The sequence below is a fragment of the Ignavibacteriales bacterium genome, assembly GCA_016709765.1.
Lineage (GTDB): Bacteria > Bacteroidota > Ignavibacteria > Ignavibacteriales > Ignavibacteriaceae > IGN3.
This window is the reverse complement of sequence record JADJMD010000013.1, coordinates 288,358-749,730: the sequence shown is the minus strand read 5'-3', so window position 1 is coordinate 749,730 and position 461,373 is coordinate 288,358. Positions and strand designations below refer to the sequence as shown.

Here is a 461,373-nt window from a genome sequence, read left to right as displayed (position 1 = left end):
AACAATTAAAATTAGAGGAATGGGTTACAATTATGAAAAAACACGGTAAGCCTGTTTAATTATTATTACATAAGTTATTGTATTTTATCTTTCACAAACATTATAGTTAGTTATGGATCCAATTAATATCATCATCGGGCTTAATATCATCGCAACATTTGGGGCAAATGTTGGTGCGGCAAAAAAGGGAGTTAAGGATAAACTTGGTGTATTTAAAGATAAACCCAAAACTTATCTTCAAACTCTACCACTTGTATTATCTACAATAACTCTTGTGGTGTTAATTGTTAGTTTATTTCAGGTTGGAACACTTGAATACAAAGCAGAGTTCCAGACAATTAGAATTATTGGGTTAGCTTTTTATTTAGTTTTTTCCTGGGTTCAAATTTGGGCAACAAAAGTTTTGGGTGATAATTTCTCGCAGGATATCGCAATTAAAAAAGATCATCAGCTTGTTACATCGGGTCCATTTAAATTCATTCGACATCCACAATATCTTTCACAATTCTTAATGGATTTTGGTGCTGCTATAGCTACATTAAGTTTTATACTTGCACCTTTGGCTCTTATACAACTTCCATTTTTATTTATGCGAGCATATTTAGAAGATAAACTTCTTGAAAAACATTTTGGTGAACTCTTTAGAAATTATAAAAAGAAAACCGGAATGTTAGTCCCCTTTTTAGGTTAACAGAATTTTTGTTATGAAATTATTTTGGATACTCTTTTTTACTATACTTTTGGCTTTCCAATCATTTGCACAAGACGGTAACAACGTTCTTGTAGTTACAAAAGATGGGATGAAGAACATTCCAGCTTATGTACGCGAAGCAACTATATATTTTTCACTTAAAGACTTTGCTGATGTTCTTGGCGTAAATTATTACTACAATGATGAAGCTCAAAAAATTGAAGTTAAGTTTGATAAATACTTTGTTAAAGCATCTGCAAGAAACCCTTTTCTAATTTTGAGTGAAAAGAATGGTGATAAACAAATAGCCATTCAACTGCCCACATCAACATATTTAATTAACAATAAAGTTTATGTGCCTCTTAAATACTCGCTTAAACCACTTGAAATGGCTTACGGAAAAGAATTAAGTTTTAATTCTCCAAATAAAATTGTTATCGGAAAAATTAAAGATGAGAGAACCGATACCTCAAGAGAAAACCCATCCGCTTTTAACATAACAGGAATGGTGCTTAACGAAAAAGCCAACGGAACTTTAATAACTCTTAAATCCAACAAGCGTATTCCATCATACTTAAGTGCATTTAAAAATAATGTACTTACGTTAACCTTTAGAAAAGTTAGCGTGGATGTTGATAAAGTTAATTACATCGGTACTGAAGGAGTGGTTAAAAAAGTAGAAAGCAAAAATGTTGGTGCTGATGCTGTAATTAATATTACAATGGGCAAAGAGTATACGACAAATGAAGTAATGAATATTGAGCAGAGTAATGATATTCAAATCACAATCCATAACAAGCTTTTTAACCGAACCGGCAATTCAAATAAATTTAAAGAAAAGTGGGAGTTTGATGTTATTGTTATTGATGCCGGACATGGCGGAAAAGATGCTGGTGCTATCGGAGTAAACGGCGTTAAAGAAAAAGATATAAATCTTGCTATCGCTCTTAAGCTTGGTAAACTGATACAAGAAAACATGAAAGACGTTAAAGTTGTTTACACTCGTAAAACAGATGTTTTTATTGATCTTTATAAGCGTGGTAAAATTGCTAATGAAAATAATGGAAAACTTTTTATATCAATTCATTGTAACTCCATACCAAAAAAAACCAAGCGATGCAAATGGTTTTGAAGTTTATCTTCTTCGCCCGGGTAGAACTAAAGAAGCAATTTCTATCGCCGAATTTGAAAACAGCGTAATACAATATGAAGAAAATTCAAACCGCTACGAAAAGCTAACTGATGAAAATTTTATTCTTGTTAGTATGGCGCACTCAACTTATATGAAATATTCAGAAAGATTTGCTGAGGATTTACATAAAGAATTCAGCAAACATCCAACACTTTCTTCCCGTGGAGTTAAGCAAGCAGGATTTTATGTGCTTGTTGGTGCTTCAATGCCAAGCGTACTGATAGAAAGTGGATTTCTTTCCAACACAAAAGATGCTAAACATTTAAGTTCAGCCTCGGGGCAGCAAAAATTTGCTGAGTATGTTTTTAATGGCATCAAAAAATACCGCGAAAGCTATGAGTTTGAAATGCAGAATGAGTAAGATTTTTTCCTCCTTTTTTTGAAAGACTGTTAAAAAATAATAAAAGGTCATTTCTGCCTTAGGCATTCCTACGGAAGAAGGAGGTTACGACTGAGAAATCTTTATTAATCTTATCAATCAGATTTCTCCCTTCGGTCGAAAAGACAAAAACTGCATTTCTATAACACAATTTAAAAGTTAAAAAAAATTTTTATGACTAAAATTCACATTAGTTTGAATTTCCCAAATTTTTTTGTAAAATTACTTTGTAATTATTTTTCTTTATGGGTTTAGGATGAAGTTTTTATTTGTTTCTCTTGCATTTGGTTTTAGTTTTCTTCTCTTTAACTCTTGCCATGAGCGCGGACCGCTATTTCCTGATCCTGCGCTTGGTTTAGGATTGAGAGATTTTTCCTGCACGGAAGCGTGGATTGAATTACAAGTTGGCAACAATGATAAAACTGCTAATATCTATATCAAAAAAAATGATAAGATAATACAAACTATAAGACTTGGACAATCAGACTCATTATTTTATTTTGATAACTTACAACCAAATACAAATTACAAGTTTGATGCTGTTACTTACGATGACGGAAAAGAAATAAAAAGCAATCCTGTTACATTTACAACTCTTGATACAACAAGCCACAACTTTACTTGGCAAACTTTTGAGTTCGGACAGCATAGCAGCAGCACATTCTATGATGTTTCAATAATAGATGAAAATAATATTTGGGCAGTTGGTGAGATTTATATGAATGATTCACTAGGCAACCCCGATCCAATCGCTTACAATGCTGTACATTGGAACGGAAATGACTGGGAATTAAAAAGAATAAATATGCTAAGCAGTTGTAATCCTGTAACATTCCCACCATTGAAGGCTATTTGGGCTTTTTCTGAAAACAATATTGTTTTTACAAGTGGAGGAAGTATTGGATGGTTTGATGGTACCAATAACAGAACCGATTGTACAATAAGACCTTTATTGACAGGTTCAATCAACAAACTCTGGGGCAGTAGCGGTGTTGATTTGTACGTAGTTGGTAATAATGGCAATATCGCTCATAACAACGGCAGCAGTTGGACTAGGATAATGAGCGGGACAACATTAAATATAAATGATATATGGGGAAGTTATAACAATGTTACGAATAAGTATGAAATCCTTGCTGTAGCTTCAGTGTCTTCAAGTTTTGAAAGAGCTATCTTAAGTATTGACCCCTCAACAAAAAAAATAACACAGTTATCCTCACAACCCATACAATATACGCTGAACGGAATATGGTTTAAAAGCGGTAAACATTATTATGCAATAGGTGACGGTATATATGAGAAAAGTAGACTAAATGATGCAAATTGGAAAAATAAACCCCGTGATTTTACAGAGTATTTTACACGAAATATAAGGGGCAATGATATAAACGATTTATTTATAGTGGGGGATTTCGGAGAGATACTTCATTTTAATGGTTCAAGCTGGTTCACATATAACGAACACTATATGCAAGGAATTTTGTTTTCTGTTGCAACGAAAAATAATATTGTGGTAACAGTTGGTTTAAATGGAAGTAAAGCAACTATTATACAAGGAACAAGAAACTAAAATATTGCTTCGTTATCAACAATTTTTACTTAACCCTAACCTCATTTGGCAGTTCATTAATATCTTCAGGCTGGATAGGGAAGTGTGCTGCAAGAATTTTACCTGCTTGTTCTATTCCGTTTACTAAACCGTTAAAATATTTTTGTTGTTTAAAATTATCACTAATGCTTTTTGCAATTTCATCCCAAACAGATTGATCAACTTTTTCGTTAATCCCTTTATCGGCAAGAATTGAAAAACCTTTTACATTAAAGATTATAAAAAATAAGATGCCGGTTGAACCTTTTGTTTTACCAATTTTAGCAGAAACAAATTCCTTTTCAGCAAGTGAATGAACAGATTTGTGCTTTTCAAGCAGATTACGTTTTTCTTTTAAGGTAATTACAAGCTCACCGGAAGTTGTTTTTTCAATCTCACCAATCTTTGCTGAAATTAATTTTAATTCTTCATCGGTTAAATATTTATAAATAAATTTCTTAGACATTTTCTTTAATTGTTTTTATTCTCAATCTCAAAATTCAAAAGAGTTGGGTTAATGTCAAACTTTATGCGGACATAAACGTGTATTGTCATTTCGAAGGAGTCCACGACTGAGAAATCTTTAGTCATCTTTTTTCCAGATTTCTTCCTTCGGTCGAAATGACAAAAGGATTATAAAAAAAAAGCGCATCAAACGATGCGCTTTCCCAGGGAGAGATCATACGAACAATTATTTTTTGTAAACGCTAATATCACCGCCTGATGTAATTGCGATTAAAGGCTTGCCTCCTTTATTAATATTCGCATCAATTTTAGACTCGCTCAATTTAGAAACATTGTTAAGTGTTAAATTGCAATCAACATCACCACCGGAAGTTTTTAATTCTGCCTTCGCATCAAAATCTGCTGGAATTTTTACATCAATATCGCCGCCGCTAGTTTTTAATTCTATCCCCTGATTGATTCCTGTATATTCAAGATCAATATCACCGCCGGAAGTACTTGCTTCAATTTTTGCATTCTTGCAGAAAAGATTAATATCTCCGCCCGAAGTTTTAGCGAAAAAATTTCCTTCAAATCTATCACCCCAAATATCACCGCCAGAAGTCTTTAAATATATACCACCATTAACTCCGCCAACTTTAATATCACCACCGGAAGTGTTTGCATTGATATTAAAATTTTCAGGAACTTTGATTTCAAACTTTAGATTGATATTAGAAAACCAGTTCCAACCGCCTTTTCTGTCCGCAGTAACTGTTATCTCATCAGAGGTAGCATCAAAAATAAAATCGTACTTATCAGCTGCGTTATCATTACCGAAAACCTTAACATAAACTTCAGATCTATTCCAAGTTGTAAAAATTATATCACCTGCATCTGCATCTACATTTATTTTTTTACCCGGAGAGATTTGAAAAGATTTCTCTTTTATTACTTTTTTATTATCAGGTTTTGATGAGGCTAAAACATAACTAACGGGTACTATAATAATTAAAGCAAGAATTATTGAACTTTTAGTAATTAATTTCATATCAGACTCCTTAAGATTTAATCAATTAGACAATCAAAACTACTTTTTAGTTACTGCAGATTAAAATCTTAGTTAGTGATCGGCAAATATTGATGATAGAAGGAATATAAATTATGAAAATGCATCTTTACTTTGCTAATTAATACATATAATTTAGATTAAAAATTTGAGACTGCTATGCCCACATTAAATCTAGTTCCATTATCAGATTATAAAGAATACACGCTTGAAGAAATGTTAGAGCGTTCACAAACGTTTTATAATGAACATATAAGACGAAGAACAGTAAGAGATTTTTCTGATAGAAAAATCTCAAAACAAATTATTAATAATTGTATTGCTGTTGGCAACTCTGCACCAAGCGGGGCAAATAAGCAACCATGGCATTTTGTTGTAGTATCAAATCCATTAATAAAAAAGAAAATTAGAGTTGCTGCTGAAGAAGAAGAGCGTGAGTTTTATTCCACCCGTGCACCACAGGAGTGGCTTGATGCGTTGGCACCATTTGGTACTGATTCGAACAAACCATTTTTAGAAACAGCGCCATATTTAATTGCAATATTTTCTAAATCGTACGATGTTTCAGCAGACGGGACTAAACAAAAAACTTATTATGCCTCAGAATCTACAGGGATTGCAACAGGCTTTTTAATATCTGCAATACATAATGCAGGATTAGTATGTTTAACACATACACCAAGTCCGATGAAATTTTTAAATGATATTTTAGGAAGACCGCAAAACGAAAAGCCTTATTTAATTTTAGTGGTTGGTTATCCTGCCGATAATGCTATGGTTCCGGATATTGTTAAAAAAGAATTAAAAGATGTTACTACTTACTTGTAATTAATTATTATTCAACTGCACCATTTAATACGTCGATCGCTGTATCAACAGAAAGATGTGTGCCATATATTACAAGTGTATCGGCAGTCAATACTTTTTCTTTTGCAGAAGGATTTGAAATTGTTTTTCCGTCTCTAACTATTGCTATTATTGTTGCCTCTGTTTTTGCGCGTAAATTTATTTCTGCTAGATTTTTATTGATGTGTGGATTATCATCATTTACATAATAGGTTTCCGTCAATCCTTGCGCAAGTATTTCATCAATATGAGTAAAATTGCTTATTTTCATCTCTTCTTTTCTTAAAAAGCTATAAGACTCTTCACGAAGAAGTGTGGTTTGTTTCATAATTACATTTAGCGGAATGTGATACCTTTCTAAAACTTTTCTAAACATTTGTAAAGCTGTTTCAAATTCCTCTGGAATAACATAATCCGCACCAATTTTCCTCAGCTCATCAACTTCATTTACATAGCGCGTTCTAACTAAGGTATAGATGTGTGGATTTAATTTTCTTACAAGTTTTAAAGACATTTTTGTAACTGCCGGATCAGAAATAGCGTAAACAATTATGTTTGCTTTAGAAATATTAACTGCATTTAAAACTTCTTCGCTGCTAATGTCACCATAAATTATTTTTTCACCTTTTGCTTTTTCTTTTCTTACTGTATCAGGATTCAGTTCCGTTACGACATATTTTATTCCGGTTTCTTTTAATACTCTTGCAAGGTTGCTTCCATTCAACCCAAAACCAGCAATAATTACATGCGCGTGCAAATTTTCTAAATAATTTTCGGGATGTTTTTTATCTTTTTCTAAAGAGGTTGTTTTGCCTGCAATTAGCGGAGAAAGTTTAATAAGCAGTGGTGTAAGAATCATAGAAAAAATAGTTGAGGCCAAAAAGCTATTGTAATAAAAATCACTAGAAAATAGATTAAAGTTTAACCCAGCCTGTGCAAGAACAAATGAAAATTCACCTATTTGTGCTAAGCCTAACCCGGTAAGAACCGCAACTCTCAATGGATATTTCATAAAATAAACTATCAATACAATTACACTCGTTTTTACTAAAAGTATTCCAAATGTCAGGCTGGTTATTACTATAATGTTTTCTAAAACAAAATTAATATTTAGTAATAACCCAATAGAAACGAAAAAAATACTATTAAAAGAATCACGCAATGGTAAAATATCAGAAACGATTTGATGATTATAATCTGATTCTGATAGAATGATTCCAGCGATGAACGCACCCAGTGCAAAAGATAAACCAAACGAATGCGTTATATAAGCAGTGCCAAGCAGCAAAAGTATTACTCCAATTGTAAAAGCTTCCCGCATTCTAATGTTTGCAATTTGAAAAACGATCAATGGCATTAAGAACCTAGCAAGCAGCAGCAAACCGGCAAGGACACCAAAAGCAATTGCAAGTTTTAAGGCAATATCGCCGCCGCTTAGCTCGCCAAATCCACTTAATAAAGGAAGTAGAAGAAACATTGGCACAATGGCGAGATCCTGAAAAATTAAAATTCCAATAGAAAATTTTCCATGTGGAGCTTCAAGTTCATTTTTATCAGAAAGAATTTTTAATACGATTGCGGTACTTGATAAACTTACTAACAGCGAGAAGAAAATCGATTGTTTGAAATCTATACCCAAAGCCGAAAAAATAATTGTACTAAAAACCGTTGTGAGTAGAAGTTGAAACCCCCCTGCGATCAGTAAAAATTTTTTAATTCGTATTAGTTGCGAAAGAGAAAATTCCAAACCAATGGTAAACATTAAAAGCATAATTCCAATTTCTGCCATAATGCTTATCTGGTTTACAGATTTTATAAGATTGAATGCGTAAGGTCCAATTAACATACCCGCAATTAAAAACCCTACAATGCTTGGAAGATTTATCTTTTTAAAAAGAAAAATAATTGGAAGCGAGACTAGAAGAATTACAACAATATCTTGTATTACTAAAAAATCATGCATAAGTAAAACTAAATTTTAGAACTAAGATTGGCTTAATATTTTTTTGTAGCAGCGTCTTCTTTTATGCTGACGTGCGTCATAAAGTTTCCACTGAGCTTGTACTTTATCATTGCTTTCAAGCTCACGGTTGGTCTCAACATACTGTATTCCGTTTTTAATACAAACTTTATTTATTTGGTCGATTAAAAGTGCATTAACACCTTTGTTCTGCAAGTCAGTTCTTACAGCAGTAAGATATAAATCCAATGCTTTACTTTTTTTCATTTCTTTTAAGATGAATAAAAACCCAAAAGGAAAAAGTTTGCCATTAATTTTTTGCAAAGCATTATTTAGTGACGGCATTGTTATACCAAAGGCAGCTAGTTTATTGTTCTCGTCAAGAACCAATGGAAGATATTCCGGGCGGATAAACGAAAAATATTGCTTAACATAAGAATCAATTTGTTTATCTGTTAACTCAACAAATCCATAAAGATCTTTATAAGTTTCATTTATCAAATAAAAAATATCTTTGGCATAAGGAAGCATATCTTTTGCTTTCTTAAACACCGGAACATGAAGCCTATTTCTTTGCAAGGCTATCTCAGCAATCCTTGCGATTTTTTCCGGTGTGGATGAGACAATTTTAACTCTAAATTCTATCCAGTCAATATCTTTTGCATAACCAAGTTTTTCAATATGATTTCGATAGTAAGGGTAGTTGTATATGCTGCCAAGCGTACTAACTTCTTCATAACCTTCAATTAGCATTCCTTCACCATCCATATCGGTAAAACCGAGCGGGCCATGAATACTTGTCATTCCTTTACTTGCAGCCCACTTTTCAACCGTTTCAAATAACAGTTTAGAAATAGCTGGATCATCTTCAAAATCTATCCATCCAAATCGTGCTTCTTTTTTATTAAACTTATCGTTGAACTTTGAATTGATTATTCCCGCTACTCGTCCAACAATTTTCTTGTCTTTGTAAACCAACCAATATTTTGATTCGCAAAAATCAAAGGCAGGATTGATCTTTTTACTCAATGATTTCTTTTCATCAAAGCGGAGCGGCGGTATAAAGTACTTGTTGTTTTTATACAAATTGTACGGTAACGAGATGAAGTTATTTAAATCTTTTTTTGATGTTACTTCTTTTAGGATTAAACTCATTTTTAACTTACTTCTTTTGGAATATTCTTAATGTTAATATAACATTTTTTGCATTCGACAGTTAGATAAATCAACTATCGTTTTAATAAAAAAATAACGATGATTAATTTTGGGGATAAAAGTTCGAATAATTAATTATTCCGATTACTCCGTGCGTAAGCAAAAAAAAGGGAATCAGTACTACAAAGATTACATCAATGGGCGGCAGTTTTGCTTGCCAGACTGGAATGAATTGGATAATTATAATAATAGAGATAATCATTATAAAAATTATTGATAAACTATTCGATAAAATTTTGTAAGAAAATTCGAGATATGATTTTTTATCTTGAATGGTTTCTTTTTCCAAAAATAATGATCGAAACGCTAAGATCGCCAGAACTGCCAAGCCTTTTGTTCCTAATAAACTGATTGAAAGTATTGTTCCAAATCCAACAAATATCTCAACCCAAAAGGCAATATATAAGTTTTTGTATCTCATTTTCCTGGTTTTAGCTCTTATTTATACCCATCCTCGAAGTTTACATGCTTCGGCAACACGAGCAACACCAACAAGCATTGCAGCTAATCTAGGATGAATCTTTTTCTCTTTAATAGCTTCCTCCACACGGTGATAAGCCATAGTCATTTTCCTATCAAGCTTTTTATGAACTTCTTCTTCTTCCCAAAAGTAAAGTGATTTGTCCTGGACCATTTCAAAATAGGAAACTACAACACCACCTGCGCTACCAAGAATATCTGGGATTACGTGAACACCTTTTTTAAAAAGAATCTGATCGGCTTCAGGTGTAGTTGGACCATTTGCAAGTTCACAAACTATTCTAGCTTTAATTTTATTTGCATTCTTTGTGTGAATGGCGTTTTCTAAAGCAGCGGGATAAAGAACTTCAACATCAAGTTCAAGAAGTTCTTCATGCGCAATCTGTTTGGAGCCTGGATAGTTTAGAACGGTGCCGGTTTTTAATTTATGCTGCACAAGCTCAATGGGATCAAAACCCTGCTTATTAAAAATTGCCCCACGAGAATCACTAACACCCACAAGTCTTCCGCCACCTAGTATTTCGGGATGCAAAAGCGCAGCACGCTGTCCTGCATTTCCAAATCCCTGTACGGCAAAATCTTTTGTTGGATCAAATCCTAAAGAATTACATGCTTCACGAACTGAAATTACGCCACCGCGTGAAGTTGCATCTCTTCTGCCTTCAGTTCCGCCAACCTGTTGTGGTTTATCTGTAAAAGCTCCAGGGCTATGTTTAAATTTAATGGTTTCATATTCATCCATCATCCAAGTCATTGTTTGCGGATTTGTATAAACGTCCGGTGCTGGAACATCAATATCAACACCGAGCAGAGGTGAAATTGCTCGTACATATTCTCTTGATAGTCTTTCTAATTCTCGATCACTCATATTTTTAGGATCACAGCAAACACCACCTTTTCCACCGCCAAGCGGCAGATCTACAACTGCTGTTTTCCAGGTCATCCAACAGGCTAAAGCACGAATTGTATCAATTGTTTCTTCAGGGTGAAATCTTATTCCTCCTTTAGCTGGTCCGCGAGAGTAATTATATTGAATTCGATAAGCCTGGAAAATCTTTACATCTCCGCTATCCATTCTCACCGGAAGAGTAAAACTTGTTTCAAGTTGTGGTGTGCTTAGCAATTCAATTGTCGCTTGATCCAGGTTAAGAAGTTTTGCTGCTTCAATAATTTGCTGTTGAGCTACACGGAATGAGTTGTATGAATCCATTATTATGCCTTATTGGTTGAGTTATTTTTCTTGTCTTGATTATTTTCTTTTTCTTCTGGATTAACTTCCAAAAGAATTCTATACCAACAATTTTTACAGACTATTGCACGATCTACTTTTAGCAGAACCTGCTGCCAGGAGCTTAGTCTATTTCCACAGTGCGGACAGGAATCAGGCACTTTTTCATTTGAAGTTTTTTCAACAGCCAAATTATACCTCCGGTTTCATAATTATTCCTTTATTCTGATGTCCATTCATTTTAATAATAATAGGTTTATCAAATCTAATTAATCTTGTAAACTCTTTTGTGTCCACGTGCGGCTGCGCCAAAAGCCAATCCCAATCAACAAACCCTGTCTCGGAAACATTATTTACAGTAAAGTATCCAATCATAAAAGATGTAATATTTTGAAAAAAGTGTGAACCTTGGGATGGTTCTACAGACATATCTTTAAAACTCGTTTCAACGATTGCACGCGCGCCAGCTATTTGTTCCCATCCTACCGGTATTCCAAGCCACGGATCAAGTGATCCCCATCTGCCAACTCCTATCAAAAGATACGGACGTTTTTGTGCAATTAATTGGCTGTTAAAGGATGCAACTTCTGCAGCAACTTCGTGGCTTTTTGCTCGATTAAATGTATGGTAATCAACGAGCACAACATCAAAAATATCTTGTATAATTCCGTTTCCTAAAACTTGATGGCTTTCGCATATCAATTTATCAGCACTGTTGTTCTCAATAATCAAATTATCATATTCATGAGAGACTACAAGTGGTCTCATTTGTAAAACACCAAATTCTTTTTTACCCGTATTTACAGGAGATAAGTTTACTGCAAATTCAATTTCAACCGGAGTTCCCATTCCCCAGGTCCCCATATCTAATAGTAATTCCAAAATGGGAGAAAGAGGAAATATTTTATTTTTTAGTATGGGACCAAAAGTAACTAATCTTGCGCCCTGCCGGGAAAGCCCATCGTAAATCATATCATTATCATGTGAGTAAGTTGCACCCACGTAATTTAGTGTATTATCTTTTTCAGCAACAGATAGATTAAAAGTTTCAACAAGAGTATCGTGTGTTGTTTCTAAAAATCGGTTAGTCTCATCTAAACGTAAAGCAAAAAATTCTCCCTGACTGTTTTCTAGTGCATCTTTTGCAGAATAGAACTGAATTAAATCAGTTGGGTATTTGGGGCAGAATCTTACAGTCAGCCCACCATCGACTACCCATTTACCAAGTCCCAAGGCTGTGGAAACAATACCATCTGTAGATTTTTGAGGTGCCAGTGGATAAAAATTATACGACTTTGCAACACCAGAAAAATGTGGATAGAATCTATTTTCATGTTTACTTCCCACCATTTTCTGTACAATTACGGCCATTTTTTCTTCTTCCAAACGGTAAGAAGTTATTTTTATATAATTTTTTGGAGCCTGATAAAATGTAGAGGCGTAAACTCTTTTTATAGTTGTAAGCAGATCATTTAATCTAACTAATGGATTCGGCTGATTATTTGGGAGCATATAAGTTTCATATACACCCGCAAACGGATGATATTGTGAATCTTCTAATAAGCTGGAAGAACGAACTGCAAGCGGAGTATGTATTATTTGAAGAAAAGCTGAAAGCTCAGCCAATATATCTTCAGGAAATCTTTCCGCTTCTAAAAATCTTTTTGTTATTTCAGCATCATCATCACAATTAAGAGCAAAACTTCTTAGGTTATTCTCATCTAAAAACTGATCGAAAACTTCTGTTGCTATTACCACCGCAGCAGGCACAGAAATAATTACATCTTCGTGAGTATCGCGAACATTATAATCGTTAATTAATGTATTGACAAAACCTAATCCTCTTGCTTTTCCTCCCAGTGATCCGCCACCGATTCTTGCAAAACTGCTTTCAGGATCAAATGACTCTTTATTAAAATCCGTTATTATTCCTCGCTGGCGCATAGCTCTATAACTTTGCAGAGATTCAATAAGATCCTTTCTTAAAGCTTCAAAGTCAGGATAATCAGATACCTTTCTCGGTCTTAGCTGATGCGCTAAGCCAAATTCTGTTCTTGCCTTTAACCAATTTGAAAAGTGGTTTTTTGAGGCATGGAATGCGATGCTTTCAATCGGCACAACTTTTAAAGAGTTTTCAAGTGTTCTAAGATTATTTGCGCGCGCAACTTCAATTCCATCTTTAGTTCTAAAAACAAAATCTCCAAAACTAAAATGTTGATTCATAAACTGTCGAAGCTCGTTAAGCAAAGTTGGTGAGTCTTTAAGAATAAAAGATGCATCTACTTGCTGTGCTTCAATTTGATTTTGTGGATTTGTAGATGCAAGTAAAACCGGAATATCCGGATGTTCTTTTTTTACAGTCTTTGCAAACCTTATTCCTGCTTTTGGGTCTTGCTTACCTTTACGAGGGAAATCTATATCTGAAATAATTCCGAGACAAAGTTCATTGTACTTCGTAAAATATTCTAACGCTTCTTCATAATTAGCACATAAAAGTATTTTTGGTCTTGCACGCATTCTCAAAAATTTATGCGTAAGATTTATTCCTTCAGAAATAAGTCGTTGAGATTGAGAAAGCATTTCAGTATAAATAATGGGGAGAAAAGAGGAATAGTATCTTATATTATCTTCAATAAAAATAACATTTTGAACACCAACCATTTTGCTATCGTGCTCAACATTCATTTTATCTTCAAGATACTTAATCATTGCGATGATAATTCTAAAATCACCTTGCCAGATAAAAACTTTATCAAACACATTTATTTCGGGATTAAGCAACAGGTACTTTAATTCCTTGTTATCATGAGCAAGAAGCATAATAGGAACATTAAGACCTGATTTTTTTGCTTGCTTTGCAAAACTTAAGGGATGCATATCTTCTATATGCAATGTTGTAATGATAAGATCAAACCTGTTTTCTTCAAGCGCAAGTGATATTGCATCTTGACCGCTGGAAACACGAGTAAGTTCTGGTGAGTGAGAAAGATTTAGTCCCTGATACTCATTTCTAACAAGCTCATACAAGCGGCCATCTTCTTCAAAAAGGTAAAGATCATATAAGCTGGATACAAGCAGTATATCTCTTACGCGAAGGCGCATAAGGTTTTGAAAACCCTGAAAACGATTTCCGTAACCGTGCTCTACAAAAAGCGTTTCTGGAGAATTTTTTAGATCGTCAGCCCTGTCCATAAATATTCACCAAAACAGGTTAAGAATAAATTACTTAACATAACTTATTAAAAATTTGAACAAAGTTCTATTTATGATTTAATAAAAAAGGCGATTCCAATGAATCGCCTTTTTTTTGCATTGTTAATTCGATACTGAGAATTATTTAAACAACTCCCTGATCCATCATTGCATCTGCAACTTTTAAGAACCCACCAATGTTTGCGCCGTTAACATAATTACCCGGTGTATTAAATCTTTCAGCAGTATCAACGCATGTTTTGTGTATGCTATGCATAATCATTTTTAAGCGATTATCAACTTCTTCACGCGTCCAGCCAAAACGCATACTGTTCTGTGCCATCTCTAATCCGGAAACGGCAACACCACCTGCATTAGCCGCTTTACCTGGTCCATAAAGAATTCCTTTGTCAAGAAAGATATTTACGCCATCAGGAGTTGTAGGCATATTAGCACCTTCACTAACAACAAAGACTCCGTTGTTAATTAAGTTTTGTGCGTCTTTAGCATTTATCTCATTTTGTGTTGCTGATGGGAAAGCACAATCAGCTTTGTGATTCCACAATGGATTAAAAGGTCCATTAGGATCAATTGGAGTGTAAATAGCTTTCTTATATTTATCTGTGTATTCCTTAATTCTACCGCGGCGTACATTTTTCATTTCCATTACAAAAGCTAGTTTTTCTTTGTTAATGCCTTCTTCATCATAAATGTATCCGTTTGAATCTGATAAGGTTAAAACTTTTCCACCAAGCTCAAGAATTTTTTCAACTGTGTACTGTGCAACATTACCACTACCAGAAACCAAGCATGCTTTTCCTTCAAGGGTATTACCTTTTGTTGCAAGCATTTCAGCCGCAAAGTAAACTGCGCCGTAACCCGTTGCTTCAGGACGAATTAGTGAACCACCCCAATTTAATCCTTTACCTGTAAGCACACCGGTAAATTCATTTCTTAATTTTTTATACATTCCAAACATATAACCAATCTCTCTTCCACCTACACCAATATCTCCGGCAGGCACATCTGTATTAGGACCGATATGACGGAAAAGTTCGCCCATAAATGCCTGGCAGAATCTCATAATCTTTAAATCACTTTTACCTTTTGGATCAAAATCAGATCCGCCTTTACCACCGCCCATAGGAAGCGTTGTTAAGCTGTTTTTAAAAACCTGTTCAAATGCAAGAAATTTTAGGATGCCAAGGTTTACAGATGGATGGAATCGCAGCCCGCCTTTGTAAGGACCAATTGCGCTGTTCATTTCAATTCTGTAACCGATATTAATATTTATTTCACCCTGATCATCAACCCAGGGAACACGAAAGATCATTATTCTTTCAGGCTCGATGATGCGTTCTAAGATTTTTGCAGATCGATATTCAGGATGACGATCAAAACAAACTGAAAGTGATTCAGCAACTTCCATTACTGCTTGATGGAATTCTGGCTCTGCTGGGTGCTTAGCTTTTACCATACCCATTAGATCTTTTACGTAATTGGACATATAAACCTCCGAGAAAATTGTAGATATAAAATATTTTGACTAAATGAGCTAAATTTTAGGATGAAATTAAAGATTGAGTATTATGGGCGAAAGGATTGAAATTGTGAAAGTAGTGTAACAGAAAGTGTTACTAGCGGTGTTTATATAAAGATGCTACAATTCAATCAACTTATTTTGAATAGCATATTGTGCTAATTCAACATTAGACTTCATGGACATTTTTTCAAGTATTCTATTTCGATATGTATAAATTGTGTTAATACTAAGTGAAAGTTCTTCTGCAATTTCTTCAGCACTTTTTCCTAGTGCAATATTGCACATTATCTGAAATTCGCGGTCTGAAAGATTATCGTGAAGTAAATTAAGTTTATCGTGTCCAAAATTTTCTGCAAGTTTTTCAGCAAGCACAGGGTTAATATATTTTCTGCCGGATACTATCTTCCTTATAGCAACAACTAATTCAGTTGTTGCACTGACTTTTTTAAGATATCCTGATGCACCTGCCTTAATTGCTCGTAATCCATATTGATCTTCACTAAACATACTTAAAATTAAAACTGGAAGATCAGGATACAGTTGTTTAATATCCTTTAGTGCCTCAAGACCACTTTTACCAGGCATATTTATATCCAAAACAACGATGCTCCATTTTTCTTTTTTTAGAAGTTCCATAAGACCCGAAGCATCTTCAGCTTCACCACAGACTTGCATATCTTTTTCCTCAGCAACAATTTGCTTAAGTCCTTCACGAACAATTGCATGATCGTCTGCAATAACTATTTTTATTTTATCATTATTCATTTATTTCCTGATCAATTGGAATTTCAACTTTAACTTTAGTCCCTTTTCCCAAAAAACTATCAAAGGTTACTTGTCCACCAAATATGAGTGCTCTTTCTTGCATGCCATGAATCCCCAAAGATTTAAAATCTTTTATTTGCTCTGTGGAAATACCTTTACCGTTATCATTAATTTCAAGATTAATATTTGATTGGTTTGTAAGTAAGGAAATGTTCACCAGATTAGCTTCAGAATGGCGTGCAATATTTGTAAGTGATTCTTGAAAAATTCTAAAAAGTGCAGTTGATTTAGCAGGGCTTAGTTTTAAATCTTCTTTTTCAAGAATCAATGAACACTTAATGTTTGTAAGTTTTTCAAATTCTTCAGTTTGCCATTCAATGGCAGCATTTAGACCTAATTCATCTAAAATAGTTGGCCTTAGCTTTGCAGAAATTTTTTGAACTGACTCGACAGATTTATCTATAAGATTTGTAAGCGAATCAATTTTTTCTTTAAGCGGAGCTTGATCGGGCTTGAGTTTGTTACTTATCAGTGAAATTTGAATTTTCAAAACTGTAAGAACTTGTCCTAATTCATCGTGAATTTCCCTTGCAATCATAGTTCTTTCTTCTTCTCTAACAGTTTGTATATGCGTGGCAAGATTTCTTAATAGTTTACTGGATTTTTTTAATTTTTCTTCTGCTTGTTTACGCTCAGTAATATCTCTGGAAATAGAAAGCACAGTGAGTTTATCGTTAAACAAAAAAAAATGTGAATTAACTTCTACTGGAAAAAGTTTTTTATCTTTTGCACGATAAATTGTATCATACAATACGTGTCCTTCTTGTAATAAGCGCCCCATGGTAATATTAAAATCATCAATGCATTTTGGGGAAACAATTCCTGAAGGGCTAAGTAACAGAAATTCTTCTTTTGAATAGCCGAGTTGTTTACATGCTACATCATTTACTTCAATAAAATCACCGTAAGATTTTTCCGGTGAAAGTTGTGTAACAAAAACAAAATCATTCGCGCTGTTAAAAAGCATCTTAAACTTATATTCACTTTCACGCAGCTCCAGCTCAGATTTTTTTCTTTTCGTTATTTCTTTAATGATACTCAGAGTAGTTTTTTTTCCATCACTTAGCGTTAAGAATGAATTTGAAAATTCCAACCAAGTTTTTCTTCCATCCCAAAGAATGTTTTCTCTTTCGAAAAAGGTTTTTAATTCATTTTTACGAATATCTTTTTGGAATGATTTTAGAGCAGATTCTTGTTCACTTTTTGTATAAACGATTGAAAACGGTTTATTGATTAATCCATCCTTTTGCATATTAAATATTTTACAAAAGGAATCATTTACCAAAAGTATATTACCGTCTTCATCAATTAAACGCATTCCATCAACAGAAATTTCCCAAAGCTGCCCAAATAGCAGATCAGCATTAAGAACATCTTCTTTGATAAAGAGATCGTTCATAGTTTAATAATTTTTATTGTAAAAGTTCTAAACAATTATTGAGAACTAAATAATTTAAATTTCTTCAATACTTACACCGGGTTTTAAAATTATACCACGATTTTCATGGCCATTTATCTTTACTCTTAGTGGTTCGTCAAATTGAAGATGCTTTGTAAATTCAAGTTCTTCTATTGCTGGCTGTGCATTCAACCAATCCCAGTCAATAAAACCAATATTATCAATTGCATTTACTGTAAAGTATCCTACTCTAAACGAAGTTAGATTCTGAAAAAAATGGGATCCTTGTGAAGGAGTAACCTGAAAATCTTTAAAACCTGATTCAACAATTGAAACAGCACCCGAAATCTGATCCCAAGTAACAGGAATCCCAAGCCATGGATCAAGTGAACCCCATCTGCCCACACCAAAAAGCAAATATGGTTTTCGTGCAGCAACAAGTTTTGAATTCAGTTTACTGACCTCCATAGCTACTTCCTGGCTTTTGCCTCTCTCAAATTTATTAATATCCACTACCACAACATCATAAATATCGTCTATGGCGCCATTGCCTAAAACTTGCGAACTTTGACAAATCATATCAGACTCATTAAAATCACCTACCATTAGTTCATCAAGTTCTCTGCTTAATACCATTGGTCGCATTTGCAGCATCGCAAATTCTTTTTTCTCAGCTGGAGGTTTATTAAGGTTCACGGCAAATTCAATTTCAACCGGAGTTCCCATTCCCCAAGATCCGATATCCAAAAGCATATCCAAAATTTCCGGCAACGGAAATATCTTATGCTTTAATACCGGGGCAAAAGTAACAACTCGGATTCCATCGCGGGAGATTCCATCATACACAGCCTCATTTTCTGGCGAGTAAGTTGAACCGACAGAATAGAGGGTACCATCTTTTTCAGAATCAGAAAGATCATATCTCTTAACCATGGGGTCTTCAATACTATCGGGATGATGATCAAGTTTTCCGTTTAAATCTAATGCATAAAAATCTTGTTGAGCGTTCCTTAAAGTTTCTTTAGTCGAAAAAAACTGCAGCATATGCTTTGGGTATCTTGGACAAAACCTAATAGTATTTCCGCCTTCAACTACTGTTTTGCCAAGTCCCAAGGCTACCAAAGCTATGCCATCTGTAGATTTTTGTGGAGGCACTGGATAGAAATTGTAAGATTTTGCAACTCCTGCAAAATCCGGATAAAATCTGTTTTCCTTTTGTGAGCCAACTAACCGTTGAACTATTACGGCCATTTTTTCTTCTTCCAAACCATAGTTAGTTACTTTAACGTAATCTTTGGCTTTTTTGTGGAAGGTGGAAGCATAAACGCTTTTAATTGATTGTAAAAGTTCATCCAATCTTACAGCAATATCTTTGTTGCTGTTTGGTATCATATAAGTTTCATAAACACCAGCAAAAGGAAGAAATTGTGAATCTTCTAATAAACTTGATGATCTTATAGCTAATGGGCAGTGAGTAATCTCCAAAAATTGTTTTAATGTAGCTAGAATATCTTCTGGAAATTTTTCTGCATCAACAAATTTCAGTGTTATTTCTAAATCATTATTTTCTGAAAAAGCATATTCTTCTAGTTGATTCTCACTTATGAATTTGTCAAAAACCTCTGTACCAAGAACAATCGCTGAGGGAACACTTATTTCTACATCTTCAAATTTTTTACTTATCCCATAGTTAGTAATCAAAGTATTTATGAAGCCTAAACCACGAGCTTTACCACCTAAGGAACCACCACCGATTCTTGCATAACTGTTTTTTGTATCAAAGGAATCTTTATTAAAATCAAGTACAACGCCGCTTTGCTGAAGTTTTCTGTACTCTTGAAGTGAAGTTGACAATTTATCTCGTAATCCCTGCACTGATTGAAAATCCGTTACCTTGTGTGGTCTTAATTTATGAGCAAGGTAAAATTCAGTTCTGGCTTTAAGCCATTTAGAAAAATGATTTCTTGAAGCATGGTAAACCAAACTTTCATCGGAAATTATTTTTAATGCTTCTTCAAGTTGTGATAAATTTGCCGCACGAAATTCTTCTTTGCTTTTATTATTCAAAAATACAAAATCACCAAAACCAAAATTTTGAAGCATAAATTCTCTAAGCTCTTGAAGCAATCTTGGAGAATTTTTGTGCATAAAAGATGCCCCTATTTGATATGCCTTATCTCTAAAACCTGCATCACTCGATTGCAGAAGAATTGAAATGTCATCGTGCTGTGAGCGTACAGTTTTTGCAAATTTAATCCCTGCTTCGGGGTCTTTTACACCATGATGTTTAAAGTTAATATCTAAAATCAAACCTAAAACATATTCCTGATATTTTTCATAATAAGACCAGGCTTCTTCATACGTTGTACAAAGTAAAATTTTGGGGCGAGCTCGCATTCTTAAAAACTTATGTGTAAGGTTAACGCCTTCACGTACTAATCGTTGAGATTGCTTAAAAACCTCAGTATAAATTATTGGAAGATATGAAGAGTAAAATTTAATATTATCTTCTACAACAATAATTGATTGAACACCTATATTTTTTGTATCGCCTTCAACATTTACACGGTCTTCAATATACTTTACAATTGCAATTAGAAGTCGATAATCTCCACTCCAGATAAATATTCTTTCAAAAATTGAGGTATCGTAGTTAGTTGTAAGCTCTTTTCTTTCACGATTATCATAAGCAAGCAAGATTATTGGAAGATTTATACCAGACTGTCTTGCCATTTGAGCAAATTTAATAACGTGCATATCTTCAATATGAAGTGTTGTAATGATTAGATCAAAAGTATGATCTTCGCTAAGCATTTCAAGCGCTTCCTCCCCTGTAGTGACATGAATTAATTCGGGAGCGAAACTTAAGTTTAGAGATTGATATTCTTCACGAATTAATTCGTAAAGCCTTCCATCCTCTTCAAAGAGGTAATTATCATAGATACTGGAAACTAAAAGTATCTCCCGTATTTTGTATCGCATTAGTTTTTGAAACTTCTTTACACGAGTACTGAATACGTTCTCTAGGGTGTGCTGTCTTACTTTTGATGATCGGTTTTCCATATATACGATGAGATTGATTAATTGATGCTTAAAATATAATAAAAATTGAAATTGAAAGTTTGGGATTGAATGTGTGTATCTGCAATAAAAAATAATTCTTGTGCAATCTATTCTAGAAATTAAAATATGGATTTGCGTGTAATTCGATTTGAGAATCTTAGCTCAAAAAATGTTAAATTCTATAGTGTTTTTCAAAAAGGAAAATAAGCTATATGCAAATCTGCATTTTTGAAGATATAAACTATTTAAACTTTGAGCCGATGCTGTTTACTCGTCCGGTTTATGATTTGTTATGCGGTAACGCTTCGCTCAAAGATAAAATCATTCGTTGTTATGGTGATGTTAAAGTATCGCTCCACTGTCGCCCATATCTAACAGAGATTGTTCAAAGAGGCAATCCAAACCTTTTAGTAAACAAGATAGAAGATACTGAGTGTTTGTTTATTAACGGAAGAATTATTGCCCCGGAAAATCTATCGCTGCTTCTTCCTTTATTGCCCGGAGAAGATAAAGTATTTGTAAATGAAGAAACTGTAATTGCAGCTTATTTATCAGGCACAAATCTGCAAAATAAAATAAACCATTTAAAAGATCTTTTTTCCGTAAATGATTTTAATGGATTATCAATAAAAATACTTGATCTTAAATGTGCAAATTATTTGTGGGATTTGATAAACATTAACGGTAAACAAATAGCATCAGATTTTAATTATCTTACAAAGCAATCCAAAAGACAAAACTTTATTGAGTCTGTTAGCGCATCTGTTCATATCATAAATAAAGAAAATATTTTTGTTGGCAAAAATGTTACCATTAAACCCGGTGTGGTTTTAGATGCTTCGGGTGGTCCAATAATTATTGATGATAATGTTTTTATTTATCCAAACGCTGTTATTGAAGGTTCTGTGTCTATTGGGGAATCATCAAAAATAAAAAGTGGTGCAACTATTTATGAAAATGTTTCAATCGGGAAAATTTGTAAGATTGGCGGCGAAGTTGAACAATCTATTTTTATGGATCACTCAAATAAACAGCACTCTGGATTTATCGGGCATTCCTACATCGGAAGCTGGGTTAATCTTGGCGCAGATACAAACAACAGCGATTTGAAAAACAATTATTCTAAAATAAAAATTAAGCTAAGCGGTAAAGAAGTTGAAAGCGGTTCGCAATTTCTTGGATTGATGATTGGTGATCACTCCAAGAGCACAATAAATACAATGTTTAATACCGGCACTGTTGTTGGATTTTCTTGTAATATATTTGCATCAGGTTTTCCTGAGAAATATGTTCCGTCTTTTACCTGGGGCGGTGATGAGTCATCAACTGTTTATGATATTAAAAAAGCAATGGAAACAGCAAAGATTGTAATGAGCCGAAGGAAAATTGATTTTGAAACAAAAGATGAATTGATGTTTAACTTAATTTTTGAACTAACAAAAAATGATAGAGAAAAAAGAGGTTATTAATTGGAAGATAGTACTGATCAAAATATAGAACAGAAAACGAATGAACAAAATGACCAGCCCGTTTTTGAAAATAAAGAAGCTCATCTGGAAGAACACAAAGTTATAGATTTATATCAAGGTGTTAGAGGTCTTGCTGTTAAAATTCTTAATCGTGTTGAAAGAACTGACGCATATCTTGATAAGCTTTTAGATAACGAATTAAAAAACGCCGAATTAAACGGACCAGATAAAGCACTGCTTTATGAAATCGTACACGGGGTTACTCGCTGGCAAGGAAGATTAGATTGGATTCTTAACGGTTTTTACAAAGGGCAATTTTCTAAAGCGATTCCAAATTTAAAAAATGGGTTACGTGTTGCGCTTTACCAGATTTTATTCTTAGATAGAATTCCGGATCACGCAGCAGTTAACGAAGCCGTTGAGTTTGTTAAAAAACTTCAAGGACAAAAACCAGCAGATCTTACAAATGCAATTCTTAGAAATATTATAAGGAGTAAAAATTCTATACGATATCCTGACCCCAACGAAGATATTGTTGGATATTTAAGCGCTTATTATTCACACCCTGCCTGGATGGTAAAACGCTATCTTGAAAGATTTGGTAGAGAAGACACGGAAAAATTGTTAAACGCTAACAATGAAAAACCATATCTTACTTTACGAGTAAATGCGATTAAAACAACCCCAGAGGAATTTAAATCACTTTTACAACAAGTTAATCTTAAGTACAAACCAGGAAAATTTCTTAATGAATTTGTTCAACTTCAAAATCTTACAAACATTACAGCATGGGATTATTATGTAAAAGGATATTTTAACATTCAGGATGAAAGTGCAGGCTTAGCGGTACGATTGTTAGATGTTGCACCTGGAATGAATGTTCTGGATATGTGTGCTGCTCCCGGTGGTAAAACAGCTTATCTTGGTTCGTTAATGAACAACCAGGGCTCAATTACTGCGTTAGATCGTTACGAAGGAAGATTAAAACTGGTTCGTAATAACAACGAAAGACTTGGATTGACTTGTGTTACTACTATTGAAAGTGATGCGTTGGAATTTGAGGCAGAACCATTTGATCGTGTGCTTGCGGATGTGCCTTGCAGCGGCTCAGGAACACTTTCCAAAAAACCGGATATTAAATGGAAAAAAGATATTTTTGATTTAAGAAAAATGAACGATATTCAACTTAAATTAATTTCAAAAGCAGCAACGTTAGTTAAACCAGGTGGGGTTTTGGTTTACAGCACTTGTTCCATTGAGCCGGAAGAAAATATTGGAGTTATCAAAAAGTTTCTTGAATCGCATCCAAATTTTAGATTAGAATCCGCTAAAGATAAAGTTGCAGATAACTTAGTTGATGAAAACGGATGCATCCAAACACTGCCGCAAAAGCATCAGATGGATGGAGCGTTTGCAGCAAAATTAATTAGAATTGAATAATAATTTTATGAGATATTATGCTTGATAAATTTGCAGATGAATTAAGACAGCAAAGGGAAAGTGCCGGGTTAACACTTCAGCAGATGGCTACTAAAACAAGAATTGATCTTAAATTTCTTGAGGCCATTGATCAGGGAAATTTTTCTTTTCTGCCTGATCTTTATGTGAAAGCGTTTGTAAAACAGTTTGCTAAAACAATTGGGCTTGATGAAAATATAACTTTAAAAAAATTTGAAGCGGCAAGAGATGGTAAAGAGTTTGATCCAAGTCCTCCTGCAACTGTGGAAGAAGCAAGGCAAGCGGAGGAGCCCAAATCCGATTTGCCTAAAATCGAAGAAACTAAAGTTGATCCACAAAAACCGAAAGTAAAATCAACTATTCCTTTGAAATCTTATGTTGATGAGCAAAAACAAAACTTAAATGAATCTAGTAGCAAAGCCAACAACCAGTTAATGATATTTGGATTAGGTGGAATTGGATTAATTATTATTGCCGCGCTTCTTTACTTTTTTATTTTTAGTAAAAGTGATAAAATAATTGTAGAAGAAACACCAATTGAAGAAGTTATCGAACAAGGAAATCAGCGATATATTGAAGAGCAACCTGTTAATCAGTTAAACGAAGGTGATAACACTATTGTTACTGTATCAGCCGATAGCCTGTATCTGACTTTTTATCCCAAAGAACAATCCTGGGTTTTTGTTGTGCTTGATAATAATCGTACGCAGGAATTCACACTCAGTCCAAATCTAAAATTCAGCGTAAGTGCCGCACGAGAATTTAAAGGAACAATTGGTAATTCCGGCGGAGTTACTTTGGAATTGAATAATAAACCTGTTGAATTTACTGGGCGATTAGGTTCTGTGAGGCATTTTAAGTTAGATAGAACCGGACTTGTTTATTTAAATGCACCTCCAAAAATTGATCAAGAGTAAATGGATTCTTTAATCGGGAAAAGAATTGAAGAGCTTCGTAACGAGATAATCAAGCACGATTATAATTATTTTGTTTTAGCTGAACCTGTTATCAGTGATGAAAACTATGATAAGCTTGTTAAAGAATTAGGAAAACTTGAAAATGAAAACCCCCATTTAATTACCCCGGATTCTCCAACTCAAAGAGTGGGGAAAGATCTAACTAAAGAATTTAATCCTGTAAAGCATAAAATCCCGATGTTGAGTCTTGCGAACACTTACGATGAGCAGGATTTATTAGATTTTGATCGAAGAGTAAAAGAAAATTTACCTGATTCAGAAAAAGTTGAATATGTTGTTGAGCTAAAGATTGATGGTGCTTCCATTAGCATAAATTATATTGATGGATTTTTACAGACAGCAGCCACTCGTGGTGATGGAACAGTTGGCGAAGAAGTTACAAACAATATTAAAACTATTCGTTCAATCCCTTTAAAGATTGATTTATCCAAAGAAAAAACATACAATCTTAAAAATTTTGAAGTGCGCGGAGAAGTTTATATGCGCATCTCTGATTTTGCTAATCTGAATAAAGAGCGTGAAGCTAATGGTGAAAAACTTTTTGCGAATCCACGCAACTCTACTGCGGGCACATTAAAATTACAGGATCCCAAAATTGTATCAGAAAGAAAGCTAAATGTTTTTCTTTATTCCATTATCAGCAGTAATGAAGAATTTGAATCGCAATTAGAAAATTTAAAGTTATTAACTAAACTTGGATTTATAGTTAATTCACAATACAAAATTTGTAAAAACATCGATGAAGTTTTAAAGGTATGCCGCAAGTTTGAAGAAATACGCGACACGCTTGAATATGAAATTGATGGCGCAGTAATAAAAGTAAATTCTATGAAGCAGCAGAAACTTTTAGGCAGTATCGCAAAATCGCCACGCTGGGCTGTTGCATTTAAATTTAAAGCAAAACAAGCTTTTACAAAACTAAATGAAATTACATGGCAGGTTGGCAGAACTGGCGCAATAACTCCAGTTGCAGAATTGGAACCTATAAAACTTGCGGGATCAACTATAAGTCGGGCTACTTTACACAATTTTGATGAGATACAACGGAAAGATATTAGGGTCGGAGATGCTGTTATAATTGAAAAAGGTGGCGATGTTATTCCAAAAGTTGTATCAGTAATTTTAAACGAACGTCTAAAAAAAAGTAAACCAACTCTTTCGCCGGAAAAATGTCCCATTTGCAATTCAAAATTATTTAAACCCGAAGGTGAAGTCGCCTTCTATTGTGAAAACCCCGAATGTTCGGCGCAAGTTAAAGGACGACTAATTCATTTTGCTTCACGTGGTGCAATGGATATTGAAGGTCTTGGCGAAGCACTGATTGATCTGTTTGTCGATAAAGGATTAATAACTCACTTTTCTGATATTTATAAGTTAAAAGATAAACGAGACAAGCTAATTGAAATAGAACGATTGGGTGAAAAAAGTATTGATAATCTTTTAAAGGCTGTCGAAGTTAGCAAGGCTCAGCCTTTTGCAAAAGTTTTGTTTGCACTTGGAATAAGATATGTTGGAACAGGAGCGGCACAAAAAATTGCAGATCATTTTAATTCAATTGATGATATTATTGCAGCAAGTGAAGAAGACATTTCCTCAATTTATGAAATTGGTCCAAGCATTAGCAAAAGTATTAAACAATTTTTTTCTTATAAAAAAAATTTACTTCTAATTGAAGATTTACATAAATCAGGGTTAACTTTTACATCAGAAAAAAAGAAAGTTGTTCAATCCGCATTAACTGGAAAAACTTTTGTGTTAACAGGAACACTTTCTGCTTTTTCAAGAGATGATGCAGGTGCAAGAATAATTTCTCTTGGAGGAAAAGTAACTTCAAGTGTAAGTAAGCATACTGATTTTGTTGTTGCTGGAGAAAAAGCAGGATCAAAATTGTCAAAGGCTGAATCACTAGGAGTTAAAGTTTTAGATGAAAATACATTTATAAAGATGCTTGAAGAAAATGAAAAACAATGATTGAAGCAATAAAAGAAAATATTTCTCGTATTTTAATCTCAAGAAAATTAAAAAACATTGTTCTAAATGAACAGGATTTTTCGGAAGCATTAAAAAGATCTGGATCATTTTTAATTTTGATGCCGGAAGATGAAATGGATTTTAGAGCTTGTTATATTGTTCTTGAGTATCTTGAACATCTAAACAAATCAATAAAAATCTTAACAAGAGATTATCGAATAAGTTTACTGCCTGCCAAGTTTAGAAATAAAGCAATGGAGTTTGGAATTTCAGATTTGAATAAGCTTGATCTTCCATCACACAAACTAGTTGAGAAATTATCTGAAATGAGATTTGATGGTGTTATGGACTTAAACCGGAAAGATGATTTGTTTTACAGTTATGCTTCTAATCTTGTTAATGCAAGAATAAGAATTGGATTTACAAAAAAGGGCGCTGATAAATATTATAACTTTCAGATTGCTAACAACGATGTTGAATCGAAAGTATCTTACAATAATTTTTTAAATTGTTTAAAAATGTTTTAAGGCAAAATTATGAATTTTGAAACAAAGCGTGTTGGCGATATTACGATTTTTAAATTGAATGAAAAGCGTCTGGATACAAGTATTTCCGGCTTGCTTAAAGGTGAGTTTACAATGATTCTAAAAGTTGAAGGAGTAAATAAACTAATTATTGATCTTAGTGCTGTTGAAAGCTGCGATAGTTCTGGCTTAAGCGCAATACTTGTTGCAAATAGAATTGTATCTGCGAACGAGGGAAAAATTAGACTTGCTGCACCATCTGAAAAAGTGCACACATTAATAAGAATTACTCAGTTAGATAGAGTTCTTCCTGTAACGGAAACTGTTGAACAGGCCTTAGCGGAATTAGGAAAATAGATCTTGCAAGTTTCTACTTTGGATTATGCAATCATTATAATTTATATGATTGCGATTACAGCATTTGGAAAAATAATCGGCGGTAAACAAAAAACAGTTAAAGATTATTTTATCGGTAAGCAAGAAGTTCCATGGTGGGTAATTAGTTTTTCGATTGTTGCTGCGGAAACAAGCACACTAACCTTTATTTCAATTCCCGGTCTCGCATATCTTACCAACTTAAATTTTCTGCAATTAACTTTTGGATATTTAATCGGTAGAATAATAGTTGCACAATTCTTTTTGCCCTCATATTATAAAGGAGATTTGACAACCGCATATTCTTATCTTCAAAACAGATTTGGAAATAAGACCCGTTCGTTAGCTTCCGTTACTTTTTTATTTACTCGCACTGCCGCGGATGGAGTTAGACTTTTTGCAACTGCAATTCCGCTTTATTTGATGTTAGATATTTCCCCAATGATTGCAATTGTTATTATCGCAATAGTTGCGCTGCTGTATACTTTTACTGGCGGATTAAAAGGCGTAATATGGGTTGATGCTATTCAATTAGTAATTTACATAGGCGGAGCCATCTTAACAGGATTTTATTTGATAAGCAATATTCCCGGCGGTGTTGGTGAAGTTTTTTCATCAAGCGAAATATCATCCAAGCTTAGCGTTTTTAATTTTGGATTTGAAAACGGATTTGCTGGGTTTTTCTCACAGCCATATACGCTTCTTAGCGGCTTAATTGGCGGTGCATTTCTCTCAATGTCATCACACGGAACGGATCAATTGATTGTCCAGAGATTACTTGCCGCGAAAAATTTAGCTGATAGTAAAAAAGCAATTGTTACAACCGGTGTTATAATAATTTTTCAGTTTGCACTATTCTTAGTTGTCGGAGTTTTACTTTATGCATATTATGGTCCACTCAATATTAAATCTGATGAAATATTTTCTAAGTTTATAATTGAAGTTTTACCATCCGGAGTTAAAGGAATAATTATTGCCGGATTATTTGCAGCTGCGCTTTCCACTCTTGCGGGATCGATAACTTCGCTTTCATCTTCTGTTATGCTGGATTTATATATTCCATTTCAAAAATCTGTTGATGAAAAAAAGAATTTATTAATCTCAAAATCACTTACAGTTTTTTGGGCAGTAATGCTGATATTTTCAGCATTTATTTTTATGGAAAGTTCTAAAGCGGTTGTTGAACTTGCATTAAGTATAGCTTCGTTTACGTATGGTGGTTTACTCGGCACATTTCTTTTGGGATTATCAAACAAAAAAATTAAGCAAAATCATGCTATTGCAGGATTTATTTCCGCAATTATTATAATGAGTTTTATTATCATATTTAAGGTTGTTGCGTGGACGTGGTTTATTTTGATTGGAGTTTGTGTAACACTTCTGGTTGGAAATTTATTTGAAATGATAACAAGAAAACGTTAAGAGTTATTAAATTAAGTTTCTTTCAAAAAATGATATGCGTGTAAATATCCTTTATTATAAGATGTTTTCAGGTCGTTCGAATATCCAACCAAATCTTCTAAATTCTTTTTCGCAAAAGCTCTTTCAAAAAATGCCTTTTCGTGATTTGGATTTAGGTCAATCACTTTATTAAAATCTTTAATAGCAAATTCCGGATTGCCGCTTTTATTGTATGCGATACCTCTGTTAAATAATGCTTCAAGAACATTTGGATGTTCTGCTAAGTAGATGTTAAAATCATCTATTGCTTCAAAGTATTTATCAAGCTCAATCTCTACCAATCCTTTATGGAAGAATGCTTCTTTATCTTCAATCCCTAAACTAACTGCTGAGTTAAAATCGTTCAATGATTTTGTGAAATTTGAAAGTCGAAAATTTGAAATTCCACGATAGTAAAAAGAGTATTTGTCAGTTGGGTTGTTATCCAGCACTTCAGAAAAATCCTCATTCGCACCTTTAAAATCAGAAATTTTGAATTTATCGAGTCCTCTTTTAAAAACTAAACCAACGTTACCCTTATCGTGTTTTAGGATAACATTAATATCTTCAATTGCACCTTTAAAATCTTTTTTCTTTTCGCTGCCTGCTGCTCTAACTTGTCTGTCGGTAAGATCATCATTGTTTAATTCTAAATCTAAGTTAGCTTGTAAAAAAACTCGCTCGTTATATGAAAGCTTTGGTCTTTTACCAGAAGTAGAATTTTTAAAAACCTTAATTAATAGAAAAGCAAAAATTGTTAGTACACCAACAGTAATTATTGTAAGCGTAGAAGTATCCATTTTCGTAACTAAACCTTATATTTATCATCGTAAAAAAACATTTCCCACACAGCAGATAAACAGATACCATACCAAAGAGGTAAATGTGGAATTAATAGATTATTTAATCGTTGTTGCGTACTTCATATTTTCTATATCAATTGCCTTAATTTATTCCAAAAGAGCTGGAAAAAGCACAAATGACTTCTTCCTTTCAGGTAGAAATTTACCCTGGTATTTAGCAGGTATATCTATGGTGGCAACTACTTTTGCTGCGGACACTCCTTTGGCTGTTACCGAACTTGTGGCTAAAAATGGCATTTCCGGAAACTGGATTTGGTGGAATTTTGCCTTCGGTGGAATGCTTACTGTTTTTTTCTTTGCAAGGTTATGGCGCCGTGCAGGAATTATGACTGAAGCAGAATTTGCGGAAATAAGGTACTCCGGAAAACCAGCAAAATTTTTGAGAGGTTTCCGCGCATTATATCTTGGATTATTTATGAACGTGATTATAATAGGCTGGGTTAACAAAGCTATGTCATCAATACTTCAAGGAATGTTTGGCATTGATGAGTCCGTTGTTATGTTATATGTTTTTGGATGTATGATTTTAGTAGCACTTTACTCAGCAATATCAGGTTTGTGGGGCGTTGTAATTACAGATGCATTTCAGTTTTTTATTGCAATGATTGGATGTATTATTCTTGCAATAATTGTAGTAAACTCACCGCAAGTCGGCGGCATTGCAGGATTAAAACAAAATTTACCTGCTTATGTTTTTGATTTCTTTCCAACAATTTCAGATGTTCCTTCAGCAGCGGGTATGTTAGCGATGTCTTTCTTTTCATTTCTTGCATATATCGGAATTATTTGGTGGGCTTCGTGGTATCCAGGAGCCGAGCCGGGCGGAGGTGGATATGTTGCACAAAGAATGATGTCTGCTAAAAATGAAAAGCACTCATTGTTTGCAACTTTATTTTTTCAGATTGCACATTACGCTATTAGACCATGGCCATGGATTTTAGTTGGATTAGCATCACTTGTACTTTATCCTGAGCTTGCTGATGCTCAAAAAGGTATGGGTTTTATTTATGCAATGCGTGATTTTCTTCCGGCGGGTTTAAAAGGCTTATTGGTTGCCGCATTTTTTGCAGCATATATGAGTACAATTGCTACACAACTTAATTGGGGAACCTCATACATTATTAATGATTTTTATAAAAGATTTGTAAACCAGAATAAAGAAGAATCGCATTATGTTTCATCTTCCAGAATAGCAACTATAATTTTAATGTTAATCTCTTTAGTTGTTACACTTTTTATAGGGAAAATATCCGGTGCATGGGCTTTTATTATTGAATGCGGTGCAGGTGTTGGTTTGGTTTTAATTTTAAGATGGTTCTGGTGGCGGATAAATGCATGGTCAGAAATATCTGCAATGATTATACCATTTATAATATTTCCGATCCTAAAAAGTTATGGAATATTATTTCCATATACTTTGTTTATAATTGTACCAGGTACAACCTTGGTTTGGGTTGTGGTTACATTTTTAACAAAACCAACCGATGAAGAAGTTTTATTTTCATTCTATAAAAAAATTCATCCCGGTGGCATAATGTGGAAAAAGATCTCTGATAAACTTCCTGATGTTGAAAGTGATTCTGGATTTTTTAGATTGTTTATTAACTGGTTAATTGGAGTTATTTTAGTTTACTCAATATTGTTTGGTACTGGAAAACTGATTATGGGTGAGTATTTTGACTCAATAATTTACTTAGGTGTAGCAGCAATTTCCGTTTCAATTATCTATGTTAATCTTTCTAAAATTGGTTGGAAGACAGTTATAAAATAATATGTTTGATTTAAAGCGGTTAAAGATAATAGAGCTTGTACTTTTTGATGTTGATGGAACATTAGTAAATGATGAAGGCGAAATTGGCGAAAGAACAAAACAATTAATAATGGATCTCAAAAAATGTGGCGTATTTTTTTCATTTGCCTCTGGACGTTTACACTCGGCTTTAGTACCATTAGCTGAAGAACTGAAGATATTTTTTCCATTAATTTCATTAGATGGTTCGTCAATTCAAAGTACAGTAGGTAAACATTATGTTTATAGATCTTTTTTAAAAGAAAGCCAGGTTAAAAAAGCAATTGAGTACTCAGAAAAATATCTTGTTAACATTGCCCTTTGCCATGCTGAAGCAATTTATTACACTAAACAAAACTCCATCATTCCAAAATTAATGGATAAATTTGGTGCAGTTTATAAAGAAGTTGATTCGTATGATGATCTAACATCTAAAACATTAGAAATTGTTTTTGCTGGGGATAACAAACGTACTGTTGAATTTATTCGTGACAAATTAAGTTTTCCGTTTACAATTGGAACTTCACTTTCGTTTTTCAGATCTCAAACTCACGAAGGAATTTATTATCTTGAAGTTAGAAGATCGGGATCATCTAAAGGAAAAGCGATGCAGCGCCTTATCAAACATTTAAAAGTTAAAGAAGAAAACACTGCTGTTTTAGGTGATTGGTACAACGATCTTAGTATGTTTCAATCTAAAGCGTTAAAAGTTACGCTGCACAATGCGATTCCCGAGATAAAAAAAGCAGCAGATTATGTTCTTAAAAAAACAAACAACGAAGAAGGTATAGCTGATTTTTTAGAAGCATTACTAAAAGCTAAAATGTCTTAACTATGGATAAAGAACAAAATATTTTTGAGCAAACAGGAATAAAAAGAAAAATAATTATAGGATTAATTACCGTAATCCTGATAGTTATGATGTTTCCAAAAGGTGAATCAATTGAATCAGAAGTTACTGAAGGTGCTATCTGGACAAACGACGATTTAATTGCACCATTCAGTTTTCCTATCATAAAAGAAAAACAAGATTATGAAAATGAAATTAAAGATGCAGAACGATCGGTATTCCCTGTGTTTGATAATATTGTTGTACGGAATAGTGATTCGCTAAAAACATTTGCTGCATACATAATCAGTGTAATAGATGAGAACATTACCAGACAGACTGACCCTGTGCTAAATCCAACATTTTTAAGCTCAAGATCATTTAATCAATTCTTCAGTTTACGTAAACTGCATAGAGAATCTAAACTAGTTAAAGATGATCGGTTGGATAATATTTTCAATTCTGGAGGTACGATTGCGGACGCAGTTAGCAAACGCGGAATTGTGAATCTAACTAGCAACTCTAATTTACGAGATAGTATAGCTGTTAGGATTGGAAATGTAGATAAGATTGAATCTACAAATAAGTTTTATTTTTTTGATCAAGCAAAGAATGAAGTTAAAAATAAAATTCAAGAGTTGAATTATTCAGAAGAATTGAAAGCTGCTATAACTGAGTTTACGCTTCACTTTATCTATCCAAATATTGTTTTTAATGAAGAAGCCACCAAAATTGAAGTGGAACAGTCTAAAAACAATGTGTCCAAATATGCAGGGATAGTAAATGAGAACGAAAGGATTATAGCAAAGCATGATCGCATTACAAAACAGGTGAAATTAAAAATTGAATCTTACAAAGAAGCAAAAGGAGAGTCGATAGGTTCAGAAGGTATTGTACTACAATTGATAGGAAAGTTTTTACACATAACTTTTTTTATAACAATTCTTGCTATCTATTTATATCTGTTCAGAAAAAAAATATTTTATGATAATACAAAAATTGTTTTAATTTCTGTCATTGTAATTTTTGTCTCATTTGTTACTTATCTTATAAATCATATAGCTGTAAAAGCACCTATCCAGTATTTGATTTTTGTTCCTGCAGCTTCAATGATTTTTACAATTGTATTTGATTCGCGAGTTGGATTTTATTTAACAGTTATATTGTCTTTGATTGTTGGTGCCCTAAGAGGGAACGATTACACATTCATGGCTATGAACTTTATTGCCGGAGGACTTTCTGTTTATACTGTACGCGATATAAAAAATCGTTCACAAATATTTCGTTCATTCATTTTTATTTTAATTGGATACACCGCTTCAATTCTTGCCTTTGGATTAGAAAGATTTGCCCCTGCAGAATCAATGTTAATTGAGTTTGCATTTGCTGCTTCCAATGCGTTAATAAGTCCTGTTCTTACTTATGGATTACTGATTTTCTTTGAAAGACTTTTTAACATTACAACTGATTTAACATTATTAGAACTTTCTAATTTTGATAGACCGCTACTGCGTGAGCTTGCAAGAAAAGCACCGGGAACATTTAATCATTCGATGACAATGGGAACAATTGCAGAAGCCGCTGCAGAAAAAATTGGAGCAAATGCGCTGCTTGCAAGAGTTGGCGCATATTATCATGATATTGGTAAAACTATTGAGCCGCAAGGATTTGTAGAAAACCAGATGAATAGTCAAAATTTACATGAGGGATTATCACCTGAAGAAAGTGTGAACTTAATACTTAAACATGTTAACGATGGAATTGAATTAGCAAGACAGCATAAATTGCCGCAGGAATTAATTGATTTTATTCCAATGCATCACGGAACAACGATAAGCAGATATTTCTATGAAAAGGCTAAAGCACTCTATGGTGAAGACAAAATAAAAATTGAGGATTATAAATATCCCGGACCGAAACCTAATTCTAAAGAAACTGCTATTGTAATGCTTGCTGATGGATGTGAATCAGCCGTAAGATCTATCTCTGATCCTGATACAACAAAGGTTGAAAACATGATAAATAATATTTTTGATTCAAGATTAAAAGAATCACAACTAGACGAAGCACCAATTACATTTAGTGATATTTCAAAAATGAAGGAATCTTTTCTTTCAATTCTAATTAGTCAGCATCACAGAAGAATAAAATATCCAAAACAAGACGACATAGAACAAGGAATCAGCACGGATAAAGACAACTAATGGAGTTGTTTCTAAAAGAATATCTTGCACACATTAAATTGGAAAAAAATCTTTCCCAAAACACAGTTGTATCTTACAAAAATGACATTAGTACTTTCATAAACTTTCTAAAAAATTTGAGAGTTGATGATTTATCAATTATTTCCGCAGATCACATCCGAGAATTTTTTAAAACAATAAAAGAACTGGGTCTTTCCGGTTCATCTAGCGCAAGATATTTTTCATCATTAAAGGGATTTTTTTTATATCTATTAAAAAATAAATACATTTTAAAAAACCCTATCGAAAAAATAACTGCCCCAAGAATTTCTAAAAAGTTACCTGAGGTATTAAATATCTCAGAAGTTGAAAAAATATTAGCTGAACCAAAAGTTGATGATAAACTTGGATTGCGAGATAAAACTATTTTGGAATTATTTTACGCTTGCGGTACACGTGTTTCAGAATTAATAAACTTAAAAGTAAATGATCTTTTTTTAGGGGAGGAAATTATTAGAGTGTTTGGCAAAGGTTCAAAGGAAAGGCTTATTCCTATTGGCTCAAGCGCAATAATGTGGATTAAAGAGTATTTAAAGAAAAGCAGACCATTATTGATGAAGAAATCTAAAAGCGAAAATAATTTATTTTTAAATTCACGCGGTTCAAAACTATCCAGAATGGGTGTTTGGAAAATTATTGAACGATATGTAAAACAATCCGGTATTGATAAAGATGTTCACCCGCATACTTTTCGACATTCTTTTGCAACCCATTTACTGGAAGGGGGGGCAGACTTAAGAGCGGTGCAGGAAATGCTTGGTCATGCGGATATTTCCACAACACAGATTTACACTCATATTGATCGTGATTACATTAAACAGGTTCATAAACAATATCATCCAAGAGGTTAAAATGGAGATAAAAAATTTTATGAAAATGTTTTTGATGACCATTTTTTTCCTGTATTCATTTCAATCTTGTTCAGATATAAAAAATAAAAATGATGACGATGAATTATTAAATAAAGAAATTAATAACGCAAAAATCTCTAACTTTGATGGTTTTTATTTTGTCGGAATAAATTCTGGCATCCCATCTATTTATTGGTATGATTTTAATAGTGGTAGATCAAAACTATTCTGGCATGATAACGATGAAAGGGTATTAGATTTATTAATATCACCAAACAATAGCTCAGCTTTTTTTATTACTAAAAGAAAACAGAGATTAAAATCATCACAGCCCGCCATAGAAAGAGGAAAACTATACAGAATTGATTTTGAAATAAAAAAAGTAGAATCAATCACACAATTAGAAGAGGGAATTCAAGTAATTCCCTTTTGGGCGGATAACGACCGCTTTAATTTAGTTGTAAATTCAATTGATAAAACAATTGCATCATATGTAAACAAGAACACACAAGTTTATAATCGTTTTGGAAAATTATTATCCGATAACACAGAAGTTTTTGATTTAACTAAAGATGGATATCCGATTACCAAATTACCTCAGTTAAATTATAAATCTCCTAATGAATTCTATAGTGTGGTGGAAAGAAATGATTCGATATTAATCAGACAAATGAAATCCAAAAAAGAAATTAATACAAATCTTGTTAATAAAAATATTCTTCAAATTGAATGGGCGGAAAACAAAATATATTTAATTATGCTTACAGCTCTTAAAATTGATGAAAAAACAAAATTAGAAAAATATCAAAAATTAGAGTTGATTATATTTAATATTCAATCTAGGCAGACTGCAAAAATATTTGATGAGACAAGCACTAAACGTTTTGTGCTAATTGGTGATTTCCTGATATTTGATACAGGATTTGGAAGAGATTCAAAGATCGAAATAATAAAAATAGATTCACTTACAAATTATAAAACCATCAACTTAAACGGCGGATGCGGTCTTCGTAATATTTAAATATTAAATGAAACAAAATTGAATTCATATTATAGAATAATAAAATATACTAAACCCTATTGGCGACACATTCTATTAACCTTTGTGTTTACCATTCTATTTGCAATACTAAATGGTCTATCTGTCTATTTAACTATACCATTACTTGATACCTTATTTCAAGAATCAGCTTCTAAGCAAACCACTGAGCAAGTTAGAAATATCGAAAAAGCATCAAGTATTTTACCTGATTGGATTATTGATATAAAAGATGGCGCTGTAAAGTCCTTTAATGATTTTGTATTGGTTGGTGATAAACCCGAGGTATTAATCAGGATCTGCTTTCTTATACTTATAGCATTTATAATGAAAAATCTTTTTGGATATCTGCAAGGATATTTTATGGCGTTTGTTGAGTATGCGTCAATGAAAGATTTGCGAGATGAAACATATAAACATTTACATAAACTCCCTATTGGTTACTTTAAATCTGAAAGAGTTGGAAATATTATTTCAAGATTTACAAATGATGTAAATATTATACAGGCAAGTATCTCCGCAACATTTTCTAATCTGATAAAGGAACCTTTAACAATTTTAGTTTTTCTCGGCATTGCGGTAAGTATAAGCTGGAAGCTTTCTCTGTTTGCGTTTGTTATTGTTCCAATTGCAAGCTTAATAATTGCATGGATTGGAACTAAACTTAAAAAACAGACTATAATTCTTCAATCAAAAATCGCTGACATTACAAGCATACTTCAGGAAACCATTTCAGGAGTTAAAATTGTAAAAGCGTTTGGTATGGAACAATTTGAAAACAAGAGATTCATGTTAGAAACTAAAAGTTATTTTAATCTTGTTCTTAAAATTGTACGAACAAGAAACTTTTCTTCTCCCATAACCGAAATACTGAGTGTAATTATTGGAGTTGTAATAATTTACTATGGCGGAATCCTTGTTCTTGTGGATGGAACATTAAATGCAAGTGAGTTCCTAGGATTTTTATTTGCAATCTTTCAAATGATGCCACCAATTAAAGAACTTGGTAGTGTTAATAACAGAATTCAGGAAGCCAGTGCCGCTGCTGATAGAGTTTTTGAAATAATTGATATTGAACCTCGGATAAAAAATAAATCTAATGCTTTAACGTTGAATAATTTTAAGGATGAAATAGTTTTTAGTAATATATCTTTTAAATATGAAGATTCTGATGTAAAGGTTCTTGACAATTTAAGCTTTAGAGTAAAACGTGGAGAAATCATTGCTCTAGTTGGTCCAAGCGGTGGCGGTAAATCTACACTTGCAGATTTAATTCCACGATTTTATGATCCAACAGATGGACAGATTCTTATAGATGGAAATAATATTAAAGACATTACTATCGAATCTTTGCGATCTAAAATGGGTATTGTAACTCAGGAAACATTTTTGTTTAATACAAACATTGCAGAAAATATTGCTTATGGTTTAACTAATTATCCGATGGAAAAAATTATTGAAGCGGCAAAAACTGCAAATGCCCATAATTTTATTAATGAAATGCCAGAAGGCTATAATACAATGATTGGTGAAAGGGGTGTAAAACTTTCTGGCGGACAAAGACAAAGACTAACAATTGCTCGAGCACTTTTGAAAAATCCTGAGATTATGATTTTTGATGAAGCCACATCAGCGTTGGATAATGAATCTGAAATTCTGGTGCAAGAAGCAATAGAAAGATTAATGCTGAACAGAACTACTATTGTAATTGCGCATCGTTTAAGTACAATAAGAAATGCTACAAATATTTTGGTTTTGGATAGAGGGCGAATAATTCAGCAAGGCACACACGATACATTAGTCACTGAAGAAAAAGGTCTCTATAAAAAACTTTATGAAATGCAGTTTAGGGATAATGATGTCTGATAGCAGATATGGAATATTAAAAATAGTTGATTCCGCTATATTTGTTTTCATTATCTTTTTTTTACTAAGCCTTAGCAACTCAATTTTTGTAAACCAGGTAGGTTATTATGGTGCATTAATTCTTATTCTGATGAAAGCATCATTACAAAAAGTAAATCAGTTTAATAGAACAGGATTAGAGTTTGCACTTCTCTGGTATATCTTAGCAGAAATATTATCAACAATATTTTCAGTAGAACCATCTGCTGCATCGCACAATTTACTAAAGAGAGTACTTTTAATTCCTATTATATACACGATTATAGCCTCCGTTAATAATTATAAGGATGCTAAAACATTTTTTAAAATATACATTGGAGGAACATTAGTTACCGTTTTAGTCTATCTATATTTTTCATTTCAATTTTATCTTAAAAATCTTTACGGAATTACTGAATCCGGTCCATCCATTTTTCAATATCCAATAACTGCAAGTGAGATACTTAGTTTTACAGTCATTTTTCTTTTTGCCTTCTTTATAAATGAAAAAACATCTATTAAAAATAAAATACTTTTATTTATTGGTTTTTCTTTTTCAGTAGTTGCCCTTTTTTCAACTTATAAAAGAACTGGCTGGATGGGTGCTGCGTTTGGTGTCTTGATTATTTTAATAATGAAAAAGCAATGGAAATTATTATTAGCAGGGGCCGGTTTAATAGTAATATTTCTATTAACTCAAAAAAACGTTAGTGAAATAAATATTTATTCTTTGGAAACAGATTCAACAGCATTGAAATTAACAAAGAGTATTTCAACTGAAGGAAAAGCTTACGATGTTTTTGAATTGAACAATAGGCTAATAGTTTCGGATTATAATAAAGGGATTGAAGTATTTTATAATGATTCATTAACGGATCAAATAAAATTACCTTCCGCGGTAATTGGTTTTTATCCGTGGAAAAATAATTATTATTTAGCCGCATTGGCAGATACTAGATATATATTACTAGAAAATAATTCAGGAATATTGACTCAAAGGGGAGAAATTTATTCTCCCGGAATGACATATGCACAAGCCTATGGGAATGGATGTTTTTACTTATTGGATGTGGACAGCGGATTAACCGTATTTGTAGCTCCAAACGACCTCGATAAAAAGTTTCGTGCAAATGAATTTTCAAAATACACAGGTGTTTTTGTCGATACATCTTTTATAATATTTTCAGAATCACAGAAAGGATTTGAAGTATTTCCATTAAAAAATGGTTTACCCTTAGGTAGTTCAATCTTTAAGGATTCATCTAAAATTTCGTTTTTCGATTATTCCTCTTCTTTTGCTTTTACAGAAAGTGATAACGGTTTAAACATTTATGATTTTCAAAATAAATCAGTCAAACTAATCCAAAATATCCCTACTGTAAAAAATATATTTAAGATTGTCGAAAATAAAAGAAAGTATTTTATCGTAAGTACAATTGGAGATTTCTATCAGTTAGAGCAAAAAAGTAATTTATTGTTTGAAGTTGCTAAAAAAATAAACCTGGGTTACACACCCAAATCAATAAGTCTTGGCGAAAAGCATTTATATATAACTCGTGTTGAAACCAAACAAAGCAGACTGCTTGGGATCTTTGATCCAAATCATCCTTCAAATGCTAACAGATTTGCTTTCTGGATTGCGGGAATAAAAATATTTAAGGACTATCCAATATTTGGTGTAGGAGATATTGATTTGCAAAATCTCTACAGAAAATATAAGAGACCGTTTGACAAAGAAATACAGGGGCATCTACACAATAATTTTTTCCATGTTCTAGCAACCCTCGGTTTATTCGGATTACTTGCCGTGCTCTATTTATTTTATAAAATTATTAAAATTGATCTTAATATTTATAGAACAATTAAAGACAAACCTTTTATATCTTCCTACGCATTAGGTGCTCTTGCAGCCTTCTGTGGATTTATAATTTCCGGTTTAACTGAGTTGAATTTTTGGGATCATGAAATAACAACATTAATCTGGTTTACATTTGGATTAAATATTGCATTATTCCAATCTTTCAAACAAACTTCAAAAATTAATTAAAGAAGTACCTTATTCCTATTCCGCCATTTACTGAAAAGTCTGTTTGTGGAATTATATCAAGCAGCGGTGCAATCTCTAGAAAAACATCAACAGGCGCATTCCTTGGAATCCAGACAAGTCCAACATCAAATCTAAAACCTAATCTTGAATCACCATTTTCTACTACTCTTAATCTAGCACCAGGTCCATAGTAAAATGAAATATTCTCAGTTGTATGAGCAAGATTCTTTACGTGGAATAAATAATCAGCGTGCAAATGCAATCTGCTGTTTTTTTTTAGCGAGTAACCTAAACCAAAATCAAAAGCCGTGCTGCTTGTAGTCCAATATTTTACACTAATTCCAGTTGGCTCACCTAAAATAATCCCAAGGCCAAATCCATTTGATTGCGCAAACGCAGCACCTGAAAATATTGTTATAAGTAAGATCATTTTTGTTAAATTATTTTTCATTACAATTCCTTTTCTTGTATTAAAATTCGAGCAAAGATAGTAAATACAGTAAAAGAATGAAATGCAAAGACTTGGAATAGGAAATGCCTTTAATTAATTTTTAATCAGTAATTTGTTTTATTAAAAAGTAAAGTAAAAAATTATTATGAGCACAAATATCAGTTCAGAAGTTTATTCTAAAGCTAAAGAGTTTTCTACAAAGCTTAATTCCTCTAATGAGGTTGCAATAATTCTAGCAGCTGGGCACGGCAAAAGAATAAAATCACAAACTTCAAAAATGCTTCATAAAATTTGGGAAATCCCTACAGTTGAACGTGTTTATAACGCTTGCAAACTCGGAATTGAAAGCATAAACACTATAACAGTTGTTGGGATAAAAGCACTTGATGTGATGGATGTTATTGGTAAACGTGAATCAAATAAATTTGCATTCCAGGAAAAACAAAACGGAACAGGGCACGCAGTTCAAATCGGGTTGAAAGAAATTGAATCCGATTTTAAAGGTGGAATTGTTTACGTATTGCCCGGTGATATGGGATTACTTGATGAATCATCAATGAAAAAGTTTAGGAGTGATTTTATTTCCTCCGGCAAAGATATGATGGTGCTTACTGGAATTTATGAAGGTGATCCAATGCAAAATTCTTACGGAAGAATAATAAGAACTAAAGATGGAAATGGAGACGGCAATGTTATACAGATTATGGAATTCAAAGATATATTAGCTTTACCAAATGATGCACAATACCATTTAACCTACAGAAATAAAACCTATTCCTACACAAAAGAAGAATTGTTAAAAACCAATGAGTTCAACTCAGGTGTATATGCTTTTAACTATAAAAAACTTTTAGAATTAATAAATAATCTTTCCAGCAACAACGCACAGAATGAAATTTATATAACAGATTTAATTTCCTTATTTAATGAAAAAAACTATTCAGTTGGAGCGGTAAGCCCGAAGGAACAATATGTTGTTATGGGTTTTAATGATAAATCCGTTCTTAAAGACATGGAAGCAATTGCCAGGCACAATATTTATGAAAAATTAAAAAATATTATTCAGATTGATGATCCGGATGATTTTTTTATTCACGATACTGTTGTTAATGATTTAATAGAGATGGATAAAAACGGAATTCCGCTCGATATTAAAATTGGTAAAGGCGCTTATATTGGTAATGGAGTAAAATTAAACTACAATGTTGAAATAGGAAGAGCAGCGCATATAAACGGAAATGTTGTCTTTGGAAAGAATATAAAAGTTTGGCGCATTGTGCATCTCTCAACTTTTCCAGATCAAACTTTAACTATTGAAGATAACGTAAAAATACTTTGGGGCGATATTATAAAAGGGAACATAGTAATTGGTGAAAATTCAACGATTGAATCAAGCGTTAACATGACTGGAAGTGATGACTTTCCTTTGCGAATCGGAAAAAATGTTTTGATTAAAGGAACGAGTTATTTGTTTGGTTCTATTGTGGAAGATAATGTTATTATCGAACATAGCGTATTGATAAAGAAAAAAATAATCGCAGTAAAAGATACTACTGGAAAAATTAAACTAGTAAGATTCTATATACCACAAACCGAGGGTAAAGAATTATTGAGTGACATTTAAAATCACTTTAAAACTAAAAAAGCTCTTCGAAGGAAGAGCTTTTTGTTAAAAATCTAAACCACTATTTCGCAACAGCGGTAACTTTATTAAAATGCTTTGTTAACTTTGATTTTTTTCTGGCTGCATTATTTTTATGTAATCTGCCTTTTGAGGTTCCCTTATCCAAAATTGCGATAGCTTCTTTATATAACACTTCAAGTTCTTCTTTTTTATCCGTAGCAAGTGTTTTCTTAACAACAGTTTTAATTTTGGAATCTGTCATTTTGTTCACTGCTTTTTTTCTTTCAGAGGAACGTATTCTCTTCTTTGCCGATTTATGATGAGCCATTTACAAAAAACCTTATATATTAGTTAAAAAATGTGAGCCAAATATAGGTAATGCCTCGTTTGATGTCAAACTTAGCTTTAGTAACTTTACTAACAATTTATTTAGAAAACGAGTAAAAAACGCACTTTTTATGCTTAAGGTAAATGAGATATATTATTCAATTCAAGGTGAAAGCACCGCAGCTGGTCTGCCTTGTGTGTTTATCCGCTTGACTTATTGCAACCTCAGATGTACATATTGTGATACGGAATATGCTTTTTATGATGGTAATGATATGGCAATTCCAGCAATAATCAACGAAGTTAAAAAATTTGAATGCAAACTTGTCGAGATAACTGGGGGCGAACCGTTAGTCCAGGTGGGAGAAAGTTTAGATTTGATGAAACAACTCGGTGATGAAGGATTTGAGGTTCTGATTGAAACCGGCGGAAGTCTACCGATAAAAGATATTGATCAAAGAGTAAAAATAATAATGGATTTAAAATGTCCATCAAGCGGTATGGAGAAGAAAAATCTTTATGAAAATATTAATTACTTAAAACCGACCGATGAGTTAAAGTTCGTTATCGGAAGCAGGGAAGATTATGATTGGACAAAAGAAATCATATCAAAATATTCTTTGGATAAAAGATGTGAGATACTTTGTTCAGTGGTCTTTGGAAAACTTGAATCGGTTCAATTAGTTAATTGGATATTAGAAGATAAATTAAATGTTAGATTTCAACTTCAGATGCATAAGTTCATCTGGCATCCTGAAACAAAAGGTGTGTAATGAAAATAGCTAAAGAATTTCGCTGGGAAATGGGACACAGACTTCCCGAACATTTTGGTTTGTGCAAAAACATTCACGGCCATTCATATAAAATGATTGTTGAGTTTGAAGGTGAGCTGGATGAAAATCAAATGGTTATTGATTATTATGATGTGGAAAAGATAATTAATCCTGTTATTGAAAAACTTGATCACTCTTTTATGGTAAACATAGACGACACGATTGTTATTGAATTTTTGGAGAAAATGAACTCAAAAAAAGTTGTTGTGGGTTTTAATTCAACCGCAGAAAATATTTGTAATTATCTTTTATCCGAAATTATAAAATGCTTACTGCCATCAAACATATCATCAATAAAAGTTAGAGTTTATGAAACTCAATTTGATTATGCAGAAGAAACAGCGAGAATAAGTTGAGAGGAAAGAAGTTTTATTCTAAGGACAAGTTTAAAAGTAAATTCGGAGGCCAATTTAAGACCAAACCTTTTGCATCAGATAAACGCAAAGTAACACATCAAAATTATTCCCGCTTTAAACTTTTTATTGAATACGAAGGCACACGATATTCCGGCTGGCAGAAACAGGAAAATGCAAAAACTATTCAAGGATCAATTTTAAAAGCCGCACAAGAAGTATTTGGTGATTCGTTCATTGATATTCAAGGGTCAGGAAGAACAGACAGCGGAGTTCACGCGCTTTGCCAGGTTGCTCATTTTGATGTTAAAACTGTTCTAGCTCCGGAAATCATTAGAGTGAAATTAAACGATATGCTTCCGCATGATATTACTATTTTAGATGTTGAAAAGACAACTCAAATCTTTCACGCACGGCACGATGCAACTTCACGAAGCTACGTTTACCAAATTTCTAGAAGAAGAACTGCATTTGGAAAAAACTTTGTCTGGTGGATAAAGGATCAACTCGATTTCAAGAAAATGGAATCAGCATCAAAACTATTTTTAGGGATGAACAATTATTCTTCTTTCTCTGATGATGACCCAACCGAAAAATCGACTAAAGTTATGATTGATGATATACAGATTAAAGAAGAAGGTGATTTAATTCTAATAAGAATTATCGGCTCACACTTTATATGGAAAATGGTTAGAAGAATCATCGGAATATTAGCAGAAGTTGGGCGTGGAAGAAAATCTGAGAAAGATATTTTGTTTTATCTGAATAGTAAAACAAATGAACCTGCAAAATTTACGGCACCTCCATCGGGATTGTTTTTAGAAAAAGTAACTTATAAAGGTGAATCAATTCCTAAAGAACTTACTTCAATCATAAAAATTTAAATTGAATTCTGCGGAATGAGAACGGAAGACTTTTTCATCCTATCATCTTTTTAAGCTTATGGATCTCATCACGCAAATTAGCTGCTTTTTCAAATTCAAGATCTTTAGCTGCATTGTGCATTTCTATAGTTAACTGTTCAACCAAGTCCTCTTTTTGCTCTTTATCCATATATTTAAGAATCGGCTCAGCAACTTTTGAAAATCCGTAACTCTCTTTTTCATCTTTCTTTCTAATATCTGCGATCGAAGTTGAGGAAAGAATCTCTTCCATTGATTTGTAAATTGTAGCTGGAACAATGCCATTCTTCTCGTTGTACTCCTGCTGAAGTATTCTTCTTCGATTTGTTTCTGCAATAGTTTTTCGCATTGATTCAGTAATCTTATCAGCATACATAATAACCCTGCCGTTAACATTACGTGCGGTTCTGCCTGCAGTTTGCATCAACGAGCGTTCGCTTCGTAAAAACCCTTCCTTATCCGCATCGATAATTGCAACGAGAGAAACTTCTGGCAAATCCAATCCTTCTCTTAACAAATTAACACCAACTAAAACATCAAACTCACCCAAACGAAGATCGCGAAGTATTTCCACTCGTTCTAATGAGTCAATATCACTGTGGATATAACGAACTTTTATTCCAATCTTATCAAGATAATCCGAAAGATCTTCTGCCATTTTTTTTGTTAAAGTTGTAACAAGAGTTCTTTCTTTTAGCAAGGTCTTATTTCTGATCTCAGCAATCAAATCATCAATCTGTCCTTTAATCGGACGGACTTCAATTTCAGGATCGAGCAAACCTGTTGGGCGAATAATTTGTTCAACAATAATTCCGTTACTCATTTCAAGTTCGTAGTCCGCTGGGGTTGCGCTAACAAATATTACCTGATTCAACATTCCCATAAACTCCTCATATTTCATTGGGCGATTATCAAGCGCAGAGGGAAGGCGAAATCCAAAATCTACCAATGTTTGCTTACGGCTTCTATCACCAAGGTACATTCCGCGAATTTGTGGAATTGTAACATGTGATTCATCAATTATCAAAAGAAAATCATCTGGGAAATAATCAAAAAGATTTGAAGGACGAGAATTAGGCTCACGCAAATCCATATGGCGTGAATAGTTTTCAATCCCCGAGCAATACCCAATTTCTTTCATCATCTCAATATCAAACTTGGTTCTTTGTTCTAGTCGTTGTGCTTCTAGATATTTTTCTTCTTTCCGCAGAACATCCAATCGTTCGGAAAGCTCTTGTTCGATATTATAAATAGCTTTTTGCATTTTGCTACGATCTGTTACAAAATATTTGGCGGGATATATTGGGACAGAATCAACTTCCCTAATTACTTTTCCTGTTACTGCATCTATTATAGAAATCTTTTCAATATCACTATCCCAAAACTCAACGCGAACGGCTTCTTCATTTTGATATGCAGGAATAATTTCTACAACATCCCCGCGTGCACGAAAAGTACCCCGATTAAACTCGACATCATTTCGTACAAAATATATATCAATTAAATCCCGCAAAAATTTTTTGCGATCAAGCTTTTCACCTTTTTTTACAAAGATTATTTGCTTCGCATACTCATCGGGTGCACCAATACCATAAATACAGCTTACGCTTGCAATTACAATTACATCACTTCTGCCTTCTATCAAAGAAGTAGTTGCTTTTAATCTTAATCGATCAATTTCTTCATTAACAGAAAAATCCTTTTCGATAAAGACATCACGGGAAACAACATATGCTTCCGGTTGATAGTAATCGTAGTAGCTTATAAAAAACTCAACAGCATTGTTTGGGAAGAATGATTTAAACTCCGAATAAAGCTGTGCAGCAAGCGTTTTGTTGTGTGATATAATTAACGTTGGCTTATTAATCTGCTGGATGACATTTGAAATTGTGAAAGTTTTCCCACTTCCAGTAACACCGAGCAGAGTTTGGAACTTATCACTACGATTTACACCTTCAACAAGCTGTTTAATTGCTTCTGGTTGATCGCCGGAAGGTTTGTATGTTGAAACAAGTTCAAAATTTTTCATTTAAGATTAATCTGCTAGAACTTCGTGAGTACAAAATCCGCTTTGATTAACATGTCCTTTTAGAATAATAGTTTCTGCATCTCTAATACCTTCTGGCAGACTTACAGAACCGAATGCATTAAGAGTTTTTCCGTTTTTATCAGCAACGGCAAAAGAAAAACTACTACCCTGAGCATCAATATTTTGATTTGGTAATATCTGAACTTTAATTTCTTTTACAGCATTGTTATTTGGATCGAAATCATCAAATGAACCTAAATCAGCACCACCTGAAAAATACAATGTGTAGATGATAATAACGATAATAACCAAAAGAGCAGGTAATATTAGTTTTTGTAAAGCTTTCATTTTTCTTCTTTGTTGTTATTAAATTGTGGGCAAAGTTAATGAAATTTGTTTTTACTATTCAATACAAATAAGGATTTGAGAGCTATGAATGATAAAAAATTATGGATTATTATTTCGGCTATTTCAGGATTTACAGCTGTAGCCATTGGCGCCTTTGGGGCGCACGGATTACGAGAAAAACTTTCCTCACAAATGCTGGAAGTTTATAAAACCGGCGTACTATATCATCTAATTCATTCAGTTGTATTACTTGCCTTATCCTTAAATACTTTGATAAAATCCAAACTACCTTCAATATTTATTTTACTCGGAATAATATTATTCTCATTTTCGCTTTATATTTACTCAACTTCTGGAATTAAAACATTTGCAATGATAACTCCCGTTGGAGGTTTTTGTTTTTTGATTGGGTGGTTGCTAATAATTTATGAAGCATTTAAAATTAAACAGTAAATCAGCAACAGTCATTTCGACCGAAAGGAGAAATTTGTACAGAAGAACTTATTTAATCGCTTTTAATCTAAAGTATACTTCCTCTGGAGAAAAAATACCCGAGAAAAATCTTTCGTACATAACTGGTTCAATATTTACAATAAAATCCATCCATTTAAGCACAGCAAAATGCGATGTTATAAATTTCTTTTCAAGCACTTCAAACTGAGCACCAGTTTCATAATTTGTTCGATGATTCAGCTTCCACTTTTCATAAAACTTAAGCTTACGATTACCAATGTATTCATAATTATCAAACGTGCGGATTGAAAAAGGAATTTTATGATCAGGATCGCCAAAATATTTTGTATTTAAAAAAAATGGAGCGTAAACTATTATAATACCATTTGGTTTTAAAATTCTGTGGAGTTCAGTAATTGTTTTATTAAAATTTTCAATATGCTCAAGAATATGTGAAGCATAAATCTCATCAAAATAATTGTCTGGAAAAGGATAAGGAAATTTATTTATATCGTGAATCTGATTTCCGCCGTAATCCACAATATCAAGATTAATATATCCAGCTTTTAAATCTTTACCGCAGCCTAAGTTTAGTTTTGTCATATCAATTTTATTTTAGTGAATGCACAAAGTTAAAACATCTTAACAAATAATCTGCTTTAAAATAAAAAAGCGGCACAAATTGCGCCGCTTGTAACAAAGCAATGTTGGTTAATCAATTATCTCAATTAATGCGCTTGCAACGGTCTTATCTCTGTCATCAAGCAAGAAAACTCTGTAAAATCCAGGATCTTCAAATTTCATATCACTTTCGGAATTCTTTTCGAAATAAACATATTTTGAATCTGGATTAAGAACATAGTCGAACTTTTTATAGAACTCGAATTTTTTAGCACGAGCGTTGTAAAGATCAAACTGAATTGAACAATCCTCTAGATCAAGGGCATAATCAGATTTTACCACTACCGTTAAATAACCGGTAGTAAATCTGTCACTAACTCCTCTTTCACCACTATTACCATATTTTTCACAGAAGTACATAACAGGCTCATTCTGAGCAAGGATATTTTGATTTACCCCAAGAACAAGAGCGAAGAGAACAGCAAAAAGTACGAACGATTTTTTCATTTATAGCTCCTTATGTGATTGATTTGGGTATAATTGCATAAATAATTATGCCATTATTTGTATTCGAAAAAATAATAATTTTAATTGTTTTAGGTAAAATCTTCACCCTGACTAACTCTTGTTAAGACAAAAATATTATTATGAATAATTTTGAGAAACTTTGTATTTCGTAATCGGACAAAACCAAAAGTTTTGTTATTAGAAAATTGTATTTTTATTAATAAAAACAAATAGGAATAAAAAAAATATTACTTATTAGTATCAAGAATTTGGATTATAAATCATAGAATATTTAAAATCCTAAATTGAACAATTAATTATTACTAAATGGAAGTGAAACAATTTGAAACTCAATACAAATCAAAAAATCAGTCACTGTTGTTTTGACCTTGATGGAACTTTAGTTGATTCCAACAAAACAATTTATGAATCGACAGTGTTTACATTAAGAAAACTTAATATTCACTTTAATATTGATAAAGAATTATTTGCGTTAAAAATAGGGCAGCATTTTGTAGATATTTTTAATGCGTTTAATATTGATGTACCGGACTTTGAAAAGTTTATTAAGATTTACAAAGAAAATTATTTTGAACAAATGAAATACTCTACAGTTTATAGCGGGGTAGAAAAAACTTTAGAATCTCTTAAAAACCAGAACATCAAAGTTTCTTTGCTAACAACTAAAGTACAGGATCAAGCTGATAAGATAATAGACCATTTTAATCTGAGAAAATATTTTGATCTTGTAATGGGAAGACGCTATGGTATTGCACACAAACCATCACCGGAACCGTTGCTAAAAATTTGTATTGATCTTAATGTAGATGTTAAAAACACACTAATGGTTGGAGATACAGAACTTGATATTCAATGTGGAAAAAATGCAGGCTCGTCTACGTGCGGAGTTTTATATGGTTATAGAACTCAAGAATTGTTAGAAATAGAAAACCCGGATTTTATTGTGGGTGGCATTAACGAGATATTAAACATTGTCTGAAACAAAAAAGGCGAATCATTTACTCGCCTTTTTTATTATAAAAATAAACTGAGTTTAAGCTATTGTTATTTCTTTTTCAGCGTAAACATCCTGAATAATATTTAATAACTGTACACCTTCACTCATTGGACGTTGGAAAGCTTTTCGACCTGAAATTAATCCCATTCCACCAGCGCGTTTATTTATAACTGCTGTTTTAGCTGCTTCAGCAAAATCGTTTTCACCGGAAGCGCCGCCGCTGTTTATCAATCCAGCACGACCCATATAATTATTAATTACCTGATAACGTGTTAAATCAATTGGATGATCTGTGGATAAATCTGTGTAAACTTTTTTATGGGTTTTGCCAAATCCTTTTATTGAATTGTATCCGCCATTATTTTCTGGAAGTTTTTGTTTGATAATATCTGCCTGAATTGTAACACCCAAATGATTTGCCTGTCCAGTTAAATCAGCAGAAACATGATAATCCTTATCCGATTTGAAAGCGTTATTTCTTAAGTAGCACCATAAAATTGTAGCCATTCCAAGTTCGTGCGCATATTGGAATGCTTCACTAACTTCGATTATTTGATTATTGCTTTCTTCGGATCCGAAATAAATTGTTGCGCCAACTGCAGCCGCACCCATATCGTGAGCCTGTTCAACACTTGCAAACATTATTTGATCATATTTGTTTGGATATGTTAATAGCTCGTTGTGGTTAATCTTTAATATATATGGAATTTTATGGGCATATTTTCTTGCAGTCATTCCAAGTACACCAAGTGTAGAAGCTACAGCATTACATCCACCTTCAATAGCGAGTTTCACAATATTTTCAGGATCAAAATAAACAGGATTTGGTGCAAAAGAGGCACCAGCGCTGTGTTCAATTCCCTGATCAACAGGAAGGATTGAAACATAACCTGTTCCCGCAAGTCTGCCTGTCTGAAAAATCCACTGAAGATTTTTTAGTACATTAATATTTCTATCTGTTTGAGCGAAAATTCTATCAACAAAATCTGGCCCAGGTAAATGTAATTGTTCTTTTGGAAATTTTGCTTTGTATGATAACAGAGAATCAGCTTCGCTGCCTAATAATTCTTTAATTTTATTTAACATTATGGCTCCGTTTATTAAATGATTTATATTATTTGTTCATATTTGCTATGCTAAAATAAGCTAAGCGGCAAAGTAATTCAATTTAAATTTAGGTTAAGAGGTAATAAACTATTTTAAAAAAGAAAAACCCGGTTATTCCGGGTTTAAAATATGGGGCTTAATTAATTGTTATCAGTTTAGCGATTGATTATCCAATCCTGCTATCTTGAGCTCCTCAACCTTAATTTTTGCAACGCCTCTTTTAACCATCCCGAGTTCAAGTGCTGCTGCTTTAGAAAGATCTAGATCTCTTCCAGTTACGTATGGACCTCTATCGTTAATCCTGATTACAACAGATTTATTATTTCTGGGGTTAGTAATCTTTAATAATGTGCCAAATTTTAATGATTTATGAGCCGCCGTAAATGACATTTGGTCGTAAACTTCTCCATTTGCGGTCAATCTTCCATGAAATCCAGGACCATACCATGAAGCTTTCATGTTTCCTTTATCCAAAAACTCAACTAAAGAACGATCAGCAGTTATTTCTGCATTATTAACCGAACTTAAATTTTCAGTTACAACTGGCTCAGTTATTTTATCTTCGTTTACTATTACAGTAAAACCAACCAGGGCAACTAAAATAAGAACAAAAAATATCTTTGCTAATGATCTCAATAAGACCTCTTTATTATGAAACATATCGGATTGCTGATACAAATTTACTCTGAGGCTTTAGACTATCCAAGAGTTTCTTTGTATCCTAGGGTTGCCAACTCTATTTCCAATCATTCGACTATAATAGTATTAAAGTCGAATATCTATACTCCTTAAGACTCTGTTTGGTTTCTCGGTGGCCAAGATCAATAAAAGTGCTCAGAAGACTTTGGCACTTTTATTATTTAAGTTTGTATAAGGCTCTAAAATCGGAGAAAAATATGAAATCGATCCAGAAACAAGGAATAATTTTCCTAACTGTAGTTTTTATTACATCTTTTTTTATAGGCGGCTCTGCTCAAATGCCCGTGGTGGATGAGAATGATAACTTCTATCTTTCAAACTACACGACATTTGCGCCGGGAGATGTTGCCAAGCTAAACCTATACTCTTATTCCCAGAGCACAAAGAAATTTACCTTCAAGCTTTTAAAGATTGAGGATCCGGTAAGGTTTTTCTCCTTGTTAGATCAAAATAACAGCCGATATGCTTTTGATATCTGGGGGAAAGACAAAGAGCTTTTGCTAAAACACACTAGATATATTAAAGAGTGGGATTTTAACCAATCCACAAAAAATAATTACAACGGTGAAGTTACTATCGGTAAGATTGAAGAACCTGGAATTTACATAGTTCAGGCAATCCGTAAAAACAAAGTTGGATACTGTGCAATTGTAGTAACTAATTATGCAATGGTTTATAAGAATAATCAAAAAGATTTATTGGCTTTTATTGCAAATGCTAAGACAGGTGAGTTTGTTAGGAATGCAAGATTCGATTTTTATCAGAACGGAAAAGTGTTTGGGACAAAAAACTCTGATAAAGACGGATTATTATTTGCCAATTTGTCAGACATTAAAGGATTGGAAAGCAGTAACATCCAGCTTTATGGTTATTCTGGAGATGAAATCATTTTAAGTGATCCTTATTTTTATTTTAACAGAGCTCAAAATGAATACCTAACCGCTTACATTTATACTCAACAACCAGTTTACAGACCTGGACAGGAAGTAAACTTTAAAGCAATCTTTAGAAACAAAAAGGGGAATGAAATACTAAATGTTCCAAATGCTAAAATTGGAATCTCAGTTAAATCACCGAAGAACAAAGAAGTTTATACTAGCGAAGCAGAAACAAATGAGTTCGGTTCACTTTCCGCAAGTTTTGTTTTAGATGCTGAATCTGATTTGGGAATATATTCAATCTATCTTACAAAAGATGGACAAAGTTATTATGGTTCATTTTCGGTTGAGGAGTACAAAAAGCCCGAGTACAAAGTAAATGTTTCAACCGATAAACCTCATTATGCAACCGGTGATAAAATTGCTGCAACAGTTTCTGCGGATTATTATTTTGGTTCTCCTGTTAAAAATGCAACTGTTCAAGTTAGCATCTACAAGCAAAATTACTGGCGCCCCTGGTGGTACTTTACTGAGTGGAGTTGGTTTTACAAAGGTTTTAGAAATGATCGTTATTATGGCGGGCAGCAGGAAATGATTCATCAGGAATCAGGTGTTCTAAATGAAGACGGCAAGTTTGAATTTAGTTACAAAGTAGAATCTGATAAAAATTACGATTATCAGTACATAATTTCTGCACAAGTTACTGATGCTTCGAGAAGGGCAGTTGATGGTTCAACCAAGACTTTTGTAACACGCGGATCTTTTACCATTTCAACTTCGCCGGATAAATGGTTTTTTCAGATTGGTAAAGATGTAAAGTTAAAAGTAAATGCCTCAGATTTTTCTGATAAACCTGTTCAAACAAATTTTAGGATAATTATTAATTATCCCGATGATCCGAAAAGTATGCGGATGAAATCACAAAGCGATACTTTGTTTGCAAAAACAAATAAAGCAGGCTCGATTGTGGTTACGTTCAAACCTAAAAATGATATAACCGGTTATTTTAATTATCAGGTAATAGCTTTTGATGAAAAGGAAAGAGAAATACTTACCTCAAGTTCTTTCTACATCGGCGATGCAAATAATTATTATTATCAAAGAACAAATGCCGGACTCGAAATATTAACGGATAAAGATTCCTATGAAAGAGGTGATTCGTTAATCGCCTATGTCTTTCTGCCGGATAATAATCAGGAATTATTGCTTACTTATGAAACAGATAGAATTCTTTCATATAAAAAACTAAAACCAGAAAACAATAATTTTGAAATCCGTGAAAAGCTAACGGATAAATTTTCACCAAGTTTTAATATCTCAATCAGCTTTTTAAAAGATAGGATGCTTTATCAAACATCAAAGCTAATTGGAGTACTTGCTATAGATAAATTTTTAAACATCTCGCTCACGACTTCAAAAGGGGCCTACAAACCCGGCGAGCTAGCTAATTATGAAATTGTGATTAAAGATTTTCTTGGTAATCCAGTGAAGAACACTGAAGTAAGTTTTGGAATTATTGATGAAAGTATTTACGCAATTAAAGAAGATGAAACTCAGCCGATAGAAACATTTTTCTATTCACCTCAATATTCATATATAGCAACTTACAATTCTTTGCAATCAGGTTATTTTAGTTCTTCCAGTCGTGATGCAACCTACATCGATAAAAACTACTTTTCTTATAAAGAAGACAATAAAAAACATAATGGTAAAATTTATGGAAAGATTACAATTGAAAAAGAAGAATTAGTTCCGAATGGTTTATTTGTGATTTTAACCGGGGAGAGGAATTACTACACATCAAAAGTAGATTCACTTGGAAACTATAAAGTTGAAAATGTTGCGGCAGGTAAATATCAATTATTTATTTCTGCAGGAATGGGTGGAATGCTATTAATTGATGATATTAAAGTTGATGGCGAAAAAAAATACAATTTCACAATTAAAGAAAATCAAAAAGAAAAACTGGAAGAAATGATTGTCCGCGGAATTGGTGGTAATCAAAGAGGTGATGTAGTATTTGAAAGCGCTGAACTTGATGCTAGTGGTATTAATAGTCGTAATATGGCAGCCCCAAATGTATTAGCAGATGGTAAGATGATGAAAAGCGAATCAAAAGATAAATCAGCTTATGTGCAGGCAGATGTTCGTACAAACTTTGTTGATGCTTTAATCTGGAAGGCCCAAGTTGTTACGGATGAAAACGGAAAAGCTAAAGTTGAGTTTAAGATTCCTGATAATTTAACAACCTGGCGAACAACAGTTCGTGGCATTACGAAGCAAACTGATGTAGGGCAAAAAGTAAACAAGTTCATCAGCAGAAAAGATTTACTTGTGCGAATGGAAACTCCGCGTTTCTTAAGACAGGATGATGAAGTTGTGATTTCTACTATCGTTCACAATTACCTTTCTACCACAAAGACAACAAAGATTGAATTTAGCGCAGATAAACTAAAGCTCATCGGTTCAAAGATTAATTCAAAAGGATTCGAAAATTCAAAATTCACATCAAAGAAAAATTATGAGATTGAAATTCCCGCAAACTCAGAATTAAGAATTGATTGGAAAGTAAAAGTTGATTATCCAAAGGGCGATGCAACTTTAAAAGCATCAGCATTAACAAACGAAGAATCCGATGCGATGGAAGTTAAAGTTCAAATTATACCCAACGGTGTTAAGATAATTGAGCCTTTGGTTGCAGATTATTCTGATAAAAATGTAAATGAATATTTAGAATTTTTAATTCCCAAAGATGTTGATTTGCGAAGTGCAAGTTTTTCATGTACACTAAATCCATCTTTAGCCGGGACAATCTTAAAATCTCTTGATGATCTTGCCGGTTATCCTTACGGTTGTGTTGAGCAGACAATGAGTAGATTTCTACCAACAATAATTGTTGCAAATACCTTTAAATCAATTAATGCTCCGTTAAAATCACAAACGATTGAAGAACTTCCCAAATATGTTGAAGCAGGACTAAAACGATTAAACGATTTTCAACATTCTGATGGTGGCTGGGGCTGGTGGACAAATGATCAAACGCATCCATACATGACAGCTTATGTTATTTATGGAATGAGTTTAGCCCGTGAAGCAGGTTACTATATAAATGAAAACATTTATTACAACGGTATTAACAATCTTAAAAATCAAATTACAAATGCCAAGCCGGATGCTGATGAGACAACTTTAGCTTATATGCTTTACTCGCTCAGCACTGCATTAAAAAATCAAAATTACGATAAGAAAAATTACTTTGAGATAATAAATATTCTGCTTCGTAAAGATTTAAATTCTTATCCGCTTTCTTTGATTGCGATAACATTAAATAACATGGGTGAAACACAAAAAGCTAAAGATGTTGCTGCAAAGTTGAAGAAACAGGTTAACGAAGAAAAATCATTTGCGTTCTGGGGTGGAGAAGAATGGCATTACAGATGGCAGAACGATAATGTGCAGGGGACAGCTTTTACAGTTAAAGCTTTGCTAAAAGTCGAGGGAAATTCTGATTTGATCTCAAAAGCAATAAACTGGTTGATGAAAAAGAAACAGGGTTATTCGTGGCGATCAACTCAGGAAACTTCTGTTGTACTGTTTGCATTAACTGATTACCTAAATATCACAAAAGAACTTGATCCAAATTATTCTGTAAAAGTATTTCTTAACGGAACCGAAGTTGCACAAAAGGATTTTGATAAATCTGATATTTATAAAGAATCACAAACATTTAAGTTTACAAACACTGATTTGAAAAAAGGGAAGAATGTAATTCGAATCGAAAAATCCGGTAATGGTAAATTATATTTTTCTGGGATCACGGAATACTTTACAGAAAATCTTTCTGACATAAAACACGATAATGGTTTTAAGATTCGCAGAGAATATTATGTTCTTGAAACCGGAGAGAAAGACGGACGCATTATCTATTACAAGAAAAAGTTTGATGGAACTGTAACAAGCGGACAGGATGTTTTTGTAAAAACATTTGTTGAATCTAAATCAGATAATCTTGATTACTTTATTCTGGAAGATATGCTGCCATCGGGTTTTGAGGTTGTAAAAGATATGGATAAATATTTTATCAATGGCGAAAATAATTATCAAACAAACTACAATTACTATTATGATTTTATGCCCTGGCGCTGGCACTATGCAGATCGTGAATACCGTGATGAAAAAGTTGCATTTTTTGTAACAAGCTGCCAGAATAAAATGGAATTTTCATATATCATTAAAGCACAAATTCCGGGTGATTATAAAATTATGCCTGCACAAGGTTACTTAATGTACTATCCGGAACTTAATGGTTTTAGCGATGTTGTAAACATTAAAGTTTCAGATACTAAATAATTAGTTAAAGACATTCTGATTTTATGTGAAATATTTTAATAAAACTTTAAATAAGCTATATTAGAAAATGATTAAATCAGAATGTCTTTAATGCTTGATATCAAACCAAAACGCCTAAAGAAAGAATTAAAGCTTCTAGACGTATATGTAATAGCAACCGGGACTACACTAAGTGCGGGTTTTTTTCTTCTGCCCGGTCTTGCTGCAGGACAAGCAGGGACTTCTCTTCCTTTAGCCTATCTATTGGCAGTAGTTCCATTAATCCCCGCAACATTTAGTATCATTGAGTTAGCAACCGCAATGCCAAGGGCGGGCGGTGTTTATTATTTCCTTGATCGTACTATGGGCCCTTTAGTGGGTACAGTTGGTGGAATGGGAACCTGGCTCGCATTAATATTTAAAGTTGCATTTGCATTAATAGGAATGGGTGCATATCTAAATCTATTCTTCCCTTCATTTGAAATTTTGCCAATTGCCATTTCACTTTCTGTAGCGTTAGGAATAATCGGTTTCTTTGGGTCAAAAAAGAGCGGGGGGCTGCAGGTTATACTTGTAATATTTTTACTGGCTTTACTTGGCTTCTTTATTTCTAGCGGGGTTCCCGAAATCCGCCTATCATCTTTTAGTAATTTGTTTGATAAAGAATTTGCATCATTGTTGTCAACTGCAGGGTTGGTATATATCAGCTACGTTGGCATCACAAATATTGCAAGTCTCTCTGAGGAAATTGAAAATCCGGAGAAGAATATTCCCCTTGGAATATTTCTTTCTCTTGGTACCGCTATGATAATTTATTTTGTTGGTACCTTGATAATGGTCAATGTAATTCCAATGAATGAACTTATCGGGAATTTAACTCCAGTGGCTACAGCAGCCAACTCTATACTGGGTAGAGTAAGTATGATTTTACTATCTATAGCTGCAATTATTTCTTTCATCTCTGTTGCTAATGCAGGAATTATGAGTGCTTCACGATATCCCTTAGCAATGGGAAGAGACCATATTCTTCCTAAAATATTCAGGAAGCTCAATCATTTTGGGGCACCAGTTATATCTCTAATATTAACAATTACTGTTATTGTTTTAATAATTTCGTTTTTGAACCCGATTAAGATTGCTAAACTTGCCAGCGCATTCCAGCTTTTAATGTTTGGACTTGTTTGCTTTGCCGTGATTATTATAAGAGAAAGCAGAATTGAATCTTATGATCCGGGATTTAAATCACCTCTATACCCTTGGATGCAAATTGCCGGAATCATTCTTCCATTAGTATTTATTGCCGAGATGGGTTGGCTTTCAATTATTTTTTCCACTGGCTTAGTGGTCGCAGGGATTATATGGTATTTCTCATACGCAAAAAAAAGAGTTGTACGAACCGGAGCCATTTATCACATCTTTGAAAGATTAGGAAGACAACGATATGCAGGGCTTGAAGGGGAAATGCGGGGTATTTTAAAAGATAAAGGTTTAAGAGATTCGGATCCCTTTGATGAAATTGTTACCAGAAGTAATGTTATAGATTTAGATGAAAAAGCAGAATTTGAGGATGTTGTTAAAACTGCTTCGACATGGGTATCCCAATTTGTTCAGCATACTGCGGAACAAATCCAAAAACAATTCTTAGAAGGAACACGAATGGGTGCAACACCCGTTACACATGGAATTGCATTACCACATTTAAGATTGCTTGGTTTGCAGCAAGCAGAAATGGTGCTTGTCCGTGCAAATAAAGGTGTGCATATGAAATTCAAAAATCCGTTAACTGATTTTGATGAAGAAGAACAAGATGTTAATGCAATCTTCTTTTTAGTTAGTCCTGAAAAAGATCCCACACAGCATCTTAGAATATTAGCGCAGATAGCCGGAAGGGTGGATGAAGAAAGTTTTGCAGAAGAATGGAAAACAGCAAAGGATGATCAGGAAATAAAAGAAGTGCTGCTGCATGAAGACAGATGCCTTTCCCTAGTTGTGGATGGAACTACACATACATCGTTGCTTTTGAATAAACAGTTAAAAGAAATAAAATTCCCCGAAGATTGCCTTGTTGCAATGGTAAGAAGAAGCGGAGAAACCATCATTCCGAAAGGAAATACTGTTTTAATAGAAGGGGACAGGCTAACAATCATTGGTAATCCCAAAGGTATGTCTGAGCTTAAAAAAGAGTATCCAAAAAGTTCGTAGAAAAATTATTTAAGTAAAATCATCTTCTTTGTCTCAACAAAATTACCAGCTTGCAAACGATAAAAGTAAATTCCAGATGCTAGATTCTTGATACTGGATGCTGAATTAAATTCCACTTCATAACTTCCTGCCGGTTTCTCTTCATTAACAAGAATTGCAACTTCTCTCCCGAGCAAATCATAAACTTTAAGAGTAACAAATTGCGTAGTGCTTATTGTATACTGAATACTGGTTCTTGGATTAAAAGGGTTTGGATAGTTTTGTTGTAGTAAAAATTCTTGTGGTTGAGTTGAGTTTTTTTCATCTTCAATAAAAGTAACACCACCGTTTGTTGTATGGAGAATAGAACCTCCCTCACCAACAATCCAGACATTATTCTCATCAATGCAATTAATTGAATGAAGAGATTTATTTGTTCTTTTTAATTGTATGTCCCAAGTTTCACCTCCGTCTGTGGACTTCAATACTAGACCTCCATTTCCTACAACCCAACCAATATTGTTATTACTAAAGTTGACCGAATAAAGAACTACTTGTGTTCCACTCACTTTAGTTACCCAATTATTTCCTCCATTAGTTGTTTTTAAAATAGTACCAGCATTTCCAACCGCCCAACCAACATTTTCATCTATAAAGTGTACCGAGAAAAGCCACTCAATTGAGTTACTAAATTGTGTAAACCAATTAATTCCACCATTTGTTGTCTTGAGAATTGTACCCGCATAACCAACTGCCCAGCCGACCTCACTATTAACAAAATATATTGATTCTAAATGTGATAATTCTCCAAATAATTGATGATTCCAGCTTATACCGCCATCAGTTGAGTGCAATATAGTACCTGAATATGGATAACCCCCTGTAGTCCAGCCTTCGTTTTTATTTATAAAAAATACAGAATTTAAGTAGCTAGTTGTTCCACTTGAATGTGTTTCCCAATTTATCCCCCCATCAGTAGTATTAAGGATTAAACCATTTTTTCCTACAGTCCAACCATATAAGCTATCGATAAAATAGATAGATTTTAGATCTTCCAAAACTCCACTTTGTCTATTATTCCAGCTATTTCCTCCATTTGTGGTTTTTAATATCGTACCATTTTGACCAGTTGCCCATCCCAGCGTAGGATTTATTAATGAAATTGAATAAAGATTATTTGTTGTTCCAAGAGATTGTTTTGACCACCCAGTCCCACCATCCGTTGTTTTAAGGATAACTCCATTTAAACCTGCTATCCAACTGCTATTTTGATTAATAATGTCAATATCAATAAGATTACCTGCCGTACCTGATGGTTGATTATCCCAAGTGCTCCCGCCATTTGTGCTTTTAAGAATTAATCCATTTTGCCCAACAATCCAGCCAATGTCATTGTCAAAGAAATGAATTGAAGAAAACCAAGCATTAGTGTCAGCAGATTGAATTGTCCAATTTTCGCCGCCATCAAATGTTTTAAGGATTGTACCATAAGAACCAACAGACCACCCAATATTTTCGTCTATAAAATATATCGACCCAAGCCAGTTGTTAATCCCTATTGGTTTAACTGACCAGTTTTGCCCACCATCATTAGTTTTTAAAATTGTTCCTTGGTTTCCAACAGACCACCCCAAATTACTATTTATAAAAAAAACATCTGAAAGTATATTAATCGTTCCACTTAATTCACTTTCCCAAGTCGTTCCACCATCTACAGTTTTTAGTATTACTCCATTGTTGCCAACAGCCCAACCTTCATAAATATTTCGGAAGTAAACTGAATTAATCCATTCAGTTGTTCCGCTTATTTGTTTTGTCCAGTTTACGCCCCCATCCGATGTATTCAAAATTGTACCATAAGCCCCTACACACCAGCCATTATTTATATCTGTAAAACAAATATCATTAATCTGGTCAGTAACATTGCTCGCTTGGTTTATCCAACTGATACCGCCATCTATAGTTTTTAGAAATGTACCGGCATTTCCAACAGCCCAACCAATATTTTCATCAATAAAACACACTGAGTATAGATCATTTCCCTGCGGCAAAGGATTTTGCCAAAACCACTGTGCATTTATTTGAAATGAAAGTGTAAGAAGGAAAGCGAAAACAATAATGATCTTTTTCATAAAAGTCCCCGAACGAAAATGATTAAAAATATCTACTTCAAAAAAGGAGAATTAATATTCAATTGTCAAGCTCAATAATTTCTTAATTCAGAGAAATGATTTTTTGATCTTGGTATTACTACACAATTGTGAAATAATATTCATTCATAAAAGCAAACATATCTGAAAATAAAGAAGGTTTATACTATGGAACATTTTTTGAACTTTGACTTTTTCAGGGAAGTGGTATATGCCTAATAAATTTAGGTGTTTATCAAATATCGTAGATACAGAAAGTCCAAATCTTTATGAATGTTGATTCAAATCGCCCGCATATAGCCATAGTTGGAAGAAGAAATGTAGGCAAATCTTTGCTTGTAAATTCTCTGCTTGAGAAAAATGTTTCCGCGGTTTCTGATGTTGCGGGCACTACCACCGACTCAGTTAGCACAAAGTACGAACTACTACCTTATGGTCCTGTTGTAATTGTAGATACTGCTGGTATTGATGACGAAGGCGAACTTGGAAGAAAGCGCATAACCGAAACCATAAAAATTTTATCGTCTTCTGATTTTGCATTGGTTGTTCTTGATGCTCGTGAAACTTTGCAAAGCAAGGAACTTGAACTTTTTGCATATCTTGATAAACTTCAGATAAATTACATCGTAGCAGTAAATAAAATTGAGTTTGGTGTAAATCCTGTTTTACTAGAAGAACTTAAGGAACTTAGGATGACACATTTTGAAGTTTCTTGTAAAGAGAAAGCGGGAATTGAAGAACTTAAACGCAGAATGATTAGACTACTTCCAGAGGATGATGAACCGCCGTTAGTAAAAGATATTGTAAAGCAAGGTGATGTTGTTGTAATGGTTATTCCTGCTGATCACACATTGCCTTACAGAAAATTAATTCTTTCTCAGGTTCATATGATAAGAGAAGCGCTTGATGAGAATGCGATAATAACTGTTTGTCGCGAGAAAGAACTTGTATCAACTTTAAATAATCTAAAATCTTATCCTGATCTAGTTATTGTTGATAGTAATTCAGTAACTCGTATTATAGAAGATATTCCTCCCCAAATTAGGCTTACTACTTTTTCACTTGTAATTGCACGCCACAGGGGCGATCTTCCTTTGTTCATCAAAGGATTAAGAAAAATTGATGGGCTTAAAAGCGGAGATAAAGTACTAATCGCTGAAGTCTGTTCTCATCATACTCTGGAAGATGATATTGGAACAGTAAAGATTCCTAAATGGCTTCGCAGTTATACAAAAAAAGAATTGCATATAGATATTGTTCACGGCAATGATCTGCCTGACAATTTATCTGAATACAAACTTGTTGTTCATTGTGGTGGATGTTTGTTAACGCACAGAGCCTTGCAGACTAGAATTAATGAAGCAAAACTTATGGATGTTCCTGTTGTAACATATGGTGTGATAACATCATTTATGAATGGAGCAATACCAAGAGCCCTCGTTCCGTTTACAGATGCTTTTGCTGAATGGGACAAGATAAAAATTAAAAAGTAGACCAATAAAAAAAGCCAGACAATTGTCTGGCTTTTTTGTCATTCTAATTTTGATGCTATTTAATAAGCATCATTTTCTTGATAGATGTAAAACTACCAGCTTCTAGTTTATAGAAGTAAACACCGCTTGATAAGTTTGAAGCATTAAAGTTTAGTTCATAAGAACCAGCCTCTACTTCTTTGTTAATCAAATCAGTAACCTTCTCTCCTAAAACATTAAAGATACTCAAATTTACCAATCCAGAAGTTGGAACTGAATACTTTATTGTGGTTGTTGGGTTAAACGGATTTGGATAATTCTGTTCAAGAGCAAATACTTTTGGAGGAACAACTTCCACTTCTATGGAACCGATATAATCAAAGGTACCATCTAAATCAATTTGCTTTAGTCTGTAAGTGTAAGTACCAGCAATTAGATCTACATCAGTATATGAATAGCTTACAGGCTCAGTTGTGGTCCCTCTACCTGGAATATTTGCAATCTGAGTGAATTGACTATTGTGGTTTGATTTTCTTTCAACTACAAAACTACTGTTATTAGTTTCAGTTGCAGTCTTCCAGTTTAAAGTTACATCATTATCTCTGACTACAGAAGTAAATGATGTTAGTTCTACCGGAATCGATCCGCCGGCGCCAACTATCCAAGATAATGAACCTAACATTATTTGACTTACATCTTCAGTAACAGGTATAACGATTTCTCTAAATTCGAATGCATGGTAGAGTACGTTATATGTAGTACCGTCAAAAGCAACACTTATAACAGTGTCGCTTGCTGCGGGAAGATCATTAAATCGATAGGCTACCACGCTGCCATTCACTACTCCAATACCATCCGGAAATGATGATGTAAGAGAATCACACAGACCTGGATTAACAGCAACACCACAAATCCTACTTTGATCTGCTGTACCATTCCCATCATCCGCGAAATATAAAGCATGGAGGTATTCACTATAAAAAACTGAATCATAAGTTGTTGAAGCTAATCTGCCATGGTAGTACCCAATATCGTCTCCTGCAATCAGAAGTGATTTTTGCATTCCAGTTGTACCGCCGTCTAGAAAATCTTCTATAGCTTGAATTTCTAGGGCAGGTATTGAACTTTCTTCACACCATATTACAGTTTGCCAATGGGTTAGTTCTGGGGTTCCGAAATCCCTGTTAAGTGTATCAAATGATGTGAAATTAAAAGTGGCTAATGCTAGCAGAACACTATCAATATTTGATCTTTCATTTGCTGTAGCTCTGCTATAACAAATAACAACAGGAAAAGTCGGTACTACTACATTGATCGTCGTAGTCAAGGTATCATCTCCAGGGTAAAGATCACCTGTAACAGATACTACAGATTGAACTGTATAAAATCCGGAGGTTGTAGGAGTGAATGTCTGTGAAAATGGCACATCAACAAATTCATTTGGTAGAACAGATGCAAAAACACCAGTACCAGTATAAACTAGACTCATACCCGGGTCAAATATTTTAACTTCAGCGTTTCCATTAGAAATCGCATTTAAGCCGGTATTAGTATACCTAGCCTCAACTGGGGAACTTCCATACAAAGTTGAAGTTGGACTTGGCTGTATAACGGCAGTTGCTTCCATATTAATAGCAGTCGGAATATTAATCTTTAGATAAGGATGCCTTACATTTGAAGAAGTTAAAGAGTTTGTAGGGATGCCTGTACCACTAATATATTTACATTGATTTGCAGCATAAGGAGGAAATGAAACGTCACTATCATATAACCAACTTATTGCTGTAGGCTGAGCAGTTGGTTGATAGTAATCAACCAATATTGCCAGATTATGTCCGTTTGTAGTATCATATGTATAAGGTGATGAGAAAAAGAACTTCTTAAATCCCTGATCACCGGCTACGTTTGCTTGAGGAGCGCCATCAAAAACTAAAGTAGCGCCGGTAATGGCAGTTGGCCAATCCAGAGCAGCCGTACCCCAATCAGGATCAGAGGTATTTTTAATATATATCTTAAATGTTTCACCACCTATATAGTCGAGTGCTTCATATTTAAAAAACTCAATGCTCCCAATATTTGCACCATGACCTAACCCTGTGAGCCCTGTAGCAGGATATATATATGCGTGCCTGTTCCAATGATCTGCCGTTGTGTTAGATCTCATAGGACCATAGGTATTTAAAGCAGTAAAATACTGACCAACGCCGACAGTTATTGATTGCGCTGTAATTTCTGCTCCCAATAAAAGTACGCCAATTAAAAAAAGGAAAATAATTTGTACATAGAACCTCCTAATGATTGATGTATGAAATTAATTTTTATTTGATATTCGCTCAATATCGTTTGTAGTAACTTGAACTTATTCAAAAACTATATAATGATCAAGTATTTTTGAATAATTTTTATATTTTAATATTTATTATCATTTCCATCATTCAATAAATCACTTCTCAAAAGCAAGAAAAGTTAATTGCTAATTATTATTTATTGATGTGAATTTTTTACTTAAAAGCGCTTTTTGTTTTAACTTATCTGGCATTTTGCATGCACAACTCAAGCGACTATACGAAACACTTGAGGAAAAAATGCACAATAAAATATTTGAAAACTACCAACCGAATGACAGAAGCACATTAATCCCCCTTCTTCAGGACGTACAAAACATCTATGGTTATTTACCCGAAAATGCTTTAAGAGATATTTCTGATTTTGTAAAAGTTCCGCTTAGCCGAGTTTATGGTGTGGCAACTTTTTATAATCAATTCCGTTTAATGCCGCTTGGCGAAAATATTATTCGTGTTTGCCGCGGAACAGCTTGCCATGTTAAAAATTCTGCAAATATACTTTTTGCGTTAGAAGCGGAATTAGGAGTTTTGGCAGGACATACAACACGCGATAAAAAATTTACTCTTGAAGTTGTTAATTGTATCGGAGCTTGTTCAATCGCTCCGGTCATTTTAGTTAATGATGATTATCACGGAAGAATAACTGTAAAAGATATACCAAAGATTTTGAAAAAATATCAGACAGCTAAAAAGACTGAGACTGCTGAGGCAACTAAATGAAAGATTTTAATCAACTTTGCTGCGAAAAATGCTGGCACACAACAGATAAGCCTTGCGAACATTTTATTCAATGCTGCACAGAAGGCCCGCTTTGTCATCACGATGATAAATGCGAACACGAAATATCATCATTACGCAAACATTTAAAATATGAAGAACATGATCTCCCAATAATAATTATTGGAATGGGAACGTGCGGTCTTGCATCAGGTGCAGCTAAAGTTAAAGAAGCAATTGAAGCAGAATTAAAAAAATTAAACATCGAAGCAACAATTGAAGGAACAGGCTGTATTGGCTACTGCGCTGTTGAACCAATTGTTGATATAAAACTTCCGGGCAAAGACAGAATATCTTACCAGGAAATTACAGTTAAGGATGTTTCAAGATTTATTAAAACTACTTTAGTTGATAAAGAAGTTTATAAAGAAAAAATTCTTGGCAGTCATGGAAAATCAAACGGTGTTATAAGCTTAAAACAAGTTCCGTTTTTTGAACATCAACAAAAAATTGTACTTGCAAACTGCGGAGTTGTTAATCCGATTTCTATAGATGCTTATTTAGCACACGGCGGCTTTAAAGCTTTTGATAAAGTTTTAAGATTAATGAAACCTGAAGAAGTTATCAAAGAAGTTTTAGATGCCGGATTAAGAGGTCGCGGTGGCGGCGGATTTCCTACAGGAAAGAAGTGGGAACTAGCACTTAAACAAGAATCAGAACAAAAATATTTAATATGTAATGCTGATGAAGGTGATCCTGGCGCATTTATGGATCGATCGCTTTTAGAAAGCGATCCTTACAGAGTTGTTGAAGGAATGGCAATAGCAGCTTATGCAATAGGTGCAAGCATAGCTTACATTTATTGCCGTGCTGAATATCCATTGGCAATTTCAAGATTGCAAAATACGATCAGCAAATGTGAAGAGTATGGAATTCTTGGTGATAACATTCTTAACAGCGGATTTTCACTTCACATAAAAATTAAAAAAGGTGCGGGCGCATTTGTTTGCGGTGAAGAAACCGCACTTATTGGTTCGATTGAAGGTAAACGCGGAATGCCAAAACCTCGTCCGCCATATCCGGCAATTGCCGGATTATTTGGCAAACCAACTGTTATTAATAATGTAGAAACTTTTGGAAATGTTCCGCCGATAATAATGATGGGTTCACAAAAGTTTTCATCGGTAGGAACTGCATCATCAAAAGGCACAAAAGTTTTTGCATTAAGCGGTAACGTAAAGAATACCGGATTAGTCGAAGTTCCGATGGGAACAACTTTACGTGATATTGTTTTTAAAATCGGCGGCGGAATACCTGACAAAAAAGAATTTAAAGCAGTTCAAATCGGCGGGCCATCAGGCGGATGCTTGCCTGAAAGCGTAATTGATACTCCGGTTGATTATGAATCACTAAAAGAAGTTGGCGCGATGATGGGATCAGGCGGATTTGTTGTGATGGATCAGGAAACCTGTATGGTTGATGTTGCAAAATATTTCTTAACATTCATTCAGGAAGAAAGCTGTGGTAAATGCGTTCCTTGTCGTGAAGGTACAAAACGAATGCTGGAAATAATAGAACGCATTCCAAAGCGTTATGGCAATGATGGAAACAAACTTGATCAGTTGCAAAGATTTAAAGGGATGATTCATCTACAAAGATTAGCTGATGTAATTAAAGATACATCGTTATGCGGATTAGGACAATCAGCGCCAAATCCTGTTTTGTCAGGATTAAGATATTTCCGTCACGAATACGAAGAGCATTTGTATGATAGAAAATGTTCTTCAGGTGTTTGCAAAGAGTTGTTAACTTTTACAATTGATAATGAAATTTGTACCGGCTGCGGATTGTGTGTTAAGAAATGCGCTGTTGATGCAATAGTTGGTGAAAAAGGACAAGCACATTATATATTGGATAACAAATGTGTTAAATGCGGAATGTGTTATGAAGTCTGTCGCTTTGAAGCGATCAACATTAATTAGTTTAATGTTCTCCTGAACTTGTTTCAGGTTCTTTGATGATAATATTTAATAGAGATTCCGAAACAAGTTCGGAATGACAAAAAGAAAATAAATTTGAATTTTCGGAGTTATTAATGGTTCAGTTAACAATAAATGGAATAAAAGTAAACGCAGAAGAAGGAATGACAATTCTTGATGCTGCTAAATCAGTAGGAATATCAATACCAACACTTTGTCATTTAAAAAATTTAGATCCAACCGGTGCTTGCAGAATTTGCGCTGTTGAAGTTGAAGGCTTCAGAGGATTAACTCCTTCGTGTGCTTATCCGGTTTCTGAAGGCTTGGTTGTTGAAACAGATTCACCAAGAGTGCGCAAAGCAAGAAAAACAATTGTGGAACTTCTTGTAGAAAATCATCCGCAGGACTGTTTAATTTGTGTGCGTAATAAAAACTGTGAGCTTCAGGATTTATCCGAACAATACGGAATTCGTGAGCATCGTTATGTTGGTGAAACAAAATGCCACGCGATTGATATTTCAAGCGCATCAATGGAACGTGATCCGGCAAAATGTATTCTTTGCGGCAGATGTGTTCGTGTTTGTCATGAAGTTCAAAAAAGTTGGCGCAATAGATTTTACTAAACGCGGATTCACTTCAATCGTAACTACACCTTATAATAAAGGTTTAAATGTAAGCGATTGTATTTTATGCGGACAGTGCATTCTTGTTTGTCCAACTGCAGCTTTGCGTGAAAAGAGTGCAGTTAAAGAAGTTGCAAATGCAATTTATAACAGAAAAAAATATTGTATAGTACAAGTTGCTCCTGCTGTACGTGCTTCACTCGGCGAAGAATATAATATGCCGCTTGGAACAGATGTAACAGGATTGCTGGTTACAGGTTTAAGAAGATTGGGATTTAAAAAAGTGTTCGATACAAACTTTGCTGCTGATCTTACAATTATGGAAGAAGCTACTGAGTTGATTAACAGAGTACAAAATGGCGGAAGTTTACCGATGTTTACAAGCTGCTGTCCTGGCTGGGTAAAATATGTTGAGATGAACAGACCGGAAGTTTTGGAGCACGTATCAAGCTGCAAATCACCGCACGAAATGGAAGGTGCAGTTTTAAAAACTTATTATGCAAAGAAAATGGGAATTGATCCAGGTGATATTTATGTTGTTTCAATTATGCCTTGCACAGTTAAAAAGTATGAATCAAATCGCGCTGAACTTTCTGAACATGCAATGGCAGATGTGGATGCTGTTTTAACAACAAGAGAGCTTGTAAGATTTTTTAAAATTGCAGGAATTGATTTCAATGATTTACCAGAAAGTGAATTTGATAATCCGCTTGGTGAATCAACTGGTGCGGCTGCAATATTTGGAACAAGCGGCGGAGTTATGGAAGCTGCTTTACGTACAGCATACTTTAAAATGACAGGAACTGAACTTGAGAATGTTGAGTTTGATGAAATCCGTGGAATGGCTGGAGTTAAAGAAGCAACAATAAAAATTGGTGATCTTAATGTTAACATTGCAGTTGTAAACGGAATTGGAAATGTTGATCCGATTCTTGATCAGGTTCAATATGGAACTTCCAAACATCATTTTATAGAAGTAATGGCTTGTCCTGGTGGATGTATAAACGGCGGTGGTCAACCGATTCATCAGAAACCTGAAAAAGTTGTGAAGCGTATAAAAGTACTTTACAAGATTGATGAAAATGCAAAGACGAGAAGATCACACGATAATGAATCTGTAAAAACTTTGTACAAAGAATTTTTTGGTGAACCAAATTCGCATAAAGCACACGAGATTCTTCATACAGAATATTTTGATAAAAAGAAGATGTTTAAGAATTAAATTATTTATTTGTCATTCCCGCAAGGGTGGGAATCTATTTATAGTTAAGAAGATTCCGGGTCAAGCCCGGAATCACAGTGATAAAAGAATTATAATGAATCACGCAATAGTTAGCACAATAAGCGATAGATGTAAAAGATGTTACTCTTGTATTAGAGAATGTCCTGCTGCGGCTATTCGTGTTATTGATGCGCAGGCAAAAGTGATTGAAGAAAGATGTATTGCGTGCGGACATTGCGTTAAAGTTTGCTCACAGGATGCAAAGAAATTTTTTCTGAGATTGACGACACATATAATCTACTTCAATCAGGGAATGCTATTGCAATAGTTGCTCCATCTTTTGCAGCTTCCTTTCCGGATGAATATAAAAAAGTTCCTGCTGCACTAAGAAAACTTGGATTTACAAAAGTTATAGAAACAGCTTTTGGTGCTGATCTTATATCAAATGATTATATGGATTTAATAAAAGCCGATAATGATAAAACAGTTATCAGTTCTGCTTGTCCTGCCGTTGTAAGTTTTATCCAGAAATATTACATCGAGCTAGTTCCCAATCTTGCACAAGTTGTTTCTCCAATGATTGCACTTGGAAGATATCTTAAAAAAGATCTTGGTGAAGATGTTAAAATAGTTTTTATTGGTCCCTGCGTTGCAAAGAAACATGAAGCTCAAGATGAAGATGTTGCAGGTGTTATAGATTCTGTCTTAACGTTCACAGAACTAAAACAAATGTTTGATGAACAGAAAATTATGGTTGATGAACTTGAGGACAGTGATTTTGATGAACCGCATGCTATGATGGGAAAAGCATATCCGCTTGCAGGCGGTTTGATTAAAACTATTGATGTTAGCGGCGATATACTTGAAAAAGATATAATTGTTGTTGAAGGAAAGAAAAAAGTATTAGAGATAATTGAAGAGATCTCAAACAATCATATCAATGCAAAGTTTACAGATATTCTTTTTTGTGAAGGTTGTATTAGCGGACCAGCAATCGATACAGAATTAAATTATTATGCAAGACGAGAGAAAGTTATAAACTACATTGATGAAAAGATTAATAATGTAGATAAACGCGTTTGGAAAAGTAATCTTTATAATGCAAGAAAATTAAATCTGCAAAGAAGTTTTAGAATTGATAATCAAAGAAGACCATATCCATCTGAAGAAAAAATTAAAGAGATTCTTGCACAAACAAAAAAATACGAAGCAAAAGATGAATTAAATTGCGGTGCATGTGGTTATCCAACATGCAGAGAATATGCAGTTGCAATAGCAAAAGATCTTGCGGAAAAAGAAATGTGCTTGCCATATGTTCTGGATGAATTAAAAATAGCTTACGACAATCTAAGCGACACCGAAGAACAGTTAAGAGTTGCTGAAAAACTTGCTTCAATCGGGCAGCTTGCTGCGGGAGTTGCGCACGAAATAAATAATCCGCTTGGAACAATTCTGCTTTATGCATCAATGCTAAAAAAAGATTTAGAAAAAATTTACAATGATGATCAGAGAACTGAAGATTTAGAGTTGATTGTTGAAGAAGCAAATAGATGCAAAAATATTGTTGCAAATCTCTTAAACTTTGCAAGACAGGGGAAATTAAATCTTAAACAATTTGATTTGATAGAAATAATAAGGGAAGTTTTAAAACCATTTACTGTTAATCCTGTTTACAGGCAGATTATTTTTAAATTTGATGTGCAAGAGAACAATTATCTGATGACAGGTGATGAAGATCAGATCAAGCAAGTGATAGTAAATATTATTAAAAATGCTTGTGATGCGATGAACGAATCTGAAAACAAAGAACTTATTGTTAATCTTACATCTGATAACCATAATATTAAAATTGAGGTAGCTGATACAGGAAATGGAATACCAAAAGAAAATCAAAGTAAAGTATTTACACCTTTCTTTACAACAAAAAGTATGGGAAAAGGAACCGGGTTAGGACTTGCAATTTCCTATGGCATAATAAAAATGCACAAAGGCAACATTACATTTACATCCGAAATTGGAAAAGGTACGACATTTAAGGTTGTGTTGCCTAAACATCAAGTATTTAAAATAATTGAAGCAAACGAAGGAACGAAAGCTTTATGAGCACAAAGAAAAAAATTCTATTAGTCGATGACGATTTAGATCTTCTTGAACAAAATAAATTATTAATTGAATCCAAAGGTTATGAAGTAATTACAGCAAACAGCGGCAAAGAAGGATTTGAGGTTTTTAAAAAAGTAAAACCAGATGCCTGCGTTGTCGATTTAATTATGGAAGAACATGATTCCGGTTTTATACTTTGTTACAGAATTAAGCGGGATGATTATGGAAAAAATATTCCTGTTTTTATTCTTACTTCAGCAACTTACGATACAGGATTCAAATTTGGTGCGTCAACTTCTGAAGAAAAGGAATGGATAAAAGCGGATGCACTCCTTAATAAACCAGTAGTTATAGAAGAATTTGTTCAGAAACTTGAAGCATTTTTTGAGTTAAGGAAATAGAAATCATTTGTCACATTCAGCAAAGTCGAAATGTGAATATCGTTAAAATATATTCAATGTCATTCCCACTTTCGCATGAATCTACAAATTGAAGCATAGATTCCAGGTTGAGCCCGGAATAACAAAACAAAATATATGAACACTTACAAACCAAAAGTTCTGATTGTTGACGATGAAAAAGGTCTTCGGATTGGTGCACAAAGATTACTTACCCGCGAAAACTATGATGTAACAACTGCAGAAAACGGAACTGATGGAATAAAACTTGGAACTGAAACCGAATTCGATCTGGCCGTTATTGATTTAAAGATGCCCGATGTTGATGGACTTGAAGTTCTTCAAAGAATACGCGATAAATATCCGAATACAGTTTGCTTTATTGCAACAGCATTTGCTAGTTATGAAACTGCAGTTGAAGCAACACGATTAGGCGCGCATAGTTACATACCAAAACCATTTACACCTGAAGAGCTTTTATCAAACCTTAAAGAAGGTTATCAAATAAGACTAGTAAATCTTGAAGCGGAAAAATGGCACAAGGAACGAGAAGAACGTTTGCTTGAAGTAGCATTTGAAAAAACAAGAATGAACACTATTGTAAACTCAATTACAGATGGTGTTCTGGTTGTTAATAAGGATGGACTTGCTGTTCTATATAATCCTGCCGCATTAAGGTTTTTAGAGTTGACAGGAATTGCCATTGAAGAATACATTTTAGATAAGCTTAAACCTGAAATACTTGCGCTGTTTAAAAAGTTTGTTAATGAAAAATCATCAGACCATAATTCTTATACCATACAGATTGAATTAAAACCCAATCGTGAATTTTTTATCGAAGCAACTGCATCCGCCGTGTTTCATCCAGGGGAAAATGTTGCAGGAGTTGTAATAGTTTTTAAAGATATAACCGAGCTTAAAAAAATTGAATTTGTAAAATCCCAGTTTGTATCGATGGTTTCTCATGAACTAAAAGCCCCAATAGCAGCGGTATATGGATTTTTAAAATTGTTTAATGATGATTCGATTAAGCTTAGTCCTGAACAAAAGAAAGAATATGAAAACCGCTCGATGATTCGTTTAGATGGTTTATTAAAAATGGTAAATGATCTTTTAGATATATCACGAATGGAAATGAAAGCAGTCCATCGTGAAATAAAACGAGTTTGTATTCACGAAGTTATAGCATCCATTCTTGAACTGTTCCAGGTTGACATCAACAAAAAAGGAATTCAGGTAATCTTTGATCATGATGAATACAAGCAATGTATAAAGGCTGATAGCGATGAGATTACAAGATTATTTACAAATCTAATAAGCAATGCTATTAAGTATAATCGTGAACAAGGAACAATTACAATAAAACTTTCTATGTCCGATGATTATCTTCTTACCACTATAAAAGACAATGGAATTGGTTTAAAACCCGAAGAAAAGAACAAATTGTTCACAGAATTTTTCCGTGCTAAAAATGAAAAAACAAAAAACATTAGCGGCACAGGTTTAGGTTTATCAATCGTGAAACGTATTATCGATTCTTACTCCGGAATGATAGAAGTTGAATCTGACTATGGCGAAGGAACAACTTTTAAAGTATTTTTACCAACAATAATGTCTAATTAATTACTCCGCTCTATTACAGGGGCTATTTTTAAACTACATACAGGAACAGAGATGAAGCGTATTTACAGTTTCTTGTTCGTTGTGTCGTTTTCATTTTCATTAATGATTACAACAATATTTGCTCAACCAGAGGGAATTTCAGTAGCCAAATCAAATAACGGCTACGTTGTTAACTTTTCTTTACAACAATATAATTTTGCTTCAATAACGGAAGCAGAAGGTGAATTTGTTGATATTCAAATTCCCGGTTACGGTGTTACACCAGATGTTGGAATGCCAGCCATACCACAAATATCTTTTAATCTTTTTATTCCCAGTGATGAACAAAAACCAACAGTTAGCATAAACTCTTTTGATCAATCAACACAGATACTGAGCAAAAAAGTTTATCCCAAACAAATGTACTGGAGCAGAGAAAGATCTTTAAGTGAAAGACCATTTGTTATCAATTCCGATTATTATAGTTCGGCAGGAATTGAAAAACCTTTGGTAAGCATTTCTGAACCATTTGTAATAGGCGGCGTAAGCGGAGTTATGGTTACTGTTTTCCCATTCTCATACAATCCGAAGGATAATAAACTTTTAATTACAAATTCAGCATCGTTTGAAATAAACATTAATTCGGAATTAGAATCTTCCGTTTATAAATCAGAAACATATAATGAGTTTTTGAAAAATGTGCTTGTTGGATACCAACCAACAGAATCTTTACTTTCAATGAGATATTTAATAATTACAGCACCAACTTTTGAAGCAGGATTAGCCTCTTTTATAACACATAAATCTGCACAAGGATTTATAGTTGATGTTTTTAATACAACAACAACTGGAACTACCACATCAGCTATCAAAGCATTTATACAAGCCAGATATGATAACGCAGAGACTAGACCTGAATTTGTATTACTTGTTGGTGATGTTCAGCATATTCCATCTTGGATTGGAACTGGAGAAGGAAATCCAAATACAGATTTAAACTATGTACAGCTTGCAGGCACGGATAAATTTGCAGATGCATTTATAGGAAGATTTTCAGTAACAACAGAACAGGAACTACAGAATGCTTTAACTAAATCCATTTATATGGAAAGCTACATTGCTACTGTTGCAAAGAAAAATGTTTTTATGGCTTCAACTGACAATTATGCTATTACTGAAGGAACACATAATTACGTTATTAACACACACTTTCAGCCAGCTGGTTGGGAGAATCTAAAACTTTATACTGTTACTCATAATGCAACAACACAGCAATTGATTGATGCTTTAAATGCTAACCAAAGATTTGCAATCTATTCCGGACACGGCGCAGAAACTTACTGGGCTGATGGTCCACAACTTACACAATCACAAGTTAGATCATTAACAAATACGGTTATGTATCCATTTGTTTATTCATTTGCATGTATTACCGGATCATATCAAATCGCAGAAAGTTTCGGCGAGACATGGATTCGTACAACAAACGGCGGATCAACGTTTTATGGTTCATCTGTAAACTCTTACTGGGATGAGGATGATATTCTTGAAAGAAGATTAATTGATGCAATGTTTCTGGAAGAGTTAACTCGTGTTACACCAATGTTTGACAAAGCAAAGTTTGATCTTGCAACACATTACGGTGGTGTTACTGCAACCGTACTTCGCTATATGGAAATGTATAATTTAATGGGCGATCCTTCAATGCCTGTAGTACGTCAGATTCCTCCAGATACTACTCCGCCTGATGCAATCACAGACTTAAGTGTTGGAGATGCTACATCAAATTCGCTAACAATAAATTGGACTGCTCCATATGATTCTACAGTGGGTGGTGTTACGTCTTATGATTTAAGGTATTCTGTAGATCCAATTACTAACGATGTTGATTTTAATAGCGCATCACAAAAATTGTTTACCGGAGTTTCTGATACTTTAGGTGCTCCAAGATCATTTGCAATTGATGGATTGGACTTTAATACAACATATTACTTTGCTGCCAAAGCATTGGATATGTGGAATAATAAATCTGTTATGTCTAATGTGCCAACAGGTGTAACCTTATTCCCACCGGTTGCAGCACTTAGTGTGGACTCAATGAATTGTTTCTCAATTCCTGATACTACATTTACTGAATCTCTTTTATTATCAAATACCTCTGCACAGAGTTCTACTCTTGATTATTCAATAGAACTTACTAACAGTACTTTCCCTGATAATGTAATGATTGTATTAACTGGAGCTAACGAAAAGTTCACTGGAAAAGGAGAAGATAAAAAGATTTTCCACGTAATGATTTAGGTTATAGTTTTAAAGGTGCCGGTGGTCCTGATGTATTTGGTTATAGATGGAAAGACAGTAATGATCCTAATGGTCCCGCATATGTTTGGACTGATATTGCAGCAAACCCAATTGCTGTACAAGTTACAACCTGGAACGGTACTCTTGACGATGGATATACAAATGCAATTCCGATTGGATTTGATTTTAAGTTTTACGGAACGAATTATTCGGATATCTATTTAACGACAAATGGATTTTTAAGTTTTAGCGCTCTAACATCTTCATATTACAGCAATGCTGCAATACCCGATGGGGCGGCACCTAATAATATCATCGCGCCTTTCTGGGATGATCTTGATGGAAGAACTCAGGGAACTGTTCATTATTTAAGAGAAACAGATAAATTTACTATTCAGTTTACTAACTGGCAAAAATACAATGGAACCGGTTCACTTACTTTTCAAGTTGTGATCAAATCAAATGATAGAATTATGTTCTATTACAATAACTTAAACGCAACTTTAACAAGTGCAACTGTTGGAATTGAAAATGGTTCAGGTACTGATGGACTTCAAATAGTTTATGATGCCGCTTATCTTGCAAATAATTTAGCCGTACAACTTGCTGCTGATCCTGAATGGTTGTCATTAAATAATTATTCTGGTACTATTTACAGCGGTAATTCTATTAATGTTGGTTTGTTGATAGATACCGAAGGGATGGAACTTGGTGAATATACTATGGATATGGAAATCACAACTAATGATCCCGCAAACACATTAATGATTGTTCCTATTACAATGACAGTTTCCAGCGAAGTGCCTGTTGAACTGGTTTCATTTAATGCAGAAATGGTTGATGGAAATGTTGTTCTTAACTGGAGTACAGCAACTGAAACGAATAACAATGGATTTCAAATTGAAAAACGTGAAAAGTCAAACGAGAAAGGTCAAACGGAATTCAGTAATGTTGGATTTGTAAGTGGTAAAGGAACTACAACTGAAAAAACATTCTACTCATATTCTGATAAGAATGAAAAACCTGGAACATACTTATACAGATTAAAGCAAATCGATTTTGATGGAACTTTTAGCTACAGCAATGAAATAGAAGTTGAAGTAACCGGACCAAAAGATTTTGCTTTATATCAGAATTATCCTAACCCATTTAACCCAAGTACAACAATTAAGTTTGCATTACCGGTTAAAACAAACTTAAGCTTAAGTGTTTACAACACACTTGGCGAAAAAGTTGCAGAAATATTTAACGGTGAACTTGAAGAAGGTTATCACGAAATGATGTTTAATGCTTCAGGACTATCATCAGGAATATATTTCTATAAGATGGAAAGTGAAAATTATTCAGCAACAAAGAAATTGATGTTGTTGAAATAATTGCTTTGTCACACTGAGTTGTCATCCCGAGCGTATTCGAGGGACGAAGTGTGAAGTAATTTTCTAAAAGGCACGAGCAATCGTGTCTTTTTTTATTGGTGATTGGCAAGCATTTAAACACAGATTTAATTTGACTTTAAATGGTTTATTCTATTCATTTAAATCATTATCTATTGAAACTATATTTAGTACATTTTGAAATCGTGGTTAAATAATGAAAACATTTACAATATTTTTATTCCTATTGCTGTTCAGTTTTTATTCCACAGAACTGCAAAGTCAACAGCAAGTTAAAATCCCCTGGCCTTCGCTGGCAGATTCACCTTGGCCTGTACTACGTGGCGATATGCAAGGAACTGGAAGATCAGAGTATATTGGTCCCAGAACAAACAATGTAATATGGAAAAAAGATATGCCACTTGGTGTTATTTATGGCCCGGTTATAGGCTATGATGATAATCTTTATATGGGTGAAAGAGCCTTATCATTAGATACTGTAAATTATTTTTATTCTCTTAATAAAAATGGAAATGATAATTGGATGTTTGAGACAGAAACTAATTTTGCTAATAATGTTGGGCCTGTACTAGGTAACGATTCGAGTATATACTTTGGAAGCAGGAACAGCAACATTTATTCATTAGATTTCTATGGAAGTGAAAAATGGAATCTTACTGATCTTCCGATAGGGGTTTTGAATTTTACAATCTCAAGAGATAAGTCAGGAAAATTCTATATACCAATTAAAGACACCATTGTTGTAATATCCTCAAACGGTAACTTAGTAAGAAAAATTCCTTGGTCTGGGATATACTTTAGAGGAATAATGTTTTCACCTTCCGGCGATACTATGTATTTCAAAGATGACTACACACAGGTTGGTTATGCTGGTTCATTAAAATCTACAGATTTGGATGGAAATGTAAATTGGAGTTTTAATCCCGGTTTGGTTAATTGGGGTTTACCACTAATTGATAACAACAATACTATTTATACTTTAGGAAGAGATACAACAATAGGAGAAAACTTTTTATTCGCGGTGTCTGCAAATGGTGATCTTAAATGGAAATATGGTATCGAAGGATTTAATATGTATACAGCGCCAACCATAGATAAAAATGGAAATATTATTTTTCATGCATTTATAAATGGGAATAGGGAATATCAAACTGCAATAATATCCCTTGATTATGATGGTAATGAAAACTGGAAAACGATTTTAGATTTTGAAAACGATACATATCAAAATTGGATTAATCATGAATTAGTTTGTGATGCAGAAGGAAAGGTATATTTTGGAACAAGTATAGCCTCATACTTTGGCTGCATTGATTTTGATGGTACAGTCTTATGGACATTGGATATGGGTGATCTTGAATATGACTCCTGTCCAGCAATTGGTAGTGATGGCACATTATATATAGGTGCACATATAAGCTCAACTTTCCCATATCACACACAAAATTTAATTGCTGTAAAAGACAGCCCTACAGTTGTAGAAAATTATGAACCTTTGCTGGATTATAATCTGGGACAAAACTTTCCAAACCCATTTAATCCAAACACAAAAATAATTTGGCAGTCGCCAGTAAGCGAATGGCAGACTATAAAAGTTTATGACGTTCTTGGAAATGAAGTAACAACTTTAGTAAACGAAGAACGTCCTGCAGGAAGATATGAAATTGAATTTGATGCATCTAAACTATCATCAGGAGTGTATTTCTATCAAATTAAAGTAGGAGATTTTGTTAGCACAAAGAAGATGATCTTGATGAAGTAACCTGGCAAGAGGTAAAAGTAAAGAAACGAGATGTTTAAGGCACGAGCAATCGTGCCTAATTATTTTTGAGTAAATAATACTAAATCATTTGAGATTTTTGCATCAAAAACTTTTTTATCCAAACCACCAAATAGTTCTAGTATTTCCAAGTGAAACAACTATATCAAACTTATTATAAAATGTTTTTGGGATTTTATTCGCACAAAAGATATGGAAATCAATTTTGCAATTATGTTTTTCAGAATTGGCTTTCGCAATGTTTATCATTTCCGATGAAGGATCATATGCTGTAACATTTAATCCAAGCAGCGCAAGAGCAATAGAATCAACTCCGGTTCCACATCCAACATCTGCAACTGATTTTATTTTTTTATCAATAAAATTTGATAAGAGTATTTTGCGTTTCTGTAATGCAGAATCAAAGTCAATCATCTTATCGTAATAAACTGAAGCTGAATTGTAAAAGTTGTTATTTGATTTCATATTTTTTATTGCTCCTTTTTATAATATCAAAATAGCTATTTAAAAATAATTTCTAATCAGCTAAAGTTTTTAATTCTTAATTATTCGCTTTTAACTCTCTTCCCGTTTATCATCTTTTCGCAATTAGCAAAAGCTAATAAACAGCATATCTTATTTGAGAAGTGAAACTTCTTATGATTAAGAAAAATCAAACAAAAAAATGTTTAACCCTCGCACTAATTGAATTAAAATAATTATTCGGTGTAAAGTAATATGGCACTTAACATGTTAATTGATGAATACTTGAAAACTCTTAATTAACTAAATATTCCATAAATTTATCTTTAGGGGATAAACAATGGCCAAAATAGCAATAATAGACGACGATCCGGATATTGTTGATGCCAGCAGTTTGGTATTAACTTCAAAAGGTTACGACGTTATCACCGCTTCCAATCCAGATGATGGATATAAAATCGTTATGGATCAAAATCCAGATTTAATCATTCTTGATGTAATGATGAATGAACCCGATGATGGATTTTTCTCGCTCAAAAGTTCCGCAAAATGAATGTGGACACACCAATTATAATGTACACATCAGTTTCAAAATCTTTAGGAATGGAATTTGGCGCAAGCGAAATGGTTCCTGTTGATGAGTTTGTTGAAAAGCCAATTTCACCCGAAACTCTTGTGGACAAAGTAGAAAAACTTTTAGCAATTCATTTTAAGGAGTAGAGCAAATGCTTGTTGTAGAAAAAAATGCTCTTTCAGAAGAGATAGAGAGCTACGTAATAAAATACGGTAAAGACAGATCAGCACTGATGCCGGTGCTTCAGGCAATACAAAAAAAACATAGTTATATAAGTGATTTCGCTCAGCAGGAAGTTGCAAGATTCCTTGATATACATCCTGTTGAAGTTTTTAGCGTTATATCCTTTTATTCTTTTCTTCACTCAAAACCGACAGGAAGAAATATTGTAAGATTGTGTCAAACAATATCATGCGATATGGCTAACAAGAATAAAGTTGTTGAAGCTATTGAAAGGGAGCTAGGAATTAAGTTTGGCGAAACAACAAAAGATAACCGCATAACTTTAGAATTTACTAACTGCGTTGGAATGTGTGATCAAGGACCAGCAATGATAGTTAACGATCGTGTTTACACAAAACTCGATCCTGAAAATGCAGTTAACATTCTTAACGAAATAAAGTAGGGATGATAAATGAAAATTGAAACAAAAATAAATAATATAAAAACGGAACGTACAGGTCCGGTTCTTTTTTCTCCTTATAAAAGAGGAGAAGGAATAAAAAAAGCTTTAAAACAGAAAAGAGAAGACATTCTTTTTGAGTTAAAAGATTCTGGTTTAAAAGGTAGAGGCGGCGCTGGATTTCCTACATCTACAAAATGGATGTTAACGGCTGCAGCAAAAGCTGACAAAAAATTTATTGTTTGCAACGCTGATGAAGGCGAGCCTGGAACATTTAAAGATAGAGTTCTTTTAATGGAATATCCCGAACTTGTTTTTGAAGGTATGGTAATCGGCGGTTACACTGTCGGGGCAAAAGTTGGTATCGTTTATTTACGTGCAGAGTATGAATACATGCTTGAGCAGTTGGAAAATTATTTATCCAATATGAGAGAAGATAATCTGCTCGGTGAAGGAATTCTTGGAACAGATTTTTCATATGATATTTCAATACGATTAGGTTCAGGTGCTTATGTATGCGGTGAAGAAACTGCATTAATAGAATCACTTGAAGGCTACAGAGGCGAACCGCGTAATCGTCCACCATTCCCTGTTAACACAGGTTATATGGGTTATCCAACTTCCGTAAATAATGTTGAAACACTTGCTGCAGTTCCTCACATCATTACAAAAGGCGGGGCTTGGTTTAAAAAATATGGTACAGATAAATCAACCGGTTCAAAATTGTTTTCTGTTTCTGGTGATTGTGAAAACCCTGGTGTTTATGAACTACCATGGGGAATTGCCGTAAATGAATTACTTGAATTGGTTGGTGCAAGAAATGCCAAAGCTGTTCAAATTGGCGGCGCATCCGGAATCTGTATTCAAAAATCGCAATTCGATCGCAAGTTTGGTTATGAAGATATTTCAACCGGCGGCTCGGTAATAATTTTTAATGAATCAAGAGACATGCTTCATGTATTAAGAAACTTTATGGAGTTTTTTGTTGAAGAATCCTGCGGGCAATGCACACCATGCAGAATCGGTAATGTAAAATTACTTGAAGGAATTGAAATGATTGAAAGTGGAAAGTTTACTTTCAAATATATTAATACACTTAAAGAACTTGGCAAATCAATGCAAGTTGCATCAAAATGCGGATTGGGTCAATCAAGTCCTAACGCATTTATTTCCATTTTGGAAAATTTCAAAGATGAAATCTTTCACACAAAAGGGAATAATAGATTTAACGGAAAGGCAGGTAAGTGATGAAAGAAAAATCAAGAACACCAATGGCTCAACAAGCTTTAACTGTTGAAAAACCAACCATTGAAGATGGAATTGGAAGTAAGGTAACTATTGAGATAAATGAAAAGAAAGTGCAAGTATTTTTTGGACAAACAATTCTTGAAGCATCTAAAGAGAATCAAATTCACGTTCCGACACTTTGTCATCATCCTGATCTTTGCATCGCAGGTACTTGTCGTGTTTGTGTTGTTGAAGTTGAAGGAATGAGAACACTTCAGACAGCTTGTTCATTTCCAATTACAGCTTCAATAAAAATTAAAACATCAAGTACAATGGTGCGCAAAGCAAGAAGACATATAATTGATTTACTGCTAAGTGAACATTATGGTGAATGTTATTCTTGTGTAAGAAATAATAATTGCGAACTTCAAACACTTGCAAAAGAATACGGTGTTGATTCTTACACTTTTGGACATGTTACAGAACCCTTATTTGAAGTTGATCTTTCATCATACTCAGTCATACGCGATATGAATAAATGTATAAACTGCAGAAGATGTGTTAGAACTTGTATCGATCTTCAGGAAGTCGGAGTTCTAGAAGCAATTGGTCGTGGCGATAAAACTCATATAGGAACATTTTTAGAAAAACCTTTAGCTGATGTTGTTTGCATTAATTGCGGACAATGTATTAATCGCTGCCCAACCGGCGCATTAAAAGCTAATGATCCTTCTGATGTAATCTGGAATGCAATTGATGATCCTACAAAACATGTTGTAATTCAAACAGCACCATCACCACGCGCGGCAATTGGTGAAGTGTTTGGATTAGAACCGGGTAAATCATTTACCGGTGAAATGAATACAGCATTACGTAGAATCGGTTTTGATGTTGTATTCGATACAAACTTTACAGCAGATCTTACCATTATAGAAGAAGGAACAGAATTAATTTTAAGACTTTATAAAGCTTTAGTTAAGAAAGAACAAGTTGCAGTTCCGCAGTTTACTTCTTGTTCACCAGGCTGGGTAAAATATCTTGAGCATTTTTATCCTGAGTATATTGATAATTTAAGTTCAGCAAAATCACCACAGCAAATGTTTGGTGCGCTCATTAAAACTTTTTATGCTCAAAAAAAAGGCATAGATCCAAAAGATATAGTATCAGTTGCAGTTATGCCATGTTCAGCTAAAAAGTTTGAATGCAACAGACCTGAAATGGATGATTCGGGTTATAAGGATGTGGATTTCGGATTAACAACCCGTGAACTTGGTCAGATGATAAAAGAGGCTGGAATCTACTTACCAGAAATGCCAAAGTCGCATTTTGATGATCCGTTTGGTGATGCTTCCGGTGCTGGATTAATTTTTGGTGCAACCGGCGGAGTTATGGAAGCAGCTTTAAGAACAGTAATTGAGTTAGTAACGGGAAAGAAAGTCGAAGATGTTTTTGCAAACGCAGATATAATTCCATTACGCGGATTTGAAGGAATAAAATATGCTGAACTTCCGATAACAGAAGTTGGTCCAGTTCCAAAATTGTTAGCACATCTTGTACCCGATTGGAACTGGTTAAAAGGCGCCACTCTAAAAGTTGCTGTTGCACACGGAACTGCAAACGCCAAAAAAATTATGGATGATATAAAAGCCGGCGGTAAATTCAGCGAATGTCATTTCATAGAGTTTATGGCTTGTCCAGGCGGTTGTCTTGGCGGAGGCGGTCAGCCAATTCCAACAAATGAAGAAATAAGAAAGATGCGAGCAAAAGCTATTTATGATGAAGATAATTCTTTACCATTAAGAAAATCTCATGAAAACAAACATGTAACTGATATTTATAATGAGTTTTTAACTGACGGACCTTGCGGGCATATTTCTCACAAACTTCTTCACACCAGCTATGTGAAGAGAGGTAAGTATATAGCTTAAAATTGTATATTTAAACCGGGCAGAAAAATATATATTAAGTTCTGCCTGGTTTTATTTTTTTAACAGAAGTAAAAATGTTTGATCTAATTCCAGCTTGGGCAAAGCATTACGAAGAATTTTGGTTAACAATACGGAATAGAAATCTTTGGTTTATAAAACTTCGTTATGCCGCAGTTGTAATGCTTCTCTTCTTTATAATCTTCCCAAAATACTTTTTAGGCATTTCGCTTTCTGATGATCAGCAAACAGCCCTATTAATAATTACTTTTTCAATTTTTGTTTACAATATTCTTTTTCATATCATGAGGAGATTATTGGAACATGATGCAGATAAATTTAATCCACTTCATCTATCTTTGCTGCAAATGATTGCCGATTTGACATCTCTAATGCTTGTGGTTTATTTTACAGGAAGTGTTGAATCACCGCTGCTTCTGTTTTTTGTCATTCACATGATTGTTGGCAGTTTAATTTTACCTGGGTTTGTTATTTATACTTTTTCCGTTTTTATAGTGCTTGCATTCTGGGGAATTACAGTTGGTGAGTATTACTCAATAATACCGCATTACCATATCATCGGGTTTCTTCCTTTCTCACTCCACCAACAATTTAATTATGTACTGGCAATTAATGTAAGCTTTGCCTTTTTGGTTTTTATGATTGTTTTAATTGCAAATAAAATGGCTAACCAACTTTACATTCGTGAACAGCAGTTACTTGAGTCAATTGATAAAATAAACGCTGCAGAAAAAGAAAAACAAAAATATATTTCCGGTATTGTACACGAAATTAAAACTCCACTTGCTGCAGTACATTCCTATCTTGATTTAATACTTCAGAAGTTTCTTGGACCTTTAGATGAAGTTGTAGAAGAAAAACTTATCCGTGCGCGTAAAAGGTCTGATGAAGCAATTGAACTGATTAACAACGTATTAAAAATTTCTAAACTTAGACTTGAAGATTCATTTATTAAAGAAGAAGTAGATATTGCCTCAATACTTGCAAGAGCAATTAAAGTTGCAAAGGTTAATGCTGAAGCTAAAGGTGTAAAGCTTTCTTTAATCAATAACTGGAAAGAAAAACATCCAATTGAAGGGGATCCATTCTTGATTCAGATTGCGTTATCAAACATAATTAGTAATGCAATTAAGTATAATAATATGGATGGCCTGGTTGAGATAACTATTGAAAAAGATAAAAATGATTTAGTGATAAAAGTTTGTGATGACGGTATGGGAATTCCTAAAGAAGAACTTGACAAAATATTTACTGATTTTTTTAGAGCCAGCAATATAAAACACATCGGAGTTGAGGGTTCTGGATTGGGTCTATCTGTCGTTAAACAAATTGTAGAAAGACATGGTGGAACAATAGATGTTCAAAGTCCATCGCATCTATCTACAAATAAATATCCCGGAACCTGCGTGAAAATTACTTTGCCTTTCAAATCTTAACATTCCATTATTTTTTGATTTATAGTTGCCCCCCAGATTAGTCATTTCGACCGATAGGTGAAATCTGTAGATTAAAAAAGTCAGATTTCTCAGGCTCCCAAAGGGATGCTTATGGCAGAGGACTCTTTCGAAATGACTTATTTGAGTTCTGCAATCGACCTCGAAACTTTTTGCACTGGATGAGAAAATGAAAATTATTTTATTTCTTTTTAGCAGAAACTTTCTTTTTCTTTTCCTTTACAACTTTCAAATCAACAAGCTTAAAGGAAACTCCTTTTATTAAAGAAACTTTTCTTGCTAACTCATCCATTTTTTTTCTTTCGCCCGCAAGTTCAAGAATAAGTAATCCTTGATCACTGCAATTTTCCATAACACCGTCGTGAATACCCAATCTTGTTTTAATCATGCATCCCCAACCGGTTAAAACTTTTTGAACTTGCACTGCAGCTTGTTTTCTTTGACCAATAAGAATTAATAATACAGATTTCATAAGTCTCCTTTGATAAATGTGATTAAATTACGATGTAAAAATATATAATTTTCGCCCATTTAGTCGTACTTAACCATCTTGGTCGAAGGCAATAATCATTTTATTTGAATTCTGTTGCCTCATAGCAATAATTTAAGTGGCATTTATATTGTACAAAATCTTTAGAGGTATATATATGAAAACAATAATAACAATCGTATTACTTTCAGCTGGTTTGATTTACAGCCAGACAGTTTCTGATTCAACGCAGACAAAGCAAAAAAATCAGGAACGCGAAAAAGTTCAAACTCAAAATCAAGAAATGAACAAAGCTCAAAATCAAATTGGCTCAAAAGAAAAAGCTCAAACTGATGTAAAAGAAAATCGCAAAAGAAAAGATGTGTTCATAGATAAAGATGGAGATGGAATTTGCGATACAAGACAAAGCGGAATGAGTTTTAATAAAATGAGAAAACGAATGGGCGCAGGTAAACAAGGTCCGGGCGGTAAGGGCAGCGGCGGAAATCAAAATGGAAATAGTCCCAACTGGGGAAATTAATTTGCATAGAAATTGAATTATGAAAAATCTTTTTGGTACTGCAACAATTTTAGCAATTCTATTTTTACAAACTGCACAAGCTCAGTTTAACTTGTACACTTATTATCAGGGCATATATGATGATAATATTTTTAATACAAGTGAAAAAGTTTCTGATTATATAAACAGTTTTGCCTTTGGTTCCGCGTATAACTTCGAATCAGATTTAAACAACGTTCAAATTTATTATGAAGGCGGATTAAATTATTTCCAAGCAACAACATCAAAATCATTTAACACACATCGCATCGGATTAGTAGAAACACATTTATTTTCTGTGGATGATAATCCATTAAACGCAGGAATAAATTATTCTTTTAGAAATAACAAAGATGAATTTAAAGTTTATGATTTCAACCAAATTTCGGCTTATGTAAATTATCGTCATTCAATTAGCGAGTCTGATTATATCTTACCCGGTTATATTTTTAACATAAACACTTATAAAAACTTTACATTGTTCTCTCACAATGAGCACCGGTTTTTTGTAAACTGGATTTCAAACTTTGAAACTCAAACGTCACTTACATTAAATGCAGAATATTTAATCAAACAATATTCTGAAAAATATGATTTTGAAGGCTACCTAAACGAGGCGGCTCAGTTAAAACTGAAAGCAAACATTGGACAATCGTTAAGTGATTTAACAGGTATTAATGGTTATATCGAATATAGAAAAAATCTTTCCGATGGAAGTCGTTATTTAATTAGTGATTCACTTGTTTATTACGAAGAAGAGATATTTAATGATATTTATGCATATGATGGAATTGAAACCGGATTGGGATTTAAACATTACTTTAATGAAAACATCGAATTAAGTCTTGATGCAAGATATCTAATAAGAAATTATTCTTCGCTACCAGCCGTTAATAGAAGCGGGGAAGAGCTAAACGTAATGCGTGAAGATAATCAGTTTGGATTTGGCGCAGGAATTGTTTTTGATTTGAGTTCAGTTGCAAAGGGTTTATCGATTTCGGCTACATGGAATTATTTTAAAAACAATTCAAATGATTATTACTACAAATATTCCAACCAAATGATTTCCGCTTCATTAGACTTTGATTTTTAGTGTCACACTGAGCCGAAGCGGAAGTGTGACATTTACTATTTATGTCATCCTTCATTTCCGCTCATGCTGATGTTTTTTCAAATCAATCAAACTTTTTAATCTCATATTTCTGCATTTTATAACGCAAGTTTCGTTCTGTTAATCCAAGCATTCTGCCAGCTTGTGATTGATTACCGTTAGCCTTGCTAAGTGCATCAAAAATCAATTTCCTTTCAAGTTCTTCCACTTGTTCTGTTAGCGTTGCATCTGCTTTAGTTAAGATTTCTTTTTCAGCTTTAAAACCACTCACTACATTTGGTAAATCACTAACTGTAATTATTTCAGTTCTGCAAAGTACAACAGCACGCTCAATAATATTTTCTAATTCCCGTACATTGCCGGGAAAATTAAATTTAATTAGTAAATCAACGGCTTCTTTGGATATGCTTAATTTCTGCCTGCCATTTTCTTTTGTATACTTATTAATAAAATATTCTATAAGCGGAAGTATATCTTCTCTGCGCTCACGTAAAGGAGGAATGTTAAGCGAAACAATATTCAATCTGTAAAATAAATCTTCTCTAAAACTTCCATCTTTAATTTTGTCTTCCAAGTTTTGATGAGTAGCTGCAATGATTCTTACATCGATATCAACACTTTCTGTAGAGCCTAATCTTTCGATTTGATGTTCCTGCAAAACACGCAATAATTTTACTTGAAGATTAATTGGAATGTCACCAATTTCATCTAAAAATATTGTACCCGAGTTGGCAAGTTCAAATCTACCTTTCTTAGCTTTTTCAGCTCCAGTAAATGCACCTTTCTCGTGTCCAAACAATTCACTTTCAAGAAGTGTTTCCGGCAAAGCTGGAATGTTAACAGCAATAAACGGATTTTCTTTTCTGGGGCTTACATAATGAATTGATTTCGCAAGAACTTCTTTTCCCGTTCCGCTTTCCCCATTGATAAGTATTGTTGCTTTGCTATCAGCAGCGCGAGAAGCTAGGCTTAATACTTCTTCCATTTTTGGAGAGTGGGAAACGAAAGAATCAATTTTAAATTTTTCTTTTAACTGGTTTTTTAATAATTGGATTTCTGATTTTAGATTTTTGTGTTCAATAATTCTTTCAATCATTAAATCAAGCTCATCCAGGTCAACCGGTTTCGAAATGTAATCAAATGCACCGAGGCGCATAGCCCTAACTGCGTTTTCAATTGTGCCATAAGCGGTTAGGATTACAAAGCTTATTTCAGGATTTATTTTTCTTACTTCTTCAAGAACTTCAAGCCCTGTTTTATCCGGCATCTTAAAATCAGATAAAATAATATCAATTAAATTGCTTTGTACCGCTTTAATTCCTTCTGTGCCTGATGATGCCGAAAATATTTTGTAACCTTTTTTTTCAAGATAGCCTTTTAAAATACTTCGCTGGGCATCTTCATCATCTACTATTAATATCGTGTAATCTTTCATTGTATGGTTATATTAATTTTAAAAGTTGTTCCTTTATTTACTTCGCTTGATACAGAAATTAACCCGTTATGCTGTGAAATTATTTTTTGTGAAATACTTAATCCCAAACCATTCCCATCTTTTTTTGATGTATAATATAAATCGAAAATTTTCTTCTGTTGCTCTGTTGTAATCCCAATTCCATTGTCCGTAATCAGAATAACAAAATCGTTTTTAGCTTGGTAATATTGTAATGTAACTTCCCCTCCTTTATTTACAGCATCAAACGCATTTTGTAAGATATTCATTAATGCTTGTTTAATTAAATCTGCATCAAATTTACAATTTTGTAATTCGTCTTTTTGTAAGATGAACTTTATCTCTTTTTGTTTCGCCTGTTCTGAAAATAAAAGAAAGATATCATCAAAGAAAGATCTCAAATCTACTTGATTTCGATTCAATTCAATGGGTTTTGCATAGCTTAAAAATTGAGTTATAATTTTGTTTATTCTATTGACTTCAGTTTTTAATAAACTGGTTATATCAGAATACTCGTTTTGATTTGATATTGGTAAGAATTCTTTGTTCAGTCTTTGGGCAATCATACCAATTGCGTTAATTGGATTTCGTATTTCATGTGCTACACCAGATGCAAGTTCACCCATTGCAGTAAGCTTTTCATTTCTCTTTGCATCATCTTCAAGTCGTTTTGTTTCAGTTATATCTTTAATAACAATTGTAAAGACTTGTTGGTCTGTATCTGGTTCCTTAAGTGATGAAATACTAAATGTTAGAAATTTATCTTCACCATTTAATTGAATCTGTTTTTCAAAATATGAATCTATTTTTGATCCTTCATTTTTCTCAAGAAAATGTAAACTAGCGTTTTGTATAGAATGGATGTGATTACCTAGAACTTGATTTGAATCAATATTAAAAAGCTTTTCCGCAGATTTATTAAACAATGTAATATTGTTTTTCTTATCAAGGACAATCACAGCTTCACTCATATTTTCCAAAACAGAAGAAGTTAAGGTTTTAAACTTTTCATATTCGGTTGAGATGGACTTTAAATTTTGTGTTGTAAAAATTATACTCAGAACAATAATTGAAATTGCCGCAAGAATCAGCGAGATAATAATTAATCTTCGCAGCATTCTGTCTTCAACATTTTTAATATCTTCAAGTGAAACACCTAATCTGTAAAGCCCAATCACTTCATCGTCAAGCAGAAATCTTTGCACAACTTCATAGACATCATGTCCAGCGTGCAATGTAGTTCTTGAAAAAAAAGAATCACTATTTAATGCTTCTTGCAAAAAAACTGAGCCTGAAATTGATTCCACAGTATCAATTTTTTCACTTGCTGCAAGCACACCAATTGAATCCTGCAAAATAACATATTCAATTCCGTGTTGCTCAGACATTTGTTGAAGTATAATTCCTATTCCAATTTTTTTTCTAAACTCTAAAAAATCTTCCGCATTCAGATTAACAACAATTGCCCCTTTATTGTTAGCCCTTGCAACAGCGACAGCAAATCTTTCTTCATCAACAAACTCGGCAGTTTTCAGTCCAATTATCAATTCAACTACTTCATTGTTTAAGATTGGCGCTAATTCTTTAGAACGATTTACATTTTCTTCACTGTGAGTATGCCCGGGTTCGGGAATTCTGTTTGATAAAACTCGATTACCATATTTATCAAAAATATTTATTCGGTAAAGATTATTGTCAGTTCCAATCTTAATAAGCTCATCTTTATTTAATGATTTATACGAATCTAACTTTTTAATCAATCGTGCGTTATCTAAAAGTCTTTGGGTTATCAAATCTTCAATTTCAAAACTTGAGTTTAATGTATTCTTGCTGCTTTGTATTATTGATTCCAGAAGTGAAGAGGAATGATCGTTAAGTAGTTGAAATATTTCTTTTTTGCTTTGATTAAGTTCGATATAAGATGAGATTATCATTACAGCTGCTATCAGCAACGTAATTGATATGATTGCTTTTGGTGAAAGTTTAAATCGTAATCTCATACTGCAAATTACTTTTTAATTTTTTAGATGAAAAGAATTAATGAATAAAAAGTTTTTATAAAATCGTTCTTCGTCCAATCAGTCGCCGCAATTCGCCGTGTTAGTCGAATATCAAAAAAAACATCGCATAGCCAATAAAAATTAAACAAATTTTGCGGCACGCACTTTGGAGAACCACTACCAAACAAAATAATTCACATTAAAACAAGGAGTGATAAAATGAAAAAGAAAAATCTTATAAGCATATTCTCAACTGTTGTGCTTATGGCAGTATTGTTCTCTTCAACTGTTCTTGCACAAGATGAACCAAAGCAAGAAAAAAATCAAATTAAAAACCAGGTGAAGAGTGAGTTAAAAGTGAAAACTCAAACTCAAAACAAAGAACACAGCAATCGTTTTGTTGATGCAAACAACGATGGCTACAATGATAACGCACCGGATATCGATGGTGATGGCATTCCAAACGGTCGCGACGAAGACTATACTGGTTCAAAGAATAGAAAAAATGGTAAAGGCTTTGTTGATTTGAACGGCGACGGACTAAACGATAATGCTTTTGATGCTGACGGTGATGGCATTCCAAACGGTCAGGATCCTGATTTTGTAAAACCACAAGACGGCTCTGGTCAGCAAAACAGACATGGAAAAAACACCCAGACTAAGTTTGGCGGCAACAAATATGGCCCAGGAAATGGAACTGGAAATAACGGTGTTGGACCAAAAGACGGTACCGGTAACGGCTCCGGTAGTGGAACTGGAACTTGTGATGGAACTGGTTCAAAAGGTAGAGGCGGAAGAAAGTAACAAGATAATTATTACTGGCGGTGCTCAAAAAGAGCACTGCTTGTTTATTGGAACAAACTATACAGAGAAAAAAATGAAAACGTTATTTGCAAGAATTTTAGGTTTACTTCTTTTTGTTTTTTTAGTAGCTGGTTGTAACACAAATACAGAAGTTGTTTCTCCGGAAAATAATTTATCAAAATCAAACTCAATTAATAATGTTATACTCGATGGCGGAAATTATTCTGTAACACAGGATGAAATAGATGGTTTAATTCATATGAGAATAGAAGAAAAACTTGCACGTGACGTTTACACAGTATTAGGTGCAGCGTATAATTCTCAAGTGTTTTTAAATATTAAAGAAAGTGAACAAGCACACATGAATGCCGTTAAAAGGATGTTAGACAAATACAGCATTCCTGATCCATTAGTTACCCATGAAGTTGGTGTATTTCCCGACCCAACATTTCAAACGCTTTATGATCAATTGATTTTACAAGGAAATCTTTCATTAAATGAAGCAGTATTAGTTGGTGTTGCAATTGAAGAACTTGATATTGCTGATCTTGATGATCAGTTAACAAATGTAGTTACAAATCCGGGGATCATTAGAATATACACGAACCTTAAATCTGGTTCGGTTAATCATCTTGATGCCTTTAACAGAAATTTGATTGGATGTATTAGAACCTTAGCTACCGAATGATTTTGCTTAGTTACGACTGAATTCTGAGTGTATTATTATTTGCAGTGGAAGACAATTAACAATAGTTGTCTTCCATTTAATAATTAATTCTGATTTTAGTTAATTTTTTTCTTAATTTTATATTGTTCATAGGGGAGCTAAAAAATGTTTACTGTTTCAATTTTGTTAAAAAATATTTCACACAAGAATTTGTGTTTATTAATAATTCACAGACACTATACCGCTATACCCAAATCACTTTCTAGAAAAACCAAACCTATTCTCAAATCTAACTATGAGGTTATTTATGAAAATTCTTAAACTATTTTTACTCCTTTCTATACTATTCAGTTTTACATCAATTAATATTTTTTCTCAAACAAAAGCCGGCGCTGAAGCACTAGGCACGAGAAAATATGATGAATATAAAACACCTCAATTCTGCGGTTCAGCATGCCATGTAGATTTTTATCAGCAATGGAAACAGGCAATGATGTCGCAGGCATATACGCATCATTGGGATGAGATTGAATATTTTGAACTTGCAGTACCACATGCAGAGAAAGATGAAAAAGTTGCTGAAGTAAAAGCAGGCTGCAACGGATGCCACGCTCCAATTTCTTTTTTAGTCGGAGATGTTCCACCGCCTAAACCTGAAATGAATTCCAGAGCAAATGAATCAGTTTCTTGCGATGTATGCCATACTGTATCAGGATTTCAAGGAGATACTCCGCATAATTTTAATTTTATTTCAAATCCAACCGATGGCAAAACAAAATATGGGCCACGTGGAACTGGAAATTCGCCTGAACATAAAATTATTCAATCCGATTTTTTAAAAAGCGGAGATTTTTGCGGAACCTGTCATAATGAAATGTCACCTTACGGTGTTTGGGTAAAATCTACTCATCTTGAATGGAAAGAAGGACCCTACTTTAAACAGGGTGTTCAATGCCAGGATTGCCACATGACAAAAGCAGAAGGTTATACTGCCGCTATGGGGAATAAATATCCGGATGCCTGGCAGCATTTATTTCATGGAGCTCACGACCCCGGAAAAGTAAAAGGAACAATTGAATTAAGAATTCATCCTGATATTCGTGAAGCAGAACCCGGTGAAGTAGTTAAATTTACTGTTGCATTGTTTAATCAAAAAACAGGACACAAATTCCCAACAGGCTCGGTTGAAGATAGAATTGTCTGGATGCACGTTGAAGCCGTTGATTCTAAAGGAGATGTATATCATTTACCCGTAAACAAAAAAGGATTTGATGGCGAAGAATATACAATAGGTGCCGATGTTTTAGCTTATCAGGATATGGGGATAGCTAAAGGTGATCCAAATTTTAAGGGTGTACAGCGTGATGGAATTCCAATTGGTGATAGAATTTTTAGAATGGCATATTTTGATCCGCAAAACAGAATGACGATACAACAATGGAATACTAAATCTCTTGGAGTGGATTACAGATTAGGGCCACGCGAAACAAAGTTAGAATATTTTACTTTTAACCTTCCTGATAATATTGCTCCCGGAGAATTAAAAGTAACTGCTGTCCTTAACTATCAAAAATTAGTTAAGCCTGTTGCAGATTTCTTAAATGTCCCGGCAGAAGAATCTGAAATTATTAAAGTAAATGAACACTCAACTTTTGTTACAGTTTTACCATAAATAACTAACTGTCATTGCGAGGAACGAAGCAATCCACCACAATTTAGATTGCTTCATCGTAAGCTCCTCGCAATGACATCGCTAAACATAGAGGATAAAATGAAAAAAATAATGTTACTATTGTTTTTAGCAATTATCATAACAGCTATAGTTGCAAGTGATGTTTTTGCTATACCAGCTTTTGCAAGAAAATACAATATGACTTGTAAAACCTGTCACTCACCATTTCCCAAGCTAAAAGCATACGGCGATGAATTTGCCGGAAACGGATTTGTACTAAAAGATCAGGATGCGCCAAGATATTTTGTTGAAACCGGCGATCCTGAACTTTCCCTTATACGTGACCTTCCGCTTGCATTAAGGTTGGAGGGTTATGTTACATATAACCAAAGCAACACAGAAAAATCGGATTTTACAACTCCGCTTTTATTTAAATTATTAACAGGTGGAGCAATTTCTAAAGATGTTTCTTATTACGTTTACTATATTTTGGAAAATGGTGAAGCTGGAAAAATTGAAGATGCTTGGTTAATGTTTAATAATGTTTTGGGAAGTGAACTTGATTTGACAATCGGGCAGTTTCAGGTTTGTGATCCTATATTTAAAAGAGAATTGCGTTTAACTCGTGATGATTATTATATATATAAAGTTAGACCAGGTGCATCACAAGTTGACTTAACTTATGATAGGGGAATAATGTTAACATACGGATTTGAAAGCGGGACCGATCTTGCATTGCAAATCGTAAACGGCAGCGGTATAGGTGAAGGGTTTTTTGACGGCAATTTTGACAACGACAAATATAAAAATTTTATGGGTAGGATTTCACAGGATGTTGGTGAGCATTTGAGGCTTGGTGCAATGGGTTATTGGGGGAGAGAAGTTCAACAATATTCGAATGAGATAGAGAGTTTTTGGTTAGATAATAAATTATGGATGATAGGTGGTGATGCTACAATTACATTCGACCCATTAGAATTAAATTTGCAATATGTTGAAAGAAATGACAATGATCCTTTATTCTATAGTTCAGCAGAAGTTGGGCATATTACAAATATTGGTACCCGTGGCGCATTCGCAGAAATGGTTTATCGCCCAAACGGAGATGATAGTAAATGGTATGCAGTGGGTTTATTTAACTGGATTGAATCAGATTTTTCAGAGCTAAATTATAAAACTCTTTCTGGACATTTTGGATATGTTTTCAGAAGAAACATCAGAATGGTTGCAGAAGTTAATTACGATTTTACACACGAGTATGCAAAGTTTGGTGTTGGATTTATAACAGCGTTTTAGTTTTAATTCACGGGTCATCCTTAGCTAAATTGAAGGATGACCTTTAATAACAACATACATAATTTCTCATCTTGCTATAAGATGAGAATTTGTTTGAAATATTTATGGAGATATTATAACAAATGAAAATATTCTCAACTCTAGTTTTAGTCCTGCTCACATATTTTTCATTGTCCGCACAAAATTGTGGTCACAAAAACAAATCTAAAGAAAATTGTAAAGGTGGAAAAGGTAATTGTATTCAGGCAATAGACTCAATTAAATACGATCTTTCATCTAGTGAAAAAGATGGATTAATATATATGCGATTAGAAGAAAAACTTGCACGTGATGTTTACTTAACTCTCGGTAAAACATACAAACAAAAAATGTTTGTTAACATTCCCGAAAGTGAACAGAGACATATGGATGCTGTAAAAGCTTTGTTGGATAAATATGAAGTTATTGATCCAGTAACTGATGATGAGATAGGTTCTTTCACTAGTACAGATTTTAAAAAGCTATATGATGATCTTGTTACTAAAGGGCAGCAATCATTTAAAGATGCAATGCTTGTTGGAAAAGAAATTGAGGAAATGGATATAAAAGATCTTGTTGAAAGAATTGAACAAACAGATAACCCTGATATAAAATCAGTTTATGAAAATCTGAAACAAGGATCAGAAAATCATTTAAAAGCTTTTACGAATCACCTGTAAAAATTGAATGTCATTGCGATCCCGACTTTAGTCGAGATAAGCAATCCGAATAGTTAGTCAGATCACATCGATTCGCTTGTTATGACGTACTCTTTCCCTGTATTCACTTAACATCTTAATAAATTTTATTGTAATTTTCATTAGTCAAAGTGTCAAATAAATAAAGGCAACTTAAAATGACTTCTGTAAAAATAGATTTTCAGTTTTCGACTGCACCTGAGCCGCACAAAGAAAGAACACGCGCAATTCTTAAAACGCATCCTGAAGTGCGAGAACACATTGGAAGAAATCCATATAGTTTTTTAATAATACTTTTTGCTATCGGGTTGCAACTTACAATTGCATACTTGCTTTCTTCCCAGCAATGGTGGCTTGCATTGCTTGCCGCATTTTTTATTGGAGCTTTTGCAAATCATGCTTGCTATGTATTAATACATGAAGCAGCACACAATCTTATCTTTAAAAATAGAGCAATGAATTATATTTCAGGAATTCTTGCAGATATTCCAAATGTGCTGCCAAGTTCTGTTTCATTCAGAAGTTATCATTTAAAACATCATTCGTTTCAGGGAGACTATTATCTTGATGCTGATCTTGCAAGTAAATGGGAAGCTAAAATAATCGGACACTCATTTTTTGGAAAAGCCTTATGGGAAATTTTATTCCCTGTTTTTCAGGCAGTGCGTACTCCGCGTTTAAAAGAGATACAATTTATGAACGCCTGGACAATTGTTAATTGGATTGTTGTCTTTGGAGTTGATGCACTTGTAATAATATTCTTTGGCTGGACTTCATTTTTTTATTTAGTTTTTTCTTTTTTCTTTTCTATAGGATTTCATCCACTTGGCGCAAGATGGATACAGGAACATTTTCTTATCGCACCACCGCAGGAAACGTACAGCTATTATGGCCCACTTAACATAGTTGCACTAAATGTTGGATATCATAATGAGCATCATGATTTTCCATCAATTCCCTGGAGTAACCTACCTAAAGTAAAAGCAGCAGCGCCGGAGTTTTACGACAATCTTGTTTATCATAAATCTTGGACGATGCTTTGGCTGAAATTTTTATTTGACCCGAAACTTTCTCTCTATTCAAGAATGACAAGAGATAATAGAGGCGGACTTACAATCGACTAAATCATTTGGAGGAATAATGCCCGATAAACTTTTATGTGATTTTTGCGGAACAGAAATATCTAATGACGCAGAATTTTGTGGTAAATGCGGAACAATTTTTATAGATAATGCAAACTGTTTTAATCATTCAGATGATGATGCAAAAGGTGTTTGCGCTATTTGTCATCAAGCATATTGTAAAAGATGCGGACTTCGAGTTAATGGTATCTTTTTATGTAACGAACATTCTAATTATGAAATTTATGAAGGAATGGCGCGCGTGTTTGGCTCATCAGATGAACCACAAATAAACCTTTATAAATCAGCCTTAGAAGAAAACGAACTTCATCCATTTATATATGAAAGAAAGGCTTCCCCTATTTCTCTTGGTGGTGGCGATTATACATTATTTCGAGCAAGTGGCGATCCAAAAGGACATTTAATCAATGAAATCAAACTAATGGTCCCGTGTTCAGAAGTTTTACAAGCAGAAAAAATTATTGATGAGTTAGAACAATCAACTAAATAACCTTTTCTAATTAGCTAATTACTTTTAAAAAACTTAAGTAACTGTTTCATACAATAATTAATAATATATGATATACAGAAATTTTGCTAATACAGACTTAAAAGTCTCCGCACTTGGATTTGGTGCTGGAGAAATAGGGGATTATGCGGTTCCAGAAAAAGATTCAGAAAAAATTCTTAACACTGTTTTGGATTTAGGAATTAATCTTATCGATACTGCTCGCGGATATTTTGCAAGTGAAGATAGAATCGGTAAATATATTTCACATAGAAGAAATGAATTTATCTTATCCACAAAAGTCGGATACGGTATTGAAGGCTATGCTGATTGGAGTTATGATATAATTCTTGCCGGAGTTGATAATGCTTTGCAATTAATGAAAACTGATTACATTGATGTTGTTCATCTGCATTCCTGCGATTTAAATACTTTACAGCGCGGAGAAGTTATCGAAGCACTGCATAAAACTATCGAGCAGGGAAAAGTTAGATTTGCAGCTTACTCGGGCGAGAACGAAGAATTAAAATTTGCCGTTGATTCTAATTCATTCGGCAGTATTCAAACATCAGTAAACATTTGTGATCAGATAGATCTTGATGATTCTATCAAACAAGCGAAAGAAAAGGAAATAGGAGTAATTGCAAAACGCCCGATTGCAAATGCACCTTGGAGATTTTCTGAAAGACCAGTTGGACATTACTGCGAAGAATACTGGCATAGATGGAAAACAATGAACTTACCAGCACAGAAAAACTGGCTGGATACTTTTTTACGATTTAGTGTTTTTGTAAACGGAGTTGATACTGCAATTGTTGGGACAACAAATATTGAACACCTAAAATCAAATATTAAAATTATTGAACAAGGTCCGCTTAATAATGAACTTAATGATGTGATTTTAGAAAGTTTTAAAACACATAATCAACACTGGCGTGGCGAAGTTTAGTTGTTATGTCATCACGAGCGTAACGAAGTGATCTGTTTGATTTCTTCATCCAGTCGGATAGGGATTCTAAGTTATCTTGAAGAATAGTATGAAAATATATTGGCTCATAATTTTATTTTTTTCTTTTAATTACACATCGGCTCAGAATGGATTTAAAATCGGGTTAAATATCTCAGATTATATAATAAATGAAACCACTTTTAATGGGTCAAATCATGAATCAATTTTTGGTCCGTATTTAGGATATTTTAATGATTGGAATTTAAACGGAAAATCAAACGGAGAATCATATTTTTCTCTTGGATATGAAATATGTATTTCTGCAAAAGGAAGCTTACTTAAAGACTTTATTACTTACTCTGAAGTAACACCATCTGAAATAACTGATACGAGTGATGTTAAGAAATTTTTTTATTATATAGAATTGCCACATCTGGTAAAATTTCATTATGCTTTGACAGACAGAGTTAAACTTGAAATGGATGTTGGCGGTGCTTTTTCACTTTTAGTACTTTATGGTACAAAAACTTTGGAACATTCAAATCCTAATTACTCACGTAATGAAACTAATTTCTTTTTTGTACCAAACTTAGGAGAAATCCCAACTTCATTTATAGACTACAGTTTGGTTGGTGGATTAGGGATTTATTATGATGATATTCTTTTCAACGTTCGATATACCACAGGATTAGTTCAGGTTTACACGAATACAACTTTATCTACACTGACATTAACAGTTGGCTACAAAATATGAAAGCTATTTTTTCTTTCTTTGGGAATCACGGTCGTACCGTGACTTAAATTGGGGTTAAGAAATTGTTGTCACGGAATGGTCCTTGACAACTGAATCATTCTAAATTCTTCAATAATTGCTTACTATCAACAATCCTTCTCACAAATAGGAATCGCCAATCTTTACTGCTTCCTAAATCTGATAATTAACCTATATTTAATTGCTTTTAAGTGCTATAACCTCGTTTATCATATGGCATTAAGATTGAGATTTTGGCTATAATTAAAAGCATTCCAATATCCGAAAGAGACAGAAATGATAAAAGGAACAGTAGTAATTGACGGCAAAATTTGTAAAGGCTGCGAGCTTTGCATTATTGCGTGTCCTCAGGAAGGTTTAGCATTATCAGAAAATTTTAACGATAAAGGATATCGTTTTGTTGAACTAATTAATGATAAATGCACAGGCTGTGTAAATTGCGCCCTTGTATGTCCGGAAGCTGCGATTACAGTTTACCGGGAACCAAAGCCTGCTAAAAAAGTTCAGGCTTAAGTTTAATTAATTACAAAAAGGTTTTTATGGAAAATAAAGAAAAAAAATCGGGTGAAGCCCGCTTGATGAAAGGTAACGAAGCGCTAGCCGAAGCTGCAATTCGTGCAGACATTGATGCTTATTTTGGTTACCCAATAACACCTCAATCTGAAGTGATTGAGTATCTTACACGTGAAGTACCTATCAGAAAAGAAATCAAAACCGTTGTCCTTCAAGCAGAAAGTGAAGTTGCTTCAATCAACATGGTTTATGGTGCTGCAGGTGCAGGTGCAAGAGTGATGACTTCATCATCATCACCAGGAATAAGTTTAATGCAAGAAGGTTTATCATATATTGCTTCAGCACAACTACCATGCTTAGTTGCAAACGTTGTTCGTGGTGGTCCGGGTCTAGGAACCATCCAACCTTCACAAGGTGATTATTTTCAGGCCACAAAGGGAGGCGGTCATGGCGATTATCACCTTATTGTTTTAGCTCCGGCTTCTGTTCAGGAAATGGCTGACTTTGTTTTTGATGGATTTAAGTTAGCTGAAAAATATCGCAACCCGGTTATGATTCTTTCTGACGGTGCGCTTGGTCAGATGATGGAAAAAGTTATTCTTCCCGAAGAAGGGTCACTTCCTAAAACTTCAGCACCTTGGGCTACAACAGGAAAAACAAAAAATAGAGAACATAATGTAATAACATCTTTGTTTATCCAGCCGGAAGAAATGGAACAAGTAAATCTTCGCTTACAAGAGAAGTATGAAGCAATTCAAAGCGAAGTGAGATACGAAGAAATACAAACTGAAGATGCTGAAATACTTCTAGTTGCTTTTGGATTGTCATCACGAATTTGTCAAAAAACAGTTGATCTTGCACGTGAAAAAGGAATTAAGGTTGGATTGTTTAGACCAATAACAGTTTATCCATATCCTTATGCACGATTAAAAGAATTATCCAATCAAGTTGAGTTTATGTTAACTGTTGAAATGAACGCAGGACAAATGGTTGAAGATGTTCGTCTTGCTGTTGAAGGAAAAGTTCCTGTTCATTTTATCGGTAGAATGGGCGGAATGATTTTATCTCCTGAAGATATTCTTCATAAGCTAGAATCAGTCCACGAATCACAAAACACAGTTAATGTATAGGAGAAATTGAAATGAATGAAAAATTATATTTAGAAGACGAAGAAAATTTAGGAACTCAGGTTGATGAAAATTATGAGCAAGTTTATTGCAGACCTGATACATTAACTGATATCCCATTTCACTACTGTCCCGGTTGTGGACACAGTGTAGTACATAGAGTTCTAATGGAAGTTATTGCAGAACTTGGAATCCAGGAGGAAACAATCGGTATTGCCCCGGTTGGATGTTCTGTATTTGCATACAACTATATGAATATTGATATGCAGGAAGCTGCACACGGAAGAGCAAGTGCAGTTGCAACCGGAGTAAAAAGAGTGTTACCAGATAAATATGTTTTCTCGTATCAAGGCGATGGTGATTTAGCCGCGATTGGTACTGCAGAAACAATTCACACTGTAAATCGTGGTGAAAATATTTTAATGCTCTTTATTAATAACGGAATCTACGGAATGACCGGCGGACAAATGGCGCCAACAAGTTTAATTGGACAGGTAACTTCAACATCTCCATACGGAAGAGATGCTGCTCAAGTTGGTAGCCCCATCAAGATTGCTGATATGCTTTGTTTGTTGCCGGGCGCATATTATGTAACAAGACAAATCGTGCATAATCCTGGCGGAGTAAGAAAACTTAAGAAAGCATTGATTAAAGCGTTTGAATATCAGAAACAGAAAAAAGGAACTTGTTTTGTTGAGGTTGTTTCTAATTGTCCTTCCGGCTGGAAGATGACACCAGTTGAAACAATAAAATACATTGAAGAACAAATGCTCCCAATGTATCCACTTGGCGATTTGAAAGTTCCTAAAAATTAAATCTGAATTAGTAAAGGATTTTTATAATGACAAAAGAACACGAAATAATTTTTGCAGGATTTGGCGGGCAGGGCGTACTTTCTATGGGAAGATTAATAGCTTACGCCGGAATGATAGAAGGTAAAGAAGTTAGCTGGATGCCATCTTACGGACCTGAAATGAGAGGCGGAACTGCAAATTGTATTACTATAGTTTCTGATTCTAGAATCAGTTCCCCTATGATCTCGAAGTTTGATACGGCAATTCTTCTCAATCAGCCGTCAATAGATAAATTTGAAAAAGCAATTAAACCGGGTGGACTTTTAATTTACGAACAATCAACCGCTGTTCATCCGCCAAAACGAACTGATATTGAAATTGTATGTATTGCCGGTAATGAAGAAGCGGATAAACTAAATGCAAAGCAAGTTGCAAATATGTTTATGGTTGGCGCGTTTTTGGAAAAGCGTCCAATTTTAAAAAATGAAACAATTATTGAGGCGCTTAAAAAAGCATTGCCTCCGCGCAGACATAATTTAATTCCTCTTAACGAACAAGCATTATTGCGCGGAAGAGAATTAGCAAAACTAGCTGAACAAGTATCAGCATAATCAATCATTATTATTTGAGGAAAAGCCATGGCTGAGTTAGATATAAAATGTCAGCACGCATGTAAAAATACTTGTGCAACTTTAAATGAAGCTTTGCGCAGAGAAACAGCAATGGTAAGGTTTTACGAAAGCGTTTTAGATGAATGTAATATGCCAGATGTCAGTTCGTATATGACAAATTTGGTGGAAGAAAAAAGAAAAGTAATTTTAAGTCTTATACAAAAATTGAATGAAATTCACGTTAGCTCACAAGCATTAGATGGGATTGCATCCAGTTTTAACAATACAGATGGTTAATTTGGATAAACTTTTCTGATTGACTATATTTGCCCACGAAATTTTGAAAAGAAAACAGCGTTTATCGCTTAAAAAATAGAAATTACATCGCGGGGTGGAGCAATTGGTAGCTCGTCGGGCTCATAACCCGAAGGTTGTAGGTTCAAGTCCTGCCCCCGCTACTAAAAAAGAATCCGGTTTTTACCGGATTTTTTTGTTTTAAAGACTTGAGAAGGTTGTAGGTTTAATCCGCGACGGCGGACTGTCCCCTCTAATAAGAAAAAACATAAAGCTTTATAACTTAATAGTTTTAAAGTTTTTTTTTTGTTTTAGGAGGACGTTAAAGAGAATAAAAGAATAATTGATATCAAATGCTTTGATTATGTTTTAGTAGTAAAAAAAATTATCGTTTGGCTAAAAACATCTTCTTATTCTTCTCCAAATCATTATTTCCCTCCGCTTGTCAAATAAACTTCAATTATAAAATATTCAAATGATAGATTTTAATAGTCATTTTCTATTTTTCAAATACAAGTTAAAGGATAATGGAATTATGAAAAATTTAATTTTGTACCTGGTTGTATTTTTAATAACCTCACAAAACTTATTTTCTCAAAACAACAATAATTGGACGGGTACTCCAGATCAAAAATTAGGAGGATTATTCACAATATGGGCCCAGACAAAATTTGGTTTCCCTCACAGGACTAAACTTGATGAAATTAACTGGGACAGTACTGCTCAAAATTTTATTCCAAAAGTAATTGAGGCTAATGACATAGAAGGTTATTATAAAATTCTGATGGAGCTTACCGCACTTTTAAGTGATTCTCATACTGAAGTTATTCCTCCTTGGGGTAGATTTATTCCTGATTATGATATTCCTCAGATTGAAATAGTTGTAATAAATGATAGGTTTTATATACTGAGAACAGGTAACACTGATGAAATTAAAAAACAAAAAATTTACCCTGGTATTGAAATTTTAGAAGTTAATGATGGAATACCTGTGATAAAATACTTTGAGGATAATGTTCTCAAATATCACTCGAGAGGATCAAAACAAGCAAACTATACAGCTTTACTCTATTATTTGTTATATGGTCCAAAAGAAGCAAAGGTAAAGCTTAAAGTTCGTGATCTGAATGGTGAAATTAAAAATATTGAATTAAGTAGAAATGCAAATGGTGGAGAAGGTGAACCATTTTTTTACACTTTTATTAAACATTTGTTTGCTAAAACTTTTGAAAGTAGAATACAAACTGATAGTATACTATATATAAACTTGCCAAATTTCGAGAGTAACAATAAAAATGTTCGCGAAGATTTTCTAAAAATGATTTATGAATTGGAAATGGCAACAATCAAAGGAATGGTTATTGACTTACGATATAACATGGGTGGTTCCCACTCAATAATGCAACCGATTGTCAGCTGTTTAATTGATGAGCCAGTAAAGGCACCAACAAATCATTATTTTCATTATACAGCTGCATATATACCGTGGCAAAATAAACCAGCTATAGACTGGGATAAAAGAGAATTGGAAATCCAACCCCGTAATGGTAAGAGATATAATGGACCCATCGTTCTAATGATAGGCCCTTATACTCATAGTTCAGGTGAAGATATGGTAATAGAGTTGAGTCAAAGGAAAAATTGTTTGACAATAGGGGAGCCAACAGCAGGCGGTGCTGGTGGTAAACTTTCTTTCCCACTGCCTGGAGGTGGTGAATTTAATATGAGTACATTTAAAGCTACTTATCCTGATGGTAGTGAATATATGACCAATGGTATTCAACCCGATATTTTAATTCAAAGAACATTAGAAGATATAATTCAAGACAATGATCTAGTACTGGATAAAGCTATAGAAGTGCTAAAAACAAGCAACTTTTAGTTTTAGGATTTAAATATTTCAATATCGCAGTTATGTTCTATTCGATTTAAATATTTTGTAGATGCAATAACCTTAGTAATGCTGTGGCGAGACTAGATTAGTCTGGGCTCTCACCAGAATTACTTATAAATAAGTTTAATCCCCAACCAGACTGTTTTAACTTAATCGGCCCCAAAAGTGGCAGGGTAAGGGAAAACAGCTCGATAAAATAATCGCTTGCAATCCAAATTATTTTATTTATCTTGTTTGCGTAGTTAATCCGATAACTTAACATTTCCTAAAATATAAAATCCTTAATTAGCCAAAGGAAAATTGGTATATGAATTTTAATAACATATTAGACTCAAGCTCCTTGCAAAAGCATCCACACCCAAGCGTCTTTATGTTTTTATTTCTTCCATTTGGTGTATTGTATGGTTATGTAAGTGTTACAATTGGATTCCTGTTGACGAAAGCAGGAGTACCATTAGAGCAGGTTGCGCCTCTTATAGCAATTTCATTATTACCAAATATATTTAAGTTCGTTTGGGCGCCTTTAGTCGATACAACTCTTACTGTTAAGAAATGGTATCTGATTTCTAATTTAGTAACAGCAATTGGCATCCTGGTCACTGGAATTATACCATTAAAAGTTGAATATCTGACATTGATGACTATAGTTGTTTTCATTACGAGCTTAGTAAATACTTTTGTTGCTATGGCTACTGAAAGCTTATTGGCTCATGATACACCTGATAATTTAAAAGGTAGAGCAGGTGGTTGGTTGCAAGCGGGTAATCTTGGTGGTTTGGGATTAGGAGGAGGTGCTGGATTGTGGTTAGCTGAAAGATTACCGGAGCACTGGATGGCTGGTGCTGTCATAGCATTCGCTTGTCTTTTCTGCGGTCTTGGTTTACTATTTCTATCTGAACCTACATCGTTTATTAGAGAAAAAAATTATTTAAAAACTATCGGAAACTTAAACAGAGATATTTGGAAAGTTATAAAATCGCGTATGGGATTTTTAGCATTGTTTTTATGTTTCCTTCCAATCGGATCTGGTGCTGCTTCAAATTTGTGGTCATCAATTTCAAATGATTGGGGTGCATCTGCTGATACTGTTGCACTTCTAGTTGGAGTAGTTGGCGGGATACTTTCAGCAATTGGTTGTTTAGCAGGTGGATGGATATGCGATCTTATGGATCGTAAAAAAGCATATATATTATTTGGAATGATTCAGGCACTTTGTGCCGTGGGAATGGCATTTAGTCCCGCCACAGAACAAATGTTTATTATTTGGACATCTCTTTATGCGTTGAGCACTGGTTTAACTTATGCCGGATTTAGTGCTTTTGTTCTTGAAGCCATTGGTAAGGGTGCCGCAGCAACTAAGTACAATGTATTTGCTTCTTTATCAAACGCGCCGATTTATTATATGATCTACCTTGATGAATGGTCACACGGGAAATGGGGTGCATTTGGTATGCTTTCTACCGAAGCAATAATGGCACTCTTCGGTATGATCTTATTCATTACAATTTTTGTCTCAGTAAACAAAATGAGACCTGCAGAGGAAATTGTTGTTTAAAAATCTAAACTATGATCAAAGATTATTTTAAAAACTAACTGGACAAAAATCTAAAGTAATTTAGAAAGCAAAGTGATTACATTCGTATAGTTACTGCAAAATCCTTTTCTCTTGAAAAGGATTGATAATTATGAGGGAATTAAAACCCTGTCTTTCCGATTAACATTCCTTATTTTTACTTACTTAATTATTTTATTCAGGAGTTTGTTGTGAAAAATTTAGTTTTTCTTTTCTTGGTTTTATCCTCTATAAATCTTTTTTCGCAAAACTGGTTAAAAGTCGATTCGGTTTTTTCAGTTTCAGGTGTAACAGTAAAAAGTTTTTCCGCTCCTGAATTTGCAGACTTAAATAATGATGGCAATCCAGATTTAATTATTGGCAATCTTGATGGGGTTACAGATTTTTTCTGGAATAATTCTCACTCATTCCCAACTACTTTTAGTAAAGATATATCAGTCCTTGCAGGTGTTTATGGTATAGGGCAGATAAATACAAACTCGGCCTATCCTACTTTTATAGATTTAGACGGTGACGATGTTCTGGATTTAGTAATCAGCGGATTTAACGGATTACGTTATTACAAAAATATTGGAACTGTTTACACACCGGATTTTGTGCCAATTGATACAATATTTACATATGTTGATTTAGAAATCGGAACGGATTCAAAACCTGCATTTGTTGATATAGATAATGATGGCGATCTTGATTTATTCGTTGGATTAGGTGAATCATTTTATGGTGGTGTGATAGCTGGAAAAACCTTGGGGTACAGAAATACAGGATCAGAAACAAAACCAGAATTTGTTTTAGACAGCACTTTAGTTGATGGCATACCTGATATCGGGTTAAATGCATATCCAACTTTTGCGGATTTAGATAATGACGGCGATTTTGATTTATTGTTTGGCAGAGATTTACAGACACTTGTTTATTATAAAAATACCGGGACTAATCAAATTCCAGTTTGGACACAAAATACAACAACTTTTTCCAGTGTTGAATCAACAACCTACTGGAAAAATCCTGATCTGGTAGATCTGGACTATGATGGAGATTATGATCTTGTTTATGGGACTGATAATGGTGTGCTTTATGTTTACAGAAATATTGGAACAGTTTCTTCCCCATCGTTTCAAAATTATCCCGATTACTTTAAAATAATAAAACTTAATGCTGGCGGTGCAACAGTATCTTTAGCAGATTTTGATGGCGATGGTGATAATGATTTGTTAAGTGGAACCTGGTTGGGTAAATTTGTTTATTTTAAGAATGAGGGTACATCAGCAAAACCCATATTTAATGAAACCACAATGAGTTTTTCCAATATCTCACTAAGTTCTTACAGCACTCCTGTTTTTGTTGATATAGACAATGATAATGATTATGATATTGTCTCAGGGGCATTAAGCGGGCAGGTGTATCTTTATTTAAATAATAATGGAAGCTTTGTTCAAAACACGACTATGTTTAGTGGTATTGATGTTGGTTGGTCAAGCATCCCTTCGTTGGTTGATCTTGATGGAGATAATGATTTGGATATACTTGTGGGTGCTGAAGATGGAATTCAAACAAGCTACTACACAAACGATGGAAACAATGTTTTTACAATAAACACATCAACCTTTTCAACGGTAACGTTTCCAAATTACAGAAGACCAACTCTAGCAGATATAGATAATGATGATGACTATGATTTAATTATCGGTAGCATTTGGGGTGATATAACTTATTATAGAAATGAAGGAAATAGAACAACTCCGGTTTGGGTAAGAGCAGATTCAATGTTTGCGGGAATTGAAGTTGATCAAAGTTCCTCCCCTGGGTTTGCCGATCTAGACGGTGATGGAAGAAAAGATATGATTATCGGTGAGTACACGGGGAACTTTACCTTTTATAAAAATTTATTTTCTCCCATTACTGATGTAGAAGATGACAATAGTAAAAATATTCCGGATGAATTTGTTCTCTACCAGAATTACCCGAATCCATTTAATCCTAGCACAATAATTAGTTTTGATTTAACAGCATCTGGAAAAGTTGATTTGAAAATTTATGATGTACTTGGGAATGAGATTGCTTCTCTTGTAAACGAAGAAAAACCTGCTGGAAGTTACAAGCTAAATTTTGATGGAGTTGGATTATCAAGCGGCGTGTATTTTTACACTTTGCGCGTAAATGGAATGCCATATTCAAAAAGTATGATTTTATTGAAGTAGATTTTGTACGCTTAACAATTTGTTAATGTTATCGTAACAGTAAGTTTAAATTTGAGATAAAATGATTACATAATTTTACCTCGTAATTAAATCATAATTAGAGGTAGAAATGAAAGCAATATTAATTTTTCTTACCCTTCAATCTTTACACGTTTTGTTAGGTATGAGTGATGGCAACATATTAAGTGTAATCGTACTGTGTTTAGCAATCTCAATATTTGTTGCAAGTTATGTGGGTGTTGTAATCAAAGATAGAAAAAATAAGAAACAACTTATTAACGCATTATCAAATGCAAATTAAAAGTCTTTGCAATTTCTGATCTTTTCTTTCAACATTCTTTCATTGGCGGTCGTTGAAACTATTGTCTTAATACCTTAATTTCGTAGTAAAATTAGTTTCACTATTTCAGAAAAGCTTATGAAAGATTTATTTAGTGTTCAGGAAGTCGCAAAACTTTTAGATATGAGTCATTCCGGGGTATTATACCATATAAAAAATGGAACATTAAAATCCACGCAAGTTGGCAAAATTTATATTATTACCAAAGAAGATTTTGCGGATTTTCTTAAAGATCAAAAAAAAGAAAAAAAATCTAAACAGAAACCTGAAGAACCGCTACTTTTCTGATTTCACAGAAGAAAATTCTAATAATTCTTTTCTATACATCTCAATTTCCTTGACACTTTTTCCGGCAAGTTCTTTAATGCAACAACAATATGCTCCTAAAACCGGAATAGTTAAATTTTCTTCCTTTTCATAAAACTTATCAATCAATTTCTCTATCGTCTGCAAATCAATCGTGGAAGATGCTTTGGCGTTTAATAAATCTTCAATTTCTGAATCACAGCCCAGTGGAAAGGAAACATCCCTCTGGATTTCAGTTTGATATTTTCTACGATTTAACATTCTAGAAAGTGATTCGCCCTTTGTGTATGCTAGCATACTGACAGTGGGCGAAGCCGTCCAGGCATAACCATTTGCTAAACCTTTAGTATAAAATTTATCCTGCGCCAGAATATTCAGAGCAAAAAGGAATAAAGCTATCGTTAAAATTATTTTCACTATCCAATACCCTGTATAATATTGTATGGCAAGTTACCAAATTGATTTGTAAAAAGGCTAAATTACATATGGAAATTATAGCAGATAGGATATTTAATGGGCTCACATCTTCTCAGCAAATCTTCTTTTATTCGCGGTGTTCAATGCGAAAAACATCTTTACTTATATAAGCATCTTTATAATGAAATGGATCAGCTTTCTGATATGCAGAAAGCAATTTTTAAACGCGGAACTGATGTTGGCAAGTTAGCGCAACAACTTTTTCCAAATGGGATTGATGCTTCACCCAAATCACAATTTGAATATGATAAGGCTGTCATAGAGACAAAAAAAATCATTAAAGAAAACCAAAAAGTTATTTATGAAGCATCATTTAATTATAGTGATGTGCTTGCTGTTGCAGATATTGTGGTTAATGAAAAATTCGGATTAAGTGTTTATGAGGTAAAAAGCTCCACATCAATTTCAGAAACATACATTCGTGATGCGGCTTTACAGTATTGGGTTATCTCTAATTGCGGGTATAAGGTTAAAGATTTTTCAATCACTTACATAAATAATCAATATGTAAGAAAAGGTGAACTGAATCTGGATGAACTCTTTATGACAGAATCAGTTTTAAAATTAATTCTGCCGTTGCAAAAATGGGTAGCGGAAAATGTAACACGATTTAAAAAAAGTTTTAGCAAGAAGATCAATACCTGTGATTGATATCGGCGAGCATTGTTACGATCCTTACACTTGCGGCTTTTATGAATATTGCAGAAAACATATTCCGGAAAACTCAATCTTCGATCTTTCAGGAATACATCTTAACAAAAAGTATGATCTTTATAGAAATGGTATCGTTAAACTGCAAGATGTTCCCGCTGATGCGGATCTATCTAAAAATGCAAAGCTCCAGCTTGAAGTTTACAATAGCAAAAAAGATCTGATTGATAAAAAAGCAATAAAAGAATTTTTATCCAATTTAAATTATCCTATTTACTTTATTGATTTTGAAACATTTCAGCCCGCAGTTCCCATGTTTGATAATTCCAGGCCGTATATGCAAATACCATTTCAGTATTCTTTGCACTACAAGAAAAGCAAGAAAAGTAATGTTGAACATTTTGAATTTTTAGCTGAGACAGGAAATGATCCGCGAGTTAAGTTTATAGAAAATCTTTTGCGTGATACTAAGAGTGAAGGCGACATTCTTACATACAATAAATCTTTTGAAGCGTTAAGACTAAAAGAAATTGCTGAGGCTTTTCCTAAATACAAAAAAGAAATTGAGGAACGAATAAATCGTGTTAAAGATTTGATGCTGCCGTTTCAGAAAAAATATTATTATACGTACAAAATGCAGGGATCGTATTCAATCAAATATGTTTTACCGGCTTTAATTCCTGAACTGAGTTATAAAGACTTAGAAATAAATGAAGGCGGACTTGCTTCTGTTGCATTTGAAAGTCTTTACTATGAAACTGATTTAATGAAGATTGCAGATACCAGAACAAATTTACTTGAGTATTGTAAACTTGATACTTTTGCAATGGTGAGGATTTTAGAAAAATTGGAGAATCTATGAAAACTCCAACCGAAATTATTGATTTTCTCGAATCTTTATTAGGTATTTATTTCTATGATATACGCCATAAACATAGATCGGTATTTATTTTATGTGATACTCTTATTGAACTAAGCTGCAAAATTAAGATTGTTGAAAGAGATGAAAATATTAATACCAAATCATTCAATTTTGATCAATCTCTTATTAAAGCTAAAGTTCCATTAAAGTTAAGACTGGGGGAGGAGGAGAGAAGGCAAAAAAAAAAAAAAAAAAAAAAAAAAAAAAAAAAAAAAAACCAAAATAAAATTAAAATAAACAATCGGATCACTTTCTTTCAGTCGTTATAAAATCTTAATATATTTGTAGTAGAAAAATTTATCAAACCATCTCATAGGGGAGATTATGAAATCAAGAATACTTTTTTTGTTCATTCTTTCAATTAGTTTTTGCTATTCACAGGATTTTTGGGAAAAGACAAATTTCCCGTCAGACAACACTTCTCTTTACAGCGTTTACTCAATGATTACCAATTCCTCAGACAACATTTTAGCAGGCACTTATGCTAAAGGGATATTTAAATCCACCGATCTGGGTTTTTCATGGAGTGAATCGGGTTTGACAAATCATTGGGTAATTTCTTTTGCAAAAGATAATTCCGGGAATATTTATACTGCCACAATCGGTTCACAATTTGGCAGTGGTGTTTATAAATCTACCGATGGAGGAATTACCTGGAATAAAGTTTGGGATGCTTTGACCGGAATGAACTGCGTTTATGTCGATCAAAACGGATATGTTTATGTTGGTTTAAATTATACTTCCACGCAAGGTGGAATTTATGGCTCTACGGATGGCGGCACTAACTGGGAACAGGTATTCGATCAAACTGATAATATTTATGCTATAACAAAATTAAGTAATGGAAGAATATTAGCTGCCAGCTATGGAAAAGTTTATTACTCTGATAATAACGGCGGTTCTTGGAATAGCACAACCAATGGTTTTGTTTCATTTACACCAAGTGCTTTTGCAGTAAATAATATGAATGAAGTATTTTTGTCAACACTTGGCTATGGCATTTATAAATCCACAGATAATGGAATTAATTGGGTAAACAAAACAGGAGCGGGACCTGATTACAGCAGTTTAATTATTAACTCAGATGGCTCAATGTACGCCGGTACACTTGGTTATTGGGTTTATACTTCAACTAATAATGGAGAAACTTGGCAACTTGTAAAATCAGGCATGGGTGAGGATAAATATGTATTGAGTTTATTAACAAACAGTACGGGGTATCTTTTTGCTGGAATGGATTATTACGGCTTATATAAAAGTGTTAATAAAGTTGTTACTGATGTAAAAGAATTAAAAGAAATACCAACAAAATTTAATTTAGGACAAAATTATCCAAACCCGTTTAATCCAAATACCCGTATTCAATTTGCAATTGGCAGCAGCCAATTTGTTACATTAAAAATATATGATGTTCTAGGAAATGAAGTTGCTAACTTAGTTGATGAGTATAGAAATGCTGATAGTTATGAAGTAGAGTTTAATGCTTCAAATCTTTCATCAGGAATTTATTTCTATATTTTGCGTTCAGTAGACTTTATTCAAACACGTAAAATGATTTTATTAAAGTAATCTCAGCGCCTCTGTGGTTAAATGTTATTCTTTACTTTAGAGACGCCAAGGAGGAGTAGCAGAGAAAAGTTATTCTTTCCAATCCGGCATTTTTCTTCCGGGCGTCCATGGAGCATCATATTTTTCCATTTCGTTTTCCAGATTTATTATATCTACTTCTTGCAGCTTTTTTAATTGTTCTAGCAAAGGTTTGAATTCCTCTTTAGCTACATTATAACCATCTGTAAGTGATTGAGTTGGGACTGAGGAGGTACTCCACATTCCCCAAACAATTTCTGATATATGATCAATAACCGCCGGATGAACAGGTTCATTTCGTTTTGTTAAAGTTTGATCATTAACCAGCAGTCTGTATATATCTCTATTTTTCTCAGCAATTATATTGGCCTGTTCAATTAAAGCAACTTGTGAGCCGGGTGATTGCTCAATAGCAGTTTTAATTAACTCAATTCTATTCGTTAAATCAGCATTGATTTCTACTGCAGCCATTACAGCTCTGTTTAGTTCTGCAACTTTTTTCTGGAAAGCGATTAATTCATTTCTATCACTTGCTGGTAGTGTTACATTATTTAATACCTTCGCTTCAAAACTTTCCGGACCTGCGACTTGATTTAATTTACCATCTACACTGATAGACATTGTAACACTATACTTGCCCGGCAGTACAGGAATACCGCTTGGATTATCACTTGATATTTTTTAATTGGATCAGTTGAAGGATATCTTAAATCCCAGGTAATTCTGTTAACTCCTGATTTAACATCTGATTTTAGATTTCTAACTACATTACCCAACTCGTCATAAACTGTAAAAAGCAAATACGGTGATTCTTCATTATCTTCTTTTCTCAACTCTTCCCAGGTTGGGTAATAAACTGGTTTATTATCTTTTATTAATTCCTTTTCTTTTTTTTGTCTTTGCTGTTTTAATGTTTTAGGTGCTTCTTTTAAATAGTAAGTAAATGTAGCCCCAAAGTCCGGATTATCAGCTTTATAAAGCGTACTACCCTGTGATCCGAAAGTAGCGTTTCTTTTAAAAACATTAAAGCATCTTTAACGGGAAATAATTTATAAGCGTTTTCATTTAAAGTACTTTCAGAAAGTTCACGCAATGGAGTGAGGTTATCAAGTATGTAAATTCCTCTCCCAAATGTTCCAATCACAAGATCATTCTCTCTTGTTTGGATGTGCATATCTCTAACCGCTTGAGTTGGAAGTCCGCCCTTGAGTTGAATCCAGTTTTTGCCTTCATTAATTGAAAAATAAATACCATACTCTGTTCCAACAAATAATAGATTCGCTTTTATGTTATCCTGAATAAGCGAATAAACGACCTGGTTTTCCTGTAAATTACCTTTGATTGATTTCCAACTTTTCCCTCTGTCTTTACTTACCAGAACGTATGGTTTAAAATCAGCCATCTTATGATTATCAAATGTTGCATATACTGTATTAGCATCGTGCTCGGAAGCAAATAAACAGGAAACATAACTCATCTCAGGTACATCCAGAAAACTTTCTATTCTTCTCCAATTTTTCCCACCATCTTCCGTAACCTGAATTAAACCATCATCAGTCCCGGCATAGATTAATCCTTCTACAATTGGTGATTCGGAAAGTGAAACAATTGTACCGTAAAACGAAGTTGAAGCGTTTTTTGCAACGGCATCAACACTCCATATCATATCCATTACTTTTAGTTTGTTGCGGTCTAGTTGTCTGGACAGATCGGGACTAATTACTTCCCAATTATCACCTCTATCATCACTTCTAAAAACTTTATTTGCTGCATAATAGAGTCTGGTGGTTTTATGTGGACTTAAAATTAAAGGCGAATCCCAATGTCTTCTATATGGTTCTCCTCCAAGCTCTTCCATAATATGTATATGGGTTATTTCTCCGCTCCTTTTATCGTATCTGTGTAATTCACCATACTGGTATTGCGTATAAATAATATTAGGATCAGTTGGATCAACTTGCGGTTCAAATCCATCACCGCCAAGAGTTGGTATCCAATCAGAATTCATAATTCCTTCTTCATTAATTGTTTGCGAAGGTGCACCAAGACTATTGTTATCTTGTGTCCCACCGTAAACCCAATAAAACGGTTCAGAATTATCTATAGCTATTCTATAAAATTGAGTTATTGGCAGATTCGATTTAAATAACCATTGTTTTCCGCCGTCAAAAGTTTCATAGATTCCGCCATCACCCCCAATCAAAAAATGATTCGCATTCTTAGGATTAATCCAAAATGCATGATCATCAAATATGTCTGCCCTTTGTACTAATGCGATCAAACGATTTTCCTCCATCTGTTGTGATAGAAGAATAAGTATCTAAAGCATAAACTTTATTTACATCAACTGGATCACAAAAGATTTCAGAGTAATACTGCGCGCTAACATTTTTATAATCACTCATCTTTTCCCAGCTCGCACCACGATTAGTGGAACGATAAAATCCGCTACCATCATTTGCAGCTTCTACAATTGCGTAAACAAAATCAGGGTTTACAGTTGAAACGGCTAGCCCAATTCTTCCTACATCACTACTTGGCAACCCGCTCGTAAGCTTATTCCAAGTTTTTCCTGCGTCTGTTGATTTATAAATTGCACCTTCAGGTCCGCCATTTATCAATGTCCAAACGTGCCTTCTGCGTTGATACGAAGCTGCATAAAGAACATCAGGATTTCGTGGATCCATTACAATATCTGTAACTCCTGTGTTAGGACTTATGTATAAAACGGAATCCCACGTTGCTCCGTAGTTTGTAGATTTATATAAACCACGATTGCCACCAGGACCCCAAAGTGGACCTTGAGCCGCAACATAAATTACTTTTGAATCACGCGGGTCAATTAAAATTTTTGCGATGTGTTCTGATTTTTTTAATCCAATATTTGTAAAACTCATTCCGCCGTCTTCACTTCTATAAATTCCATTGCCCCAAGAAACACTACGCTGAGAATTGTTTTCCCCGGTTCCAATATAAACAACATGTTGATTATTTGGATCAAGCGTTACACAGCCGATTGAGTGTGAATCATATTTATCAAAAATTGGATTCCAACTAGTTCCCGAGTTAGTAGTCCTCCAGACATTACCGCATGCAACTGCAACATAATATTCATTAAGATCATGAGGATTAACTGCAAAATCTACAACCCTGCCTGAAGTAACGGCAGGACCAATCGATCGGAATTTTAATCCGTTAAATGTTTCAGATTTGTAAGGATTATTATCTTCTTTTTGTCTTGGTCATTATCCTGGGCAAAGATTGAAAAAGAAATTAGAATTATTAATAGAGATGTAAATATTCTGAGTTTCATTGTAACTCCGGGAAAAAGAAATTAACAGATTTAATATTATTTCTACTTTAAAATTAGAGATTTGAGTTTTTTAAACCAACCAACTTATCATTTCTATTGACAGCTTATCATTTTGTTGAACAATAATCATATTTAGTTTATGTTACAGTTCCATTAAATCGATTGTTATTAATTTATCAAAATCATTTATGAACATAGCAGACGGCATCCTTTGGTACGTAATTTTTTTATTATCAACTGTATTTCACGAAGCGGCGCACGCATTTACTGCTTATAAAATGGGTGATGATACTGCTCATAAAGTAGGGCAAGTAAGTTTAAATCCTATTCCACATATAAAAAGAGAACCATTTGGTACTGTTCTAGTACCCATACTTTCTTTTATTGCAGGAGGTTGGATGATCGGTTGGGCAAGTACTCCTTACAATCCTCAATGGGCCCACGATTATCCAAAGAAGGCAGCAGCAATGGCAGCAGCAGGACCAATCTCTAATTTTATTTTATTTATGATATCAGTAATAATAATTCACGTTGGTATTGCATTTGGAATTTTCTATCAACCGGATAGTATTACAATTTCCGGAATTGTTTCTGGTGCAAGTGCAGGTTGGACAGAAATTCTTGCAAAGATAATAAGTGTTATGTTCTCGCTAAATCTTATTTTGTTTGTTTTTAATCTGCTTCCGTTTCCTCCGTTGGATGGCAGTGCTGTTCCTCCAATGTATTTGAGTGAAGAAACAGGAAGAAAGTATCTAAACTTTGTACGTAAACCTGCTTTTGCATTAGTGGGATTATTTATTGCGTGGAATTTATTTGATTTAATCTACTTTAAAATTCATTTAATTGTAATCAATCTTCTTTATCCGGGGAGTAATTATCAGTAATCATTATTCCCGATTTCTTATTAACTTTGCAATAAAAAGAGGCACAAATGAATATTAATAATTCAACATTCCTTGTTACCGGCGGTAGCGCCGGAATTGGAAAAGCAACTGCAAAACTTCTAATCGAAAAAGGCGGCAAAGTTGCAATTACGGGCAGAGATAAATTAAAGCTGGATAAAGTTGCAAAAGAAATCGGTGCGTTCGCAATCCACGCAGATGTTGCAATAGATAACGAAGTACACAATACTTATGTATTATTCTTAAAAGAATTTGGTAAGCTCGATTGTCTGATAAACAATGCTGGAATTGGAGATGCTTGGAATGAAATTACTGAACTTGATATGAAAGCATTCCATCATATTTATGATGTTAATGTATTTGGTGCAGCGCTTATGGCAAGTGAAGCAGCTAAACTTTTTAAGAAACAAAAGTCTGGAAACATCATTAATATCGCATCAACAGCAGGCACAAAAGGTTTTGCAAATGGAACTGTTTACGCTTCATCCAAATTTGCTTTACGCGGAATGACGCAGTGCTGGCAGGCAGAGTTGAGGAAATATAATGTTCGTGTTATTCTTGTTAATCCCAGTGAAGTAACAACAGCATTTGGAGATAACAATCGGAATGAAAAAGCTGAAGTGAAAAATAAATTACGTCCTTTGGAAATAGCACACACCATAGTTTCAACTTTAGAAATGGATGATAGAGGTTTTATTCCAGAAGTGACAGTGTGGGCAACAAATCCCTTTTAAACTATGGTCATTCCCGCAAAAGCGGGAATCTTTCTAATATAATAATTTAGATTCCAGCTCAAGGTCTGAATGACAAGAAAAGACTAATGAAAGAAGAACAAACACCAAAATGGCTTGCAATAGCTAGAGAGATTCAACAGCTTTCTCAAACAGGATCAGCCTTTGCTGTTACCGATTATGAAAAAGATCGTTATAAAAGATTAACTGAAATAACGGCTGAGATTATTGAACACCATACAATTCTTGAAAAAGAATCATTAGTAAAAATTTTAATGGAGCAGCCGGGTTATGCAACACCAAAGATTGATGTTCGAGCAGCTGTAGTTAAAGATGGAAAGATATTACTAGTACAGGAATCCACAGATAATTGCTGGGCAATGCCCGGTGGCTGGGCTGATGTTGGCGATGTTCCTTCTGAAGTTGCAAGCAGAGAGTGCAAAGAAGAAAGTGGATTTGATGTAAAACCAATAAAAGTAATTGGCGTTTATGATGCAAACAGAGTTGGTGGTAGATTGGAATTTTTAATGCATTCAAAATTATATTTTTATGTGAACTATTAGGTGGCAAAGCTACACCAAGTGAAGAAACATTGGATGTAAAATTCTTTGACTTCTATAAACTTCCATCATTATCTTTAAATCGTACAAATGAAAAACATATAAATGAGATTAAACTTCATCTAGAAAATCCTGAAAGAAAAACTTATTTTGATTGAATTATGAGTGGAGTAAGAGATTTAGTTTACAATGTTGCTAAAGCTGAACTTAATCAAGGTGAGCACGCAAAAGAAATTGGTAACATCGGACAAGCACGTGTTTGTGCTAGAAGAGCTTGTGGAATGGCTATCGAACATTGGTTAGAATTTCATCCAAACAGGAACTATGGTGCATCTGCGATAACAATGCTAACCAAACTTCAGGAAGATCATACAATACCCAAAGAAATTCGTGATGCTGCTGAAAGATTAACAAAAAAAGTTGATGGTAATTTTGAAACAGGGGTTACTGAGGATCCTTTAATAGATGGAGAGACAATAATAGAATATTTTCTCAATTCAGTTAATCTCAAATAGTTTTTAGTTCTTTGATGGAGATGCCTTATTCCTTTTTCCGGAATCATTATCCTCAGTTTGAACACTTCTTTTATCTTTAAATCTACTTTTCTTTTCATCGATTTCCTTGTCGTATTTGTAATTTACCTTCAACTTATCAGAATCAATATCATCTACATACCATAAGCTTAAATTATCCATGTTTGGATCGATATCGCCGATCATCCATCCGGGATAAGTTGTTTCAACAAAATAATAATTCTTTCCGTTGTTAGTTTTATGGTTGCCACGAGCATTTATTGCAACCCCAAGCATCGCATGCTTATAATGAAAACTCCAGAACATCACACAATCTACACCAGTTTTTTCTAATAAAACATAAAGCAAAAGTGCTTTAGTATCACAATCACCATATTTAGTTGCCAGTGTTCCAAGAGGCGGAAGCAAATCAAGTTGACCACCGGGCCTTTTATATTTTATATTTTGCACAAATGAGATGATAAAATAAATTTTATCAAGATCACTCAAATTTTCTTTAATAAAGATTTCATCAAAGCCGTTTAGAATGTTATCAATCTTATCAAAAGATTGCCAGTAAATTCGTTTGTAGATTTCATGCCAAACAAGTTTTGCATAATATACTTGATCGGTTCTAAAACTAGGATCAATATTTAAATCGTGTGCACTTAGTTTTGCAACTTCATCCAAATATGCCAAAGCTTTCTGGACCTCTATAGCTAAAAGTTGGAAAGATATTTTATAGTTCTTTCTTCCGAGTGATGATGAAGTAAACTTCCAATTAAAATCAGAAGTAATGATATGTTGATTGCCCAGTGTATCTATTTTAAAAGTGTAGTCACTGTTTGTTTCCTCAAATTCATCAAAATTAAAATTAAGATTTGAAATAAAATTTATAATAAGAATTGCAAATAGTAGTATTACAATTATCCCAGAACATCCAAAACTTGCAGCACACCCTTTTTTCATTAGGATTTATAACCCAATATCTTTTAAGGAAATAGAAGGAAATGGAATAAGCGCATCAAGAATGGATTTAATCCCTTGTTGCATAAGCAACGAAACTGAAATAATAACAATTCCAAGAACAATACTCACAGCTATATTGTTGTTTTTTATTTCCCCAAGTTCATCTAAGTCCTTAGTTAAATGAGTGTATAAATTTATTGCAAGATAAATCGAAATGTATGCGATAAATCCAGCAAGTATTATTTGTACTAACATTATTCCAGCCATTTGAATGAAGGAACCAAAAGTTGCATTCGGATTTCTGAGTGCCATACTAAACACAGTGATCGCTGGCTCAATAGCGTTTTTAACCATAATTACTAAAGCTAAAATTATTGAAGCATTTAGTATTGCAACAGCTATATTATTTTTCTTTAGTTCTCCAATTATGTTTATAGGCTTAATTCGTTTATGAAAGAATTTAAATCCGGCATAAATAAAAATTATACCGATAAATAGTGAAAGAAATAATTGTAAGAAGCCGGAAATTAGTAGTGATAAATCCATAAAACTCTCTTTTTGTGTTGTCCGAAATTAATAATAATTGATAAAAGAATTTATTGTATTTAGGTTAATTTGTAAATTAAAATTATTAATCAAAAAACTAATTCTTAATAAAATGATGCTACAAAGAAAATTTATTTACCCTATTATCGGATTTATTTTAATTGGATGTGCAAGCACAATCCAATTACAGGAATATGATTCTGCACTAAAGGCTTATAGCGAAGGTAAATATCAAACTGCTATTACTTTTATTAATCGTGCATTAGAAATAAAAAATAATGAACCCGATTTTTATATTTTGCGCGCTAAAGCCAATTACAAAATTGATAACAAAAATTTAGCAATGAATGATCTTACTAAATCTTTAGAACTTGAAAATAATTTTAATGCCCACTATTTAAGAGGGAAAATATTTTTAGAATTTGATGAACTTGAAAAAGCAAAACAGGATTTTCGTGAAGCTTATGACATAAATTCTGAATCTGCAGATTTGCTTTTTAATTTAGGTTACCTGGAATTTATTAATGGTGAAAATCAACTTGCATTAGAGTACTATTTAAAGGCTGCAAAGTATGATTCAAGAAATTCTAAAACTTACGTAAACATTGGCAACCTTTACGCTATGATGGGCAATAGTAAGTTAGCTGTTGATAATTACTCTAAGGCTTTAGTATTAGATACAACCGATGGAATTGCATACTACAATCGTGCTAACGAAAAATGCTGCTTGGTAATTTTATCGGTGCAATTGAGGATTATGAAAATTCTTTACTGATTGATTCGTTAAACATAAATACCCATTTTGATTTAGCTGATGCAAAAATAAAAGTTAACGATATTGCAGGGGCTCTTATTAATTATAATAAAATATTGAAAATTGATACTTCTTCAGCAAAAGCCTTATACTTACGAGGTGAAACTAACATCAAACTTGAAGAATTTGATAATGCCTGTGAGGATTTTAAGAAATCAGGTGAGCTTGGGTATTTTGATGCTTACGAAATGACTAAAAAATATTGCGATCCCAAAAAGAAAACACAAAAGAAGAAAGTTCAAAAAAAATCGAAACGTTAATAGTAATTATTGTAACAATTCTCATCTTTTTTGTAAAAAAAAAAGGAGCTTATCGCTCCCTTAAAAAAGTTTAGAAAAAAAATTATCTTCCAACTTTATCTAAATGTTCTTTCTTAGCCATTAACTGTTCTTTAGTTTCTTGATGATCCGGATCCATAATTATTGCTTCCGTTGGACAAGCCGGAATACATTGTGGTTCATCATAAAAGCCAACACATTCGGTACATTTATCTACAGCGATATATGTATGATCTGAGTTTAATGCTTCGTGTTCACCATCTAAAAGCCAAACATCTCCTGCGGCGTAAATTGCATTGTTAGGACATTCTATTTCGCAAGCGTTACAAGAAATACATTCATCAGTTATAAGAACTGCCATATATGAGCCCCTTTTCTATTTGGGTTAATTAATTTATTTGTTATTTCAAAAATAATAAAATGTTGGAATAATAAGAACATTATTTGCTTTTTACTGGTGTTTCTATGACGGGAATTCCATTAATTTCCAGAATTTTTATAATATTTCTAAACCTAGGGAGCCAGGGAAGATAAATGCCTACAACCTTAACTTTATAAGAAGTACCAGGATATATTTTATCATTTAATTCATCCGCATTCTCTTTGTTTTGATAATAGTTATTTGAATTATAGAACACTTCGTTTTCAGTAAATACAAAATATTTGCCAGGTTCATTACCAAATTGGGATTTATTAATAACCTTAATACTAATAGTATCTTCAGTCAGGAAAGGCTCAAAAAACAGATAACCGAATAATAAAATTATCAGCACGATTACAAAACCAACCATGGCTGATAATCTAAAAAATCCTTCACTTATCATCATTTTGTTAAATCTCCTTTTAAGAAAAACTGAATTCTTAGCATTATATTATCGTTAGCTTAATTATAAATTCTGTAAATAATTAATAAACACTAGCTGAAAAATGGTAAATATGAGATCAATTATCAAAAATTATGCAACAATTGTTATTATCATTTTAATAGCTTTAACGCATTATAAATGTAATACTAACAGGCAAGAATCACTAACAAGCCTAAAATTACCTTTGCAAAAAGTAACGCCAATTGATGTTCCGGAACCATCCGCTTTAACGACATCATTTGATGGAAAATCTTTTTGGTCCGTTGGCGATAGTGACAGTATGGTTTTTAAATTGGACTTAGACGGAAAGGTTATCAAATCATTTCTAGTTAATGGAGAAGATTTAGAAGGGATAACAGTTATAGATTCAACGTTGCTTGCAGTTATTCTTGAGCGAACCAGAGAAGTTGTTGTGTTAGACACTTCTGGAAAAGAAATCAGAAGAAAAAAGTTTGATTTAAAAGGGAGACTGAACGAAGGCCTAGAAGGAATTTGTTATGATGTTAACACAAAAAACTTTTATTTTGTAAATGAAAAGCGACCAGGGTTAATGATAAAGACAGACAGCAGCTTTGCAGAAATTTTTAGAAAAGAACTTAATCTCGCTAATGATTATTCAGATTTGTTTTATTCAAAAGATGACAACACTTTATGGATATTAAGTGATGAATCTAAAAAGATTATTCAAACAGATTTAAACGGCAACAAGATTTTGGAATATCTAATTGACGTTGAACAGCCGGAAGGTTTGGTAGTGGATTACAAAAACAAAAAGGTTTTTATTGTCTCTGATAAAAAAGAAGCACTATACGAGTTTAATCTACCATAGGAATCAAACGGCTTTTGTATCGCCTTTAACCATTTGCCAGATAGTCATTAAAATAATTTGAAGATCAAGATGCATCGTCCAGTTTTCAATATACCAAAGATCATACTTCATTCGTAAAATAGTCCTGCGATTATTTTCTTCTTCGTCTTCAACATCACCACGTAAACCATTTACCTGTGCCCAGCCTGTTAAACCGGGACGAACATTGTGGCGCATTTTTATTTCTTCAAATATTTTTCCGTATAAATCCTGATACGGAATTGCGTGCGGTCTGGGACCAACAACAGACATATCACCTTTTAAAACGTTAAAAAACTGAGGCAGCTCATCTATATTTGATTTTCTTAAGAAGTTTCCAATTCTTGTAACTCTTTTATCACCTAATAGCACCGGCTTAAATTTTTCAGATTCCTTTGATGATTCGGATGTTAGAGTTCTAAATTTATAACACTCAAACATTTCATTTTTTGCACCAATACGCTTTTGAATAAATAAAACATTACCCTTTGAATTTAATTTTATAAGCAGTGCAATTATTGGATAAAACCAGCTAAGTAAAAAAACAAGAACCAAAATGGAAAACACGATATCAAAAGAGCGTTTAAGAAATCTGCGATTAGCTTCTTCAAGCGGTTCTTGCCGAGCTGTAATTATTGGGAAATTGCCTATCGAACTAATTTGAAATCTGCTTGATAAAAATCTAAAGTAATCGGGAATGATATGAATTCTTACAGCGTTTATATTACAAACTCTAATAATTTCATCTAATAATTCCGGTGGTTGAGCTGAAAGAGTAATAACAACTTCATCAATTTCTAATTGCTTTAACTTTTCATCAAGTTCATTTAAAGTGCCGACAACATTATCACCCACAATTGTATCATCAAGAAATCCTTTAAAGTGGTAGCCAAAATCAGCATTACGAACTATAGTGTCTTTAAAATTTTTACCAACTACACCTGCGCCAACTATTAACAGGCTTCTTATGTTCTTACCTTTTCTCCTTAATGATATTAATACATTTTTAAGAATTGCAGTGCGCAAACTAATTGAAAGAGTTAAGAGAAATCCATATAAAACAATAAAATTCCTTGTAAAAAGATCTTCTTTTGTTAGGAAGATAAACAAAACAGTAAATCCAACTTGAAAAAAAACAAGTTTAAGAATATTAAAGAACTGAAATGAAAATGATCGCGTAAAAAAATCTAAATAAAAGCCTGAAAGATTTCCATTTATAAACCAGATAAAGTTTAGTAAAAGCAAAAGAATAAACATATAATCACGGGCTAATAATATCTCAAACGATTGTGCAACACCCGCGGAAAGAAGAAATGATAAATTAAGTATTACTAAATCAGCAATTAGCCGTGATGTGTATATGGATTTTTGATTAACGATCATTATTCTTTTTTACTTTGTTATGTTGAAAACTTTTGAATTTTTCGTTCACATAATCCTTAATGTTGCGCTCAAAAGTCTGCCTGCTAAACTTTTCTGAATGCAGTCTAATTTCTTTATAGTTCATAGAGTGAGAAATCACATCAAATCTTTTTACTGCTTCAACTATCGAATCAACAGTTTGTTCAGGAAATAAAATACCAGTGACTCCGTCAACCACAGATTCAGCTGTACCGCCGTAATTACCGGCAATTACAGGTGTTCCGCAAGCCATTGCTTCAACAACAATAATTCCAAAATCCTCCTCAGCAGCAAAGACAAATGCCTTTGCTTTTTCCATATAGCTTTTTAAACTTTCAAAATCCTGATAACCAATCACATCAATATTAGGTGTTGCTTTAGCAATGATTTTTTCTTTTTCAGGTCCACTTCCGATAACCACAAGTTTTTTATCCAGCATTTTTGCAAAAGCATCTACAATTAAATCAATTCTTTTGTACGGAACTAATCTTGAAGCTGTTATATAATAGTCTTCTTTTTGAGCGACTAGAGAAAATTTTTGGGTATCAACAGGTGGATAAATTACATCTGCATGCCGATTGTAAATTCTTTTAATTTTTTTTGCGATATGATTAGAGTTTGCAATAAAGTAATCAACATTTTTTGCGGATTTTACATCCCACTTTCTTAAATACTTTAAAGTATATTTTGCTAAAATTCCTTTAAACCCAGAATGCAGATTTGCTTCTTTCAAATAATAGTCGGCCTCATCCCAAGCATATCTCATTGGGGAATGACAATAACTAATGTGCAATTGATTTTTTCTTTTTCTTGCGCCCTTTGCAACTGCGTGCGAACTGGAGATAATAAGTTTATATTTTCTGAGGTTAAAAGATTCAATAGCTTTGGGAAATAAGGGCAAATATTTGCGATGCTGCTTTTTGGCATAAGGCAAATGTTGAACAAAAGAAGTATGTGCGTGTTTACCTTTAAGAATAATGTTTCTTAATTCATCATCTAAAAAATCAACAAGAGTAAAAACATCAGCATCCTGCCAGATATTGGTAAAAGATTCTACAACTTTTTCTGAGCCTGCGTAGTTTACAAGCCACTCATGTACTATTGCAGTTTTCAACGCTTAAGAGAATTATTTATTTCTAAATATAATTGTTTAGTGTTTAGTGCCATTTTATTGATGCTGAATTTATTCTCAACTTTTATTCTGGCTTGCTTTGAGAATTTTAGCCACAAATCTTTACTTTCAGATAATTTTATCAATTCTTCGGCAGCTTCTTCCGGTTTATTTAAATTATAAAGGATTCCATCAATATTATTTTCTATAATGTTGAAATTACCAACAACATTTGTAGCAATCACAGGTAACCCGTGTGCAAATGCTTCCAAAACACCTAATGGCATTCCCTCCCATCGTGATGTAGAAATATAACAAAATGAATTATGTAATATTCTACTTGTTTCAGTAGTTGTTCCAGCCAGGGAAACATAATCATCTAACTTCTTTACTTTAATGAGTTGCTTGACTTGATTTTTGTTAGGTCCCGAACCAAAAATTAAAAATCTAAAATCCCCGATTTGATCACACTCCTTTAATCGAAGAAGAATAGGGATAAGCAACTCTGTGTTTTTAGCAAAATCAAATCTGGTAAAAGTTAAAACAATTTTGGGATTTTGATTAAAGTTTCTTTCGGAAACAACCTCAATCGGAAGTTCAACACCATTTTCAATGACTAAAAATTTATCTTTAGATGATATTTTATATTTCAGTACTAATTCATTTTCACCCAAAGAAACGTTTATAAATTTATCTGTTACTAAAGCTAATAACCTCTCTAATATTAAATAGAAAAACTTTTGCAAAACATTATAATTACCAACGTGAATTCCGTGAAAAGTGTGAATCACTTTTACCTTTAAAAATAGTCTTATCATTCGACTATAAATACCTGCGCCTTTACCGTGCGAATGAAGTATCTCGATTTTCTCTTCCTTTACAAATTGTATTAGATTTAATAGAGTTTTTACATTAAACTTACGATGAGGTATCTCTATAATGCGTTTATTAGTTACCAAATTGCAATATTTATCATAATATGGATAATCATTTGGTGCGGCAAAATAAAAATCGAAATCTTGAATCAAATGTTTTGTTAATTTGTATATATGTTCTGGACCGCCCCCAAAATCAGCACGTGATGTGATTATTAATATTTTTGAATTTGCATTCATTCTGACTTTAGCTTTCTAGTAATGAATGTTGCAAGTACTAACACAGAATAGTTCAAAAAATGTATACTGTTCCTTGTTATCCTCATAATGATACTTTTATTTCTGCTAAACCTATAATCCGGTAAAGAGAGATTTCTTTTTATTTTTAGGTAGTTGAGTCTTGCTTTTTTAATTTCCCAACTAGCTGAGTATTGTGATGAATGTACGCGATAAAAAACATGAATTCTTGGAATATACTCGAATAAACCAAGCTTACTCATTCGCAACCAAAGATCATAGTCCTCAATTTGCATTTCAGGATCTTCATCAAAACCATTTAGCTTTATCAATACCTCTTTCTTTGCTAGAACAGACGAAAGCGGAATGGAATTCCCTTTATTTATAAGCTCCTGATGAGTTTTAGCGGCCTTCCAGAATAGCGGCAATAATTCATAATCGGAGGAAAGAAATCCAATATTTCCAATTGTTATACTTGTTGAGTAAACAAAAAAAAGTTCTGGATTCGTTTTAAACACAATCAACTGTTCTTTCAGTTTGTTACGTTCCCACAAATCATCGGAATCTAAAAAAGCAATAAATTCACCATTCGATTTATGAATTCCAAAATTTCTCGGGACGGAAGGTCTTCCAGCATGCTTTATTTTGTAGAATTTTATTTTATCGTTTATTTTTTGCCTTAGCTTAACGAGTGTCTCTGTGTTATCAGTTGATTCATCATCGACAATGATAATTTCATAATTCTGATGAGATTGCTCTTCGACAGATCTGATAGTTTCCAGAATGTATTTAGATGAATTAAAAGTCGGGATGATAACTGAAACCAGTGAGTTGCTGCTCATTTCTTTTTCATCTCAAATATTCCACACCCATACTGGCAATCGAAATTGTTAGCAACATTTTTTTTATTTAGAACAACTTCTGGAAAAAATTCATTGTTATCATTTATATATGAAAAAGAGATAATATCATATAATGGTTCAAATAAATTAAGAAGATACTGTACTGAAAAGACTCTATGTGCATCGTACTCTATCCTTTGTGGCCCGATTGGTGTTGAAAAATAAAACTTACCTCCTGCTTTTAGAAGTCCGTATATATTAGCTAAACCAATAAGATGCCCTGTAACTTTCAGTGGGTCCCCATATCTGCCAAGACCAAAATGTTCAATTGCATGAAGACAGGAAATTGAGTCACAGTAATTTTTGAGATTAAAATTCTCATCCATCAAATCAGCCTGAATAAAACTCACAGATGGAATCTTCTGATCAATTTTTCGTATGTCAAAAACTTCTAACTCTATGAACGATGCAACATGAGCAACAAATCCATCGATTCGTGAACCGATATCCACATGCTTTTGCGGATGAGTCTTATATATCTTTTGAGCAATATAAAGATCCTGATAAAAATAATGTTCTGGCATTGATCCAGCCTGATCATATCTATCGAAGAAATTCGGAAGGATTTTTTTTATCGCAAAACCGTTGTTGTTTTTTTTAAGTTCACTTTTTATACTGAAATAATTTTTTAGGAAAGGAAAAATGCCTCTAAATGAACGAATCATTTGTTTTGGATTAAAGCCAAACTGCTTGACGATATGTCTAAAAGTTGAACTCAAAGATTTCCAAACATCACTTTATCAACTAATACTTTTAAATAATTTTGAGCTGTATGATTTTTTAGTGAGCGTTCATATCCAGCAAATGCAATCTTTTCGCGAAGTTCATTATCCTCTAAAAAGTATTTTATTATTTTTGGAAGAGAAATAAGATTCTCATACACAGCAATTTCTTTATCAATTTCATAGGCAAGATTTAAACCTGGAACAAAATAGCTTAATTGAAATCCTCCGCATGCATTTATCTCATAATGTCTGCCTTTTATTTGTTCTTTATTCTTCTTTAATAAAATTAACTGCTTAAGCGCTTTAGGTGATTTGAGTGACCATGACAAAAATCTAAAATCATTATCTGTAGCATTAGATAAATTAAGATTTATTTTACTTTGATTAAAAATCAAAACCATCTCATCATGTGAAAGCCACTTTGCTTCTGAACCCCATCCGCGCCCGAATACGTTTACTTTGATTCCCTGTCTCTCAAGTTCAGTAAAAATCCATTTGCGTAGCGGACCATATCCACCAACAAAACTAACCTCATACTTTTTATCGGTTTCAGTTTTTTTATAAATGTTAACATTAAAGCCGAAAGGTGTAAAAAAAACATTCTGAACTCCTTCAAGTTTATATTTGTTGAACATGTAATAATCAGGAGTTGAGAAAGATGTAAAATGTTTGATCCATTTTTTTACAAATGACTGCCGCCATGGATCATCAAAAAAGTAAACAACAGTTCTTGTGATTTCTTTAAGTTCATCTAATACAGCAGGATCAAATTCATCTTCATATAAACAGAAAAGAGCAACGTCAGGATTTTCATTTTGTATAAAAGCTTTCAAATTTTTATTCATCATCTCTTTACCCGAGTTTCTGAATTCATTATAAAAATCAAAGTGAACAACGTTACCCTCACCAAACACATCTTTTAGCGGCAAAAGAATATTAATGTATTCGTACGAGAATCCTCTTTCACGAATACCATAATCGTATTGCATTAGAATGGCAGCTATTTTCATTTTGATTTTACTACTAATTTATTTTGAATTCTTTTATTGACAACTGAAATATAGAGAACATAAAAAATTCCAACAATTACAGATGTATAGGCCACACCCTTTATTCCCAAATGCTTAATAAAGAGAAAATTCAATCCAACTGATAAAATCCCAGTGCTAATTTTTGGCCACAAGTATTTATGCGGCAGATTGAGCGCAAGTCCTAAGGTCGTTTGAGCTTGCCCAGTAAGAAAAAGGCCGTAACCTAAACACAATAGAGGAAGAAGGTCCCAGAATATTGTATATGATCTGTCGCTTACAAGAACAATAAGCTCTTCTCCCACCAGATATGTAATGCCACACGCAAAAAATGTAATCACTGCAACAAAAATAATATTGATTTTAATATAGTTTCCGCCTTCGGTGACATTGTCTGTTTTATTTAAGTCCGCATATTGTTTGAATATCAGAGGCAGTGAAATTTCAGAAACTATATTTGATGGAATCACGATTAATGCATTCACAAGCGCCATCATTATTGCATAGATCCCTACGTCAGATGTTGTGAGATATCCATTAATTATCCACTTTTCTCCATTCAATTGAAGCCACGCACCAATTCCCCAGATTAAGAATGGCGAAATATAAACTATCAATTCTTTTTTTATTTTTTTATTTAAAGGATTTAATTCTTGAGTAGAGATTGGAATTTCATCGGGAAGATATTTATTAAACAAATTTATTTTTATTGCAGCAAATGCAGAAGTGATTAACACCATACCTATAAACACGTTAACCAACTTAAGCTCATTAATATAGACTAATAGGAGGAGTAGGCAGATAGTCACTGATTTTTCTATTCCCTGAAGGAACGCATTTTCCTTTCTTTTTCTAAGAAGATTCAGAAGTGAATTGAAAAATTCATCTATTTTAAAAGAGATTATAAATAGTCCAGCAGCAAAAATAAGTAATGAGGGTTGATTAAATTCAAATGAAAACGAGAATAAATAAAAGATTACTGCCAGCGTTAAAAAAATAATTCCCGAAACAAATAAAACTTTATAAAAGAATTTTACAAAAACCTTTGCAAGATGTTTCTCAACGTAGGAATAATAAAATCTTAGAAATCCTTGCTGAATTGGACCATAAAATAAAAGCCCGAACAGCACTGTTAATGTTATAATCAATGCATAGATGCCAAATTCTTCTTTGCCCAAGGAAGACAGAATTTTTAGAAGAATAAATCCTAAAACAACAGAGACAACTTGTCCAAAAACTACCCAACTCATTTCAGCAGCCGAATTGTGCGAAAATTTGGTACGAAGCATATAAATAATGTTCTGGATTTCCTTCATTTCCTTATAGATGAATGGGTTCTAATATGTAAATTTAGCAAAATTCTTTGCTTATTTTTGCATACGCGTTAATACTAAATGAGTTTAATTAATAATCTTAAGCCATAATAATTTTGAAATTTTTAAATCTAAAATATTCTCTTGCAGAACTTTTTAATTTTAAAGACTCTTCTCGTTCAGAAAGAGCAAAGAAGAATATTATCATACTTTTCGTCCTTCATGTTTTTAATTTCCTTTCAATAATGGCCATTATTCCGGTAGCAATAAATTATCTTGGTAAAACTGATTATGGTATTTGGCTTACGCTTGCGTCAATTCTAAGCTGGCTTATTAATTTGGATTTTGGGTTAGGTAATGGTTTAAGAAATAAACTTGCAGAAGCCTTAGCTCTTAATGATTTAAAACTAGCTAAATATTATATCAGTACTGCTTATGCTGTATTTGCAATTGGAATATTTAGTATAATGGTTATCTACATATTTGTGCACGGTTTATTTAACTGGGCGCACCTTCTTAACGCTCCGGAAAATTACCTGGCGTTATTAAACAATCTTGTTCTCTATGTAGTTGTTCTATTCCTTGTTCAATTTTTATTAAAACTTTTAACATCAATAATTAATGCGGATCAGAGACCAGCATTAAATGGGGTATTAAGTTTAATAATAAACACTTCAACTTTAGTTACCGTATATCTGCTTTCTCTTTTTTGTGAATCATCTTTAACTATCTTTGGTATAGTATCTGCGTCCATTCCCATAATAGTTTTTCTTACTGCCTCATTGTACTTGTTTAATGGTCAGTTTAAAATAATATCACCGAAGATCAGTTATATAAACTTCAAGTATTCTTCGGATTTAGTAAGACTCGGTATGCAGTTTTTTGTGATTCAAATTTCAAGCCTAATTGTTTTTACTACAGGAAATATTGTAATAACACAACTTTATGGACCCGAACCGGTTGTAACCTATAATGTAGCTTATAGATATTTTTATATTGTCCCGATGGTTTTTAATGTGGTGCTAGCACCTTTCTGGTCTGCGTTTACAGAAGCATATGTTAAAAAAGAATTTGATTGGATAAAAAATTCTATGAGAAAATTAATTTTTATCTGGTTGATATTATCTTTTTCTGCCATAATTATGCTGCTGATTTCAAATTGGGTTTATAAAATTTGGGTCGGACCCCAAATAAATGTACCATTTGCACTTTCATTTGCTGCAACGATTTTTGTAATCTTAGCTAACTGGAATAATATATTCGGGTATTTTATTTATGGAGTTGGTAAAGTTAGAGTTCAGCTTTATTATTCTATCTTTACTGCACTTTTAAACATTCCCTTATCAATCTATTTAGCAAAGTACGCCGGATTTGGAATAACCGGGATTATGGTATCAACAATAGTATGCTTGATCTTTTTTTCTATCTGGGCCCCAATTCAGTATCTTAAAATTATTAATGGAAAAGCTACAGGTATCTGGAATAAATAGATGTTTGCTTTGGTGTTTATCATAATAAAATAAAACAATTTGACTTTAATTCTCGACATTTATATTGTCAATTAATTGTAATTTATCCTTGTACAAAAACAACTTTGAGAAAAATATGCTAATAGGAATCATTGCCAATATAACCAAAGAAACAGTTTTTGAAGTTGTCTCTTCCTTTATTTCCAAACTAAAAAAGAACAAACTCGATTATATCCTCACAAAATCACTTTTGGAAGATAAAGATAAAATCAAAATTGAACTGTTTGATGATTTTGTAACAGATGATAAAGAAGTTTATGAAAAAGCTGATCTTATAATTTCAATCGGTGGTGATGGAACAATGCTCGCAACCGCATTCAATGCACAATTTTACGATAAGCCGGTGCTTGGTGTTAATCTTGGTAAGCTAGGATTTCTTGTTGAAGCAAACATTGATCAGATGGATAAGATTATTCAAGAGCTTAAAGAAGGGAAGTACAGTATTGAAGAAAGAATGGTTATCAGCGGAGAAGCATTAGGACACGAAACCGAAAAACTTTATGCAATAAACGATATTGTAATTGATAAAGGCGGCTGGCCAAAAATGATTGAGCTTACCGTTTGGGTTGATGGTGAGTATGTTACAACTTTTTCTGCAGATGGATTAATTGTTGCAACACCAACAGGCTCCACAGGTTATTCAATTTCGGTAGGAGGACCAATTGTTTCACCTAAGACTGATGTGATTACTCTTTCACCAATTTCTCCGCACAGCTTAACAGTTCGTCCTTTAGTGCTTCCTAGCTCTCAGGAAATTGTAATCAAAGCAGATTCACCGTATAAAGAAATCCAAGTTAGCTGCGATGGGCAAAGAGTTTTTGATTTCCCACCGCCTACCGAAATAAAAATTTGTAAAAGTGATCGCCCGTTAAAATTAGTTCACACATCCCTGACAACTTATTTTGAAACATTAAGAAACAAATTGCTGTGGGGAATTGATTTGAGGATTAAGAAAGATGGCAAAGAATTATGATTAAAAGTATATGTTTCTAGCAGTTTTTTTTAAAAAAATGGTGGGCCGGACAAAACAACCACCCAGAAAAAAGGAACCATTAATCCTTGGCTACTGTCCTGCAAGCGAAATGAATGATTCTGTTTTCTTCAATAACTGGACTACAGCATACAATAACTACCAACCTGATTATGAAACTCTTGATAGTCTTGAAGGCAAACTTGATGACTTAAATATCAAAATTGTCTTCCGTTCCACTTGCAGTGATAGCAGGGAACAACTGCCAAGATTATTTAAGATATTAAACGAACTTAACTTCGATTTAAACTCAATTACCTTAATTGGGGTAAACAGGGAAAAGCAAGGTTTATCAAATGAAGCAGAAGGACTTGAAATTGAATTAGTCCCGACAATTATTTTTTAAAAACGGTGAACCATTGGAAAATTGTTGAAACTCCTGCAAGTGAAAAATCTTTTTTTCAATAAATGGATAACAGAATACAACTACTACAAACCTGATTTTGAAACTCTGACAAACTTGAAGGCGGCTTAGATATTAACGTTCAAAATTATTTTTTACAAAGACGGAAGTGAAATTGGAAGAATTGTTGAAACTCCTACAGACAGTTTGGAAAAGGATTTGTTAAAGATCATAATTGAATAAAAATAAATTATTGCAACAAAAAACCCCGATTGGCATCGGGGTTTTCTTTTTAATTCTCTATCTCAGATAGTTCGGGAAGTTTTATCTTCTTCGGCTTCATATCATCTTTCTTTCCTTTGCCGTTACCATTCCCATTGCTTCCGTTCTTCCCATTTTTACTATTGCTTTTCTTGCTTCCAAACCCATCCGGATTATTCTTATCTTCATAATTCTTGTAAGTGTAGATTTTATGTTGAAAGTTTCTTAGAATTATTCTTTCCTCATCTTTATGAAGCACATAGTTTGGTAGAATTGGAATCTTACCGCCGCCGCCAGGTGCATCAATTACAAAATGTGGAATAGCAAGGCCGCTTGTATGTCCTCTTAAATTCTCAAGTATGTTTAAACCTGTTTCAATAGAAGTTCTAAAGTGATTAGCGCCCTTCGTTTCATCGGCCATATACATATAATAAGGACGAACTCTAATCTTAAGAAGTTTCTGCATCAATTCTTTAACAACTGCAGGATCATCATTAACACCTTTCATAATAACCATCTGGTTGCCCATCGGTATTCCTGCATCAGCCATCATAGTGCAGGCTTTGGAACTTTCAGGAGTAATTTCCCAGGGATGATTAAAGTGAGTGTTACAATAAATAGGATGATACTTCTTTAACATATTTACAAGCTTTGGTGTAATACGCTGCGGTAATACACAAGGCATTTTTGAACCAAGACGAATTATTTCGATATGAGGAATTGCTCTTATTCTTGCAAGAATCTTTTCTAACATTGCATCAGTTAGCATTAAAGGATCACCGCCAGAAAGAATAACATCACGTATTTCAGTATGTTCTTCAAGATATTTGAAAGCGCTTTCAAGTCCTTTCATTGATATCTTATCATGATCGCCAACTTTTCGTTTTCTTGTACAGAAGCGACAGTACAAACCGCATTGGCTGGTAACAAGAAACAGCGCACGATCAGGATAACGATGAGTAATGTTTGGCACAGGACTCATTGCATCTTCCATCAGCGGATCTTCTGCTGCATCAAAATCTTCCAGTTCTTCTTTATCCGGAACGCATTGACGCCAGATTGGATCGCCGGGCTGGCGAATTAGGCCTAAATAATATGGATTGATACGTGCCTGAAAAAATTCATCAAGTTCTTCCGCTACTTTGCGGTCGATCCCGAATTTTTCGACGAGCTGATCAACAGTGTGCACACTGTCGCGTACCATTTGCTGCCAAAGTTCCATAACGATTCCTCAGTGATTCTTATTGTTGAAATACTTTCCAAATACCAGCAGGTCGTCACCTACTGAGTAAAAATCTCTTATCTCCGAAATAATAGAGTACTTATTTCTAAGATAAAAGTTTTGCGTGGAAGCATAACTTTCTTTTGAAGAAGTTTCTGCCAGCAGCCATCTGCCGTTGTTACTTCTTACAAACTCTTCAGCATGTTCTAAAAGTTGTTTCCCGATGCCTTTGCCTGAGATTGCAGGATCGGAAGCAATCCAATAGAGATCATAAACTCCATCAGTTAATGGTCGTTTACCTGTACAATGATAACCAACAATCTTGCCATCATTTTCGTAAACGTATAAATGATAGTCCGTCTGATCAGGATTCATAACTGAAATATTTACAAGCTCCATTGCAACTTTAATTTCTTCTTCCTTAAAGTTTGGAATCCTGTTCAACATATTTTCAATCTCAATTTTGTCAGACAGCTTTATTGGTCGTATCATTTTTTTTTCGCTGTAATGCAAAACTTATTATGGTAAATAAAAGTTCACTGTAAGATTTTCCTGATGCTGCGGCCGCTCTTGCAAAACCGGAATCACTTGATACATCAGGGTTTGGATTAATTTCTATTACGTAAGGTGTTCCTTCATCAGTCAATCTTACATCAACTCTTGCATAATCCCTACAATTTAAAACAGTATAGGCATGTAATGCAGTTTCTTCTATTTTGATTCTTATATCATTTTTAATATTAGCAGGACAGACAGGTTTAGTATGATTATAATAAGTACTGTCTTCAATCCACTTCCCATCGTATGTAACTATCTTCGGTAAATTTTCCGGTAAACCGGTAAAATCTATTTCAGAAATAGGAAGTACTTTGTCTCCAAGTATTGCACAATTTAATTCTCTGCCAATAATGTATTCTTCAACAATAAGTTTCTTTTTGTAAGTCTCAGTTAAAAAAGTAAAATGCTTTTTTAATTCTTTATAATTGTTTACAACTGAGTTTTCAGATATTCCTATGCTCGCATCTTCATCAACCAATTTTAAGATAAGAGGATAATTAAGATTAACATCCTTATTTGTAAATTTTTGTTTGGGTGATAAAGTGATTGCTCTTGGAGTTTTAATTCCGTTTGAATATAAAATTTCTTTTGCGCGTTCTTTATTTAAACAATTACCAAGAGTTGATGGAATGTTCCCGGTATAATTGTATCCAAGTAATTCGTATAAACCAGCCATACAATATTCGTAGAACGTAATTCCTTCAACTGATTCTACAAAATTTAATATCGCGTCCGGGTTATAAGATGTAATCTCATCAATTGTGTAGTTAACATTCTTATCTATCGGTAAAGATTTTACATCAGTAAAAAAATTTTTTAGATAATTCTCAATCTCTACCATATTTGATGCAAATGAATGTTCCGATAAATCTTTACTCGCTGTAGATTCTTCAGAATGTTTTCCATTATAGACTGAAAATATGCTAACGGGCGAATTATAACAGATTAATATTTTAGCTGCGGTTTTCATAAAAGATTATATCTCTTAATTGCTGATGCTAAAACTGTGTTTATCATATCATTATACTCAATTCCCACAGCTCGAGCTGCTTTGGGAAAACTTGAGTTTTCATTTGGGTCAGGAATTATACCTGGTAAGGGATTTATTTCAATAATATTTGGTGTGCCATTTATATCAAGACGTAAATCAATTCTGCTCCAATCACGGCACTTTAAAACTCTGTAAGTATCTAAACAAACTTTGTTAATCTTTTCTTCAAGTTCTTTTGTGATATTTGCTGGGCAATCGAATACATCAAAATCATTTTCTTTAGTATCAAGAATCCACTTAGCTTCGTAGGAATAAAGTGGTGCAGTTCCTTCAGGATATTTATCAAATCTCATTTCGATAGCAGGTAAAATTTTTGTATCGCTATTGTTTCCCAAAACGGCTACAGTAAACTCTCTTCCGGATAAAAACTCTTCTACTAATGCGGATTGATTATACTCAGAAGTAATTCTTTTAATTTCTCTTTTCAGTTCATCGGAGTTGTGTACGAATGACGAAGCATAAATTCCTTTACCGGAACCTTCGCTAATTGGTTTAACAATCATCGGAAAGCTAAGATTATGATTTTCTGCGTCTTCAATTTTATCAGCCACAAAAAATTTGGCGGTGGGAACTTTGTAATAGCTTAAAATTTCTTTTGTACGGGCTTTGTCTAAACAAATTCCAAGTGTTAAAGCATCGGAACCTGTATAAGGAATCTGCAACATATCAAGCATTGCAGGGATTTGTGCTTCACGACTTACACCAAACGCACCTTCTGCAATATTAAAAACAATGTCAGGTTTAATTTCTCGAAATTTATTATACGCTTCCTCGTTGGCTTCAATCAAAGTAACATTATTATAACAAGCTATTGCATCTTTAACAGCATTAATAGTTTCCCAGGTATCCCACTCAGCGTAAGTATCTAATTGCGCTTGAAAATTTTCTGAATGATTATTAACAATTGGAGACACTAATGCGGAGAGAGTTTCACTTTCTGGTTTTAAATTGTATGCTAATGCAACATTCAACTTCTTGTTAAAGAAGGAAGATAAAATATTTTTCTCCTTATTAATTTTTACTGTAGCAAATATAATGTTTATAAATATTTTGTCAACAAGTTTTGAATTTGATAGAAAAAATATTTTTAAGCGTTCATCAATCTACTTTTAAAGATTTTAAAAGAATTCTAAAGAAAAATATTTTTGACAATTTAAATTGAGGTTACTTGCAATGGCTGTTTATAGTATTAAGCGTAATGTGAGCGGTTACTTTACTAAGCAATCTGAGCATAAGAAAGATTTTCTGAGTAGTATTTGATAAGATTTTCCCGAATGACGACAGAAAAATTATTTTTTAGATTCGGATCATTTTTTATTAATTCGAACGCACTTTCCTTTGCTTCGAGAATAATTTCATGATCTTCAACAATGTTTGTGTACTTTAAATCCGGAAAGCCGCTTTGCTTTGTTCCGAAAATATCTCCAGGCCCGCGCAGTTTTAAATCTATCTCTGCAATTTTAAATCCATCTAAATGTTTTACCATCGATTGTAATCTTACAGATGATTTATACTTTTCTAACTGTACAGAAGATAAATAATCTAACTCAAGTTCATTCGCAATTTGCTTAACAGCAATTTCATCTCTTGTAATTAAAATGCAATAAGCTTGTTTATTACTTCTCCCAACTCTTCCACGTAGTTGATGAAGTTGGGATAAACCAAAACGATGTGCATCGTTAATCAGAATTATATTTGCATCAGGAATATCAATTCCAACTTCAATAACGGTTGTAGAAACTAAAACATCAAACATCTTTTCTTTAAACATTAGCATCACTTCTTCTTTTTCCTGCCAGCTCATTCTGCCGTGAATCAATCCAAGTTTAAGATTTTTAAGATGGTTTTCTTTTAAATCTTCATAAAAAGTAATTGCTGCTTTTAAATCCAGTTTTTCTGATTCTTCAACAAGTGGGTAAACCAAAAAGGTTTGATAACCTTCTTTTGCTTTATCAACTATAAAATTGTAAATCTCAGGCAGTTTTTTCTCTCCGCGTAAAACTGTTTTAATTGGAATTCTGTTCTTCGGCATTTCATTTATAACGGATAAATCTAAATCTGCATATACCGTCATGGAAAGAGTTCTTGGAATTGGCGTTGCACTCATTACAAGTACATCAGGTGTTTTACCTTTGCTTTGCAGTAATCCACGCTGTTTAACACCAAAACGATGCTGTTCATCAATTACAATCAAACCAAGATTTTTAAATTTAACTTGTTCTTCAAAAATTGCATGCGTACCAATAATTATATCAGCATCCTGCAGCTCAATATCAAGAAGTTTTTGGTTTCGAACAGATTTCTTTTGTCCGCCGAGTAACAAACTAACTTTAATCTCTCTTTGTTTGTTGTTTATAGAAAGTATTCGCATCATTTCAGAAATAGTTTTTGCATGCTGATCAGCTAAAATTTCTGTGGGAGCCATTAACGAAACTTGATAGCCATTATCTATTGCTATTAGCATTGCAATTAATGCAACAATTGTTTTTCCGCTTCCAACATCGCCTTGCAGAAGCCTGTTCATCGGTTTTTCGGACAACAGATCACTTTTAATTTCGCTCAAAACATTTATCTGTGAATGCGTTAATTCAAACGGAAGGGTTTTAATAAAATCAGAAACAAGTTTAGATTTGATTTCCATTTTGTTCCCAGCAAGCTTTGTTTGATAGTTGTTTTTTCTTAGAGCAACAAGTAGTTCGATGTAAAACATTTCTTCAAACTTAAATCTGCGTTTTGCTTTTTCAAACAATTCCTTGCTTTGCGGGTAATGATAATTTTTAACTGCGGTTTTTAAATCAATTAAATTATGTTTGGTTATAATTTCATTAGGTAAAGTTTCTTCTAGCTTATCTGCGTAATCTTCAACAGCATAGTTAATAATGCGGCGTAAGCTTAAATCACCAATATTTTTTTGTTTAAGCTCTTTTGGAATTCTGTAAAACGGAATAATATTTCCGGTGTTAAGAAAACTTTGTGTTTCTTCTGCTGTTATCTTATCAAAATCAGGATGCACGATTTGAAGTTTGTTATAATTTATTTCCGGTTTACCGGAGATCGCAAAGTAATCTCCTTCATTAAACACGGAATAAAAATATTTTACTCCGTGAAACCAAACGCATTCAATAAAACCGGATGAATCTCTGAATTGAACTTTAAGAATTTCTTTTCTGCCAAGATTTCTTTTTTCTTTATCAACAACTTTAGCAATGATAGTAGCTTCGCCGTCATAACCATTTATCGCATAACCATAAGCTTTGGCTGTTGTTAAAACAGTCGTGCGATCTAAATGTCTTGATGGGAAGTAGAAAATCAAATCACGAATTGTATTTATACCGATTTTAGAAAATGATTCTGCACGTTTTGGCCCAACGGATTTTATGTATTGAACAGAAGATTCAATAATATTTTCTTTTGCAGAATTCATTGCCCGAAAAATAGATTGTTAGCAAGGCAAACTCAACATTATAGATAAATATTAAGTTAGATTTTATTTAACTTTCTGCATAAAGAATTAAAGGAATTTATTTTGGAATGGAAATTACTCTTAACAGATGACCGTCTTGGAATTGATAAAAGTCAATCAACAAAAAAAGACGGACGCAGTCAGTTTCAAAAAGATTTTGACAGAATAGTATTCTCTCCTGCTTTCAGAAGACTTCAGGATAAGACGCAGGTTTTTCCATTGCCGGAAAGTGATTTTGTCCATACAAGGTTAACGCACAGTCTGGAAGTTTCTGTTGTCGGAAGATCCGTTGGAAATCTTGTGGGCGAACAAATAATTGCTAGACATCCGAAGCTTAAAAAGGATTTTACACAATTTCATTTTGGAGAAATTGTTGCCGCGTCTTGTCTTGCTCACGATATTGGCAATCCACCGTTTGGGCATTCTGGTGAAGATGCAATTGCAGAGTATTTTAAGAATGGAAACGGTAAAAAATTTAAAGATGAAATCGCTGATGAAAAAAAATGGAATGACTTAATCCGATTTGAAGGTAATGCACAAGGGTTTAGAATAATAACTAAACTTTTAAATCGTGATGTTAATGGTGGGTTACAACTAACTTATGCTACACTATCAGCCCTAAATAAATATCCTAAAGAATCTTTGTCAGATATAGAAATTGAAAAAGCAGCAGGACACAAAAATATTTATAAGAAGTTTGGATTCTTTCAGTCTGAAAAAGATATCTTTAAGCTTGTTGCTGAAAAAACCGGATTAGACAAACCAGAAAAATCAGAAAAGTATTTATGGAGTCGTCATCCGCTTTCTTTTCTTGTTGAAGCAGCTGATGATATTTGCTACAGCATTATGGATCTTGAAGACGGTTTTCGCTTAGGGTTATTATCATTTAAAGAAACAGAAAACCTATTGATTCCTTTAATCCACAAAAGAGATTTGACTGGCTATAAAAATCGGGATGACAACGAAAAGGTTGGATACCTCCGGGCAAAAGCAATCAGTGATCTGGTAAATGATATTGCAGCAGTATTTGTTGAAAATGAAAAAGAAATTCTTCAGGCATCTTTTAATAAAGAATTAGTAACTGTAATAAAAAAAACTAGCGCTTTAAAGAAAATTGAGAGAGCATCCATTGCAAAAATTTACCGGCACAGAAGTGTTGTTGAGCGTGAAGCCGCTGGATATGAAGTGCTCGGCGGATTGCTTGATACTTTTATAACAGCTTATAACGAATATTCGGAAAATAAACTTTCTCCAAAGAATCGTGCGATTATAAATCTGATACCCAGAAGATTTTTCTATGAAGAAAAACAAAATCCGGAACTCTACCATAGATTATTAAGAATAATTGATTTCGTTTCAGGAATGACAGATTCTTATGCAGTTTCTATCTATAGAAAAATAAAAGGAATTTCTTTGCCGGGTGGACGAGTAACTGAATAAGCTTACCACGTCATTGAGAGTGAGTCACCGAACGAAGCAATTTGTTGAAGGAGTAATTATGTATTTATTTAATATGATGGATGCTAACATAGATTGCTTCGCCGACTATAGTCTGACTCGCAATGACAAAAAACAGTCAATGTCTTTCAGTTTTCATATCGCGGGTCATTAAATCTGTAGTGGCTTTAACAGGATCTTTATCTTCAAAAAGTATTTTATAAACTTCTGTTGTAATTGGTGTTTCCACATTATTTTTTTCTGCAAGTTTAGAAGCGGAGCGACTTGTCTCAACACCTTCTGCAACCATATCCATACTCTTTAAAACTTCTTTTAGTTTTTTCCCTTTGCCAATTTGTTCACCTACATAACGATTACGGCTGTGTTTACTCATACAAGTAACAATCAAATCTCCCATACCGGAAAGACCTGCAAAAGTTTCTGGTCTTGCACCCATGGCCATACCGAGTCTGGAAATTTCTGTAACCCCACGAGTCATAATTGCAGCTTTTGTATTATCGCCAAAGCCTGCGCCATCAATAATTCCCGCACCGATTGCAATTACATTTTTAAAAGCTCCGCCAAGTTCGACGCCAAGAATATCAGTAGAAGAATAAACTCTGAAATATGAATTCATGAAAGCAGCTTGTATTGATTTTGAAGTTTCGTGTTCAGTTGAAGCTGCAACAACAGCAGTTGGAATTCTTTTACTTACTTCTTCAGCGTGAGATGGGCCGGATAAAACTCCAATCTGTTCGTCGCTTAAATTCGGATGTACATCTTTTAGCATTTGAGACATCGTCATCAACCGTTTGTTCTCAATTCCTTTTGCAACGCTAACTAGAATTGAATTTTTAATATCCGAGTAATTAACATCTTCCATAACTGATCGAAGAAATTGTGATGGAACGGAAAGTATAATGAGGTTTTTTTGATGAACTGATTCTTTGAGATCGTGTGTAATTTCTATTTCTTCTGGAATTTTTACGCCAGGCAGGTAAATTGAATTAACTCTTTTCTTAATTAACTCTTTAACATAATTTTTTTTGTATTCCCAAAGAGTTACCTGGTGACCGTTGTAGTGGAGAAGAATTCCGAGTGTAGTTCCCCAGCCGCCAGCACCGAGAACTGAGATTTTCATTATTTCTTTTTCTTAAAACTTATTTTACTTTCTGTCCCGTTAATCAATCGCATAACATTTTTACGATGTGTGAAAACTACAAGTAAAGAAACTGCCGCAACAAAAGGAAGTATTGTTCCGTAACTCTGAATATGATCGTGCAAAATATTTTCTCTAAAAATAAGAGTAAATGGAATAGATAATGCAGCTAATATCGAACCGAGAGAAACATACCTTGAAACAGTGACAACTAAAATAAAAATTCCAAGTGCTACAAGCATATCAACGGTGATTATCATTATTAACATTCCAAGCGCAGTTGCAATTCCTTTCCCACCACGGAAGCCTGCAAATACGGTCCAGATATGACCAATAACTGCAGCAATACCGGCAATGATTTGTACTAAAGTAAAATCATCAAAAGGAGAAACGTTTTGAAATGGTAAACCACCATAATGTAATCTTGCAATAACAACAACCGCAAATGCACCTTTAAGAGCATCTAATAAAATTACAAGCAAACCTTTTTTCCAACCAAGCACACGCATAACATTTGTACCGCCGGCGTTTCCGCTGCCGTGTTCACGAATATCAATGCCGTGAGAAAGTTTACTTATAATTATACTCGTTGGTATTGAGCCAACTAAGTAGGCTAAAATTATTATTGTTGCGAGTAAAAACATTATTTAAACCAAAAATTTGTGATAAAACCTAATCAATAAATTCTAAATAAACAATGTCTAGAAATATTTGATATTTAGAAATTTTTAATTATTACATTTCATTAGATAATTTTTATTATCGAAGGATTCATAAAACTATTAAATAGAATTACCATTATTATGCCAAAAATCAATATATTTTTTAATAAAATCACTTTTTATTGATCTTTGCACATCATCAACATAATTAACGCTTTTCATACCCACTAATGTGGATGAAACCTGTGGTACACTATTAATTAATAGTATAGCCTTTTGGGATAAAGATAATTTTTGCTGTTCACTATTGGCAAAGTTATCTATTGCTTTATGGAAGCTTTCATTTTCAAGATTCTTTTCTTTAGCCAAATTGCTAAAAATTGAATCCAATAAAATGTTGGTTGTTACGGCATAATTACGCAAAGATCTCACTACTTTTTCATCCTCAGGGTAATTCTTTCCGATTTCGTTAATTGCAAAATTTGCTCGTGGAATTAAATACGTGCTTTTTATTTCACTAAAGTTACCAGGACTATTAAATTTATTATAGTTTGATTTTAAAATTTTAGATAATGAAATGCAATCAACAACATTTTTTTTATCACTCGCACTCAATCCAATAAAATTAATATACTTTTCAATTAATGTAGTTTCCTGTTTTTGTAAGTCGTCAATCAAACTTAAAACTTCCTCTTTGGTACGATCTTCAGTAACCGCATAATCTGCTAATCTTATAAGTTTGTTTTTACTAATTGCATTTAACGGACGATTAACTAAAACTCCCAAATTATTTTCGCCAGCAAATTGTAGAAAAGTTTTTGTTTCGTTTTGCTGATTTAAATTATTCATTCCGCCGGTTTCAAAAAGATTCATTGGGAATTGCACAACTGCAAAATGATTTTGTTCAGAAATTTCTTTAGCTATGTTTAAAACTTTTTCAAGAGAAGTAAAACTTTGTTTCGATTCTTTTTCTGCAAAAGTATTTGATGAAATTCCGTAATAAGAAATCCTTCCCAGTTTTACTTCTTCTTCCAAATAAATAAATGCATCTTTAATTCTTCGATAGTATTCTCGCTCCCTTCTTTCAGGGTCGGAAATCACAGAGTATGTTAAAAAATATTCCGGATTGTGAAGAAGATAAACATCAATCTTTTTTAAATTTAATCTCTCAAGTGATAGGGTGATTTGGTTTTCTAAAAAATCTGGACTGATGCAATGCCACAAATCCGGACTACATTTTACAACATTTTTAAAAGCTTTACCCGATTGTTCTCTTTCCATTCCAAGTTTAAGATTTGAACCTTGCAGGTATCCACCTTTGGAAATCACAACAATGTTTTCTCTATTAATTTTATTTCCTGATATTAGTTTATTTAAAACTTTTCCCACCAAAGTTTCGCTTCCGCCATCAGAATAATTTGATGAAGTGTCAATTACATTTATTCCGGATAGGATTGCTTTCTCCAAAGCTGTTTTGTGCTGTGGAATTCCATCATCAATTCTGTAGCAACCAAATCCACAAATTGAAACGTTAAATCCCGTTTTACCTAATATCTTATATTTTATTTCAGGGAAATTAGAAATGAGCTTTTTTGTTCCTTCCGTAGAAGCCATAAATCCAATAATATTAAAAATGAAAGCCAAAACTAAGAAAAAATGAAGGATTCGCAATAAAATGGGAGCCAAAAATGTATAAGAATCAAATCTTTTCTTTAAAGCTATAATGCTATATATTTACAGCCCAAATTAACGGAATAAAAATAATAGGAAAATAAGATGGCAAAAGTTCAAAGTTTCGCTGATAAAGCAAAAGGCAAGAAAAAAGTTGAAGGTGTTACTGTAAAAGTTATTAAAAGTATGAAAACCGATGCCGGCGCTTATAAGTTTAACGAAAAATTTGTAAAGCTTGCAGATATCAGCAAAGTAACAGACATAAAATAATTTTTCAGTTTGATTTTATTTAATCAAACAATTCTGGATTTAAAGCTCCTTCTAAATGAAGGAGTTTTTCTTTTATATCCAATCCGCCAGCATATCCAACAAGTTTTCCATCCGCACCAATTACTCGATGACACGGAATTATAATAGCAATTGGATTTTTACCGTTTGCTGTTCCTACAGCACGAATCGCTTTCACATGGCCAAGCTTTTCTGAAAGAGTTTTGTAACTAATTGTTTTTCCATAGGGAATTTTTTGCAGTTCTATCCAAACTCTTTTTTGAAATTCTGTTCCTTCAACATCAAGCGGAACATCAAATTTTTTCCTGGTTCCTGCAAAATATTCTTTTAATTGATTAAAGATTTCGAAAAGGTAAGGATCATCACTTCTAAGTTTGGTTGCCGTGGATAATTCTTTTATCTCTTTTTTGGGGTTAAGAAATATTTTTTTTACACCTTTTGATGAAACGAGAACAACAATATTAATTTCTGATATTATTTCTTCAGAATAATAATTTGTTTCGGACATATTCTCACTCCACAAAATAAAAAAAGGCTGCCAAGCTCAGCAGCCTCACAAAACGTATTTAAAATAATTTAAGCAGGAACTACATTTATTGCAGGATTAACATCGCGTTTTAATAAACCTTCAATCGCGGTTAATGTTCCGCTGATAGAACTCGGGCAACTTCCGCAGGCACCCTGATATCTAATCTTAACTGTGTAACCTTCAAGTCCTAAAACTTCCAAACCACCGCCATCGCCTGCAAGTGCTGGTCTAACTTTTTGATCGAGTAATACATTTATTTGTTTTAATAGTTCATTTGATTCTTCATCACTTACAGTAATTTCTTTTTCAGCAGGAATTAGATTCTTATCAAACGTTTTTAAAAAATTAATAAACGGTCTTTGAATTTGGCCCCAATTATTTTCTGCGGATTTTTCAATCGTAACAAATTTATCCATGTAAAAAACAGAAACAACGCCATCAATTTCAAAAATACCTTTTGCAAATGGGTCGCTTTCAGCAGAAATTTTATCCGGAAATTGTCTTGTTGTCTGGTTTAATAATTTTTCATTCAATATAAATTTTAACGCTTGTGGATTAGGAGTTAAATCAACATCTTCTACCATTAACATAATTACACCTTTCTTGTTTAAACTTGTGCGAAAAATAAACTTTCACAATTAACTCCGCAAGTCAGTTTGATGTTATGGGGATAAAACACATAATTTTCTTTTTAGAATTGCAGTTAAAGGCTATTTTTGTGAACAAAATTTTGAGAAATGAATGAAAAAAATATTAGTTGTATTTACCGGCGGTACATTTTCGATGATGATTGATGAAAAAACGGGCGGTGCAGTTCCAAGATATTCAGGAAATGAATTATTAGGAATGATTCCCGAAGCTAAATCTTTAGCTGAAATTGAAAGTCTTGATTTCGGAAAATATCCAGGCCCGCATGTTACACCAGAATTAATGCTAGATTTATCCCAAAAGATAAACACAAAATTAAAATCACAAAAATATGATGGCGTAATTGTTACGCACGGAACGGATACACTTGAAGAAACTGCGTACTTTTTGGACTTAACAATTAAAACAAACATTCCGATAGTTGTGATTGGTGCAATGAAAAATAGTTCTGAACCTGATTGGGATGGACCAAAAAATTTAATTGATGCATTACATATTTGTTTAAACGATAATTCTAAAAATCTAGGAGTGTTAGTTTGTTTAAATGGAGAAATAAATGCAGCAAGCGAAGTAACAAAAATTTATTCTGATTCCGTTGAGTCATTTAAAAGTTTAGATTTTGGAACACTAGGTTTTGTACAGAATGAAAGAGTGATTTTTAATCGTTTACCACAACATCTTGAAACTATCCAATCAGAAAAAATTAATACCAATGTAGATTTGTTAACCGTTTATGCCGGAATGGATGAAAAGTTTTTCAAGTTTTCTGCTGACAGTAAGGTAGATGGAATTGTTGTTGAAGCCCTCGGTGTCGGCAATGTTCCTCCGCCGGCTTTTGAAGGACTAAAATATGCGGTTGAAAAGGGGATTCCTGTGGTGCTTACTTCTCGATGTCCTGCGGGTGAAACAGATTATATTTATAGCTATCCCGGAGCTGGTAAACATTTGCATAATCTCGGTGTAATATTTTCAGATTACCTAAATGGACAAAAAGCCAGGATTAAGCTAATGATTGTTTTAAGCTTAACTAAAAATCATGATGAGATAAGAAAATACTTTGAATAAGATTTTAGTTGTCAAGCATGGAGTTCAAGTAATCTCTTAGTAAAGTAATTTCCTTTTTTGTAGATGCTTTAATTTCTGCAGGTGGGGTTTGAGTAATTGATGTGTTCAACATTTCATAAATTCTTTGTGCATGTACCGTAAAAGTATATCTAAAATGATCTCGCTTCCATTCATCATCTTTTTTCTTTTTTGCGATTAGCACAAAATCATTTTTCAAATCTTCAATTCGTAAATCTAAACGTGGTTTTAATTGGTTATTCATTTTATAACTTATGTAATTCTTCTATATCAACCTTAACAACATCGCTAATTTTCTTGCCAAGAAACAATTCTGCAACTTGCTTAAATGTTGTTGGAATATCACTTACATAAACATCTAAATTACCAAGCGCTGCTGAGTTTGTTTCTAATCCTATTCTGGCAATCTCGTTTCTAACAACTTCTGCGGTTGCAATTCCGGAATCTATTAACTTAACCTCTTTGCCAATAACTTCTTGAATTACATCAGCAAGTATTGGATAATGAGTACATCCTAAAACTAAGGTATCGATATTTTGTTCTCTTAATTCTTTTAAATATTCTTCAGCAATCTCATAAGTTGCACGATGATGAGTCCAGCCTTCTTCTGCTATTGGAACGAATAATGGACAAGCTTTTTCAAATACTTCTATTTGGCTATCAATTTCTTTAATTGCATTTGAGTAAGCATTATTATTTATGGTTGCACGAGTTCCGATTACACCAATTCTTCCATTTCGCGTTTCTTTGTAAGCCATATCTGAACCCGGTAATATTACACCAATTACTGGTACAGAAAACTTTTTTCTAAGTTCAGGAATTGCAATTGATGAGGCTGTGTTACAAGCAACCACAACGGCTTTAACATTTTTTTTAAGTAAAAAATTCGAATCCTGTATTGAGTAATCTATCACAGTGTCGTTTGATTTTGAACCATAAGGTACACGAGCTGTATCGCCAAAATAAACTATGCTTTCTTTTGGAAGAACAGAGGCTAATCTTTTTACTACAGTTAAACCACCAATACCCGAATCAAAAACTCCGATTGGCTTTTCTTTTTCCATAAAATTCAATTTGTACCTACAATATTTGTGTTATAGTTTCAGTTAATTCTGACATAATAAAATTGTAATCATTTTGTTTTACTTTGCTGCCGTTTCTATCCAACACGTAAAACGAATCCACAATGTCATCACCCTTTGTAGATATTTTTGCAAAGTAAATTATCAAACCAAGTTCATTCATTTTATTTGTTACGTGATACAAAAATCCTAATCTATCGGCTGAATGCACATCAATAATTGTGTAGCGGTCGTGTTTTTCAAAAGAGATTTTTATCTGCCCACTTCGTTTAAATAATTTATTTTCAATTCTCCACCAGCGTGACTTTAATTTTGCAACTTCTACATGCAATTGTAAAAATCCATTTATAACAGAATAAAAATCTTCTTTAATTTTAGAATACTTTGTTTCATCTACTCGTTTGTGAGTCCTAAAATCAGTTACAAGAAAGGTATCAATTACAATCCCATCTTTACGAGTAAATATATTTGCCGAGTGGATATTTGCATCATTTATTGCGAGCACGCCGCAAAGTTTAGAAAGTAATGAGGGAAAATCTTTTGTAATTACAGTAACATTTGTAAAATCAATTAGTTCTTTAAACAGTACAGAAACACTGTCGCCTTTTTCAATTTCTTCTACGTGCGATATAATTTCTTCATCTGTAAAATGATTGGCATACCTTAAATCATCGTGCAATGATTCAAAATGGTCTTGCACATGAGTTTCATTAATCTTATCGGAATATTTTGAAATATCTTTTGGGATGGAATAAATTGTTGAATAGAGAAGGTCTTCACCGGAAATTTTATCTTGAATCATTGCTCTGCTTTTTCTATAAAGCTCAGAGAGAAGTTCAGCTTTCCACGAAGTCCAAACAGCAGCATTCACAGCAGAAAGATCCGCATAAGTTATTAGATAAAGCAAATCCAATTCTTCCACCGAACCAAATCTTACAGAAAAATTATTAAGTGTTTCAGGATCGTTAAGATTTCTTCTAAAAGCAATTTGCTCCATCATCAAATGATTTTTAACTAAGAAACAAACTTTATCAATTTCATTTTCATCATATCCCAGTCTTATCATAATTGATGAAGTCATTTCTTCACCGATAATTTCGTGACCTGAAATATCAATCGGTTTTGCAATATCATGCAGAAGCAATGCAAGATTTAAAATCTCTTTGTTCTTTATAGTGTTATAAATTTTTCCGTAAGCAGTACTTTGATTGTAAAGTTTTTCTAAATTTTTAATTGTAATTAAAGTATGTTCATCTGCTGTGTAACAGTGATAAACACCATGTTGCATAAATCCGTTTAAGTCTCCAAACTCAGGCAGAAATGCACCAAGAACGCCAAGCTCATTCATCACTGATAAAGTTGCACCAACGTTGCGAGGTAATTTTAGAATCTCTCTAAAAAAAACTGATGAATCAGACTGCGCCCAATTATTTTCTAAAGAAATTTCTGTTGCATCAATTATTTGCGTTCTAAGTTTATCATCGAAACCAGCGTTGTGGAATGCTCTGTAATAAAATACTCTAAAAATATCTGAAAGAGTTAACTCATCTTTCTTTTTTAAAAAGATAACTTTGTTTTTTATATAAAAGTCAGCATCTAAATCATATGAAAGAGAATCTGGTACGGGGTTTACGTACTCAACTTTATATTTTTTTATTATAGAATGACTAAAACGAAAAATTATATTTGTTGAAGCAAAATAATTTTTCATAAAACTTTGCAAATCATTTTCAGCATATCCAAAAATAGGAGCAAGTTTTATCTGATTTGAAAATTCAAATCTATCCGTTTTAGATTTTGTTGTGATGTGAAGAAGATGACGAATAGACAAAACTAAATTATAACTTTCGATCAATCGCTTGCACTCAGCGGCAGTTGCAAGATTATTGCTTCTTATGTAGTTGACAAAAATTTCTGCTTGCGTAAGTTCGTGCTGCGATTTTAACAATTGCTTGCTGCCAACCATCATCATCCATTCAATTGATTGAAAATCACGCAGACCGCCTGCGGACATTTTAACATTTGGTTCAAGCATCTTAGCTGAATCACCGTATTTTTCATGGCGCTGTCTTACATCTTCAACAAAATCTGTCATTAACAATTTTTTTGATTTATCATCTATGTAGTTTATAAGTTCAGTATTCCATTTGTTGTAAAGTTTTAAATCGCCGCTAATAAATCTTGTTTCAAAAAATTGGGTAAACGCATGTAAATCGGAAGTTAGGAATTTTTTTATGTCGCTTAGTTCGCGCACAGTGTGCGATGCTTCAATTCCACCATCCCAAAGATTTGTAATTAGTTCTGATATTTCCGTACTGTCCTTTTCAATTGATTCAGAAATAATCATCAAATCAATATCAGAAAAAGGAGAAAGCTCGCGCCGACTAAAACTGCCAGCAGAAGCTAGTACAAAAGAAATTTTTTTATCAGCAAGAATTATTCTGATAGTATCTTCAATCAGCACGCTGTAGTTTTTGCTGAAAACAAACGCATCCGTTTTGCCGTTATAATCTGTAAATAGAGTTTCTCTATCTTTAAGAAATCCTTTTTTAATATCTAACAGGCGCTTCATTTACTTTATGTTTAGTTAAAATGATTTTCTAAATCTTCTTCATCATCAAAATCCCAATAATCTTCGTCTTCGTACTCTGCTTCAATTACAGAAGAAATTCCGCCGCGAGTATTAAACTCTGCAGTAATTTTCATATATCTTGGTTGTGTAACTTCAACAAGATCATCAAGAATTTTATTTGTAACACTTTCAAAAAATATCCCATCATTACGATAAGATTGAAGATAAAATTTGTAAGATTTTAATTCCACACAAAGATTACCCGGGATATATTCCAGTGTGATAGTTGCAAAATCCGGTTGCCCGGTTTTTGGGCAAAGAGATGTAAACTCCGGTGCAATGTGAGTGACAGTATAATCTCTGTTTGGATATTTATTTTCAAAAGTTTCTAACAGTTTAATTTTGTCGTTCATTTTTCCTCTTTGTTTTTTTAGATCCCATTTTCGTAGGAATGACTTCAGATAATATCAATACTTAGGTTTAATTTTATACTTAATCGTGTCTTCAAATCCAGCTTGTATAAAGCCGCGTAAACGCAAGGCACAGCTATCACAAACACCGCAAGCTTCATTTTCATTTTGGTAGCAACTCCAAGTTAAATGTAGCGGAGCGTCAAGTTCAATTCCTTTTTTAACAATTTCTGCTTTAGATAAGTTTATAATTGGGGTAACAATTTTAATTTTAGTTTCAGGCCTGGTTCCAAGATCCATCATTTTTTCGTAAGCGGAAAAAAAATCCGGTCTGCAATCAGGATAACCGGATGAATCCTCATAAACTGCTCCGATAAATACTGTGCTTGCTCTTAATACTTCTGCCCAGCTTACACAAGCCGAAAGTATGTTTGCATTTCTAAATGGAACATATGAAGATGGAATTTCCTGATTATTTAAATCAGCTTTTGATACTTCAATATTTTTATCTGTAAGAGATGAGCCGCCGATTTTTGAAAGATGCGTATAATCGATTATTAATCTCTTCTTAACCCTATAGTGATCGGCAATATCATTAAATGATTTTAATTCTCTATTGACAGTTCTTTGACCATAATTGATATGAGCGAAGGCAATTTCATAATCAAGATTTGCAATTGCAGCAGTAACGCAGCTATCCATTCCTCCGCTAACGGCAATAACAGCAATATTTTTTTTAGATGATTGCATAAATGATAGTTTTATGTTTGAAAATCTTTGTGTTAAAATACTAAAAAGAGAAACGATTCAGAATTCAAAAATCTAAAGTCCAAATTCAAAAACAGAAATTTTAGCTTCGCTTTTTGCGGAATTCGATTAAGATTATTATAGAAATTATTAGGCTTATAATTGCAGAGATTAGAAATGGAGTTTGTGAACCAAATTTATCCCACAAAATTCCTGTTAAAAAAGAGCCAAACATAATTGCAAAGCTGGAAAGCATTGTAAGCAAACCAATTGCGGATCCACGTTGTTCGTTTGGAATTAAATCGGAAATCCATGCTTTAGAAACCCCTTCTGTTGATGCAGCATAAATTCCATACATGGCAAATAAAACCCAGATGAAATTAATATTTGGTGCTAAAGCAAATCCAAAGTAAACTGCTGAAAAAATTATGAGACCGAATGAAAAAACTTTTTGTTTACCGAGTTTGTCTGATAATCCGCCGAATGGATATGAAGCGGCAGCGTAAATGAGGTTGTAAAAAACATATCCAAAAATCGCCAGCGAACTTGATTGGGAAATGTCTTTTGATTTTAAAATTAAAAAAACATCACTGCTGTTTACTAAAGAAAATGTTGTGATAAGTAATAATATTTTTTTGTATTCCTTCGGTGCAGATTTCCAAAACTCTAAATAATTTATTTTGCCTTTTGATTCTATGGAATTTGGTTTGTCTTTCACCAGCAGTGTAAATGCAACTGCAATTACAGATGGAACAAACGCAACTAAAAATATTAACTGAAAATTATTTGGAAAGTAATATAAAAGTATAAGTGCAATCACAGGGCCAATTGCTGCCCCAAGCGTATCCATTGCACGATGAAATCCAAAAACTGCACCGGAATTTCCATCGCTGTAACTTGCAAGCAGTGCATCACGCGGAGCTGTTCTAATTCCTTTACCAACTCTATCTGAAATTCGAGATGTTAAAACAATAGGAATGTTTTGAAAAATTCCGGGCAATGGTTTTGAGAGTGCAGAAATTCCATAACCCAAAACAACAAATATAGATCGCTTACCAACTTTATCAGAAAGGTTTCCAAAATATCCCTTTAACAATCCAGCTGTAACTTCTGCAATCCCTTCAATAACGCCTACAACAGCCATTGATGAGCCTAAAACCGCTGTTAAGAAAATAGGAGTAACAGGATAAAGCATTTCGCTTGCAACGTCTGTAAACAAACTTACCATCCCCAAAATAAAAACTTGTTTAGATATTTTAGTTTTCATTAGAGTAAAAATAGATTCAAATAAATTAAAATCAGATAGTCATTTCGACTGCAGGGAGAAATCTGGATTTTATAAGAGAAAAGATTTCTAACTAGAAGACTCGTACGGAATGACTCTCTATAAATAATAGGTTTTAAATATCACAATAGTAGATTGTATCAACTTTATTTCTTACGTAATTTTACAAAGAAATTTTATTAAACCTTAGAGGACAAAATGCGAAATACTGTTATTGCCGGCAACTGGAAAATGAACAACGATTTAAAGGAATCAGAAAAACTTATCGTTGAATTAAAAAATCTTTTGAATAATGAAAAACCAAATTGTGATGTAATTGTTTGCCCGCCTTTCACTTCTTTATCAGAAGCATCAAAACTTGTGAGTGGAAGCCAAATTAAACTCGGAGCGCAAAACATGCACTTTGAAGAAAATGGCGCGTTCACAGGGGAAATTTCTGCCTCAATGTTAAAATCAGCTGGATGTGAATATGTAATACTAGGTCACTCTGAGCGCAGACACATTTTTGGCGAAACGGATGAAGTGATTAATAGGAAAATCAAAAAAGCATTGGCTGCGGGATTGAAACCAATTTTCTGTATAGGAGAACTTCTCGAAGAAAGAGAAAACGGAACAACTAACGATGTTGTTAAACGACAAATATTAAAAGGATTAAATGGAATTTTTGCTGTTGATATGAAAAATATTATTCTTGCCTATGAACCAGTTTGGGCTATCGGCACGGGAAAAACTGCAAGTCCTGCACAAGCACAAGAAGTTCACGAATTTATTCGTGATTTGATTGAGATAGATTACAGCCTGGAGATTGCAAACGATTTAGTAATTCAATACGGCGGAAGCGTAAAACCGGACAATGCTAAAGAACTAATTTCACAAAAAGATATTGATGGTGCTTTGGTTGGTGGTGCCTGCTTAAAAGCAGATTCTTTTATAGGAATAATAAAAGGCGCATAAAATATTTATTTTCTTTTCAAAAGCCCGATTATTAGCTTAAATCGGGCTTTCCATTCATTGCAATCCCTTCGATTTGAGGTTATATTTGTAGCTTATTTTTCAGGAGTTTTTTAGCAAAGAATGATTTCCCTCAAAAGTTTACTTTACAATCTATTCGTAATCGCAATAGTTTTCTCACAGACAACTTTTTCACAGGTTATTTTTAGAGATCTTCCGAATTATAAAATAAATACATCTGATCAACTTTTTTTTGATATTACAAATACCCGTGATGTAATTTCATTAAATGGAAATTGGAAAGTTTATCCTTCTGATGATGAGAAAAAAGAAAAAGTCAACATTCACGTTCCATCAATTTTTGAAGGTAAGGGTGAGTTTATTTTTGAAAAAAAATTTTCTCTCACAAACGAACAATTAAACAATCAAAAAATTTCTATTGTCTTTTTTGGATTAAATTATTCCGCGGATATTTCTGTAAACAAAGTAATCATCTATCGTCATCCGGGCGGCGAATTTCCATTCACAGTTTTACTTCCTCGCGATATTTTAAAATCAGATAAAGACAACATAGTTTCTGTAAAACTATCCTATTCGCTCGATTCAAAAAATACAATTCCGCTTAAGCAAAGATTTTTATTTCCCAAGAACTTAGGCGGTGTTATTCGTGATGTTTATCTTCATCTAACTCCCAATGTTAGTATTTCGGATTTTACTTTTAAAACTGAACTTGATTTTAAATCAAACAAGGCTGTTATTTCTTTTCAATCTGTAATTGATAATAAAGAATTTAAAAAAGTAAATGATACTCTTGGTACACAAACAAATTTTACTTTGCGGACACAAATATTTTATCCGGATGGAAAGACAAGTTTAAGTTCTGGTTCAAGCACAAGCTCAGGATCAAACATTAGTGATAATAACTTTGTTTTAAAACAGAATAAACAAGTTGAAATAAAAAACAGTGTTACAATAGCATCACCAACGTTATGGAGTCCAGATAATCCAGCAAATTATATTGTAAGATTGGAACTATGGCGCGGCGATCAATTGATTGACAGACACGATCAAAGCATTGCATTATTTGTTCTTGAGTCATCGCAAAAAAGTTTTACGCTAAACGGTAAAAATTTTAATTTATACGGCGTAACTTATATTCCATCTTTCTATCAATACGGTAGCCTTTCATCCTACGAAAGAATGCAAAGTGATTTAGAAAAGATTAAACAAGCGGGATTTAATTCAGTTAGATTTTCAAAATCGCTTCCAATTCCATACTTATTAAGATTATGTGAACAGATCGGCTTGTTTGCTTTTGTTGAACTTCCAATTGCTAATCTTCCCGAAGGACTTGCAGGCTCACAAACTTTTGTTGTTCGCAGTAAAAATTATCTTACAAGTTTATTAAAAGCATACGAAAATTTTTCAGCAATAGGCGGAATTGGATTTGGTTCATCGTATTTATTTAAATCAGATGCTCACCGTGCATTGTTAAGTGATCTTTCAATGCAAGTAAAGAAAAGTAGAAACATCTTAACGTACGCTTCGTTTTTTGATTTTGAATATCAACAAATTGATAGTCTCGATTTATGCGGAATCGAATTTTTAAACAGCACTCCGGCGGATAAACAAAATGATATTTCCAATCTTATCCAAACAGTTGGCCAAGGAAAACTATTTATTGGGGAAGCAACTTATACTGTAAACATTGGGCAAACCGATGGTTATGTAAATAAATTTTCTTACGAAGCACAAGCTAAATTTTTTGATGATGTTTTTAATTTTAACTATAGTAATCAACTTGCCGGTTTTTTTGCAAATACAATGTTTGATATTCGTGGTGATTATCCGTCAATTATTAGCGGATATAAAGATGAAAACATTTACAACATTGGTTTAGTAAGTGAAGAAAGAAGCCAGGATAGACTTGCTTACAAAGTTCTTTCTGCACGAATGAAAAATACAGAAAAAGTAACCATACCGATCGGTAGTGATAAAGATGATGCGCCAATGATTTTTATAATTACAGGATTGATACTTGCATTATTAATGGGTGTGCTTGTAAATTCGGGAAGAAAATTTAGAGAAGATGCCTCACGTGCATTACTTCGTCCATATAACTTTTTTGCTGATGTTCGGGATCAAAGAATAATTTCTGCATATCATTCACTTTTTCTGGCCATTATAGTTGCTCTGGTAACTTCATTAATCTTTGCAAATCTGTTTTATTACATTAAAAACAATGTGCTTGTAGAAAAAATACTTTTGTCTTTTGGAAGCCCGGGCTTGATTTCAGGTATCAGTTATCTTGCTTGGAACCCAACAACATCATTAGTTTGGCTTTTTGTTTTAAGTATAATCTGGATGATACTTTTAACAATCATTATTACCGCAGCATCATTTTTTGTTAGAACAAGAGTTTATCTATCAAGCGTATTCTTTACTGTAGTTTGGGCGCTACTACCTGTGGTACTTTTAATACCTGTTGGAATAGTGCTTTACCGATTATTAAATGCCGGCGTTGGAAATGTTTATATGTACGTATTTCTTATTGCATTTATTTTTTGGATTCTTTACAGACTTCTAAAAGGTATTTCTGTAATATTTGATGTTAATCCCGGGGGAATATATTTCTACGGCTTACTATCAATATTTATAGTGAAAATTATTTTCTTGCTTTACTACGAAGTAAACAATTCTGTATTTCAATATCTAAAACTTGCACTTAAACAATTTAATATATTTGGATAGAAAAATTTGTATTTATCTAAGTTAGAAATACTCGGTTTCAAATCATTTGCGCAAAAAACTCAGATTAATTTTAATCAGGGAATAACTTCAATTGTTGGTCCTAATGGATGTGGAAAAACAAATGTTGTTGATGCACTTCGCTGGTGTTTGGGTGAACAGAAAAGTTCTACCCTTAGAAGCGACAAAATGGAAAACGTTATCTTTAACGGAACAGCACAGCGTAAGCCAATGGGAATGGCGGAAGTATCCCTAACGATTGAAAACACAAAAGGAATCCTACCCACAGAATACACTGACGTTACAATTACAAGAAGAATATTTCGTTCCGGTGAAAGCGAATATCTTTTAAATAAAAACATTTGTCGCTTAAAAGATATTACCAATCTTTTTATGGATACAGGAATAGGTGCAAACGCTTATTCTGTCATCGAATTAAAAATGGTTGAGACTATTCTTAGCAACAAAGCCGAAGAGCGCCGCACTATGTTTGAAGAAGCTGCCGGTGTAAATAAATATAAAATGCGTAGGAGGCTCGCTCTTAGAAAACTTGATGAAGTAAAATCAGATTTAACACGTGTTAATGATATTGTTTCCGAAGTTGAGAAAAAAGTTGCATCATTAGAAAGACAGGCAAAACGTGCCGATAAATACAATGTTTTAACATCCCAATTAAGAGAATTAGAAATTGATTTATCCGAACGGGAGCTAGCTTTGTTTACACTTCGAATTGATGAATCCAAATTAATTAAAGAAGAAAATTTTAAGAAGAAAATTCAATTTGAATCTGATATTGCAAAACTTGAAGATGAAATTAAAGCAGCGCGTGAACGTCTTGTTGATATTGAAAACGAGCTTAAGGATAAAAGAAACGAAATTACGCTTCAGACCGAAAGGATTTTTAATGTACAAAATTCGTTAGCGCTTAATAATGAAAGAAAAAATTCTCTTACTCGAAACAAAGAAAAATATATTGCAGAGTTAAGTGAATTAAGTCGCCAATTTGATGAGGCTAAAAATATCACTGAAACCGGCGCAGTTTCTCTTTCAGACTTTACTGAACAGATTGTTCAAAAAGAACATGAGAAGAAAACTATTGAGCACGACGTTGATACACAATTAGGATTTCTTGAACAGAAAAAAAATATACTAAAAGAACAATCCGATCTTTTACTTGAAAAGTTTAAAGAGATTACCGGAAGAGAAAATGAACTGCGAAATACAATCGCTATTCTGGAATCAAAACAAGTAAACATTAAAAAGTTGAACGATAAAATTCAATCTCTTACAAATAATATTGCAAAAACTGTTGGATTTATTGAAGAGCTTGGTATTGATAAGGATAATATTCAGAAAAAAATAGCTGAAGCCGAATCATTTTACTTAAGTAAACAAGGCGAAAAAGAAAAATTAGAGAGCGAACTTAATAAGCTAAAAACAAGTGAACTAGAACAGCGAAGTGTTATCAAATCTTCAAAGGATAAAATCACTTTCATTCAAAATTTAATTGATAATCTTGAAGGTGTTTCTAAGGGTGCAAAAGCACTTTTAGATAATAAGGCTTGGACAAAAGAAGGAAGTACAATTCTTGCGCACATCGGTGATTCAGATGAAAAATTTCGTTTTGCGGTGGAAGCTGCGTTAAAAAATAATCTTAATAATGTTATTGTTGAGTCCTTAGAAGATCTGAAACGAGGAATTGAATATTTAAATCTTAATGATATCGGTAAAGCATCATTTTACTTTCCACACTTTGAGGATTTTAACAGTAAAGGTTTGCTAAATAAGATTCAAAGTTTTATTGAAAAAAGAAGAGCAAAAAAACTTGAACAGGAAAACGGATTTGTAAGCTGGGCAAGTAATTCAATCCAAACTAAAGAAAAATGGAAACCATTCTTTGCAAAAATTCTAAAAAACATTTGTATCGTTGAAAATTTAGAAAAAGCATTCGAGCTGTATGGAAAATATAATTCATTCAGTTTTGCAACATTAAATGGTGACTTTGTTTCGAGAGATGGTGTTATAGAAGCCGGCTCAGTTCCGCGTTTGGATGATTCATTATTTGGAAGAAAACAATTGCTGGAAAATTTAAGTGTGGAATTTCCAAAACATGAAAAGAACTTAGCTGAAATTCAAAATCAAATAAATGGAAAGGAAAATCTTTTAAATGCGATTGATTTAAAAGTTTTATCCGAACAAGGCAGATTGCTTGTAAACGATCTTGCTAACGTTGATAAACAAATTGCTCAGTTTGAATTTGAGAAGAAAAAATCTGATGATGAAATTGAAAAAATTCAACACGAGATAAAAGAGCACGCAGCCGAATCAAACTTATTTGATAATAAAAAATTAAAACTTGAATCGCTGCTTAATACTGAAATTGCACTGCGTGATTCTGAAGAAAGAAAAAAACAAACTCTTGATTCTGAATTTACCGAATTTGAAAAAAACTATAATCAAATTCTAAAGCAACGAAATGAACTTAGCGTAAATATCGAAAGACTTGTTGGCGAAAAACGCAACACCGAAAATGCAATCAAACGTGCCGAGGAATCGATAGTTGTAATCAGCAATTCAATCTCAAAAAGAAAAGAGGATATTGAAGCTGCGGGAAGTGAAATAGCAAGTATTGAGGGTGATGTTGTAGCACTACAAAATAATTTAATTGAACTTGATGAAGCAAAAAATGTTTTAAATAACCAATTAGAAGAAATTGATACTCGACATAAAAATCTTAGAGAAGAAGTAAATCAAAAAGATTCTTCTTTAAGAAGTTTGCGAAACGAGCGTGAGGTTGTTTCAGATACGATTCACAAAATGGAAATGACGATCAAAGAGCTTGATATTAAAAGCTCAAATCTAGTTGATCACATAAAAGAAAACTATTCCCTTACACTTGATAAAAAAGATTTTGACGATTTGCAGTCGTTTGATTTTAATCAGCGGACAGACGAAGTACAAGATCTAAAATTAAAAGTTAAAAATCTGGGCCCTATAAATCTTGTTGCACATTCCGAATACGAAGAAGAAAGAGAGCGATTAGATTTTCTTCACAAGCAGCGCGATGATCTTGTAGAATCTGAAAGGGACGTTGTGAAAACCATTGAGGAAATTAACAATACTGCGCAAGCACAGTTTTCCGAAACGTTTGAAAAAATTAGAGAACATTTTGTAAAAATATTCAGAACACTTTTTAATCCGGGTGATGAAGCTGATTTAAAGATTGAAGAGAATGCTGATCCACTTGAAGCAAAGATAGAAATAATTGCAAAACCTAAAGGTAAACGTCCAACTTCAATTGAGCTTTTATCCGGAGGGGAAAAAACATTAACGGCTATCGCATTGTTGTTTGCAATCTATCTTGTTAAGCCAAGTCCATTTTGTATCCTTGATGAAATTGATGCACCTCTTGATGATGCAAACATCGATCGCTTTACACGAATTTTGGATGATTTTAGTAAAGACACACAATTTATTGTTGTAACCCACAACAAGCGTACGATGGAAGCAGCAAATACTTTATACGGCGTAACTATGCAGGAAGAAGGAATCTCCAAATTAGTTAGCGTTAGGTTTAATGAAGATTTGGATTTTGTAACTAATTAGTTGAAATCCCCTGGTTGTCATTCCCACAAAGGTGGGAATCTACTGTATTTTAGAACTCTTAGATCCCCGTTCTTACGGGAATGACACAATGGAAAATCTTTTGTGGCAAACACTCTTATTGATACTTATTTATTAAAGATTATTTGAAAATAAAATTACTACATATAAAACTTATAATTTTTATTGCAGCGGCAATACTATGCCTTTTTGATAATGCTAAGGCACAATGGGTAAATGATCCATCATCAAACACAAAATTAGTAATTGATCCTGTTGATCCCATAAACATTACAGCTTTTAGCGATGTAAGCGGCGGGGCATTTGTTTTTTGGGAAGATAAAAAGGGAAGTTCTAACAGTGATATTTATTTTGTTCATATTAATGAGAATGGTGATGTAAGCTTTAGGGCTGATGGCAAAGTTGTTTCAACAAGAAGTGGATTGAAAGAAAATCCTATTGCAGTTGTTGAACCCCTTGGCAACTCAATAGTTTTATGGAAAGGTTTTGATAAAAGAAGAAATCCTGAGCTGTTTATTCAAAAACTAAGCAAGAATGGATTAAGACTATGGCAGAATGAAGGTATTCAATTAACAGAAAGTAAAATTGAAAAAGTTGATTTTTCTTTACGTGTTGATAAAAGAGGTTATACTCACACAAGTCACATCACAAAAAATTTAACATCCGGAAATAAATTTTCTGTGAAATATAATGTGTTAACTGCCAATGGAAAAATATTAAGCGATTCTTTAAAAGGAAGTTTGTACTTTACTAATAATACATTAAGTGAAACGGAAATCATTCCAGATAACAAAGGCGGTTCGTTTATTTTTTGGTTAGAAAATTTAAATCAAAAAACTGTTTTGCGTTTGCAATTTGTTGATTCTACGGGTTCAAGAACGTGGGGATCTAAACCGTTAACAATTTCTAAAACCAATACTAATGTACTTAATTATTCTGTTGGCAGAATTGGTACCGGGATTTATGCTGCGGTTACTTATCAGGGTCCAAATAAAATTATTTATCAGCAATTAATATCTGATAAAGGAAATTTACTTTGGGGTGCTGATGGTAAGCTGCTTACGTATCAAAAAGGAAGTCAGAAAAATCCACAGTTTGCATTTGTTGATTCAAGTGTTGTTGTTAGCTGGACAAATGAGTTTGAAAAAATTAACGATGTTTTTATTCAAAGATTTGATGTTAAAGGAAACCGTATGTGGGGCAACAACGGAAAAAGAGTTATTAATATCAAAGGAAACCAGTTTGGGCAGCGAATAGTTTATGACAAAAAAAATGGTGTGATAATTGCCTGGATCGATAAACGTGAAAAGAACCCCGATGCCAATTTATACATCCAAAAAATTGATCTTAAAGGAAAATTTGTTTGGGATCCTGACGGTGTTATGATAGCTTCATCACAAGAAATGCAAAAAAGTTATCTCAATCTTATTCCTGATGGTGATGGCGGCGCAATTGCCATATTTAAAGGAAACATAAATAATAAAAACAATATTTATGGGCAAAAGATTTTTAGTACAGGTACTTACGCTTCTCAAATACTTGGTTTTAATGCGGAAGTTGTTAATGATTCTGTAAAGATTTCATGGTATGCTGCGAATGAAAACGAAGGAACTACTTACAGTATTTATAGATCTGGAGAGGGAAATACTGAAGAAATGGATTGGAAAATTGCCGGCTCGGTTAAGAAGAATAAAAAAACTGATACCAATTATTATGAGTTTTATGATTTGCCAGATATAAGTGGTTCAATTTTTTATCGCATTGCACAAAAGAATGATAAAACGCAGCCGCAATATTCTAATATAGAAAAAGTTGATTACTTTCGTGATGTAGAATCCATTGTGCTGGGGCAAAATTATCCAAATCCATTTTCGTCTTCAACAACAATTAGTTTCTTTTTACCTGAGTTAGAAGAAGTTACGTTTGAGTTTTTTAACAGCAATATCGAAATAATAAAAAAGATTGATGATTTTGAATATCCTGCTGGAAAAAATGAAGTAGTTTTTAATGCCGAAAATCTGCTACCGGGAATTTATTACTATCGTTTAAAAGCAGGCAATTTTGTTGATGTAAAGAAAATGATTATTTCTGAATGATGAACAAGAGAACAATAAAAATCTTTGTGGATTTTGACGGGACGATTACACTTGAAGATGTTGGCGAAGCTATTTTCCAAAAATTTGGCGAAGCAAAAAAAGTTAACCAAATAATTGAAGATCTTTTAACAGATAAAATTTCATCGCGCCAATGCTGGGATGATCTTTGTGATTCTACTAATGTAGTTAGTAAAACTGATCTTGATGCTTTTATTGATCTGATTGATATTGATCCAACGTATAATTCTTTTGCAAAGTTTTGCTCTGAAAATGAAATTGAGATGATTGTCCTTAGTGATGGTTTTGATTATTACATAGATAGACTCCTTAACAAAGCAGGTTTGGCAGGATTAAAATATTATTCAAACAAACTTTTTGTTGATGAAAAAGGAAACTTGAGTGCAAAATATCCTTACTTTGATGATGGTTCACCAACTTCAGCCAATTGTAAAAGAAATCATATCATCAATCACAGCAGTGATGATGATTTTACGATTTATATCGGTGATGGTAATTCCGATAAAGATGCAGCTCAGTATTGCGATTTTATTTTTGCAAAAAACGGCTTAGCAAAATTTTGTTCTATTGAAAAAATAAGTTTTTATCCCTTTAATGATTTTAATGATGTGAAAAATAAATTAACAGAGTTAATGAATAAGAAAAATTTAAGAAAACGACATCAAGCACAATTAAAAAGAAAATCAGCCTATATGGCGGAGTAATAATGAATAACATCGCAACAAAAATATTTAAATACAGAAGCTATACACCAATTCCTTTTTTAATACTTATGCTGATTTTTGAAAATGCCACTGTAACAAGTTTAGCTGTAGGTTTTTTAATCGCGTTAACCGGTGAATTTTTAAGGTTATGGGGCGTAAGTTGGGCGGGCAGCGAAACACGTACAACAGGTGGTGTTGGTGGAACTTTTCTTGTTATCAGCGGCCCTTTTGCTCACGTTCGTAATCCACTTTATGTTGGTAATATTTTAATGTATTTGGGGCTTGGGATCATGTCCATGTCGTTATTCCCGTATTTACAGATTGTTGCTATATTGTTTTTCATAATGCAATATCAATTTATTGTAAACGAAGAAGAAGGATTTTTAAAAACAAAATTCACTGATGACTTTCAAAAATATCTAAAAAATGTTCCAAGGTTTGGATGGAGGTTTGAGCCTTACAAAGATAGTTCAATTCCACAACCGGAGTTTATTTTATCTAAGGGATTGAAATCAGAAACAAGAACGTTGCAGGCTTTTGGTACTGCTGCTTTGTTGATAGTTTTAAAATGGTATTTAAGATCAAATAATATTTTGTGATGAATAGTAAAAACGTTTTAATGATTGCAGGTGAAGCTTCTGGCGATTTACATGGAGCCGCGTTAATACGAGAGTTGAAAAAGCTAGATGATTCTTTGAAAATATTTGGAATCGGCGGCGATAAGATGAAAGCCGAAGGAATGGAATTAATTTATCACATAGACAAAATGGCTTTTCTTGGATTTGTTGAAGTGATAAAACATTTACCATTTATTAAAAAAGTTCAACGTGATTTGATTGAAGAAGTGAAGAAAAGAAAAATAAGCGAAGTTGTTTTGATTGATTATCCCGGCTTCAATCTAAGCATCGCAAAGAAACTAAAATCTCTTGAACTAAAACCTAATCTTGAACTTATATATTACATCACACCGCAAGTTTGGGCTTGGGGAAAAGGCAGAGTAAATAAGATTAAAGAGTTATTCAAAAAAGTTTTGGTTGTATTTCCATTTGAAGAAAAGTTTTTTAAAGATAGAAATGTTAACGCTGAATTTGTCGGGCATCCTTTAATCCAGGAAATAAACGGGTATGATTTTATTTCGCGAAATCTGCTGGACAATAAATTTAATTTAGACCCTGCAAAGGAAATTTTACTAATTCTTCCCGGTAGCAGAGAGCAGGAAGTTAAAAGTATTTTTCCTGAAGCAATTAAAGCTGCTTCTAAACTGGCAGATGATCTTGATATGCAAATTGTTGTAGCGTGTTCAAGTAATATCAATGAAAAGATTTTTTATGAATTTTCAGATATTAAAAACTTTAAAGTAATTAAAAATCAAACATATGATCTTTTAAAACATGCAAAATTTGGAGTAGTAAAATCCGGCACATCAACACTTGAAGCAGGATTGATGGAATTACCAATGGTTATAGTATATAAAACAAGCTGGTTGACTTTTGCAATTGGTAAATCTTTAGCGAAAATCAAAAATATTGGAATGGCGAATATAATTTTGAATGAACAGGTTGTCCCTGAGTTAATTCAGGGCGATGCCAATGCTGACAACATTTACGATATGGCTAAAAATATTTTATCTGATGAAGATTTATTTAGCCGAATTAAGTTGAAGTTAAGTGGAATTAAAAAAATTTTAGGTGATAAAAACGCTCCTGAAAATGCAGCAAAAATTATTTATACATTATTGAATGAACACAAAGCAAGTTAAACAAGATACATTAAGGTTTTTGGGCAGTTATCTTCTAAAGCACAGCCTTGATGCATTATGCAAAACTTTGCGCGTTAGTTACACAAATAAAAAAGTTGTTGAAGAACTTAGAAAAAAAAATCAACATTATGTTTTAGCATTTTGGCATGGTACTATGTTGATGCCTTGGTTCTTACACAGAAATGATGGTTTTGCTGCCCTTACAAGTAAAAGTAAAGATGGTGATTTGCTTGCTAAGCAATTAAAACATTGGAAGTATAAAGTCGTACGCGGATCAAGCAGTAAAGGCGGCGATGTCGCACTTGGAATTATGATTGATCACGCAAAAAATGGTTACTCAATTGCTATAACACCGGATGGACCACGTGGACCTGAACATAAGTTTAAAGCTGGAGCGGTTATTACAGCAAAAAAAAGCGGAGTTCCTATTGTGTTAATCGGGATTGGAATTAAATCTAAAAAGAAATTAAAAAGCTGGGATAAATTTCAGATTCCAAATCCATTCTCAAATGTAAAAGTAATTTATTCGGATCCACTTTATATTGATTCGAAATTAAGTTATGATGAAACTTCAAATGTTATTGATGAGTGTGAAAAAAAAATAAATGAGCTTCAAAAAGAAGCTGAAAAATTTTAAGTACTGATTTGGTGAAAGTTTTAAAAATAATATTAAGCCCATTTGTTTTTCTTTATGGGTTTATAATTTCTATCAGAAATTTGTTCTTTGATAAATCTGTTTTAAAAACTGAAAAAGTAAACGCAAAAGTCATTTCCATTGGGAACATAAATGTAGGCGGATCTGGTAAAACACCGCTTGTAATTTATATTTCTAACTTATTAATAAAATCCGGCTACAAAGTTGGAGTTTTAAGCAGAGGTTACGGAAGAAAATCAAGTGGATATAAACTGGTTTCTAAAGGAAATGAAATTTTAACTCCTGTTGAAGAGTGCGGTGATGAAATTTATCATACTGCTTTAGAGTGTAAAGTTGCTGCAGCAGTTTCTGAAAATCGCGTTAAAGGTGCAAAAAGGTTAATTGATGAAACAGGAATCGATTCAATAGTTTTAGATGATGCATTTCAGCATAGATGGATTGCACGTGAAGTTGATCTTGTAGTTATTGATCAGAGCTTTGTGAATAGCAAGAATTATTTTTTACACAATCTTTTGCCGGCGGGTGATTTAAGAGAAGGATTCGATTCACTCAAAAGAGCTGACGCTATTATCCTTAACAGAAAATTTCTTGATAGAGAAGAAATTAATTCTGAAATGAAAAATCATTTTGAAGGGAAAACAATCTTCACCGCATATTATAAAGCAATAAACTTTGTTGATGTGATGAGAAAAATCGAATATAATATTGATGACTTTAAAGGACAGGAAAGTTTAGTTGTTTCTGGAATAGCTAACCCGGCATCTTTTCTAAATGTATTAAATAAAGTTCATGTTAATACACAGAATCAACTGGTTTTTAGAGATCACAAGAACTACACATTAAAAGAAGTACAGCAAATAAGAAATGCATTTTATAAAACTAATTCTCACTCAGTTGTAACCACTGAAAAAGATGCGGTAAAGCTTTCTAGATTTAAAAGAGAACTTGATGATATTGAAATATTTTATCTAAAAATAAACTTGTGTATGGATGGTGAAGAATCATTCAAACAGTATTTAATTAATAAACTAAATAATGCTTCGTAAATAATAGATTGATTTAATAGAAAATCTTAGAACGAAGGAAAGGACTATATGGCTCAAACAAAATATGTTTACTACTTTGGCGGTAAAAAAGCCGAGGGTAAATCAGAAATGAAATCGCTGCTTGGTGGTAAAGGTGCTAATCTTGCAGAGATGGTTAACATTGGACTCCCTGTACCTGCAGGATTTACAATAACCACAGAAGTATGTACGGCATACTACAAGAACAAGAAAAAATATCCTAAAGAACTTGAAAAACAAGTTAAAGATGCTCTTGCAAAAGTTGAAAAGCAAATGGGTGCTAAGTTTGGTGATTTAGAAAATCCATTGTTACTATCAATTCGTTCAGGGGCACGTGCTTCTATGCCAGGTATGATGGAAACAATTCTGAACGCAGGCCTAAATAACCAAACTCGAGAAGCACTCATTAAAAAAACAGGTAACCCAAGATTTGTTTATGATTCACATCGCCGCTTAATCCAAATGTACAGTGATGTTGTTATGGAAAAAGCTGCCGGCATCGAACCAGAAGAAGGTAAGGGCGTTAGACAGCAATTAGAAAAAGAGCTTCACAATATGAAAGAAGCTCGCGGAGCTAAAGCTGATACAGATTTAACAGCCGATGATTTAAAAGAACTAATCGAAATCTACAAAGCAAAAGTTCAGGAAGTTTTAGGAAAACCTTTTCCTGAAGATCCAATGGAACAACTTTGGGGTGCTGTTTCTGCTGTATTCCAAAGCTGGATGGGCAAACGTGCTATCTCTTACAGAAAAATAGAAGGAATTCCTGATGAATGGGGAACAGCAGTTAACGTTCAATCAATGGTATTTGGAAATATGGGTGATACTTCTGCAACCGGTGTCGCGTTTACTCGAAACCCTGCAACTGGAGAAAATTATTTTTATGGTGAATGGCTAACAAACGCACAGGGTGAAGATGTTGTTGCTGGAATCAGAACTCCAAATCCAATTAATGAAGTTGGCAAGAGTGAACATACAGAACACCTTGAATCACTTGAAACAGCAATGCCAAAAACATATATGGAGTTACACATCATCCAGAGAATGTTAGAAAGACATTATCACGATATGCTTGATGTTGAGTTTACAATACAGGATGGTACACTTTATATGTTACAGTGCCGTGTAGGAAAAAGAAATGGACCTGCAGCTGTAAAGATGGCTCTTGATATGTACAAAGAAAAAATTATCACAAAAGAAGAAGCTGTTATGCGCGTTCAACCTTCACAGCTTGATGAATTACTTCACCCAATTATTGATCCTGCTGTTGAAATTACAACAAAGGCGGTTGCAAAAGGATTACCTGCTGGGCCAGGCGGCGCATCAGGACAAGTTGTTTTTTCTGCTAATGATGCTGTTGCATGGGCAAAAGATGGTAAAAAAGTAATTCTTGTTCGTGAAGAAACAAATCCGGAAGACATTGAAGGAATGCGTTCTGCACAAGCAATTTTAACTGCTCGTGGTGGAATGACTTCGCACGCTGCACTTGTTGCTCGTGGTTGGGGCAAATGCTGTATCGTTGGTGCAGGTACTATTAAAATGAATTACAATGAAAAATATTTTACTGTAGGTGATGTTACAATTAAAGAAGGTGATTGGCTTACATTAAACGGATCTAAAGGAACTGTTTACTTAGGCGAATTGCCAATGATTAAAGCTGCTGAAGAAAATCCAGATTTCCAATTATTTATGAAGTTGTGTGATGATGTTAGAAAATTAAGAGTTAGAACAAATGCGGATACTCCTGAAGACGCAGCACGTGCAAGAGCATTCGGCGCTGAAGGTATCGGACTTTTTAGAACAGAGCATATGTTCTATGGAAAAAATTCTGAAGAACCATTATTCAAACTTCGTAAGATGATTCACTCTAACACTCTTGCTGAAAGAAAAGCAGCATTGGATGAATTATTTCCACATGTAAAGCACGACGTAAAAGGAACAATGGCTGCAATGGATGGATACCCTGTAACATTCAGAACACTTGATCCACCGCTTCATGAATTTGTTCCAACAAGAGTTGATGAAAGAGAAAAACTTGCTTCAAGTCTTGGAATATCACTTGAAGAATTAAATAAACGTGCTGATGCACTTCACGAAAATAATCCTATGATGGGACACCGTGGTGTGCGATTGGGAATTACTTATCCTGAAATTTCTGAGATGCAGATTCGTGCTATATTTGAAGCAACGGCAGAATTATTACAAGAAGGAAAGAAACCTTTTCCAGAAATAATGATTCCTGTTACTTGCCATGTAAATGAAATCAATCATCAGTATGAAATAGTAACAAGAGTTCATACCGAAGTTTGTGCAAAATTTGGATTAAAGAAAATTGCTCATTTAACAGGAACAATGATTGAAATTCCACGTGCATGTTTAACAGCTGATAAAATTGCCGAAACAGCACAGTTCTTTTCATTCGGTACAAATGATCTTACTCAAATGGGATTTGGATTTTCCCGTGATGATATAGGTGGATTTTTACCTGAATATCTTGAAAAGAAAATTTTACCAGAAGATCCTTTCCAATCAATTGATCAAGAGGCAATTGGGAAGTTGATGGAAATTGCTGTTGAAGGCGGACGCGGTACAAGACCGGATTTAAAGATCGGTATTTGTGGCGAGCATGGTGGTGAACCAAGATCAGTTGAGTTCTGTCATAAAATCGGATTGAATTATGTAAGCTGTTCACCATTCCGGGTTCCGATTGCAAGATTAGCAGCGGCACAAGCTGCTGTTAAAGATATGAAGAAAGCAAAACCTGCTAAAGCTTCATCTAAAAAAACAGTTGCAAAAAAAGCTGCACCTAAAAAGAAAGTTGTAGTAAAGAAAAAAGTATCTAAGAAGAAATAAATAATTTCATAAGTCATTCCCAAGAGCGAAGTGAAGAGGAATCTTTTGTTCAGGTAAATTTAAGCTTCGCTCTGGATGATAAAGTGAAAATTAAAATAATAAGAGAAGGTAGAGATAAATGAAGCTATCAGATTTCAAGTATAACTTGCCAAAAACTGCCATTGCAAAGTACCCGGTTAGTCCGCGTGATAAATCAAAATTATTGGTTGTTCATAAAGAAACCGGCGAGATGGAAGATAAAAAGTTTACTGATGTGATTGATTATATGGAAAAAGGTGATGTACTTGTTGTAAACGAAACAAGAGTGTTTCAGGCAAGATTGTTTGGAAAGAAAGAAAAAACTCAGGCTAAGATTGAAGTTTTTCTTTTAAGAGAACTAAATAAAGACGATTGTATCTGGGATGTAATTGTTGACCCTGCAAGAAAGGTTAGGATTGGCAACAAAATCTATTTTGATAACAACCTTTGGTGTGAGGTAATTGATAATACAACATCAAGAGGCAGGACGGTTCGATTTAATCAGCCTGGGAACGTGTTTCAGGCAGTTGAAAAAATTGGATTAACGCCACTTCCTCCTTATATAAAACGTGATCCTGAACCAAAGGATAAAGAAAACTATCAAACAGTTTATGCAAAAGTTGATGGTGCTGTTGCTGCTCCTACAGCAGGTCTGCATTTTACAACAAAGCTGCTTGAAAAAATTGAGAAGAAAGGAATTCATATTGTTCCTGTAATTCTTCATATAGGCTTAGGAACTTTTAGACCTGTTGAGGTTGAAGATTTAACCAAACATAAAATGGATTCTGAGTATTATGAAATATCTGCACATACATCAGACGTTGTGAACAAGGCAATGCACGCTAAACATAATATTATTGTAGTAGGTACAAGCGCTTGTCGTGCTTTAGAAACAAGCACAACTGCTGATGGCTTCCTAAAACCCGGACGAGGCTGGACCGATAAATTTATTTATCCACCTCACGTATTTCATATTACACAAAAGCTTATCACAAATTTTCATTCGCCGGAATCAACTTTGCTGATGCTTGCAAGTGCACTTGGTGATACTGAAGTGATAATGAAAGCATACAAGAAAGCACTAAAAGATAAGTATCGCTTTTTAAGTTACGGCGATGCTATGATGATAGTATGACAACAATAGCAATTATTCCCGCTGGTGGAAAAGGTTTACGGAGTGGCTCAGCCACTCCTAAACAATATTTAAAAGTAAATAGCAAACCAATAATTGTTTACACACTTCAAATCTTTCAAAAGAATAAGTTTATTGATACGATAATCATCTCGGCAGAACCTGAATATTTCAATCTTTTAATACGACTTATAAAGAAATTTAAAATTAGCAAAGCCACACTTATTGTCGAAGGCGGAACAACAAGACAGAATTCTGTTCACAACGCTGTTCTTTCTGCTGATGCTGAGCCAAGTGATTTGATAGTTGTACACGACGCTGCCCGAGCTTTATTACCAGATGCAGTTTTAACTAATGCGATTAAATTAGCAAAGAAAAAAGGCAATGCACTTGTGTGTATCAATGCAAAAGATACTCTTATAAAAGGGAATAAAGTTGTTGATGAATATTTAAATCGTGATGAAGTCTATTATGTGCAAACACCACAAATATTCAAATATAAAGATTTATTTAAAGCAATGACCCTTGCTGAGAAAGAAAACTATATTGGAACTGATGAATCAATACTTATAAAAAGAAGTGGTAAGAAAGTAAACATTGTTGATGGTTCAGTTTTTAATTTTAAGATTACTACTAAGGAAGATGTTGAGTTATTTAAAAAGTTGAAAAATTAGATTGCGGAATCAAATCAAATCCGCGTAAACGCCATTAGTGAATATTAATAAATCCTCAGAGCTTAATTTTATTTGCATTCCTCTTACACCCGCGCTAATACAAATTTCAGTAAACAATTGTGCGGTTTCATCTATGTACGTTGGGAATAGTTTTTTCATTCCGATTGGAGAGCAGCCGCCGCGAATGTATCCGGTTAACTGAAACAAGTCTTTAAATTTTATCATTTTAACTTTTTTATTTCCGCTTACCGCAGCAGCTTTTTTAAGTTCTAGTTCCTGAGTAACAGGAACGCAAAAAACAATATGCCCCGATTTATCTCCAATACATACAAGAGTTTTAAATACAGAATCCGGATCCGCACCAATTTTTAAAGCAACAACTTCTCCGCTTAAATCATTCTCATCAACTTGGTAAGCAATTGTTTCATACTTTACATTGTGTGATTCCACGATTCTAATTGCGTTAGTTTTGCTCATAGTTATTATGGAAGGATTGAATATCTATTTCGGTAAGATTTAGATATTGAGCACTTAGTAAAAATTTCGTGTATTCGTTTTGGGGATATTCTATCACATTTTTGGTAAATCCGCTTTCAACAATTTTTCCGTTATACATAATTAAAAGATTATCAGAAAAATGTTTTAAAATATTAAGATCATGTGAGATACAAATAATCGTAAGATTGAGTTCTTCATTAAGTTTATTTATAATATTTAAAATGCTCAATTGTGATTCAACATCCTGCGAAGCAAAAGGTTCATCTAAAATTAAAATCTCCGGTTCAGTGATAATAATTCTTGCAAGAGCAATGCGCTGCTTTTCTCCACCGCTTAATTGTGATCCTTTATGTTCTTTTAATTGCGGATTTAGATTGAATCGAGAAAAAAGTTGATCAATTTCTAAAGTGCAATTTTTCTTTCCTTTTAATTTTATTTCATAAGCTTCGTTTAAAACAGCATTCACTTTTCTAAATGGATTGATTAACTCTCCATCATTTTGAAATAATATTTGCAAAGGTTTTGGTAAAGATTTACTCCAATCATTTTTAAAATTCCTTTGAATCGAACCAGAAGTTTGTGGAAAAACCCCAGCTAATATTTTCGCTAGTGTTGATTTACCGCTGCCGGATTGACCTGAAATGCCCAACACTTTTCCTCTTTCAACTTCAAAGGAAATGTTTTTTAATATTTCAACAGACTCATACCCTGAAAAATTATTTTTTTTATTTACAGAATAAGTAATATCCTCAACGTTTAGAATTATATCATTCATTGCATCACTTTAAAGGATTTAAGAAAATCACTGTAAGACTTTTGCTCATCATCTCTAAAGAAGATTTCTGACTCGGCAAAAGCACTTAGCTTATTATCCTGCAAAAACGCTAATTTATCAGAAACTTCTTTTGCAAAATTAATATCCTGTGTAACAATTAGTGCAGAACCACCTGCATTTTTAAAATCCAGAAGTTTAAGTTTTATTAAATTAATATTTGCATAATCAATTGCTGAAGTCGGTTCATCTAAAATTAAAAGTTTTGGATTGGATAGCATTGCTAACATTAAACTTAATCGCTGAGCCATTCCGCCACTAATTTCATACGAATGAAGATCTGAAATTGTTTGATAATCAGGAAGTAAAAATTCTTTTAGTTTTGCTGTAATAGTGTGTGCATCAAGTCCTGAGTTTTCGAAATAATATTTTATTTTTTTTAGTGGATCAAAATTATTTGTTAAATTCTGCAAAACATATTTAATTTCTTTTTTACGCAGTTCAAGTAAACGAAGGTAATCCATTTTAAAAATATTTTCATCAAACCAAAAAACGCTACCAATTATTTTATAAAGCTCTGTATTGAATAAGCCTGTAAGCGATTTTATTAATGTAGATTTTCCGCTGCCATTTTTACCAAGCACGGTATAAATTTTATTTTCAGTAATCTTGAATTTTATATCGCGCAGAAGTTCTCTGCTTGTAGTATTATTGTTGTTAAGGATAATATTTTCTATATCAACATTCAGCATTATTAAATTTTTGTATTTATTAGTCAAAATAATAAATTAACCCAAGATTTATTAGCATTTAAGTTACTTATATGATAAAAGCTAAAACCACTCCTATAATTGTTACAATTGCTAGATACATATGAAAAAAGAATTTTATTTGGCAATTACAAAAAGAATTTTAAGCTCCATTCTTGTCCTTTTTTTATTAGTAACTTTTATTTTTTTACTAGTAAGATTAGCTCCTGGTGATCCGACTCAAAAATTTATTTCTCCACGATTAAGTCCGCAACTTGCTGATAATGTTACCCGATCATTTGGTTTAGATCAACCTATTTATACACAGTACTTTTCGTTTGTTAAAAATTTATTCTTGGGTGATTTTGGAATATCTTATAACTATCGGCAGCCTGCATTTACAGTAGTAAGAGACTATTTCCTTTTTACGCTGGTCTTTTCATCAATCAGTTTTGTTATACAATTGTTGCTGGGATATTTGCTTGCAAAATATTCTTATAGTAATCGAGGTAAATTTAGCGATAGATTATTTTCAAAACTTTCAATCATAGCATTCTCATTACCATCATTTGTAATTGGATTAGTTCTGGTTTATATCTTTTCAGTTATGTTAAATATTCTCCCAACTTCTGGTATAAGTTCAATATATAAGGATGATTTAAACTTTTTTGAAAAACTATATGATTATTCACTTCATATGATTTTACCAATGATTACACTTTCATACGCAGGTGTTGCCGTATTCTACAAATATTTAAGAGATAATTTAGAAACAGTAGAGAATTCCGCTTTTATAACAAGTTTAAGAGCAAATGGATTTACTGAAAAAGAAATATTTAAAAATCATTTACTGCCAAATGCAATTCAACCTTTAATTTCAATAGCAGGAATTGAGTTTGGAGTTTTACTCGGCGGTGCATTACTTACAGAAGTTATTTTTTCTTTGCCAGGAATGGGGAGATTAACAGTTAACGCAATTTTCAATCGTGATTTTCCACTTGTAACAGCGTGCAGCTTTATAGCAGGTTTTATGATGATTATTTCAAATCTATTAGCAGATCTTATAAAAATAAAAATGGATAAAAGATTTATTAAAGAGCTAATTAATTAATGATTTCAAAAATTAAAATATGGCACTTTCTTCTATTACTCATTTTGTTAATAGTAGTTTTAAGATTTAATTATCTATTAAAGTTATTCGATTTATTTTTTGCAATAATTCAATCACTTGTGAATAAAACCGAAAATGTTCTTGCTCAGCTTAATTTTTCGGTTGTCGATAGTATTCTTTCTTTATTATTAATCATATTGCTATCAATTTTACTAATTAGCTCAAAGAAAATTAAAAAACTACTTTCAAAGCAATTAAAATTATCTAGCTCTGTTCTATTGATTCTCGCGATGTGTTTTTTATTTGCTCCAATCATAACTATGCAACATCCGGATTTCCAAAAAAACATTGCAGTTACAAAACTTCTTCCTCCATTATCATCAGTTTCTTACATTGAATTAAATGAACTATCCATAAAATCAAATGATAACAAATTAAAAATTTTAATTGATGAATTAATCCCAAAATCATATAATAAAAACCAAATTTTTATAGATAGCTTTTTTGTGAATGATACTTTTAAATACTATCAATCAGGTGTTGAGTATGAGATTAAAAAAAGTGAATTAAAAAACATTTTTAATCATCCAGTTATAAAATCAAAGATGTTTTTGTTAGGATCAGATGAATACGGAAGAGATGTTTTTACAAGGATTGTTTATGGTTCAAGAATATCCTTGTTGGTCGGATTTGGAGCGGTTCTTGTCTCATTTGTTTTGGGACTGAGTTTTGCGTTTATTGCAGTAGAAAGAGGTAAATATTTAAATATATTTTTAAGCAGACTTACAGATTTGTTTCTTTCTTTTCCGACAATATTTTTGGTTGTTCTTATTATAGCTTTATTTGGAAGTAATATTTTTTCTATCATTATAGTATTAGGATTTTCCGGCTGGATGAGCTTATTTAAAATAGCAAAGAGTGAAATGCTATCAATAAAAAATAAAGAGTATTATTTATCAGCAAAGTTAATTGGATTAAAGAACAGTAAGTTGCTGATCAAAGAAATATTACCTGCTATTCTTGTTCCAATTAGTGTTAACTTAATCTTTCAACTTGGCAATGTTATATTAGCTGAATCTGCTCTAAGCTATCTAGGATTAGGAACGGGAATCAAGTATCCATCCTGGGGCTCAATGATTGAAGCAGGACAAGAATACATAATGCAATCCTGGTGGTTGATTTTTATTCCTGGTTTTGTTCTTATTCTTTCTTTGTTAAGTATCAATGAAGCGGGAAGGAATATCAACAACCATCTTAACCCCGCAGCAAAATAAAATGATTAATAAAAGATACATAGTTAGTAAAAAGTTAGGCGAAGGCAGAAGTAAAGTATTTAATGTAATTGATACTGAATTTCCGGAAAGAGAAGTTGCAGCAAAATTTCTTCCTGTTTCAGCATCAAACGAAGAGAAGGATTTTTTTCGTGAAGAATATTTTATTATGCAGAAACTGGATCATCCAAATATTATTAAATCATTTGAGTTAAGCACTATTTTAATAAAGGATGAGGATGAAGATAGTGAGTTAGAAAATTTCTCACATTTTCTAACTATGGAGTATTTTCCACCGACTGCACTTCTAAACTATTCCGGATTAAAAGAAGAGAAAAAACTAAATCAAATTATTAAACAAATTTGTTCAGTTCTTTATTACCTTCATCAGTCTAACTATGTCTATTACGATTTAAAGGCAGAAAATATTCTTGTTTGTGAAACAAACGGAAATCCAATTGTAAAAATCATTGATCTTGGATTTGCGCGACATACGCTGGCAGATTATGAAAATAATATTCAGGGCACACCATATTATTTAGCACCGGAACTTTTAAAAAATGAAAATCACGATTACAGAGTTGATTTTTATTCACTAGGAATGCTGCTATATAGAATTGTTTATGGAATATTTCCTTTTAAAAGTGAAAATGAACTTGATATATACAAAGCGCATATTGAAGATGAATTTGATTTGGGTCCAACAATCTATTCTAAAAAATTAATTAATGTTATAGCAAAACTAATTAATAAAAACCCTGAAGAACGATACAAAAATGCACTTCAAATTCTGTTAGACTTACATTTACCAATTGATTTTGAAATTGTTAAGGATTTAATTCCAGCGAAAGTTTTTAGTGATAGAAAAGATGCGTTTAATATTCTTAGTACATATTTAACAGATAAAACAAGCAACGAGGTTTTTTCTGTTACCGGGTTTGATGGTTCCGGTAAAACTACACTGATGTTAGAGATTTTTCGTAAAAATATGTTTTCAGTTTTGATCGAAAACTCAAAAATTAAAACTGGCCTAGAAGCAATTAAATATATCTTTCACAAAATAATTTTAACTGAAGTAGTTTATCGTGAAAAGGAAAACAATTATGCTGAAATTATTAATGATCTCTTTGATAAAACATCCAACAGCTTTTTAGAATCAATTAAAAGAATTTTTAACACTTTGCCATCTGATATAAGCCTTACTGTAATTTTTGATGATTATAATTTGTATGATGATTTTACCAAAGAATCACTTACTGAAATGATTAGAATATTTCAGGTTAAAGGCATTAAGGTTATTTTAACCGAATCATCAGACTTTGATCACGCATCATCATCACTAAATAATTTATGCACAATTCAGCTTAACCAGTTTACAGAGTATCAGCTTTCAGAGTTTTTGGATTTAAGTTATTATCCATTATTTCCCAAAAAGGAATTAAAAAAATACATTTTACTTTATTCAGATTTACAGCCCGGAAATATTAAACAATTCATTAAAGATTTAATTCTTCTTAAGGTTTGCAGATACGATAACGCTGAAGTTACCTTCCAATCAAGTGAAGATATAATTCTTGCCTTACAAAGTTCACACGAAGAACTTTATCGAATGCGTTTGAGTAATTTAAATAGTCTGGAATTAAAGCTTGCGCAGATAATATCTGCATTTGAAATATCTATCGAACAAACAATACTTGCAGCTTTGCTTGATGTTTCACAAGAAAAACTCAAATCAATTCTAATAGAGTTAGAGAAGAAAAACATAATTGACCCTCTTAACCTTAGCAATGCGCCTAAGATTAATTCATTTAACTTTAAAAAGTATATCTATTCAACAATAAGTAATCGTGTAAGATTCCATTTAGTACTAGCTAACTCAATTAAAAAATTATTTGCCGATTTTAATGTTATGGAATTAGCAAGACAGTTTGAACTTGCAAACGAGCATGAACAATCAGTTGAGTATTTGAAAAAAGAAATAAGACAAGCAGAAGAAATAAGCGCTTATTCTTATAAACGTATGCTTTTAGAAAGAGCATTAAGACTTAATATCCAAGAGAGGACCTTAACTAACTTAAGTTTCGAACTTGCAAAAACGCTATATAGGCTGAGTGATTATAAATTAACACTAGAAAATATTTATAAAATAAATTCAGCAAAACTATCTGAAGAGGACAAGAATCAGTTAGAGTTTATAAAAGGAAGTTCATTAGTTAACTTAAGAAAATTTGAAGAAGGCAAGTCAATACTTTTCAAATTGTATTCAAGTTTAAATAACCAACTACTAAAACAACAAACTCTTGTTGAATTAGCTTATACTGAATTAGATCTTAATAATGTTGATGAGGCTGAAGCTTATTGCAAAACTATTTTGGAAGACCCAAAGTTGAAGTTAGAAGAAAAAGGTAAATGTTATAATCTTCTTGGTTTGATAGAAATCCAAATTAGAAACAATCAGGAACAAGCTTTAAAGCAATTCATTCTTGCAGAACAAAATTATTTAAGAACAATTTTTTTAGATAAAACCGCCGGAATCAAAGTAAATATTGGAAATATTTATAGTATGATGGGAGAAAAGAGTATTGCTGAACAATATTGGCAAGAAGCAATAAAGCTAAACCAAAACATAGGTAATTTAGAACAAGAAGCGCTTCTGATTAGTAATTATGGTGTATTCTACCATGAAAATTTTAATTTAGAAAAAGCTAACGAATGTTGGATACAAGCTGAAAAAATATTTACCGCATTAGGAAATCAGAATAGAATCGGAGTAACAATAAGTAATCTTGGAGAAGTTTATCTTCAGACTTCCGATTTTCAAAACGCGTATGACAGTTTAAATAAAGCACTTGATATTTTTGATCAATTGGACAATAAAGAAGAATCGCTTAATGTACTTCACGTGTTAGGTAAATTTTGGTTCACCGTAGGTGAAATCGAAGAATTGGAAAAAACACTAAATCGATATGAATACTTATTATTAACCCAAGAAAATCATTCTGAAAAAAATGTCTTAAATTTTAATCATTTAAAGTTACTTCTTAAATTAAATAATGATAAACCATTTGATTTAAATTCTGAGATATCTGCATTTCTAGCAAAAGTAAATAATAATTCAGACATTAATTTGTATGCAGAATCTATTATTATAGCTGTTGAACAATTGATCAGTATAAAAAAATATGATGAAGCGTTGTCGTATCTTTCCGACAATGAGTTTATAAATTTTATTGGACAAAATGTTATATTCAGGGCGCAAAGAGAATATTTATTTGGAAAGATAGCTTATCATACTCAGAACCAAGATTTAAAATCGCCCATTGAGTATTTTGAAAACGCTTATAATCTTATAGAAGAAGAAAGCATAAGCGAATTAACCTGGAAAATTCTTTTTACTATTGCTGAAACTTATTGGGAAAGAGGAAATTTTCACAAAGCTAAAAAACCACGACATTATGCTTATGAATTGATCAATATGATTGGTGAGAATATTTCTAATAATAAAATAAGAACAGCTTATTTTAATCAGCCGGAACGAAAGAAAACCATTGAAAAACTAATACTAATTGGTAATCAAACTCAATTAAATGAATTTCAAAAAAGTTAATATAAAAGTTTATTCCGATAACGAGGATATTAGTGCAATCAACTCTGGTTTAAGACAGATTGAATTAGAAAGCATTCCAATAGCATTTACTAATCCAAAAGCATTTGCTGCTGAAGAAGATACAATTATAGTTTTGCAAATTGATTCCTTAGGCTCTGGTTTATTAGCTGAAGCTGCCATTGCCAAAAAAGAAATTCCTAATAAAATTATAACGGTAATAAGAAATAATAATGCTCTGCTTGTAAGCACGGTTGCAAAAATGGGTTTTTCGGAGATCTTTGTCTTTCCATATGAAATTTTAAAATTCACATCGCACATAAAAGAACTTGTTACTAATGGATTGTATAAAACTTCAACAACATCTCAAAATACTGAAGAAAATATCAGGTATAATCTTTCTAAAATAGTTGGGAGTTCGCCAAAATTCTCGCGCACGATTGATTTAGCAAAAAAAGTATCGGAACAGAGCACATCAAATATTTTACTCTTAGGTGAAACTGGTACTGGTAAGGGCTTATTTGCCAAAGCAATACACAATTATGGTAAAAATAGTAAAGACCCTTTTGTTGATATTGTTTGTACAGCAATCCCAGAAAATCTTTTGGAATCTGAATTATTTGGTTATGAAGCAGGTGCCTTTACCAGTGCAAGAACAAGAAAACTTGGTTTGTTTGAAATAGCAGAAAACGGAACATTGTTTCTTGATGAAATTGGTGATATGAGTTTAAACTTACAGGCCAAGCTATTAAGGGCTATCGAAAAAAAGGTTATTAAAAGATTAGGTGGAATTGTTGATATCCCTATAAGCGCTCGCATCATTTCAGCAACAAACAAAAATATTGAAGAAATGATTGAAGAAGGATTATTTAGAAGAGACCTATATCATAGATTGAATGTTGTTACGATTGAACTTCCGCCTTTAAGAGAAAGAAGTGAAGATATAATTAGTTTGGCAAATCATTTTATTGAAGAATTCAATATTACTTTTGATAAATCGGTAAAGAAAATAAGTAGAGAATTAAGATACTTTTTTCTTGCCTATCCTTGGCCCGGCAATGTTCGCGAGCTAAAAAATCTTATTGAAAGAGCCGTCTTATTATCTGAAGATGGTGAAATAAGAATAAGTGATTTTTCAAATCTGATTAAAGCAGTCCCAGCAACAATTGAGTTAAGTAAATTAGATACAGATATTCCCGAAAATGTTATTCGGTTGGATCTAAATTATGGTACGACTGATATTAAAAAATTGTCCAAATATTATGCAATGCAGGTCATGGATAAGGTTGGGGGTAATAAATCTTTAGCAGCAAAACTACTAGGAATTTCAAGACCTAAACTTGATACTTTAGTTTCTAAAAAAAAGTGATCTGATATTAAATAGCACTTCAATATCAATATTTTTGTGTAAATAATTTTTACAAAAAAACATAATTCCCTCCTATAATCGGTAAAAATAACCGATTATTATAATAAAACAACAAATATTCTTAATTACTAAGCATCGTAAATGGCACTTTCATTGTGTTATTTTATCACTTATTAGAGGGCTAACTCCAGTTATGCGGAGTTAAATTTAATATGATTTTAGTGTGTTAATTAACTTAAATATTTCATAATATTCTCGGTGGGAGCTATGCAAAAATCTATATTATTGTTTGTTGTGCTGTTTGCTCTTGTTGCAACTTCATTTGCTCAAGTTGAAGAAGCAGTTAGATACAGGGTTCAGGGCGATGTAACTTTTGTTGAACAGCAAATAAGTGTTTCAAATACTTGTGAAACTTCTGATAATTTGATTTTACAAAACAGATCAAATTCTCAATTAGAAGAGCTTGGCAGCAGATATATATTTGTTAGATCAGGATCACAGTTAGATGAATTGGGTTCTCGATACATCTTTGTACGTTCAAATTCACAGTTGGATGAATTAGGTAGCAGATATGGATGGACAAGATCAAATTCACAATTGGAAGAACTCGGTAGTAGATATGGATGGACAAGATCAAGTTCACAATTAGAAGAACTCGGTAGCAGATATGGATGGACAAGATCAAATTCACAATTGGAAGAACTCGGTAGCAGATATGGATGGACAAGATCAAGTTCACAATTAGAAGAACTCGGTAGCAGATATGGATGGACAAGATCAAATTCACAATTGGAAGAACTCGGTAGTAGATATGGATGGACAAGATCAAGTTCACAATTGGAAGAACTCGGTAGTAGATATGGATGGACAAGATCAAGTTCACAATTGGAAGAACTCGGTAGTAGATATGGATGGACAAGATCAAGTTCACAATTAGATGAATTAGGTAGCAGATATATCTTTGTAAGATAAAACTCAGGTCAAGATATTTCTTTTAAGCCTTCAAGGATTTGAAGGCTTTTTTTTTAAATTATCAGTAATAATAAAATCATTTTTGTAAAAGCTAATAAAGTATTGCATGAGAGTAATTCAGGTCTTTCTTTTAGTCTCAATTTTATGTTCATTTGCATTTCCACAAAGCACAACCAAGATAGCCTTGATACATGAAAATAGTTATGATTTAATAGAAGCTGAAAACCAGACTGGTATTATTTATATTTCTTTAATTGATCTTATTAACGCCTCATCAATACCGGTTATTAAGAATGATAGTAGTAACATTATTACTCTTCAATTCGAAAACTATTTAATACAATTCAGTGTAAACATCCCTTTTGTAAATATTCTAAATAGAAAAGATAGTAGTCTAAAAACAATTCAGTTATCAAGTCCCCCACACCGAAAGGAAAACAAAATTTTTGTTTCGGTTTTATCTTTAGTTGAATTAATCAATTTATATTGGGATAAAGAATTAATTCAATTAGCCCCAAACAGAATTAAAATAATTGAAAAAAATACTGTAATCCAAGCTGAACAAAATAACTCTGTTCAAATATCAAGCTTTTCTATTTCCACCGGTGAGGATAACACTATTATTAAAATTTTAACCACTAGTCCTGTTGTTAATCCTTATAATTTTTATAGAGCACAAAAACTACATTTAATACTTTGGGGAACTTCCATAAAAAAGGATTCAACTTTTTTACTGCATTCGAATGACATTATTGATAAAGTAGAAGTTATAAAATCGCAAGACTATACTGAATTTATTTTCTCTCTTTCCGAAAGTGAAACTATAACTGAGATGTATAAAGGGGAAAATGAAAGTGAATTGGGAATCCGGATTAGTATAAGGGACTTTGGCGATTGGTACACCAGGGAAAGTGAAAATTTTAAAATTATATATCGGGATTCTCATTCGTATCTTGTAAATCATCTTCTATCTTCCGCAGAAAATTCACTTATTGGTTTGAAAAAAATATTTAATTATTTACCAAAAGAAAAAATAATTATTAATACTTATGATGTAAGTGATTATGGTTTTGGTGCAACTACTACATTGCCTGAAAACTATATCAGACTTGAGATTGAGCCTTTGGAACCAGGATACGAAATGGTTCCATACTCTGAAAGATTTCAATGGCTGCTTAGTCATGAGCTGGTTCATATTGTTGTGAACGATATGGCTTCTGACTTTGAAGGCTCTTTAAGAAGCATTTTTGGAAAGGTTAGTCCAGACAAAGTACAACCATTAACAGTTTTTTATAGTTTATTAACAAATCAAAACAGATATACTCCCAGATGGTTCCAGGAATCGATTGCTGTATTTATAGAAACTTGGTTTAGCGGTGGGTATGGAAGAATACTTGGAAGCTTTGATGAAATGTATTTTCGCTCATTGGTTAATGAGCAAAAAAAATTTCCAAGTGAAGCTGAAATTGGAATTGTTACCTCACATACAAGTATTTTCTTAGAAAGTATTCTTTACCTTTACGGAACACGATTTATTGCTCATTTAGCAGAAAAATACGGTGCTAAAAAAGTTTATGATTGGTTCTCACTAAAGCAAGATGAATTTTATCCTGGTTTAAGATCAAAGTTTGAAGAGATTTTTAATACAGATTTTGTTAGTGCGTGGGAGGAGTTTGTGTCGGATGAAAAAACTTTTCAATCAAATAACCTTGAATTGCTAAATAAATATCCAATTACAGAAACAAAAGCCTTAACACAGGAACCCTTTGGTTGGGTTACTCAAACTACATTTGATAAAAAAAATAATTCCTTAATATTTGGATACCACAGAAGTGGTGAACTTGCACAAATCCAGTCATTTGATTTAAATACAAATGAATCTACAATTATAACTACACAGCCATCACCAAGCCTTATTCAAGTGGCTTCTGTTGCTTATGATGAATCCTACAATCACTTATTCTTTACCACAAATAATAATCAGTTGTACAGAGATGTTTGGATGCATGACTTAAATTCGAATAAAGAAAATTTATTATTTAGTAATGTGAGAGTTGGTGCCCTAACTATTTCACAAACAACACATGAGTTTTGGGGGATCCAACATATTAGTGGTAAAGATGTAATGGTTAGATCAAAATATCCTTACACAGAATTACAATCATTAACAGTTTTTAAAGTTGGTGATGAATTGCAGGATTTATCTATAAACCCGAAAGGTGATTTATTAGCAGGCACAATTCATCAATCAGATGGAAAACAATCTATTTTTATATCAGATATAACTGGATTAGAGAAAGGAAAACCATTTTTATTTAACACCATCACATCAAGTGGATCACCAGAAAATCCTTCCTGGTCTACTGATGGTAATTTCTTGTATTGGAACGCTTACACAAATGGTGTCTCTAATATTTATAGATCTGATATTAAAACGGGAGAAATAATTCCGATCTCAAATACTATTATCGGATTATTTAGACCTGTTGAAATATCTAAAGATTCCATCATTGCAATGGAATTTTCAACCGATGGATTTACTCCTGTTAAGTTTGCTAATAAAAAATCTGAAAAATTACCAGCTATTAACTACTTTGGGCAAAAGATATTGGATAAAACTCCAGAATTGTACAACTTAAATTTAAAGTCTGCAAGTGAGGTTATCGATTTAAAATCATTTAGTAAAGAGAAATCATTTTCATCATTGGATAATATCTCGATCAGAACATTTATTCCCATCGTATCAGGTTTTCAGTCACGTGTTGTTTTAGGATTATATACCCAGTTGAATGATGCTCTGTTAACTCATGATTTAATTATTGAAGCAGGAATTTCTCCGTTCAAAGAAACAACAAAGGATATAAAATTTCATTTGCGATTAAAATACAGTTATAAACAAAAATTTATTTTGGGAATCGAACACAATACGGCAGACTTTTTTGATCTGTTTAACAAAAGAAAAAGAGGAATGCTTGGTTCCAGATATGCAATTGGATATAATCACTATTGGGTGTTTGATAATCCGCTTAAAGTTAAACAAAGCACAGAGCTATCATTTTATAACGGTATAAAATTTATCAATGACAACTTAACAGAAATAAGCCATCCTGACTATGCAATACTAAAATCTGATCTCGATATCCAAAATCTTAGAAGATCGATCGGAAGTATTGATTGGGAATCCGGCGACAAGATTAAATTATCAGTAATGGGATATGGGTCTGATCCTAAAGCTCCAAAATTTTCTGGACAGCTAATGGGTGAGTGGGACAAATATTCAATTTTCCTAGCTAGCCATAATGTCCTTCATTTTAAAACAGCCGTTGGTTACCACATAATAAATGAAGATATACCTGAAACGATGTTTTATTTCGGAGGATTTGGTAATAGAGAAATCGAAAACGAGCCTGTGAAGCAATTTCAAAAAATGTTTCGTTTTCCGGGGGTTCCAATCTATAGTATTATATCGGATAAATTCGTAAAAATTTTGATCGAAAACTCTTTCCCGCCAATTCGCATCCCAAATATTTCTGTAGCAAGTATAGAATTAAAAAATATTAATTTCTCTATCTTTTCTCAAGGATTATTATCAGACTCACCTGACATCGATAAACTTGTTGATGCTGGTGTACAAATTAACATTATGCTTGAGCATTGGTACAACCTAGAATCCACTGTTTCTGCTGGATTTGCCAAAGCATGGTGGAAAAGCGGCAGTGATACAGAATGGTTCATTTCTTGGAAACTGCTAAGAGATTAATACTGTTTTAAGTATTAATTACAATAATCATTGTTTTATCTGATAAAATTTATCAAATTAAGCGGTACTATTATTGCATGTTTCGTTTGCTTTATAAACACTTAAGAACACTTTAATGAAATTTTCTGAATTCAAAAAAAATATTGATAGTGGAATTAAAACTAGCCTAGATTCTGATCTTACATCAGAAAAAACTAAAAATCTTGAAGTAATTTTAAATATTCTTAATAGTATAAATCGCTCGCTTATTCTTGAAGATGTTCTTGAACTTGTATTAAAAAATGCGATTAGACTAACTAGTTCTGAACGTGGATTTATTGTTTTAAAAAGTCAATCCGGTACTCTAGAATTTAAGCTTGGTTTAGATTCAAATGGAAAAGAACTTCCGGAATCTTTGTTTCAGATTAGCAACTCTGTAGTGGAAGATGTTTATTATAACGGGCAATCCAGATTTATTGAAGGAGCACAAAGTGATGTAACTTTAGAATCAAGTAAAAGTATTCTTCGGTTAGATCTTCAAACTATTCTTTGCTCTCCATTAATTACAGACGGAAACAAAATTGGTGTTATTTATGTTGATAGTAAACACCTACATAAGATTAAAGAAAAAGAAACTACAAGTACTTTTGAGATTTTAGCAGGACAGACGGCAGCTGCAATTCGTAATGCGCAGTTATATCAGAATCAACTTATGGCTAACACCGCATTGCAAGAAGCCAACTCCCAACTAATACAAGCTGAACGTAAAGCATTAAAAGCTGGTATTGATTCTGAGATTGGTCAATCCTTGCAAGGTCTGGTACATTTAGCTTTGCTGGAGAACGAAAGTTTGCTAAGGATGCTGGAGAAGTTGAAAAAGGAAACAGAAGATTCCGGTATTGGTAAAGAATCACTTTTGTACGATCGCTTAAAACTAAAATCGAAAGTAGCCATTGATAGCATAAGAAGTATACAAAAATATGCACAGGTTCTTATGGAAACCGCTATAATGAATTTAAATAAAGACAGCGGTGATTTGAATAGAACAATTCAGTCGGTTATAAAATACATTTCTCCGATGAAGAGATATCAATTTGTAACATTTAAAACACAACTTAACAACATTCCACTTTGCAATTATGATTCGGAACAGATACAACATTTACTGGTCCATTTATTTACAAACTCTGTAAATGCAAAGAAAGACGTTACAATTAATATTCAGTCTTTAGTAGATGAAAATTTTGTAAACGTAGTTATTGAGGATAATGGTCCCGGGATTCCTGAAGATGTTAGTAAAGATTTGTTTGTATCTTATACTCCGAAGAAAAATAGTTATGGATTATTTTTATGCAAAAGCATAGTTGATAGGCATAATGGAGAAATTAAGCATCTGAAATCGGAAACAGGTACTAAAATTGAAATATCATTGCCAATTGTATAAAAAATGGTGACAGTTGATTTCTTAAAATATGTAAGCCTGATGTACGACAAAGTCCGTTTTCCAGTTCAAGTAGTTGAACAGAGCGGAAAGATAGTATACATTAATGAGGCTTTTACAATCTTATGGGGTTATCATATAGATGAACTTGCGGAGTACTCAATATTAAATGATAGTGTGCTTAGAGAAAATAAAGCCATTGAAAAGATTATGGATGTACTTAATGGCAAAACGTATACTGCAATAGATTACTACGAAGATTCATTATTGCGCTCCCGAGATTATGCAATCCCAATTTTAAGAACAAATATCTTTACCATTAATGATGAAGATGAACCTTACATTGTAATGTATCATGAAGATCAAACAGAGATACTATTGACAGAAGAAGAAGTTAAAAAAGCGCGTGATGCTAGTTATGAATCGGAAAGATTAAAAAATACATTCTTAAATGTATTATCTCACGAACTTAGAACTCCGTTAAATATTATTCTTGGTTATTCATCTTTAATAAAAGAAAATTTAAACGATAAGATTGGTGCTGAGGATAAGATATATTTAGATAATCTTCACAGCGGAAGTGAAAGGTTATTTAAAAGCATCACCCAGATGTTGGAGTTTGCTCAAATAGAAGCGGGTAATTATAATTTAAATATTGAAACAACAGACTTTATAAGTATAATTCAAGGTTGCCTGCCGGATCATCAAAAACTGGCAAAAGAAAGATCACTAGAGTTAAGAACTACATTCTCTCATAAAAAAGTTTATGTTGATGTTGATGTTCAGTGTGTAGAAAACGCTCTTAATAACCTGATAAGTAATGCTATTAAATTTACACATCAAGGTTATGTGGAAGTTGAAGTTAGTATTTTGCAAGAAAAAGGTTTAGCAATCTGTAAAGTAAGAGACACAGGCATAGGTATCTCAACAAAATATTTAGACCATCTTTATCAGCCTTTTAGTCAGGAAGATTTAAATGTTGGAAGGAATTACGAAGGTAACGGACTCGGACTTGCACTAGCAAAAAGATATATCGAAAAATTAGGTGGCTCTTTGCTTGTTGATAGCATAAAAGGTGTTGGGTCAACGTTTACATTTACTCTTCCATTAAATCAATCAAAGGCTTTTTCTTCTGTAAGTGATGCGGATGAGTTGCAAGGTACCAACAAAATATTAATGATAGACAATTCCGGTGAAACATTTGAACTTGTAAAAGCATTTTTAAAGAATTCATTTACACTATCTAATTATAACATAAGAGAATTTAAACTAGAGTTTGTACAAGATAGTTCATTCAGCCATTTTATTTTTGATGTGGACAAGAATTACTGGCAGCAAGGTATTTTTATTTGTCGTGATATAAAAAGACATGATCCGTATAAAAGACCTATTATAATAATATCAAGTGAGTACATTGAAGATAAAATTAAAGAGTTTTATCAGGCCGGTGCTTCAAGGTTTTTAGTTAAACCATTCGGAAAATCAGAACTTTCAAAAATTATTACTGAAACAATTCAATCTTAATTTTTAATCATCCTTCAAACTTCCAACCAATACTCATAAAGGAATGGGGACTAACATCAAAAATAAAATATTCAAGCTTAAGCTGGTTTATTCTTCCGCAAGGGATGGAGAATTTTTCAATCACAGTTACATCGTAAGCTTCAGTTGAAAGTCATAAGCAGTGGATAATCCACCAGGACAACCTCCAATAATTATTGCTGATTTTTTATTTGTTTTACTCATATAAAAAGAAAGCCTATTTTTACAGTTACTAGTTCCGCACTTTTAATAAATAATTAAAATAAATGATTGGCGCAGGTATAATCCTTCTCAACAGCAATAATAAAGTTCTATTACTATTGCGTGATGATAAAATTGATATTCCTTTCCCAAATCAATGGGATCTTCCGGGTGGAGAAGTGGAGGAAAATGAAACTCCTGAACAGGCAGTTAGAAGAGAAATAAATGAAGAACTTGGAATTGGCGATTTAGGTGAAATAAATCTGTTTAAAATGATTAAATCTGAAAAAATTACTGATAATGTTTTTTGGAAAAGAATTGATCTAAATCCTAATGAAATTGATTTGATGGAAGGACAGAGACTACAATATTTTGATTTGCAACAAATCAGAAAAATGAAATTAGCATTCAATTACAATAATGTGATTGAAGATTTTTATACTGAAATTGTTTTTTTTTATTAGGGTTAAATAATTTAATTCATAGCTGAAAAATAAAATAAAAAATGAGGAATAATATTTATGAAAAGATTAATTATTGTTGGTTTAATTCTGTTATTGACTACTCCAACTTATACACAGGAAATAGATTTGACAGGAATTTGGACAGGCAAACTGGCTTTACCAAATTCTATGGAACTTACTGTGGTTTTTAATTTATCTAAAGATGATGTAGGGAAGTACTTGACAACTTTAGATAGCCCCGATCAGGGTGCAAATGGAATTCCAACTGAAAGTTCTACCATTACTGATGATTCAATTCTCGTTAAAATTCCACTGATACAGGTTTTTTTTTCTGGAAAGATATTTTATGATGAAATGAAAATGAATGGCAAATGGAATCAAGGTGGAATGAGTTTAGATTTGACGCTAATTAAGGTCGAAAAACTTGAGGGTCCCAACAGACCACAGGAACCTGAAGAACCATTCCCATATAATTCAGAAGAAGTTTTATTTGAAAATGAAATTGATGATGTTGTGCTTGCCGGAACATTAACCTATCCAATGGAAGGGAATAGATTTCCAGCTGTTGTATTGATAACGGGGTCTGGTGGGCAGGATAGAAATGAAGAATTACTTGGGCATAAACCTTTCTTTGTTATTTCGGATTATCTAACAAGAAATGGAATTGCTGTTTTAAGATTTGATGACAGAGGAATTGCTCAATCTACAGGTGATCATTCAAAAGCTACAAGTAAAGATTTTGTTAAAGATGTTCTTGCTGCTGTAGATTTTCTTAAAGATCGAAAAGAAATTGATAAAACAAAAATTGGATTGATTGGTCATAGTGAAGGTGGAATGATTGCTCCAATGGCAGCGGTTCAATCTAAGGATATTGCTTTTATAGTTTTGATGGCTGGTCCTGGAATTTCTGGAGATTCTTTGTTATACCTCCAAGGAGAGCTTATTCAAAGAGCTAATGGAACAAGTGAAGAAGAGATTCAAAAATCTATTAAACTTCAAAAAGAAATATTTGCAATAATTAAAAATACTAATGATGACAAAAAACTTGATAACGATTTAAGAGAAAAATTTTATACAGAATATGCAACCATGACAGAAGAAGAAAAAAGTAAGCTTGGCGACCCTGAAGTATATTTAAATATGCAGATTAGCACTATTACTAGTCCGTGGTTTAAATATTTTTTGAAATATGAACCTGTTCCAGTTTTAGAAAAAGTTACATGTCCTGTACTTGCAATAAATGGTGGAAATGATTTGCAAGTTCCACCGAAAGAAAATCTTTCTGCAATAGATTCAGCGTTAAAAAAAGGCGGCAACAAGAATTTTGAGGTCAAAGAACTTGCTGGATTAAATCATCTTTTCCAAACTTCAACTACAGGTGCTATTTCTGAGTATGGAAAGATTGAAGAAACAATTTCTCCAATTGCATTAAAAACAATGTTGGATTGGATTAAAAAATTAACAAAATAAAATATTCAATTATTTCGACCGAAGGGAGAAATCTTTTAGTGAGTTTATCAGAAATTAGAAAAGAAATATTAAAACAAAAAAATCTAACTCAATCTATTATACTGCAGAGATTTTTTAAAACCGATAAAGGTGAATATGGGGAAGGTGATGTATTTTATGGAATTAAGGTTCCGGTTCAGAGAATAATTGCTAAACGATTTAATGATTTATCGCTTGATGATTTAGGGGTATTAATTAATTCTAAAGTGCACGAAGAAAGGCTGATAGCTGCTTTTATTCTTGTTGAGAAATTTCAAAAAACTGATGAAAAGAAGCAGAAGACTATTTATAATTTTTATATTAAAAACAGAAAAGGAATCAACAACTGGGATTTAGTTGATCTATCTGCTCCCAAAATTGTAGGACAATATCTTATTGATAAAGACAAAAGCCTGCTTTACAAATTCGCACACTCAAAAGATTTGTGGGAAAAACGAATTGCAATTTTATCAACGTTTACATTTTTGCGGCAGCATTGGTTCGAAGACACTTTTAACATATCTGAAATACTGTTGAATGATAAAAATGATTTAATTCATAAAGCAGTTGGCTGGATGCTGCGCGAAGTGGGGAACCGTGATATGGAATTGGAAGAAGAATTTCTGAAGAAGCACTACAAAACAATGCCACGAACAATGCTTCGCTATGCAATTGAAAAATTTCCTGAAAAGAAGCGTAAAAGTTATTTGTTGGGGAAAATATGAATCGAAAAAATTTTTCATCATATGCAAAGTGGGAAGATATTGTTGGATACTCACGTGCAGTAAAAGTTGGGAATGTAATTGAAGTAGCAGGAACAACAGCGGTTGAAGATGGGAAAATAATTGGCGTAAATGATGCATATGTTCAAACAAAGTTTATTATCAATAAGATTGAAAAGATTTTAATTGAAGCTGGCGCTTCTTTAAATGATGTTGTTAGAACCAGAATGTTTGTTACGGATATTAAACGGTGGGAGGAAATTGGCAAAGGTCATGGTGAGTTTTTTAAGAATATTAAACCTGCATCTACAATGGTTGAAGTTAAATCGTTAGTTGATCCAGATATGCTTATAGAAATTGAAGCAACTGCAATTATTTCATCAGAATAGAGTTATTATTGTAAAATTATATTGTAAATTTCGACCCGATTTATTAACTAAAAAAGTAATGTAATTATGTACAAAAAATTTTTAATTGCTGCGCTTCTCATCACACTTAAATTAAATGCACAAGTTTCTATTAGTGCAGACTCAATTACTTTCCCTCAAATATTTACTTCAAGTGCAGATAGTTTTTATGTTTATATACATAACAATAATACCCAATTAGCGGATATTAAAATTATTAACACAAAAAGTGTTTACAGTATATCGGATACTCTTCTTTCGATTCCAGGAGATGATAGCTTAGTTGTTTGGATAAAGTATAAGCCAAATCAAAATGTTATAGATGAAGATTTAATTTTTCTTACAAGTGATGATAGTAGCGTGGGTTCCGTTGTTCGATTGTCAGGATCTGGAAAATTTGGCGATATTTATGATGCAACTACTTTTAATCTCTATGATGCTCAACTTAAAACCGTTTTAACTCAACTAGTAAGCGGTCACACCTCTCTTGGATATGACTTAGCTCGCGATAAAATGTTTATGGAATTTGATAATCAAAAAGTTAATGGGCAGGGTGCAACGCAAAATACACTTGAATGCGTTTACACAGGAAGACTTGCGGTAGGCTACACCAGCAGAACAGATGCTCAAGGAACCAATTATAACTTTAATACTGAGCACACTTGGCCGCAATCTAATTTTGGTTCAAACGAACCGATGAAATCGGATCTTTATCATTTATACCCAACTGATATTACAGCAAATTCTAAGCGAGACAATAATCCTTTCGGAAAAGTTGTTTCAAGTATTACCTGGCAAGTTGGAGGAAGTAAACTTGGGCGAAATAGTTTGAATGAAATAGTATTTGAACCGCGCGATGTTCACAAGGGTGATGTAAGTCGTTCTATGTTTTATTTTATTACCCGTTATCCAGTTAATTATGGTAATTTTTTAAACGCAACTCAAGAAAGCGTTTTTAGAGAATGGAATAAACTTGATCCGGTTGGTGTTGTTGAATCAAATCGAAATAATGCAATTGCGTTGTTGCAATCAAAAAGGAATCCATTTATAGATCACCCAGAATTTGTTGATAGGATTTATAGTTTTATTACAAATAATTCTCACCCTATTTTTGCTCAGATAGATGTTTTGCCTCTGAAAGTAATTTGTGATTCTACTTTGGTTAATCATTCTACATCAAGACAAATATATATTGCAAATAGCGGAAGCGCTCTATTAGTTGTTGATTCAATTTCGATTTCTGATCCAAGATTTACAATTGCTGCGAATAATATTTCTATCGAGCCATATTCTTATTCAAAAGTATCTTTGCAGTTTAATCCGGATAGCATAAGAAACTATAATGCACAACTTAATGTATTTTCAAATGCTGGAATGAAATCAATTGCTCTAATCGGTTTTGGAAAAGATAATGCCGTAGATGTTAAAGATGAGATATCATCACCATTAGTATTTTCTTTAGAGCAAAACTATCCAAATCCATTTAATCCATCTACTATTATAGGTTATCAGTTACCATCAAACGATAATGTAAGTTTAATTATTTATGATGTGTTAGGAAATGAAGTTGCAACTCCTGTAAATGAATATAAAACTGCAGGTAATTATGAGATTAATTTTAATGCTTCAAGTCTTTCATCAGGAATTTATTTCTACCAATTAAGATTGGGTAATTATTTAGAAACAAAGAAGATGATGTTTCTAAAATAATTTTTAGTGAATATATTTTAATGTATAAAAATGCTTTTAGAAAAATCTGAAAGCGTTTGCTTTGTAATTGCTAACTTTTCACAAACCGCAATCGAAAGTTCTTGACTCTGAAACATTTCTGCATTACGTTTCAAATAGAAAAGCAGAACTAATCCGACCATTGAGAGAAGATTTGATTTCAGACTTTTCAAACCACGCAGAATATAGCACCAAACCTTTTTTCAAATTCTTTACCGAAAAAAATAATAACTATTAATACTTTTTCTAATTAACTATTTTTTTATTTATTTAGGAGGGCAGGGAAATGCGTTTTCAAATTACATTACAACACAATAAATATAACGACAATGAAATTCTGTATAATGGAAATTCATTTGATGATGTGGATTTAACAGTAACATCTGGCGATGAACTGATTTTTAATGCTGTTGGAGCTGACTGGAGAATTCTACTTTTTGTTTCTGATGGAGATTTTGATCATTCGGAAATTATTGTAAAGCAAGGAGCATCTGAAATCATAAACGTTAATTTAGCTCCACATGAAGGAGCAATATTTGAGGCTAGTTGCCTTAGTTGTGAAGAGGTATCTGTTAATGGGGATTATAGTTTACCTGTTCCACCGCCTCCTCTTGAAGCGCCCAAAAAGATAATAGTTATTAGAGCTGGAATGACTGTGGATAGAATTCAGTCAATGATAAGCAACAAAGTAAAGAAACTGGTTATAACGAAAGATTTACTTCACGACTTTAAAATCAAGTGAAAATATTATTTCTTTTATTTTGGATATCGAATGTTGGCATTTTTGCTCAGAATACAGATCTCAATTTCCAGCACATCACTTCTGAGGAAGGACTTTCTGCGAATACAGTTACACGCATTACCCAGGACCGAAAGGGCTTTTTATGGATTGGCACCTATGAAGGATTAAATAGATACGATGGTTATAATTTTAAAGTATTTAAACATAACCCGGATAATACTACTAGCATTGGTGCCAATCCTGTTTATTCCATATTTGAAGATAGGACCGGGACACTTTGGATAGGAACTTTTGATGGAGGATTAAACAAATTTGATCGTGATAAAGAAACATTCACTCGATTTGTTAGTAAAGAAAACAACCAAAAATCATTGAGCAATAATAAAGTTTATGCAATCTGTGAGGATAAAAATAGTTATCTCTGGGTTGGCACCGCAAACGGATTAAATAAGTTTGATAAAAAAAACAATAAGTTCATACGCTACTTTCAGGATACTTCAGATCAAAACTCATTAAGTTCCAGTATCATTTCATCATTAATTTATGATGATAAAATTAATGTTCTTTGGATAGGTACTAAAAGTGGCGGACTTACCAAATTTGATATATCTCAAAATAAATTTTACCATTATCAACCTGATGAAAACAACCCTTATAGTATTAGTGAAAATTTTATTAATTGTCTATTCAAAGATGCTTCAGGTGTTTTATGGCTGGGAACATATGGTGGCGGATTAAACAAGTTTGATGAGAAAGAGAATAAATTCATAGTTTACAAAAAGAGTGGCGGGCATCACTACATTCCTACGGATTTTGTTCTATCAGTTGGTGAGGATGATTCGGGCAATTTACTATTAGGTACATACGAAAATGGTCTAATAATTTTAGACCCTAACACAAACAAATTTGTCTCTTACCATCATAATTCCGCGGATCCTGAAAGTATAGGGGATAATATGGTTCAGGATATTTACAAAGACAATAGAGGATTGATTTGGCTTGCGACCTGGACAAACGGCATTAATAAAATTATTAATGATAAAAAGTTTAAGCATTATAAACACGAACCCCAAAATCCGAACAGCTTAAGCGGTAATAGCGTTACTTCAATATGCGAAGATAGAAACGGAATTTTATGGATAGGAACAGAACTTAATGGATTGAACCGGCTTGATATGAAAAGCGGCGACTTTACAAATTACGTACATAATCCAAATAATAAATACAGCATAACTTCAGATGGTGTTTCAGATATTAAAGAAGACAGAGATGGTAATCTCTGGATTGTTACGGACGGTTATGGTTTTTGTAGATTCGATAAAAAGAGTAATGGATTTATACGCTACCATAACAACCCGTTAGATAGTAACAGTCTGCCGATAGACCAGGTATCAGTTTTAATTGAAGATAAAAATGGTGATCTGCTAATAGGAACTTTTGGTGCAGGTTTAATAAAGTATGATAAAAAGAAAAACACATTCACAAAAATCAAATACAATCCTGATGAACCCGATGACATCACATCAGCAGGCATTTATACTTTGTACGAAGATAAAAACGGAATAATATGGATTGGTACTTACAGCAATGGCTTATTTATTTATGATAGGAAATCAGGTAAATCAAAATGGTACTATAACATTCCCGGTGATATAGAAAGCATCTGTGATAATATTGTATCTTCAATTTTAATAAGCAAAGATGGTTCTATATGGATTGGTACATCAAATGGATTGAACAAGTTAGATCCTCTATCAGGAAAGTTTAAAAGAATTACAGAATCTGATGGCTTACCCAATAATACAATTTACGGAATGTTGGAAGATAATTCTGGAAACCTTTGGATAAGTACAAACAAAGGATTATCAAGGTTTAACTCTATTCAAGGTAGTTTTAGAAATTACACTAAGGCTGATGGACTTCAATCTGATGAGTTCAATCAATGGGCCTGTTATGAAGGTAAAATCGGCAACATGTATTTTGGTGGAATAAATGGATTCAATTCATTCAATCCCAGAGAGATTAAAGATTCCGATTTTAAACCGCCAATAATTCTAACAAACTTATCGCTGTTTAATAAAAATGTTCAAATTGGTTATGATACCAGATTAAAGCGCACAATTTTGACAAACGCTTTAAATCAAACTAATGAACTTCAATTAACACGCGAAGATTATGTTTTTTCAATAGAATTTGCTGCTTTGGATTTTAGTGTTCCGCAAAACATTCGTTATGCTTACAAGATGGAAGGATTTGATAAAGATTGGACTTATGTAAATTCAGATAGACGATTTGCAACGTATACTGATCTTAGTCCAGCTGTTTACATATTCAAAATTAAGAGTACAAATTCAGATGGTATTTGGAATGAACCAGGAAGAAGCCTTCTTATTAATATTCATCCACCATGGTGGAAAACTGGCTGGGCATTAACTGCTTACGGAATCATTTTAATACTTTTTTTATATTTAATTAGAACATATGATTTAAAACGACAGCGTCTTAGACACCAACTGGAATTGGAACATGAGCACGCAGAAAAACTGGAAGAAATAGACAGAATAAAATCCAGATTTTTTGCAAATATATCTCACGAGTTTAGAACACCGCTAACATTAATACTTGGACCGGTAGAACAAATTCTCTCTTCTAATTTGAGTGAAGTGATAACAAAAAATGCAAAACTTATAAAGAAGAATGCAAACAATATGCTCAACCTTATTAATCAATTATTAGATCTTTCTAAGATTGATTCTGGTAGACTTAAACTAATCACTTCAAAACAAAACATAATTCCGTTTCTAAAAGGTATGGTTATGTCATTTGAATCACTTGCCACTATGAATTCAATTAAACTTAACCTTAATTACTCTACAGATGAATTGATGATGTATTTTGAGAGAGAAAAATTGGATACGATCCTTAAAAATTTATTATCCAATGCATTCAAATTCACCCCTAACGGAAATGAGATATCCGTATCAGTTGTAAAGATTGATGAAAAAAATGTTGAAATAAAAGTTAGAGATACCGGAATTGGAATATCAGAACGTGAACTTCCTAAAGTATTTGATCGTTTTTATCAGGTTAATAGTGGCCATACTCGAGAACATGAAGGTACTGGCATCGGATTAGCGTTAGTTAAAGAACTGGTGGAACTTCACCACGGTTTTATATCTGTTGATAGTAAACTAGGTGATTGGACTGAGTTTAAAATAATACTTCCCCTTGGTAAAGAGCATCTCGATCCAAATGAGATTGTTGAACCAGAAAATAAATATGAAACTGAAAAATTAGTTATTGATAAAAGTGAGTTTATTCGATCATCGGTTGATAGCCACTTCGAAGAAAACAATCATTTTAATAAAAATATAATTCTTGTAGTTGAGGATAATGATGATGTAAGAGAATTTATTAAAGATTCACTTGGCAATGATTATCATTTTGAAGAAGCTGAAAACGGAGAAGAGGGTCTTAAAAAAGCTGTGGAAATTATTCCCGATTTAATTATTAGTGATGTGATGATGCCCATTATGGATGGTAATGATATGACGCGCAGGTTAAAATCAGATCAGAAGACAAGTCATATTCCAATTATTTTACTAACAGCAAAATCAGGACAAAAAAATAAAATTGAAGGATTAGAAACAGGAGCAGATGATTACCTTACAAAACCATTCGATGCGAAAGAACTTCATATCAGAATAAAAAATCTGATTAATCTTAGAAAAAAACTGCAGGAAACATACAGTACTGATAAAATAATGGCTGTTCCAAAATCAAAATATAAACTGAAAGGAATAGATGTTCAGTTTATGGATCGAATGTTAAAAGTAATAGAAGAACATATTTCTGAAGAAGAATTTACAATTGAGAATTTTGGTAACGAAGTTGGAATGAGCCGTTCTCAAATGTTTAGAAAAATTAAAGCTTTAACAGGTAAATCGTGCAGCGTTTATTTAAGGTCTGTAAGATTAGCAAAAGCTAAAGTTATGTTGCAAAATCGTGAGGCAAATATTTCAGAAATTGCATATTCTGTTGGATTTGGAAGTCCTTCATATTTTGCCCATTGTTTTAAAGAAGAATACGGTTATGCACCAAGCGAAATTGTGAAGTAAAAATTTCCGCCTCAAAAAATCTTTTCGCCCAACCTTTTTTTATTAAAATTTAGTCTCTTCCAGATTTTGCAACATAGTTTATATCATTTGAAACATACCTTATAGGTAGCCGCCGGCCTTTTGTTGTTTATTTGCACCAGTTCTTTTAATCAATAAATAATAAAAAAAATAAAAATTCATTGGTTATAAAACCCAATGAAAAATAAATAATCATTAAATCATTTAGGAGGTTCTATGAAGACTTTATTTGGTAAACTCGTTTTAATATTGGCGATACTTATTTTAACATCAAGTATCAGCGCACAATGGAGACTTGCTCAAGCTCCGGTAAAAGTAGATCTTAATTCTGGAGTTCAACTAACTGATACAAAGGCATTCGTGGTGGGAGATAACGGAATAATGCTTACCACCAACAACAGAGGATCCACGTGGATGAAAATCGACCTAGGTGTTCAATCCAACTTAAATTCATTGAAATTTATTGATGACTATACAGGATTTGTTGTAGGGGATAATGGGTTGATATTAAAAACAGTTTCACGTTGGAGAGACCCGGAGGTATTATCTGTTTCTTCAAACTATTATAATAAAGATGTATCATTTTCAAATGAGCTTAATGGAATTGTGGTGGGATATAAATACTTAATAACACCAGAATCTCCATTATCATACGCTACAATATTAGTTACTCACGATGGCGGATTAACCTGGACAGACAAATCACCGATGCTTACCGGTAAATTCAATTCAGTAATCAGTTTTGATAAAGATAAAGCGATTGTCGTAGGTGACGCAGGTCTTGTTGGGTTCTCAAATGATCGGGGTGAAAATTGGTATTTCCGAAAACTCACCACTTCTAATTTAAATTCAGTTAAGGTTTGTAAAACAACAGGATTAAAGATTATTGTTGGAGATAATGGAGCATTATTTATATGTAAAGAGGAGGATAGATATAGATGGATAGATTGCTCAATTAGCAGATTCTATGATATTAATAGTATTTGTCAAAAAGATAATAATGTTTTTGTGATTGCTGGTACTAAAAGATCATCTCTTGATAATAATATAATAGACCGATCAGTGATTCTTGAATCTAAAGAAATTAGTGGCCACTGGAGCGAGGTTTTTACTACATATGCTGGTAAATTAAACTCGGTACATTTTTGCAATAGGAACTCTGCACTTGCTGTAGGGCAAAAAGGTACAATAGCAATATATGAAAGAGTTTCAATTCAAGACCCAATTATTTGTAGTGATTCTCCAAAAGAAATTTTAACTCAAAATTATCCAAATCCATTTAATCCTTCTACTTTAATAAGTTTTAAACTTCCAGAGCAAACTAATGTTGAGCTTAAAATTTATGATATTCTTGGAAATGAAGTTGCAACTCTTATAAATGAATCTAAAGCTGCTGGTAATTATGAAGTAGAATGGAATGCTTCGAACTTACCCAGTGGAGTTTATGTTTATAACTTAAGGGTTGGTTCTAATGTCCAAATGAAAAAAATGCTGCTGCTCAAATAAAGCTGGTTCCTCCTACCTTTCCCCCCTTCTTTTATAGAAGGGGGGAAAGGTGTTGATAGTTGCAATAGAAGTTCAAACCCAGTTTAATTAATAGATTGGGTTTGCTTTTTATTTAAACATTTCTAGTCAAAATAAAATCATTGTTTTTTCTTTCTATCAATATTCAAAAACATTTCTATTTTGTAATAAAGGCAGTTGCAACTAAATTTGCCGCAACATTTATAGATATTTAAGTCCAAGGAGTTTGAATTAATGGCTAAAAAAGAACCAGAGACAATATTTTTTACTGATAAAGAAGATCCGGCAAGTTTTTCACTTTCAAATCAATTTGCAGAGCATCTTGAGTTTACTTTAGTTAAAGATAGAAATACTGCGACTGCAGCAGATGCATACACGGCTCTTTCACTTGCTGTGCGAGACAGAATGGTAAGAAGTTGGTTGCGCACACAAAAAACTTATCACGATAAAGATGCAAAGCGAGTTTACTATCTTTCATTAGAATACCTTATGGGAAGAGTTCTTGGAAACGCACTTATCAATTTAGATTATTACAATGAGTGCCGTGTAATTCTTGATCGTGATGGATATGATCTTGAAGAGATTACCGAAACAGAACCTGATATGGGTTTGGGAAACGGAGGTTTGGGAAGGTTAGCTGCATGTTATCTTGATTCGATGGCTACACTGCAGCTTCCGGCTTTTGGATATGGAATTAGATACGAGTACGGAATTTTCGAACAGGATATTGAAAATGGTTATCAGGTAGAACGGGCAGATAACTGGCTGCGCGATGGGAATCCATGGGATTTGTTAAGAAGATCCCTTAAATACAAAGTTCAATTTTATGGTAGAACAGATACATATGATAAAGGGAATGGTGAACTTGGATTCAAATGGGTTGATACTGAAAATGTTTTAGCAATAGCTTATGATGTTCCTGTTCCCGGTTATAAAAATCAAACGGTAAATAATTTGCGCTTGTGGCAAGCAAAGGCAGCTATCGATTTTGAGTTTTCTGACTTTAATAAAGGTAATTATGTTGAGTCAGTTGCAAATAAAAATGATTCAGAAAACATTTCTAAAGTTTTATATCCAAACGACACCTATGTTGAAGGGAAGTTTTTAAGATTAAAACAGCAATATTTTTTCGTCTCAGCAACTTTACAGGATATCATTAGAAAATATAAAATAGCTCATTCAACATTTGACAAGTTTGCTGAAAAAACCAGTATTCAATTAAATGATACTCATCCGGTTGTAGCTATACCAGAATTAATGCGAATACTTATTGATGACGAAAATCATAGCTGGGAAAACGCATGGGAGATTACTTCTAAAACATTTGCTTATACCAACCACACTGTAGTACCTGAAGCTTTAGAAGAATGGTCGGAACAAATATTTGGAGAACTTCTGCCAAGACATCTTCAAATAATTTATGAAATAAACAGAAGATTTTTAGAAGATGTTAGAGAAAAATATTCTAAAGATCAGGATGTATTAGAAAAACTTTCCATAATATCTGTTGGTAAAGATAAACGCGTAAGAATGGCAAATCTTGCTATAGTTGGAAGTTTTGCTGTTAATGGTGTTGCAGCACTTCATACTGAAATATTAAAGAAAAGAATTTTTCCTGATTTTAATAAAATCTTCCCAAAGAAATTTATTAATATTACTAATGGAATTACTCCAAGAAGATGGCTGGTTAGCGCAAATCCTCTTTTATCACAATTACTAATTGAAAGAATAGGACCAGAATGGATTAAAGATCTTCCTCAAATTAAAAAGATAGAAAAGTTTGTTGATGATAAAGATTTTATTGAGTACTGGCAGAGAATAAAATGGAATAACAAACAAGTATTAATTGAGTACATTGAAAAAGAACATCATATTAAAATTAATCCAGATTCCATTTTTGATGTTCAGATAAAAAGATTCCACGAATACAAACGACAACTGCTGAATGTTTTTCACATCATTACACTTTATAACAGAATAAAAAGTAATCCCAAAATTAAAATGGTTCCACGTACAATTATTTTTGGAGGAAAAGCTGCCCCTGCTTATCAAGCAGCAAAAATGGTAATCAAATTAATTAATTGTGTAGCGGATGTTGTAAATAATGACCCCGATGTTGGTGATAAATTAAAAGTTGTTTTCCTAAAAAATTACTCGGTTACACTTGCAGAAAAAATTATTCCTGCCGCAGATTTATCGGAGCAAGTTTCCACAGCAGGATTAGAAGCTTCCGGTACAGGTAATATGAAGTTTGCGCTCAACGGTGCTCTTACAATTGGAACAATGGATGGAGCCAATGTTGAGATTAGAGAAGAAGTTGGCGATGAAAATATTTTTATTTTTGGTTTGCTAGCTGATGAAGTGGTGAAACTTAAATCTAATGGTTATAATCCAAGAGATTACTACGAGAAAAATGTAGAATTGAAAAAAGTTATTGATATGATAGCAACAAACTTTTTTAATAAAAAAGAAATTGGAATTTTTGATGATATGATTCGCGGCTTGATGAATGTTGACTATTATTGCCTGTTTGCTGATTATCAATCCTACATTGATGCTCAGGATAAGGTTGCCGAATTGTATAAGAATAAAGAATCTTGGACGAAAAAATCTATTTATAATGTAGCACGCTCAGCAAAATTTTCAAGTGACAGATCTGTAAAGGAATACTCAGATAAGATTTGGAAAGTAAAACCTGTAAAAGTTAATCATAAATAATTATTGGAATTAAATGGAATACGAGTTAAATCCCAGAACAAGAATTGGACATACATTTAACTGTTGCTAATCTTGATAAGGCATTAGCTTTTTATAGAGACTTACTTGGTTTTCAAGTAACTGCAAGGTTTGGAAAGAATGCAGTATTTCTTTCGTCAGGTAATTATCATCATCACATTGGATTAAACACATGGGCTGGTGAAAATGCGACTCCCGCTCCTGAAGGGCATACAGGTCTTTATCATTATGCAATTTTATATCCATCGAGAGAAGATCTTGCAAGAGCATTTAAGCGAGTTTGGGAAGCTAATTATCCGCTTGAAGGTGCTTCTGATCATGGAGTTTCTGAGTCAATTTATATTAAGGACCCTGATGGAAACGGTATTGAATTGTATTGTGATAAACTAGTTGAACAATGGCCAAAAGATGAAGATGGGAATTTAGTAATGGTTACAAAACCCTTAGATATTCCCGATTTGCTAAATGAATTAAATAAAATGTGATTTTATGTTTGAGAATTTAAGAAAATATTTCTGGATAATGAATCTTCTAAAATAGAGAGCGCAAGAAGTTCAAATTCAAATTTACAAAACAGCAAAGTTGAAGTTGCAGCCTGTGCGTTATTTATTGAAATGGCAAAAGCTGACGGTGAATATAGTGATGAGGAAAGAAATTATATCATATCAGAAATGAGAACTACTTTTAGTCTAGATGATGAATCTGTTAATGACTTGATGCAGCTAGCCGAACAAAGGATTAAAGAAAGCGTTAGTTTGTACGAATTTACTGGTGTAATTAATAATACATTTAGTCAAGAAGAAAAAATTCAACTGATCGAAAGTCTTTGGAGACTAATTTATAAAGATCAAAAACTCAGTGAGTATGAAGATCATCTTATGAAGCGTATTGCTGGTACGATCAACGTAGAGCACAAACAAATCATAAACGCAAAACTCTGGGTTAAACAACAAATGGGATTAAAATAAAAATCAGAAGACATCTTTAATAAAGATGTCTTCTGATAATAAAAAGTTATCTTGCTAATTCTTTTTCAATAGCGGATGTTAATTCTTTGCTTTTGGGTTCTACTTTACTCGAATATCTTGAAACAACATTTCCATTCTTATCAATTAAAAACTTTTCAAAATTCCACTTAATATCTGATTTGCCTGTTACTTCATTATCAGTTAAAACAGAATATAGTGGTGATTTGTCTTTACCATTTACATCAATCTTATCAAACAATTTAAATGTTACATCAAATTTTGAAGAACAGAAGTTTTTAATCTCTTCATTTGTTCCGGGTTCTTGTTCGCCAAACTGATTACAGGGGAAAGCAAGAATTTCAAATCCTTTATCTTTATACTTTTTATAAATTTCTTCTAAACCGGAATATTGTTTTGTATAGCCGCAATAGCTTGCAACATTAACAATCAATAAAACTTTACCCTTATAATCAAAAAGATTAACCGATTTTCCATCAATATCTTTTACAGAAATACTGCTTATATTTTTGTTCATTTTATTACCATCCGAATTTTTAATTGCGTGTGTTTGATGGTGAAAGAGAAATACCGTAATAATAAAAACGTATATCAGATTTGTTAATAACTTTTTCATAATATTCCTTTTAAATTAGCTCAGATCAATTTTGTCTAACTATATCCATTACAAGACAGGATGTTATTGGTTCGTAACCTAAATCTTTTCTTTTTGAATAAAAATATTTTCCAGCAATCTGCCCCAAAAAAAATGCTCCAATTAAAATTGGATAGGTATATAATTCAAATCCAATATTAGAAAAAATCCTTGCCGCAATAACAAACGGTACAGGTATATGAATTGCAAGCGCCCACTGGAATCTGTATTTGGGTACATTAGCGCGCCAATATCCAAACGGAAGATTTAATAGAAAAACAAAAACTGTTACAAATAATAAATTCATTTATTGGGTTAGTTTTTTTGATGGGTGAACTTAAGAAAATATCTGTGTGTAGACAATTGAAAAAATGTGATATTAATTACCAATAGTAAGCCCAATTTCTTTTTGAAATTGGGCTTACATTAACATTTTACTTCATAAGTAACATTTTGCGAGTTTGTGAGTAGATTCCGGCATTTATGGTATAAATATAAATTCCTGAAGGTAAATGTGAAGCATTAAAACTAATTTGATAACTACCAGCCTCTTTTTCTTCATTAACAAGTTCTGCAACTTGCTGACCTATCAAATCAAACACTTTGATATTAACGTGACCGGCTTCTTTAATGCTAAAACTAATATTTGTTGATGGGTTAAATGGATTTGGAAAGTTAGCTAATGAATTTTCAAGTTCCATTTCTGCAACAGATGTTGAATCAGAAGTTTTTGGCATCAATACACCAAATACAGCAAACCAATCATTATCTGAGTATGTACCTTCAGTGGAGTAATAAGGTCTTACATCATAATACAATAAATCATTTGTATAGCTTCTTGTTAAATTGTAGTCGTAATCAACATAGCTGGTTGTTCCTCTGTTTGTTGTAGCAATTAATTGAGCAACGCCCATTACTCCGTTATGTTTCACCTGTCTCCAAATATTATACTGCGTTACATTCACATTTGGATGTTCATTCCAATACAAAACAATTGGTTGATTAACTGTAGTACCTGTATGAAGGGCTCTGTTTGTTGTTAAAGGTTTGCCGGTGTAATAAGCAGTATATGTTTGTGTGCTCCCGGGATTAAAGGTCTTGGTTACTGATGTACTATTGTCGCTCCAATGATTAAAAGTATAACCAATTTCATTAATAGCCTGGTAAACAGCCGTTCCTGTAATTGGGTTAAGTTCAACAACGTCAAATTGATTAGTTGGCGAGCTGTACTGGGTATTGTTAACTTTAATTACTCCGCCATTGCCAACACCAACAAAACTGTTTTGGAAGTTTGGTTTGCAGATTTTTTTTAAATTAGCCTTATATATAGAAAGATTATCATCTTGTGTTACCGCAAGTAGAAATGCTTGATTCGGATAGATATAGCCACCGTTTCTCTCCCATATGCTAGGATTTGTAGTTCCATTATTCCAGGTCATATTATAACCCGTATTACTGGTTTGTGGAGAAACTGCAGTAAAGGTAACGCTTTGTCCTGAATTTATTTCAAATGTATAAGGTGCCGTTGGTGTGCCACGACCGCTAACTGTAACTAAACCGTGCGTAACTCCACTTACATCCGTAAAGTTATTATCTGCAGTAATTATAGGTGGATGAACAATTTGCACTGTATTGATGGTGGAGGATTGATTAATATCAAGATATATATCAAATTTAACTTCAAAACTTTTAGCATTCACCTGTATGGTGTGAGCTCCTTGGCTCAAATAATAATTTAAAGAACTTGAGTATGTTAAACCATAATAAGTGAAAAATGCTGGCCTTTCAGGATCTCTATAATAACTTACAACATTCCCATCTACCAAAATCCAAATTTCAAAACCGGTCCACGTACCCCGCCACCAGCAAGATTCGAGATTACTTACCGAATAGTTAATGTTAATTGATTTTCCATATCCATTTAAACCACCTTCAATCACTGATCCGTTTGCCGGGGATAATGAAATTTGTGGATCTCCCTCCGCGAGAACCGGAGTCGCTATAAAAAACATTACACTAAAAATTAAACTTAAAATAAAATTCTTTCTCATTTTAATTTCCCTTTTTATTAATTTTATAAATTTTCAATTAAAAATGGACAAAAGTTGTTTTTGACGAAGATTTTCCCTCCTTTACAATTGATATTATTTTGTTAAATTTAAAAACAGAATAGCCCTGTTTTATTCAAATAAAACATAGGTAGCAAGCCTGATGGACTATTCACTTAAGAGAGATGATGCGCTAACATCATCTCTCGTTTTTAATTATAAAGCTTTGTTTTGCTTTTCCTCCATTAATTTAATTTTCCGTGATAACTTATACCAAATCCTGTTTGAGATTCATATATTAGAAAGAAAACATCTTTTTCAAAAAGTGCTGCTCCAAATATCTGAGTTCTTGGCGTTATGTTAAAATAAAACAAATATTGAATATCACTTCCGTTATAATGAGCTAAACCATCTGTCATTAAAAGAAAAATATCCTTGGAATTTTTCCCCCAAATACGCTGATAAAAATTTGGATTTTCTACTTGTAATAATGATTGGAACTGCCCATTTACTCTTTTTGCAATTTGATTTCCAAGAACAAAAATAACTTCATCACCTATAAGCCTAATCTCAGCTTGCAATCCACCTGCCCAGATACTGCTGTAAATTTTTTTAAAATTCGATTGGTCATATTCATAAATAATTGAACTATCTGGATCTATCCCACCGCCCAATTTATAGGTAAGTATATATGTTTTATTTTCTTTTACATTTTTATAAACGTTTGCAACTATTCCGTTAATTGCCCTTGTGTCTAACATTGACCATTTATTATTATAGTAGTGAGCAATTACACTGTTATTAAATGCTCCAATTATGGTATCTGGCAAACCACCGAAAACATAAAAGTCATTAGATGAAATTCCCCAAATATCGTTAAATGCGAAATTCGATTGCCCATCTTTAGATAATTCAGCAAATAATGTCCAAATATTTCCATTATACTTCCATATTTTCCCATTTTCAGCACTAACGAAAAAGTTATTCTTATCGAATCCAAATATTCCCTTTGGGTTAACTATTCCATTCACTCCATAAGCATGCCATTGGTAACCATCAAAATTAGCAATAGATTTATCCCAGTCTCCAGAACCGGTTACCCATAAATCGGTTGGGGAACTTCCCCACATTCTGTAATAGGCATTGGTATTAATCGTATCCACCGTCCAGGTATAATCACGCCTACCTGGTTTTAGTTCATCAGGTTCTGTTGTGTTGCAAGAGTAAAATAATAAGGAGATGATAAAGGAAGATGTTAAAAGTGCAACGTAGAAGAAAGTATTTTTTTTCATTTTGGTTCCCCGGCTAAGTCTTAAATTATTTTATTAAATGGTTGAGGTTGTAACTGGTGTGAAATCGCATTGGATAAAAATCCAAAAGTCTTGAATCCAACTTCATTGGAATTTTTAGAGAGAGAGAGAGCTAATAATCGTGCCAAGATAACCCATACTTGCCTCGATTTAAATTGTATCCTAATTAATACTAACCAAACGTAAATAAAGAAAATGATTCTTTCAAGTAGTTAAACAAAGATTTTTAATGACTAACGAAATCTAATCTATTTTTTATTTCCTTAGACAGCATCGGTAGCGAGACCGATGCTGCTAAAATAATTCCTATACCATCAAAACATTTATTGACGCTGTATTTACAATATCATCAACACTGCAGCCACGACTTAAATCAAAAAATGGTTTTTTCAATCCCTGAACCATTGGACCAACTGCTTCAGCGCCGCCCCAGCGTTGAGCAATTTTGTAACCAATATTTCCAGCATTCAAATCAGGAAAAGCAAGAACATTTGCAATGCCTGCAACTTTACTTTCCGGTGCTTTTTTCTTTCCGATTGATTCCACAATTGCAGCATCAAATTGAAGTTCACCATCAACATTAAGATCAGGTCTTTTTGTTTTTACAATTTCTGTTGCTTTGATTACCTTATCAGCTAGTTCGTGTTTTGCACTGCCCTTTGTTGAAAAAGATAACATCGCAACAAGTGGTTCTTCACCTGTTAATTTATTATGATTATCCGCTGTTGATATTGCAATATCTGCAAGCTGTTCAGCATCAGGATTTGGAACAACTGCACAATCTGCAAAACTGAAAGCTCTATCTTTAAATAACATTAAAAAGAAACTGGATACGATTGAAATTCCCTGCGGCATTCCAACTATTTGTATTCCAGCTTTCATAACATCAGCTGTTGATGCAAATGAACCCGCGACGCTTCCATCAACTAATCCTTCACGCAGCATCATTGCTGCAAAGAATAAATCACGCTTCATCGTTTCTTTAGCCAATTCCGGGGTCATTCCTTTTTTCTTTCGCAATTCATAATAGATGTTTGCAAACTCATCAAACTTTGGATGATTTGTATGATCTAAAATTTCAACATCTGTTAAATCCACACCAAGTTTTTTTGCATCTTCATTAACTTTTACTGGATTGCCAAGAGTGATAACTTTGCAAATTTTTTCTTTGGTTAAAATTTCTGCTGCTTTTAGAACTCTTTCATCGTGTGATTCTGGAAGTACAATTGTTTTATTTTTAGATTTTGCTTTTGATTTGATTTGATCCAATAACTCGTAACCCATAAATTCTCCGGAATAAATTGTGAATAATAGCAATCAAAATTACGAAAATTTCTAAACAAGCGATTATGATTGCTTTGGCTTAAACCAAAAAAAAGAGCTCCGAAGAGCTCTTTTTATCTGTTTCTGAAAAATTACAGTTCTTGAGGCTAAGAACTGAATCAGGATACACCCCAGTTGTAATTCATTATCGAAAACGATCAAAAAAAGTTTAGACATTATATTAGATTTATTTCAATTAATTCTGCTTAGAATACGAATTTCCAACAAGTATTTATGAATGATGATTTGGAGCTAAAACTTCTTAATTAGTCATTTAATTCCATCTTATTTCTTCAGAAACAGGTTAATATTTTTCAGCACTTCAGTTAAGTTAAGGTTATATTTGCACTGCTAAATAATAAGGTTATTAAAAATCCTTATAAATTCTTTGTTTTTTATGATTTATCAAGATAAATTCACGACCTATTTTTAAAATGATAGCAGAAAATTTAGCCGTTTTAAGGCAAAAAATAGAAGAAACTTGTAAAAGATCAGGTAGAAAATCTGAAGCCGTAAAGCTTATTGCTGTTTCAAAATATTTTGGTGTTGATGCAATCATCGAAGCAAAAAATTGTGGGTTAACGAATTTTGGTGAGAACCGTGCGCAGGAACTAACTCTTAAGTACGAAAAACTTGGTGATGATGTAGTCTGGCATTTTATCGGTTCGCTTCAAAAGAATAAAGTTAAATATGCTGTAAAAGCTGCTGAGTTAATTCACTCGGTTGATTCTCTTGAACTTGTTGAAGAAATAAATCAGCGAGCAGAAAAACTTAATAAAGTGCAAAACATTTTGTTGGAAGTGAAAACATCAGATGAAGAAACTAAATCCGGACTTGAAACGGAAAATGAAATTTTAAGTTTAGTTAAAAGATGTTCAGAGCTTAAAAACATCAATCTAAATGGCTTAATGACGATGGCGCCGTTAACCGAAGACACCAAAATTATTAGGAAAAGTTTTGCGGATTTGCGTATTTTGAAAGATAAAATTAACAATAATGGTTACAATCTTACAGAGCTATCGATGGGAATGACAAGTGATTTTGAAATCGCGATTGAAGAAGGTGCAACAATGATTAGAGTTGGAAGCGCGATTTTTGGTGATAGAGATTACTCAAAAGATTGGAGACAAGTATGAAAATTTCACCCATAGAAATTCGGCAGCAGGAATTCTCGAAAAAGATGCGTGGATATGATCCTGATGAGGTTCAAAATTTTTTGGAAAGTTTGGCAGAAGAACTTGAAAAACTAAATTCTGAAAATGAATCCTTGAAAGAAGAAGTTGAATCTTTAACTGATCAAATTAATGAGTATAAAAAGATAGAACAAAATCTACAGGCTACACTTCTTAAGGCGCAGGAAAATTCCACAAAATCTATGGAAGCAACTAAGAAGCAAACGAGTTTAATGATTAAGGAAGCGGAGTTAAAAGCTTCTCAGATTATAGAAAAAGCGCGCGAAAGCACAAACGATATCCGTAATGCGGTTGTGAATCTTAGAGAAGAAAAAGATTTGATATTATCAAAACTAAAGGCAATTGTAAGTTCTCAGGCTAACTTGTTAGAACTTAAAGTTGAACGCGCCGGCGATGAAAAAACTACCGGAAAAAAAATTGAGCAATCAAATAAAATGGATATTGATATAAACGATATTTTGAATAAAATTTTATGAGTGAGCTAATCCAAAAAATAAATGAAACTTTAGTAGTAATTAAAAAACATACTTCTGATAGTTTCCCTGTTGGAATTATTCTTGGAACCGGTTTAGGCGGACTTGTAAAAGAGATTAATATTCAGCATCAAATTGATTATGCTGATTTGCCGCATTTTCCACTTTCAACTGTCGAATCTCATCAAGGCAAATTGATTTTTGGCACTATTAACGGACAAAATGTTGTTGCTATGCAGGGTAGATTTCATTATTACGAAGGCTACACAATGCAGCAAATTACGTATCCTGTTCGTGTGATGAAATTTCTAGGAGTAAGCACACTCGTGGTTTCTAATGCTTGCGGCGGAATGAATCCAGCATATCGCAAAGGCGATTTGATGTTAATGCAAGACCATATCAACCTTCTTGGTGATAATCCATTGATTGGAAAAAATGAAGACGAACTTGGACCAAGATTCCCTGATATGAGCGAAGCGTATTCCTTAGAGTTGATAAAAATTGCTGAAGATGTTGCTAAAGAAAATAATATAAAAGTTCATAAAGGTGTTTATGTCGCTGTTCCAGGACCAAATCTTGAAACTAAAGCCGAATATAAGTTTCTGCGGGAGATTGGTGCTGATGTTGTTGGAATGTCAACTATTCCTGAAAACATAGTTGCAAATCATATGGGAATGAAAGTACTTGGAATGAGTATTATCACTGATGAATGTTTTCCAGAAACATTAAAAGCTGTAAACGTTGAAGAAATTATTGCAGCCGCAATGAAAGCTGAACCGAAAATGACTTTAATAATGAAAGAAGTAATTAAGAGAATAAAATGAAATTCTCACCCAAAAGATTAATTGTTAATTACGGCGCGGCAATTTTGTTGGCGGCATTTTTATTCATATCAAATTTTTTAAACACAAATTTGTTTGATTTTGGACAGCTTAATTTTGCTGTGTGGTTTGTACTTTCAATATTCAGTTTTAGTTGCGGATGGTTTATAAACCGCGTTTTAGGCTGGCATCACGGTGGTAAAATCGTTTTTGCTATTATAATTGGGGTAACAATTGTTAGTTTGTTTGTTATAATCTTCTTTAACGAATATTTTGCTGCAGCGCAGTTACTTACAGAAAATATTATCCTTTACAGTTTAAGAAATATTACACTTGGCGCTATGGGTTTTTTTGGAATGGCTTTACAAGAAGTGCTTGGCTCCGAGCGTGAAAGTATTATCTTGAAAGAAAAAATAAAAGTTTATGAGCAAACAATGCTCGATGCAAAAAAAGAAGCAGAGTTAACTCTAAGAGAAGCAAAAGTAAAAGCTGAAAAGCTAATAAACGACGCTGAACTTCATGCAAAAAATACTATTTTGAAAAAAGAAAGAATTGAAAAGGAACTCAAAGAGTTTATCCACACAGAACGTGAATTAATTAAAAAGTACGAAGAATTATAGTCCACTTACACACTAAAATAATTTACAATGTTTAAGCAGAATTTAGAAAAAATAGGTTATCCTCAGTTAGAACAAGAAGTTTTAAAGTTCTGGCAATCCAATAAAATATTTGAAAAAAGCATAACAACCCGCGATGAAAATAAATCGTGGACATTTTATGAAGGACCACCAACCGCAAACGGCAAGCCTGGTATTCATCACGTTATGGCAAGAACTTTAAAGGATTTAGTTTGCCGTTACAAAACCTTACAAGGTTATCGCGTAAATAGAAAAGCAGGTTGGGATACACATGGTTTGCCTGTTGAAATAGAAGTAGAAAAAGCTCTCGGTATAAAACACAAGAGTGAAGTACTTGATTACGGCGTTGAAAAATATAATCAAAAATGCCGTGAATCTGTTTTTACATATCTTGATCTCTGGGAAAAGATGACAACCCGCATGGGTTACTGGATTGATTTAAAATCTGCATACATAACTCTTGATAATAATTATATTGAATCAGTTTGGTGGGCACTAAAAACTTTATTTGACAAGGGACTTATCTATAAAGATTATAAAATCGTTCCGCAGGATCCCAAATCTGAAACAGTTTTATCATCACACGAACTAGCTCTTGGTTACCGCGAAACAAAAGATCCATCTGTTTATGTGTTATTTAAACTTATAAGCGCAGATGAGCATTTTCTTGTTTGGACAACAACTCCTTGGACATTGATTTCAAACGTTGCACTCGCCGTTGGTTCTGATATCGATTATGTAAAAATCAAAATAGAACATACAATAATGATTCTTGCAAAAGAAAGATTGTCTGTTGTTGATAAAGAATATCAGATTCTTGAAGAGATGAAAGGGAGCGATCTAGCAGGAATTGAGTACGAACAGTTGATGGATTATTGCGACGTTGATAAAAAAGCTTTTTATGTGATTGAAGGAAATTTTGTAAGTACTGAAGATGGTTCCGGAATCGTACACATTGCGCCTGCTTTTGGCGCTGATGATTACGAAGTTTCTAAAAAATATAATCTTCCGATGCTGCAGCCTGTTACTCGTGGCGGTTTGTTTACAGAAGAAGTAACAGATTTTGCCGGACAATTTGTTAAAGATGCTGATGCTGGAATTATCATCAAGCTTAAAAAAGAAGGCAAACTATATAGAAAAGAAACTATACTTCACACTTACCCATTTTGCTGGCGTCATCCGGAAGTGCCTGTAATTTATTATGCGCGTGAATCCTGGTTTATCCGTACAACTTCAATCGCTGATAGAATGGTTGAACTGAATAAGCAAATCAACTGGCAGCCACCGGAAGTTGGAAGTGGAAGATTTGGTAACTGGCTTGATGAAAATAAAGATTGGGCCTTATCACGTGATCGTTTTTGGGCAACACCATTACCGCTTTGGGTAAGTGAAGACGGTGATGTTTTTGCGATCGGAAGTATTGAGCAGGTTAAAGAAGGCTTTATTGAAGAAGATGGAAAAAGGATTTCTTTAAAAGATCTAAATGAAATTGATCTTCACAAACCATTTGTTGATAAAATACTTTTTGAGAAAAATGGAAAAATTTACAAACGAACTCCTGAAGTAATTGATGTTTGGTTTGATTCCGGTGCAATGCCATTTGCACAGTATCATTATCCTTTTGAAAATAAAGAAGAGTTTGAAAAAAATTATTTCCCATCACAATTTATTTGTGAAGGGATTGATCAAACACGTGGCTGGTTTTATACTTTGCATGCAATTTCGACAATGTTGTTTGATAACGTTGCATTTAAGAATGTTATTGTTAATGAGTTGATTTTAGACAAAGCTGGGAGAAAAATGTCTAAATCAGTTGGTAATACTGTTGATCCTTTTTTACTTTTTGATAAATACGGCGCTGATACGACTCGATGGTATCTTGTCACAAACTCACCGCCATGGCGACCAACATTGTTTGATGAAGAAGGTTTAGTTGAAGTACAGCGTAAATTTTTTGGAACTCTAGTTAATACATATTCTTTTTTTGCACTTTATGCAAATATTGATGGATTTAATTTTAAAGATGAACTGATCTCTTATGAAGAAAGGCCTGAAATTGATCGATGGATAATATCAAAACTTAATGCACTTGTTGAAGAGTACGAACAGTTGATGAATGATTATGATGTTACAAAAGCTGCACGGGCAGTGTCAAGTTACACGATTGATCAGCTTTCAAACTGGTATGTTAGAAGAAGCAGAAGACGATTCTGGAAATCAGAAATGAATAAAGAGAAACTATCTGCTTATCAAACTTTGTATGAGTGTTTATCAACACTCTGTAAACTAACAGCGCCATTTGCTCCATTTATTTCTGAAGCAATCTATCTTGATCTGAACAATGAGACAAAGCGAGAGAAATTTGAATCTGTACATCTTGCTGAGTTTCCCAAGACTACTTTTCGCGATAAAGAATTAGAAGATAAGATGGAAGTTGCTCAGAATGTTGTTTATTTAACACGAGCAATGCGTGCTAAAAATAATCTAAAGGTTCGTCAACCTTTAAAGAAAATTATGGTTGCGCTTGATAAGAGCAAACAAGAAGCACTTTCTAAAATGAAAGATGTAATTTTAGAAGAAGTAAATATTAAAGAGTTACTTATCTTAACCGATGATTCTGAAATTGTTACTAAATCTGCAAAAGCAAACTTCAAAACAATTGGACCAAAGTTTGGTAAAAAAGTAAAAGCAGTTGCGGAGGCAATTAAAAATTTTTCAAAAGAAGACATATCTAAAATTGAAAAAGGTTCTGAAATTATACTTGATATTGAAGATCAAAAGCTAAACATATCAAAAGATGATGTTGAAATTATAAGCTCTGAAATCACAGGCTGGGTTGTTGAAGCTGAAGCGGGAATTACAGTAGCGATTGATGTAGAACTTGATGAAGCACTTATTGAAGAAGGTTTAGCACGTGAATTTGTGAACAGAATTCAGAATATGAGAAAAGATGCCGGGTTTGATGTAACTGATAAAATTATTATTAATTTTACCGGCTCTGAAAAGTTTATTAAAGCTATTAACAATTTTAATCAATATATTTCAACTGAAACTCTTGCAGAGAAACTTTCTGTGAATAAGATTAGTGACCAAGGATTTACACAGGAATTTAAGATTGGTGAGTTTGATTGTTCAATTAATATCGTAAAGGTATAATCCTAATTAGAGGAGGATCTAATCATGGCAGCAAAAAAAACTGTTAAGAAAACCACAAAAAAAAGTTCTACAAAAACGGGAAAGAAAGTTGTGAAAAAAGAAGAAAAAAAGAAAAAACCAGTTAAAGTTGTCTCATCAAAGAAGACCGTGAAGAAGGAAGCACCAAAGAAAAAGGAAGTGAAAAAAGTGACTGCAAAGAAAGTATCAAAAACTAAAGTAGTAAAAGTAAAAGCTACTCCAAAGAAGACAACTGCACCCAAAAAGCTGTTGTTGAAAAAAAGCAAGTTCAAAAACCAAAAGTAAAGCGTTTTGTTCCGAAGAAAAAGAGGAAGAATTTATAACCCCTGAAATGACCGCAGCTAATCGTGCTGCTGCATTAAAGAAGATTAAAGGTTATAACAAAAAGAACTTGAACATTTTAAAGAAATCATTCTTGAAAAAAGAGATGAGATACTTGAACAGCTTCAGAATTTAAGAGAACAAATGCTCGATCCTACAACAGGTGAGTATATTAATGAAAATTCCCCTTACTCACTACATATGGCTGAGCAGGGAACAGATGCGATGGAAAGAGAAAAAACTTTTCTTTATGCTCAACGCGAAAATAAGTTTCTCGGTTATCTTGAAGATTCATTAAAGCGAATTGAGAATGGAACTTACGGAATTTGTCTTGAATGTATTGAAGAACCGCAGAATCTTTGCCCAACATGTCCGCTTATTCCTAAAGCAAGACTAGAAGCTGTGCCACACAGTCAATTATGTTTACCTATGAAACAAAAGCAAGAGAAGAAATAAAGTTACCGTTCTATTAAATATTGGTGGAAAAATTTAAGCATACATATCAAGGAGTTTGTATTAGTTGAAAGCGTTGTATTTATCATTTGCTGTTGTAATTATTGATCAGGTTTCAAAATTGATGGTGAAAGGGTTCTCGATTCCGTTCCTGAATATAAATTATGAAGGAATGTATCTTGGGCAAATGATTCCAGTAATTGGTGATTTTTTTAGATTTACATTTGTTGAAAACCCGGGAATGGCTTTTGGATATGATCCCGGAAGCAGCTTTAAACTTATAATTTCAATTTTTTCACTTGTAGCCAGCATTGGTCTGATATTTTACCTTTATGTTATACGTGATAAAAGCTGGAGCTTAAAAATTGCAATTGCTCTAATACTTGGTGGAGCAATCGGCAATTTAATTGATAGAACTTTTTACGGAGTGTTTTTTGATTACGCTCCTATGTTTTACGGAAAAGTTGTTGATTTTTTTGACGTAGATTTTTTTGATTTTACTTTATTCGGTAGAAGTTACGATCGGTGGCCGGTATTTAATATTGCAGATGCTGCTGTTACAATTGGTGTTTTAATTTTAGTATTCTTTTACAAAAAACATCAGGACGAAGATGAAAAGGTAGAAAGTAAATTAGAAAATTCTGCCGTATTAACTGAAACAATTTTGGATAATAATGCTTTTAAAATTTCAAAAGATGATATCGATAACAGCTCAGATATAATTAATGAAAATAGAATAAATGAGCAGACTGATAACCGAAAAGAAATTTCTGATTGATGTTCCAGAGGGGAAAAGAAAAGAACGCATAGATACATTTCTTACTCATCACCTCGAAAACACTACACGATCTAAAGTACAAAAAGCAGTGGATGCCGGACTTGTTAAAGTAAACGGCGTTGTAGTCAAATCAAATTATAATGTTAAACCATTTGATAAAGTTGAAGCAACTCAGTTAATTTCTCCAAAACCTGAAGACGTAGAAGCTGAAGAAATTCCGCTTGATATAATTTACGAAGACGAGTACTTCCTTATCGTCAATAAAGCTGCTGGAATGGTTGCTCACCCTGCTTATGCAAATTATACCGGAACATTAGTTAACGCTCTTCTTCATCACACAAAATCTTTAAGCTCTGTAAATGAAGTTGGAAGACCGGGAATTGTACATCGAATTGATAAAGATACAAGCGGTTTGTTGGTCGTTGCAAAAGATGATTATACACATGCAAAGTTAGCTGCGCAATTTTCAAAGCATTCCATTGAACGTGAATATCATGCTATCTGCTGGGGAAAGTTTAAAGATAAAGAAGGTGTAATAACAACAAAAATTGTACGTAGTAAAAGCGATAGAAAAAAGTTTACGATAAGTGATAAAGATGGAAAAGATGCAACCACCTTTTATAAGATAATAGAGGAATTTGAATTCACGTCTTATTTAAAACTTAATTTAAAAACTGGACGCACTCATCAAATACGCGTGCATCTTTCAGGAATGGGTAAACCAATTTTTGGTGATCCAACTTACGGTGGAAATAAAATTCATTCAGGTTATGAATTGCCAAAATTAAAAAGCCGAATTACCAATCTTTTAGAATTAATGCCAAGGCAGGCATTACACGCAAAAACATTGGGGTTTATACATCCTCATACAAACAAACTTGTTCGATTTGATTCTGAATTACCTGAAGATTTTAAAGTACTTTTAGAAAAACTACGCACATAAGTCCGTCATTGCGAGCGAGTCTGCTGCCATAGGCATCCCTTTGGGAGAGCGAAGCAATCTATTAAAAATTCCCAATCCTTACTACAGATTGCTTCACCCGACTGAAGTCGGGATTCGCAATGACATACAACAATCAATTTCTTATATTTGCAACAACAATCTCAAACAATTAATAATAATTATGTTAAAACTTTATAACACACTTACTAAAAAAGTAGAAGAGCTTATTCCAATTGTTCCTAACGAAGTTAAGATTTATATGTGCGGACCAACCGTTTATGATTACTTCCATATCGGCAATGCCCGCTCCTTTGTTATGGCTGATATGGTGCGAAAATACCTTGAGTACAAAGGATATAAAGTAAAGTTTGTAATGAATCTTACCGATGTTGATGATAAGATCATTAAAAAAGCTAATGAAGAAAAACGTAAACCAAGCGAAGTTACCAGTGATTACATAAATGCTTTTTTTGAAGACATAACAAAACTTAAAATTAAAAAAGCAGACGTTTATCCTAAAGCCACTGAGCATATGGATGAAATAATTGGCATGATTAAAAGTCTTGTAGATAAAAAATTTGCTTATAACAAAGAAGGAAATGTTTTTTATGATGTAAAACATTTTAATGAATATGGAAAGTTGAGCGGAAAAAATATTGATGATCTTGAATCCGGTGCACGAATAGAAATTAATGAAGAAAAATCTAATCCCTTAGATTTTGCATTGTGGAAAAAAGCAAAAGAAGGTGAGCCATATTGGGAAAGTCCGTGGGGGAATGGTCGTCCGGGTTGGCATATTGAATGCTCTGCAATGAGCTGCAAACATCTTGGCGAAACTTTTGATATCCACGCCGGAGGAAATGATCTGATTTTTCCTCATCACGAAAATGAAATTGCACAAAGTGAAGCCGCAACGGGAAAACCTTTTGTAAAGTACTGGTTACATTTTGGTTTTCTGAATATAAATGAAGAAAAAATGTCTAAGTCTCTCGGTAATTTTTTTACTGCAAGAGATGTATTAAAAAGATATTCCGCTGAAGCCATAAGAATGTTTTTTGCGCAAGCTTATTACCGCGGACCATTAAACTTCACTGATGATCTTTTAACCGGAGCGGAAAAAGGTCTGGAGAAGATTACTAATCTTGTTGATAAAGTTAATGATGAAATAAAAAAGAATGGTGCAGGGATAAAACTCGATTATGATTTTGCTCCTTATTACAAAAGATTTGAAGAAGCGATGGATGAAGATTTAAATACATCGCAAGCAGTTGCTGTAATTTTTGATTTTGTAAAAGAAGTTAACCGAATAACTATATCATCTGAAAGTATTGATGTTAATTTTTATAATGATGTAAAAACATTTCTAACAAAAACGGCAGAGAATGTTCTTGGTATTGTAGATTTTAACAAAACAACTGCTGGCGATGATAAACTTGTAAATGATTTGATTGAACTACTTATTACTCTTAGAACTGAAGCAAAGCAGAATAAAAACTACCAGCTTTCAGATACAATTCGTGATAGATTAAAAGAGCTTGGTATTGTTTTGCAGGATGGTAAAGAAGGTACGAGTTATAAGATTGGGAAGTAAAATTAGTGGGTAAATAAGAATGAAATACTATAGATATTTATATTATAAGATTTTTTCTGGAATTAGTTTAATAAGAAAAAATGGCGATCCTGATCTGAGAGCTTTTTTTGGCTTGAGTGTTAACGAAGGGATGAATGTATATTCGTTTTCTCAAATCTTTGCGTATTTTATTTATAATAATAAGATTAGAATTCCTGGCCTATTGATAGGTGCTGTAACATTAGTTTTTTTTTATTGTTAATTACTTCCTATTTATATATAAAAACAAGTATAAAAAAATAATTGATGAGTTTAAGAATGAATCAGATAAAAGAAGAAAAATAGGAACTCTTTTAACTTGGAGTTATGTACTTGTTACTTTGGCGCTTCTGTTTTATGCTAAACACTTACAGTTTAGTTGAAGAATAGTACGCTGATCAAACTGATTTATTAAGATCAGTTATGATCATAAGTAATTATAAAAATCAGTGTACTATTGTGTTAAATACTTCTCATCAAATATATTTCCAATACCAAGAATACCATTTGGGTCTAAAGATTTTTTTAGTGCAGCCATTTTAACGATGTTTGCCTCACCATACATCATTAAAAGATAATCGCGTTTAGCTTTTCCAATTCCGTGTTCTGCGGAAATTGTTCCTCCAAGTCTTACGGCTTCTTCGCAAATTTGATTGTAAAGTTTTTTGCCTTCGTTAAACTCTTCATCATTTTTTGGTAAAAAGTTTAAGTGAATGTGAGAATTTCCGAAATGACCATAAGCAACAAAATCTATTTTGCTTTGCTTTGCCCAGCATTGCAAAGTAAAATAAAACTCACGGAATGATTTATCTGGAACAGCAACATCAGTCCCGAGTTTTCTAAAATTATTTCTTGCAACGTACTCATTAACCTTCCAGGAAATTGCGTGGCGAAAATTTTTTATCTTTTCTTTATCAGCCTCACTAAAAGCAAACCAGGCAGTTTCTTCGTTTACTTTATGAGTTTGCATTAAGATATTCCACACTTCAAGAATGGTGTCAAAGGTATCTGAAGTTGATTCCTGCTCAAACCAAATTGCTGCTTGTGCATTTTCCGGAATAGCAGAAAAATCTTTTGCCAAAAACTTTAAAGCTCGTTCATCAAAAAACTCAAGTGCAAGTGCGTTAATTTTATCGTTAACATTGTCTTTTTTGTTTTGATATGAAGTGTCTCTTGCTTCTTCAAGAAAATTTAGAGCATTGGTTTCATCGTCAAAAAACAGAACGCAGGAAATTGTGTCTTCGAGTTGAGGAAGAAGTTTTAGTTTAATCTTTGTAATAATGCAAAGTGTGCCTTCAGAACCGATAAACAAATCAATTGCATCCATATCTTTTTTAACAAAATAACCGGAAGCATTTTTAACTGCAGGAAAAGTGTAATCAGGAATTTGCAGATAAATATTTTCACCTGATTTAGTGGTTAAAGATAGAGCATAACCGATGGCTTTTTGCTTTCCTCGTTCAAGATCAAGCACTTCACCATCGGGCAAAACAATTTCTAAACCAATTACATAATCGCGAGTTGGTCCATATTTAAAAGTTTTTGCACCGGAAGCATTCGTAGCAACTGTTCCGCCGATGTAGCAATTTGTTTCTGTTGGATCAGGAGGATAAAAAAGATTTTGCAGCTTTAATTCTTTTTGAAAATCAGAAAGTAAAACTGCTGGTTCAATCAAAGCATAAAATTCATCTGAATTAATTTCAATAATTTTATTGAGTCTATCGGTTGCGATAACAATTCCGTTTTGCGGAACACGTGCACCGGTTAATCCTGTTCCATTTCCAGCAACAGTAACTTTAGTTTTCTTTGAGTTGGCTTCTTTAAGAATTGAAATGATATCTTGCGCAGATTCAGGAAAATAAATAGCTTCACAACTTCCTTTAAAATTGGAAGCATCAATTACATAGTTTTCGAATTCATCAGGATTGGTTTTAATTATCATTTTTAACTTTGAATTTTTCTTAGCAGTAATAAATATTCTTTTTGTGTTTCTAAATTGGGAATAGCTGAGTTTCTTGAAATATTATTTTCAATATTCATCAACTTTAAAAGCTCATCTATAGCATCAAACATATTAATATTCGGATAAGTTTCATCACGAAGATAATGAATTAGTTTTAATGTTCTGAAAGCATCAAACCAAAAATGTTTTTGTTTTTCTATCTCAATTGGATTGTTATTTTTTAGCAGAACTTTATTAATAAAGTTTCCAAAATCCTGTTGAGAAAGAAAATCTGATAATGCAGGATGAATATTTTTGGAAATTTGAATCAAATCAATTTGGTTAGATTTTGAATTATCATTAAAAATTTGCAACCAAGTCTTTAAAACTATAAAACTTTTTGGATCGTAAAGTAAATATTCATCTCTTTCATTTGATAAATATCTATCAACACTTTTACCGGTTCCGAACGGCACGCGCCATGAACCGCGTTTTGATGGATAAACAAACGCTGATTTTATTTCTCCTACTGGATAAATTTTTGCAAGCTTTTCTAAAAAATAAAAATCCTCTGCGGCTTTTCGCTTATTCATTCCTTCAACTTTAACATAAGCTTCAGGAGTGCAAATCATTGTTGAGCCGATAGTGTGAAATGCATAATCAGATTTTGCAAAACTCAAACCAAGCACATAGTAACGTAAAAATATTTCATAACAGATGATTGCTTTTGTTTCTTCATCATTACCGGAGATATCGTGTGAAAAATTTACGACTGCAGCTTCAAAATTATTTCTGTTAAATTCCTGAGAGATTTTGGTAAGATAATACGATTCGACAATACAATCTGAATCGGTACAAATCATTACCTTTTTGTTAAGTGAATAGTAATCAAACTTAATTAATGCTAAATCCATCCCAATTTTGCGGGCCAAACCAACACCACCATTCTTATCATCCAATTCTTTTTCAGCACTACAAGCATCAATAAATGAGATGTTTAGCTTTGTTTTGAGATTTCTCAGATATTCTAGTGTCTTTTGGTTATCATCTTTCACTTCTTTATTCGATGCTACGCTATTATTTACAACAATCAGTAAAAGTGTATTTAGCAATTCAAGTTCATCATTCAGCTCAAGAGATTTTATTAATGCTGGAAGTCTACTTGATTCGGCAATAGATGGAACAATAATAATTATTTGAAAATATTTTTTATGATCGTTTTCAATTTGCCAATTAGTAGAAGCTCTTTTTTGTAAGTAGGTGGTTATATTATTTGGAATATTCATTATATCTAAAATTATGAGAGTAGTGCTTACAACAATTTCTTATTAAAGTGAACCCTTGGTTTTGTGCTAGAGTAAATACAAAATTTATAATTTATTTTGAGATAAAATAGTTATAAGATATTAGATTTCTGAATGGCAACGTATATAGGTCCAATAAAACAAACTTACCCGCAGTACTTATAACGACTAGGGTGGCTTTGCCATTATTTTGCACCAACGGGTAAATTCTTACGGAAAGATTGATCAAATTTCCGCATCTGCTATTTATCAAAACGGGGGTATTTTTTCACACCAATAAATTTTCACGTAAAATTTGAGTGTAAATTCCAAATTCTCAGCACTTTCCCGTAAGTTTGAAGTATAAATAAAAATCATTGTGGAGTTATGGAATCAGTTTTTAATTATTTTTTCTATCCAGATTCAATTTGCATCGTAGGTGCATCATCAAAACCTAAAAGTCTTGGTTACGAATTAACAAAATCAGTAAAGCAATATGGATATACAGGCGATCTTGCACTCGTAAACCCAAAGGCTGATGAGATACTGGGATTTAAATGTTATCCATCTATAAGCAGTATTGATTACAGAATTGATTTGGCAATTGTAATGGTGCCAAAGCAATTTGTTGAAGATACCATAAAAGAACTTATATCAAAAAAAGTTGAGGCAATTATTCTTATCACAGCAGGATTTAAAGAAACCGGTGAAGCTGGAGCAGAAGCTGAGGAAAGAATCCTAAAACTTATTCAAGATTCTAGTGCAAGATTAGTTGGACCAAATTGTATGGGAATTATTAATGCTCTTCCTTCCATAAAAATGAATGCGACATTTGTTGCAGAGGAGCCGCAAGTTGGAACAATGGGTTTTTGTTCACAGAGCGGAGCAATTGGTGCTGCAGTTTTGAATTCATTGCGCGAAACAGATATCCGTTTTGGGCACTTCATAAGTGTGGGCAACAAAGCAGATGTAAATGAAAACGATTTGCTAGAGTACTGGCAAAGCTGTGATGATGTTGAGGTAATTACCTATTATTTAGAAAGTTTTGTCAATGGTGAAAAATTCATCAAATATTTTATTGATGAGCAGGTTACAAAACCAGTTATTGTTTTGAAAGGCGGGAAAACATCAAGTGGAATTAAAGCTGCATCTTCACATACGGGTGCGCTTGGCAGCAGTGATAAAGTTGTTGAAGCTATTCTTAAACAGTTTGGAATTATTAGAGCAGATGATTTAAATGACATGTTTAATTCCGCAAAAGGATTTGAAGACTTTCCAACTCCAAAAGGTAACCGTATTGCGGTTGTTACTAATGCCGGCGGTCCGGCAATTTTAACAGTTGATACTTTGGAAAAAAATAATCTCGCTCTTGCTGAGTTAACTTCTGAAACCAAAACTAAATTAAAAGAAATTGTGCATCCTGAAGGAAGTGTAAATAATCCTATTGATCTATTGCCCGGTGGAACAGCTGAGCAATTTAAAACTGTAAATGAAATTCTTGTGCAGGATGAAAATGTTGATGCGGTTATTTCTGTTTTTGTTGAACCTATTATGGTAAAAGCACTGCCTGTTATTGAAAGCATAAATGACATCAAATCTGAAAAACCGATTCTACAAGTTGTTATGCCTCTGCCTGAGTTTTGGCAAGAATACAGAACGGAATCTAAAACAAAGCGAGCATTATTTAAAAGACCTGAAGACCCAGCTGTTGTAATTAATAACATGTTAAAGTTTCATAACAAAAAATCAAGTGCAGGCAGATTAAAACCAGGGGAATTAATAAAAGATTTTTCTTTGAATAAAAATTTAGGAAAATTCTTAAATCCAACAGAGATTGAAGAATTATGTCAGTGTTATAAAATACCTTTAGTTGAAGATGAGATTTTGACAATTGAAGAGCTTAATAAAAAAGAGATTCATTTTCCAGTGGTAATTAAGGCGATTGGTGAAAAGATAATTCACAAAACTGAATTAAACGGAGTTGTGCTAAACATAAAGACTAAATCTGAGTTGATTAAAACTGCAGAAGAAATGATTTGGAATTTCAGTTCTAAAAATATTCAGCTCGACTCATTTCTCATACAACCATTTCTAAAAACAAAATTTGAATTATTAGTTGGTGCATTTCGTGACCCAAGTTTTGGGCCTATGTTAATGTTTGGCTCAGGCGGTAAATACGTTGAGCATCTTGATGACACTATTATGCGTTCGGCTTATTTAACGGATAATGATATTGATGAAATGATTAACTCAACTAAGATTGGTAAAATAATTAAAGGCGTTAGAGGAGAAGAACCTGCTGATATCAATACAATCAAATCAGTGATAAAAAATCTTGCACAAATGATGCTGAACCATAAAGAAATTACAGAAATTGATTTAAATCCATTAATCATTACCTCTGATAATAAAATCTTTGCTGTGGATGTAAGGATTAAACTATGAACCGTAAAAAATTTATAACATCAGTTTCTGTTGCCTCTGTTGGCGCTACGGTTTTAAATCCATTATCATTTTCAAAAGCCGCATTAAAAGATGAACCTGCTATTATAAAACCACCACGATTAAAAAGTGGTGATAAACTTGCGCTTATTGCGCCTGGAAGTTATATCTCGGAAAATGAGCTTCAGGATTCAATTAAAAATCTTAAAGAGTTGGGATTTGAAGTAACATATTCAGAAAAAATACTTTTACAGAGTGGATATTTTGCCGGAACGGATGAGGATCGTGCAAAAGATTTATTGGAAAAATTTTCTGATATAAGCATAAAGGGTATTGTTTGCGCTCGCGGAGGTTATGGCTGCGCACGTATTCTTCCAATGCTGGATTATGACGTAATTAGAGTAAATCCCAAAGTTCTTATCGGTTACAGCGATATAACTGCCTTGTTATATGGATTTTATCAGAAAGCTGGTTTGATTTCTTTTCATGGACCGGTTGGAACGTCAACTTTTAATGATTATTCGGTTGATAATTTTAAAAAAGTATTAATTAATCCTGAGCGAGAGACAACTTTTTCAAACTCAAAAAGTGGTGATGATGAAAATGTTTATGGTGTTACAACTATCGTAAAAGGAAGAGGCAAGGGGAGACTTGCTGGAGGTAATTTATCAATTATGGTTTCGTTAGTCGGGACAGAATTTGATGTTGACTACTCAAACAAAATTATTTTTATTGAGGAAGTAGGTGAAGAGCCTTATCGGGTTGATAGAATGTTAACACAATTAATTCAAGCTGGAAAGTTTGAAAATGCTGCTGGAGTTATGATGGGAATTTTTAGAAAATGTGAAGTGAAAGAAGAAAGCGCGTTAACTTCAAAATCATATACTCTGATGGAGGTTTTACAAGATAGATTAGGTAATTTAAAAATCCCTGTGGTCTACGGAATGTCTTTTGGGCATGTAAAAGATAAATTTACAATTCCATTTGGTGCACTTGCAGAACTTGATGCGGAAAAACAAACATTTACCTTAATAGAAAAATCTGTTCTATAAAAATTAATAATCTCTTAATTTATCAAGATTCGCTTCTTCACCAATAGCAATAAGTTTGTTACCCTCATCAACAATTGTATCACCCTTGGGATTATAAATAAAAATTTGTTTATCCTCATTCTGAATTGCAACAATTATTGTATTAAACTCTGTTCGTAAAGGAAGCTCTGCTAACGTCTTTTTGTGCATCCTCGAACCTTTTTTGACTGTAATTTCTTCAATGTGTATATCAACCTTATTGTTTCCATAAACCACATCGATAAAATCCAATACGCCCGGTCTTAATACAATTTCAGCCATCCTGCTTCCGCCAAGTTCATATGGTTTAACCACTCTGTTTGCACCAGCTTTTATTAATTTTGATTCTGTATCTTCATCGATAGCTCTTGCAACGATAAAAAGTGATGGGCTAAGAACTCTAGCAGACAAAGTTGCAAAAACATTTTCGGGATCATTAGAAAGTACCGCAACCAGTCCTTTGGCTTTCTGAATTCCAACTCGAATTAGTGTGTCGTCATCGGCAGCATCACCTTTATCATAAACGTATCCAAAAGAATCAAGTCTTGCAAAGTTATTTGGGTTATTTTCAATAACTACGAACGGTACTTTTGCATCGGTAAGTTTATCGCAGATGTGAGAACCCATTCTTCCAAATCCACAAACTATATAATGATTTTCGAATTTTTCAATTTGTTTAATCATCCTGCGTCTCCTGATAAATTTGCTTTCAATTACATATTGAACCCCTGTGCCACCAATGTATAAAATTGTACCGAAACTCATAAAAATTAACAATACTGTAAAAAGATGTCCAGAATCTGAAAGTGGGTGAACTTCCTGAAACCCTGTAGTAGTTATGGTAATCATAGTCATATATAACGAATCCATAAAATTCCATCCCTCAATTACCATAAAGCCTATTATGCCGATTACAATCGTTGTTAGAAGTATAATAAATCCGGTGATAAGATGTCTTGCTGTATCAGTGTGGTTATTTAGAGATGCAAATTTCATATATTAAAATATAAAACAATTAAGTAATTTACTTTATAAATGTTGTGATTTAGGCACTCTACAATGCTTATAGAACTTAATATCAAGAATACTGTGAAATAATTTTAGAAGGAAATGAAAGTGAAACAAATATTCTATCTTTTTTTAGTAATTATTCTTACTCATTTTACGGGCTGTATTGTGTTCCATACTGTTTCTTATGAAGTATATGTTAACGATGATGGAACCGGAACTGCATTGGTTACAATTGAAGATATAAATAGTGATGCAGATTCAAAAGAAAGTTTGGATGAGGATGTGAAAAGTATTTTGGAGTATGGATTAAAGAGTCAGGAGTTTGTAGATGAACAAAAAGCAGACGGAAAAACAATTACCTCAAGGAACCTTTTAATTGAAAAAGAAAAATTAAATGCATTAATTCGTTATGAATTTTCCGATCTTAGTGAAGTTGAAGGAATGCAGTTTGATGATCCTTACTATTATTTAACCGTTCCTACAGATGACATTATTGTTTCTACAAATGGTCAAATAACAAAAACAAAAGACTATCAAAGAATCGTTTGGGATAAATCAATTAAGGCATTAAAATTTAAAATGTACAGTGATGATACAAGTAAAGACGGATTGAAATCTTTAGCCCCTTATTATCTGAAAGAGAATTAATGTTTGTCGAAGTTGTTTTCCCTTTACCATTTAGGAAAGCATTTACTTATTTAATTCCAAAGGATTTACAGGAATTTGCAAAAGTTGGGGTGCGTGCAGTTGCCCCTTTTGGTAAGCGTACTCTAACTGGATTTATAATAAACCTGCCGAATAAAATTTCATTAAATAAAGATGAAATAAAACCGATCACAGATATTCTAGATGATAAACCAATCTTTACAAGTAAAACCTTAAAATTTTACCAATGGCTTTCCGAGTATTATATATGCTCGCTTGGTGAAGCTTTAAAATTACTTGTTCCGCAAGGAACAGATGTAGAGACAAAAAGAAAAATTATTGTTGATAAAAATTTTATTGCGGAACTTCTCCAATCAGAAAAGAAAAATGACTCACTCAAATTTAAAATACTTTCTGAGCTAATAAAACGAGAGGAATTAAGTTTTTCTATTCTGCAAAAGCTTGTAAAGAAAAAAAATATTTATTCACAAATTCGTTCACTTCATAATCAGGGAGCTGTAACAATTGTTGATGAAGTGCAAGGCATAAAAGTTAAACCAAAAAAAGTAAAATTTGTAAAACTTTCAAAAGATGTTGCTGAAATTTATGCCAACTTTCCTGAGCTTGATCGTAAATCGCCTAAACAAGTAAAAATCTTACTTAAAATGATTGAAGCAAAAGGCACATCACTCCCTGTTGCAGAGCTTTTGCATAAAACTGATTCATCACAATCATCTTTAATTGGACTTGAGCAAAAAGGATTTGTAAGTATTTTTGAAAAAGAAGTTGATAGAAGATATAAAGAAAACTATAATGAAGTTCATAAAGAATTAATACTTACTAAACAGCAACAAGAAGTTGTAGATAAAGTAGCAGAAGCACTAACCGCCAATAAATTTATAACATTCTTATTACACGGAGTAACAGGCAGCGGCAAAACTCAGGTTTATATTGAGCTGGCAAAACAAACGCTTGCTAAAAATAAAACTGTAATGATCCTTGTCCCGGAAATTTCATTAACTCCACAAATCACATCAAGATTTTTTAACAACTTTGGTGATACAGTTACTGTAATCCACAGTAGAATGTCTGCCGGGGAAAGATACGATTCCTGGCGGCGAGTTTTAAATGATAAATCTAAAGTAGTAATTGGCGCACGATCGGCTTTATTTGCACCGTTAAATAATATCGGGTTAGTTGTGGTGGATGAAGAGCACGATGCAAGCTACAAGAGTTCAGATATGATTCCAAAGTACAACGCACGAGATGGTGCAGTTGTTCTCGGAAATATTTATAATTGTCCCGTTTTACTTGGTTCAGCCACACCATCTATTGAAAGTATGTACAACGCTAAAATCGAAAAGTACAAATTACTTTCACTTCCTAAGCGAATTGATGATGCAAAACTTCCCAAAATAACTTTTGTGAACATTACTCATGAAAAAAATAAAACTAAGTCCGAAACCGTTTTCTCTAAAATATTAATTGATAAAATAGAAGATCGATTAAAGAAAAAAGAAGGCATTATCATTTTACAAAACAGGCGAGGATTTTCAACTCAGATATTTTGCAATGATTGTGGCGAAGTTGAAATGTGTGAAAATTGCTCTGTGCCAATGACATTTCATATCAATCAAAATAAAATTCATTGTCACTACTGCGGATTGACAAAACCAGTTCCCGGTGCTTGCACACACTGTGGTTCTATAAACATAAAATATTTTGGAACCGGAACTGAACGAGTAGAAGATGAACTACAATTCTACTTTCCAAATGCAAGAATTGAAAGAATTGATTCTGATTCTATCACAAAAAAAGCATATCTGAGTAATTTACTTTTAAGCTTTGGTAAGGGCGACATCGATATTCTTGTTGGAACCCAAATGGTTTCCAAAGGATTGGATTTTGCTCGTGTAACTTTAGTTGGAGTTATATCTGCAGAAACTACTTTATGGCTTCCGGATTTTAGGGCTGACGAACGAACATTTCAATTACTTACCCAGGTGTCGGGCAGAGCAGGAAGAAGTAAAGTTGAAGGTGAAGTTATTATTCAAACTTACAATGAAAAACATTTTGTTCTGCGTAAAGTTCTGGAAAATGATTACTATGGATTTTATGAAAAAGAAAAATCAGATAGAGAAAATATGGGTTATCCACCATTTACCCGCATTGCATTGATTGAAACTAAAGATACAAGTATGGATAAAGCTCAAGGGGCAGCATATGATTTTTACAAAGAGATTATCAGATATAAAAATTATTTAAAAATTTCTGATCCAACGACTGCACAAATATTTAAATTACTTAACAACTTTCGTTATCACATTCTTATAAAAAGCGATAAAGAAAATGATCCAGGTGGAGCTATTTTAAGAAAAGCAATTTTAGAGGCTTGGGTCGAGTTTAATAAAAAATCCAGGTATAAAGATGTAAAGCTCTATTACGATGTTGATCCTCAGAGCATAGTGTAAAAAAAACTATTTAGCCCTTGGTAAAGTAAAAAAGAATGTTGACCCTGATCCGACTTCACTTTCTATCCAAATTTTCCCACCCTGTTTTTCAACCAATTCTTTACAGAGGATTAATCCAAGCCCAGTCCCACGTTCACCCGCTGTCCCAACAGTTGAGTAAGAAATATCAAGCTTAAATAGTTTGGATATTTGAGCTGTATCTATCCCAACGCCAGTATCTTTAATTTTTACAACAATGTTGTCGTCCACATTTTCAAAAGAAACCAGAATGATTCCAAATTCAGGAGTAAACTTAATTGCATTAGAGATAAGATTTCTTAAAATTGTTTCAGTGATCGGCAGATCGACATACGCAAAAAACTCAGTTTCAAATTCAAAGTTTAAAGAAATCCCCTTTTCTTTTAACTTTTGAGAATAAAGATTTTTAATATTATTTAAAACTAATGTTAATGAAATATTTTGCGGCTCAAAATTCATATTACCTGTTTGTACTCTTGACCACTCCAATAGATTTTCCATTAAAGTGAATGTACTTTTTGATGTTTTAGCAGCCTCAAAAAGAATTTCTTTTTTTTCATCTTCTTCCAAAGAATCATAATCAGTAACCATTATATCCAACAAAGTCATAATGCCGGAAAGCGGGCTGCGCAAATCGTGTGAGATGATTGAGAAAAATTTGTCTTTATTCTTTGTAGCGCTTTCAAGTTCATCATTAATTTTTTTTATATATTCTTCATTTTCTTTTTGTTTTGTAATATCAATGCAAGTCCCAATCAAACCAAGAAAATCTTTTTGATCATTAAATCTGTGGATTCCGCTAATCATCAACCATCTATATATCCCATCATTTCTTTTGAATCTAAACTGATGAGAAAATGGTGTTCGATTTTCTAGTGCTTGACTATAAATTTCCATAAATAGTTTTAAATCTTCGGGATGAATATCTTGTACCCAGTTTAAACCTAATTCATCACCAATAGTTCTTCCGGTAAAATCGCACCAAATTTGATTTACAAAATTAAATAATCCATTTACATCCGTAATCCAAATCATAACAGGGGCAGAGTTTGCTATGTTTTCAAATCTTAGCTGATTTTCTTTAATTAACTCAACTTGCATTTTTTGATTTGTGAGATCCACTAACGAAATAATAAACTGATTCTGCTGCGTTTCCGTATTTAAATAATTGTTGATTGATAGAATTGTATAAAAGGACTTACCATTTATTCTATTAAATCTGATCTCAATAGTTTGAGGTAAAGATTTTGGATCTGGATTTTTGAGAATTGATTGCAATGAGTTTTTATCCTGAATAAAAGTAAAAAAATCTTTGGATAAGCATTTTTCTTTAGTATTGCCGATAAAACTGCATGCAGCTTTGTTTAGATAAATGATTTTACCAGTTTCATCTATTATAAATGTGGCAATCGATAATTGGTCTAAAATTTCCATTAACTTAAAATTAGCTTCTGTTTAGATTGTAAATTCTTTCAACAACAATTTACAAAAACATGAGATTGTTTCTCAAATCTGCCTTTACTAGGGGCTTGTTGCTTATTGATACAAAAGATAGAACTGTTTCAACTTGAAATACTCATACGGCCTGAAATCGGGCTGAAAACGCATTTGTTACCACTAACTACCATATTTATAAAATGGCACAATTAGTGAAAATCTTAACTCGCTTTTGGGAAAAAAGTTTCATTTGTGGCGATGTGTTAAGCTTAAACTATTTCGAACAAGTTTAACAACATTTAAGAACCCAATGAAATCTTTGAATTATTTTTTCTTAATTATTACGCTTTTATTACCTCTTGGCTGCGAATCTAATGTAGATTCAATTTTGCCCGCCGAAAATTCGACAAAAGTATCTCAAGATTCACCTAAATTTCATCATGAAGTTGGACTGGATGTTTTGGATTATGATGATGTTTTTATTATCCAGAAAGAAATAGATGGAATTGTCGGTGGACACATTACTTTAGATACTGTTTTTACGGATTGGGAAGGTAATTTAGTTACTATAAATGCAGACATAACTTTTGAACCAAACTCTTTTAGCGGTACAAAAAATATAGCCATTAGTCCAGATCCATCAAGTGGATCGATTAAGTTTTCTCCTGCCATTGCATTTAATATTCCTGCAAAACTCAATCTCAATTTTTCCGGTATTAATCTTTCAAGCTTAGGATTTGATGCTAATTCAACTTCAGATTTTGTTTACCGCGCTGATGATGGTACCATTGAATTTATTCTTAAAAATGAATGTAAAATAAAGTGGAATACAAAACAAATTTATGTTAAAAACGCAGAGTTACCGCATTTCTCAAGATATATATTCGTAAGAAAAAGTTTATAAAAATTAATTTATTCTCTAACAGATAAAGGATCAACAATGAAAAAGTTCATAACAATCAACCTGATAATGATAGCGTTGCTATTTGGATGTAACCCCGATGCAAATGTTATCTCCCCGGATGATTCAGCGAACAACAAGCAGTTAAAATTAATTGAACTGCCAAGACCAGTACGTGCTCTCTCAATCGAAACCATTTATACCGAATCAAAATATATTAACGGATACAATGGTGGATATTTTAATGAACAATTTGATTATCAGGGTACTTCTGGTTTAGTTACATTAACCTCTCAGCTCAATTTTCCGTCAAATTCATTTAGCGGTGGAAAGACCATCACACAAACATTTAATACTGAAACAGCTTCTTTAGAGTTTGGACCTGCAATGCAGTTTAATATTGCTGTGAAATATACTCTAACTATCTCCGGGTTAGATTTAACTGGAATAAATTCGAATACTTTGGATTTTGTTTACGTTGCTCAAGACGGTTCAATAACGGGTGTTGTGTATGATTCTATAACTATGGATGCAGCAACTGGAACTCTTAAAGTTACAAATGCCAGATTAAATCATTTTTCTAGATATGGTTTTGTTAACTAATTAACCAAGAGATTAAAGATGCAAAACTCAGTAAATACATATGATAGTGAGATTAAAAATCTCTTGAGGGATTATTTTGCTGAAGATGATTATAAGAAATTGATTTTTGATACTAACCATTCAGCCTCAACTGATAAAGTTTCAGCGCAGATTAGTGATTTGTACAAAAAGCAATTAAATATCAAAATAGAAGATAATTGTAATCGAATGCAGATTGATAGAGCCATAACATTTGCAGAAAAAAGACTTGAATCTGATAAATATTTTGAATTTATCTTGAAACTTGGCGAAATCTGTAATGATGCAGGCAAGTATTATTTAGCTCAAGAAATCTTTAATAAAATAAACCGAAGAACTAAAAACAAAAGTTTAAAGGCAAAATCCCTTATTGGATTGGCTGATATCAGTAGCCGTAAAGCTAATTGGACTCGTAGCATCTCTTTGGTAACAGAAGCTGAATCAATCTACAAAGAAACAAACGATAAAGCTGGAATATCAAATTGCTTTAACATGTTAGGTTCCATTTCCGGTGAAATGGGTGATATTGAAAGAGCAAAAACATATTTTAATCAAAGTTTGTTTTTTGCCAATGAATCTGATGAAAAAGAGCTTAATGCTAAAATAGAGGCAAACCTTGGTATTGTTAACAGCATACTTGGTAATACAGATGAAGCAGTAGAGCACCTGGAAATATCATTAAACATCTATAAAGAGATAAAAGATTTAAAGAAAGTTTCGGAGTTATATCATAACATCGGAACAAATTTTTTACAGTATAATGATACTAAATCCGCTCTAGCAGCTTTTGATAAAGGAATTGATATTGCTGTCGAAAATCAATATTGGAGTTCGCTTGCACTTTTGTATTTAGCAAAGTCACAAATTCTAATTGCAAATCAAGATCTAAGAATAGCAAAGGAATTTGCAGATAAAGCATTGTCAATAAGCCACAATCTTGATGATAAGCTTACCATTGCTGATATATATCGAGTTAGAGGAATGATTGCAAAACAACTTAATGATACCCAAACAGCAAAATCCTACTTGATGATAAGCTTGCGGATTAATACCAAACAGCGCAATAGTTTAAACATTGCAGAAACTTCTGCAGAACTTGCCTCTATTTATAAAGAGGAAGGTAAACACGAATTAGGAAATAACTATTTACACCAGGCGCTTGATTATTACAGAAAAACAAACGTAAAGGATAAGATTTTAGTGATTGAAAAAATGTTAGGTTTGGAAACTGTTCAATCAAATGCAGTAGAGGTTCAAAATGAACAATAATACAGAAAAAATTATCACACACGTTAAAGATGTACTGATAAACTTTCTTTCACAGTCTGATGCTGATGAATTTATTAAGGCTGTAAAAGTTTATGCCAATTCCTTTGAAATGATTGACGCTGATATTCCAGAAATAGACCAGCGGCACATTAATTATCAATTTCCTGATGGTGTTGATGAAAGGGTTATTGTTGATAAAATAATTACGCTTTCTGAAAGACTTTTATTAAAAGATAAATACTACAGTTTATTATTAGAACTTGCTCAACTGATGATAAAGATTGGTAATCAGGCTTTTGCGTTAGAAATTTTAACTGATCTTAAAAATGCAATTGGCGCTAATGAAGATTTTAGAATTTTTAATGGTGACGCAAATTTGCTTATATCAAAAATCTATTGGACTCAAGCACAATGGGAAGACTGTGATTTTTATCTTGAAGAAGCATACTCAAGTTTTAGAAGTGTAAACTACCTTAAAGGTTTTGCAAAATGCGAAAATATGCTTGGCACCATATACGGTGAAAAAGGAGAATTCAAAAAAGCTTTAACTCATTTTGAAGCAGCTTTAGTGATCCTTAAAGAAAGTGATGATCTTTCAACACAGGCAATGATCTTAACAAACCTTGGTATTATTTACACTATTTATGGAGATTATGAAAAAGCTATCTGGAATTACAAAGATTCAATCGAAAAGTTTAAAAGTTTAAATGATAAAAGCCGTATTGCAAGAGTATATCATAACATCGGAATGCTCTACACAAGGATGGGCGAATACTATTTAGCTTTAGAACAATTTAATAGTTCTATTACTCTTTCTATTGAAAATAATTATCAATCCAACTCAGCAGTTTCTTACATTGGTAAAGCTTTCATCTATACAAAACTTAAAAACCTACCTTTAGCGGATGCATTTACCGATAAAGCGATGGAGGTTGCTTGTAAGTTGAATGACACTTTATCTATTGCAGATATTTATAGAATTAAAGGAATAATTCAATCAAACCTTAATAACTTTGAACTTTCTGAAGAGTTATTTGAGAACAGCATCAGGTTAAATGATGATTTTGAAAACAAATATAATAAAGCTGAAAGTTCTCAGGAGCTTGGAAATTTACTCAAGCAAGAACATAGAAAAGCCGAAGCTGAAGTTCATTTGAAATCTGCAGAAAAGATTTTAAAGGAATTCAAAAAAAAATAAAAAGCAGTTAGATGTACATTATTTGGAAGATAATGTTCTACATATTTAACTGTATTTTTCATGTAACTCTTTGCCTATCATAATTCATTTTGTAAAAAAATATAATATCTACTTTTTAACTATTAACAATAGTAACTTTAAAAAGTTAATTATAAATAATTAAACGCAAATGAAATCTTATTTAACTTCAACTCATAGATTAAAAACGACCTTTTATTTAACATTATTTACAATTTCATTATTGTATTTAAATGTATTTACGGCCTGCTCCCAATCATCCGAAAAGAAAAAAGAAGTAGTGGTTGTTGGCATACAATCCGATGTTGCAACCATAAGTCCGCTTTACGCTTTTGATTTGCAGGAAGGACATTTGTTAGATTTACTTTTTCTTAAACCCGCAAATGAAAACTGGAATGATTCATTGGGTATAATAGAATTTACACCAATGCTTGCAGAAAGTTGGGAGATTAATAAAGACTCAAATTTTGTTACGCTAAATATTAGAACGGATGCAAAATGGTCTGATGGTAAACCCATTACTATTGATGACATAATTTTTAGTTTTGATGTTTATTCTGATCCAAAAGTTAACAGCAGGTTATTCGGTTTGTTTGAGAATTTTTATGCGTCAGAAGATTTGCATATTGATCTTAAAAAGACATTTAGAAAAAATTCCGAAACAAGCTTAACTATTTTCTTTAAAGACTATCTAAATTTTTCTTTGTTAGATATAAATCACGCAATATTACCAGCGCATGTTTATAGTAATCTAAAAAGAGAAAATATTCAAACGGCTGAAATTAATTTTAATCCGGTTACAAGTGGTCCATTTAAACTTTATAAATGGGAAAGAGATCAAAAAATTCATTTGTGGACAGATAGCAGTTGTTATTTGTTCGATCCGAATAAAGTTCAAGAAATTATTTTTAAAATTATTCCGGATGAATACTCACTTCTCACTCAACTTAAAAGTGGTGAAATAGATTTAATAGAAGATATCAAATCTGAAAAAGTTAAAGAACTAACTGAAAACAGCAAGATCAATATCGGCTCTATCAAAGGGAGAAATTATGATTATGTTGGATGGAATCACATTGATCCCATAGCCAAATTAAATAAACAAAATAAGCCTAATAAGTTTTTTTCATCTGCAAAAACACGCAAAGCTCTTTCTCTTGCTATAAATCGAAAAGAAATATTTCAAACCGTTGTTGGCAAGTATGGTGAAATTTATGATTCACCAATTTCACCAATATTTAAATCTTATTTAGATGATTCTTTAAGAAACTTGGAATATAATCCAGTACATGCAAAAAAAATGTTAGAGGAAGAAGGTTGGAAAGATTTAAATGGCGATGGAATTCTCGAAAAAAATAGTGAGGCTTTTTCATTTAAAATGTATTCTGCTTCCGGAAATTCTAAAAGAGAATTTACAGCAACAATAATAAAAAACAACCTGAAAGAAATTGGGATTGATGCTCAATTAGTATTAGTTGAAAAAAACGAACTTGTTGATGGCTTGCTTTCTAGAAGATATGATGCCTGGATTGCCGGCTGGAGTATTGAAATACCATTAAAGTTAGATCATTACTGGAGCTCAAATCCCGACAAAGGAATGTTGAACTTTTCTAGTTTTTCTAATTATGAACTTGAAAGATTATTGAATGAAGTAAAACCATCACAGGATGAATCAGAAAAGATTCCAATCTATAAAAATGCGTGTAATATTTTTAAAGATAATGAACCAGTAACAATTCTATTTTGGTCTGATAATATTATCGCATACAACAAGCGAATAAAAAATATAAAATTTTCTCCGCTTGGTTTATTTTACAGTGCCTGGAATTGGGAAATCGAAAAGTGAAAATTATTGGAGCGGCAGTTAAACCGCTCCAATTAAATATCATCAACCGCCTGTAAAACTGCGTAGAAATGGGAAAGCCTGACCGAGGAAGAAAAAGATTAATCCACCAATAATCCATAATGTAAAAACCAGAATTATATAATTCAATATATTTTTAGATTTGAACATTTTTGCTAGGCCAATTCCTAATACAGTGTACGACCAAATACTAAATGGATCAATTTTAGCAAGTACAAAACCCAAAATGGTTGATCGCTCAACTCCTGTAAAGGCAGTTACACTAGTATCCATAAAAATTTTGCCCATCATAAAAGTTAAAATTCCAGTAATAATAATTTGAATGGCGCTGATATACATTGGCAAAGCACTTGCAACCAAGGCACTTTGATAATTTCCATCACCTTTTAAGAATAACTTTACGCATAAAAAGTATATCCCAACTATTATAAAGAAAAAGATTGAACCAAATATTACAGTGGTAACAATATTGATTACCCATCCAATTGGCCCGCGCATAAACTGCATCTGGGAATCAATTCTATCCAATGCAGAATCAAGTTGATCTTCAGGAAGAGTACCATTCTTAACCATATCTTCCATCATTTTAACTTGTTTTTGTTTAGCTTCAAAGTAAACATCGTCATTAAGCATTGCCACACTTCGGATAATTCCGGCAATTGCAAAAACAATTAGTAATGGAATAATCCAGTCTGTTGTTCTAACAGGAAAAAGAGATGTGATATGAAAGGTTTTTGTTGGTTCAGAAAACACACCAATTACTTTGTCAGAATGTGAAAGTTCCTCCATCTCGTTAGCGGGCTGTTCGGATTGAATTATTTCATCAGTTTCCATTGTTTCTCCTGAATTTATTTTGAAATGACACATAGAAAACTATTTATCATTTACGCAAAAGGCAATAAGAAAGTTGGATTTTTGATGAGAATTAAGAAACATCTTTTATTAAATTTGAATAAGAAAAAATTCATTTAATCCTTTTTACGGAAAAATCATGATACCAAAAACAATCATAGAACCTTTCAAAATAAAATCAGTTGAGCCAATAAGATTTACAACTCGTGAAGAGCGAGAAGTTTTATTAAAAGAAGCAGGTTACAACCCTTTTCTACTTCCTGCAGATGATGTGCTGATTGATTTACTTACAGACAGCGGAACTTCTGCAATGAGCGCAAAGCAGTGGGCGGGGATTATGGAAGGCGATGAATCTTACGCTGGTTCAAAAAGTTTTTATCGATTTGAAGCTGTTATAAAAAGTATTACTAATCTGAAGTACATTATTCCAACTCATCAAGGCAGAGCTGCGGAAAAAATTCTTTTCTCAATTGTTGGCGGTGCAGGAAAATATTTTCCTAACAATACACACTTTGATACAACCCGTGCAAATGTTGAGTTTAGCGGTGCAGAAGCTGTTGATTTATTAATCGAAGTTGGAAAACATCCGGAAATTCGTGCGGACTTTAAAGGAAACATGGATGTTGAAAAACTTGAAACTTTTATAAAAGAAAAGGGAGTTGAAAATATTCCGCTTTGTATGATAACAGTTACAAATAATTCAGGCGGCGGGCAACCGGTTTCTATGCAAAACATAAAAGATGTAAAAGCAGTTTGCAATAAATATGGAATTCCACTTTTTCTTGATGCGTGCAGGTTTGCTGAAAATGCTTACTTCATAAAATTGAGAGAAAAAGGATATGAAAATAAAACACCTCTTGAGATCGCACAGGAAATGTTTTCTTATGCTGATGGAGTTACGATGAGCGCAAAGAAAGATGCTCTTGTAAACATAGGTGGCTTTCTGGCAATGAATGATGAAGAACTGGCAATGAAATGCAGAAATCTTTTAATCGTTACAGAAGGATTTCCTACTTATGGTGGACTTGCAGGGCGTGATCTTGAAGCAGTTGCTCAAGGTTTATTAGAAATTGTTGATGAACACTATCTACAGTATAGAATTCGCAGTGTTGAATACCTCGGGGAAAGATTAGTATCTGCAGGTGTTCCGATCATTGAACCACCGGGTGGACACGCTATTTATATAGATGCAAAAAGATTTTTGCCGAATATTCCGGCGCACCAATTTCCCGGACAATCAATTGTCTGTGAACTTTATCTAGAGGGTGGAGTTCGAGCAGTAGAAATTGGAAGTGTTATGTTTGGTAAGTATGATAAAAATGGAAAACCCATTCCTGCTATGATGGAATTAGTTAGAATGGCAATTCCGAGAAGAGTTTACACTCAAAGTCATATCGATTATTTAATTGAAGTGATTGTTGAAGTATATAAAAACCGTGATAAACTAAAAGGTTACAAATTTACTTACGAAGCACCGCTGCTGAGACATTTTACGGCTAAGTTTGAACCGATTATTTAAGGGTATCTTTGCGAACCCGATTTCAATCGGGTGAAGCAATCTCATGGGTAATGCGAAGTTAATTTTGAGATTGCTTCTCTCGTAGACTCGCCCGCAATGACAGAAGAAAAAGAATGAAACTAAAAAGACTTTACAAACACGATAACAAAAAACAAATTTGGCGGATTCTTCCAACTACAAATAAAAAACTTGTAATTGAAGAAAGAAATGCAAAAACCAAAGAAGTTTTTTTTAATTGTTTGGAAATAGAATCAGGTAAAAAAGTATTTAAAGACTTTCAACTTGAAGAAAAAAACTGGATTGGAATTGAAGCTATATACAAAGAAATAATTTTCTTTCATGCGTATGGCAAGCCTGATATGCCTGCGCATAAGCGTATTGTTGCTTTTGATATATTTTCGAAAACAATTCTTTGGCAGAACGACAATTATGTTTTCTCGTTTGTAAATGATGACAAAGTATATTGTTATCAGCAAAGATTTGAATCACGCGTTTTTTATGCTCTAGATTATTTAACAGGCAATATTGTTAAAGATTTTGGAGATGATTTTGAAACAATCAATCAGTTAAAAGAAAAAGCTGATAATGAGTTTTATACAGAAAAATATCTTTTCCCTGAATATTTTAATCGAACAAGTTTAGAATCGGATAAACACCAAAAATATTTACAGCAAATATTATCTGATAATGTTGTTAAAGGTGATATCAGCTATTTAGTTATAAATGATATATTATTATGTAATTATCATGAGGTTTCAAAAACAAATACTTTAACTAATATTTTTAGTGCTGTTGATTTAAATAAAAATAAAATTTTACTAAATGAAACTTTGGATAAAGATTTAACTAGTTTAATGCCGGAATCGTTTTTTATAAAAGACGATTTTCTATTTTTGATTGTTGATAAAACAAAGTTGTTGGTTTATAAAATTATTTAAGAATGTCATTGCGAATCCGACAAGGTCGGAGGAAGCAATCTGTTTTGTGATAGATCACTTCGCTCCGCTCGTGATGACAAATAATTTGGAAAAATTATATGAATGTATCAACCGAAGAAAAGGACATTCTTCTAAAAGCTGCGCGCCAATCAATAAGTTCTTTGTTTGATGGCAAAGAACCTGAACAACCAGATTATAAAAAATATCCATTGCTAAAAGAAAAACTTGGTGCCTTTGTTACCCTTACAATTAATCATCAGCTAAGAGGCTGCATTGGATTTATTATCGGACGCGAACCATTATTTGATACAATAACTTTGGCATCTATCCATGCGGCTGTTAACGACCCAAGATTTGGTGCATTAAAAAAACCTGAATTAGATAAAATTAGAATCGAAATATCAATTCTTTCAGAATTCGTTCCAATTAAAAGTTATGATGAAATAATTATTGGAAAACACGGGTTATATTTAGATGAGGGCAGCGGCGGTTTATTGCTTCCACAAGTTGCAGCAGAACATCATCTTAATAGAGATGAATTTCTTTCTGCACTTTGCAACAAATCAGGTTTTTACAGTGAATTTTGGAAAGAACGAATGTTAAAAATTAAAGCCTTTACTGCTGAAATATTTTCCGAAGAAGAAAAGGAAAAGTAAAAATGAGAATCAGACATCAGCAAGTTGCAGGATATTTTTATCCTGCTGAAAAAGAAAAACTACAAAAAGAAATTTCTTCGCTATTACATTCTGCTAAACCTGCAAAAACATTTAACAATATATTTGGAATTATTTCACCTCACGCTGGATATGTTTATTCAGGAAAAACGGCAGCTTGTGCATATAACCTTTTAAAAGATAAATCTTACAAAACTGTCATTGTGATTTCTCCTAGCCATACTGAGTATTTTCCTGGAATCTCAATTTATGATGGGGATGCTTACGAAACTCCATTAGGAATCGTGGAGATCGATAAAGAAATAACTGATAAACTTGTGGAACACACCAAGTTAATTTTTAGAGGAAAGCAAGGACATAGAAAAGAACACGCGCTTGAAGTTCAAATTCCATTTCTACAATCTGTGCTGAAGGATTTTAAAATTGTGCCCATTGTAATGGGTGATCAAAGCAAATTGTTTGTGGATGAGCTTGCAGTAAAAATTTCTGAAGTGGTTGAGGATGAAATTCTTGTTGTTGCAAGTTCAGATATGTCTCATTTCCATTCCGCAAAAGAAGCGGATAAACTAGATTCAGTTGTTGAAAAAAATATTAATGAATTTAATTTTGAAAACCTTTTGATAGACTTAGATAAAAACAATTGTGAAGCTTGCGGTGGTGGACCGATAGCAGCGATGATGAAAGCAGCTTCACTAAAAGATATTAACAACTCTTTTATTCTCGATAGAAGTAATTCCGGTGATGTTACAGGGGATAAATCTGAAGTAGTTGGATATTTATCGGCGGTAATTTATTGAAAATTAAAACCCTCGTTTTTAACCTATTCCCAACCTTAACAATTAGTTAACAAACTCATAACACTCCCTTAACATTCACGTAACATTGAAACTATAGTTTTCGAGCGTCGAAGAAAACAAATTTATTTAGGAGAGAGAATGTTAAAATCAATTTACACTGGGTCAACAATTTTGAAATTAAAATTGCTATTTATGATAGTCCTTGGTTTATTGCAAACCAGTTTATTAGCTCAGCAAAACGGATCAATTACAGGAAAAATTACTGATAAAAGTAACAACGAAGAGTTAATTGGATCTAATGTCCTGATTCTTGGAACAAATCTTGGTGCTTCATCAGATATTGATGGAAACTTTGTTATTAAGGGATTAGCGCCGGGTAAATACAATGTAAAGATATCATTTATATCATATACCAGTTTAACAGTTGAAAATGTGGTCGTTGAAGAAGGTAAACCCACCAGATTAGATGTGGCTCTAGAATCTTCAGCAACAGAACTTCAAGAAGTTGTTGTTACCGCTGAAGCCCTAAAAAATACAGAAGCAAATGTACTTAAGATTCAAAAGAATTCTTCAAGCATTGTGGATGGCGTAAGCTCGGAACTAATTAAGAAAAATAATTCCTCTGACGGTGCTGATATCTTAAAAAGAATGACAGGTGTTACGATTTCGGAAGGGAAGTACGCATTTATTAGAGGCGTTGGTGATCGTTATAACAATACAATGTTAAATGGAGCTAATTTACCAAGCACGGATCCTGAAAAGAAAAGCTTTTCATATGATATTTTTCCTGCAAGTCTAGTTGAAAACATTTTAACATTTAAAACTTTTACACCTGACAAGCCTGCCGATTTTTCTGGTGGGTTAGTTCAAATAAGCACAATTGAGTTTCCTTCAAGATTTATTTTTGATCTCAGCACTTCAGGTGGATTCAATGCTAATACAACCGGAAAAACCTCGATGGGTTATAATGGTGGTAAGACAGATTTTCTTGGATATGATGACGGAACAAGAAGTTTGCCAGGTGATATTACATCAACAAAACTTGCTAGAGGAAATTTCTCAGATTCTGCTTTGACTGCGATAACCAAATCATTTAGCAATGATTGGCAGACTCAATCTAAAACAGCACCAATTAACGGTTCAATAAAATTAGATATTGGAAATAGAATAGAATTTGGAGAAGATGTTTTAGGTTATGTTGCTTCTTTAACATATTCAAATACTGACGCAACAAAAGATCTTACAAAGAATTTTTATGATTTCTCTGGCGCAAGATATAATTACAAAGGTTATAGTTATAATAATACAGTAGCATGGGGCGGGTTGCTAAATTTTAGTTACAAATTTGACAGAACTAATAAAATAAGTTTTAAAAATATTTATAATCAAAATGCTGATGATATAACTACTTTATATTCAGGTGATTATAGATATGCAGATCAATTCCGGGAAGTAACATCATTTAATTATGTCTCAAGATCTTTATTATCGAATCAATTAATAGGTCAGCATCAGTTTAGCAAGGTTTTTAGCGGATTAAATCTCGAATGGAATGTTAGTTATTCTCAATCTAAAAGAGACGAACCTGATTCCAGAAGATATTTATATTCCAGAAGTATAGAGGACCCTAGCGAGCCCCTAAGATTTCAATTAGATCAATCATTAGCTACGAGATATTATGGAAATTTAAAGGACCATAATTTCAGCGGAGATATTGATCTTAACTTACAACTTTTTGAGAATCCAGATTTACCAAAATTAAAAGTTGGATATTTATTTGATAGAAAGGATAGAGATTTTAGTGCAAGAACTTTTGGATTTAGAAATGTTCCTGGTGGAAATTTTGCACATGAGGATAGCGTACTGCAAGGTTCTGTTCAAGATATCTTTGCTCCTGAAAATATAACTAATAAATTTGTTCAAGCTATAGAGATAACTAAACCTTCTGACAGTTACACTTCTGAACAAAGAATTAATTCAGCTTATGCAATGTTTGATGCAACATTATTACAAAATTTGAAAATAGTTGCAGGTGTTAGAATAGAAAATTCAAATCAAACATTAACCTCAATTAATCTTCAGGGTGATAGCATTAATGTTGATAACACATACAATGATTTGCTTCCAGGGCTAAACCTTACTTACGCCATTAACGATTGGATAAATATAAGAGCTGCTTATAGTATTACCTTAGCAAGACCTGAATTTAGAGAGCTAGCTCCTTTTAGCTATTTCAATTTTATAGATAATGAACTTATACAGGGAAATCCCGACCTAAAAAGAACTTTAATTAATAATTATGATTTAAGATTTGAAATGTATCCCGGTGCTGGTGAGTTGGTCGCATTTAGTTTCTTTTATAAAAGATTTAGAGACCCAATTGAAGAAGTTCTTCAAGCCGCTGCAAATGAACCAATCAGATCTTTTGAGAATGCTATTGTAGCCAAAAATTATGGAATCGAGTTGGAGTTAAGAAAAACTCTGGATTTCATATCGCCAATATTTAGAAATTTTTCTTTCGTTGGAAATGGAAGTCTTATTAGTTCAAAAGTTGAATTACAAAACACAGGATTTCAAGCAGGTGATAGAGCCTTACAAGGACAGGCTCCATATATATTCAATTTTGGATTGTATTATGACAATCTTGATTTTGGATTGAACAGCTCTTTCGTGTACAATAAAGTTGGTGAAAGAATAGCTACTGTTGGTTCTAAAGACTTAGGAAATATTTTAGAAAAGCCTGTCGATCTAATCGATTTTTCAATTTCGAAAACTATCATCGATAATTTCAGTATCAAGCTAACCATTAAGGATTTATTAAATCAAGAGAGAACTTTTATTCAACAATCTCCTTTAGGAGATAGAGTTTCTGAATTAGAAAAATCCGGCAGGTTAGTAGTGATCGGGCTTTCATATAAGCTATAAAATTTTGATAAATAATTTAATCATTCAAACATAAATATATTAGGAGTACATGATGAGGAAAGTTCTTTTTCTGTTTTTTAGTTTTTTGCTTGCAGGAGGCATGTCCTTTGCACAGATAATTGTCACGGGTGATATAACAAGTAATACAACATGGACATCGAACAACACATATTTGTTGAGAGATTTAGTAAGAGTACAATCAGGAGCAACATTAACAATAGAACCGGGAACAATTATCTATGGAGAGAATTCAACACTAGGAAGTTTGATAATCAAACCAGGTGGAAAAATAATGGCAGAAGGCACAGTAAATAATCCAATAGTATTTACAAGTGAATTCAACAAACCAGGCTCACTTCAGGAACCAACATACGGAGACTGGGGAGGCATAATATTATTAGGTAATGCACCAATCAATGTGCCTGGTGGAGTAGCATCAATAGAAGGTCCAGGAGATCAATATGGTGGAACAGATCCAGAAGATAATAGCGGTGTAATGAAATATGTAAGAATAGAATATCCAGGCGTAGCATATTCATTAAACAATGAGATCAACGGATTAACATTTGGTGGAGTAGGCAGAGGCACAACAATAGATTATATACAGGTAAGTTATAGTGGAGATGATTCATATGAGTGGTTTGGCGGCACAGTAAACTGTAAGCATTTAATAGCCTACAGAGGATGGGATGATGAATTTGATACAGACTTTGGATTTAGTGGAAAACTTCAATTCTTAGTAGGATTGAGAGATCCAGAAGTAGCAGATCAATCAGGATCAAACGGATTTGAATCAGATAACGATGGATCAGGATCAACAAATTCACCAAGGACATCACCAACGTGGTGGAATGTAACATTGGTAGGACCATTGGCCACAACAACAACACCGATTAATTCATTGTTCAAAAGAGGAATGCATTTAAGAAGATCATCACAGAATAAGATAAACAATACATTAGATATGGGATGGCCATTAGGAATATTGATAGATGGCGTGAATACAACGACAGATGCACAGAACGGAGTAATGTATGTAAAGAACAGTATAGTATCAGGTAATACAGGAGCAGTGATAGACTCAGTATCATCAAATGGAACATTTAATCCAAGTTTATTCTTTAGTTCAAACAACAACCGTTCTTTTCCTACTAATGCTGAAGTTCTGTTAAGAAATCCTTTCAATTTAGAAAATCCAAATTTTCTGCCTAAACCAGGCTCACCAGTATTAACAGGAGGAGGAACACCACCTAATGATGGATTCTTTGATCCGACAGCAACATTTGTTGGTGCTTTTGGCTCTGAAGATTGGACAGCGGGTTGGGCTAAATTTATGGTCAGCGATAAGCAACAAGTAGTTGTCACAGGTGATATAACAAGTAATACAACATGGACATCGAACAACACATATTTGTTGAGAGATTTAGTAAGAGTACAATCAGGAGCGACATTAACAATAGAACCAGGAACAATTATCTATGGAGAGAATTCAACACTAGGAAGTTTGATAATCAAACCAGGTGGAAAAATAATGGCAGAAGGCACAGTAAATAATCCAATAGTATTTACAAGTGAATTCAACAAACCAGGCTCACTTCAGGAACCAACATACGGAGACTGGGGAGGCATAATATTATTAGGTAATGCACCAATCAATGTGCCTGGTGGAGTAGCATCAATAGAAGGTCCAGGAGATCAATATGGTGGAACAGATCCAGAAGATAATAGCGGTGTAATGAAATATGTAAGAATAGAATATCCAGGCGTAGCATATTCATTAAACAATGAGATCAACGGATTAACATTTGGTGGAGTAGGCAGAGGCACAACAATAGATTATATACAGGTAAGTTATAGTGGAGATGATTCATATGAGTGGTTTGGCGGCACAGTAAACTGTAAGCATTTAATAGCCTACAGAGGTTGGGATGATGAATTTGATACAGACTTTGGATTTCAAGGAAAACTTCAATTCTTAGTAGGATTGAGAGATCCAGAAGTAGCAGATCAATCGGGATCAAACGGATTTGAATCAGATAACGATGGATCAGGATCAACAAATTCACCAAGGACATCACCAACGTGGTGGAATGTAACATTGGTAGGACCATTGGCCACAACAACAACACCGATTAATTCATTGTTCAAAAGAGGAATGCATTTAAGAAGATCATCACAGAATAAGATAAACAATACATTAGATATGGGTTGGCCGTTAGGAATATTGATAGATGGAGTCAATACAACAACAGATGCACAGAACGGAGTGATGTATGTAAAGAACAGTATAGTATCTGGTAATACAGGTGCAGTGATTGACTCAGTATCATCAAACGGAACATTCAATCCAAGTTTATTCTTTAGTTCAAACAACAACCGTTCTTTTGTTACTAATGCCGAAGTTTCTTTGGTAGCACCATTCGATCTAAATAATCCAAACTTTTTACCTTTGGGAGGATCTCCTACTTTAACAGGTGCTGGAACACCACCTAATGATGGATTCTTTGATCCGACAGCAACATTTGTTGGAGCTTTTGGTTCTGAAGATTGGACATTTGGCTGGGCAAGATTTAAACCTGAAGTAACCACTGATGTTGAAGAAATTAAGATTAGCGGTACAACTCCAACTAATTATAATTTATCACAGAATTATCCAAATCCATTTAATCCTAGCACAAAGATATCATACTCTGTTATTGAGCCTACAAATGTTAAACTAACTGTATATAATATCTTGGGGCAACAAGTAGCTTTACTTGTTAATGATTTCAAATCAACAGGAACTTACCAAGTTAATTTTGATGCTTCCAGTTTATCAAGCGGAATATATATCTACAGTTTGGAGGCAGGTAATATAGTTGTATCTAAAAAAATGACTTTACTAAAATAATTTTCTCTCTCAATCCTCTCCTTCGACGAGGGACGCTGCATCTCGCGGCGTCCTTTTTTATTATTGGACAGATATTTTATAGATTTAAAGTAGTGAAAAACATTTTTCAAATATTTGCCATGATTTTTATTATAAATTCTGCGAATATATACGCGCAGGATGGTAAAAATTTCTATTCAGTAAGAGATTCAATCTCAGGCAAATCAATTTACAAACATCTTCAAGTTTTAGCGGACGATTCCTTGCAGGGAAGAGGAACTGGTAGTTTAGGTGGAGAAATCGCAGCAAATTATATCGCAGGAGAATTCACAAAGTATGGATTAGGTGAAATTCCAAATAATAATAGTTACTTCCAAAATATACCTATGCATGGAAGTTTACCACTATCTTCTTCAGAGTTAACACTTATTTCAGAAACAGATACCTCAAATTTAAAATATGCAAAAGACTATTTCCTTTACAGATCAGGACAACAAACGTTTATTCCAACTCCATTACCATTAGTTTTTGTAGGATATGGTATCATAGCTCCTGAATATGATTACAATGATTATCAAAATGTTGATGTAGAAGATAAGATAGTTGTATATATAGATGGAGAGCCGAGATCAGAAGATGAAGATTATTTTAATGGACTATCTCCAACAATTTATAGTTACTCAGAATCCAAAAGAAGAATGGCACTTTCGCGAGGTGCAGCCGGCACAATTCAAATATCATTAATTCAATATGATGATTGGGACGCTGTTGAAAAAGATTTTGACAATGAAGATGTTACTCTTGCGTATTCCGTTACGACTAATCTTAGTGTTATTATAAATCCCAAGATCGCTGATAAACTTTTTACCGGTACAGGTTTTACTTTTGCTGATATAATTAGAATGAATAAAGAAAATAGCATTAGATCATTTCCATTAAATACAAAATTAAAATTTAAGGGTGTGTTTAAAGAACGAGATTTTGTTGCAAAAAATATAATTGGATTAATAAGTGGAAGCGATACGGATTTAAAGAATTCTTATTTAATAGTTTCAGCTCATTATGATCATCTGGGTATAGGAATTCCAATAAATGGAGATTCTATTTATAATGGCGCACTTGATAATGCAATAGGAATTTCGGTTATGCTTGAAATTGCAAAAGCATTTTCTGAACTTAAGGTGAAACCTAAAAGATCTGTTCTTTTTTTTGCAACAACAGGAGAAGAAAAAGGATTGCTTGGTTCCAGTTATTATATAGATAATCCAGTAGTTCCACTCTATAAAACAATAGCAAATATTAATATAGATGGCATTGCAATGTTTAAAGATTTTCAAAGTTTAGTACCGATTGGAACTCAATATTCAAATCTTGATGTTTATCTCAATCAAACAGCGGCACGATATGGTTTATTGGTTGAGGGTATACCATCTCAATTCAGGAGCTTTGATGCCTTTAATAAATCTGATCAATTAGCATTTGCAGTTGGTGGTATTCCTTCAATATTAGTATTGGAAGGATTGACTAACAAAACGAAGAGCAAAGACCAAGTATTGAAAGCTTTTATTGATTATTATTTAGAAAGATATCACTCACCATTCGATGACTTAAAACAGGATATAGATTCAGAAGCGGCATCTAAACATGCTAAAATATTATTTGATTTATGTTTTCATCTGGCAGATCAAATTGAAACTCCTGTATGGAAAAATAGTTCCCCTTTTATAAATGCCCGTTTAAGATCATTTGCAGAAGAAAAATAGTATGATGAATTGGAAGAAAATACTGTTTGTTCTCTTTTTATTAATTTTAAGTTGTTCATATAAGCCCTTAGAAAAAAAAGAAATAAAAATTGTTGGCTCGGATACTATGTTAGAACTAACATTAAATCTTGCTGAACAATTTATGAAAGAAAACCCTGGAATATCAATAATAGTATCTGGTGGTGGAACAGCAATCGGAATTAAAGCTCTTATAAATAATGGGTCCGATATTTGTACGGCTTCACGAAACTTGAAACCGGAAGAAGCAAAAAACCTTGCTGAATACTATGGCTCATTAGGGCTAGTATTTTTAATTGCAAAAGATGCGTTAAGTATTTATTTAAATCCAAATAATCCGGTTAAAAATTTAACATTAAATCAACTTAAAGATATCTACACGGGTAAAGTAAAAAACTGGAAAGTGTTTGGAGGTAAGGATACCACAATAAATGTTGTAACCAGAAATCCAAACTCAGGAACATATCTTTATTTAAAAGATCACATCCTTGATGGTGATAATTACACTGATAATTCCATAGTTAAATCTACGACAAAAGAAGTTATAAGGTTTGTTGAGGAATCTGAAAACGCTATAGGTTACGGTGGAATGGGTTATGTGGGAAAAATAATTGACGCAGAAATTGAAGGTATCGATCCATCAGAAAATAACATTAGAAATGATACTTATCCAATCATCAGATATCTTCATTTCTTTACTTCAAAAACACCGGATGGAACAGTTAAGAAATTTATTGATTGGGTTCTTTCTCCATCAGGGCAGAATATCGTTCGCCAGTCTGGATTCATTCCATTGTGGGAAAATAAATTATGATAGCTGGTAATGATTATTTAATTAAAGCATAATATTAAGTTAATACTAGATTCTTTTTTTTATAATAAGTTTATTTAACAAATAAGGACAATTATGAAAAGGGAAGAATCATTTTTTACAAATCTGCTAAAACGGGTTCAGACAAAAGAACTTGATGGTTATGAAATGAAAGCATTCTCTGAATCTAAAAAAGAAATTGAGAATGAAAATTATAATGAATGGTCACAAGAATACGAAGTTATTTATCAATCATATTATATAGAATAATTATTTAAGCTATTTAAATATTTCTGTTACAATTAAATAAGTAATCATTGCAAATAATGCTGATAATGGAATTGTAAGAACCCAAGCCCATAAAATGTTTTTTGCCACGCCCCATCTAACAGCAGATAAACCTTTAACTGAACCAACTCCAATTATGGAACCTGTTATTGTATGTGTTGTACTAACAGGTATTCCACCCAAAGTTGCACCAATTATGGTTAAACCAGCAGCAGTTTCTGCACTGAATCCACCAAATGGTGTAAGTTTTGTTACACGCATTCCAAGTGTTTTTATAACTTTCCACCCTCCAAACAAAGTACCAAGTGCAATAACCGTATGACTCAAAATTATTACCCAGAAAGGAACATAAAAAGTTTCACCGAGAAGTTTATTCGTAAATAGAACGATTGTAATTATACCAATAGTTTTTTGTGCATCATTGGAGCCATGGCTTAAGCTATATACTGCTGCGGAAACAAGCTGAAGTTTTCTGAAATATTTATCTACTTTTCTTGGAGCCTTATCTTTTACAATCCATAATGTGGCTATTGAAAAAAGAGAAGCCATAACCATTCCAATAATAGGGGCAAGAAAAATAAATATTAATACTTTTGTATAACCTGAGATTATTATTGCAGCAATTCCGCCTTTCATTAAAGCTGCGCCCCCATAACCACCAATTATAGCATGAGAAACACTTATTGGTAATCCAAAATGTGTTGCTGTCGCGGTCAATACTACTGCACCCATTATCCCTGAAAAGATTACAAAATTATCTACGATATTTACATCAACAATTCCTTTTCCAATGGTTGTAGCTACACCCACTCCAAAAGCAAATGCTGCAATAAAGTTGAAAAACGCCGCCCAAGCAACAGCTTGTAATGGTGTTAGTACTCTGGTTGATACAATTGTTGCAATTGAGTTTGCAGCATCATTCATTCCGTTGTAAAAATCAAAAACTAAGGCTAGAACAATAATCAGTATTACTACTTCCATACGATATTCTTTATGCGTTCTTAATGAAGATTGATAAAATTACATTTGCAGTTGATTGACATCTATCGCTTGTGCGTTCAAGTAAATCTATAATCTCCTTTTTCTTGATTAGTTCAATTGCATCTTTCTCTTTTTCAAATAATTCTTTTATCGCCTGTTGATATACTCTGTCGGCTTCAACTTCAAGAACTTTAACAGCTTTTAATTCATTTACTCGTTTTACTTTTAAATCCTGAATGGCTACTCCAAGTTCTTTAACCTGCTCACGTATTATCAGAGCAAGTTTATCAGCATAGTCTATTTTTTTTTCTATATGAAAAGTTTCAACTCTAACCGTTGCGCCAAGCAGCATATCGCTTATGTCATCTAATCTTTTTATAAGAGCAAAGATATCTTCTCTATCAAAAGGGGTGATATATGTTTTATTTAATCTTTTTGTGATTTTTGCAGCTATTTCATCACATCTTACTTCAAGCGGTTTCATTTTAAGGATATGATTTTGGGTATCATCAAACCGAAATATTTTTTCGGTATGATCAGCCATTTCTTCAATGAAAGTTATCATTTCTTTAAAGTCTTCGAAATACTTTTCTTCTTTTGGGAGTAATTTTTTAAACATAATTCACCAATTGTTTTAAGAATGATAGTTACAAAAGTGTGCTTTCGACAATCCAAAACTAAGTAAACTCAGTTTATCCACCAATAATAATCTATTCAAAAAATTGCTTTGGTTTTGCTATATTCACACCTGAAATTGTACATAAAATTTAAGGTGAAATGTGAGTGATAATAAAAATAAAAAAGTTGATGCGGTTGCAAATATCGTTTCTCTAGCTAAAAGACGAGGTTTTGTATTCCAGTCCAGCGAAATTTACGGTGGATTAAACGGTTGCTGGGATTACGGCCCGCTTGGAGTTGAACTTCTTAAAAATATTAAAGAAGAATGGTGGAAGTTTATGACTTACCGCGATAATGTTGAAGGTCTTGATGCTTCAATACTTATGCACCCAAAAGTTTGGGAAGCTTCCGGCCACGTTGAAAATTTTACTGACCCGATGATTGATTGTAAACAATGTAAAGCTCGCTTTCGTTTGGATGTTCTCGGCGATTCAATCAACGAAAAGAAAAAAGATAAAGCTTTAGCAGAACTTAAAAATGATTTTAAAGATGATGCATCTGTTTTAAGCAAGATTGAAGACACAATTAAAAATCCCGGAGACGAAGATCCTTTTAATCTGCTTTTAGAAGATGATCAAGTTAGTAAAACACTTTTATCAAAACTAAATTGTCCACAATGCGGAAACGCTAACACATTTACTAATGCACGTAAATTTAATCTAATGTTTAAAACTTTTGTCGGACCAGTTGAAGATAGCGGCAGTGTTGTGTATTTGAGACCAGAAACTGCACAGGGAATTTTTGTTAACTTCTTAAATGTACAAAGTTCTGCGCGGCAGAAATTACCATTTGGAATAGCACAAATCGGAAAAGCTTTTAGAAATGAAATCAACACAAAGAATTTCCTTTTCCGTACTCGTGAGTTTGAACAAATGGAAATGCAGTTCTTCATAAACCCATCTGCTGACGAAAAATGGTATTATTATTGGAAAGAACAGCGAATAAACTGGTATAAATCCTTAGGAATGACGGAACAAAAATTGAGATTTCATGACCATGATCCTAAGAAATTAGCCCATTACGCCAAAGCGGCTACCGATATTGAATATGAATTTCCATTTGGCTGGGGAGAGATTGAAGGAATACACAACAGAACTAATTTTGATTTAAGCAGACACGAAGAATTTTCCGGTAAATCATTAAAATATTTTGATGATGAATCCAAAGAAAAATTTATTCCATTTATAATTGAAACATCCGCAGGTGCAAGCAGAAGTTTTATGGCATTTTTAGTTGATGCTTATTACGAAGAAGAAGTTAATGGCGAGACGAGATCGGTGTTAAGATTTCATCCAAAACTTGCGCCAATAAAAGCAGCAATCTTTCCTTTAGTTAATAAAGATGGAATGCCGGAAATTTCGCGTGAAATAGAAAAAGATCTGCGCAGAAACTTTAAAGTATTTTATGATGATAAAGGCGCTGTTGGCAGAAGATATAGAAGACAGGATGAAGCTGGAACTCCGTACTGTATAACTGTTGATACGCAAACAATGGAAGATAAGACTGTTACTGTTCGTGACAGAGATACAATGGTTCAGGAAAGAGTTGCAATTGATCAGCTGACTAGATATCTGAGTGATAAACTTTTAAGTTAATCCGCCGCGACGGATAAATGTTAAGTTGTAAATTTTAATTGAAGGCGATTTTAAAATCGCCTTTTTGTTTTTTAACAAATTAATACTTAAGTAAAAATTTTTACTTGTTTAAATAATTTTTCACCGCCTATTTTGACGATGGCTTGATATTTGTTTTTTTTTTTGAAGTATTTTTTGCGGAATAAAATTTGAAATGAATTAACCATAGCGGGAGATCACACAAATGCTTAAACTAAAATTAACTAATGTTTCTTTACTAAGATTCTTTTCTGAAAACAAAAAACTTAAAGTATTTTTGCCCAAGGCAATGATGCTAATACTTTTAAGTTTACCCGTTTTTATGCAACTAAGTTGCAACACAACCGAACCAGATGAACTTAAACCCGGCAACAGTAATTATCAGTGGACTCTTGACACCCTTAAACTAAAGAATGGTGACTTTTTAACTCTAACACGAATGTGGGCAAATTCTTCAAATGGTGTGTGGGCGATTGGTTTTGGTGATGTTAGTAGAAATTTAATATGGCGTTTCGATGGTAATCGCTGGATGACCGACTCAATTCCAAGGGGAATGTCACCAACAGGACTGTTTGGATTTGGAACCAATGATATATGGCTTGGTACTGCAGAAGGGGCATTCTGGCATTACAACGGAAGCACCTGGAGTGAGATAAGTAAGCATTCAATTACAGGATATGATAGGGTTGTAATAGAAAATATTTGGGGTTCAGCGTCAAATAATATTTATGCAGTTGGATTTGCAGAAAACTACGCGACTTCTAATTATAAAGCAATTTTAATGAAATATAATGGGGTTAAGTGGGCCTTTGTCCAAATACCTGATTTGAAGTTAAGTTTTACAAATATGCGTCAACAAAAGAACACGAGTCTTTATATTATAAGCGCATACAATCTTGCTGGAACAAATAACAACAACAGACTTATTATTTACAATGGAACTGATTTCACTGAAATAAATGCTGGCAATTCCTCAACTACCATTTATGATATGAACGGAGAAGTCTATATAACTATGGGTAGAAAAATTTATAAATATTTAAATAATCAACTGACATTATGGAAAGACTTATCATCCAATTTTTTTGGATATGGAATTTATGGGAAAACCGAAAAAGATTTTTTTAGTTTTGCTGACGCAGGTATATCTTATAGCAAAGATATGGTGGGGCACTATAACGGGACGGATTTTAAAATTCTACTAGAGACTAATCTGCATTTTACAGGTGCCGGGGCTTATGTTGATAATAATATTTTTGTTACTGCTTTTGACGATTCATCAAACAGCAGTGTAATAATTCATGGTAAACTAAAAGAATAAATAATAATTTTTAGGAGGTTAGAGATAACAAATTATCTAGATAAAAAGAGGAAGCAGTGCGGCAACACTGCTTCCGGGTTTTGCAAATAAACACTAGGCTACTCACCTATGGTATTTACATACCGTTTTTATTTGCAAGACAATAATAATTGTTTTGCCTAACAAAATAAATATTAAACGGAGTTTTTATGAAAAAATTATCAACTCTACTCGTAATACTAGCTTTGGCTTTAGTCTCATCATACAAAGCATTTTCTCAATCTATCTGGTTTGTAAATCCAATAAATGGGGCTGACGTATTAAGTCTGTATTCCGAATCCCAAATTGCGTTAAATTTTCAATACAACTTTCAGAGATCTTCCAATCCAAATCTGATATCCTATTATATAAAATTGTTTGCTTCCACTATAGGAACATATCAATCAAACCAAGGAAGCGGAATACCTCAATGGTTTTATTTATCCCCAGGTACTTATCAGTGGCGCCTTGAATTATATGAGGGCGATGGTATCCAGGGCTCGGTAAAAACAGCAGAACAAACTATTGCATTTAATGTAAAACATACTTTTAATGTAAAAAATAATTTTGGTTATGGGATAATAAATGTTGATGCTGTGCAAAGAAACAGTCCTTATGAAGTTAAACGATTTACTGGTAATACTGTTGTAGGTGGCGCTATAGACCAAGTATATCAAAGTATTAGTAGAGTTTGGAATGGAAGTGGAATTAATAATAGTGATTGGAGAGTACAGAAAAAACTCGGGGCATATAGCAATAGTTTAAGTCAATCCAGAGACTATACTTATGCGATTGTAAGCGATGATAACGGTGCTGCATTAATTGCTAACCTAAGAAAAATCGTTAAACCAAACTTCCAAAACAGTTTTGTTGGCATTGGCAATGGAGGGGTAATAAAAGTTAATAACACCCAGTATAACTCTCCAACCGCTCAATTTGATGTTGTAGAATTAAACCCAATTTCTGCAACTGCTCTTTGGCAAGTTATTAATGAAATTGGTTATAGTTTTCATCATTGGAGTGACAATTCTACAACCGTAACGAAAACATTTAACCCTGGAAGTACACAAACCTACACAACTTATTATACTGGCAAACCTCTTACAACAAACAGAGCTCTTCATACCGGCACAGTTTATAATCAGCCAATCGTTTTATATTGGAATGAACATCCAAATGTTAATGTAACACAGTATCAAATTTGGAGACAGGTGAAACATAATGGAGTAATGGGTGATCCTTATTTAATTGCCACTGTAAACAGGGGTACAACAAGTTATGTTGATGACGAATACAATTTAACAAGAAGCTATACAAATGATTTGTTGTACTATGATGTTAGACCTTATTACTCAACAGAGGGTACAGTTTCTGATAATAATTGGTTTGCAGTGTTTGGGGTGTTGATGCCAAAAACTTCAGATTCAACATCTGTGGCAGAAATTGAACTTGAAAATTCAATATCAAACTATCCGAATCCATTTAATCCTGAAACTAATATTAGTTTTAGCATAAAAGAAGCCGGTCACGTTAATATCAAAGTCTTTGATTTGATTGGACAGCAAGTAGCTGAATTAGTAAATGAGGAAAAGCAAGCTGGTAGTTATCAAATTAGTTTTAATGCTTCCCATTTGCCTTCAGGAATTTATATTTATACCATAAATACCGGTAGCTACACACAAACACGTAAGATGTTGTTAATGAAATAATCTACAATTTCAAATATAATTTCGTTCAATTAAGGCGATTCGAAAAATCGCCTTTTTGTTTTCACTTGTTTATCTCATCAATCATTTAAAAATTGCGTTGTAAAAATTTAAGGTAACATGAAAAAAGCATTTCTATTCATACTTCTGTTCAGTTTTTCAATTTTTGCTCAGAATTCTGATTTTGATTCCCGAGTTAACGATGGAATCAAGCAAATCTATAACATCAAGTTTACCGAAGCTGAAAAAACTTTTCGTTCTGTAATCGCGGATTATCCGCAACATCCTGCCGGAAGATTTTTTATAGCAATGATAGATTGGTGGAAAATACTTCTTGATCCGGATAATGAATCTTACGATGAAATATTTTTTCAAAAATTGGAAGATGTGATTTACCAATGTGATCAACTTTTAGACAAAAACCCAAAAGATGTTGATGCACTTTTCTTTAAAGGCGGATCAATAGGTTTTCGTGGAAGACTTCGCGCATTCCGTGAAAGCTGGATTAAAGCTGCAGATGATGGACGAGAAGCATTGCCAATTGTGGAGGAAGCTGCAGCACTAGATCCAAACAATATGGATGTACAATTAGGTTTCGGAATTTATAATTACTACGCAGATGTAATTCCGAATGAATATCCGCTTATTAAACCATTAATGATTTTTTTTCCTGATGGTGATAAACAAAAAGGAATTGAACAGTTAAAAAACACAGCGTTTAAGGGAAAGTTTGCAAAGTATGAAGCTCGCTATTTCTTAATGACGCTTTATTATCGTTATGAAAACAATGCAATTGTTGCTGATGATTATGCAAAAATGTTGAGTGATGATTTTCCCGACAATCCGGTTTTTGAAAAATGGCGTGGAAGAATTGCAGTAAGAAGAGGCGATTATTCTTTGGCGGACTCAGTTTTTAAAGATGTTCTAAATAAATCTGATAAAAAATATTTTGGTTACAGTGCCACAAATACAGTTAGAGAAGCAGCATATTATGTTGCATATAATTATAAAAACAGCGGACAATTAGATTCAGCAAAAACTTTTTTTTATAAGTGTATTACTGAATCCAAAAAGATTGATGAAGAAGGTGAGGAATCCGGTTTTCAAGTAAATGCTGTTTTATATCTTGCCCAAATGGCTGAAGTTCTAAATCAAAAAGACAAAGCGATTAAATTATATGAAGATTTATTAGAGATGCGAGATTATGGTAATTCACATTCAACAGCAGAAAACAGTTTGAAAAATCTGAATAGTAAAAAGAATTAATTTAGGAAAGCTGCAATTTAAAATTGTTAAAGCCCCTATTTTAAAAGAGGAGCTTTAAGAGATGTAAACTAATTACTTCACTTCAACAACATCATACTCGCGCATAAACTTTTCTACCAACAAAACATCTTCTTCGCTACCAATAAATATTGGCGTGCGTTGATGTAAGGATTTTGGTTGCACTTCCAACATTCTTTGTTTACCATTTGAAGCTCTTCCGCCAGCCTGCTCAACAATAAATGCCATTGGATTACATTCATACATCATTCTTAACTTTCCGTTCGGATTTCGTGAATCAGCCGGGTACATATATATGCCGCCATATAAAAGATTACGATGAATATCTGCAACCATCGAACCAATATAGCGCGAAGAGTATGGTCTATCAGTAGCTATGTCTTCATCCTGCAGCCATTTAATATATTTTTTTAGTCCCGGATGCCAGTACAGATAGTTACCTTCATTAATGCTATAAATCTTACCTTTTTTTGGAGTTCTAATATTTGGGTGAGATAAAATAAATTCTCCAAACGATGGATCAAGTGTAAAGCCATGAACACCATTGCCGGCGGTATAAACAAATATTGTACTTGAGCCATAAATAACGTAACCTGCTGCAACCTGTTTTAAGCCTTGCTGCAAACAATCTTCCATTGTTCCTGGTCCGCCTTCAGGTGAAACCCTTTTGTAAATAGAAAAAATAGTTCCGATACTTACATTAACATCTATGTTAGAAGAGCCGTCAAGTGGATCAAAAAGTAAAACGTATTTGCCAATATAAAATTCTGGTGGAATGTGAATAATATCTTCTTCTTCTTCAGAAGCCATAACGCATAGATGTCCACCGTGATCCATAGCTTTAATCATCATATCATTAGCAAAAATATCAAGCTTTTTAACACGCTCACCGTGCACATTTTCATCACCGGTAAAACCAAGAATATCAACTAATCCTGCTTTATTAACATCGAGTGAAATTACTTTTGCGGCGAGTGAAAGATCGTGAAGAAGATCAGAGAGTTCACCAGTTGCCTCTGGATATTTTCTTTCTTCTTCGTAGATGTGGCGGGCTAGGGTATTAAATTTAACTCTTTCCATTTCATCTCTCCCATCATATGGTTAGTGTTATTTGGATTTTATTAATTCCTGATCTTTATATTGTAGCTGGTACAATTTATAATAAATTCCACGCTTTGCCAACAACTCCTGATGATTTCCAATCTCTCTTATTTCGCCTTTATGAATTACAATTATTTTATCAGCATTCTGAATTGTTGATAGACGATGTGCGATTACGATTGCCGTTCTTCCAACGAGTAGTTTTTCAATTGCTGTTTGTATTAGCTGCTCTGTTTCTGTATCGATGCTTGATGTTGCTTCATCCAATATTAAGATCTTGGGATCGTAAGCCAAAGCACGAGCGAAAGAAATTAATTGTTTTTGTCCAACACTTAATGTTGCACCGCGTTCCTTAACTTCTTCATTATATTTATTTGTAAGACTATTAATAAATCTATCGGCACCAACGGTTTTAGCGGAGTGAATTATTTTTTCTATTCCTATATCTTCATTATCCATATTTATATTTGATTCGACAGTACCGGAAAATAGAAAAACATCCTGCAAAACGATGGAAATGTATTTGCGCAATTCTCTCTTATCAACTTTGCGGATGTCAATGCCATCTACTAAAATTGAGCCTTTATTGATATCATAAAATCGAGTAAGAATATTAATTAATGTAGATTTACCTGCGCCAGTATGTCCAACTATTGCAACTGTTTCGCCAGGATTAATATTAAAGTTGATGTTTTTTAGAACATAGTTTTCATCATCGTAGGCAAACCAAACATCTTTAAAGTTAATTTCACCTTTAATATTTTTTAACTCAATTGGATTATCCGGATTATTTATAAATGTTTTGTTATCCAGAAGTTTAAAAATTCTTTCAGACGAAGCCATTGAAGTTTGCATAATGTTATATTTTTCAGAAAGATCACGAATAGGTCGGAAAAACATTTCTGTAAATTGTATAAAAGCAAAAAGATCACCAATGCCAACATTCTTTTGTACAACTTCACCGCCGCCATACCATACAATTAGCGCAACTGCAATCGAGCTGAGCAATTCGACTCCAGGGAAGAAAATTGCATAATAGAATATGGATTTAATATTTGCTTGGCGATGATCTGCATTGATATTAGAAAATTTCTTTAACTCATCTTTTTCTTTTCTGAAAATTTGGACAACACTCATCCCAGTTACGTGCTCTTGCATATAAGAGTTTAATCTTGCAAGATGAAAGCGAACATCACGATAACTTTCCCTTACTTTTTTTCTGAAAAGAAAGGTTCCGTAAATCAATACAGGTAAAACGGAAAGAGTAACAAGTGAAAGCGGGATATCCATAGAGAACATAAAAACTAAAATCCAGATGATGATAAAAACATCACTGAAAACCATAACAATGCCCGATGAAAACAATTCACTTAATGATTCAACATCATTTGTAGTTCTCGTAACAATTCTACCAATTGGAGTTTTATCAAAATATTTTAATGCAAGTTTTTGTGTGTGCTCAAATATTTGTGTGCGTATATCATAAAGAGTTTTCTGTCCTAGATATTGTGTATAGTAAGTTAAAAAGTATTGCACAACAGCTTGAAGTATGAGTGAAGTAAAAAGTAAAACAGCAATTATCATCAAACCATGATAGTTTGAGTGAACAATGTAATCATCAATTGCTACTTTAGTAAGATAAGGACGAAGCGGGCCAAGAGCAGCAACAAAAACATTCAGCAAGATTGCAATGATAACATACTTTTTATAAGGCTTAATGTAAGTAAGTAGCCTTTTCATCAACTTAGAATCGTACGCTTTCCCTAATATTTCGTCGTCTTGTTTGTTGTCAGTCATTAATTCAATTCTTCAAGTTCTTTTTCTAATAATTGCTTGAAATATAATTCAGCATAAAGTCCATTTAATGAAACTAATTGATCATGGGTACCTTGTTCTGCAATTCTTCCATTTTCGAGGACGACTATTTTATCAGCATCTTTAACAGTAGAAATTCTGTGACTGATAATAATACTTGTCCTGTCTTCCATAAACTCTTTTAGGTTCTTTAAGATTTCTTCTTCTGTATGCGTATCAACCGCAGAAAACGAATCATCAAGTATTAATATTTTAGGATTTGTAGCCAATGCACGTGCAAGTGAGGCTCTTTGTTTTTGTCCACCTGAAAATGTTATTCCTCTTTCACCAACAATTGTTTCGTATCCCATTGGAAAAGACTTTACGTCTTTATCAAAATTTGCAATGCGAGAAACTTCTTCCACTCTTAGTTTATCAGTTTCGCGTAATCCATAGGATAGGTTTCCATAAACAGAATCAGAAAACAAAAATGATTCCTGTTGAACTACTGCAACATTTGTTCTTAATACATCAAGTGGAATATCTTTTACGTCTTTACCATCAATAAATATTTCACCTGATGTAACATCATATAATCTTGGAATTAAATTTATCAAACTTGTTTTACCAGAACCTGTATGACCAACTATAGCTAAAGTTGAACCAACTGGAATTTTAAGGTTAATTTCTTTAAGAACTTCCGGCAATGAATCTGAGTATTTGAATGAAATATTTCTAAGTTCAATTTCACCTTTTAATTCCTTAATAGTTAAATCAGTTGATGATGAATCCTCTATTTCATAAGGCTCATTAAGGATTTTATTCAATCGTTTCATACTAGCTTCTGCTTGCTGAATAATATTCATTACCCAACCAAAAGCTATAACAGGCCAGATTAGAATTGATAGGTACATAACAAATGCTGCCATCTCACCAAGATTCATTTCACCATTGATAACCTTTGTTCCACCAAGCCAAATTACAACTATAATTGATATACCGGTTATGATAGTAAGAATTGGCATAATAAGAGATTGGATGCGAACCAGATTCATATTTTTACGCAGAAATTCCTGGCTCAGTTCATTCCATCTTTTTATTTCATTTGCTTCGCGCACGTAGGATTTAATAACACGTATTCCTGAAAAATTTTCTTGTGCCCGTGTTGTAAGCTGGGAAAAGTTTTCCTGAATCTTTGTGTATTTCTCGTGTATAAGTTTTCCTACTCTATAAACGCCATAAGACAAAATTGGAAGTGGAATTAAAGCATAGACAGTCAGAGGAAAATTAATTGAGATCATTATTACGACTACAATTATTAATCTAATTGAGGTATCAATTGAATACATAACAGCAGGACCTACAAATCCACGCACAGCATTAATATCATTAGTTGCATGAGACATAATATTGCCAGTTGAGTTATTCTGGAAATATCTTAAGGGAAGTTTTTGAATGTGCTGCCAAAAATCTCCTCGCAAATCATATTCAATTTCTCTGGATACCACGATAATTGATTGTCTGATTAAGTATCTGAATATACCGGCAATGATGGAAGTCCCGACAATTAAAAGCGCATATTTTGTAAGTATGGGTGAAGTTGCATTTTTTTGAATTTCGTTAATTGAATTCTTGAGCAATATTGGAAGATAAACCGTCATTGAATTTGAGATAAGAATGAATAGCATTCCCCAAAACAATTTGGTTTTATACTTAATAAAATATTTTTTAAGCGTTAAAAGGTTCTTCATTCAGATAGAAATAGTATAAGAATTTGAATTAGTGCAAGATAGATTTTTTATTGCTCAATGGCATCGCGAATATAAAAACCCCGAAGCTATTTCGGGGTGATTTAAGTCTCAAATAATAATTACTTTAATTGTCATTTCGACCAAAGGGAGAAATCTGAAAGTACTTTTTATTTAGATTTCTCACCGACTAAAGTCGGATTCGAAATGACCACATAACTTAATCAATAATGTTAAATCCCGTGTATTTATGCAGAGCTTTTGGAACAACAATTTTTCCTTCAGGAGTTTGATAAGTTTCTAGCAAAGAAACCATCAATCTGCTTGTTGCTAAGCCGCTGCCATTTAGTGTATGAATGAATTCCGGTTTTTTAGTTTGCTCATTTCTAAAACGAATATTTGCTCTGCGACCCTGGAAATCTTCAAAATTACTACAGGATGAGGCTTCCAGCCATTTATTTTCTGCTGGTGACCATGTTTCAATATCATAACACTTTGCTGCAGAAAAACTTAAATCACCGGAACATAACATTAAAATTCTGTATGGAATATTTAATGCCTGTAAAATATCTTCAGCATCTTTAACAAGTAATTCAAGTTCATCGTAAGACGTTTCAGGTTTTACAAACTTTACCATCTCAACTTTATTGAACTGATGAACTCGTAAAAATCCTTTTGAGTCTTTTCCATATGATCCGGCTTCTCTTCTAAAACAAGCCGAATAACCAACATATTTTATAGGTAATTCTTTTTCATTAAGAATTTCATCACGATGGATATTTGTAATAGGTACTTCTGCTGTGGGAATCGCATACAAACCATCTTTTTCTATTGTGTACATATCTTCTTCCATCTTAGGAAGCTGGCCTGTACCGCGTAACGATTCTTTATTTACAAGAAATGGTGGGAAAATTTCTGAGTAGTTATGATTCTGTAAATGATAATCTAGCATAAAGTTGATAAGTGAACGTTCTAGTGTTGCGCCTTTACCTTTGTATAAAGGAAAACCTGAGCCGCTGATTTTTGCACCACGTTCAAAATCAAGTATGTTAAGTTTTTTACCAAGTTCAACGTGATCCATTGGTTTAAATTCATTTTCAAATTTAAATCCGTCTGGCAACCATCGTCTAACTTCAACATTTTCTTCAGCAGATTTTCCAACCGGAACTGATGAATGCGGAAGATTTGGAATTAATCTTAATATTATATCCATTTCATCTTCAATAGTTCTAAGTTTCGTATCGTATTCAGTAATTTCATCACCAACGCGTTTCATCTCTGCAATAATTTCGGTTGCATCCTGTCTGGATTTTTTCATTTGTCCCACTTGCTGTGAAACAGAATTTCGTTTTGCTTTTAATTCATCAGCATGCGCTATAATATCTCTACGTTGTTTGTCAAGTTCAAGAAGCTCATCAATCCTGTTCTTCTCATTCTTGTTTGCGATCCCTTGTTTTACTTTTTCAGGATTTTCACGAATAAGTTTTATATCTAACATTTAAGTCCCTAATTACTTTACTACTATGTTATAAATTTTATTTTTTACAAATATTTCTTTAACGATTGTTTTGCCCTCAGTAAACTTATTTACTTTTTCATCAGCAAAAACAAACCGCTTTACTGTATCCTGTTCACTGTTCATAGGAACTGGAATAGTTGCGCGTAATTTCCCATTAACCTGAACAGCAATATTTACAGTATCTTCAATCAAAGCTTCATTGTCAATCTCAAACACAACAGGATTCTGGAAGATTGATTTTTCATTACCAATTATCTGCCAGCATTCCTCACCAAGATGCGGTGCAACTGGAGCCAACATCGAAGCAAATCTTTGCAAAACATAACTCTGAATTTCTTTACTGCAACTTTCTAAAACTTTAAGCTCGTTTATCAACTCCATTAGTGAAGCGATCGCAGTATTAAATCTGAAATGCTCAATTTCTTCACTAAACTTTTTTAAAGTCTGATTTAATTTGCGGTAAACTTTTTTCTCATCATCAGATAAAGAAGTAATATCATACTTGTCTTTTGCAGAGGCATGTTTGATAATATCATTATACTGATTAAATAATTCATAACTACGGATCACAAAACGCTCCACGCCGGAAATTCCCTTATCACTCCAATCACCGCCTTGATCGTAAGGACCCATAAACATAAGATACATTCTCAGAACATCAGTTCCATATTTGGAAGTAAACTCATTGGGATTAACGACATTACCGAGATTCTTAGACATCTTCTTGCCGTCTTTTGTTATAACACCTTGATGTACAAGTTTTGAAAATGGTTCATCGCTGCTAACTAAACCAATATCCCGTAAAAACTTGTGAAAGAATCTTGCATAAATCAAATGACCTCTTAAATGTTCTTTTCCCCCAACATACATATCAACTGGAGTCCAATTTTTTGCTAGTTCTATATTAAACGCAGATGAAGAAATTTTGGGATCCAGATAACGAAGATAATACCATGAAGAATCTACAAATGTATCCATTGTATCGGCGTCGCGTTTTGCATCAGATCCGCACTTTGGACATTTTACATTTATAAACTCTGCATTCCTAGAAAGAGGAGATCCACTGCCAAGTGTAAAATCAACATTATAAGGAAGAATAACCGGTAATTCATTAATATCAACAGGAACTTCGCCGCAATCTGGACAATGAATAATCGGAATCGGGGTTCCCCAATACCGTTGACGGGAAATAGACCAATCTCGTATACGATAATTGATTTTTCCCTTACCAAAATTATTTTCTTCAAGATGCTTGATAACTTTTGTTATTCCTTCATCAGAACGAATACCATTAAATTGTGCGGAATTTACCATCGTGCCAACTTCAGTAAAAGCAGATTTTACTTCATCGTTTTCATTTGTTCCATCTTGCAAAATTACTTTTCGGATTGGAAGACTAAATTTAGTGGCAAATTCAAAATCTCTTTCATCGTGTGCAGGAACAGCCATAACACAGCCGGTCCCATAAGTGATAAGAGCATAATCAGCAATCCAGACAGGAATTTTTTCACCATTAACAGGATTTATTGCATAAGCTCCTGTCGGAACTCCGGTTTTTTCCTTTACAGTTGATGTTCGTTCAATCTCGGTTAGTTTTTTTGTCGATTCACGGTAATCATCAACACCAGCTTTAAATTCTGGTTTGGTTATTTTATCAACAAGAGGATGTTCCGGTGCAAGTACAACATAAGTAACTCCGAATAAGGTATCAGGACGCGTTGTGAAAACTTTTATTTCCAATTCTTCAGTGTTTTCATTTCGACCGGAGGGAGAAATCTGATTACTAATATTAGTAGAAGATTTCTCAGTCGAAGACTCCTTCGAAATGACTTCAGAAACTACTTTAAATGTAACTTCTGCACCTTCACTTCTACCAATCCAGTTTTTCTGAACTAAAATAGATTCATCCAGCCAATCTAATTTGTTGAGCCCATCAAGAAGTTCTTCAGCATAATCAGTAACCTTTAAAAACCATTGCAAAAGATTTTTCTGAACGACTTGTGTACCGCATCTATCACATTTACCATCAACAACATATTCATTAGCAAGAACCGTCTGGTCTTTAGGGCACCAGTTTACAGGGGCAAATTTTCTATACGCTATTCCCCGCTTATACATTTCAAGAAATATCCATTGATTCCATTTGTAATACTCAGGCGCACATGTCATCAATTCCGCATCCCAATCATACATACAACCCATACTCTTAAGCTGTACACGGATGTCCTCAATATTTTTAAGAGTACTATCCAGCGGATGAATTCCGGTTTTAATAGCATAATTTTCGGCAGGTAAACCAAAAGCGTCATAGCCGATTGGTTCAAAGACACTGTAGCCCTGGAGTTTTTTAAAACGTGCCCAGCTATCAGTCGGTCCGTAGTTAAACCAATGACCGATATGAAGCTTTGCACCTGAAGGATAAATAAACATTACAAGCGTGTAAAGTTTCTTGTCCGTTTTTGATAAATCAGTTTTGTAAGTTTTATTATCTTCCCAAAACTTTTGCCACTTGGATTCTATTTCCGTAAAAGGATAACGCATTTTTTATATTATAATTGTTGAAAATTGAAGCCAAATTTAGACAATTGATAAGGGATTTCAAATTGAGTTAAATGGAGATAATTCAAGAATTAAATGTCAGATTCGCAATGTAATTTTCTTCGCTGATAAAAATAGAAGTAAATTTGAAAAGTAAATTTTTATCAAATAAGGTATGTAAATGCAAAAACCAGAAATAAAAGAATTCTTAAAACACATTCAGTTATTCAAAGAATTAAATGATTCGCAACTTGATGCTGTGTGTAACAAAGTAATAATTGAAAATTATTCAGCAAACAGTTTCCTCTTCAGTGAAAATAATATCCGAAAAAATCTTTTTTTGATTTATGATGGTAAAGTGGAATTATTCAAGCGAACTCCATATGGCGGAGAACAGAGATTATCAGTCTTTAGCAAATACGATTTTCTTGGTGAAGGCGCAATAATGGATGATTCGCCGCACTCAACATCTGCACGAGCAAAGATTGATTCAAGAGTTTTAATACTTACCCGCGATAGTTTTAAAGAACTAATGAAAGAGCAAAATGAAACGGCTCTTGCAATTCTTTCAAGTATTGGAAGAGTTATTTCACGAAGAATGAGTGCTGCAAATACTCGTGTTATAAATGTTGCTGCGCAATATCAGTCTGGCAGAACCAGAAGCGAACACGATTTACTTGGTGATAGAGAAGTGCCTCACGAATATTATTACGGTGTACAAACTTTGCGCGCATTAGAAAATTTTAACATAAGCGGAGTTACACTAAATTTTTATCCGGTTTTGATTGAAGCTCTTGCAATGGTTAAAAAAGCTGCTGCTTTGGCTAATAATGAACTTGGACTTTTATCAAAACCAATTACCGGTGCAATTGTGGAAGCTTGCGATGAAATAATTAATGGAAAACTACATTCACATTTTGTTGTAGATATGATTCAGGGCGGCGCGGGAACATCCACAAATATGAACGCTAATGAAGTGATTGCGAATCGTGCTCTTGAAATTTTAGGATTAGAAAAAGGTGATTATCAATATTGTCATCCAAATAATCATGTAAATTTATCTCAATCCACTAACGATGCTTATCCAACTTCTGTTAAAATTGCACTTATCAATTCAAATAAAAAATTAACAGAAGTACTTCAGGAATTAGTTCAGTCATTTAGAAACAAAGCAAAAGAATTTTCTCATATAATTAAGATGGGAAGGACACAGTTGCAGGATGCAGTTCCTATGACACTTGGACAGGAGTTTGAAGCTTATGCTGTAATGTTGAATGAAGAAGTTCAGCGGCTTGAGCAAAATGTAAAATTATTTTTAGAAGTAAACATGGGTGCAACTGCAATTGGTACTGGAATTAATTCACATCCTGATTATTCTGAAACAGTTATAAATCATTTAGGCGATGTTACGGGCTTAAGTATTATGCTGGCAGGTAATCTTGTTGAAGCCACACAAGACACGGGCGCATTTATAATGTACTCATCTGCGGTTAAAAGATTAGCGGTTAAACTCTCAAAAATATGTAATGATTTGCGATTGCTTTCCTCGGGACCTCGAACCGGTATAAATGAAATTAATCTTCCTCCAATGCAGCCTGGTTCATCTATAATGCCAGGAAAAGTAAATCCTGTTATTCCCGAAGTTGTAAATCAAATTGCTTTTAAGGTTATTGGGAATGATCTAGTAGTAACAATGGCGGCTGAAGGTGGTCAGCTTGAACTAAATGTTTTTGAACCAGTAATTGTACAAAGTTTGTTTGAATCGATTGAAATGTTAAAAAATGGAATGATGACTTTAAAAGAAAAATGTATTGATGGAATAACAGCCAATGAAGATCGTTGCAGAGTACTTGTTGAGAAAAGTATTGGAATTGTTACCGCGTTAAATCCTGCATTAGGATATGAAACCTGCACAAAACTAGCTAAAGAAGCACTTGATACTAATCGAGGAGTTTATGAGTTAGTACTTGAGAAAAAACTTCTATCCAAAACTGAGTTGGATGATTTATTGAAACCCGAGAATATGATTAAACCGAGATAGATTCTGTGGGAGTCATTGCGAGTCCCGAAGGGATGAAACAATCTGATATGTTTGGAGGATTGCTTTCTCGAAGACTCCTCGCAATGACAATTCTTGAGAATACTCTATATGAACTTAAGTTCTGGTAAATTAAAAATTATGAAAACTCCATTTCAATCAATTCTTTTGCTTTGTTAAAATCAGGGCCATCAATCCAATTAATTGCCACTCCCTCTTTTTCCATTTTTCTAAACCAGGTCAGTTGTCTTTTTGCAAAGGCGTGTATTGCGGAATTTAATTTTTGGAACATATCATTTTTATTTAACTCGCCTTTAAGATATTGTGCAATAAACTTGTACTCTAATCCTAAGAAAATCATCTTATCATAACTTACACCGGAATCCATTAATAATTTTACTTCATCAATCATTCCTTCTTCATCAAGTCGCCTTTTAAGTCTTGCGGTAATTCTCTTTTTAATTTCATCACGGGGAAGATTTACACCGATTGTTAATGAATTTATTTTTAGCTGTTCAATTTTATTCTGGTGCGATTTACTAACTGCAATTGCCTTTATGATTCGATCTCTATCAGTTAAATCGGTTGTGTTGTGCATCTCAAGATTTAATTTAAGAAGTAATTCTCTAAGCTCATCATCAGAAAATGATGAAAACTTATTAAACTCATTTTCAAAATCTGCTTTATTGAGATTATAATTTTGCAGCACTGAACTTAAATACAGGCCCGTACCGCCAACAAGAAAGGGAAGGTGATGATTATTTTTAATTGCGTGAAATGATTTATAAAAAAGTTGTTGAAATGTATACAGATTAAATTCATTCTCTGGATCGATAACATCAATCAAATGGTGGGGGATTGTTTTGTCATTAATATTGTATTCAGTTAAATCTTTCCCTGTTCCAATGTTCATTCCTCGATAAACTTGACGTGAATCTGCAGAAATTATTTCCCCATTAAAATTTGTAGCAAGTTCAACAGCAAGTTTTGTTTTACCGGTTGCCGTGCATCCTAGAATGGTAATTAAATCATATTTCATTCTTAAGTTTAAAACAAAATTGGAATAGAAACCAAATAAGTTGTACCTGTATCTGAAGACTCTAATTTTATAGACCCATTCATAGACTCAATTATAAATTTTGATATTGCCAGACTTAATCCAAGATTTTCATTTGTACTGCCCGTAAATCCTGGATCAAAAACTTTTTCTAAATCATTAGGCGCTATTTTATTTCCATCTTTAATACTTAAAACAATGTTGGAATTTTCAATTTGGCTGCTAAAGTACAAATTGCCTCCACTTTTCATCATATCACATGCAAATCTTGAAACATAATAACACGCCACATAAAATTTTCTTTTATCAATTTTTACCCTCACATCTTCCGCAAGTTTTTTAAACAACTTTACATTTCTCGATTCAACATAATCAGAAAGTAAAGTTAAATTATGATCCATTACTTCGTTAAAATTTACTACCTCTAATTTTATCTTTTTGTTTTTTTCAGTAAAATCGATTGACGATTGTACCAAATCAATTACAGAATTAGCTTGGGCTGAAAGTAATCCAATTACTTTTTTAACTTCTTCTGGTAAATCAAATCTTGAAAGAAGAGATGAATAGTGTTTTATAGTTAGCAGTGGAGCTTTTACATCCTGCATTATAAAATTTGCACTTTGACCAAGTTCCGATTTACTGCCCACATTACTTTGCGAACCTAAATATAAACTCTGCTGCAAAACCTTTGAAGTAAGAACAGCGTACTCTTTAATTTTTCTTTCCTCCTCTTTAGTAAACATAGTTTCGTTTGATCCTATTTGCGCAATGCCGAGTATATTTTTTTTATCATCAACAAAGGGAATAACAATCAAAGATTCGCCTGTAAAATCATTTGGGCGATCAACATCCTGATTGTAATTTATATCATTCAGAAACGAAACTGCGAATCTTACTTCTTTTTCTTTTGCTGCTAAACCTGTTATGCCATCCTTAATTGATCTCTTTACTTTGTAAATTGATTCATTAGTTTGATAAATTTCCTCGAGCATTTGTGAATCCTGTGAGAAAAGATAGATGGCGCCAATATGCGAATCTGTTTTTAATAAAAGATAATCTAAAATTTCCTTACAAATTTTATTAATATCAGCAGATGGTTGTGGTGGAGATGGAGATTTATAACCATCAGACTCCAGCCCGAATTGATTTTCAAAATTTTGAGTGGGATTAGAAAATGACAACCCTTTTTCATTTGTTTTTGATTTAGAGGTAACCGAGGATTGTGATTTATTAACACCAACCTCTTCCAAAGTTCCCTCTGTAATTATCCAGTTTGTCAGATCATCTGGATCACCAATCAAATTTTTCTTTAAAGATTTATTATCACTCTCTAAATATTTTTTCTGGATAAATGCATCAAGATCAGGTTCCTGTTCATAATGTTTAATTTTAATTTTATCAAGATCAATTGATGTTTGATATTTGGGTTTTACATCGACAAGATTATTAATCTCAACTTGTACGGGTTCCGATTTTAATTCAGGTTCAATTTTTGGGATGATTGGTTCAGAAGGGATCGGCTCCGGAGTTGTTTTTAAAACTGGAGTGTTAATTACTTCATTCTTTTTATCACTTAATAAATTTCCATTAAATGATGCAGACTCTGTTTGAAGTTTGCTAAATAAGTTTGCATCAATTTTATAAATCAAACAATCACTGTTGGCTAAAGCAGATGAACTTCTTTGCTCATTTTGCAGCACTTCGGTTTCACCAAAAAATTCATTTGGTGATTTGAAGAAAAGACGCTTTAAGGAATTTAATTTTATTTTTATTTCACCATTAATTATCAGGTAAACAAAATCAGAAGGCTGGCCTGATGAATAAATTATGTCGCCTTCTTTAAATTCTAAAAAGTTTTTAGCATCAAATGGAATATTTAAGGTTGTAAAATCTAATCCTTTGAACAGATCATTTGATTTGATTAGCTCAATTGTTTTATTAGAACTCATTTTTAAAATCCAAAATAATTGATAAATGAATGAATTTCATCAAATATTGTGCAACAAATAAACCTTAAAAAACAGTCATTTTTTTAAATATTTACCTATCTAAAATATATTTGGTATTTTTGTCCACTTAAAGAATCCACATTTTACATAGAGCATCTTACAGAATGGAAGAATCAAATTTAGTAGAACTTGCAAAATCGGGAGATAGACAGGCCCTTGCCCAGTTAGTTAAAAATAACGAGCAAACTGTTTATAATTTTTCATATAAAATTTGCAGGGATAGAGACAAAGCTGAACATATAATGCAGGAGACTTTTTTTAGCATGATAAAAAGCCTGCATCAATTTGATGGAAACTCCAAAATATCTACCTGGTTATACAGGATAGTTTCTAATCATTGTTTAATGCTTGCTAGAAAAGATAAATCAAGAACTTTTGTTTCGATTGATAATGATGATGATTTGTATGAAGACAAGTACACTGCAGATTGGTCTAATATTCCAAATCAGGATATTGAAAACACAGAGTTGAAAAAAATATTGGATGATTCAATTGATAAACTAAGTCCGGAGTACAGAATTGTTTTTTTACTTCGTGATGTTGAAGGATTATCTACAGAAGAAACTGCTGAGATGACTGAATTATCAGTGCCTGCAGTAAAATCAAGATTACACAGAGCAAGAGCATTTTTAAGAAAAGAATTAAACGAGGCATTTAGCCGATGAGTGAACAAAAACCAAAATGCAAAGATGTTATGCAACACATCTGTGAAAGTTTAGGTGAAGAGCTTAACTCTGACAAATGCGTTGCGATCAAAAATCATCTGGATAATTGCACCGACTGCAAAAGTTACTTTAAAACTGTAGAGCTTACTATTGATTATTATAAAAAATATAATGAAGAAATTCCAAAAGAAGCACACTCACGTTTGATGAATTTTTTAGACCTAAGTGATTGCGATTAATTTTTAGAAATCAATAGACGAAAAACAAAAAAATAAAATTAGAAGGAAAACACAATGCCGATATTTGAATATAAATGTAAACAATGCAACTCAAAATTTGAAGTATTACATAAATCATCATTGAATCAAGAAGAAGTTAGCTGCCCAAGCTGTAATTCAAAAGAAAATCAAAAATTATTATCTACTTTTAGCGCATCAGGATTTTCAACAAATAGTTCAAGTTGTGAATCCGGTAGTTGTGGAACTCAACCATCCTACAGCGGCGGATGTGCTTCGGGAATGTGTGGATTAAATTAAAGGAAAGTAAATGAATCGATTAAAATATTTTGTAATTCTCACGGTTGTTTTTATGTCTGCATTAGGCTGCGCACAGCAAAATTCATCCAACTCTTATACAATGGAACAGTTTAAAGCTAAATTAAAAAATGATAAAGAATTAATTGTGCTGGATGTTAGAACTCCACAGGAATTAGCCGGTCTGTTGGGCAAAATAGAAAATGCAATTAATATTCCCGTTCAGGAATTAGAATCCAGAATTGCAGAACTTGAAAAATATAAGGACAAGGAAATTGCTGTAATCTGCAGGACACAGAATAGATCCTCTGTCGCGGCAACATTTCTTAGTAAAAACGGCTATAACGTAAAATATGTCCTTGGTGGTATGACTGCCTATAGTCAGAAATAAGCATCAGTGTAAAATCCAAATCCGAGTAATTTTAAGTAAAATAGTTTTTAGCAAAAACATTTTGTTCAATTTATCTTTGTGTAAGAATTAAACACCCATTTCACAAAAAAGCATAATGATAATATGTAAATTGGCTCATTTCTGTAAACACCCCTAGGCCTAATTTAATTAGGTCTTGACATCAATTCTCCTAAATCAATCAGAAATAAATACAACTCAATTTTTTGCAATTGAACATTTATGAAATACAACTTTATTACAGAAATTATAGTTTTGACATTACATCCAGTGAAACATATATTTGGCACAGAAGATTTTAATAAACTATTAATTAAAGTATAATTAGGACAAGGTATAGAATAATTTTTACTCTATTCTTATACAATTCAAACATGATCTACAATTTTACCTCCCGGAGGGATATATGAAGTTTCGAATACAGTATCTGTCTGTATTTCTTCTTTCACTTTTTCTTGCCACAACTACTTTTGGTCAAAGCGGCAAAATTGCAGGAAAAGTATTAGATGGAAATACGGGCGAAGCTCTTCCATTTGTTAATGTTTTGGTTGAAGGCACAACACTAGGTGCGGCCACTGATATAGATGGATATTATTCCATCATCGGATTGAGACCGGGCAATTACAATATTAGGGCTTCTGCAATTGGTTATAATTCACAAACAGTTCAAGGCGCTCGCGTTTCCATAGATTTAACTACTGAAGTTAATTTTGAATTAATGGAAACTAGCATTGAATTAAAAGGGGAAGTAATTGTTATTGCAACAAGACCTTTGATAACAAAAGATCTTACCTCATCCACTTCCATAATCGGTGCCGATGATATTTCAGTTCTACCAGTAACTGAATTTCAGGAAGTTCTGCAGCTAAAAGCAGGAATTGTTGGAGGCAATGTTAGAGGCGGCAGAAGTGGTGAAGTTGTATACGCAATTGATGGCGTGCCCGTAACGGACGTTTACGATGGTTCAACTGTTGTCGATGTTTCTACAAGTTCAATTCAAGAATTGCAATTTGTTAGTGGTGCTTTTAATGCAGAATATGGCAAAGCACTTTCAGGATATGTAAACATTGCAACTAAAGATGGTGATAATAAATTTCAAGGATCATTTACAAGCTATATTGGTGATTATGTAAGCAACAGAACGAATATTTTTAGAGATATTGATAACGTTAATCCTTTTTCAATTAGAAACTTTGAAGGTAATATCAGCGGTCCAATTATTCCAAACTCGATGTTCTTTTATGCAAATGTAAGATATATTTATTTTGGTGGATGGATAAACGGACAGAGAAATTATAATCCATGGAATATTACTATTAACCAAGGTGCTACTGAACCAATAGAATCAAGATACATTTTAAATGCAAACCCTGCTGGCAAGGGTGATGGCGAAATTGTTCCTATGAATTGGAACGAAAAAGTTTACGGACAGGGAAAATTAACATACAGACCATTTTCCGGTGTAAAAGTAAATTATAACTTTCTTTATGATAATGTTGAATACAGAGATTTTGATCAGTCATTCTCATTCAATCCTGATGGCGATTTTAAAAGATTTAGAGTAGGACAAACAAACATTTTAGGTCTAACTCATACTCTTTCACCCTCAACATTTTATCAAGCAAACTTTTCTTACTTCTTTAAACAGTACAAGCAATATGTTTATGAAAATCCGAATGATACTCTTTGGACACACGATAGATTGCTCGGACAACAACCGACTGAGGTTCCAAGTTTTAAAACCGGTGGAACCCAAAATCAACAATTTAAAAGGATTACAAATTCCTACGGATTTAAGTTAGATTTTACTTCGCAGGTTGATAAAATTAACATGGTTAAGTTTGGTATTGAAGTCAATCAACATCATTTGGGATTTGATAATATTTACCTGCAGCAGCCATTATCTGTCGAAGATCCTTCATTTACAGGAAATCCTTTTGTAACTCGCTTTGTTCCAGACCCTCTCGATCCAAATGAAAATTTAGCCATCGATATTTATGAAAGAAAACCTTTCGAGTTTTCAGCATATCTGCAAGATAAACTTGAGTTAAATGAGATGATTATTAACATTGGCGTTAGAATGGACTATTTCGATTCTGATGGGCTGGTTTTGAATGATCCTACTGACCCTGATATTTATAGACCGAGAAAAGAAGTTAATATTCAAAAATCTTTAGCAGAAAGAAAAAATTCAAATGCCAATGGTGAGACATGGTATAAAGATGCTGAAAATGAAATTAAGATTTCACCAAGATTAGGAATAGCTTTTCCTATTACCGATAGAGGAGTTATCCATTTTTCTTACGGGCATTTTTTCCAGATACCAAACTTTGATCTGTTATACACAAATCCTGAGTTTAAATTCGGTGCTGGTACAGGAAATCTTGGAATTGCAGGTAATTCAAATTTGAAAGCACAACAAACTATTAGCGGTGAAGTTGGCGTACAGCAGGCATTTACGGATGACATTTCAATCGATCTAACTGCTTACTTTAGAGATATTAGAAATCTTGCAGGAACCAGAGCTGACGAAATTAGACTGCCAGGTGGTTCATCTAGTTACAGCCAATATGTAAACAGTGATTTTGGTTTTGTACAGGGAGTTGTTTTAACAGTTACAAAAAGGCTTTCGAGTAACTGGTCTGCAACTGTTGATTATACATTCCAATCTGCAAAAGGAAATGCATCTGATCCTGCAGCAAACAGGCAGGCAATTATTGATGGTACGCAGCCGGAAATTAAACTAATTAAATTAAATTGGGATCAAACTCATACAGTTAACGCAACATTTTCTTATGCCTCAGACGATGATTGGGGCTTTAGTTTAATTGGGCAGTACGGAAGTGGATTTCCATATACTCCATCCTCATCACTTAATCTTTCTACATTGCTTACAAATAGTGAGTTAAAACCTAGCTCTGCAAATGTAGATATGCGATTGTATAAAGACATTGTTTTTGGTGATTTTAGACTAAGTCTATTTGCAAGAGTTTATAATTTATTTGATATAAGTAATGAAGTAAATGTATACAATGATAGTGGTACAGCGGAATTTACAATCAATGAATTTTTAAGAAGGAATGATGATAACCCGGATCAGCTAGTAAATACATTGGATGAGTATTATAGAAACCCTAGTTTTTACTCTGAGCCAAGAAGAGTAGAATTAGGCGCAACAATTTTCTTCTAGAATAAAGGTATTAATTATTGGAAAAAAAATTATGAAAATATCAATTAAACATTATTTATTACTTGCGTTTTTAGTTTTCCTATCTTCAGCAGATATTCTTGCTCAGGATAGAATTATTAATAGAGGAACATCAAACTTTAGAAAAGTTGGTGTGCATAGAGGAAACCAGGTAAGAACAGTTTTTTCAAACTATGGTGTAATTGCACAACCTGGTACTGAAGGTCCTAGGGGTGCATGGAAATTTGATGCAAATGGTTACGTTGGTGACGTTTCGCCCGTTGTGGGACTACGATTACCTATTCGCGACTATCGTCGTGGAACACTTCCGCAAGATGGTGTAAATGACACAATTTATTCTGTTGTTATCACACCTGTTGATAGACCTGGTGGTGGTGAAGGCGGTGGCGGTAAATCATATACATTTGAACCAATTCCCGGTTTTGCAGATCCTATTCTTGATGAGATTGGCAAAGGCGTTGCGATGAGTCATCAGACAGAAACATGGCCGCAGAATTGGCCTGACTATCCTAGTTGGACTTATTCCGGTGAACCTATAATTGTTGATGGAGTGGATAAAACTCCAAATGTTGATTGGAATGGTTTTTTTGGACGCGCGCAATTAAATGCAGACCAGGAAAGCTACTTCTGGATGGATGATAATAATGATGAAGAAAACTATTTGCAGAATGATTTTAGCCCGGATGCAAATGATGTACAAAGAAGAGGGCATGGGTTGCAAGTTTCTGTTCGTGGATTGCAGTGGTCAAACTTCTTAGCTCAAGATGTTGTATTCTGGTTATATAACATTAAGAATGATGGTACAGAAACATACGATCAAGCGGTGTTTGGAACCGTAGTTGGAACTTATGTTGGAGTTGAGGACCCTGAGTGGAATGATGATGCTTCTTTTTTTAATGTTCGTGAATCAATCACTTATACCTGGGATTTTGATCATTATATTAATCCCGCCGCAAATCCTAAGTGGCTGCCTGATCCAACACAGGTTGGATATATTGCGTACGCGTTTTTAGAATCACCGGGTAATAGTTTTGATGGTATTGATAATGACGGTGACAATGCAACCATAGGAACTGCAAATTATTTTGCTGCTGAAGATTTTCCAAACGTTTCAGAAGTACCAGCGATTGTTGCAGGAGATAAATTAATATTAATTGATAAAACTACCTATGAAAGAACCTCGTTTACCGTACCAAATGACACAGTAACTGTTGTTTCACTTGGCGTTCCGTTTTTTATTCAACCTGGTGTTACAAAATTAGTTGAAGGAAATATAAATCTTACCACAACTGAACCAATTGGCAAAACTGCAAGAGATGGAATTGATAATGATCTTGATGGATTGATAGATGAAAATTATCAGGTACATTATCGCCAATTTAAAAAATCTGCAGCTATACCACCGGCATTACCAATCGTATTAATTGATACATTGGCTCCTGTTCAATACAGAGATTATCTAGCTGGCGGTAATGGGAATCCTTTAATTGATGAATCCCGCGATGATGGAATTGATAATGATGGCGATTGGACTGCAGAATTTGATGACGTTGGTGCTGATGGAAAGGCAGGAACTTTTGATATTGGTGAAGGCGATGGAATTCCAACAGCAGGGGAACCAAATTTTGATGCGACAGATGTTGATGAATCTGACCAGATAGGTTTAACAAGTTTTCAATACTTTGTACCAGCCGGTGATATTGCAATGAGTGATGATGCTAATCTGTGGGGTAGAATGCTACCGGGATATTTTCAAGTTCCTTCTTCAATTGTAAATAACGTTGCGATAAGAGGTGAAGATGGAGACTTTTTATATGGTTCCGGTTATTTTCCATTATTAGCAGGAAAGACAGAAAGATTTTCTTTAGCACTTGCGTTTGGAAGTGATTTTAGCTCAGTTCTAAAAGCTAAGCAAATAGCACAAACTATTTATAATGCTAATTATAATTTTCCAAGACCACCGGATAAACCAACTTTAAATGCTGTTGCTGAAAATGGTAAAATAACTCTTTATTGGGATAGGGTTGCAGAAAATTCAGTTGACCCTACACTAAAAGTAAAAGATTTTGAAGGGTACAAAATTTACAAGGGTACTGATCCTGATCTTACAGATGCTTTATTAATAACTAATGCATCCGGCGATAAAGTATTTTACAAACCAGTAGCACAATTTGATTTGATTAATGGAATTAGTGGAATTTTTCCTTCATCGACCAATTTGATTACATTAACCGACGGTGCACCATTCAATCTCGGAACAGATAATGGAATACAAAACTATTATGTTGATAACAATGTAATAAATGGAAGAACTTATTACTATGCTCTTGTTGCTTATGATAGAGGTGATGCCAGCAAAGATATTTACCCATCTGAAAACACCAGATTTATTTCTAAAGACGCGCTGGGTAGAATCAGCACGGATATAAATACTGTTGCAGTTACTCCATCGGCACCTGTTGCTGGTTATGTACCGCCTCCTTCAGGAATAAATGCACAAAGAGTAAGCGGATTTTCAACACCCGTTCCGTTTTACGAAGTGGTTGATCCGATAAAAATGAATGAGGGAACATATACTATAACCTTTAATGATTCATTAAGAAAAACTCCGGATCCATTAAGTCAAGAAAAATCCTTCGTAAATATTTCATCAGGATATTCTGTTTCAGATCCTTTAGGAAATGTAGTTTTATCTGATAAGCCATTTACTCCTTCAAATGGAATTGTATTTGACGGAGTGAGATTATCACTCGATTCAAGTTTCCAAAGACTTGATAGTGTTAAATTAAAAACCCCAATTCCCGGTGCACCAGGTTCATTTTATAATGGACTAACAGGGTGGAATATTGAAAGACCTAAGAACTTAAAGTTTACAAATGATCAGGTTAAACTTACAACTATTTGGGGAACAAGGTTTCCGAGGGACTACATGTTAACATTCTCGGATACATATTCAGATAGCTCTAATAAACTAACAGAATTGTTGGGCAGTGGTGCGCCACCTGCTAAGCTAGTAAATTTTAAAGCTTTTGATATAACAGATAGAAATAATCCTAAGAGAGTACAATTTGTCTTTTTAGAAACCAAACCTTATCGGCGGGATACACTATCTTTTGGCGATAATGTTATCTTTTCTGATCCTACAGGAACTGAACTTTCCTGGAGGTTTACATTTACAGGCTCAGATAGTTCGGAAATTGTGCCAGCTGGCGGCGATACTTTATTTCTTCGTTATAACAAACCAATTTCCGGTAATGATAAATTTACATTTACAACCACCAAAGCATCTTATGATTTAAATTCTGCAAGGGAACAGTTAAATCTTGTTAAAGCGGTGCCAAACCCATACATAGTTGCAAACGTTTTTGAAGAACCTCTGCCGCCTACTGTAAGAGGACGTGGAGAGCGAGTTATTTATTTTATAAATCTACCGCCAAAATCCAAGGTACATATTTATACTTCTAGTGGTAACCATGTACGTAGCCTTGAGCATGATGGTAGCTTAAATGATGGCTCATTAGAATGGGATCTTAGAACCAAAGAAGGTTTGGATATTGCATTCGGTGTTTATTTCTATGTTGTAGAAGTAGAGGGTATCAGCGATAAAAAAACCGGCAAACTGGCAATAATTAAGTAACCGATTACCAGTGAATATAATGGAGATTAAAATGAAAAAAATATTATTATTAATTGTTTTTGGTTTATCGGTAAACTTTTTTCCGCAAACCAAAGTTGGTACAACCGTTGGAAATTTTCTAACAATTCCGGTCGGACCCCGTGCAACCGGAATGGGTGGTGCTTTTACCGCTGTTGCTAATGATGCAACAACTGCCTTCTGGAATGCCGCAGGTTTATCACGACTTTCCAGAAACGAGTTTAGCGCATCAACTGCAGAATGGCTTGTTGGCTCAAGACTTAACTGGGTTGGTATTGGATTTAAATTTGATGATGACAATGCAATTGGTATAAGCATAAATCAGTTAGATTACGGCGAAGAAGAAATTACAACACCCCAACAGCAAAACGGTACAGGACAGTATTGGTCTGCATCTGATATTGCAATTGGACTTTCTTATTCAAGAAATCTTACTGATAGATTTTCTATCGGTGGAACAGTAAAGTATATTTCTCAAAAAATATATGATGTTTCTGCAACAGGTTTTGGAGTTGATGTTGGACTTTTGTTTTATACCCAGCTTGAAGGGTTACGATTGGGTATGAATATCACCAACTTTGGAACTGAAATGCAGCTTGATGGAAAATCATTGTTGCAACCGATTGATATTGATCCTGCTAACACTGGCAACAACTCAAATATATCCGGACAGTTGTTAACAGAATCATGGTCTTTGCCGCTTACATTTACAGTTGGTTTAGCTTATGATGCTTATCAGGATGAAGACTGGCTTTTAACTTTAGCCGGTGATGCACTTATCCCGAATAATCAATCCACTTATGGTAATGTTGGATTAGAACTTACATGGGGAAATTTAATATCCGTACGAGGCGGTTATAACTCATTATTTAAAGAAGCAGCAGAAGAAGGTTTAACAGCCGGTGTTGGTTTACAATATGATTTTGGCGGATTTTTTGCAAAGTTTGATTATAGTTATGCTGATTTTGGAATCTTTGATCCGATATCAAGATTTTCTTTATCCGTAGGTCTTTAATTAACATTATGTAACAGTTATTTCGAGGGGCGCATTATGAAAGAACTGAAATTTTTAGCACTGGTCTTTTCAATCAGTGCTTTTTCGTTTCCGCGAAGTATTGGTTTTCAAATCAACAATACTATTAATTTTACTGCCGATATAAGTTGCATTCTTGATTTCGGGGTTGATACTGTTAACGCGCAAGAAATCATTAAGCAACAAGCACCATTAAAAGTGGATGAAAGTTCTTTGAACAACAGTAGTTTTATCCCATTAAGCAAAAACTCACCGCAAACGGCTGCAAATTATGTTGCCGTAGATACTATGGCTAACTCATTCGGTCCGACAGCTAATACATTAAATCCACTTGTTTATGATCCTATATCAAAGGTACTAGCTGTTGTTCATAGAGGTAAAACACCTTATGCTGTTAGCAGTGGCGAACTTTGGTGGAATTATTCTACAGATTTGGGAATAAGCTGGCACAGAAGTAATACTTCAGTACAAAATGGTACGTTGTCACAAAATTCGGCCAGATATCCTAATATGACCTTTGCAAACTTTCCTAATTCTACAAATATGGCTGATTTATTAGGAGCTTTTTCATGGCCGGAATTAAATTCATCTGAATTTGGTTGGATAGGTTATGGAGTTTCTGAAGGTTTGTTGGAATCAGCATTTGCAGATATCGATCAAGGTCCACCAGCTTATGGATCAAATATTCCAACTTTTAGTGATGATTCCTGGATTTTTTGGTGTGCTGATAATCTAACTGACAACTCTATAAGACTATGGAGAACACAGGATTATTCTATTGTTGAAGTAATTGATCCTCCTACTTGGGGAACAACAAGATGGACAAATGGAAGCATCCTTTTAGGTGGTGTCTCACACAATGGTGTTGTATATGTTGGTGTAATTGGTTCTTACACTGAAGAAATTGGTGCCGGTGGTTGGGAAATTGGTTATTCAAAATCAACAGATCATGGTGCAACATGGAGTGATTGGTTTGTTCCGGATTGGAGAACAATTCCTGGTTTGACAAACTTTACTGAATTATGGGACTGGAAAGTAGGTGACACATATGTTAGTTATTCAGGCGATATTCAAGTTGATGATAATGGCAATGTTCATTTTGTAACAGGGTTAACTGATTCAGTTATGTTACAAAATGCGATAGTTGAAATTTATGAAACTGCTCCCAACGTATGGGCTGGTAAAGTAATTACCGCGGCTCATGATAATTCAAAATATGGATATGAAGATAATACTCCAGGTCTTGGGCAAACAGGGCCTTCTATTATGATTGCAGCTAATAAGAATCGTGATTTCTTTGCTGTTCAATATTCTATTGGTTCACCTGAAACTCAGGATTCACTATGCGATCTATATGTTCATACAAGAGCATTATCAGATGCAAATTGGTCTGGTTCAACAAACTTAACCGAAACCAATACAATGAATGAAGACGGATGTCACCTTGCGCCATATATGGCCACAACTGGAGAATCTGATTATATCTTTTCAATGTTCTGGTATGAACAAGGGAACACAACTCCAACTATTGATCAAACCGCACCATCCGTAATATGGGTTGCTCCTTATGCTGTCAGATCAACTAACGCTTTTCCTATCCCTGTAACATTTCAGGTTGATATGAGTGTTCAGATGTTTGAAGGAAACTTCCCTGCAGGTGCAAATGTAGTTGTTCGTGAAGATGATGATACAATTTATACGGGTACATATCAGATCCCATCAAATTTTCTCGGTAATAATTATGCCTTCAAATATGTTATAGTTAATCCGCCAGCACCAGACAATTGGGAATCAACACCTGATAGACCATTTACACTTACTGCTCCTTCTACAATCATTCCGACGGTTTGGTTTAACAATGATAGTTTTTATGTAGATTTTGTAATCAAAAACACTTTAAATTTTACGGCGGATATCAGTTCAATATTAGGGGTTGGGATTGAGGGCGCTTTTGATCCCGCACAGGACTCACTACTGGTAATGGGTTTAGACTGGGATAATAGCAGTTTTGTTGTTGGTAGTAGAAGAATGTTAAATACCGATCCTTTTAATGAGGGTATTTATAAAACAACATACTGTAACTTGCAGTTTTGCCTCCAATATTTGATGATTCTGCTAGATGGAAATTTAGAGCTTATCCTGATTCAAGATTTCAAAACACAGGTTGGGAAACTGGTTCTGATCGATGGCATGTTTATGTAGCAGACGGATCAATAATAACATTACCTACAATTGTACCTCGTATTTATCCAAACTTTGGAGTTAGCACAAATGAAATAGATTTTACAATAAACGTTGATATGACAGGTGCAATTAATTGGTATAATGGCGAACCGATTCCGGTCGATTCAATCGATTATGTCGTTGTATTAGGTTCGGTACCTTGGTTGGGAAATTCTTGGGCTACACATTGCTGGTGTCCGGATGATACAGTTAATGGTTTATTGAAAGTATTAACTCACACTTCCGGAAACATCTGGTCTTATGATACAACACTTCCTGTTGGAATAAATCTAGGACCTTTTGAATTTCGGTTTGGGGCAATGTACCCCGGTGCTGATACAGTAAATGGTGGAGTTGCATATCTTAATAATGAATTCCCTTTTGGAGTTAATCATTTTAATGTTTTATTAAATCATCCAATATCGGTTTCAAATAATTGGTTCGGATATCCAGTCCCGCCTCTTAATGTTGAACAAATAAGTAATTTAATACCCGATCGATTTATTTTAGAACAAAACTATCCAAACCCATTTAATCCATCTACAAAAATTAGATACAGCATTCCTGAGAATAGTTTTATTACATTAAAAGTATTTAATCTATTGGGAGAAGAAATAGAAACGTTATTTAATGGAGAGCAATCCGCAGGAGTATATGAAGCAACATTTGATGCTTCTAAACTTTCAAGCGGAATTTATTTTTATACACTAAGTACTAAGAATTCTGTTATAACTAAAAAAATGATTTTGGTTAGATAAATTTTTTGGAACTAATATGAAAAGGCAATTAACAATTTTTTTGTTGATTCTTGCAGCTTGTGTTTCATTCGCACAAAAAAATAAAATAGCAATAACAAATACAGTTACTTTTACTGCAGATATTAGTGCTATCATCGGCGTAGGTCCTGGCGGGGCTCTTGATCCATTACGTGATTCATTGTTAGTTATAGGTTTGGACTGGGATGGAGAAACAACGGTTATTGGTAATAGAATGATGTCCAATGTTGATACTCTTAATCCCGGAATTTATACTACAACATTATTAGTTAGCAGTACTCTTGATTCCGTGAGATGGAAATTTAAAGCCGCGCCACCTTATTATTTTACAAATGCCGGATGGGAAACTGGACCAGATCGCTGGTTTGCATTTAGTGAAGACAGCAATGTTGTGATTTTGCCAATAATCATACCCAATATATACCCAGGACAAATTTGGCCAGTAGACCTCCATCTAACTTTAAATCTTGACATGACCGGAGCAATTAATCGATACAATGGATTACCAATACCACTTTCTGAAATTGAATTTATTGGACTTAAAAGTACGCTACCTTTAATGGGAAATATGTTGGGCGGTTGCTGGTGTGTGGATGATACATTGACTGGAGATATGGTATTATTAACTCATATTAGTGATAATAATTGGAGGTTTGAAAAGGATGTTCCTGCAGGTACAAACTCCGGTATTTATGAATACAAATTTGCAGTTATGTATGCAGGTGCTGATACTGTAAATGGCGGAATTGAGCCTTTGAATAATGAGTTTGCTGATAGTCTATCGCATAACTTTATTTTAACGGATATACCAACAATCACAATATATAATTTATTTGGTGATCCAACCCCCGTTGGTGTAGAAAGTATTGAAGATTTATTATCATCTGATTTTCAATTAGAGCAAAACTATCCAAATCCATTTAATCCTACTACTAAAATTAGATACAGCATACCCGAATACAGTTTTGTTAAATTAAAAGTATTTAATCTATTGGGTGAAGAGATAGAAACACTTGTAAATATAGAACAATCCGCTGGAGTATATGAAGCAACATTTGATGCTTCTAGTCTTTCAAGTGGAATTTATTTTTATACACTAAGTACAAAAAATTCAACTATTACAAAAAAGATGCTGCTCGTTAGATGATTTTTTGTAATGTCAAAAATTTAAGAGGTTGACTCATAAATCGAGTTATATCTGTCATTCTTGTGAAAACGGGAATCCAAATTCCATTAATTATAGTGGATTCCCACTTGCGTGGGAATGACAAATAAATACTTTCGAAATGATTTATTTACTTTTTTTTATCTAATGCAGAAAGCTGATTGTAAAAATTTACAGCTAACTTGTTTTGTGGATTTAAATTTATGCTTTTTTGTAAAGCTGCAAGTGCTTCATCATTTTGTTTGTTCAAAAAGTAAGCACCGCCAAGATTATAATATGTCTGAGAATCTACTTCTTTAAATCTAACAGCTTGCTGCAGATAATTTAGCGCTTCTTTGTATTTGTTTTGTTTAAGTAAAACTTGTCCTAACCACTTGGTTGCAAAATAATCCGGTTTAAGCTTGTATAATGGCACTAGAAATTCCATCGCTTCATCCAGTTTTCCGCCATCAACCAATTTTGAAATTAAATCTTTATAAGGAATATCATAGTAAGGTCTTTCGGCAATAATAACAGCGATTTCCTTTATACAGTTAGCGTAATCACCTTTTCTAAAATAATAATCAGATAATATAGCGTGTGCAGATTCCCATGGTATTTCGGAATTTATAAGCTGAATAGCTACCGTATCCACAATATCTTTTGGCTTAAAGTTTAGCATCTTATAATTTTTAGTGCCTTTGGGAACAAATGGATAAGCACCTGTTAACTGTATTACCTTCATTTCTGCAACAGTGGAATCAAGTCTTGTAAATGGAAAATTCACTTTTAAAATGCTATCAACTTTGTTTTCGGTTATTGAAGATCGATTACCGGTTGGTAAAAAGTTAAGCGCTTGCATTTTTTCAAAATATGCATCACCTAAAATTCTATATCCTGCAAAAGTAGGATGCAAATGATCTACCATTAAATTTGATCCAACAATTCCATTTGGACTGTTAGATTGAAAAACGGAATCAACATTTACCACAGATAGATTGTGTTTTTTCGCAAGACTGTAAATTGCTTCATTTATTTTTTGCGGTGCTCTAAATCTAAGTGCATCAAGTTCTTTTGCCTGTAAAAACAATTCTTTAGCTTTTGTAAAATTTCCGTTTTCATACTCATTTTGTGCATTTAAATAAACATTATGCGCAGAAAGATTTTTCTCGCTTTTAACAGAAACAAAAGGTTTTTGATCTTTTGCATTAAAGGTAAGATTTCCGATAACTACCGGAATATTTTTTTCACTAAACAATCTAAGTATATCATCCATATTACCTTTAAACTGATCGATACCATTGTTGAACATATCAGAATTATAAGGAATAAGAGATTCGCCGATCATTCTACTCATTAAAGTTTCTTTGTTCTCATTACTTTTTGAATCGGAAGATTTAAATATTCCTATAGCTCCCGAAATAATATTCTGCAAAAATTGTGTGGTTCTAAAATTTCTTAGATACAGATAAAGATTTACCAAATTTCTGGAGTATCCAATATTAACAGAAGATCCAACACCAAGCGCGCCGTAATACTCGTTATGGCCTGTATAAATAAGCACCAAATCAGGTTGCATTTCTGCTACACCAAAAGCAAAATCTCTTAAAGTATAAGAATTAATGGCTGAAATGCCAAGATTGATTACTTCGATTGAGTTATCTGGATATAACAATTCAAGTTTTCTTTTTATGTGTCGCGGAAATGAAACGTTGGGAACATAGGGCCAACCAGCAGCACTGCTTTCGCCCAAAACAAAAATTCTAAACGCATTGCTTTTCTTTTCAATATCAAATCCATCAGGCACAACAGACGGCGTAGCTTTAATATTGAAAAAATATTTTCGCGGTAAGTCGGGATTGGCAAAGTATTTATTAGGGTAATATTCTGATGCTTGTGTAAAATATTTGAAGTCGTAACCATAATTAAAATATCTAAGCAAAATCTCAAGTAGAATAACAAATACAAATGGAATTGAAATCAGAACTATGTAAAACCAAAATGGTGATTTCTTTTGGATCTTTTTCCCTTCTAAGATTTGATTGCTGACCTTCTGATTTGATTTATTTTTATCTTTGCTCATATTTTTAACTATTATACAGCGGTTATAGTTTGTGATTAACTTTTTTTAAGATATGCGAATTTAGTAAATTCATTTCACAATTTTTTATTAAATATTTACCTTGAAAAGTTCTTAATGATCAAAATATCAAAGTTTATTCTCTTTATAATTTTAATAACCTCTGTAATACGAGCTCAAGGTTTTAAAGATAACACCGTTGCAAGGGTTGGAAATATTTCAATTTCCGATAAAGAATTTCTTGAGAGATATGAAATGACTCCCGGAATTAATCGTCATAGAAAAAGCACTGTTGAATCACAAAAAATAGAATTTCTATTTTCACTAATCGCAGAAAAACTTTGGTCGCTTGAAGCCTTATCAAGAAAAATGGATACAACCGAAGTTATAAAGTTTGCATCAAATGCATTTGAAAAAATGTTTGTAAGAGATGCACTGTTTAAAAAAGAAATTCAAGACAAAATTGTTATTACAGAAAGTGAAATAGCAGAAGGGTTAAGAAGAAACTCATCAAAACTATATGTTAGGTTCCTTTTTTCGTATGATAATGAAGAAATAAATAATCTACATAAACTTCTTCAGAACGGCATCCCATTTGATTCAATACTTGTTGAAAGCCCAGAGTATGATGAACAAATAACACCGACAGAAATTGTATTTGGACAAATGGATGAAAGTGTTGAAGAAACATTATTTAATCTTAAAATAAATGAATATACTAAACCAATTTTAACTCCTGATGGATGGTATATATTTTATCTCGTTAATAAATCAGAAGAGATTTTAGCCGGTTCAAATGCCAGAGAAGATGCAATTAAAAATGTAAAAAAAACACTTGAAGCCAGAAAGCTTATTGAACAACAGAAAATATTTTATGCAGAGTTTTTTGAAGACAAAAAAGTAGATGTTAATCCTGAACTTTTTGAAACTTTAGCAAAAAACATCTCATCACTGTTTGAGTATAAAAAGAAAAACTTTTTTATTAATAATGGTGATCTTATAAATCTTGAACCTGCTGATGTGCTTAAAATGGAAGAAGTATTTGGGGAGATATTATTAAGTAAACCATTTATTCTTCTTGATGAAAACCCAACTACTTTTAAAGAATATTTACGTATACTTATTTTTGATGGGTATAATGCAACTGATTACAAAATAAATTTTATTAGAGCATCTTTGGATGATAGAATCCGAAGTGATATTGAAAAAGAATTTTTATATCGTGAAGGTTTAAAGAAAGGTTATGCTGATCTTCCTGAAGTAAAAAGCGATGTCGAAATGTGGAGGCGAAATTATCTTTTTCAAAAATTGAAAGATGAATTTCGAGATTCGGTAACTGTGTCAAATGATGAGGTTTATAATTATTATCTTAAAAATAATCAGTCTGAATCATATCCAATGCTTGTAAATATTATTGAAATATTAACAGATAGCGTTGAAACAGCTGATATAATTTTCAATGATTTAAAAAATGGAATTGATTTCAAAACACTCTCACAAAAATATAACAAGCGTGAATGGACAAAGAAAAATAATGGAGAGTTTGGCTTGTTCTCAATTAGTCAGCATGGAGAAATTGGTAGAATAGCTGCAACTATGAACGTGGGTGATGTTTATGGACCTTTAAAATTAACCGAGGGTTTTTCTATTTTTAAGCTGATTGATAAGCAAGAAGAAAAAATTGTTCCCTCTAAGCCATTTGAAAAATTTAAACTTCAATACAAGCAAGAATTAACAGATCAAAAACTCTACAAGAAAATAACTGATTTTACCTATAGTCTTGCAGTTAAGTATGGAGTAAATCTTAATCTAGATTTTCTTGAACAAATAAAAGTTACTTCGATGCCAAGTTTTGGAATGAGATTTTTAGGCTTTGGTGGAAAGATGACAGCGGTACCAATCATTGCTCCAAATGTGGATTGGGCCGAACAGTGGATTAATAATCAGCAACAACCTCAGGTGATTCCGTAAATGTATATCCTAGGAATATCGGCATTTTATCATGATAGTGCGGCTTGTCTTGTAAAAGATGGTGAGATTCTCTCAGCAGCGCAGGAAGAAAGATTTACTCGTAAAAAACATGATCACAACTTTCCAGCAAAAGCAATTGAGTTTTGTTTAAAAGATGCTGGTATTACTGCTGATCAACTTGAGCTTGTTACGTTTTATGATAAACCATTTTTAAAGTTTGAACGACTACTTGAAACTTATCTTGCATACGCTCCGGTTGGAATTAGATCTTTTATTAAAGCAATGCCTTTATGGATAAAGGAAAAGCTTTGGATGAAAGAGATTATAAAAGATAAACTCGGGTACACTGGTAAAATAATATTTCCTGAACACCACGAGTCTCACGCTGCATCTGCGTTTTATCCTTCACCATATAACAAATCCGCAATACTAACAATGGATGGAGTAGGTGAGTGGACAACAACTTCTTATGGAATTGGAGACGGAAATGATATTCAACTTCTTGCTGATATAAAATTTCCGCATTCTCTAGGATTACTCTACTCAGCATTAACATATTATACAGGCTTCAAAGTAAATTCCGGCGAATATAAAGTTATGGGGTTAGCTCCATACGGAGAACCACAATACAAACAACTTATTTATGATAATTTACTTGATGTAAAGGAAGATGGTTCGTTCCGAATGAATATGGAGTACTTTAATTATTGCCAAGGACTAACCATGACTAACGAAAAGTTCAATAAACTTTTTGGTGGTCCGCCAAGAAGACCTGAAACCAATCTTACTCAAAAGGAAATGGATATTGCAAGATCCTTGCAGGAAGTAACGGAAGAGGTTGTGCTTAAACTTGGCAATCATGTGTACAAAGAAACAGGATTAAAAAATCTTTGCCTTGCAGGGGGAGTTGCGCTTAACTGTGTTGCAAACGGGAGATTACTTCGTGAAGGGCCATTTGATAATATTTGGATACAACCTGCAGCTGGAGACGCAGGCGGAGCACTTGGTGCCGCTTTGATTGGCTGGTATAAATATCATAATAAACCTCGAACTGCTGATGAAAAAAATGATACACAAAAAGGATCATATTTGGGACCTCAGTTTGATGAAAAAGCAATAAATAATTTTATTAGATCGAAAAATATAATTGCATCAAAATGTTCTGAAGAAGAACTGATAAATAAAGTAGCAGAATTAATTTCTTCTGAAAAAGTAATCGGTTGGTTTGATGGTAAAATGGAGTTTGGTCCGCGTGCGCTTGGGTCCCGTACAATTATTGGTGATGCCCGTTCTCCCCAAATGCAAGCAACAATGAATCTTAAAATTAAATTTAGAGAAGGATTTCGGCCATTTGCACCTTCAGTAATTTGCGAAAAAGTTAGCGAGTATTTTGAGACAGAAAAAGCTAGTCCATATATGCTGCTTGTTGCTGATGTAAAAAAAACACGAAGAATTTCGATGACCGATGATGAACAAAAAAAATGGGGAATAGAAAAACTTAATGTTGTTCGGTCTGATATTCCAGCTATCACTCATGTAGATTATTCTGCAAGACTTCAAACAGTTCATAAGGAAACAAATCCACGGTATCATAAACTTATTTCAAAATTTGAAGAAAAAACAGATTACGCAGTCATTATCAATACATCTTTTAATGTAAGAGGCGAACCAATTGTTTGCACTCCAAAAGATGCGTATAAATGTTTTATGCGAACTGATATGGATTATCTTGTTCTTGGCAATTATATTTTAAGTAAAGAAGATCAAAAACCTTTAGAAAATGACAGTGATTGGAAAAAAGAATTTGCACTGGATTAAATCATGTTAAAAGAAGAATTCAAAAACATCGATGGTTCGGATTCCGCAGTTAAAAAAACAGGATTAACAGTTGGAATCGTTTTAATCATTATTTCATTGCTGCTTTGGTATTTTAGTAAAACTTCGTTTGTGTACTTTTCCACCATCGGTGGTTTATTAGTTATTTTAGCTATAGTTACACCAGTTGTTTTGCGTCCATTCCACAAGCTCTGGATGACGCTTGCTTTGGCAATAGGATTTGTAATGTCCAGAGTCATTTTAACATTATTGTTTTATCTTGTGCTAACACCGATTGGGTTGCTGGCAAAAATAGTTGGTAAAAAATTTATGCCACTTGGTTTTGATAAAAAAGCAGAAACTTATTGGGAAAAAAAAGAGAGCAAAGTAAAACAACAAATTGATTATGAAAGACAATTTTAAGGAATAAGAAAATGAGCAAATTATCAATACTATCTGAGTTATGGGAATTTTTAAAAGTAAGAAAAAAATGGTGGCTGCTTCCAATCATTTTATTTTTAGTTCTACTTGGTGGATTAATAATTTTAACACAAGGATCTGCTTTGGCTCCCTTTATTTATGCAATATTTTAAATGAGAAAGAAAAAAATTAAAATAGTTATCGAGAAAAAGAAGAAACGGGTTCCAGTTCCTAAAAAACCACCAAAGGTTGAAAAAAATCCTAAAGCCTATGATCGTGAAAAAGAGAAAGAAGAAATAAGAGAAAAGCTAAAGCAAGAAAATTTAAAAAATGATTAAGACTTCGGTTATTGCCGCGTTTTATAATAACATCCATTACCTTAAACTTGTTCTGGCTGGATTTGAAAGGCAAACAGAGAAAGATTTTGAACTGATCATTGCTGATGATGGATCTAGAGAAGAATTTGTAAAAGAAATCGAAAACATTGCTTCAAATTATTCGTTCTGCGTAAAGCATATCTGGCATTCAGATAGAGGATTTAGAAAAAATAGAATATTAAATGAGGCAATTTCTGTTTCAGAAACTGATTATTTGATTTTTATTGATTCGGATTGTGTCCCGCACTCTAAATTTGTTGAAGAACATTTAAATGAAAAAGAGAATAATAAAGTTCTCACAGGAAGACGTGTAAATCTCTCACAAAAAATTACTACCCAATTAGCAGAGCATAATATCTTAAATGGATTTCTTGAAAATCAATATCTTGAAATTATTGATGATGGATTATTCGGAAAATCTTATGATGTTGAAAAGGGTTTCTATATTAAAAACAAATTTCTAAGAAAGACACTAAATAAAAAATACCGTGGATTACTCGGTTGCAATTTTTCACTATACAAGAAAGATTTAATTGCCATAAATGGATTTGATGAAAGATATGTAGCCCCGTCAATCGGAGAGGATTCTGATATCGAATACCGATTAGGGTTAAATGGAGTACAAGTTAAATCTCTAAATTTTATTGCTGTTCAGTATCATCTGTATCACAAATCACAAGAAAGGCTACAAAAGAATCTTGATCTTTTTTCAGAAGTCAAAAAATCTCAAATTTCGTTCACCCCCTTCGGCCTAATAAAATAATACAAAATCTCATTCTGACGCAACTAATTTAGTAAATTCTTCAAATATTACTAAAATATGTTTGGAATATTTTTTGTGCCACCTTATATTCGAAACCAATAATTAAAACATTCCTAAATAATTAAGGTTTTTTAATGTTAGATGATATTGATCTCCAGATTTTACGCACCTTGCAAAAAAGAGGAAGGACAAAGCGTAATGAACTAGCTGAAGAAGTTAAGCTCTCTATTCCTTCAGTTAGCGAACGATTAAACAAATTAGAAGACAAAAAAATTATTGAAGGCTATTATGCCAAATTAAATCGGAAAGCTTTTAACCAAGATATCATGGCTTTCATTTTAGTAATGATGGATTCATCGAAGCATTACAAGAATCTTATTACTAATGTTGAAAAAATGTCCGAGATACTTGAATGTCATGCTGTGCTTGGTGAGGGTTCTCATCTTCTAAAAGCTCTGGTTAAAAATACTGAAGCACTTGAAAAAGTTCTTTCGGTAATTCAATCATGGCAAGGTGTTATGGGAACAAAAACCACATATGTTCTTTCTACAGTAAAAGAAACTTTTGAAATTAATGTTTAACCACTTATAATAATCATAAAGGAAACAATATGGCAAAATCTTCTAATGGAGCAATTGAAAAGGTGCTCAAGTTTATAAAAGATAACGGGATAAAATTTGTTGATTTAAAATTCATGGATTTTCCGGGACAATGGCAGCATTTTACCGTTCCTGTTACACAGTTTAATGCAGGATCATTTGAAGACGGATACGGTTTTGATGGTTCATCAATCCGAGGGTGGAAACCAATTCACGAAAGCGACATGCTTCTTATTCCTGATGCTGAAACTATGTTCGTGGACTCATTTATTGAAGCACCAACAATCAGTTTGATTTGTGATGTTTATGAGCCAGCTACAAAAGAAAAATATTCGCGCTGCCCACGTAACATCGCACAAAAAGCAGAAGCTTATCTTATTTCTACGGGAATCGCAGATACAGTTTATTACGGACCAGAAGCTGAGTTTTTTGTTTTCGATGATGTAAGATTTGATTCGCAGCCTAACGGAAGTTTTTATGTTGTGGACTCTATTGAGGGAAAATGGAACAGTGGAAGGGAAGAAAATCCAAATCTCGGTTACAAGCCCAGATTTAAAGAAGGATATTTTCCTGTTCCGCCAACAGACTCATTGATGGATTTAAGAAATGAAATGGTAACCAATCTTATCAATTGCGGAATTGAAGTTGAAGCACAGCATCACGAAGTTGCTAGCGGCGGGCAGTGCGAAATTGATTTACGTTTTATGCCTCTTGTTAAAGCTGCGGATCAATTATTAATGTTCAAGTACATCGTCAAGAATACTGCTAAGAAGAACAACAAAACAGTTACCTACATGCCTAAACCGATTTATGGCGATAACGGAAGCGGCATGCACGTTCACACTTCATTGTGGAAAAAAGGTAAACCATTATTTGCTGGTTCCGGTTATGCGGGATTAAGTGAAATGGGCTTATACTTTATTGGCGGTTTATTAAAGCACGCTGCAAGCTTACTTGCATTCACAAATCCTACAACAAATTCTTATAAAAGATTAGTGCCAGGATTTGAAGCTCCTGTTAATCTAGCATACTCACAAAGAAATAGAAGTGCTTCAATAAGAATTCCAATGTATTCCTCATCTCCAAAATCAAAGCGAGTTGAGTTCAGATGTCCGGATGCTTCCGGTAATCCTTATCTCGGATTTTCTGCTATGCTTATGGCTGGGCTGGATGGAGTGATAAACAGAATCGATCCAGGTGAACCACTTGATAAAGATATTTACGATATGGAACCGGAAGAATTAAAAAATGTTCCTTCAACTCCCGGCAGTTTGGAAGCTGCATTAAAAGCTTTGGAAAATGATCACGAGTATTTATTAAAAGGTGATGTGTTTACTGAAGATGTAATTGAAACATGGATAAAATACAAAATGGATAAAGAAGTCAAACCTATGGCACTTCAGCCGCATCCATATGAGTTTGGATTGTATTACGATGTTTAGATAATCTGTTGTTTGTCATTGCGAGTGCAACGAAGGATCACTCGCAATGACTCTTATTTAATCCATTCTTTCCAAATCTCGGGTTTATATCCAACGGTAACTAATCTTTCATTTCTTACAATTGGTGTTTTTAAAAGTAAAGGATCAGCTAATAATTCTTCTTCAATATCAAAAACCATAAACTGCATTCCACGATCTTTAAATCTTTTGTTTTCTCTATCTATTAAGTCATCTAAGAGAATTACTCTTGAAATATTATCAAGCTCACCTTTTGCCAGCCCTTTTTCAGTTAAATCTCTAAAATGAAACGGAATTCTTCTCTCTTTAAAGTATCTCTCAGCTTTTTGAGTTTCTTTGCACTTTTTTGTTCCAATTATTTGAATGTTCATAAGATTCAGTTACTCCATAAAATTATAATCTAAATATATAAAATGAGTTGGATGAAAAAACAAAATGTTTCCTAATCACACCTTAAATTTTTATTTTGCAATCAGTTTAACATCTAATTGGAAAAACAATGATTAAAAACTTACTTTTTATTTTATCGATACATCTTTTCCTTTCATTTACTAACAATACTTATTCCCAAAGTTATTACGGTGTAAATCCTGATACTGTTAAAGCCCAAAAATTTGATATGGGAAAAATGTGGACGTTTGAAAATCCACCTTTAGATTATTTTGAAAATGAATATGGATTTAAACCATCAAAAGAATTATTGGAAAAATTTCAAAAGAGTGCTTTAAAATTTGGTAATGGTTGTTCAGCCTCTTTTGTTTCTGAAGATGGGTTGATAATGACTAATCATCATTGTGTGCGCGGAATACTTTCCACTGTTCAAAAAGATGATGAAAATATTTTACGAGATGGTTTTTTTGCCAAAGCTTTGGAAGATGAAAGGACAGTTCCAAATCTTAAAGTTGAACAATTAATTATTATCAAAGACGTTACAAAAGAAATTCAATCCGCAATGGATGAGGTTAAAAGTGATTCAAATAAAATTAATGTTCGAGATCAAAAAATAGATGAGTTAAAAAAAGAATATTCGAAAGAACATCCGGAACTTGTATTTAAAGTAATTTCACTTTACAACGGCGGTAAATATTCTTTGTATGGTTATAAAGTTTACGATGATATACGATTGGTATTTGTACCGGAATTATTTGTGGCAAAGCTTGGCGGCGATCCAGATAATTTTACATATCCACGGTACGGTTTAGATTGTGCATTTCTTAGGGCATATGAAAATGGCGAGCCGGTGAAAACAAATTTTTATTTTAGCTGGAGTAATGAAGGTGTTGTTGAAGATCAGCCTGTATTTGTGGTAGGAAATCCAGGCAGCACAGATAGAATTAATACAATGGCACAAATTGAATATGAAAGAGATGTACGTTATCCGATGATTGTAGGAATGTTTCAAGCAATGTATAATATTTATGAGAAAATGGTTACGGAGACGAATGCAGAAGATTTTAATTTAATAGCAAGGCTCTATTCATTTGGTAATGCTCTAAAAGTTTATTCAGGCACATATAAAGCTTTACTTGATCCATTTTTAATTGAGCGTAAAAAAGATTTTGAAAAGAATTTTAGAATGGCTGTTAATAGCAATCCTGAATTAAAAGAAAAGTACGGAGAAATCTGGTATCAATTAGAAGATTCAAGAAGTAAGGCAAGAAAAGATGCTAATAAAATTTATGCATATACAATAAATTTTTATTCGCCTCAATATTTCTTTATCGCCAGAAATCTTATTAATTATTCCAAACAATTAAAGAATAATGAAGTCACAAAAGAAAAATATGATTCATTATCCGCACAGTTATTCCCAAAAAATTTAGATGAAGAATTACAAAAACAATTGTTGCATATTCAACTAAATATTATAAAAAATAATCTTTATGCTGATGATAAAATTGTTAAAGAATTAATTGGAGGAAAAACAATTGAACAAGCTGCAAAAGATATAATTGATAAATCGAATCTTACAAGCAGTGAAAAATTTTTAGAATTGGCGGATGGTGGATATGAAGCAGTTCTAAATTCAAACGACCCTTTCGTTTTTTATATTCTAAATACTCAGGATGAATTGAAAAAGATGCAAGATGACAATCAAGCAAGATCTGATAAGGAAGAAATATTAAATCAAATGTTGGGTGAAGCACTATATAAAGTTTATGGCGATGCTATCCCGCCGGATGCAACAGGTACATTACGCCTTGCTGATGGAATTATTAAAGGATATAATTACAACGGAACGCGTGCTCCATTTAAAACTACTTTTTACGGTGCTTTAGATCGTTATTATTCTTTTGATAAAAAATTTCCGTTTCACCTGCCATCATATTTTGAAAATCTTCCTTCAGAATTTAATCCATCCATACCATTAAATTTTGTAAGTACAAATGATATTGTTGGCGGAAATTCCGGAAGTCCTGTGATAAATATTTATGGAGAAATAGTTGGTTTAGCTTTTGATGGAAACATCGAAAGTTTGCCAAGTAATTTTATATACACAACAGAAGCAAACAGAACTGTTTGTGTAAGCGCGCTTGGAATGATGGAGGCAATACGTGATCTTTACAATGCAAAACGTTTAAGTAATGAATTAACTAATGGAAAAATGAAATAATATGCATTGGATTATTTTATTCTTAGCAGGATTATTTGAGGTAGCATGGGCAATTGGGCTAAAGTACACTGAAGGCTTTTCAAAATTATGGCCTTCTGTATTTACTATTGTATGTATGATAATTAGTATGGGATTATTGGCTTATTCAGTAAAACATCTTCCAATCGGAACAGCTTATGCAATCTGGACAGGAATTGGTGCGGTCGGAACTGCTATACTCGGGATTATACTTTTTAATGAGTCAAAAGAACTTGTAAGAATATTATTTATCTTTTTAATTGTGGTAGGCATTGTGGGGTTAAAAATATTTTCAGGCCAAACAGAATAGCTGATAAAATATCCTTTAATGATATTAGATTAAAAAAGATTATTAGAGAAAAAAGTATTAAGTTATTAGTAGTTAATGCTCACTATTTAGATTTAATAAGAGGAAATGCGCATTGATATCTAAAATCAATCTACACTTAGTTGTTGCTCTCTCACTTCTTTTATTTGCTAGCCCAATAAATTCTAATCTTTACGCTCAGAATAAAAGCGATAAATACACAATTATAATTCATGGTGGTGCCGGTTACTTTCCGGAAGATTCTCCAGAAGAATTAAAGCAGCAATACATAAACTCATTAACAGAAGCTTTAAATATCGGTAAAAGTATTCTTGCAAGTGGTGGAACCAGTATAGACGCAGTTGAGAAAGTTATTAACTATTTAGAAGATAATATCCTTTTTAATTCCGCCAGAGGTGCAGTGTTTACTTCCGAAGGCAGGCATGAACTTGATGCTTCTATAATGCAGGGGAAGGATCTTTCGTGTGGAGGAGTTGCCGGAGTTACAATTATTAAAAATCCTATTACGCTTGCACGATTGGTAATGGAAAAAACTGAACATGTTTTATTTGCTGGAAAAGGAGCTGATGAATTAGGAATTCTAATGGGAGTTGATATTGTTCCAAATTCATATTTTCACGATTCGACCAGATATCAAAAATGGTTAAAATCAAATTTAAAGCAGCAAGGTGAAACTGTTGGATGTGTTGCTATTGATCAATTTGGAAATATAACTGCCGGGACTTCAACAGGTGGAAGACAAAATAAAATGCCTGGCAGAGTTGGAGATTCACCAATTATTAGTGCTGGAACTTATGCTAACAATAACACATGTGGTGTTTCAGCAACTGGTGTAGGTGAATTATTTATCCGTAACACAGTTGCGTTTAATATCTCCGCTTTAATGGAATATAAAGGTTATACTCTTAAGCAAGCTTGCGATGAAATGATTTATAATAGATTGCCCGAAGGCAGCGGAGGCATAATTGCAATAGATAAAAATGGAAATTTTGAGATGCCTTTTAATACCAATAGTATGTTTCGGGCCGTCGCAAACTCTGATGGTGAGTTTAAAGTTGAAATATGGAAATAGAAATTCAATAAAATATTATTTAGCAGGTGGAGGAATTATGCGACCGAATAAGGGAGATTACAATGAATATTATCAACAGTACATTGATCAAGTTAAAGGAGATGATATTTTTAGAATCCTTATCGAACAAAATATGGAATCACAAAATATTCTTAACTCATTTCCAGAAAGTAAGGGTAATTATAAGTATGCCGAAGGTAAATGGACAGTAAAAGAAGTTATTGGGCACCTAATGGATGTAGAAAGAATTTTTGCTTATCGTGCTTTATGTATTGCTCGCGGTGAAACTACACCTCTGCCCGGAATGGATCAGGATTTGTACGTTGCAAATGGGAATTTTAATAAGCGTCAGCTTTTTGATTTAGTTTATGAGTATCGGCTTTTACGGGAATCTAATATCCTATTGTTTGGTAGTTTTGATAAATCGATTTTGCAGAATAGGGGAAAAGCAAGCGGCTACGAGGTAACTGTTTTGGCTTTAATGTTTATGACTGCTGGACATGAAAAGCATCATTTAAAAGTTTTAACAGAAAAATATATGGGATAATTAAAGCACTTTATAAATTGCATCTAATATTTTTTGTGTGGCTCCAGTATTTGAGTGGACATAGTCCGCAGAAATTTGTCCTGTTTGTTTTCTAAAATCATCATCCGAAAATAATTTTCTTAGATTTTTATAAGCTTGCTTTTTATTATGAACGACAATTCCTCCGCCAATTTCAGCCAATTTTTTTGCTTCCTGCGAGTTCTGAATCTTTGGCCCAAATAGCACAGGTACACCATATACTGCAGCTTCTAAAACATTATGAATATTCTGTTTAAAACTTCCACCCACGTATGCAACATCCGCGTATGTGTAAAGAGTTAAAAGTATTCCGATGGAATCAACAATTATTATACGCTCATCGGCATAACTGTTTAAATGTGAAAAACGAATTGTTTTTATTTTACCGGAAAATTCATTTTCAATTTTTTCAAGATGCAGTAAAGTCGGTTCGTGCGGGGCAACAATCATTATTACGCTTTTATCAAATTCTGCAAGTTTAAGAAATGCAGGAAAAATAACTTCTTCATCCTGTTCCCAAGTACTGCCGGCGATAAAAATCTTTTTGTTCTTTGTTACGTTGTAACTTAAAAGTCTTTTTTCTTTTGCAAGTAAACTACGCTGATAAACTCTATCAAATCGTGTATCACCAACAGCTTTAACTTTATTCCCATCAAACCCAAATGATTTAAACTCTTGAGCGTCGGATTCTGATACAGTTAAGATCTTTGAAAAATATCCAAATAGAATTTTATGGAAAGAATTTAATAAAGGATATTTTCTTGGCGAATCATTTCTTAATGTTGCATCAACCAAATAGATTGGAATTTTATTTTTATCCAACTCACTTATAATATTTGGCCAAACATCGTAGCGCATAATTATAGCAAGTGTTGGATTTGTTATCGAAATAAATTTTTCAGCATTGGCTTTTGTATCAAACGGAATATATGAAATTAAATCGGTATGAGGATATTTTTTTGAATTTTCATATCCAGATGGCGAAAAAAAGGTTATAAGTACATTTACGTTTTTGTCTTCCTTTAGTTTTTCAATTATGGGTTTTGCCTGTTCAAACTCTCCTAATGAAGATGAATGAAACCAAATTAGTTTTTTGTTTTTATTTATTGAAGTAGCATTTAAAATTAATTCCTCATAAACTCTTTTTCTTCCGCCTATGCCTTTACGAATTTTATTATTAAACAACCCAGCAAGACGAAGAGCGGTATATAAAACCGGCAAAACTAAAAAGTTGTAAAATATGTCAAATAATATTTTCATTAATTTGAAATAAAATGGGCTACTTTTTCCAAAACAAAATCAGGTGTAATTAATTTTATACAATCAAAATGTTTTTTAGGGCAACTGCTTCTTCCGATATGCGAACACGGACGGCAAGTTAATGAATTGTTTTCTAAGATTAGATCTTGGCAATTGTATGGAGTAAACCCAAATTCTTCTACTGTTGATCCGAATATTACAATTACTTTTGTTCCAACTGCTGACGCTGTGTGCATCAAACCGGAATCATTACAAACAACAGCTTTGCACATATTCATATCAGCTGCAGTTTGCAAAATGTCATCAAAATTAGAAAGATCAATTGAATTGGGAATTTTCCCACAAATATCTGCGCACAATTCTTTATCAATCTTTCCACCAAATAAAACTATTGTGTAACCAGTTTCAGTTAATTTATTTCCAAGTTCAATAAAATATTCTTTAAGCCAGCGTTTTGTGTAATGGCGGGCACCAGGACAAAATCCTATTAAATTATTTTTGTTGATTAACTTGCTATCAATAGATTTATCCGTAGTAAGCTCTAAGCCTTTATCATCTAACTTAAAACCAGAAATTGTGTTTGCATATCTAACCGGGATCTGGGGCTCATTTTTTAGCTTGTTGATTTTGAAATTAACCAATAAAAATTTCTTCCAGCTGTTTTTAGAAAACCGCTCTATTTGAGTACTCTTAGAAGGAAATATTTTCTTTGATCTTAAATTATTTTGAAGATCAATAACTAAATCGTAATCGATTTTTCTTAGTTCAGCAAGTGTTGCAAGATTATCCTTTTCAATTCTGCTGTAAGGATATACTTTGTTTAGATGAGGGTTTAATTTTATAAGATCTGAGTATTCTTCCCTTAAGATAAAATCAATTTCAATTTTTGGATATTGGTTTTTTAGTGATCGAATAAACGGAGTGGTAAGCAAAATATCGCCAAGCGAGCTTAACCTTATAATAAGAACTTTTTTTAATTTTGATAATTCTACGTCTGTCAAGAAAATCTTTATAAATTGTTTAGGCCAAATTTATCATTTAACATACATATATCCACAAATAGATTTGAACTTTTTGATTTAGTGCCTAATTTTAGGCCATAATTTTAATAAGGAAATATTTATGTCAACTTTGCCCCCTCCAAAAGTTAAAAAAGCACCTGAGGATTCACTTGAATCAAAAGTTTACGCTATGCTAGAAACTTTTAAAGAGTATATTCCAACACCTAGTGATAGAAACAGGTTATCTTATTGTATGTTCAAATATTTAAATGGTGAAGGTGATGCTCCAATTATCACACTAAAAACGTCAAAGATAAATTTTGAAGGAATATCAAAAGAAGAGCTAGCAAAAAAACTTGATGTGGAATTAGAAAAGATAAAATAGTTATTAAATTCTAAATTGTCATTCCCGTTTTCACGGGAATGACAAAATTTAAAAATTGTTTTAAAGCGAAGTTGAAATACCTATCCTGTGCAAGGCTCCAACCGAACCAAGAGAAGAAAATCCATAATCAAATTGGTAATCAGAAACCTTAACACCTAAACCGACATTAAATCCGGCAATACCGGCCGTTGTACCAATCTTAAACTCCGAGCGACGTTCGTTGTTATATCCAAATCTTAATTTCATAACTTTGCTAAGTGTAAATTCTGCACCAACATTAAAAGCTTTAAACTTTTGTATAAAATCATCACGTTTTTCATTTAGCTTATGAAAATCTACTGAAAGACGTAGTGGAAGATTTTCTAATTTTTTTGAAAGTCCAACGGAAATATCAAGCGGTAAATCTTCGGTTGTGTTATAATACTTTGATAGCTGACCGCCGAGATTCATAATCGCAAAACCAAAATTCCAATTTTTATCAGGAATTGCATAATGCAAGCCTAAATCAACTGCCATAGCAGTAGATGAACGACTTTCAATTCCGGAATAAATAAATTTTGCATTAGCGCCGTAATAAAAATTATCATCAAGTTGATTTGCATATCCAACAACCAGAGCCATTTCTCCAGCGCCAAAATCTCCGGTGCGGTTTCCAAATTCATCCGAACCTTCAAAGCTGCCGTAGTTTATATATTTAATTGCCGCGCCAAATCTTCCAATATTTTCAATCTCAGTTGAGTATGAAAGTGTAGCAAGATTTATATCCATTAAATGTTTAACAAAAGAAAATGAAGCTGGATTACCTTCAAGTAATTCTATTCCTGCCGGGTTGTAAAATATTACATCTGCGTCATCATTGTTGGAAACAAAACTTCCACCCAATGCTCCGGCACGTGCGCTGCCATCAAGGCGTAAAAAATCAAAAGTGTTTTGGCTGTATGCAAAATTGCCAAAAACTATTAAGGTAAGGGATAAAAAGATGACCTTGTTCATTAATTCTCCAAAATTTCATCAGCTATTTAAGTATAACCCAAAATAAAGGCAAGGGGAAATTGTTTTCTCAATTGTTGCCTGGGGCTGACTCTTTAGAGATTTTAAAATGTTTCACTTTAAGCTATTTAGAATCTTTAGTGACTAAAATCTCATCTAAACAAAGTGAATCCTGTTTAACTTGATTGATCAATCTTTACAATTTAACTTTGATACAAAAAAACGGAGAATAGATAATAAATGAACGGAATTAAAACAGTATTTCTAATGTCGTTGATGATGGCGCTTTTTCTGCTGGTTGGATATGCAATCGGCGGCAGATCTGGAATGACAATAGCTTTCATATTTTCTTTAGTAATGAATTTTGGTTCGTATTGGTTTTCGGATAAAATTGTCCTTAAAATGTATCGCGCCCAACCGATAACAAGAGAGCAATCGCCAAAATTTTATGATATGGTTGAGCAGCTTGCACAGAATGCAAATCTGCCAATGCCAAAAGTTTATATCATAAATGATCCAACGCCAAACGCATTTGCAACTGGTAGAAATCCACAAAATGCTGCGGTGGCTGCTACAACCGGAATTTTGCAAGGATTAAATAACGAAGAACTTGCCGGAGTTATGGCGCATGAACTTGCACACGTTAAACATCGTGATATTTTAATAAGCACGATTGCCGCAACTTTAGTTGGAACAATTTCTTACATCGCACAAATGGCAGGATGGGCTGCAATGTTTGGTAGAAGTGATGACAATGAAGAGGGTGGTGGTATTGGAGGTTTAGTCTTGATAGTTCTTTCACCAATTATTGCTATGCTTTTGCAGATGTCAATTTCAAGATCGCGGGAGTTTGCTGCCGATGCAGGCGGTTCACAAATTAGCGGCAACCCATTGGCGCTTGCTTCTGCTTTGCAAAAAATTTCCCGGGTAAACCAGGTTCAGCCAATGCGGAATACAAATCCTTCTACGGCGCATATGTTTATAATTAGTCCTTTTCTTGGTGGATTAGGAAAATTATTTTCAACACATCCGCCGGTTGAACAACGAATTGCAAAGCTGCAGGAAATTGCTGCGGGAAGACGTTAGGTTTAGGTCATGCTGAATTTATTTCAGCATCTTTAAATATAAGAATGACCCTGAAACAAGTTCAGGGTGACGGACAATTCAACTTGATAAAGAGCATCTTTCTGTTAATATTTGGTTCCAGATGATAAACAATTTTTCAAATATAGCCGGAGTGATAAAAATATCTCTCCGGTTTATAGTTTTATTACTGCTTTGCCAATCAGTAGCTTATTCCCAAACAAAATCAAATCTTAATCAATTTTATACGTTGATTGATTCTGCATCAAGCCAATTGTTAAAAGATTTGGGTGATGCAAAAAAAGTTAACCTTGAACTAAATTTTGGTACAGATTATTCTGTTTTTGCAAACCAGGTAAGAGGCAAACTTTTAAGAAATAATATTCAGTTAGTCGGTGATAATTCTGAAGACAAAAATTTTGTTAGAGTTAATTTTGTTGTAGATAATTCATTTGTGTGTTATACAGAGCCGGAAAAAGATGGAATATTTGGTGATTTTTATACTGAAAGAACCATCGAAATTTCAGGAAATTATTTTATTTCAAATAATCCACAGGTAAAAGATTTTAAGCTTGCGGTAACCGACACAATAAATGTTGAAGATGTTGAAAATTTGGAGAACAGATCTTATCCATTTACCCGTGGGGAACTTCCACCGGAACCATTTTTTTCAAGTCTTTTAGAACCAATTGTCGCAATTGGCGCTGCCGCTGTAACAGTGATTTTATTCTTTACTGTGCGCTCTAAGTAAACATAAATACCTTTGAAGACTTACCCAATTTGGTTATAATTGCACATCAAAAAACCTATAAACTGTAAAATGAAAAACTTATTTGTACTACTATTTGTAACATTATTCCTGTTTGCATGTTCTTCAACTCTGGATACGACTAATATGACTCCGGAAGAAAAATTAGCATATGCTATAAAACTTTATGGCGGCGAAGATTACGAAGAAGCTGTCAAAGAATTTGAATCAATAATTCTTCAGTATCCCGGCAGCAGTATTGTTGATGATGCGCAATATTATTTAGCGATGACCAGATTTCAGCGTGAGGAATATATTCTTGCGGCATATCAGTTCAGTAAACTTATAAAGGGAATGCCTTCCAGTGAATTTTTAGCGGATGCTCAATATATGTTAGCAGATTGTTATTATGAACTTTCACCTGATTATACACTTGATCAGCAGTACTCTAAAAAAGCTGTTGAAGAGTTTCAAGTATTCATAGATTTCTTTCCGCTAAATGCCAGGGTTGTAGAAGCTGAAATCAGAATAAAAGAATTAAATGATAAGATGGCAAGAAAAGAGTATGAAGCCGCTCGCATTTATGATAAGATGGAATACTATTTAGCGGCGTTTAAATATTATGATACTGTTATGGAAATTTACCACGATACACAATACGCTCCGCTTGCACTTTATAACAAAATAAATTTACTTGTTGATAGAAAAAGAGACGCCGAAGCGTTAACGGAGTCACAAAAGTTTATTCAAAAATATCCGGATCACAAAAACTTTAGTGATGTTGAAAAGATCGAAAAATCATTAGAAAGCAAGCTTTCGGTAAATCCATAATGCCAGCCTCAAAAAAAATAAGTGATTCACAAATTATTATGACTGAACTTGTTCTGCCTAATCATACAAACCAGCTTGGTAATTTATTAGGCGGACAGTTGATGCATTGGATTGATATTTGCGCCGCTTTAAGTGCGGCAAAACATAATCAAAGAGTTTGCGTTACAGCCTCTGTTGATAGAATTGATTTTCATAATCCTGTAAAATTGGGTGATGCGGTAACCTTAACTTCATCAATTAATAGAGTGTTTAAAACCTCAATGGAAGTTGGAGTAAAAGTTTACGCGCAAAATTTTAGATTAGGCACCCGATTTCATACGAACACAGCGTATTTAACTTTTGTTAGTGTTGATAGTGATGGTAAACCGGTTCAGGCAATTGATGCACTACCGGAATCTGAAGACGAAATTAGAAGATACAATGAAGCTCTCAAAAGAAGAGAGAACCGCCTTAAAGACAGGAATAAGTAAATTTAAAATACTCTTATTATTTGTTTTACTCTCAGAAATCATTTCACCGCAAATACCGTTTAAGGGATTTTGTAAACTAAATTCATTTAGTGTTGATTCCGGGTTTACAAAATTATTTAGCTTTAATTATAACCAGGATGAACACTCAGATTTACTGCTTTATAATCCAACCCAAAAAGTTGCTGCGCTGTATGATGGTAAAAGCGGCACAAAGTTTAATCTTAAAGAAATGTTACTACTCCCAGTGGAAATTTCTTCAATCGAACCAATAATATCTCCGAACAAAATTATTGAATCGTTTGTATTTACTTCAAGAAAGAATAGGAGTCTTGGAATTTACAATTTTAGATCAGACGGTAAACCAGTGTTAGTTTCACAGATAAAATTGGATTCTTATCCAGAAAATATAAGCATCACAAATAATTATTTAGACAGTTCGCAATCGTTTATATTATCTGGTAATTTATTTGATGGATTGTCAATAATATCAAACGAGAATAATCTATTAACAGAAAAAAAAATCTGTTCAAATAGATTATTCCAAAACGCACAATTTATTGATCTTAATTCAGACGGTTACGATGATATTGCGGCACTTAACTCAATCGAAAACAAGCTTCATTTTTTTTATAACAATTCCCGCAATGATTTTAATGAGCTGAGGAGCATAAATATCAATGAAGATGTTTTATCAATGAAGGTATTTGATATTAATTATGATCAGTATAAAGATATAATTGTGAGTACAAAATCTAATATCAGAATTTATTTTGGTGATGCAATTGCTTCCTTTAATAAATTAATATTTGTGCAAACAAAATATCCTGCAGATAAATTTATAATTGGTGATTTTAATCGAGATGGATTTTTTGATGTTAACTATTTAAATGTGGATGAAGGAATAATATCAACAATCTTTGCAAAAGATTTTTTTATGTTTTATCCGGAAATTATTCAGAAAAAGAAAAAGGGAATTGTTGATGTAATTCCTTTTTTTAGCAAGTTTGTTTATGGCGCCGCTTATATAAACCAAAGCGGAGAAGTGAACATTCTTTCTTCAATCGCTTTAATGTCTGATAACCAGCAGTTAGCTGTTGGGGTCGAACCCAACTTAATTACATCATTCGATCACATAAACAATGGTATCGTTGATTTTGCATTTGTTGATGAGTTTGATGATAAATTGAAGTGCGTCATCCGCAGCGCGTCAGGATTACCAGAAAAACTATACAGTGTTAATTTATTTGAAGAGCATAACAAACTTTTAACTTTTAGTAATAGTAAATCAGTAAAAACCTTTTTTCTTTATAGTACGGATAAAAAAAATGTTGAAGCAATTGAAATTGATTTTGAAAAATATACTTTTAAAAGAAAATTTCATTATACAGAAGGGCCAATTCAGGATCTTGCAATGAAAACTGATGCCGGCGGTGAAGCCGAACTATTTATTCTTTATTCAAAAAACAAAATTTTAAATCTACAGGCTATTTCAAAAGCACCCGTAAACTATAGTCAAAAACTTTACACTATTTTAAGTTCAAACTGGTCTAACCCATTTTTGTTTTTTCAAGATAAACTTACAATTGGTTACTGGCAGATTGATGCTGATTATACAAAGTTAGAGTTATTGAATTTTACCGAAAAGGAAAGAAAGCCAATTACCAAGCTTAAGATTAACGGAAATAATTATGGGTTGGTTTCAAAATCCAATAAAGTGCAAACTAAGGATGGTTTTAATTATTCTGTGTTACTCTCAAGTGAGGAAAAATATTTTATCGTTGCGGGCGTTTATGAACCTAAAAATTTTAGCACAATTAACACTAACAAGGGATTTAGGATACAAGATAAAAATCAATTATTTTTTGGAAAAACTAACTCAATTTTTGTTTACGATTCAAATTTAAGCTTGGTTACAGAATATATTTCTGCCAAAACAAGTAATAAGTTATTTACTGCCGGTAAAGTTGAAAATATTAAATTGAGTGATTGCATTATAGAAAAACTTGATCAAAGGAAATATCATTTGATATTTACGAATACAAAATCCGGTAATATTGAAATAAGGCAGCTATCTAAATGATAAAAATTTTTATAGCCGTTTTAGTTTTAAATTTGTCATCAACAATTCTTCCGCAGAAATTAACAAAAGTTGAACTTGACTCACTTTACAGCTTATTTACTTATGTAAAAGGTGTTAGTACTTCAGAAAATATGCAGCAACAATTTGAAGAGCACCCGGAAATTACTAAGTGCGGATTAGGATTAGTTACTACCATCAAAGAATACTTAAGCAACTTTTCTATTGAACAGCAGAATGTTTTAACAAAATTGTTAACCAGGCCTACAACAGAAAAAAGTATAACTACTTCAAATGGTTTTTTCAGAGTTCATTATGATTTAACGGGAAGCAATGCTTTAGGTTATGATTTAAATCTTTTATTGCAGGCTTTAGATTCGGTTTACAATTTTGAAATTTCATATCTTAACTATCCAACGCCTCCCTCAGATGGTTCCGAAGGCGGCGATGATAAGTATGATATTTATGTGCAAAATCTTGGCGGACTTTACGGATACACACAGTTTGAAACCAAGGTTGCTGATTCTCGATGGACATCGTATATGGTTATTGATAATGATTTTGTTGGATATTATTCCACGGGAATAGCAGGTGCTCAAGTAACTGTTGCCCACGAGTTTCATCACGGAATTCAAAGTGGAAGTTATGCTCCTCAAAGCATAGCATCTCCTTTTAGATCTGAGGATTTATTTTTTTACGAATTAAGTTCTACTGCAATGGAGGAATTTGTATTTAATGATGTAAACGATTATTACGCTTATATGCCCTCTTATTTTCAGCATCCGGAAAGAGCAATGCCAATGCATGACGGATACAATTTAGCAATCTGGAATATCTTTCTGCAGAAAAATTTTGGATTTGAGATTTTAAAAAATCAGTGGGAAAGAATTCCAACTACATCAGCAATAAAGTCTATAGCATTAAGTATAAATTCTTTCAACTCAAGTTTTAGATATGAACTAAATAATTTTGGACTCTGGTGTTACTTTACTGGTTCCAGAGCTATAAGTGGAAGATATTTTGAAGAAGCAAGTGATTATCCGATAATAACGCCTACTGCAATTATGACTTTTAATTCATCATCTCAAACTTATGAGCTTGGTCTTTACCCCACATCAAATTATTATTTAAGGATTAACTTGCCGAACAATGATGGTGTGTTTAATTCTATAATTTCAAATTCAGATTGGCAGAAGCTGAAATTGATGATACAAAGATTTTTAAAATCTTCTTTTAGTATTTTTCAAAGATATAACTCCAGGATGAAAAATTATAAATGAAAATTATTCTGTCCTTTAGTATCCCAGAAAACCATTCACCATTTTGGAATAATGCAGGTATAATTAATAAGAGATTGTCGTATATGGAGGATCAAATTACAATAAAGCAAATCTTTAGAAGCTGAAGCAAGCGCTTTCCCAATCCTTATAAATTATCTTCTTTATCCAATAATATTATTTTGTATTTCAATGATAATATTCCTCCAAGTTGTAGAGGTTGATATAAATATTTTTCTGCTGGAATTGAATTATATTATTCTGGCAAGAAAAGTTCAATCAACTTATTTGATGAACTCAATAAACCAAATTACGGTGGATAAAGCAAAGATGTTGATTTTCCCACTGGTGTTTACATTTACATTATAAAATCAGGTGATGATATTTTTAAAGGCAAGCTGGTAATTTTTAATGACTAACTATTCTGTTGAAGCTGTTGATTTGAACAAATCTTTTGGAAGAAGACTTATTTTTAATGATTTACATTTTAAATTTGATAGCGTTGGAGTTTACGGAATATCAGGTCCAAACGGTTCAGGTAAATCTACACTTGTAAAAATTATTGCAGGAATTATCGGATCATCTAAAGGTAAGATTTTACACAAGCTGAATGATAAAGAAATTACTGAGGAACATTTACATGATCATATTGGATTTGTCTCACCTTATCTTGTTTTGTATGAGGAATTTTCTACATATGAAAATTTAAAAATATTTGCTGATATTAGAGGTGTTGCGTTTAACAAAGAACGAGTCGATTATCTTTTAAATAAATTTTTATTGTTTAAAAGAAAAGACGATTTGTTAAAAACATATTCTTCGGGAATGAAGCAAAGAGTAAAATTTATTTTTGCTTTAATGCACTCTCCGCAATTACTAATTCTTGATGAGCCAACTTCTAATCTTGATGAAGAAGGGAAAAAATCTGTTTATGATATTGTAAAAGAAGAAGGGCAAAAAAATATTGTGTTGATAGCATCCAACGAAAAACATGATTTAGAATTGTGTGGTGATATCGTTTATTTGGAGAAATATAAAAATTAAATGAACTCGAAATCCTACAGCTTGTTTTTAAAAGATTTTAAATCTGAATTACGGACACGATATGCAATAAACGCACTTGCAATGTTTATTATTGTTGCAATCAGTGTAATTTTATTTTCAGTCGGTAACGAAAAAATTAGTCCAAGTTTGACCGGCGGATTGTTCTGGGTCGTTATCTTTTTTACCGCCATGTCTGGATTATCCAGAGCTTTCGTTTCTGAGGAAGAGCGAGGCACTGCATTAACTTTACAACTAATTGCTGCTCCATCTACCGTTTACACCGGAAAATTGATTTTTAACATAATTTTAGTTTTTGCAATGAATACAATTATTGCTGTACTCTATTCAGCAATATTTGAAGCGTTTGTTATTCAGAATTTTATATTATTTTTGGCATCATTTGTACTTGGTAATATTGGATTAGCTGTTTCATCAACTATAATAGCTGCAATTATTGCAAAAGCTGGAGCGAAAGGAACGCTATATCCTGTGCTCTCATTTCCCATATTATTGCCTTTGATTTTAACGTCCGTTCAGCTAACATTGTTTGCAATAGATGGCATATCCTTTGAAAGAGCTAAGTTTGAATTGGCAATTGTTGTGAGCTACGATGTAATAATGCTCACAGCATCTTATATGTTATTTGATTTTATTTGGAAAGAATAGCTTAAATTTTATTATAAACTAATCCATAAATATTATGATCTGGAAAATATTTTTATTTCTTTTACTTGCGTTTGTCTCTATCGCTGGAATTGCATTTCCCATTGTAGAGAATCCAACACATTGGTATGAATATCCTTTCATTCCCGGCCTTGAAGAAAACGCAAAAATAATATTCTTTCATGTTCCGACAGCCTGGTTAACAGTAGTAGCATTTTTTATGTCAACAATTTATAGCTTCAAGTATTTACGTAAGAAAAATTTGGATGATGATGTTAAGTCTTACGCTGCAGCTCAACTCGGAATGATTTTCTGTATCCTCGCAACAGTAACAGGTGCAGTTTGGGCTAAATTTGCATGGGGTTCATATTGGAGTTGGGATCCAAGACAAACAAGTATATTTGCATTGTTATTAATTTATGGTGCATGGTTTGCGCTTCGATCATCAATTGAATCTGAAGAAAAGCGCGCAACACTTTCATCGGTTTATTCTATGATTGCGTTTGTTACTGTTCCGTTTTTTATTTTTATAATGCCACGAATTATGACTGGACTTCATCCAGGCTCTGCAGATGACTCAAATGCTGGACCAGTTGTTGATTTTAAAATGAACGGAAATATGCAGTTGATATTTTTTCTTTCATTGATTGGGTTTACAATTCTTTATTTTTGGATGTGGAATATCGGATACAGGTCAATTTTATTACGCGAAAAATTAAATAAACAATTAATAAGAGGTTAACTTGGAACAATTTCTATCGCAAAATGCAATTTATATTGTAATGATTATTGTACTTATTGTTTGGGCAGGAATTTTTGGTTATATGTTTAGCCTTGATAAAAGAATTAAACAAGTAGAAAAAGAAATGATTGGAGAAAAAAATGAAAAATAAATACATCTTCGGCGGATTTATCATCGTATTATTCCTTGGAATAATGGCGTACCTTTTTACACAAAGCAATATTAAATATGAAAGTAATTTTGCAAATGTAAAAACCACAGATAAAACAGTTAAAGCTACTGGCAGCTGGGTAAAAGAAAAAAATTATGATATGAATCGTGAACAAAATACATTTTCATTTATAATGAAAGATGTAACCGGAAATGAAATGAAAGTGATTTACGAAGGTGCTATGCCAAATAATTTTGAAAGTGCGACAAGTGTTGTTGTCACCGGCTCATACCGCAATGGGTATTTTCATGCAAAAGACATTTTAACAAAATGTCCCAGCAAGTACGAAGAACAAAATGTTCAGTCATCTAGTATGTAATCGCAAATAGCAAGGTGCTAAGAGCATAGCACCTTATCAAAGTTTTACTTATAGAAATTTATTAAACAATATTGCGCTTAGCATAATTGCATTTGTAATTGCTCAATGCACTCTGCTCCAGGCGCTTAGCGAGGTTATATGATTGGAAGTATTTTTTTAAGTGTTGCACTTGTATTAAGTTTGATTGCAATGGTAATGTATTACCTTTCTTTCAAAGGATATAAAAACACCTTGAACATTGCACGTTACAGCTATCACGGAATGGCAATATTTGTAATAGCTGCCTCCACTTTTTTGTGGTACGCAATTTTAACTCATCAATATCAATACAAATATATTTTTAGTTACAGCCAAAATTCATTATCAACAGGATTGTTATTATCATCCTTTTGGGGCGGGCAAGAAGGAAGCTTTATGCTTTGGTTGCTGCTTACTTCAATTATCGGCATAATACTTCAATCATATTCTTCAAAGAGAGGTGATCTTGAACCAAGAGTGATGGCGGTTTTTGCGCTTGCGACGTCTTTTCTATTAGTTATGGTTTCGCCATGGTTCAAAAATCCTTTTGAGTTTATTTGGACTATCCCTGTTTTTGTCGATGTGAAAAATATTAATGCTCAATTCTTAAATCTTCCATTTATACAAAATTTTATATTTACAGATCAACAGTCAAACACGACATTTGTACAGATGAGCTCTGAGCTTCATGCTTTGTTAGCACAAGCAGGAGTTCAGGTAAATCAATTTATTGCAGATGGAAAAGGATTAAATCCGCAATTACTAAACTACTGGATGCAGATTCACCCACCAATGTTGTTTATCGGATTCTCAATGGCAACAGTGCCCTTTGCTTTTGCGATGGCAGCTTTAATGAAAAATGATTATCGTGAATGGGTTAATCAATCGTTGCCGTGGGTGCTTGCAGGAACTGGAATTCTTGGTCTAGGAATTATGATGGGCGGATATTGGGCTTATGAAATGCTTGGCTGGGGTGGATATTGGGCATGGGATCCTGTAGAAAATTCAAGCTTGATTCCGTGGTTAATTGGAGTTGCTTCAATCCACACTATGCTTGTGCAAAAAAGAAGTTTAAAATCCACTGATGGAATTGGAAGATATGCAAAGACAAATCTTATTCTTAGCATTTTAACATATGTTTTGGTTTTGTACAGCACATTCTTAACAAGAAGTGGGGTGCTTGGTGATGCCTCAGTGCACTCGTTTGTTGACCCCGGACAACTAGTTTATTTATTTCTTGTAGTGTTTATAGGAACATTTATTTTACTTGGATTCGGTAGCATAGCATTTAGATGGAAGCACTTAGATGATAAAACTGTTTATGAAGAAAGCGTTCTTTCACGTGAACTATCCTTATTTACAGCCTCCATTATACTTGTAGCCTCTGCAATTATTGTTCTTGTTGGTACATCTGCTCCATTATTTGGAAATGCTGTTGATACTTTTTTCTACGATGAAATGCATTTACCAATTGCAATTATTATTGGATTGTTAAACGGACTTAGCTTACTTATCAAATGGAAGAGCACTAACACAAAAGACCTATTAAAGGAATCAACAATTTCTGTAATCGTAAGTATTGTACTTACGATAGCAGTTGTAGTAATTGGTGGGGTGCATAAAATAATGATGATTATTCTTACCTTCTCATCAATATTTGCGCTTGTTGTAAACGCAGAAATTGCTTTTAAAATTGTTAAAGGAAATCTAAAAAATCTTGGTGGCTATGTAGCGCATATTGGGATAGCACTGTTTATTCTGGGTATAGTTGGTTCTGCTGCCTACAGCGATCAGATGAATGTTGAACTTATAAAAGATAAACCAACAACTGCATTCGGTTATGAAATGACTTTTACAGGTTATACCCCAATTGAGAATAACACAAAATTTGCCTTTAACATAAATATGAAAAAAGGGAATAATGTTCATACCGTTTCTCCAATAATGTATATCTCCGATTATAATAACAGTCTTATGCGCGAACCTGCTATACTTAATCTTTTCTCTAAAGATGTTTACATTGCACCACTCGGCTTTGATGAAGGAACAAATCAAAGTGCTGGTAGTGGAGAAACTGTTCAACTTGAAAAAGGAAAAATAACAGAATATAAGAATTCAAAAATTTCATTTGATAAATTTGATATCTCATCTGAAACTATGGCTGATATGCAGGCAGGTAAAGATTTTCAAATGGGTGCAAACTTAACGATAGTAACAAATGATAAAAAAGAAGAGTTTGAGCTGTTTAGAAAAAGCGTTAGCGGCGAAATTCAGTTTACGGATTTTGTTTCTAAAAATGCCGGACTAAAAATTCAACTAACAAATCTTACTGCTCAAATGATCGAAGTATCAATTACATCTTTAAATGATACTCCGCAGCAAGTTGTTGAACAAAAACAAGAAGTGTTATCCGTTACTGCAAGTGTAAAACCATATATTAGTCTTGTATGGATAGGCGTAATTGTAATGGTGCTTGGTTTCTTTGTTGCAGTAGCAAGGAGATTGAAAGAATCTTTGTTGTAATAAGTTAGAAAATATTTATTCTAAAATCAGGCTCGAGAAATCGAGCCTGATTTTTTATATTTGGGCAGTTAAAAACTTTAAGGAACACAAATGAAAATGTTTTTCAATAATACAAAACTTCAACATCCATTTTTAATTACACTATCACTTTTAATTGTAATCTCTTTCGCTTTCATTCCAACCAAACCGGATGAAGGAATGTTTCCGTTAAGTGATATTAAAAACATCAACTTAAATGAAAAGGGGTTAAAGATAAGTGTAGATGAAGTTTATAATCCAAACGGCGTTAGTCTTGTTGATGCTCTCGTAAAGATTGGCGGCTGCACGGGTTCATTTGTTTCTAACGATGGATTGATAATCACAAATCATCATTGTGTATTTGGAATTGTTTCTAATGCCAGTACTATTGAAAACAATTATTTAGAAAATGGTTTTTTAGCTGAAGACCGAGAAAAAGAATTACCGGCAAGCGGATTGACCTGTAGAATCACAGATTCCTATGAAGATGTTAGTGCAGAAGTTTTAGAAGCAGCAAACACAGCTGAAGATATTTCCAAAAGAACAACTGCAATATCAGATAAGATAAAAGAAATTGTAAAACGCGAAGAAGAAAAAGATAGCACAATCGCAGCCGTGGTTTCAGAAATGTTTGTGGGTGAACAGTATGTACTGTTTAGATATAAAACGATTAACGATGTTAGATTAGTTTACGTGCCTCCAAGAACTATTGGTGAGTTTGGTGGAGAATCCGATAACTGGGTGTGGCCAAGACACAATGGAGATTTTTCATTTGTTCGCGCTTATGTTGCGCCGGATGGTTCATCGGCAAAATACTCTGAAAATAATGTGCCTTATCATCCTAAAAAGTTTTTGCAGGTAAATCCAAATGGAGTTAATGAAGAAGACTTTGTTTTTATACTTGGTTATCCCGGCAGAACTTACAAACATCAACCATCACAGTTTTTAATGATGCAGGAAAAATTTCAATTACCATATATTCAGGATATGTTTTCCTGGCTGATAAATCTTTATGAAAAACGTGGAGAGAACGACCCTGAGTTTGCATTGAAAATTGTTGGAGAAATTCAGGGCCTGGCAAATACAGAAAAGAATTACCGTGGTAAAATGCAAGGATTAGAAAGATTAAAACTAATTCAGAAAAAACAAGAAGAGGAAAAACAACTTCAGGTGTTTATTAATTCTAATCCCAAACTAAAAGAAAAATATGAAACCATATTAAGTGAAATTGATGAGGCACATCAGGATGCTTTTACTAGCGGAAGAAGAAATCTTGTTTTGTTTATGTTAAGTCGATTCGTGGATTATTATCGACTTGCAGAAATATTTATCGATTACAAAAAAGAAATGCTTAAGCCTGAATTAGAAAGAAAATCATTATACAAAGAAGATAAGAGATCTGATTTTTATAACTCAATTACAAAACTTTATAATGATTTTATGCCTGATCTTGAACCGCAAATATTAAATAAAATATTAAACGATGCTTCAATGTTCGATGAATGTAAAGATTTGGAACCGTTTAAGAGTTTTGCAAAAGGAAAAAGCAAACAAGATTTTATTTCTGATTTATATGATGATACTTTTATAAAAGACAGCAAAGAATATTTTGAACTTCTTGAAGATAAAGATGAAACCTTGGAAGATATTGATGATCCATATATTAATTTGGTAATGAAGGCAGTTGAACTTGGCGATACAGAAAGAGAAAAATCACAGGTTCGTGATGGTAAAATAAATATCCTTCTTGCAAAACTTAATGATGTTAAAAGACAATGGCTTAATAAATCATTTGTACCGGATGCTAACAGTACATTAAGATTAACTTATGGGTATGTGCGAGGATATTCCCCAGCGGATGCAACTTATTTTTCTCCAAATACAACCCTAACTGGATTGATAGAAAAGGGAAGGAACACAGGAGATTATAAACTAAATAAGAAAATAAAAGAATTGTACGATGCTAAAGATTTTGGGCAATTTATTCTTCCAAAATCAAATGATGTACCGGTTAATTTTATTTATAATATGGATACAAGCGGCGGAAATTCAGGCAGCCCGATTATGGATGCTTACGGAAGATTAGTCGGAGTAAACTTTGATCGTGCATTTGAAGCAACCGTTAATGATTATACCTGGAGTGAAAAATATAGTCGCTCAATTGGCGTGGATATTCGTTATGTATTATGGGTTGCCCAAAAGGTAAGCAAAGCTGATTTTCTGCTAAAAGAAATGGGAATTAACATTTAATTCAAGTAATTTGCGGCTTGACAAAGTATGAGGTCAATGTTATCTTTGACCTCGTTTTTACGAAAAATATTCATTCCGCGATAGCTCAATGGTGGAGCATTCGGCTGTTAACCGAAGGGTTGCAAGTTCGAGTCTTGCTCGCGGAGCCAATCGAGATAGTAGCTCGAAACTATCTTATCTGGGTTAACAATTCTGTTAACCCATTCTTTTTTTATATGCCCATCACCTCTAAAATGTATATCAATCGTCCCTTTTTCTTCCTTTTTCTTTAATTTAATAGTTATTTCTCTAATGATGGTCTTAATCATATATTTTCGTTCTTCTTTTGAAGCAGCGTCGTAATACTTTGAAAGATCTTTGAATATTTGCTTCAAGTCAGATTTATCAACCACAGTATTTTTTATTAAAGAAATTTCATGATCAACTTTTTTTCTTTCTTCTTTAATCATTTCTCTTTGATTTTCTAAATCTTCTAGCTTTAATGTGACTGACTTAAACTCGCTGGCCGAACCCTTAGCAATAAAACTAGTTAAATTATTTATCTCTTGATTGATATTATTCAAATTGGCAATTAAAGAATTCCTCTGAGTTTCATAAGCTTTAAGATCTTTAGATTCATTATGTCCTAATTGTGAAAAAACAGAATTAAATAATTGATCAGAGGAAGCAATTTTTTTTATCAGCATTTCAATAAATATTTCGATTTCACTGGCGTGAATATCTCGACTTTCACATTTAGAACTTCCATACTTAGACTTCGTTGTGCACTTATAGTAGAAATCTTTTGTTCCATCTTTTTTCCCAACAAATGATGTAGTCAAATTACTACCGCAGAATCCACATTTTAATCTACCTAATAACAAAAGCTCAGAATCCACTTGAGAAGTAAAACGATCATTCTTAGAAACATTTAATTGATCATTAACCTGACTAAATTTAGTTTCATCAACTATCGGTGAATGTAATCCTTTAAATTCCTGCTTTTTGTAAGTGATTTTTCCGATATAAATTTTATTTGTGATTACTCGATGAACAGAATCTTTATTAAATAAACCACCACCAGTTACTTTCCCAGATTTTGTAGTCCTACTTTTTGAATTAAACCCTTCACGATTGAGACGTTTAGCAACTTTTTCAACAGATAGTTCTTCCAAGTAATAATCATAGATTTTATTTACTAATAATGCTTCTGCTGAATTTATTTCGAGTAATTTATTTTTTACATCATAACCTAATGGCGCATGCCCACCACCCCAATAACCTTTAGAAGCTTGATAATAAAGTTTTTCTCTGGTCCTTTCAGCAATCATATCGCGTTCAAATTCTGCAAAAGAAAGCATAATATTTCTTTGCATCTTTCCAGCCGGAGTAGTAGTATCAATATTTTGCGTTGCAAATACGATATCAATACCAAGCTTTGTAAGCTTTTTATCAACATCCAAATAATCTAATACGCTACGTGAAATCCTATCAATCTTTGTGGCTAGAACTATATCAAACTTTTTTTCTTCAGCATCGCTTAATAATCGAATTATTTCATTTCTTTCAAGGCTCGAGCCTGAGGCTCTGTCGATATATGTACCGTTGACTTCCCAATCCTTGGCCTTACAATAATTTCTTAGTAAATCCTCCTGACCATTCAGACTACTAACTTCACCTTGTCCTTGTTCGTAGGTCGACACTCGACAATAAACAGCTGCTTTTTTCTTCTTTTCTTCTGATTTGTTTTTCTTTACCATAACCATCAAAATTTATTTTTACAAAATTAATAATACTTTAGTTGTAACACTATTAATTCCACAAAAGTACCTTTTATAAACCAATTCTTTCTTGGTAAAAGAAACGTATAACAAGAAAGGAATTTTATGAATCGAGTTATCATTTATGCTCGAGTATCCACTAAAGAACAAAATGTGGATATGCAGCTGTCAGATTTAAAGTCATATGCAGAATTAAGGAGATTAAACGTCGTCGAAGTTTATATTGACTATGCTTCAGGTGCTAAATCAGATCGTGTGAATTATCAAAAATTATTTAATGATGTTCGCAAAAGAAAAACCGAAGTTGTATTGGTATGGAAGTTTGATCGTTTTGCTCGAAGTACTAAGGAATTAATAAATGCTTTAGAAGAATTTAATAGTCTTGGTGTGGATTTCATTAGTTACAAAGAAAATGTTGACACCTCAACTCCAGCAGGCAAAATATTATTTACTATGATTTCAGCATTTGCTGAATTTGAAAGATCAATAATACGTGAAAGAGTAATTGCAGGAATGGAAAAGGCTAGGGTACGTGGGGTAAGAATTGGGAGGCCAAAAATTCCGCCATTTACAAAACAGCAGATTATTATGCTAAAAGCAAGTGGATTGACGTATAAAGAAATAATTAAGAAAGTAAAAATTTCAAAAAGTGCTTACTTTGAAATTTTGAAAAAGATGTAATAAAAAGGCGGCTGTTACGCCGCCTGTGTTAATACTAATGATACTACTTAGCATCTGGAACTTTTTCAATATAACGAGTTCTTTTTGCATTCTCATCTTTATCAAAATTCACATAAGGTTGATGTAGGAAGTAAAATCTATTCCCATTGATGTCTAAGTAACCATCAGCAAGGATGCCTTTCACTATCTCTAATCTTTGATTTTCATTTTGCTTCTTTAAATACGGAATCACATGCTCTTCTATTATAAAGTGTGCTTGGCAATTCATCATAGCATAATCATAACTAATTGATTCAATGATCTGTAAAGCAATCTTATCTTCAGTTCTGTCCAAACACAGAAAATGCTTATAAAGATGGTCAATAGTATCTAAGACTGTTTGTCTAAGTGCTTTATCAACCTTAACATTTTTATTTTTACTCATATTTTACCTAATATTATTTGGCATAATTGCCGCGGAAAATTCTGATGATGTAACCGCAACCAATAATACAATTGCAATTAATCTCCAGAATATTTGGCTGGAGTGTTTTAAGGCTCCAGCCTGTTTGTTTGTCAATGCAGTTATTGCATTATATGATACTATTTGTATAGAATATATTTTTACTGTGCCTGCGCACCTCCATATTTTATGATGTATATCTTGTTTTGTCATAGTGTAAAAATCCTTGTTAATAGTTTTTTATACAAGACGACATTACTACTTGGGAAGTATTTTTTGTATACCCGCCAAGTAAGAATTATATAATTTGGTTTATTCATCGCTGTTAGGATCCAAATACTGAAAGAAATTTTTACTCATAGCTTTCGCAGCATCAAAGTTAATTGCTTCCCATAGCTCTGGTGTTTCGGCACCTAAACCTATTTCACAATCACAATGATTTTTGATTTCTGCGATAAGCTTCAAATAAATATCAACACGTTCTTCAAGCGGGTATCTGTACCTATCATAACTAACATCTGGTTTTTCCATATGCATATCAAGCAAATCAGTATCAGGAAAATACTGCGGTATAATCCCTCTGTAGTCAGCGGCTAATCTTATACCGCCCATTGTAATCTTCGAGATTTTATTAACATCTAATTCCTTTAACAGTTTCCTGATCAATTTGATATATTCTTTTTCGTAATCTGGTATAAATATTATTGGCTCTATTTCTAGCTTAAGATTTATATCACCTTTTTTTTGAACCTGCTTTGCAGCAGCAATACGTTCCTTTAATGAATATGTACCGTGCTCATATTTATCAATTACGGACTGGGGATTAAAACCAATTGTTACAAGGACCCTGTTATCGCATTGTGCTTTTAGCAATGATGTGAGATTAGGTGATTTACTCATAAAGTTGATCTTAATATTTTTATGCTTTTCTACAAGTCCTGCAAAGAAATTAAGATGCCCGGAGATGTGGTCTATAGCCCCGATATCTGTATACTCGCCAATATTAAATGATACATCAAACTTTTTATTTTCTGCAAAATAGCTTGGAAGCTGTTTCTTAATATTGAAGTATTGCTGCTGCGCTAGTGGAACATCAAGTTTAAGTAAGATCTCTGCCAGATTATCATTAATATATTTGGATACATCTTCCTGACTAATTTTATTTTTACCCATACGGGATAATTTGTTTCTGAACTCATCCGCAAATTTCTTAAAACCCGGAGGTATTTTTAGTAAGGGCGATTCATTATAAAAAGCATACGCACTTAGAATCGTATTTAGCCCAATATGAATTGGAATTTCATTTAACATTTCTTGCTCGATCACATCTATGTTGGAGTATAACTTCTGATGCTGCTGCCGCAATGCTGTTTTACCTAAGTAGCAGAATTCACAGGAAGAGCTGCAGTTGAAAACTGACTTAACCATTGTGCTCATTCTTTCTACAATATGCCCCGGGCTTTCAAACGTTTCTATGAAAGAAGATGATCTTCTGCATATCAACAGAGTTTCTTTCATATGATGATATCTACCGGCAGCATCTAAGTGCGCCGGTAGTTCTGGTTTGCTATTTTCAACGTAAACAACTTTAACTTTTGGATTAATAAATTTGCATCTATCTAAATATTCCTTAGTTAAAGCATCATCTTTCGCCTCTTCTGTAACCTGAATTAATTTTGGAATAAACATTTACTTACCTTTCTTTTTTTTGATTATTGATTTTGGAATTTTATAAGCCAATATAGCTGGGCCCTTCATGCCAAATCGTTCTCGAGTCGTGGTCACACCTATCTTTTGTAATATCCTACTAAGTTCCCCCTGATAGCGATAATAATTATGTGGATCCAACTGCTTTATCATAAAAAATATTTTATCACAGCGGTAGTAGAAAAAATTATTATCCCCAGGCAGAAGAGATCTTGTAGCATTATGTTCCACGTAATCTGAAAGAATATCTTTACAAATTGTTTCTGGTGAAGTATCTTCTTTAACGGAGGAGATTATAGACTCCACTGCAAACTGATGAAGCTGCTCAAAGTAGTTATTCTTCTTTGTTGAAAACACTTTTGCAATCGCAAGTATTGGGAACCATTTCTCCAATTCGCGATTCTGTATTTCTGGACTTAAATTTAGTGAAGCTGGATTGTTGATAATCTTACTTAGCTCTGGCAGTTTCTTATCTAAAGTTCCGACGATAACGGGTTTTAAAGACTTTAATTTGTTTTGATCATCACTTGTTAAATACGCCACCTTGTTGGATGATGACGCTTTTTGCATTTCAATAGTTATACATCTATCAGCTAATGCCGGACTTAATGAATTAATTCCTGCAATGACTTTTGGGCAGTATGTTGAAAACTGAGTAGGTAAATTCTTGATAACTCTGTGAACTTTCCCGTCTTTTTTATAACCACTATTTAGTGACTGAATAGTAGGATTATTAGACGTACCGCGCTTTTCCAAGTCCTCAGCCTCATCAATAAACAAAGTTGGCTGTTCATTCTCTATCATTCTAAATAAATTTGCAGGTGTAACTGAGACTGTTGAAACCGGATGATGTGATAACGAAGAAAGAATTCTAACCAAAGTAGTTTTGCCAGAACCCTTCGCACCCGTTAGATGTAAGTATGGTATGGCTTCAAATAAATTAAACACATAAGTGCTTGTTGCTTCAACTGCTATGAAATCATAAAGTCTTGGATTACTAAAAAATACAAACGGCTTAATTGCATTTGTAATTTCTTCAATCAAGTTTTCGTTAACTTTTTTATCATTCCATAAATTATTGCTACCAATTGTAGCATCTGCACTTACGTCCGGGATTTCACTTAACTCGCCTTTGCCATTCACCAAAAAACTTTTCCCATTCTCACGATATACTTTTACGACCTTCCCCCCAATTGTATCAAATGACAATTGCCCTAAATCCGTTACACACTTAGGTTTATCTTTTACACTAGCTTCTAAATCAACTTTTTTCTTAATTATTTTTTTCTTCATATTTATTTGACTTTCTGTACATATTTTGTACGCCCGAAATATGCTTGGTTATTGTCTAAAACAGAAGAGTGTTTAACACTTGGAAAGTATTTGTTAGCTACCTTCTAAGTTAAATGAATGGACAGACGCTAGTTTGATTAGCTATATAGAATAGATTTTGCAGGTACGATGGGTATGAACCATTTAATTTTGTTATCAGTTGCTGGAATAAAAATTACAGTATATGTTTTGGAAGAGTTAATCTTATCTTTAGAGAATTTTGATTTGTTTAAGTAGGAAGAAAACTTATTTTTAATTGACAAAGAAGATTCAACGTCAGCTATAGATATTTTGCAACCTTCTATTGCATTGATAATGCTCTGAGCACCACGCTCTGGTGAATCATATTCTTTTTTCTTAGCATATTTTTTTGTGAGATCTTTATAATCTACGGGAGTATTTGGTTGTGCCATTAGTGCAGCCAAGTAATACATACCAACGGAATTAGCTAGAAGTATTGGACCGCCCTCATAATTAAAATTTACTTCCCAATAGTTGCCGCGATATTTTATAAAATATTTTTCTATATCGTTTTTAATTTGCTGTTTGTCTGTGTTTTCTTTTGTGACCAACGTGTACTTACGATTAAACTCATACCAGAATTCTGGAAGTAATAATATATCTGAGGAGTTTAGTGGTGTTAATGCATTTATGCAACGATCCATAACATCTACTGAGTTGTAGCTATATACGAATTTACTTAAGTCCTTAAAGAATTTAGCATTTTTGGTACCATAAAGTAATTTGTTTTTTTGCACGAGCATTGATACGAAGCATTGCGATAACTGTTCCGGAGTAATATCAATGATAGAAAGATCAATTAAGTTACCATTGCCTTTAATTCTTGGTAAAATATTTTCAGCATTTTTATAATGGAATATTTTCTTAATTAATTCATCATCTTTAAATGAAGCCAATTTGTTCAATAATTCATTTTGCCTTTGTAGCGGCAGTGAATCGGTGTTAAAGAAAATACAATTCTTATTTGCTGTTAAAGGAATTTCATTTTCACTTTCAGATAAATCAATAATACTATAATCCTGGTAATTGTACTTAAGTAATAATCTTATAGCCTCTTCTGCTATTATCCTGGAATCAGATACAATAATATTTATAGAATTATTACTGTAAGAAGGAATATTTTTATGCAGGCTTGGGAAAAGAATTTCTAATAATCCAGGCACAGCTTCTTTTTTCAAATTGACTTTTTTTGATTGATCGTTAATTTGATTTGTTTGGTCGAATAATTCAATAAACTTATTTACATCCTGAATTTTTTCTGTTCTTGAATTGGAATCAATAAAAATAAAATCTCTATAGCTAATGTATCCCTCAAAATATTTCTGAGTTTTAATATGATCCAATAGATTACTGGATATAAAAGGATATATAAAAATAAATTTAGATTTCTCATTTGAATTTATTTGGGTTAGATCTGAAATTAATTGAGCTTTAATAAAAAGTTTTTTAAGATGGTTTGTTGATCTCTTGGGTCCAAAGAATGATACATTCCCTAAAATTTCTTCTCTTACTTTATTAAATAAGTTTGTCTTCTTTTTGGATATCAGGTTTATAGCTTTTATTCCATTAAGTTCTTCAACATCAATCTTTTTTAGCGCTTGAACAATCTCACTTAGTCTGGAAAATATATTTGCCTGTGATAGTGAGTTAAATACTTCAAAAGCAGGATCAATTATTAATATCATAAAATTCCTTAGTTGATGTGCTAATCTAATAAATTCGATGTACACGATGTACACGCTGTACATCATTTTTTAGCAGCACAACAATAATGCCCTTATAAATTATAGCAAAAGAATATTTTTGATCTGACTCCTTAACCAATGCCGGTTATATTAAAAATAGATGGGTTTTACTCATCGTAATAATTTTAATAAAAAAAACTTGACTTCATGATCCAAACCAATTATACTTAATCATAGATGAAGTTTTATAGACTTCGAAGTTGCGATAAAAAAACTTGACTATTAATATCATATAATCGATATTGAACTTAGATGGTACTTAAGCCATCAACTAAATTGGAGGAAAATTTAATGGAACTAATAAAACCTGAGCGGCCAAAACGTGAACTAACTCAATTTACTGTTACGGTAGATGAAGATTGGAAACGGGAATTGTATGAGTCTGCTCATAAGCTGGATATGTCATTCCACGCACTAATCAAAGCCATTCTATACACATACATAAAGAAGAAAGAACAAGAAATAGAGGAATCTAAAAATGAATAACGAAAACTATATAACTAAGGATTTCAATCTAGCCGGATATCTTTTATATAAAGGATACAAGCTGATTGATCATCCAAGAACTAACGGTGTAACGATGTTTACTTTTGAAGATAATGGATCTATAAAAGTATCATTACAAAAATATTATTCAATGGAAGCGTTGATCGAACCTATAGGTTTTGGTAATGCGCTTAGGACACTTAAGAGTGTTCTGCACTCAAATGATAAAATAAATGCAAATTCAGGATTAAATAATTATGTACAACAATTCAAAGGTACCACAAAGCAATAAAACAATTGATGAACTAAAAAGTAAAATCAATGCAATACCGGCAGAACAAATTGCTGGTAAATTAAAATTAAATCTAACAAAGACCGGTTACTCATTACAGGGTAATTGTCCCTCCGGCCATACATCTACAAATGGTAGATGCTTTTCTATAAATACAAAAAATAACTATTGGCACTGCTTCAACTGTAATGCAGGCGGTGACTACATTGAACTAATAAAGGCTGCTAAGAAGATAGATTTTATACCAGCCTTAGAATGGTTAGCTACTGAATTTAATTTAGGGCCTGTACCTAAAGGTAAAGATTTTACTCCTCCTAGTCCAGAAGAAATTATACAAAGAGAACGTGATAGAGCTTATAGTGAATTATATGAAGAAGTTTATACTTACTTACATGAAAAACTATTTGAACTAGAAGGACGTCATGCTTTAGAGTATTTAATTAATGAACGCAAGTATGATAAAGATATTTTAAAAGAAACTGAATTCTGTGGATGGACAAGCGTACCAAATATTCGTGATCATCTAAAAATAATTTTTCCAGATGCATATAACCTAATTAATTCTTTATCACTAAATGGTCACAACGGTGATATCTATGATATCGCAATACCATATAGAGATAGAAAAGGAATGATAACTGGTTTTATAAAGAGATCAAGTAAACCATTAGGTGAACCAATCTTTAATATGGATAAAACTCCTAAGTTAGGTAGCGATGGTAAACAAATTCTATCTAGATATGATAGTACAACCGGTATATCAAAAAAGGATCTTTTTAATTTAGATAAAATTCATAAACAAGATACAGTTCTTATCGTTGAAGGTTATCCAGATGCAGCTTATTTAATAAAAGCTGGGTTAGATAATATCGTTGCATTAGGTCAAGGTATATTAAGTCAAACTCATATTGCAGGGCTAGTGGCTAAAAAAGTAAAGAATGTTATACTTGCTTTAGATAATGATGGTGTTGGTCCAGTTAATACCGAAGAGGCTATTAAGTTATTGCTTGAAAAATCTGATATCGTTCCTTTTATACTAAATCCAGAAAAATTAAAACCACATAAAGATCCTGATGAATATATCAGAGCCAATGGAATAAAAGAATTCAAGAATTTATTAAAAGAGTGTGAAAAGGGCTTGCGTTGGTTATGCACTAGATATGCAGATGCTGATGTGATTAAAGATCCCATACAAAGAGAAGAGGCTAAGAACAAATTATTAGAGCTTAGTTTGATTGTGAAAGATCCTGAAGATTTAGCTGACATCAAAAATATCTTCATAAAAAACTTTAACATAGCAAAGTCTGATGTAAATGATTTGATTAAATCAGTTAAAGAAGAAAAGAACTTAAAAGATTTTAAGAAGATTACTAGCTCAAGTGATAGTGCTGATCAAAGGTATTTTCCATTCATAGAAAAAAACACCAGCTCATATGCTTACTTTGATAAAACAGCAGATTCAGTGCATTTGGGTGTTACTAAGGATATCTTATCTAATATTTTATTGAGTGCACAACAACGCACCCCTGAAATCTTTCCAGCATTAAAAGCAGATTTTGATGTTACTTTTAATGAAAGATATGATTTAGAAAAAGAGATGTTCAACTTTTTCACACCAACAGAATATATGAAGCTGAACAAGACTGAAGAATTTCTTAACCCGGTAAAAGAATTTCCGCACATTTATCGCTTACTCATCAATTTAATTCCAAAGTATAAAGAGCGTAAACGTTTTCTGAACTGGCTTGCTGGAATATTACAGACAAGGATGAAACAGCAAACAGCCTGGGTGTTTAAGAGTGATCAAGGTGCAGGAAAAAACCTTATGCTTTCATACATACTAAAACCATTGTTTGGTAGTAAACAGGTTGCGATGGTAAATGACTCACAGTTAGCCAGTGAGTTTAATCCCTGGTTACAGAATGCAATACTAATAGCCTTTAATGAAATAGCTCACGATAATAACACTCGTAATTCAGTTAAGTCCACTATTAAAACAATTATTACTGAAGATGAAGTAACGATAAATGAAAAGAATGTTAAAAACTTTACGATAACTAATTATGTTAACTGCATCTTCTTTAGTAATGAAAAAATTCCGGTATTTGTTGAAGATAAAGATAGAAGGTTAAATATAGTTACTGCTGCAGGTGTACTTCGTAACTATGAATGGTTTAATAAAAACCCTGAAGCTTTTATAGAAGACTTAAAAAAAGAGCTGCCAAAATTTGCTCAATTCTTAATGAATTATAAATATGATGCTCAATTGGCAAAAACTGTTATTGATAATGATGATAAGAAAGCTTTAGTAAGTGTGGGAATGAATAGGTACGAAGAATTTGCTTATCATCTGAAGAAAGTGGATGTGGATTGGTTTAATGAAAATATCCGTAAAGATATATTTGGAACACCTAAGTCGCTAGAAGAAAAAGATGTTAAGGAAAGTAGAATATTAAAATCCAGAGCATTGGAATTGTATAAAAACATTTATGATCAGAATTATGCTTCTCTGGTTGATCTAGGAAAGAAACTCAAGTTATACGGGATAGTTTCTTATAGAGATAAAAGGGATGATAGCCATTACTATCAATGGTGAAAGTTGGGCAGGGATGGGGCAGGGATGGGCAGGGATAAAAATTATCGCGAATATGTTGAAAATGAATTAAAATGAAAGGATTTCCATAGATGGCAGGGATGGGCAGAGATAAAATACTACAAACAAAAAATATTTTATAAATAAAAAAATATTCTACAGCTGTAGTTGAATTAAGTCTGCCATCTATGGTATCTATGGTAATGTGCGAATTTAGAATGAAATCAAAAGAAATAATTAAATCATCTATGCCCGCATCTATGGAAAAATCCATAGATAGAATTGATAAAAGGGTAAGTGATGTTATAACTACCCAGGTAGGCATCGAAGAACAGTAAATAAAATAATAAAAACCTACCCCCGTAGGAGTAGGTGCTATGGTTACGCAACTGTAGCTCAATTAAACAACCAACACAACCCACGGGTTGTTTAGGTTACGCAACAAATAATGGAGGAAATTATGGTTTACTTAAATGGTGGGGATGGTAAGACAATAGAAACAAGTATGATTTTATCAGGCCCTAAGGATCACATAGAAGGTAGAATTTATTTATCTAAAATAATGGAATATCTCGTTCAATATTATGAGTACGATGATTATACAATGGAAGATGTTGAAATAAATTCTAAACGCTTTAATATAACAACTGCGTACTTATTTATTAAGAATGGTAAGGTTGTAGATAAACTCTATATAGATACAACAATATTATTTCACGTATGTAGTAAGTAATTAGATGGGGCGTGTATGTTGTTTATGCTATTCAACACTACACAACACTGCAGGGCGTGCAAGTGCACAACCTACGCACCCGTGCTTGTTACACAACAACACAACGACCCCAATCTAACATATACAAAAAACCGGCTGTACGACGTGTACACAGTGTACAACCTGTACAGCCAAAATTTAATAAGGAGAAAAATATGTCATCATATAGAGAATTAAATAATTTAATAAGCCAGAGTGGAAAGTTCTTTAACAAGAAATACAAGAACCTGTCTGCAGCAGAACAAAAAGAGCTGAGCAATTTATCTTATAACATAAAAATAACTAGAGAAGATTTGCTCAAGAAAGCAATTGAAAAGCAGCTTGCAAAACAGCAGCAAATTCAAGACTACGAAAACAATAATTTAATGAAAAAATTAAGCAGAGGAGAATAAAATGGTTTTTAATAAAATAAAAATAACCGATAGCGATGGCTCAAGTCCAGAAAAAGCTATTGTAAATCAAAACACAAAATCTCATTCAGAAGGAGTTGATGCAGAATATGAATACCTGGAATCTATTTACGGTAAACAAAATGTTGAATGGAGATTAAATGAACAGATAATGGCAGTTTACAGAAAAAAATTTTATGATATACTAAAGATTAAGTTACGAAATGGGCAAAAGCGAACATACTGGTTTGATATAACTTCGTTTTATGGAAAGGAGTGATATGTTAAAATATATATACACCCTAGCAACACTACTTGATTCAAAATCCAGAAGTAGAAAACATTATAGTCCTGATGTTGTCCTATCTGATCTCCTTGATACGGATCTGGATGAGATAGATTTTGTAATGTCTCTATCAGAACTTGAACTTATCTATGGATTTGAAATCCCTAATAAATTATTCGACCGGACAAATATCACCATTGGAGAATATGCTTATGAACTATCTCAACTTCCGTTGATTCCTGATAATTTATACGAAGAATTCTATGATATAAAAATGGAAAGTATGAGGCTGACAAAGAGATATATTCAGCTTGAAATAAAAATAGATGAAGAATCTCTTCGTGAAAAGAATGAAATCAATCAGGAGTTTGAGTTACTTACTGATCGCTTGAATGTTTTGCTTGGAAATATTTTAGTGAATTAAAAAGGGGGGTTGCCCCCCCCAAATTCAAATTTTATTAAATAATGAAGACAGATGACAAGGAATATGGGCAAGCTATAGCAACATACGAGAGTGGAATTTCCTTGTCATAAGATGTATACTTTAATAATGCTAAATCATAGCACTATCCGGTGCTAAAAAGCACGATGTAAAACATTTCATTGATTGCGAAGAGGCAATAGTTTATATTTGGGGTGTATGAATAGAACAATTCAAAAAATCAAAAGAGTGATAGGAATAGCAGTACTAACAGTATTTGTATTTTCATTTTTACACTCCGAATTAGGCTTCTTAAACCACGATGATGATAATCACTCGTCACACGATCATTGTACTATTGTGAATGGAAGTACAACACCGACTTCAAAAACAAATACATCGGAATTGACAAAACTAAAAATACAATTTGTATTTATTCCAAAGATAGTTGAAGTAGAAAATCAAAGAGCGTTAAGATTCTTTTTAGAAACTGATAATCCCCACTTTACAAATAAGACAAACAAAGTTTACCTGGATAACAATACTTTTCTGATTTAGCCTTTCCCTCAAAATCTGTCAGTCCGATTACCGGACAAAAACTAAATAATAAATTTTAATTGGAGAAAATATGAACAAGTATTTCATACTTGCCGCATTAGCATTATTTATATCAAAGCTAAACGGGCAAACTGAAATAAATCAATTATCACTTAACGAAGCGATTGAGATTGGGGTAAGACAAAATCCTGAAATATTGCAATCAGCTGAGAATATCAATGCGGCTAAAGGAAGGTTTTGGAAAGGTATATCATTGCCACAGCCTGAGTTAGAGCTGAGCTTGGAATATGCACCTGTTAACACGAGTTTAAGCAATTACAGCGAAAGAACTCTTGCAATATCACAATCGTTTGAATTTCCTACTAACTACTTCCTAAAAGGAAATAAATATTCCAAAGAAGAAGAGATTGCGTTGGAGCAATTCTTATTAAAAAAATACGAGTTAGTCAAACAAATTAAAAGCGCATACTTCAAAGTACTTGCAGATCAGAGCATAGTAAAATATTCGGAAGAAAATCTGATCATCAGTGATGACTTTTATAAAAAAGCACAAATAAGATACAATGTTGGTGAAGGAACTAATATTGAAGAACTGACAGCAAAAGTGCAATTAAGTGAAGCTAAAAATAAACTTGAAATAGCGAAGAATAATCTAAACACCTCTTTAGCAGAACTAAATTATGTACTTGGCTATGGAAATCAGAATAAAACATCGTCCTTACTACTAACGGATTCTCTAATATATACTGAACACAATTTTAGCTTAGAAACAGTTTATCAAACAGCGGAAGAAACAAATCCGCAGATAAAAGAAGCTAAGCTTAATAATGGGATTGCCGGTGTAGAAAAAACACTTGCGTGGTCATCATTACTGCCAAATTTCAATTTTGCATATTTCAAGCAATCCAGAGATGGGGATAACGGGTTTTATGGTGCGTCATTTGGAGTTTCAGTACCTCTATGGTTTATAATGGACCAACGAGGAGCAATACAAGAAGCCAGTGCAAATGAATCAATATCTGAGGCTTTACTTCAACAAACAAAAAATGAAATAAGATTAAAACTAAAAAATGCTTACACAAGTTATATAAATAATCAACAGCAGATTAAAACATATAATGATGACATACTTCCGCAAACTGAGGAAGTTTATAGAACTGCAATAAAGAGCTATGACGCAGGTGAATTATCTTATTTGGAATATATGCAGGTTAAACAGCTGGTGATAAACGCAAGAGAAAATTATATAACTGCTTTGTTCAATTACAACAATTCGTTGTTTGAATTAGAGGAAATTATCGGGAAAAACATTTATGAATTGGAGAATAAAAATGATTGATAAAAAATTATACACTCTGATCGTGATAATGATTTTAACTTTATTACAGATTGGATGCACAGAAAAACCAGAAGAACATAATGATGAGCACAGCGAAGAGCATTCTGATTTAATAACACTTTCAACAGAATCAATCGAGCAGATAAAATTAAAATCACAAACGGTATCGTTACAGCCATTCAGCGGATTTCTTAATATTCCTGCAGAAGTAAAAACTAACCAGGATAATGAAGCACAGATCGGATCCTTGATACAAGGAAGAGTACATAAAGTATTTGTTAAAGTTGGTGATTATGTAAAGGCCGGGCAGCTCTTGATGACCGTTGAAGGACTTGAAGTTGGAGAAATAAAAGCAGGTTACTTAAAAGCGAAGGCTAACTATGATAATGCAAAAGCAAATTACGAACGACAGAAAAAACTATTCGATGAAAAAATAGGGTCACAGAAATCCTTATTAGAAAGCCAGGCAGAGTATGAAAAAGCTACTGCCGAGTACCGTGCTGAAGACAAGAAAATACATTCAGTTGGATTAAGTGATGAGGATGTTATAAATGAAAAAGATGGGGATGAACATACCTCCGGAACTTTGCCAATTAAATCTCTTATAAATGGTGTTGTTGTTGAAAGAAATGTTGTGATAGGACAGGTTGTTGATGCAACCACCAATGCTTTTAAAGTAATAAATACAAGTAATGTTTGGATTGATGGTCAAATCTATGAAAAAGATTTGGATAAGATTACGCAAAACTCAAAAGCATACTTCACCACGATCTCAAATAAACAAAACAGACTTGAAGGCAGAATCATATATATAGGACAGACGGTTGATGATAACACCAGGACAATCTTAATTAGAGGCGAATTTGTAAACCAAGGCAACAAATTAAAGCCTCAAATGTATGGAGAATTACAAATACCTGTGGGATCAAATGCAAAAGCAATTTTGATTCCTGAAGAATCAATAGTAAAAGAAGCAGGACAAAGCTATTTATTCATTCAAACAAGTGATACAACTTTTGAAAGAAGAGATGTGATAGCCGGAGAAACATCAGGCAATTTGATTGAAATAAAAGAAGGTATTAAGCAAGGTGAAAAAGTAGTAACCGATGGTGTGTTTTATCTAAAAAGTGAATTGAAGAAAGATGAAATTGCGGAGGATGAACACTGATGTTAGAAAAAATAATAGAATATACATTGCATAAGAAAGGAATGATAATATTCCTATCACTTGTGATAATAGCATTTGGTGCATACTCATATTTTACATTACCGATTGATGCTTTTCCTGATGTTACAAATATCCAGGTTGAAATTGTCAGTCACGCAGATGGACTATCGGCAATAGAAATAGAAAGAAACGTAACTTATCCAATCGAAACATCAATGCGAGGATTGCCGGATGTAGAACAAATGCGTTCTGTAACAAAGTTCGGGCTATCCATAGTAACAATAATATTTAAGGATGATGTTGATATATACTTTGCAAGACAACTTGTATTTGAACGATTGGCAGAAGCTAAAGAAAGTGTGCCTGAAGGTGTTGAAATTGAAATGGGACCTATTGCCACTGTAATGGGTGAAATATATCAATATACTCTTGAAGGAAATGTACCTGCGGATTCTCTGGAAAAAATATCTTATCTGTCAAATCTTAGAACCATCCAGGAATGGATTGTAACACCGCAGTTAAAAAGTGTGGCGGGAGTAAATGAAATAAATTCATTTGGCGGTTACTTTAAGCAATACCAGGTAATATTATTTCCTGATGCTTTAATAAAATATAACCTGACGACTGAGCAAATCTTTACTGCAATAGAAAACAATAACCAGAATGTCGGTGGCAATATACTTGAGAAGAATGCGGATCAGTACATTGTGCGAGGTGTTGGACTAATTAAAGATATTTCAGACATCGAAAATATAGTTCTGAAATCATATGATGGCACACCAGTATTTCTAAAGGATGCAGCAAAAATAAAAGTTGGTGAAGCTGTAAGAATGGGTGCCGCAATGATTGATGGAAAGGATGAGTGTGTTGGTGGTATAGTTATGATGCTCAGGGGTGAAAACAGCCGAGATGTGGTTGATAGAGTAAAAAATAAAGTTGATGAAATCAATTCTAATAATGTACTTCCGGATGGAATAAAATTAGTGCCGTACTATGACAGAAGTGATATTGTAAACTCAAGTGTTAGTACTGTAAACAAAGCATTGATTGAGGGAGCCGTTTTGGTACTTATAGTACTTTATTTATTGCTAAGAAGTTTTAGAGGTAGCTTTGTTGTTTTAATTGCACTGCCACTTTCGCTGCTAATAACTTTTATTGTTATGAAAATCGTTGGATTAAGTGCCAATCTTATGTCACTTGGAGGACTTGCAATATCAATAGGAATGATAATCGACGCAACGATAATTCAGGTTGAAAATGTACAAAGGCATTTGAGTGAGGAAAGCACTAATAAACCAAAACTATTAACAGTACTAAAAGCAGTTTTGGAAGTAAGAAAACCAAGCATCTTTGGAGAATTGATAATCGCATTAACATTTATTCCAATACTATCATTAGAAGGTATTGAAGGAAAAATGTTTGGACCACTTGCAAAGACAGTTGCAATCGCACTGCTTTCTTCAATGATGCTTTCAATATTTGTGATACCGGTTTTATGCTCGATGTTTCTAAAGTCACAGCCGGAAAAAGAAAGTATAATCATTAAGTATGCAAAAAATTTATATCAGCCCATTCTTGAATATTCGATGAAGAAAAAATTTACTGTATTAGGAATCGCTGGAATATTTTTGGTGATTGCTCTATTTCTATCTACAAAACTTGGTTCTGAGTTTATACCTATTATGGATGAAGGTGCATTTGATATGGATGTTGCTCTGCTTCCAGGAGTGTCTTTGTCTAAAGCAATGGAAGTCAATCAGCTTGCAGCACAAAAGATGAAAAAATTTGATGAACTTGAAATAATAGTTTCAAGAACGGGTCAAACAGGTATTGCCCTTGATACAAGAGGCGTTGATAAAACCGGTTACGTTGGTGTTCTAAAACCAAGAAGTGAGTGGAAGCGTGATATTACGAGAGATGAATTAACAAATGAGATGAGGGAAGAACTGGAATCAATACCAGGAATTGGATTTGGATTTAGTCAACCGATACAGTGCAGGATAGATGAAATTGTAGCGGGTACACGAGCGCAGTTAATTATAAAACTTTTTGGTGATGATATTGAAGTACTTAAAAAACAATCGGATGAAATAGCAAAAACTCTCAGTACAATTGAAGGAGTAACAGATCTGATGACAGAAAAAGTAAGCGGTCAGCCTTATTTAACAGTTAACATTAACAGATCAGAAATCGCAAGATATGGATTGAATATAAGGGAAGTTCAGAATGTTATAGAAATTGCAATTGCAGGAAAATCTGCGTCGAAACTTTATGAAGAAAATAGAAGCTTTGATATAACCGTACGATTGCCTGAAGAAAAAAGAAACTCGATAGAAACGATTGAAAATATTCTTATTCCAACAAGCAATGGTGCAAACATACCACTTGGGCAATTAGCTGATGTAGAAATGATCGAGGGACCTGTTCAAATCAGCCGTGAAGACGGCATACGCAGAATAGGTATTGAAATGAATATAAGTGGTAGAGATATTGGAAGCTTTGTAGAAGAGGCAAAACAAAAAATAAAAAACAATATTCAACTACCTGCAGGTTATTATCTAACGTGGGGCGGACAGTTTGAAAACCAACAAAGAGCTATGAACAGATTGATGATAATTGGACCAGCCGTTATCGGCTTAATTTTACTTTTGTTATTTGTAACGTTTAAATCAATAAGATTAGCTCTTCTCGTAATTTCAAATTTGCCATTTGCACTTATCGGTGGAATTATATCTTTGTACATATCAGGATTGTATTTATCCGTTCCTGCATCAGTTGGGTTTATTGTGCTATTTGGAGTAGCTGTTTTAAATGGTGTAGTTCTTGTTTCAAGAATATCCCAATTACGTGAGGAGGGTGTAGAGCTAAGAGATGCCATAGTTAAAGGAAGCCTGGATAGATTTAGACCCGTATTGATGACTGCATCGATAGCAATATTTAGTCTAATACCTATGTTGTATGCAAGTGGTACAGGTTCAGAAATACAAAAACCACTTGCAACAGTGGTGGTTGGTGGATTGATTACCTCTACTCTTCTTACTCTGCTGATCATTCCATCAGTGTATAGCTGGTTTGAAAAGAGAAATGTTGGAGCATAAATGTAAAGAGTGATTTTCGGCCTACTGTTTCTTGCAGTAGGTTGTTATTAAAAATTATAATGCAAATGAGATGAAAGAAATTAAGACTTGGGGGTAGGATAATGCTCTTTCACGAGATCATTGAGAATGGACTTAACTATTTATTGGAGCAATCTAAAAAATAAGTTCAAACCTTATCTCTCCAAAAGGGTGGTAGGGTCCCTTAAACCCCTGTCAATTATAATCTCCACTAAGATGTTTTGTGGTAGTCTTATACCCACTAGAAAATCGGGTTTATAAAATTTTTATTAAGAAAGATTAAACCACATTTTATAATCACCATCCGGTTTATTCTTTGCGGTGGGTCCCATCTAGGGCCCGCCCCGCCATTGCTGGTTCCTAATCAGAAGCGACCAGAATCCATCCTATTAAAACATAGTACTATCGGGAAGCAAAATTGTTTGTAAAATTTTTTTTATATTTTTTTGAAAGACCTTATTAGCGGTTTAATGTAGAACAATAAAATGAGTAATGGAGCTTGCGCTCCTTACTCAAATAAACATAATGTTAATAAAATTGTAAACTCAATTAAAGCCTGAACTCTAATTTCTTTATCAACTTTTAAATTATACAACTCAGCAATAGCTAAATAATCGTTGAATAACTTTTCTATCTCAGTTCTATCTGCATAATAATATAATCTGCAAATGCCATCTATAATTGTTTCTTTATACTGGTTGAGCAATTTTGCAACAGAGTAATTTGCTCTACAATCACATTCAAATATCTCTAGCAAGTCATTCAGCTTTTCACCACAGGTAAAAAACAAATCCTCATTCTTGTAACTGATTTTATATAGCTCATTAAGATTTGAAATTGAATAACCTGATTCCTTTGGCTTAACAGCTATAAAGAAATATTTGTAATCATCTTCATCTTCATATTTAATCCAGTCTTCAATCTCATCCCAGTATGACAATCCAATAATATCTTCATCTGCTGAATCCAACCAATAGTATTTATTATCCTTCTTACCTGCTAACACAGCCCAGTGATCATAGTTTTCGCAGCCAATTATTAGCGGTATATTTTTGCTCAGGAAATCATCAATGCTCTTCTTCGTATCTGATTCACTATCACTCTGAAATTTTATTGCTTTACAATTAAAACATTTTAGTCCTTTTACAATGTTTTTAGAATCTGTCCCGCTAATAGTTGATTTAGTAATCGTGATTCCTGTTTTTATGTGTGCTTGTTTGTTTGTAACCGGAATACCTAAAAGCAGCAATGCATTTAACAGAGCAAACTGTCCGCAATTTCCATACTGCTGATAATTAAAACCATACATTTCTTTCATATCATTCTCTACTAATAAAAAATGCCGGTTATTTAACCGGCATAACCATTTTGATTTATTTTACTTCTCGCAATAAACAAAGTAACAGCAAGAGATTTTGCATCCATCAACCCGCCAAGTTCATTCTGAATTTTAACTGCATCTCTGCAGGAGGTTAACATCAGATCATAGAAATTATCGTTACTGTTTTTGTTTATTTCATTTATAGGACTTTCAAGATTCTTCTTTTGTACTTTAACATCATAACTAGTAACAATCTTAGTTCCTTTCTGCTCAGCTAACTTTGTGATTTCAAATCGTTCACCTTTTCTTAAGGTTTTAATTTGTTCATTAACTTCAGCCGGTGCAAAGAATGAATATTCAGTGTCTGTTCCATTCTTAACTGCATACAAGAAATAATCACCATATCGACTCTGACCAACCATTGGTTCATCAAACAACAGCTCTAAGCTCAGAGTTTTGTTCAACTCCAATTCCAGTTTCTTTCGCTCTGCCATCTTCTACTCCATTTAATTTGTAACTAAACTCTTCTTTGCCCTCAGTTATTTTTATACCCGGTGGAACAGGTTTTGATTTGATGTAATTCTTGATCTTGTTCATATCCGGTTTATAACTTTCAGGAACAACAGTAAGCATCTCTGGCTTTGCTTTCTTTAAGAATAAATCAAGATTTTCAATTTCAACTTTATCCGGTTTTTTATGCATCTTAAGTGTTCCGTTAGGAAGAGCAATTGTCTTCTCTTTCTTTTCTTTAATAAAAGCTTCAAGCTTAATCTCTAACCATCTGATCTTTTCCTGTAACTGTGCGTTCTTATGAAGAACAAAACTGTTAATCATAGAACATTCTTTCTCGCTCTGTGAGAAGTTGTATTCAATCTGTTTTGTAAGTTGCTTTATCTGAAGCAAGAGCAGATCAAAGTAGGCTTCAGTCTGCTCCTCTTCTTTTATCTCGGCTTCCTGCAATAGTTCATCAAGAAAGTTCATTTATCATCCTTCCAGACAATTATCCTGATTATTGCTTCAGCTACAATAAAAGCTAAGGCGATCCATCCTTTCATTTCTTACCTCCAAAGATTTCTCTTAAAATTTTTTCGATTAGCTCAGCTATCATTCCGAATAAATCTTTCTTTGCCATCTTCTTTCTCCTTCTTTTCTAAGTATTCTGTTACAGCTTCGTTTACCAGTCTTGTCATCGGTCGCTTTTCTTTTTGCTTTAGCTGATACAATCTTCTTACAAGATCACCTTTTATTTGTGGACTATATGACATATAAATCCTCTTCATTGATTCCCATACCACAAACCTCGCACTTGTTAAATAATTTACCATCATAGTAGGTTGTCTGAGAAAAACACCAGGGACATTCAATTATCATTTCTTCCGGTGTATTTGAATAGTGATACCTTCTATCAAACCATTTACTCTTTGATGGATAATATTTCTGATATGACTCTACTCCTTCACTGTTTATAAATAGAGCATAGTTGTTATGCATCTCATAGAAATGAAAATCTTTTTCTCCCAGATTAAATCCACGAACAGTTGTTTTTTCTATTGATAATGCTTCCTGCATAATTTCTCGTTCACTGCAGAAATAAAGAATATCATCCTTTGAATCGTAATACAGATCAATTGGATTATCTTTTTTGATAAGAACTAATCTTTCAGGGAAATATTTATCAAGCATAGCAACTGCAAAAGAACCTTCTACTTTATCAAAGAGTCTTTTAATTTTATCTCCCTTAACTTTCATTGAAAGAAGATGAAGTATTGATTCTGAATCAACCTCTGCATCACGTTCTTTCTTGCCAAAGATTTCTTTATCGTTATAGATGATTCCATTGTGTACAATTGCAATTCCATTCTTTGAGAACAGAGGATGATTGTTTGCATTGTTCTTCTCTGATCCCTGAGTTTTCATTCTCGTATGTAGGATCATTGAAGAGGGAAGTACAAGTTCTTTCCAGTCATCAGTCTTTACAAATTCAGAAGACTTCATTGCATCTTTGTGAACTATAAGATTATTATCTTTTATAAAACAAATGCCGCTGGCATCACGCCCACGGCTTTCAAGCAATGAAAACATATTTGTTATTTTATCTTTATCGGGCAGAGTATTGCCGAAGCTATACCAGCCCATTATTCCACACATTATATTTTACTCCTTGTTAATGATTAGGCGGGAACCAGTTCTCTTACCGTGGTGATCTGTTTAATCAGCTCAATTATTTCTTTCTGATTATTCTTACGAAGTGTTAATGATATCCCAAGTCTGTTACATCCAGGACTGGATACAACAATTGCTTTTAGATCATTAAGCTGAACGAAGGTTTGAACTTTATCAAACAGATCAGCACTTACTGATAATTGATATTCATCTCTGTCGGTTAAACCAAATACATAGATTGGATTATCAACTAATCCAACTTTGTCTTTGATTGTTCTGAGCAAAATATCTTTATCGTTTATAAATAGAGGTCGCCTTGTTTCAATCTTTCCCTGCAGCCAGCTTCGTGAAAGTTTTACAACAAGTTCTCTGTCACTATCGCTTACAGCAGGATTGTCGGGCGCATCGTCATCATAATTACTTTCATAGCAATCTGAACAATATGGATCTCCCTCATCGTTATAGTGAGCGGATTCTCTGTAGATAACTCCATCACATCTGCAGCAGTAATTGAACATATTATCAAAACAATCTTCACAATATGGTTCTTCAAATGCCCAACGCACCTGATCATCACGGAGTTCATCTTCACAATTATGACAGTGCATTATGCTGCCCTCCTTAATCCCCAGTTTGGAAGTATGTCCTGATTCCAGTTTAGTCTTTTACCTAGAAGTGTATCAAGTTCTTTAAGGCCTTCTCTGCAATCATCCGGAATTGTGTGCAATGAATGTTTGAGTGATTTAAGAAATGTACAGGAATGTTGACGATTTTTTAATTCGTTGAAATCTACCTTGTCTTCAAGGACACCGACAACAGTAAGCTTTGCAAGCGTGAAGTGAACGAGTGTAACAGAAGGTGATAGAAGAAAACTTCCTGGTGTACGATATTCAAAACCGTAAGATTTTCTTCTGTATGCACCTTTCTTACCATAACCAGAACGTTCTCTTTTCTGTCTCTGCATTTTATCATCAATGCAGTTGCTAAGTGAACCTAAAACAATATCCAGTCCATCTATAATCTCAGGAAGTGGATCAATAGAAAAGTGTGTGTGACCACCTATTGAATAATCATTCACGTAGTGTCCTGATATGAACTCAAGGTCAGGTGCTTTGTCGTGACCGTAATCTAAGATTTGATAAATCTTTGAAGTTAGATCAACAGGGGATTCAGAAAGACCTGGACGAATCTCAGCAGTTGATTCACATCCATCTAAACCAAATGAACTATTACTCTTGAAAAAATTATGAGCAGGAACAAACTGACCGTTTCTGTGGCAGATCAACTCAGGATCTGCACCAATAGTGAAGGACATAGTAACACTCCTAATTAGTTGTTAGTATATCCTTCTTATACCCCAATTCTTGACTTAGTTACATAATTTTAGTTTTTGTCGAAAGCTGGTAGTATAGGAATTGGGTTTTATGAGAATAGGTTTATTCATTTGGATACTTAAGCGACACTGAAAAGAATTGGACCAGCCAGCTGGTAAAATTGAATATTTCAATTAGAACTAGATTATTTAAATTTCATACCTTATTTTATTATCGGTTTCCCGCCAGTAGGAGATACCTCTTTAGAGTCTAAAACTAATTCTGCCCATACAACAATTACATCATTCATTAAAGATGATACTTGCTCAGAAAATTTAAAGTGATTGGCTAGTGCTTTGTCTTTAAGGTTTTTAGATTTTGATATTGCGTTACGCCAGTAACCTAGACATTTTTTATTATCAATTAATACAGGATTGTCTATTTCAGAATTTAGCAGGATCAAAATTTTATTACTTCTATTTTCCTTTTCTTTTTCAGAAAGGCTATCTAAAGCAACAAATCCATGCGCACCTGAAGTTGTTAAATCAAATATTGCCCACATAGTATTACGTAACTTTCCCCAATCGGCAGATCTCTTAATATTTCTTTCAGATTCTAATAATCTATAATTTTCTCTTGTAATGTTTAATTGTTGGAGACTGATAACACTATCATTTAAAAAACTTCTGTTCGCCAATTCAATTTGTTTGAGAACTAATTCAAGTTGAAGTGCTGAATTAATACTGTCACGTTCGTATTGATCTTTATTTAATTCAATTTGGGTATTAGCAGCCTTATAAGTCAACACGATAGAAATGATTGCAATAATTGCTGTAATAATTGAGGGAGCGATTGCTACTAGTGCAGCTTGGACAGTAGCCTTTTCATACCATTTTTGATTTGCCATGGACCATACCAAATTAAATGCTTGAATACTTTTTAAAGTTTTCTGCTTGTTCAAAAATTTCTTTGAAGACTTCATCTTTTGGAACTGGTGGATAGCCATGTTCTGCCAGGATTAAAATCAGATCCACTTTTAATTCAGCTTTTATATCATCACGATGCGACCAGTCTGTGTATTTAGCTTTATCATCAATGATTATTTTTATCGCTCTTGATAGCACAATTAATTTATCGTGCGGATATTCAAATTTATATTTTTCAGCAATTGATTTTAGAATATCGTAAAATGCTTTTTCTTCGAAATCAATTCCCAATTCAATAAATGAGTTTCGTTCTTTTTTTAATTCTTCGAATAAGTTTGTGAATTGTTCAGCAACGTCATCCAATACATCACTTTTAAATACTTCAAAATCTTTGCGTTCGTTATAAAGCTCCACAAGTTTTCTGAGCTTTTGCGAAAAATCTATGCCTTTGATTCTATTAGTTTTTTTGAATTCTGATATTGCACGAGATAAAAGTTTCTGTAACAATTTAATTTTAGTATTCGGTAATTTTATCTTATCTATTTTGGCCATATAATCTTCACTAAAAATATCCAAATTATTTTTTGGATCGCTTTCATCCAATTTGAATATTTCCTCAATACCCTCACTTATTAATGCTTCTACAATCATTTTTCTAACTTGTTCATTCATCTGGGCAGTATCCGGCGCATCACCGTTTGTGAGTTTGTGGAGGATTGCTTTGATAGCGAGATAGAAATGAATATGATCTCTTTCGGTGCGGGATATTGCATCGCTATTGCAGCAAAGATTATATGCAGAGCGTAATTTTCTTGTGAGATTTACAAATCTTTTTTCCAATTCATCGGTGAGCTGTACAAATTCCACTCCACGATTCAGACATCCTAACTGCTGCAAAGGTGTTCCCTGGAAATAAGCAGTTGTATCAAACTGATGAAAGAGTTTGGATAATAAGTCGAGCTGATCTTTTACAAGAATAACTGCTTTATTGATATCTTCAAAATCATTTGCATCTACTTTTGAATATTTAGCAAGAGCGATGTTCATATTACTTTTAATGCCGATATAATCTACTACCAAACCCATTTCTTTGCCTTCATAAACACGGTTGACTCTTGAAATAGTCTGGATAAGTGAATGCTGTTGAATCGGTTTGTCTATATACATAGTATCAAGGAACGGTACATCGAAACCAGTAATCCACATATCAACAACGATTGCAATTTTAAAATTAGATTTATCATTCTTGAATTGACGATCTAATTCTTTGCGATATTCTTTTGTACCTATTAAATCCCAGAGTTCTTTAGGATCATCTTTACTGCGAGTCATTACAAGTTTTATTTTTTCAGAAGGTTTAATTTCTCTGCGTTCATTTTCACTAAGCTCGATACCTGCATCACATTCCTTTATCTCAATCCAGGCAGGTCTTAATTTTATAATTTCATTGTAAAGACTGAAAGCAATGGGGCGACTTGCCGCAACAAACATAACTTTACCTTTTACCGTAGCAGCTTCCTCTATCCTTTTTTCGTAATGCTCGACAAAATCCTTTGCCAATAACTTTATACGATCCGGATGACCCAATATGGCTTCAAGTTGAGTTGTTGCCCGTTTACTTTCTTCAATCTGATATTCGTTTGCCCCTTCTGCTGCACATTTTTTATAGTACTCTTCAATTTCCTTTAACTTAGCTTCATTCAGTAAGACTTTTGCTGCTCTGCCTTCGTAAACTATTTTTACTGTAATTTCATCAGCGACTGATTCTTTCATCGTATATGCATCGACAACATTTCCAAATACATCAAGAGTTGCATCTATAGGAGTGCCGGTGAAGCCGACATAAGTTGCATTAGGCAATGAATCGTGCAAAAATTTTGCAAAACCATATTTACGCTCAACACCTTTAGCAGTGACTACAATTTTTTGATCGAGATTTATTTGTGAACGATGAGCTTCATCTGAAATGCAAATGACATTTGCTCTATCAGTGAGCAGTTCAAGAGCCTCAGTAAATTTGTGAATAGTTGTTAAGAATACGCCGCCGCTTTTTCTGTCTTTAAGGTGGGATTTTAATTCCTCACGACTTTCAACACTTATTATATTTTCATCACCAATGAATTTTTTTGCATTTGTAAATTGTGCTGAAAGCTGATCATCAAGATCTTTTCTATCAGTAATTAAAATAATTGTAGGACTTTTGAAGTGAGTACTTTTCATTAATATTCGACTAAGATAAAGCATAGTATAACTCTTGCCGCTACCTGTTGCACCGAAATAAGTACCACCTTTACCATTTCCATCCGGACGCATATTGAGTTTTATATTCTCGAAAATTTTTCTTGCTGCATAATATTGGGGATAACGACAGACAATTTTTGTATCATCTTTTGCACTATCAGGGAAATATATGAAGTTTTGAATAACATCTAGCAATCTGGTTTTATTAAATAAACCCTTAACCATACTATAAAGTGAATCAATACCATCAACTGCTTCATCTTCAGGATTTATCTTGCGCCAGGCATAGTAATAATTATACTTTGCAAATAGCGAACCTATTTTGTTGTTTACTCCATCGCTAATTACACAGAACGCATTGTATTTAAATAGTTCCGGAATATCTCTTTTGTAGCGAATCGTTAATTGTGTATAAGCATCTTTAATTGTTGTTTCTTCTTTAATTGCACTCTTGAATTCAATTGCAACAAGAGGCAAGCCATTTATATATAAAATTCCATCAGGAATACGTTTTTCATAGCCCTGAATTTCAAGCTGGTTAACAAATTTGTAGATGTTGTTGTCTTGTGCTTTGTAATCTGATTTCGGCTCGGCTGCTTTCAGAATCGTATTACTAAATAAATCCGATTGAAAGTTTACAATAGGATTATAATCTATAAGCTGGATGAATAAATCTTTTTTGCTTCTATCTTCGCGTTTTATTGTAAAACCATCGGCTAACAGACTTAGAAAAGTTTTATTACTATCATATAATGATGAAGAGGGAAGAATATCTAATTGGCGAATAATTGATTGAACTTCGTTTGGAGTAATATTGTCATCTGCATACTGAGTAAAGAGAAATTGTTTTAAGTCATCGCGAAGCAGAACATCGCTGATTTCTTTATGAATCGTTTCACCGTGCAGATGAGGAATATGTACAGATTCAAATAACTCAACAACAGCTTTTTCCAATTGTTCTTCTGTGAATTTCATATTTAATTATGGTTGTGCTTCAATAAAATCTCTCATTAGATTTATAGATTCACAAAGTTGCTCATTTGTAAATCTTATATTGTTCGTGTTTTCGGGATGATGAATTTGATGCCTGATATATTCTGTAAGTATTATTTGTTCTAATCTTGTATTTCCACCTCTTAATACTTTGATGTAACTCATAGTTGGTTTGCCATTTTTGAAATTGTTCAACCATCCTTCTGCGTCAATAAATCCATAGAGTTCATTGTGATATTCTTCGGTAACTTCATTAAACGCTAAAAAGTTTACTTCGTTAAGTGAGGGATAAGGCAACTGATTTGGAATAACTTCTTTTATTGTTTTGCCTTCTACAGTTTCAGCTATAAGGCGGATATGTTCGAACTTCAGTTCTTTCACTGCAACTGCACTGTGTGTTGTCAAAAGGATTTGAGTGTTTGCAACTCCTGCAAGAGTTAAAAGTGCGGTCATTAATTTTTTCTGATGTTCAGTATGCTGTGATGTTTCGGGTTCTTCAATAGCATAAACAATGCTTGGAATACTTTTTTCTGCCCTTCTTCTTTCTGCTTCTGCTCTAAAGAAGCTTAGCAGGATTAAACGCTTTATTCCACTACCTCTTTTATTAATTGGAATATCCTCGTCTCCAGCAATGGAAACACTTTTAAAAACATCTAACCATTTTAAATTTTCTGAAGAAGGAATGATTGGATTAAGAGAATTTGCAACATCAGGATTCAGCTCGTTTAGTTTTTCAAGAGTGCTACTTGCTACATCTCTTAATTTCGTTTCAACTTCAGCTGCAACTCTGCTTAATAAAGTTTTCAGTTCTACATTTTTGAGAATTTGTTTTACCGCTTCTTTTAACGGGTCTTGTACTTCACTATCTCCATCACTGTTTTTTCTATCAGATTGAAATAATGAATATAAAGGCAAATACTCTTGCAGTTTTTCCCAAATGGATTTGACATCCGCTTTTGTAACGTCAATTTCAATATCTTCTAATTGAAGTGAATCGCGATAATGATCCCAGATTGCAGTTCGCATCACTGCATTCCTAGTTCTATCAGTACATTCAATATTACTATCGCTAAGTATTGCTCTTAACTCTGTATTCGTTTTCTTCAGTAAATCTCTGCAATGCGGATTGTTTGGATGATAAGCTTTGACAAAAACTTTTTCTTTTCCTGCGTTGGGATATTTTTTTATGATTGTCAAGCGTCCATATTGATTTAATAGATATTCATTTTGGAGTGTGGTTTCGTTAGTGCTGTCAATTACAATCGTTGGAGGTAATTCTTCAAATTCAACAGTAATAATAATTTCATTGTCCCCAACAGCTAACGCTGATTTGTTTATATCATCTTTATCTAATTTGATTACACCCTTTCCTTCGTTGAAGAAAAAATCTAATACTTCAAGAAGAGAAGATTTACCAATGTCATTCTTTCCAACAAAAGCAGTGAGATTACCAATTTCAATACTGATCTCATCTTTATAGCTTCTAAAATTTTTTATTTTGACTGACTTAATTTTCATTGTATCTATTTATGAAGTTACAAGTTTAAAATTTCCAATAACTCCTTTAACTAAGATAGGGCATAGAGGAGCAATCAAGTTTTTTAATTTATTATTTAATCTTTTTCGGGTTTCAAGTGTATGGTGGATCGCTACAATTGATTTTTGAATTTCAACATCTGGAATTGGCAATTTTACATTGCACATATCAGTCCAGTCGAAAGTTTCTCTTGCACTACCCCAAGAGTGGTATCTAGCGTAACGATCAAACTCTGGTCGTTTAAACCATAGAAAAAGAAATTCAGGCAAAAGAACATCTTTATCAATAATATCAAATACTAGATATGTACTTGAAACAATGCCATCTGACTCTTCCAATAATGCAATTGAAATTTTTTCACCATTTCTTGAAGTTACAGTAACATATCCAAATTGCCTTTTTCTAACAATCTTGTAACTTCTGAAATCAATACCTTCTTGTTTTGTTTTAGATGGAAAAAATTTCTTTTCAACACTAATACCTAAAAGATTTTTTATTGTGTAATTAGAGTTGTACTCTTCTGATTGCTTAATGTATGAACCCAATACTTTTGGTACTTCAGTTTGTAAAAGTGATTCCATAAATGAATCACAAATTAATTCAAGATCATTTAAACTATTGTCGTAGCACGCCTGATTGGTAAGTAATTTACTATATATTTCAACAAATAGTTTTTGTTCTTTAATATCATCTGGGATTGGAATTTCTATTTCACAAAATCTTTCCCAATCCAAACCACCCCTTACGCTATTATCACTTACAAACCAAGTAAACCTATCGAACTCAGCGCGTTGAAATATCATCATTAAATATTCTGGTAATAATTCTTGAGTATTGATTACTTCAAAAGTCATATAAGCAGGTGAAACAATGGCCGGTTCATCTTCAGCGTATAAAGCGATTGGCAGTTTTTCATCTCTACCTACATGCATGATATTACAAGCAAATCTATCTTTCTTAACTGTTTTGTATCTTGATAAATCGACGCCAGAAGTATTAGCGACTGAAGGCATAAAGTTTTTAGTAATATTTATACCTAAAAGGCGAGTAATTTTTAGTCCAGTGTTACGTTCATCAACCAACTGCAAATAATTTCCAATACGTTTAAAGTTTGATTTCATACCCCAATCCTTTAAATGCATTTAGTAATTCTTGTTGCGATTCAATTTCTTCTTTTAGAATTGTTTTAAATTCTTTTTGAATCCGTTTCATCTCTCTATCAAAATCAATCTTATTATCTCTATCAACGAATTCAATATATTTGCTTGGGATTAAAGAAAATCCATTATTTTCAATTTCTTTATAAGTTGCAGAATAACAATACTCGGGAATATTTTGATAATCCTGTTTGTATTTGGTTGATTGCCAATTATGATATGTTGATCTAACTTTTTCAACATCCTGTTCTGTAAGTTGAATATACTTTTTTTCATATTCAGCCCCACATCGTCGTAAATCTATGAAGAGTACTTCCTTCTGGCGATTACGATAATTAACAGTTTTTCCCGCATGGTCAATTGTTCTCGATTTCTTATTAGCGTTTAATATCCAAAGAGTTACGCTAATATCCGTGCTATAAAACATATCACGAGGCAAAACAATTATAGATTCTACAAGATCATTTTTAATTAGTTGTGTACGAATAGATATTGTGTCGGGATCGCCAAGTGCACCATTTGCTAATAAAAATCCAGCTACACCGTTTACAGACAGTTTGGATACTATATTTAATATCCAAGCATAATTTGCATTACTGACTGGCGGTACATCATATCCATTCCAACGGGGATCAGAAAGTAATTCGTCACTTGCACGCCAATCTTTTTGATTGAAAGGGGGATTAGCCATAACAAAATCAGCTTTAAGATCTTTATGCTGATCGTTTGTAAAAGTGCTAACTGCTTTTTCACCAAAGTTTGCAGAAATACCACGTATAGCAAGATTCATTTTAGCTAATTTGTAAGTAGTGTTTGTTGCCTCCTGACCATAAATGGAAATATTTTTTTTATTTCCGTGATGACTTTCTACAAACTTTACAGACTGAACAAACATACCACCTGAGCCGCAGCAGGGATCATATATTTTACCATTGTAAGGTTCGATCAATTCTGCGATCAAATTTACGATAGATTTTGGTGTATAATATTCTCCTTTTCCTTTTCCTTCGGCAATAGCAAATTTGCTGAGGAAATATTCATATACACGACCAACAAGATCTTGTTCTTTATCTCTGAGCGTATCAACATTATTAATAGTATCTAATAATGCCGAAATTTTACTTTGTTCTAGATTGATTCTGGAATAATAATTATCAGGTAAAGCACCTTTAAGAGCAGGATTATTTTTTTCAACTGTGAAAAGAGCAGTATCAATTTTTAATGAGATATCTGACTGTTTTGCATTTTCAATTAAATAAGTCCACCGGGAAATTTCCGGAAGGTAGAAAACATTTTTCATAGTATAGAACTCAACCATATCAATATATTTTTCTTTGCCTTCTGATATGAGTTCCTGTTTACGCTGTTCAAATTTATCGCTAGCGAATTTTAGGAAGATGAGTCCCAGTACAACGTGTTTATACTCGGCTGGTTCTACTGATCCGCGAAGTTTGTTGGCGGAATCCCAAAGAGTTTCTTCGATACTTTTTTGTTTTTTAGGTTTAGAAGTTTTTTTTGCCATAGATTATAAGAATAGTATTAACCCTTTACCCGCTCAGTAAGAAAGTTGGAAGTGAACAATATAGATTTGAAAATGTGCAATAGAAAAAATCTTTGTACAAAAGTTCAAAATCAATTAATTATTGAGATTAATTTAGGTAAAGAAGTATTCGTGTTCAAGAAAAATCGATCTTAATATATAAAAACCGGTGTAGTAGACCGACACCGGCAAACGGTTCAATTATTAGTTACTAAGATTTGACCCACATTGGCCAAGCTCTTAAACCATAATCGTAAGCATCCAGAATTCTTCCGTCTTTTAGAGTTCTAAATCTTCTAAAGATCAGACGCAAACCTTGGCGCTTCACTTTTTTATGATTTGCCATCTTAATGACACCTTTCTAAAAAAGTAAAAAAAATCGCTTGCGTTTATTCAAAAGAGTGGTTAAGTTGTGGTTGTAGTTATCACAACTAACATCAGATGATCCGACCGCAAGCTTAAATTTGCTGTCGGAAATTATCATTTTAAACCCAAAGTAGTTACAGCTGCTTTGGGTTTTTCAAATTATAAAAGCAAATTCTTTCTAGTCCCTCTTAATTCAAATCGAAAATGAAAATAATTTGTTAAAAAAACAAATTAAATTTTATACAACTTACTCTTGACAATAAATTAATTTTAGCATCATTAGGAAATCTCAACTTCTCCATCAAAAATAATTACCGCTCAAAATAAATATATCTTTTAATTCTCGATTAGTTACTATCTTTATCATGATTTTAATCAAATTTTGGAAAGACTTATATTGAACGGCAACAAGATAATTGAGATAAACTCTCTAACCAAAGACTTTATAGATTCTCATTTTATAGTTATCTGTAAAAAAAAGTCTTCGATAATACCTCGGGGTAATGCGGTTTTTATTGTACACCCTATTGATTGAAAATTTTATGAAGTTTAAGAATCCATCTCTATAATTTTTAGAAGTTATGATAGCAGCAGTTCTCATTTGTATTTTAGTCGTGGTGTACTACTTACTATCAACCCAAATAAATATTATTTGAAGTTCTTTTACTCATAGATGGTCATACCTAATTAAAATAATAATTCTTGATTCTTTTTTATTTGAATTTGATTGAGGATGTTTGGTTAGTCGTTAATAAAATTTCACAGTAAATTTTTAATTCAATAAATTACTATTAAAATTATTTATGAATCTACTTGAACGCGCAATCGAAATAGCTATCTCAGCACATAAAGATCAAGTTGATAAAGCAGGGAAGCCTTACATTTTACATCCACTAAGACTTATGCTTAAGATGCAATCAGAAAATGAAATGATAGCTGCTGTGTTACACGATGTTGTCGAAGATACAGATTGGACTATTGAACAATTAGAAGTTGAAGGATTTAATGAAGAAGTTATTATTGCCCTTAGATTATTAACCCACGATAAAAAAGTTCCCTACAAAAAATATATTGAGGCAATTAAAACAAATAAGATAGCGCTGAAAGTTAAGCTTGCTGATCTTGAAGATAATCTGGATATAAAAAGGATTGCACATCCAAAGTTTAGAGACTACGCAAGATTGGCTGAGTATCTGAAATACTATAATGAGCTGAAAGAACTTTTTTAACTGCAGCTGGTGGTGCTTTCCACCATTATCTTAAAATTTCCGAATAATAATTAGCGAACGATTACTTAATTTTACAATCATAGGTTAACACATTAGAGATATCATATGTTCGGAATACGAAGCCTCCTCTACATCCCAGATTATATTACTGAAGTTGAAGAAAAGCAGTCTACTAAAACAATAGATAAACAAGATTGGGACAGTTCAGAGTGCAACACTATGGATATCGTTATGATTACCAGGCACGTAATGTAACAGAGGATATGTACCTTGGCAAATTGCCAAAATGGTTAAATGAATTAACAACAAAAATATTTGATGATGGTTTATGTGAAGTTGTTCCGGATCAAGTTATAATAAACGAATACAAACCTGGACAAGGAATATCACCGCACATTGATTGTGAAAGTTGTTTCGGTCCAAGGATATTCAGCTTGTCATTAGGAAGCACTGCTATAATGGAATTTACTCAGCAGGGCATTCCAAAGAAAGAGATTTTATTATTACCAAGATCTTTAGTGATGATGTATGGTGGAGCTAGATATAAATGGAAGCATAGTATACCAGCGAGATTGAAGGACAATGGAGTTGATAGGGGAGTAAGATTGAGTCTGACTTTTAGGAATATTAAAATTAATAAATAATAATGTTTTCCAAGAAAGTAAAGGTTTATGGAATGATTGTTTGAGAAGTTAACATACTAAAATTAAATAGCTTAACTTTCTCAGAAATAATACCTTTTATGGAATGTAAGGTTTATTTTTGATTTACAGATAATCATAAATACACAGAATCATTTATTTAGCTTATGGATATAACCGGTGAAGTAATTCTGAAAGCTAGAATTACCAAGAATATTAAAGATAAAGAGTATAAAAAATTACTGGATGCTTTGCCTGTTGGCGAAGAGTATGATATTTCAGAAGAGCTGATGTATAAAGGCTGGAAGTTAGCAGCTCAATATCTTGAAGAAAAAAGTTTTCTAACTGATGCGATACTTTGCTATAACAAAGCTAGAAAACTAAAGCCATACATCCCAGTTGTGTTTGATAAAGTTGTATCTCTTTTGTCTGATTTCTTTTCAAAATATAAGAATGAATTCTCTGTAGATGACCTTCTGAAGTTAAGAGGGTCAATCGCCATTCTAGAAAATTTTCACTCAGTTAATTATCCTTCGCAGAAAAAAGCTTTAGAAAAAATTCCTGATTTGAAATTAAAGATTGATTATCATATCAATCATCATCCTAAGATTGCTGAAGAAACTAAAGCAACTTTTCAAGTCCAAAAGATTTATGATGCAATCACTGATGATATGTCAATGCCTGAAGTGAATCAGGAATTGGCAAAAACAATAGCGAACATAATTCGAAGAGAAAAGGCTAAAGACAAGAAGGGAAAAGCAACTCGCTTGGAAAAGAAAAAAAGCAAGAAATAAGTCATTTAACAACAATAGTTAAATTAAATTCAACACTAAATCTCAGATTTAAAGGTATCTAAATTGAAAATACTTTTCTTAATTAACGATGCACCTTACGGTACAGAAAAATTCTATAACGCTTGCAGACTTGCAATGACGATCCAGAAGGAACACTCTGAAGTTGAAGTTAATGTTTTTCTAATGGCTGATTCAGTAACAGGTGCATTGTTAAATCAAAACACACCACAAGGATATTATAACATCGAAAGAATGTTAAAAGCCATTATAAACAAAGGCGGAAAAGTAAAACTCTGCGGCGGATGTATTGATGCGCGTGGAGTTGCTGCGCTTCAATTTATAGATGGCTGTTCAAGGAGTAATATGAGTGAACTTGCTCAGTGGACTGTTGAAGCTGATAAAGTGTTTACGTTTTAAGTATAAGTTAATAATTTAATAGTATGACTTTTTCAAAAACTACAGAATATGCATTAAGGGTTTTAGCACTTATGGCAGGTGAAGAAAAAAAATTACATTCATCACTGGAATTACATAAAGAACTTAAAATTCCTAAAAAATATTTGCAGAGACTGCTTACAGACCTTTCTAAAAGTGGTTTAATAAAAAGTATCCAGGGAAGAAGCGGTGGATTTTTACTCGCTAGAAAAGCAGATAAAATTAGAATATCGGAAATAATAGATGCAGTTGAAGGATTTAAGAAAGAACCAGGCTGTTTTTTTGGTTTCGATACGTGCGCTTTAGACAATCCTTGTTCAATGCACGATATATGGACCAGATCACAGAAAGACCTTATAAATATGCTAAATAAAACACGTTTGTCAGATTTAATCAATAAATCTAAAGCTAATTGATTTATTTAAACTTAAATACTACGTTTGGGTAGCATTTTAATTTATTTTATAAGGAATGTAGTATGGTTGATTCAAATACAGTTCTTCTTGGCCAAACATTTGCGTACACATTTTATGTGCTGGCAATTATGCTGCTTATGGGTTGGTTTGCTTATAATGTAACAAAAAGCGAAGGGTCTAAAGAAATTAAACCTGCGCTTTTTTATTCCCTGGTTGGTTTTCTCGTTCTTCTTGGGGTTTCACTTCACATAGTTACACACGAAACAATCCCGTGGAAGCCACTGGATTTGAACCGTGCAGAAATTATCCCTGATAAAACATTTAACATAACGGTTGTTGATCATAAGTTTATTCTTCCTTCAGAAAAAATGATTATCAATACAAATGACAAAGTTATGTTCAATGTTAAATCAGAAGACCTTACTTATGGTTTCGGATTATTCCGTGAGGATAATACAATGATGTTCCAGATGCAGGTTCTACCCGGACATAATAACGATATACTCTGGCATTTTGATAGACCCGGAGTTTATACAATTCGCTCAACAGAATACTCTGGCCCAAAAGGCATCGGAATGATTGAAAAAAACGTTGTTGAAGTAATCGATTAAAAAATCAAATAATAAATTTTTAATAATAGAAGAGATTTGAAATGAATTTTATACAAACATTTATGGATGGAGAAGAGGGGTTATTCAAACCCAATTCACTTACTCCAATGCAAAAAATGATTTTAAGGTTTGTTGTTGTTGGATTGGTTTACTACTTATTCGCTCTTGTTGAGGGAATGCTTATGCGGGTTTACCAGGTAACACCAATTGCAGCAATACCACCTGATCAATATTTTGGTATGCTTACTGCACATCCTCTTGTTGGAATTTTCGGATCAACTTACTCAATAGTTTTTGGTGCATTTTTATTTCTTGTACCATTTCTAATGAGCAAACCTTTATGGAGTATTAAACTTGCTAACTGGACTTGCGGCTTAATCGCAGTTGGAACATTTACATTTTGGTTTGCAGGATTTTTAACTCACTATGCACCACTTTATACATTGTACTGGCCATTACCTGCAGACTTTAATCAATTTAGCGTTTGGGGCGGTACATTTTTTATTCTTGGTATTGCTTTAATAATGGTTGGTACTGTTTTCTTTGTCCTTAATATTTTTAGAACAATTGCTTACACACCGGAAGGTTGGGAAAAGCAGGATGGAAAAGGATTATTAGCTTCAGCATTAGGGTTAAGCGGATTAAAAAATCTTTTCAGAAAAAATAAAAAAGAACATATGGTTTCTCTACCTGTTGCTGCAATTGCAAGAGGTACTGTTGATACTGCTTTAAATGCAGGTATAATACTTTTTACAGGTGTTTTAATTTTAATTTATATGATTGCAGAAATTGCAGGATCAAGTTTAAAACATTCTTCAATAGATGCTTTGCTTTATAAAAACTGGTTCTGGTGGGGTTTGGATTTAATTGCCGATGGATTGGTTTTAATTTTTGTAGCAGGCACCTGGTATTTACTTGCAACATTGATTACCGGCAAAAAATTATTTATGGAAAACTGGGCACGTGCGGCGTTGTTTGTTGAGATGGTTGTTAGCTGGACAGTTTGGTCACATCATTTAATGTCAGATCAGGCTCAACCAGGGATTTTAAAGATACTATCTGGTGAAATGGTAACAGCTTTTGAGCTTATCACACAAGGACTTGCTTTCTTTATAACTTTAATAACACTTTGGAGTGCAAGACCATTAAAGATGACAAATCCACTAAAATTTTTATTAGGAGGATTGTTGGGATTTGCGCTTGCTGTACCGGCTGGAATAATGCAGGCCGATTTAGGTTTGAATAGAATCTTGCACAACACACAGTGGATTGTTGGCCCGCACGTACACGTTGCAATATTAGTTGGATTAACAATGACACTTTACTCAGCTATTTACTTTTTATTTCCTATAGTAACTAACAATGCAAAACTGTACAGTCAAAAGTTGGCCAACTTCCATTTCTGGGCACATTTATTAGGTGGAATTGGAATGGGTGCATTTATGGGAATGGCAGGATTAAAAGGAATGTTAAGACGTACAATTTATTTTGATGGTGAGTATAGTCTTTATATGATCTTAGCTGCACTTTCCGGAACTCTTTTACTGTTAGCTTTTCTTGCTTTCTTTTTTAATATCGTTATGAGTGTTGGATTAAAAGGTGTTATTGGAATTTTTATGCCTGCAAAATCTAATACAAAAGATTTGTTGCCAGCAGGAAAATAAACATTGTTTCTCTTTTTGGAATCCCTTATTAAATATAATTAGTAAGGGATTTTTTTTATAAGAAGATAAGTCTATTTTTTTACTATGAATAATCATCTAAAAGACAATTCAACTGAATCTATAGACAGCAAAGAGACATTAAGAAGGCTACCCCTCTTTTCTGAGTTGAGTATTGAGGATTTAAGAAAAGTTACATCATTTAGCAGAGTTAAAAAATTCCAGAAAAATGATTTTTTATTTCATCAAGGTGATTTTTATACAGGATTTTATATTTTACTAAAGGGTACGATTAAAGTTTATAAAGTCTCATCTGATGGAAAAGAAGCAGTAGTCCATATCATAAAACCTCTAAACTCTTTTGCAGATATTCCGCTTTTTGAGGGAACAGATTATCCTGTAACTGCAAAGTGTTTAGAAGAATCTCTGGTACTATGTATATCAAAAGAAGGATTTTTAGAACTAATTTATGAGAACCCTGAAATCTCGCTTAGGATGCTTGCTGGATTTGCGAAGAGACTAAAAGCAATGGTTAATCAGGTTGAGGACCTTACTTCAAAGGAAATACCAAATCGTTTGGCAAAATATATTCTTAAAGAAATTAAAACTTCGGGAACTGAAAAGCTGGCAGAACCTTTCGTGAAATTATCAGTTCCCAAAACAACCATTGCCGCGTATCTCGGTACAATTACCGAAACCCTATCAAGAAGTCTGAAAAAATTACAAGATGAAGGTGTTATCCGCGTTAATGGAAAATCTATTTTTGTTAATGATATAAAAAGATTAAAAGATCTCGCAAAGTAAACCTCATTATATCATAAAACCAGAAACCATTCCCTTCGATTTTCATTTTCCAAAAAAGATAACAAACCTGACTTAAGTCAAGGAAATTAGTATACCAATGTTATACGTTTGAAGTGTAACAATAATAAATCAGGAAAATATTATGACAGAACTAGATATCAGACCAGTTGTACCACGAGAGAAGCATTCAACAATTATGAAGACATTTGATGATTTGCAAAGCGGCGAAGCATTTCAGCTTATAAATGATCACGACCCGATTCCGCTTTATTATCAGTTCCAGGCAGAAAAAGCAAATCAGTTTGGCTGGGAATATATCGAGCGTGGTCCTGAAGTCTGGCGTGTAAATATTTCGAAAGTTTAACTAAAAATATTTCAACAATGATTACCAAGGATGTGAAAATATCGAAGCTGCTGGCAGAATATCCAGATACGCTCGAGTTGCTGGTTAACTTTAGTCCTCATTTTGCTAGGCTCAAAAACAAAATTCTGAGAAAAACACTTGCAAGCAGAGTGAATGTTGAGCAAGCAGCTGGAATTGCAGGTGTGAATCTCGTTCTTTTATTAAATGAATTAAATAAATCAATCAATGCAGATATTACTGAAACTATTAATGAAGAAAGCACGGAAGAAAAAATGACTCAAATAGAAAAACCTGAACTTCTAAAAAACAAAAGTGCTGATAAAATTCAAAAGATGGATGTAAGATCGATAATCGATTCTGGAAAAGATCCTTTCCTTGAGATAATGGCAAAAGTAAAATCTCTAAAAGATGAGGAAGTTTTTCATTTGATAAATTCGTTTGAACCAATTCCGCTTTATTCAGTAATGCAGAATAAAGGTTTTGAGCACTGGACAGAAAACGATGGCAGCGTGTTTAATGTTTTCTTCTACAAAAATGATGTAAACAAATCTAAAGTAAAAGTAGAATCGAACATAAGTCAGGTATCTCTTGCTGAGTATGAAAATGTCATCGAGCTTGATGTTCGTGAATTAGCTCCGCCCGAACCAATGATGAAGATACTTGAAAACATTTCCAGAGTTGATGAAAAAACAGTAATGGTTGTTCATCATCATCGTGAACCGATGATGCTTTATCCAAAACTTGAGGAACGAGGTTACACAGCAATTACAAATAAGATTGATGAAAATTATTTTAAGGTTGTAATAATGAAAAAGAGAAACGATTAATTATGATTCAATCCGAATCAATAGTTTCTGCATATGCACCCCCATTCAAATTAGTTGCAAAATATTTTATCGCAGCCATTGTTTCGTTTGTACTTTTAAATTTTCTTTTACTTCTTAATTATTCTGAAATAGTGGGGCATCATTTCAATCCTAAGATTCTTTCAATCAATCACGTTGCAACACTCGGTTGGATAACGATGATAATATTTGGTGCGATGTTTCAGCTTGTTCCTGTAGTTCTCGAAACAAAATTGTTCAGTGAAAAACTCGCGGAGATTCAGTTCTGGATTTATCTGCCTGGCGTTATCGGTTTAGTCTATTGCTTCTGGGTATTCGATACCGGAATTAATATGACATTTTCAGCAGTACTACTTAATCTTGCAATGTTCATCTTTTCGTTTAATATAATCATTACTATGAAAAGCGTTAAGAAATGGAACGTTACTGCGTGGTACCTTGCAGCGGCAATTTTCTATTTGATTGTAACTGCGATAGCAGGACTTTTGCTGGCTATAAATCTATGGACACCATACGTAAAGTTAGATCATCTTCAATATTTAAATTTACACGCACACATTGCTTTCATTGGCTGGGTTTCTATGGTGATAATGGGAGTTTCATTTAAGCTTATTCCAATGTTTACTCTTTCACATGGTTTTCCTTTAACAAATGCAAAACTAGCCTTCTGGATTCTTAACGTAGGCTTACTTGGGATATCTACTATTATGCATTACAAGGATACAACGTTTCTTTATTACATATTCACCGGACTAATTGTTTTAGGGATAATTTTCTTCCTTCTTCAAATTCGTATCATTTTCAAAAACAGAATTAGAAAAAAGTATGATATAGGTATTAAGTTTTCTGTTGTTGCATATCTTATGCTTGGACTAACAACCATACTCGGAACTTTTATTGCATTTGTTGATTATCAAAACATTATCAACCTTACACTTATTTACGGTTATATGATAATCTTCGGTTACATCTCTATGCTTATTGTTGGACAGATGTACAAGATTGTACCATTTCTTGTTTGGTACCACAAATACAGCAGTAAAGTCGGGCTTGAACCGGTGCCGATGTTAAAAGATATGTTCAATGAAAAGTTTGCACAGATTGAGTTCTATTTAATGATTACAGCAGTTTTCGGCTCTCTTTACTCTTTGGCATTTGGAAGTGTAATAGGAGTAATGATTTCATTTTCAATAATGTTTATCAGTTCTGTAATCTTTCTATTTAATATGATAACAATTTTCAGGAAGTAAAAACTATATGGCAAACAAAGAAGAAATATTGGAAGTTCTAAAAGGTGTTATTGATCCAGAGATAGGAATTAATATCGTTGATCTTGGGCTCGTTTATGAAGTTGAATCCAACAATGAAGCAAATGTAATCACAATGACCCTAACTACGCCGGGCTGTCCGATGCACAGCAGTATTTCAGCTTGGGTTGAAAATGTAGTCGGACACTTAGAACCAGAAAAAAAAGTAATTATAAATCTTGTCTGGGAACCTAAATGGACACCTGATAAAATGACTGATGAAGCTCGACAGGAATTAGGACATATAGGTTAAGCTATGTTTACAACAGTACGATATTTTATAAAAACAAGCATAGTATTTTTAATTATTGGAATATTAAGCGGACTTTTTATGTCTTTTTCTAGATACGTTTTTAAGTCGGGTTATTATCCAGAAATTATAACTGCACATACACATATAATTTTAGCAGGTTCAGTATTGATGATGATTATGGGTGTTGCATTGTGGTTTTTCCCAAAAGCAGAAAAAGAGGATAAAAAATACAACCCTCTGCTAATCTATATAACATATTGGGCGATGACATTTACTACATTAATAAGATTTGTACTCCAGATTATGAAGGGATTTTACTTTTATGATTGGATAGGTATCTGGATAACGATCGCCTCGACATTTCAAATTTTAGCTATAGGATTATTTTTTTATTCAATATGGGGAAGAATCAGACCTGTTCGAATTCAATATGTAAAATCAAAAGGTGAAGTGAAATGAAAATTACCGAAGATTGCATTAACTGCGGAGCCTGTGCAGTAGAATGTCCAACAGAAGCGATTTATGAACCTGGCATTGTTTGGAAAATAAAAGAGAACTTTATGTCGCCGATTTCGGAGGATCATTTTTTTATTATAACTGAAATTTGCGACGAATGTGCTGGTTTAAACAAAATAAAATGTATTGCTATCTGTCCGATGAATGCAATTAAAAGAAAATAAATTAAAAATTAAGGGAGATAAAACATGTTACTCAAATCAAAACTTTCAATGATGTTGTTATTTGCATCATTCATTTTCATATTCACTAAAACAGCATCAGCACACTGTGATTCTTATGATGGACCAGTAATTAAAGATGCTGAAATGGCACTCGAAACAAACAATGTTAATTTAGTTCTTAAATGGGTAACTAAAGAACAAGAGAAAGAGATAACAACATTGTTTCGAAAAACCTTCGAATTGCGCAATGGAGATAAAGAAGTTTATGAGATCGTGGAGAAACATTTTTTCGAGACACTTGTTCGATTGCATCGTGAAACAGAAGGTGCTCCATACACAGGCTTAAAACCTGCAGGAACTACAAAACCGATTATTCAAATGACTGATAAAGCAATTAAAGAAGAAAATGTGGATGATTTTTTGGTCAAGCTGAATAATCATATTGATAAAGTTGTTCGCGATAAATATCAAAAAGTTTCTGAACTCAATAAAGTAAAAGATGATTCAGTTGAAATAGGAAGAGAATTTGTAGCGGCTTATGTTGACTATACGCATACAGTTGAAGCAATACACGATATTATTGAACATGGCAGCGGCTCACATTCAGGGCATTAAACATCAGAATAAAAATTAAATAATTGTTAGAAGTTTACTTCTTAACTTTTAAAGATGCTGGATTAGTTAAAAGATAGTTATATCACTAAGGAAAAAATAAAATGGCAGAAACAACAAATAAAGAAATGCTGATTGATACAATCGGATATCAAAATGGTTCAATCGTTAGTAAACAGATTCTTAAAAAACCCAATGGAAATATTACTTTGTTTGCATTTGATAAAGATGAATCGTTAACAGAACATACTTCGCCTTATGAAGCAGTTGTTTATATGGTTGATGGTGAAATGGAAATTAAGATTGGCGGTAATCCTTATAATGTTAAAGCAGGAGAGATACTTGTGCTACCTGCGGATATTCCTCACGGGTTGAAAGCAACTGTAAAATCAAAAATGCTTTTGACTATGATTAAATAATTAGTTTATTACCTTATGTTTATTTTCGCAAAATCATTGATTGATGTCACAAGTCAGAAACAATAAGATAATAACTCTTGACAAATCATATTTTTATGTTATCTTTGTTAGTGAATGTTAACTAATTTATTCAAAGGATAAAATGTCACGGCTAAATACTGAACAGAGACAAGAAATGATCATCGATGAAGCAATAAAAATTATTCATAAGAGCGGATATCAATCCCTGTCTATAAGGGAAATTGCAAAGCAAGTAAAAATTAGTGAACCTGCGATATACCGCCACTTCTTAAATAAAGAGGATATTATTCTTGGGATCTTAAATAGAATGTTGGATTTCGATCATTTGCTGGAAAAGGATATAATCAAGCAAAAAACAACTCAAGATAAAATTAATCATTTTATTCTATTTCATTTTGATTTTTTGGAAAAAAAGAAAGAAATGACTTCTGTACTATTTGCCGAAGATATGTTTGATCAAAGTGAGATTTTGAGGCGGCGATTAATGTTTATTATAAAAAAAAGGAAGAATTTGCTGAACACAATCCTTCAAGAATCCAGCACAAATGGAAAAATTTCCGAAATAGATAATAAGGATTTAATAACCTTAATTTTAGGATTAATTAGAATGATTGTACTTGAATGGAGACTTAGTAATTTCACTTTCTCCTTGTCCGAGAGAGGAAAGAGCATAATCAAAACATTGGATAAATTAATTTTTATAGAATAATCATTAAAAAAATATTGAAATATTGTTAGTGAACGATAACAAACTTAAATAAAAAAAATGAAACCCATAGAAATCATAAATCAAAATGAAGATCAATTAAAATCTCGAATACTCGACCATATCGAGAAGAAATTATCAACTCAGGGTTTTAGGAATTTTACAGTAGATCAAATTGCAAATGAGCTACATATAAGTAAAAAAACAATTTATAAAACTTTCCGAACCAAAGAAGAAATAATAAGATCTGCCATAATAAATCAATTAAACAACCCGTACAGATATTTAATCAATATTATTGAAGAGGAAAGAAATACTGTTAAAAAATTTATTGAGCTATCAAAAATAGTTGAACAATACTACTCTGCTTTCAATGAAATATCCATTGAAAGATTGAGATATGATTTTAGAGATTTAGCTGACTACATCGAGCAATTCAGGATTCACCACATTAACCCTCTGATAAATCGACTTTTGAAAGATGGTAAAGAGAAAGAATTGATTCTTGATATACCTGATGAAATAATAATAAAAGTTTTTACTTCCGCTTTGGGAGCAATCGCAACATCGAAATCAGATAATTTATCTAATTACTCTTATCATCAAGAATTCAGACTAACATTTAATATTCTATTAAATGGCATTCTAAAAAAAAGGGGAAAGAAAATTTTTAATCAAACAATTAATAAGATGTGATTATGAAAAGATTATTATTTATAACCCTGTTATTAATAAGTCAGGATTTTATTATTCCTCAAACGCAGCTTACTCTTGAAGATTGCTATGAGAAGGCAAGAATAAATTATCCGCTTATAAAACAGAAAGATTACATTGCTAAAACAAAGGATTACAGCGTCAGCAATATTTGGAACGGATACTTTCCACAGATAACTCTTATTGCACAGGCTTCATATCAATCCGATGTGACAGAGGTTCCAATGCCATTGCCCGGAGTTGTAATTCAAAGACTCTCAAAAGATCAATATAAGGCTGCAGTTGATGTAACACAGACAATTTATGACGGCGGAATAATGGGTTCGCAAGCTGGTATTCAGGAATCTGTAAATGAAATTGATGATCAAAAAATTGAGATTGAACTATTAAAGATTAAAGAAAGAGTTAATCAAATTTATTTAGGCATTATTCTTATTGAATCTCAAGTAAATCAAATTGAGCTTGTTATAAATGATTTAAATGCCAGCATTTCAAAACTTGATGCTGCTTATGCAAATGGCACAGCAACTAAATCTGATGTCAATGTTTTAAGGGCAGAGCTATTAAAAACAGAGCAGCGCAAAATTGAACTTAACTCTTCACGTATATCTTATATCAATATACTTGGTTTGTTAATAAATGAAAGTTTAAATGAATCGACTATTTTCTCTACTCCACCGCAAATTGATTATCTATCTGCCGAAGAAATAATTAGACCTGAATTGAAGATGTACTCAGCTCAGAAAAATCTGATAGAAAATCAGGATGGGATTACTGTTTCCAAAATTATTCCAAAAGCTAATTTGTTTTTTCAGGGTGGATACGGAAAACCAGGACTGAATATGTTCATAAATGATTTTGATTGGTATTACATAACCGGTATTCGATTTTCATGGTCACTATCAAATCTATACAGCTATGGAAATGAAAGTGAAATCAATCAGTTAAATCTGCAAAGCATTGATGCTCAAACGGAAACATTCCTACTAAACACAAAGATCACCACTAATCAGCAGCTACAAGAAATTGATAAACTTAAAAAATTGATTGAAGTAGATAAAAGTATAATTGATTTAAGAGCCTCAGTTAAAGAATCAGCTAAAGCAAAACTTGAAAACGGGGTGATTACCTCCAGTGACTATGTCCGTGATTTAAATGCGGAAGATACTTCAAAACAAAATTTAGAGATTCACAAAATTCAATTATTGCTCGCACAGTATAACTACAAAATCACAACAGGAAATTAAAAAATATTATAGAGATGAAAATGAAAAACAGATTTTTAAACATTGCATTTATTTTAGCTGTAGCTCTTTTGTTTGGCTGCTCGAATGGTAATGGAGATTTTGATGCCACGGGTACATTTGAATCAGAAGAGATTATTGTTTCATCGGAAGCGATGGGAAAACTTGTAATGTTTCAAGTTGAAGAAGGAATGCAGCTTAAACAAAATCAAATTGTTGGAGTAGTTGACACAACACAATTATATCTTAAGAAAAAACAACTTCAGGCAAATATCAAAGCTGTATTAAGTAAACAACCTGATATTAGTGCTCAACTTGCAGCTCTTCAAAAGCAAATTGAAACTACTGAGGTTGAGAAAAAGCGAATTGAAAATCTTGTTAAATTGGATGCCGCAACTACAAAACAACTTGATGATATAAACTCACAGTTAGAAGTTTTAATCAAGCAATACACAGCAGCCAAATCCAGTTTAACAATTACGAAACAAGGGATACAAAGTGAAACTCTTCCGCTAATCGCACAAGTTGAACAGATTGAAGATCAAATCAAAAAGAGTATTATAAAAAATCCGATTGATGGAACAGTTTTAACCCGTTACGCGAAACCAGATGAGATTACTGTAAATGGCAAGGCACTTTATAAAATTGCTGATCTTTCTGAAATGACTTTACGTGCGTACGTTGATGGTGATCAACTTGGACAAATAAAACTTGAGCAAAAAGTAAAAGTATTTGTAGATAAAGGTGAAGGTGAACAAAAAGAGATGCTGGGAGAAATTTATTGGGTATCTTCAAAAGCTGAGTTTACTCCAAAGACAATCCAAACTAAAGATGAACGTGCAAATCTTGTTTATGCAATCAAAGTAAAAGTATTAAACAACGGTTATCTAAAGATCGGTATGTGCGGAGAAGTGAAATTCTAATTTTTTATGAATGCAATTGAATTAAATAGTGTCACCAAAACGTACGCTGCAAAAAAAGATGTTATCACAGCGGTTGATGATATTTCATTTTCTGTTGATGAAGGAGAACTTTTCGGATTGATAGGACCGGATGGTGCAGGCAAAACTTCAATCTTTAGAATTCTGACTACAGTACTGCTTGCTGATAAAGGAAATGCAGCAGTGCTTGGGCTTGATGTTGTGAAAGATTATAAAGCAATCAGAAATATTGTTGGTTATATGCCGGGACGATTTTCACTCTACCAGGATTTAACCGTAGAAGAAAATCTAAATTTCTTCGCAACGATTTTTAACACGACTGTTCAAGAGAATTATGATTTAATCGCCGATATTTACAAGCAGCTCGAACCATTCAAAACAAGGCGTGCAGGTAAACTCAGCGGTGGAATGAAACAGAAACTTGCTCTTAGCTGTGCATTAATTCATAAACCTAAAGTTCTTTTCCTTGATGAACCAACAACAGGAGTTGATCCCGTTTCGCGAAAAGAATTTTGGGAAATGCTAAAACGATTAAAGGAACAAGGCATTAGTATACTTGTTTCAACTCCATATATGGATGAGGCAAAATTGTGTGATAGGATTGCGCTTATTCAAACAGGTAGAATTTTAGAAATTGATACCCCACAAAACATTATAAACAGATTTGATAAAAATCTGTATGCGATTAAATCAAAAAGTATGTTTAATCTTTTAAACGATTTACGAGCCTATTCTAAAACGGAATCCTGTTTTGCATTTGGGCAATATCATCATCTCGTTTTAAATGAGGAACAGCCAGACATAAATGAACTAAAATCATATTTAAAAGATCACGCTGAACTTGAGATCAAGCAAATCAAACCAAACATTGAAGACCGTTTTATGCAATTGATGAAAGCCCATCCCAACCCTTCCCTAAGGGAAGGGCTTTAGGAAATGAGCAGTTTGATGGATAAAGAAATTGTAATAAAAACTGATAAACTCACTAAAAAATTTGGTGATTTTATTGCCGTGAGTGAAATTACTTTTGAAGTTTTTAAAGGAGAGATATTTGGTTTTCTTGGTGCAAATGGTGCGGGTAAAACTACAGCTATGAAAATGTTAATCGGAATTTCAAAACCAAGCAGAGGCAATGCAACAATTGCAGGCTTTGATGTTTATAAAGAAACCGAAATGATTAAAAAAAGTATTGGTTATATGAGTCAAAAGTTTTCATTGTATGAAGACTTAACTATCAATGAAAATATTCAGCTATTCGGCGGGATTTATGGATTATCCGATGATGAAATTGAAAAAAAACGTAGTGAACTTATCAATAAACTAAATCTGCAAAATGAAGCTGATAAATTGGTAGGTTCCCTGCCGCTTGGATGGAAACAGAAACTAGCATTCAGTATTGCAATCTTTCACACACCAAAAATTGTTTTTCTTGATGAACCCACTGGCGGTGTTGATCCGATTACAAGAAGACAATTTTGGGATATGATTTACGAAGCTTCACATAACGGTATAACAGTTTTTGTAACTACGCATTATATGGATGAAGCAGAATATTGTGATCGCGTTTCCATTATGGTTGATGGAGTAATCAAAGCACTTGATTCACCGGCAGGATTAAAGAAACAATTTAATGCTCACTCGATGGATGAAGTATTTATTATGCTTGCACGCGGAGCCAAACGTGGAGAATAATTTATAATGAAACAGTTAATTACTTTTATAAAAAAAGAATTTCATCACATACTACGAGATACTCGTTCTATGTTGGTGTTGATTGGTTTGCCGATTGTTCAACTTCTTCTCTTTGGTTTTGCTATTACAACCGAAGTGCGAAATGCCAATATTGCGATACTGGATAATTCAAAAGATGAAGTCACGCAAAGTATAATAACCAAAATTGAAAGTTCTCAGTATTTTGATATCGATAGATCGATTACTTCAAATGACCAAATTGAAGAAGCTTTTAAAACCGGGAAAATAAAACTGGCTATCGTATTTCAGCAAAACTTTCAAAATGAATTATCACATTCAAACAAAGCTCAACTTCAAATAATAGCAGACGCAACTGATCCAAACCAAGCCACTACTCTTACAAATTATTTAAGCTCGATTGTAAAAGATTATCAAAATGAGTTGAACCAACAAAATAAATTACCTTATAATATTAATACAGAAATGCGGATGCTTTACAATCCGCAGTTAAAAGGGGCTTACACTTCAGTACCCGGTGTAATGGGAATGATTCTTCTCCTCATCTCTGCAATGATGACTTCAATAGCAATCGTAAGAGAAAAAGAATTGGGCACGATGGAAATACTTCTTGTTTCACCAATGCAACCAGGGCTCGTGATTATAAGTAAAGTAATTCCATACTTTATAATATCAATGATAAATGTAGCCACGATTCTAATATTGAGTGTGTTTGTTCTTGGATTACCAATTGAAGGAAGTTTGTTTTTACTAATTGCTTCTACAATTATCTATATTTTTTGTGCATTATCACTCGGGATTCTAATTTCGACTGTAACAGAAACACAGCAAGCAGCAATGTTAATTTCGCTGCTTGGTTTAATGCTTCCTGTTGTAATGTTAAGCGGTTATGCCTACCCAATTGCAAATATGCCAACTATTCTGCAAATACTATCTAATTTGGTGCCTGCAAAATGGTACATCATAATCGTAAAAAATATAATGATAAAGGGAATTGGGATAGAACAAATCTGGAAAGAATTATTAATTCTATTAGCAATGACCGGAACATTTTTACTAATCAGCATAAAGAGATTTAAGATCAGGTTATAATGAGAACATTAAAATTTTTACTAAGAAAAGAATTCCTCCAAATCTTTCGTGATAAACTTATTCTAAGAATGATTTTTGCTTTACCGGTTATCCAACTTATTCTGCTTCCATATGCTGCAACTTATGAGATTAAGAATATTACACTTAGCGTTGTTGATAATGATCATTCCGAATATTCAAGAAAACTTATTAATAATTTTACTTCTTCCGGATATTTCCAACTTGTAGATAATTCTAAAACATACGCTGATGCATTAGATCAGGTTGAAAAGGATAAAGCGGATTTGATTGTTGAAATTCCAGAAGGATTTGAACGAGATCTTATAAGAGATAATGAAACAATAGTTTTGTTTGCTGCTAATGCAATAAGCGGACAAACTGCCGGACTGGCTGTAGCGTATGCTAATACTATATTAAGAGATTTTAATAATGATGTGCGCATCCAATGGATGCAGCAACCGCGTTTAAATGCCATTCCAGCTATTGATATTACTAGTTCTAATTGGTTTAACCCGCAAATGAATTATAAATTGTTCATTGTTCCGGGAGTGCTGGCGCTGCTTGTTACATTGGTGGGTTTCCTGATGGCATCATTAAATATTGTAAAAGAAAAAGAGATTGGAACAATAGAACAGCTTAATGTTTCACCAATAAAAAAATATCAGTTCATTTTAAGTAAGCTAATTCCATTTTGGGTACTTGGTTTAGTTGTTTTGATAATAGGACTTATTATCAGCTTTATTCTTTATGGAATCTATCCCGAAGGAAGTTTCTGGGTTGGATTTCTTTTTGCAGGAATATATTTGATAGCACTGCTTGGATTTGGTTTGCTTACTTCTATTTATGCAGATACACAGCAGCAAGCAATGTTTATAGCTTACTTCTTTATGCTAATTTTTATTTTGCTAGGCGGATTGTTTTCACCGATAGAGAATATGCCTGATTGGGCACAATACTTAACGTACATCAATCCCGTTCGTTATTTGATTGAAGCAATGAGAATGATTGTTTTAAAAGGCAGCGGTTTTTGGGATTTGCGTTATCACTTTTTAATAGTAACCGGTTTTGCAATCGTATTTAATGGATTAGCAATATTTAAGTACAAAAAAACTGTTTAAAATCACAGCATTTATTGTTGTTTAATAAAAGAAAAATGAAATACGTAATTAACAAATTTGTAAAATATTATATAGGTATTTTTTTTATAATTACTTTTACACAACAAAATCTTGCACAATCCAATTTTTCAAAAGATCTACCTTCTGGTTTATCAAATGACTCTATTATAAATGTTAATGATACTACTATTTCAGAAATAAAAGTTGAGAAAAACTACTGGCTTCCGGTGGTTGAAATTATTGGTTTAAACTTTGGTGTCTGGGGCTATCACAGATATTTAAGTGGTGAAAATTGGTCTAATATAAATTGGGAAACAATAAAATATAATTTAAAATATGGCTTTGTGTGGGATGATGACGGTTATCTAACAAATCAATTTTGGCATCCTTTCCACGGCGCCAACTATTATAATGCTGCAAGATCAAATGGCCTAGGATTTTGGGAATCTGCCCCTTATGCTTTTTTCGGAAGCTTGACGTGGGAATATTTTATGGAAAATCAACAGCCGTCATATAATGACATTGTTAATACTCCAGTTACTGGAATTACTTTGGGTGAAATATCTTTTCGGGTATCAAACCTTATCATTGATGAAAGTACAATTGGATTTGAAAGATTCCTTCGAGAGTTCTCATCAACACTTATTGATCCTATGCAGGGGCTGAATAGAATGATTAGGGGTGATATGTGGAGAGCAGGTGCTTCTCCAGAACAACAGGATTTCGGTATTTTAATTTCATTAGGAGCACACAATGTTTTTTTTGATAATACTTTTAATAAAAGCAAATCGTATGTGCATTTAGGTGTTGATTTAAATTATGGGAATCAATTTGCTGTTACAAGTCACAATAAACCATTCGATTATTTCACTGTACACACGGATGTTAATATTGGACCGGGTGATAATATTGTTGGAATTTTTGCCAGCGGTGTTCTTTGGGGTTATCGCATTAAACTTTTTGACAATTCAAAAAACATACTTGGTATCTACAAAGAAGTAGATATTCTTATTAATACAATTTATAAACTCTCTGCTACAAGTGTTACCGGGCAAATGATAAATACAATTCCCCTATCTTCAAAATTATCGATGATAAATCATATTGGCGTTTCTGCTATCCTGATGGGTGCGACCAATTCTCAATATGCCAGCGAATTTGGGAAAGATTATAATATTGGCCCAGGTGCCAGTGCAAAAATCGGAATCAAATTTTCCTTAAAAGATTTTGGTAATGTATTTGCAAATTTTAAGAGATACTGGATTCATACATTAAGCGGCGCTGAGAGTGAAGAATTTGTTGGATTACTGAATACAGGAATTAGCTTTGACATTTATAACAAAACAGAACTTGGCTTGAATCTTCTATTGTATGAACGATATGGCGATTATAAATATTTCCCTGATACTCAAACTTCTAACGCTGCAATCAGGTTATTTCTTTCACAGAACATTTAAAACAAAAAAGGACGCTTAAATGAACAAAACTTTCTTTTTTAAAATAGCAGCAATTGTTGCTGTACTTTTTAGTCTACTAACAATTGTTGAAGGCTCGCAGGTTTTACTTGGACTAACCCAACATGATTATATTGTCTTTACACCTCTACTAATTTATAATGTTGTTATAGGTATTGTTGGGCTGTTTGTTGGTGTGTTGATTTGGGTTAACCATAAAAAGGCACTAATGCTAACATCAATTGTAACAATCTTACATTTAACTGTACTGATTATTGTAGCAGTAATTTTTATTTCAGATGGTCCAGTATCTATGCATAGCGTACAAGCTATGACTATCCGATCTGCAATCTGGTTAGCAATTACATTAGTTACGTGGAAAACAAATAAATCAAGTGAAATAAATAATGAGACGATAACAACAAACAAATGAAAGAATATTGTATGAAAAGTAAAATCATTGCAGTCATTTTTGGCATAGTTCTATTAATTCCAATTTTCGCACAAAGTCAAATATCACTATTGGACACAGAAAAAGTAAACGATTATTTATCGCTTAGCTCGCAGCAAATTTCAAAAATTAATCCAATGATCGAACAGATAAAAAGTATTCTTGAAGAGGATAGAAATATAATTGCTGAGATAAAGGAACGAGTTAATAATGGAGATGAACCGGGTTTCTTCGAAAAAATCGGTGTAAAAAGAGGACACGACAAACGTTCCTCTAAAATTGAAGACTTGACAGATGATATCGAAGATCAATTAACTGATCAGCAAAAAATAAAATTTAATGATATCGAAAAACCGGAACTAAAAGAGCTTAAGAAAGAAGATGTTTTTGGGAATGAATTGAGTATCCCAAGTGAATTAAAGTTGGATACACCAGCAAATATATTTTAGTCTGTAATAATTACTTTTTAAAAAGGAATTCTAAGTTTGATTAAAACCTCATCCCTCCGCACCCATTATCTGGTTGCGACTACTCTGTTATTTTTTCTATTCCTTACTGGCGAGATAATTAGTCAAAGTAAAACCGGTATAATTTCAGGCGAAGTGAGAGACGCTATTACTAAACAACCACTTCCAGGTGCAAATATCTTAATTGATGGAACAAATCTTGGTTCTGCATGTGATGAGAATGGTTATTATGTTATAAAAGATGTAGTGCCTGGAAAATATTCTTTAAAAGTCTCAATGATTGGTTACCTTTCTTTAGTGATAACAGAATTAAACATAAGCCCTAACAGAAATCAATCAGTAAATTTTGAACTAAATTCCACTGCTATGGAAATGGATGAGGTGAATGTAACAGCGGATTATTTTTATAAACCAGATGAGAACCCGGTTAGTTTTAGAACGATTTCACCGGAAGAAATTAGAAGATCACCAGGTTCGGCAGAAGATATTTTTAGAGTGATGCAATCTATGCCAGGAGTTGCAACTGCAGGTGCAAAAAGTGCACAACTTATTGTTAGAGGCGGCAGTCCAGATGAAAATCTTACACTGCTTGATGGTATTGAAGTATATAACCCAATACATTTTGCGCGAACTGGTGAATCGATGGGGGTAATAAGTATTGTTAATCCCGCACTGCTTCAAAAAGTTGATTTTCTCACAGGCGGTTTTCCGGTAAGATATGGTGATAAAATGTCATCTGTTTTTGATATGAGTTTACGAGACGGTAATAAAGAGGTTTTTAATACTGATGTAAATTTAAATATTGCAGGATTTGGTTTAATGTTAGACGGACCGCTTATTGAAAATAGTAATATGGTTCTTTCTTTGAGACGTGGTTTCTTCGATTTAATTACAGGTACTCTTAACCGTCCTGTTGCTCCGAGTTATTATGATGCCGTTGGAAAAGTAACTTATGATTTAGACGGCAAAAATAAAATAAGTCTGTTAGGATTTTATTATTTAGATCAGATTGAACGTACCGGATCAGAAAAAGATGAACCTTCCACCTGGAACAGATACGATTATTTGACAAGAGACGACTATGGTGCAGCATTTGGAATAAATTGGCGTTCACTCATTTCCGAAAATGCTTTTACTTTAACAACGGTTTCATATACAAGCAATGGTTGGAATACTCTTCAAGGTACCGAATCGGAACGATCTTTAATGGGAGAAGATATCCGTGAAAATGAACTGAGTTTGAAATCAGAATTAAATTATAAATTATCAACAAGATTTAATTTTAAGATTGGTGGACAATTTAAATCCATAAATTCATTCAATGAATCATGGACGCCTGAAGATACAACACGAAGCGGCACGATAATACCTGCCAATACAATTTCATATAATCCAGATGCAACAACAAAAGCAGCTCTTTTTTTACAAACATCTTATCGAATTTTTGATCCGCTTATTATTAATGCTGGACTGCGTTATGATTATTTTGCTCTTACATCAGAAAATAATTTCAGTCCCCGAATTTCTCTTTCGTATAATATTACAGATAAAACAATTTTTAATCTTGCCTGGGGAAGATATTATCAATCACCGGCAAGTTATCAAGTTGCACCAGATGTACGAAATCTTTCATTAAAAAGCAGTTATGCAACTCATTATATAGCCGGAGTTGAGCAACTATTTGGTTATGATACCAAAGCAAGTATTGAAATCTATCATAAAGAACTTTCAAATCTATTTGTTGATCCTGACAGTTCCAGTCTTCTGTTAAACACAGGCAGCGGGTATGCACAAGGGATTGAATTTGCCTTACAAAGAAAATTCACTAAAGGATTTGTTGGAAGCGCTTCATATTCGTATTCAATTTCTAAAAGACGGGATTATGAATTTGCAGCACTATACGATTTTGAATATGATAGACCGCATATTCTGAATTTAATTTTCGGACTTGAAATAGGCAACGGTTGGCAGATAGGAGCCAAGTTTCAGTACGCTTCCGGTAATCCATATACTCCTGCTATTGGTGTAACCGAAAAAAACAATACATTCTTTGTGGTTGAGGGAGAAACAAATTCTGTACGTTATCCTGATTATCACAAATTAGACATTCGTATTGATAAGCAATTTATTTTTGAATCATGGTCATTCTCAATTTATCTGGATTTATGGAATGTGTACAATAGGGATAATATAATTTCATACTCGTTTAAAGCAACTGCCAATGGAGAAATAATAACTACACCAAGATATGATATGGGAATTACTCCGATCTTAGGTTTTACGGCTAAGTTTTAAACTTAATTATTGTTTATCTTTTTTTGATCGAAAAATATAATTTAGAATTTGGAATTCAGATTGGCTTAAGTTAAATCTTTAATCTCTTATGAAAATACCAGCTCAAAATTTTTTGAGGAAATATCTTCTGAAGAAATTATCTCAAATAAAAGTCTCCGCTCGAAAGTTCATACATGAATTATTGTTTTTGCTGGATTATTTTTTACAGCAAGCGGATTTTTTAGTTGTATACGCACGGTTCTAAACAAAGTAAATGGAACTTATGTTAATATTAATTTCTTTTTAGGAAAACTGAGAGATTTATAAGTAAGCCTTTTTGCAATACTTTTATTTTTTGTTTCAATCTTAGCATTACATTTGCTAGAACTTTTTATATCGATTGCATATTCAAATTAGCACTTGCAATTTTTCAATCATCCAATTTTTCAACAATTCTTTACAATACTTGTTTCACTTATTATAACGTCAATATTGATTTATTATCAGTTATTTCTTGACAAAGTAAAATCTTCTTGATAAATTTAATCGGACAAAAAAATCCGATTAAATCAATTTAATAAAATTCTTTCAATAAAAGTGTAAATACAATATGGCAGAAACAACTAATAAAGAAATGTTGATAGAAGCGATCGGATATCAAAATGGTTCAATCGTTAGTAAACAGATTCTTAAAAAACCCAATGGAAATATTACTTTGTTTGCATTTGATAAAGATGAATCGTTAACAGAACATACTTCGCCTTATGAAGCAGTTGTTTATATGGTTGATGGTGAAATGGAAATTAAGATTGGCGGTAATCCTTATAATGTTAAAGCAGGAGAGATACTTGTGCTACCTGCGGATATTCCTCACGGGTTGAAAGCAACTGTAAAATCAAAAATGTTATTAACTATGATTAAATGACTTTAAAGTGTTTAATGAGATAGTTCATAAAAACTAATTAAGTTGATTACTTATACAGAAAATTTAAGATGAATAAAGATGAATTTGAATCAGTAATATCGGAGTTAAAGCAATGGGGGAACGTATCTTCTTCGGTTTTATATTTTGAAAAGAAAGTTTGTTTGATGAATAACTGGCCATACGCCGAAATATGGTCACCCGATAATGATCAAAAGTTTATGATTTGGTCTGGGCATTGGAGCAATAATGAGGAGTACTTTGAAAAATATTCTAAGTTCAGTTCATTTTTTAAATTTTCAAAGGGAATTGGATTGATAGGACAAGTTTGGCAACAAAAAAAATTACTTTGGATATATGATCTTTATAATGATAAAAATTTTTTAAGAGCTGATCTTGCAGTAAAAAGTAAATTAAACTCAGCAATTAGTTTTCCAATAATACACAACGAAAAAGTAATTCTAATTCTGTGTTTTTTTCTAGAGAAAATTTCTGAAGTAGATATTCATCTAGCAGAGGAAATATTTAGTTATTCTGAAGAAGTCGGGGAGATCATTCAAAAGTTCAATATAAATAACGGAATCTAGTATTTCATATCTGAAAATCAGAATCTAATTAATTGTCTGTGGGTTCTTGACAATATTAAAATAAGTTAATATCTTAAATCAGAGTAAAAAATCCGATTAAGAGATATCGACTAATATTTTAATGAGAAAAATATATTGTATAATCAGATAAAAAAGTCTTATTATAATTATTAAATAAAAAGGAGTGTATATGGATCAGCAAAACAAATTGACTTTGCAGAAGTTATTAATCGCATTTATCATCACATTTTCTATGACATTTATTTCCTGCGGCGATAATGCTCCTCAGGACCCGTCAAAATTTAGTAATACAAAAAAAGTTGTAAATGCAAGTGGTCTTTCGGACTTTGAATTAGAAAATGGTATTGGACCAATTAAACAAAAAATAGAATTAACTGCTATTGATCCGATTCTAGTTAAAAAAGGTCAAGGAATTTTTGAGACTAAATGTGCGGCATGCCATAAACTTGATGAAAGATATGTTGGCCCAGCTCAGCGTGATGTTTTTAAAAGAAGAAGTCCGGAATACATCTTGAACTTTATGCTTAACCCTGAGGAAAATTATAAACGACATCCGGAAGCAAAAAAATTATTAGGCGAATATTTGACTCAAATGCCAAATCAAAATCTTACAATAGATGAAGCAAAAGCAATGCTTGATTATTTCCGAAAAATAGCAGACGAAAAATAACCAATAATAAAAGGCAGCTTATGAAAAACATTTCAAGAAAAACTTTGTTGAGTGCTTTTGGAATTCTATTTTTAATTGCACTAACCTATGCTGGATGCAATCAATCAAAAACTTCACTTTCAGGAAATGAGGCAGAACAAGTTTATGTAGCACCAGGCACTTATGATGAATTTTATCTTTTTACTTCAGGAGGATTCAGCGGACAGATGGGTGTATATGGATTACCTTCTGGCAGGCACTTTAAAACAATTTCTGTGTTTGCACAAAATCCAGAAACAGGATATGGATATTCTGAAGAGACAAAAGCTATGCTTAATACAACGTATGGATTCATCCCCTGGGATGATTCACATCATCCGGAATTTTCTATGACAGACGGTGTACCCGACGGAAGATTTATTTTTATTAACGGAAATAATACTCCACGTGTTGCAAAGATTGATTTAAAGGAATTTGAAACAACAGAAATTATTGAAATACCAAATTCTGCGGGCAACCACGCTTCACCATTCGTTACTGAAAACACAGAATACATTATAGCCTCAACTAGATTTAGCATTCCCATTCCTCAAAGTGATGTCTCAATTTCATCCTACAAGGAAAATTTTAAAGGAACAATCAGTTTTATTAAACTTGATCCAAAGACGGAAAAGATGAATCTGGAATTTCAGATAATTGTACCCGGATTTAATTATGATCTTGCCCACGCTGGTAAAGGTCCATCACACGATTGGGCTTTTTTTACTAGCTACAATAGCGAACAGGCAAATTCACTTCTAGAAATTAATGCTTCAAAAAATGATAAAGATTTCGTTGCAGCGGTTAACTGGAAAAAAGCGGAGCAGTATCTGAAAGAAGGTAAAGCTAAAACATACGATGCTGAGTATTATAGAAATTATGTTGATCATAAAACCCAGATAGCTGTTTCAGAAAAAATAATCAGGTAAAAGTTCTTGATCCTAAAGATTGCCCCGGTATGATGTATTATTTGCCAACACCAAAATCACCACACGGCGTTGATGTTGATCCGACTGGCGAATACATTGTTGCAGGCGGAAAACTTGCATCTGTCATTCCTGTCCATTCATTTACAAAAATGATGAAAGCCATTGAAGAAAAACAATTTGATGGTGAAATTGCTGGCATACCTATTTTAAAGTATGATGCCGTAGTTGCTGGCGAGGTTAAAGACCCGGGTCTTGGACCTTTACATACAGAGTTTGATGACAATGGATATGCATACACCTCAGCATTCATCTCTTCTGAAATAGTAAAATGGAAGATTGGAACCTGGGAAGTCGTTGATAGAATTCCAACATACTATTCAATAGGACATTTGTGCATTCCTGGAGGTGATAGCAAAAAGCCTTATGGCAAATATGTTATCGCGTTGAATAAAATTACAAAAGACAGATATCTTCCAACAGGACCTGAGTTAACTCAATCAGCACAGCTTATAGATATTACGGGAGAAAAGATGAAACTGCTTCTTGATTTTCCAACCGTTGGTGAGCCGCATTATGCACAAGCAATTCCTTCAGACTTAATTATGAAAAACTCTGTTAAGTTTTACAAGATCGAAGAAAATGGAAATCCTTATGCTGTAAAAGGAGAAAAAGATTCACGTGTTGAAAGAAAAGGTAATGAGGTTCATATTTATATGTCTGCGATGAGAAGCCATTTTTCACCTGATAACATTGAAGGTGTTAAAGTTGGCGATGTTGTGTATTTCCATGTAACGAATCTTGAGCAGGATTGGGATGTTCCTCACGGATTCGCAATTAAAGGGATGAATAATTCCGAATTACTAATAATGCCCGGTGCAACACGAACGATAAAATGGGAACCTAAAAAAGTTGGAGTTTATCCATTCTATTGTTCTGACTTCTGCTCTGCGTTACATCAGGAAATGCAGGGATATGTCAGAGTTTCACCTTCAAACTCAAATGTTCCATTAGCTTTTAGTTTAGGAAATTAAAAATTATTTCGGAGGGATGTGATCCCGTCCCTCCAAACGTTTCTAGGATAATGATGAATACTAAATCGAGAATTATGGTTGCAGTTGCTGCACTAATGCTTATTCTAACTTTCTTTTTCCGCTTTGGACCATCGATTTGAATGCCCCGCAGTATCCGGAAGGTTTGGGGATAAGAATTTGGCTCGATCAGATCTCTGGCATGAAACCCAATGATTTGCAAAGCATTAATGGCTTAAATCATTACATCGGAATGAAAGTTATTGATCCTGAATCAATCCCTGAATTAAAGATAATGCCTTACATAATTGTCTTTATGATAGTATTCGGGTTATTAAATGCTTATATGAAAAATAGAAAGTTAATTTATATATGGTTAATTCTTTTTATAATACTTGGAGTAATTGGTATGTATGATTTTTATATGTGGGAGTATGATTATGGGCATCAATTAAATCCAGATGCACCAATAAAAGTGCCTGGGATGACATATCAGCCTCCACTTATAGGCTCTAAGCAATTATTGAATATTTCAGCAGTTTCATTACCATCGACTGCGGCAATAGTAATATTTATTTCTATATTTCTTAACATAGCAGCATTATATGTAGATACAAAAAGTAAGAAGCATGAGAATTAAGAATTTTATTCTGGTAACATCATTGATTACAATTTTAATCAGTGCATGCAGTAAGGGCCCTCAACCAATCAATTACGGAGAAGACGAATGTGAGTTCTGCAAAATGATGGTTATGGATAAACGATATGGTGCTGAGTTGGTTACAGATAAGGGTAAGATTTATTTTTTTGATTCAATAGAATGTTTAGTTGGTTATTTAGATAATAAAAAATTAAATAATAATAATTATTCTTCCGTGTGGGTTGGCAACTATGCTAATCCTGGAAATCTTATAGATGCAAGTATAGCTATTTATTTAAAGAATGACGAACTTCGTAGTCCGATGGGATTGAATGTGCTTGCCGTCGAAAGTGTAGAACAATACGAATCTATTTTTAATCAATACGGTGGAAAACAATTAAATTTTAAGGATTTGTTTGAGCTAGTTAGAGAAATGTAAAATGAGTTTAATCCTCAAAATATTTATAACCAGCTTGCTTATTACACTACTCCTCACGAATTCCCACGCTAAGAAAATTTTCGTTGATAAAAAATCTGACATTAGTACAATCAAATCTGCAATTGCGCTTGCAAAACCTTTTGATGAAATAATTATCGGCGAAGGAATTTATGCTGAGGGAAATATAATTATCGAAAAACCTCTTAGAATAATTGGAAAAAACTATCCAACTATAGATGGGGAAGGACATCACGAGATTTTCACTGTTCATTCAGATAATGTTTTTATAGCAGGCATCGTCTTTAAAAATGCAGGTGTAGATTATCTTAAAGAGAATGCCGCTGTAAGATTTGAGAATGTAAAGAATGGGGAAGTAACCGATTGTAAATTCTATGGAAATTTTTTCGGGATATATCTTGCGAAATCTAATAGATGTAAAATAAAGAACAACCACATCGAATCTTATGGCGAAAAAGAAGCTTCATCAGGGAATGGAATACATATGTGGAATTGCAGAGAAATTGATGTTGCAAATAACAGAATAACCGGACACAGAGATGGCATATATCTCGAATTTGTAAAACAAGCAAACATAACAGACAATTACAGCGCAAATAATCTAAGGTATGGTTTGCACTTTATGTTTTCTGATAGCTGCCACTACTATTCAAATCAATTCGAGTACAATAGTGCCGGTGTTGCAGTTATGTATTCGCACTATGTAGAGATGACAAAAAATAAATTCATGAATAATTGGGGTCCAGCTTCCTACGGATTACTTTTAAAGGATATTACAGATAGTAAAATCACACTCAATCAGTTTATAGGAAACACATCAGGCATTTATATTGAGGGATGCAACAGATCTGAATTTCAAAATAATCTTTTTGAAAAGAATGGCTGGGCAATTAAGTTAATGGCCAACTCGTCAGATAATGTTTTTACTAAAAATAATTTTCTATCAAATACATTTGATGTTTCTACAAATAGCAGACAAAACTTTAATACTTTCGCTTCTAATTACTGGAATAAGTATCAAGGTTACGATCTAGATAAAAATGGAATCGGTGATATTCCATATAGACCAGTAAAGCTTTATTCAATTATGGTTGAACAGAATAAGCCGTCATTAATTTTATTAAACAGTTTATTCATAGAACTTTTGAATGTTGCAGAAAGCGTTTTCCCGTCATTAACGCCTGAAACACTTCTGGATAATACTCCTTTGCTTAGGAGAGTAAATTGATTGCACTAAAGAACATTAAAAAGAGATTTGGAAAATTTCATGTGTTGAAAAATATCTCACTTTCTGTTCAGCCTGGAAAAATTACAGCTATTGTTGGTCCCAATGGTTCGGGTAAGACAACAATCATTAAATCGATACTTGGTTTAGTTAAACCAGATAGTGGAGATATTACTATCAATAGCAAATCAATCGTAGGTGAACACCTTTACAGAAAAAACATCGGGTATATGCCTCAGGTTGCAAGTTTTCCTGAAAACTTAACTGTGCAGGAAGTAATTAAAATGATTTCTGATTTAAGAGATGAAAAAATAAATATTGAATCAAATCTGATCGAAATTTTAAACTTAATTCCTGAAATGAGTAAGCAAATAAAAAATCTTTCAGGCGGAAACAAACAGAAGCTTAGTGCTTACATTGCACTGATATTTAATCCCTCAATAATAATTCTGGATGAGCCGACCGCAGGACTTGATCCTGTTGCTAGCAGTAATCTTAAGCAAAGAATTTTAGAAGAGTGTTCTAATGGGAAAACAATAATTCTTACTTCTCACATTATGAGCGAGATAGAAGAGCTTGCCGATAATATTTTATTCCTGATTGATGGAAGAATTGTATTTGATGGGGAAGTGAAAGACTTAATTGAATCAAGCGGTGAAAACAAATTAGAAAAAGCAATTGCTAATATGATGACAGAAAATGCGAATGGAACTTATAACTAAAATCATAAAATTCGAACTGAGTAATACAATTAGAAGTAAGTGGATAATTGTTTACTCTGTCTTCTTTCTGCTGCTAACATTTCTTTTATTCAATTTTGAAGAAGACACCAACAAAGCGGCACTAAGTTTAATGAACATTATCCTGATTGTAATTCCACTCGTAAGCGTAATATTCGGTACGATGTATGTTTATAACTCAATCGACTATATTCAAATGGTGTTATGTCAACCGATAAATAGAAAATCACTATTTGTCGGATTGTATTTAGGTAACGCAATTCCTTTAGCATTTGGATTTTTATTTGGAACACTACTGGGTGTAATATTAAGTGGTTTTTCATTTTTGGGATATGAATCAATTTCAATTCTGCTCGAGATTGGTTTTGCACTGACATTCATCTTTACTTCAATTGCATTTCTAATAGCCATAAAGGTTTCTGATAAAGCAAGGGGACTCGGGATTGCGATTGTCATCTGGCTGATGCTTTCAGTTATTTATGATGGATTGGTTCTTTTTGTGATATATTATTTTAGAGATTATCCAATAGAAAATATTGTACTGGGAATAAGTCTATTAAATCCTATCGATCTTGCAAGAATATTCTTTATACTCGACTTTAATATTTCCGCTTTAATGGGTTATACAGGCGCATTATTCAACAAGTTTTTTGGAAGTTCACTTGGAACTCTACTATCAATAATTATGATGATTATCTGGTTTGTACTCCCAATGTTATTCGGATTAAAAAGTTTCCATAAAAAAGATTTTTAACTGAAATAAATATGGCATCATTCTTTTCTAAAAAGTGTGAGTATGGATTACAAGCCGTATTATATTTAGCTTCTAAGGGAGATGATTCACTATGCTCAGCGGAGGAAATTTCAACAAAGTTAAACATCCCAAAAGAATTCACTTCCAAAATTTTGCAGGATCTTGCAGAAAAAGAAATAATCATTTCGCGCAAAGGTAGGGTTGGTGGATTTAAACTTGCGGTAAAAGGTGATCAAATAAAACTGATGGATATAGTTGAAGCGATTGATGGATTAGGTATATTCCAAAATTGTGTAATGGGTATTCAAAATTGTAACAAAGAAACAAAATGTCCCATTCATTCGGAATGGATCGAAATTGTTAATAAAGCATATAGGATGTTAAGTGAGAAAACGATTGATAAATTAATTGTAAAATCATTTAACATAATTATTTAATTGTTAATAGGTTAAACCAAAATAACATTACCATTTTAAAAATATTTTCAGCTAAGTAATTCTCAAAACAAAGCTTTCCATTTTAATCCTCAATATTATTTGCTATTCTATATACTTTTGTAACCCAAGCTCTGCTTACATTAAGTCTTCTTGCAAGAGCAGCCTGGTTTAAAACTGTTCCATTATCAATCAATAATTTGTACTCACCTGCCAATATTTTGTAATCAATTTTGGTTCTTTGATTATTTATTATCCTGATTTCAGGCAGGTAAAATCCCTCTGTTAACTGATAGCATTTCTTAAGGCTAAGATCCAAATAATTTGGTAATTCTTCTCTATCAATGGTCAATTTGAGTCTACCATTTGTTGATTTAGCAATAAATAGAGGCAATTCAAGTCTATTTTTTTTTGAGTCGGTATCGTGTTTGCGGAGCCACCTAAAAAGCCCTGATTTTCAGGGCTTTTTCTTTTTTTAATCCACACTACACAAAAATTTAAATTCCAATCTTTTTTAAGATTTAATTTTATTCTATGTAATCAAAAATACACCAGAATATTTTTGAATAAGATTGTTTTCCTTACCATTTATATTTATGTTTTATTCATAATTATTAAGGTAAACGAATATGAAAAATAATTCTGCTATCTTAAAACTATCCCTTTTAGCTGGTTCATTTTATTTTTTATTTGTTTCAATTGCCCATCTATTCGGATTAAAATTTCCTGGCCTATATATTTACTTCCAAATTCCTTCATATGCTTTTCAGGATAAAATAGTTGCATTATTTGCATTAGGATGGTCTATATTTTTTTTCACTGCATTTACAGATCCTGTTAAAAATATTACTCTTGTAAGAGGAATACTTTTCGCAGGTTCTTTTGCTATAATTATCCTCTGTTTTATTAATATCACTACTAATTTTTATCTTTTCAATAATTCCTTGAATACTGCTATTATCTGGTTAGAAACAATATTGCTTTTCGTTTATTGGTTGTGGTTGGTTTTTTTTTATTTCCTCGTAAAAAAGGATTGCATTTAGAGACTAAATCATTAACGTGTAAAATTTTTACATAATTAAGACAATTTTATGACAAGTCTTTCCCTTGAGTCAAATATTTTACTCTCAACCAAAGTGAAGAATTATGATAAACATTATAACTGATATTGAAGAAAATCTCTTAGCTTATATCCAGAAAGAATGTCTGTCTAAAAACAATAAAATTGTTCCAGGATTTGAAGACAATCTTTTTGATGCAGGAATAGTAGATTCAGCAGGATTAATATCATTTATCGCCTACATAGAAAAAGAATATAAGATAACAGTTCCGGACGAAGATCTTCTTCCAGAGAATTTTAAATCAGTTTCAGTTATTGCTAAATATATTCGTTCGCAAAAATATAATTAAATATAACCGAAAGATCTTACATGAGCTTGATAAAAAAATGTCTTGTCTGGGATCTTGACAATACTCTTTGGGACGGTATTTGTCTTGAAGAAAAAGTCAAAGTTAAGCCGGAAATATCCGACACTATTAAAGAATTAGATAGCAGAGGGATCCTCAATTCAATAGCTAGTCGCGGAGACGAGGATCTGGCTTTAAGTATTTTAGAGCAAAATAAGCTTAAAGATTATTTTCTTGTTCCCCAGATTAATTGGTTGCCTAAATCACAAAATATTCTAAAAATATCTTCCGAATTAAATCTGTCACTTGATGCAATCGCTTTTATTGATGACGATAAATTTGAGCTAGAACAGATTTCGTATATGCTTCCCGAAGTATTGACATTTCATGCTGAAGAAGCAAAAAATCTTCCAATGCGTTCCTACTTTTCACCATTAGAAATTACTGTAGAAGCGCAAAAGAGAAGAAAATTGTATCAAGCAGAATTAGAGCGGAAGATAGCAGAAGAGAATTACAAATCGCGTAAAGATTTTTTAATCTCATGCCGTATGAGATTAATACTGAGACCGATGAAGGAATGCGACATCACGAGAGTGCTAGAACTTATGACCCGTACACATCAGCTGAACACTACTGGTTTAATTTTTAGTAAAGACGAATTAATTGAACTATTTCATCAGGGAAATGGGAATACTAATATTGTTGTGACAGAGCTTGAGGATAAATTCGGATGGTATGGCATTATCGGTGTTGCTATGTATGAAACAAAAAACCTTTTATGGAAGCTAATATATCTTGCCATATCGTGTCGCGTAATGGGACGTGGTATTGAGAGAGCTATTTTAATTACTTTGGTTCGTCAGGCTATATCGAATAATTTCAAAGTAATTGAAGCAGATTTTATAGACACTGGTAGAAATAAAATGATGAGAGCGCTATATCAAATGGCAGGATTTGTTGGGAAAAAGAACATTGAAAAATCAAGTCCAATAAAATTTTATACCGTTGAAAATAATCTAGCTCAAATCCCTGAGTGGTTGGAGATAGCATGAAAATTTTACTTGTTGATATTCTACGCACCTCTCTTGAAGAAGTATGGCCCTCTGCAGAACATTCTCTTGGGCTGATGTATTTGTCGTCCTCATTAAAAAATTATTTTAAAGATGCAGTTGCAATAAAAATCTTAACACTTATTTCAAAACCTGGTCAATCTTTTAATGATAGAAAAACATTATTGGAACAACTTAATGAGTTTAATCCAAATGTCGTAGGGTTAAGAAGTTTATCTATTGGTCAGGTTGCATTCCATGAAGCAATCCAGACAATAAAGAAATGGGATATTAAATGTATAGTTGTCGCTGGAGGACCTTACCCAACAGATGATCCTGAAGGTTCACTCAGTTCAGGCTATTTAGACTGCACGGTTATCGGAGAAGGTGAGGCGACATTTAATGACTTTATAGAAAGAATAATTAATAACAAAGAATGGAAAGAGATCGAGGGAATAGCATTCCGGAATAATGGAAAAGTAATAAAGACTTTACCGAGAAAATATCTTGACAATATAGATACACTTCCAATGCCGGATTATTCCTTAATTGATTTAGAGCAGTTTTCTAATCAGTTTCTAACTTTCACATCTAAAATATCCAAACCTCACGCAAACATAATGACCACAAGGGGTTGCCCTTATAGGTGTGCATACTGTCATAATATTCTCGGAAAAAAGTTTAGAGTAAGATCGCCTGAGAGTGTTTTGGAGGAAATCAGATATATTCACGACAATTTTGGAATAACAGACTTTCAGATTATTGATGATATCTTTAATCTGGATATTGAGAGGGCAAAAAGAATATGTGATCTGATCATTCAAAGTAAAATGAAATTGACTTTTTCCTTCCCTAATGCAATTCGTGGTGATAGAATGGATGAGGAATTAATTGATAAAATGGTAGGAGCAGGGACCAAATTCACTTCAATTGCAGTTGAAACAGGGTCCCCAAGACTGCAGAAGCTTATTCAAAAAAATTTGAACCTTGATAAAGTATTTAAGACAATTGAATATACTGCAAAGGCAGGCATAATAACACGCGGGTTTTTTATGCTCGGTTTTCCTACTGAAACAGAAGAGGAACTAAATCAAACAATCGAATATGCTAAAGCATCATCACTTCTTGGAGCTACATTTTTTACTGTCGTTTATTTCCCCGGAACTGAGCTTTATAAATTAGCCCAATCTTTGGGATACTTTAAGAATAGTGATTATAACGTTTCAAGAGATTATGTAAATGTAGGTGAAGGACCATATAATTATAGTCTGAAAACATTAACAGAAATGAAGAAGAAAGCCATTAGAGAATTTGCATTTACCCCAAAACGACTCGGTGAAGCTCTTAAATTGTTACCTAATTACTTTACTCAAAGAGAAATTGATGGCTTTTTTATGGCTTATGTAGTTAGTTCACGTGCTAAATTAGAAGATATAGAAGATAAGGAAGTCAAAAATATTTTAAGAAGATATTTCGTGATAGCTGATAATTTTTCGAAGAAAAATGAATTTTATGTCTGAAAAATATATTACACTGAAAAGCAAAAAGTTTTATGAACAATTTCAGTTTCCCGGGACTAGGCCGGTAGATCATGATGGACTGATTTTTATGCGCAGATTTTCTCAAAGTGTTGCTGGAATATCAAGTGGAAAGAATAACATTCATATACTTGATGCCGGCTGTGGTACTGGCAATACTTCCATTTCTCTTGCCAGCCGTTATAAAGACATTGAGTTTTTGGGATTGGATAATTCTTCTCATTCAATAAATCAGGCGATTCTTAATACTAAAAAAAAATCTTTGGCAAATTTAACTTTTCGAAAGTGGAACCTGGTAAAATCTTTACCCGGAACCTTGAAATATGATATCGTGCTTTGTCTGGGTGTCCTGCACCACACAGCTAATATGCAAAAGGTTTTAAGAAATCTAAACAAGATACTTAAGGATTCCGGTGAATTGTTTTTATGGATTTATGGAAAACATGGCCGGTATAATCACTCCTTGAATATGTCTTTGCTTAAGATGCTGATTAAAGTAAAACCCAAACCAGATAATATTATTGAACTTGCTGGTGAGTTCGCAACAAAAACTGCGCAAGGGTTACCCCTTATTGAACTTATCGGAAAAACTAAAACTGATGAAATGCAACTAGATGCTTTTAAGACACCTGTATGGATCGCCGATCAATTCTTGAATCCATACGAATTGTTAATAGATATGGAGGAGTTAATACAATTAACTAAAAAGACAGGGTTTAAAATTGTTCAGATACTTGGAATGGAACAGAACATTTCAGAAGAATTTGATTCCACTGAATTAGCAGAACGATATATGAAACTTAGTAAAAATAAAAAGCTGATTGCAGCTGATCTTCTCTTAAAACCAGAACGGTATTTTGTTGTTTTACATAAATCAAAGAACAGAAGGAGAAAGAGATAATGTACTGTCTGGGATATTCAGGATTCACAAGAGACTCTCATTTAGCCGAGGGTATACTAAGTCCGTTTGCAAAAACTAATCAAGACTTTAATACAATATTTGAGTTTCATGAAGGAGAAGTACCGTTTTCATTTTTCCCATTGGGTTATTTTGGTCACGATGCTTCTGCAGCTTTATTCCTCGACGGAAAAGTAATTGCCTGTGCATCTGAGGAAAGATTTACACGTTTAAAGTATTCTCTTAATCTTACAGGTAATACTTTGCTGCCAAAAAATGCTATCAAGTACTGTCTTAATTATGCTGGAATTACTATTAAAGATGTTGATCAGGTTGCACACTATTGCAGTTTTGATAAACCGGTTATTGAAAAAAGATTAGAACTTTTAAAACCTTTCATTTCTATCAGTGATCAAAAAAAAGTAGAAGAATCTTATTCTAATATATTTAACGCGATGATGAAAAGGGAAGTACTCCTTGAACAGTTCGAAAAAATGACTGGAGTGGTTCCGGATAAATTTGTTCAGGTTCGTCATCATGATGCACATGCAGCAAGTGCATTTTATCCCTCTGGTTTTTCAAATTCCTTAATTCTCACTTTAGATGGTACAGGCGAACTTGAAAGTTCTATAGTTGCTATTGGAAAAGAAAACTCTATTTCTGAAATTGGAAATGTACTACTTCCTACTTCACTTGGAGCATTGTATCTAATAATTACAGTATTTCTAGGGTTTAAAAGTCTTGGAGATGAATATAAAGTGATGGGGCTGGCATCTTATGGTGACGCTAAAAAATATAAACAAGTATTTAGTAAATTAATTATTTTAGGTGAAAATGGTCAATACTTCACCCCATTGTTGTCTAAAGCAGGATTAAAAGAATTTATAATTGAAAACCTTGGTCCGGCAAGAAAGGCAAACGATTCATTTGAGGAACGGCATTCCAATATTGCTGCTGCGTTGCAGGAGTCATTAAATGAAGCAGTATTACACACATTAAGATATTTTCAATCAGAAACACAACTATCTAATCTTACAATGGCAGGTGGTGTCGCTTTAAATTGTACTTTAAATGGAAAAATTGCCCGCTCGGGATTATTTAAAAATATTTTTATTCAACCTGCTGCTTCTGACGAAGGATGCAGCGCTGGGGCGGCTTTGTATGCTTACTTTAATGAGACTGAGAAAACTCATACTGATAAGGTAAAATGGTACGATGTTTATCTTGGTACTGAATATACAGAAGATGAAATTTCAAAAGCTTTAGATACATTTAAAAATGATGTTATCGCATCCAAGCCCGATGATATAATCGAAGCAGTAGCTTCTGCAATTGCTGATGGGAAAGTGGTTGGTTGGTTTCAGGGTAGAATGGAGTTTGGCCCAAGAGCTTTAGGAAACAGAAGTATTTTAGCAGATCCAAGAGACCCGCTGATGAAAGATAAAATTAACGAAAAGGTAAAACGCAGAGAATCGTTCAGACCTTTCGCTCCGGCTGTATTGGAAGAGGAGGCGAAAGAATATTTTGATATGACCGGATTAGATCACTCTCCTTTTATGCTATTTACTGTCCCAGTTTATGATGATAAGTCCAAAATAATACCAGCGGTAACGCATGTTGATGGAACAGCAAGAATACAAACTGTATCTTCAGAAACTAACCCAATGTTTTGGAATTTAATACATAAGTTCAAAAATATTACCGGACTCCCGGTATTATTAAATACTTCCTTTAATGTAAAAAATGAACCGATAGTATGTAGTCCTAAGGATGCTATATCATGTTTTTTGTCAACGAATATAGATTGTGTTGCTATTGGTAATTACATGGTAATGAAGCGAGGCACTTATGAATAGAGGAACCGTTCTTGTTACTGGTGCTGCAGGGTTTGTAGGAAGACAAGTGGTTAAAGAACTTAATGATAAAGGATACAATGTAAAAGCTGGCTTTTACCAGACAAATAATATTTTTAACGAGTATAAAAATGTTGAACCTGTACATATTGATATACTCAACAAAAACTCAATAAGAAATGCAATGGAAGGCGCCGATACTGTTTATCACTTTGCAGCATTGGTTGATTCAAAACAAAGCTTGGAAATATTATATAATATAAATGTTGAAGGGACAAAAAATGTTTGGGAGTGTTTATCAGAATTAGGAATCAAAAAGGCATTGTATTGCAGCAGTACAGCTGTTTATGGACTCCTGGGAAAATCAAATAAAATTATTACAGAAAATAACAAAGCTCTTGCTATTGAACCTTATGGTTACTCAAAACTGAGAGGCGAAATTGAAGCCCTGGAAATAGCAAGAAGATCAAGCATCACCACAATTGTTATCAGGCCTGTAGCAATTTTTGGCCCCGGTGAGCATACCCCTTTTGGAAAAAATTTAAGAGAGGCAGCTGTTTCAAGACTTCTAATTGCGGGAGGTTTTCAAAACAAGAAATTTAATTTTGTACATGTTGAAGATGTAGCGGATGCTGCTGTTTATCTGATGGAGACTCAAACGGTGAGTGGTGAAGTGTTTAATATTTGTATGCACGAACCAATATTATTTGAAGAGGCATTTCAATCATATATTCGGGTGTTAAAACGGGCAGGCAGTTCGTATTTTAAAATAAGACTTCTCGCTTTAATCTCTGTTTTGCTTCATAGAATTCCTGGTATTCTTAATTGGATAACAAATAATTTTGGTGAAAAATATATATTTAAAATCTGGCATCCGGGTTTTGATCTAAATTATTCTTCCGAAAAATTACTTAAAACATCATTCAGATATAAATGGAATAATTTTGAGGAAATATTTTATTCATGTTTAGATAATCAGTAAAACAATAAATGAAAAAAATCTTGAAAAATAATTTACCTGATATAATGAGGAAGTCGAAAGAATACTTATTTAAGAGCAGTGAATCAAATTTAAAACTATCAATATCTGTGGGTGTTGGAGTTTTTACAGGAATTATTCCGATATGGGGTTTCCAGACAATCTTGGCTATCATTCTTGCTTTTATTTTTAGACTAAATAAAATAATTATGCTGGCTGTATCTAACTTTAGTCAACCTCCGGTTACTCCGTTTGTCATTCTTGCTAGCTTTCTGCTTGGAGGACTTTTTATAAATACAGAGACAGGAGTATTTCATTATTCTTCAAAAACAGACTATGAGTTTATTAAAAATAATTTACTTCAGTATGTTGTAGGAAGTATAATCTTAGCAATTATACTTTCGCTTCTTACCGCAATGATAACATATACCTTTTTAAATTCACTAAGAAGAGACGGAAATGAAAAAAATATATAATTATGCCTTATGTTATTTTCTTGGACCCACATATTTTATGACAATTTATCAGGTGTAAGATGTACGTCCTTAGAATATTAATTTCTCAGCCATTAAGGTTATTATTGACCCTTCTGGGAATAGCTCTTTGCATTATTTTAATAATGTTTATCCTTGGTATTTACAATGGAGTAGCAGAAGGTTCAGTGGAATATATAAGGAAAACTAAGGCTGACATATGGGTATTACAAGCTAATTCAACTAATATTATTCGTGGAACATCCCTTCTTCCTGCAATATATCTTAACGCAATTAAAAAAGACAAAGCTGTAAAAAATGCGACCTCGGTTTTGATTCTTCTTACAAATATTAAAATAAAAAATGTTAATGCGACGGTTTTACTAACGGGATATGTACCTGGATCAGAAGGTGGCCCGCCGATAATAAATGAAGGCAGAGAAATAAATAGTAATAATGAAATTATACTTGATAGGTCTTTTTCCGCAAAATATAATATCAATATTGATGATGAAGTTTTCATTAACGAAGATACACTGAGAGTGGTTGGTATATGTAGTGGAACAAATGCAGTTGTTACACAATATGCATTCGTAACACTTGAATATGAGCAATCTACTATTGAGCTGCCAGGGCTTGCTAGTTTTTTTATACTTAATTGTAATAAAGGAAGTAATTTGTCTGATCTTCAAAAAAGAATAGAAAGTATGTTCCCAGGCAGATTCTCTATCTATCAAAATCGAAAATTTTTAGAAAATAATATTGCTGAAATGGAAGCAGGGATACTCCCTTTGTTTTTTGCTATAGCGGCTATTGGAGGTGTTGTCCTTGCTATAATCTTAAGCTTGATTCTTTCAGTTAATATATTAGAAAGAAGAAAAGATTTTGCACTAATGAAATTATTGGGCTCTCCTAAAAGTTATCTTTATATCTTAATTATTTCTCAGGCATTAATTCTATCGTTAATTTCAGAATTATTAGGTGTAATATTATTCTATCCAATTGTAAATTTTATCGAAAATATCTCTCCTGAAGTTAATACCATAATTAATTACGATCATTTAATTTATATAACACTTGCTACTTGCATAATAAGTTTATTAAGTGCTCTATTTTCATTCGGACGGATCCGGAAGATTTATCCGTTAGAGGTATTCTCATGAACGAAAAAGATAACAACCAAAATATTGTTGACTTAAAAAGAGTATCTAAAATATATGAGGCGAAAGCGAATAAGACTAACGCTTTGTATGAAATTAATTTTTCAGCTAAAAGAGGGGAACTACTTCTTTTGCTTGGTCCAAGTGGTAGTGGTAAAACAACAATGCTTACAATTATTGCAGGTTTTAATAGACCAACTGAGGGAATTGTATATCTGTTCGGAAAAGATATTAATAATTATACTCAGTCAGAGCTGCAGCTATTAAGAGCGGAAAAAATTGGATTCATCTTTCAGTCTTTTTTATTAATTGATGCTTTAACTGTATATCAAAATGTAGAGTTGGTTCTCAGATTTTCTCCTAGTAATCGACTTAATTCAAAAAGAAATGCTTTGGATGCACTTAGTAGAGTTGGGATTTTACATTTAGCTGCAAGAACACCCTTGGAACTTAGCCATGGTGAGAAACAAAGAACCGCCATAGCAAGAGCGTTTGCCAACAATGCTGATTTGCTAATAGCAGATGAGCCCACAGCCAGTCTAGAAACAAAGCAAGGCGAAGAAATTATCACACTTTTGCATTCTTATGCCAGTGAGTTCAAAAAATGTGTTATAGTGGCAAGTCATGATTTGAGGTTAAAGACTCTGGCAGATAAAATATATAATATCGAAAATGGGAGTATTGTGAATTTAGAAATACCATTAAAAGAAATTCACGAGGCATGAACCAATGAAAAAGAAAATATATCTGATTCAACCTTCATATAAAGATCAAGCTGGTAAATTATTGAAAGGAAAGAAACTTTATATTATTTCACTGACTTTACCCGCTTTAAGCGCCATTATACCTGATGATTGGGAAAAAGAATTTTGCTATGAATATTTTGAGGATGTTAATTTTTATACCGATGCTTCCATTATCGGGATTTCCTCAATGGGTTATGAGATTTTCAGAGGAGCTGAGTTAGCAGATGAATTTAGAAAGAGAGGAAAGATAGTAATATTTGGAGGCTTCCAACCGCATATAAGTAAGGATTATATAGAAAGCCATTGTAATTCAGTCATTCATGGTAATCCGGGATATAATGATATGACTAAAATATTGAATGACGCTCAATCAGGTGTGTTGCAAAAAGATTACTATTGCAAAACCGATCTCAATTACAAAATTGATTATACAGTTTTAGATACCCAAAGAATCTTCTTTACACCAGTTATATTAAATGTTGGGTGTTATAACAATTGTGATTTTTGTTGCGTTGCCTCAATCTATAAAGGTAAATATTATCTGCGAAAATTTAAATATATAGCGGAAGAACTTGAATACCTTCACAATTCAACACGGAATATCGCATTTATTGATACCAATATTTATAATAATAGAAATTATCTGATAAAATTGTGCAATGTGATGATTGAACGAAAATATAATTTTGTATGGGGTGCACAGTGTACGATTAATATCGGTGAGGATATTGAAACATTAACACTGATGAAAAAAGCTGGATGCAAAGTGTTGTTTATCGGAATGGAATCTATTGAACAGCAGAATCTTACTTATTTAAATAAAAATTATAAGACTGATTCATTTCAGCAAAAAATTAAAAATATTCATAATGCGGGGATAAAAATAGCTGCTTTCTTTATATATGGACTTGACAACGATACTCCAGACACTTCTAAGCAATTAAGTCGGTTTATTATTGACAATAATATTGCACTTCCAATGATAAATATTTTAGTCCCTATACCTGGATCAAGAGTATATGAGCAATTAGAAAAGGAAGGGAGAATATTAATGAAAAGTAAACTCGATTTTCTCAAGAATAACATTGCATACAATTCTTCGTTTAACATCTGCTTTTATCTGCCTAAGAATATGACTCCGCAGCAAGTTGAGGATGGATTCCTTGATCTGTTAAGAAGGTTATCAGGTTTTTATCAGATTGTAAAGCGTTCATTATCTAAAAGTGTAACACTAACATTGTTGTTGTTATATATGAATTGGCTTTTTAGAAAAGAATATATTGAATTGAATCATAGAAAAAGCTTAAAGTAACATATTGACTCAGTTGAATACTTTGAGAAAAAATTATTCGTTATCCAGCCTACATTTTATAATAGGTATTGATAAGTAATTAGCACTATTACAGAAAATTGTATATCTCACTCATCTACAACCAACTTTAAAAACCTTCGTAACCCAAGCTCTGCTTACATTTAGTTTTCTTGCAAGAGCAGCTTGGTTTGAAACAGTTCCATAATTAATTAATATTTTATACTCACTCGCTAATTCTCTGTAATCAATTTTAGCTCTTGGTTTATTTATTATTTTGGTTTCAGGCAGGTAGAATCCTTCCGTTAACTGATAACATTTTTTAAGACTTAGGTTCAGATACTTTGGTAATCTTTCACGATCAATCGTTAACTTAAGTTTATTATTGGTGGATTTGCAATAAAAAGAGATAGAACGAGCCTATTACGTTTTGAGTGCGTATCGTGTTTGTGGAGCCACCAAAAACCCCTGATTTTCAGGGCTTTTTTAATGTTTTTTAGCATACTCAGAACAAGAATTAGAACCTGCTAACTTTCTTCATGAGTCACCTCACCAAAAAGAAATCAAATTGTTAAATTAGGGCCAAGGAAAAAATATAATTTTAATTGAATGCTGCTAGAACCTGAGACATTATTAAATCCAATGTTCGATACCATTGCTCATTTGCTACTGTAGATACAACCCCGCTCCATTGATTTGTTGCAACAACAACTAAGTTTAAATTAGGTATGATAACAATAAATTGCCCACCATATCCATTAGCAAACACATATTGTCCATCTGAGTTTTGCCCGGTCCAGAAGCAATAACTGTATCCGTTTGCAAATGGATTGATATTATTAGTTGAAATTTTTGAACCCAGTATTTCATCAATCCATTGAAAAGAAATAATTCTATCTCCCTTATACAATCCGCCGTCAAGAATAAGCTGACCAATTTTTATCATATCATGCGGGGTAATCTTTAAACCAGCTCCTCCATTATTAAATCCTTGTTTATCTATTGACCAATTTCTTTCACCAATCTCTAAAGGTTCAAATAAATATTGGTTTGCAAAATCAAGAGTTTGCATATTTGTTGCTATGGATAGAATTACAGAAAGAAGATGTAAAGCTGCAGAATTGTAGTTAAAGATTTGACCTGGCTGTGTAACTAATTCCTTATCAAAAAGATATTGAACCTGATTGGGTGATGAAATCCAATTATTATAACCAGCATTAGAAGTATATTCGTCCCATTCAAAACCGCTGCTCATGGTTAGGAGATGACGAATTGTAATATTAGCTTTTTCTGTGCTTAGATTTTGGATTAATGGACTAAGATAACCACCTATTGTTTGGTCAATAGATGGTATAAATCCTTTTTCAATTGCAATTCCGATCAATAATCCCATTACACTTTTGGTAACTGATCTAACATCGTGAGGTACATCCGCACCGCCGCCATTAAAAAACCCTTCTTTAATTATACTTCCGTTATGAAAAACTACAAGGCTTTTAATATTTTGTATTTGCTGCGCTTGAACAAAAGCCTCATCAAGAATTTGAGTATTCACGGGCGCTATTGAATCTGCAATTTCATTCGAACAGGAGGACCCAAAGAAGAAAATTAAGATCAACAAACAAATTCGCAAAAATAAAGCTGAGTTTCCCTTATGTATATTCATCATATTTATTTTTTATTAATAAAATATTTTATATCAAACAAAACTATTGGATAAGCAGCATTTTTTTTATATCCCAATAATTTCCAGCTGTAAGCTGATAGAAATATATGCCGCTAGAAAGATTAGTGGCATTAAATTGATACTCATAAACTCCCGCATTCTTTATCTCATCAACTGCTTCGAGAATAATTTCTCCAAGAACATTTGTAATAATCAATTTTACATGTGCTGTTTTATTTAATTCATACATTATTGTGGTCGAAGGATTAAATGGATTCGGGTAATTTTGAGATAATTTAAAATTATCTGGAATTTGATTAATCAATTCTTCTCTAATTCCGGATATAAAACCATTAATAATTTCTGCATCAACCCAATAAGGATTTCTACTACCATTGCGGTCGCTTAAAAAGAAGAAATAATTATAATCAGATGAAACATATGGAGATCCATCCTCAAAATCCGAATTTATAGGCTCACCCATATTTATAGCTTGTGTCCAGTTTCCTTCTGAATTTTTAAAGCTGATGTATAGATCGGAAAATCCTGCAGCACTCGGTCTATTTGATTCAAAAATAATATATCTCTCATCCGGATCGATAAAAGCACCCATTTCCATGTAAGAAGAGTTAATATTATTATCCAGCCTTTCCGGCAATAAATATTGTCCATTAACTTTCCTAATCCTGTATAAATCAAAGTCAGTGTTGCTGTTATTGTCGATCAACTGTGTATAAATGGTTTCATTATTTGAAAGAGTCATTCCCCATCCACTGCTTAATGACTGCAGCCATGGTACATATACCGGTTGAGGATTAGACCATATACTACCTGATCTGGTCGTAGACCAAAAACTACCGTAATAACCGTTTGGACGATCTGAAATAAAAATGACTTTGTGTCCATTGTCAATAAATGAAGGAGATGCATCTGCATATTGGGATGAACTTGAAAACGGAGCTGATTCTGGTATCGTCCATTCACCATTTATTAATTTCATATATCGTATTCTAATACCTCCGAGCTCAGCGGGGCAATAAATATCTAAAAACATTTCCTGTCCATTCGATATAAAATCAATTCCACCGTGCCACCACCAATCACTGTTTGACATTAAATAATTTGGAACAAATAGTTTTGGGGTTAAACCCGGAGGATCTTGACCCAAGTATGGTCCGCTTTGCGCAGATGAACTAATAGAAAAAGTTAATATCAATAAAAAAGCAAACACAATTGTTTGATTAGATTTTGATTTCATAATATCTCACCCTGAATTTTGTTGTACATGAAATTTTTTAATTGTAGTAATGAATAGCAAACCCTTTATTTAGTGTTTTAAAAAGGTAATTGAATAATTATTAGCAGTGATTTCAATTTTTCAACTACAAGGGTATACAATATTACGGTTCAATTTTATCTGTTATATTATCGTTGAATTTTATAAATAGAATTATTTAAACGGGATTTTTTATATAAACTGTAGGCAGGTTAATTCCTTGAGATAAGGAATATCATCCTCCTTGTTAGTTTTTGGTCAAAGACTTTTACTCAAATAAATTTATTATTTGAGTCGATTTTTAATCTCTGTTATTTAAAAATAGTTGGGATTTTTTATTTATTCTTTTATAGATTTATCTTGAGTTAAACAATTCTATTATAATTAAGTGTACCTAAAATTAATGAAATCATCTGTAGTTGTATTTCTATTATTTGTTTCCTTGCTCGCCCAGGGTTACTTGTTTGGACAAATCAAAATCCACAAGCACTTAACGAGTGCAAATGGATTGGTGAATGATCGCGTAAATTCAATTGAACAAGACAAGCAGGGTTATCTCTGGATAGGAACTGATGATGGTCTTTCAAGATGGGATGGAATTAATTTTGTCAATTTTCATAAACATAACGGTTTATCTTCATCCCGAATTAAGGACTTAGCAATTGGTTCTGACAGTTCAATCTATGTTGCGACTTATGGCGGGGGTTTAAATGTAATTAAAGATGAATCAATTATTGTTCTCGATTCGACTAATGGTCTTGCAACAAATTGGTTGTTGTGCGTTTCAGTTCTGCAGGATGGAACCATATTGGTTGGTGGAAAAGACGGGAATATATCTATTCTAAAAAATGGAAAGTTCTCGCAATGGATAAGTCCAGATAATTTAAATCACAAAGATGTTTATGAAATATTTCAGAGTAAGGACGGCACTTATTTTATAGGAACGTTCCAGGGAGGATTCTATACTTTTAAAAATGGTAAGCTAAAAAACTATTCTTATAAAGATGGCCTGGTAAACGAAAATGTTTATTACTTTTTCGAAAACCTTGATGGGTCAATTTACTTTTCAACAAATCTTGGAATTCATCTTTTTAAGGAAGAAAAAATAGACTTTATGAATGAAAAATGGGGCCGCCGAAATTCAAGTTGTACTTCAATCATAAGTGAAAATAGTGAAAACATTTACTTTGCCACAGATGAAGGAGTTATAATAAAAAACAAAAATAAAATTGACTTAATTGGTGTAAACAATGGTCTCTCTTTTAATGAAATCAGCTGTCTATTTTTAGATAGTTACGGAACTATGTACATAGGAACTTATGGTAACGGAATAGATATTCATCATCCAGACAGACTTGAAATATTCAATAAAGACACAGGTCTTCCTTCCGATAAAGTATGGTCAATTTATCAGGATCAAGATTCAGAATTTTTCTTTGGGACTCATAATGGTTTAGTCGTCGATGCAAATTCTCAGGCAAGAGTATTGAGCATGGCAGATTATAACTACGGCAATGTTGTTAAACGTATTATTAAATCCAAAAGCGGAATTGTTTATGCAGGAACAACATATGGCATAAATATTTTATCCGACGGCACAAATAAAAAACTCACAAAGGAAAATGGTCTGATTGATACATACATCATGGATATGGTTGAAACGCCCGATGAAAAAATTCTTGCGGCTACCAGATTCGGAGTAGTATTTATTGAAAATGGAAGAATATCCAACTTAACAAGTAAGGACGGATTAATTGATGATTATATTTTATCAATTCTTGTAAGCAAAGATAACACCACATATTTTGGAACAAATGGCAGGGGTGTTTCAGTCTATAAAAATTCTTCTTTTAAAACTCTCAATAATAAAAACGGTTTATCAGATCTAACCGTTAATGTTATCGCTGAGGGCAAAGATGGGACAATATATTTGGGTACCGATCAGGGCGGATTAAATATGTTAAAGGATGATTCGGTTTTTGTGATGGATATAAGAAGTGGGCTTTCAAGTAACTCGATTCAAGCAATTGCAATTTCGGATGATGGAAAAGTTTATGCATCAACTAATAATGGTTTAAATATTATTGATTTCTCTCAGGACGTCACAAAAATTAGAATAATAGATGCCGAATCAGGTTTACCATCAAACTTATGTTTAGATAAATCATTATACATAGATAATGATGGTTATGTTTGGGTAGGGACTTCAAATGGATTAGTAAAATATAATCCACAAAAAGATGTTGAAAATAAAATGCCTCCTAAAATCTACATTACATCTTTGCAGATTTATAATGAAGACATTGTGCTGCAAGATTTTATTAAATCACCCCAATTAGAGTATAACCAAAATTATTTAAAGTTTGATTTTACTGGAATAAATCTTTCAGCACCGAATAAAATGATATATAAATACCGGCTAACTGGAATTGACAAGGATTGGGTTGAAAACAAAAATAATTCTGTTCAATACACAAATCTTGGAAGTGGAAGCTACTCTTTCGAAGTGAAAGCAATGAATGAATTTGGATACTGGAGCAAACCGGCCAAACTTGATTTTGTTGTAAACCCGGCTTTCTGGAAAACCTGGTGGGCTTATTTAGTTTATTTTGTTCTGGCCGCAGTTGGATTCGTAGCTATAAGACGATATGAGCTTAATAGGGTTAAGCTTAAAAATAATTTGAGATTAAAAGAGTTTGAATCAAAAAAACTTCAGGAAGTTGATCAGATTAAATCAAGATTCTTCGCAAATATCTCCCACGAGTTCAGAACGCCACTAACGATAATTATTGGTTCTCTGGAAAAACTAAAAAGCAAAATGGAAAACAATTCTGATGATAAGGAATTGGCTGTAATGAAAAGAAATGCTTCAAGGCTTCTTCAATTAATAAATCAACTTTTAGAATTATCACGTATTGAATCCGGGAATGTAAAACTAACAGCTTCTGAGAGCGATATTGTAAAATTTCTTAAACGTATAACGGCTTCATTTTCTTCGCTGGCAAATCAAAAAAATCAAAAACTTACTTTTAATAGTGTTCCGGTTGATGATAATCAATCGAAAGAAGAAATTTTTGTTTTTTATGATAAGAAAAAACTTGAGACGGTTTTTTACAACTTACTTTCGAATGCGATCAAATTTAGTCCAATAGATGAAAAGATAGACGTTAGAATTTCAAAATCAAGTGATAGTGTAAAAATTTCTTTTGTGAATACGGGCATTGAAATTCCTTCAGAAAAAATTAAAAATATCTTTGATCGTTTTTATCAGGTTGATGATACGGGCACCAGAAATTTTGAAGGAACAGGAATCGGTCTTTCTTTGGTTAAAGAATACGCTGAACTTCATAAAGGTAAAATTGAAGTTGAGAGTAATAACAACACAACAGCTTTTACAATCCTTCTACCATTGGGTAAAAATCATTTGGGTGAAAGTGAAATAGTAGAACTAACAGAAAAAGAGAATATTATTCTGAATGATGCGAAGAATGCAATTCTCAGTGAAAGCAAAAAGGATGTTGTTTATGTTGATACTGCATCGAAGATTAATCCGAATGGCGGCGAACAAATTGAAGACAAGACAATAATTCTGGTTGTTGAAGATAATCCTGATCTTCGTGAAATGATTAAAGAAAATCTGCAGGATAATTATTTTGTAATTGAAACTGAAAATGGTGTGAAAGGATTAAAGCTTGCAGAAGAAACGATCCCTGATTTAATTATCAGCGACATAATGATGCCGGAGATGGATGGTTATGAATTATCTAGTAAGATTAAAACGAGTGAAAAAACTAATCACATTCCTGTTATACTTTTAACGGCGAAAGCGGCAATAGAAGATAAACTTGCAGGACTTGAAACCGGTGCCGATGATTATCTTATAAAACCATTTAATTCAGATGAATTGAAAATCCGTGTTAGGAATCTTATAAAAATCCGCAGACAATTGCGGGAAAAATATCAAACTCAGATGCTGGTTAAACCTGCCAATGTTATTGTTCCATCAATTCAAAAAGTTTTTATTGATAAACTAACATCAATAATAGAAAGTAATATTTCCAATGAAAACTTTTCAGTTGAAATTTTATGTGATGAAATTGGAATGAGCCGTGCACAGCTTCATAGAAAAATAAAGGCTGTTACAAATCAATCCGCATCAGAATTTATCAGAAATTTCCGTTTACAGAGAGCCGCGGAATTATTAAAGCAAGATGCGGGCAATATTGCAGAAATCGCCTATCGAGTGGGATTCAGCAGTCAGGCTTATTTTACAAAAATGTTCCAGGAACTCTATGGACAAACTCCGCTCGAATTTAAAAAGCAACACACCAAATAGTTGATAGTGCTAATACTTCCGTAATAATCTTCCATAAAGTATTGAATGAGATATATCTTATAAAATTTGAGACGTTTCTGATATAAATCTCATTGCTAATCAAATATTTTTGCTCCTTAAATAGCTAATACATTTAAAGATTTAAGGAGTAAAAATGACAAAGTTATATTTATATCTCTTACTAGTCCTGTTTATTTATTCGTTAACTCATGCTCAGTGGTCAAATGATCCAACAGTAAATACACCCATTTGTACCGCACCAAATATTCAGGGAAAACCAGCAATTGTTAATGATGGAAGTGGTGGGGCTATAATGGCATGGGATGATGACAGAGCCAATACATTTAACAATGATATTTATGCTCAGAAAGTTGATGCCTCGGGCACAGTTCAGTGGGCTGCCGATGGAGTAGCCATTTGCACTGCTGCCGGATATCAGACAGATGTATTTGTTATTAATGATGGTGCAGGCGGGGCAATTGTTGTGTGGAATGATAGAAGAAATGGATTTCCGAATTTGGACGTTTATGCACAACACATAAATTCAAGTGGAAATGTTTTATGGACAACAAATGGAATTGCCGTTTGTAACGATATTAATTATCAGTTTGTTAATGATGTAATTAGCGATGGATCAGGAGGAGCTATAATTGTCTGGGAAGATTATCGATCCGGTTCTACCAGCGATATTTATGCACAACGCATTGACAATAGTGGTAATTTGTTATGGAATTCAAATGGCGTCCCAATTTCTACTGCCGCAAATCAACAATACCTTGCCAGGCTAATTTCAGATTTTAGTAACGGCGCCATCGTGGCTTTTCACAGCGATTTAGGTCCAGTCGGAAATCTATTGTCAACTGTTTATGCACAAAAAATAAATAGTAACGGAATTGTTCAATGGCCTACTAATGGAGTGGAGATTTGTTCACCGGGCCCTAACCAATCTACCACCATAACACCCAAAATTTGTACTGATGGCAATGGCGGTGCCATTATTGCGTGGGATGATGAGCGAAGCGGGACAGGTACGGATGTTTATGCCCAAAGAATTAATTCTTCGGGAGTAACACAATGGGTTGCAAACGGGGTGGCAATTTCAGATTCAATAGGTATTCTTGAAGGCGGAGTTGCTCTCGCTTCTGATAATTCAGGAGGCGCTATACTAACCTGGCTCGATGAAAGAAATGGAAATGGACTTCATATATATGCACAGAGAGTAAATTCAAATGGGGATTTTATTTGGACAAGCAAAGGCATTCCCATTTACGAAATTGACAATACTTCACCATTCGACCTTCAGGTAATTGGAGACAGTTCTGGTGGAGTGATAATTAATTGGACAGACAATACATCATTTACTGATTATAATCTTTTTTCACAAAAAATTGACTCAACAGGAAATATACAGTGGAATGCCGGTGGAGTAGCTGTAAGCACTGCTAACAATATTCAGAATGAGCAGAAAATTACAACCGATGGACAGGGTGGAGCAATAGCAGTCTGGACTGATTGGAGAACAGGCGGATTAGACATTTATGCGCAAAGAATTTTTCAGGATGGAGTTTTGCCGGTTGAACTTTCATCTTTCAGTGCTTCCATAACTGGTTCTACAGTAGAGCTTAATTGGATTACGATGACCGAGGTAAATAATTATGGTTTTGAAATTGAAAGAATGTCTGAAAAAAATCCAAGCTGGCAAAAAATAGGTTTTGTTGCGGGCAATGGTAATTCTAATTCATTAAAAACATATACTTTTATCGATTCTGAATCACAACCTGGAAAGTATGTTTACCGATTAAAACAAATCGATAACGATGGTGCATTTGAATATTCAAACGAAATCGAAGTTGAATTTGGAAACCCTACTTCTTTTCTTTTAAAACAGAATTTTCCCAATCCATTTAATCCAACTACTAAGATTAGTTGGCAGTCACCAGTTGCTAGTCATCAAACTCTAAAGGTTTACGATTTACTCGGAAATGAATTAGTAACACTTGTTAATGAATATCGTGAAGCAGGAAGGTATGAGATTGAATTTAAGTCTTCAGTCGGCAGTCTTCAATTAGCAAGTGGAATATATTTTTACAAAATAACAGTTGGTTCGTATGTTGAAACTAGGAAGATGATATTAATGAAATAGGTTTGATATAAGATGGCTGGGAATTTACTTCTCAGCCAATGTCTTACTACAGTGTTGAAAACTGATTAGCTATTTATTGTGTGAAAAGAAAGTTCTAAACGACTTTAATTTACGGAGCTAAAACCCCAGATAAAGATTCTGGGGTTTTTTAGTTATAATAAAGACTTTTATATTTCAGTGTTATCTTTCTTTCAAGCCTATTTCTATATTATTATCGAACTTTATTAACGATGCTAAACAGGAACACTGTTATATTATTAAAACTCTACAAAATAGTAATACTACTCCTTACAACTGGTATTGCTTTCTCTCAGAATATTCCTTTTAAACATCTTATAATCGAAGATGGTTTATCCAATAATCAGATATTTGATATTATTCAAGATAAGACAGGTTTTATCTGGTTAGCTACCGATGATGGTTTGAATCGTTTTGACGGGTACAATTTTAAAATTTATCGTAAAATACCTAATGACCCCACATCATTATCTGATAATAGTATTTGGACACTGTATGAAGATAAAACTGGTTTTATTTGGATAGGTACAAAGAGTGGTGAGTTAAATCGTTATGATCCCAAAACTAATAAGTTTATCCATTGGGAAATAAAATCTGAATTTGTAAAAGAAAACAGCATCACGGCCATATATGAAGATCGATTCGGAGCAATTTGGGTTGGAACTTATAAAAGCGGCTTGTATAGGTTTGATCCTGTTACAGAAAAAATTGAAATCTGGCGCAATGATCCTCAAAATAAATATTCACTATCCAATAATTACGTTACATCAATTATTGAAGATACTGAGGGGAATCTATTAATAAGTACTTACATTGGACTTAATAAGTTCAATTATAAAAAATCAAAAAATTACTTCACTCATTTCTTTAATGATTCTCATAATCCAAATACCATTAGTAATAATCTTATTTGGTCTATATCAAAATCAGATTATAACCCTGATCTTATCTGGATTGGCACCGCCGACGGTTTAAATAGTTATCATTCAGCTACAAATACATTTTCACGAATTCAGATCTCAAATCCACAAAACTTACAGTTCGGGTTTGCAGCAGGAAATGTAATCGAAGAAATGATTGGAGATGAAAAAATATTATGGATTGATTCTTATGCAGGTCTTCTTAGAATAAATGAGAGCACTGGCCAAACAATAAGATATTTATCTCAGAAAAATAGCTTCGATTATTTAAGCAGCAACCAGATTAATAAAATATTTAGAGACAAGTCTGGTGTAACATGGATTGCAACAGATAATGGGTTGAACTACTTCTCTTCAAAAAGCACAAAATTTAATAACATACTTTCTAATAAATTTGGGCTGCTTGATTTTAGCGAACTCCGAGATAAAAATGTAACAGCGATTACTCAAACTTCCAATGGAACAATCTGGTTTGGAACGAATAATGGATTATATAAAACCAGTAATACTGATGGAACTACATTTTTAAAAAAATACGCTAAACTTGATGGTATTCATATCTGGTCATTAACCTCTGAAGGTTCTGACAATTTATGGGTTGGTACATACGGTGCGGGATTAATGTTTCTTGATGTAAAAAAAGATCAAATTATAAAACAACAGTTTGATCACAAAAAATTACAAACGCAATCTGTGCTTTTTAATAAATCATTATTTTTTGATGGTCAGAATAATTTATGGATTGGCTATTGGGGATTAGGTCTTGCAAAGCTCAATAGTGTTACAGGAGACTTTAAACTTTGGCAGAACACTGCAAATAATAATCCAAACGGAATTAGTCATAATGATGTTTGGACGATATATAGCGATAGCAAAAACAGAATGTGGGTTGGAACAAATGGTGGTGGTCTTAATTTATTTATTGATGAGGGCGAAGGAAAATTTATTAGATGGCTTGCTGACGATAATCAATTAAACAGTATTAGTGGTAATAGTATTTATGCAATTGTTGAATCTAAAAACAACGGTCAAACAACTGATCCAAGTAAAATTATTTTGTGGGTTGGAACAAATGAGGGGCTAAATAAATTATTAGTTACAAACTCAATTAAACAAAATAAAAAATTTGAAATAATTGTTGAAATAACTAAGTATTCAATAGAAGAAGGATTAGCAGATAAATCCATTAAAGCAATTTTGGAAGATGCTGATGGAAACCTATGGCTGGGTACAAATTCCGGTATAACGTTATTTGATATAAAGAAAAATAAATTTACAAATTTTACAAAAGCGGATGGAATAATTGGTTCAGATATTAATACTGCTGCTTCTTTAAAAACTAAAAGCGGTATGATGCTTTTTGGGAGCACATCAGGTCTAAATTATTTCGATTCTCAGCATTTAAAATTATCAACATATAAAACTCCTATAGTAATTACCGATTTTAAAATTTTTAATGAATCTGTTATCCCTGATAAAAGCTCTCCATTAAATTATAATATTACTAATACCAAAGAGATTATTCTTGAGCATAGTCAAAATGTTTTTTCATTTGAATTTGCTGCTTTAGATTTTAATTCACCGCAATCCATTCAGTATGCGTATATGATGGAGGGATTTGATGCGGATTGGATAAACAGCGGCAGCAGACGATTTGTTACATATACAAATCTTGGCGCTGGTAAATATAAATTTAAAGTTAGAGCAACCAATGCTGATGGTATCTGGAATGAACATATTGCCGAACTTTCTGTAATAATAAAATCACCCTGGTGGGCTACTAGTTGGGCTTACATATTATATGTGTTAATTATAATTGTGGGTTTATATACAATACGACGATTTGAATTAAATCGTTCAAAATTAAAAAGTGTTTTGAGAATGCGGGAATATGAGGCAGTAAAACAAAAAGAGCTTGATGAAACAAAATCTCGTTTCTTTGCCAACCTTTCACACGAGTTCCGCACACCACTTATGTTAATAAAGGGTCCACTTGAACAATTGATGGAAGATAAATCGAATGGGAAAAATATTGAACGATTCAAAATGATTTATCGCAATACAGAAAATCTAAAGACTCTTATCGATCAATTACTTGAGCTTACACAGCTTGAAGCTGCATCTATTTCGTTAAAAGCTAAGAAGCAAAATCTGTTAAAGCATATACAAGGATTGGCTTATACTTTTAAAGAACTTGCTGATGATAAAAACATCCATCTTTCTTTTAATACTACTGAGGATTCATTAACAACCTGGATTGATTCCGATAAGCTGGAAAAAATTATCAACAATCTGCTTAGTAATTCATTAAAGTTTACATCTAAAGGTGGAGAAGTTTCCATTGATGTTGTAAAAATATTTTTAGATGAAAAAGAATATGCTGAGATAAAAATTTCCGATACAGGAATTGGAATACCAGCACAAAAACTTGATAGAATATTTGATCGTTTTTATCAGGTTGATGATTCAAATCAAAGAACTTACGGCGGCTCAGGAATAGGATTAGCACTTGTTAAAGAATTAGTAGATCTGCATAAATGGGATATTTCTGTTACCAGTGAAATTAATAAAGGGACGCAATTTTCTTTAAGAATTCCGTTATGGGATAATTATCTGGCTGAAAATCAAAAGGTAAAATCAGAAGTTATTGATGATCCCAAAATCAATATGGAAATAAATAATCCTTTTCAAGGAAATAATCTTTTAGAATCAGAAGGAGTTGATGAAGAAATTGTCATAAATAACAAACCATCGATTTTAATCGTTGAGGATTCTTCGGATGTTCGTTTGTATCTACTTGATTTACTTAAATCAGATTATGTGCTTTTGAAGCAGTTAATGGTAAACAGGGAATAAACATTGCAAAAGAGAAAATACCGGATTTAATCATAAGCGATGTGATGATGCCTGAAATGGACGGTATGGAATTCTGCAGTAAAATTAAATTAGATTTTCTTACAAGCCACATTCCGGTTATTATGCTTACAGCAAAAGCTTCCGGAGAAAGCAAAATACAGGGTCTCGAAACCGGTGCTGATGATTATCTTACAAAACCATTCAACTCAAAAGAATTATTTGTAAGAATAAAAAATCTTCTTGAACAGCGTAAACGACTAAGAGAAAAGTTTGCTAAAGAAGCGATAGAGCAGAAACAAATTTCTACAATAAATCCGCTTGATGAAGAATTTTTGCAGAAGGCTTTTTCGCTAGTTGAAAAAAATCTTGATAATATTAATTTTGATACAGAAGCATTTGCAAAAGAAATGTTTCTAAGCCGAATGCAGCTGCATAGAAAATTACAGGCAATTACCGGGCAAACTCCGGGCGATTTCATTAGGTCATTCAGGCTCAATAAAGCTGCAAAAATGCTAACTGAAAAGAAACTTTCGGTTACCCAAATTGCATTCGAAGTAGGTTACAGCAGTCCCTCTCAGTTTTCCCGTGCTTTTTCCAAACAGTTTAATTGCACACCAACAGACTATTCAAATAGGCAAAATTATATACGCTAAGTGATCCTGGGTGATCTTAGTTTCTAAATGGTAACATGATTTTCCCCTTTCAGTTTATAACATTTAGTATGCTTGGTTTCTGATAAAACCCCCTAGATAATCTAATTTCCAACAAAATGTTACAAAACAGCAAGAGAATGTTACAATTCCAAGCGCACGGACTTACCTATTAAAATACTTTTGTACACAAAAACAGAAACTATATGAAAAGTCTATCAATACAAATGATGCAAAATAATGATCAAATAAAAACTCAGATTAAAAAGATGACGATTGCTATAATAATAATCGCAGCTGTAATTCTGGTGTCTTTTGTTATGATAATAGCCAATGTTTTTAATTGACAAAGACAAGGAACGAATTTCAACCGAAAATCAAAAAACAAGGAGTTGTTTATGACAAATTTTAACTGGATTACTTCAAAATTGAAGGGCGCAGGATATTTTGTTTTATTTATCTTAATTTTTATTGCCAGTCAAACATTTTCACAAAGTGTAGAAAAAATCACTCGGGGTTTGGTTCGCTAAGTTCCGAACTGGAAAAAGGAATCGACACACCCAGTAATGTTAATTTGATTTATCAACTTGAATTGTTTCCTGGGCAAATATTTAAAGGGAACTATTACTATTGGTCAGATGGTGGAACAAAGACTGCAAATTTACAATTTTCAAATACCGTTCCCTGGCTTTCCATTACTCCATCAAGTTTTACATCAAGTTCTTGCAGCGATATTGTTAGAGTAGAATTTAATTTTGTTGCTCCTCAGACGCCGGGAATTTACGATGCAGTAATTCAGGATCTAAATGGCAATTGGGATAATACAAATATTACCCTCTCAGTTACAGAAAACCCAACTTCAGCTATTGTTCAGTCATATCAGTTAAACCAAGGACAGACGATTTCAAAAATTGACACATTATATTGGAATGGTTTTGGAAATTTCAGCTGTCTGAATAATTATGTGCCAGGTAGTACAAGACTCTATAGCTTTGCAGAAAAAGACTCAGTTTCCTGGTTTAGTATTACACCTTCGAATTTAACACTTCCTCTTTCAGGAGTAGGTACTATTGAATCGACAATTTTAGGAACAACTGCAGGTAGTGATCACGTTTATATTATTGAGGAAGCAGAGTATGCAAGTCTTTGTTTCTTTTTTCGTGTTAATGTAAATGTTATTACTGATGTTGAAGAAAGTTATATAACAGATATTCCTTTAGATTATTCTTTAAAACAGAATTATCCAAATCCATTTAATCCATCTACAAAAATCAGTTGGCAGTCACCAGTCAGCAGTCATCAAACATTAAAGATCTATGTAGTAGGTAATGAAGTTGCAATATTAGTCAATGAGTATAGAGAAGCAGGAAGGTATGAAGTAACATTTGATGCTTCTAAGCTTACTACTGGAATTTATTTTTATAAAATGCAAGCTGGTGATTTTGTTGAAACTAAGAAGATGATTTTAATGAAGTAAACCAGGCAGTGAACAAAACTGTCCCAATTATAAAAATATTTTATAGACTATAGTAAAAACACATTACGAATAAAAAACAATTTTAATTATTACCAGATAGGACGCAAAATGAATAAATGGCTTTTTACTCTTTCTATTCTATTGTTAGCAACAGCAATAAAACCACAGGTTACAGAAGAGTGGGTTGCAAGATATAACGGACCAGGAGACTTAAATGATATTTCAACAGACTTAGCAGTTGATAGTGAAGGTAATACATATGTTACCGGGCGTAGTTTTGGAGGCTCAACAAGCTGGGATTATGCTACAATTAAATACGATTCTGCTGGAGTTGAACAGTGGGTGCAAAGATATAATGGAACAGCAAATGGGTTTGATGAGGCAACGTCTATAATAATAGATAATGAAGACAATGTGTATGTAACAGGTAATATTTTTGGAGGCGGAACAAGAAATGATTACGCCACCATTAAATATAATTCTGATGGTGTTCAGGAGTGGGTTAAAATATATAATAGCCCAGGAAATGGAGATGACAGAGCAAAATCAATTGCGGTTGATAATGATGGTAATATATATGTTACAGGTTACAGTTTTGGAAATGTATCAATGATATTACGACTATGCTACAATCAAATATAGTTCAAGGGGTGTTGAACAGTGGGTTCAAACATACAATGGGAATGGATTGGATAATAGCTATGATGAAGCTGTTGCAATTGTATGTGATAATGTAGGTAATGTGTATGTAACTGGCGTAAGTTACCGCGATAATAATGGTTATGAGTATGCTACAATTAAATATAATTCTGCTGGTATCGAGCAGTGGGTGCAGAGATATAACGACTTGAATCATAGTTCCAGTTATGCAAGTTCCATAGCAGTTGATAATGAAGGTAATGTTTATGTTACGGGGAATATTATTAGTGATAGTTAGAAGGGAAACGTGTATGATTATGCAATAGAAGTATAATTCTTCAGGGTTGAGCAGTGGGTTCAAAAATAAGATGTAATGGAAAGAATTTTGATTGATATAGCAACATCCATGGCGGTTGATGATGAGGCTAATGTTTATGTTACAGGGCAAGTTATGGTGAAACCATTAGTGACTATGCAACAGTTAAATATAATTCTGATGGTGTTGAGCAATGGGTTGCAAAGATATAATGGAATTGGAAATAGAGATGACAAAGCAAACTCAATCGCCATAGACAATAGTGGGAATATCTATGTAACGGGGGTTAGCTATGAAAACGGAACTGCAAATAACTATGCAACAGTTAAGTATAATTCTGCTGGTGTAGAACAGTGGGTTGAAATATATGACGGAACGGGAAGTAATGATGATTATGGTACTGCAGTAAAGGTTGATAATTTAGGTAATGTATATGTTACTGGCTTTAGCGTTGGAATACCAATAACCTCTGGATATGACTATGCAACAATAAAATATTCCCAAACACCACTTCTTAAAATCACAAAACCAACTCCATTCAGTAAATTTATTTCAGGTGAAACCGATACAATCAAGTGGGTTGATGCAGGATGGAATGCTGTAAATATTAAATGCAAAACCAATTTTGAAACTCCAATTGAATCAGAAATAATAATTGCTCAAGGTATTCCAAATGTAAATTCTAAATTTGTTTGGAATGTGCCGGATACAATTCTTTCTTTCAGATCAAAAATAATAATTGAAAATGCTGATAACCCGACAGAAAAAATTGAAAGCGATATTTTCAGAATTAAACCCTATGTGCTAACAAGATTGAATGCTGATTCAACTTATTATGAGTACAGAAAAAACAGAGACCAGTGGGGATTTAGCAATACACGAGCAGATGTGTGGGATTCACTCTGGTATAGTCAGTTTGATTATCAGGGAATAGATCCATTTACTAATCAACAATATTCTCAGATACAAGGAGATTCTGTTTTTTTTAAAAGGCCTAGCTATGCACATATGGATTGGATCTCCTGGGTAAATACTTTTACCTTAAATGCTTGTTATTTTTCTGTGGCAAACGGATGGTATAAACCAACGGCAACATTAAAATGGTGGATTGAATCATTCCCAGGAAAATGGAATGGTTCCTGTTTTGGTATCGCTGTGGCCAATGCACTGGCATTTAGTCACAGAGAACAATTTCAAATTAAATATCTAAATTTTCCGACAATCACTAATCCTATCACGGTCGTTTCTAATGCTGGTGTAAAAAGAGTAATAAACGAGCTATTTACTCATCAAACGGGTAATCCTCACCTAGCATTAAGAACCCTTATTGGTCTAAATAAAACTCCAAATGAAACTTTAAATGATCTAAAAGAAATGCTGTCTCAGGACAATGCCGAAATTAGAACACTAAGCTTCAATAACAATGGTCCAGGTGGTGGCGGTCACGCAGTTTTAGCTTATGGATTAAAACATGATCCAACTGTTGATGGACTATATTATGTTCAGATATATGATAATTCAAATCCAAATTCGAATAATCATATCCAGCTTAATTCTTTAGTTGGAAATGGTTTTTGGGCAGCTCCAGACTGGCCAGGATGGGGCGGAAATAAATGGTTTTATCTTAGAAACCCAACAGAGCAATACTTAGTAAATCCAACATTTGCAAAAGGTGTTGCTCAACAATCACCATTTATTCTTGATCAGGATGTATTAGAAATAAATAATACGACTTCTGCTTCAATTCAAATTCAGGATAACGTAGGGAACCAGACAGGATTTATTAATAATTTAATTCAATTAGATATTCCTGGTTCAGCACCATTTGTTTTTGACAATGGAAGCGAAACACCTCCGTATGGTTATACACTTCCAGCAGATAATTACTCTATTGTATTGAATGAGTTTATTGAGGACACAGTTGCAACATTTTTCTTTACAGGTAATAAATCATTTTTGTACGAAAGAAACGGAGCAGATCAAACAGAAACAGATAGATTATTTTTTGATGGCGGAGTTTCAGTTGCAAATCCAGATGCACAAACAAAAACAGTTAAACTGCTAAATCTAATTAATGAAACCACGCAGGAAAAATTATTTGTTGCACGCTCATTAGAACTTGCACAGAACGATTCAGTTAAAATTGAAAACCCGGATAGCAATAAAATTAAATTAATATCTTATGGATCAGCTAAAGATTATGATATTGAACTAAACTATGTAACTGAAAACGAATTCGGAAGGTTTGGTGATTTTAATATTCCTATGTCTGCAAATTCATCACACACATTTGTTCCAAATTGGACAGAGTTAACAAATAGTGAGCTTCAAGTACTTGTTGATATCGGTAACGATGGAACCATAGATGATACATTGTATTTAAGTAATCAGGTTACAGGTACCGCTGATGATCAAGGCTCACTGTTTACACCAGATAGCTACAATCTTGCACAAAACTATCCAAATCCATTTAATCCATCTACAAAAATAAGTTGGCAGTCTCCGGTTGGCAGTCATCAAACATTAAAGATCTATGATATACTTGGAAATGAAGTTGCAACATTAATCAATGAGTATAGAGAAGCAGGAAGGTATGAAGTAACATTTGATGCTTCTAAGCTTGCAAGCGGAATGTATTTGTACAGATTGCAGGCAGGAAGCTTTGTTGAGACTAAAAAAATGCTGCTTTTAAAATAACATCTTAGGATATAATTATGAAAACCTTACTATCAATAATCTTTTTTGCAGGACTAACAACCGGAATTTTTTCACAGCCACTAAGTGGTAATTACACCATAGGCGGCACATCATCAAATTTTGATTCTTTGAGTCATGTTGTAAATGCATTAGTTAATGGCGGCGTTTCGGGCGCAGTAGTTTTTAATATCCGTCCTGGAACCTACGAAGAGCAAGTAATAATACCAGAAATTTCTGGTGCGAGCAGTTCTAATACAATTACATTTCAATCTGAAACAGGAATTGCTGAAGATGTTATCTGGCAGTTTGAAAATCCGGACTGGATTAATTTTAATTATGTAATCCGAATAGATGCCGCAGATTATCTTCGGTTCAAAATATTACCTTTAATGCCAACTTAGCTAATGTGACTGATGGGAAAGGCAATGTGCTGGCATTCAATATTGGTTTATGTGAGGATATAAGAATTGAGAATAACATTTTTTTAAGTATTCCCAATCAGTCAGAAAGTTCGGGTGTTATTGATGTTTATAAAACATCTTCGCCACCTAGTTTGAAAAATATTGTTATTACCGGAAACCGCTTTAATGGTTTTGGTAATGGAATTAAATTTTTATCCATAACCGGCAGTACAAATAATTCGGGCTTTGAAATCAGTAATAATACCTTTGAGTCAAATCCAGGTCATCGTGCTATAATTATTAGTTCCTTCGATTCTCCTCGAATTGAAAACAATGAAATTAATATTCCTTTGGCTGAGACTGGAATTCGTCTCGATTATTGCACCGGGCAGGTGGAGGTAAGTAACAATAAAATATTGGTAAAGTACTACGGCATAGTTTTACTTGATACTTATCAAAGCACTCCTGTTGGTGGTGTTGTCGCAAATAATATGGTAATGGTAAACACTGTTAGTACAGGAAGTGGTATAAGATTAGGTGTTTATGCTAATGGACTTATTGTTGCCCACAATACTATTGTAGCAAACGGGACACAAAACAATGGGGCTGCTCTAAGATTTGATCCTCCGGGTTCATTTACTCCTAATAGTGATCTTTCTCTTATCAATAACTTTTTTATTCATACGGGTCCTGGAAAAGCAGTAATTGTTCCGAATCCCTCAAAGTCTATAAGTATGATGGATTACAATATCCTTTTTACTAATGGTAGTGTTTTGGCTAATTGGAATGGAGTAGAATATAGCGCGCTTACCGATTTGCAAGACGCAAGTAATATGAACTTAAATTCATTTAGCAAAATGCCCGACTTCAAAAACCCGAATGAAGATCTGCATTTGATTGCTTGTTCTATTGGTGATGATGAATTGAAAGGAATACCGGTTGCGGGAGTAACAACTGATTTTGATGGACAGATCCGCGATGCTATTTCTCCGTATCGAGGTGCTGATGAAACTTACGGTTCTCCTCCTCATTTGTTTAGCAATAGAATTGCTGTAGGATTAAGTGATAACCCTATTAATTTTGCGGCAGGTGATCTTGATGGTGATGGCGATTCAGATATTGCAGTAGTTCTTGGTGGCTCAACGAATCTTGTTTCTGTCCATTGGAATAACAACGGTAACTTCTCATCAACAACCGAGTTTGAATTTGGGCTAAGCCCAACTGTTGTTAAAATAGCTGATCTGGATGCGGATAATAAGAATGATCTAATATGTTTGTCAGATACGATTTTTGTCCGATATGGTGAAGGCGGCGGCAATTTCACAGCGCCAGTGAAAATGCCAATGGTTGGTGTTAACTATAGCCCACCTCCGGCAACCGATTTTGACATTGCTGATATTGATGATGACGGTAATCTCGATATTGTTCAATCTCATCTGGGAATTGTCGGAGTTCAAACCGGTCATATTTCAATGTACTTTGGTTCAGGTAACAGAAATTTTATGTTATATGAACCCTCACAGCCCACTGGCCTCGATCATCCAGCAACAATCCAGCTTTCTGATATGAACAATGACAACAAGCTTGATTTGATAGTTGAAGATTTTGTGAATGAAGAGATTGGTGTTTACGAAAACATCCTGCCGGATATAAATGTATTTATAAATGCAGTTGTCTATAATACGAATCACGGCGGCTCGGGTCCCCTACACGCAAACTTAGATGTTTATGATTTTGATGGAGATAACTATAACGATATTATGCTGGGTAAATGGAACACTATTTTTGCTGCTGATACTCTTGTTTTATTAGACAATGATGGCAGCACTCCCTTTCTGGAAAGCATGCGGGGAATAAAGACAGATGATTTCAGAAGTTCGATTACTTTCACCTCAATGGATTATGATCTGGATGGCGATGTTGACATTCTTTATGCTACAACAAGCAAAGAAATTTCGATTTTATTGAATGATGGTTTGGGTAACTTTGAGTCTATAGTTGCCTGTAATCCCGTTGGTGGAAATACATTCAGTGGTGATGCGCTTACGATCCTGCACAGAAATTTAAATAATGATAACCTTCCTGATATTGCGGTACTAACTCAAAGCGATAGTTTTTACATCTATCTTAATGCTGGCTGGATACCTACCGGTATTCACCAATCAGAAGAAGAAATATTATCAGTAAGAGATTATGATTTGTCGCAAAACTATCCAAATCCGTTTAATCCTTCTACAACAATTGAGTTTTCAATTGCTCAATCGGTGTGAATAAATCTTGCTGTTTATAATATTCTTGGCGAACAGGTTAAAACATTAATTAACCAGGAGATGCCTGCAGGAAATCATACGGTTCAATTCAAAGCAAGCAACCTTGCAAGCGGAATGTATTTGTACAGATTGCAGACAGGAAGCTTTGTTGAAACTAAGAAGATGATATTAATTAAATAACTATAAATCCAGTACGTTAAAATGATATTTAAATAATTTAAAAAGGATAACTATGAAAAATCTTCTAATGCTAATACCAATTATATATGCATTTACATTTCAGAGCCTTGCACAGCAAAAGATACTAGTTCCATATTCTTCTGAGAGTATTATCGAGTTAGAATTAGCATCAAAAATTACTAGCAGTGAAGTGTTTGAACAATTAAAAGAAAAAAAAATATTTAAAGCAATTAAATCCTGAAGTTGCAGATGAAAAATTAGATTACATTCTATTAACAATTTACTTCAGCGAAAAGCCATCTGTTGATAAAATGCTTAATCTTGAAAACGCAGGTGCAGAACTCTTCCCTGAATCCTGGATTCCTCCATTGGAAAATCATCCTTATGGTTTTATGATTGCTAAGGTTCCGGTTGATAAAGTAAATATATTATTAAGCGAAAATTTTGTTATAAAAGTAGGTTCAGCAGAAACTATGCTTGAACCAAACAATAATCAGGCAACTACTTCCATTAAAGCAGATTTAGTTTGGAATGCCGGTTTTACAGGTACCGGTGTAAAAATAGCTGTTCTTGATTCGGGTTTGGATACAAATCCTTTAAATCCTGATTTACCAAGTACAATCGAAAAAAGGGATTACTCTAACTATCCTACTTCTATTGATAGTATAGTTGAAAATACCGTTAGCGGACATGGAACTCATGTAACAGGATCTGTTTTAGGACGCGGAACTCTTTCCTTAGCAAATACTATTAATGGTGGTGGTTCATATAAAGGTAGTGCGCCAAATGCTGATTTAGTTTTCTTAAAAATTGGAAGCGATGCTAATAGTAGTGCAACCAGCGCAGCTATCATTAGTGCAATTCAATCTGCGGTAGATACGTTTGATGCTGATATAATTACAATGAGTTATGGTGGATGGTATGCGCATCACGATGGTTCATCGGCAGAAGAGCAGACAGTAGATTGGGCTTATTCGCAAGGTGTTCCGGTTTTTATGTCTGCAGGAAATGAAGCTAATAATGGAAGACATTATTCAGGAACAGTAAGTGCAAATAGTGAAACAGATTTTATCAGAGTAAATGTTACCAATGCAGGTATAAATAATACAGCACTCTTTTTTAACTTAGTCTGGAGTGATGGAGCAGCAAGGAATAATCTAACGCTGAATTATTATAATTCAAGTTTTGCACCATTAGGAAGCATAACAACAGAACCCACGACAGAAAGTTTCCGGGGAACTGAGTCTCAATTTTCAAATTATGGATTTTATGTACTTTCCGGTAACAGCACTTATTATCTAAAAGTTGTAAACACGTCAAATGTTGATCAACCATTTCATATTTATGATAGATGGGGAGCCAGGGTATCATTTCAAACACCGGATCCATTTTATACTATCGGTCAGCCGGCTTCAGCAGATAATTGCATTGCTGTTGGTGCATACACATCCAGCAGTAGTTGGACAAATTATATTGGCAGTAATATAAGCTACTCGATTGTTGGCTCGTTAAATGATATTGCTTATTTCTCAAGTCGTGGACCACGAATTGACGGTTTATTAAAGCCGAATATAACTGCTCCCGGCTCAGCAATAATTTCTATCCGTGATAGAGATGTATTATTTACACCAAATAACTTTTGGGTTGATAATGATGGAGTTGTGGGCGGTGATGCGAATTATTATGTAATGCAAGGTACTAGTATGGCTACACCAATAGCTGCTGGAGCAGTTGCTCTGCTTCTTCAAAAATTTCCAGGTGCAACTCCGCTTCAGATTTACAACGCAATTCAGGATAATTCTTTTACTGATTCATTCACCGGTTCTGTTCCAAATAACACCTGGGGTTATGGTAAACTAGATATTAATGCAGCAAGTAGCGAGAGTGAACTTCCAGTTGAATTAACTTCTTTCTCAGCCAAATCAATCGGATCATTAGTTAAACTTAGCTGGAGTACTTCAACTGAAATAAATAATTATGGATTTGAAGTAGAACGCTTTGCGCTAAGCGCTGAGCGCCAAGCGTGGGAAAAGATTGGCTTTGTTGAAGGAAATGGGAACAGTAATTCAACAAAGAATTATTCTTTTGAAGATATGAATCTGGTTGCTGATAAATATTTATACCGATTAAAACAAATAGATAATGATGGACAATATGAATATTCAGAAGTAATTGAAATTGATTTAGGTTCGCCAACCAAATATGAGTTAACACAAAACTATCCAAATCCATTTAATCCAAGTACAAAAATCAGTTGGCAGTCACCAGTTGCCGGTATTCAAACATTAAAAGTATACGATGTACTAGGTACTGAAGTTGCAACTTTGGTTGATGAATATAGGGAAGCAGGAAGGTATGAAATTGAATTTAAGTCTTCAGTCGACAATCTTCAATTAGCAAGTGGAATATATTTTTACAAAATAACAGCTGGTTCGTTTGTTGACACTAAGAAGATGATTTTAATAAAATAGTAGGGTAAAAGCTGGTTGGGAGTTTACCTCCCAGCCAACATTTTAACACAGTACTGGTAAGTAAATAGCTCTTTATTGCTGGAAAAGAAAGTTCTAAGTGATTTTAGTTTGCGGAGCCAAAAAAAAGTCCTGATTTATCGGGACTTTTTTATTTTAAATTCCCCTGAACAAAATTTTGAGCTACGTATTCCAGTTATTATCCATTAAAAAAGTATTTCCTAGATCTGATCAGTTTATGTATATTTCTTACAATTATGTTAAAATCTCGTACAACTTTATACATAATAATAGTAATTATAACTGGGTTTTATTTTCAAACAGAAATTTTCCCCCAATCAATTACTTTTAATCATCTTACTGTTGAAGACGGTCTGTCCAACAACGATGTAAATACTCTCATTCAGGATCGAACCGGGTTTATTTGGTTTGGTACAGATGATGGATTAAACAGATACGACGGATACAATTTCAAAGTCTTCCGGAATATCCCAAATGATTCTACAAGTTTATCTGACAATTCGATTTGGGCCTTGATGGAGGATAGCAGGGGAACTATTTGGATTGGAACTAAAGATGGTATTCTAAATCAATTTGATCTGGTAACAGAAAAATTTTCTAGATGGGTTTTCAAGAATAAAAATGGAACTACGAGCAGCATCACTGCTCTATTTGAAGATGATGAAAAAATATTTGGATTGGTACAAGAAGCAGGGGTGTAATTAAGTTAAATCCGAATACAAGAAAAATTGAAACCTGGAATAGAGATGATAAAACTCCTTATGGTCTCTCATCCCAAAGTATAAGATCAATAACCCAGGATAATTCTGGCAGAATAATTATTGGGACTTACTATGGACTTAATAAACTTGATCCAAATATTTCGAAGAAAGAAATTAAAAAATTTTATAGTAGTAAAAATAATCCTAACACTCTTAGTAATAGTCAAATTTATAATCTTACAAACTCATCACTTTATCCTAATGTAATCTGGATAGGAACACCGGATGGATTAACAAGATATGATACTGATACAGATTCATTCTTCAGGATAAAAATACCCAACCCGAGCAATTTACAATTTGGAAATGGCGCTAGTACTGTGGTTGAGGACATTTATGATGAAGCAGAGATTCTTTGGATAGACACATATAGTGGTTTAGTACGATTTAATCTAAATACGGGTGAAGCCCACCGCTTTCTGAATGAAAAAAATAATCCTCATAGTTTAATTCATAATCAAATAAATAAAATTATGATGGATAAATCTGGAGTAATTTGGATAGCCACAGAAAATGGTATTAGTTTTTATTCAAGTAAAAGTAATAAGTTTAACTCTTACTTTAATAATACTTATCAAGACCTTCTGCAAAAAATCAATAATAAAGAAAACCTTCAAGCTATTAGTCAAAGTAAAGCAGGAATAATCTGGCTGGGATTTGCTGATGGGCTGGTTTCTGTCGATATCTCTAAAAATAAAATAGACTTAAAAACTTTTTCTGAATTAAGTAAAGCTAATATATGGAGCATTTCCTCAAACGATAGTCAGCGAATTTGGATAGGTACTTTTGGGCAAGGATTAAAAGAACTAAACCCAAAGACAGGAAATATAAAAGAATGGCTGTTGTATAATAATAATTATAAAGTTGATGTTGTATTATTTGTAAAATATCTTCTTGAAGATAGTAAAAACAATCTCTGGATTGGATATTGGGGTTCGTCGTTAGGCACAATTCAGTTATCCTCTGGCAAATCCTATGTATGGTATAAAGAGCCCGGGAATGAGCAGTCAATTAGCCACAGTGATGTTTGGACAATTAAGGAAGACAGATTAGGCAGAATATGGGTAGGAACTTTAGGCGGGGGAATAAACTTATTCAATAAAATAGATAGTAGTTTTATTCACTTTAAATTTAATACACTCGATGAGTCTTCATTAACTAGTAATAATATTTATTCAATTTGTGAATCAAAAAAAGGGCAACTAAATAGTAAAAGTGATACAGTCTTACTATGGATTGGTACAAGTAATGGATTAAATCGAGTTTTAGTTAAAAACAAAAAAAATGATTTATATGACGTGGATATAAAAGTAAAATCATTTACAACTAAAGATGGTTTAGGAAATAACTCAGTAAATAGCATAGTTGAAGATGATAACGGCAATCTTTGGATAGGTACTGGTTCAGGAATAACTTTCTTTGATATTAAAAATAATAGATTTTCGAATTTTACTGAGTCCGATGGTTTAAATGGGATTAAAATGAATTATGAATCTGCAATGCAAATGGAAAATGGATTAATGCTGTTTGGAAGTACAAAAGGACTTAACATTTTTGATCCTGCTGAAATTGAACTTTCAAAATTTAAACCTCAGGTAGTATTTACAGATTTTCAAATATTCAATCAATCAATTGAAATTGATGAAAAGTCAGTCTTAAAAGAAAGTATCAGCAAGTCAAAACTTATTAATCTTCCTTATGATAAAAATGTATTCTCTTTTCAATTTGCGGCTCTTGACTATAATTCACCTGGATCTATTAAGTACTCTTACAAAATGGATGGCTTTGATAAAGATTGGATAGAAAGTGGATCGAGAAGGTTTGCGACCTACACAAACTTAGATCCCGGTACATATAAATTTATAGTAAAAGCTACGAATGCTGATGGAGTTTGGAATGAAAATTATGCTTCTATAAAAATTATTATAAGTCCTCCCTGGTGGCGCACTCCCTGGGCATATGGCCTATACATTATTCTTATTGGTCTGGGTCTATTAATAATCAGACGTATTGAATTGAACAGGACAAAATTGCGCAATGAATTAAAGATTATAGAATTTGAAGCTAATAAGAAAACAGAGCTGGAAAAAATAAAATCAAGATTCTTTGCAAATCTTTCCCACGAATTTAGAACTCCTTTAATGTTGATTAAAGGTCCGCTCGAGCAAATAAAAAATGGAAATGGAAATGGGAACTCCGATAATAAATTTGCTGAAAGCATAAATATAATTGAACGAAACAGTGAAAAGTTGAAAGAGCTTATTGATCAGCTTCTTGAATTATCACAACTAGAAAATGCTGCCATACCAATAAAAGCAAAGAAAGAAAATATATTTGTTATTCTAAAGGGACTTGTTGCTTCTTTTAATTCTTTAGGTGAACAGAAGAATATAAAATTAGATTTTACAAGTAATTTGGATTCAGCTTTTATTTGGATTGACAGAGATAAATTTGAAAAAGTGATTATCAATCTGCTTTCCAATGCGTTTAAGTTTACACCCGAAGGTGGTATTGTACAGGTAACTTTAAAGCATTCAACTATTAATGAAAAAGAATTTGCTGAAATAATAATTTCCGACAGCGGAATAGGAATAGCAAAACAAAAGCTAGACAAAATATTTGATCGATTTTATCAGGTTGATGATTCAACTCAAAGGTCATATGGCGGTTCAGGCATTGGGCTGGCCTTAGTTAAAGAATTTGTTCAACTTCATAAATGGTCAATATCAGTTGAGAATGAAGAGGGTAATGGTGCCCAATTTACTTTAAAAATTCCAATGTGGGATGATTATTTAAATGATGATGATAAAATTTTATCTGAAGTAAGCAGTGCTAAACTGGATAATGAAAATTACCTATTAAAAAATAATTCGAAAGTAAATGATCTTAGTGAAGTAACAGAAACTAAATTTTCTGGTACTAATAAGCAATCAATATTAATTGTTGATGATTCTGATGATGTTAGAAAATATTTATCAAGTCTTCTGAAAGACAATTACGATATTTCTGAATCTACGAATGGTGAAGAAGGTATTAAATCTGCCTCAGAAATTTTACCAGATTTAATTATAAGCGATGTTATGATGCCGTCTATGGATGGATTTGAATTCTGCGAAAAAATAAAATCAAATTGGCAGACAAGCGATATACCTGTAATACTTCTTACTGCTAAAGCATCATTTGAAAGCAGGTTGGAAGGATTGGAAATGGGAGCTGATGATTATCTAACTAAACCCTTTGATACCAGAGAATTATTTATCCGGATAAAAAATCTTCTTGAACAAAGAAGGCGCGTAAGAGAAAAATATAGTGGCGATTTAAATTTAATTCCGGATGCAAAACAGTTAAATACTTCAGACAATGATTTTATCAAAAAAGCCGTTGATTTAATAAATAAAAACTTAGACAACGTTGATTTTAACACAGACAAATTGGCAAAAGAATTATTTATGAGCCGTACTCAGCTCCATAGAAAATTTCTATCAATAACAGAGCAAGCACCCGGTGAATTTATAAGAACAATAAAGCTTAATCGAGCTGCCAAATTACTGGTAGAAAAAAACTTATCCGTAACGCAAATTGCCTTTGAAGTAGGATTTTCAAGTCCGGCTCAATTTACAAGAGCATTTACTAAACAGTTTAACTGCGTTCCCTCAGAATATTCCCAAGCTCCCAAAAGTTAAAATAAACTCCAAATTCCTATCTTTTTACGTTTTGTTACAAAACAGCAACATCCTGTAACAAAATAGATAGCGCACCTCTTTTGAAAATTCTACCTTTGCCATCAATAATAAATTCAAACAAAAAATCCGCACTTATTTGAAAAAGAGAAGAAAAATGGAAAGAACCATTGAGGAAATTAAAAGAAGTGAGAAATCATTTACTGTGTCCATAATCTTTGTCTCAATAATAATCGGGGTATTAGCAACTTTACTTCTAACAGGTGCTTTTGAGTTAGTTGAATAAAAAATCTAAAAATCAATTTAAGGAGTAATTAATGAGATCACCATTAATATTCATTTCAATTTTTATTGTATTCTCTTTTTCATCATATGCGTTAGTTCAATTTGATTTGAAAAAGAAAATATTAAAAAAAGCTGATAATGAACTAAACAAAACTACGGATAAAGCAATTGATGATTCCTTTGATGCAATTAAAAATGCCGGTAGTGATGACGGAGATTCCAATAATTCAACTAAAAATAAAAATTCTACTCAAACAGAGAAATCAATTGATGAAAATAACACATCAACAGAATCACAAAGTGCAGGGAAGCAGGAAGATTTAAAGGTATATTCAAAGTTTACTTTTGTGCCTGGCAGTAAAACCATTTTCTTTGATGATTTTTCAGAGTATGAAGTTGGTGATTTTCCTGAAAGCTGGGGAACAAATGGAAGCGGTGAAATAGTTTCAACAAATTTATATGATGGCAATTGGTTTTCACTGGTACGCCGTTCTGGTTACCTTCCAAACATTAAGGGTCCATTACCCGAGCAATACACAATTGAATTTGATCTTGTAACCGATGGATATAAAAAAGGCGGATCGAATAGCTGGCTTAGTTTAGCGTTTATTCCTAAAGCAAAATTTACTAAAGGGACTGCCGGATCTTATGCCGAATTGAAAATGCTTTTAAGGGAGCCCGGAAAAGAAAGTCTTGAAGTATCAAACTTTGGATCTGAAGCGGCAAATAGAGTAAGTGCAAGGATTGATCATAAATATTCAGATAAACTGAATGGCAAAATTCACTTCTCATTAGCTGTTAAAAAACAGCGTCTTCAAATCTGGATGGATGAAGAAAAGATTGTTGATTCACCAAGCCTGCTTCAGGGGAAATTGAATAATTATTTCATAATTGAAGTTATGGATGTTAATCCTGATAAGGGGCAAAGAGTGATGATCTCGAATTTTCGGATCGCGGAAGTTGAAGAAACTTTTGAATCACTGATGAAATCAACTGGAAAATACAGCACATCGGGAATTTATTTTGATGTAAACAAAGCTACCGTTAAAGCCCAATCAATGGGATTATTAAAACAGATTGGGGAGGCGTTAAAAAAACAATCTGAGATTAAAATAAAAATTATTGGACACACTGATTCACAGGGTGATGATAAATCAAATCAAACCCTTTCTGAAAAGCGTGCTGAATCTGTTAAAAAAATACTAAATGAACAATTTGGAATTAGTAACAATAGAATGATTACAGAAGGTAAAGGGGAATCAGAGGCTATTGATGATAATAATACTTTAAACGGCAGAGCAAACAACCGAAGAGTTGAATTTATAAAACAGTAAAAAAGGGCAAAATATGAAAGCAATATTAATAATAATTTTTTCGATCACAATTATTTTTTCAATTAGCTTAAAAGCACAAAACATAGATTTGAAATGGCTAGATATTTATGAAGGCAATAATATTAATGGTTATCCTGAAGTGGAAATACAGGATATGTTAAGAAGTAGTGCTGGCGATATTTATGTTACTGGATACCAAAGGAACGAAATTAACATTAGTCTTGACTATGTAACTATAAAATACAACTCAGATGGTGAAAGACAGTGGATTAAGACCTTTGATGGCCCAATTGGCGGAGGTGATGTTCCCTCAGCAATTGCACTAGATAACTTTGGTAATTTATACATTGCTGGTTATGCCGATTGGTCAGGAGGGTTTAATAATAGAGATATAACAGTAATTAAATATAGTAATAATGGAGATGAACTATGGGTTAGAAATTTTGATGGTCCTGGCGGGTCATCGGATTTTGTCTCTGACATTGAATTGGATAATTCGAATAACATTCTCATAACTGGCAGTTCTAATTCCATTAGTTCAACAGATTTTGTCACCTTAAAATATAACTCCTCCGGAGATTTTCTATGGTCTAAATTTTATAATGGTACTGGAAATGCGGGTGATAACGCATATGAAATTGAATTAGATAATGACGATAATATTTATATTACAGGATCAAGCTTTGGTGTTGGAACGGGAAGGGACATCGTTACAATAAAATATAATCCTAATGGTGATGAGGTATGGATTAAAAGATATAATAATGATTTGGCGAATGATGGAGATTCTCCTTCTGATATGGCATTAGATACATTTGGAAATATTTATGTTACAGGCAGTAGTGAAGATGTTTCGAACAATGATGATTATGTTACAATAAAATATAATTCCAATGGTGATGAAGTATGGGTTAGAAGATATAACGGCACGGGCAATGATTACGATGGAGCGAATGCTATTCTAATTGATCGATCTGGAGATATTATTATTACGGGTGAGAGCGAAGGGACATCTGAAAGTAATATTGTTACAATAAAATATGACACCGACGGAAATGAACAATGGATAAAACGTTTCAATGCTTCTGCGGCAGGAAATTTTATTAAATCTGATAATGCTGGAAATATTTATGTATGCGGTCCAGGTTCTCAATCACAGGGTGAAAATACAAAGGCACTGATAATTAAATACAATCCATCGGGTGAAGTCGAATGGTACAGTTACTGGTCAGATCAGGGCAGTTCAACTTTACCTCAGGGATTTTTACGGGATAATCGAGGCAATATTTATGTAGCTGGATCTATTTTTAGAGTTTCTCCAACTGATTATGATATTTTCACAGCGAAATTCAGTGAAGTAATTCAGACACCACCCGCATTTAGCAAAGTAATGGCAGGAGATTCTTTAACAATCCAATTTGGTGTGCCTTATTGGGGTGGCGATTCAGATATTTCATATGTTAGTAATGAGGGCACGCAGTATGAAACTTCTAATATTATTGCTTCAAATATACCTTTAGGTACTACAGAATATAATTGGCATGTACCTGCTGATTTATTGTCTTACCGAACAAAAATAATTGTTAGTAATTCATTTTCTCCATTGCAATATATTGAAAGTGATATATTTCGTGTAAAACCATATATAATAACAAAATTAGATGATACGGAAAGTTTTTATATCCCTTACGATATCACAAGGGACAGATGGAGTTTTACAAATAATAGGGATAGTTTGTGGTCTCAGAACTGGTGGCAGCAATTTGATTACCAGAATGGCTTAGATCCCTTTACTAATTCTCCTTACTTAAATACTCAATTTGACCAGGGTTATCTTATTGTTGCATTTGCTGGGGCAAAATCATCCGATTTCCCCCGACTGGGTTTCTTTAGTTAGAACATTCGTGTATTGTTATTATAGAATAGATATTCCGCCTATATATTTTCCAAAGGCATTATATTTTTGGAGAGCAAATAAGGAAAAATGGGGTGGATCCTGTTTTGGAATGGCTACTTCTAATGCACTTGCATTCCAAAAAAAGGAAGAGTTTCTTAATAAGTACCAAGAATTTCCAAACTTCGTCAACGTAGCGGATGTTAATGCTGGACCAAACGTGCTGCCGGTAATTCACGAGCTTCAAACTCATCAATATGGCAATCCTCATTATAAATTCTGGACTGGACAAAAGAAAACAAAAAAGCCGACCCAAACACTATTTGAATTGAAACAAATGTTAAGTGAAGATGTTGTAAATATTCGGACTTTATCATTTTTTAGTAATGATCCTCAAAAACCCGGTGGTCATGCAATTTTAGCCTATGGCTTGTCTCTAGATTCAGCGTCATCGGGAATTTACCATGTTAATGTGTATGATAATAGTTATCAAGGAAATAATGCACAAATAAGAGTTGATACTTATGCAAATGATTTGAACGGAACATGGGAACCATTATATGCATGGCAGGGTTGGGGGGGATCTAAATATTTTTATTTGAATAATCCCGCAGAGTTATATCTTACGACAAGACCCAGGTTTACTAGCTGGTTGGACAACTTAGCATTAAATGGAACAGAAGATACTTCAAAATGGATTTATCAGAATGATATTCCTTCAATGAAGATTACAAATAGTCAGGGACAATCCATTGGCTATTATAATGGTTTCCTTATCGAAGATATTCCCGGGGCAGAGCCAATTATTGAAATAAACGGAAGCTTAGGTCCGCCGAATGGTTATGAGTTACCACTAGACAACTACTCCATAGAAACCAATAAATTTACGAATGATACCGTGGCAGTTTACTTCTTTGGTGGACAAAAATCATTTATAATATCTAGGTTTGGAGCTGATAGTCTTGAAACAGATCAACATTATTTCGATGGCGGTGTTTCCTTCAAGAATCCTGATCTGCTAGCTAAATCAATTAGAATAGAAAATCTTATAGGAGAAGCAGGACAGGACAAAATATTTATATTAAATTCAATATCAGTACCACAAAATGATTCCGTTAAAGTTGAAAATCCAGATAATGAAAAACTTAAATTCATCTCTTACGGTTCAAACCAACAATACGATATTCAACTAAATTTTGTTTCAGAAAATGAACTTGGTTTATTCGGATATTCTGATATTGATCTGCCTGCTCATTCAGCACATACGTTTGTACCTGATTGGACAGATTTAACGAATCTTGAATTGCAAGTGCTTGTTGATATTGGCAACGATGGTACGATAGACGATACATTAACATTGTTTAATCAAGTAACAGGTTTGCAAAATCACGGTTCATTACAGCCAAATGAATTCAGGTTAGAACAGAACTATCCTAACCCATTTAATCCAAACACAAAGATTAAATACACAATTCCAAATGTCAGCCAAAGTGGAGTCGAAGGCTCTAGAGTGCAGCTAAAAGTTTATGATGTATTAGGAAATGAAGTAGCAACTCTAGTTAATGAAACAAAACCTGCAGGAACTTATGAAGTAGAATTTAACGCATCAAATCTTTCAAGCGGCGTTTATTTCTACAAACTTCAATCCGGAAGTTTTGTTGAAACCAGGAAGATGATCTTGCTAAAGTAATTTCTTAGGATGGCCTCAAGGAGTGCATAGAGCATGTGCACTCCTTTTCAACTCGCGTTAACATTTTTTTAAAAGAAAGGAACTAAAAATGAAAATCATTTTACTGACAACATTAATATTAAATTTTACTGTATTTGCACAAATAACAATAACAAGCACAGATATTGCAAGCCAATATATTTTTGGAAATTCAATAGTAATTCATGAAAGTGAAAACCCTTCTACTGCCGATATTGGTTTTCAAGGTGGGGGTAATCTATGGGACTTTTCAACATTAACAGGAGAAATACAAGGAAGTTTAACCTGTGTAAATCCAGCATCAACACCTTACAATAGTGATTTTCTGGTGCTACAATTGCCACACATACACTCGGGATGTATGCAGGTGAGATGGGTGAAATTTGGCAGTATGCAACCACTAGTGCTGGATTGGATAACCTAGGTACGGTGGTTACGGTTAACTCACAGCCAGGAGTAGTAACGATGATAAAAACAGCCCTGCAAGGCGTGAATTTGAATTACCATTAAACTATAATTCAAGCTGGACTAATTCCTATACACAAACGATCTCGATAAATGGAATCCCATTACCTGGAACAGCTGTTTCAACCAGTCTTATTGTTGATGCTTATGGAACAATGACTTTGCCAGGCGGTTCAAGCTTTGATGCGTTAAGGTTAAAAGAATCACTAACCGTCGCCGGGATGACAAGTGTTTCATATTTATTTATATCAAAAAGCGGTGCGCAGGTAAGTCTATTTGCAAGTGATCCAAATCCACCATTAAGCGGAGTTATAAATCTAGAAGGCTATAGTTACAACGGAACTTTTGGAATCACCGGAGTTGAAGAAGAGAATGAGCTATTAATAAATTTCTCTCTTGATCAAAATTATCCAAATCCTTTTAATCCTTCAACAAAGATTAAATACACAATTCCAAATGTCAGCCTGAGCGAAGTCGAAGGCTCTAGAGTTCAGCTAAAAGTTTATGATGTATTAGGAAATGAAGTGGCAACTCTAGTTAACGAATCGAAACCAGTTGGAACTTATGAAGTAGAATTTAATGCATCAAATATTTCAAGCGGTGTTTATTTCTATAAACTTCAATCCGGAAATTTTGTTGAAACCAGGAAGATGATTTTACTGAAATAGGCATGATTTAATAGGACTGGGAAATTTTTTCCCGGCCAGCATCTTGACACAGTGCTGGTAAGTATTTAGTTCCTTATTTCTAGAAAAAAAGGTTGTGAGTGACTTTAATTTGTTGAACTAAAAAAAGCCTCAGAAATATTCTGAGGCTTTTTGATTCTCATTTACTTTTAATCCTTAAACTCCGAATTAGAGTTTAGATAAAGCTAGCATAATCAAAATTATTACTAACCATCAGTTTAGTTCTCCTCTTTCGGCAGCAGCTTTAAGTTCTTCATTTGCAAAAATTGCAATCTCAACTCTTCTGTTAAGCCCCTTCCCATAATCTGTGTCGTTTGATGATATAGGCTCGTTTTCGCCTAATCCGATAACTGAAAGTCGTGAAGAACTAATACCTTGATACATTGAATAATCTGAGACTGCATTAGCTCTCTGTTCCGATAATGTTTGATTGTACTGTTCCGCACCATCAGAGTCTGTATGACCGGCTATAAGAATATTGGTATCGGGATATTTTTTAAGAATGACAGCAAGTTTACTGATATTGGTTTTGGCTTCAGGTTGAAGAGTTGAGGAGTCAAATCCAAATAAGATGCCTGAATCAAAAGTAATTTTTATACCTTCGCCAATCCTTTCTATTTTAGCTCCTTCAATATCCTTTTCAATTTCTTCAGCTTGCTTGTCCATATGGTTTCCAATTAAAACTCCCGCAGTACCACCAACAGCAGCACCTATTATAGCGCCCAGGGCAGTATTTCCGAATTGATCACCAATAACTCCACCAACCACACCACCGCCAACACCGCCAATAACTCCACCTTTAACTGTATTGCTTGCACCGCAACCGTAAATGATGATAGATATGGCTAATATTAGAATTATTATGCTGCCTTCAATTTTTTTCATTTTATTTCTCCATTAATTATTAAAGTATATTTTCTTAAAGACTATTTCTTTTAACAATATTTTTTATTCGAAGAAATATCTTATTCAAAGTCCGGCATCTATTCCCAACCCGGTAAGAGGAGTAACTTGAAATACAGGCACTAACTCAAAAAAGACATCTATCGGTGTGTTGTGTGGAAACCATGCTATACCAAATACACCTCTAATACCAAATGAATCTTCATAACCACCACTAGTGTTGAACCTGCCTCCGATTCCGTAGTAAAGTGGAAATCTTTCCGTTGAGCTAATTGCATTGAATGAATGCCATAAATAATCCATATGAAAATGGATACGTCCTTCATTATTGTAGTAACCTTTGTATTTAATACGATCACCGCCGAGGCCCACGCCAAGTCCGAAATCAAAAGCATTTATCTTTGATGTCCAGAGTTTTGCACTTAATCCGGTTGGCTCGCCTATGATAAGTCCCATCCCAAATCCATGATCCTGTGCTGCAATTGGTTTTGTAAGGATTATCATAAATCCTAAAACCATAATGAGTAATAAATATTTTTTCATAACTATATTTCTTTCTTTTTATTTAGTATAAAACAAACTATAAGAATATGATTGCTATTTCAATCGAGCAAAGGGATGAAAAAGGAATTAATCCTATGGACAGATATTCCTAATAATATCCATTTGATATTTTTTTAAAATGAAATCCATAAATCGCAAACAAAATTGCTAAGGAAAACAACTGCGGCTTACGGAACAACGTCCAGAGAAATAATTTCCAATAATAAATTCTTTCTTCACCCATAACTCCTAATTTGAAAATTGATCTGAACAATGCCAGAACGTAGTTAGGGTTAAGATGAAAAACTTTCTTTTTCTTCGGTTCAAAATCTTTCATAAACAGCATAACACGTTCATAAAAATACTTAGGCGAATAAATTGTTTTTAAAATAGATTTATAGCCGTCCATAAGTTTGGCCGAATCCATCATAGGAATAAAATTAATTGTAAAGTCAGTGTTGTTTCCCGTAAAATCTTGCAGCATCCTTCCTTCACTTATTAATCTTTTTTCAAGATTTGTTCCTTTCGGTGCGTTAAGTAATCCAACCATTGCTGTAACAATTCCGCTTTTTTGAATAAAATTAGTAAGCTCTTCAAAAATTTTAGGATGATCATTATCAAATCCAACAATAAATCCACCCTGAACTTCAAGACCAAACTGCTGAATCTTTTTTACACTTGCGATCAAATCACGATTTGTATTTTGTGGTTTATGACATTCAATAAGACTTTTTTCGTTAGGCGATTCAATTCCAATAAATACAGCTTCAAATCCTGCTCTAGCCATTTGAATCATCAGGGTTTCATCATCAGCAAGATTTATCGATGCTTCTGTATTCAGGTAAAATGGATTTTTTCTTTTCACCATCCATTCCGTAATTGCCGGAAGAATTTCTTTTTTCAATTTTACTTTGTTGCCTATAAAATTATCATCAACAAAAAAGACTGGTCCGCGCCAGCCTGTAAAATATAAAGCATCCAATTCAGCTATTATCTGGTCTTTTGTTTTAGTGCGGGGCTTTCTTCCGTATAAAACTGTTATATCACAAAAGTCGCAATCAAAAGGGCAGCCACGTGAATACTGAAGATTCATTGAAGTATAATTATTCATCGATACGAGATTCCAATCCGGTAATGGTGTAGAAGTAATATCCGCCCAATTTTCCGAAGTGTATTTATGCTTAGGCTTTCCTTCTTGCAGATCTTTTATAAACTGCGGAAGAGTAATTTCTGCTTCATTTAGAACCAGGTAGTCAATATTTTCATAAAGTTCGGAGCTGCTGGTAAATAATGGCCCGCCGGCAACAATTTTGGCATCTAACTTTTTACATCTTTGAATCACTTCATCAGCAGACTCACTTTGTATTGACATCGCACTAATAAAAACAAAATCTGCCCAAAGAATATCATCGTTTGTCAAGTTATTAGCATTCATATCGATTAGTCTTTTATTCCAATCTTTGGGCAGCATTGCGGCAACTGTTAATAGTCCTAATGGCGGAAAGCTTGCTTTCTTTGATACAAACTTTAAAGCATGTTTAAAACTCCAGAACGTGTCTGGATACATTGGGTAAACCATTAGGATATTCATTTCATACTCCTTGAGTATAATAGTTTATTATAGAATTATAGTCTCTTCTCTGGGGTTATATTCAACTTTTGCAAATTAAAAATCAATCGATCATTAGGATGAAAAAGGATCTACATCTTTTGGGTTAGTTGGCACATTCCATTTAAAGGTTGTCCCAAAATCACATACTGATTATAACCAAGTAGAGTTAACAGTTTTACAATCCATTTTGAGTTATGTTATTTCAAACAAAGTCGATCCAGAGTTTAACTAAAACCGTCTGACGAAGTCTCTAATTTCTTCTCCACTCCTGCTAAAGGCACAGATTTCAAATCTTCTTTTGAATGTGATTTCTGTTCGGGCGATCTGGATGGATCAGTTTTGGTTTTTATATCTGGTTTTCTCATTTCAATTTTCTTTGATCCAATTTTTTGCTTCATCCAATTCAGAATTTTTATATATACGAAGTTCACAGGAAAGCATATAACCAAAGAATTTTGCAAAAGTATTTACAAGTTCATGATCAGATACCAATGCAATCTTTTCCCATGAAGATAGATGTTTCATTCCTATCTTAGCATCATCAAGCATAGCATTTAGATCGAATCCGGTAAAGTTGCTTCCAAGCTGGTATATCATCCGGATTTTTTTGTTTGCTTTCAATTTTTTCTCAACAGCAGGAATTAAAACAGTTTCATAATCTGTTCCGGTTATTTTACCTTCTGCGGAAACACCTAGAATATTGTCAGGTAAATCTTTCATCATTTTTAACATATTTTTATCCTATTGAATTTTGAAAATATTTTATAATATCCTGTCGCAAAACAATTCTGTTAAGCTATAAATAAAAAAGGGTGTCCTGGAAGACACCCTTTTTTAAATTAAGAGCAAACTACTTTATTCGTTTAAACTCAATTCGTCGATTTAATCTCATATTATCTTCTGTATCGTTTGCAACTCTTGGATGTTCTTCTCCATACCCAACAGAGGTTATTCTTTCAGAAGGAATACCTTTTGCAACAAGCCATGCTTTCACGGCATCAGCTCTTCTCTGAGATAATTTTTGGTTGTATGCATTGCTGCCAACATTATCCGTATGACCACTTATTTCAACTATGATATCAGGATACGTTTTTAATGTTTTAAGAGCACCCATCAGAACATTATCCGATTCAGGAGTGATTTCAGATTTATTGAATGCAAATGTAATACCTTCAAGAACGATAGGAACATTTATTTTTATAATATCATCTGAAGGATCAAGTGGATCTGTACCGCGTTTTACTTCTGTACCGTCATCAATTGTCCCGCCGTCTGTATCAACATTTAAAGGATCTGTTTTGTGAGTATTTACTTCTGCATAGTCAGTTAAACCGTCACCATCTGTATCAACTTTTAAAGGATCAGTCTTAAATAGTTTTGTTATAACTGGGTTCCCTACAACTTTAATTTCAACGTTTATGCCGTTAACTTCTTTACCATCTGTTAAACCCTCACCGTCAGTATCTGCTTTTAATGGATTTGTCTTGTATTTTAATACTTCATCACCATCTTTTAAGCCATCACCATCGGTATCAGCCTTTAAAGGATCTGTTTTGTATTTGTTAACTTCTTCACCATCTTTCAATCCATCATTGTCCGTATCTGGAATAAGCGGATCAGTTTTTGTAACTTTTACTTCATTAGCATCCCCTAAACCATCACCGTCTGTATCTGCTATTAATGGATTGGTTTTGTAGGTGAGATATTCTTCACCGTCATTTAATCCGTCGCCATCTGTATCAGGGTTATTAGGGTCGGTTCCAATTTGCTGTTCTAAACATTTACCAAGTCCATCATTATCTTTATCAGATTTACAGTTTTCACCCGTAAAGGTTAAACCTAAAGAAACATTATAGTAAGAATCCCAGGAATCTTCAGATAGGGCTCTGTAACCATCTAAATAATAAGTAGAAGACAGTGCTCCGCCTAATCCAAAATCTAAAAGTACTCTTTCACCTAGGGCAACTTCTATACCCACTCCAATAGGAAGTATTGCAACCCAGCCATCTTCTTCAATTGGTTTTCCAAAAATGCTTGGTTTTGTGTCAATACTATAATGCATTATTCCACCACCAATAAAGGCATAAGGATTCCATCCTTTAGAATCAAAAGGACTTACTTTGAATCTTAGTGAAATTGGGATGATTGAAGATTCATATTCTCCAAATCCTGTATTGATGTTATCCATATATGCCAAACCAGCATATTTCCCATAACCGGCGTTTAATGACATTTCTAGGGCATTGTTTAATTCAACTGCAAAGTATCCCTCACCAAGCCAGGAAGTTTTGAACCAATCGAAAGAGAAATTATCATTTCCACTAAATCCCAAATTCGCGAATTCATTTTCCGGAAATAGAATACTTCCACGGAAACCAAATTTTGTTCCCCAGTCTTTAAATTGTGCATAGTTAGGTTGACTCATTGCAACCAGACCAAGCACTACAAGCAAGTAAATTATTTTTTTCATTTTTTCCTCATTCTGTTAATTAATCGTTTACAGTAGATTACTTTTTATAAAGCGTTCATTCTAAATTTTATATTTTAGTTTCGTTCTTTTCATTTGTAGTGTTCATCAAATCCTTAATTGTTGATTGAATAAAACGGTGATCATTTATTAAACTTAAAAGTATCATTACAATCGCTATTACAGGAAGTATGTAAATAATACCACCTAGTGTAATTGATGCAATTAGTCCAAGCAGCCAGAATACAATAAGATCAATCGCTATAGTGTAAAACATTTAATCACCCTTTTTAATTAGATTCTAAGAAGAACTCTAAGGTTAAGGTATGCAAATTGAGAAAGTAATTCTATCGGGCGAAGGGATGAAAGAAGGACTACATCTTTTGGGTGAGAGAATCACTTTAGCTTAAATTCACTAGCTATTAATTCTTTTTACCGGCTAATAAAACAACTCCGCCTATTATCATTATCCCCACTCCAATAAATGAACCCCAGCTTACTGAATGATTTTTATCTGCAGAGATCTCAATACCACCAATGTCCAGAACTTTTTCTCTTGTCACATAATTAAATCCGGTATAGAGGTTCATCACCAAACCTATTACAATAATTATAATCCCTATTGTTTTTGTATTCATAGCCCAGTTTTTTTTGTTTTAATAAACAAATTTTGTGTCAAGTATTCTTTTAGCTTTTTCAACTTGAGTGCCTGAAATTACTATTTGTGCTCCATCGGCTTCATCCGAAAAAAATATGAATACATCATTGTCATTTTTAATAATGTTTGCGTTAATTTCTACCATTTCAAGATCCCTTTGTGCAACTTCAGTATAACGCTCATTATCAAACTCTCCTACGCTTACTTCTTGTGCTTCCATTTTAATTCCTTATTGAATTAGTTTACTTACCAAATTTTGTTTAGGATCTGTAAATCTTTTCCCTCTAATATTTTTGAGGTTCGTTGTTTATGTGCGCTTTCCAAAATATTGCCTTGCACTTTATAAAAATGAACATCGATTATTTAGCTATCCCTTTTTCCAAAATATTGCCCAACCGAAAACTACGCTTAGGAAAAACACAATTACTTTTGGAATCCAATACCACTGAGCTTTATTTGTTGCGCTATTTAGTTTTTTTGAATCACTTATCAATGACATTTTAATCTTTCCTAAATTATATTATCAAAAATTTACTATCACCAACACAAAAGATTCATTATACAAATTATCATTTGTTTTTTTTGCTATCCTATTTATGATTTGTGTTCATCAAGCCACTTAAGCATTTCTTTAATACTACCTGTAGCCAAAGCAATGCATGTGTCTGCTGCGCCATAATAAATATTGATTGAATCGCCATCCGGACCGATTGTGTATCCGCACGGAAATACAACATTACCAACATCACCATTTTTCTCATATTGTTCTTCGGGGGCAAAAAACCATTGATTTCCACGCTTCAGTAAAGTTTCAGGTTTTTCCAAATCAAATAAGGCAAGACCTAATCTATAAATACAGCCACCGCACGATAGTTTTACACCATGATAAATTACCAGCCAGCCTTCGGGAGTTTCAATAGGAGGTGGAGAAAGACCAATTTTATTTGCATCCCACCAGGCTCCTTTTCTGGCATCCATCATTAAAACATGTTTACCCCAATTTTTTAAGTCGGGTGAATATGAAATCCACATATGTGCTCGGGCTGCACTAACAGGTCGATGAATCATTGCCCAGTTACCATCAATACGATGCGGTAATAGAGCAGCGTCTTTATCTTCAGGTGACATTATCACACCAAAACGCTCAAAACTTTTAAAGTCTTCTGTTAATGCTAATGCAACACCGGGTCCATCACGAGTATATGCTGTATAAACAACAACATATTTTTTTAATTCTTCAACATAAGTAATGCGGGGATCCTCGATTCCCCATAACTCTTCCGGGTAATTTTCAGGATCATGTAAAAGTGTAGGCAATTTATCAATCTGCCAACCATCAACACCATTTGCAGAACGAGCAGCACTAAAATGCGATAGACCACTTCTATCTTCTACTCGGCATAGAAGCAATGTTGTTCCATCAGCCAGTAAAGTAGCACCAGCATTGAATACACTGTTTATAGGATAGGGCCAATTTTCAGCTTTTAAAATGGGGTTCAATTTACTGCGATGAAATAGTTCTATATGTGGGTTGTTCATTTTAATATTGTCTCCATTGATAAATGTGTTTGTTCTGCTAATCTTAATTCTAATAGTGATTGAAGAAAAGCTAAAGTAGATTCTGCCCCCTGATTTTCGTTTACACGATCTGAATGCAAACCATCTCTACAGCCTCCGGTTGTGGGATCATAAATGGGAAGATTTAAATCATTTCGTCCAAGAAACCATTCGAAAGCACGACGAGCTTCTTTGCTCCAGAATTTGTCCCTTGTAATTCTAAAAGCTTCGAGACAAGCCGATACCATTGCTTGAGCTTCAACCGGTTGTTGATCAAACCGGGCACGCTCGCCCCCAAACTGATAAAAACCATTAGAACCGATTGGAACAAAATGACCTGCATCAGCACGGTGCAAATCAACAAGCCAATTGAGAGACTCCAATCCGGCATCTATCATGATTTTGCTTGGAATCGAATTACCGCAAGTAAGCAAAGCATGCGGCAGAGCAGCATTGCAATAAGAAAGTTCTTTTTCGAACCAGTGCCATTTTTCAGACCGGTTACTTTGATACAATTTCAGAAGCCGTCCTGCCAATTCATCCTGTACCTGTCCTGCCCTGCTGTCACCTTCATATTTTTGTGAATACTCATAGATTCCAATAAGTGCAAATGCCCAGGCTCGAGGACTTGTGGTTAAGAGAATAGCAGGAAGAGTTTGTTCAAACAACCATGCCGCTATTCCATTTTGCGCCGGTATGCTGCATCTGTTTAATACTGTGCCTAATGCCCACAACGCACGTCCATGACTGTCATCTGAACCTTTTTCTTCCAACCAATTGCGCTGATAATCCATAAAATTTCTAAAGTGCTTGGTTTTAGCATTAAAGGCATAGCCGAGAAATGCAAGGTAACGGGAAGATAATTTTAGTCCTTCATTATTCCCGAGTTCATCAAGGAGGGCGCTGACTAACAAGGCACGAGCATTATCATCGGTTGTATAACCATGTGCGTAGTTTGGAACAGTAAAAAGTGCGTGTTGAAACATACCAGTGTCGTCTGTCATGTTGTTTAAGTGATCTAATTTTAACGGAGGTAATTCACCTGGATGTTTATCGAGTGCTTTAGCTGTAAATCCCGGGTGAACATAATGCCGGCGTTCTGCCCGAGCACGTTCAAAACTTTCCATATATCGTTGAGCTACCTCTGACCAAATCATCGATCGTCCAAACATATAAGCACGTTTGCGCATTGCATGACGTTCTGCTTCGTTGTTCAGCAAATTAATAACCTGCTTTGCCAGAGCCTCATGATCTCGGAACGGAAATAGCACACCTTTTCCTTCTGCAAGCATCTCTTCCGCATACCAATATGGCGTTGAGAGAACAGCTTTACCTGCTCCTAATGTATAAGCCAAAGTCCCTGATGTTATTTGCGACTCGTTGAGATAAGGTGTAATATAAATATCTGCAGTGCTTATGAACTCAACAAGTTCTTCCAGACTGACAAAACGATTGTAAAAGATTACGTTACTTTCAACTCCTTTTTGTTGAGCAAGCCATTGCAAAGATAAGCGGTATGTTTCACCTTCCTGTTGAATTACATGTGGATGAGTTGCACCAACAACCATATACACAATATTGGGATAGCTGGCAACAATTTCAGGTAGTGCAGATATAACGGTTTCTATTCCTTTGTTTTGGGAAAGTAATCCAAAACTTAGCAAAACGATTTTACCTTCTACACCAAATAAATCTTTATTAAAACTTGGATCAACAAATGGTACGTCTGGAATACCATGTGGAATCATATCAATTTTTTCCAGAGGAACATTATAAATTTTGTGCAGAAATTCAGAACCGAGTTCACTCATAACAACCAAACGATCGGATAATGCGGCAACTTCTTCTAATACTCTTCTTTGGTCGGGATCAGGATTTTTAAGTATGGTGTGTAAAGTTGTAACGATTGGCATACGTAATCCATGTAAGAGTGCCAGTATATGGCTTCCAACTTTTCCACCGAATATTCCATATTCAAATTGCAGACATACAAGATCAACATTGTTGATATTTAAAAAATCCGATGCCCTTAAGTAAGATTCTATATCTTTTTCCGTGAGTTCAAATCGAACACGTGTAGGATATGCATAACCAGTCGCTACGTCGTTAACAGGCAGAGCGATACATGCCGTGCTAGGATACTGTTTAGAAACAGCTTCACATAAATCAGTTGTAAATGTGGCTATTCCACACTGGCGTGGTAAATAATTTCCGATGAAAGCAATTCGGTTGAGTGTTGAGTTTGTTTTGTTTTGTTTCAAGATAAATACTCATTTCTAGTAAACACATTTATTTTTTATTCTTGCCGTTATCGTGCTTGTCCTGCTTATTATTTTTATTGTTGTTCTTATTTGATTTCTTATTGTCTTGCTCCTTGACCCAATTGTTATGTTCAGGATGTTTTTCAATTATATAATATTTTGAATCCCTGCTATCACGGATTAGCTGCTGATCGTGACGACCTTTAAATGAAGAATATTTATTTTTGTAAGTTTTATGGTTATGCCATGGTTCCCGTTCATTAATTACGACTTTATAAGAATCATAATAATCGTAGTTACTATAACGTGATGGCAAATTTGTGCTATGAATCCAGAGCCCGTTATTATAGTAGTAATATCGATGCTGTGGTACGTTATAATATGCTTCTATATCCGGTAAGTAATAGTATTCAACATAATCATAACCTGTTGGACCCCACACAGGTTGACTTCCTAAATTAATAGTTATCTGAGCATTTGAAATATTTGCCAGGAATAATGTTACAATTAATACAAAAATATAACGCATAATATCTTTCCTTTTATTTAGTTCTTAGTTCAAATTGAGTTAACCCGAACAGTTTACATTCACTTAATTATTTACCATAGAGATACTTCTAGAAATTGTTTTAAGAGTCTCATTAGTGTAGGAATAGTTTGCAATTTCCAGACGTGTATGTAATGCAAGTTTTTCCATAATATTATGGATATGACTTTTAACAGTATAAGTTGAAATGTGAATCTTCTGACCAATCTCTTTGTTGCTCATACCTTCACTAAGAAAGCCAATAACTTCTTTTTCCCGTTTAGTCATCCTAATAGCTTCTTTTAGATTGCTTTTACCTTCTCTAACAGCATATTCAACAATCTGAGAAAAAAGAGAGTCAACCAAGATAGGCGGAAGGACCGTTGCTCCTGAATTTACTGTTCGTATCGTGATTAAAAAATCATTCAGAGAGGCATCTTTAAGAATAAATCCATTAGCACCTGCTTTTACATACTGTAAAATATCGGCTTGTATCGGTGCAAGATCCATAACAATTATTTTTGCCAATGGAAAATCTTTCTTTACTACTTCCACTACCTGCAAACTGTTTAAACTCCTTAAACCCAAATCCAAAAGAACCACATTTGGTTTTAACTGCTTAATTTTCACTAAAGTATTCCTACCGTCACCGGATGCTGCAATTATTATAATATCTTTGTGAGGTTTAAGAATTGAAAGTATCCCATCCCGAAGTAGGCGGTTATCTTCTATCAGTAGCAATCTTATTTTTTTCATTATTTTATCTTTATGGATTAACAAATTTCTAATAAAATAGATAGCTAATACGTTTAACTTAGCCGATCTAATTATTACTAAACTTAAGATGCAACTATTTGTGATCTAATTTCAATCAATCAAAAGGATGAAAAATGGACTACACCGACAGGATGAATTATTGATTAAGAATACCTGGTTTGTTCTTTTCATTTTTCTTATCCCTTTTAGCATTCTTTTTTTCCTGCATAGTTTTCTTTGGCTCTTTCTTCGTGCCTTTTTTACTATTCTGACCTTTGCTCATGATATATCTCCTTTAACTTTTAAAAAATTGATTTGTTAACAAACAGATTATTTTATTATAGGTTTACAATGCTATAATTATTTCAATAAGTTTATTCCTTTAAAAATCACTTTAAGAATAATCTATTTCTCAGATACTGGTGCAGCTGGGCTCATTTTCATCATGTTTTGATTATCATTCATCATTTTACGCGGCTCTACAGAAATAATATTATTTTCAGGTTGTACTGCCTGCATTGTTTTATGCATTTCCGGATCATCCATTAAAGAATTTACAAGCTTTGTCATTTCTTCTTTATTCCCTTTGGTTTCATTGATCATCATACTCATCATAGTTGAACGCATTTCCGAATTTGATGATATTTTGGTCATCCATTCATGAGTCTGTTTATCCATTTTTGAATCAGTGACATCAACTTTATTTTGAGCAAACGCATAGAAGGGAATAAACATCACTAAGAACAAGATTAAATTTTTCATTGAGCATTTCCTTTTTATGTGTAGATGAGATTACGATTAGATATACTACAAAACAATAGAGCAAAGGGATGATAAAGGGATTAGATCCTTGAAATGAATCAGGCTGATTGTGTGTTTATTAAGATAAATTAATTTTATCTAAAGTCGGTACTTGCAATTTTTTGTTTACCCCATTTTCAAGAATTCTAAAATATTATTTTTTTTAATGACAAATTTTTAAAATGCAACTAGCAAAAGAACTTCTATAAATCTATAATTGTAAAGGGTGTGGAAAATCCTAGTAACCATAAAGACAGCAAACTGATACAGACGATTACAGACATAGATTATCTAATTCCTTTATTTTGATTTAGTATGCAATTTGTCATTTATTATCTAAGTAAGTAACTGGAACAATTTTCATTAAATTATTATTAACCTCAGCTTCATTTTTATCAGTATTTATCAAATTGCCTGCTCTATCTTTAAGATTATGTACGATTATATGAAAACTTATCCATTCATCTTTTTTGTCAAAAAATAAAACGACAGCAGAATCACCTTCCACTATTCCAACTTTAATTACTTCTACGGAAATGTTATTGTTAGCGGTTACTGCGTAATTAGCCGGATCGAAAATATTTTCTCTGGACATTGGCTCAGAAAAAGTCAATAGTATTTTTGAAGGCGATAACAATTGAGCTGATACCGGGAAACTTATTGCCGAAATTAATAATGTGACTAATAATTTCTTATATCCAGATAATACTCTTCTAATTGTAACCTTTGCAATCGTACTTAACATTTTTTCTCTTTCATCTTGAATTCATTGTTCGTATGTATATCAAATTATGATCAACGAGCCATTTATGATTTTAGAAACAAACTATCCAGTTCTTTTCTTTCCTTAAAAGATTTAATCTTGCTTCTCAGCAATCTGTAAACTGTGTAAAAGATAATCGTACCAATTAGTAATTGAATGAAAATCATGACTTACCTCTATCTTAAAAAGATTAATGAACCATCATTTCAGATAAAACCTCAACTATGCCAAAAAAAACAGCAACCCCAAATAGCAGTGCACTAAGTGAAACTAATATTTCGGTTTTTTTCTTATTTCCTTTTCGCATAATATGCTCCTTTACACTGACAAGATGCATCTATTAAGTGATCATAACAATGAAGCAAAGGGATGATAAAAGGATTAAGTCTTTGTTTAGAGTAATAAATCTAAATTAAATTAATTCTATATGTCAGAAAGATTTTATTGTTCATAACTATAGAATGGAAGTAACCATGAATTTGTCTTTATAATTTCTGCCATAAACCTGAATCTGATATCAAGTCCTGCACACCTAGAATCGCAAATTGAACAGCAATACAGATCAGAAGAAAACCCATTATTCTTGAAAGATTATCAATTCCGTTTACACCAAGAATTCTGCTAACAAAACCGGCGCTTCTAAGAACTAACCATGCAATAATTGCAGTAATAAAAATTGCAAGAATTACACCTCCGAATGCAAATGCTTTATCATAACCGTGTCGTCCATCAATCGATGATGATATTGTAATAACTGTTGCAATTGCACCAGGTCCGGCTAAGCTCGGCATTGCAAGTGGACTAAATGAAATGTTACTTTTTTCAATCGCCTCTTGTTTTTCAACTTTTGAAATTTTTGGTTCACCGGGAAACAACATCCTGAATCCAAGAAATCCAATTACCATTCCTCCTGCTATACGAATGCCCGGAATAGAGATGCCAAAGAAAATCATTATAAAATGGCCAGCCAGCAAAAAAACAACTAAAATACCTGTCATATAAATACATGCTAATATAATCTGGCGGTTAAGTTCCTTCTTGCTTAGATGTTCACTTATACCAAGTAATAGAATCGCGGTGCTTAACGGATTGACTATAGGAAGCAATGTTATAAGAGTAACTAAAACAGATGACAAGAAACCGGTTATATTATTCATTTTATATTATTTTATGTTTAAAAACATTTTCATAGCAAACTTCCGAAAGCAATTAGTGCGGAAATGATTATTAAGATTCCTGCAATTTTATTTACCCATCGCAGTCCGACTATATCTAATTTATTTCTAAAAAGTAAAGTAACTGAACCAAGTAAAAGGAACCATAAACAGGAACCGATAAATACGCCAACGGCAAGAACAGTTGCAGAAAAAAATCTAAGTTCGCTATCCAAACCGAGTGCAGCAAATACTGCTAGAAAAGCAAAAATGGTTAATGGATTTGTAAGAGTTAAAAAAACGGTAGTAAGATATGACCTTAAAATTCCTCCATCATTGATTTTAATTTTGGGATCGGCAGGAAGTGCGCGAAATATCTTTATACCAAGGAATAAAAGAAGCGCACCTCCGACCAATCGTATCCATAACTTTTCACTAACGAGTATATCAGATATAAATGTTAGTCCAAATGCAGCAACACTGGCGTAAAACAAATCAGCAGTTGCGGCTCCAAGACCGATTACAAATCCGCTCAGCCTGCCTTCGGTAAGCGTTTTACGAATGCACAATATTCCTATTGGACCAACCGGTACCGCCATTGCAAAACCAATACCTATCCCTTTAAGAAAAAAAATATAATCCATACTATAATCTTTCGATCAGGATGTTCAGGCAAATAGTTATATGTTTAACGTACAAGATGTTGCCTCATCTATTATTTACCTGAACAACCGAGTTTTATAATCCGTTTCAACATTAATAGTAATTGTAAATAGATGATTTCTTTTTTCTTCTAACTTCAAATCATTTCCTACTCGACTCTTGATCGCATCTATATCTTGGTAAGACATTTCATTTAATGAATCTACAATCTGAACACAGGGACAAGTTCTGACAAATTCAGTTTCGCTTAAAGTGTTTAATATATCTAGTATTATAAATCGATCAACATCTGATATAAGTTCTTCATTTGCCATATTTATCTGTATAAAAATTAAATTAAATTAATCCTTCTTTGAAAAAATATCGTTCAGCGAATTTCCGAGAAAATCCATGTCATTATTAAATGCTTTTTTAAATTCTTCCCAATTTTCTTTTCTTTCATACTTAAAGTCATTTAATTTTTTCTTTAGCTCGATATTTTTTTGTTCTAACGTCAGCACTTCATTTTCATATTTAGCTTTAAATTTTGTGCTGGTTGTTTTCATGGCAATTTTAAAATCATCAATTTTTTGCTGATTATCATTAATTCTTACTTCAGCATCGCTTTTGAATTGCTGCCAGTCTTTTTCAAATTGAACCTGTGCATCAATCATATCCTGATTCGCTTGTTCAACATCGTCCTTAGCATTTTCCCGATTATTACAACCGGTAAATGATAAACCTACAATTAACAGAATACCTGCTAATAAGAAAAGTTTGTTTTTCATATTTATCCTTTGCAATTTTTGTTTAAAAAATTTTCCGTAATCCATTACAGATTAACTACAATATGATATGAAGTAATAATGGGTAGTACAATCGGGCAAAGGAATGAAAAAGGAACTACATCTTTTGGTGTATACTGTTTATCAATCACTAAAATGGATAGTAATTAGTACTTCCAACATTCCCAGCCTGAATGATTAATTTTGTTTTTTGATCGTCCAAAACGAGCTGATCGATAATAAACATCTACTCCATTATTTATTGTTGATGTTTTGTAAGAAGGAATGTCCGCACAATCACAATGATCAACCCTTAATTGATCTATGAGAGTCATTGTATTCAGACGACTCAAAGTTGTATCATAATCCTTTTGGACTGAGTTCAAATAATTCTGTACCTTCTCAACATTATAAACAACAACACTAACTTCAGTCTGAAGATTATTTGTGAATTTTTCAAATGATTGTTGAGCAATTTTATTTGCAAAGGATTGAACATCTCCATCATTCAAATTAATATCCAGTTGCTCAAACGAATGAAGATCGAAATAAGATAAGTGTAGGTTCTCTGGTGAAGCTATAATTGTTCGAGAATATTTCCCAAGTTTATTGATTGTGTAAGGAGTTCCTCCAAAGCAAGCAGCAAGAATTGTAAGATCGAATTTTGAAGAATCTGACGTAAAGTCGTTTAATCCTTTTGTTAGATCAGCGATTGTAAAAGTCCTATCGGAATATGATTCATCATAACCTACACCGCCGAATTCAGGAATTTCATGTCCAAAGTATAAAAACATTTTTATCAAATTGCTTTGATTTGCTTTGCTGAAACGGTGGTATGCATCCACTTCAAAATTTAAGTTAGATTTTTCCTGATCGCGCCAATACAATTCATTTACAATGAGTTGTCCGTTTCGATAGTAATAAAACTCACCATCTTTAAGTGGAAAAAAGAATAAGAAGCTCTGACACGGTTTTTGATGAAATATAAATACTTCAGCATAAGAATTTTTCTTAGCAATTCGAATAGCTTCAGCTAATGTTTCTTCATCTGCTTCATACTTGTTATTGTTATTATCGTGATATAAATAATCACCATTTCCATGAATGATGAAAATGATTGAGTATTTGGTTTCCAATAAACTATCTAGTGCACTATGAGATTCTTCCAATACTTGAATATTAGCACTGCACGAAGATAAAATTAAAGTGAACATTGTATATCCAATGCTCACAAAAAGTAATAAGTAATTTCTATTGTTTACAAATCTGTTGTTTGATATCTGCATAAGAAATCTGAATTATCTTCTATAGAAATATTTTTATACTAAAAGCACAACTAAAATTATTATCAACAACAAAGTTACGAGACTAATAGTCAACATTTCTGCTTGTTCTAAGTTCTGAACTACATAATCAGAATAATTGTTTAGCTGGTCATCTGATACTCGTTCAAAGCCATTAGCACCGGCAAGCTCATCCTGGTTTTCCTTCATTGTAGCTTTTAAGCCATCAATACCAACTTGATCTTTATCTGAAATCATACCAGTGCTTTCAAGCGTGTTTAGCGCTTTAGACATTTTCTGAAATGATTCGTTTAAGATTTCACGCTTCTCGATTACATTCTCAGTTACTTTTACTTTGTTTGCAACATTTTTAAAATGTTTTTGTAATTCTTCTTTTCCACCTGCATTTGCGGGGATAACAAGAACAAATAATAATAAGATTGATACAAGAGCCATAATTGTTTTCATCGTAGTTCCTTTTATTAAGTTGAGAAATTTAGCCCGTTAAAACGTATTTAATTAACTGTGGATTTGTAATAGCCCAAGAGGATGAAAAAGGAACTACATCTTTTAGATGATGGGATGGGAAGAAAATGATAGTGAATTTTCTTAGAGTATGAAGACAATTAATTAAGAGCAGTAAAATCCGATCTTGACTTTGGTTCATAAAGATTCATATGTGAACATTATTCAGGTAGCCTTCTTTTAATGCATCGTGATTTGATATTGTAGAATAACGAAATACTAAGTTAATAGCGTGCAACAGGATTTGAATTAATTACCAACCCCGACATTTATATATCGGGCTTTAAGATTAATTAAGTTTTATAAAATCACTTTTATTCTTTTGGAATACTGTGTTTTATTTTATTCCAGGCTTCATTAGCATCTATCTTTACGAAAGTCGGACTTTCATTATTATGACAACTTATACAAAATTCTTCAAGTTTATCATGTACAATTAAACCTTTTTCTACTGCTAAAATTTTATCCTTCATTACCTTCATATCTTTATAAGCTGATCCGGCTCCATGGCAAGTCTCACATTGAACGCCATCTTCAACTTTAAATTTCTTACCTAACATTGTTGCATCAAGATTATAACCGGTTACATGGCATTTTAAACATTCCCAGGTTTCAGCTGCTGGTTTTAAGAAGCCTTTTGCTTTTGCAATCTGATTAGCCGTATCCGTTTTCAAAGTTTCAAATGCTTTTGAATGAGCACTTTTTTGCCAAATTGAAAGCTGGCTACCTTGCTTTTCAGATTTGTGGCACATAGTACAGGATTCGACACCTACATAGGTATTACCACTTTGAGCTAATATTGGTGTTAATGGTAATAGAAAAATAATTATTAGATAATGAATTGAGAGTTTCATAACACCTCCTGTAAGAATGATAAAACAAAAAAATAATTAAATTGTAAACACATAATTGCATACTTCCATTTTAAACAACCGGAAAAGCAAGTTTAAGATTAACTTTATAATGTTTTATCTTACCGCCTTCTACGCTTGCAAGTTGTTTTACTACTTCAAACCCAGTAATTCCTTTTACAGTTTTTGAAGCTTTATCTAATGCTTGAGCAATAGCATCGTCAAAACTTTTTGAAGAAATACCAATTATCTCAATTATCTTTACTGCGCCTTCATCTATGTGGGTATTCATAACTACTCCTTTTTTGTGAAATTAATTATTAAACAAATATCAATTTTACTTTACATTATATTGTGTGCAATCTTTAATAGAACCTATAAATTCATCTATATTTTAAACTAACCTTTTTACGAACATATTTATCCTCCGTCCTATTTTAATTTTGATGAGAAATTATGTAGAGAAATAAGTCAGTTCAATCGTGCAAAAGGATGAAAAAGGAACTACATCTTTTGGGTAGGGAAGTAATGAAAAATAGTTATCGTATTATTGCATTGTGAATACAAATAAAATATTCGCTTTCAATTATTGGTATCAGAACTTTCTTTCTGACGTGTTTTTGACACAGCAGCCATAATTCCCATACCAAGTACGATTATAATGCCTATTATAATCCAAATTGGTGGAGCGCCCATTTCATTGGCTCCCCAGGCTAAACCACTGGCAACAAAGACTGTACCGATTAAATATATTACTAAGTTAGACATCTTAGTTCTTCTTTCTCTATTCGATATCTTCTTTTATCGACTTATGTTTATAATTTTTCCAGAACGAACCAATTCCAACACCTACCGCGTTTATATTTTTTACTATTGGCATTACAGCAGTTTCAATCCCATTACGCATTCTTGTTTCTGTAATTAAAATTTTATCAACACGATTTCTAATACCGCAAACCATAGATTTGGTCATAAGAAACTGAGATTCAACTTCATCAGTAATGTGATTAATTTTTTCTAAAAGTATAAGAATCGATTCGATGAGCGGATTAAGTTTAAATGATAATGACTCGATATCTAAACTAATGGAATGCACTGATCTGACAATCTTAATAATAAAGTAAATCAGTGCAATACAAAGGACTGATGCTGATATAAGAAATATGACTGTTGAAATTTCTATTATATTCAATTTTGTAAACTAGGATTTCTTAGCTTCATTGTTAGTATTGATTCCGGTTTTAAATGAATATTTTAAACTCTCTATTTCGGTTTCAATTTTTTCTTTTCCTGAGTGTAATATTTCTTTTTCTTTTGCATCATCAAAAGCTCGTTCAGCATCTTTTAAAATTTCACCAGGTTTTGATTTTATATCATTCATAATCATTGCATATTTTCTTTTACCTTCATTAAACATTTCACTTGCTTTACTTTTTGTCTCTGAATAATATTTATCAGCATCATCAAAATATTCTTCAGACTTATGTTTTATATCTCCTCTAAGTTCTTTACCGCTTTTGGGCGTTGTTAAAAGAGCAATTATTGCTCCGACTGTACCGCCTGCCAAAAATCCAATCATAAAGCCTTTAGCACTAATAATATTACGTTGCATAGTAATTTCCTTTCACTTATAGTTATTTCTAAATCGATCATACTTAATACTGTTAATTAATTCACCCTTGTTACTTAAAATCATTTCCCAAAGTTTACTAGTGATGCAGTTAGTGATTTTTATTCTAAGATTGTTTTAGCATCTTCATCAGTAGCATTTTCAGTAAACCGGCATTTATTATCCAATGCGAATGGTATCCATATTGTTAATAATTCCAAAAGCGCTTAGCAGCCAGAGTACAACTACAATAACTACTGCTGCATTCAGTATCTTCTTTATCGTACCCTGCATAGGAATATAGCTGTTGATTAGCCAGAGAACTACACCGACAACCACCAAAACAATTACTAATGTTATTAATGACATAGTCATTTTCCTTCTAATTTTTTAAATCGGATTAAATTTCAAATTTTCTATTTTGCTACTTCTTCCTTAATGTGTTTAATAGCCTCATCATAATAACTGAACAGTTCATTTTCATAATCATCAGTTATACGCACATCAGGATCAAACTCCGGACTATTCTTTATAGATTCCCGTGATAGATTCACATAAACTTTTTCTTCACTCCAATCAATTTTTTTTATCCAATTAGGTGATACAAGAACTTTTCTGCCAGGCAGCCAATTGTGTGTATCTATAGTCAAGAATACAAGGTTCCATTTTTTATCATCAACAATAAAATCTTCAACGTGTCCTATTTCTCCTTCATTAGACTGAATATTATAACCTTCAACATTATGTGTGCTTCGCAGATGTGGATCTTCGTTTGCTTTTTTAGGAGAATTATTCTTTTTGTTAGTTAATGTCATATCAACCATAGATGGAATAGGCATAATCCCCACATTTCCATCATTAAATACATCGCCCCAATAAACTGGTAATCCATAATAACTATATAAATCTATTTCTTGTTGGCGGGATACTGTTTTCTTAGTTTCAATGTCTGGACTATTACGGATTTGTTCCATATATAAATTAACTTGAAATGTTTTGGACTGCCAATCAGTTAAACCAAGTTCCGAGTGAGGAATTAATACTTTTCTTTCATTCAACCAACTTCCTGTTTCAACAACTAGGTAACGTATTGTCCACGTATGATCATCAAAATAGAACTCGCTCACTTTTCCGATTTTACCATCCTTGGCACTAATGGTGTAGCCAACTAAACTATTTACACTGCGTTGCATAATGTCTCCTTGTTAAATTATTTTTGATTACTTGTTTTAATGATTGCATTAGTTAATCTGTAGTTAAATGCAAAAGCAATCTAATACCCTATGAAAGTATAAATATTGTGGTCTTACTTCAATCGAGCAAAGGGATGAAAAAGGAGCTACATCTTTTAATAAGTTTATTAAAAAAAAATTCTATCAACAAATCAGGGGAAGTATGGTTAAAGTAGTGATATAGGAAATAGATCTGGATTCTTTTCAATTCCATATTCATTCTATTGTTATAATGGAAGGAATTGAATTTTCAAATTTATTGAAGTGATAGTACATTGCGTTTTGATGAAACACATTAAAATTGTTCCCGTCTGCCTGTGATGTGTTGGGATAAAAACCGAACATAAACTGAAATGCCGGGAAAATAAGATGTTCATTTTTTATCCTGAAGCCAATTCCATATCCTTGATAAAGCTTACTAGTAAATAATGAATTATTATTTGAAGAGATCAGACCAAAATCAGCAAACGTAATAAAAGCCAATTTAAAACCTAAAAATTGTAATGGAGCAAAAATATCAACCTCATAATTCAGTACCAACTTTTTTGCTCCTTTTAAGTAGTTGTCCGAAAAGCCCCTGATTCCACTTTCATTATTATTGAAGTTCAGAATATCAAGTGGTCTGATCGGATCATAGCTGTAGGAATACCTGCTTCCAATGTAATGCCTCCATTTCCATTTGCCGACAACCTGAAGATTTGAGAAATACATCACTTCCAGAATATATGTAAGATTTAACCATTTTTGATTACTGCGAAATGCTCCAATTTGAAAACCCCCGTAAAAATAACCTAAAGAATCATTGTGGAAACTATAACCGGTCTTTAATCCATAATATGGTCTGCTGGAATTTGACCTTATTTCGTAGCCGTAGAGAAACGCAATCATATGTCCCAGTGGAATATCCTCAGTTTTTCCAAGACCGAATATGTAGTGATCCTGATAATATTTTCTATTGGAATATCCAATACGACCCAGATAAAATGTATTATCCTGAAATAAATTCAGTGTATCCAATCTTGGCTTCTGACTGTAAACATTTCTAGTAATTCTTCCAGAGACTTTAAATACATTCTGATTTTCTTCACTTGAATCAAAATGTCTTAAGTTAAATGCGTATCCCAGCCAATAATCCTGTTGATTACAACGAACAGTTTCTATAAGCCCTGATGAATTAAATATTTCAGGATATCTGGTGTTTAGCCAGTTTTGTTCTACACCTCCTGCCCAACTAATAATTGGTGAGAAAAAATCCCTGCCGATGCTAGCGCCATATTGTTCACTATACATATCTGATGCATAATAAATATTTGCAGAAAGAAAAGTCCTTTCAATGTTGTCGAAGGTATAACTGCCATCCCAGTCCCATCCCTGCGTAAGTTTACGATCAAAATTAAGACCACCGTAGAATCTATTTCCGTATCCAAGAAAGTTGATATCATCAATAGCAACACTTCCGGTTTTATTTCCGGGACTGTATGATGCACTGCCATTAAAACTCCAGATATCCTGAACATATACCATAATATCAATGCTGTCAACAGTGTTCTCTATCGGTTTTGGAATAATCCTTACATCATAGACATAAGGACTTTCTCTAATTAACCTTTCACTTTCCAAGATGTAAAAGGGAATAAATATTTGCCCCTCAAAAAAAATCAGTTTGTTTTTAATAAGCCATTCTTTTGTATTTATATGAAGAGTATTCCCAATGTCCTGTAACCAGCTTCGGACTGTGTCTTTGGGGTTCTTTACTGATGCTCCAAATACATCCAGAATTTCAATATTAATTTTTCTAATAATTTTTCCTGTAAATTTTTTGATTATTTTTTTGTCAGGATCAGGAAGTGTAATCCCGGATTCTTGTTCATCATCAATTACTATAATCGACTTTAAGATCTTCGAAAAAAAATTATCTTTCTCCAAATAGTCTTTAATGTCCCGGACTACCTTGCTAGTATCTTTAGATTCAACAATTTCTTCCTGCGCAATGAGAAAGTCTGATATGCAGATAATAAAAAAGCTGATAGTAAGAAAAAGGTAAATAAATTCTGATCGGTTATTCTTCAAATTCATCGGATTGAGCAAATGCTGCTGATAGAGTCCGGGTTTATTTCTTCTATTCGCTATCCTTTTGCATTTATCCATTGCGGTGGCTTTTAGTAATTATAAAAAAGCTACTCTTTTTACTTAATGTAATGATGCTGTGAAAAATGTAATGATGGAAAAAGAATTAGATTAACTATTAAACAGTACAAAATATAACTTAAGAGTTTTATGATTATAAGTTTGTAAACAAAGCCCCTCTCTTTCTTTTCATAAAAACCATTTTTGTTATTTAACTTTAATTTGAACGCATCTAAATGCCCATGATTAACATAGGACTTTATAAAATTGCAAACCATCCACCTAAAATTGCTTCAAATATTCCATCATCACTATTTATGATACAACAATATCGAGGGTAAAATCAATCGCCCTAAGGGATGAAAAAGGGACTACACCTTTTAGGTGAGAATAAATGTGTGCCAAAATTTTAATTTGCAGTTTCTGATGACACAAAAAATTGCTTATTTAAAATCCAACAACATCACCAACTCCGCTTCGAAGAGCGAACCAGAGAAACTGGAAAAAATGGTCTGTCGGTTTTCGTTTGTAATTTATTTCACCAATTTTCATTAAGCCTTTTTCATCCGGCAAGTTGGTTGTTCGGATAATAAACATATCACCAATAAAATTGGAGAGATGATTGAAAACTCCTAAATCAAATCCAATATTTTTATTTAAAATTGCTATTGCCAGATTATCATAGGCAACGCGCAAATTACCACTAGCATGGCCAGAATTTACATTGATATTAAAAGCTGCGGATTGAATGAATCCGGATTTAATTTGCCGATTTTCAACGGGCTCAATAAACACATTCAGTTTAGATAAATCCATTTTGCTTAGTGAACCTGAGCATTTTATAGAAAATTCTTTTGATGTAAGAGGAATTGCCATAAACACTTTCATCTCAGCGGAATTCATAAAAAGTCCATTCCCACGAATAATGGTAGTTTCGGGTTGAGCTGTATGATTAGCAAATCTACTTACTGAAATGTTGAATTTATCGAATGTAATTATGCCTGGTGTAGTATTAATAGCAAATCTCTCAGAATATTTCAACCGTCCGTTAGATATTTCAAAACAGTCTATGTTAATTCTTTCCTTCATCGCAGGCAGTATTTCATTGGGCATTTGTGGATATGGGGTCTTCTTGTCATAGGGCTTATCCTTATTCAATAGAATATCTGTAAACAGATCCTGTGCATAAATTTTTCTGGCAGTGTATGTATTACCCTGAAGCAGGGACATGAAATTAAGACCTATTACTTTAATTTGAGAAACACCAAACCGAACTCTGGTTTGCCTGAACTGACTTTTCACAAAGAATTGTTCATCGTTAATTAAAGGGCGGTATTTAATTGAATCGAACACTATTTCAGAATCAGGTACCGATATATGCAACATACCAAGATAAAGTTCTTCCTGAGACTTATGAAAACTGAATACAATATTTTGTGCTTTAATTACTGAGCTTGAAAGATTATTAGGATTAAAATCAGTTTGCATTAAAAATTTTATCCAACCGATTCCACTAATTGAGAATGAATCAAGGCTACAAGTGAAGGTTGAGTCTTTATTTTTTAGTGTTATAGAATCACACTCCAAAAGATTCTGCCACACACTATAATGGATATCGCCAATCTGTAATGAATATTCTGGATAAGCTTCTGTAAAGGCGTTTGAAATTTTGTTTTTTACAAAGGCGTTAATAAAAGGGTCCGGAAAGAAAACAAAGATTATTACACTAACGAGAAATATCGCGCCAACAATAAAACTTACAGTTTTCACAAATTTTCGTGGTGATATATTTCTCCAATCAGACCATTTATTTCTATTGTGTGTTGTTTTTATCATCCTTTTTTCTCCTTGCTGGATTTGGGAACAGATAGTTCATCAGAGTTTTCTGATCTGAGCAACACAGCAATCCATTTTGTGCTTTCATTATTTTCAAATGCAAACTTCAATGTCATAGTTAGCGGAACAGAAAGAATTGCACCTGCCAATCCAAGCAAGGAACCCCAAAAAACAAGAGAAAGAAAAACGACCAGCGTAGAGAGCCCAAATTTTCTGCCCATCAAACGAGGTTCAACAACATTACCTATTATAAAGTTAACAACAATATATCCCACCATAACCAGCACAGCACTACCAATTCCAAACTGTATGAAAGCCAAAATCAACGCTGGGATAGCAGCTACAATAGATCCAATATTAGGGATATAATTAAGCAGAAAGGCTATAAACCCCCATAGTATTGGATAATCTACATCAAGAATGTATAACCAAAACGCTATCAAAACACCTGTAGCCAAACTTAAAAGAGTTTTAATAACCATATAACGTCGCATATCATTAACGAATTCCGTAAACTTAGGGAATTTTTGTTTTGGATCACCAAGTACTGCACGAAGCTTTATAGGAAAGCTTGATACTTCAAGCATGATAAAGGTTACGGTAAGTAGTACAAGGGCAAGATCGGAAAGCACAGAACTCAGTCCAGATAGCAAGTTGGCAGTAAGCTTTAGCAGTACTTCCGGTTTAACATAATCTAGTAATAATTTTTGAGTGCCTGAAAAACCCTTACTTCTTAAATATGCGCTAAGCTCCAGGACTTGTTCCCGAATATTTGACTGAAATAAAGGCAACTGATCTAAAAAGTTGCTAAAAGATGAGCCAATCTGTGCGCCAATCAGAATTATAATAAATACCATTCCTGCCATAACGATCAGAACTGCAACTACGGATGGAATATGTTTTTCTTTTAACCAGAGCAGCGGTGGAATTCCAAGTGAGGCAAGAAAAACAGAGACAAGAAATAATACAACAACTGACTGGGCAAGATAAACCCCTGAGATTATTATCACTATTGCAGCTGCACCGACAATAATGCGAAATCCAGGGAAAGAATTAATTTTCTCAGTCATAATATTTTATAATTGTATTTTTTTAAGTCTTAAATCAGAAACCATTGCAACTGCCGAAATAAAATAAAATATCACAAACCAGTTGAGATATTCTTTGGCAAACAAATATCCAAGCAATGAAATTGTAGAAACAACTGATGCTGCTAATACAGTTGGAATACCTGTGAAGCCCTTTTGTTTATGTGCTGTAAAGTATGCCAGTCTTATTGATGCTGCACCAATATTTAAAAATCCAGCAATGAGCATGGCAATACCGGTTATGCCTAAGAACCAGCCAAAAACAACCGAAGCAGAAACAGCCATAAAATCAGTAAAACTATCTAGGTGCAGTCCCAGCGCACCACCGCCAATTGCTCTTGCTAACTTTCCATCAAAATAATCTAAAAGGAATTGCATGAGGATAAGGAAGTAAGCAATTACTAAAAATCCTTTGAAGGAGAAATAAACTGAAAAGGAAACACACAAAAGACCAAGCAGAGTAAGCATGTCCGGCAATCGTAGTGTACGGAGTTGGTTAAATAACATAGCTATATTTCCTTACAAATTCTTGAGAATTTATGCCTGGTCTTCAAGTATGATTGCAACTTTAACAAAAAATATTTTAGCACTTAACACAAGTTCAGACCGCACGTCTACCGTTAATAATGTTTACTAAAATCATTATAACAGCAATTACAAGAAGTATGTGAACAAAACCACCCATTGTGTACGATGTGACTAGTCCGAGCAGCCATAATACAACTAGAACAACTGCGATTGTATATAACATAGTAAGTAGCCTTTCAATTAAGTATTTCTTCGTTTAGATTCTATGTTAAGGTAAGAACATAAATATGTTAGTTCAATCGAGCGAAAGGATGAAAAAGGAACTACATCTTTTAGATTAGCAAGAACTTATATTAGTCTGAATTGGATTTTTTACCGAACAAAAAAACTACACCGCCTATTACCATTATACCTATACCAATAAATGGTGACCAATTTGCTGTATGATCTTTGTCCGCTGTTATTTCAACGCTGCCTATATCAACAATTTTTTCTCTTGTTACGTATGTAAATCCGGTATATAGAGTCATTATCAAACCAATTACGACTATTGCTAAACCAATTGTTTTTGCATTCATTGTTTTGAGCCTTCCTTCAGATATTAAATAGATTTTGTAATTAATATTATGCTGAGTTTAGTAACCGTAGAATATTTGCTTCTAAAGAATCCTGGGGCAAACTCTGTCTTGTAATTAAAAACTCAACAACCAGCTCTCCTGTGCCATCTTCATAAATATTTCAAACTCGGCCAAACCGTTTTTCAAATTAATCAAAGTAGAATCGAGATTTTGTCCCATCGATTTATCCATTAAAAGTTTTCCTACTACTCCTTCTCCAGATTGTATCTTGTTGGCAATCTTAGATAAATCTTGAATGACAGCAGATGTACTGTCTATGTTTGAATTTAGAGCTATCAGAATATTGTCAATTTCTTGTGACTTATCCATAAAGACTACAAACTTTTCTGAACCGTCCTTCAAATTAATTATTGTTGATTGAATATTTTCTCTCCAGGTTTGATCCATCATCAGTCTTCCTATTGTTCCTTCGCCTGATTCTATATTTGTTGAAATTTTAGCCAAATCTCCTGTAATAATTGCTGTATTATCAATAGTGGTTTTTAATGATATCATAATATCATCTACATCAATTGGTTGGGCTGTCTGAATTATATCATTATCCTCTATACTCTTTTTTCCACCGGTACCAGGATTTATAACTAAAACTTTATTCCCAATAAGTCCCTCTGAACCAATAGTAGCAACAGCGTCCTTCTTAATAAACTTTCTGCTGCTTTCATCAATAACAATTTCAACTCTAACAGTTGTATCGCTCACTAAACTAATACTCTCTACTGTTCCTATACTTATTCCGGATAAGCGTACATTATTTCCTGCCTGCAGTCCTGCAACATCAGTAAACACACCTGTTAAACGGAAAGTACTCTTGAACAATAGCTGTTTCTCCCCGATAAAATATATTGCTAAAATCAATACCACTAAACCAAGTGTAACAAATATTCCTAATTTGATTTTATTGGTTGAATTTTTTTTCATAATAAATACTCCTGCTTAATTCCATTCTGTTTCATTCAAAAAATGATCGTATCCAAGGATCTTCGGATTTCTCCAGATCGTCAAACGTTCCTTCTGCAGCACATACTCCATCTTTGATTACAATAATTCTATCAGCTGTTAGTTTGGTACATTCAATATCGTGAGTAATAATAATGGAAGTGGTATCGTATTTCCTTTGCACTTCCAGAATAAGATTACTTATTTCTTTCGATGTTATAGGGTCCAGCCCTGTTGTGGGTTCATCATAAAGCATTATCTCTGGTTTTAAAATTAATGTGCGCGCTAAACCTAAGCGCTTACGCATACCTCCGGAAAGTTCTGAAGGTGTTTTATCAATTGCTTTATCAAGTCCAACATCGTGCAATGATTCTGTTATAAGCGAGTTTAATTCTTCTTTTGATAACGAACGCAATTTTTTTCGGAGCGGGAATTCGAGATTTTCTCTTACTGTCATTGAATCATAAAGTGCTCCGCTTTGAAAAAGGAAACCAATTCTTTTTTGTATATCAGCAAGTTTCCTATTCTTTAGTTCAGCAATATTTTGACCAAAAATAAAAAGTTCACCATCATCAATTTGTATTAACCCAACAATACATTTAATAAGCACCGATTTACCTGTTCCGGATTGTCCGAGTATGGCAAGATTTTCTCCTTTATTAATAACAAGATTAATATCCCGCAATACGTGATTATTCCCGAAAGATTTCTTAAGATGCTGCATCTTAATTACAACATCATTTTGCTGCTTATTATCAGTGTCAGCTATAGTTGCAATATGATCTGTATGCTTTTGCATTTTTCTATCTAGTCAATTTTAACTTTGAAGAAGACTTGTAATTTGCACTGCTATCATATCTATTATAAAAACCATTAAAGACGATAGTACCACGGCTGAATTTGCTGCTTTACCTACACCTTCAGTACCTTTATTTGAATTATATCCTTTATAACTTCCTATAAGTCCGATTACAAACCCGAAGAAAAAAGTTTTAACGATGGCCGGTAATAGATCATTAAATTCCAGGCTTTGAAATATCTGAGAAAAAAACAAATAAGAACTGACATTTCCTTTTATATTAACACCGGCAAGTGAGCCTAATAAACCAAAACCATCAGCAAGAATTACCAGGATCGGAAGCATTAATGTTGCAGCAAGAACTCTTGTAACGACAAGATATTTAAATGGATTAGTGTCTGACACCTGCATCGCATCAATTTGTTCAGTAACATTCATTGAAGCTAGTTCTGCTCCTATTCCCGATCCAACCTTTCCGGCAAAGATTAGTGCCGTGATAACAGGTCCAATTTCACGAATAATTGAAACTGCCACCATTGCCGGCAGTAAAGATTCAGATCCAAATTTTGCCAAAGTAGGTCTTGATTGAATAGTTAGCACTAGTCCGATTATAAATCCAGTAATAGCCACTAAAGGAAGTGACTTGTAGCCAATCAGAAAAGACTGTTTCATCACTTCATTAAACTCATACGGTGGTTTGATTACTTCTTTAAAAAAACGCAAAGTAAAAGTTGTAGTTGATGCTACTTCCAAAAAGAATTGTTTAAACATCGAATCAGTTATAATCTCTGGAGATTCTTCTATTACGATTTCAGTTGTCTCTTTTTCAGTTTGCGAATGCGGATAAATTTTTTTTTCCATTTGTACATTTATGTTAATTTATTCTTGAATGATGTTAGAGAGAATTATGATTTTGTACAATACGGCAAAAGGATGAAAATGGGACTACATCTTTAAGGTGTTTAACGTTAAATATTTAGCTACAAATTAATTAGATCGTGTTTGTTCGTTATTAAAATTATGCGGCTTTGTGATATTTGTGATTGTTACATTGAAGGTATTACCAGAGAATCCTGATAAGTAATTCAGATTTATCTGTCGTGTTGACTGTTACAAATTCTTCGAAATGACTTTCTTAGAATTATCTTATGACCTGGGAACGAAAATCTATTTAACTAGGCTACACTAAAGTTTTTTTTATAAACTTATCGGCTTTTCTGCTATAGGCCATTTTTTTCTGATTTACTGTGAATCTTTTAGTCTCTGCTTTTTCCCTTTCGATAAGCTTAAGCGCTTCTGATTCTTCTGTTTTAAATTCAGATTTTAATACTACAATTTGAGCTTCTGTTGCTGCACGTTTTAGTTCTATTTCAGATTGCTTTCGTTCAATTTCTTGCTGCCGTGATAATTGTTGAGCTTCGTTTGTTGCTTCTTGAGTTAATCGAGCTGAACCCGTTAATACACCTTCAGGTCCAACATAAACATCAAGCAGTTCAATTCCACAATCTGTTAGTATAAATTCACGGATTTGGTTTGAATGATCCATTCCGCGTGATTTAAGAACATATAACCCTCTGTTACGTTCACCGCCAATTTCAATATCACGTAATAGAAGCCAGGTATCTATTAATGATGATATTGCCATATCAGTAAGCTCCTGAGTAGTACCTGCATTAGAAAGGCTTGCGAAAAATGCAGTGATATTCCTCATCTTTAAAAAATCTACAAGACGAAGAAGCATTATTTTAACTTCAGTTTGATTTCCTCCTATAACGAATGCATCAATAGGATCAAGAATCACTATTTGCGGATCAACCTTATTAATCAATTTGATAGAAGTTGTTAAATGATGTTCCAATCCATGCAGTGTTGGGCGAGTTGCGTGAAAATATAACAAACCTTTTTTTACCCATGGTTCTAAGAGAATTCCAATAGAAGACATATTACGCATAAATTGACTTGGAGATTCTTCGAATGCGAAATAAAGAACACGTTCTCCACGTTTACAAGCTGCTTCAACAAATTGTGCAGCAAGACTTGTTTTGCCGGTACCCGCAGTTCCTGAAACAAGTATTGTACTGCCGCGAAAGTAACCTTTACCGGAAAGCATTGTATCAAGACGCGGAATGCCGCTGGAAATTCTTTCTCTCGAAGAAATGTGTTTCAATCCAAGTGAAGTAACAGGCAGAACGGAAAATCCATCTTCATCAATTAAGAAAGGATATTCATTTGTACCGTGTGTTGAGCCACGATACTTTACAATGCGTAATCTTCTTATGGAAGACTGATCGCTAACACGGTGATCCAGCAGAATAACACAATCAGAAACATATTCTTCCAAACCCTGACGCGTTAAAGTACCATAGCCTTTTTCACCAGTCACTATTGTTGTAACACCCTTTTTTTTCAACCAGCTGAATAATCGCC

Annotated in this window: 394 protein-coding genes, 2 tRNA genes and 10 pseudogenes (2 of these 406 cut by a window edge); 263 read left to right on the top strand and 143 right to left on the bottom strand. The window is 33.2% G+C overall.

The genetic code is table 11. The annotated features are described in order from the left end of the window. The 5 genes from IPJ23_12900 to IPJ23_12880 form a co-directional block, all read left to right on the top strand. Positions 1 to 59, top strand: partial view of a hypothetical protein gene (locus IPJ23_12900; protein ID MBK7631574.1) — the end only. It extends 154 nt beyond the left edge of the window; 59 of the gene's 213 nt are visible here — the last part of the coding sequence; its start codon lies off the left edge, out of view; it ends in the stop codon at positions 57 to 59. Between the two features lie 53 nt (positions 60 to 112). Beyond that, positions 113 to 691, top strand: a complete 579-nt coding sequence (locus IPJ23_12895) for an isoprenylcysteine carboxylmethyltransferase family protein (GenBank protein ID MBK7631573.1) — start codon at positions 113 to 115, stop codon at positions 689 to 691. 13 nt (positions 692 to 704) lie between these two features. After that, a complete protein-coding gene (locus tag IPJ23_12890) occupies positions 705 to 1,823 on the top strand; it encodes an N-acetylmuramoyl-L-alanine amidase (protein ID MBK7631572.1) in 1,119 nt (372 codons plus the stop codon). After that, on the top strand, positions 1,753 to 2,244 hold the full coding sequence (locus tag IPJ23_12885) for an N-acetylmuramoyl-L-alanine amidase (protein ID MBK7631571.1): 492 nt from the start codon (positions 1,753 to 1,755) through the stop codon (positions 2,242 to 2,244). Before IPJ23_12890 ends, IPJ23_12885 begins: the two co-directional genes overlap by 71 nt. A 274-nt stretch (positions 2,245 to 2,518) precedes the next feature. Further along, positions 2,519 to 3,832 (top strand): glucosyl transferase, encoded by a 1,314-nt coding sequence (locus IPJ23_12880; protein MBK7631570.1) that lies wholly within the window; start codon positions 2,519 to 2,521, stop codon positions 3,830 to 3,832. Between the two features lie 25 nt (positions 3,833 to 3,857). Here the strand turns inward: IPJ23_12880 and IPJ23_12875 are convergent, their stop codons facing one another. Together IPJ23_12875 and IPJ23_12870 are read right to left on the bottom strand one after the other, a co-directional pair. Then, positions 3,858 to 4,316: a TPM domain-containing protein gene (locus IPJ23_12875; protein ID MBK7631569.1), complete on the bottom strand. Its 459-nt coding sequence runs from the start codon at positions 4,314 to 4,316 to the stop codon at positions 3,858 to 3,860. Positions 4,317 to 4,541: 225 nt separating this feature from the next. Next, a complete protein-coding gene (locus tag IPJ23_12870) occupies positions 4,542 to 5,345 on the bottom strand; it encodes a DUF4097 family beta strand repeat protein (GenBank protein MBK7631568.1) in 804 nt (267 codons plus the stop codon). A gap of 177 nt (positions 5,346 to 5,522) precedes the next feature. Between IPJ23_12870 and IPJ23_12865 the strand changes: the two genes are divergently transcribed. Next, positions 5,523 to 6,191, top strand: a complete 669-nt coding sequence (locus IPJ23_12865) for a nitroreductase family protein (protein MBK7631567.1) — start codon at positions 5,523 to 5,525, stop codon at positions 6,189 to 6,191. Between the two features lie 7 nt (positions 6,192 to 6,198). Here the strand turns inward: IPJ23_12865 and IPJ23_12860 are convergent, their stop codons facing one another. From IPJ23_12860 to IPJ23_12815, 10 genes are all read right to left on the bottom strand, one after another. Further along, positions 6,199 to 8,172 carry a cation:proton antiporter gene (locus IPJ23_12860; protein ID MBK7631566.1) on the bottom strand — a complete coding sequence of 658 codons (1,974 nt, stop codon included), beginning with the start codon at positions 8,170 to 8,172 and terminating at the stop codon, positions 6,199 to 6,201. Between the two features lie 21 nt (positions 8,173 to 8,193). Continuing rightward, a complete protein-coding gene (locus tag IPJ23_12855) occupies positions 8,194 to 9,324 on the bottom strand; it encodes a hypothetical protein (protein MBK7631565.1) in 1,131 nt (376 codons plus the stop codon). 103 nt (positions 9,325 to 9,427) lie between these two features. Continuing rightward, positions 9,428 to 9,805 (bottom strand): hypothetical protein, encoded by a 378-nt coding sequence (locus IPJ23_12850; protein ID MBK7631564.1) that lies wholly within the window; start codon positions 9,803 to 9,805, stop codon positions 9,428 to 9,430. Between the two features lie 21 nt (positions 9,806 to 9,826). Further along, positions 9,827 to 11,074 carry a Glu/Leu/Phe/Val dehydrogenase gene (locus IPJ23_12845; protein ID MBK7631563.1) on the bottom strand — a complete coding sequence of 416 codons (1,248 nt, stop codon included), beginning with the start codon at positions 11,072 to 11,074 and terminating at the stop codon, positions 9,827 to 9,829. A 2-nt stretch (positions 11,075 to 11,076) separates the two neighbouring features. After that, positions 11,077 to 11,283 (bottom strand): hypothetical protein, encoded by a 207-nt coding sequence (locus tag IPJ23_12840; protein MBK7631562.1) that lies wholly within the window; start codon positions 11,281 to 11,283, stop codon positions 11,077 to 11,079. Position 11,284: 1 nt separating this feature from the next. Continuing rightward, on the bottom strand, positions 11,285 to 14,284 hold the full coding sequence (locus tag IPJ23_12835; GenBank protein MBK7631561.1) for a histidine kinase: 3,000 nt from the start codon (positions 14,282 to 14,284) through the stop codon (positions 11,285 to 11,287). A 145-nt stretch (positions 14,285 to 14,429) separates the two neighbouring features. After that, complete coding sequence (gene gdhA / locus IPJ23_12830) at positions 14,430 to 15,791, bottom strand: NADP-specific glutamate dehydrogenase (GenBank protein ID MBK7631560.1); 1,362 nt, start codon at positions 15,789 to 15,791, stop codon at positions 14,430 to 14,432. A 153-nt stretch (positions 15,792 to 15,944) separates the two neighbouring features. Next, positions 15,945 to 16,592, bottom strand: a complete 648-nt coding sequence (locus tag IPJ23_12825) for a response regulator transcription factor (protein ID MBK7631559.1) — start codon at positions 16,590 to 16,592, stop codon at positions 15,945 to 15,947. Next, a complete protein-coding gene (locus IPJ23_12820; GenBank protein ID MBK7631558.1) occupies positions 16,585 to 18,051 on the bottom strand; it encodes a PAS domain S-box protein in 1,467 nt (488 codons plus the stop codon). The genes IPJ23_12825 and IPJ23_12820 overlap by 8 nt, the downstream gene beginning before the upstream one ends. A 54-nt stretch (positions 18,052 to 18,105) precedes the next feature. Then, positions 18,106 to 21,033 (bottom strand): histidine kinase, encoded by a 2,928-nt coding sequence (locus IPJ23_12815; protein ID MBK7631557.1) that lies wholly within the window; start codon positions 21,031 to 21,033, stop codon positions 18,106 to 18,108. 293 nt (positions 21,034 to 21,326) lie between these two features. On the opposite strand from IPJ23_12815, the gene IPJ23_12810 reads away from it, so the two are divergent. Genes IPJ23_12810 through IPJ23_12780 form a run of 7 tightly spaced genes read left to right on the top strand, consistent with a single transcriptional unit; the run spans position 21,327 to position 29,310 of the window. Further along, complete coding sequence (locus IPJ23_12810) at positions 21,327 to 22,583, top strand: GlmU family protein (GenBank protein MBK7631556.1); 1,257 nt, start codon at positions 21,327 to 21,329, stop codon at positions 22,581 to 22,583. Further along, on the top strand, positions 22,584 to 24,023 hold the full coding sequence (gene rsmB, locus IPJ23_12805) for a 16S rRNA (cytosine(967)-C(5))-methyltransferase RsmB (protein ID MBK7631555.1): 1,440 nt from the start codon (positions 22,584 to 22,586) through the stop codon (positions 24,021 to 24,023). A 17-nt stretch (positions 24,024 to 24,040) separates the two neighbouring features. Beyond that, positions 24,041 to 24,958 (top strand): helix-turn-helix domain-containing protein, encoded by a 918-nt coding sequence (locus IPJ23_12800; protein ID MBK7631554.1) that lies wholly within the window; start codon positions 24,041 to 24,043, stop codon positions 24,956 to 24,958. Then, complete coding sequence (gene ligA, locus IPJ23_12795) at positions 24,959 to 26,989, top strand: NAD-dependent DNA ligase LigA (protein ID MBK7631553.1); 2,031 nt, start codon at positions 24,959 to 24,961, stop codon at positions 26,987 to 26,989. It begins immediately after the preceding gene. Continuing rightward, positions 26,986 to 27,516, top strand: coding sequence for a hypothetical protein (locus tag IPJ23_12790; GenBank protein ID MBK7631552.1), 531 nt, complete (start codon positions 26,986 to 26,988; stop codon positions 27,514 to 27,516). Before ligA ends, IPJ23_12790 begins: the two co-directional genes overlap by 4 nt. A gap of 9 nt (positions 27,517 to 27,525) precedes the next feature. Continuing rightward, positions 27,526 to 27,870: an STAS domain-containing protein gene (locus tag IPJ23_12785; GenBank protein ID MBK7631551.1), complete on the top strand. Its 345-nt coding sequence runs from the start codon at positions 27,526 to 27,528 to the stop codon at positions 27,868 to 27,870. A 45-nt stretch (positions 27,871 to 27,915) separates the two neighbouring features. Continuing rightward, positions 27,916 to 29,310: a sodium/solute symporter gene (locus tag IPJ23_12780; GenBank protein ID MBK7631550.1), complete on the top strand. Its 1,395-nt coding sequence runs from the start codon at positions 27,916 to 27,918 to the stop codon at positions 29,308 to 29,310. 11 nt (positions 29,311 to 29,321) lie between these two features. Here IPJ23_12780 and IPJ23_12775 read toward each other — a convergent pair whose 3' ends face one another. Then, the gene (locus IPJ23_12775; GenBank protein ID MBK7631549.1) at positions 29,322 to 30,128 is read right to left on the bottom strand and encodes a tetratricopeptide repeat protein; all 807 of its coding nucleotides are present in this window, start codon (positions 30,126 to 30,128) and stop codon (positions 29,322 to 29,324) included. 85 nt (positions 30,129 to 30,213) lie between these two features. On the opposite strand from IPJ23_12775, the gene IPJ23_12770 reads away from it, so the two are divergent. Genes IPJ23_12770 through IPJ23_12740 form a run of 7 tightly spaced genes read left to right on the top strand, consistent with a single transcriptional unit; the run spans position 30,214 to position 40,873 of the window. Then, positions 30,214 to 31,962, top strand: a complete 1,749-nt coding sequence (locus IPJ23_12770; protein MBK7631548.1) for a Na+:solute symporter — start codon at positions 30,214 to 30,216, stop codon at positions 31,960 to 31,962. A gap of 1 nt (position 31,963) precedes the next feature. Continuing rightward, complete coding sequence (locus tag IPJ23_12765; protein MBK7631547.1) at positions 31,964 to 32,812, top strand: HAD family hydrolase; 849 nt, start codon at positions 31,964 to 31,966, stop codon at positions 32,810 to 32,812. Between the two features lie 2 nt (positions 32,813 to 32,814). Further along, the gene (locus IPJ23_12760; protein ID MBK7631546.1) at positions 32,815 to 35,013 is read left to right on the top strand and encodes an HDIG domain-containing protein; all 2,199 of its coding nucleotides are present in this window, start codon (positions 32,815 to 32,817) and stop codon (positions 35,011 to 35,013) included. Next, complete coding sequence (xerD, locus tag IPJ23_12755) at positions 35,013 to 35,903, top strand: site-specific tyrosine recombinase XerD (protein ID MBK7631545.1); 891 nt, start codon at positions 35,013 to 35,015, stop codon at positions 35,901 to 35,903. Before IPJ23_12760 ends, xerD begins: the two co-directional genes overlap by 1 nt. A gap of 1 nt (position 35,904) precedes the next feature. Continuing rightward, positions 35,905 to 36,924, top strand: a complete 1,020-nt coding sequence (locus IPJ23_12750) for a hypothetical protein (GenBank protein ID MBK7631544.1) — start codon at positions 35,905 to 35,907, stop codon at positions 36,922 to 36,924. An 18-nt stretch (positions 36,925 to 36,942) separates the two neighbouring features. Continuing rightward, a complete protein-coding gene (locus tag IPJ23_12745) occupies positions 36,943 to 38,808 on the top strand; it encodes an ABC transporter ATP-binding protein (protein ID MBK7631543.1) in 1,866 nt (621 codons plus the stop codon). Next, positions 38,801 to 40,873: an O-antigen ligase family protein gene (locus IPJ23_12740; protein ID MBK7631542.1), complete on the top strand. Its 2,073-nt coding sequence runs from the start codon at positions 38,801 to 38,803 to the stop codon at positions 40,871 to 40,873. The genes IPJ23_12745 and IPJ23_12740 overlap by 8 nt, the downstream gene beginning before the upstream one ends. Here the strand turns inward: IPJ23_12740 and IPJ23_12735 are convergent. Further along, a complete protein-coding gene (locus IPJ23_12735) occupies positions 40,866 to 41,303 on the bottom strand; it encodes an outer membrane beta-barrel protein (protein MBK7631541.1) in 438 nt (145 codons plus the stop codon). The genes IPJ23_12740 and IPJ23_12735 overlap by 8 nt on opposite strands. A gap of 166 nt (positions 41,304 to 41,469) precedes the next feature. On the opposite strand from IPJ23_12735, the gene IPJ23_12730 reads away from it, so the two are divergent. Next, the gene (locus tag IPJ23_12730) at positions 41,470 to 42,948 is read left to right on the top strand and encodes an NTP transferase domain-containing protein (protein ID MBK7631540.1); all 1,479 of its coding nucleotides are present in this window, start codon (positions 41,470 to 41,472) and stop codon (positions 42,946 to 42,948) included. Positions 42,949 to 43,009: 61 nt separating this feature from the next. Here the strand turns inward: IPJ23_12730 and rpsT are convergent, their stop codons facing one another. Next, positions 43,010 to 43,276, bottom strand: coding sequence for a 30S ribosomal protein S20 (gene rpsT, locus IPJ23_12725; protein ID MBK7631539.1), 267 nt, complete (start codon positions 43,274 to 43,276; stop codon positions 43,010 to 43,012). Between the two features lie 130 nt (positions 43,277 to 43,406). On the opposite strand from rpsT, the gene IPJ23_12720 reads away from it, so the two are divergent. The 3 genes from IPJ23_12720 to truA are packed head-to-tail and all read left to right on the top strand — an operon-like array spanning position 43,407 to position 45,345. Continuing rightward, entirely contained in the window at positions 43,407 to 44,048 is a 642-nt protein-coding gene (locus IPJ23_12720) for a radical SAM protein (GenBank protein ID MBK7631538.1), read from the top strand. Continuing rightward, positions 44,048 to 44,464, top strand: coding sequence for a 6-carboxytetrahydropterin synthase (locus IPJ23_12715; GenBank protein ID MBK7631537.1), 417 nt, complete (start codon positions 44,048 to 44,050; stop codon positions 44,462 to 44,464). The genes IPJ23_12720 and IPJ23_12715 overlap by 1 nt, the downstream gene beginning before the upstream one ends. Beyond that, complete coding sequence (truA, locus tag IPJ23_12710; GenBank protein MBK7631536.1) at positions 44,461 to 45,345, top strand: tRNA pseudouridine(38-40) synthase TruA; 885 nt, start codon at positions 44,461 to 44,463, stop codon at positions 45,343 to 45,345. Before IPJ23_12715 ends, truA begins: the two co-directional genes overlap by 4 nt. Before the next feature lie 34 nt (positions 45,346 to 45,379). Here truA and uvrB read toward each other — a convergent pair whose 3' ends face one another. After that, entirely contained in the window at positions 45,380 to 47,392 is a 2,013-nt protein-coding gene (gene uvrB / locus IPJ23_12705) for an excinuclease ABC subunit UvrB (protein MBK7631535.1), read from the bottom strand. 6 nt (positions 47,393 to 47,398) lie between these two features. Beyond that, positions 47,399 to 47,740, bottom strand: coding sequence for a hypothetical protein (locus IPJ23_12700; protein ID MBK7631534.1), 342 nt, complete (start codon positions 47,738 to 47,740; stop codon positions 47,399 to 47,401). An 84-nt stretch (positions 47,741 to 47,824) separates the two neighbouring features. On the opposite strand from IPJ23_12700, the gene IPJ23_12695 reads away from it, so the two are divergent. Continuing rightward, entirely contained in the window at positions 47,825 to 48,193 is a 369-nt protein-coding gene (locus IPJ23_12695) for a DUF423 domain-containing protein (protein MBK7631533.1), read from the top strand. 48 nt (positions 48,194 to 48,241) lie between these two features. Here IPJ23_12695 and IPJ23_12690 read toward each other — a convergent pair whose 3' ends face one another. Both IPJ23_12690 and IPJ23_12685 read right to left on the bottom strand, forming a co-directional pair. Then, a complete protein-coding gene (locus IPJ23_12690) occupies positions 48,242 to 48,796 on the bottom strand; it encodes a class I SAM-dependent methyltransferase (protein MBK7631532.1) in 555 nt (184 codons plus the stop codon). Between the two features lie 108 nt (positions 48,797 to 48,904). After that, a complete protein-coding gene (locus tag IPJ23_12685; protein ID MBK7631531.1) occupies positions 48,905 to 49,321 on the bottom strand; it encodes a hypothetical protein in 417 nt (138 codons plus the stop codon). A gap of 343 nt (positions 49,322 to 49,664) precedes the next feature. On the opposite strand from IPJ23_12685, the gene IPJ23_12680 reads away from it, so the two are divergent. Further along, the gene (locus IPJ23_12680) at positions 49,665 to 50,321 is read left to right on the top strand and encodes an HAD-IA family hydrolase (GenBank protein ID MBK7631530.1); all 657 of its coding nucleotides are present in this window, start codon (positions 49,665 to 49,667) and stop codon (positions 50,319 to 50,321) included. Between the two features lie 54 nt (positions 50,322 to 50,375). Here IPJ23_12680 and IPJ23_12675 read toward each other — a convergent pair whose 3' ends face one another. Together IPJ23_12675 and IPJ23_12670 are read right to left on the bottom strand one after the other, a co-directional pair. Next, the gene (locus IPJ23_12675; GenBank protein ID MBK7631529.1) at positions 50,376 to 51,428 is read right to left on the bottom strand and encodes a class I fructose-bisphosphate aldolase; all 1,053 of its coding nucleotides are present in this window, start codon (positions 51,426 to 51,428) and stop codon (positions 50,376 to 50,378) included. Positions 51,429 to 51,596: 168 nt separating this feature from the next. After that, positions 51,597 to 52,106, bottom strand: a complete 510-nt coding sequence (locus tag IPJ23_12670; protein MBK7631528.1) for a septal ring lytic transglycosylase RlpA family protein — start codon at positions 52,104 to 52,106, stop codon at positions 51,597 to 51,599. Between the two features lie 236 nt (positions 52,107 to 52,342). Between IPJ23_12670 and IPJ23_12665 the strand changes: the two genes are divergently transcribed. Next, positions 52,343 to 57,373 (top strand): hypothetical protein, encoded by a 5,031-nt coding sequence (locus IPJ23_12665; GenBank protein ID MBK7631527.1) that lies wholly within the window; start codon positions 52,343 to 52,345, stop codon positions 57,371 to 57,373. A 90-nt stretch (positions 57,374 to 57,463) separates the two neighbouring features. Continuing rightward, entirely contained in the window at positions 57,464 to 59,554 is a 2,091-nt protein-coding gene (locus IPJ23_12660; GenBank protein MBK7631526.1) for an amino acid permease, read from the top strand. 5 nt (positions 59,555 to 59,559) lie between these two features. Here the strand turns inward: IPJ23_12660 and IPJ23_12655 are convergent, their stop codons facing one another. Continuing rightward, positions 59,560 to 61,665, bottom strand: coding sequence for a T9SS type A sorting domain-containing protein (locus IPJ23_12655; protein MBK7631525.1), 2,106 nt, complete (start codon positions 61,663 to 61,665; stop codon positions 59,560 to 59,562). A gap of 287 nt (positions 61,666 to 61,952) precedes the next feature. On the opposite strand from IPJ23_12655, the gene hydF reads away from it, so the two are divergent. Next, positions 61,953 to 63,176, top strand: a complete 1,224-nt coding sequence (gene hydF, locus IPJ23_12650; GenBank protein ID MBK7631524.1) for a [FeFe] hydrogenase H-cluster maturation GTPase HydF — start codon at positions 61,953 to 61,955, stop codon at positions 63,174 to 63,176. Positions 63,177 to 63,231: 55 nt separating this feature from the next. On the opposite strand, the gene IPJ23_12645 is transcribed toward hydF, so the two are convergent. Further along, a complete protein-coding gene (locus IPJ23_12645) occupies positions 63,232 to 65,397 on the bottom strand; it encodes a T9SS type A sorting domain-containing protein (GenBank protein MBK7631523.1) in 2,166 nt (721 codons plus the stop codon). 343 nt (positions 65,398 to 65,740) lie between these two features. Between IPJ23_12645 and nuoE (IPJ23_12640) the strand changes: the two genes are divergently transcribed. The 9 genes and pseudogenes from nuoE (IPJ23_12640) (at position 65,741) to IPJ23_12600 (ending at position 79,601) form a co-directional block, all read left to right on the top strand. Beyond that, a complete protein-coding gene (gene nuoE, locus IPJ23_12640; GenBank protein ID MBK7631522.1) occupies positions 65,741 to 66,220 on the top strand; it encodes an NADH-quinone oxidoreductase subunit NuoE in 480 nt (159 codons plus the stop codon). Then, a complete protein-coding gene (locus IPJ23_12635) occupies positions 66,217 to 68,199 on the top strand; it encodes an NADH-quinone oxidoreductase subunit NuoF (protein MBK7631521.1) in 1,983 nt (660 codons plus the stop codon). The genes nuoE (IPJ23_12640) and IPJ23_12635 overlap by 4 nt, the downstream gene beginning before the upstream one ends. A gap of 113 nt (positions 68,200 to 68,312) precedes the next feature. Beyond that, positions 68,313 to 70,041 (top strand): annotated as a pseudogene (locus tag IPJ23_12630) (iron hydrogenase small subunit). 94 nt (positions 70,042 to 70,135) lie between these two features. Then, positions 70,136 to 72,144, top strand: a pseudogene (locus IPJ23_12625) (4Fe-4S binding protein). Continuing rightward, positions 72,141 to 72,545 carry a response regulator gene (locus IPJ23_12620; GenBank protein MBK7631520.1) on the top strand — a complete coding sequence of 135 codons (405 nt, stop codon included), beginning with the start codon at positions 72,141 to 72,143 and terminating at the stop codon, positions 72,543 to 72,545. The pseudogene IPJ23_12625 and the gene IPJ23_12620 overlap by 4 nt, the downstream one beginning before the upstream one ends. A gap of 135 nt (positions 72,546 to 72,680) precedes the next feature. Next, the gene (locus IPJ23_12615; GenBank protein MBK7631519.1) at positions 72,681 to 74,165 is read left to right on the top strand and encodes a response regulator; all 1,485 of its coding nucleotides are present in this window, start codon (positions 72,681 to 72,683) and stop codon (positions 74,163 to 74,165) included. A gap of 51 nt (positions 74,166 to 74,216) precedes the next feature. Then, positions 74,217 to 76,445: a hypothetical protein gene (locus IPJ23_12610; protein MBK7631518.1), complete on the top strand. Its 2,229-nt coding sequence runs from the start codon at positions 74,217 to 74,219 to the stop codon at positions 76,443 to 76,445. A gap of 473 nt (positions 76,446 to 76,918) precedes the next feature. Further along, the gene (locus IPJ23_12605; GenBank protein ID MBK7631517.1) at positions 76,919 to 77,821 is read left to right on the top strand and encodes a T9SS type A sorting domain-containing protein; all 903 of its coding nucleotides are present in this window, start codon (positions 76,919 to 76,921) and stop codon (positions 77,819 to 77,821) included. Positions 77,822 to 79,184: 1,363 nt separating this feature from the next. Next, positions 79,185 to 79,601: a T9SS type A sorting domain-containing protein gene (locus tag IPJ23_12600; protein ID MBK7631516.1), complete on the top strand. Its 417-nt coding sequence runs from the start codon at positions 79,185 to 79,187 to the stop codon at positions 79,599 to 79,601. A 114-nt stretch (positions 79,602 to 79,715) separates the two neighbouring features. On the opposite strand, the gene IPJ23_12595 is transcribed toward IPJ23_12600, so the two are convergent. Next, positions 79,716 to 80,084 carry a class I SAM-dependent methyltransferase gene (locus tag IPJ23_12595; protein ID MBK7631515.1) on the bottom strand — a complete coding sequence of 123 codons (369 nt, stop codon included), beginning with the start codon at positions 80,082 to 80,084 and terminating at the stop codon, positions 79,716 to 79,718. A 337-nt stretch (positions 80,085 to 80,421) separates the two neighbouring features. Here IPJ23_12595 and IPJ23_12590 point away from each other — a divergent pair. The 4 genes and pseudogenes from IPJ23_12590 to IPJ23_12575 all read left to right on the top strand — a co-directional run bounded on the left by IPJ23_12590 (position 80,422) and on the right by IPJ23_12575 (position 85,886). Beyond that, positions 80,422 to 80,801: pseudogene (locus IPJ23_12590) on the top strand (response regulator). Between the two features lie 5 nt (positions 80,802 to 80,806). Next, positions 80,807 to 82,525: pseudogene (gene nuoE / locus IPJ23_12585) on the top strand (NADH-quinone oxidoreductase subunit NuoE). After that, complete coding sequence (locus IPJ23_12580) at positions 82,525 to 84,432, top strand: iron hydrogenase small subunit (protein MBK7631514.1); 1,908 nt, start codon at positions 82,525 to 82,527, stop codon at positions 84,430 to 84,432. The pseudogene nuoE (IPJ23_12585) and the gene IPJ23_12580 overlap by 1 nt, the downstream one beginning before the upstream one ends. 74 nt (positions 84,433 to 84,506) lie before the next feature. Continuing rightward, positions 84,507 to 85,886, top strand: a complete 1,380-nt coding sequence (locus IPJ23_12575) for a HAMP domain-containing histidine kinase (GenBank protein ID MBK7631513.1) — start codon at positions 84,507 to 84,509, stop codon at positions 85,884 to 85,886. Positions 85,887 to 86,085: 199 nt separating this feature from the next. On the opposite strand, the gene IPJ23_12570 is transcribed toward IPJ23_12575, so the two are convergent. Then, positions 86,086 to 86,376, bottom strand: a complete 291-nt coding sequence (locus IPJ23_12570) for a hypothetical protein (protein ID MBK7631512.1) — start codon at positions 86,374 to 86,376, stop codon at positions 86,086 to 86,088. 175 nt (positions 86,377 to 86,551) lie between these two features. Between IPJ23_12570 and IPJ23_12565 the strand changes: the two genes are divergently transcribed. Both IPJ23_12565 and IPJ23_12560 read left to right on the top strand, forming a co-directional pair. Further along, positions 86,552 to 86,914 (top strand): hypothetical protein, encoded by a 363-nt coding sequence (locus IPJ23_12565; GenBank protein MBK7631511.1) that lies wholly within the window; start codon positions 86,552 to 86,554, stop codon positions 86,912 to 86,914. A gap of 19 nt (positions 86,915 to 86,933) precedes the next feature. Next, positions 86,934 to 88,025: a hypothetical protein gene (locus IPJ23_12560; GenBank protein MBK7631510.1), complete on the top strand. Its 1,092-nt coding sequence runs from the start codon at positions 86,934 to 86,936 to the stop codon at positions 88,023 to 88,025. 82 nt (positions 88,026 to 88,107) lie between these two features. Here IPJ23_12560 and IPJ23_12555 read toward each other — a convergent pair whose 3' ends face one another. Both IPJ23_12555 and IPJ23_12550 read right to left on the bottom strand, forming a co-directional pair. Then, a complete protein-coding gene (locus IPJ23_12555) occupies positions 88,108 to 89,478 on the bottom strand; it encodes a sigma-54-dependent Fis family transcriptional regulator (GenBank protein ID MBK7631509.1) in 1,371 nt (456 codons plus the stop codon). Then, entirely contained in the window at positions 89,475 to 91,496 is a 2,022-nt protein-coding gene (locus IPJ23_12550) for a PAS domain S-box protein (GenBank protein ID MBK7631508.1), read from the bottom strand. The genes IPJ23_12555 and IPJ23_12550 overlap by 4 nt, the downstream gene beginning before the upstream one ends. Positions 91,497 to 91,715: 219 nt before the next feature. Between IPJ23_12550 and IPJ23_12545 the strand changes: the two genes are divergently transcribed. From IPJ23_12545 to IPJ23_12450, 20 genes are all read left to right on the top strand, one after another. After that, positions 91,716 to 92,300: a hypothetical protein gene (locus IPJ23_12545; protein MBK7631507.1), complete on the top strand. Its 585-nt coding sequence runs from the start codon at positions 91,716 to 91,718 to the stop codon at positions 92,298 to 92,300. Between the two features lie 73 nt (positions 92,301 to 92,373). Then, positions 92,374 to 92,988, top strand: a complete 615-nt coding sequence (locus tag IPJ23_12540) for a DUF2202 domain-containing protein (GenBank protein ID MBK7631506.1) — start codon at positions 92,374 to 92,376, stop codon at positions 92,986 to 92,988. A 286-nt stretch (positions 92,989 to 93,274) separates the two neighbouring features. Beyond that, positions 93,275 to 94,639 carry a NapC/NirT family cytochrome c gene (locus IPJ23_12535; GenBank protein ID MBK7631505.1) on the top strand — a complete coding sequence of 455 codons (1,365 nt, stop codon included), beginning with the start codon at positions 93,275 to 93,277 and terminating at the stop codon, positions 94,637 to 94,639. 99 nt (positions 94,640 to 94,738) lie between these two features. Continuing rightward, the gene (locus IPJ23_12530; GenBank protein ID MBK7631504.1) at positions 94,739 to 95,935 is read left to right on the top strand and encodes a hypothetical protein; all 1,197 of its coding nucleotides are present in this window, start codon (positions 94,739 to 94,741) and stop codon (positions 95,933 to 95,935) included. Positions 95,936 to 96,057: 122 nt separating this feature from the next. Next, a complete protein-coding gene (locus IPJ23_12525; GenBank protein MBK7631503.1) occupies positions 96,058 to 96,633 on the top strand; it encodes a DUF2202 domain-containing protein in 576 nt (191 codons plus the stop codon). 176 nt (positions 96,634 to 96,809) lie between these two features. Further along, entirely contained in the window at positions 96,810 to 97,775 is a 966-nt protein-coding gene (locus IPJ23_12520) for a fatty acid desaturase (GenBank protein MBK7631502.1), read from the top strand. A 16-nt stretch (positions 97,776 to 97,791) separates the two neighbouring features. After that, positions 97,792 to 98,283 (top strand): hypothetical protein, encoded by a 492-nt coding sequence (locus tag IPJ23_12515; protein ID MBK7631501.1) that lies wholly within the window; start codon positions 97,792 to 97,794, stop codon positions 98,281 to 98,283. A 67-nt stretch (positions 98,284 to 98,350) separates the two neighbouring features. Beyond that, positions 98,351 to 99,229, top strand: a complete 879-nt coding sequence (locus IPJ23_12510) for an aldo/keto reductase (GenBank protein ID MBK7631500.1) — start codon at positions 98,351 to 98,353, stop codon at positions 99,227 to 99,229. An 88-nt stretch (positions 99,230 to 99,317) separates the two neighbouring features. After that, the gene (locus tag IPJ23_12505; GenBank protein MBK7631499.1) at positions 99,318 to 99,983 is read left to right on the top strand and encodes a hypothetical protein; all 666 of its coding nucleotides are present in this window, start codon (positions 99,318 to 99,320) and stop codon (positions 99,981 to 99,983) included. Positions 99,984 to 100,277: 294 nt separating this feature from the next. After that, positions 100,278 to 100,514, top strand: a complete 237-nt coding sequence (locus IPJ23_12500; GenBank protein ID MBK7631498.1) for a ferredoxin family protein — start codon at positions 100,278 to 100,280, stop codon at positions 100,512 to 100,514. A 26-nt stretch (positions 100,515 to 100,540) separates the two neighbouring features. After that, on the top strand, positions 100,541 to 101,644 hold the full coding sequence (locus IPJ23_12495) for a 3-methyl-2-oxobutanoate dehydrogenase subunit VorB (protein MBK7631497.1): 1,104 nt from the start codon (positions 100,541 to 100,543) through the stop codon (positions 101,642 to 101,644). 11 nt (positions 101,645 to 101,655) lie between these two features. Further along, positions 101,656 to 102,456, top strand: a complete 801-nt coding sequence (locus tag IPJ23_12490; protein ID MBK7631496.1) for a 2-oxoglutarate oxidoreductase — start codon at positions 101,656 to 101,658, stop codon at positions 102,454 to 102,456. A gap of 26 nt (positions 102,457 to 102,482) precedes the next feature. Next, entirely contained in the window at positions 102,483 to 103,046 is a 564-nt protein-coding gene (locus IPJ23_12485; protein MBK7631495.1) for a 2-oxoacid:acceptor oxidoreductase family protein, read from the top strand. Between the two features lie 27 nt (positions 103,047 to 103,073). Then, positions 103,074 to 103,343, top strand: a complete 270-nt coding sequence (locus tag IPJ23_12480) for a hypothetical protein (protein ID MBK7631494.1) — start codon at positions 103,074 to 103,076, stop codon at positions 103,341 to 103,343. An 88-nt stretch (positions 103,344 to 103,431) separates the two neighbouring features. Further along, positions 103,432 to 103,504: transfer RNA gene (locus IPJ23_12475), tRNA-Met, on the top strand. A gap of 371 nt (positions 103,505 to 103,875) precedes the next feature. Then, entirely contained in the window at positions 103,876 to 105,222 is a 1,347-nt protein-coding gene (locus IPJ23_12470) for a hypothetical protein (protein MBK7631493.1), read from the top strand. 382 nt (positions 105,223 to 105,604) lie between these two features. After that, positions 105,605 to 106,789: an MFS transporter gene (locus IPJ23_12465; protein MBK7631492.1), complete on the top strand. Its 1,185-nt coding sequence runs from the start codon at positions 105,605 to 105,607 to the stop codon at positions 106,787 to 106,789. A gap of 209 nt (positions 106,790 to 106,998) precedes the next feature. After that, a complete protein-coding gene (locus IPJ23_12460) occupies positions 106,999 to 109,008 on the top strand; it encodes a T9SS type A sorting domain-containing protein (GenBank protein ID MBK7631491.1) in 2,010 nt (669 codons plus the stop codon). A gap of 109 nt (positions 109,009 to 109,117) precedes the next feature. Next, a complete protein-coding gene (locus tag IPJ23_12455; GenBank protein ID MBK7631490.1) occupies positions 109,118 to 109,309 on the top strand; it encodes a hypothetical protein in 192 nt (63 codons plus the stop codon). Positions 109,310 to 109,426: 117 nt separating this feature from the next. After that, entirely contained in the window at positions 109,427 to 109,636 is a 210-nt protein-coding gene (locus tag IPJ23_12450) for a helix-turn-helix domain-containing protein (GenBank protein ID MBK7631489.1), read from the top strand. Here IPJ23_12450 and IPJ23_12445 read toward each other — a convergent pair. After that, complete coding sequence (locus tag IPJ23_12445; protein ID MBK7631488.1) at positions 109,625 to 110,071, bottom strand: hypothetical protein; 447 nt, start codon at positions 110,069 to 110,071, stop codon at positions 109,625 to 109,627. The genes IPJ23_12450 and IPJ23_12445 overlap by 12 nt on opposite strands. A 96-nt stretch (positions 110,072 to 110,167) precedes the next feature. On the opposite strand from IPJ23_12445, the pseudogene IPJ23_12440 reads away from it, so the two are divergent. Together IPJ23_12440 and IPJ23_12435 are read left to right on the top strand one after the other, a co-directional pair. Continuing rightward, a pseudogene (locus IPJ23_12440) lies at positions 110,168 to 111,644 on the top strand (DUF2779 domain-containing protein). A 384-nt stretch (positions 111,645 to 112,028) separates the two neighbouring features. Then, the gene (locus tag IPJ23_12435; protein MBK7631487.1) at positions 112,029 to 113,273 is read left to right on the top strand and encodes a T9SS type A sorting domain-containing protein; all 1,245 of its coding nucleotides are present in this window, start codon (positions 112,029 to 112,031) and stop codon (positions 113,271 to 113,273) included. Between the two features lie 69 nt (positions 113,274 to 113,342). On the opposite strand, the pseudogene IPJ23_12430 reads toward IPJ23_12435, so the two are convergent. Next, positions 113,343 to 116,604 (bottom strand): annotated as a pseudogene (locus tag IPJ23_12430) (glycosyl hydrolase). A gap of 188 nt (positions 116,605 to 116,792) precedes the next feature. On the opposite strand from IPJ23_12430, the gene IPJ23_12425 reads away from it, so the two are divergent. The 4 genes and pseudogenes from IPJ23_12425 to IPJ23_12410 all read left to right on the top strand — a co-directional run bounded on the left by IPJ23_12425 (position 116,793) and on the right by IPJ23_12410 (position 119,312). Further along, positions 116,793 to 117,488 (top strand): site-2 protease family protein, encoded by a 696-nt coding sequence (locus IPJ23_12425; protein ID MBK7631486.1) that lies wholly within the window; start codon positions 116,793 to 116,795, stop codon positions 117,486 to 117,488. 47 nt (positions 117,489 to 117,535) lie between these two features. Continuing rightward, complete coding sequence (locus IPJ23_12420) at positions 117,536 to 118,240, top strand: SDR family oxidoreductase (GenBank protein MBK7631485.1); 705 nt, start codon at positions 117,536 to 117,538, stop codon at positions 118,238 to 118,240. Between the two features lie 86 nt (positions 118,241 to 118,326). Next, positions 118,327 to 118,955: pseudogene (locus tag IPJ23_12415) on the top strand (NUDIX hydrolase N-terminal domain-containing protein). A 3-nt stretch (positions 118,956 to 118,958) separates the two neighbouring features. Then, the gene (locus IPJ23_12410) at positions 118,959 to 119,312 is read left to right on the top strand and encodes a hypothetical protein (GenBank protein ID MBK7631484.1); all 354 of its coding nucleotides are present in this window, start codon (positions 118,959 to 118,961) and stop codon (positions 119,310 to 119,312) included. 3 nt (positions 119,313 to 119,315) lie between these two features. Here the strand turns inward: IPJ23_12410 and IPJ23_12405 are convergent, their stop codons facing one another. Beyond that, complete coding sequence (locus tag IPJ23_12405; GenBank protein MBK7631483.1) at positions 119,316 to 120,278, bottom strand: transglutaminase domain-containing protein; 963 nt, start codon at positions 120,276 to 120,278, stop codon at positions 119,316 to 119,318. A gap of 6 nt (positions 120,279 to 120,284) precedes the next feature. Continuing rightward, on the bottom strand, positions 120,285 to 120,824 hold the full coding sequence (locus IPJ23_12400; GenBank protein ID MBK7631482.1) for a DUF350 domain-containing protein: 540 nt from the start codon (positions 120,822 to 120,824) through the stop codon (positions 120,285 to 120,287). A 115-nt stretch (positions 120,825 to 120,939) separates the two neighbouring features. On the opposite strand from IPJ23_12400, the gene IPJ23_12395 reads away from it, so the two are divergent. After that, the gene (locus IPJ23_12395) at positions 120,940 to 121,599 is read left to right on the top strand and encodes a tetratricopeptide repeat protein (protein ID MBK7631481.1); all 660 of its coding nucleotides are present in this window, start codon (positions 120,940 to 120,942) and stop codon (positions 121,597 to 121,599) included. Further along, on the top strand, positions 121,545 to 121,898 hold the full coding sequence (locus IPJ23_12390; GenBank protein MBK7631480.1) for a hypothetical protein: 354 nt from the start codon (positions 121,545 to 121,547) through the stop codon (positions 121,896 to 121,898). Before IPJ23_12395 ends, IPJ23_12390 begins: the two co-directional genes overlap by 55 nt. 82 nt (positions 121,899 to 121,980) lie before the next feature. Here IPJ23_12390 and IPJ23_12385 read toward each other — a convergent pair whose 3' ends face one another. Then, entirely contained in the window at positions 121,981 to 122,277 is a 297-nt protein-coding gene (locus IPJ23_12385; GenBank protein ID MBK7631479.1) for a YfhL family 4Fe-4S dicluster ferredoxin, read from the bottom strand. A gap of 79 nt (positions 122,278 to 122,356) precedes the next feature. Then, entirely contained in the window at positions 122,357 to 122,743 is a 387-nt protein-coding gene (locus IPJ23_12380) for a hypothetical protein (GenBank protein ID MBK7631478.1), read from the bottom strand. A 109-nt stretch (positions 122,744 to 122,852) separates the two neighbouring features. Between IPJ23_12380 and IPJ23_12375 the strand changes: the two genes are divergently transcribed. Next, complete coding sequence (locus IPJ23_12375) at positions 122,853 to 123,611, top strand: SdiA-regulated domain-containing protein (GenBank protein MBK7631477.1); 759 nt, start codon at positions 122,853 to 122,855, stop codon at positions 123,609 to 123,611. 3 nt (positions 123,612 to 123,614) lie between these two features. Here the strand turns inward: IPJ23_12375 and IPJ23_12370 are convergent, their stop codons facing one another. From IPJ23_12370 to IPJ23_12340, 7 genes are all read right to left on the bottom strand, one after another. Then, positions 123,615 to 125,012, bottom strand: coding sequence for an exopolysaccharide biosynthesis polyprenyl glycosylphosphotransferase (locus IPJ23_12370; GenBank protein ID MBK7631476.1), 1,398 nt, complete (start codon positions 125,010 to 125,012; stop codon positions 123,615 to 123,617). After that, positions 125,002 to 126,144, bottom strand: a complete 1,143-nt coding sequence (locus IPJ23_12365) for a glycosyltransferase (GenBank protein MBK7631475.1) — start codon at positions 126,142 to 126,144, stop codon at positions 125,002 to 125,004. The genes IPJ23_12370 and IPJ23_12365 overlap by 11 nt, the downstream gene beginning before the upstream one ends. Continuing rightward, positions 126,141 to 127,256: a glycosyltransferase gene (locus tag IPJ23_12360; GenBank protein ID MBK7631474.1), complete on the bottom strand. Its 1,116-nt coding sequence runs from the start codon at positions 127,254 to 127,256 to the stop codon at positions 126,141 to 126,143. Before IPJ23_12360 ends, IPJ23_12365 begins: the two co-directional genes overlap by 4 nt. Beyond that, the gene (locus IPJ23_12355; protein MBK7631473.1) at positions 127,253 to 128,095 is read right to left on the bottom strand and encodes a glycosyltransferase family 2 protein; all 843 of its coding nucleotides are present in this window, start codon (positions 128,093 to 128,095) and stop codon (positions 127,253 to 127,255) included. Before IPJ23_12355 ends, IPJ23_12360 begins: the two co-directional genes overlap by 4 nt. Further along, positions 128,092 to 128,679 (bottom strand): DUF268 domain-containing protein, encoded by a 588-nt coding sequence (locus IPJ23_12350; GenBank protein ID MBK7631472.1) that lies wholly within the window; start codon positions 128,677 to 128,679, stop codon positions 128,092 to 128,094. The genes IPJ23_12355 and IPJ23_12350 overlap by 4 nt, the downstream gene beginning before the upstream one ends. A 191-nt stretch (positions 128,680 to 128,870) precedes the next feature. Next, entirely contained in the window at positions 128,871 to 129,890 is a 1,020-nt protein-coding gene (locus IPJ23_12345; protein MBK7631471.1) for a glycosyltransferase, read from the bottom strand. Further along, positions 129,887 to 131,197, bottom strand: coding sequence for an oligosaccharide flippase family protein (locus tag IPJ23_12340; GenBank protein MBK7631470.1), 1,311 nt, complete (start codon positions 131,195 to 131,197; stop codon positions 129,887 to 129,889). Before IPJ23_12340 ends, IPJ23_12345 begins: the two co-directional genes overlap by 4 nt. A 140-nt stretch (positions 131,198 to 131,337) precedes the next feature. On the opposite strand from IPJ23_12340, the gene IPJ23_12335 reads away from it, so the two are divergent. From IPJ23_12335 to IPJ23_12325, 3 genes are all read left to right on the top strand, one after another. After that, complete coding sequence (locus tag IPJ23_12335; GenBank protein ID MBK7631469.1) at positions 131,338 to 132,711, top strand: MATE family efflux transporter; 1,374 nt, start codon at positions 131,338 to 131,340, stop codon at positions 132,709 to 132,711. A gap of 115 nt (positions 132,712 to 132,826) precedes the next feature. Further along, the gene (locus IPJ23_12330) at positions 132,827 to 133,723 is read left to right on the top strand and encodes an NAD(+)/NADH kinase (protein ID MBK7631468.1); all 897 of its coding nucleotides are present in this window, start codon (positions 132,827 to 132,829) and stop codon (positions 133,721 to 133,723) included. A gap of 10 nt (positions 133,724 to 133,733) precedes the next feature. Then, on the top strand, positions 133,734 to 134,126 hold the full coding sequence (locus tag IPJ23_12325; GenBank protein ID MBK7631467.1) for a hypothetical protein: 393 nt from the start codon (positions 133,734 to 133,736) through the stop codon (positions 134,124 to 134,126). 289 nt (positions 134,127 to 134,415) lie between these two features. On the opposite strand, the gene IPJ23_12320 is transcribed toward IPJ23_12325, so the two are convergent. The 5 genes from IPJ23_12320 to recG form a co-directional block, all read right to left on the bottom strand. Next, positions 134,416 to 135,606 carry a KamA family radical SAM protein gene (locus IPJ23_12320; GenBank protein ID MBK7631466.1) on the bottom strand — a complete coding sequence of 397 codons (1,191 nt, stop codon included), beginning with the start codon at positions 135,604 to 135,606 and terminating at the stop codon, positions 134,416 to 134,418. Positions 135,607 to 135,615: 9 nt separating this feature from the next. Next, a complete protein-coding gene (locus IPJ23_12315; protein ID MBK7631465.1) occupies positions 135,616 to 136,098 on the bottom strand; it encodes a GNAT family N-acetyltransferase in 483 nt (160 codons plus the stop codon). Next, positions 136,073 to 137,134 carry an ATP-grasp domain-containing protein gene (locus IPJ23_12310; GenBank protein MBK7631464.1) on the bottom strand — a complete coding sequence of 354 codons (1,062 nt, stop codon included), beginning with the start codon at positions 137,132 to 137,134 and terminating at the stop codon, positions 136,073 to 136,075. Before IPJ23_12310 ends, IPJ23_12315 begins: the two co-directional genes overlap by 26 nt. Next, a complete protein-coding gene (locus tag IPJ23_12305) occupies positions 137,131 to 138,186 on the bottom strand; it encodes an ATP-grasp domain-containing protein (GenBank protein MBK7631463.1) in 1,056 nt (351 codons plus the stop codon). The genes IPJ23_12310 and IPJ23_12305 overlap by 4 nt, the downstream gene beginning before the upstream one ends. 245 nt (positions 138,187 to 138,431) lie before the next feature. Next, positions 138,432 to 140,639 carry an ATP-dependent DNA helicase RecG gene (recG, locus tag IPJ23_12300; GenBank protein MBK7631462.1) on the bottom strand — a complete coding sequence of 736 codons (2,208 nt, stop codon included), beginning with the start codon at positions 140,637 to 140,639 and terminating at the stop codon, positions 138,432 to 138,434. Positions 140,640 to 140,741: 102 nt separating this feature from the next. On the opposite strand from recG, the gene IPJ23_12295 reads away from it, so the two are divergent. Next, positions 140,742 to 142,118, top strand: coding sequence for a deoxyguanosinetriphosphate triphosphohydrolase (locus tag IPJ23_12295; protein ID MBK7631461.1), 1,377 nt, complete (start codon positions 140,742 to 140,744; stop codon positions 142,116 to 142,118). Positions 142,119 to 142,254: 136 nt separating this feature from the next. Here IPJ23_12295 and IPJ23_12290 read toward each other — a convergent pair whose 3' ends face one another. The 3 genes from IPJ23_12290 to IPJ23_12280 all read right to left on the bottom strand — a co-directional run bounded on the left by IPJ23_12290 (position 142,255) and on the right by IPJ23_12280 (position 145,550). After that, entirely contained in the window at positions 142,255 to 143,256 is a 1,002-nt protein-coding gene (locus IPJ23_12290) for an NAD(P)H-dependent glycerol-3-phosphate dehydrogenase (GenBank protein ID MBK7631460.1), read from the bottom strand. Then, on the bottom strand, positions 143,256 to 143,918 hold the full coding sequence (gene plsY / locus IPJ23_12285) for a glycerol-3-phosphate 1-O-acyltransferase PlsY (GenBank protein MBK7631459.1): 663 nt from the start codon (positions 143,916 to 143,918) through the stop codon (positions 143,256 to 143,258). Before plsY ends, IPJ23_12290 begins: the two co-directional genes overlap by 1 nt. A gap of 138 nt (positions 143,919 to 144,056) precedes the next feature. Beyond that, on the bottom strand, positions 144,057 to 145,550 hold the full coding sequence (locus IPJ23_12280; protein ID MBK7631458.1) for an aldo/keto reductase: 1,494 nt from the start codon (positions 145,548 to 145,550) through the stop codon (positions 144,057 to 144,059). A 162-nt stretch (positions 145,551 to 145,712) separates the two neighbouring features. On the opposite strand from IPJ23_12280, the gene IPJ23_12275 reads away from it, so the two are divergent. Further along, entirely contained in the window at positions 145,713 to 145,877 is a 165-nt protein-coding gene (locus IPJ23_12275; protein ID MBK7631457.1) for a hypothetical protein, read from the top strand. 19 nt (positions 145,878 to 145,896) lie between these two features. Here the strand turns inward: IPJ23_12275 and IPJ23_12270 are convergent, their stop codons facing one another. Together IPJ23_12270 and IPJ23_12265 are read right to left on the bottom strand one after the other, a co-directional pair. Then, positions 145,897 to 146,403, bottom strand: a complete 507-nt coding sequence (locus IPJ23_12270; GenBank protein ID MBK7631456.1) for a methylated-DNA--[protein]-cysteine S-methyltransferase — start codon at positions 146,401 to 146,403, stop codon at positions 145,897 to 145,899. A gap of 68 nt (positions 146,404 to 146,471) precedes the next feature. Beyond that, the gene (locus IPJ23_12265) at positions 146,472 to 147,014 is read right to left on the bottom strand and encodes a NifU family protein (GenBank protein ID MBK7631455.1); all 543 of its coding nucleotides are present in this window, start codon (positions 147,012 to 147,014) and stop codon (positions 146,472 to 146,474) included. Positions 147,015 to 147,165: 151 nt separating this feature from the next. Between IPJ23_12265 and IPJ23_12260 the strand changes: the two genes are divergently transcribed. Next, complete coding sequence (locus IPJ23_12260; protein MBK7631454.1) at positions 147,166 to 148,137, top strand: asparaginase; 972 nt, start codon at positions 147,166 to 147,168, stop codon at positions 148,135 to 148,137. 4 nt (positions 148,138 to 148,141) lie between these two features. On the opposite strand, the gene IPJ23_12255 is transcribed toward IPJ23_12260, so the two are convergent. The 6 genes from IPJ23_12255 to IPJ23_12230 form a co-directional block, all read right to left on the bottom strand. Beyond that, positions 148,142 to 148,399 (bottom strand): hypothetical protein, encoded by a 258-nt coding sequence (locus tag IPJ23_12255; protein ID MBK7631453.1) that lies wholly within the window; start codon positions 148,397 to 148,399, stop codon positions 148,142 to 148,144. 1 nt (position 148,400) lies between these two features. Continuing rightward, complete coding sequence (locus IPJ23_12250) at positions 148,401 to 149,219, bottom strand: glutamate racemase (GenBank protein ID MBK7631452.1); 819 nt, start codon at positions 149,217 to 149,219, stop codon at positions 148,401 to 148,403. Positions 149,220 to 149,235: 16 nt separating this feature from the next. After that, complete coding sequence (locus IPJ23_12245; GenBank protein MBK7631451.1) at positions 149,236 to 151,809, bottom strand: HD domain-containing protein; 2,574 nt, start codon at positions 151,807 to 151,809, stop codon at positions 149,236 to 149,238. A gap of 11 nt (positions 151,810 to 151,820) precedes the next feature. After that, positions 151,821 to 152,222 carry an NADPH-dependent 7-cyano-7-deazaguanine reductase QueF gene (queF, locus tag IPJ23_12240; GenBank protein ID MBK7631450.1) on the bottom strand — a complete coding sequence of 134 codons (402 nt, stop codon included), beginning with the start codon at positions 152,220 to 152,222 and terminating at the stop codon, positions 151,821 to 151,823. Positions 152,223 to 152,276: 54 nt separating this feature from the next. Continuing rightward, entirely contained in the window at positions 152,277 to 152,969 is a 693-nt protein-coding gene (queC, locus tag IPJ23_12235) for a 7-cyano-7-deazaguanine synthase QueC (protein MBK7631449.1), read from the bottom strand. Between the two features lie 100 nt (positions 152,970 to 153,069). Next, positions 153,070 to 154,233 carry an MFS transporter gene (locus tag IPJ23_12230; GenBank protein ID MBK7631448.1) on the bottom strand — a complete coding sequence of 388 codons (1,164 nt, stop codon included), beginning with the start codon at positions 154,231 to 154,233 and terminating at the stop codon, positions 153,070 to 153,072. 216 nt (positions 154,234 to 154,449) lie between these two features. Here IPJ23_12230 and IPJ23_12225 point away from each other — a divergent pair, with 216 nt between their 5' ends. The 12 genes from IPJ23_12225 (at position 154,450) to ispD (ending at position 172,547) form a co-directional block, all read left to right on the top strand. Then, positions 154,450 to 155,205 (top strand): triose-phosphate isomerase, encoded by a 756-nt coding sequence (locus IPJ23_12225; GenBank protein ID MBK7631447.1) that lies wholly within the window; start codon positions 154,450 to 154,452, stop codon positions 155,203 to 155,205. 120 nt (positions 155,206 to 155,325) lie between these two features. Next, positions 155,326 to 157,953 (top strand): hypothetical protein, encoded by a 2,628-nt coding sequence (locus IPJ23_12220; protein ID MBK7631446.1) that lies wholly within the window; start codon positions 155,326 to 155,328, stop codon positions 157,951 to 157,953. Between the two features lie 6 nt (positions 157,954 to 157,959). Further along, positions 157,960 to 161,556 carry a chromosome segregation protein SMC gene (gene smc / locus IPJ23_12215; protein ID MBK7631445.1) on the top strand — a complete coding sequence of 1,199 codons (3,597 nt, stop codon included), beginning with the start codon at positions 157,960 to 157,962 and terminating at the stop codon, positions 161,554 to 161,556. 143 nt (positions 161,557 to 161,699) lie between these two features. Next, a complete protein-coding gene (locus IPJ23_12210; GenBank protein ID MBK7631444.1) occupies positions 161,700 to 163,670 on the top strand; it encodes a T9SS type A sorting domain-containing protein in 1,971 nt (656 codons plus the stop codon). After that, positions 163,670 to 164,392: an MtnX-like HAD-IB family phosphatase gene (locus IPJ23_12205; protein MBK7631443.1), complete on the top strand. Its 723-nt coding sequence runs from the start codon at positions 163,670 to 163,672 to the stop codon at positions 164,390 to 164,392. The genes IPJ23_12210 and IPJ23_12205 overlap by 1 nt, the downstream gene beginning before the upstream one ends. A 2-nt stretch (positions 164,393 to 164,394) precedes the next feature. Beyond that, positions 164,395 to 164,991, top strand: a complete 597-nt coding sequence (locus tag IPJ23_12200) for an isoprenylcysteine carboxylmethyltransferase family protein (protein MBK7631442.1) — start codon at positions 164,395 to 164,397, stop codon at positions 164,989 to 164,991. Beyond that, positions 164,991 to 166,151, top strand: coding sequence for a lipid-A-disaccharide synthase (lpxB, locus tag IPJ23_12195; protein ID MBK7631441.1), 1,161 nt, complete (start codon positions 164,991 to 164,993; stop codon positions 166,149 to 166,151). The genes IPJ23_12200 and lpxB overlap by 1 nt, the downstream gene beginning before the upstream one ends. Beyond that, a complete protein-coding gene (locus IPJ23_12190; protein MBK7631440.1) occupies positions 166,132 to 166,788 on the top strand; it encodes a lysophospholipid acyltransferase family protein in 657 nt (218 codons plus the stop codon). The genes lpxB and IPJ23_12190 overlap by 20 nt, the downstream gene beginning before the upstream one ends. Before the next feature lie 11 nt (positions 166,789 to 166,799). Next, entirely contained in the window at positions 166,800 to 167,852 is a 1,053-nt protein-coding gene (lpxK, locus tag IPJ23_12185) for a tetraacyldisaccharide 4'-kinase (GenBank protein ID MBK7631439.1), read from the top strand. A 48-nt stretch (positions 167,853 to 167,900) separates the two neighbouring features. Further along, the gene (locus IPJ23_12180) at positions 167,901 to 170,723 is read left to right on the top strand and encodes a pyruvate, phosphate dikinase (GenBank protein MBK7631438.1); all 2,823 of its coding nucleotides are present in this window, start codon (positions 167,901 to 167,903) and stop codon (positions 170,721 to 170,723) included. 118 nt (positions 170,724 to 170,841) lie between these two features. Then, positions 170,842 to 171,876, top strand: a complete 1,035-nt coding sequence (gene queA, locus IPJ23_12175) for a tRNA preQ1(34) S-adenosylmethionine ribosyltransferase-isomerase QueA (GenBank protein MBK7631437.1) — start codon at positions 170,842 to 170,844, stop codon at positions 171,874 to 171,876. After that, entirely contained in the window at positions 171,873 to 172,547 is a 675-nt protein-coding gene (ispD, locus tag IPJ23_12170) for a 2-C-methyl-D-erythritol 4-phosphate cytidylyltransferase (GenBank protein MBK7631436.1), read from the top strand. The genes queA and ispD overlap by 4 nt, the downstream gene beginning before the upstream one ends. 9 nt (positions 172,548 to 172,556) lie before the next feature. On the opposite strand, the gene ybaK is transcribed toward ispD, so the two are convergent. The 3 genes from ybaK to IPJ23_12155 are packed head-to-tail and all read right to left on the bottom strand — an operon-like array spanning position 172,557 to position 174,569. Continuing rightward, positions 172,557 to 173,024: a Cys-tRNA(Pro) deacylase gene (gene ybaK / locus IPJ23_12165; GenBank protein MBK7631435.1), complete on the bottom strand. Its 468-nt coding sequence runs from the start codon at positions 173,022 to 173,024 to the stop codon at positions 172,557 to 172,559. Continuing rightward, positions 173,011 to 173,820, bottom strand: a complete 810-nt coding sequence (locus IPJ23_12160; protein MBK7631434.1) for an ATP-binding cassette domain-containing protein — start codon at positions 173,818 to 173,820, stop codon at positions 173,011 to 173,013. The genes ybaK and IPJ23_12160 overlap by 14 nt, the downstream gene beginning before the upstream one ends. Beyond that, positions 173,817 to 174,569, bottom strand: a complete 753-nt coding sequence (locus IPJ23_12155; GenBank protein MBK7631433.1) for an ABC transporter ATP-binding protein — start codon at positions 174,567 to 174,569, stop codon at positions 173,817 to 173,819. Before IPJ23_12155 ends, IPJ23_12160 begins: the two co-directional genes overlap by 4 nt. Positions 174,570 to 174,690: 121 nt before the next feature. On the opposite strand from IPJ23_12155, the gene IPJ23_12150 reads away from it, so the two are divergent. The 19 genes from IPJ23_12150 to IPJ23_12060 all read left to right on the top strand — a co-directional run bounded on the left by IPJ23_12150 (position 174,691) and on the right by IPJ23_12060 (position 204,731). After that, on the top strand, positions 174,691 to 175,677 hold the full coding sequence (locus IPJ23_12150) for an ABC transporter permease (GenBank protein ID MBK7631432.1): 987 nt from the start codon (positions 174,691 to 174,693) through the stop codon (positions 175,675 to 175,677). Next, entirely contained in the window at positions 175,677 to 176,951 is a 1,275-nt protein-coding gene (locus IPJ23_12145) for an ABC transporter permease (GenBank protein ID MBK7631431.1), read from the top strand. The genes IPJ23_12150 and IPJ23_12145 overlap by 1 nt, the downstream gene beginning before the upstream one ends. Before the next feature lies 1 nt (position 176,952). Then, positions 176,953 to 180,555, top strand: coding sequence for a serine/threonine protein kinase (locus IPJ23_12140; GenBank protein ID MBK7631430.1), 3,603 nt, complete (start codon positions 176,953 to 176,955; stop codon positions 180,553 to 180,555). Further along, positions 180,536 to 181,921, top strand: a complete 1,386-nt coding sequence (locus tag IPJ23_12135; GenBank protein MBK7631429.1) for a sigma 54-interacting transcriptional regulator — start codon at positions 180,536 to 180,538, stop codon at positions 181,919 to 181,921. Before IPJ23_12140 ends, IPJ23_12135 begins: the two co-directional genes overlap by 20 nt. Before the next feature lie 267 nt (positions 181,922 to 182,188). Beyond that, the gene (locus IPJ23_12130; protein MBK7631428.1) at positions 182,189 to 182,893 is read left to right on the top strand and encodes a hypothetical protein; all 705 of its coding nucleotides are present in this window, start codon (positions 182,189 to 182,191) and stop codon (positions 182,891 to 182,893) included. 106 nt (positions 182,894 to 182,999) lie between these two features. After that, positions 183,000 to 186,653: a hypothetical protein gene (locus IPJ23_12125; GenBank protein MBK7631427.1), complete on the top strand. Its 3,654-nt coding sequence runs from the start codon at positions 183,000 to 183,002 to the stop codon at positions 186,651 to 186,653. Positions 186,654 to 186,768: 115 nt separating this feature from the next. Next, positions 186,769 to 188,076 carry a HAMP domain-containing histidine kinase gene (locus tag IPJ23_12120; protein MBK7631426.1) on the top strand — a complete coding sequence of 436 codons (1,308 nt, stop codon included), beginning with the start codon at positions 186,769 to 186,771 and terminating at the stop codon, positions 188,074 to 188,076. Positions 188,077 to 188,115: 39 nt separating this feature from the next. Further along, on the top strand, positions 188,116 to 189,597 hold the full coding sequence (locus IPJ23_12115; GenBank protein MBK7631425.1) for a response regulator: 1,482 nt from the start codon (positions 188,116 to 188,118) through the stop codon (positions 189,595 to 189,597). A gap of 284 nt (positions 189,598 to 189,881) precedes the next feature. Further along, the gene (locus IPJ23_12110; GenBank protein MBK7631424.1) at positions 189,882 to 190,280 is read left to right on the top strand and encodes an NUDIX domain-containing protein; all 399 of its coding nucleotides are present in this window, start codon (positions 189,882 to 189,884) and stop codon (positions 190,278 to 190,280) included. A 57-nt stretch (positions 190,281 to 190,337) separates the two neighbouring features. Next, the gene (locus tag IPJ23_12105; GenBank protein ID MBK7631423.1) at positions 190,338 to 191,750 is read left to right on the top strand and encodes an alpha/beta fold hydrolase; all 1,413 of its coding nucleotides are present in this window, start codon (positions 190,338 to 190,340) and stop codon (positions 191,748 to 191,750) included. A 38-nt stretch (positions 191,751 to 191,788) separates the two neighbouring features. Beyond that, positions 191,789 to 192,493, top strand: a complete 705-nt coding sequence (locus tag IPJ23_12100) for a DNA alkylation repair protein (protein MBK7631422.1) — start codon at positions 191,789 to 191,791, stop codon at positions 192,491 to 192,493. Further along, entirely contained in the window at positions 192,490 to 192,879 is a 390-nt protein-coding gene (locus tag IPJ23_12095; protein ID MBK7631421.1) for a RidA family protein, read from the top strand. The genes IPJ23_12100 and IPJ23_12095 overlap by 4 nt, the downstream gene beginning before the upstream one ends. Before the next feature lie 66 nt (positions 192,880 to 192,945). Continuing rightward, on the top strand, positions 192,946 to 194,607 hold the full coding sequence (locus IPJ23_12090; protein MBK7631420.1) for an endonuclease: 1,662 nt from the start codon (positions 192,946 to 192,948) through the stop codon (positions 194,605 to 194,607). A 304-nt stretch (positions 194,608 to 194,911) separates the two neighbouring features. Next, positions 194,912 to 195,367: a hypothetical protein gene (locus tag IPJ23_12085; protein MBK7631419.1), complete on the top strand. Its 456-nt coding sequence runs from the start codon at positions 194,912 to 194,914 to the stop codon at positions 195,365 to 195,367. Then, the gene (locus tag IPJ23_12080; GenBank protein MBK7631418.1) at positions 195,364 to 199,485 is read left to right on the top strand and encodes a response regulator; all 4,122 of its coding nucleotides are present in this window, start codon (positions 195,364 to 195,366) and stop codon (positions 199,483 to 199,485) included. Before IPJ23_12085 ends, IPJ23_12080 begins: the two co-directional genes overlap by 4 nt. Before the next feature lie 234 nt (positions 199,486 to 199,719). Further along, the gene (locus IPJ23_12075) at positions 199,720 to 201,009 is read left to right on the top strand and encodes a T9SS type A sorting domain-containing protein (GenBank protein MBK7631417.1); all 1,290 of its coding nucleotides are present in this window, start codon (positions 199,720 to 199,722) and stop codon (positions 201,007 to 201,009) included. A gap of 252 nt (positions 201,010 to 201,261) precedes the next feature. Then, positions 201,262 to 203,745, top strand: a complete 2,484-nt coding sequence (locus IPJ23_12070) for a glycogen/starch/alpha-glucan phosphorylase (protein ID MBK7631416.1) — start codon at positions 201,262 to 201,264, stop codon at positions 203,743 to 203,745. Positions 203,746 to 203,774: 29 nt separating this feature from the next. Next, positions 203,775 to 204,248: a VOC family protein gene (locus IPJ23_12065; protein MBK7631415.1), complete on the top strand. Its 474-nt coding sequence runs from the start codon at positions 203,775 to 203,777 to the stop codon at positions 204,246 to 204,248. Positions 204,249 to 204,272: 24 nt separating this feature from the next. Beyond that, entirely contained in the window at positions 204,273 to 204,731 is a 459-nt protein-coding gene (locus tag IPJ23_12060) for a TerB family tellurite resistance protein (protein MBK7631414.1), read from the top strand. A gap of 46 nt (positions 204,732 to 204,777) precedes the next feature. Here IPJ23_12060 and IPJ23_12055 read toward each other — a convergent pair whose 3' ends face one another. From IPJ23_12055 to pta, 5 genes are all read right to left on the bottom strand, one after another. Beyond that, positions 204,778 to 205,266 (bottom strand): glutathione peroxidase, encoded by a 489-nt coding sequence (locus IPJ23_12055; GenBank protein ID MBK7631413.1) that lies wholly within the window; start codon positions 205,264 to 205,266, stop codon positions 204,778 to 204,780. A gap of 124 nt (positions 205,267 to 205,390) precedes the next feature. Further along, positions 205,391 to 205,690, bottom strand: a complete 300-nt coding sequence (locus tag IPJ23_12050; protein ID MBK7631412.1) for a hypothetical protein — start codon at positions 205,688 to 205,690, stop codon at positions 205,391 to 205,393. Positions 205,691 to 205,817: 127 nt separating this feature from the next. Further along, on the bottom strand, positions 205,818 to 207,434 hold the full coding sequence (locus IPJ23_12045; GenBank protein MBK7631411.1) for a T9SS type A sorting domain-containing protein: 1,617 nt from the start codon (positions 207,432 to 207,434) through the stop codon (positions 205,818 to 205,820). 242 nt (positions 207,435 to 207,676) lie between these two features. Beyond that, positions 207,677 to 208,723, bottom strand: a complete 1,047-nt coding sequence (locus tag IPJ23_12040; GenBank protein ID MBK7631410.1) for a hypothetical protein — start codon at positions 208,721 to 208,723, stop codon at positions 207,677 to 207,679. A 324-nt stretch (positions 208,724 to 209,047) separates the two neighbouring features. Then, a complete protein-coding gene (pta, locus tag IPJ23_12035) occupies positions 209,048 to 210,025 on the bottom strand; it encodes a phosphate acetyltransferase (GenBank protein ID MBK7631409.1) in 978 nt (325 codons plus the stop codon). Between the two features lie 473 nt (positions 210,026 to 210,498). Here pta and IPJ23_12030 point away from each other — a divergent pair, with 473 nt between their 5' ends. From IPJ23_12030 to IPJ23_11985, 10 genes are all read left to right on the top strand, one after another. Continuing rightward, positions 210,499 to 211,200: a YggS family pyridoxal phosphate-dependent enzyme gene (locus IPJ23_12030; GenBank protein ID MBK7631408.1), complete on the top strand. Its 702-nt coding sequence runs from the start codon at positions 210,499 to 210,501 to the stop codon at positions 211,198 to 211,200. After that, a complete protein-coding gene (locus IPJ23_12025) occupies positions 211,197 to 211,733 on the top strand; it encodes a DivIVA domain-containing protein (protein ID MBK7631407.1) in 537 nt (178 codons plus the stop codon). The genes IPJ23_12030 and IPJ23_12025 overlap by 4 nt, the downstream gene beginning before the upstream one ends. Beyond that, on the top strand, positions 211,730 to 212,554 hold the full coding sequence (locus IPJ23_12020) for a purine-nucleoside phosphorylase (protein ID MBK7631406.1): 825 nt from the start codon (positions 211,730 to 211,732) through the stop codon (positions 212,552 to 212,554). The genes IPJ23_12025 and IPJ23_12020 overlap by 4 nt, the downstream gene beginning before the upstream one ends. After that, positions 212,551 to 213,171, top strand: coding sequence for a hypothetical protein (locus tag IPJ23_12015; GenBank protein ID MBK7631405.1), 621 nt, complete (start codon positions 212,551 to 212,553; stop codon positions 213,169 to 213,171). The genes IPJ23_12020 and IPJ23_12015 overlap by 4 nt, the downstream gene beginning before the upstream one ends. Positions 213,172 to 213,198: 27 nt before the next feature. Continuing rightward, positions 213,199 to 216,345, top strand: coding sequence for an isoleucine--tRNA ligase (locus IPJ23_12010; protein MBK7631404.1), 3,147 nt, complete (start codon positions 213,199 to 213,201; stop codon positions 216,343 to 216,345). 24 nt (positions 216,346 to 216,369) lie between these two features. Then, complete coding sequence (locus tag IPJ23_12005; GenBank protein MBK7631403.1) at positions 216,370 to 216,648, top strand: hypothetical protein; 279 nt, start codon at positions 216,370 to 216,372, stop codon at positions 216,646 to 216,648. Between the two features lie 180 nt (positions 216,649 to 216,828). Next, on the top strand, positions 216,829 to 217,140 hold the full coding sequence (locus tag IPJ23_12000) for a TraR/DksA family transcriptional regulator (protein MBK7631402.1): 312 nt from the start codon (positions 216,829 to 216,831) through the stop codon (positions 217,138 to 217,140). Between the two features lie 64 nt (positions 217,141 to 217,204). Continuing rightward, positions 217,205 to 217,915, top strand: coding sequence for a signal peptidase II (locus IPJ23_11995; GenBank protein MBK7631401.1), 711 nt, complete (start codon positions 217,205 to 217,207; stop codon positions 217,913 to 217,915). Continuing rightward, a complete protein-coding gene (locus tag IPJ23_11990) occupies positions 217,878 to 218,858 on the top strand; it encodes an RluA family pseudouridine synthase (GenBank protein MBK7631400.1) in 981 nt (326 codons plus the stop codon). Before IPJ23_11995 ends, IPJ23_11990 begins: the two co-directional genes overlap by 38 nt. A 181-nt stretch (positions 218,859 to 219,039) precedes the next feature. Continuing rightward, positions 219,040 to 220,449 carry a cysteine--tRNA ligase gene (locus IPJ23_11985; GenBank protein ID MBK7631399.1) on the top strand — a complete coding sequence of 470 codons (1,410 nt, stop codon included), beginning with the start codon at positions 219,040 to 219,042 and terminating at the stop codon, positions 220,447 to 220,449. A gap of 472 nt (positions 220,450 to 220,921) precedes the next feature. On the opposite strand, the gene IPJ23_11980 is transcribed toward IPJ23_11985, so the two are convergent. Together IPJ23_11980 and IPJ23_11975 are read right to left on the bottom strand one after the other, a co-directional pair. Then, positions 220,922 to 222,409: an FAD-binding oxidoreductase gene (locus tag IPJ23_11980; protein ID MBK7631398.1), complete on the bottom strand. Its 1,488-nt coding sequence runs from the start codon at positions 222,407 to 222,409 to the stop codon at positions 220,922 to 220,924. A 2-nt stretch (positions 222,410 to 222,411) separates the two neighbouring features. Beyond that, positions 222,412 to 223,695, bottom strand: a complete 1,284-nt coding sequence (locus IPJ23_11975) for a hypothetical protein (protein ID MBK7631397.1) — start codon at positions 223,693 to 223,695, stop codon at positions 222,412 to 222,414. A 384-nt stretch (positions 223,696 to 224,079) separates the two neighbouring features. On the opposite strand from IPJ23_11975, the gene IPJ23_11970 reads away from it, so the two are divergent. After that, on the top strand, positions 224,080 to 226,137 hold the full coding sequence (locus tag IPJ23_11970; GenBank protein ID MBK7631396.1) for an acetate--CoA ligase family protein: 2,058 nt from the start codon (positions 224,080 to 224,082) through the stop codon (positions 226,135 to 226,137). Further along, positions 226,134 to 227,186: an LD-carboxypeptidase gene (locus IPJ23_11965; GenBank protein ID MBK7631395.1), complete on the top strand. Its 1,053-nt coding sequence runs from the start codon at positions 226,134 to 226,136 to the stop codon at positions 227,184 to 227,186. Before IPJ23_11970 ends, IPJ23_11965 begins: the two co-directional genes overlap by 4 nt. A 3-nt stretch (positions 227,187 to 227,189) precedes the next feature. On the opposite strand, the gene IPJ23_11960 is transcribed toward IPJ23_11965, so the two are convergent. Further along, a complete protein-coding gene (locus tag IPJ23_11960; GenBank protein ID MBK7631394.1) occupies positions 227,190 to 228,200 on the bottom strand; it encodes a potassium channel protein in 1,011 nt (336 codons plus the stop codon). A gap of 120 nt (positions 228,201 to 228,320) precedes the next feature. Between IPJ23_11960 and IPJ23_11955 the strand changes: the two genes are divergently transcribed. Both IPJ23_11955 and priA read left to right on the top strand, forming a co-directional pair. Then, positions 228,321 to 228,863, top strand: a complete 543-nt coding sequence (locus IPJ23_11955) for a hypothetical protein (protein ID MBK7631393.1) — start codon at positions 228,321 to 228,323, stop codon at positions 228,861 to 228,863. Continuing rightward, positions 228,863 to 231,331 carry a primosomal protein N' gene (gene priA, locus IPJ23_11950; GenBank protein ID MBK7631392.1) on the top strand — a complete coding sequence of 823 codons (2,469 nt, stop codon included), beginning with the start codon at positions 228,863 to 228,865 and terminating at the stop codon, positions 231,329 to 231,331. The genes IPJ23_11955 and priA overlap by 1 nt, the downstream gene beginning before the upstream one ends. A gap of 6 nt (positions 231,332 to 231,337) precedes the next feature. Here priA and IPJ23_11945 read toward each other — a convergent pair whose 3' ends face one another. Beyond that, complete coding sequence (locus tag IPJ23_11945; GenBank protein ID MBK7631391.1) at positions 231,338 to 232,783, bottom strand: PAS domain-containing sensor histidine kinase; 1,446 nt, start codon at positions 232,781 to 232,783, stop codon at positions 231,338 to 231,340. A gap of 313 nt (positions 232,784 to 233,096) precedes the next feature. On the opposite strand from IPJ23_11945, the gene IPJ23_11940 reads away from it, so the two are divergent. The 5 genes from IPJ23_11940 (at position 233,097) to IPJ23_11920 (ending at position 238,639) form a co-directional block, all read left to right on the top strand. After that, on the top strand, positions 233,097 to 233,690 hold the full coding sequence (locus IPJ23_11940) for a hypothetical protein (protein MBK7631390.1): 594 nt from the start codon (positions 233,097 to 233,099) through the stop codon (positions 233,688 to 233,690). 36 nt (positions 233,691 to 233,726) lie between these two features. Beyond that, positions 233,727 to 234,290 carry a hypothetical protein gene (locus IPJ23_11935; GenBank protein ID MBK7631389.1) on the top strand — a complete coding sequence of 188 codons (564 nt, stop codon included), beginning with the start codon at positions 233,727 to 233,729 and terminating at the stop codon, positions 234,288 to 234,290. A gap of 18 nt (positions 234,291 to 234,308) precedes the next feature. After that, positions 234,309 to 235,577: a DUF2225 domain-containing protein gene (locus IPJ23_11930; GenBank protein ID MBK7631388.1), complete on the top strand. Its 1,269-nt coding sequence runs from the start codon at positions 234,309 to 234,311 to the stop codon at positions 235,575 to 235,577. After that, positions 235,567 to 236,775 carry a tetratricopeptide repeat protein gene (locus tag IPJ23_11925; GenBank protein MBK7631387.1) on the top strand — a complete coding sequence of 403 codons (1,209 nt, stop codon included), beginning with the start codon at positions 235,567 to 235,569 and terminating at the stop codon, positions 236,773 to 236,775. The genes IPJ23_11930 and IPJ23_11925 overlap by 11 nt, the downstream gene beginning before the upstream one ends. A gap of 169 nt (positions 236,776 to 236,944) precedes the next feature. After that, complete coding sequence (locus IPJ23_11920) at positions 236,945 to 238,639, top strand: hypothetical protein (protein ID MBK7631386.1); 1,695 nt, start codon at positions 236,945 to 236,947, stop codon at positions 238,637 to 238,639. A 42-nt stretch (positions 238,640 to 238,681) separates the two neighbouring features. Here IPJ23_11920 and IPJ23_11915 read toward each other — a convergent pair whose 3' ends face one another. Continuing rightward, entirely contained in the window at positions 238,682 to 239,491 is an 810-nt protein-coding gene (locus tag IPJ23_11915) for a hypothetical protein (GenBank protein MBK7631385.1), read from the bottom strand. Between the two features lie 157 nt (positions 239,492 to 239,648). Between IPJ23_11915 and IPJ23_11910 the strand changes: the two genes are divergently transcribed. The 9 genes from IPJ23_11910 to IPJ23_11870 all read left to right on the top strand — a co-directional run bounded on the left by IPJ23_11910 (position 239,649) and on the right by IPJ23_11870 (position 252,093). Further along, positions 239,649 to 241,028 (top strand): tryptophanase, encoded by a 1,380-nt coding sequence (locus IPJ23_11910; protein MBK7631384.1) that lies wholly within the window; start codon positions 239,649 to 239,651, stop codon positions 241,026 to 241,028. A gap of 113 nt (positions 241,029 to 241,141) precedes the next feature. After that, positions 241,142 to 241,966 (top strand): DUF4905 domain-containing protein, encoded by an 825-nt coding sequence (locus IPJ23_11905; protein MBK7631383.1) that lies wholly within the window; start codon positions 241,142 to 241,144, stop codon positions 241,964 to 241,966. Positions 241,967 to 242,064: 98 nt separating this feature from the next. Then, on the top strand, positions 242,065 to 242,622 hold the full coding sequence (gene amrA, locus IPJ23_11900) for an AmmeMemoRadiSam system protein A (protein MBK7631382.1): 558 nt from the start codon (positions 242,065 to 242,067) through the stop codon (positions 242,620 to 242,622). Between the two features lie 2 nt (positions 242,623 to 242,624). After that, on the top strand, positions 242,625 to 243,437 hold the full coding sequence (gene amrB / locus IPJ23_11895) for an AmmeMemoRadiSam system protein B (GenBank protein MBK7631381.1): 813 nt from the start codon (positions 242,625 to 242,627) through the stop codon (positions 243,435 to 243,437). A 138-nt stretch (positions 243,438 to 243,575) separates the two neighbouring features. Beyond that, on the top strand, positions 243,576 to 246,362 hold the full coding sequence (locus IPJ23_11890) for a TonB-dependent receptor (GenBank protein ID MBK7631380.1): 2,787 nt from the start codon (positions 243,576 to 243,578) through the stop codon (positions 246,360 to 246,362). A 52-nt stretch (positions 246,363 to 246,414) separates the two neighbouring features. Then, positions 246,415 to 249,252: a T9SS type A sorting domain-containing protein gene (locus IPJ23_11885; GenBank protein ID MBK7631379.1), complete on the top strand. Its 2,838-nt coding sequence runs from the start codon at positions 246,415 to 246,417 to the stop codon at positions 249,250 to 249,252. Positions 249,253 to 249,344: 92 nt separating this feature from the next. Next, positions 249,345 to 250,994, top strand: coding sequence for a M28 family peptidase (locus IPJ23_11880; protein ID MBK7631378.1), 1,650 nt, complete (start codon positions 249,345 to 249,347; stop codon positions 250,992 to 250,994). Positions 250,995 to 250,998: 4 nt separating this feature from the next. Next, positions 250,999 to 251,826, top strand: coding sequence for a phosphate ABC transporter substrate-binding protein (locus IPJ23_11875; GenBank protein MBK7631377.1), 828 nt, complete (start codon positions 250,999 to 251,001; stop codon positions 251,824 to 251,826). A 93-nt stretch (positions 251,827 to 251,919) separates the two neighbouring features. Next, positions 251,920 to 252,093: a hypothetical protein gene (locus IPJ23_11870; GenBank protein ID MBK7631376.1), complete on the top strand. Its 174-nt coding sequence runs from the start codon at positions 251,920 to 251,922 to the stop codon at positions 252,091 to 252,093. A gap of 9 nt (positions 252,094 to 252,102) precedes the next feature. Here IPJ23_11870 and IPJ23_11865 read toward each other — a convergent pair whose 3' ends face one another. Together IPJ23_11865 and IPJ23_11860 are read right to left on the bottom strand one after the other, a co-directional pair. Then, a complete protein-coding gene (locus tag IPJ23_11865) occupies positions 252,103 to 253,092 on the bottom strand; it encodes an inorganic phosphate transporter (protein ID MBK7631375.1) in 990 nt (329 codons plus the stop codon). 10 nt (positions 253,093 to 253,102) lie between these two features. Further along, positions 253,103 to 253,711: a DUF47 family protein gene (locus tag IPJ23_11860; protein ID MBK7631374.1), complete on the bottom strand. Its 609-nt coding sequence runs from the start codon at positions 253,709 to 253,711 to the stop codon at positions 253,103 to 253,105. A gap of 160 nt (positions 253,712 to 253,871) precedes the next feature. Between IPJ23_11860 and IPJ23_11855 the strand changes: the two genes are divergently transcribed. From IPJ23_11855 to IPJ23_11840, 4 genes are all read left to right on the top strand, one after another. Further along, a complete protein-coding gene (locus tag IPJ23_11855) occupies positions 253,872 to 255,365 on the top strand; it encodes a glycine--tRNA ligase (protein MBK7631373.1) in 1,494 nt (497 codons plus the stop codon). 223 nt (positions 255,366 to 255,588) lie between these two features. Beyond that, complete coding sequence (locus IPJ23_11850) at positions 255,589 to 256,704, top strand: hypothetical protein (protein ID MBK7631372.1); 1,116 nt, start codon at positions 255,589 to 255,591, stop codon at positions 256,702 to 256,704. A gap of 188 nt (positions 256,705 to 256,892) precedes the next feature. Beyond that, positions 256,893 to 258,431, top strand: a complete 1,539-nt coding sequence (locus IPJ23_11845) for a T9SS type A sorting domain-containing protein (protein ID MBK7631371.1) — start codon at positions 256,893 to 256,895, stop codon at positions 258,429 to 258,431. Positions 258,432 to 258,548: 117 nt separating this feature from the next. Next, positions 258,549 to 259,694 carry a hypothetical protein gene (locus tag IPJ23_11840; protein ID MBK7631370.1) on the top strand — a complete coding sequence of 382 codons (1,146 nt, stop codon included), beginning with the start codon at positions 258,549 to 258,551 and terminating at the stop codon, positions 259,692 to 259,694. Positions 259,695 to 259,766: 72 nt separating this feature from the next. Here the strand turns inward: IPJ23_11840 and fbp are convergent, their stop codons facing one another. The 5 genes from fbp to IPJ23_11815 form a co-directional block, all read right to left on the bottom strand. Further along, positions 259,767 to 260,792 carry a class 1 fructose-bisphosphatase gene (gene fbp / locus IPJ23_11835; GenBank protein MBK7631369.1) on the bottom strand — a complete coding sequence of 342 codons (1,026 nt, stop codon included), beginning with the start codon at positions 260,790 to 260,792 and terminating at the stop codon, positions 259,767 to 259,769. A gap of 27 nt (positions 260,793 to 260,819) precedes the next feature. Continuing rightward, complete coding sequence (locus IPJ23_11830; protein MBK7631368.1) at positions 260,820 to 262,610, bottom strand: ABC transporter ATP-binding protein; 1,791 nt, start codon at positions 262,608 to 262,610, stop codon at positions 260,820 to 260,822. Next, positions 262,610 to 264,358, bottom strand: a complete 1,749-nt coding sequence (locus tag IPJ23_11825) for an ABC transporter ATP-binding protein (protein ID MBK7631367.1) — start codon at positions 264,356 to 264,358, stop codon at positions 262,610 to 262,612. Before IPJ23_11825 ends, IPJ23_11830 begins: the two co-directional genes overlap by 1 nt. A 217-nt stretch (positions 264,359 to 264,575) precedes the next feature. Then, entirely contained in the window at positions 264,576 to 265,853 is a 1,278-nt protein-coding gene (gene serS, locus IPJ23_11820; protein ID MBK7631366.1) for a serine--tRNA ligase, read from the bottom strand. 12 nt (positions 265,854 to 265,865) lie between these two features. Next, positions 265,866 to 268,415, bottom strand: a complete 2,550-nt coding sequence (locus IPJ23_11815; protein MBK7631365.1) for a leucine--tRNA ligase — start codon at positions 268,413 to 268,415, stop codon at positions 265,866 to 265,868. A 178-nt stretch (positions 268,416 to 268,593) separates the two neighbouring features. Here IPJ23_11815 and aspA point away from each other — a divergent pair, with 178 nt between their 5' ends. Continuing rightward, a complete protein-coding gene (gene aspA, locus IPJ23_11810) occupies positions 268,594 to 270,453 on the top strand; it encodes an aspartate ammonia-lyase (protein ID MBK7631364.1) in 1,860 nt (619 codons plus the stop codon). 136 nt (positions 270,454 to 270,589) lie between these two features. Here aspA and miaA read toward each other — a convergent pair whose 3' ends face one another. Then, the gene (miaA, locus tag IPJ23_11805) at positions 270,590 to 271,489 is read right to left on the bottom strand and encodes a tRNA (adenosine(37)-N6)-dimethylallyltransferase MiaA (GenBank protein ID MBK7631363.1); all 900 of its coding nucleotides are present in this window, start codon (positions 271,487 to 271,489) and stop codon (positions 270,590 to 270,592) included. 8 nt (positions 271,490 to 271,497) lie between these two features. Beyond that, positions 271,498 to 273,456 carry a cyclic nucleotide-binding domain-containing protein gene (locus IPJ23_11800; GenBank protein MBK7631362.1) on the bottom strand — a complete coding sequence of 653 codons (1,959 nt, stop codon included), beginning with the start codon at positions 273,454 to 273,456 and terminating at the stop codon, positions 271,498 to 271,500. A 164-nt stretch (positions 273,457 to 273,620) separates the two neighbouring features. Here IPJ23_11800 and IPJ23_11795 point away from each other — a divergent pair, with 164 nt between their 5' ends. The 10 genes from IPJ23_11795 (at position 273,621) to IPJ23_11750 (ending at position 287,165) form a co-directional block, all read left to right on the top strand. Next, a complete protein-coding gene (locus IPJ23_11795; GenBank protein ID MBK7631361.1) occupies positions 273,621 to 274,181 on the top strand; it encodes a sigma-70 family RNA polymerase sigma factor in 561 nt (186 codons plus the stop codon). Further along, a complete protein-coding gene (locus IPJ23_11790; GenBank protein MBK7631360.1) occupies positions 274,178 to 274,420 on the top strand; it encodes a hypothetical protein in 243 nt (80 codons plus the stop codon). The genes IPJ23_11795 and IPJ23_11790 overlap by 4 nt, the downstream gene beginning before the upstream one ends. Positions 274,421 to 274,474: 54 nt before the next feature. Next, positions 274,475 to 274,717 (top strand): zinc ribbon domain-containing protein, encoded by a 243-nt coding sequence (locus IPJ23_11785; protein ID MBK7631359.1) that lies wholly within the window; start codon positions 274,475 to 274,477, stop codon positions 274,715 to 274,717. Between the two features lie 10 nt (positions 274,718 to 274,727). Then, the gene (locus IPJ23_11780; protein ID MBK7631358.1) at positions 274,728 to 275,105 is read left to right on the top strand and encodes a rhodanese-like domain-containing protein; all 378 of its coding nucleotides are present in this window, start codon (positions 274,728 to 274,730) and stop codon (positions 275,103 to 275,105) included. Between the two features lie 424 nt (positions 275,106 to 275,529). After that, positions 275,530 to 278,313 (top strand): TonB-dependent receptor, encoded by a 2,784-nt coding sequence (locus tag IPJ23_11775; protein ID MBK7631357.1) that lies wholly within the window; start codon positions 275,530 to 275,532, stop codon positions 278,311 to 278,313. Between the two features lie 31 nt (positions 278,314 to 278,344). After that, positions 278,345 to 281,968: a hypothetical protein gene (locus IPJ23_11770; GenBank protein ID MBK7631356.1), complete on the top strand. Its 3,624-nt coding sequence runs from the start codon at positions 278,345 to 278,347 to the stop codon at positions 281,966 to 281,968. Positions 281,969 to 281,999: 31 nt separating this feature from the next. Further along, entirely contained in the window at positions 282,000 to 283,001 is a 1,002-nt protein-coding gene (locus tag IPJ23_11765; GenBank protein MBK7631355.1) for a PorV/PorQ family protein, read from the top strand. Between the two features lie 36 nt (positions 283,002 to 283,037). Further along, the gene (locus IPJ23_11760) at positions 283,038 to 285,221 is read left to right on the top strand and encodes a hypothetical protein (protein ID MBK7631354.1); all 2,184 of its coding nucleotides are present in this window, start codon (positions 283,038 to 283,040) and stop codon (positions 285,219 to 285,221) included. Between the two features lie 98 nt (positions 285,222 to 285,319). Then, complete coding sequence (locus IPJ23_11755) at positions 285,320 to 286,000, top strand: T9SS type A sorting domain-containing protein (GenBank protein MBK7631353.1); 681 nt, start codon at positions 285,320 to 285,322, stop codon at positions 285,998 to 286,000. Positions 286,001 to 286,577: 577 nt separating this feature from the next. Further along, complete coding sequence (locus tag IPJ23_11750; GenBank protein ID MBK7631352.1) at positions 286,578 to 287,165, top strand: T9SS type A sorting domain-containing protein; 588 nt, start codon at positions 286,578 to 286,580, stop codon at positions 287,163 to 287,165. Positions 287,166 to 287,313: 148 nt separating this feature from the next. On the opposite strand, the gene IPJ23_11745 is transcribed toward IPJ23_11750, so the two are convergent. Beyond that, the gene (locus tag IPJ23_11745; GenBank protein MBK7631351.1) at positions 287,314 to 289,245 is read right to left on the bottom strand and encodes a tetratricopeptide repeat protein; all 1,932 of its coding nucleotides are present in this window, start codon (positions 289,243 to 289,245) and stop codon (positions 287,314 to 287,316) included. A 114-nt stretch (positions 289,246 to 289,359) separates the two neighbouring features. On the opposite strand from IPJ23_11745, the gene IPJ23_11740 reads away from it, so the two are divergent. The 8 genes from IPJ23_11740 to glnA all read left to right on the top strand — a co-directional run bounded on the left by IPJ23_11740 (position 289,360) and on the right by glnA (position 296,629). Further along, a complete protein-coding gene (locus IPJ23_11740) occupies positions 289,360 to 291,213 on the top strand; it encodes a peptidylprolyl isomerase (GenBank protein ID MBK7631350.1) in 1,854 nt (617 codons plus the stop codon). Beyond that, positions 291,214 to 293,031 carry a carbamoyltransferase gene (locus IPJ23_11735; GenBank protein MBK7631349.1) on the top strand — a complete coding sequence of 606 codons (1,818 nt, stop codon included), beginning with the start codon at positions 291,214 to 291,216 and terminating at the stop codon, positions 293,029 to 293,031. Between the two features lie 3 nt (positions 293,032 to 293,034). Next, the gene (locus IPJ23_11730; protein MBK7631348.1) at positions 293,035 to 293,451 is read left to right on the top strand and encodes a hypothetical protein; all 417 of its coding nucleotides are present in this window, start codon (positions 293,035 to 293,037) and stop codon (positions 293,449 to 293,451) included. Positions 293,452 to 293,462: 11 nt separating this feature from the next. Continuing rightward, positions 293,463 to 293,621, top strand: coding sequence for a hypothetical protein (locus IPJ23_11725; GenBank protein ID MBK7631347.1), 159 nt, complete (start codon positions 293,463 to 293,465; stop codon positions 293,619 to 293,621). After that, on the top strand, positions 293,622 to 293,786 hold the full coding sequence (locus IPJ23_11720; GenBank protein ID MBK7631346.1) for a hypothetical protein: 165 nt from the start codon (positions 293,622 to 293,624) through the stop codon (positions 293,784 to 293,786). Then, positions 293,779 to 294,588 (top strand): glycosyltransferase, encoded by an 810-nt coding sequence (locus IPJ23_11715; protein MBK7631345.1) that lies wholly within the window; start codon positions 293,779 to 293,781, stop codon positions 294,586 to 294,588. The genes IPJ23_11720 and IPJ23_11715 overlap by 8 nt, the downstream gene beginning before the upstream one ends. Before the next feature lie 134 nt (positions 294,589 to 294,722). Then, positions 294,723 to 295,169 (top strand): Lrp/AsnC family transcriptional regulator, encoded by a 447-nt coding sequence (locus IPJ23_11710; GenBank protein MBK7631344.1) that lies wholly within the window; start codon positions 294,723 to 294,725, stop codon positions 295,167 to 295,169. A 29-nt stretch (positions 295,170 to 295,198) separates the two neighbouring features. Then, complete coding sequence (glnA, locus tag IPJ23_11705) at positions 295,199 to 296,629, top strand: type I glutamate--ammonia ligase (GenBank protein ID MBK7631343.1); 1,431 nt, start codon at positions 295,199 to 295,201, stop codon at positions 296,627 to 296,629. A 53-nt stretch (positions 296,630 to 296,682) separates the two neighbouring features. Here glnA and IPJ23_11700 read toward each other — a convergent pair whose 3' ends face one another. Next, positions 296,683 to 297,018, bottom strand: a complete 336-nt coding sequence (locus IPJ23_11700; GenBank protein MBK7631342.1) for an ArsC family transcriptional regulator — start codon at positions 297,016 to 297,018, stop codon at positions 296,683 to 296,685. Positions 297,019 to 297,146: 128 nt separating this feature from the next. On the opposite strand from IPJ23_11700, the gene IPJ23_11695 reads away from it, so the two are divergent. The 4 genes from IPJ23_11695 (at position 297,147) to IPJ23_11680 (ending at position 301,226) form a co-directional block, all read left to right on the top strand. Further along, on the top strand, positions 297,147 to 299,261 hold the full coding sequence (locus IPJ23_11695) for a S46 family peptidase (GenBank protein MBK7631341.1): 2,115 nt from the start codon (positions 297,147 to 297,149) through the stop codon (positions 299,259 to 299,261). 1 nt (position 299,262) lies between these two features. Continuing rightward, a complete protein-coding gene (gene sugE / locus IPJ23_11690; GenBank protein ID MBK7631340.1) occupies positions 299,263 to 299,589 on the top strand; it encodes a quaternary ammonium compound efflux SMR transporter SugE in 327 nt (108 codons plus the stop codon). 115 nt (positions 299,590 to 299,704) lie between these two features. After that, on the top strand, positions 299,705 to 300,679 hold the full coding sequence (locus IPJ23_11685; protein ID MBK7631339.1) for an isoaspartyl peptidase/L-asparaginase: 975 nt from the start codon (positions 299,705 to 299,707) through the stop codon (positions 300,677 to 300,679). Positions 300,680 to 300,716: 37 nt separating this feature from the next. Further along, positions 300,717 to 301,226 carry a DinB family protein gene (locus IPJ23_11680; GenBank protein ID MBK7631338.1) on the top strand — a complete coding sequence of 170 codons (510 nt, stop codon included), beginning with the start codon at positions 300,717 to 300,719 and terminating at the stop codon, positions 301,224 to 301,226. Here the strand turns inward: IPJ23_11680 and IPJ23_11675 are convergent, their stop codons facing one another. Both IPJ23_11675 and IPJ23_11670 read right to left on the bottom strand, forming a co-directional pair. Next, complete coding sequence (locus IPJ23_11675) at positions 301,227 to 302,504, bottom strand: 3-deoxy-D-manno-octulosonic acid transferase (protein ID MBK7631337.1); 1,278 nt, start codon at positions 302,502 to 302,504, stop codon at positions 301,227 to 301,229. After that, on the bottom strand, positions 302,504 to 303,505 hold the full coding sequence (locus tag IPJ23_11670; GenBank protein ID MBK7631336.1) for a glycosyltransferase family 9 protein: 1,002 nt from the start codon (positions 303,503 to 303,505) through the stop codon (positions 302,504 to 302,506). Before IPJ23_11670 ends, IPJ23_11675 begins: the two co-directional genes overlap by 1 nt. A gap of 121 nt (positions 303,506 to 303,626) precedes the next feature. On the opposite strand from IPJ23_11670, the gene IPJ23_11665 reads away from it, so the two are divergent. Beyond that, the gene (locus tag IPJ23_11665; GenBank protein MBK7631335.1) at positions 303,627 to 303,890 is read left to right on the top strand and encodes a hypothetical protein; all 264 of its coding nucleotides are present in this window, start codon (positions 303,627 to 303,629) and stop codon (positions 303,888 to 303,890) included. Between the two features lie 60 nt (positions 303,891 to 303,950). On the opposite strand, the gene porQ is transcribed toward IPJ23_11665, so the two are convergent. Continuing rightward, on the bottom strand, positions 303,951 to 304,883 hold the full coding sequence (gene porQ / locus IPJ23_11660) for a type IX secretion system protein PorQ (protein ID MBK7631334.1): 933 nt from the start codon (positions 304,881 to 304,883) through the stop codon (positions 303,951 to 303,953). A 237-nt stretch (positions 304,884 to 305,120) separates the two neighbouring features. Here porQ and htpX point away from each other — a divergent pair, with 237 nt between their 5' ends. The 15 genes from htpX to IPJ23_11585 all read left to right on the top strand — a co-directional run bounded on the left by htpX (position 305,121) and on the right by IPJ23_11585 (position 319,303). Beyond that, positions 305,121 to 305,966, top strand: coding sequence for a zinc metalloprotease HtpX (htpX, locus tag IPJ23_11655; protein MBK7631333.1), 846 nt, complete (start codon positions 305,121 to 305,123; stop codon positions 305,964 to 305,966). Positions 305,967 to 306,087: 121 nt separating this feature from the next. Continuing rightward, the gene (locus IPJ23_11650; GenBank protein ID MBK7631332.1) at positions 306,088 to 306,714 is read left to right on the top strand and encodes a hypothetical protein; all 627 of its coding nucleotides are present in this window, start codon (positions 306,088 to 306,090) and stop codon (positions 306,712 to 306,714) included. A gap of 69 nt (positions 306,715 to 306,783) precedes the next feature. Beyond that, complete coding sequence (gene bamD, locus IPJ23_11645) at positions 306,784 to 307,542, top strand: outer membrane protein assembly factor BamD (GenBank protein MBK7631331.1); 759 nt, start codon at positions 306,784 to 306,786, stop codon at positions 307,540 to 307,542. Next, positions 307,542 to 308,012 carry an acyl-CoA thioesterase gene (locus IPJ23_11640; GenBank protein MBK7631330.1) on the top strand — a complete coding sequence of 157 codons (471 nt, stop codon included), beginning with the start codon at positions 307,542 to 307,544 and terminating at the stop codon, positions 308,010 to 308,012. The genes bamD and IPJ23_11640 overlap by 1 nt, the downstream gene beginning before the upstream one ends. Beyond that, complete coding sequence (locus IPJ23_11635; GenBank protein ID MBK7631329.1) at positions 307,963 to 310,092, top strand: VCBS repeat-containing protein; 2,130 nt, start codon at positions 307,963 to 307,965, stop codon at positions 310,090 to 310,092. Before IPJ23_11640 ends, IPJ23_11635 begins: the two co-directional genes overlap by 50 nt. Next, positions 310,089 to 311,369, top strand: a complete 1,281-nt coding sequence (locus tag IPJ23_11630) for a hypothetical protein (protein MBK7631328.1) — start codon at positions 310,089 to 310,091, stop codon at positions 311,367 to 311,369. The genes IPJ23_11635 and IPJ23_11630 overlap by 4 nt, the downstream gene beginning before the upstream one ends. A gap of 189 nt (positions 311,370 to 311,558) precedes the next feature. After that, positions 311,559 to 311,735 (top strand): hypothetical protein, encoded by a 177-nt coding sequence (locus tag IPJ23_11625; GenBank protein MBK7631327.1) that lies wholly within the window; start codon positions 311,559 to 311,561, stop codon positions 311,733 to 311,735. Between the two features lie 42 nt (positions 311,736 to 311,777). After that, positions 311,778 to 312,410, top strand: coding sequence for an ABC transporter ATP-binding protein (locus tag IPJ23_11620; protein MBK7631326.1), 633 nt, complete (start codon positions 311,778 to 311,780; stop codon positions 312,408 to 312,410). Then, the gene (locus tag IPJ23_11615; GenBank protein MBK7631325.1) at positions 312,411 to 313,076 is read left to right on the top strand and encodes a heme exporter protein CcmB; all 666 of its coding nucleotides are present in this window, start codon (positions 312,411 to 312,413) and stop codon (positions 313,074 to 313,076) included. It abuts the gene before it with no gap. A 34-nt stretch (positions 313,077 to 313,110) separates the two neighbouring features. Then, the gene (gene ccsA / locus IPJ23_11610; GenBank protein MBK7631324.1) at positions 313,111 to 313,815 is read left to right on the top strand and encodes a cytochrome c biogenesis protein CcsA; all 705 of its coding nucleotides are present in this window, start codon (positions 313,111 to 313,113) and stop codon (positions 313,813 to 313,815) included. Between the two features lies 1 nt (position 313,816). Then, the gene (locus IPJ23_11605; protein MBK7631323.1) at positions 313,817 to 313,966 is read left to right on the top strand and encodes a CcmD family protein; all 150 of its coding nucleotides are present in this window, start codon (positions 313,817 to 313,819) and stop codon (positions 313,964 to 313,966) included. Further along, positions 313,956 to 314,345: a cytochrome c maturation protein CcmE gene (locus IPJ23_11600; protein MBK7631322.1), complete on the top strand. Its 390-nt coding sequence runs from the start codon at positions 313,956 to 313,958 to the stop codon at positions 314,343 to 314,345. The genes IPJ23_11605 and IPJ23_11600 overlap by 11 nt, the downstream gene beginning before the upstream one ends. 138 nt (positions 314,346 to 314,483) lie before the next feature. Next, positions 314,484 to 316,886: a cytochrome c biogenesis protein CcsA gene (gene ccsA, locus IPJ23_11595; GenBank protein MBK7631321.1), complete on the top strand. Its 2,403-nt coding sequence runs from the start codon at positions 314,484 to 314,486 to the stop codon at positions 316,884 to 316,886. 96 nt (positions 316,887 to 316,982) lie between these two features. Continuing rightward, positions 316,983 to 319,154: a S46 family peptidase gene (locus IPJ23_11590; GenBank protein MBK7631320.1), complete on the top strand. Its 2,172-nt coding sequence runs from the start codon at positions 316,983 to 316,985 to the stop codon at positions 319,152 to 319,154. Positions 319,155 to 319,228: 74 nt separating this feature from the next. Then, positions 319,229 to 319,303 (top strand) — tRNA-Asn (locus tag IPJ23_11585). On the opposite strand, the gene IPJ23_11580 is transcribed toward IPJ23_11585, so the two are convergent. Together IPJ23_11580 and IPJ23_11575 are read right to left on the bottom strand one after the other, a co-directional pair. Beyond that, complete coding sequence (locus IPJ23_11580) at positions 319,262 to 320,176, bottom strand: recombinase zinc beta ribbon domain-containing protein (GenBank protein ID MBK7631319.1); 915 nt, start codon at positions 320,174 to 320,176, stop codon at positions 319,262 to 319,264. The genes IPJ23_11585 and IPJ23_11580 overlap by 42 nt on opposite strands. A gap of 234 nt (positions 320,177 to 320,410) precedes the next feature. Beyond that, positions 320,411 to 320,899: pseudogene (locus tag IPJ23_11575) on the bottom strand (recombinase family protein). A gap of 120 nt (positions 320,900 to 321,019) precedes the next feature. On the opposite strand from IPJ23_11575, the gene IPJ23_11570 reads away from it, so the two are divergent. Further along, on the top strand, positions 321,020 to 321,595 hold the full coding sequence (locus IPJ23_11570; GenBank protein ID MBK7631318.1) for a recombinase family protein: 576 nt from the start codon (positions 321,020 to 321,022) through the stop codon (positions 321,593 to 321,595). Between the two features lie 43 nt (positions 321,596 to 321,638). Here the strand turns inward: IPJ23_11570 and IPJ23_11565 are convergent, their stop codons facing one another. The 5 genes from IPJ23_11565 to IPJ23_11545 form a co-directional block, all read right to left on the bottom strand. Continuing rightward, positions 321,639 to 322,019 carry a hypothetical protein gene (locus tag IPJ23_11565; protein MBK7631317.1) on the bottom strand — a complete coding sequence of 127 codons (381 nt, stop codon included), beginning with the start codon at positions 322,017 to 322,019 and terminating at the stop codon, positions 321,639 to 321,641. 3 nt (positions 322,020 to 322,022) lie between these two features. Continuing rightward, positions 322,023 to 322,250: a hypothetical protein gene (locus tag IPJ23_11560; GenBank protein ID MBK7631316.1), complete on the bottom strand. Its 228-nt coding sequence runs from the start codon at positions 322,248 to 322,250 to the stop codon at positions 322,023 to 322,025. Positions 322,251 to 322,349: 99 nt separating this feature from the next. Next, on the bottom strand, positions 322,350 to 323,726 hold the full coding sequence (locus tag IPJ23_11555; GenBank protein MBK7631315.1) for a hypothetical protein: 1,377 nt from the start codon (positions 323,724 to 323,726) through the stop codon (positions 322,350 to 322,352). Continuing rightward, complete coding sequence (locus IPJ23_11550) at positions 323,727 to 325,037, bottom strand: hypothetical protein (GenBank protein MBK7631314.1); 1,311 nt, start codon at positions 325,035 to 325,037, stop codon at positions 323,727 to 323,729. A 137-nt stretch (positions 325,038 to 325,174) separates the two neighbouring features. After that, positions 325,175 to 326,782 (bottom strand): hypothetical protein, encoded by a 1,608-nt coding sequence (locus IPJ23_11545; protein ID MBK7631313.1) that lies wholly within the window; start codon positions 326,780 to 326,782, stop codon positions 325,175 to 325,177. Between the two features lie 312 nt (positions 326,783 to 327,094). Here IPJ23_11545 and IPJ23_11540 point away from each other — a divergent pair, with 312 nt between their 5' ends. The 11 genes from IPJ23_11540 (at position 327,095) to IPJ23_11490 (ending at position 338,244) form a co-directional block, all read left to right on the top strand. Beyond that, positions 327,095 to 327,328, top strand: a complete 234-nt coding sequence (locus tag IPJ23_11540) for a hypothetical protein (protein MBK7631312.1) — start codon at positions 327,095 to 327,097, stop codon at positions 327,326 to 327,328. Beyond that, positions 327,321 to 327,620: a hypothetical protein gene (locus IPJ23_11535; protein ID MBK7631311.1), complete on the top strand. Its 300-nt coding sequence runs from the start codon at positions 327,321 to 327,323 to the stop codon at positions 327,618 to 327,620. The genes IPJ23_11540 and IPJ23_11535 overlap by 8 nt, the downstream gene beginning before the upstream one ends. Beyond that, positions 327,586 to 330,216: a toprim domain-containing protein gene (locus tag IPJ23_11530; protein ID MBK7631310.1), complete on the top strand. Its 2,631-nt coding sequence runs from the start codon at positions 327,586 to 327,588 to the stop codon at positions 330,214 to 330,216. The genes IPJ23_11535 and IPJ23_11530 overlap by 35 nt, the downstream gene beginning before the upstream one ends. Before the next feature lie 502 nt (positions 330,217 to 330,718). After that, positions 330,719 to 330,946, top strand: a complete 228-nt coding sequence (locus IPJ23_11525) for a hypothetical protein (GenBank protein MBK7631309.1) — start codon at positions 330,719 to 330,721, stop codon at positions 330,944 to 330,946. A 194-nt stretch (positions 330,947 to 331,140) separates the two neighbouring features. Further along, a complete protein-coding gene (locus IPJ23_11520; GenBank protein MBK7631308.1) occupies positions 331,141 to 331,377 on the top strand; it encodes a hypothetical protein in 237 nt (78 codons plus the stop codon). A gap of 1 nt (position 331,378) precedes the next feature. Beyond that, on the top strand, positions 331,379 to 331,654 hold the full coding sequence (locus IPJ23_11515; GenBank protein ID MBK7631307.1) for a hypothetical protein: 276 nt from the start codon (positions 331,379 to 331,381) through the stop codon (positions 331,652 to 331,654). A gap of 1 nt (position 331,655) precedes the next feature. Then, a complete protein-coding gene (locus IPJ23_11510; GenBank protein ID MBK7631306.1) occupies positions 331,656 to 332,084 on the top strand; it encodes a hypothetical protein in 429 nt (142 codons plus the stop codon). A gap of 216 nt (positions 332,085 to 332,300) precedes the next feature. After that, complete coding sequence (locus IPJ23_11505; GenBank protein ID MBK7631305.1) at positions 332,301 to 332,639, top strand: hypothetical protein; 339 nt, start codon at positions 332,301 to 332,303, stop codon at positions 332,637 to 332,639. A 70-nt stretch (positions 332,640 to 332,709) separates the two neighbouring features. Beyond that, a complete protein-coding gene (locus IPJ23_11500; GenBank protein ID MBK7631304.1) occupies positions 332,710 to 333,978 on the top strand; it encodes a TolC family protein in 1,269 nt (422 codons plus the stop codon). Further along, positions 333,971 to 335,146 (top strand): efflux RND transporter periplasmic adaptor subunit, encoded by a 1,176-nt coding sequence (locus IPJ23_11495; GenBank protein ID MBK7631303.1) that lies wholly within the window; start codon positions 333,971 to 333,973, stop codon positions 335,144 to 335,146. Before IPJ23_11500 ends, IPJ23_11495 begins: the two co-directional genes overlap by 8 nt. Then, entirely contained in the window at positions 335,146 to 338,244 is a 3,099-nt protein-coding gene (locus tag IPJ23_11490; GenBank protein MBK7631302.1) for an efflux RND transporter permease subunit, read from the top strand. The genes IPJ23_11495 and IPJ23_11490 overlap by 1 nt, the downstream gene beginning before the upstream one ends. Before the next feature lie 526 nt (positions 338,245 to 338,770). Here IPJ23_11490 and IPJ23_11485 read toward each other — a convergent pair. The 12 genes from IPJ23_11485 to IPJ23_11430 form a co-directional block, all read right to left on the bottom strand. Further along, positions 338,771 to 339,580 carry a hypothetical protein gene (locus IPJ23_11485; GenBank protein ID MBK7631301.1) on the bottom strand — a complete coding sequence of 270 codons (810 nt, stop codon included), beginning with the start codon at positions 339,578 to 339,580 and terminating at the stop codon, positions 338,771 to 338,773. A gap of 32 nt (positions 339,581 to 339,612) precedes the next feature. Then, positions 339,613 to 340,047 (bottom strand): hypothetical protein, encoded by a 435-nt coding sequence (locus IPJ23_11480; protein MBK7631300.1) that lies wholly within the window; start codon positions 340,045 to 340,047, stop codon positions 339,613 to 339,615. Then, complete coding sequence (locus tag IPJ23_11475) at positions 340,013 to 340,564, bottom strand: host-nuclease inhibitor Gam family protein (protein ID MBK7631299.1); 552 nt, start codon at positions 340,562 to 340,564, stop codon at positions 340,013 to 340,015. The genes IPJ23_11480 and IPJ23_11475 overlap by 35 nt, the downstream gene beginning before the upstream one ends. Positions 340,565 to 340,680: 116 nt before the next feature. Next, complete coding sequence (locus IPJ23_11470) at positions 340,681 to 340,848, bottom strand: hypothetical protein (GenBank protein ID MBK7631298.1); 168 nt, start codon at positions 340,846 to 340,848, stop codon at positions 340,681 to 340,683. Next, complete coding sequence (locus tag IPJ23_11465) at positions 340,838 to 341,731, bottom strand: hypothetical protein (protein MBK7631297.1); 894 nt, start codon at positions 341,729 to 341,731, stop codon at positions 340,838 to 340,840. Before IPJ23_11465 ends, IPJ23_11470 begins: the two co-directional genes overlap by 11 nt. Before the next feature lie 23 nt (positions 341,732 to 341,754). Beyond that, positions 341,755 to 342,354, bottom strand: coding sequence for a hypothetical protein (locus IPJ23_11460; protein MBK7631296.1), 600 nt, complete (start codon positions 342,352 to 342,354; stop codon positions 341,755 to 341,757). After that, positions 342,354 to 343,061 carry a hypothetical protein gene (locus tag IPJ23_11455; protein ID MBK7631295.1) on the bottom strand — a complete coding sequence of 236 codons (708 nt, stop codon included), beginning with the start codon at positions 343,059 to 343,061 and terminating at the stop codon, positions 342,354 to 342,356. The genes IPJ23_11460 and IPJ23_11455 overlap by 1 nt, the downstream gene beginning before the upstream one ends. A gap of 221 nt (positions 343,062 to 343,282) precedes the next feature. Continuing rightward, positions 343,283 to 344,020, bottom strand: a complete 738-nt coding sequence (locus tag IPJ23_11450; GenBank protein MBK7631294.1) for a hypothetical protein — start codon at positions 344,018 to 344,020, stop codon at positions 343,283 to 343,285. Then, positions 343,980 to 347,201: a type I restriction endonuclease subunit R gene (locus tag IPJ23_11445; GenBank protein MBK7631293.1), complete on the bottom strand. Its 3,222-nt coding sequence runs from the start codon at positions 347,199 to 347,201 to the stop codon at positions 343,980 to 343,982. Before IPJ23_11445 ends, IPJ23_11450 begins: the two co-directional genes overlap by 41 nt. Positions 347,202 to 347,207: 6 nt before the next feature. Beyond that, positions 347,208 to 348,737, bottom strand: coding sequence for an ATP-binding protein (locus tag IPJ23_11440; GenBank protein MBK7631292.1), 1,530 nt, complete (start codon positions 348,735 to 348,737; stop codon positions 347,208 to 347,210). Between the two features lie 9 nt (positions 348,738 to 348,746). Then, complete coding sequence (locus IPJ23_11435) at positions 348,747 to 349,877, bottom strand: restriction endonuclease subunit S (GenBank protein ID MBK7631291.1); 1,131 nt, start codon at positions 349,875 to 349,877, stop codon at positions 348,747 to 348,749. Next, on the bottom strand, positions 349,861 to 351,435 hold the full coding sequence (locus tag IPJ23_11430) for an SAM-dependent DNA methyltransferase (protein ID MBK7631290.1): 1,575 nt from the start codon (positions 351,433 to 351,435) through the stop codon (positions 349,861 to 349,863). Before IPJ23_11430 ends, IPJ23_11435 begins: the two co-directional genes overlap by 17 nt. Before the next feature lie 1,187 nt (positions 351,436 to 352,622). On the opposite strand from IPJ23_11430, the gene IPJ23_11425 reads away from it, so the two are divergent. The 38 genes and pseudogenes from IPJ23_11425 to IPJ23_11240 all read left to right on the top strand — a co-directional run bounded on the left by IPJ23_11425 (position 352,623) and on the right by IPJ23_11240 (position 383,510). Next, positions 352,623 to 353,048, top strand: a complete 426-nt coding sequence (locus IPJ23_11425) for an HD domain-containing protein (GenBank protein ID MBK7631289.1) — start codon at positions 352,623 to 352,625, stop codon at positions 353,046 to 353,048. A gap of 194 nt (positions 353,049 to 353,242) precedes the next feature. After that, entirely contained in the window at positions 353,243 to 353,692 is a 450-nt protein-coding gene (locus tag IPJ23_11420) for an alpha-ketoglutarate-dependent dioxygenase AlkB (protein ID MBK7631288.1), read from the top strand. Between the two features lie 164 nt (positions 353,693 to 353,856). Next, a complete protein-coding gene (locus IPJ23_11415; protein MBK7631287.1) occupies positions 353,857 to 354,483 on the top strand; it encodes a hypothetical protein in 627 nt (208 codons plus the stop codon). Between the two features lie 63 nt (positions 354,484 to 354,546). Beyond that, a complete protein-coding gene (locus IPJ23_11410) occupies positions 354,547 to 354,900 on the top strand; it encodes a DsrE family protein (protein MBK7631286.1) in 354 nt (117 codons plus the stop codon). A gap of 23 nt (positions 354,901 to 354,923) precedes the next feature. Continuing rightward, positions 354,924 to 355,334: an Rrf2 family transcriptional regulator gene (locus tag IPJ23_11405; GenBank protein MBK7631285.1), complete on the top strand. Its 411-nt coding sequence runs from the start codon at positions 354,924 to 354,926 to the stop codon at positions 355,332 to 355,334. Positions 355,335 to 355,396: 62 nt separating this feature from the next. Beyond that, positions 355,397 to 355,945, top strand: coding sequence for a cytochrome C oxidase subunit II (locus IPJ23_11400; protein MBK7631284.1), 549 nt, complete (start codon positions 355,397 to 355,399; stop codon positions 355,943 to 355,945). Positions 355,946 to 355,986: 41 nt separating this feature from the next. Next, on the top strand, positions 355,987 to 357,609 hold the full coding sequence (locus IPJ23_11395; GenBank protein MBK7631283.1) for a cbb3-type cytochrome c oxidase subunit I: 1,623 nt from the start codon (positions 355,987 to 355,989) through the stop codon (positions 357,607 to 357,609). An 84-nt stretch (positions 357,610 to 357,693) separates the two neighbouring features. Beyond that, positions 357,694 to 358,410 carry a Crp/Fnr family transcriptional regulator gene (locus IPJ23_11390; protein MBK7631282.1) on the top strand — a complete coding sequence of 239 codons (717 nt, stop codon included), beginning with the start codon at positions 357,694 to 357,696 and terminating at the stop codon, positions 358,408 to 358,410. A 142-nt stretch (positions 358,411 to 358,552) separates the two neighbouring features. Then, positions 358,553 to 358,774: a DUF2249 domain-containing protein gene (locus IPJ23_11385; protein MBK7631281.1), complete on the top strand. Its 222-nt coding sequence runs from the start codon at positions 358,553 to 358,555 to the stop codon at positions 358,772 to 358,774. A gap of 17 nt (positions 358,775 to 358,791) precedes the next feature. Beyond that, a complete protein-coding gene (locus tag IPJ23_11380) occupies positions 358,792 to 359,601 on the top strand; it encodes a DUF2249 domain-containing protein (protein ID MBK7631280.1) in 810 nt (269 codons plus the stop codon). A 2-nt stretch (positions 359,602 to 359,603) separates the two neighbouring features. Beyond that, positions 359,604 to 360,869, top strand: coding sequence for a hypothetical protein (locus IPJ23_11375; protein ID MBK7631279.1), 1,266 nt, complete (start codon positions 359,604 to 359,606; stop codon positions 360,867 to 360,869). 7 nt (positions 360,870 to 360,876) lie between these two features. After that, positions 360,877 to 361,179 (top strand): DUF59 domain-containing protein, encoded by a 303-nt coding sequence (locus tag IPJ23_11370; protein ID MBK7631278.1) that lies wholly within the window; start codon positions 360,877 to 360,879, stop codon positions 361,177 to 361,179. 3 nt (positions 361,180 to 361,182) lie between these two features. Beyond that, entirely contained in the window at positions 361,183 to 361,638 is a 456-nt protein-coding gene (locus IPJ23_11365; GenBank protein MBK7631277.1) for a cbb3-type cytochrome c oxidase subunit I, read from the top strand. Beyond that, positions 361,635 to 361,859 carry a 4Fe-4S binding protein gene (locus IPJ23_11360; GenBank protein ID MBK7631276.1) on the top strand — a complete coding sequence of 75 codons (225 nt, stop codon included), beginning with the start codon at positions 361,635 to 361,637 and terminating at the stop codon, positions 361,857 to 361,859. Before IPJ23_11365 ends, IPJ23_11360 begins: the two co-directional genes overlap by 4 nt. 24 nt (positions 361,860 to 361,883) lie before the next feature. Further along, positions 361,884 to 362,474, top strand: a complete 591-nt coding sequence (locus tag IPJ23_11355; protein ID MBK7631275.1) for a hypothetical protein — start codon at positions 361,884 to 361,886, stop codon at positions 362,472 to 362,474. A 101-nt stretch (positions 362,475 to 362,575) separates the two neighbouring features. Then, complete coding sequence (locus IPJ23_11350) at positions 362,576 to 362,890, top strand: cupin domain-containing protein (protein ID MBK7631274.1); 315 nt, start codon at positions 362,576 to 362,578, stop codon at positions 362,888 to 362,890. Positions 362,891 to 363,032: 142 nt separating this feature from the next. Further along, the gene (locus IPJ23_11345; GenBank protein ID MBK7631273.1) at positions 363,033 to 363,620 is read left to right on the top strand and encodes a TetR/AcrR family transcriptional regulator; all 588 of its coding nucleotides are present in this window, start codon (positions 363,033 to 363,035) and stop codon (positions 363,618 to 363,620) included. 57 nt (positions 363,621 to 363,677) lie between these two features. Then, positions 363,678 to 364,313: a TetR/AcrR family transcriptional regulator gene (locus tag IPJ23_11340; protein ID MBK7631272.1), complete on the top strand. Its 636-nt coding sequence runs from the start codon at positions 363,678 to 363,680 to the stop codon at positions 364,311 to 364,313. Between the two features lie 2 nt (positions 364,314 to 364,315). Further along, the gene (locus tag IPJ23_11335; protein ID MBK7631271.1) at positions 364,316 to 365,578 is read left to right on the top strand and encodes a TolC family protein; all 1,263 of its coding nucleotides are present in this window, start codon (positions 364,316 to 364,318) and stop codon (positions 365,576 to 365,578) included. Between the two features lie 20 nt (positions 365,579 to 365,598). Beyond that, positions 365,599 to 366,498 carry an HlyD family efflux transporter periplasmic adaptor subunit gene (locus IPJ23_11330; GenBank protein ID MBK7631270.1) on the top strand — a complete coding sequence of 300 codons (900 nt, stop codon included), beginning with the start codon at positions 365,599 to 365,601 and terminating at the stop codon, positions 366,496 to 366,498. Positions 366,499 to 366,504: 6 nt separating this feature from the next. Next, positions 366,505 to 367,449, top strand: a complete 945-nt coding sequence (locus IPJ23_11325; protein MBK7631269.1) for an ABC transporter ATP-binding protein — start codon at positions 366,505 to 366,507, stop codon at positions 367,447 to 367,449. A gap of 15 nt (positions 367,450 to 367,464) precedes the next feature. Beyond that, a complete protein-coding gene (locus IPJ23_11320; protein MBK7631268.1) occupies positions 367,465 to 368,208 on the top strand; it encodes an ABC transporter ATP-binding protein in 744 nt (247 codons plus the stop codon). Positions 368,209 to 368,214: 6 nt separating this feature from the next. Then, positions 368,215 to 369,318 (top strand): ABC transporter permease, encoded by a 1,104-nt coding sequence (locus IPJ23_11315; GenBank protein ID MBK7631267.1) that lies wholly within the window; start codon positions 368,215 to 368,217, stop codon positions 369,316 to 369,318. Further along, a complete protein-coding gene (locus IPJ23_11310; protein ID MBK7631266.1) occupies positions 369,318 to 370,436 on the top strand; it encodes an ABC transporter permease in 1,119 nt (372 codons plus the stop codon). The genes IPJ23_11315 and IPJ23_11310 overlap by 1 nt, the downstream gene beginning before the upstream one ends. 35 nt (positions 370,437 to 370,471) lie before the next feature. Further along, positions 370,472 to 371,893 carry a DUF3943 domain-containing protein gene (locus IPJ23_11305; GenBank protein ID MBK7631265.1) on the top strand — a complete coding sequence of 474 codons (1,422 nt, stop codon included), beginning with the start codon at positions 370,472 to 370,474 and terminating at the stop codon, positions 371,891 to 371,893. Positions 371,894 to 371,912: 19 nt separating this feature from the next. Beyond that, positions 371,913 to 372,323: a hypothetical protein gene (locus IPJ23_11300; GenBank protein MBK7631264.1), complete on the top strand. Its 411-nt coding sequence runs from the start codon at positions 371,913 to 371,915 to the stop codon at positions 372,321 to 372,323. Positions 372,324 to 372,334: 11 nt separating this feature from the next. Next, positions 372,335 to 372,790, top strand: coding sequence for a hypothetical protein (locus IPJ23_11295; protein MBK7631263.1), 456 nt, complete (start codon positions 372,335 to 372,337; stop codon positions 372,788 to 372,790). A 36-nt stretch (positions 372,791 to 372,826) separates the two neighbouring features. Further along, positions 372,827 to 375,103, top strand: a complete 2,277-nt coding sequence (locus IPJ23_11290; GenBank protein ID MBK7631262.1) for a TonB-dependent receptor — start codon at positions 372,827 to 372,829, stop codon at positions 375,101 to 375,103. Between the two features lie 589 nt (positions 375,104 to 375,692). Continuing rightward, positions 375,693 to 376,007 (top strand): cupin domain-containing protein, encoded by a 315-nt coding sequence (locus tag IPJ23_11285; GenBank protein ID MBK7631261.1) that lies wholly within the window; start codon positions 375,693 to 375,695, stop codon positions 376,005 to 376,007. A 68-nt stretch (positions 376,008 to 376,075) separates the two neighbouring features. After that, complete coding sequence (locus IPJ23_11280) at positions 376,076 to 376,591, top strand: GAF domain-containing protein (GenBank protein ID MBK7631260.1); 516 nt, start codon at positions 376,076 to 376,078, stop codon at positions 376,589 to 376,591. A gap of 190 nt (positions 376,592 to 376,781) precedes the next feature. Then, positions 376,782 to 377,282, top strand: a complete 501-nt coding sequence (locus IPJ23_11275) for a cytochrome c (GenBank protein MBK7631259.1) — start codon at positions 376,782 to 376,784, stop codon at positions 377,280 to 377,282. Positions 377,283 to 377,302: 20 nt separating this feature from the next. Continuing rightward, positions 377,303 to 379,260, top strand: a pseudogene (nosZ, locus tag IPJ23_11270) (Sec-dependent nitrous-oxide reductase). Positions 379,261 to 379,313: 53 nt separating this feature from the next. After that, positions 379,314 to 379,897, top strand: a pseudogene (locus IPJ23_11265) (hypothetical protein). After that, the gene (locus tag IPJ23_11260) at positions 379,887 to 380,336 is read left to right on the top strand and encodes a nitrous oxide reductase accessory protein NosL (GenBank protein MBK7631258.1); all 450 of its coding nucleotides are present in this window, start codon (positions 379,887 to 379,889) and stop codon (positions 380,334 to 380,336) included. The pseudogene IPJ23_11265 and the gene IPJ23_11260 overlap by 11 nt, the downstream one beginning before the upstream one ends. A 1-nt stretch (position 380,337) precedes the next feature. Then, the gene (gene nosD / locus IPJ23_11255) at positions 380,338 to 381,582 is read left to right on the top strand and encodes a nitrous oxide reductase family maturation protein NosD (GenBank protein ID MBK7631257.1); all 1,245 of its coding nucleotides are present in this window, start codon (positions 380,338 to 380,340) and stop codon (positions 381,580 to 381,582) included. Continuing rightward, entirely contained in the window at positions 381,579 to 382,301 is a 723-nt protein-coding gene (locus IPJ23_11250; protein MBK7631256.1) for an ABC transporter ATP-binding protein, read from the top strand. Before nosD ends, IPJ23_11250 begins: the two co-directional genes overlap by 4 nt. Next, positions 382,285 to 383,073: an ABC transporter permease subunit gene (locus IPJ23_11245; protein ID MBK7631255.1), complete on the top strand. Its 789-nt coding sequence runs from the start codon at positions 382,285 to 382,287 to the stop codon at positions 383,071 to 383,073. Before IPJ23_11250 ends, IPJ23_11245 begins: the two co-directional genes overlap by 17 nt. Before the next feature lie 11 nt (positions 383,074 to 383,084). Then, entirely contained in the window at positions 383,085 to 383,510 is a 426-nt protein-coding gene (locus IPJ23_11240) for an Rrf2 family transcriptional regulator (protein MBK7631254.1), read from the top strand. An 82-nt stretch (positions 383,511 to 383,592) separates the two neighbouring features. Here the strand turns inward: IPJ23_11240 and IPJ23_11235 are convergent, their stop codons facing one another. Next, complete coding sequence (locus tag IPJ23_11235; GenBank protein ID MBK7631253.1) at positions 383,593 to 383,859, bottom strand: hypothetical protein; 267 nt, start codon at positions 383,857 to 383,859, stop codon at positions 383,593 to 383,595. 277 nt (positions 383,860 to 384,136) lie between these two features. On the opposite strand from IPJ23_11235, the gene IPJ23_11230 reads away from it, so the two are divergent. From IPJ23_11230 to IPJ23_11180, 11 genes are all read left to right on the top strand, one after another. Then, positions 384,137 to 384,550: a hypothetical protein gene (locus IPJ23_11230; protein MBK7631252.1), complete on the top strand. Its 414-nt coding sequence runs from the start codon at positions 384,137 to 384,139 to the stop codon at positions 384,548 to 384,550. Between the two features lie 103 nt (positions 384,551 to 384,653). Continuing rightward, the gene (locus IPJ23_11225; protein ID MBK7631251.1) at positions 384,654 to 384,917 is read left to right on the top strand and encodes an acyl carrier protein; all 264 of its coding nucleotides are present in this window, start codon (positions 384,654 to 384,656) and stop codon (positions 384,915 to 384,917) included. Between the two features lie 20 nt (positions 384,918 to 384,937). Beyond that, positions 384,938 to 385,966: an HAD-IIIC family phosphatase gene (locus IPJ23_11220; GenBank protein MBK7631250.1), complete on the top strand. Its 1,029-nt coding sequence runs from the start codon at positions 384,938 to 384,940 to the stop codon at positions 385,964 to 385,966. After that, positions 385,963 to 387,483, top strand: coding sequence for a radical SAM protein (locus IPJ23_11215; GenBank protein MBK7631249.1), 1,521 nt, complete (start codon positions 385,963 to 385,965; stop codon positions 387,481 to 387,483). Before IPJ23_11220 ends, IPJ23_11215 begins: the two co-directional genes overlap by 4 nt. Positions 387,484 to 387,571: 88 nt before the next feature. Further along, on the top strand, positions 387,572 to 388,402 hold the full coding sequence (locus tag IPJ23_11210) for a methyltransferase domain-containing protein (GenBank protein MBK7631248.1): 831 nt from the start codon (positions 387,572 to 387,574) through the stop codon (positions 388,400 to 388,402). Then, on the top strand, positions 388,402 to 390,255 hold the full coding sequence (locus tag IPJ23_11205) for a carbamoyltransferase (GenBank protein MBK7631247.1): 1,854 nt from the start codon (positions 388,402 to 388,404) through the stop codon (positions 390,253 to 390,255). Before IPJ23_11210 ends, IPJ23_11205 begins: the two co-directional genes overlap by 1 nt. Next, positions 390,248 to 391,234, top strand: coding sequence for an NAD-dependent epimerase/dehydratase family protein (locus IPJ23_11200; GenBank protein MBK7631246.1), 987 nt, complete (start codon positions 390,248 to 390,250; stop codon positions 391,232 to 391,234). The genes IPJ23_11205 and IPJ23_11200 overlap by 8 nt, the downstream gene beginning before the upstream one ends. A gap of 8 nt (positions 391,235 to 391,242) precedes the next feature. After that, positions 391,243 to 391,707: a DUF2062 domain-containing protein gene (locus tag IPJ23_11195; protein ID MBK7631245.1), complete on the top strand. Its 465-nt coding sequence runs from the start codon at positions 391,243 to 391,245 to the stop codon at positions 391,705 to 391,707. 59 nt (positions 391,708 to 391,766) lie between these two features. Then, positions 391,767 to 392,867, top strand: a complete 1,101-nt coding sequence (locus IPJ23_11190) for an ABC transporter permease (GenBank protein ID MBK7631244.1) — start codon at positions 391,767 to 391,769, stop codon at positions 392,865 to 392,867. Then, positions 392,864 to 393,589, top strand: a complete 726-nt coding sequence (locus IPJ23_11185; protein ID MBK7631243.1) for an ABC transporter ATP-binding protein — start codon at positions 392,864 to 392,866, stop codon at positions 393,587 to 393,589. Before IPJ23_11190 ends, IPJ23_11185 begins: the two co-directional genes overlap by 4 nt. A gap of 4 nt (positions 393,590 to 393,593) precedes the next feature. Continuing rightward, positions 393,594 to 394,922 carry a radical SAM protein gene (locus IPJ23_11180; GenBank protein MBK7631242.1) on the top strand — a complete coding sequence of 443 codons (1,329 nt, stop codon included), beginning with the start codon at positions 393,594 to 393,596 and terminating at the stop codon, positions 394,920 to 394,922. A 598-nt stretch (positions 394,923 to 395,520) separates the two neighbouring features. Here IPJ23_11180 and IPJ23_11175 read toward each other — a convergent pair. Next, a complete protein-coding gene (locus IPJ23_11175) occupies positions 395,521 to 396,585 on the bottom strand; it encodes a serine hydrolase (protein MBK7631241.1) in 1,065 nt (354 codons plus the stop codon). A 43-nt stretch (positions 396,586 to 396,628) separates the two neighbouring features. Next, complete coding sequence (locus IPJ23_11170) at positions 396,629 to 397,843, bottom strand: T9SS type A sorting domain-containing protein (GenBank protein ID MBK7631240.1); 1,215 nt, start codon at positions 397,841 to 397,843, stop codon at positions 396,629 to 396,631. A gap of 421 nt (positions 397,844 to 398,264) precedes the next feature. Here IPJ23_11170 and IPJ23_11165 point away from each other — a divergent pair, with 421 nt between their 5' ends. From IPJ23_11165 to IPJ23_11065, 21 genes are all read left to right on the top strand, one after another. After that, positions 398,265 to 402,197: a response regulator gene (locus IPJ23_11165; protein MBK7631239.1), complete on the top strand. Its 3,933-nt coding sequence runs from the start codon at positions 398,265 to 398,267 to the stop codon at positions 402,195 to 402,197. Positions 402,198 to 402,351: 154 nt separating this feature from the next. Then, the gene (locus IPJ23_11160) at positions 402,352 to 404,340 is read left to right on the top strand and encodes a T9SS type A sorting domain-containing protein (protein ID MBK7631238.1); all 1,989 of its coding nucleotides are present in this window, start codon (positions 402,352 to 402,354) and stop codon (positions 404,338 to 404,340) included. Positions 404,341 to 404,570: 230 nt separating this feature from the next. Next, the gene (locus tag IPJ23_11155) at positions 404,571 to 408,134 is read left to right on the top strand and encodes a hypothetical protein (protein MBK7631237.1); all 3,564 of its coding nucleotides are present in this window, start codon (positions 404,571 to 404,573) and stop codon (positions 408,132 to 408,134) included. 44 nt (positions 408,135 to 408,178) lie between these two features. Further along, positions 408,179 to 408,787 carry a helix-turn-helix domain-containing protein gene (locus tag IPJ23_11150; protein ID MBK7631236.1) on the top strand — a complete coding sequence of 203 codons (609 nt, stop codon included), beginning with the start codon at positions 408,179 to 408,181 and terminating at the stop codon, positions 408,785 to 408,787. Between the two features lie 203 nt (positions 408,788 to 408,990). Further along, the gene (locus IPJ23_11145) at positions 408,991 to 409,131 is read left to right on the top strand and encodes a hypothetical protein (GenBank protein MBK7631235.1); all 141 of its coding nucleotides are present in this window, start codon (positions 408,991 to 408,993) and stop codon (positions 409,129 to 409,131) included. Positions 409,132 to 409,358: 227 nt separating this feature from the next. Continuing rightward, positions 409,359 to 410,261 carry a T9SS type A sorting domain-containing protein gene (locus IPJ23_11140; protein MBK7631234.1) on the top strand — a complete coding sequence of 301 codons (903 nt, stop codon included), beginning with the start codon at positions 409,359 to 409,361 and terminating at the stop codon, positions 410,259 to 410,261. A gap of 108 nt (positions 410,262 to 410,369) precedes the next feature. Then, positions 410,370 to 410,903 (top strand): SBBP repeat-containing protein, encoded by a 534-nt coding sequence (locus IPJ23_11135; GenBank protein ID MBK7631233.1) that lies wholly within the window; start codon positions 410,370 to 410,372, stop codon positions 410,901 to 410,903. Positions 410,904 to 410,949: 46 nt separating this feature from the next. Continuing rightward, complete coding sequence (locus IPJ23_11130; protein MBK7631232.1) at positions 410,950 to 411,198, top strand: SBBP repeat-containing protein; 249 nt, start codon at positions 410,950 to 410,952, stop codon at positions 411,196 to 411,198. A 75-nt stretch (positions 411,199 to 411,273) separates the two neighbouring features. Continuing rightward, positions 411,274 to 413,913, top strand: a complete 2,640-nt coding sequence (locus IPJ23_11125) for an SBBP repeat-containing protein (protein ID MBK7631231.1) — start codon at positions 411,274 to 411,276, stop codon at positions 413,911 to 413,913. Between the two features lie 17 nt (positions 413,914 to 413,930). After that, positions 413,931 to 414,314 (top strand): hypothetical protein, encoded by a 384-nt coding sequence (locus IPJ23_11120; GenBank protein ID MBK7631230.1) that lies wholly within the window; start codon positions 413,931 to 413,933, stop codon positions 414,312 to 414,314. A 5-nt stretch (positions 414,315 to 414,319) separates the two neighbouring features. Beyond that, complete coding sequence (locus tag IPJ23_11115; protein ID MBK7631229.1) at positions 414,320 to 416,584, top strand: VCBS repeat-containing protein; 2,265 nt, start codon at positions 414,320 to 414,322, stop codon at positions 416,582 to 416,584. Beyond that, entirely contained in the window at positions 416,585 to 416,764 is a 180-nt protein-coding gene (locus tag IPJ23_11110) for a T9SS type A sorting domain-containing protein (protein ID MBK7631228.1), read from the top strand. It abuts the gene before it with no gap. A 52-nt stretch (positions 416,765 to 416,816) separates the two neighbouring features. After that, complete coding sequence (locus IPJ23_11105) at positions 416,817 to 417,005, top strand: hypothetical protein (GenBank protein MBK7631227.1); 189 nt, start codon at positions 416,817 to 416,819, stop codon at positions 417,003 to 417,005. A gap of 70 nt (positions 417,006 to 417,075) precedes the next feature. Next, positions 417,076 to 419,235, top strand: coding sequence for a S8 family peptidase (locus tag IPJ23_11100; GenBank protein MBK7631226.1), 2,160 nt, complete (start codon positions 417,076 to 417,078; stop codon positions 419,233 to 419,235). Positions 419,236 to 419,489: 254 nt separating this feature from the next. Then, complete coding sequence (locus IPJ23_11095; protein MBK7631225.1) at positions 419,490 to 419,954, top strand: hypothetical protein; 465 nt, start codon at positions 419,490 to 419,492, stop codon at positions 419,952 to 419,954. Positions 419,955 to 420,334: 380 nt separating this feature from the next. Further along, entirely contained in the window at positions 420,335 to 423,697 is a 3,363-nt protein-coding gene (locus IPJ23_11090) for a response regulator (GenBank protein MBK7631224.1), read from the top strand. A gap of 314 nt (positions 423,698 to 424,011) precedes the next feature. Further along, positions 424,012 to 425,313 carry an OmpA family protein gene (locus tag IPJ23_11085; GenBank protein MBK7631223.1) on the top strand — a complete coding sequence of 434 codons (1,302 nt, stop codon included), beginning with the start codon at positions 424,012 to 424,014 and terminating at the stop codon, positions 425,311 to 425,313. A gap of 13 nt (positions 425,314 to 425,326) precedes the next feature. After that, a complete protein-coding gene (locus IPJ23_11080; protein ID MBK7631222.1) occupies positions 425,327 to 427,210 on the top strand; it encodes an SBBP repeat-containing protein in 1,884 nt (627 codons plus the stop codon). Positions 427,211 to 427,928: 718 nt separating this feature from the next. Beyond that, on the top strand, positions 427,929 to 428,897 hold the full coding sequence (locus tag IPJ23_11075) for a T9SS type A sorting domain-containing protein (GenBank protein ID MBK7631221.1): 969 nt from the start codon (positions 427,929 to 427,931) through the stop codon (positions 428,895 to 428,897). An 88-nt stretch (positions 428,898 to 428,985) separates the two neighbouring features. Then, positions 428,986 to 429,339, top strand: coding sequence for a hypothetical protein (locus tag IPJ23_11070; protein MBK7631220.1), 354 nt, complete (start codon positions 428,986 to 428,988; stop codon positions 429,337 to 429,339). 196 nt (positions 429,340 to 429,535) lie between these two features. After that, positions 429,536 to 430,048: a T9SS type A sorting domain-containing protein gene (locus IPJ23_11065; GenBank protein ID MBK7631219.1), complete on the top strand. Its 513-nt coding sequence runs from the start codon at positions 429,536 to 429,538 to the stop codon at positions 430,046 to 430,048. 231 nt (positions 430,049 to 430,279) lie between these two features. Here the strand turns inward: IPJ23_11065 and IPJ23_11060 are convergent, their stop codons facing one another. From IPJ23_11060 to kaiC, 38 genes are all read right to left on the bottom strand, one after another. Continuing rightward, positions 430,280 to 430,951, bottom strand: coding sequence for an OmpA family protein (locus IPJ23_11060; protein MBK7631218.1), 672 nt, complete (start codon positions 430,949 to 430,951; stop codon positions 430,280 to 430,282). A gap of 84 nt (positions 430,952 to 431,035) precedes the next feature. After that, positions 431,036 to 431,512 carry a hypothetical protein gene (locus IPJ23_11055; protein MBK7631217.1) on the bottom strand — a complete coding sequence of 159 codons (477 nt, stop codon included), beginning with the start codon at positions 431,510 to 431,512 and terminating at the stop codon, positions 431,036 to 431,038. 109 nt (positions 431,513 to 431,621) lie between these two features. Then, positions 431,622 to 433,103: a DUF4070 domain-containing protein gene (locus IPJ23_11050; protein MBK7631216.1), complete on the bottom strand. Its 1,482-nt coding sequence runs from the start codon at positions 433,101 to 433,103 to the stop codon at positions 431,622 to 431,624. A 245-nt stretch (positions 433,104 to 433,348) separates the two neighbouring features. Next, positions 433,349 to 433,489: a hypothetical protein gene (locus tag IPJ23_11045; protein ID MBK7631215.1), complete on the bottom strand. Its 141-nt coding sequence runs from the start codon at positions 433,487 to 433,489 to the stop codon at positions 433,349 to 433,351. A 1-nt stretch (position 433,490) separates the two neighbouring features. After that, positions 433,491 to 433,856, bottom strand: a complete 366-nt coding sequence (locus IPJ23_11040; GenBank protein ID MBK7631214.1) for an STAS/SEC14 domain-containing protein — start codon at positions 433,854 to 433,856, stop codon at positions 433,491 to 433,493. A 118-nt stretch (positions 433,857 to 433,974) separates the two neighbouring features. Further along, positions 433,975 to 435,594: an OmpA family protein gene (locus IPJ23_11035; GenBank protein MBK7631213.1), complete on the bottom strand. Its 1,620-nt coding sequence runs from the start codon at positions 435,592 to 435,594 to the stop codon at positions 433,975 to 433,977. Between the two features lie 67 nt (positions 435,595 to 435,661). Further along, positions 435,662 to 435,868, bottom strand: a complete 207-nt coding sequence (locus tag IPJ23_11030; GenBank protein ID MBK7631212.1) for a lmo0937 family membrane protein — start codon at positions 435,866 to 435,868, stop codon at positions 435,662 to 435,664. Positions 435,869 to 436,013: 145 nt separating this feature from the next. After that, on the bottom strand, positions 436,014 to 436,229 hold the full coding sequence (locus tag IPJ23_11025) for a hypothetical protein (protein MBK7631211.1): 216 nt from the start codon (positions 436,227 to 436,229) through the stop codon (positions 436,014 to 436,016). 18 nt (positions 436,230 to 436,247) lie between these two features. Beyond that, positions 436,248 to 436,469, bottom strand: coding sequence for a hypothetical protein (locus tag IPJ23_11020; protein ID MBK7631210.1), 222 nt, complete (start codon positions 436,467 to 436,469; stop codon positions 436,248 to 436,250). Between the two features lie 374 nt (positions 436,470 to 436,843). Continuing rightward, positions 436,844 to 437,788: a glycosidase gene (locus IPJ23_11015; protein MBK7631209.1), complete on the bottom strand. Its 945-nt coding sequence runs from the start codon at positions 437,786 to 437,788 to the stop codon at positions 436,844 to 436,846. Further along, positions 437,785 to 440,067 (bottom strand): glycosyltransferase family 4 protein, encoded by a 2,283-nt coding sequence (locus tag IPJ23_11010; protein MBK7631208.1) that lies wholly within the window; start codon positions 440,065 to 440,067, stop codon positions 437,785 to 437,787. Before IPJ23_11010 ends, IPJ23_11015 begins: the two co-directional genes overlap by 4 nt. A gap of 28 nt (positions 440,068 to 440,095) precedes the next feature. Then, positions 440,096 to 440,596, bottom strand: a complete 501-nt coding sequence (locus IPJ23_11005; GenBank protein ID MBK7631207.1) for a hypothetical protein — start codon at positions 440,594 to 440,596, stop codon at positions 440,096 to 440,098. A 63-nt stretch (positions 440,597 to 440,659) separates the two neighbouring features. After that, on the bottom strand, positions 440,660 to 441,349 hold the full coding sequence (locus tag IPJ23_11000) for a response regulator transcription factor (GenBank protein MBK7631206.1): 690 nt from the start codon (positions 441,347 to 441,349) through the stop codon (positions 440,660 to 440,662). A 405-nt stretch (positions 441,350 to 441,754) separates the two neighbouring features. Then, positions 441,755 to 442,111 carry a hypothetical protein gene (locus tag IPJ23_10995; GenBank protein MBK7631205.1) on the bottom strand — a complete coding sequence of 119 codons (357 nt, stop codon included), beginning with the start codon at positions 442,109 to 442,111 and terminating at the stop codon, positions 441,755 to 441,757. A gap of 364 nt (positions 442,112 to 442,475) precedes the next feature. After that, a complete protein-coding gene (locus IPJ23_10990; protein ID MBK7631204.1) occupies positions 442,476 to 442,895 on the bottom strand; it encodes a hypothetical protein in 420 nt (139 codons plus the stop codon). A 503-nt stretch (positions 442,896 to 443,398) separates the two neighbouring features. Then, positions 443,399 to 444,070 (bottom strand): MarC family NAAT transporter, encoded by a 672-nt coding sequence (locus IPJ23_10985; GenBank protein MBK7631203.1) that lies wholly within the window; start codon positions 444,068 to 444,070, stop codon positions 443,399 to 443,401. A 29-nt stretch (positions 444,071 to 444,099) separates the two neighbouring features. Further along, positions 444,100 to 444,711: a LysE family transporter gene (locus tag IPJ23_10980; protein ID MBK7631202.1), complete on the bottom strand. Its 612-nt coding sequence runs from the start codon at positions 444,709 to 444,711 to the stop codon at positions 444,100 to 444,102. Between the two features lie 75 nt (positions 444,712 to 444,786). Continuing rightward, on the bottom strand, positions 444,787 to 445,044 hold the full coding sequence (locus IPJ23_10975) for a hypothetical protein (protein ID MBK7631201.1): 258 nt from the start codon (positions 445,042 to 445,044) through the stop codon (positions 444,787 to 444,789). Between the two features lie 27 nt (positions 445,045 to 445,071). Beyond that, positions 445,072 to 445,497 carry a hypothetical protein gene (locus IPJ23_10970; GenBank protein MBK7631200.1) on the bottom strand — a complete coding sequence of 142 codons (426 nt, stop codon included), beginning with the start codon at positions 445,495 to 445,497 and terminating at the stop codon, positions 445,072 to 445,074. A 164-nt stretch (positions 445,498 to 445,661) separates the two neighbouring features. Next, positions 445,662 to 446,708 (bottom strand): hypothetical protein, encoded by a 1,047-nt coding sequence (locus IPJ23_10965; GenBank protein MBK7631199.1) that lies wholly within the window; start codon positions 446,706 to 446,708, stop codon positions 445,662 to 445,664. A 105-nt stretch (positions 446,709 to 446,813) separates the two neighbouring features. Then, positions 446,814 to 447,245 (bottom strand): hypothetical protein, encoded by a 432-nt coding sequence (locus IPJ23_10960; GenBank protein ID MBK7631198.1) that lies wholly within the window; start codon positions 447,243 to 447,245, stop codon positions 446,814 to 446,816. Between the two features lie 371 nt (positions 447,246 to 447,616). Continuing rightward, positions 447,617 to 448,156, bottom strand: coding sequence for a cytochrome C554 (locus IPJ23_10955; protein MBK7631197.1), 540 nt, complete (start codon positions 448,154 to 448,156; stop codon positions 447,617 to 447,619). 70 nt (positions 448,157 to 448,226) lie between these two features. Next, positions 448,227 to 448,445 carry a dodecin domain-containing protein gene (locus IPJ23_10950; protein MBK7631196.1) on the bottom strand — a complete coding sequence of 73 codons (219 nt, stop codon included), beginning with the start codon at positions 448,443 to 448,445 and terminating at the stop codon, positions 448,227 to 448,229. A gap of 290 nt (positions 448,446 to 448,735) precedes the next feature. After that, entirely contained in the window at positions 448,736 to 448,921 is a 186-nt protein-coding gene (locus tag IPJ23_10945) for a hypothetical protein (protein MBK7631195.1), read from the bottom strand. A gap of 16 nt (positions 448,922 to 448,937) precedes the next feature. Beyond that, positions 448,938 to 449,345: a hypothetical protein gene (locus IPJ23_10940; protein MBK7631194.1), complete on the bottom strand. Its 408-nt coding sequence runs from the start codon at positions 449,343 to 449,345 to the stop codon at positions 448,938 to 448,940. Positions 449,346 to 449,354: 9 nt separating this feature from the next. Next, positions 449,355 to 449,765, bottom strand: a complete 411-nt coding sequence (locus IPJ23_10935; GenBank protein ID MBK7631193.1) for a YtxH domain-containing protein — start codon at positions 449,763 to 449,765, stop codon at positions 449,355 to 449,357. Positions 449,766 to 449,942: 177 nt separating this feature from the next. Beyond that, positions 449,943 to 450,131, bottom strand: a complete 189-nt coding sequence (locus IPJ23_10930) for a hypothetical protein (GenBank protein MBK7631192.1) — start codon at positions 450,129 to 450,131, stop codon at positions 449,943 to 449,945. 47 nt (positions 450,132 to 450,178) lie between these two features. Then, positions 450,179 to 450,955 (bottom strand): PRC-barrel domain-containing protein, encoded by a 777-nt coding sequence (locus IPJ23_10925; protein MBK7631191.1) that lies wholly within the window; start codon positions 450,953 to 450,955, stop codon positions 450,179 to 450,181. 255 nt (positions 450,956 to 451,210) lie between these two features. Beyond that, on the bottom strand, positions 451,211 to 453,142 hold the full coding sequence (locus IPJ23_10920; GenBank protein ID MBK7631190.1) for a hypothetical protein: 1,932 nt from the start codon (positions 453,140 to 453,142) through the stop codon (positions 451,211 to 451,213). A gap of 426 nt (positions 453,143 to 453,568) precedes the next feature. After that, positions 453,569 to 454,957: a hypothetical protein gene (locus IPJ23_10915; GenBank protein MBK7631189.1), complete on the bottom strand. Its 1,389-nt coding sequence runs from the start codon at positions 454,955 to 454,957 to the stop codon at positions 453,569 to 453,571. Further along, positions 454,954 to 456,027 (bottom strand): AI-2E family transporter, encoded by a 1,074-nt coding sequence (locus tag IPJ23_10910; GenBank protein MBK7631188.1) that lies wholly within the window; start codon positions 456,025 to 456,027, stop codon positions 454,954 to 454,956. Before IPJ23_10910 ends, IPJ23_10915 begins: the two co-directional genes overlap by 4 nt. Before the next feature lie 6 nt (positions 456,028 to 456,033). Then, positions 456,034 to 456,552: a CDP-alcohol phosphatidyltransferase family protein gene (locus IPJ23_10905; protein MBK7631187.1), complete on the bottom strand. Its 519-nt coding sequence runs from the start codon at positions 456,550 to 456,552 to the stop codon at positions 456,034 to 456,036. A gap of 94 nt (positions 456,553 to 456,646) precedes the next feature. Continuing rightward, complete coding sequence (locus IPJ23_10900; GenBank protein MBK7631186.1) at positions 456,647 to 456,796, bottom strand: lmo0937 family membrane protein; 150 nt, start codon at positions 456,794 to 456,796, stop codon at positions 456,647 to 456,649. A gap of 130 nt (positions 456,797 to 456,926) precedes the next feature. Then, positions 456,927 to 457,151 (bottom strand): LPXTG cell wall anchor domain-containing protein, encoded by a 225-nt coding sequence (locus IPJ23_10895; GenBank protein MBK7631185.1) that lies wholly within the window; start codon positions 457,149 to 457,151, stop codon positions 456,927 to 456,929. Positions 457,152 to 457,265: 114 nt separating this feature from the next. Next, entirely contained in the window at positions 457,266 to 458,129 is an 864-nt protein-coding gene (locus IPJ23_10890) for an MCE family protein (GenBank protein MBK7631184.1), read from the bottom strand. Positions 458,130 to 458,160: 31 nt separating this feature from the next. Next, positions 458,161 to 458,946, bottom strand: coding sequence for an ATP-binding cassette domain-containing protein (locus tag IPJ23_10885; GenBank protein ID MBK7631183.1), 786 nt, complete (start codon positions 458,944 to 458,946; stop codon positions 458,161 to 458,163). Between the two features lie 18 nt (positions 458,947 to 458,964). Beyond that, on the bottom strand, positions 458,965 to 459,717 hold the full coding sequence (locus IPJ23_10880) for an ABC transporter permease (protein MBK7631182.1): 753 nt from the start codon (positions 459,715 to 459,717) through the stop codon (positions 458,965 to 458,967). Positions 459,718 to 460,126: 409 nt separating this feature from the next. Next, a protein-coding gene (gene kaiC / locus IPJ23_10875) for a circadian clock protein KaiC (GenBank protein ID MBK7631181.1) crosses the window boundary here: on the bottom strand, positions 460,127 to 461,373 show its 3' portion. 478 nt of this gene lie beyond the right edge of the window; only the last 1,247 of its 1,725 coding nucleotides appear in the window; its start codon lies beyond the right edge, outside the window; the stop codon is at positions 460,127 to 460,129.

Bases quoted from the DNA above. Each gene is read 5' to 3' on its own strand.
- IPJ23_12895 (MBK7631573.1), top strand. From the start codon at position 113: ATGGATCCAATTAATATCATCATCGGGCTTAATATCATCGCAACATTT.
- IPJ23_12890 (MBK7631572.1), top strand. From the start codon at position 705: ATGAAATTATTTTGGATACTCTTTTTTACTATACTTTTGGCTTTCCAA.
- IPJ23_12885 (MBK7631571.1), top strand. From the start codon at position 1,753: ATGGAAAACTTTTTATATCAATTCATTGTAACTCCATACCAAAAAAAA.
- IPJ23_12880 (MBK7631570.1), top strand. From the start codon at position 2,519: ATGAAGTTTTTATTTGTTTCTCTTGCATTTGGTTTTAGTTTTCTTCTC.
- IPJ23_12875 (MBK7631569.1), bottom strand. From the start codon at position 4,316: ATGTCTAAGAAATTTATTTATAAATATTTAACCGATGAAGAATTAAAA.
- IPJ23_12870 (MBK7631568.1), bottom strand. From the start codon at position 5,345: ATGAAATTAATTACTAAAAGTTCAATAATTCTTGCTTTAATTATTATA.
- IPJ23_12865 (MBK7631567.1), top strand. From the start codon at position 5,523: ATGCCCACATTAAATCTAGTTCCATTATCAGATTATAAAGAATACACG.
- IPJ23_12860 (MBK7631566.1), bottom strand. From the start codon at position 8,172: ATGCATGATTTTTTAGTAATACAAGATATTGTTGTAATTCTTCTAGTC.
- IPJ23_12855 (MBK7631565.1), bottom strand. From the start codon at position 9,324: ATGAGTTTAATCCTAAAAGAAGTAACATCAAAAAAAGATTTAAATAAC.
- IPJ23_12850 (MBK7631564.1), bottom strand. From the start codon at position 9,805: ATGAGATACAAAAACTTATATATTGCCTTTTGGGTTGAGATATTTGTT.
- IPJ23_12845 (MBK7631563.1), bottom strand. From the start codon at position 11,074: ATGGATTCATACAACTCATTCCGTGTAGCTCAACAGCAAATTATTGAA.
- IPJ23_12835 (MBK7631561.1), bottom strand. From the start codon at position 14,284: ATGGACAGGGCTGACGATCTAAAAAATTCTCCAGAAACGCTTTTTGTA.
- gdhA (MBK7631560.1), bottom strand. From the start codon at position 15,791: ATGTCCAATTACGTAAAAGATCTAATGGGTATGGTAAAAGCTAAGCAC.
- IPJ23_12825 (MBK7631559.1), bottom strand. From the start codon at position 16,592: ATGAATAATGATAAAATAAAAATAGTTATTGCAGACGATCATGCAATT.
- IPJ23_12820 (MBK7631558.1), bottom strand. From the start codon at position 18,051: ATGAACGATCTCTTTATCAAAGAAGATGTTCTTAATGCTGATCTGCTA.
- IPJ23_12815 (MBK7631557.1), bottom strand. From the start codon at position 21,033: ATGCGATACAAAATACGGGAGATACTTTTAGTTTCCAGTATCTATGAT.
- IPJ23_12810 (MBK7631556.1), top strand. From the start codon at position 21,327: ATGCAAATCTGCATTTTTGAAGATATAAACTATTTAAACTTTGAGCCG.
- IPJ23_12800 (MBK7631554.1), top strand. From the start codon at position 24,041: ATGCTTGATAAATTTGCAGATGAATTAAGACAGCAAAGGGAAAGTGCC.
- ligA (MBK7631553.1), top strand. From the start codon at position 24,959: ATGGATTCTTTAATCGGGAAAAGAATTGAAGAGCTTCGTAACGAGATA.
- IPJ23_12790 (MBK7631552.1), top strand. From the start codon at position 26,986: ATGATTGAAGCAATAAAAGAAAATATTTCTCGTATTTTAATCTCAAGA.
- IPJ23_12785 (MBK7631551.1), top strand. From the start codon at position 27,526: ATGAATTTTGAAACAAAGCGTGTTGGCGATATTACGATTTTTAAATTG.
- IPJ23_12780 (MBK7631550.1), top strand. From the start codon at position 27,916: ATGATTGCGATTACAGCATTTGGAAAAATAATCGGCGGTAAACAAAAA.
- IPJ23_12775 (MBK7631549.1), bottom strand. From the start codon at position 30,128: ATGGATACTTCTACGCTTACAATAATTACTGTTGGTGTACTAACAATT.
- IPJ23_12765 (MBK7631547.1), top strand. From the start codon at position 31,964: ATGTTTGATTTAAAGCGGTTAAAGATAATAGAGCTTGTACTTTTTGAT.
- IPJ23_12760 (MBK7631546.1), top strand. From the start codon at position 32,815: ATGGATAAAGAACAAAATATTTTTGAGCAAACAGGAATAAAAAGAAAA.
- xerD (MBK7631545.1), top strand. From the start codon at position 35,013: ATGGAGTTGTTTCTAAAAGAATATCTTGCACACATTAAATTGGAAAAA.
- IPJ23_12750 (MBK7631544.1), top strand. From the start codon at position 35,905: ATGGAGATAAAAAATTTTATGAAAATGTTTTTGATGACCATTTTTTTC.
- IPJ23_12740 (MBK7631542.1), top strand. From the start codon at position 38,801: ATGTCTGATAGCAGATATGGAATATTAAAAATAGTTGATTCCGCTATA.
- IPJ23_12735 (MBK7631541.1), bottom strand. From the start codon at position 41,303: ATGATCTTACTTATAACAATATTTTCAGGTGCTGCGTTTGCGCAATCA.
- IPJ23_12730 (MBK7631540.1), top strand. From the start codon at position 41,470: ATGAGCACAAATATCAGTTCAGAAGTTTATTCTAAAGCTAAAGAGTTT.
- rpsT (MBK7631539.1), bottom strand. From the start codon at position 43,276: ATGGCTCATCATAAATCGGCAAAGAAGAGAATACGTTCCTCTGAAAGA.
- IPJ23_12720 (MBK7631538.1), top strand. From the start codon at position 43,407: ATGCTTAAGGTAAATGAGATATATTATTCAATTCAAGGTGAAAGCACC.
- IPJ23_12715 (MBK7631537.1), top strand. From the start codon at position 44,048: ATGAAAATAGCTAAAGAATTTCGCTGGGAAATGGGACACAGACTTCCC.
- uvrB (MBK7631535.1), bottom strand. From the start codon at position 47,392: ATGAAAAATTTTGAACTTGTTTCAACATACAAACCTTCCGGCGATCAA.
- IPJ23_12700 (MBK7631534.1), bottom strand. From the start codon at position 47,740: ATGAAAGCTTTACAAAAACTAATATTACCTGCTCTTTTGGTTATTATC.
- IPJ23_12695 (MBK7631533.1), top strand. From the start codon at position 47,825: ATGAATGATAAAAAATTATGGATTATTATTTCGGCTATTTCAGGATTT.
- IPJ23_12690 (MBK7631532.1), bottom strand. From the start codon at position 48,796: ATGACAAAACTAAACTTAGGCTGCGGTAAAGATTTAAAAGCTGGATAT.
- IPJ23_12685 (MBK7631531.1), bottom strand. From the start codon at position 49,321: ATGAAAAAATCGTTCGTACTTTTTGCTGTTCTCTTCGCTCTTGTTCTT.
- IPJ23_12670 (MBK7631528.1), bottom strand. From the start codon at position 52,106: ATGTTTCATAATAAAGAGGTCTTATTGAGATCATTAGCAAAGATATTT.
- IPJ23_12665 (MBK7631527.1), top strand. From the start codon at position 52,343: ATGAAATCGATCCAGAAACAAGGAATAATTTTCCTAACTGTAGTTTTT.
- IPJ23_12660 (MBK7631526.1), top strand. From the start codon at position 57,464: ATGCTTGATATCAAACCAAAACGCCTAAAGAAAGAATTAAAGCTTCTA.
- IPJ23_12655 (MBK7631525.1), bottom strand. From the start codon at position 61,665: ATGAAAAAGATCATTATTGTTTTCGCTTTCCTTCTTACACTTTCATTT.
- hydF (MBK7631524.1), top strand. From the start codon at position 61,953: ATGAATGTTGATTCAAATCGCCCGCATATAGCCATAGTTGGAAGAAGA.
- nuoE (MBK7631522.1), top strand. From the start codon at position 65,741: ATGCACAATAAAATATTTGAAAACTACCAACCGAATGACAGAAGCACA.
- IPJ23_12635 (MBK7631521.1), top strand. From the start codon at position 66,217: ATGAAAGATTTTAATCAACTTTGCTGCGAAAAATGCTGGCACACAACA.
- IPJ23_12620 (MBK7631520.1), top strand. From the start codon at position 72,141: ATGAGCACAAAGAAAAAAATTCTATTAGTCGATGACGATTTAGATCTT.
- IPJ23_12615 (MBK7631519.1), top strand. From the start codon at position 72,681: ATGAACACTTACAAACCAAAAGTTCTGATTGTTGACGATGAAAAAGGT.
- IPJ23_12610 (MBK7631518.1), top strand. From the start codon at position 74,217: ATGAAGCGTATTTACAGTTTCTTGTTCGTTGTGTCGTTTTCATTTTCA.
- IPJ23_12605 (MBK7631517.1), top strand. From the start codon at position 76,919: ATGTTCTATTACAATAACTTAAACGCAACTTTAACAAGTGCAACTGTT.
- IPJ23_12600 (MBK7631516.1), top strand. From the start codon at position 79,185: ATGGGTGATCTTGAATATGACTCCTGTCCAGCAATTGGTAGTGATGGC.
- IPJ23_12595 (MBK7631515.1), bottom strand. From the start codon at position 80,084: ATGAAATCAAATAACAACTTTTACAATTCAGCTTCAGTTTATTACGAT.
- IPJ23_12580 (MBK7631514.1), top strand. From the start codon at position 82,525: ATGAAAGAAAAATCAAGAACACCAATGGCTCAACAAGCTTTAACTGTT.
- IPJ23_12575 (MBK7631513.1), top strand. From the start codon at position 84,507: ATGTTTGATCTAATTCCAGCTTGGGCAAAGCATTACGAAGAATTTTGG.
- IPJ23_12570 (MBK7631512.1), bottom strand. From the start codon at position 86,376: ATGAAATCTGTATTATTAATTCTTATTGGTCAAAGAAAACAAGCTGCA.
- IPJ23_12565 (MBK7631511.1), top strand. From the start codon at position 86,552: ATGAAAACAATAATAACAATCGTATTACTTTCAGCTGGTTTGATTTAC.
- IPJ23_12560 (MBK7631510.1), top strand. From the start codon at position 86,934: ATGAAAAATCTTTTTGGTACTGCAACAATTTTAGCAATTCTATTTTTA.
- IPJ23_12555 (MBK7631509.1), bottom strand. From the start codon at position 89,478: ATGAAAGATTACACGATATTAATAGTAGATGATGAAGATGCCCAGCGA.
- IPJ23_12550 (MBK7631508.1), bottom strand. From the start codon at position 91,496: ATGAGATTACGATTTAAACTTTCACCAAAAGCAATCATATCAATTACG.
- IPJ23_12545 (MBK7631507.1), top strand. From the start codon at position 91,716: ATGAAAAAGAAAAATCTTATAAGCATATTCTCAACTGTTGTGCTTATG.
- IPJ23_12540 (MBK7631506.1), top strand. From the start codon at position 92,374: ATGAAAACGTTATTTGCAAGAATTTTAGGTTTACTTCTTTTTGTTTTT.
- IPJ23_12535 (MBK7631505.1), top strand. From the start codon at position 93,275: ATGAAAATTCTTAAACTATTTTTACTCCTTTCTATACTATTCAGTTTT.
- IPJ23_12530 (MBK7631504.1), top strand. From the start codon at position 94,739: ATGAAAAAAATAATGTTACTATTGTTTTTAGCAATTATCATAACAGCT.
- IPJ23_12525 (MBK7631503.1), top strand. From the start codon at position 96,058: ATGAAAATATTCTCAACTCTAGTTTTAGTCCTGCTCACATATTTTTCA.
- IPJ23_12520 (MBK7631502.1), top strand. From the start codon at position 96,810: ATGACTTCTGTAAAAATAGATTTTCAGTTTTCGACTGCACCTGAGCCG.
- IPJ23_12515 (MBK7631501.1), top strand. From the start codon at position 97,792: ATGCCCGATAAACTTTTATGTGATTTTTGCGGAACAGAAATATCTAAT.
- IPJ23_12510 (MBK7631500.1), top strand. From the start codon at position 98,351: ATGATATACAGAAATTTTGCTAATACAGACTTAAAAGTCTCCGCACTT.
- IPJ23_12505 (MBK7631499.1), top strand. From the start codon at position 99,318: ATGAAAATATATTGGCTCATAATTTTATTTTTTTCTTTTAATTACACA.
- IPJ23_12500 (MBK7631498.1), top strand. From the start codon at position 100,278: ATGATAAAAGGAACAGTAGTAATTGACGGCAAAATTTGTAAAGGCTGC.
- IPJ23_12495 (MBK7631497.1), top strand. From the start codon at position 100,541: ATGGAAAATAAAGAAAAAAAATCGGGTGAAGCCCGCTTGATGAAAGGT.
- IPJ23_12490 (MBK7631496.1), top strand. From the start codon at position 101,656: ATGAATGAAAAATTATATTTAGAAGACGAAGAAAATTTAGGAACTCAG.
- IPJ23_12485 (MBK7631495.1), top strand. From the start codon at position 102,483: ATGACAAAAGAACACGAAATAATTTTTGCAGGATTTGGCGGGCAGGGC.
- IPJ23_12480 (MBK7631494.1), top strand. From the start codon at position 103,074: ATGGCTGAGTTAGATATAAAATGTCAGCACGCATGTAAAAATACTTGT.
- IPJ23_12470 (MBK7631493.1), top strand. From the start codon at position 103,876: ATGAAAAATTTAATTTTGTACCTGGTTGTATTTTTAATAACCTCACAA.
- IPJ23_12465 (MBK7631492.1), top strand. From the start codon at position 105,605: ATGTTTTTATTTCTTCCATTTGGTGTATTGTATGGTTATGTAAGTGTT.
- IPJ23_12455 (MBK7631490.1), top strand. From the start codon at position 109,118: ATGAAAGCAATATTAATTTTTCTTACCCTTCAATCTTTACACGTTTTG.
- IPJ23_12450 (MBK7631489.1), top strand. From the start codon at position 109,427: ATGAAAGATTTATTTAGTGTTCAGGAAGTCGCAAAACTTTTAGATATG.
- IPJ23_12435 (MBK7631487.1), top strand. From the start codon at position 112,029: ATGAAATCAAGAATACTTTTTTTGTTCATTCTTTCAATTAGTTTTTGC.
- IPJ23_12425 (MBK7631486.1), top strand. From the start codon at position 116,793: ATGAACATAGCAGACGGCATCCTTTGGTACGTAATTTTTTTATTATCA.
- IPJ23_12420 (MBK7631485.1), top strand. From the start codon at position 117,536: ATGAATATTAATAATTCAACATTCCTTGTTACCGGCGGTAGCGCCGGA.
- IPJ23_12410 (MBK7631484.1), top strand. From the start codon at position 118,959: ATGAGTGGAGTAAGAGATTTAGTTTACAATGTTGCTAAAGCTGAACTT.
- IPJ23_12405 (MBK7631483.1), bottom strand. From the start codon at position 120,278: ATGAAAAAAGGGTGTGCTGCAAGTTTTGGATGTTCTGGGATAATTGTA.
- IPJ23_12400 (MBK7631482.1), bottom strand. From the start codon at position 120,824: ATGGATTTATCACTACTAATTTCCGGCTTCTTACAATTATTTCTTTCA.
- IPJ23_12395 (MBK7631481.1), top strand. From the start codon at position 120,940: ATGCTACAAAGAAAATTTATTTACCCTATTATCGGATTTATTTTAATT.
- IPJ23_12390 (MBK7631480.1), top strand. From the start codon at position 121,545: ATGCTGCTTGGTAATTTTATCGGTGCAATTGAGGATTATGAAAATTCT.
- IPJ23_12385 (MBK7631479.1), bottom strand. From the start codon at position 122,277: ATGGCAGTTCTTATAACTGATGAATGTATTTCTTGTAACGCTTGCGAA.
- IPJ23_12380 (MBK7631478.1), bottom strand. From the start codon at position 122,743: ATGATGATAAGTGAAGGATTTTTTAGATTATCAGCCATGGTTGGTTTT.
- IPJ23_12375 (MBK7631477.1), top strand. From the start codon at position 122,853: ATGAGATCAATTATCAAAAATTATGCAACAATTGTTATTATCATTTTA.
- IPJ23_12370 (MBK7631476.1), bottom strand. From the start codon at position 125,012: ATGATCGTTAATCAAAAATCCATATACACATCACGGCTAATTGCTGAT.
- IPJ23_12360 (MBK7631474.1), bottom strand. From the start codon at position 127,256: ATGAATGCAAATTCAAAAATATTAATAATCACATCACGTGCTGATTTT.
- IPJ23_12355 (MBK7631473.1), bottom strand. From the start codon at position 128,095: ATGAGCAGCAACTCACTGGTTTCAGTTATCATCCCGACTTTTAATTCA.
- IPJ23_12350 (MBK7631472.1), bottom strand. From the start codon at position 128,679: ATGCCAGAACATTATTTTTATCAGGATCTTTATATTGCTCAAAAGATA.
- IPJ23_12345 (MBK7631471.1), bottom strand. From the start codon at position 129,890: ATGAAAATAGCTGCCATTCTAATGCAATACGATTATGGTATTCGTGAA.
- IPJ23_12340 (MBK7631470.1), bottom strand. From the start codon at position 131,197: ATGCTTCGTACCAAATTTTCGCACAATTCGGCTGCTGAAATGAGTTGG.
- IPJ23_12330 (MBK7631468.1), top strand. From the start codon at position 132,827: ATGCTAATAGGAATCATTGCCAATATAACCAAAGAAACAGTTTTTGAA.
- IPJ23_12325 (MBK7631467.1), top strand. From the start codon at position 133,734: ATGTTTCTAGCAGTTTTTTTTAAAAAAATGGTGGGCCGGACAAAACAA.
- IPJ23_12320 (MBK7631466.1), bottom strand. From the start codon at position 135,606: ATGGAACTTTGGCAGCAAATGGTACGCGACAGTGTGCACACTGTTGAT.
- IPJ23_12315 (MBK7631465.1), bottom strand. From the start codon at position 136,098: ATGATACGACCAATAAAGCTGTCTGACAAAATTGAGATTGAAAATATG.
- IPJ23_12310 (MBK7631464.1), bottom strand. From the start codon at position 137,134: ATGAAAACCGCAGCTAAAATATTAATCTGTTATAATTCGCCCGTTAGC.
- recG (MBK7631462.1), bottom strand. From the start codon at position 140,639: ATGAATTCTGCAAAAGAAAATATTATTGAATCTTCTGTTCAATACATA.
- IPJ23_12290 (MBK7631460.1), bottom strand. From the start codon at position 143,256: ATGAAAATCTCAGTTCTCGGTGCTGGCGGCTGGGGAACTACACTCGGA.
- plsY (MBK7631459.1), bottom strand. From the start codon at position 143,918: ATGTTTTTACTCGCAACAATAATAATTTTAGCCTACTTAGTTGGCTCA.
- IPJ23_12280 (MBK7631458.1), bottom strand. From the start codon at position 145,550: ATGGCTTCTACGGAAGGAACAAAAAAGCTCATTTCTAATTTCCCTGAA.
- IPJ23_12275 (MBK7631457.1), top strand. From the start codon at position 145,713: ATGGCAAAAGTTCAAAGTTTCGCTGATAAAGCAAAAGGCAAGAAAAAA.
- IPJ23_12270 (MBK7631456.1), bottom strand. From the start codon at position 146,403: ATGTCCGAAACAAATTATTATTCTGAAGAAATAATATCAGAAATTAAT.
- IPJ23_12265 (MBK7631455.1), bottom strand. From the start codon at position 147,014: ATGTTAATGGTAGAAGATGTTGATTTAACTCCTAATCCACAAGCGTTA.
- IPJ23_12260 (MBK7631454.1), top strand. From the start codon at position 147,166: ATGAAAAAAATATTAGTTGTATTTACCGGCGGTACATTTTCGATGATG.
- IPJ23_12255 (MBK7631453.1), bottom strand. From the start codon at position 148,399: ATGAATAACCAATTAAAACCACGTTTAGATTTACGAATTGAAGATTTG.
- IPJ23_12250 (MBK7631452.1), bottom strand. From the start codon at position 149,219: ATGGAAAAAGAAAAGCCAATCGGAGTTTTTGATTCGGGTATTGGTGGT.
- IPJ23_12245 (MBK7631451.1), bottom strand. From the start codon at position 151,809: ATGAAGCGCCTGTTAGATATTAAAAAAGGATTTCTTAAAGATAGAGAA.
- queF (MBK7631450.1), bottom strand. From the start codon at position 152,222: ATGAACGACAAAATTAAACTGTTAGAAACTTTTGAAAATAAATATCCA.
- queC (MBK7631449.1), bottom strand. From the start codon at position 152,969: ATGCAATCATCTAAAAAAAATATTGCTGTTATTGCCGTTAGCGGAGGA.
- IPJ23_12230 (MBK7631448.1), bottom strand. From the start codon at position 154,233: ATGAAAACTAAAATATCTAAACAAGTTTTTATTTTGGGGATGGTAAGT.
- IPJ23_12225 (MBK7631447.1), top strand. From the start codon at position 154,450: ATGCGAAATACTGTTATTGCCGGCAACTGGAAAATGAACAACGATTTA.
- IPJ23_12220 (MBK7631446.1), top strand. From the start codon at position 155,326: ATGATTTCCCTCAAAAGTTTACTTTACAATCTATTCGTAATCGCAATA.
- IPJ23_12205 (MBK7631443.1), top strand. From the start codon at position 163,670: ATGAACAAGAGAACAATAAAAATCTTTGTGGATTTTGACGGGACGATT.
- IPJ23_12200 (MBK7631442.1), top strand. From the start codon at position 164,395: ATGAATAACATCGCAACAAAAATATTTAAATACAGAAGCTATACACCA.
- lpxB (MBK7631441.1), top strand. From the start codon at position 164,991: ATGAATAGTAAAAACGTTTTAATGATTGCAGGTGAAGCTTCTGGCGAT.
- IPJ23_12190 (MBK7631440.1), top strand. From the start codon at position 166,132: ATGAACACAAAGCAAGTTAAACAAGATACATTAAGGTTTTTGGGCAGT.
- IPJ23_12180 (MBK7631438.1), top strand. From the start codon at position 167,901: ATGGCTCAAACAAAATATGTTTACTACTTTGGCGGTAAAAAAGCCGAG.
- queA (MBK7631437.1), top strand. From the start codon at position 170,842: ATGAAGCTATCAGATTTCAAGTATAACTTGCCAAAAACTGCCATTGCA.
- ispD (MBK7631436.1), top strand. From the start codon at position 171,873: ATGACAACAATAGCAATTATTCCCGCTGGTGGAAAAGGTTTACGGAGT.
- ybaK (MBK7631435.1), bottom strand. From the start codon at position 173,024: ATGAGCAAAACTAACGCAATTAGAATCGTGGAATCACACAATGTAAAG.
- IPJ23_12160 (MBK7631434.1), bottom strand. From the start codon at position 173,820: ATGAATGATATAATTCTAAACGTTGAGGATATTACTTATTCTGTAAAT.
- IPJ23_12155 (MBK7631433.1), bottom strand. From the start codon at position 174,569: ATGCTGAATGTTGATATAGAAAATATTATCCTTAACAACAATAATACT.
- IPJ23_12150 (MBK7631432.1), top strand. From the start codon at position 174,691: ATGAAAAAAGAATTTTATTTGGCAATTACAAAAAGAATTTTAAGCTCC.
- IPJ23_12145 (MBK7631431.1), top strand. From the start codon at position 175,677: ATGATTTCAAAAATTAAAATATGGCACTTTCTTCTATTACTCATTTTG.
- IPJ23_12140 (MBK7631430.1), top strand. From the start codon at position 176,953: ATGATTAATAAAAGATACATAGTTAGTAAAAAGTTAGGCGAAGGCAGA.
- IPJ23_12135 (MBK7631429.1), top strand. From the start codon at position 180,536: ATGAATTTCAAAAAAGTTAATATAAAAGTTTATTCCGATAACGAGGAT.
- IPJ23_12130 (MBK7631428.1), top strand. From the start codon at position 182,189: ATGCAAAAATCTATATTATTGTTTGTTGTGCTGTTTGCTCTTGTTGCA.
- IPJ23_12125 (MBK7631427.1), top strand. From the start codon at position 183,000: ATGAGAGTAATTCAGGTCTTTCTTTTAGTCTCAATTTTATGTTCATTT.
- IPJ23_12120 (MBK7631426.1), top strand. From the start codon at position 186,769: ATGAAATTTTCTGAATTCAAAAAAAATATTGATAGTGGAATTAAAACT.
- IPJ23_12115 (MBK7631425.1), top strand. From the start codon at position 188,116: ATGTACGACAAAGTCCGTTTTCCAGTTCAAGTAGTTGAACAGAGCGGA.
- IPJ23_12110 (MBK7631424.1), top strand. From the start codon at position 189,882: ATGATTGGCGCAGGTATAATCCTTCTCAACAGCAATAATAAAGTTCTA.
- IPJ23_12105 (MBK7631423.1), top strand. From the start codon at position 190,338: ATGAAAAGATTAATTATTGTTGGTTTAATTCTGTTATTGACTACTCCA.
- IPJ23_12095 (MBK7631421.1), top strand. From the start codon at position 192,490: ATGAATCGAAAAAATTTTTCATCATATGCAAAGTGGGAAGATATTGTT.
- IPJ23_12090 (MBK7631420.1), top strand. From the start codon at position 192,946: ATGTACAAAAAATTTTTAATTGCTGCGCTTCTCATCACACTTAAATTA.
- IPJ23_12085 (MBK7631419.1), top strand. From the start codon at position 194,912: ATGCGTTTTCAAATTACATTACAACACAATAAATATAACGACAATGAA.
- IPJ23_12075 (MBK7631417.1), top strand. From the start codon at position 199,720: ATGAAGACTTTATTTGGTAAACTCGTTTTAATATTGGCGATACTTATT.
- IPJ23_12070 (MBK7631416.1), top strand. From the start codon at position 201,262: ATGGCTAAAAAAGAACCAGAGACAATATTTTTTACTGATAAAGAAGAT.
- IPJ23_12055 (MBK7631413.1), bottom strand. From the start codon at position 205,266: ATGAACAAAAATATAAGCAGTATTTCTGTAAAAGATATTGATGGAAAA.
- IPJ23_12050 (MBK7631412.1), bottom strand. From the start codon at position 205,690: ATGAATTTATTATTTGTAACAGTTTTTGTTTTTCTATTAAATCTTCCG.
- IPJ23_12045 (MBK7631411.1), bottom strand. From the start codon at position 207,434: ATGAGAAAGAATTTTATTTTAAGTTTAATTTTTAGTGTAATGTTTTTT.
- IPJ23_12040 (MBK7631410.1), bottom strand. From the start codon at position 208,723: ATGAAAAAAAATACTTTCTTCTACGTTGCACTTTTAACATCTTCCTTT.
- pta (MBK7631409.1), bottom strand. From the start codon at position 210,025: ATGGGTTACGAGTTATTGGATCAAATCAAATCAAAAGCAAAATCTAAA.
- IPJ23_12030 (MBK7631408.1), top strand. From the start codon at position 210,499: ATGATAGCAGAAAATTTAGCCGTTTTAAGGCAAAAAATAGAAGAAACT.
- IPJ23_12025 (MBK7631407.1), top strand. From the start codon at position 211,197: ATGAAAATTTCACCCATAGAAATTCGGCAGCAGGAATTCTCGAAAAAG.
- IPJ23_12020 (MBK7631406.1), top strand. From the start codon at position 211,730: ATGAGTGAGCTAATCCAAAAAATAAATGAAACTTTAGTAGTAATTAAA.
- IPJ23_12015 (MBK7631405.1), top strand. From the start codon at position 212,551: ATGAAATTCTCACCCAAAAGATTAATTGTTAATTACGGCGCGGCAATT.
- IPJ23_12010 (MBK7631404.1), top strand. From the start codon at position 213,199: ATGTTTAAGCAGAATTTAGAAAAAATAGGTTATCCTCAGTTAGAACAA.
- IPJ23_12005 (MBK7631403.1), top strand. From the start codon at position 216,370: ATGGCAGCAAAAAAAACTGTTAAGAAAACCACAAAAAAAAGTTCTACA.
- IPJ23_12000 (MBK7631402.1), top strand. From the start codon at position 216,829: ATGCTCGATCCTACAACAGGTGAGTATATTAATGAAAATTCCCCTTAC.
- IPJ23_11990 (MBK7631400.1), top strand. From the start codon at position 217,878: ATGAGCAGACTGATAACCGAAAAGAAATTTCTGATTGATGTTCCAGAG.
- IPJ23_11985 (MBK7631399.1), top strand. From the start codon at position 219,040: ATGTTAAAACTTTATAACACACTTACTAAAAAAGTAGAAGAGCTTATT.
- IPJ23_11980 (MBK7631398.1), bottom strand. From the start codon at position 222,409: ATGATAATTAAAACCAATCCTGATGAATTCGAAAACTATGTAATTGAT.
- IPJ23_11975 (MBK7631397.1), bottom strand. From the start codon at position 223,695: ATGAATATTCCAAATAATATAACCACCTACTTACAAAAAAGAGCTTCT.
- IPJ23_11970 (MBK7631396.1), top strand. From the start codon at position 224,080: ATGGAATCAGTTTTTAATTATTTTTTCTATCCAGATTCAATTTGCATC.
- IPJ23_11965 (MBK7631395.1), top strand. From the start codon at position 226,134: ATGAACCGTAAAAAATTTATAACATCAGTTTCTGTTGCCTCTGTTGGC.
- IPJ23_11960 (MBK7631394.1), bottom strand. From the start codon at position 228,200: ATGAAATTTGCATCTCTAAATAACCACACTGATACAGCAAGACATCTT.
- priA (MBK7631392.1), top strand. From the start codon at position 228,863: ATGTTTGTCGAAGTTGTTTTCCCTTTACCATTTAGGAAAGCATTTACT.
- IPJ23_11945 (MBK7631391.1), bottom strand. From the start codon at position 232,783: ATGGAAATTTTAGACCAATTATCGATTGCCACATTTATAATAGATGAA.
- IPJ23_11940 (MBK7631390.1), top strand. From the start codon at position 233,097: ATGAAATCTTTGAATTATTTTTTCTTAATTATTACGCTTTTATTACCT.
- IPJ23_11935 (MBK7631389.1), top strand. From the start codon at position 233,727: ATGAAAAAGTTCATAACAATCAACCTGATAATGATAGCGTTGCTATTT.
- IPJ23_11930 (MBK7631388.1), top strand. From the start codon at position 234,309: ATGCAAAACTCAGTAAATACATATGATAGTGAGATTAAAAATCTCTTG.
- IPJ23_11925 (MBK7631387.1), top strand. From the start codon at position 235,567: ATGAACAATAATACAGAAAAAATTATCACACACGTTAAAGATGTACTG.
- IPJ23_11920 (MBK7631386.1), top strand. From the start codon at position 236,945: ATGAAATCTTATTTAACTTCAACTCATAGATTAAAAACGACCTTTTAT.
- IPJ23_11915 (MBK7631385.1), bottom strand. From the start codon at position 239,491: ATGGAAACTGATGAAATAATTCAATCCGAACAGCCCGCTAACGAGATG.
- IPJ23_11910 (MBK7631384.1), top strand. From the start codon at position 239,649: ATGATACCAAAAACAATCATAGAACCTTTCAAAATAAAATCAGTTGAG.
- IPJ23_11905 (MBK7631383.1), top strand. From the start codon at position 241,142: ATGAAACTAAAAAGACTTTACAAACACGATAACAAAAAACAAATTTGG.
- amrA (MBK7631382.1), top strand. From the start codon at position 242,065: ATGAATGTATCAACCGAAGAAAAGGACATTCTTCTAAAAGCTGCGCGC.
- amrB (MBK7631381.1), top strand. From the start codon at position 242,625: ATGAGAATCAGACATCAGCAAGTTGCAGGATATTTTTATCCTGCTGAA.
- IPJ23_11890 (MBK7631380.1), top strand. From the start codon at position 243,576: ATGTTAAAATCAATTTACACTGGGTCAACAATTTTGAAATTAAAATTG.
- IPJ23_11885 (MBK7631379.1), top strand. From the start codon at position 246,415: ATGAGGAAAGTTCTTTTTCTGTTTTTTAGTTTTTTGCTTGCAGGAGGC.
- IPJ23_11875 (MBK7631377.1), top strand. From the start codon at position 250,999: ATGAATTGGAAGAAAATACTGTTTGTTCTCTTTTTATTAATTTTAAGT.
- IPJ23_11870 (MBK7631376.1), top strand. From the start codon at position 251,920: ATGAAAAGGGAAGAATCATTTTTTACAAATCTGCTAAAACGGGTTCAG.
- IPJ23_11865 (MBK7631375.1), bottom strand. From the start codon at position 253,092: ATGGAAGTAGTAATACTGATTATTGTTCTAGCCTTAGTTTTTGATTTT.
- IPJ23_11860 (MBK7631374.1), bottom strand. From the start codon at position 253,711: ATGTTTAAAAAATTACTCCCAAAAGAAGAAAAGTATTTCGAAGACTTT.
- IPJ23_11850 (MBK7631372.1), top strand. From the start codon at position 255,589: ATGCTTAAACTAAAATTAACTAATGTTTCTTTACTAAGATTCTTTTCT.
- IPJ23_11845 (MBK7631371.1), top strand. From the start codon at position 256,893: ATGAAAAAATTATCAACTCTACTCGTAATACTAGCTTTGGCTTTAGTC.
- IPJ23_11840 (MBK7631370.1), top strand. From the start codon at position 258,549: ATGAAAAAAGCATTTCTATTCATACTTCTGTTCAGTTTTTCAATTTTT.
- fbp (MBK7631369.1), bottom strand. From the start codon at position 260,792: ATGGAAAGAGTTAAATTTAATACCCTAGCCCGCCACATCTACGAAGAA.
- IPJ23_11830 (MBK7631368.1), bottom strand. From the start codon at position 262,610: ATGACTGACAACAAACAAGACGACGAAATATTAGGGAAAGCGTACGAT.
- IPJ23_11825 (MBK7631367.1), bottom strand. From the start codon at position 264,358: ATGAAGAACCTTTTAACGCTTAAAAAATATTTTATTAAGTATAAAACC.
- serS (MBK7631366.1), bottom strand. From the start codon at position 265,853: ATGTTAGATATAAAACTTATTCGTGAAAATCCTGAAAAAGTAAAACAA.
- IPJ23_11815 (MBK7631365.1), bottom strand. From the start codon at position 268,415: ATGCGTTATCCTTTTACGGAAATAGAATCCAAGTGGCAAAAGTTTTGG.
- aspA (MBK7631364.1), top strand. From the start codon at position 268,594: ATGCAAAAACCAGAAATAAAAGAATTCTTAAAACACATTCAGTTATTC.
- miaA (MBK7631363.1), bottom strand. From the start codon at position 271,489: ATGAAATATGATTTAATTACCATTCTAGGATGCACGGCAACCGGTAAA.
- IPJ23_11800 (MBK7631362.1), bottom strand. From the start codon at position 273,456: ATGAGTTCTAATAAAACAATTGAGCTAATCAAATCAAATGATCTGTTC.
- IPJ23_11795 (MBK7631361.1), top strand. From the start codon at position 273,621: ATGGAAGAATCAAATTTAGTAGAACTTGCAAAATCGGGAGATAGACAG.
- IPJ23_11790 (MBK7631360.1), top strand. From the start codon at position 274,178: ATGAGTGAACAAAAACCAAAATGCAAAGATGTTATGCAACACATCTGT.
- IPJ23_11785 (MBK7631359.1), top strand. From the start codon at position 274,475: ATGCCGATATTTGAATATAAATGTAAACAATGCAACTCAAAATTTGAA.
- IPJ23_11780 (MBK7631358.1), top strand. From the start codon at position 274,728: ATGAATCGATTAAAATATTTTGTAATTCTCACGGTTGTTTTTATGTCT.
- IPJ23_11775 (MBK7631357.1), top strand. From the start codon at position 275,530: ATGAAGTTTCGAATACAGTATCTGTCTGTATTTCTTCTTTCACTTTTT.
- IPJ23_11770 (MBK7631356.1), top strand. From the start codon at position 278,345: ATGAAAATATCAATTAAACATTATTTATTACTTGCGTTTTTAGTTTTC.
- IPJ23_11765 (MBK7631355.1), top strand. From the start codon at position 282,000: ATGAAAAAAATATTATTATTAATTGTTTTTGGTTTATCGGTAAACTTT.
- IPJ23_11760 (MBK7631354.1), top strand. From the start codon at position 283,038: ATGAAAGAACTGAAATTTTTAGCACTGGTCTTTTCAATCAGTGCTTTT.
- IPJ23_11755 (MBK7631353.1), top strand. From the start codon at position 285,320: ATGACAGGTGCAATTAATTGGTATAATGGCGAACCGATTCCGGTCGAT.
- IPJ23_11750 (MBK7631352.1), top strand. From the start codon at position 286,578: ATGGGAAATATGTTGGGCGGTTGCTGGTGTGTGGATGATACATTGACT.
- IPJ23_11745 (MBK7631351.1), bottom strand. From the start codon at position 289,245: ATGAGCAAAGATAAAAATAAATCAAATCAGAAGGTCAGCAATCAAATC.
- IPJ23_11740 (MBK7631350.1), top strand. From the start codon at position 289,360: ATGATCAAAATATCAAAGTTTATTCTCTTTATAATTTTAATAACCTCT.
- IPJ23_11735 (MBK7631349.1), top strand. From the start codon at position 291,214: ATGTATATCCTAGGAATATCGGCATTTTATCATGATAGTGCGGCTTGT.
- IPJ23_11730 (MBK7631348.1), top strand. From the start codon at position 293,035: ATGTTAAAAGAAGAATTCAAAAACATCGATGGTTCGGATTCCGCAGTT.
- IPJ23_11725 (MBK7631347.1), top strand. From the start codon at position 293,463: ATGAGCAAATTATCAATACTATCTGAGTTATGGGAATTTTTAAAAGTA.
- IPJ23_11720 (MBK7631346.1), top strand. From the start codon at position 293,622: ATGAGAAAGAAAAAAATTAAAATAGTTATCGAGAAAAAGAAGAAACGG.
- IPJ23_11715 (MBK7631345.1), top strand. From the start codon at position 293,779: ATGATTAAGACTTCGGTTATTGCCGCGTTTTATAATAACATCCATTAC.
- IPJ23_11710 (MBK7631344.1), top strand. From the start codon at position 294,723: ATGTTAGATGATATTGATCTCCAGATTTTACGCACCTTGCAAAAAAGA.
- glnA (MBK7631343.1), top strand. From the start codon at position 295,199: ATGGCAAAATCTTCTAATGGAGCAATTGAAAAGGTGCTCAAGTTTATA.
- IPJ23_11700 (MBK7631342.1), bottom strand. From the start codon at position 297,018: ATGAACATTCAAATAATTGGAACAAAAAAGTGCAAAGAAACTCAAAAA.
- IPJ23_11695 (MBK7631341.1), top strand. From the start codon at position 297,147: ATGATTAAAAACTTACTTTTTATTTTATCGATACATCTTTTCCTTTCA.
- sugE (MBK7631340.1), top strand. From the start codon at position 299,263: ATGCATTGGATTATTTTATTCTTAGCAGGATTATTTGAGGTAGCATGG.
- IPJ23_11680 (MBK7631338.1), top strand. From the start codon at position 300,717: ATGCGACCGAATAAGGGAGATTACAATGAATATTATCAACAGTACATT.
- IPJ23_11675 (MBK7631337.1), bottom strand. From the start codon at position 302,504: ATGAAAATATTATTTGACATATTTTACAACTTTTTAGTTTTGCCGGTT.
- IPJ23_11665 (MBK7631335.1), top strand. From the start codon at position 303,627: ATGTCAACTTTGCCCCCTCCAAAAGTTAAAAAAGCACCTGAGGATTCA.
- porQ (MBK7631334.1), bottom strand. From the start codon at position 304,883: ATGAACAAGGTCATCTTTTTATCCCTTACCTTAATAGTTTTTGGCAAT.
- htpX (MBK7631333.1), top strand. From the start codon at position 305,121: ATGAACGGAATTAAAACAGTATTTCTAATGTCGTTGATGATGGCGCTT.
- IPJ23_11650 (MBK7631332.1), top strand. From the start codon at position 306,088: ATGATAAACAATTTTTCAAATATAGCCGGAGTGATAAAAATATCTCTC.
- bamD (MBK7631331.1), top strand. From the start codon at position 306,784: ATGAAAAACTTATTTGTACTACTATTTGTAACATTATTCCTGTTTGCA.
- IPJ23_11640 (MBK7631330.1), top strand. From the start codon at position 307,542: ATGCCAGCCTCAAAAAAAATAAGTGATTCACAAATTATTATGACTGAA.
- IPJ23_11635 (MBK7631329.1), top strand. From the start codon at position 307,963: ATGAAGCTCTCAAAAGAAGAGAGAACCGCCTTAAAGACAGGAATAAGT.
- IPJ23_11630 (MBK7631328.1), top strand. From the start codon at position 310,089: ATGATAAAAATTTTTATAGCCGTTTTAGTTTTAAATTTGTCATCAACA.
- IPJ23_11625 (MBK7631327.1), top strand. From the start codon at position 311,559: ATGATAATATTCCTCCAAGTTGTAGAGGTTGATATAAATATTTTTCTG.
- IPJ23_11620 (MBK7631326.1), top strand. From the start codon at position 311,778: ATGACTAACTATTCTGTTGAAGCTGTTGATTTGAACAAATCTTTTGGA.
- IPJ23_11615 (MBK7631325.1), top strand. From the start codon at position 312,411: ATGAACTCGAAATCCTACAGCTTGTTTTTAAAAGATTTTAAATCTGAA.
- ccsA (MBK7631324.1), top strand. From the start codon at position 313,111: ATGATCTGGAAAATATTTTTATTTCTTTTACTTGCGTTTGTCTCTATC.
- IPJ23_11600 (MBK7631322.1), top strand. From the start codon at position 313,956: ATGAAAAATAAATACATCTTCGGCGGATTTATCATCGTATTATTCCTT.
- ccsA (MBK7631321.1), top strand. From the start codon at position 314,484: ATGATTGGAAGTATTTTTTTAAGTGTTGCACTTGTATTAAGTTTGATT.
- IPJ23_11590 (MBK7631320.1), top strand. From the start codon at position 316,983: ATGTTTTTCAATAATACAAAACTTCAACATCCATTTTTAATTACACTA.
- IPJ23_11570 (MBK7631318.1), top strand. From the start codon at position 321,020: ATGAATCGAGTTATCATTTATGCTCGAGTATCCACTAAAGAACAAAAT.
- IPJ23_11565 (MBK7631317.1), bottom strand. From the start codon at position 322,019: ATGAGTAAAAATAAAAATGTTAAGGTTGATAAAGCACTTAGACAAACA.
- IPJ23_11560 (MBK7631316.1), bottom strand. From the start codon at position 322,250: ATGACAAAACAAGATATACATCATAAAATATGGAGGTGCGCAGGCACA.
- IPJ23_11555 (MBK7631315.1), bottom strand. From the start codon at position 323,726: ATGTTTATTCCAAAATTAATTCAGGTTACAGAAGAGGCGAAAGATGAT.
- IPJ23_11550 (MBK7631314.1), bottom strand. From the start codon at position 325,037: ATGAAGAAAAAAATAATTAAGAAAAAAGTTGATTTAGAAGCTAGTGTA.
- IPJ23_11545 (MBK7631313.1), bottom strand. From the start codon at position 326,782: ATGATATTAATAATTGATCCTGCTTTTGAAGTATTTAACTCACTATCA.
- IPJ23_11540 (MBK7631312.1), top strand. From the start codon at position 327,095: ATGGTACTTAAGCCATCAACTAAATTGGAGGAAAATTTAATGGAACTA.
- IPJ23_11535 (MBK7631311.1), top strand. From the start codon at position 327,321: ATGAATAACGAAAACTATATAACTAAGGATTTCAATCTAGCCGGATAT.
- IPJ23_11530 (MBK7631310.1), top strand. From the start codon at position 327,586: ATGTACAACAATTCAAAGGTACCACAAAGCAATAAAACAATTGATGAA.
- IPJ23_11525 (MBK7631309.1), top strand. From the start codon at position 330,719: ATGATTTTATCAGGCCCTAAGGATCACATAGAAGGTAGAATTTATTTA.
- IPJ23_11520 (MBK7631308.1), top strand. From the start codon at position 331,141: ATGTCATCATATAGAGAATTAAATAATTTAATAAGCCAGAGTGGAAAG.
- IPJ23_11515 (MBK7631307.1), top strand. From the start codon at position 331,379: ATGGTTTTTAATAAAATAAAAATAACCGATAGCGATGGCTCAAGTCCA.
- IPJ23_11510 (MBK7631306.1), top strand. From the start codon at position 331,656: ATGTTAAAATATATATACACCCTAGCAACACTACTTGATTCAAAATCC.
- IPJ23_11505 (MBK7631305.1), top strand. From the start codon at position 332,301: ATGAATAGAACAATTCAAAAAATCAAAAGAGTGATAGGAATAGCAGTA.
- IPJ23_11500 (MBK7631304.1), top strand. From the start codon at position 332,710: ATGAACAAGTATTTCATACTTGCCGCATTAGCATTATTTATATCAAAG.
- IPJ23_11495 (MBK7631303.1), top strand. From the start codon at position 333,971: ATGATTGATAAAAAATTATACACTCTGATCGTGATAATGATTTTAACT.
- IPJ23_11490 (MBK7631302.1), top strand. From the start codon at position 335,146: ATGTTAGAAAAAATAATAGAATATACATTGCATAAGAAAGGAATGATA.
- IPJ23_11485 (MBK7631301.1), bottom strand. From the start codon at position 339,580: ATGAAAGAAATGTATGGTTTTAATTATCAGCAGTATGGAAATTGCGGA.
- IPJ23_11475 (MBK7631299.1), bottom strand. From the start codon at position 340,564: ATGAACTTTCTTGATGAACTATTGCAGGAAGCCGAGATAAAAGAAGAG.
- IPJ23_11470 (MBK7631298.1), bottom strand. From the start codon at position 340,848: ATGTCATATAGTCCACAAATAAAAGGTGATCTTGTAAGAAGATTGTAT.
- IPJ23_11465 (MBK7631297.1), bottom strand. From the start codon at position 341,731: ATGTGTGGAATAATGGGCTGGTATAGCTTCGGCAATACTCTGCCCGAT.
- IPJ23_11460 (MBK7631296.1), bottom strand. From the start codon at position 342,354: ATGCACTGTCATAATTGTGAAGATGAACTCCGTGATGATCAGGTGCGT.
- IPJ23_11455 (MBK7631295.1), bottom strand. From the start codon at position 343,061: ATGTCCTTCACTATTGGTGCAGATCCTGAGTTGATCTGCCACAGAAAC.
- IPJ23_11445 (MBK7631293.1), bottom strand. From the start codon at position 347,201: ATGAAATTCACAGAAGAACAATTGGAAAAAGCTGTTGTTGAGTTATTT.
- IPJ23_11440 (MBK7631292.1), bottom strand. From the start codon at position 348,737: ATGAAAATTAAGTCAGTCAAAATAAAAAATTTTAGAAGCTATAAAGAT.
- IPJ23_11435 (MBK7631291.1), bottom strand. From the start codon at position 349,877: ATGAAATCAAACTTTAAACGTATTGGAAATTATTTGCAGTTGGTTGAT.
- IPJ23_11430 (MBK7631290.1), bottom strand. From the start codon at position 351,435: ATGGCAAAAAAAACTTCTAAACCTAAAAAACAAAAAAGTATCGAAGAA.
- IPJ23_11425 (MBK7631289.1), top strand. From the start codon at position 352,623: ATGAATCTACTTGAACGCGCAATCGAAATAGCTATCTCAGCACATAAA.
- IPJ23_11415 (MBK7631287.1), top strand. From the start codon at position 353,857: ATGGATATAACCGGTGAAGTAATTCTGAAAGCTAGAATTACCAAGAAT.
- IPJ23_11405 (MBK7631285.1), top strand. From the start codon at position 354,924: ATGACTTTTTCAAAAACTACAGAATATGCATTAAGGGTTTTAGCACTT.
- IPJ23_11400 (MBK7631284.1), top strand. From the start codon at position 355,397: ATGGTTGATTCAAATACAGTTCTTCTTGGCCAAACATTTGCGTACACA.
- IPJ23_11395 (MBK7631283.1), top strand. From the start codon at position 355,987: ATGAATTTTATACAAACATTTATGGATGGAGAAGAGGGGTTATTCAAA.
- IPJ23_11390 (MBK7631282.1), top strand. From the start codon at position 357,694: ATGAATAATCATCTAAAAGACAATTCAACTGAATCTATAGACAGCAAA.
- IPJ23_11385 (MBK7631281.1), top strand. From the start codon at position 358,553: ATGACAGAACTAGATATCAGACCAGTTGTACCACGAGAGAAGCATTCA.
- IPJ23_11380 (MBK7631280.1), top strand. From the start codon at position 358,792: ATGATTACCAAGGATGTGAAAATATCGAAGCTGCTGGCAGAATATCCA.
- IPJ23_11375 (MBK7631279.1), top strand. From the start codon at position 359,604: ATGATTCAATCCGAATCAATAGTTTCTGCATATGCACCCCCATTCAAA.
- IPJ23_11370 (MBK7631278.1), top strand. From the start codon at position 360,877: ATGGCAAACAAAGAAGAAATATTGGAAGTTCTAAAAGGTGTTATTGAT.
- IPJ23_11365 (MBK7631277.1), top strand. From the start codon at position 361,183: ATGTTTACAACAGTACGATATTTTATAAAAACAAGCATAGTATTTTTA.
- IPJ23_11360 (MBK7631276.1), top strand. From the start codon at position 361,635: ATGAAAATTACCGAAGATTGCATTAACTGCGGAGCCTGTGCAGTAGAA.
- IPJ23_11355 (MBK7631275.1), top strand. From the start codon at position 361,884: ATGTTACTCAAATCAAAACTTTCAATGATGTTGTTATTTGCATCATTC.
- IPJ23_11350 (MBK7631274.1), top strand. From the start codon at position 362,576: ATGGCAGAAACAACAAATAAAGAAATGCTGATTGATACAATCGGATAT.
- IPJ23_11345 (MBK7631273.1), top strand. From the start codon at position 363,033: ATGTCACGGCTAAATACTGAACAGAGACAAGAAATGATCATCGATGAA.
- IPJ23_11340 (MBK7631272.1), top strand. From the start codon at position 363,678: ATGAAACCCATAGAAATCATAAATCAAAATGAAGATCAATTAAAATCT.
- IPJ23_11335 (MBK7631271.1), top strand. From the start codon at position 364,316: ATGAAAAGATTATTATTTATAACCCTGTTATTAATAAGTCAGGATTTT.
- IPJ23_11330 (MBK7631270.1), top strand. From the start codon at position 365,599: ATGAAAAACAGATTTTTAAACATTGCATTTATTTTAGCTGTAGCTCTT.
- IPJ23_11325 (MBK7631269.1), top strand. From the start codon at position 366,505: ATGAATGCAATTGAATTAAATAGTGTCACCAAAACGTACGCTGCAAAA.
- IPJ23_11320 (MBK7631268.1), top strand. From the start codon at position 367,465: ATGGATAAAGAAATTGTAATAAAAACTGATAAACTCACTAAAAAATTT.
- IPJ23_11315 (MBK7631267.1), top strand. From the start codon at position 368,215: ATGAAACAGTTAATTACTTTTATAAAAAAAGAATTTCATCACATACTA.
- IPJ23_11310 (MBK7631266.1), top strand. From the start codon at position 369,318: ATGAGAACATTAAAATTTTTACTAAGAAAAGAATTCCTCCAAATCTTT.
- IPJ23_11305 (MBK7631265.1), top strand. From the start codon at position 370,472: ATGAAATACGTAATTAACAAATTTGTAAAATATTATATAGGTATTTTT.
- IPJ23_11300 (MBK7631264.1), top strand. From the start codon at position 371,913: ATGAACAAAACTTTCTTTTTTAAAATAGCAGCAATTGTTGCTGTACTT.
- IPJ23_11295 (MBK7631263.1), top strand. From the start codon at position 372,335: ATGAAAAGTAAAATCATTGCAGTCATTTTTGGCATAGTTCTATTAATT.
- IPJ23_11285 (MBK7631261.1), top strand. From the start codon at position 375,693: ATGGCAGAAACAACTAATAAAGAAATGTTGATAGAAGCGATCGGATAT.
- IPJ23_11280 (MBK7631260.1), top strand. From the start codon at position 376,076: ATGAATAAAGATGAATTTGAATCAGTAATATCGGAGTTAAAGCAATGG.
- IPJ23_11275 (MBK7631259.1), top strand. From the start codon at position 376,782: ATGGATCAGCAAAACAAATTGACTTTGCAGAAGTTATTAATCGCATTT.
- IPJ23_11260 (MBK7631258.1), top strand. From the start codon at position 379,887: ATGAGAATTAAGAATTTTATTCTGGTAACATCATTGATTACAATTTTA.
- nosD (MBK7631257.1), top strand. From the start codon at position 380,338: ATGAGTTTAATCCTCAAAATATTTATAACCAGCTTGCTTATTACACTA.
- IPJ23_11245 (MBK7631255.1), top strand. From the start codon at position 382,285: ATGGAACTTATAACTAAAATCATAAAATTCGAACTGAGTAATACAATT.
- IPJ23_11240 (MBK7631254.1), top strand. From the start codon at position 383,085: ATGGCATCATTCTTTTCTAAAAAGTGTGAGTATGGATTACAAGCCGTA.
- IPJ23_11230 (MBK7631252.1), top strand. From the start codon at position 384,137: ATGAAAAATAATTCTGCTATCTTAAAACTATCCCTTTTAGCTGGTTCA.
- IPJ23_11225 (MBK7631251.1), top strand. From the start codon at position 384,654: ATGATAAACATTATAACTGATATTGAAGAAAATCTCTTAGCTTATATC.
- IPJ23_11220 (MBK7631250.1), top strand. From the start codon at position 384,938: ATGAGCTTGATAAAAAAATGTCTTGTCTGGGATCTTGACAATACTCTT.
- IPJ23_11215 (MBK7631249.1), top strand. From the start codon at position 385,963: ATGAAAATTTTACTTGTTGATATTCTACGCACCTCTCTTGAAGAAGTA.
- IPJ23_11210 (MBK7631248.1), top strand. From the start codon at position 387,572: ATGCGCAGATTTTCTCAAAGTGTTGCTGGAATATCAAGTGGAAAGAAT.
- IPJ23_11205 (MBK7631247.1), top strand. From the start codon at position 388,402: ATGTACTGTCTGGGATATTCAGGATTCACAAGAGACTCTCATTTAGCC.
- IPJ23_11200 (MBK7631246.1), top strand. From the start codon at position 390,248: ATGAATAGAGGAACCGTTCTTGTTACTGGTGCTGCAGGGTTTGTAGGA.
- IPJ23_11195 (MBK7631245.1), top strand. From the start codon at position 391,243: ATGAAAAAAATCTTGAAAAATAATTTACCTGATATAATGAGGAAGTCG.
- IPJ23_11190 (MBK7631244.1), top strand. From the start codon at position 391,767: ATGTACGTCCTTAGAATATTAATTTCTCAGCCATTAAGGTTATTATTG.
- IPJ23_11185 (MBK7631243.1), top strand. From the start codon at position 392,864: ATGAACGAAAAAGATAACAACCAAAATATTGTTGACTTAAAAAGAGTA.
- IPJ23_11180 (MBK7631242.1), top strand. From the start codon at position 393,594: ATGAAAAAGAAAATATATCTGATTCAACCTTCATATAAAGATCAAGCT.
- IPJ23_11175 (MBK7631241.1), bottom strand. From the start codon at position 396,585: ATGAATATACATAAGGGAAACTCAGCTTTATTTTTGCGAATTTGTTTG.
- IPJ23_11170 (MBK7631240.1), bottom strand. From the start codon at position 397,843: ATGAAATCAAAATCTAATCAAACAATTGTGTTTGCTTTTTTATTGATA.
- IPJ23_11165 (MBK7631239.1), top strand. From the start codon at position 398,265: ATGAAATCATCTGTAGTTGTATTTCTATTATTTGTTTCCTTGCTCGCC.
- IPJ23_11160 (MBK7631238.1), top strand. From the start codon at position 402,352: ATGACAAAGTTATATTTATATCTCTTACTAGTCCTGTTTATTTATTCG.
- IPJ23_11155 (MBK7631237.1), top strand. From the start codon at position 404,571: ATGCTAAACAGGAACACTGTTATATTATTAAAACTCTACAAAATAGTA.
- IPJ23_11150 (MBK7631236.1), top strand. From the start codon at position 408,179: ATGATGCCTGAAATGGACGGTATGGAATTCTGCAGTAAAATTAAATTA.
- IPJ23_11145 (MBK7631235.1), top strand. From the start codon at position 408,991: ATGAAAAGTCTATCAATACAAATGATGCAAAATAATGATCAAATAAAA.
- IPJ23_11135 (MBK7631233.1), top strand. From the start codon at position 410,370: ATGAATAAATGGCTTTTTACTCTTTCTATTCTATTGTTAGCAACAGCA.
- IPJ23_11125 (MBK7631231.1), top strand. From the start codon at position 411,274: ATGGAAAGAATTTTGATTGATATAGCAACATCCATGGCGGTTGATGAT.
- IPJ23_11120 (MBK7631230.1), top strand. From the start codon at position 413,931: ATGAAAACCTTACTATCAATAATCTTTTTTGCAGGACTAACAACCGGA.
- IPJ23_11105 (MBK7631227.1), top strand. From the start codon at position 416,817: ATGAAAAATCTTCTAATGCTAATACCAATTATATATGCATTTACATTT.
- IPJ23_11100 (MBK7631226.1), top strand. From the start codon at position 417,076: ATGCTTAATCTTGAAAACGCAGGTGCAGAACTCTTCCCTGAATCCTGG.
- IPJ23_11095 (MBK7631225.1), top strand. From the start codon at position 419,490: ATGTTAAAATCTCGTACAACTTTATACATAATAATAGTAATTATAACT.
- IPJ23_11085 (MBK7631223.1), top strand. From the start codon at position 424,012: ATGAGATCACCATTAATATTCATTTCAATTTTTATTGTATTCTCTTTT.
- IPJ23_11080 (MBK7631222.1), top strand. From the start codon at position 425,327: ATGAAAGCAATATTAATAATAATTTTTTCGATCACAATTATTTTTTCA.
- IPJ23_11075 (MBK7631221.1), top strand. From the start codon at position 427,929: ATGAAGATTACAAATAGTCAGGGACAATCCATTGGCTATTATAATGGT.
- IPJ23_11070 (MBK7631220.1), top strand. From the start codon at position 428,986: ATGAAAATCATTTTACTGACAACATTAATATTAAATTTTACTGTATTT.
- IPJ23_11065 (MBK7631219.1), top strand. From the start codon at position 429,536: ATGACTTTGCCAGGCGGTTCAAGCTTTGATGCGTTAAGGTTAAAAGAA.
- IPJ23_11060 (MBK7631218.1), bottom strand. From the start codon at position 430,951: ATGAAAAAAATTGAAGGCAGCATAATAATTCTAATATTAGCCATATCT.
- IPJ23_11055 (MBK7631217.1), bottom strand. From the start codon at position 431,512: ATGAAAAAATATTTATTACTCATTATGGTTTTAGGATTTATGATAATC.
- IPJ23_11050 (MBK7631216.1), bottom strand. From the start codon at position 433,103: ATGAATATCCTAATGGTTTACCCAATGTATCCAGACACGTTCTGGAGT.
- IPJ23_11045 (MBK7631215.1), bottom strand. From the start codon at position 433,489: ATGAGAAAACCAGATATAAAAACCAAAACTGATCCATCCAGATCGCCC.
- IPJ23_11040 (MBK7631214.1), bottom strand. From the start codon at position 433,856: ATGTTAAAAATGATGAAAGATTTACCTGACAATATTCTAGGTGTTTCC.
- IPJ23_11035 (MBK7631213.1), bottom strand. From the start codon at position 435,594: ATGAAAAAAATAATTTACTTGCTTGTAGTGCTTGGTCTGGTTGCAATG.
- IPJ23_11030 (MBK7631212.1), bottom strand. From the start codon at position 435,868: ATGTTTTACACTATAGCGATTGATCTTATTGTATTCTGGCTGCTTGGA.
- IPJ23_11025 (MBK7631211.1), bottom strand. From the start codon at position 436,229: ATGAATACAAAAACAATAGGGATTATAATTATTGTAATAGGTTTGGTG.
- IPJ23_11020 (MBK7631210.1), bottom strand. From the start codon at position 436,469: ATGGAAGCACAAGAAGTAAGCGTAGGAGAGTTTGATAATGAGCGTTAT.
- IPJ23_11015 (MBK7631209.1), bottom strand. From the start codon at position 437,788: ATGAACAACCCACATATAGAACTATTTCATCGCAGTAAATTGAACCCC.
- IPJ23_11005 (MBK7631207.1), bottom strand. From the start codon at position 440,596: ATGCGTTATATTTTTGTATTAATTGTAACATTATTCCTGGCAAATATT.
- IPJ23_11000 (MBK7631206.1), bottom strand. From the start codon at position 441,349: ATGAAAAAAATAAGATTGCTACTGATAGAAGATAACCGCCTACTTCGG.
- IPJ23_10995 (MBK7631205.1), bottom strand. From the start codon at position 442,111: ATGAAAAATTTAATCTTGTTCTTAGTGATGTTTATTCCCTTCTATGCG.
- IPJ23_10990 (MBK7631204.1), bottom strand. From the start codon at position 442,895: ATGTTAAGTACGATTGCAAAGGTTACAATTAGAAGAGTATTATCTGGA.
- IPJ23_10985 (MBK7631203.1), bottom strand. From the start codon at position 444,070: ATGAATAATATAACCGGTTTCTTGTCATCTGTTTTAGTTACTCTTATA.
- IPJ23_10980 (MBK7631202.1), bottom strand. From the start codon at position 444,711: ATGGATTATATTTTTTTTCTTAAAGGGATAGGTATTGGTTTTGCAATG.
- IPJ23_10975 (MBK7631201.1), bottom strand. From the start codon at position 445,044: ATGGCAAATGAAGAACTTATATCAGATGTTGATCGATTTATAATACTA.
- IPJ23_10970 (MBK7631200.1), bottom strand. From the start codon at position 445,497: ATGAAAAACAAACTTTTCTTATTAGCAGGTATTCTGTTAATTGTAGGT.
- IPJ23_10965 (MBK7631199.1), bottom strand. From the start codon at position 446,708: ATGTTCACTTTAATTTTATCTTCGTGCAGTGCTAATATTCAAGTATTG.
- IPJ23_10960 (MBK7631198.1), bottom strand. From the start codon at position 447,245: ATGAAAACAATTATGGCTCTTGTATCAATCTTATTATTATTTGTTCTT.
- IPJ23_10955 (MBK7631197.1), bottom strand. From the start codon at position 448,156: ATGAAACTCTCAATTCATTATCTAATAATTATTTTTCTATTACCATTA.
- IPJ23_10950 (MBK7631196.1), bottom strand. From the start codon at position 448,445: ATGAATACCCACATAGATGAAGGCGCAGTAAAGATAATTGAGATAATT.
- IPJ23_10945 (MBK7631195.1), bottom strand. From the start codon at position 448,921: ATGTCTAACTTAGTAATATATTTAATCGGTACAGTCTTTGTTGCCAGT.
- IPJ23_10935 (MBK7631193.1), bottom strand. From the start codon at position 449,765: ATGCAACGTAATATTATTAGTGCTAAAGGCTTTATGATTGGATTTTTG.
- IPJ23_10930 (MBK7631192.1), bottom strand. From the start codon at position 450,131: ATGTCATTAATAACATTAGTAATTGTTTTGGTGGTTGTCGGTGTAGTT.
- IPJ23_10925 (MBK7631191.1), bottom strand. From the start codon at position 450,955: ATGCAACGCAGTGTAAATAGTTTAGTTGGCTACACCATTAGTGCCAAG.
- IPJ23_10920 (MBK7631190.1), bottom strand. From the start codon at position 453,142: ATGGATAAATGCAAAAGGATAGCGAATAGAAGAAATAAACCCGGACTC.
- IPJ23_10915 (MBK7631189.1), bottom strand. From the start codon at position 454,957: ATGATAAAAACAACACACAATAGAAATAAATGGTCTGATTGGAGAAAT.
- IPJ23_10910 (MBK7631188.1), bottom strand. From the start codon at position 456,027: ATGACTGAGAAAATTAATTCTTTCCCTGGATTTCGCATTATTGTCGGT.
- IPJ23_10905 (MBK7631187.1), bottom strand. From the start codon at position 456,552: ATGTTATTTAACCAACTCCGTACACTACGATTGCCGGACATGCTTACT.
- IPJ23_10900 (MBK7631186.1), bottom strand. From the start codon at position 456,796: ATGTTATATACAATCGCAGTTGTTCTAGTTGTATTATGGCTGCTCGGA.
- IPJ23_10895 (MBK7631185.1), bottom strand. From the start codon at position 457,151: ATGAATGCAAAAACAATTGGTTTAGCAATAGTCGTAATTGGTTTGATA.
- IPJ23_10890 (MBK7631184.1), bottom strand. From the start codon at position 458,129: ATGAAAAAAAATTCAACCAATAAAATCAAATTAGGAATATTTGTTACA.
- IPJ23_10885 (MBK7631183.1), bottom strand. From the start codon at position 458,946: ATGCAAAAGCATACAGATCATATTGCAACTATAGCTGACACTGATAAT.
- IPJ23_10880 (MBK7631182.1), bottom strand. From the start codon at position 459,717: ATGTTTAAACAATTCTTTTTGGAAGTAGCATCAACTACAACTTTTACT.